At 74.6% G+C, this 461373-nt stretch carries 390 protein-coding genes, 1 tRNA gene, 2 pseudogenes and 3 riboswitches (2 of these 396 cut by a window edge); of the genes and pseudogenes, 176 read left to right on the top strand and 217 right to left on the bottom strand.

Translation table 11 applies throughout. The features are described from left to right. A protein-coding gene (locus AC067J_RS12080; RefSeq protein ID WP_478298130.1) for a hypothetical protein crosses the window boundary here: on the top strand, positions 1-113 show its 3' portion. The gene continues 88 nt to the left of window position 1, outside the view; only the last 113 of its 201 coding nucleotides appear in the window; its start codon lies off the left edge, out of view; it ends in the stop codon at positions 111-113. A gap of 72 nt (positions 114-185) precedes the next feature. Here the strand turns inward: AC067J_RS12080 and AC067J_RS12075 are convergent, their stop codons facing one another. The 7 genes from AC067J_RS12075 to AC067J_RS12045 form a co-directional block, all read right to left on the bottom strand. Further along, positions 186-1205, bottom strand: a complete 1020-nt coding sequence (locus tag AC067J_RS12075; RefSeq protein WP_478298128.1) for a LacI family DNA-binding transcriptional regulator — start codon at positions 1203-1205, stop codon at positions 186-188. Positions 1206-1230: 25 nt separating this feature from the next. Further along, positions 1231-2937 (bottom strand): glycoside hydrolase family 13 protein, encoded by a 1707-nt coding sequence (locus AC067J_RS12070; protein WP_478298126.1) that lies wholly within the window; start codon positions 2935-2937, stop codon positions 1231-1233. 96 nt (positions 2938-3033) lie between these two features. Beyond that, on the bottom strand, positions 3034-3939 hold the full coding sequence (locus tag AC067J_RS12065; protein ID WP_478298124.1) for a sugar ABC transporter permease: 906 nt from the start codon (positions 3937-3939) through the stop codon (positions 3034-3036). Positions 3940-3982: 43 nt separating this feature from the next. After that, complete coding sequence (locus AC067J_RS12060) at positions 3983-4987, bottom strand: carbohydrate ABC transporter permease (protein ID WP_478298122.1); 1005 nt, start codon at positions 4985-4987, stop codon at positions 3983-3985. Positions 4988-5102: 115 nt separating this feature from the next. Beyond that, the gene (locus AC067J_RS12055) at positions 5103-6380 is read right to left on the bottom strand and encodes an extracellular solute-binding protein (protein ID WP_478298120.1); all 1278 of its coding nucleotides are present in this window, start codon (positions 6378-6380) and stop codon (positions 5103-5105) included. A gap of 439 nt (positions 6381-6819) precedes the next feature. Beyond that, on the bottom strand, positions 6820-7902 hold the full coding sequence (locus tag AC067J_RS12050; RefSeq protein ID WP_478298118.1) for an aldose epimerase family protein: 1083 nt from the start codon (positions 7900-7902) through the stop codon (positions 6820-6822). A 235-nt stretch (positions 7903-8137) separates the two neighbouring features. Further along, positions 8138-11200, bottom strand: coding sequence for an ATP-binding protein (locus AC067J_RS12045; RefSeq protein WP_478298116.1), 3063 nt, complete (start codon positions 11198-11200; stop codon positions 8138-8140). Between the two features lie 292 nt (positions 11201-11492). Between AC067J_RS12045 and AC067J_RS12040 the strand changes: the two genes are divergently transcribed. The 3 genes from AC067J_RS12040 (at position 11493) to AC067J_RS12030 (ending at position 14778) form a co-directional block, all read left to right on the top strand. Beyond that, positions 11493-12440: a terpene synthase family protein gene (locus AC067J_RS12040; RefSeq protein ID WP_478298115.1), complete on the top strand. Its 948-nt coding sequence runs from the start codon at positions 11493-11495 to the stop codon at positions 12438-12440. 256 nt (positions 12441-12696) lie between these two features. Beyond that, positions 12697-14220, top strand: coding sequence for an acetaldehyde dehydrogenase ExaC (exaC, locus tag AC067J_RS12035; RefSeq protein ID WP_478298113.1), 1524 nt, complete (start codon positions 12697-12699; stop codon positions 14218-14220). Between the two features lie 234 nt (positions 14221-14454). After that, complete coding sequence (locus AC067J_RS12030) at positions 14455-14778, top strand: nuclear transport factor 2-like protein (protein WP_478298111.1); 324 nt, start codon at positions 14455-14457, stop codon at positions 14776-14778. 43 nt (positions 14779-14821) lie between these two features. Here AC067J_RS12030 and AC067J_RS12025 read toward each other — a convergent pair whose 3' ends face one another. Next, entirely contained in the window at positions 14822-16042 is a 1221-nt protein-coding gene (locus tag AC067J_RS12025) for a serine hydrolase domain-containing protein (RefSeq protein WP_478298109.1), read from the bottom strand. 62 nt (positions 16043-16104) lie between these two features. On the opposite strand from AC067J_RS12025, the gene AC067J_RS12020 reads away from it, so the two are divergent. The 4 genes from AC067J_RS12020 (at position 16105) to AC067J_RS12005 (ending at position 22503) form a co-directional block, all read left to right on the top strand. Continuing rightward, positions 16105-16614 carry an NUDIX hydrolase gene (locus tag AC067J_RS12020; RefSeq protein ID WP_478298107.1) on the top strand — a complete coding sequence of 170 codons (510 nt, stop codon included), beginning with the start codon at positions 16105-16107 and terminating at the stop codon, positions 16612-16614. 197 nt (positions 16615-16811) lie between these two features. Beyond that, positions 16812-17570, top strand: coding sequence for a TetR/AcrR family transcriptional regulator (locus AC067J_RS12015; RefSeq protein ID WP_478298201.1), 759 nt, complete (start codon positions 16812-16814; stop codon positions 17568-17570). Positions 17571-17747: 177 nt separating this feature from the next. Next, positions 17748-19808, top strand: a complete 2061-nt coding sequence (locus tag AC067J_RS12010) for a hypothetical protein (RefSeq protein WP_478298105.1) — start codon at positions 17748-17750, stop codon at positions 19806-19808. Positions 19809-20217: 409 nt separating this feature from the next. Further along, on the top strand, positions 20218-22503 hold the full coding sequence (locus AC067J_RS12005; protein WP_478298103.1) for a glycosyl hydrolase family 18 protein: 2286 nt from the start codon (positions 20218-20220) through the stop codon (positions 22501-22503). 56 nt (positions 22504-22559) lie between these two features. Here the strand turns inward: AC067J_RS12005 and AC067J_RS12000 are convergent, their stop codons facing one another. From AC067J_RS12000 to AC067J_RS11950, 11 genes are all read right to left on the bottom strand, one after another. Next, entirely contained in the window at positions 22560-23267 is a 708-nt protein-coding gene (locus AC067J_RS12000; RefSeq protein WP_478298101.1) for a spermidine synthase family protein, read from the bottom strand. Positions 23268-23353: 86 nt separating this feature from the next. Further along, positions 23354-24436, bottom strand: a complete 1083-nt coding sequence (locus AC067J_RS11995) for a YeiH family protein (protein WP_478298100.1) — start codon at positions 24434-24436, stop codon at positions 23354-23356. 7 nt (positions 24437-24443) lie between these two features. Next, positions 24444-25010, bottom strand: coding sequence for a cysteine dioxygenase family protein (locus AC067J_RS11990; RefSeq protein ID WP_478298099.1), 567 nt, complete (start codon positions 25008-25010; stop codon positions 24444-24446). A 98-nt stretch (positions 25011-25108) separates the two neighbouring features. After that, entirely contained in the window at positions 25109-26023 is a 915-nt protein-coding gene (locus tag AC067J_RS11985) for a LysR family transcriptional regulator (RefSeq protein WP_478298097.1), read from the bottom strand. A gap of 125 nt (positions 26024-26148) precedes the next feature. Then, positions 26149-27018 (bottom strand): amino acid ABC transporter permease, encoded by an 870-nt coding sequence (locus tag AC067J_RS11980; protein WP_478298096.1) that lies wholly within the window; start codon positions 27016-27018, stop codon positions 26149-26151. Further along, entirely contained in the window at positions 27015-27659 is a 645-nt protein-coding gene (locus tag AC067J_RS11975; RefSeq protein ID WP_478298094.1) for an amino acid ABC transporter permease, read from the bottom strand. The genes AC067J_RS11980 and AC067J_RS11975 overlap by 4 nt, the downstream gene beginning before the upstream one ends. A gap of 14 nt (positions 27660-27673) precedes the next feature. Continuing rightward, positions 27674-28579 carry a glutamate ABC transporter substrate-binding protein gene (locus tag AC067J_RS11970; RefSeq protein WP_478298092.1) on the bottom strand — a complete coding sequence of 302 codons (906 nt, stop codon included), beginning with the start codon at positions 28577-28579 and terminating at the stop codon, positions 27674-27676. 10 nt (positions 28580-28589) lie between these two features. After that, the gene (locus tag AC067J_RS11965) at positions 28590-29309 is read right to left on the bottom strand and encodes an amino acid ABC transporter ATP-binding protein (RefSeq protein WP_478298199.1); all 720 of its coding nucleotides are present in this window, start codon (positions 29307-29309) and stop codon (positions 28590-28592) included. A gap of 65 nt (positions 29310-29374) precedes the next feature. Continuing rightward, positions 29375-29620, bottom strand: a complete 246-nt coding sequence (locus AC067J_RS11960) for a LapA family protein (RefSeq protein ID WP_478298090.1) — start codon at positions 29618-29620, stop codon at positions 29375-29377. A 181-nt stretch (positions 29621-29801) separates the two neighbouring features. Continuing rightward, positions 29802-31583 (bottom strand): ABC transporter ATP-binding protein, encoded by a 1782-nt coding sequence (locus AC067J_RS11955; RefSeq protein WP_478298089.1) that lies wholly within the window; start codon positions 31581-31583, stop codon positions 29802-29804. 100 nt (positions 31584-31683) lie between these two features. Then, a complete protein-coding gene (locus tag AC067J_RS11950; RefSeq protein WP_478298087.1) occupies positions 31684-33456 on the bottom strand; it encodes an ABC transporter transmembrane domain-containing protein in 1773 nt (590 codons plus the stop codon). 271 nt (positions 33457-33727) lie between these two features. Between AC067J_RS11950 and AC067J_RS11945 the strand changes: the two genes are divergently transcribed. Then, entirely contained in the window at positions 33728-34591 is an 864-nt protein-coding gene (locus tag AC067J_RS11945) for an aldo/keto reductase (RefSeq protein WP_478298085.1), read from the top strand. 159 nt (positions 34592-34750) lie between these two features. Here the strand turns inward: AC067J_RS11945 and AC067J_RS11940 are convergent, their stop codons facing one another. Further along, the gene (locus AC067J_RS11940) at positions 34751-35617 is read right to left on the bottom strand and encodes a MarR family winged helix-turn-helix transcriptional regulator (protein ID WP_478298084.1); all 867 of its coding nucleotides are present in this window, start codon (positions 35615-35617) and stop codon (positions 34751-34753) included. A gap of 474 nt (positions 35618-36091) precedes the next feature. Between AC067J_RS11940 and fabG (AC067J_RS11935) the strand changes: the two genes are divergently transcribed. Together fabG (AC067J_RS11935) and AC067J_RS11930 are read left to right on the top strand one after the other, a co-directional pair. Continuing rightward, on the top strand, positions 36092-36859 hold the full coding sequence (gene fabG / locus AC067J_RS11935; RefSeq protein ID WP_478298082.1) for a 3-oxoacyl-ACP reductase FabG: 768 nt from the start codon (positions 36092-36094) through the stop codon (positions 36857-36859). Between the two features lie 231 nt (positions 36860-37090). Then, the gene (locus AC067J_RS11930) at positions 37091-37921 is read left to right on the top strand and encodes a phosphatase PAP2 family protein (RefSeq protein ID WP_478298080.1); all 831 of its coding nucleotides are present in this window, start codon (positions 37091-37093) and stop codon (positions 37919-37921) included. Here the strand turns inward: AC067J_RS11930 and AC067J_RS11925 are convergent. Continuing rightward, entirely contained in the window at positions 37872-38060 is a 189-nt protein-coding gene (locus tag AC067J_RS11925; protein WP_478298078.1) for an I78 family peptidase inhibitor, read from the bottom strand. The genes AC067J_RS11930 and AC067J_RS11925 overlap by 50 nt on opposite strands. 107 nt (positions 38061-38167) lie before the next feature. Between AC067J_RS11925 and AC067J_RS11920 the strand changes: the two genes are divergently transcribed. Then, positions 38168-38440: a DUF6343 family protein gene (locus AC067J_RS11920; protein WP_478298076.1), complete on the top strand. Its 273-nt coding sequence runs from the start codon at positions 38168-38170 to the stop codon at positions 38438-38440. A gap of 112 nt (positions 38441-38552) precedes the next feature. Here AC067J_RS11920 and AC067J_RS11915 read toward each other — a convergent pair whose 3' ends face one another. The 15 genes from AC067J_RS11915 to AC067J_RS11845 form a co-directional block, all read right to left on the bottom strand. Then, positions 38553-39962, bottom strand: a complete 1410-nt coding sequence (locus tag AC067J_RS11915) for an aspartate aminotransferase family protein (protein ID WP_478298074.1) — start codon at positions 39960-39962, stop codon at positions 38553-38555. After that, entirely contained in the window at positions 39952-41877 is a 1926-nt protein-coding gene (gene dxs, locus AC067J_RS11910; RefSeq protein WP_478298073.1) for a 1-deoxy-D-xylulose-5-phosphate synthase, read from the bottom strand. The genes AC067J_RS11915 and dxs overlap by 11 nt, the downstream gene beginning before the upstream one ends. Before the next feature lie 127 nt (positions 41878-42004). Next, complete coding sequence (hpnH, locus tag AC067J_RS11905) at positions 42005-43030, bottom strand: adenosyl-hopene transferase HpnH (RefSeq protein ID WP_478298072.1); 1026 nt, start codon at positions 43028-43030, stop codon at positions 42005-42007. Positions 43031-43032: 2 nt separating this feature from the next. Further along, positions 43033-43725, bottom strand: coding sequence for a phosphorylase family protein (locus AC067J_RS11900; protein WP_478298070.1), 693 nt, complete (start codon positions 43723-43725; stop codon positions 43033-43035). Further along, positions 43722-45815, bottom strand: coding sequence for a squalene--hopene cyclase (gene shc / locus AC067J_RS11895; protein WP_478298068.1), 2094 nt, complete (start codon positions 45813-45815; stop codon positions 43722-43724). The genes AC067J_RS11900 and shc overlap by 4 nt, the downstream gene beginning before the upstream one ends. Positions 45816-45822: 7 nt before the next feature. Beyond that, positions 45823-46911, bottom strand: a complete 1089-nt coding sequence (locus AC067J_RS11890) for a polyprenyl synthetase family protein (RefSeq protein ID WP_478298067.1) — start codon at positions 46909-46911, stop codon at positions 45823-45825. A gap of 146 nt (positions 46912-47057) precedes the next feature. Beyond that, positions 47058-48494 (bottom strand): hydroxysqualene dehydroxylase HpnE, encoded by a 1437-nt coding sequence (hpnE, locus tag AC067J_RS11885; protein WP_478298065.1) that lies wholly within the window; start codon positions 48492-48494, stop codon positions 47058-47060. 160 nt (positions 48495-48654) lie between these two features. Beyond that, positions 48655-49512: a presqualene diphosphate synthase HpnD gene (gene hpnD, locus AC067J_RS11880; RefSeq protein ID WP_478298197.1), complete on the bottom strand. Its 858-nt coding sequence runs from the start codon at positions 49510-49512 to the stop codon at positions 48655-48657. Positions 49513-49553: 41 nt separating this feature from the next. Continuing rightward, complete coding sequence (gene hpnC / locus AC067J_RS11875) at positions 49554-50483, bottom strand: squalene synthase HpnC (protein ID WP_478298063.1); 930 nt, start codon at positions 50481-50483, stop codon at positions 49554-49556. Positions 50484-50823: 340 nt separating this feature from the next. After that, on the bottom strand, positions 50824-51600 hold the full coding sequence (locus AC067J_RS11870) for an ABC transporter ATP-binding protein (RefSeq protein ID WP_478298195.1): 777 nt from the start codon (positions 51598-51600) through the stop codon (positions 50824-50826). A 70-nt stretch (positions 51601-51670) separates the two neighbouring features. Next, positions 51671-52597, bottom strand: coding sequence for an ABC transporter permease (locus AC067J_RS11865; RefSeq protein ID WP_478298061.1), 927 nt, complete (start codon positions 52595-52597; stop codon positions 51671-51673). A 196-nt stretch (positions 52598-52793) separates the two neighbouring features. Further along, positions 52794-53639, bottom strand: a complete 846-nt coding sequence (locus AC067J_RS11860; RefSeq protein WP_478298193.1) for a glycosyltransferase family 2 protein — start codon at positions 53637-53639, stop codon at positions 52794-52796. Positions 53640-53734: 95 nt separating this feature from the next. Beyond that, positions 53735-54472 (bottom strand): CDP-alcohol phosphatidyltransferase family protein, encoded by a 738-nt coding sequence (locus AC067J_RS11855; protein ID WP_478298191.1) that lies wholly within the window; start codon positions 54470-54472, stop codon positions 53735-53737. Positions 54473-54563: 91 nt separating this feature from the next. After that, positions 54564-55625 (bottom strand): iron-containing alcohol dehydrogenase family protein, encoded by a 1062-nt coding sequence (locus tag AC067J_RS11850; RefSeq protein ID WP_478298060.1) that lies wholly within the window; start codon positions 55623-55625, stop codon positions 54564-54566. Then, a complete protein-coding gene (locus AC067J_RS11845) occupies positions 55613-56368 on the bottom strand; it encodes a phosphocholine cytidylyltransferase family protein (RefSeq protein ID WP_478298058.1) in 756 nt (251 codons plus the stop codon). Before AC067J_RS11845 ends, AC067J_RS11850 begins: the two co-directional genes overlap by 13 nt. 540 nt (positions 56369-56908) lie before the next feature. Here AC067J_RS11845 and idi point away from each other — a divergent pair. Then, entirely contained in the window at positions 56909-57586 is a 678-nt protein-coding gene (idi, locus tag AC067J_RS11840) for an isopentenyl-diphosphate Delta-isomerase (protein WP_478298056.1), read from the top strand. Between the two features lie 92 nt (positions 57587-57678). Here the strand turns inward: idi and AC067J_RS11835 are convergent, their stop codons facing one another. Further along, a complete protein-coding gene (locus tag AC067J_RS11835; RefSeq protein WP_478298190.1) occupies positions 57679-58116 on the bottom strand; it encodes an ATP-binding protein in 438 nt (145 codons plus the stop codon). Between the two features lie 526 nt (positions 58117-58642). On the opposite strand from AC067J_RS11835, the gene AC067J_RS11830 reads away from it, so the two are divergent. The 7 genes from AC067J_RS11830 to AC067J_RS11800 all read left to right on the top strand — a co-directional run bounded on the left by AC067J_RS11830 (position 58643) and on the right by AC067J_RS11800 (position 66623). After that, positions 58643-58727: transfer RNA gene (locus tag AC067J_RS11830), tRNA-Leu, on the top strand. 374 nt (positions 58728-59101) lie between these two features. Continuing rightward, positions 59102-60799: an APC family permease gene (locus AC067J_RS11825; RefSeq protein WP_478298054.1), complete on the top strand. Its 1698-nt coding sequence runs from the start codon at positions 59102-59104 to the stop codon at positions 60797-60799. A gap of 248 nt (positions 60800-61047) precedes the next feature. Beyond that, complete coding sequence (locus AC067J_RS11820; RefSeq protein WP_478298052.1) at positions 61048-61935, top strand: ABC transporter substrate-binding protein; 888 nt, start codon at positions 61048-61050, stop codon at positions 61933-61935. After that, positions 61932-63065: an amino acid ABC transporter permease gene (locus AC067J_RS11815; RefSeq protein ID WP_478298051.1), complete on the top strand. Its 1134-nt coding sequence runs from the start codon at positions 61932-61934 to the stop codon at positions 63063-63065. The genes AC067J_RS11820 and AC067J_RS11815 overlap by 4 nt, the downstream gene beginning before the upstream one ends. Next, complete coding sequence (locus AC067J_RS11810; RefSeq protein ID WP_478298049.1) at positions 63062-63847, top strand: amino acid ABC transporter ATP-binding protein; 786 nt, start codon at positions 63062-63064, stop codon at positions 63845-63847. Before AC067J_RS11815 ends, AC067J_RS11810 begins: the two co-directional genes overlap by 4 nt. Beyond that, complete coding sequence (locus AC067J_RS11805) at positions 63847-65652, top strand: N-acyl-D-amino-acid deacylase family protein (protein WP_478298048.1); 1806 nt, start codon at positions 63847-63849, stop codon at positions 65650-65652. Before AC067J_RS11810 ends, AC067J_RS11805 begins: the two co-directional genes overlap by 1 nt. Then, complete coding sequence (locus AC067J_RS11800; RefSeq protein ID WP_478298046.1) at positions 65649-66623, top strand: serine hydrolase; 975 nt, start codon at positions 65649-65651, stop codon at positions 66621-66623. The genes AC067J_RS11805 and AC067J_RS11800 overlap by 4 nt, the downstream gene beginning before the upstream one ends. Before the next feature lie 305 nt (positions 66624-66928). Here the strand turns inward: AC067J_RS11800 and AC067J_RS11795 are convergent, their stop codons facing one another. The 3 genes from AC067J_RS11795 to AC067J_RS11785 all read right to left on the bottom strand — a co-directional run bounded on the left by AC067J_RS11795 (position 66929) and on the right by AC067J_RS11785 (position 71094). Further along, positions 66929-67864 carry a LysR family transcriptional regulator gene (locus AC067J_RS11795; protein WP_478298044.1) on the bottom strand — a complete coding sequence of 312 codons (936 nt, stop codon included), beginning with the start codon at positions 67862-67864 and terminating at the stop codon, positions 66929-66931. Positions 67865-68403: 539 nt separating this feature from the next. Further along, a complete protein-coding gene (gene lysA, locus AC067J_RS11790; RefSeq protein ID WP_478298042.1) occupies positions 68404-69795 on the bottom strand; it encodes a diaminopimelate decarboxylase in 1392 nt (463 codons plus the stop codon). A 297-nt stretch (positions 69796-70092) separates the two neighbouring features. After that, entirely contained in the window at positions 70093-71094 is a 1002-nt protein-coding gene (locus tag AC067J_RS11785) for a class I SAM-dependent methyltransferase (protein ID WP_478298040.1), read from the bottom strand. Positions 71095-71773: 679 nt separating this feature from the next. Between AC067J_RS11785 and AC067J_RS11780 the strand changes: the two genes are divergently transcribed. Further along, the gene (locus tag AC067J_RS11780) at positions 71774-73144 is read left to right on the top strand and encodes an aldehyde dehydrogenase family protein (protein WP_478298188.1); all 1371 of its coding nucleotides are present in this window, start codon (positions 71774-71776) and stop codon (positions 73142-73144) included. A gap of 97 nt (positions 73145-73241) precedes the next feature. Then, positions 73242-73643, top strand: a complete 402-nt coding sequence (locus tag AC067J_RS11775; RefSeq protein WP_478298038.1) for a hypothetical protein — start codon at positions 73242-73244, stop codon at positions 73641-73643. 175 nt (positions 73644-73818) lie between these two features. On the opposite strand, the gene AC067J_RS11770 is transcribed toward AC067J_RS11775, so the two are convergent. Continuing rightward, entirely contained in the window at positions 73819-75276 is a 1458-nt protein-coding gene (locus AC067J_RS11770; protein WP_478298036.1) for a glycine hydroxymethyltransferase, read from the bottom strand. A gap of 21 nt (positions 75277-75297) precedes the next feature. After that, a riboswitch (ZMP/ZTP riboswitch) is annotated at positions 75298-75395 on the bottom strand. A gap of 305 nt (positions 75396-75700) precedes the next feature. Between AC067J_RS11770 and AC067J_RS11765 the strand changes: the two genes are divergently transcribed. The 5 genes from AC067J_RS11765 to AC067J_RS11745 all read left to right on the top strand — a co-directional run bounded on the left by AC067J_RS11765 (position 75701) and on the right by AC067J_RS11745 (position 82334). Next, complete coding sequence (locus AC067J_RS11765; RefSeq protein ID WP_478298034.1) at positions 75701-76759, top strand: ABC transporter permease; 1059 nt, start codon at positions 75701-75703, stop codon at positions 76757-76759. A gap of 151 nt (positions 76760-76910) precedes the next feature. Beyond that, positions 76911-78665 carry an ABC transporter substrate-binding protein gene (locus AC067J_RS11760; RefSeq protein WP_478298033.1) on the top strand — a complete coding sequence of 585 codons (1755 nt, stop codon included), beginning with the start codon at positions 76911-76913 and terminating at the stop codon, positions 78663-78665. 133 nt (positions 78666-78798) lie between these two features. Next, a complete protein-coding gene (locus AC067J_RS11755; protein WP_478298031.1) occupies positions 78799-79791 on the top strand; it encodes an ABC transporter permease in 993 nt (330 codons plus the stop codon). 32 nt (positions 79792-79823) lie between these two features. Then, positions 79824-81602, top strand: a complete 1779-nt coding sequence (locus AC067J_RS11750) for a dipeptide ABC transporter ATP-binding protein (protein WP_478298029.1) — start codon at positions 79824-79826, stop codon at positions 81600-81602. Positions 81603-81770: 168 nt separating this feature from the next. Then, the gene (locus AC067J_RS11745) at positions 81771-82334 is read left to right on the top strand and encodes an EF-hand domain-containing protein (RefSeq protein ID WP_478298027.1); all 564 of its coding nucleotides are present in this window, start codon (positions 81771-81773) and stop codon (positions 82332-82334) included. A 57-nt stretch (positions 82335-82391) separates the two neighbouring features. Here AC067J_RS11745 and AC067J_RS11740 read toward each other — a convergent pair whose 3' ends face one another. Beyond that, positions 82392-83765 carry an MFS transporter gene (locus AC067J_RS11740; protein ID WP_478298026.1) on the bottom strand — a complete coding sequence of 458 codons (1374 nt, stop codon included), beginning with the start codon at positions 83763-83765 and terminating at the stop codon, positions 82392-82394. Between the two features lie 241 nt (positions 83766-84006). Between AC067J_RS11740 and AC067J_RS11735 the strand changes: the two genes are divergently transcribed. From AC067J_RS11735 to AC067J_RS11725, 3 genes are all read left to right on the top strand, one after another. Beyond that, entirely contained in the window at positions 84007-84639 is a 633-nt protein-coding gene (locus AC067J_RS11735) for an AAA family ATPase (protein WP_478298024.1), read from the top strand. Between the two features lie 17 nt (positions 84640-84656). Beyond that, complete coding sequence (locus AC067J_RS11730) at positions 84657-85202, top strand: AAA family ATPase (protein ID WP_478298022.1); 546 nt, start codon at positions 84657-84659, stop codon at positions 85200-85202. A 161-nt stretch (positions 85203-85363) separates the two neighbouring features. Further along, entirely contained in the window at positions 85364-85948 is a 585-nt protein-coding gene (locus tag AC067J_RS11725; RefSeq protein ID WP_478298021.1) for a dihydrofolate reductase family protein, read from the top strand. Here AC067J_RS11725 and AC067J_RS11720 read toward each other — a convergent pair. Beyond that, on the bottom strand, positions 85923-86969 hold the full coding sequence (locus tag AC067J_RS11720; protein WP_478298019.1) for an EamA family transporter: 1047 nt from the start codon (positions 86967-86969) through the stop codon (positions 85923-85925). The genes AC067J_RS11725 and AC067J_RS11720 overlap by 26 nt on opposite strands. A 302-nt stretch (positions 86970-87271) precedes the next feature. Between AC067J_RS11720 and AC067J_RS11715 the strand changes: the two genes are divergently transcribed. Beyond that, a complete protein-coding gene (locus tag AC067J_RS11715; RefSeq protein ID WP_478298017.1) occupies positions 87272-87706 on the top strand; it encodes a gamma-glutamylcyclotransferase family protein in 435 nt (144 codons plus the stop codon). 45 nt (positions 87707-87751) lie between these two features. Here AC067J_RS11715 and AC067J_RS11710 read toward each other — a convergent pair whose 3' ends face one another. Then, positions 87752-89212 (bottom strand): catalase, encoded by a 1461-nt coding sequence (locus AC067J_RS11710; RefSeq protein WP_478298015.1) that lies wholly within the window; start codon positions 89210-89212, stop codon positions 87752-87754. 219 nt (positions 89213-89431) lie between these two features. Here AC067J_RS11710 and cbiE point away from each other — a divergent pair, with 219 nt between their 5' ends. The 4 genes from cbiE (at position 89432) to AC067J_RS11690 (ending at position 92913) form a co-directional block, all read left to right on the top strand. After that, entirely contained in the window at positions 89432-90673 is a 1242-nt protein-coding gene (gene cbiE / locus AC067J_RS11705) for a precorrin-6y C5,15-methyltransferase (decarboxylating) subunit CbiE (RefSeq protein ID WP_478298013.1), read from the top strand. Then, positions 90670-91431: a precorrin-4 C(11)-methyltransferase gene (cobM, locus tag AC067J_RS11700; protein ID WP_478298011.1), complete on the top strand. Its 762-nt coding sequence runs from the start codon at positions 90670-90672 to the stop codon at positions 91429-91431. Before cbiE ends, cobM begins: the two co-directional genes overlap by 4 nt. Before the next feature lie 14 nt (positions 91432-91445). Beyond that, on the top strand, positions 91446-92243 hold the full coding sequence (locus AC067J_RS11695) for a cobalt-precorrin-6A reductase (RefSeq protein ID WP_478298186.1): 798 nt from the start codon (positions 91446-91448) through the stop codon (positions 92241-92243). A 133-nt stretch (positions 92244-92376) separates the two neighbouring features. Next, on the top strand, positions 92377-92913 hold the full coding sequence (locus AC067J_RS11690; RefSeq protein WP_478298010.1) for a DinB family protein: 537 nt from the start codon (positions 92377-92379) through the stop codon (positions 92911-92913). 87 nt (positions 92914-93000) lie between these two features. On the opposite strand, the gene AC067J_RS11685 is transcribed toward AC067J_RS11690, so the two are convergent. The 5 genes from AC067J_RS11685 to AC067J_RS11665 form a co-directional block, all read right to left on the bottom strand. After that, positions 93001-94530 carry a UDP-N-acetylglucosamine 1-carboxyvinyltransferase gene (locus AC067J_RS11685; protein ID WP_478298009.1) on the bottom strand — a complete coding sequence of 510 codons (1530 nt, stop codon included), beginning with the start codon at positions 94528-94530 and terminating at the stop codon, positions 93001-93003. 145 nt (positions 94531-94675) lie between these two features. Continuing rightward, positions 94676-95809, bottom strand: coding sequence for a cobalt-precorrin-5B (C(1))-methyltransferase (locus AC067J_RS11680; protein WP_478298008.1), 1134 nt, complete (start codon positions 95807-95809; stop codon positions 94676-94678). A 180-nt stretch (positions 95810-95989) separates the two neighbouring features. Then, positions 95990-97600, bottom strand: a complete 1611-nt coding sequence (locus AC067J_RS11675; RefSeq protein ID WP_478298007.1) for a precorrin-2 C(20)-methyltransferase — start codon at positions 97598-97600, stop codon at positions 95990-95992. Then, on the bottom strand, positions 97597-98223 hold the full coding sequence (locus AC067J_RS11670; RefSeq protein ID WP_478298006.1) for a precorrin-8X methylmutase: 627 nt from the start codon (positions 98221-98223) through the stop codon (positions 97597-97599). The genes AC067J_RS11675 and AC067J_RS11670 overlap by 4 nt, the downstream gene beginning before the upstream one ends. Then, complete coding sequence (locus AC067J_RS11665) at positions 98220-99470, bottom strand: cobalamin biosynthesis protein CobG (RefSeq protein ID WP_478298004.1); 1251 nt, start codon at positions 99468-99470, stop codon at positions 98220-98222. The genes AC067J_RS11670 and AC067J_RS11665 overlap by 4 nt, the downstream gene beginning before the upstream one ends. Positions 99471-99647: 177 nt before the next feature. Further along, positions 99648-99733: riboswitch (cobalamin riboswitch) on the top strand. Positions 99734-100040: 307 nt separating this feature from the next. On the opposite strand from AC067J_RS11665, the gene cobN reads away from it, so the two are divergent. Continuing rightward, complete coding sequence (cobN, locus tag AC067J_RS11660) at positions 100041-103682, top strand: cobaltochelatase subunit CobN (RefSeq protein WP_478298002.1); 3642 nt, start codon at positions 100041-100043, stop codon at positions 103680-103682. 206 nt (positions 103683-103888) lie between these two features. After that, complete coding sequence (gene lnt, locus AC067J_RS11655) at positions 103889-105544, top strand: apolipoprotein N-acyltransferase (RefSeq protein ID WP_478298000.1); 1656 nt, start codon at positions 103889-103891, stop codon at positions 105542-105544. 58 nt (positions 105545-105602) lie between these two features. Here lnt and AC067J_RS11650 read toward each other — a convergent pair whose 3' ends face one another. The 4 genes from AC067J_RS11650 to gdhA all read right to left on the bottom strand — a co-directional run bounded on the left by AC067J_RS11650 (position 105603) and on the right by gdhA (position 110269). Then, a complete protein-coding gene (locus AC067J_RS11650; RefSeq protein ID WP_478297998.1) occupies positions 105603-106367 on the bottom strand; it encodes a VOC family protein in 765 nt (254 codons plus the stop codon). A gap of 219 nt (positions 106368-106586) precedes the next feature. After that, positions 106587-107495 (bottom strand): NADP-dependent oxidoreductase, encoded by a 909-nt coding sequence (locus tag AC067J_RS11645; protein ID WP_478297997.1) that lies wholly within the window; start codon positions 107493-107495, stop codon positions 106587-106589. Between the two features lie 254 nt (positions 107496-107749). Continuing rightward, positions 107750-108622 (bottom strand): AraC family transcriptional regulator, encoded by an 873-nt coding sequence (locus tag AC067J_RS11640; protein WP_478297995.1) that lies wholly within the window; start codon positions 108620-108622, stop codon positions 107750-107752. A 267-nt stretch (positions 108623-108889) separates the two neighbouring features. Continuing rightward, a complete protein-coding gene (gene gdhA / locus AC067J_RS11635; RefSeq protein WP_478297994.1) occupies positions 108890-110269 on the bottom strand; it encodes an NADP-specific glutamate dehydrogenase in 1380 nt (459 codons plus the stop codon). Positions 110270-111165: 896 nt separating this feature from the next. Between gdhA and AC067J_RS11630 the strand changes: the two genes are divergently transcribed. Beyond that, entirely contained in the window at positions 111166-111810 is a 645-nt protein-coding gene (locus AC067J_RS11630; protein WP_478297993.1) for a GTP cyclohydrolase II, read from the top strand. Positions 111811-111834: 24 nt separating this feature from the next. Here the strand turns inward: AC067J_RS11630 and AC067J_RS11625 are convergent, their stop codons facing one another. Both AC067J_RS11625 and AC067J_RS11620 read right to left on the bottom strand, forming a co-directional pair. Continuing rightward, entirely contained in the window at positions 111835-113955 is a 2121-nt protein-coding gene (locus tag AC067J_RS11625) for a putative bifunctional diguanylate cyclase/phosphodiesterase (RefSeq protein ID WP_478297991.1), read from the bottom strand. Continuing rightward, positions 113952-114758, bottom strand: coding sequence for an SAM-dependent methyltransferase (locus tag AC067J_RS11620; protein WP_478297989.1), 807 nt, complete (start codon positions 114756-114758; stop codon positions 113952-113954). The genes AC067J_RS11625 and AC067J_RS11620 overlap by 4 nt, the downstream gene beginning before the upstream one ends. A gap of 404 nt (positions 114759-115162) precedes the next feature. Between AC067J_RS11620 and AC067J_RS11615 the strand changes: the two genes are divergently transcribed. From AC067J_RS11615 to AC067J_RS11585, 7 genes are all read left to right on the top strand, one after another. Further along, the gene (locus tag AC067J_RS11615) at positions 115163-115627 is read left to right on the top strand and encodes an SRPBCC family protein (protein WP_478297987.1); all 465 of its coding nucleotides are present in this window, start codon (positions 115163-115165) and stop codon (positions 115625-115627) included. A gap of 439 nt (positions 115628-116066) precedes the next feature. Then, positions 116067-117320: an ergothioneine biosynthesis glutamate--cysteine ligase EgtA gene (egtA, locus tag AC067J_RS11610; RefSeq protein WP_478297985.1), complete on the top strand. Its 1254-nt coding sequence runs from the start codon at positions 116067-116069 to the stop codon at positions 117318-117320. Continuing rightward, on the top strand, positions 117317-118780 hold the full coding sequence (egtB, locus tag AC067J_RS11605; protein WP_478297983.1) for an ergothioneine biosynthesis protein EgtB: 1464 nt from the start codon (positions 117317-117319) through the stop codon (positions 118778-118780). The genes egtA and egtB overlap by 4 nt, the downstream gene beginning before the upstream one ends. Next, positions 118780-119517: an ergothioneine biosynthesis protein EgtC gene (gene egtC, locus AC067J_RS11600; RefSeq protein ID WP_478297981.1), complete on the top strand. Its 738-nt coding sequence runs from the start codon at positions 118780-118782 to the stop codon at positions 119515-119517. Before egtB ends, egtC begins: the two co-directional genes overlap by 1 nt. A 139-nt stretch (positions 119518-119656) precedes the next feature. Further along, positions 119657-120628 carry an L-histidine N(alpha)-methyltransferase gene (gene egtD, locus AC067J_RS11595; protein WP_478297979.1) on the top strand — a complete coding sequence of 324 codons (972 nt, stop codon included), beginning with the start codon at positions 119657-119659 and terminating at the stop codon, positions 120626-120628. A 190-nt stretch (positions 120629-120818) separates the two neighbouring features. Continuing rightward, on the top strand, positions 120819-122252 hold the full coding sequence (locus AC067J_RS11590) for a sugar porter family MFS transporter (RefSeq protein WP_478297977.1): 1434 nt from the start codon (positions 120819-120821) through the stop codon (positions 122250-122252). Positions 122253-122425: 173 nt separating this feature from the next. Beyond that, positions 122426-123769 (top strand): nitric oxide synthase oxygenase, encoded by a 1344-nt coding sequence (locus AC067J_RS11585; RefSeq protein WP_478297975.1) that lies wholly within the window; start codon positions 122426-122428, stop codon positions 123767-123769. Between the two features lie 110 nt (positions 123770-123879). Here AC067J_RS11585 and AC067J_RS11580 read toward each other — a convergent pair. Next, a pseudogene (locus AC067J_RS11580) lies at positions 123880-124524 on the bottom strand (TetR/AcrR family transcriptional regulator C-terminal domain-containing protein); the annotation flags it as partial. A 122-nt stretch (positions 124525-124646) separates the two neighbouring features. Between AC067J_RS11580 and AC067J_RS11575 the strand changes: the two are divergent. The 4 genes from AC067J_RS11575 (at position 124647) to AC067J_RS11560 (ending at position 128441) form a co-directional block, all read left to right on the top strand. Continuing rightward, the gene (locus AC067J_RS11575) at positions 124647-125810 is read left to right on the top strand and encodes an acyl-CoA dehydrogenase family protein (protein WP_478297974.1); all 1164 of its coding nucleotides are present in this window, start codon (positions 124647-124649) and stop codon (positions 125808-125810) included. Positions 125811-125906: 96 nt separating this feature from the next. Beyond that, on the top strand, positions 125907-127094 hold the full coding sequence (locus AC067J_RS11570; RefSeq protein WP_478297972.1) for a thiolase family protein: 1188 nt from the start codon (positions 125907-125909) through the stop codon (positions 127092-127094). Between the two features lie 95 nt (positions 127095-127189). Further along, positions 127190-127948, top strand: a complete 759-nt coding sequence (fabG, locus tag AC067J_RS11565; protein ID WP_478297970.1) for a 3-oxoacyl-ACP reductase FabG — start codon at positions 127190-127192, stop codon at positions 127946-127948. Between the two features lie 151 nt (positions 127949-128099). Further along, positions 128100-128441: a hypothetical protein gene (locus tag AC067J_RS11560; protein WP_478297968.1), complete on the top strand. Its 342-nt coding sequence runs from the start codon at positions 128100-128102 to the stop codon at positions 128439-128441. A 214-nt stretch (positions 128442-128655) separates the two neighbouring features. Here AC067J_RS11560 and AC067J_RS11555 read toward each other — a convergent pair whose 3' ends face one another. The 15 genes from AC067J_RS11555 to AC067J_RS11485 form a co-directional block, all read right to left on the bottom strand. Continuing rightward, positions 128656-129264 carry a hypothetical protein gene (locus tag AC067J_RS11555; RefSeq protein WP_478297966.1) on the bottom strand — a complete coding sequence of 203 codons (609 nt, stop codon included), beginning with the start codon at positions 129262-129264 and terminating at the stop codon, positions 128656-128658. A gap of 103 nt (positions 129265-129367) precedes the next feature. Further along, positions 129368-131821: a hypothetical protein gene (locus AC067J_RS11550; RefSeq protein WP_478297965.1), complete on the bottom strand. Its 2454-nt coding sequence runs from the start codon at positions 131819-131821 to the stop codon at positions 129368-129370. A 307-nt stretch (positions 131822-132128) separates the two neighbouring features. Beyond that, the gene (locus AC067J_RS11545; RefSeq protein ID WP_478297963.1) at positions 132129-136292 is read right to left on the bottom strand and encodes a LysM peptidoglycan-binding domain-containing protein; all 4164 of its coding nucleotides are present in this window, start codon (positions 136290-136292) and stop codon (positions 132129-132131) included. After that, entirely contained in the window at positions 136292-136741 is a 450-nt protein-coding gene (locus AC067J_RS11540) for a hypothetical protein (protein WP_478297961.1), read from the bottom strand. The genes AC067J_RS11545 and AC067J_RS11540 overlap by 1 nt, the downstream gene beginning before the upstream one ends. A gap of 224 nt (positions 136742-136965) precedes the next feature. Next, positions 136966-137511, bottom strand: a complete 546-nt coding sequence (locus AC067J_RS11535; RefSeq protein ID WP_478297959.1) for a TadE/TadG family type IV pilus assembly protein — start codon at positions 137509-137511, stop codon at positions 136966-136968. Continuing rightward, positions 137508-137927, bottom strand: coding sequence for a TadE family protein (locus AC067J_RS11530; RefSeq protein WP_478297957.1), 420 nt, complete (start codon positions 137925-137927; stop codon positions 137508-137510). Before AC067J_RS11530 ends, AC067J_RS11535 begins: the two co-directional genes overlap by 4 nt. Next, complete coding sequence (locus AC067J_RS11525; protein WP_478297955.1) at positions 137927-138208, bottom strand: hypothetical protein; 282 nt, start codon at positions 138206-138208, stop codon at positions 137927-137929. The genes AC067J_RS11530 and AC067J_RS11525 overlap by 1 nt, the downstream gene beginning before the upstream one ends. 58 nt (positions 138209-138266) lie before the next feature. Continuing rightward, positions 138267-139145: a type II secretion system F family protein gene (locus AC067J_RS11520; protein WP_478297953.1), complete on the bottom strand. Its 879-nt coding sequence runs from the start codon at positions 139143-139145 to the stop codon at positions 138267-138269. After that, entirely contained in the window at positions 139142-140254 is a 1113-nt protein-coding gene (locus AC067J_RS11515) for a type II secretion system F family protein (RefSeq protein ID WP_478297951.1), read from the bottom strand. The genes AC067J_RS11520 and AC067J_RS11515 overlap by 4 nt, the downstream gene beginning before the upstream one ends. Continuing rightward, the gene (locus AC067J_RS11510; protein WP_478297949.1) at positions 140251-141906 is read right to left on the bottom strand and encodes a CpaF family protein; all 1656 of its coding nucleotides are present in this window, start codon (positions 141904-141906) and stop codon (positions 140251-140253) included. The genes AC067J_RS11515 and AC067J_RS11510 overlap by 4 nt, the downstream gene beginning before the upstream one ends. Continuing rightward, the gene (locus AC067J_RS11505; protein WP_478297947.1) at positions 141896-143356 is read right to left on the bottom strand and encodes a CpaE-like family protein; all 1461 of its coding nucleotides are present in this window, start codon (positions 143354-143356) and stop codon (positions 141896-141898) included. The genes AC067J_RS11510 and AC067J_RS11505 overlap by 11 nt, the downstream gene beginning before the upstream one ends. A gap of 1 nt (position 143357) precedes the next feature. Then, on the bottom strand, positions 143358-144302 hold the full coding sequence (locus AC067J_RS11500) for an SAF domain-containing protein (RefSeq protein WP_478297945.1): 945 nt from the start codon (positions 144300-144302) through the stop codon (positions 143358-143360). Between the two features lie 58 nt (positions 144303-144360). After that, complete coding sequence (locus tag AC067J_RS11495) at positions 144361-145179, bottom strand: hypothetical protein (RefSeq protein ID WP_478297943.1); 819 nt, start codon at positions 145177-145179, stop codon at positions 144361-144363. A gap of 113 nt (positions 145180-145292) precedes the next feature. Beyond that, on the bottom strand, positions 145293-145862 hold the full coding sequence (locus AC067J_RS11490) for a hypothetical protein (RefSeq protein ID WP_478297942.1): 570 nt from the start codon (positions 145860-145862) through the stop codon (positions 145293-145295). A gap of 192 nt (positions 145863-146054) precedes the next feature. Then, complete coding sequence (locus AC067J_RS11485; RefSeq protein ID WP_478297940.1) at positions 146055-147005, bottom strand: hypothetical protein; 951 nt, start codon at positions 147003-147005, stop codon at positions 146055-146057. Between the two features lie 248 nt (positions 147006-147253). Between AC067J_RS11485 and AC067J_RS11480 the strand changes: the two genes are divergently transcribed. The 3 genes from AC067J_RS11480 (at position 147254) to AC067J_RS11470 (ending at position 149913) form a co-directional block, all read left to right on the top strand. Continuing rightward, a complete protein-coding gene (locus AC067J_RS11480) occupies positions 147254-147685 on the top strand; it encodes a pyridoxamine 5'-phosphate oxidase family protein (protein WP_327682920.1) in 432 nt (143 codons plus the stop codon). Between the two features lie 216 nt (positions 147686-147901). Beyond that, positions 147902-148354: a MaoC family dehydratase gene (locus tag AC067J_RS11475; protein WP_478297938.1), complete on the top strand. Its 453-nt coding sequence runs from the start codon at positions 147902-147904 to the stop codon at positions 148352-148354. Positions 148355-148701: 347 nt separating this feature from the next. Next, positions 148702-149913, top strand: coding sequence for an MBL fold metallo-hydrolase (locus AC067J_RS11470; RefSeq protein WP_478298184.1), 1212 nt, complete (start codon positions 148702-148704; stop codon positions 149911-149913). A 219-nt stretch (positions 149914-150132) separates the two neighbouring features. Here AC067J_RS11470 and AC067J_RS11465 read toward each other — a convergent pair whose 3' ends face one another. The 5 genes from AC067J_RS11465 to AC067J_RS11445 form a co-directional block, all read right to left on the bottom strand. Next, positions 150133-151080 carry a DUF389 domain-containing protein gene (locus tag AC067J_RS11465; protein WP_478297936.1) on the bottom strand — a complete coding sequence of 316 codons (948 nt, stop codon included), beginning with the start codon at positions 151078-151080 and terminating at the stop codon, positions 150133-150135. Between the two features lie 211 nt (positions 151081-151291). Next, the gene (locus AC067J_RS11460; RefSeq protein WP_478297934.1) at positions 151292-151663 is read right to left on the bottom strand and encodes a PH domain-containing protein; all 372 of its coding nucleotides are present in this window, start codon (positions 151661-151663) and stop codon (positions 151292-151294) included. Positions 151664-151723: 60 nt separating this feature from the next. After that, on the bottom strand, positions 151724-152293 hold the full coding sequence (locus AC067J_RS11455) for a TetR/AcrR family transcriptional regulator (protein ID WP_478297932.1): 570 nt from the start codon (positions 152291-152293) through the stop codon (positions 151724-151726). A 187-nt stretch (positions 152294-152480) separates the two neighbouring features. Continuing rightward, positions 152481-155264, bottom strand: coding sequence for a DUF7824 domain-containing protein (locus AC067J_RS11450; RefSeq protein ID WP_478297930.1), 2784 nt, complete (start codon positions 155262-155264; stop codon positions 152481-152483). Beyond that, a complete protein-coding gene (locus tag AC067J_RS11445; protein ID WP_478297928.1) occupies positions 155261-156745 on the bottom strand; it encodes an SWIM zinc finger family protein in 1485 nt (494 codons plus the stop codon). The genes AC067J_RS11450 and AC067J_RS11445 overlap by 4 nt, the downstream gene beginning before the upstream one ends. Before the next feature lie 159 nt (positions 156746-156904). On the opposite strand from AC067J_RS11445, the gene AC067J_RS11440 reads away from it, so the two are divergent. Both AC067J_RS11440 and AC067J_RS11435 read left to right on the top strand, forming a co-directional pair. Continuing rightward, positions 156905-157813, top strand: a complete 909-nt coding sequence (locus AC067J_RS11440; RefSeq protein WP_478297926.1) for an acyl-CoA thioesterase — start codon at positions 156905-156907, stop codon at positions 157811-157813. A gap of 148 nt (positions 157814-157961) precedes the next feature. Continuing rightward, positions 157962-158612, top strand: coding sequence for a TetR/AcrR family transcriptional regulator (locus AC067J_RS11435; protein WP_478297924.1), 651 nt, complete (start codon positions 157962-157964; stop codon positions 158610-158612). Positions 158613-158668: 56 nt separating this feature from the next. Here the strand turns inward: AC067J_RS11435 and AC067J_RS11430 are convergent, their stop codons facing one another. Next, complete coding sequence (locus AC067J_RS11430; RefSeq protein WP_478297922.1) at positions 158669-160066, bottom strand: sulfite oxidase; 1398 nt, start codon at positions 160064-160066, stop codon at positions 158669-158671. Positions 160067-160538: 472 nt separating this feature from the next. On the opposite strand from AC067J_RS11430, the gene AC067J_RS11425 reads away from it, so the two are divergent. From AC067J_RS11425 to AC067J_RS11400, 6 genes are all read left to right on the top strand, one after another. Continuing rightward, on the top strand, positions 160539-161333 hold the full coding sequence (locus AC067J_RS11425; RefSeq protein ID WP_478297920.1) for an alpha/beta fold hydrolase: 795 nt from the start codon (positions 160539-160541) through the stop codon (positions 161331-161333). Positions 161334-161530: 197 nt separating this feature from the next. Next, positions 161531-161911 (top strand): MerR family transcriptional regulator, encoded by a 381-nt coding sequence (locus AC067J_RS11420; protein ID WP_478297918.1) that lies wholly within the window; start codon positions 161531-161533, stop codon positions 161909-161911. Positions 161912-162054: 143 nt separating this feature from the next. Next, positions 162055-163698 carry a BCCT family transporter gene (locus tag AC067J_RS11415; RefSeq protein WP_478297916.1) on the top strand — a complete coding sequence of 548 codons (1644 nt, stop codon included), beginning with the start codon at positions 162055-162057 and terminating at the stop codon, positions 163696-163698. Between the two features lie 139 nt (positions 163699-163837). Next, positions 163838-164017 carry a hypothetical protein gene (locus AC067J_RS11410; RefSeq protein ID WP_478297914.1) on the top strand — a complete coding sequence of 60 codons (180 nt, stop codon included), beginning with the start codon at positions 163838-163840 and terminating at the stop codon, positions 164015-164017. A gap of 40 nt (positions 164018-164057) precedes the next feature. After that, positions 164058-164339 carry a hypothetical protein gene (locus AC067J_RS11405; protein ID WP_478297912.1) on the top strand — a complete coding sequence of 94 codons (282 nt, stop codon included), beginning with the start codon at positions 164058-164060 and terminating at the stop codon, positions 164337-164339. Further along, on the top strand, positions 164336-164734 hold the full coding sequence (locus tag AC067J_RS11400) for a hypothetical protein (RefSeq protein ID WP_478297910.1): 399 nt from the start codon (positions 164336-164338) through the stop codon (positions 164732-164734). Before AC067J_RS11405 ends, AC067J_RS11400 begins: the two co-directional genes overlap by 4 nt. A gap of 4 nt (positions 164735-164738) precedes the next feature. Here the strand turns inward: AC067J_RS11400 and AC067J_RS11395 are convergent, their stop codons facing one another. After that, positions 164739-166703, bottom strand: a complete 1965-nt coding sequence (locus AC067J_RS11395; RefSeq protein WP_478297908.1) for a DUF2398 family protein — start codon at positions 166701-166703, stop codon at positions 164739-164741. A 347-nt stretch (positions 166704-167050) separates the two neighbouring features. On the opposite strand from AC067J_RS11395, the gene AC067J_RS11390 reads away from it, so the two are divergent. Beyond that, positions 167051-167839: a lysoplasmalogenase gene (locus tag AC067J_RS11390; RefSeq protein WP_478297906.1), complete on the top strand. Its 789-nt coding sequence runs from the start codon at positions 167051-167053 to the stop codon at positions 167837-167839. 112 nt (positions 167840-167951) lie between these two features. On the opposite strand, the gene AC067J_RS11385 is transcribed toward AC067J_RS11390, so the two are convergent. The 7 genes from AC067J_RS11385 to AC067J_RS11355 all read right to left on the bottom strand — a co-directional run bounded on the left by AC067J_RS11385 (position 167952) and on the right by AC067J_RS11355 (position 175790). Next, positions 167952-168566, bottom strand: coding sequence for a hypothetical protein (locus tag AC067J_RS11385; RefSeq protein ID WP_478297904.1), 615 nt, complete (start codon positions 168564-168566; stop codon positions 167952-167954). Between the two features lie 153 nt (positions 168567-168719). Further along, entirely contained in the window at positions 168720-169523 is an 804-nt protein-coding gene (locus AC067J_RS11380) for an exodeoxyribonuclease III (RefSeq protein ID WP_478297902.1), read from the bottom strand. Between the two features lie 156 nt (positions 169524-169679). Then, on the bottom strand, positions 169680-171482 hold the full coding sequence (ggt, locus tag AC067J_RS11375) for a gamma-glutamyltransferase (RefSeq protein WP_478297900.1): 1803 nt from the start codon (positions 171480-171482) through the stop codon (positions 169680-169682). A gap of 252 nt (positions 171483-171734) precedes the next feature. Then, complete coding sequence (locus tag AC067J_RS11370) at positions 171735-172841, bottom strand: ROK family glucokinase (RefSeq protein ID WP_478297898.1); 1107 nt, start codon at positions 172839-172841, stop codon at positions 171735-171737. Beyond that, positions 172838-173749 carry an ATP-binding cassette domain-containing protein gene (locus AC067J_RS11365; RefSeq protein WP_478297896.1) on the bottom strand — a complete coding sequence of 304 codons (912 nt, stop codon included), beginning with the start codon at positions 173747-173749 and terminating at the stop codon, positions 172838-172840. The genes AC067J_RS11370 and AC067J_RS11365 overlap by 4 nt, the downstream gene beginning before the upstream one ends. Then, a complete protein-coding gene (locus AC067J_RS11360) occupies positions 173746-174777 on the bottom strand; it encodes an ABC transporter permease (protein WP_478297894.1) in 1032 nt (343 codons plus the stop codon). The genes AC067J_RS11365 and AC067J_RS11360 overlap by 4 nt, the downstream gene beginning before the upstream one ends. After that, positions 174774-175790 carry a substrate-binding domain-containing protein gene (locus tag AC067J_RS11355; RefSeq protein WP_478297892.1) on the bottom strand — a complete coding sequence of 339 codons (1017 nt, stop codon included), beginning with the start codon at positions 175788-175790 and terminating at the stop codon, positions 174774-174776. The genes AC067J_RS11360 and AC067J_RS11355 overlap by 4 nt, the downstream gene beginning before the upstream one ends. Before the next feature lie 310 nt (positions 175791-176100). Between AC067J_RS11355 and AC067J_RS11350 the strand changes: the two genes are divergently transcribed. Then, positions 176101-177282 (top strand): alpha/beta hydrolase, encoded by a 1182-nt coding sequence (locus AC067J_RS11350; RefSeq protein WP_478297891.1) that lies wholly within the window; start codon positions 176101-176103, stop codon positions 177280-177282. 91 nt (positions 177283-177373) lie between these two features. Here the strand turns inward: AC067J_RS11350 and AC067J_RS11345 are convergent, their stop codons facing one another. Next, positions 177374-178966 (bottom strand): PucR family transcriptional regulator, encoded by a 1593-nt coding sequence (locus AC067J_RS11345; protein WP_478297889.1) that lies wholly within the window; start codon positions 178964-178966, stop codon positions 177374-177376. A gap of 424 nt (positions 178967-179390) precedes the next feature. Between AC067J_RS11345 and AC067J_RS11340 the strand changes: the two genes are divergently transcribed. The 5 genes from AC067J_RS11340 (at position 179391) to AC067J_RS11320 (ending at position 186388) form a co-directional block, all read left to right on the top strand. Beyond that, positions 179391-180278 (top strand): FAD binding domain-containing protein, encoded by an 888-nt coding sequence (locus tag AC067J_RS11340; protein WP_478297887.1) that lies wholly within the window; start codon positions 179391-179393, stop codon positions 180276-180278. Beyond that, a complete protein-coding gene (locus AC067J_RS11335; protein WP_478297886.1) occupies positions 180275-180763 on the top strand; it encodes a (2Fe-2S)-binding protein in 489 nt (162 codons plus the stop codon). The genes AC067J_RS11340 and AC067J_RS11335 overlap by 4 nt, the downstream gene beginning before the upstream one ends. After that, positions 180760-183168: a xanthine dehydrogenase subunit D gene (gene pucD / locus AC067J_RS11330; RefSeq protein ID WP_478297884.1), complete on the top strand. Its 2409-nt coding sequence runs from the start codon at positions 180760-180762 to the stop codon at positions 183166-183168. Before AC067J_RS11335 ends, pucD begins: the two co-directional genes overlap by 4 nt. Positions 183169-183472: 304 nt before the next feature. Beyond that, on the top strand, positions 183473-184963 hold the full coding sequence (locus tag AC067J_RS11325) for an NCS2 family permease (protein ID WP_478297882.1): 1491 nt from the start codon (positions 183473-183475) through the stop codon (positions 184961-184963). Positions 184964-185170: 207 nt separating this feature from the next. Further along, complete coding sequence (locus AC067J_RS11320) at positions 185171-186388, top strand: XdhC family protein (protein ID WP_478297880.1); 1218 nt, start codon at positions 185171-185173, stop codon at positions 186386-186388. A 73-nt stretch (positions 186389-186461) separates the two neighbouring features. On the opposite strand, the gene AC067J_RS11315 is transcribed toward AC067J_RS11320, so the two are convergent. Continuing rightward, positions 186462-186758 (bottom strand): hypothetical protein, encoded by a 297-nt coding sequence (locus AC067J_RS11315; RefSeq protein WP_478297879.1) that lies wholly within the window; start codon positions 186756-186758, stop codon positions 186462-186464. A 158-nt stretch (positions 186759-186916) separates the two neighbouring features. Between AC067J_RS11315 and AC067J_RS11310 the strand changes: the two genes are divergently transcribed. Beyond that, positions 186917-187210: a hypothetical protein gene (locus AC067J_RS11310; RefSeq protein ID WP_478297877.1), complete on the top strand. Its 294-nt coding sequence runs from the start codon at positions 186917-186919 to the stop codon at positions 187208-187210. A gap of 33 nt (positions 187211-187243) precedes the next feature. Here the strand turns inward: AC067J_RS11310 and AC067J_RS11305 are convergent, their stop codons facing one another. The 14 genes from AC067J_RS11305 to AC067J_RS11240 all read right to left on the bottom strand — a co-directional run bounded on the left by AC067J_RS11305 (position 187244) and on the right by AC067J_RS11240 (position 202705). Continuing rightward, on the bottom strand, positions 187244-187867 hold the full coding sequence (locus AC067J_RS11305; RefSeq protein WP_478297875.1) for a LysE family translocator: 624 nt from the start codon (positions 187865-187867) through the stop codon (positions 187244-187246). A gap of 98 nt (positions 187868-187965) precedes the next feature. Continuing rightward, positions 187966-188382 carry a PIN domain-containing protein gene (locus tag AC067J_RS11300; RefSeq protein WP_478297873.1) on the bottom strand — a complete coding sequence of 139 codons (417 nt, stop codon included), beginning with the start codon at positions 188380-188382 and terminating at the stop codon, positions 187966-187968. Then, positions 188375-188572 carry a type II toxin-antitoxin system VapB family antitoxin gene (locus tag AC067J_RS11295; protein ID WP_478297871.1) on the bottom strand — a complete coding sequence of 66 codons (198 nt, stop codon included), beginning with the start codon at positions 188570-188572 and terminating at the stop codon, positions 188375-188377. Before AC067J_RS11295 ends, AC067J_RS11300 begins: the two co-directional genes overlap by 8 nt. A 73-nt stretch (positions 188573-188645) precedes the next feature. Continuing rightward, positions 188646-190496, bottom strand: coding sequence for an SDR family oxidoreductase (locus tag AC067J_RS11290; protein WP_478297869.1), 1851 nt, complete (start codon positions 190494-190496; stop codon positions 188646-188648). Further along, entirely contained in the window at positions 190493-191383 is an 891-nt protein-coding gene (locus tag AC067J_RS11285) for a M24 family metallopeptidase (protein ID WP_478297868.1), read from the bottom strand. Before AC067J_RS11285 ends, AC067J_RS11290 begins: the two co-directional genes overlap by 4 nt. Before the next feature lie 83 nt (positions 191384-191466). Continuing rightward, positions 191467-192582, bottom strand: coding sequence for a PDR/VanB family oxidoreductase (locus AC067J_RS11280; RefSeq protein ID WP_478297866.1), 1116 nt, complete (start codon positions 192580-192582; stop codon positions 191467-191469). Between the two features lie 158 nt (positions 192583-192740). After that, positions 192741-193655: a metal-dependent hydrolase gene (locus AC067J_RS11275; protein WP_478297864.1), complete on the bottom strand. Its 915-nt coding sequence runs from the start codon at positions 193653-193655 to the stop codon at positions 192741-192743. A 225-nt stretch (positions 193656-193880) separates the two neighbouring features. Continuing rightward, positions 193881-194660 (bottom strand): IclR family transcriptional regulator, encoded by a 780-nt coding sequence (locus tag AC067J_RS11270; protein ID WP_478297863.1) that lies wholly within the window; start codon positions 194658-194660, stop codon positions 193881-193883. Positions 194661-195025: 365 nt separating this feature from the next. Beyond that, the gene (locus tag AC067J_RS11265; RefSeq protein ID WP_478297861.1) at positions 195026-196486 is read right to left on the bottom strand and encodes a catalase; all 1461 of its coding nucleotides are present in this window, start codon (positions 196484-196486) and stop codon (positions 195026-195028) included. A gap of 82 nt (positions 196487-196568) precedes the next feature. Further along, on the bottom strand, positions 196569-197834 hold the full coding sequence (gene alc / locus AC067J_RS11260; RefSeq protein WP_478297860.1) for an allantoicase: 1266 nt from the start codon (positions 197832-197834) through the stop codon (positions 196569-196571). Beyond that, entirely contained in the window at positions 197831-199237 is a 1407-nt protein-coding gene (gene allB / locus AC067J_RS11255; protein ID WP_478297858.1) for an allantoinase AllB, read from the bottom strand. The genes alc and allB overlap by 4 nt, the downstream gene beginning before the upstream one ends. 135 nt (positions 199238-199372) lie before the next feature. Continuing rightward, entirely contained in the window at positions 199373-200515 is a 1143-nt protein-coding gene (locus tag AC067J_RS11250) for a glycerate kinase (protein ID WP_478297856.1), read from the bottom strand. A 370-nt stretch (positions 200516-200885) separates the two neighbouring features. Then, positions 200886-201836, bottom strand: coding sequence for a 2-hydroxy-3-oxopropionate reductase (locus AC067J_RS11245; protein ID WP_478297854.1), 951 nt, complete (start codon positions 201834-201836; stop codon positions 200886-200888). Between the two features lie 5 nt (positions 201837-201841). Further along, entirely contained in the window at positions 201842-202705 is an 864-nt protein-coding gene (locus AC067J_RS11240; RefSeq protein ID WP_478297852.1) for a TIM barrel protein, read from the bottom strand. Between the two features lie 239 nt (positions 202706-202944). Here AC067J_RS11240 and AC067J_RS11235 point away from each other — a divergent pair, with 239 nt between their 5' ends. The 7 genes from AC067J_RS11235 (at position 202945) to AC067J_RS11205 (ending at position 208798) form a co-directional block, all read left to right on the top strand. Beyond that, a complete protein-coding gene (locus AC067J_RS11235; RefSeq protein ID WP_478298182.1) occupies positions 202945-203211 on the top strand; it encodes a thiamine-binding protein in 267 nt (88 codons plus the stop codon). Next, the gene (locus AC067J_RS11230; protein WP_478297850.1) at positions 203208-203588 is read left to right on the top strand and encodes a helix-turn-helix domain-containing protein; all 381 of its coding nucleotides are present in this window, start codon (positions 203208-203210) and stop codon (positions 203586-203588) included. The genes AC067J_RS11235 and AC067J_RS11230 overlap by 4 nt, the downstream gene beginning before the upstream one ends. Before the next feature lie 201 nt (positions 203589-203789). Then, a complete protein-coding gene (uraD, locus tag AC067J_RS11225; RefSeq protein WP_478297848.1) occupies positions 203790-204293 on the top strand; it encodes a 2-oxo-4-hydroxy-4-carboxy-5-ureidoimidazoline decarboxylase in 504 nt (167 codons plus the stop codon). Positions 204294-204353: 60 nt separating this feature from the next. After that, on the top strand, positions 204354-204689 hold the full coding sequence (gene uraH, locus AC067J_RS11220) for a hydroxyisourate hydrolase (protein ID WP_478297846.1): 336 nt from the start codon (positions 204354-204356) through the stop codon (positions 204687-204689). Between the two features lie 28 nt (positions 204690-204717). Next, entirely contained in the window at positions 204718-205632 is a 915-nt protein-coding gene (pucL, locus tag AC067J_RS11215) for a factor-independent urate hydroxylase (RefSeq protein WP_478297844.1), read from the top strand. Positions 205633-205831: 199 nt separating this feature from the next. Next, entirely contained in the window at positions 205832-207355 is a 1524-nt protein-coding gene (locus tag AC067J_RS11210) for a nucleobase:cation symporter-2 family protein (protein ID WP_478297842.1), read from the top strand. Between the two features lie 57 nt (positions 207356-207412). Next, positions 207413-208798: an 8-oxoguanine deaminase gene (locus tag AC067J_RS11205; RefSeq protein ID WP_478297840.1), complete on the top strand. Its 1386-nt coding sequence runs from the start codon at positions 207413-207415 to the stop codon at positions 208796-208798. 278 nt (positions 208799-209076) lie between these two features. Here the strand turns inward: AC067J_RS11205 and aceB are convergent, their stop codons facing one another. After that, entirely contained in the window at positions 209077-210726 is a 1650-nt protein-coding gene (aceB, locus tag AC067J_RS11200; protein ID WP_478297839.1) for a malate synthase A, read from the bottom strand. Positions 210727-210908: 182 nt separating this feature from the next. Here aceB and AC067J_RS11195 point away from each other — a divergent pair, with 182 nt between their 5' ends. Together AC067J_RS11195 and AC067J_RS11190 are read left to right on the top strand one after the other, a co-directional pair. Then, positions 210909-211736, top strand: coding sequence for an IclR family transcriptional regulator (locus AC067J_RS11195; protein WP_478297837.1), 828 nt, complete (start codon positions 210909-210911; stop codon positions 211734-211736). 254 nt (positions 211737-211990) lie between these two features. Beyond that, positions 211991-212560 carry a hypothetical protein gene (locus AC067J_RS11190; RefSeq protein ID WP_478297835.1) on the top strand — a complete coding sequence of 190 codons (570 nt, stop codon included), beginning with the start codon at positions 211991-211993 and terminating at the stop codon, positions 212558-212560. 88 nt (positions 212561-212648) lie between these two features. Here AC067J_RS11190 and AC067J_RS11185 read toward each other — a convergent pair whose 3' ends face one another. Then, positions 212649-213926 (bottom strand): glycoside hydrolase family 16 protein, encoded by a 1278-nt coding sequence (locus AC067J_RS11185; RefSeq protein WP_478297833.1) that lies wholly within the window; start codon positions 213924-213926, stop codon positions 212649-212651. Between the two features lie 2 nt (positions 213927-213928). Then, a riboswitch (cyclic di-AMP (ydaO/yuaA leader) is annotated at positions 213929-214096 on the bottom strand. A 382-nt stretch (positions 214097-214478) separates the two neighbouring features. Continuing rightward, positions 214479-215843: an esterase/lipase family protein gene (locus tag AC067J_RS11180; protein WP_478297831.1), complete on the bottom strand. Its 1365-nt coding sequence runs from the start codon at positions 215841-215843 to the stop codon at positions 214479-214481. 379 nt (positions 215844-216222) lie between these two features. Between AC067J_RS11180 and AC067J_RS11175 the strand changes: the two genes are divergently transcribed. Continuing rightward, complete coding sequence (locus AC067J_RS11175) at positions 216223-216552, top strand: MoaF-related domain-containing protein (RefSeq protein ID WP_329880511.1); 330 nt, start codon at positions 216223-216225, stop codon at positions 216550-216552. A gap of 88 nt (positions 216553-216640) precedes the next feature. Here the strand turns inward: AC067J_RS11175 and AC067J_RS11170 are convergent, their stop codons facing one another. Together AC067J_RS11170 and AC067J_RS11165 are read right to left on the bottom strand one after the other, a co-directional pair. After that, on the bottom strand, positions 216641-217807 hold the full coding sequence (locus tag AC067J_RS11170) for an alpha/beta hydrolase (RefSeq protein WP_478297828.1): 1167 nt from the start codon (positions 217805-217807) through the stop codon (positions 216641-216643). Between the two features lie 440 nt (positions 217808-218247). Further along, positions 218248-218919 (bottom strand): TetR/AcrR family transcriptional regulator, encoded by a 672-nt coding sequence (locus tag AC067J_RS11165; protein WP_478297826.1) that lies wholly within the window; start codon positions 218917-218919, stop codon positions 218248-218250. A gap of 114 nt (positions 218920-219033) precedes the next feature. Here AC067J_RS11165 and AC067J_RS11160 point away from each other — a divergent pair, with 114 nt between their 5' ends. Beyond that, positions 219034-220152 carry a carboxymuconolactone decarboxylase family protein gene (locus AC067J_RS11160; protein ID WP_478297824.1) on the top strand — a complete coding sequence of 373 codons (1119 nt, stop codon included), beginning with the start codon at positions 219034-219036 and terminating at the stop codon, positions 220150-220152. An 80-nt stretch (positions 220153-220232) separates the two neighbouring features. Here AC067J_RS11160 and AC067J_RS11155 read toward each other — a convergent pair whose 3' ends face one another. The 5 genes from AC067J_RS11155 to AC067J_RS11135 all read right to left on the bottom strand — a co-directional run bounded on the left by AC067J_RS11155 (position 220233) and on the right by AC067J_RS11135 (position 224293). Continuing rightward, complete coding sequence (locus AC067J_RS11155; protein WP_478297822.1) at positions 220233-221159, bottom strand: phosphotriesterase family protein; 927 nt, start codon at positions 221157-221159, stop codon at positions 220233-220235. Next, on the bottom strand, positions 221156-221704 hold the full coding sequence (locus AC067J_RS11150; protein WP_478297820.1) for a carboxymuconolactone decarboxylase family protein: 549 nt from the start codon (positions 221702-221704) through the stop codon (positions 221156-221158). The genes AC067J_RS11155 and AC067J_RS11150 overlap by 4 nt, the downstream gene beginning before the upstream one ends. Before the next feature lie 17 nt (positions 221705-221721). Further along, positions 221722-222312 (bottom strand): DUF4865 family protein, encoded by a 591-nt coding sequence (locus AC067J_RS11145; protein ID WP_478297818.1) that lies wholly within the window; start codon positions 222310-222312, stop codon positions 221722-221724. 67 nt (positions 222313-222379) lie between these two features. Further along, positions 222380-222946: a TetR/AcrR family transcriptional regulator gene (locus AC067J_RS11140; RefSeq protein WP_478297816.1), complete on the bottom strand. Its 567-nt coding sequence runs from the start codon at positions 222944-222946 to the stop codon at positions 222380-222382. Positions 222947-223261: 315 nt separating this feature from the next. After that, positions 223262-224293, bottom strand: coding sequence for an LLM class flavin-dependent oxidoreductase (locus AC067J_RS11135; RefSeq protein WP_478297814.1), 1032 nt, complete (start codon positions 224291-224293; stop codon positions 223262-223264). Between the two features lie 534 nt (positions 224294-224827). On the opposite strand from AC067J_RS11135, the gene AC067J_RS11130 reads away from it, so the two are divergent. Next, positions 224828-225817, top strand: coding sequence for an aldo/keto reductase (locus AC067J_RS11130; protein ID WP_478297812.1), 990 nt, complete (start codon positions 224828-224830; stop codon positions 225815-225817). Between the two features lie 264 nt (positions 225818-226081). On the opposite strand, the gene AC067J_RS11125 is transcribed toward AC067J_RS11130, so the two are convergent. From AC067J_RS11125 to AC067J_RS11100, 6 genes are all read right to left on the bottom strand, one after another. Further along, complete coding sequence (locus tag AC067J_RS11125; RefSeq protein WP_478297810.1) at positions 226082-227158, bottom strand: LLM class flavin-dependent oxidoreductase; 1077 nt, start codon at positions 227156-227158, stop codon at positions 226082-226084. A gap of 3 nt (positions 227159-227161) precedes the next feature. Next, positions 227162-228067: an ABC transporter substrate-binding protein gene (locus tag AC067J_RS11120; protein WP_478298180.1), complete on the bottom strand. Its 906-nt coding sequence runs from the start codon at positions 228065-228067 to the stop codon at positions 227162-227164. A gap of 221 nt (positions 228068-228288) precedes the next feature. Continuing rightward, complete coding sequence (locus AC067J_RS11115; RefSeq protein WP_478297809.1) at positions 228289-229071, bottom strand: ABC transporter ATP-binding protein; 783 nt, start codon at positions 229069-229071, stop codon at positions 228289-228291. Beyond that, positions 229068-229874 carry an ABC transporter permease gene (locus tag AC067J_RS11110; protein WP_478298178.1) on the bottom strand — a complete coding sequence of 269 codons (807 nt, stop codon included), beginning with the start codon at positions 229872-229874 and terminating at the stop codon, positions 229068-229070. The genes AC067J_RS11115 and AC067J_RS11110 overlap by 4 nt, the downstream gene beginning before the upstream one ends. Before the next feature lie 122 nt (positions 229875-229996). Beyond that, positions 229997-231019 carry an ABC transporter substrate-binding protein gene (locus AC067J_RS11105; RefSeq protein ID WP_478297807.1) on the bottom strand — a complete coding sequence of 341 codons (1023 nt, stop codon included), beginning with the start codon at positions 231017-231019 and terminating at the stop codon, positions 229997-229999. Between the two features lie 174 nt (positions 231020-231193). Next, positions 231194-232270, bottom strand: a complete 1077-nt coding sequence (locus AC067J_RS11100; RefSeq protein WP_478297805.1) for an ABC transporter substrate-binding protein — start codon at positions 232268-232270, stop codon at positions 231194-231196. A gap of 386 nt (positions 232271-232656) precedes the next feature. On the opposite strand from AC067J_RS11100, the gene AC067J_RS11095 reads away from it, so the two are divergent. Beyond that, positions 232657-233439: an IclR family transcriptional regulator gene (locus AC067J_RS11095; protein WP_478297804.1), complete on the top strand. Its 783-nt coding sequence runs from the start codon at positions 232657-232659 to the stop codon at positions 233437-233439. A 95-nt stretch (positions 233440-233534) separates the two neighbouring features. Here AC067J_RS11095 and AC067J_RS11090 read toward each other — a convergent pair whose 3' ends face one another. The 6 genes from AC067J_RS11090 to AC067J_RS11065 form a co-directional block, all read right to left on the bottom strand. Next, positions 233535-234350 carry a winged helix-turn-helix domain-containing protein gene (locus AC067J_RS11090; RefSeq protein ID WP_478297802.1) on the bottom strand — a complete coding sequence of 272 codons (816 nt, stop codon included), beginning with the start codon at positions 234348-234350 and terminating at the stop codon, positions 233535-233537. Positions 234351-234432: 82 nt separating this feature from the next. Beyond that, entirely contained in the window at positions 234433-234564 is a 132-nt protein-coding gene (locus AC067J_RS11085) for a hypothetical protein (RefSeq protein ID WP_327682788.1), read from the bottom strand. Positions 234565-235395: 831 nt separating this feature from the next. Beyond that, positions 235396-235944, bottom strand: coding sequence for a GTP-binding protein (locus tag AC067J_RS11080; RefSeq protein ID WP_478298176.1), 549 nt, complete (start codon positions 235942-235944; stop codon positions 235396-235398). Between the two features lie 109 nt (positions 235945-236053). Continuing rightward, a complete protein-coding gene (locus AC067J_RS11075; RefSeq protein ID WP_442906190.1) occupies positions 236054-236458 on the bottom strand; it encodes a DUF742 domain-containing protein in 405 nt (134 codons plus the stop codon). A 191-nt stretch (positions 236459-236649) separates the two neighbouring features. Continuing rightward, positions 236650-237069, bottom strand: a complete 420-nt coding sequence (locus AC067J_RS11070; protein WP_327682784.1) for a roadblock/LC7 domain-containing protein — start codon at positions 237067-237069, stop codon at positions 236650-236652. After that, on the bottom strand, positions 237066-240296 hold the full coding sequence (locus AC067J_RS11065) for a sensor histidine kinase (RefSeq protein WP_478297800.1): 3231 nt from the start codon (positions 240294-240296) through the stop codon (positions 237066-237068). The genes AC067J_RS11070 and AC067J_RS11065 overlap by 4 nt, the downstream gene beginning before the upstream one ends. Before the next feature lie 526 nt (positions 240297-240822). Between AC067J_RS11065 and AC067J_RS11060 the strand changes: the two genes are divergently transcribed. The 3 genes from AC067J_RS11060 to AC067J_RS11050 all read left to right on the top strand — a co-directional run bounded on the left by AC067J_RS11060 (position 240823) and on the right by AC067J_RS11050 (position 245702). After that, positions 240823-242667 carry an AMP-dependent synthetase/ligase gene (locus AC067J_RS11060; RefSeq protein WP_478298174.1) on the top strand — a complete coding sequence of 615 codons (1845 nt, stop codon included), beginning with the start codon at positions 240823-240825 and terminating at the stop codon, positions 242665-242667. A gap of 207 nt (positions 242668-242874) precedes the next feature. Then, positions 242875-244128: a polysaccharide deacetylase family protein gene (locus AC067J_RS11055; protein WP_478297798.1), complete on the top strand. Its 1254-nt coding sequence runs from the start codon at positions 242875-242877 to the stop codon at positions 244126-244128. Positions 244129-244772: 644 nt separating this feature from the next. Continuing rightward, the gene (locus AC067J_RS11050; RefSeq protein WP_478297796.1) at positions 244773-245702 is read left to right on the top strand and encodes a nitroreductase/quinone reductase family protein; all 930 of its coding nucleotides are present in this window, start codon (positions 244773-244775) and stop codon (positions 245700-245702) included. A 72-nt stretch (positions 245703-245774) separates the two neighbouring features. On the opposite strand, the gene AC067J_RS11045 is transcribed toward AC067J_RS11050, so the two are convergent. The 4 genes from AC067J_RS11045 to AC067J_RS11030 form a co-directional block, all read right to left on the bottom strand. Further along, positions 245775-246575 (bottom strand): SGNH/GDSL hydrolase family protein, encoded by an 801-nt coding sequence (locus AC067J_RS11045; protein ID WP_478297794.1) that lies wholly within the window; start codon positions 246573-246575, stop codon positions 245775-245777. Positions 246576-246837: 262 nt separating this feature from the next. Then, positions 246838-247212 carry a VOC family protein gene (locus AC067J_RS11040; RefSeq protein ID WP_478297792.1) on the bottom strand — a complete coding sequence of 125 codons (375 nt, stop codon included), beginning with the start codon at positions 247210-247212 and terminating at the stop codon, positions 246838-246840. A gap of 73 nt (positions 247213-247285) precedes the next feature. Then, complete coding sequence (locus AC067J_RS11035; protein WP_478297791.1) at positions 247286-247951, bottom strand: hypothetical protein; 666 nt, start codon at positions 247949-247951, stop codon at positions 247286-247288. Between the two features lie 207 nt (positions 247952-248158). Further along, a complete protein-coding gene (locus AC067J_RS11030) occupies positions 248159-249496 on the bottom strand; it encodes a hypothetical protein (RefSeq protein WP_478297789.1) in 1338 nt (445 codons plus the stop codon). A gap of 319 nt (positions 249497-249815) precedes the next feature. Between AC067J_RS11030 and AC067J_RS11025 the strand changes: the two genes are divergently transcribed. Then, complete coding sequence (locus tag AC067J_RS11025) at positions 249816-250985, top strand: exonuclease SbcCD subunit D (protein ID WP_478297787.1); 1170 nt, start codon at positions 249816-249818, stop codon at positions 250983-250985. Then, complete coding sequence (locus tag AC067J_RS11020; protein ID WP_478297785.1) at positions 250982-254137, top strand: AAA family ATPase; 3156 nt, start codon at positions 250982-250984, stop codon at positions 254135-254137. Before AC067J_RS11025 ends, AC067J_RS11020 begins: the two co-directional genes overlap by 4 nt. Positions 254138-254303: 166 nt before the next feature. Here AC067J_RS11020 and AC067J_RS11015 read toward each other — a convergent pair whose 3' ends face one another. Continuing rightward, a complete protein-coding gene (locus tag AC067J_RS11015; RefSeq protein WP_478297784.1) occupies positions 254304-254567 on the bottom strand; it encodes a hypothetical protein in 264 nt (87 codons plus the stop codon). Between the two features lie 263 nt (positions 254568-254830). Here AC067J_RS11015 and AC067J_RS11010 point away from each other — a divergent pair, with 263 nt between their 5' ends. Continuing rightward, positions 254831-255415, top strand: coding sequence for a DUF1990 family protein (locus AC067J_RS11010; protein ID WP_478297782.1), 585 nt, complete (start codon positions 254831-254833; stop codon positions 255413-255415). 183 nt (positions 255416-255598) lie between these two features. On the opposite strand, the gene AC067J_RS11005 is transcribed toward AC067J_RS11010, so the two are convergent. After that, entirely contained in the window at positions 255599-256036 is a 438-nt protein-coding gene (locus AC067J_RS11005) for a YjbQ family protein (RefSeq protein ID WP_478297780.1), read from the bottom strand. Between the two features lie 231 nt (positions 256037-256267). Then, on the bottom strand, positions 256268-256537 hold the full coding sequence (locus AC067J_RS11000) for a hypothetical protein (RefSeq protein ID WP_327682766.1): 270 nt from the start codon (positions 256535-256537) through the stop codon (positions 256268-256270). Between the two features lie 785 nt (positions 256538-257322). Here AC067J_RS11000 and AC067J_RS10995 point away from each other — a divergent pair. Continuing rightward, a complete protein-coding gene (locus tag AC067J_RS10995) occupies positions 257323-259539 on the top strand; it encodes a bifunctional glycosyltransferase/CDP-glycerol:glycerophosphate glycerophosphotransferase (protein ID WP_478297778.1) in 2217 nt (738 codons plus the stop codon). Between the two features lie 190 nt (positions 259540-259729). Here the strand turns inward: AC067J_RS10995 and AC067J_RS10990 are convergent, their stop codons facing one another. Then, a complete protein-coding gene (locus AC067J_RS10990) occupies positions 259730-259942 on the bottom strand; it encodes an EF-hand domain-containing protein (protein WP_478297776.1) in 213 nt (70 codons plus the stop codon). Positions 259943-260224: 282 nt separating this feature from the next. Here AC067J_RS10990 and AC067J_RS10985 point away from each other — a divergent pair, with 282 nt between their 5' ends. After that, entirely contained in the window at positions 260225-260893 is a 669-nt protein-coding gene (locus AC067J_RS10985; RefSeq protein ID WP_478297774.1) for a lysophospholipid acyltransferase family protein, read from the top strand. A 234-nt stretch (positions 260894-261127) separates the two neighbouring features. Here AC067J_RS10985 and AC067J_RS10980 read toward each other — a convergent pair whose 3' ends face one another. Together AC067J_RS10980 and AC067J_RS10975 are read right to left on the bottom strand one after the other, a co-directional pair. Continuing rightward, positions 261128-263089 (bottom strand): ABC transporter ATP-binding protein, encoded by a 1962-nt coding sequence (locus AC067J_RS10980; RefSeq protein WP_478297772.1) that lies wholly within the window; start codon positions 263087-263089, stop codon positions 261128-261130. 243 nt (positions 263090-263332) lie between these two features. Next, positions 263333-264109 carry an SDR family NAD(P)-dependent oxidoreductase gene (locus AC067J_RS10975; protein WP_478297770.1) on the bottom strand — a complete coding sequence of 259 codons (777 nt, stop codon included), beginning with the start codon at positions 264107-264109 and terminating at the stop codon, positions 263333-263335. A 180-nt stretch (positions 264110-264289) separates the two neighbouring features. Between AC067J_RS10975 and AC067J_RS10970 the strand changes: the two genes are divergently transcribed. The 4 genes from AC067J_RS10970 to AC067J_RS10955 all read left to right on the top strand — a co-directional run bounded on the left by AC067J_RS10970 (position 264290) and on the right by AC067J_RS10955 (position 267778). Next, entirely contained in the window at positions 264290-264490 is a 201-nt protein-coding gene (locus AC067J_RS10970) for a hypothetical protein (protein ID WP_329880560.1), read from the top strand. Between the two features lie 224 nt (positions 264491-264714). Further along, entirely contained in the window at positions 264715-265596 is an 882-nt protein-coding gene (locus tag AC067J_RS10965) for a hypothetical protein (RefSeq protein ID WP_478297769.1), read from the top strand. Continuing rightward, positions 265593-266531, top strand: a complete 939-nt coding sequence (locus AC067J_RS10960; RefSeq protein ID WP_478297767.1) for a DUF6895 family protein — start codon at positions 265593-265595, stop codon at positions 266529-266531. Before AC067J_RS10965 ends, AC067J_RS10960 begins: the two co-directional genes overlap by 4 nt. Before the next feature lie 5 nt (positions 266532-266536). Continuing rightward, positions 266537-267778, top strand: coding sequence for a serine hydrolase domain-containing protein (locus AC067J_RS10955; protein WP_478297765.1), 1242 nt, complete (start codon positions 266537-266539; stop codon positions 267776-267778). A gap of 136 nt (positions 267779-267914) precedes the next feature. Here AC067J_RS10955 and AC067J_RS10950 read toward each other — a convergent pair whose 3' ends face one another. From AC067J_RS10950 to AC067J_RS10940, 3 genes are read right to left on the bottom strand one after another with little or no spacing between them, the layout of a single operon-like run. Next, positions 267915-268808, bottom strand: coding sequence for an SDR family oxidoreductase (locus AC067J_RS10950; RefSeq protein WP_478297763.1), 894 nt, complete (start codon positions 268806-268808; stop codon positions 267915-267917). Further along, a complete protein-coding gene (locus AC067J_RS10945; RefSeq protein ID WP_478297761.1) occupies positions 268805-269869 on the bottom strand; it encodes an alpha/beta fold hydrolase in 1065 nt (354 codons plus the stop codon). Before AC067J_RS10945 ends, AC067J_RS10950 begins: the two co-directional genes overlap by 4 nt. Next, entirely contained in the window at positions 269866-271443 is a 1578-nt protein-coding gene (locus AC067J_RS10940) for a flavin-containing monooxygenase (RefSeq protein WP_478297759.1), read from the bottom strand. The genes AC067J_RS10945 and AC067J_RS10940 overlap by 4 nt, the downstream gene beginning before the upstream one ends. Before the next feature lie 217 nt (positions 271444-271660). Between AC067J_RS10940 and AC067J_RS10935 the strand changes: the two genes are divergently transcribed. The 3 genes from AC067J_RS10935 (at position 271661) to AC067J_RS10925 (ending at position 274384) form a co-directional block, all read left to right on the top strand. Further along, positions 271661-272437 carry a MerR family transcriptional regulator gene (locus tag AC067J_RS10935; protein ID WP_478297758.1) on the top strand — a complete coding sequence of 259 codons (777 nt, stop codon included), beginning with the start codon at positions 271661-271663 and terminating at the stop codon, positions 272435-272437. Positions 272438-272607: 170 nt separating this feature from the next. Beyond that, on the top strand, positions 272608-273615 hold the full coding sequence (locus AC067J_RS10930) for an ABC transporter substrate-binding protein (protein WP_478297756.1): 1008 nt from the start codon (positions 272608-272610) through the stop codon (positions 273613-273615). Between the two features lie 172 nt (positions 273616-273787). Then, the gene (locus AC067J_RS10925; protein ID WP_478297755.1) at positions 273788-274384 is read left to right on the top strand and encodes a GNAT family N-acetyltransferase; all 597 of its coding nucleotides are present in this window, start codon (positions 273788-273790) and stop codon (positions 274382-274384) included. Here the strand turns inward: AC067J_RS10925 and AC067J_RS10920 are convergent. Both AC067J_RS10920 and AC067J_RS10915 read right to left on the bottom strand, forming a co-directional pair. Next, a complete protein-coding gene (locus AC067J_RS10920) occupies positions 274336-276270 on the bottom strand; it encodes an SMI1/KNR4 family protein (RefSeq protein ID WP_478297753.1) in 1935 nt (644 codons plus the stop codon). The two genes, AC067J_RS10925 and AC067J_RS10920, sit on opposite strands and share 49 nt — an antisense overlap. Positions 276271-276375: 105 nt before the next feature. Further along, positions 276376-276870, bottom strand: a complete 495-nt coding sequence (locus AC067J_RS10915; RefSeq protein WP_478297751.1) for a hypothetical protein — start codon at positions 276868-276870, stop codon at positions 276376-276378. Between the two features lie 241 nt (positions 276871-277111). Here AC067J_RS10915 and AC067J_RS10910 point away from each other — a divergent pair, with 241 nt between their 5' ends. Together AC067J_RS10910 and AC067J_RS10905 are read left to right on the top strand one after the other, a co-directional pair. Continuing rightward, positions 277112-277642, top strand: a complete 531-nt coding sequence (locus AC067J_RS10910) for an N-acetyltransferase family protein (protein WP_478297749.1) — start codon at positions 277112-277114, stop codon at positions 277640-277642. Positions 277643-277728: 86 nt separating this feature from the next. After that, on the top strand, positions 277729-278436 hold the full coding sequence (locus AC067J_RS10905) for a bleomycin resistance protein (protein ID WP_478297747.1): 708 nt from the start codon (positions 277729-277731) through the stop codon (positions 278434-278436). A gap of 183 nt (positions 278437-278619) precedes the next feature. On the opposite strand, the gene AC067J_RS10900 is transcribed toward AC067J_RS10905, so the two are convergent. The 4 genes from AC067J_RS10900 to AC067J_RS10885 form a co-directional block, all read right to left on the bottom strand. Beyond that, positions 278620-279390 (bottom strand): dienelactone hydrolase family protein, encoded by a 771-nt coding sequence (locus AC067J_RS10900; protein ID WP_478297745.1) that lies wholly within the window; start codon positions 279388-279390, stop codon positions 278620-278622. Continuing rightward, positions 279387-279929 carry a P-loop nucleotide/nucleoside kinase family protein gene (locus AC067J_RS10895; RefSeq protein WP_478297743.1) on the bottom strand — a complete coding sequence of 181 codons (543 nt, stop codon included), beginning with the start codon at positions 279927-279929 and terminating at the stop codon, positions 279387-279389. Before AC067J_RS10895 ends, AC067J_RS10900 begins: the two co-directional genes overlap by 4 nt. 52 nt (positions 279930-279981) lie before the next feature. Continuing rightward, positions 279982-280383 carry a VOC family protein gene (locus AC067J_RS10890; RefSeq protein WP_478297741.1) on the bottom strand — a complete coding sequence of 134 codons (402 nt, stop codon included), beginning with the start codon at positions 280381-280383 and terminating at the stop codon, positions 279982-279984. A gap of 94 nt (positions 280384-280477) precedes the next feature. Then, positions 280478-281551: a (2Fe-2S)-binding protein gene (locus AC067J_RS10885; RefSeq protein ID WP_478298172.1), complete on the bottom strand. Its 1074-nt coding sequence runs from the start codon at positions 281549-281551 to the stop codon at positions 280478-280480. Between the two features lie 797 nt (positions 281552-282348). Here AC067J_RS10885 and AC067J_RS10880 point away from each other — a divergent pair. The 6 genes from AC067J_RS10880 to AC067J_RS10855 all read left to right on the top strand — a co-directional run bounded on the left by AC067J_RS10880 (position 282349) and on the right by AC067J_RS10855 (position 290591). Further along, positions 282349-283680, top strand: coding sequence for an ATP-grasp domain-containing protein (locus tag AC067J_RS10880; protein ID WP_478297739.1), 1332 nt, complete (start codon positions 282349-282351; stop codon positions 283678-283680). Continuing rightward, positions 283662-285500 carry an IucA/IucC family protein gene (locus AC067J_RS10875; RefSeq protein WP_478297737.1) on the top strand — a complete coding sequence of 613 codons (1839 nt, stop codon included), beginning with the start codon at positions 283662-283664 and terminating at the stop codon, positions 285498-285500. The genes AC067J_RS10880 and AC067J_RS10875 overlap by 19 nt, the downstream gene beginning before the upstream one ends. Positions 285501-285846: 346 nt before the next feature. Next, positions 285847-287658 (top strand): IucA/IucC family protein, encoded by a 1812-nt coding sequence (locus AC067J_RS10870; protein WP_478297735.1) that lies wholly within the window; start codon positions 285847-285849, stop codon positions 287656-287658. 5 nt (positions 287659-287663) lie between these two features. Next, positions 287664-288893, top strand: a complete 1230-nt coding sequence (locus tag AC067J_RS10865; protein ID WP_478297734.1) for a type III PLP-dependent enzyme — start codon at positions 287664-287666, stop codon at positions 288891-288893. A 174-nt stretch (positions 288894-289067) separates the two neighbouring features. Further along, positions 289068-289865, top strand: a complete 798-nt coding sequence (locus tag AC067J_RS10860) for an inositol monophosphatase family protein (protein WP_478298170.1) — start codon at positions 289068-289070, stop codon at positions 289863-289865. A 45-nt stretch (positions 289866-289910) separates the two neighbouring features. Then, on the top strand, positions 289911-290591 hold the full coding sequence (locus AC067J_RS10855; protein WP_478297732.1) for a signal protein: 681 nt from the start codon (positions 289911-289913) through the stop codon (positions 290589-290591). 63 nt (positions 290592-290654) lie between these two features. On the opposite strand, the gene AC067J_RS10850 is transcribed toward AC067J_RS10855, so the two are convergent. After that, a complete protein-coding gene (locus AC067J_RS10850) occupies positions 290655-292184 on the bottom strand; it encodes a pyridoxal phosphate-dependent decarboxylase family protein (RefSeq protein WP_478298169.1) in 1530 nt (509 codons plus the stop codon). A gap of 137 nt (positions 292185-292321) precedes the next feature. Then, positions 292322-293776, bottom strand: a complete 1455-nt coding sequence (locus AC067J_RS10845) for a diaminobutyrate--2-oxoglutarate transaminase (protein ID WP_478297730.1) — start codon at positions 293774-293776, stop codon at positions 292322-292324. Between the two features lie 274 nt (positions 293777-294050). Between AC067J_RS10845 and AC067J_RS10840 the strand changes: the two genes are divergently transcribed. Both AC067J_RS10840 and AC067J_RS10835 read left to right on the top strand, forming a co-directional pair. Further along, positions 294051-294362 (top strand): ribbon-helix-helix domain-containing protein, encoded by a 312-nt coding sequence (locus AC067J_RS10840; RefSeq protein WP_478297729.1) that lies wholly within the window; start codon positions 294051-294053, stop codon positions 294360-294362. A 62-nt stretch (positions 294363-294424) separates the two neighbouring features. After that, complete coding sequence (locus AC067J_RS10835; RefSeq protein WP_478297727.1) at positions 294425-294754, top strand: DNA-binding protein; 330 nt, start codon at positions 294425-294427, stop codon at positions 294752-294754. On the opposite strand, the gene AC067J_RS10830 is transcribed toward AC067J_RS10835, so the two are convergent. After that, complete coding sequence (locus tag AC067J_RS10830; protein WP_478297725.1) at positions 294741-295601, bottom strand: response regulator; 861 nt, start codon at positions 295599-295601, stop codon at positions 294741-294743. The two genes, AC067J_RS10835 and AC067J_RS10830, sit on opposite strands and share 14 nt — an antisense overlap. Beyond that, positions 295598-297238 carry a sensor histidine kinase gene (locus AC067J_RS10825; protein ID WP_478297723.1) on the bottom strand — a complete coding sequence of 547 codons (1641 nt, stop codon included), beginning with the start codon at positions 297236-297238 and terminating at the stop codon, positions 295598-295600. The genes AC067J_RS10830 and AC067J_RS10825 overlap by 4 nt, the downstream gene beginning before the upstream one ends. A 237-nt stretch (positions 297239-297475) precedes the next feature. On the opposite strand from AC067J_RS10825, the gene AC067J_RS10820 reads away from it, so the two are divergent. Further along, entirely contained in the window at positions 297476-298924 is a 1449-nt protein-coding gene (locus AC067J_RS10820) for a cation:dicarboxylate symporter family transporter (protein WP_478297721.1), read from the top strand. Positions 298925-299107: 183 nt separating this feature from the next. Here the strand turns inward: AC067J_RS10820 and AC067J_RS10815 are convergent, their stop codons facing one another. Then, complete coding sequence (locus AC067J_RS10815) at positions 299108-300253, bottom strand: hypothetical protein (protein WP_478297720.1); 1146 nt, start codon at positions 300251-300253, stop codon at positions 299108-299110. Positions 300254-300298: 45 nt separating this feature from the next. Next, positions 300299-301009: an RNA polymerase sigma factor gene (locus AC067J_RS10810; protein WP_478297718.1), complete on the bottom strand. Its 711-nt coding sequence runs from the start codon at positions 301007-301009 to the stop codon at positions 300299-300301. 205 nt (positions 301010-301214) lie between these two features. On the opposite strand from AC067J_RS10810, the gene AC067J_RS10805 reads away from it, so the two are divergent. Next, positions 301215-301619 carry a hypothetical protein gene (locus AC067J_RS10805; RefSeq protein ID WP_478297717.1) on the top strand — a complete coding sequence of 135 codons (405 nt, stop codon included), beginning with the start codon at positions 301215-301217 and terminating at the stop codon, positions 301617-301619. 130 nt (positions 301620-301749) lie between these two features. On the opposite strand, the gene AC067J_RS10800 is transcribed toward AC067J_RS10805, so the two are convergent. Both AC067J_RS10800 and AC067J_RS10795 read right to left on the bottom strand, forming a co-directional pair. Beyond that, on the bottom strand, positions 301750-302598 hold the full coding sequence (locus AC067J_RS10800; RefSeq protein WP_478297715.1) for an MHYT domain-containing protein: 849 nt from the start codon (positions 302596-302598) through the stop codon (positions 301750-301752). Positions 302599-302979: 381 nt separating this feature from the next. After that, positions 302980-304047 carry an RNA ligase (ATP) gene (locus AC067J_RS10795; RefSeq protein ID WP_478297713.1) on the bottom strand — a complete coding sequence of 356 codons (1068 nt, stop codon included), beginning with the start codon at positions 304045-304047 and terminating at the stop codon, positions 302980-302982. 389 nt (positions 304048-304436) lie between these two features. On the opposite strand from AC067J_RS10795, the gene modA reads away from it, so the two are divergent. From modA to AC067J_RS10780, 3 genes are all read left to right on the top strand, one after another. Next, positions 304437-305288 (top strand): molybdate ABC transporter substrate-binding protein, encoded by an 852-nt coding sequence (gene modA, locus AC067J_RS10790; protein ID WP_478297711.1) that lies wholly within the window; start codon positions 304437-304439, stop codon positions 305286-305288. Next, a complete protein-coding gene (locus tag AC067J_RS10785; RefSeq protein WP_478297709.1) occupies positions 305285-306193 on the top strand; it encodes an ABC transporter permease in 909 nt (302 codons plus the stop codon). The genes modA and AC067J_RS10785 overlap by 4 nt, the downstream gene beginning before the upstream one ends. Before the next feature lie 67 nt (positions 306194-306260). Further along, on the top strand, positions 306261-307454 hold the full coding sequence (locus tag AC067J_RS10780; RefSeq protein ID WP_478297708.1) for an ABC transporter ATP-binding protein: 1194 nt from the start codon (positions 306261-306263) through the stop codon (positions 307452-307454). Positions 307455-307545: 91 nt separating this feature from the next. Here AC067J_RS10780 and AC067J_RS10775 read toward each other — a convergent pair whose 3' ends face one another. Continuing rightward, entirely contained in the window at positions 307546-308211 is a 666-nt protein-coding gene (locus tag AC067J_RS10775) for a response regulator transcription factor (protein ID WP_478297706.1), read from the bottom strand. Then, positions 308208-309521, bottom strand: coding sequence for a sensor histidine kinase (locus AC067J_RS10770; RefSeq protein WP_478297704.1), 1314 nt, complete (start codon positions 309519-309521; stop codon positions 308208-308210). Before AC067J_RS10770 ends, AC067J_RS10775 begins: the two co-directional genes overlap by 4 nt. Before the next feature lie 181 nt (positions 309522-309702). On the opposite strand from AC067J_RS10770, the gene AC067J_RS10765 reads away from it, so the two are divergent. The 3 genes from AC067J_RS10765 to AC067J_RS10755 all read left to right on the top strand — a co-directional run bounded on the left by AC067J_RS10765 (position 309703) and on the right by AC067J_RS10755 (position 312353). After that, entirely contained in the window at positions 309703-310764 is a 1062-nt protein-coding gene (locus AC067J_RS10765; protein ID WP_478297702.1) for an ABC transporter ATP-binding protein, read from the top strand. After that, positions 310761-311564 carry a hypothetical protein gene (locus AC067J_RS10760; protein WP_478297700.1) on the top strand — a complete coding sequence of 268 codons (804 nt, stop codon included), beginning with the start codon at positions 310761-310763 and terminating at the stop codon, positions 311562-311564. The genes AC067J_RS10765 and AC067J_RS10760 overlap by 4 nt, the downstream gene beginning before the upstream one ends. Before the next feature lie 288 nt (positions 311565-311852). Then, positions 311853-312353 carry an SRPBCC domain-containing protein gene (locus tag AC067J_RS10755; RefSeq protein WP_478297698.1) on the top strand — a complete coding sequence of 167 codons (501 nt, stop codon included), beginning with the start codon at positions 311853-311855 and terminating at the stop codon, positions 312351-312353. A 101-nt stretch (positions 312354-312454) separates the two neighbouring features. Here AC067J_RS10755 and AC067J_RS10750 read toward each other — a convergent pair whose 3' ends face one another. The 3 genes from AC067J_RS10750 to AC067J_RS10740 form a co-directional block, all read right to left on the bottom strand. Continuing rightward, positions 312455-313168 (bottom strand): aminoacyl-tRNA hydrolase, encoded by a 714-nt coding sequence (locus AC067J_RS10750; protein WP_478297696.1) that lies wholly within the window; start codon positions 313166-313168, stop codon positions 312455-312457. Positions 313169-313228: 60 nt separating this feature from the next. Then, positions 313229-313735, bottom strand: a complete 507-nt coding sequence (locus tag AC067J_RS10745) for a hypothetical protein (RefSeq protein ID WP_478297694.1) — start codon at positions 313733-313735, stop codon at positions 313229-313231. A 167-nt stretch (positions 313736-313902) separates the two neighbouring features. Further along, on the bottom strand, positions 313903-314835 hold the full coding sequence (locus AC067J_RS10740; RefSeq protein WP_478297692.1) for a hypothetical protein: 933 nt from the start codon (positions 314833-314835) through the stop codon (positions 313903-313905). A 146-nt stretch (positions 314836-314981) separates the two neighbouring features. On the opposite strand from AC067J_RS10740, the gene AC067J_RS10735 reads away from it, so the two are divergent. Both AC067J_RS10735 and AC067J_RS10730 read left to right on the top strand, forming a co-directional pair. Further along, entirely contained in the window at positions 314982-315356 is a 375-nt protein-coding gene (locus tag AC067J_RS10735) for a YbjQ family protein (RefSeq protein ID WP_327682675.1), read from the top strand. A 249-nt stretch (positions 315357-315605) separates the two neighbouring features. Beyond that, the gene (locus tag AC067J_RS10730) at positions 315606-316781 is read left to right on the top strand and encodes an NAD(P)-binding domain-containing protein (RefSeq protein WP_478297691.1); all 1176 of its coding nucleotides are present in this window, start codon (positions 315606-315608) and stop codon (positions 316779-316781) included. Between the two features lie 163 nt (positions 316782-316944). Here AC067J_RS10730 and AC067J_RS10725 read toward each other — a convergent pair whose 3' ends face one another. Beyond that, positions 316945-317376, bottom strand: a complete 432-nt coding sequence (locus AC067J_RS10725) for a winged helix-turn-helix transcriptional regulator (RefSeq protein ID WP_478297689.1) — start codon at positions 317374-317376, stop codon at positions 316945-316947. 76 nt (positions 317377-317452) lie between these two features. Between AC067J_RS10725 and AC067J_RS10720 the strand changes: the two genes are divergently transcribed. Then, positions 317453-318373, top strand: a complete 921-nt coding sequence (locus AC067J_RS10720; protein WP_478297687.1) for an NAD(P)H-binding protein — start codon at positions 317453-317455, stop codon at positions 318371-318373. A 95-nt stretch (positions 318374-318468) separates the two neighbouring features. Here AC067J_RS10720 and paaE read toward each other — a convergent pair whose 3' ends face one another. From paaE to def, 6 genes are all read right to left on the bottom strand, one after another. Next, entirely contained in the window at positions 318469-319563 is a 1095-nt protein-coding gene (gene paaE / locus AC067J_RS10715) for a 1,2-phenylacetyl-CoA epoxidase subunit PaaE (RefSeq protein ID WP_478297685.1), read from the bottom strand. Continuing rightward, entirely contained in the window at positions 319564-320172 is a 609-nt protein-coding gene (paaD, locus tag AC067J_RS10710; RefSeq protein ID WP_478297683.1) for a 1,2-phenylacetyl-CoA epoxidase subunit PaaD, read from the bottom strand. It lies immediately after the preceding gene. A 50-nt stretch (positions 320173-320222) separates the two neighbouring features. Beyond that, complete coding sequence (gene paaC / locus AC067J_RS10705) at positions 320223-321104, bottom strand: 1,2-phenylacetyl-CoA epoxidase subunit PaaC (RefSeq protein ID WP_478297681.1); 882 nt, start codon at positions 321102-321104, stop codon at positions 320223-320225. 17 nt (positions 321105-321121) lie between these two features. Further along, positions 321122-321415 carry a 1,2-phenylacetyl-CoA epoxidase subunit PaaB gene (gene paaB, locus AC067J_RS10700; protein WP_344330439.1) on the bottom strand — a complete coding sequence of 98 codons (294 nt, stop codon included), beginning with the start codon at positions 321413-321415 and terminating at the stop codon, positions 321122-321124. Next, a complete protein-coding gene (paaA, locus tag AC067J_RS10695) occupies positions 321412-322440 on the bottom strand; it encodes a 1,2-phenylacetyl-CoA epoxidase subunit PaaA (protein ID WP_478298167.1) in 1029 nt (342 codons plus the stop codon). Before paaA ends, paaB begins: the two co-directional genes overlap by 4 nt. 469 nt (positions 322441-322909) lie before the next feature. Beyond that, positions 322910-323566, bottom strand: a complete 657-nt coding sequence (gene def, locus AC067J_RS10690) for a peptide deformylase (RefSeq protein ID WP_478297678.1) — start codon at positions 323564-323566, stop codon at positions 322910-322912. Positions 323567-323722: 156 nt separating this feature from the next. Between def and AC067J_RS10685 the strand changes: the two genes are divergently transcribed. Further along, positions 323723-324424 carry an ArsR/SmtB family transcription factor gene (locus tag AC067J_RS10685; RefSeq protein WP_478297676.1) on the top strand — a complete coding sequence of 234 codons (702 nt, stop codon included), beginning with the start codon at positions 323723-323725 and terminating at the stop codon, positions 324422-324424. Positions 324425-324563: 139 nt separating this feature from the next. Here AC067J_RS10685 and AC067J_RS10680 read toward each other — a convergent pair whose 3' ends face one another. The 3 genes from AC067J_RS10680 to AC067J_RS10670 form a co-directional block, all read right to left on the bottom strand. Further along, on the bottom strand, positions 324564-326051 hold the full coding sequence (locus AC067J_RS10680) for a M20 family metallopeptidase (protein WP_478297674.1): 1488 nt from the start codon (positions 326049-326051) through the stop codon (positions 324564-324566). Positions 326052-326915: 864 nt separating this feature from the next. Beyond that, positions 326916-327575 carry a response regulator gene (locus AC067J_RS10675; protein ID WP_478297673.1) on the bottom strand — a complete coding sequence of 220 codons (660 nt, stop codon included), beginning with the start codon at positions 327573-327575 and terminating at the stop codon, positions 326916-326918. Beyond that, positions 327572-329110, bottom strand: a complete 1539-nt coding sequence (locus AC067J_RS10670) for a sensor histidine kinase (RefSeq protein WP_478297672.1) — start codon at positions 329108-329110, stop codon at positions 327572-327574. The genes AC067J_RS10675 and AC067J_RS10670 overlap by 4 nt, the downstream gene beginning before the upstream one ends. Positions 329111-329445: 335 nt before the next feature. On the opposite strand from AC067J_RS10670, the gene AC067J_RS10665 reads away from it, so the two are divergent. The 6 genes from AC067J_RS10665 (at position 329446) to AC067J_RS10640 (ending at position 333127) form a co-directional block, all read left to right on the top strand. Continuing rightward, positions 329446-330387 carry a class I SAM-dependent methyltransferase gene (locus AC067J_RS10665; protein ID WP_478297670.1) on the top strand — a complete coding sequence of 314 codons (942 nt, stop codon included), beginning with the start codon at positions 329446-329448 and terminating at the stop codon, positions 330385-330387. 49 nt (positions 330388-330436) lie between these two features. After that, positions 330437-330739 carry a GNAT family N-acetyltransferase gene (locus AC067J_RS10660; protein ID WP_478297669.1) on the top strand — a complete coding sequence of 101 codons (303 nt, stop codon included), beginning with the start codon at positions 330437-330439 and terminating at the stop codon, positions 330737-330739. Next, positions 330739-330897, top strand: coding sequence for a (4Fe-4S)-binding protein (locus AC067J_RS10655; protein ID WP_478297667.1), 159 nt, complete (start codon positions 330739-330741; stop codon positions 330895-330897). Before AC067J_RS10660 ends, AC067J_RS10655 begins: the two co-directional genes overlap by 1 nt. 3 nt (positions 330898-330900) lie before the next feature. Then, positions 330901-331185, top strand: a complete 285-nt coding sequence (locus tag AC067J_RS10650; protein WP_478297666.1) for a CDGSH iron-sulfur domain-containing protein — start codon at positions 330901-330903, stop codon at positions 331183-331185. A gap of 178 nt (positions 331186-331363) precedes the next feature. Further along, complete coding sequence (locus AC067J_RS10645) at positions 331364-332380, top strand: aldo/keto reductase (RefSeq protein ID WP_478297664.1); 1017 nt, start codon at positions 331364-331366, stop codon at positions 332378-332380. Positions 332381-332536: 156 nt separating this feature from the next. Beyond that, complete coding sequence (locus AC067J_RS10640) at positions 332537-333127, top strand: TetR/AcrR family transcriptional regulator (RefSeq protein ID WP_478297662.1); 591 nt, start codon at positions 332537-332539, stop codon at positions 333125-333127. 191 nt (positions 333128-333318) lie between these two features. Here the strand turns inward: AC067J_RS10640 and AC067J_RS10635 are convergent, their stop codons facing one another. The 4 genes from AC067J_RS10635 to AC067J_RS10620 form a co-directional block, all read right to left on the bottom strand. After that, positions 333319-333726 carry a VOC family protein gene (locus AC067J_RS10635; RefSeq protein WP_478297660.1) on the bottom strand — a complete coding sequence of 136 codons (408 nt, stop codon included), beginning with the start codon at positions 333724-333726 and terminating at the stop codon, positions 333319-333321. A gap of 10 nt (positions 333727-333736) precedes the next feature. After that, positions 333737-334249: a helix-turn-helix transcriptional regulator gene (locus AC067J_RS10630; protein ID WP_478297658.1), complete on the bottom strand. Its 513-nt coding sequence runs from the start codon at positions 334247-334249 to the stop codon at positions 333737-333739. A 137-nt stretch (positions 334250-334386) separates the two neighbouring features. Then, complete coding sequence (locus AC067J_RS10625; protein ID WP_478297656.1) at positions 334387-334677, bottom strand: barstar family protein; 291 nt, start codon at positions 334675-334677, stop codon at positions 334387-334389. A 211-nt stretch (positions 334678-334888) separates the two neighbouring features. Further along, entirely contained in the window at positions 334889-335155 is a 267-nt protein-coding gene (locus AC067J_RS10620; RefSeq protein WP_478297654.1) for a GlsB/YeaQ/YmgE family stress response membrane protein, read from the bottom strand. Between the two features lie 141 nt (positions 335156-335296). On the opposite strand from AC067J_RS10620, the gene AC067J_RS10615 reads away from it, so the two are divergent. Next, a complete protein-coding gene (locus AC067J_RS10615; RefSeq protein ID WP_478297652.1) occupies positions 335297-336547 on the top strand; it encodes a glycosyltransferase in 1251 nt (416 codons plus the stop codon). Positions 336548-336936: 389 nt separating this feature from the next. Here AC067J_RS10615 and AC067J_RS10610 read toward each other — a convergent pair whose 3' ends face one another. Beyond that, a complete protein-coding gene (locus tag AC067J_RS10610; RefSeq protein ID WP_478297650.1) occupies positions 336937-337338 on the bottom strand; it encodes a winged helix-turn-helix transcriptional regulator in 402 nt (133 codons plus the stop codon). On the opposite strand from AC067J_RS10610, the gene AC067J_RS10605 reads away from it, so the two are divergent. Continuing rightward, positions 337337-338203: an NAD(P)-dependent oxidoreductase gene (locus AC067J_RS10605; protein WP_478297648.1), complete on the top strand. Its 867-nt coding sequence runs from the start codon at positions 337337-337339 to the stop codon at positions 338201-338203. The two genes, AC067J_RS10610 and AC067J_RS10605, sit on opposite strands and share 2 nt — an antisense overlap. Positions 338204-338771: 568 nt before the next feature. On the opposite strand, the gene AC067J_RS10600 is transcribed toward AC067J_RS10605, so the two are convergent. From AC067J_RS10600 to AC067J_RS10590, 3 genes are all read right to left on the bottom strand, one after another. Next, positions 338772-339803, bottom strand: coding sequence for a TIGR03842 family LLM class F420-dependent oxidoreductase (locus tag AC067J_RS10600; protein ID WP_478297646.1), 1032 nt, complete (start codon positions 339801-339803; stop codon positions 338772-338774). 281 nt (positions 339804-340084) lie between these two features. Next, positions 340085-341500, bottom strand: coding sequence for a dihydropyrimidinase (gene hydA, locus AC067J_RS10595; protein WP_478297644.1), 1416 nt, complete (start codon positions 341498-341500; stop codon positions 340085-340087). 16 nt (positions 341501-341516) lie between these two features. Further along, positions 341517-342359: a nitrilase-related carbon-nitrogen hydrolase gene (locus tag AC067J_RS10590; protein WP_478297642.1), complete on the bottom strand. Its 843-nt coding sequence runs from the start codon at positions 342357-342359 to the stop codon at positions 341517-341519. Positions 342360-343178: 819 nt separating this feature from the next. On the opposite strand from AC067J_RS10590, the gene AC067J_RS10585 reads away from it, so the two are divergent. The 11 genes from AC067J_RS10585 (at position 343179) to AC067J_RS10535 (ending at position 356643) form a co-directional block, all read left to right on the top strand. Further along, positions 343179-346712, top strand: a complete 3534-nt coding sequence (locus AC067J_RS10585; protein WP_478297640.1) for a hypothetical protein — start codon at positions 343179-343181, stop codon at positions 346710-346712. A gap of 47 nt (positions 346713-346759) precedes the next feature. Beyond that, complete coding sequence (locus AC067J_RS10580; protein WP_101948289.1) at positions 346760-346837, top strand: putative leader peptide; 78 nt, start codon at positions 346760-346762, stop codon at positions 346835-346837. Positions 346838-347034: 197 nt separating this feature from the next. Then, on the top strand, positions 347035-347652 hold the full coding sequence (locus AC067J_RS10575; protein ID WP_478297638.1) for a cysteine dioxygenase: 618 nt from the start codon (positions 347035-347037) through the stop codon (positions 347650-347652). Next, complete coding sequence (locus AC067J_RS10570; protein WP_478297636.1) at positions 347646-348032, top strand: rhodanese-like domain-containing protein; 387 nt, start codon at positions 347646-347648, stop codon at positions 348030-348032. Before AC067J_RS10575 ends, AC067J_RS10570 begins: the two co-directional genes overlap by 7 nt. Positions 348033-348432: 400 nt before the next feature. Next, on the top strand, positions 348433-349674 hold the full coding sequence (locus tag AC067J_RS10565; protein ID WP_478297635.1) for an ABC transporter ATP-binding protein: 1242 nt from the start codon (positions 348433-348435) through the stop codon (positions 349672-349674). Further along, a complete protein-coding gene (locus AC067J_RS10560) occupies positions 349664-350332 on the top strand; it encodes an ABC transporter permease (RefSeq protein ID WP_478297633.1) in 669 nt (222 codons plus the stop codon). Before AC067J_RS10565 ends, AC067J_RS10560 begins: the two co-directional genes overlap by 11 nt. Beyond that, on the top strand, positions 350329-351021 hold the full coding sequence (locus AC067J_RS10555) for an ABC transporter permease (protein WP_478297631.1): 693 nt from the start codon (positions 350329-350331) through the stop codon (positions 351019-351021). The genes AC067J_RS10560 and AC067J_RS10555 overlap by 4 nt, the downstream gene beginning before the upstream one ends. Positions 351022-351273: 252 nt before the next feature. Next, the gene (locus AC067J_RS10550) at positions 351274-352227 is read left to right on the top strand and encodes an ABC transporter substrate-binding protein (RefSeq protein ID WP_478297629.1); all 954 of its coding nucleotides are present in this window, start codon (positions 351274-351276) and stop codon (positions 352225-352227) included. Positions 352228-352447: 220 nt separating this feature from the next. Further along, positions 352448-353122 (top strand): hypothetical protein, encoded by a 675-nt coding sequence (locus AC067J_RS10545; protein ID WP_478297627.1) that lies wholly within the window; start codon positions 352448-352450, stop codon positions 353120-353122. Positions 353123-353910: 788 nt separating this feature from the next. Beyond that, complete coding sequence (locus AC067J_RS10540) at positions 353911-355698, top strand: glycosyl hydrolase family 18 protein (protein WP_478297626.1); 1788 nt, start codon at positions 353911-353913, stop codon at positions 355696-355698. A gap of 192 nt (positions 355699-355890) precedes the next feature. Next, positions 355891-356643 (top strand): MBL fold metallo-hydrolase, encoded by a 753-nt coding sequence (locus tag AC067J_RS10535; protein ID WP_478297625.1) that lies wholly within the window; start codon positions 355891-355893, stop codon positions 356641-356643. 185 nt (positions 356644-356828) lie between these two features. On the opposite strand, the gene AC067J_RS10530 is transcribed toward AC067J_RS10535, so the two are convergent. From AC067J_RS10530 to AC067J_RS10510, 5 genes are all read right to left on the bottom strand, one after another. Next, positions 356829-358124: a multidrug effflux MFS transporter gene (locus tag AC067J_RS10530; RefSeq protein WP_478297623.1), complete on the bottom strand. Its 1296-nt coding sequence runs from the start codon at positions 358122-358124 to the stop codon at positions 356829-356831. Positions 358125-358345: 221 nt separating this feature from the next. Then, positions 358346-358825 (bottom strand): hypothetical protein, encoded by a 480-nt coding sequence (locus AC067J_RS10525; protein ID WP_478297621.1) that lies wholly within the window; start codon positions 358823-358825, stop codon positions 358346-358348. Positions 358826-359265: 440 nt separating this feature from the next. Continuing rightward, entirely contained in the window at positions 359266-360144 is an 879-nt protein-coding gene (locus tag AC067J_RS10520) for an alkaline phosphatase family protein (protein ID WP_478297619.1), read from the bottom strand. Between the two features lie 237 nt (positions 360145-360381). Further along, a complete protein-coding gene (locus AC067J_RS10515; RefSeq protein WP_478297617.1) occupies positions 360382-360783 on the bottom strand; it encodes an ADP-ribosylation/crystallin J1 in 402 nt (133 codons plus the stop codon). 60 nt (positions 360784-360843) lie between these two features. Further along, positions 360844-362034: an acyl-CoA dehydrogenase family protein gene (locus AC067J_RS10510; RefSeq protein WP_478297615.1), complete on the bottom strand. Its 1191-nt coding sequence runs from the start codon at positions 362032-362034 to the stop codon at positions 360844-360846. A 103-nt stretch (positions 362035-362137) separates the two neighbouring features. Between AC067J_RS10510 and AC067J_RS10505 the strand changes: the two genes are divergently transcribed. Further along, positions 362138-362704, top strand: a complete 567-nt coding sequence (locus AC067J_RS10505; RefSeq protein ID WP_478297613.1) for an N-acetyltransferase family protein — start codon at positions 362138-362140, stop codon at positions 362702-362704. Positions 362705-362823: 119 nt separating this feature from the next. Continuing rightward, positions 362824-363153, top strand: coding sequence for a hypothetical protein (locus tag AC067J_RS10500; protein ID WP_478297611.1), 330 nt, complete (start codon positions 362824-362826; stop codon positions 363151-363153). 47 nt (positions 363154-363200) lie between these two features. On the opposite strand, the gene AC067J_RS10495 is transcribed toward AC067J_RS10500, so the two are convergent. Together AC067J_RS10495 and AC067J_RS10490 are read right to left on the bottom strand one after the other, a co-directional pair. Then, the gene (locus tag AC067J_RS10495; protein WP_478297609.1) at positions 363201-363509 is read right to left on the bottom strand and encodes an AzlD domain-containing protein; all 309 of its coding nucleotides are present in this window, start codon (positions 363507-363509) and stop codon (positions 363201-363203) included. After that, a complete protein-coding gene (locus AC067J_RS10490) occupies positions 363509-364426 on the bottom strand; it encodes an AzlC family ABC transporter permease (RefSeq protein WP_478297607.1) in 918 nt (305 codons plus the stop codon). The genes AC067J_RS10495 and AC067J_RS10490 overlap by 1 nt, the downstream gene beginning before the upstream one ends. 69 nt (positions 364427-364495) lie before the next feature. Between AC067J_RS10490 and AC067J_RS10485 the strand changes: the two genes are divergently transcribed. Next, entirely contained in the window at positions 364496-365167 is a 672-nt protein-coding gene (locus AC067J_RS10485; protein ID WP_478297605.1) for a helix-turn-helix domain-containing protein, read from the top strand. 165 nt (positions 365168-365332) lie between these two features. Here AC067J_RS10485 and AC067J_RS10480 read toward each other — a convergent pair whose 3' ends face one another. Then, positions 365333-367279, bottom strand: coding sequence for a cholesterol oxidase substrate-binding domain-containing protein (locus AC067J_RS10480; protein ID WP_478297603.1), 1947 nt, complete (start codon positions 367277-367279; stop codon positions 365333-365335). A gap of 232 nt (positions 367280-367511) precedes the next feature. Here AC067J_RS10480 and AC067J_RS10475 point away from each other — a divergent pair, with 232 nt between their 5' ends. Both AC067J_RS10475 and AC067J_RS10470 read left to right on the top strand, forming a co-directional pair. Then, a complete protein-coding gene (locus AC067J_RS10475) occupies positions 367512-368243 on the top strand; it encodes a carbon-nitrogen hydrolase family protein (protein WP_478297601.1) in 732 nt (243 codons plus the stop codon). 375 nt (positions 368244-368618) lie between these two features. Beyond that, a complete protein-coding gene (locus tag AC067J_RS10470; protein ID WP_478297599.1) occupies positions 368619-370013 on the top strand; it encodes a class II fumarate hydratase in 1395 nt (464 codons plus the stop codon). Positions 370014-370152: 139 nt separating this feature from the next. On the opposite strand, the gene AC067J_RS10465 is transcribed toward AC067J_RS10470, so the two are convergent. Further along, positions 370153-370623, bottom strand: coding sequence for an SPW repeat protein (locus AC067J_RS10465; protein WP_478297597.1), 471 nt, complete (start codon positions 370621-370623; stop codon positions 370153-370155). 257 nt (positions 370624-370880) lie between these two features. Here AC067J_RS10465 and AC067J_RS10460 point away from each other — a divergent pair, with 257 nt between their 5' ends. Together AC067J_RS10460 and AC067J_RS10455 are read left to right on the top strand one after the other, a co-directional pair. Continuing rightward, positions 370881-371465, top strand: a complete 585-nt coding sequence (locus tag AC067J_RS10460) for a PadR family transcriptional regulator (protein ID WP_478297595.1) — start codon at positions 370881-370883, stop codon at positions 371463-371465. Between the two features lie 53 nt (positions 371466-371518). Next, on the top strand, positions 371519-373219 hold the full coding sequence (locus AC067J_RS10455) for an acyl-CoA dehydrogenase family protein (RefSeq protein ID WP_478297594.1): 1701 nt from the start codon (positions 371519-371521) through the stop codon (positions 373217-373219). A 153-nt stretch (positions 373220-373372) separates the two neighbouring features. On the opposite strand, the gene AC067J_RS10450 is transcribed toward AC067J_RS10455, so the two are convergent. The 3 genes from AC067J_RS10450 to AC067J_RS10440 form a co-directional block, all read right to left on the bottom strand. Next, a complete protein-coding gene (locus AC067J_RS10450) occupies positions 373373-374692 on the bottom strand; it encodes a M28 family metallopeptidase (protein WP_478298165.1) in 1320 nt (439 codons plus the stop codon). A gap of 201 nt (positions 374693-374893) precedes the next feature. Further along, complete coding sequence (locus tag AC067J_RS10445) at positions 374894-377044, bottom strand: sensor histidine kinase (protein WP_478297592.1); 2151 nt, start codon at positions 377042-377044, stop codon at positions 374894-374896. 281 nt (positions 377045-377325) lie between these two features. After that, positions 377326-377958: a response regulator gene (locus AC067J_RS10440; RefSeq protein ID WP_478298163.1), complete on the bottom strand. Its 633-nt coding sequence runs from the start codon at positions 377956-377958 to the stop codon at positions 377326-377328. A 480-nt stretch (positions 377959-378438) separates the two neighbouring features. Here AC067J_RS10440 and AC067J_RS10435 point away from each other — a divergent pair, with 480 nt between their 5' ends. Next, positions 378439-380757, top strand: a complete 2319-nt coding sequence (locus AC067J_RS10435; protein WP_478297590.1) for a sensor histidine kinase — start codon at positions 378439-378441, stop codon at positions 380755-380757. A gap of 213 nt (positions 380758-380970) precedes the next feature. On the opposite strand, the gene AC067J_RS10430 is transcribed toward AC067J_RS10435, so the two are convergent. The 12 genes from AC067J_RS10430 to AC067J_RS10375 all read right to left on the bottom strand — a co-directional run bounded on the left by AC067J_RS10430 (position 380971) and on the right by AC067J_RS10375 (position 391380). Further along, the gene (locus AC067J_RS10430; protein ID WP_478297588.1) at positions 380971-381150 is read right to left on the bottom strand and encodes a hypothetical protein; all 180 of its coding nucleotides are present in this window, start codon (positions 381148-381150) and stop codon (positions 380971-380973) included. Positions 381151-381306: 156 nt separating this feature from the next. Next, entirely contained in the window at positions 381307-382431 is a 1125-nt protein-coding gene (locus AC067J_RS10425) for an NAD(P)-dependent alcohol dehydrogenase (protein ID WP_478297587.1), read from the bottom strand. Continuing rightward, positions 382424-382996 (bottom strand): VOC family protein, encoded by a 573-nt coding sequence (locus tag AC067J_RS10420; protein WP_478297585.1) that lies wholly within the window; start codon positions 382994-382996, stop codon positions 382424-382426. Before AC067J_RS10420 ends, AC067J_RS10425 begins: the two co-directional genes overlap by 8 nt. Continuing rightward, entirely contained in the window at positions 382993-383997 is a 1005-nt protein-coding gene (locus tag AC067J_RS10415; RefSeq protein WP_478297583.1) for an SDR family oxidoreductase, read from the bottom strand. Before AC067J_RS10415 ends, AC067J_RS10420 begins: the two co-directional genes overlap by 4 nt. Further along, positions 383997-384794: a cupin domain-containing protein gene (locus AC067J_RS10410; protein WP_478297581.1), complete on the bottom strand. Its 798-nt coding sequence runs from the start codon at positions 384792-384794 to the stop codon at positions 383997-383999. Before AC067J_RS10410 ends, AC067J_RS10415 begins: the two co-directional genes overlap by 1 nt. Continuing rightward, positions 384791-386038, bottom strand: a complete 1248-nt coding sequence (locus AC067J_RS10405) for a zinc-dependent alcohol dehydrogenase (RefSeq protein WP_478297579.1) — start codon at positions 386036-386038, stop codon at positions 384791-384793. The genes AC067J_RS10410 and AC067J_RS10405 overlap by 4 nt, the downstream gene beginning before the upstream one ends. Before the next feature lie 95 nt (positions 386039-386133). Further along, positions 386134-386544 carry a hypothetical protein gene (locus AC067J_RS10400; RefSeq protein WP_478297578.1) on the bottom strand — a complete coding sequence of 137 codons (411 nt, stop codon included), beginning with the start codon at positions 386542-386544 and terminating at the stop codon, positions 386134-386136. Continuing rightward, positions 386541-387086, bottom strand: coding sequence for a hypothetical protein (locus tag AC067J_RS10395; protein ID WP_478297576.1), 546 nt, complete (start codon positions 387084-387086; stop codon positions 386541-386543). Before AC067J_RS10395 ends, AC067J_RS10400 begins: the two co-directional genes overlap by 4 nt. Before the next feature lie 285 nt (positions 387087-387371). Then, a complete protein-coding gene (locus tag AC067J_RS10390; protein ID WP_478297574.1) occupies positions 387372-388499 on the bottom strand; it encodes a 3-dehydroquinate synthase family protein in 1128 nt (375 codons plus the stop codon). 241 nt (positions 388500-388740) lie between these two features. After that, on the bottom strand, positions 388741-389154 hold the full coding sequence (locus AC067J_RS10385; protein ID WP_478297572.1) for a hypothetical protein: 414 nt from the start codon (positions 389152-389154) through the stop codon (positions 388741-388743). Then, a complete protein-coding gene (locus AC067J_RS10380; protein ID WP_478297570.1) occupies positions 389151-389915 on the bottom strand; it encodes a cupin domain-containing protein in 765 nt (254 codons plus the stop codon). The genes AC067J_RS10385 and AC067J_RS10380 overlap by 4 nt, the downstream gene beginning before the upstream one ends. Next, positions 389908-391380 carry a sedoheptulose 7-phosphate cyclase gene (locus tag AC067J_RS10375; RefSeq protein WP_478297568.1) on the bottom strand — a complete coding sequence of 491 codons (1473 nt, stop codon included), beginning with the start codon at positions 391378-391380 and terminating at the stop codon, positions 389908-389910. The genes AC067J_RS10380 and AC067J_RS10375 overlap by 8 nt, the downstream gene beginning before the upstream one ends. 229 nt (positions 391381-391609) lie before the next feature. Here AC067J_RS10375 and AC067J_RS10370 point away from each other — a divergent pair, with 229 nt between their 5' ends. From AC067J_RS10370 to AC067J_RS10340, 7 genes are all read left to right on the top strand, one after another. After that, positions 391610-393004, top strand: coding sequence for a phosphoribosyltransferase family protein (locus AC067J_RS10370; protein ID WP_478297566.1), 1395 nt, complete (start codon positions 391610-391612; stop codon positions 393002-393004). Between the two features lie 366 nt (positions 393005-393370). Then, positions 393371-394585, top strand: coding sequence for a 4-hydroxyphenylpyruvate dioxygenase (hppD, locus tag AC067J_RS10365; RefSeq protein ID WP_478297564.1), 1215 nt, complete (start codon positions 393371-393373; stop codon positions 394583-394585). A 139-nt stretch (positions 394586-394724) separates the two neighbouring features. After that, entirely contained in the window at positions 394725-395939 is a 1215-nt protein-coding gene (locus AC067J_RS10360; protein WP_478297562.1) for a cupin domain-containing protein, read from the top strand. Continuing rightward, positions 395936-396853, top strand: a complete 918-nt coding sequence (locus AC067J_RS10355) for a hypothetical protein (protein WP_478297560.1) — start codon at positions 395936-395938, stop codon at positions 396851-396853. Before AC067J_RS10360 ends, AC067J_RS10355 begins: the two co-directional genes overlap by 4 nt. An 89-nt stretch (positions 396854-396942) precedes the next feature. After that, entirely contained in the window at positions 396943-398163 is a 1221-nt protein-coding gene (gene fahA, locus AC067J_RS10350; RefSeq protein ID WP_478297558.1) for a fumarylacetoacetase, read from the top strand. A gap of 234 nt (positions 398164-398397) precedes the next feature. After that, positions 398398-399453, top strand: coding sequence for an enoyl-CoA hydratase/isomerase family protein (locus tag AC067J_RS10345; protein ID WP_478297556.1), 1056 nt, complete (start codon positions 398398-398400; stop codon positions 399451-399453). A 191-nt stretch (positions 399454-399644) separates the two neighbouring features. Next, complete coding sequence (locus AC067J_RS10340; protein WP_478297554.1) at positions 399645-400424, top strand: enoyl-CoA hydratase; 780 nt, start codon at positions 399645-399647, stop codon at positions 400422-400424. Between the two features lie 93 nt (positions 400425-400517). Here the strand turns inward: AC067J_RS10340 and AC067J_RS10335 are convergent, their stop codons facing one another. Continuing rightward, on the bottom strand, positions 400518-402587 hold the full coding sequence (locus AC067J_RS10335) for an NAD-binding protein (protein WP_478297552.1): 2070 nt from the start codon (positions 402585-402587) through the stop codon (positions 400518-400520). Positions 402588-402824: 237 nt separating this feature from the next. On the opposite strand from AC067J_RS10335, the gene AC067J_RS10330 reads away from it, so the two are divergent. After that, positions 402825-403424: an HdeD family acid-resistance protein gene (locus tag AC067J_RS10330; protein WP_478297550.1), complete on the top strand. Its 600-nt coding sequence runs from the start codon at positions 402825-402827 to the stop codon at positions 403422-403424. Positions 403425-403569: 145 nt separating this feature from the next. On the opposite strand, the gene AC067J_RS10325 is transcribed toward AC067J_RS10330, so the two are convergent. Continuing rightward, positions 403570-405036 carry a CoA transferase gene (locus AC067J_RS10325; protein WP_478297548.1) on the bottom strand — a complete coding sequence of 489 codons (1467 nt, stop codon included), beginning with the start codon at positions 405034-405036 and terminating at the stop codon, positions 403570-403572. A gap of 21 nt (positions 405037-405057) precedes the next feature. Further along, positions 405058-405687 (bottom strand): LysE family translocator, encoded by a 630-nt coding sequence (locus tag AC067J_RS10320; protein WP_478297546.1) that lies wholly within the window; start codon positions 405685-405687, stop codon positions 405058-405060. Positions 405688-405807: 120 nt separating this feature from the next. Between AC067J_RS10320 and AC067J_RS10315 the strand changes: the two genes are divergently transcribed. Together AC067J_RS10315 and AC067J_RS10310 are read left to right on the top strand one after the other, a co-directional pair. Next, a complete protein-coding gene (locus tag AC067J_RS10315; RefSeq protein WP_478297544.1) occupies positions 405808-406266 on the top strand; it encodes an Lrp/AsnC family transcriptional regulator in 459 nt (152 codons plus the stop codon). A gap of 154 nt (positions 406267-406420) precedes the next feature. Continuing rightward, a complete protein-coding gene (locus AC067J_RS10310; RefSeq protein WP_478297542.1) occupies positions 406421-407137 on the top strand; it encodes an MBL fold metallo-hydrolase in 717 nt (238 codons plus the stop codon). Positions 407138-407229: 92 nt separating this feature from the next. Here the strand turns inward: AC067J_RS10310 and AC067J_RS10305 are convergent, their stop codons facing one another. Further along, on the bottom strand, positions 407230-408591 hold the full coding sequence (locus AC067J_RS10305; protein WP_478297540.1) for a cytochrome P450: 1362 nt from the start codon (positions 408589-408591) through the stop codon (positions 407230-407232). A 335-nt stretch (positions 408592-408926) separates the two neighbouring features. Here AC067J_RS10305 and AC067J_RS10300 point away from each other — a divergent pair, with 335 nt between their 5' ends. Then, positions 408927-409769, top strand: coding sequence for a hypothetical protein (locus AC067J_RS10300; RefSeq protein ID WP_478297538.1), 843 nt, complete (start codon positions 408927-408929; stop codon positions 409767-409769). A gap of 304 nt (positions 409770-410073) precedes the next feature. Here AC067J_RS10300 and AC067J_RS10295 read toward each other — a convergent pair whose 3' ends face one another. Then, positions 410074-410349, bottom strand: a complete 276-nt coding sequence (locus AC067J_RS10295) for a zf-HC2 domain-containing protein (RefSeq protein WP_478297536.1) — start codon at positions 410347-410349, stop codon at positions 410074-410076. 55 nt (positions 410350-410404) lie between these two features. On the opposite strand from AC067J_RS10295, the gene AC067J_RS10290 reads away from it, so the two are divergent. From AC067J_RS10290 to AC067J_RS10275, 4 genes are all read left to right on the top strand, one after another. After that, entirely contained in the window at positions 410405-410992 is a 588-nt protein-coding gene (locus AC067J_RS10290) for a sigma-70 family RNA polymerase sigma factor (protein WP_478297534.1), read from the top strand. Positions 410993-411325: 333 nt separating this feature from the next. Beyond that, entirely contained in the window at positions 411326-412771 is a 1446-nt protein-coding gene (locus AC067J_RS10285; protein ID WP_478297533.1) for an MFS transporter, read from the top strand. A 56-nt stretch (positions 412772-412827) separates the two neighbouring features. Then, a complete protein-coding gene (locus tag AC067J_RS10280) occupies positions 412828-414228 on the top strand; it encodes a cytochrome P450 family protein (protein WP_478297531.1) in 1401 nt (466 codons plus the stop codon). Between the two features lie 108 nt (positions 414229-414336). Further along, the gene (locus AC067J_RS10275; RefSeq protein ID WP_478297529.1) at positions 414337-415338 is read left to right on the top strand and encodes an L-tyrosine/L-tryptophan isonitrile synthase family protein; all 1002 of its coding nucleotides are present in this window, start codon (positions 414337-414339) and stop codon (positions 415336-415338) included. Positions 415339-415583: 245 nt separating this feature from the next. Here the strand turns inward: AC067J_RS10275 and AC067J_RS10270 are convergent. The 3 genes and pseudogenes from AC067J_RS10270 to AC067J_RS10260 all read right to left on the bottom strand — a co-directional run. After that, positions 415584-416357, bottom strand: a pseudogene (locus tag AC067J_RS10270) (ABC transporter ATP-binding protein); the annotation flags it as partial. Next, a complete protein-coding gene (locus tag AC067J_RS10265; protein WP_478297527.1) occupies positions 416354-417433 on the bottom strand; it encodes a FecCD family ABC transporter permease in 1080 nt (359 codons plus the stop codon). The gene AC067J_RS10265 and the pseudogene AC067J_RS10270, both read right to left, overlap by 4 nt. Before the next feature lie 3 nt (positions 417434-417436). Continuing rightward, on the bottom strand, positions 417437-418528 hold the full coding sequence (locus AC067J_RS10260; protein ID WP_478297525.1) for an ABC transporter substrate-binding protein: 1092 nt from the start codon (positions 418526-418528) through the stop codon (positions 417437-417439). A gap of 324 nt (positions 418529-418852) precedes the next feature. Here AC067J_RS10260 and AC067J_RS10255 point away from each other — a divergent pair, with 324 nt between their 5' ends. Together AC067J_RS10255 and AC067J_RS10250 are read left to right on the top strand one after the other, a co-directional pair. Further along, the gene (locus AC067J_RS10255; protein ID WP_478298161.1) at positions 418853-419587 is read left to right on the top strand and encodes a helical backbone metal receptor; all 735 of its coding nucleotides are present in this window, start codon (positions 418853-418855) and stop codon (positions 419585-419587) included. A 201-nt stretch (positions 419588-419788) separates the two neighbouring features. Further along, on the top strand, positions 419789-420892 hold the full coding sequence (locus AC067J_RS10250) for a lytic transglycosylase domain-containing protein (protein WP_478297523.1): 1104 nt from the start codon (positions 419789-419791) through the stop codon (positions 420890-420892). Positions 420893-421002: 110 nt separating this feature from the next. Here the strand turns inward: AC067J_RS10250 and AC067J_RS10245 are convergent, their stop codons facing one another. From AC067J_RS10245 to AC067J_RS10235, 3 genes are all read right to left on the bottom strand, one after another. Beyond that, positions 421003-423375, bottom strand: a complete 2373-nt coding sequence (locus AC067J_RS10245; protein WP_478297521.1) for a hypothetical protein — start codon at positions 423373-423375, stop codon at positions 421003-421005. 208 nt (positions 423376-423583) lie between these two features. Next, positions 423584-425182 carry a lipase maturation factor family protein gene (locus AC067J_RS10240; RefSeq protein WP_478298159.1) on the bottom strand — a complete coding sequence of 533 codons (1599 nt, stop codon included), beginning with the start codon at positions 425180-425182 and terminating at the stop codon, positions 423584-423586. A 295-nt stretch (positions 425183-425477) separates the two neighbouring features. Next, positions 425478-426554 (bottom strand): GAF domain-containing protein, encoded by a 1077-nt coding sequence (locus AC067J_RS10235; RefSeq protein WP_478297520.1) that lies wholly within the window; start codon positions 426552-426554, stop codon positions 425478-425480. 408 nt (positions 426555-426962) lie between these two features. Between AC067J_RS10235 and AC067J_RS10230 the strand changes: the two genes are divergently transcribed. The 5 genes from AC067J_RS10230 (at position 426963) to AC067J_RS10210 (ending at position 432528) form a co-directional block, all read left to right on the top strand. Continuing rightward, positions 426963-428234, top strand: a complete 1272-nt coding sequence (locus AC067J_RS10230) for an acyl-CoA dehydrogenase family protein (RefSeq protein ID WP_478297518.1) — start codon at positions 426963-426965, stop codon at positions 428232-428234. Between the two features lie 405 nt (positions 428235-428639). Beyond that, complete coding sequence (locus AC067J_RS10225; protein WP_478297516.1) at positions 428640-430997, top strand: sensor histidine kinase; 2358 nt, start codon at positions 428640-428642, stop codon at positions 430995-430997. Further along, positions 430997-431428 carry a roadblock/LC7 domain-containing protein gene (locus tag AC067J_RS10220; RefSeq protein WP_478297515.1) on the top strand — a complete coding sequence of 144 codons (432 nt, stop codon included), beginning with the start codon at positions 430997-430999 and terminating at the stop codon, positions 431426-431428. Before AC067J_RS10225 ends, AC067J_RS10220 begins: the two co-directional genes overlap by 1 nt. Then, complete coding sequence (locus tag AC067J_RS10215) at positions 431425-431805, top strand: DUF742 domain-containing protein (RefSeq protein ID WP_478297513.1); 381 nt, start codon at positions 431425-431427, stop codon at positions 431803-431805. The genes AC067J_RS10220 and AC067J_RS10215 overlap by 4 nt, the downstream gene beginning before the upstream one ends. Before the next feature lie 150 nt (positions 431806-431955). After that, positions 431956-432528, top strand: a complete 573-nt coding sequence (locus AC067J_RS10210; protein ID WP_478297512.1) for a GTP-binding protein — start codon at positions 431956-431958, stop codon at positions 432526-432528. Between the two features lie 96 nt (positions 432529-432624). Here AC067J_RS10210 and AC067J_RS10205 read toward each other — a convergent pair whose 3' ends face one another. From AC067J_RS10205 to AC067J_RS10175, 7 genes are all read right to left on the bottom strand, one after another. Beyond that, positions 432625-433092 carry a MarR family winged helix-turn-helix transcriptional regulator gene (locus tag AC067J_RS10205; protein ID WP_478297510.1) on the bottom strand — a complete coding sequence of 156 codons (468 nt, stop codon included), beginning with the start codon at positions 433090-433092 and terminating at the stop codon, positions 432625-432627. A 162-nt stretch (positions 433093-433254) separates the two neighbouring features. Continuing rightward, positions 433255-435357, bottom strand: a complete 2103-nt coding sequence (locus AC067J_RS10200) for a hypothetical protein (RefSeq protein ID WP_478297508.1) — start codon at positions 435355-435357, stop codon at positions 433255-433257. Next, positions 435354-439208 carry a DUF5682 family protein gene (locus AC067J_RS10195; protein WP_478297506.1) on the bottom strand — a complete coding sequence of 1285 codons (3855 nt, stop codon included), beginning with the start codon at positions 439206-439208 and terminating at the stop codon, positions 435354-435356. The genes AC067J_RS10200 and AC067J_RS10195 overlap by 4 nt, the downstream gene beginning before the upstream one ends. Positions 439209-439501: 293 nt before the next feature. After that, positions 439502-440677, bottom strand: coding sequence for an ATP-binding protein (locus AC067J_RS10190; protein WP_478297504.1), 1176 nt, complete (start codon positions 440675-440677; stop codon positions 439502-439504). After that, the gene (locus tag AC067J_RS10185; RefSeq protein WP_478297502.1) at positions 440674-445902 is read right to left on the bottom strand and encodes a hypothetical protein; all 5229 of its coding nucleotides are present in this window, start codon (positions 445900-445902) and stop codon (positions 440674-440676) included. Before AC067J_RS10185 ends, AC067J_RS10190 begins: the two co-directional genes overlap by 4 nt. Continuing rightward, positions 445899-446753 carry a DUF4132 domain-containing protein gene (locus AC067J_RS10180; protein ID WP_478297500.1) on the bottom strand — a complete coding sequence of 285 codons (855 nt, stop codon included), beginning with the start codon at positions 446751-446753 and terminating at the stop codon, positions 445899-445901. The genes AC067J_RS10185 and AC067J_RS10180 overlap by 4 nt, the downstream gene beginning before the upstream one ends. Positions 446754-447098: 345 nt before the next feature. After that, positions 447099-448328, bottom strand: a complete 1230-nt coding sequence (locus tag AC067J_RS10175) for a PQQ-dependent sugar dehydrogenase (protein WP_478297498.1) — start codon at positions 448326-448328, stop codon at positions 447099-447101. Positions 448329-448613: 285 nt separating this feature from the next. Between AC067J_RS10175 and AC067J_RS10170 the strand changes: the two genes are divergently transcribed. Then, positions 448614-449711 (top strand): N-acetyltransferase family protein, encoded by a 1098-nt coding sequence (locus tag AC067J_RS10170; protein WP_478297496.1) that lies wholly within the window; start codon positions 448614-448616, stop codon positions 449709-449711. A gap of 262 nt (positions 449712-449973) precedes the next feature. Then, positions 449974-450975 carry a proline racemase family protein gene (locus tag AC067J_RS10165; RefSeq protein ID WP_478297494.1) on the top strand — a complete coding sequence of 334 codons (1002 nt, stop codon included), beginning with the start codon at positions 449974-449976 and terminating at the stop codon, positions 450973-450975. 433 nt (positions 450976-451408) lie between these two features. On the opposite strand, the gene dhbC is transcribed toward AC067J_RS10165, so the two are convergent. Further along, positions 451409-452611 carry an isochorismate synthase DhbC gene (gene dhbC / locus AC067J_RS10160; protein WP_478298157.1) on the bottom strand — a complete coding sequence of 401 codons (1203 nt, stop codon included), beginning with the start codon at positions 452609-452611 and terminating at the stop codon, positions 451409-451411. Between the two features lie 348 nt (positions 452612-452959). Here dhbC and AC067J_RS10155 point away from each other — a divergent pair, with 348 nt between their 5' ends. From AC067J_RS10155 to AC067J_RS10145, 3 genes are all read left to right on the top strand, one after another. After that, a complete protein-coding gene (locus tag AC067J_RS10155; RefSeq protein WP_478297492.1) occupies positions 452960-454342 on the top strand; it encodes an MFS transporter in 1383 nt (460 codons plus the stop codon). A gap of 4 nt (positions 454343-454346) precedes the next feature. Then, positions 454347-455021 carry a TetR/AcrR family transcriptional regulator gene (locus AC067J_RS10150; protein ID WP_478297490.1) on the top strand — a complete coding sequence of 225 codons (675 nt, stop codon included), beginning with the start codon at positions 454347-454349 and terminating at the stop codon, positions 455019-455021. Between the two features lie 92 nt (positions 455022-455113). After that, the gene (locus tag AC067J_RS10145) at positions 455114-455812 is read left to right on the top strand and encodes a siderophore-interacting protein (protein WP_478297488.1); all 699 of its coding nucleotides are present in this window, start codon (positions 455114-455116) and stop codon (positions 455810-455812) included. 180 nt (positions 455813-455992) lie between these two features. Here AC067J_RS10145 and AC067J_RS10140 read toward each other — a convergent pair whose 3' ends face one another. Further along, complete coding sequence (locus tag AC067J_RS10140; protein WP_478297486.1) at positions 455993-457159, bottom strand: CapA family protein; 1167 nt, start codon at positions 457157-457159, stop codon at positions 455993-455995. A gap of 540 nt (positions 457160-457699) precedes the next feature. On the opposite strand from AC067J_RS10140, the gene AC067J_RS10135 reads away from it, so the two are divergent. The 4 genes from AC067J_RS10135 to AC067J_RS10120 form a co-directional block, all read left to right on the top strand. Then, positions 457700-458485 (top strand): universal stress protein, encoded by a 786-nt coding sequence (locus AC067J_RS10135; RefSeq protein ID WP_478297484.1) that lies wholly within the window; start codon positions 457700-457702, stop codon positions 458483-458485. Between the two features lie 149 nt (positions 458486-458634). Beyond that, the gene (locus AC067J_RS10130) at positions 458635-459861 is read left to right on the top strand and encodes a M48 family metalloprotease (protein ID WP_478297482.1); all 1227 of its coding nucleotides are present in this window, start codon (positions 458635-458637) and stop codon (positions 459859-459861) included. Between the two features lie 40 nt (positions 459862-459901). Further along, complete coding sequence (locus tag AC067J_RS10125) at positions 459902-460324, top strand: MarR family winged helix-turn-helix transcriptional regulator (protein ID WP_478297480.1); 423 nt, start codon at positions 459902-459904, stop codon at positions 460322-460324. A gap of 117 nt (positions 460325-460441) precedes the next feature. Continuing rightward, positions 460442-461373: the 5' portion of a PP2C family protein-serine/threonine phosphatase gene (locus tag AC067J_RS10120; protein WP_478297478.1), read on the top strand. Its footprint extends 223 nt past the window's final position; only the first 932 of its 1155 coding nucleotides appear in the window; it begins with the start codon at positions 460442-460444; the stop codon falls past the right edge of the window.

The raw sequence follows: 461373 nt of genomic DNA, 5'->3' as shown, positions 1-461373 counted from the left end.
AACTGATCCTCCGCGACTACCTGGAGCGGGGCCGGCGCACCGAGACCCGGACCGGCGACGCCGCCGACGGCCGCCGGGTCACCCCGGACCGCCCGATCGCCCAGGAGGGCTGAGCGGGCACGACGGACGGCCGGGGTCCGGGAGCGCGTGGCTCCCGGACCCCGGCCGTCCGTCCTTGCGCACCGTCAGCGCGCGCCGGCCCCGGTGGAGCCGCGCATCACCAGCTCGGGCTGGAACATGAACTCCCCGCGCTGGGCGGCGTTCCCGCCGACCTCCTCCAGCAGGGCGTCCACCGCGGCGGTGGCCATCGCCTCCACCGGCTGGCGGATGGTGGTCAGCGGCGGCTCGGTGAACGCTATGAGCGGCGAGTCGTCGAAGCCGACCACCGAGACGTCCTGCGGCACCGTCAGGCCCCGCTGCCGGACGGCGCGGATCGCGCCGAGCGCCATCATGTCGCTGCCGCAGACGATCGCCGTGCAGCCCTTGTCGAGCAGCGCGCCGGCCGCCGCGTGCCCGCCCTCCACGCTGAACAGCGTGTGGTGGACGAGCCCCTCGGCCTCCTCCCGGGAGTGCCCGAGCACCTCCCGCATGGCCGCGGTGAACCCCTCGATCTTCCGCAGCACCGGCACGTACCGGCGTTGCCCGACGGCCAGACCGATCCGCTCGTGGCCGAGTTCGGCCAGGTGCTGGACGGCCATCCACATCGCGGCCCGGTCGTCCGGCGAGATGAACGGCGCGTCGATCTTCTCGCTGTAGCCGTTGATCAGCACGAACGGCACCCCGCGGCCGGCCAGCCGGGCGTACCGGTCGTGGTCGGCGGTGGAGTCGGCGTGCAGGCCGGAGACGAAGACGATGCCCGCGACTCCCCGGTCGACCAGCATCTCCACCAGTTCGTCCTCGGTGGAGCCGCCCGGCGTCTGGGTGCAGAGCACCGGCGTGTAGCCGTGCCGGCTCAGCACCTGCTCGATCACCTGGGCCAGCGCGGGGAAGATCGGGTTGCTCAGCTCCGGGGTGATCAGCCCGATCAGCCCCGCACTGCGCTGGCGCAGCCGGGTCGGCCGCTCGTAGCCGAGCACGTCGAGCGCCGCCAGCACGGTCTGCCGGGTGGCGGCCGAGACGTTCGCCTTGCCGTTGAGCACGCGGGAGACGGTGGCCTCGCTGACCCCCGCCTGCGCCGCGATGTCTGAGAGTCGCGCCGTAGTCACGGTCCCAGAGCCTATTGCAACCACGTCAGACCGCCCACCAGTCGGTGCTGTCCGGTGCGAGCACCGTCTCGTCGCCGTCGAGCAGCGGGTCCGCGCCGGCGGAGCCCAGCAGCAGCCGGCCGGGCACCGGTATCCGGACCGGCTCGGCGGTGGCGTTCACCGTGCAGACGAAGTCGCCGCGGCGGAACGCCAGGGTGCCCTCGGGGCTCTCCAGCCACTCGACCCCGGTGCCGGCGCCGAGCTCGGCCCGCGCCCGGCGGACGGCCAGCGCGGAGCGGTACAGCTCCAGGGTGGAGGTCGGGTCGCCGGTCTGCGCCTCGACGCTGAGCCCGGCCCACTCGGCGGGCTGCGGCAGCCAGCTGGGACCGCCGGCGGCCGGTCCGAAGCCGTACGGGGCCTCGGCGCCGGACCACGGGATCGGGACGCGGCAGCCGTCGCGGTAGCCGTCCTGGCCGGCCTTGCGGAAGAACGACGGGTCCTGGCGGACCTCGTCGGGCAGGTCGGTGACGTCCGGCAGGCCGAGCTCCTCGCCCTGGTAGAGGTAGGCGGAGCCGGGGAGCGCGAGCATCAGCAGGGTGGCGGCGCGGGCCCGGCGCAGGCCGAGGGCGCGGTCGCCGGCGGTGCGGATCTGGGTGCCGAGGCCGGGCGGGTTGGCGAACCGGGTGGCGTGCCGGGTGACGTCGTGGTTGGAGAGCACCCAGGTGGTGGGGGCGTCGACCGGGCGCATCGAGTCGAGCGAGAGGTCGATCACCGAGCGCAGCTCGGCGGCGTCCCAGGAGGTGCCCAGGTACTGGAAGTTGAAGGCCTGGTGCAGCTCGTCGGGACGGACGTAGTTGGCGGTCCGCTGGACGGTCGGGGTCCACGCCTCGGCGACGCCGATCCGCTGCCCCGGGTACTCGTCGAGGATCTTCCGCCAGCTGCGGTAGATCTCGTGCACGCCGTCCTGGTCGAAGAACGGCATGACGTCGTTGCCGAGCAGCTTGAGCTGGTCGGAGCCGCCGATGTCGGGCAGGCCGGGGGCCTTGACGAGACCGTGGGCGACGTCGATGCGGAAGCCGTCGACGCCCATGTCCAGCCAGAACCGGAGGATGGAGCGGAACTCGTCGGCGACGGCCGGGTTCTCCCAGTTGAAGTCGGGCTGCTCCGGTGCGAACAGGTGGAGGTACCAGTCGCCGGGGGTGCCGTCCGGGTCCTCGGTGCGGGTCCAGGCCGGGCCGCCGAAGATGGACTCCCAGTCGTTGGGCGGCAGTTCGCCGTTCTCGCCCTTGCCGGGGCGGAAGTGGTAGCGGTCGCGCAGCGGCGAAGCCGGGCCCTCGCGCAGCGCGCGCTTGAACCACTCGTGCTGGTCGGAGGAGTGGTTGGGGACGAGGTCGACGATGATCCGCAGGCCCAGCCGGTGCGCGTCGCGGATCAGCGCGTCGGCGTCCAGCAGGGTGCCGAACATCGGGTCCACCGCGCGGTAGTCGGCGACGTCGTAGCCGGCGTCGGCCTGCGGGGAGGCGTAGAACGGCGAGAGCCAGACGGCGTCCACACCGAGGTCGCGCAGGTAGGGCAGGCGGCTGCGGATGCCGGGCAGGTCGCCCATGCCGTCACCGTTGGAGTCGGCGAAGCTGCGCGGGTACACCTGGTAGATGACCGCGTCCCGCCACCAGCCTCTGTCCGCGCCGGCACCGGCCTCGTGAGCGGTGGCGTCGGCGGCGGGCCGGGAGGTGTCGGCCAGGTTCTGGGTCATGGACGGTATCCCTCGGGAATCAGAGGAGCGGAGATCGGGGGAGCGGAAGCGGTCGGGCGCGGCGGACCGCGGTCAGGAGCCGCGGACCGGGCGTGCTCAGGACTTGGAGGCGCCGGCGGTCAGGCCGGTCACCAGGTGGCGCTGCACCAGGTAGAAGAGGACCGACGACGGGATCGCGATCAGCACGGCGGTGGCGGCCATCAGGTTCCACTGGGCGTCGTGCTCGCTGACGAAGGTCTGCAGGCCGACGGCCAGCGTGTACTTGTCGGAGCTGAGCATGAAGGTGGAGGCGAAGGCGACCTCGGCCCAGGCGGTCAGGAAGGAGTAGAACGCGGCCACCGCCAGGCCCGGGCGGGCGAGCGGCAGCACCAGCCGCCAGAAGGTGCCGATCGGGGTGAGCCCGTCGACCCGGCCGGCCTCGTCGATCTCCACCGGGATGGTGTCGAAGTAACCCTTCAGCAGCCAGGCGCAGTACGGCACGGTCGTCGTCGAGTAGACCAGGATCAGTCCGAGGTAGCTGTCCAGCAGGCCGAGTTCGGAGAGGATCGTGTACATCGGCACGATCAGCACCGCGATCGGGAACATCTGCGTGACCAGCAGCGACCACATCAGCGGCTTGTGGCCGGGGAAGCGCATCCGGGAGACGGCGTAGCCGGTGGTGGCGGCGATCAGCACGCCGAACACCGTGGTCACGCCGGAGACCAGGAACGCGTTGCCGAACCAGGTGAAGAAGTCGGTGTCGAACAGCACCGTGCGGTAGTTCGACAGGGTCATCTTGTCGAAGATCTCGCCGGGGTGGAGGTAGTCCGTCTTGTCCGGGCCGAGCGAGACGTAGAGGATCCAGGCCACCGGGAAGAGCGCGATCAGGCTGGCCAGGATCAGCGCGCCGTGCGCCAGCGACTTGCCGAGCGGGCTGGCCTCGCCGCGGCGACGGGACTTGGCCGGCCTGGCGGCCGCCGCCGGAGCGGCGAGGGCGGTGGGTCGTTCGGTGGTGGTGCTCATCGGGGTTACCTGCCTTCGTGGGTCGCTTGGGTACCGGTCGGCGTCAGCCGTTGGCCTGCTCGTTGCGGGCGAGCCAGCGCCGGTAGAAGGAGGTGAAGACGATGAGGATCGACAGCAGGATCACGCCGTACGCGGCGGACTGCGCGTAGTCCCGGGGCTGCTGGCCGAAGCCGAGGCGGTAGGCCCAGGTGACCAGCAGCTGGGCGTCGGGCGCGCCGTTGCCGCCGAACAGCAGGAAGATGACGGCGAACTGGTTGAACGTCCAGATCACGCCGAGCAGCACCACGGTGGAGGAGACGGTGCGCAGCCCCGGCAGGGTGACGTGGCGGAACCGCTGCCAGGCGGTGGCGCCGTCCATCTCGGCGGCCTCGTACAGCTCGGCCGGGATCGACTGGAGGCCGCCGAGCAGCGAGATCATCATGAAGGGCACGCCGACCCAGGTGTTGACCAGGACGGCGGCGGCCTTCTGCGCCGTCGGGTCGTCCAGCCAGCCGGGCTCGGGCAGGTGCAGGGCGGAGAGCAGGCCGTTGACGGCGCCGCCGTCGGCGAGCATCAGGCGCCAGGAGAAGACGGTGACGAAGGTCGGCACGGCCCAGGGCAGGATGAGCAGCATCCGGTAGACCGCGCGGCCGCGCAGCTTCTGGTTGAGCAGCAGGGCGAGGCCGAGGCCGATGGTGTAGTGCAGGCAGACGCAGAGCACCGTCCAGGCGATGGTCCAGACGAAGTGCGACCAGAAGCGGTCGTACGAGCCGGGGCCCCAGAGGATGTCGGCGTAGTTGTCGAAGCCGACGAAGTGGTAGCTGGCCGGGATCTCCCTGACGCCGATCTTCCGGGCGGCGTTGAGGCTGTTGGCGTCGGTGAGGGTGAGCCAGATGCCCTCGGCGAGCGGGTAGAGCACCAGCACGCCCAGCACCAGCACGACCGGGGCGATCATCGCGTAGGCGTACCAGTGCTTGGCGTACGAGCGCTTGAGGCGCTCCATCAGGCCCGGACGCGGATCGCGCTCCCGGCTGCCCTTGCCGGTGGCGCCCTGCACGGCGACTGACATTGTTCGACACCTTCTCGGGGAGGTCCGCCGCCTCGCTTCGGCGACTGCTGCTACGGGTCCGGCCGTCCGGCCCGCGCGGGAGGGGTGGCGGCGGGCCGGACGGCTACGGGTGGGACTACTTGGCGAAGCCCGGGAGGAGCTTGGCGTAGTCGGTGGCGACGGTGTTCAGGCCGTCCTGGGTCGAGGTGCCCTGGACGATCTTGCCGAGGTTGGTGCCCAGCGAGGCGAACAGCGAGCTGTACTCCGGCAGTTCGGGGCGCGGCTTGGCGCTGGAGAGGACCGCCTGGAAGCCGGCGATGCCGGGGTCGGCCTTGACCTCGGGGGTGAAGGCGTCGGAGCGGGTCGGCAGGGTGGAGTTCTTCTGCGCGACGAAGGCCTGGCTCTCGGCCGAGGTCATGAAGGCGGCGAACTTCTCGGCGGCGTCCTTGTGGGCCTTGTCGGCACCCGCGTAGACGGAGATGTTGTGGCCGCCGGTGGGGGCGCCGGCCTTGCCCGCGGAGCCGCCGGGGACGGGCGCGATGCCGAGGTTGGTCTTGTCGGCGAAGGCGGTGCCCTTGTAGATGTTGGTGATCTCCCAGGGGCCCTGGACGATCGCCGCGACCTTGCCGCTGTTGAAGGCGTCCATCATGTGCGCGTAGGCGTCGGTGGTGACGTCGGCCTTGGCGGTGCCGGGCGAGGTGAAGAGCGTCTTGTAGGTCTCGATGCCCTTGACGGCCTCGGGCGAGGTGACGGTGATCTTCTTGCCCTTGGCGTCGACGGTGTCGGTGCCCTCGCCGAACAGGAACGGCATCGCGTAGTAGCCGTCGGCGGCCTTCAGCCAGAAGCCGTCCACGCCGGCCTTCTCCTTGACCGCGGCGGCGGCGGTCTTCAGCTCGTCCCAGGTGGCGGGGGCGGCGGTGATGCCGGCCTTGGCGAAGAGCTCCTTGTTGTACAGCAGGCCGAGGGTGTCGGTGACCAGCGGGACACCGTAGAGCTTGCCCTCGTACTTGGCCTGCTCGATCAGGCTGGGCTGGAACTTGGCGCTGTCGGCGGCGGCCGGGGTGCCGTCCAGCGGCTCCAGGAAGCCGGCCTTGGCGAAGGCGGCGGTCCAGCCGACCTCGGAGCGGAAGACGTCCGGAGCGCCCTTGGCCCCCATCGCGGTCTGGAGCTTGTTCTGCGCCTGGTCGAACGGCACGTTGACGAAGTCGACCTTGACGCCCGGGTTGGCGGCCTCGAACTTCTTGACGAGCTCCTGGTAGTTCGGCGCCTCGTTGGTGGCGTTCGACGTGTCCCAGTAGGTGAGGGTGACCGGCCCGTCGGCCTTGCCGTCCGAGCTGGAGCCGCTGCTGCCACAGGCAGCCATCGAGACCGCGAGGGCCACAACGAGGGCAGAGGCCGCGATGCCACGCCGCATGAGAACTCCTTGGGAGGGTGGGGGTGCCCGAGATGTAGGGAGGCAGGCGCATAATGGCTGCCTCGCGCCGACCGCACCGTTGCTGCCGTCGGGCTCGGAAGGAAGTTAACAGCGGGGCAATCGTCGCGGAAAGCCCTTGCAGCAAGTTTCTGCAAGAAACGGCGATCGTTACGCCCACGTGTCCTTCACGTTGCCGCACGGTAGTTGACAGGTGTGGAAGTTGTGGCGCTATGTCCGGTTCACCCCGGTCGGCCGGAGCCGCCGGGGCCACCCTCCGTACTGAAAACCCGGTGAAAGTATCTTGCAGCACGCGACTGCGCGGGTGCCCGGGCACCCGCACAGCACTGCCTGACCGGCCTGCACGGCCCGGCCAGGTCAGGCCGACCCGGCCCGGCCTGACCTTGCCGGACCGGGCGCCGGGGTCAGCCGGGCACCGCGGTCAGGCGACGCCCAGCCGCAGCACGGTGACCGAGCGGAACTCCTCCCCCGGGCGCAGCACGGTGCTCGGGAAGGCCGGGTGGTGCGGGGAGTCCGGGAAGTGCTGGGTCTCCAGCGCGATCCCGGCGAACGGCCCGTACGCCACCCCGCTCGCGCCGGTCACCGCGCCCTGGAACTTGTTGGCCGTGTAGACCTGGATGCCCGGCTCGGTGGTCAGCACCTCCAGGGTGCGGCCGCTGACCGGCTCCTCCAGCAGCGCGGCCCGGGCCGGGGCGCCGTCGGCCGGACGCGGCCGGAGCACCCAGTTGTGGTCGTACCCCCCGGGCCCGGCCAGCTGCGGGTGCTCGTCGTGCACCGACTTGCCGATCGGCCGGGCGGTGGTGAAGTCGAACGGCGTGCCGGCCACCGGCTCGACCCGGCCGTACGGGATCTGCCGCTCGTCGGCGGGGGTGTAGCCGTCCGCGTCCAGGGTGAGCAGGTGGCCGAGGACGTCGCCGGTGCCCTCCCCCGCCAGGTTGAAGTAGGCGTGGTTGGTGAGGTTGAGCACCGTCGGCCGGGTCGTCACGGCACGGTACGAGATGCCCAGCTCGCCGGCCGGGTCGAGCGTGTAGTCGACGGTGACGTCGAGCGCGCCCGGGAAGCCCTGGTCGCCGTCCGGGCTGTGCAGCCGCAGCCGGACGCCGCCGGGCAGTTCCTCGGCCGCCCACATCCGGTGCGCGAAGCCGTCCGGGCCGCCGTGCAGGGTGACCCCGCCGCCGGTCGGGGCCAGCGGGTACTCCTCGCCGTCGACACCGACCGCGCTGCGGTCGATCCGGTTGGCGTACCGGCCCACCACGGTGCCGTAGTGGCGGGCCGGGCCGAGGACCTCGGCGAGCCGCTCGGTGGAGAGCAGCAGCTGGGCCCGGCGGCCCTGCCGGTCGGGCGCGACCAGGGTGTGCAGGGTGGCGCCGAGGGTGAGCACGCTCGCCTCGTACGGGCCCGCCCGCAGCGTCCAGCGCTCGATGGCGGCGCCCGCGCCCGCGGGCTCGAAGGGCTCGTGCCGCACGGTGGTCGCCTGCGGCCCGTTCGCCGGGGGCGTCGCCATGGCCTGCTCCTCACTGGCGGCGGCGGTGCAGCGCCGCCGCGCTGGTTCCTGGGTCCCGTCCCGGGGGTTCCGCCGCGGCGGCCCGGTGGGCGAAAGCCTAACGAGCAGGGCGGCGGCGGGGGCGCTCATGAGGCCCCTGCGCGCCGCCCGGCGCCTCACCCGCCGCCGGACACGCCGAGGCCACGCGCCCGCCGTTCGCCACGCGCGCTCCCCGGCGCCGTTCGAACGGGAACCGTCAGGTCCCGGCAGCACCCGACCCGGCACCGTCCGGCCCGGCACCGTCCGGACCCGAGCCGTCCGGGTCGGAACCCTCCTGCCGACCGCCCCGTCGGCCGGGCTGCAGGCCGAGCGCGGCGGCCAGGCCGTCCGGGCCGCTGCCGGCCTTGCGGTACACGGCGGCCAGCCGGCGGTTGACCAGGCTGAGCGGGAGTTCCAGCTCCTCGGCGATCCGCTGCGGCGGCACACCGCGGACGGCCTGCCGGGCGACGTCCCACTCGGGCTGGCTGAGCATCTCGCGGACGTCACCCAGCCGGTTGGGCCGCAGCCCGTAGTTGGCCAGCTCGCGCCGGGCCCGGTCGACCAGTCCGTCGGCCGCGCAGTGCTGCGCCAGCTCGATGCCCTGGTACAGGTACTCCTGGGCGTCCTCCAGCCGTCCGACCCGGCGCAGCGCGGCCCCGAGGTCGACCAGGGCCACCGCGTGCTCGTAGCCGGCGGGCGACTGTCCGAGGTGCTCCACCGCCCGCTCCAGCAGCTCGACCGCCTGCTGGCCGTCCTCGATCTGGGCGTGCAGCCGCAGCGCGGTGCCGATCGCCGAGGCGGTGCCGAACCGCTCCGCGTCCGCGACCGACCGCCGGGCGTACTCGCGGGCGCGCTCCGGCTCGTCCCCGGCGAGGGCGATCGCCAGGTGTCCGGCCCAGGGCGCCCAGACCGTGTTGCGCCAGCCGCGGAGGTCCAGCTGGGCGCCGGCCTCGGTGAGCGCGGCGGCCGCGCCGGCGGGCCGGTCGACGGCGAGCAGCAGCTTGCCGTAGAGCGAGGCCGCGTCGGGCAGCACCATCGCGGTGGCGTGGTACGGCGGGTGGAACCCGAAGCCGATGGCGAGGTCCCAGGCCTCCCGGGGGCGGCCGCGGGCGATCAGGGTGTCGACCAGCACGCCGACCGCGTCCCAGGCGAGCGGCAGCTTGGGGCCGATCCGCTCGGAGAGCCGCAGCGCCCGGCGCAGGAAGTCCTCGGCCTCGGCGAGCAGGCCGCGCCGGAACCGGGCCAGGCCCATCAGGAAGTAGGCGAAGCCGCGGTGGGCACCGCTCCAGCCGGCCACCTCGAACTGGATGATGGCGTCCGAGAAGAGCCGCTCGGCCTGGGCGATGCGGTCGTTGTAGGTGTAGGAGAGGCCGAGCGTGGCGGGCAGCTCGAAGCCCCAGGTGTTGTCGGTCCAGCCGAGGCCCTTGGGCAGCCGGCCGTTGTCGAGGACGTCGTCGGCGTACCGCAGCGCCTCTGCGGAGGGCTCGCCGCGCAGGGTGAGGTCCCAGGCGCGCATCGCGAGGACGGCGCGGTCGGCGGCGTCCCGCCCGGAGAGGCTGTCGCAGAGCGCGCCCAGCCGGGCGGAGCGGGCCGGGCCGTCCTCCTCGGACTTGCGGTAGGCGTGCCACATGAACGAGGCGGCCTCCAGCCTGAGCCGGCCCGCCGGGTCTCCGACGGTCCGCTCGGCCTCGTCCTGGCAGACCATGGCGGCCTGGCGCAGTTCACCGCTGTGGGCGAGCACCTCGGAGAGCCGGAAGGTGGCGTCCACCCGCAGCGAGGCGCGCAGCGGCCCCTCCTCCGGGTCGAGGGCGAGCTTCAGCTGGTTGACGGTGGCCATCGGGTCGGTGAGCAGCGCGGAGCAGCCGAGCTCGTACAGCACCTCGGCGCGGTCCTGGTCGTCCGGCGGCTCGGCCAGGGCGCGGTGGAGGCAGCGCTGGGCGGCCTCGGGCGCGCCGATCAGCAGGTGTTCGGCGGCGGCCCGGCGGAGCTTGCGGACGGTCCGGTCGTCGCCCTCGCCCGCGAAGGTCTCCACCAGGTGGCGGGAGGCGGCGAGCAGGCCGAGCCCGGCGTTCTCGATCTCCGCGGCGGCCACGCCGTGCATGCCCGTCCGGGTGGCCTCCGGCATGGTGTTGTAGATCGAGCTGGCGATCAGCGGGTGGACGAATTCGAGGTTGCCGTTCGGGGTCTGGGTGAGCACCCGCTGCTTGCGCAGTTCCTTGACGGACTCGCGGGCGCCCTCGGCGCTCTGGGTGGAGATCCGGGCGGCGAGGTCCTGCCGGATGTCGGTGCCGAGCATCGCGGCGGCCCAGGCGAACCGCAGGGTGGTGGCGCCGAGCCGGTCCAGCCAGCTCTTGAGGGTCATCCCGGTGGCGTCGACGGCGAGTTCGCGCAGTTGCTGGGCGTTCTCCTCGACCGGGTCCAGCTCCTGGTCGCGGACCTGGTCGAGCAGGGCGACGACCTCGAAGGGGTTGCCGTTGACGACGTTCCAGAACTCGTAGCAGAAGGCGTCCTCGGCGCCGGCGCCGAGTTCGGCACGGATCATGTCGGTCACGGCGACGAGCGAGAGGCGGCTCAACTCGTGCTTGCGGGTGGCGAGTCCGGTGACAGCGCCGTGGTGCTCCTGGGACTCCTGCTGCCAGTCGGCGACGTCGTCGCGGTAGGCGAAGACCAGCAGCACGGGCAGCTCGCGGGCGCGGACGGCGAACTGGGAGAGCCAGGCGAGCGATTCGAGGTCGGCCCAGTGCAGGTCGTCGACGATCATCACCAGCGGGGCACGGCGCGGGGCGAGCTGGGTGAGGACGTAGTCGAGGCCGTCCCGGACGCCCTGGGGGTCGAGGCGGCGGGCGCCCTGCTTGGGCTGCTTGAGGCCCATCGCCGGTCCGACGACCTCTTCCCAGGTGCCCATGACCTGGCGGAACTCCCCGGGGTCCAGACTGCCGAACGCGGGCTGGAGCAGCTGGCGCAGGACGTGGTAGGGCTCGTTGAACTGGCGTTCGCCGCCACGCGCGAAGAGCACGGTGGCGCCCGGGCGCAGCTTGGCGAGGCGGCGGACCTCGTGCAGCAGGGTGGTCTTGCCGATGCCGGGCCGGCCGGAGAAGGTGAGCAGTTCGCCGATCTCGGTGCCGCCGGCCGCGAACTCGCGGCAGAGCTTGTCCACGGCGGCCTCGGCCGAGCGGAGTTCGGCGTCGCGGTCGCGCAGCCTGACCCGGTTCGGGGCGGCTGCCGCCTCCCGCCCGCCGGGCAGCGCCTCCGCCCGGAATTCGTTCTCCCGCTCGGTCACCGTCGCGCCTCCGCCTCGCCGATCCCTGCTCGTGGAGCCGAGGTTAGCGCCGCCGGAGGCGCCTTGGAATCCATTCACGCAGGCCGGGGCCGAGATCGAGGGTTCGAAGGGCTTGCCAAGGGCAATTGCCCTATATCCCTAACGTCCGATCATTGCATCGGATACTCTACGCCCCGCACGGCCAGTTGATCATGGCACAGTCGCACCTCCCCGCACGGCCGCTTCCCCCAACTCCCCCCACAGTCATTACCGGTAACGCCAGCACCCCCACCCTTCGCCGCCCGGGAGTCCGATGTCTGACGACACCTCACTTCAGATTCCGTTCCCGCACCGCCGCAGTCCCCACGGGCCGTACGCCACCGAACTGCACCGCGCCTGGCTGACCCGCCACCCGCTGCTGCCGGACCCGACCCACCCGTCGTACGCGCACTGGGAGGTGGTCGACCTCGCCGCGCTCGGCTACCCCGACACCGATCCCGACGAACTCGCCCTGGCCGCGGACCTGATGGGCTTCTACTTCCTGTTCGACGACCAGTTCGACGGACCGCTCGGACGCCGCCCCACCGAGGTCGCGCCGATCTGCGACCGGCTGATCGGCGTCCTGCACGGCGCCCGCCCCCGCCAGGACTCCCCCGTCGAGACCGCCTTCGCCGACCTCTGGGAGCGCAGCGCCCACGGCATGCCCGCCCGCTGGCAGGCACGCGCCGCGTACAACTGGGAGTGGTACCTCGCCAGCCACCCCGCCGAGGCGGCCGGCCGGATCTCCCCGCGCCCCCCGGACCGCGACGGGTACCTGGTCCTGCGGCGCGGCACCGCCGCGATGGAGACCATCTTCGACATGGTCGAACGGCTCGGGCACTTCGAGGTGCCGCCGGCCGTCCTGCACCACCCGGTGCTGCGCCAGCTCCGCCAGCTCGCCGCCGACATCCCGTCGCTCACCAACGACGTGCGGTCGTTCCCGCTGGAGGCGCCCCGCGGCGACGTCAACAACCTGGTGATGATCGTGCAGCGGGAGCGGAACTGCTCCGCCGAGGAGGCCTGCGCGGTGGTGATGGGGGAGGCGCAGCTGATGGTCGAACGCTGCCGGGGGCTCTACCAGCGGCTGCCCGACGTCCACCGGGAGCTCGGCCTCGCCCGGGTCGAACGGCTCCTCGCCCAGCGGTACGCCGACGGCCTCGTCACCTGGCTGGCCGGCTACCTGACCTGGGAGCGCCGTACCGGTCGCTACCAGGCCGCCTGAGGGGCGGAGCCGGCCGCCGGCGGTCCGCCGGCCGGGAACGACCGGAAACCGCCACCCTCCGTCGATCCCCGCCGTACGGACCGTAGCCGAACCGGCCGTGCCCGGCTAGGGTGCTGCCCGGTGGGTGCCCCGCCAGGGGCGCCCGACCCGCGTGTGTGTCCGTACTCTCCGCCGGGCCGCCCCCTTCGCTGCCCGGCGCACCGCCCGGCCCGCGCGCCGCGGCGGTGCCTCGACAGCGCGAGGAGGCACCCAGAGCATGCCGGTCTACCTGCCCCCGGGCCAGCCCGGATCCATCGTCAGCTACCGCCCCCGCTACGAGCACTGGATCGGCGGCCGGTGGGCGCCACCGGTCCTCGGCCAGTACTTCGAGAACCCCAGTCCGGTCACCGGCGAGGTCTTCACCGAGGTGGCCCGCGGCACCGCCGAGGACATCGAGGCCGCGCTCGACGCGGCCCACGCGGCCGCCCCGGCCTGGGGACGCACCCCGCCCGCCGAACGGGCCCAGGTCCTGCTGCGGGTCGCCGACCGGATCGAGCAGAACCTGGAGCGGCTCGCCGTCGCGGAGAGCTGGGAGAACGGCAAGCCCGTCCGCGAGACCCTGGCCGCCGACCTGCCGCTCGCCGTCGACCACCTGCGCTACTTCGCCGGCGCGCTGCGCGCCCAGGAGGGCGGCCTCTCCCAGCTGGACGAGGACACCGTCGCGTACCACTTCCACGAGCCGCTGGGCGTGGTCGGCCAGATCATCCCGTGGAACTTCCCGATCCTGATGGCGGTCTGGAAGTTCGCCCCGGCCCTGGCGGCGGGGAACGCGGTGGTGCTCAAGCCCGCCGAGCAGACCCCCGCCTCGGTCCTGCTGCTGGCCGAACTGACCGCCGACCTGCTGCCGCCCGGCGTGCTCAACGTGGTCAACGGCTACGGTCTGGAGGCCGGCCGGCCACTGGCCTCCAGCGACCGGATCCGCAAGATCGCCTTCACCGGCGAGACCACCACCGGCCGGCTGATCTCCCAGTACGCCAGCGGCAACCTGATCCCCGTCTCGCTGGAGCTCGGCGGCAAGAGCCCCAACCTGTTCTTCGCCGACGTCGCCGCCGAGCGGGACGCCTTCTACGACAAGGCCGTCGAGGGCTTCGCGATGTTCGCCCTCAACCAGGGCGAGGTCTGCACCTGCCCGAGCCGGGCGCTGGTCGAGTCCGCGGTGTACGACCGGCTGCTCGCCGACGGCCTGGAGCGGGTGCGCGGGCTGCGCCAGGGCAACCCGCTGGACACCGCGACCCAGGTCGGCGCGCAGGCCAGCGACGAGCAGCTCCGCAAGATCCTCTCCTACATCGAGATCGGCCAGGCCGAGGGCGCCAAGGTGCTGGCCGGCGGCGAACGGGCCGACCTCGGCGGCTCCCTCGCCGGCGGCTACTACGTCACGCCCACGGTCTTCGAGGGCGTCAACGGGATGCGGATCTTCCAGGAGGAGATCTTCGGCCCGGTCGTCGCCGTCACCCGGTTCGAGGACTTCGACGACGCCGTCGCGCTCGCCAACGACACGCTGTACGGGCTCGGCGCCGGCGTCTGGACCCGTGACGGCGCCACCGCCTACCGGGCCGGCCGCGCCATCCAGGCCGGCCGGGTCTGGACCAACTGCTACCACGCCTACCCCGCCCACGCGGCGTTCGGCGGCTACAAGAACTCGGGCATCGGCCGGGAGAACCACAAGGCCGTCCTGGAGCACTACCAGCAGACCAAGAACCTGCTGGTCAGCTACTCGCAGGAGGCCCAGGGCCTGTTCTAGCACCGGGGAGCCACGGCGCCCGGGGAAACGCGGAGTGGGAAGTCGGGCCGGCCGACTTCCCACTCCGTACGCCACTCCCCGTGGCTCAGCCGGGCGCCCCGAGGGGCAAATCACCCGTATCGGGATCTAAGCACATGAATACCGCCAAATCCCCGACGCGCCGCCGACATGCCCGGCGAGTCCCGGCCGACGCCCTAAACAGGAGGTACCGACCCTTCACCCCTGGGAGACCGGATGACCATCTCCACCGCCAAACTGTCCGACCCGACCGTGCGCGCCGCCGTCACCGCGATCAACGCCGGCGACCGCGAGGCCTTCGTCTCGCTGCTCACCCCCGACGCGACGATGTCCGACGACGGCTCCGACCGCGACCTGCAGGACTGGATCGACCGCGAGATCTTCACCAGCCGCGGCCACATGGACGTCCAGTCGGAGTCCGACGGCGGCCGCGCGCTGGTCGCCAACTACAGCAACGAGACCTGGGGCGAGATGCGCACCGCCTGGCGGTTCACCGTCGACGGCGGCCGGATCAGCCGCTTCGAGACCGGCCAGGCCTGATGTACCGGGCAGGCCTGATGTACCGGCCAGGCCTGATGTCCGCTCAGGCGAGCCCCAGGCAGCCCCGCACCGCCCGGATCAGCGTGCGGGAGCGGATGTCCCCCGTCACGCCGGGCTGCATGCCGTTGGTCACGTAGCCGAACCCGATCCCGAGGTCCGGGTCGGCGAAGCCCAGCGAGCCGCCCCGGCCCGGGTGGCCGAAGCTCGCCGGCGAGGCCATCAGCGCGGTCGGGCCGTGCCGGAAGAAGCCGAGTCCGAAGGTCGAGTTGACGATCAGCACCCGGTCCGGTCCGCTGACCACCGGTCCGACCGCGCGGGCCAGCACCTCCGGTCCGAGCAGCGGCGGCAGCGTCCCGCCGCTGCCGCCGTGCCGGTCGGCCGCGCCGACCAGTGCCGCGTAGAAGCGGGCCAGCGAGCGGGCGGTGCCGATCCCGCCCGCGCCGGGGATCTCGGCGGCCTGCACCGCCGGGTCGTTGAGGTCCACCCCGGGCCGCACCGAGGCGAACGCCCGGGCGGTCAGCGAGGAGGGGTCCTGGTAGGCGTCCCGGACCGCCTGCTTGGGGCGCAGCCGCAGCCCGCTCGGCCCGGTCCGGGCGGCCGCAGGCGCCGGCAGGTCGACCAGCCGGCCGACCCGCGGCGCGGCGCCGGACGGCAGCCCGATCCACAGGTCGAGGCCGAGCGGCCGGGCGATCTCCTCGGCGAAGTACTGGCCGACCGTGCGGCCGCTCACCCGCCGCACCACCTCGCCCACCAGCCAGCCGAAGGTGTACGGGTGGTAGCCGTGCGCGGTGCCGGGCTCCCAGGCGGGCGCCTGGGCGGCCACCGCGGCGGCCGCCCGCTCCCAGGTGAGCACGTCCTCCAGGCGCAGCGGCACGTCCAGCGCCGGCACCCCGGCCTGGTGCGACAGCAGCCAGCGCACCGGCACCCGCTCCTTGCCGGCCGCCTTGAACTCCGGCCAGTACGAGGCCACCGGCGCGTCCAGGTCGAGCTGCCCGCGGTCGGCCAGCAGCAGGGCGGTGGTGGCGGTCAGGCCCTTGGTGACGGAGCGCAGCACCTGCGCGGTGTCGGCGGTCCACGGCACGGCCGGCGCGGGCCGCCCGCCGACCTCGGGCCGGGCGTCGCCGCCCCACAGGTCGACCACCTTGCGGCCGCGCACGTACAGCGCGAAGGCCGCGCCGAGTTCGCCGTGCTCGCGGAAGTTGTGCGCGAAGGCGTCCCGTACGGGCTCGAAGCCCTCGGCCGTCTCGCCCCAGATCTCAACCACCGCGCGCCGCCCTCGATCGTTCGTGTGTCCGTGAACCGCCCGGAAACCCTAACCTGTCGGTCATGACCAACCCTGCCGAAGAGCTGCTGGACGTCGTGGACGAGCACGACCGGGTGATCGGGACCGCCGTGCGCGGGGAGGTGTACCGGCAGGGGCTGCTCCACCGGTGCGCCTTCGTGCTGGTCCGCGACCCGGCCGGGCGGATCTTCGTCCACCGGCGCACCGAGACCAAGCTGTTCGCCCCCGGCGCCTACGACATGTTCGTCGGCGGGGTGGTGGGGTCCGGCGAGACGTACGGGGACGCGGCCGTCCGGGAGGCCGAGGAGGAGCTGGGCGTCGAGGGGATCGTCCCGCGCCCGCTGTTCCGGTTCCTGTTCCGGGGCGGCGGGCTCGCCTGGTGGTCCGACGTGTACGAGGCCGAGTGGGACGGCCCGGTCGCCCCGCAGGAGTCGGAGGTCGGCTGGCACGCCTGGCTGACCCCGGACGAGCTGGCGGACCGCCTGGCCCGTGACGAGTTCGTGCCGGACGGCCGCGAGGCGTACCGTCGCTACCTGGAGCGGTACGCCGGGTGACGCCGGATAGGGTGGCGCGCATGGCATCCCGCACGCCGTCGGCTCCCTCCCCCGCGCCCTCGCGCTCGGAACGACCGGAGGGTCCGGAACGGCCCGAAGGCCCGCAGCAGGCGGAGCTCCCGGAGCCCCCGGGCCGTACGGAGCGCGCGGAGCGGTCCGCGCGCGGGAGCGGCGAGCGGACACGCCGGCGCCTCAGCGTGGACGAGCGGCGCGAGCAGCTGATCGCGGTCGCGCTGGAGCTGTTCAGCCTCCGCCCGCCGGAGGAGGTGTCGATCGACGACATCGCGGCCGCCGCCGGCGCCTCCCGGCCGCTGGTCTACCACTACTTCCCGGGCAAGCAGGCCCTGTACGAGGAGTCGCTGCGGCGCGCCGGCCGGGAGCTGGCGGCCCGGTTCGAGGAGCCCGCCGAGGGCCCGCTCTCCGAGCGCCTGTACCGGGTGATGGGCCGCTACCTGGACTTCGTGCAGAGCCACGGCCCCGGCTTCGCGGCGCTGCTGCGCGGCGGCTCGGTGGCGGCCAGCACCAACACCTCGGCGGTGATCGACGAGGTCCGGCGGGCCGCGCACGACCAGATCCTGGGCCACCTGGCGCTCCCCTCGCCCGGCCCGGCCCTGCGGCTCACCGTCCGGGCCTGGATCGCCAACGCCGAGATCACCTCGCTGGAGTGGCTGGCCGACCGTTCGGTGCCGCTGGAGGAGCTCCAACTGCACCTGGTGCAGGAGTTCGTCGCCGCGCTGACCCTGACCGCCGCCCGGGAGCCCGCGCTCGCCGCCGAGCTGGCCGGCTTCTTCGCCGACGAGCGCCCGGACGGGCCGACCGGACGGCTGGTCCGCGACCTGGCCGGCCTGTTCGCCGTCCCCGGCCTCGCCGAGGCGGTCACCGCCCTGGCCGTCGCACCCGGGCCCCCGGCACCCACCGCCGCGGCAGCGCCCGCCGCCGACGAGCCGCCCCGCTGACGGACGGCCCGGGCGGCCCCGCCGACGGACCGCCGCAGGACGCGCCCTGACGGCAGGTTCTGCCACGTCGGCGGCCTCTGATAGGAATGTGCACGGATCTGACGGCCCGCCGGTCACCCCCGGGCACCGATCCCCGGACCACCGAACGCACACCGAGCAGAGCGGGGGGCTCAACAGTTGACCCAGGACGGCCAGTTCAGCGCGGAGGTCAACCCCTTCGCAGCGGCGGAGCGGGTGTCCGCGACGCTCGGAACGCTCACCGACGCCCTCTTCGACGCCCGGACCTCGCGCCACCCGGCGGCCTCGCTGACCGCCCTGCGGTCGGCCGTCCACCCGGCCGCCGAGGCACTCTTCGACCTGCCGCTCGCCCCCAACGGCCCGGTGCACACCGCCGTCGACCGGCTCGGCACCGTGGTCACCGCCGGTACGGCCCGCCCGGGGACCGGTGCCGGGGTCTCCGCGCTGGCGACCGGCGCGCTGCTGGCCCGATACGGCGCCGACGGCCCGGTCCGCGGCGCGGCGGCCGGCGCCGACGGCGCTCCGGCGGCCGACCGGTTCGAGCTCCCGGTGACCGGCGAGCCCGCCGACCCCAAGCTCCGCCCGCCGTTCACCGCCGCGCTGGCCGCGCTCGCCGCCGGGCAGCAGACCCGGCAGCCGGTGGAGCTCGCCACCGGCGCCGGCGCCGAGGTCCGCCTGGTCGTCCCGCCCGGCTTCCATCCGCTCACCTCCCCGGGCGGGCCGCCCGGCGTCTCCGCCCGCACCGTGCCCACCGGCCCGGTCGGCGGCGTCCCGGCCGTCCGGGGCGTGGCCCCGGCCACCGGCGCCGCCGCCGCCGAACTGGCCGTGCACCTCGCGGAGACCGCGGAGGAGCTGTTCAGCGGTACCGGTGCGGCCGCCCGCCGCGACTTCGCGGTGATCGCCGCCGCCCTGGCGGACGTGGTCACCGCCTCGGGCGCCGTCTACGCGGGCGTCTGCGCCCTCCAGCTGGACGGCCGGCCGGCCGACGCCACCCTGGTGGTCTCGCTCGCCCGGCACCCGCTGCCGATCACCGGGCTGGCCACCGAACTGGCGACCGTCCGCCGGCACGCCGAGGTCTGGACCGTGCTGCTGCCGGCCGGTCCGGCCGCCGTGCTGGTGGAGGGCCGCAGCGTCCCGGTCCCCGGCCCGCTGGCCGCGGACGGGGTACGCCGCTGGGCGGTCACCTCGGTGGTGGAGGCGTTCGTCCCGCTGCCGGACGGCGTCTCGGTGCTCTGCGTCCAGCTCAGCACCGCCCAGCCGCAGGACTGGGAGCTGTACACGGACGTCTTCGCCGAGCTGCTGAAGAGCGTGCAGTTCGGCTGGGACGGCCTGCCCGGTGCGCCGACCGTGCCCGGCCCGGCCGCGGCCGCCCAGGAGGCGTTCCCGGCCGCCGCACAGGCCTCGGCGCAGACGGCCGCACAGGCCGCGACCCAGACGGTCGCACCGCCGGACCCGGCACCGGCCCAGGACGTCCCGCCGGCGCCGGCCGACCCCGCGCCCCCGTTCCACCCGGCGGCCCCCGCGACCTCCGCGGCCGCTGCACCGGCCGACGCCCTGCCCGCCGACGCCCCGCCCGCCGACGCCACGCCGCTCCCGGTCCACCTCCGGGGGACTCCGGTCCGCATCCCGCCCGCCGACTTCAACCCCTTCGCGCCGGTCGCCGACCCGACCCCGCCCCAGCCGATCCTCGTCCCCGCCGACACCGGCAACACGGCCGACACCGGCCGGACGGCCGGCGCGGGCGACACGGCCGGCGCGGGCGACGGCACCGGCGGCGCCGCGCTCGGTGACGAGGCCGCTCTGCCGCCCAGGCCCAAGGGCACCCCCGTCATGGTCCCGCCGCCGGACTTCGACCCCTTCGCCCCGCAGCCGGCCGCGCCGCCCACCCCGCACCTCCAGGCGGGCCCGCCCCCCGCCGCACCGGTCGCCGACCCCTTCGGCACGGTGACCGCGGCCGACCGTCCGAGCGACCCGTTCGGCACCACCCTCCCGCTGCAGCCCTCCCCCGTCCCGCCGCCGCCCTCCGGCCCGCCGGCCTTCCCGGCTGCCCAGGCCGTGCCCGCCGGGGACGGCACCGGGGGCACCGACGGACCCGGGCCAAGGCCCAAGGGCACCCCGGTGATGGTCCCGCCGCCGGACTTCAACCCCTTCGCCCCGCAGCCGGAGGACCGCCCCGCCCCGCCGCCGGCCGCGGCCCCCGAGAGCAGCCCGTTCGGCTGAGCCCGCACCGTCCGGCCACCCCGGCCGTCGCTCCCGCCCCTCCGGAGCGACGGCCGCCCCGGCGATGCCGCCGGGAGTCACTCCCGCCCCGCCACCGCTCCACCGCCGCCCCGCCGGTTGGTTCCGCAACATGACTCCACCGGGCGGCAGTTGGCGACACCGCAGGTCAACTGGGCCCCACGGCAAGGCCCGTCATGCCCACGACCGGTAACTGGTACAGACCTATTGCCAGTTGCCGATCGGCTCCCTACTCTCGGCACAGGATCCTCCGCGGCACCCCGACGGCCCGAGGTCTCCGGTTCCGTGCCGCCCCCATGGCCGGAGCACGCTGCTCCACGCACCTGACACCTCCCCACGGGTAACGGGGCGTCCGGGCCTGCCCCGGGACCCCAGGACAGGAGCCTTATCCATGCGCAGACGTCGGATCAGCCTGCCGCTGCTCGCGGCCGGGACACTGCTCGTCCCGCTGCTCGCCGCCGCCCTCCCTGCCACCATCGCCAACGCCCGCTCGACCGAGGCCGTCGCCGGGTCCGCCACCGCGACCTTCACCAAGGGCAGCGACTGGGGCACCGGCTACGACGCCAGTTACACCATCACCAACGGTTCCAGCGCCCCGCTGAACGGCTGGACGCTGGAGTTCGACCTGCCCACCGGCAACACCGTGGCCGGCCTCTGGAACGCGACGTACACCACCTCGGCCTCCCACGTCACGGTGAAGAACCCCGGCTGGGCGTCGACCCTGCCGGTCGGCGGCACGTACAACGTCGGCTTCAACATCGCCTACTCGGGTGCCTACAAGCCGCTGCTGAACTGCAAGTTGAACGGCCAGCCGTGTGACGGAACCGGCGGGGACCAGACCGCGCCGACCGTCCCGGGCAGCCTCCAGGCGGGCAACGTCACCCAGACCTCGGTCGGCCTGTCCTGGACGGCGAGCACCGACAACGTCGCCGTCACCGGCTACGACGTCTACCGCGACGGCACCAAGGTGGCCACCACCGACGGCGCCACCACGGCAGCCACCGTGCAGGGCCTGACCGCGGGCACCACCTACCAGTTCACCGTCCAGGCCTTCGACGCGGCGGGCAACCGCTCGGCGGCTGCCGGGCCGGTCGGCGCGACGACCCTGCCGCCGGTCGAGGACCGGCAGGCGCCGACCACCCCGGGCACTCCCACGGTGACCGGCACGGACTCCAACTCGGTCTCGCTGACCTGGACCGCCAGCACCGACAACGTCGGCGTCACCGCCTACGACGTCTACGCCGGCGGCACGGTGGTCGCGACCGTCACCGGCGCGTCCGCCACCGTCGGCGGCCTGGCGCCGGACACCGAGTACACCTTCACGGTCAAGGCCCGCGACGCGGCCGGCAACGTCTCTCCGGCGTCCGGCCCGGTGACCGGCAAGACCAAGCCCGGCGGCACCAACCCCGGTGCGCTGAAGATCGGCTACTTCACCCAGTGGAGCATCTACGCCCGCGGCTACAGCGTGAAGCAGCTCGACACCTCCGGCTCGGCCGGCCGGCTGACCACGCTCAACTACGCCTTCGCCAACATCCACCCGAGCACCAAGCAGTGCTTCATCACCAACAAGGCGGCCGGGCCGGACAACGACCCGAACGCGGGCGACGGCGCCGGTGACGCCTGGGCCGACTTCGGCAAGGGCTGGGACGCGGGCAGCTCGGTGGCCGGCACCACCGACACCTGGGACCAGAAGCTGGCCGGCAACTTCAACCAGCTGAAGCAGCTCAAGGCCAAGTACCCCAACCTCAAGATCCAGATCTCGCTGGGCGGTTGGTCGTACAGCAAGTGGTTCTCCGACGCGGCCGCCACCGACGCCTCCCGCAAGGCGCTGGTCAGCTCCTGCATCGACATGTACATCAAGGGCAACCTGCCGGTGATCGACGGCCGTGGCGGCGCGGGCAGCGCGGCCGGCATCTTCGACGGCATCGACCTCGACTGGGAGTGGCCGAACTCCGACGGGCACACCGGCAACATCTTCCGGCCCGCCGACAAGGCCAACTACACCCTGCTGGCGCAGGAGTTCCGCCGCCAGCTGGACGCGCTCGGCGCCACCACCAACAAGCACTACACGCTGAGCGCCTTCCTCCCGGCCGACCCGGCGAAGATCACCGCCGGCATCGACATCCCCGGCCTGTTCGGCGCCTTCGACTTCGCCACCATCCAGGGCTACGACTACCACGGCGGCTGGGAGATGGTCACCAACCAGCAGTCCGCCATCAAGGTCGCGGCCGGCGACCCGAACCCGCCGGCCCGGCAGTTCAGCTCCGAGATCGCGATCGGCGCGTACGTGAACGGCGGCGCCCCGAAGAGCAAGCTCACGCTGGGCATCCCGTTCTACGGCCGGGGCTGGACGGGCGTGCCGCGCGGCACCACCAACGGCCTCTTCCAGACCGCGACGGGCCCCGGCCCGGGCACCTACGAGGCCGGGTTCGAGGACTACAAGAAGCTCAAGCAGATGGCCACCAGCGGTGGTTACACCATCTACCGGGACCCGGTGGCCGGCTACGCGTACATCTACAACGGCTCGGTCTTCTACAGCTACGACGACCCGACCGAGATCGCCCGGAAGACCGCCTGGATCAAGTCCCAGGGCCTGGCCGGTGCGATGATCTGGGCCTTCGACGGTGACACGCCCAACGGCGAGCTGATGGCCGCGGTGGACAACGGCCTGAAGTAACCCGACGACGGCCCGCTCCGGCGGGCCGGTTCAGACCCGCCTGGCCCGTCGTGCGCTCACCGCGCGCGGCGGGCCAGGTGCACGACGTCCGGAACGCCCCGGGCCACCCGGATCTCGTGGGTGACGACGTCCAGGAAGCCCGCCGCTCGCAGCGCCTCCTCGAAGGCCGCGGACGGCTGCGCGCTCCAGACCGCCAGCACCCCGCCCGGCTCCAGCCGGTGCCAGAGCACGGCCAGTCCGTCCGCGCCGTACAGCCCGGCGTTGGAGTCGGTGACGGTCCAGTCCGGGCCGTTGTCGATGTCGAGGCAGAGCGCGTGGTAGCGCGCACCGTCCGCCGCCGCGAGGTACTCCAGCAGGTCGGTGTGGAGCACCTCGACCCGCCCGTCACCCAGCGCGCCGGCGGAGACGGCGGCCAGCGGCCCGGTCCGGTGCCAGTCGATGATCGCGGTCTCCCGCTCGACGACGGCGATCCGCCCCCACCGCGGCTCGGCCGCCGCGTAGGCCAGCGAGAAGCCCACCCCGAGCCCGCCGATCAGCACCGCCGGCCGCTCCACCGCGCCGGTCCGGTCCAGCTCGTCCAGCGCCGCCTGGATCAGCAGCCGCTCGGAGCGCCCGTCGGCGGTGTCCATCAGGAAGCAGCCGTTGGCGATGATCTCGTAGTGCCGCCCGCGCTGCCGCAGCACCACCTCCCCGTAGGGGCCCTCGCGCCGGTCGAGCGTGACGACGGTGTCGAAACCGTCCCGTTCGGGCAGTGCGGTGGACATGCTGCGGGTCCTCTCCGGCCTTCGGGAGCCCCGGTCGGGGGCTCGGACTACCCGCCCGACAATAGCGGAGGCCGCACCGGGCCCGGTCACGTCGTGATCAGCACCCCCGCGTACGAGACCCCGGCCACCATCACCCAGGAGCCGAGCCCGAGCAGCGCGATCCGCCCGCCCGTACGGGCCATGGTCGGCAGGTGGACGGCGCTGCCGAGCCCGAACAGCGCGGCCGCCAGCAGCAGTTCCTGGGCGTCACCGGCCAGGCCGAGCGCCCGTTCCGGCACCAGCCCGGTGGTGCGCAGCACGATCATCGCGAGGAACCCGGCGACGAAGAGCGGCACCAGCGGCGGCCGTTTCCCGGCCGCCCCGCCGGCGGCGCCGTCCCCGGCGCCCTCGGCCGGGCCGGTCCGCGCCCGGGCCCGGGCCCGTCGCGCGGCCACCACGACGCCGGCGACCAGCGGGGCCAGCAGCACCACCCGCATCAGCTTGACCAGGACGGCCTCGCGCAGGGCGCCCGTCCCGCCGGTCTGGGCGGTGGCGACGACCTGTCCGACGTCGTGCACGCTGGCACCGACCCAGCGCCCGAACTCGGCCTCGTCCAGCCCGAGCGGCTGCTGGAGCAGCGGCAGGACGGCGATGGCCAGGGTGCCGCAGAGGGTGACCAGGGCGACGGAGGCGGCGACGTCCTCCTCCTCGCTGCCGGCGGCCTGGCTGACCGCGCCGATCGCCGAGGCGCCGCAGATCGAGTACCCGGTGGCGACCAGCAGCGGCTGGTCGCCGGGCAGGCCGAGCCGGCGCCCGAGCCAGCAGGTGCCGGCGAAGGTCGCGGCGACGACGGCGAGCACCATCGCGACGGTGGCCCAGCCGAGGCCGAGCACGTCGTCCAGTCCGAGCTTGAGGCCGAGCAGCACGATGCCGAGCCGCATCAGCCGCCGCCCGGCGGTGGAGAGCCCGGGCCGGGCGGCGCCCCGGACCAGCGGTCGCAGCCCGGGCAGGTGCGCGGCGGCGACGCCGAGCAGCACGGCGGCGGTGAGCTTGGGCACGGCGGGGACGGCCTGGTGGACGGCGAAGGCGGCGGCCACGCCGAGCGCGGCGAGCAGCAGGCCGGGGGCGTCCCCGCCGAGCGGGGGAAGGGAGCGGGTGCGGACGCGCCGTTCCCGGACGGTCAGTGCCATGCGGGGCTCACCGGGGGTCGCCGGCGGGCAGCCGGTAGACCCGCCGGATGCTGGTGCCGAGCCGGGCGACGTCGGCGCCGTAGACGTGGATGGATATGGCGGTGGAGGCGCAGGCGTTGCGGACGAGGTGGATGTCGCCGGGCGGGGCGAAGGCGGCGACGGTACCGGCGGGGCCGACCACGTGCTCGGTCTCGACGAGGTGGGCGGTGCGGCCGTCGGAGACCAGCCGGTAGCGGGTCTCGCTCTCCTGGCCCTGGTGGACGCCGGCCACGCACCAGGAGACGTGGTCGTGGATCGGGGTCCGCTGGCCGGGCAGCCAGACCAGCGCGACGACGGAGAAGGAGCCGTCGTCCTCGGCGTGCAGGACGTGCTGGCGGTAACGGTCCGGGTCGCCCTCGCGCTGCTCGGCGGTCAGCAGTTCGGTGTCGCCGAGGTGCGGGGCGAGGCGTTCGCCGACCAGGTAGGCGGTGAGTTCCGGGGGCAGGCCGCGGTCCACGACCGCGCGGATCTCGCCGACGAGGGCGGTCATGCGCTCGGTGAGCCGGCCGCTGCCGACCGTGGCTGAGGGTGTCATGCCAGCAGGTTCGACCCGGCCCACCTATCACGTCCAACGAGGGTTCTTTAGCGATCCCCCAATGAGCGCTTATGAATCGGACCCCGCGCCGGGCCGGGTCAGCACCCGACCCGCAGCGCGGCCGCCGACCGCAGGTGGTCCAGCACCAGCGCGGTCGCCGGGATCCGCCGGTGCTCGCGGAGCACGTACGCGCTGACCCGGCGGCGCAGGTGCGGCTCGACCGCCCGGCCGGTGACCTTGCGGTGGCACATGAAGGAGAGCACCAGGGCCGGCATCAGGGCGATCCCGACGCCGGCGGCGACCAGGCTCTGCACGGCGAGGTTGTCGTCGGTGGAGAACACGATGTCGGGCGCGAACCCCTCCTCCGCACAGACGTGCAGCAGGTTGGCCCGGCAGCGCGGACAGCCGGCGATCCAGCGCTCGCCGTCGAGGTCGGCCAGCCGGACGGCGTGCCGGCGGCCGAGCGGATGGCCGACCGGCAGGAGCACGGTCAGCAGGTCCTCCATCAGCGGTATCTCGTCCAGCTCCGCCGGGACCTCGGCCGGCGCACCCGGATAACGGAAGGCCAGCGCGATGTCGCACTCGCCGCGGAGCAGCCGCTGGACGGAGTCCGGCGGCTCGGCCTCCAGCAGTTCGACCCGGACGCCGGGGTGCTCGGCGAGCAGCCGGGCCATCGTCTCGGGGATCAGGGTGGCGTTGGCGCTGGGGAAGGCGCAGACCCGGACCCGCCCGGCGCGCAGCCGGGCCAGCGCGGCGAGCTGCTGCTGGGCGGCGGAGAGGCTGCCGAGGATCCGCTCGGCGTGCCGGGAGAGCGCCTCGCCCGCCTCGGTGAGCCGCAGTCCGCGCCCGGCCCGGGTGAACAGGGGGAGGCCGACGGTCCGTTCCAGGGCCTTCATCTGCTGGGTGATGGCGGGCTGGGTGTAGCCGAGTTCGCGGGCGGCCGCCGAGTAGGAGCCCGCCCGGACGACCTCGTGGAAGGTCCTGATGTGCCGCGAGTCGAATACCGGCTCCACTGCCCCTCCGCCCGGCCGCCGTGCCACGTCCCGGCAATCATAAGCAGAGTTTGGAGGAGCAGAGCCAGACCTCCTCCGCACCTATGGTTTACGGGCGAACCGCCCGCCCCTCGCGCACCCGGCGGCTACTGCCGGGGCGCCGTCGGCAGCCCCATCGACACGTCGGCGCTGGCCACCGGCGCCCCGCCGTGCATGCTCGGGCTGCGCCGGCTGCGCCGCTCGACCCAGCGCGCGAACCAGGAGAGCAGCAGGCACATCCCGATGTAGACCGGCGCGATCACCATCACCACCGGGATGAACGGCAGGTCGTAGTCCAGGTTGGTGGCGATCAGCTTGCCCGCGTGCAGGAACTCCTCGTAGGTGATCAGGAAGCCCAGCGAGGTGTCCTTCAGCGCCACCACCAGCTGGCTGATGATCGCCGGCAGCATCGCCCGGTTGGCCTGCGGCACCAGGACGTACGCCATCACCTGGGTCTTGCGCATGCCGAGCGCGAACGCCGCCTCCTTCTGCCCCCTCGGCACCGCCAGCACGCCGGCCCGGAACACCTCCGCGAGCACCGAGCCGTTGTAGAGCACCAGCCCCGCCACCAGCGCCCAGAGCGGTTCGACCTTGAGCGCGACGAAGATGAAGAAGATCATCACCAGCAGCGGCATGGCCCGGAAGAACTCCACCACCAGGGTGGAGAACCAGCGCACCACCCGGTGGTCCGAGAGCCGCCCCGCCGCGAACAGCGCTCCGAACGGCAGCGCGAACAGCACCGTCCACCCGAAGGCCTTGAGGGTGTTGGCGAGCCCGCGCAGCAGCAGCTCCTGGACGCCCACGTACTCGAAGGCCATCCACTTCTGCTCGGTGAACTGCTGGGTGTGGAAGAGCATGTAGACGATCCAGCCGACCAGCGCGGCGATCGCCAGCAGCGCGACGGCGCCGTACAGCCGGTGCCGGGCGAGCGCCTTGGGGCCCGGGATGTCGTAGAGCGCCGAGGATTCCACCGTCATCGCGACACCGCCAGTCGTCGTTCCAGCAGGTTGAACACGGCACTGACGGCCAGCGTGATGATCAGGTAGCCGACGGCGATCCAGACGAAGGTCCAGACGATGCTGTAGCCGAGCTCGTTGATGGTCCGGTAGGTGCCGAGCAGCTCGGTGACGCTGAACGAGCCGGCGATCGCCGTGTTCTTCGCCAGAGCGATCATCACACTGCCGAGGGGGGCGATCACCGACCGGTACGCCTGCGGAAGCACCACCAGGCTCATCGTCTGGCCGAAGGTCATCCCCAGGCTGCGGGCCGCCTCGCCCTGCCCGGTGGGCACCGTGTTGACCCCCGAGCGCATCGCCTCGCAGACGAACGCCGAGGTGTAGCAGCCGAGCGCGAGCACCGCGAAGGTGAAGAACGGCAGGGTGATGTCGAACCGCGGCAGGCCCAGCACCACGATGAAGAAGAGCAGGGTCAGCGGGGTGTTGCGCAGCAGCGTCACCCAGGTGGTGCCGAACACCCGCAGCGGCTTCACCGGCGAGACCCGGAAGCTCGCCACCAGCACGCCGAGCACCAGCGCCAGCACCGCGCTCACCACGAACAGCGAGAGGGTCCCGAGGAAGCCCTCCCAGTAGGTCGACCAGTTGTCGGTCAGCGTCTTCACGGGCCGGCCCCTCCTCAGTACCGGTCGATCGGCGGCGGGGTGGGCGCGGGCACCCCGGAGAGGCCGAGGGTCGCGTCGTAGGCCTTCCGCCAGTCGCCGTTCTCCTCGTGGTGCGCCAGCGCGTCGTTCAGCGCCCCGCGCAGCACGGTGTCGTTCTTCGGCGTGCCGATCCCGTACGGCTCCTGGGAGAACAGCGGCCCGACCACCTTGAGCTCCTCCGGCACCTTGGCCGCGTAGCCCATCAGGATGGTGTTGTCCGTGGTCACCGCGTCCACCTGGGAGGTGATCAGGTTGTCGACGCAGGCCGAGTAGGTGTCGTAGCCGATCAGCCTGGCCTTCGGGTAGTCCTTCTGGATCCGCTGGTACGGGGTGGAGCCGGCCGCCGAGCAGACCTTCTTCCCGTCCAGGTCCTCCGGCCCGTCGATGGTGTCGTCGTTCCGGCGCACCAGCAGCGACTGCCCGGCCAGGTAGTACGGCCCGGCGAAGCCGACCAGCTTCTTGCGGTTGTCGTTGATCGTGTAGGTGCCCACGTAGTAGTCGACCTGGCCGTTCTGCAGTGCCGTCTCACGGTTCGCCGAGGCGATGGTCCTGAACTCGACCCGGTCCGGGGCGAAGCCGAGGTCGGCGGCGACCATCTTGGCGATCTCGATGTCGAAGCCGGAGTACACCCCCGTGGCCGGGTTCTTCTGGCCCAGGTAGGGCTGGTCCTCCTTGGCGCCGACCACCAGGTGCCCCCGGCTGCGCGCCGCGTCCAGGGTCGGCGAGCCGGTGATCCCGGCGCCGCTCTCCACCTGGTAGCTCGGCAGCGCGCTGGGCTGCGGCCCCTTGGGCGGCGGGGTGCCCTCCTTGCCGCAGCCGGCCGCGAGCACGGTCGCGGCCACGGCGGCCGCCACGACGGCGGCGGTCACGGTCTTCTTCACGGGCGCGGCCTCAGTGCTTCAGGATCTTGGACAGGAAGTCCCGGGCGCGCTCGCTCTCCGGGGCGCCGAAGAACGCCTCCGGGCTGCGGTCCTCGACGATCCGCCCGTCGGCCATGAAGACCACCCGGTTGGCGGAGGCCCGGGCGAACCCCATCTCGTGGGTCACGACGATCATGGTCATGCCCTCGTGCGCCAGCCGGCGCATCACGTCCAGCACCTCGTTGATCATCTCGGGGTCGAGCGCCGAGGTGGGCTCGTCGAACAGCAGCGCCTTGGGGTCCATCGCCAGCGCCCGCGCGATCGCCACCCGCTGCTGCTGGCCGCCCGATAGCTGGGCCGGGTACTTGTCCGTCTGCGAGGCCAGCCCGACCCGGTCCAGCAGCTCCCGGGACCTCCCGTCCGCCTCCGCCTTCGACCGCCCGCGCACCTTGATCTGCGCCAGCGAGACGTTCTGCAGCACGGTCTTGTGCGCGAACAGGTTGAAGGACTGGAACACCATCCCCACCTCGGCACGCAGCTGCGCGAGCCCCTTGCCCTCCTCGGGCAGCGGCCGGCCGTCGATCACGATCTCGCCGGACTCGATCGGCTCCAGCCGGTTGATCGCCCGGCAGAGGGTGGACTTGCCGGAGCCGGACGGCCCGATCACCACCACGACCTCGCCCCGGCCGATGGTCAGCTCGATGTCCTGCAGGACGTGCAGCTCGCCGAAGTGCTTGTTGACGCCGCGCATCTCGATCAGGGGCGTGAAGGCGGAGAGCCCCGGCCCGGACGCGGGCTGGGGCTCCGGTGTCACGGTCACCGACTGCTCCGGCCCTTCAGCAGCCACCCCAGCGCGCCACCGGCGAGCAGGGTGGCGAGCAGGGCGATCCAGAGCGGCGCGGTCACGGTGAAGACCCAGAACTGGATCTTCACCCTTTCGAGGTTGGCGAACAGGAACCACACCGCCAGCACGACGATGACGCCGATCCCGATGTACCGGGTGGGGATCCCGCCGATCTCACTGCGCTTGGTGCCGGACGAGCCGTCTGAAATCTTGGTCACAGGCGAAGTCTGCGGTCGATTGGGCGGGTTTGCCCGGCTACGCGCCCGGGAGTAACCCGCACGGGGCAACCTCGCCCCGCTCGGGTTTACCTCCCGTCACGCTCCGTCCGGCCCGCGGGTGCTGCCCCCGGGCCGCCCCGGCGACAGCACCGCCGGGGCGGCCGCGCGGCCGGCCGGCCCGTCAGTCCGCCGACGGCTCGTCCCGCCAGGAGCGCCAGAGGGCGGCGTACGGACCGCCGGCGGCCACCAGCTCCGGGTGGCTGCCGTACTCGCTGATCCGCCCGCCCTCGACCACCGCGATCACGTCCGCGTCGTGCGCCGTGTGCAGCCGGTGGGCGATGGCGATCACCGTCCGCCCCTCCAGCACCTTGGAGAGCGAACGCTCCAGGTGCCGGGCGGCCCGCGGGTCCAGCAGCGAGGTGGCCTCGTCCAGCACCAGGGTGTGCGGGTCGGCCAGCACCAGCCGGGCCAGCGCCAGCTGCTGCGCCTGCGGCGGGGTCAGCACGGCGCCCCCCGAGCCGACCTCGGTGTCCAGCCCGGCCGACAGCGCGTCCACCCAGTCGCCGGCGTCCACCGCGTCCAGTGCGCCGCGCAGCTCGGCGTCGTCCGCGTCCGGCGCGGCCAGCCGCAGGTTGTCGCGGAGCGTGCCGACGAAGACGTGGTGCTCCTGGTTGACCAGCGCGACCTCGGAGCGGACCCGCTCGGCCGGCATCCGCGACAGCGCCGCCCCTCCGAGCGTCACGCTGCCCCGGCCCGGCGCGTAGATCCCGGCCAGCAACCGCCCCAGGGTGGACTTGCCCGCCCCGGACGGCCCGACCAGTGCGACCCGGCTGCCCGGGGCGACGTCCAGGCTGATCCCGTGCAGCACGTCGGCACCCTCGCGGTAGCCGAACCGGACGTCCCGCGCCTCGACCCGCCGCCCGCTCGGCCGGGCCGCCTCGTCGCTCTCCTGCTCGGGCACCTCACGCACCCCGACCAGCCGGGCCAGCGAGGCCTGCCCGATCTGCAGCTCGTCGTACCAGCGCAGGATCAGGTCGACCGGGGCGGTCAGCGCCTGGGCGTAGAGCACCCCGGTGGTCAGCTGACCGACCGTGATCCAACCCCGGAGGGTGAACAGCCCGCCCAGCACCAGGGTGCCGAGCACGGCCAGGGTGTAGACCGCGTCGATGGTCGGGAACCACGCCGAGCGCAGCCACAGGGTGTACCGCTCCCAGGCGATCCACTCCGCCAGCTTGCGGTCGGTCAGCCGGACCCGCTGGTCGCCGAGGCGCAGCGCCTCGACCGTCCGCCCGGCGTCCACCGTCTCGGCCAGCACGGTGTTGACGGCCGCGTACCCGGCGGACTCGTTCCGGTAGGACTGCGGGGCCCGCCGGAAGTACCAGCGGGAGGAGGCCAGCAGCAGCGGAAGGCCGATCAGCGAGGTGAGCGCGAGCAGCGGCGAGGTGGCCACCAGGGCGCCCAGCACCAGCAGCAGCGACACGATCGCCACGGCCAGCTCCGGCACCGCCTCGCGGACCGACTTGTCCAGCCGGTCGATGTCGGTGGTGCCGCGGGAGACGAGGTCCCCGGTGCCGGCCCGCTCCAGCACGCCGGTGGGCAGCGCCACCGAGCGGACCAGGAAGTCCTCCCGCAGGTCCGCCAGGACCCGCTCGCCGAGGACGCTGCCGCGCAGCCGCGACCACCAGGTGAAGGCCGACTGCACGGCCAGCGCCAGCAGGTACCAGGCGACGGCGACGGTGATGGTCTCTCCGGCGGTGCCGGTGGCCAGCGACTCGACCAGGGTGCCGAGCACCCAGGGCCCGACCAGCCCGGCCGTGGTCGCCACCGCGTGCAGCCCCACCACGGCGGAGAAGCCGCCCCGGTGGCGCCGGGCCAGCAGCCGCAGGTAGGACCGCACGGCGGCCGGGGAGCCGACCGGCAGGGTGGTGGCCGGCCCCTGCTCCTGGTGGACGGGGGGCTTCATGGCGTGCTCCTCGGCTGTACTCGGACGTCGACTCGGATGCGGTGCACGGCGCTGCGGCGGGCGGCGCTGCGGTGCACGGCGCTGCGGCGGGCGGCCGGGCTCACACGGCCTCCCCCACCGGCGCCGGCTCCTCCGCGCGGGTGACCACCGCCCGGTAGCCCGGCTCGGTCCGCATCAGCTCGCGGTGACGGCCGGCCGCCGCCACCCGCCCGTCGCGGACCAGCACGACCCGGTCCGCCTGGTCGAGCAGCAGCGGGCTGGTCGCGAAGACCACCGTGGTGCGCCCCTCCCGGTTGCGGCGCAGCCCGGCCGCGATCCGGGACTCGGTGTGCGCGTCCACCGCACTGGTCGGCTCGTCCAGGACGAGCACCGGCGGGTCGGCCAGCAGCGACCGGGCCAGTGCCAGCCGCTGCCGCTGGCCACCGGAGAGCGAGCGGCCGCGCTCGGTGATCTCCGCCCGCATGGCGTCCCCCCGGCAGGTGGGCGAACCGTCGACCAGGGCGTCCAGGACGTCCTCGGCGCGGGCCGCGGCCAGCGCGTCGGCGGGTTCGACCCGCCCGGAGGCGGGGATGTCGAACAGCCCCGCCAGGGTGCCGGAGAGCAGCACCGGCTCCTTGTCGTGGACGAGGACGGCGGCCCGCGCCTCGGCCAGCGGGACGGCGTCCAGCTCGACCCCGCCGAGCCGGGCCGACGGCTGCGGCGGCTCGCCCTCGGCCGTCGGGACGTGCCCGCCGAGCCGCTCGGCCAGCGCGCCGGCGAAGTCGGGGTCGCCGCAGACCACCGCGGTCAGCTGGCCGGCCCGGGCGGTCAGCCCGGTGGCCGGGTCGAACAGGTCGGACTGCGCGGGACCGGACAGCCCGGAGTCGGCGGTGCCGCTGGTCCGGCCGAGCGAGAGCACCCGGACGGCCCGCCCGGCGGAGACCCGGGCCACGCTCCAGGCGTGCGCCGCCTCGCCGAGGATGCGCAGCGGCGCGGCGAGGTAGGCCGTCGAGCCGTAGACGGCGACCAGGGTGCCGACCGAGATCCGCCCGGTGGCGGCCAGGTGGGCGCCGTACCAGGTGACGCCGACCACGAACAGGCCGGGCAGCAGGACCTGCTGGGCCTGCATCAGGGACCAGATCCGGGCCGAGCGGACGGCCGCGGCGCGGACCTGCTGGGAGGCCGCCCGGTACCGGGCGAGGAAGAGCTCCTCGCCGCCGATGCCGCGCAGCACCCGGAGCCCGGCCACCGTGTCGGCGGCCAGTTCGGTGGCCTTGCCGCCGAGCGCGCGCTGCTCCGTGTAGCGCCGCTCGAACGGGCCGAGCAGCGGCCAGACCGAGGCGGCCAGCACGGGCACCCCGAGCAGGACGGCGAGCCCGAGCATCGGCTGGGTGACCAGCACCGCCGTGCTGACGGCCAGCCAGACGAGGACCGCGCCGCGCAGCCGGGCGACCAGCTCGACGTACCAGCCGATCTTCTCGACGTCCCCGCTGCCGACCGCGACGACCTCGCCGGTCGCGATCCGCCGGGACAGGCCGGCGCCGAGGTGGGAGGCCTGGCGGGCGACGAGCTGGCGGACCTGGGTGGCGGCGTGGATCCAGTTCCAGACCGCCTGGCGGTGCAGCAGGACGGTGCCCACCGAGGACACCGCGGCGAGCGCCAGGGCCAGGGCACCGGCGCGCCAGAGGCCGGCGGCGTCGCCGTCGACGGCGGCCTGGATGCCCAGGCCGACCGGCACCGGCAGGGCGGCCTGACCGCCCATCTCCAGCAGCGACCAGCAGGTGGCGAGCACCTGCCCGCGCCGCTGGCCGCGCTGGAGCCAGCGCAGGAGGGCGAGCGGGGAGGAGAGTTCGGGGCGGCCGGGGTCGGCCAGGGGGAGGGTTTCGAGCGGCATGACGCTCCGTTGCGGGGCGGTGCGGGCGGCGGGCGCGGGGCGGCCGGTACGGTCACGGCCGTGGGTCGTCAGGAGGTCATGGCAGCGAGCCTGCCAACCCCGGTGTGACCCACGCAACAGGTTTTCCGGCGCCCGGGACCCGCCGGACAGCCGATGCGCACGCCGGTACCAGGCGTCGGAAAATTCTTTGGCGAACCGGGAACATTTCCGGCACCGCACAGGTTGGCCCCATCGGAACCACATGGACGACCAGGAGAGGGCACTCCTTCCCGTGAGCAACATCCCCACCGTCACGCTCAACGACGGCTCGCAGATCCCCCAGCTCGGCTTCGGGGTCTGGCAGGTGCCGGACGCGGAGGCCACTCCCGCCGTCCGCGCCGCGATCGAGTCCGGCTACCGCTCGATCGACACCGCCGCGGTCTACGAGAACGAGACCGGCACCGGGCAGGCGATCACCGAGGCACTCGCCGGCGGCCTGGCCCGCGAGGACCTCTACGTCACCACCAAGCTGTGGAACTCCGGCACCCGCGACTGGTCGGGCGAGCAGGGCCGCGACGCGGTGCTGCGCGAGTTCGACGCCTCGCTGGCCCGCCTGGGCCTCGACTACGTCGACCTCTACCTGATCCACTGGCCGCGCCCGATGCACGGCAGCTACCTCGATGTCTGGAAGGCGTTCGAGCAGCTGCGCGCCGACGGCCGGGTGAAGTCGATCGGCGTCTCCAACTTCGGGCCCGAGCAGCTCACCCGTCTGGTCGACGAGGCCTCGGTCGTGCCGGTGCTGAACCAGGTCGAGCTGCACCCGTACTTCCCGCAGGACGAGCTCCGCGCCTTCCACGCCGAGCACGGCATCGCCACCGAGGCCTGGAGCCCGCTGGGCCAGGGCAAGGAGCTGCTGGCGGAGCCGGCGCTGGCGCGGATCGCCGGGAAGCACGGCCGCACCGTCGCCCAGGTGGTGCTCCGCTGGCACCTGCAGAGCGGCGTCATCGCGATCCCGAAGTCGGTCACGCCGTCGCGGATCAAGGAGAACCTCGACGTCACCGGCTTCGAGCTGGACGCCGACGACCTCGCCGCCGTCGCCGGCATCGCCACCGGCAAGCGGATCGGTCCGGACCCGCAGGAGTTCGACTGGAACTGACCGTTCCCGGTCCGGCCCCGCACGGCGGCGCCGTCAACGCCGCAGGCCGCCCTCCCCTCTTCCGGGAGAGCGGCCTGCGGCGCATCACTGACCTGCACGAACCGTCGACGGCCTTCGGTCCGTTGGCGAATCGTTTTGGCTGAAGCTCGAAAGCGAAAGCTACAGCCTGGCCGCCTTGGCGATCAGCGCCAGTGCCGCCTCGTGCTCGTGCTCCTCAAGCGGAGCCAGCAGCAGCAACTGGACCTGGGCCACTCCCGCGGCCGAGCGGTGCAGCAGGTCCTGCCCCGCCGGCGAGAGCGAGAGCAGGTTGCGCCGCCCGTCCGAGGGGTCGCGGCGGCGCTGCACCAGGCCGCGCCGGACCAGCCGACTGACCATCTCGGCCATCGTGGCCTTGTCCAGCGAGGCCAGCTCACCGACCGTGCGCTGGTCGGCGCCCGGCTCCAGTTCCAGGGCGTCCAGCACCGCGTACTGCGGCGCCGTCAGCTCCGAACCGACGTGCTCCGACCAGAGCTTGGTGTGCACCTGCTGGCTCACCCGGATCAGGTAGCCGATCGCCCGCTGGGCGTCCAGCATCGGTCGCGCGTCCGTGAGGACGGCGACCTGGGCCGGTTCCAGCTTGGCTATCTTGGCCATCACACGGACGATCTCCAGCTGCTCCTCCGGAGTGAGCGGCTCGAAGAGCGTGCGCTGCACGCGGACCACTCCGCCGGTGGCCTCACGAACAGCCTGGGCGCCGCTCTGCGAGAGAGCGAGCAGCTTGCGCCGGCCGTCGGCCGGGTCGCGGCGCCGCAGCACCAAGCCGCGCCGGACCAGCCGGGCGACCATCTCGGCCATCGTGGCCTTGTCGAGCGAAGCACGCTCGCCGACCGTCCGCTGGTCAGCGCCCGGTTCGAGGGCGAGGACCAGCAGGACCGCGAACTGCGGAGCCGTGAGATCGGCTCCGACGTGTTCGGACCACAGACGGGTGTGGACCTGCTGTGCAACGCGGATCAGGTGTCCGGGCGACTGCTGCAGTCGCGCGGACACACGGGTCGTCGGGATCTCCCCCAGCACCATGTATCCGTCCCGATGTCACACCCGGTGTGTGTGGGACACCCGGGTGGGGCAGTAACGGCGAGTGGGCGTCCCGCTATGAGGGAGGGCGCTCCAGCCGTGCAGCCGGTGGCTGCTGGCGGACACTATACAAACGGCAGGCCCTCGCTGGCAGGCAGGGGCGGATAGTAGACGCAGGTTCGGCAACATTGGCATATTTACGCGCCGCGCCGACCCGGCAGTAACCCGTTCGCAGGAGAAAGCCGACCGGTCGGTCCTTACCCTCGGTCACCTGCGCCTTCGGCCCTGGCTGCACCCCTTACCCACCGGTAGGGTGTGGCCACCCCGGCGGTTCCCGTCCTCCCCGGAGGCTCCGGGCGACCCCCCAGGTCCCCGAGTACCACCTGGGAGGTCCCTGGGAGATCCCTGGGAGTCCGCGAGCGACATCCGAGAGAGACGAGAGCGAGCATGACCGAGCAGAGCACCGCCCCCCGAGTCGCCGTCGTCACCGGCGCCGCACGCGGCCTGGGCGCCGCCACCGCCGTCCGGCTGGCCGCCGACGGCTACGCCGTGGCCGTCCTCGACCTGGAGGAGGCCGCCGGCCGGGAGACCGTCGACCGGATCACCGCCGCGGGCGGCCGTGCCGTCGCCGTCGGTGCCGACGTCTCGGACGCCGCCCAGGTCCAGGCCGCGGTCGACCGGATCACCGCCGAACTCGGCGCCCCGGTCGTGCTGGTCAACAACGCGGGCGTGCTCCGCGACAACCTGATCTTCAAGATGACCGAGTCCGACTGGGACACGGTCATGAACGTCCACCTGCGCGGCGCCTTCCTGATGACCCGCGCGGTCCAGAAGCACATGGTGGACGCCGGGTTCGGCCGGATCGTCAACCTGTCCTCCTCCTCCGCCCAGGGCAACCGCGGCCAGGCCAACTACTCGGCCGCCAAGGCCGGTCTGCAGGGCTTCACCAAGACCCTCGCGATCGAGCTCGGCAAGTTCGGCATCACCGCCAACGCGGTCGCCCCCGGATTCATCGCCACCGACATGACCGCGGCCACCGCCGCCCGGGTCGGCATGGACTTCGAGGACTTCAAGCGCGCCGCCGCCTCGCAGATCCCGGTCCAGCGGGTCGGCGTTCCCGAGGACGTCGCGCACACCATCTCGTTCTTCGCCAGCGAGGCCGCCGGATTCGTCTCCGGCCAGGTCGTCTACGTGGCGGGCGGCCCCCTCGACTGAGCACGGGACCTACCCAGGGTTACCACGGAGTGGGAACCGGCGCGGCCGGTCTCCCGCTCCGTCCGTTTTCCCGGCAGCCGGGAAATCCCGCTCGACGGCCAGACGGGCATTCGATCCCGAAACGCCGGTGAATCAGCCCGAAACAGCCTTATTGCCATCACTCCGCAGCATTGCCCGGGAATTCCGAATTCCGCCGGGAATCACCCCGAGCCGGTGGGTATGGTCACCGGCGTGCAAGCGCCGAGTGAACTCCCGGAGACCCCGACCACCACCCGCCGCGAGCGCCCGCGCCCCACCCGCGAGCCCGCTTCCCGCCCGCCCGGCCGGCCGCCGCTCGACCGTCGGCAGGCCCTCCTGCTGGGCCTCACCTGCCTCGGCTACCTGCTGGTCGTCGCCGGGGTGCTGCTGGACACCGCCCTGGTGGACCTCGACTGGGCGGTCCGGCTGACCCGGCCCTACGAGCGCTGGCCCGGCCCGGAGCCGCTGCTGGACAACTGGGTGGTGGCCGGCCAGCGCGGCCCGTCCGCCGTCGCCGCCTTCGTCTGGCTCGGCTGGCGCGCCCGCCGGCTCGGCCGGCTCCGCCCGCTGCTGGTCACCGGCGCCGCGCTGCTGCTGCTCAACCTCACGGTCGGCACGGTCAAGATCGTCACCGGCCGGCTGGGCCCGCACTACGCCCACTACGTCGGCTCGCCCGAACTCTTCTCCGGCGGCACCATATTCCCCTCCGGCCACACCGCCAACGCCGTGGTCACCTGGGGCGTGCTCGCCTACCTCGCGGCCCGGTGGCGCCGCACCGGCGCGGTGCTCGCCGGCGCCACCGCCTGCTCGGTCGGCCTCACCACCGTCTACCTGGGCACCCACTGGGTGACCGACGTGCTGGCCGGCTGGGCGGCCGGCCTGCTCGTGCTGCTCTCGCTCCCCCTGCTGGAGCCGCTGGTGCTCGCCGTCGAGCGCCGCCTCAGCCGGACCCGGCCGGGCCGGACCGGGCGGACCGCCCCGCCCCGGGGCCCCGCTACCCCTCCCAGCTGCGTACCACCACCCCGTCGCGCACCGCGAGGTTGAGCCGCCCCTCCCGGTGGTCCATGGTCATCGCCGCCCCCTGCGCCAGCACCCGCACCGAGGCCCACCCGTGCCGGCGGGCCAACTCCTCGGCCCGCTCGACCCGCAGCCCCGCGTAGCCCTCCGCGTCCTCGTCCGTCATCGCCCCTCCCAGGCTCGCACTCCGGACGTACGCTGGAATCGTAGACCGCCCGTGCACGGGCCCGTGGGGAAGCCCGTCCACCCGAGACCCCCGGGAGGTGACCGCGGATGCCCGCCACCACGCCGCGCCGGTGGCGCAGCGGCACCGAGCCCGCCACCGCCCGCAGTGACCTCAAGCTGCGCTACCTGCTCTCGCTGACCTTCACCCCGCTGTTCGCCCTGGCCACCGTGGCATTCGCGGTCTGGGCGGCGAACGCCCCGGAGTTCGGCGCGCCGAGCCGGTCCACCCTCACCGGGTTCGCCGTGGCGTGCGGAGTCCTCACCCTGTTCGCCGTGGTCGATCTCGTGGTCGTCGTCCGGCGCCGCCGGACCGAGCTCTGACGCGGTATCTCCCACGGAGTGGGAAGCCGGCCGCCCGGCCTCCCGCTCCGTGCCGCGTCCCCGCGCCGGACCGGCCGGAACGCCGCACCGGGCGCCCGCGCCGGACCGCCGCTCAGCGGTTGGAGACCGCCTGCTTCACCAGCGTCCGCCCGAAGTCCCACATCAGGCCGCTCCCCCGGTGCGCGTCGTCCATCACCTCGGTGAAGGCGTCCATGAACCGGTCGACGTCCCGTGCGGTGATGATCAGCGGCGGGATCAGTTTGATCACTTCCAGGTGGTCCCCGGACACCTGGGTGAGGATCCGGTGCCGCTGGAGCAGCGGGACGACGACCATCTGGGCGAACAGCCCCTTGCGCGCCGCCTGCAGCGCCGTCCAGCCGGTCCGCAGCTTCAGCGACTTCGGCCGGCCGAACTCGATGCCGATCATCAGACCGCGGCCGCGCACCTCGGCGAGCAGCTCGTACGTGTCGACCAGCGCCGTCAGCCGCTCCCGGAAGTACTCGCCCACCTTGGCGGCGTTCTCCACCACCCGCTCGTCCCGGACGACCTCCAGGGTCGCCAGCCCGGCCGCCATCGCCTGCGCGTTGGACCCGAAGCTGGCCGAGTGGACCAGCACCCGGTCCATCGAGGAGTACACCTTCTCGAAGATCCAGCTCTTGCCGAGCGTCGCGCCGACCGGCACGTAGCCGCCGGAGAGCGCCTTCGCCGCGCAGACCAGGTCGGGCAGCACCCCGTCCTCGTACTGGTAGGCGAAGAAGTCACCGGTCCGCCCGATGCCGGTCTGCACCTCGTCGCAGATCAGCAGCGCCTTGTGCTCGTGCAGCAGGTCCTGGGCCGCGCGCAGCCAGCCGGGCGGGGCCGCCTGGACCCCCTTGCCCTGGATCGGCTCGACGATCAGCGCCGCGACGTCGCCCCGCTTCAGTTCCTTGGCCAGCGCCCCCAGGTCCCCCAGCGGGACGGCGGTGTCCGGCAGCAGCGGGTCGAACCCCTTGCGGAACCCGCTCTCGCCGTTGACCGAGAGTGAGCCCGTGGTGAGCCCGTGGAAGGCGTGGTCCGCGAAGAGCACCCGTTTCCGGCCGGTGGCGTACCGGGCGAACTTGAGCGCCGTCTCCACCGCCTCGGTGCCGCTGTTGCCGAAGAAGACCCGGTCCAGCCCGGGCGTGTGGGACAGCAGCCGCTCGGCCAGCAGGCCGGGCAGCGGCGAGCAGTCGAAGCGGACCAGGTCGGGCAGGTCGAGGTCCATCACCTGCTGGATCGCCGAGCGGACCACCGGGTGGTGGCGGCCGAGCGCGAAGATGCCGAAGCCGGCCAGCATGTCGAGGTACTCGTTGCCCTCGGCGTCGTAGAAGTACTGTCCTCTGGCGCGCTCGTAGTACTTGTCGAAACCGATGGTGTGCAGCATCCGCGACAGCTGCGGATTGAGGTAGCGGCTCTGCAGCTCGTACCGCTCTCCGCCGCGCTCGGCGAGCAGGGCGGCGAGGTCGAAGCGCGCTTCGGCGCGGTCGTCGGGGTCAGCCGGCATGGTGCTGGTTCGCTCCTCGGTTCGGTAGTCCTCTGTCCCGCAGCAGGTTCTTGGCGAAGGCGGCGGTCTGGGCGGCGACCCCGGTGCCGGTCAGGCCGGTCTCCTCCAGGATCTCGCCGCGGGCGGCGTGGCCGAGGAACTCCTGCGGCAGGCCGAGCACGCGGACCGGGACGTCCACCTCGGCGTCGCGCAGCGCCTGGGCGACGGCGGTGCCGACCCCGCCGGCGCGGCCGTTGTCCTCGACCGTGACGACCAGCCGGTGCTCCGCGGCGAGGGCCGGCAGCGCCGGGTCGACCGGCTTGACCCAGCGCGGGTCGACCACGGTCGCGGTGAACCCCTCGGCGAGCAGCAGCCGGGCCGCGTCCAGCGCGGCGGCGGCGGTGGTGCCGACGGCGACCAGCAGGATCTCCGGCCGCTCCGAGGTCCGCAGCAGGACGTCGACGCCGCCGATCCGCTCGACCGCCGGGACGGCCGGGCCGATGGTCGCCTTCGGGAAGCGGACCACGGTCGGGGCGTCGGTGACCTCGACCGCCTCGCGCAGCTGGGCGCGGAGCTCGTCGGCGTCGCGCGGCGCGGCGAGCCGCAGGCCGGGGACGACCTGCAGGATCGACATGTCCCACATGCCGTTGTGCGAGGCGCCGTCGGGCCCGGTGACCCCGGACCGGTCCAGCACGAAGGTGACGCCGAGCCTGTGCAGCGCGACGTCCATCAGCACCTGGTCGAAGGCGCGGTTCAGGAAGGTCGCGTACACCGCCACGACCGGGTGGAGCCCGCCGGTGGCCAGGCCGGCGGCACTGGTGACGGCGTGCTGCTCGGCGATGCCGACGTCGAAGGTCCGTTCCGGGAAGGCCTTGGCGAACTTGGCCAGCCCGACCGGCTGGAGCATCGCGGCGGTGATCGCCACGACGTCCGGTCGCTCCGCGCCGACGGCCAGCATCTCCTCGCCGAAGACGGACGTCCAGGAGGTCCCGCCACTGGGCGAGATCGGCAGGCAGGTGTACGGGTCGATCGGGTTGACCGCGTGGAAGCGGTCCGCCTCGTCCTGCTCGGCGGGCCGGTAGCCGCGGCCCTTGACCGTCAGGCAGTGCACGATCACCGGGCCGCCGAAGCCGCGCGCCTTGGTGAGGGCGGACTCCAGGGCGGCGAGGTCGTGGCCGTCGATCGGGCCGATGTACTTCAGCCCGAGGTCCTCGAACATGCCCTGCGGGGCGAAGGCGTCCTTGAACCCCTTCTTGGCACCGTGCAGCGCGTCGAAGATCGGCTGGCCCACCACGGGGGTGCGCTGCAGCGCGTCCTTGCCCCAGGAGAGGAACCGCTCGTAGCCCTGCGTGGTGCGCAGCGTGGCGAGGTGGTTGGCGAGGCCGCCGATGGTGCGGGCGTAGGAGCGCTCGTTGTCGTTGACGACGATGACCAGGGGCCGGTCCTTGGCGTCGGCGATGTTGTTGAGCGCCTCCCAGGCGAGGCCGCCGGTGAGGGCTCCGTCGCCGATCACCGCGACGGTGCTCCGGTCGTGCTCGCCCAGCAGCTGGGCGGCCTTGGCGAGGCCGTCGGCGTAGGACAGGGCGGTGGAGGCGTGCGAGTTCTCGACCAGGTCGTGTTCGGATTCGGCGCGCGACGGGTAACCGGAGAGCCCGCCCTTGGAACGGAGTTTCGAGAAGTCCTGGCGACCGGTGAGCAGTTTGTGCACGTAGCTCTGGTGGCCGGTGTCCCAGACGATCCGGTCGTACGGGGAGTCGAAGGCCCGGTGGAGCGCGATGGTCAGTTCGACCACTCCGAGGTTCGGGCCGAGGTGGCCGCCGGTCCTGGTGACGGCGTCGATCAGGAAGTCGCGGATCTCGTCGGCGAGCAGGGGCAGCTCGGCGGCCGGGAGTCTTCGCAGGTCCGCCGGTGACGTGACGCTGGAGAGCAGTGACATGGGTTCACCTCACGACTCGGAGCGGTGCGGTGGTACCCCCGCCTGGCGGGGTGGCCCGGCCCGGGCGCGGCGGCCCGGGCCGGACGGGGCGGACCGGCGGTTGCGCCGGCCGCCGACGGTGTGGCGCTCAGCGGCTCCGGCCGGAGCCGACGGTCTCGGTCAATGCCCGCAGCGACTCCTTGAGCGAGCCCATGGTGGCGAGGACGGCGGTCGGCTCGTAGCCGCAGTGCGCCATGCAGTTGGAGCAGCGGGCGTCCTTGCCCCGGCCGTACTTGTCCCAGTCGGTCTTCTCGATCAGCTCGCGGTAGGTCGGCACGTACCCGTCGGCCATCAGGTAGCAGGGCCGCTGCCAGCCGAACAGCGAGTAGTTGGGGATGCCCCAGGCGGTGCACTCGAAGTCGACCTTGCCCTCCAGGAAGTCCAGGAAGAGCGGGCTGTGGTTGAGCCGCCAGCGCCGCCGGTTGCCGCCGGCGAAGGTCTTGCGGAACAGCTCGCGGGTCTGTTCGACGCCGAGGAAGTGCTCCTGGTCGGGCGCCTTCTCGTAGGCGAACGCCGGAGAGATCATCATCTCGTCGACCTTGAGGTCGTCGTTGAGGTAGTCGAGCACGTCGATGATGGTCTGCGGGGTGTCGGTGTTGAAGAAGGTGCTGTTGGTGGTGACCCGGAAGCCCCGCCGCTTGGCCTCCTTGATCGCCTCCACCGCCTCGTCGAAGGTGCCCTCCTTGGCCACCGAGGCGTCGTGCCGCTCCCGGAGGCCGTCGATGTGCACGGTGAAGGTGAAGTACGGCGAGGGCGTGAACTTGTCGAGCTTCTTGCGCATCAGCAGCGCGTTGGTGCAGAGGAAGACGTACTTGCGTCGTTCGACCAGTTGCCGGACGATCTCGTCGATCTGCGGGTGCATCAGCGGCTCGCCGCCGGCGATCGAGACCATCGGGGCCCCCGACTCCAGCACCGCGCCGACCGCCTGGGCGACCGGCATCCGCTGCTTCAGCACACCTGCCGGGTGCTGGATCTTGCCGCAGCCCTCGCAGGCCAGGTTGCAGGCGAAGAGCGGTTCGAGTTCGACGATCAGCGGGAACTTGTCGCGCCGCTTGAGCTTCTGCTGCATGAGGTAGGTGCCGACCCGCACGGTCTGGCGCAACGGCATGGCCATGGCTAGCTCGCCTCCTGGGGGAGCGTCGAGGGTGTGGGGTGGTTGAGGGTGCCGGGCGACGTTCGGCCCGGGTCCGGCCGGTTCTCCCGGTGCCAGTCGACCAGCGCGGGGACCGTGGCCCGCAGCGCTCGCCAGGCCCGGACACCGGCCGGCAGCGTGCCCGGGCGCAGCAGCTCGCGCTCCGGGGTGTCGACCACGACCCGCAGCACGGCGGCGGGCAGGGCGGGGCGCAGCTCGCGGAGGGCGGCCAGTACGGCGGCGGCCTCCATGTCGACGGCCAGCGCGCCCTGCAGGTGCAGGGCGCGCCGTTCGAGGCCGCGCACCACGTGGTCGGCGGTGTGGTGCACACCGGTGTGGACGGTCAGACCGCGCGCCTTGAGGGCCCGGCTGAGGTCCGGGCCGGAGTCGACGGCGAAGTGGTTCCCCTCCGCGTCGCGCACGCCGTCGGCGACGATCACCTCTCCGGGCGTCACCCCGGGTGCGACGGCGGCGCCGAAGCCGACCACCACGACGGCCCCGTAGCCGCCGGGGGCCGCGGTGAGCAGCCGGCGGACGGCGAACGAGGCCCGCCGCCGGCCGACGCCGGTGCGGACCAGGACCGGCGGGCCGCCGGCCGAGCCGCGCCAGTCCCCGCCGCGCAGGGCCCACACCTCGGGGCCGAGCGCGCAGAGGACCAGCAGCGGAGCAGGCTTCACCGGGACGCCCCGATCGTCGGGGCACCGGGGGCGAACCGGCCGGTGGCGGGGGTGCCGTGCAGGTACCGGCCCAGCGCGGTGACCGGGAAGACCAGCCGGTACAGGTGGTAGTTGATGGAGAAGTCCCACGGGAAGCCGGTGCCGGTGAACTGCGGTTCGTCCCAGGTCCCCTCGGGCAGCTGGGTGCGGACCAGCCAGTCGACGCCGCGCTCGACGGCCGGGTTGGCCCGGCCGTCCGGTCCCTCGCCGGCCGAGAGCAGCGCCATCAGCGCCCAGGCGGTCTGCGAGGCGGTGGATTCGCCGCGCCCGGCCCAGCGCGCCGGGTCCTCGTAGGAGCGCATGTCCTCGCCCCAGCCCCCGTCGGTGTTCTGCCGGTCCTCCAGCCAGCGGACGGCGCGGCGGATCGCCGGGTGCTCGGCCGGGACGCCGGCGGCGACCAGCGCGGGCAGCACCGAGCCGGTGCCGTAGATGTAGTTGGTGCCCCAACGGCCGAACCAGGAGCCGTCGGCCTCCTGGTTCCTCAGCAGCCACTCGACGCCGCGCCGGGTGCGCGGGTCCCGGGCCTTGCCGACCTCGGCGAGCATCTCCACCACGTGCGCGGTGACGTCCGCGGACGGCGGGTCGACCACCTCGCCGAAGTCGCAGAACGGCAGCTTGTTCGGCAGGGTGCTGGTGTTGTCGACGTCGAACGCGCCCCAGGCGCCGTTCTTGGACTGCATGCCGAGGTTCCACCGGACGCCCCGGTCGACCGAGCCGCCGACCTTGGCCGGGTCCGGGTGGGCGACCCGGCAGAGCGCGAGCACCACCTCGGCGGTGTCGTCGATGTCCGGGTAGGTGTCGTTCTCGAACTCGAAGGCCCAGCCGCCGGGGGCCAGCGAGGGCCGCTGGACCGACCAGTCGCCGCGCTTGGTGATCTCCTCGCCGATCATCCAGTCGACGGCGGAGACCAGCGCGGGGTGGTCGGGCGGCAGACCGGCGTCGGCCAGCGCGATGGTGGCCAGGCAGGTGTCCCAGACCGGCGACTGGCAGGCCTCCAGCCAGCGCCGGCCGTCCTCGGTGTGCACCGTGAACCGGTCGAAGGAGGAGAGGCCGGCCCGCATCACCGGGTGGTCGAGCTCGTAGCCCTCCAGGTGCAGGGCGATCAGCGAGTAGACGGCCGGCGGCTGGATGCCGCCCCAGCAGCCGTCGGCCTCCTGGCGCTCGACGATCCAGCGGCAGGCCTGGGCGACGGCGAGCTTGCGCAGCGGGCGCAGGGCCCGGCGGTGGTAGGCGTGCAGCACCTTGTCCAGGCGTTCGAAGACGCCGTCCCAGGTGGTGGCCGGGGCGAGCGGCCGGACCGGGTACGGGTCTTCCGGGTCGGTGTGCAGCTCGGTGAGCGGGAAGGGGGCCGGGCGTACCGGCCGGTGCGCGGAGACCACGGTCAGCGGGACGATGGTCTGTCGCGCCCAGCAGCCGAAGGCGTAGATGTTCAGCGGGAGCCACTTCGGCAGGAAGATGATCTCCGGCGGCATCTCGGGCAGCCGCTCCCAGGGCCACCAGCCGAACAGCGCCAGCCAGATCCGGGTGAAGACCCGGGCTCCGGCGATGCCGCCCGCGGAGCGGATCCAACGGGCGGCGGCCAGCATGTGCGGCGCGTTGGGGTCGTCGCCGGCCAGTTTGAGGGCGACGTAGGCCTCGACGGTGGTGGAGATCTCGGCCGGTCCGCCGTGGAAGGTGGACCAGGTGCCGTCCTCCCGCTGCTGGGAGCGGATCCACTCGGCGGTGGCCTTGGTCTGCTCCTCCGTCCGGATGCCGAGGAACTGCCGGAGCAGTAAGTCCTCGGCGTCCATGGTGACGTTGGTCTCCAGGTCGCCTTTCCACCACCCCTCGGAGCTCTGCAGGGAGAGCAGGTGGGTGGTGGCGCGGGCCAGGGCCTCCTCGGCGGAGGCGGGCCGTTCCTGTTGTCGGTCGGTCCGGCCGGCCTGGCGGGCCGGCGCGGACCCTTCGGGCTGCCACCGCCCGGCGCTCAGCAGCGCCGGCGGGAGGTCGCCCACCGCGACCGGCTCGGAATCGTACTCAGGGTCGAGCCGGCCGTCCGCGGTTGCTGTCAACGTAACGTCACCTCTCTCGTACCACCACGAATTCGGCGAGTGCGACGAAGTGCTCGCGCACCCCGTCGGGCATGGGCACCTCGTCCAGGGCGGCGAGGGCAGTTGTGTGCTGGCGGCGGGCCTCCTCCCGCGTCCAGTCCCGTCCGCCGGCCTGCTCGATCAGCGCGGCGCGGGCAGCCAGCTCGGTCTCGCTCTCCTCGCCGCGCCTCTTGGGGTCGGCGAGCTGTCCGGCCAGTTCGCGCGAGGCGGCACCGCCCTCGGCGAGCGCGGCGGCGACCGGCAGGGACTTCTTGCGCTGGCGCAGGTCGCCCCAGTGCGGCTTGCCGGTCACCTCGGTGGCTCCCCAGATGCCGAGCAGGTCGTCGACCGCCTGGAAGGCCAGGCCGAGGTGGTGCCCGTAGCGCTGGAGGGCGTCCGAGACCCGGTCGTCGGCGCCGGCCAGGACGGCGCCGATCGCCGAGGCGGCGGCGAGCAGGGCGGCGGTCTTGCCGCCCTCCATCTCCAGGCACTCGGCGACGGTGACGCTGTCCCGCTGCTCGAAGGCGACGTCCATCGCCTGCCCGTCGATCAGTCGGCGGGTCGCGGTGGTGAGCAGCCGGACGGCACGCGCGGCGTCGGTGGGGCTCGCGCCGCCCGCGGTCGCGGCGTCGAGCAGCACCTCCGTACCGAGCGTCGCCAGGGCGTCACCGACCAGGATCGCCTGGGCCGGTCCGAAGACCGTCCAAGCGGTGGCCCGGTGGCGTCTGGTCTCGTCACCGTCCATCAGATCATCATGGAGCAGAGAGAAGTTGTGCACCAGTTCAACAGCGACACCGCCCGGCACACCGGCCTCCGCCGGGGCCCCGGTGGCCCGGGCGGAGAGCAGCGCCAGGGCCGGGCGGACGGCCTTGCCGCCGTCCCCCGTCACCGGCGTGCCGTCCCGGTCGATCCAGCCGAAGTGGTAGGCCGCGACGGTGTCCATCGGTGCCGCCAGACGGGCCACGGCGGCCCGCAGCGGCGGGGTACAGAGCGCGCGGCTGCGGGCGAGCAGCTCCGGCACCGAGACCGGTTCGGCGTGCGCCGTGCCTCCGACGGCAGTGCCGGTGCGTGACTCCACGTGCGTTCCCTCTCCCTGGTGGTGCCGGGCCGCGTGGGACGGCCGGGCGCTGGCGATGACTGTGCGGCCGGTCGGGCCGGTGGGACCGGAGGCGTGACCGCCCGGTCTCGCGGGGTCCCCGGGCTCGCCGCCGAGCGGGCCCCGGGTCACCTGGGCCACCTCCCGTCGCCGCGGTCCACCGGGAGTCGGCGGCCGTCAGCGGCGAGTGCCGCGTCGGCGGCGGCGTGGCCGCTGCGCACGGCGCCCTCCATGGTCGCGGGCCAGCCGGTGGCCGTCCACGCGCCGGCCAGCAGCAGGCCGGGGACGCCGGTGCGCGGTCCGGGGCGCAGCGCCGCCGTCCCGGGGGCCGGGTCGAAGGTGGCGGTGCGCTCGCGGGTGACGAAGAAGTCCAGCACCTCGGCGCCGCCGGCGGCGGGGAGCAGCCGGGCCAGCTCCGGGAGGTACCGGTCGCGCAGCTCGGCGACCGGCAGGTCGATCTCGTCCTGCACGGCGGACTGCGAGAGCGCCAGGTACTGCGCGCCGGGGTGGGCCCGGCCGAGCGCGGTGCCGGCCAGGCCGGAGTGCTCGGTGCGGTCGAAGACCCACTGGACCGGCGAGCCGAGCGCGGCGAAGAACGGCTTGCGCAGCACCCGGCGGTCGTAGACCACGTGCACGTTGAGGATCGGCGCGGTGCCGAACGCCGCCAGCCGGGACTGTCCGGCGATCGCGTCGGCCGGCAGCAGGGCGGCGGCCGTGTCCTGGGCGCCGGCCAGCACCACGGTGTCGGCGGCGAGCGGCTCGGCGTCGCCCTCCAGCCGCACGGCGTGCTGCGGCGCGGCCGGCTTGAGCTCCGCCACGCGGGCGCGCAGCAGGACCCTCACCCCGGCCCGCTCCAGTTCGGCGAGCGCCCGGTCGTGGTGGATCGTGCCGAGCGGGACGGTGGCCATGCCGATGTCGGAGGCGCCCGGGTCGGACAGCAGCCCGGTCTTGAACACCATCGCGGCCAGGGCCAGCGACACCTGGTCGGCCCGGGCGTTCAGGGTGGCGACGCCGACGAGGTCCCAGAGGGCGGCCAGGGTCCGCTCGTTCTGCCCCTGGCGGCGCAGCCAGTCGCCGAAGGAGACGGCGTCCAGCGCCGGGTCGGCGAGGTCCAGCCGCTGGAGCGCGAGCGCGCCGCGGACCACCCGCGCCCGGTCGGCCGGGCCCAGGTGCGGGTACCTGGCCAGGCTGCCGGCCAGGTGCAGCGGGACGGGCAGGGCCGACCGGCCGAGCCGGCCGAGGGTGCGGACCGGCGCGCCGGCGGGCCCGGACACGCCCAGGACGGGGACGTCGAGCCGGTCCTGGAGGTGGACCAGCCCGCCGCCGCCGAGCCGGTCCAGCAGGCCCCGGTAGGCGGTGCAGCAGCGCAGGTAGACGTGCTGGCCGTTGTCGACGGTCAGCTCGCCGCGCTGGAAGGAGAAGGCCAGGCCGCCGAGCCGGGGGCGGCCCTCGGCCAGCGTGACCCGGTGCCCGGCCTCGGCCAGCCGCAGCGCGGCGGTGATGCCGGCCAGGCCGCCGCCGACCACGACGGCGGCCGGGCGCGCGGCATCGGCTCGCCCGGTCATCGGCCCTCCCCCTCGTGTCCGACGCGCGGCCCGTTCGTGGCCGGCACGCCCGTGATCGGTGCGGTCGTGGTCAGTTCGGTCGAACCGAACACAGCGGTCAACACGGCTCTACCCATAAGTGATTCCCCGCTGACACAGCGTGACAGAACTGTGGCAAGAATCAAGAACGCCCCCCGGCGAGCCCGGAAAGCGCGACGTACGCCTTCTCCCAGCCCGGCAGCGAGACCCGGCCGCGCAGGACCGACTCCGGGTCGGCGGCGATCCGGCCGAGCAGCCGGTGGTAGATGCCCGCCATCGCGGCCGTGCACGCCCGGCTGCGGCGGTCGAGCATCGGCAGCAGCCGCAGGCCCTCCTCGAAGGCGGCCTGGGCCCGGGCGGCCTCGAACGCGATCAGACCGGTGAAGTCGGCCCCGACCGGCGGCCTGGACAGCGCGAAGCCCTCCTGGCAGCCGAACCGGACCAGGTCCTCGCCGGGCAGGTAGGTCCGGCCGTTCAGGGCGTCCTCGCGCAGGTCGCGGAGGATGTTGGTGAGCTGGAGCGCCAGGCCGAGGGTGTCCGCGTAGCGGGCCCCCCGCTCGGGGTCGTCGCAGCCGTACACGCCGAGCGAGAGCCGGCCGATCGCGCCGGCCACGCACCGGCAGTAGACCTTGAGCTCCTCGTACGTCTGGTACTCGGCGCCCTTGAGGTCCATCTCGACCCCGTCGATCAGCTCGTCGAAGCCGCCGAGCGGGATCGGGAAGCGCCGGGCGGTGTCCGCCAGGGCCACCTTGATCGGGTCGGTGTCGTCCTCCGCCACCGAGCCGGCCCGGACCTCGTCCAGCAGCTCGCGGGTGCGCAGCAGGGCCTCGGCCTTGCGGTCGGCCGGGAGGTCGCCGTCGCCGATGTCGTCCACCCGGCGCGCCAGCGCGTAGAGGGCCGACATGGCCAGCCGTTTCGGCTCCGGCAGCAGCCGGATCCCGTAGCTGAAGTTGCGGGCCTGCAGCCCGGTCACTGCCTCGCAGTACCGGTACGCCGCCATGACCGGCGCCGACGCCAGTGGTGATGCCGCCACTCGGGCGTTCACCTTCCCTTCGCGAAGATGGCCGCCGCCCTCGCTGCGAGGCGGCGCTTGTCAGGCTTCGCCTGCTGGGCGAGCACGTCGTACCCGGCGGCCTCGACGGCCGCCAGGGCCGCGTAGCCGCCGGCGGTGAATCCCGCCAGGAGCAGTCGAAGCCTCCCCCGAACCGTACCTACCAAGGGCGCGCCCCGGTCGAGCAGGGTCCGGGCCCGCTCCGCCTCGAAGGCGATCAGCTCGCGGACGGGGCCGCCTGCGCTCGGCGCGGCGAGGTCGGCCTCGGTCACGCCGAACCGGGCGAGGTCCTCGGCCGGCAGGTAGATCCGGCCGCGGGCGAGGTCCTCGGCGACGTCCTGGAGGTGCTCGACGATCTGCAGGGCGGTGCAGACGGCGTCGGAGAGCGCGATCCGTTCGGGGGTGGCGACCCCGGCGATGGCCAGCACCATGCGGCCGACCGGGTCGGCGGAGAGCGTGCAGTAGCCGGCCAGGTCCTCGTAGCGGGCGTACCGGGCGGTGGTCTGGTCCACCCGGTTGGCCTCGATCAGGCGGCGGAACGGCTCCGGGGTCAGCCCGTGCCGGTCCAGCAGCGGGACGAGGGAGCGCATCAGCGGGTGCCGGGGGGCCTCGGCGGTCCGGGGGTGCAGGGCGCTCTCGAACGCCCGGTCGAGGTCGTGCTCCAGTCCGTCCAGCAGTGCCAGCCGGAACGCGGTCTCGGCTGGCGTCGGCTGCGCCGAACGGGTCACGGCGGGGGGCGGTCCGGCCACCCCGAGCAGCGCGGCGGTGCCGGCCGGGTCGGCGAGGTCGCCGTCCCCGGCGTCGTCCACCAGCCGGGCGAAGCCGTAGACGGCCATCAGGTCGTCGCGCCAGGCGGCGGGCAGGAAGAACGGGGCGACCGGGAAGTTCTCCGCGCTCGCCTTGTCCAGGGTCGCCCCCACGGGGCTCTCCGCCGGTCCGTCACCGGGGCGGGGTTCACTACTGGGCTGGGCCGAAGCCGACACTGCTGTCACTCCCCCGTTCTACACCGATCCACTGGTCGGCCCGAGTCGGACACGCGTCCGACCACGGGAGTCACGTCCGGCACACCACCCCCGCGCCTACAGCCTGACACCATCGGCCGCGCCGGAGAAGGGCGCCTCGCCCGGCGCAGGGGGCGCTCACCCGGGCGGCGGCGGGCCACCCGGGGCACGGGCGGCGGAACGGGGGCGCACGAACGACGGGAGGGCCGGCCCCGGATCACCTCCGGCGGCCGGCCCTCCCTCGGGGTCCGGTGCGGTGCTACGGGCGCTCGCCGCGCTCGTAGCAGCCGACGACCAGCTCGGTCGGCCCGTCCATGATCAGCTCGCCGGCCTCGATCCAGATGGTCCGCTCGCAGGTCTCGCGGATCGAGGCGTTGTCGTGGCTGACCAGGAAGACCGTACCGGCGGCCTCCCGCAGCTCCTTGATCCGCTTCTTGCTGCGCGCCTGGAAGGCCTGGTCGCCGGTGGCGAGCGCCTCGTCGATCAGCAGCACGTCGTGGGTCTTGGCCGCGGCGATCGCGAACCGGAGCCGGGCGCCCATGCCGGAGGAGTAGGTGCGCATCGGCAGCGAGATGAAGTCGCCCTTCTCGTTGATGCCCGAGAAGTCGACGATCTCCTGGTAGCGGCTCTTCACCTCGGCGGGCGACATGCCCATCGCCAGGCAGCCGAGCACGACGTTGCGCTCGCCGGTGAGCTCGTTCATCAGCGCCGCGTTCACGCCGAGCAGCGAGGGCTGGCCGTTGGTGTAGATGCCGCCCCGCTCGGTCGGCAGCAGGCCCGCGATGGCCGCCAGCATGGTGGACTTGCCGGAGCCGTTGGAGCCGATCAGGCCGATCGCCTCACCCTTGTACGCGGTGAAGCTGACGCCGCGCACGGCGTGCACCTCGCGCACGCCGGCGGAGCGCTTGCGGCTGATGATCCGGCTCAGCGCGGACGTCGCGCTGCCCTTGCCGGAGCCGGCGCCGTGCACCCGGTAGACGATGTGGACGTCGTCGACGACGACGGTGGGCTCGCGGGCCACGTCGGCGTCGAAGATCGGACGGGTCTTGGGCAGGTCGCTCTTGCCCAGCGCGCCCTTCCCGGGCGCGCTCTTGCGCAGGTCGGTGTCAGCCACGGCCGTACTCCTCCTCGGCCTTCCAGAAGAAGACGTATCCGATGACCAGCATGCCCACGCCCCAGGCGATGCCGTACTTCCACTGGTGCGGCGGGAACTCCAGGTACACCGCTTCGTGCTTGTTGTAGATGACCGGCGCCAGCGCGTGGCGGACCAGGTCGATGTAGACGGAGGCCGGGTTGACCTCCATCACCTTCTGCCAGAACGGCGGCCACTCCTGGATCTTGTTCTGGATGCTGTACATGACGCCGGACAGGAAGAGCCAGGCGCGCATCGCGAACGGGATCAGCTGCGAGATGTCACTGGTCTTGGCGCCGATCCGGGCGAAGATCAGGGCGACACCGGTGTTGAACATCGACTGCAGCAGCAGCGCCGGGATCACCAGGACCCAGGTGCGGCCGGGCGAGACCCCGCTCGCCAGCACGACGACGAACAGCACGACCATCGAGATCGCCAGCTGCTGGAGCTGGATCAGGGTGAACGAGATCGGCATCGAGGCGCGCGGGAAGTGCAGCGCCCGGATCAGGCCGAGGTTGTCCGCGATCGCCCGGGTGCCGGACTGCACCGCGTTCTGGGTGAACTGGAAGATGAAGACGCCGATGCACAGCCACGGCACGTAGTACGGGTTGTCGTCCTTGTTGGCGAGGATCTCGCCGAAGACCAGGTAGAACACCGCACAGTTGAGCAGCGGTGTCACGACCTGCCAGATCTGGCCGAGCTTGGCGTCGGTGTACTGGGCCACCAGGCGCGCGGTGGCGAAGGCCCAGATGAAGTGGCGCCGGGCCCACAGCTGCTTCGAGTACGCGAACAGGCCGGGCCGTCTGCCGCTGACCGTCAGGCCGTACTTGTCCGCAAGCTGCTTGGGGGTCAGGCCCGTGTCCGCCCCCCTAGGGGCTGAGAGGCTGACGGGTTCACTCACTGTCGACACATTCGTCCTTCGCGCGGGATCGGGTCGGGGCGAGCCGGTCGGCGGGGGGTCCGCCGGCCTTCCGCCGATGGGGATCCACTCGGATCTCGGGGGGAGTCCGGCCGGTGTGTGGTCACCGGCCGCGGCGATCGGCGGCCGTACGACTGTACGACCATCCGATCCGCCGACCGTACGGTCATCGGACGGATCAGATGACCGGTGGTCGGCCCAGCCTGGTCAGTCGCCAAACGGTACGCCATCGCATGGGCCGCCGCTTACCGCAGGGTTCGCGCCAGCCCGCCCGGAACCCGCCCAGCCAGGCCTTCAGCGCCTCCGGGGAGGGGCGGCGGGCCACGGTCAGCAGGAACCAGGTTCCCAGATAGAGAGGCACCAACAGGGCCGGAAGGTTCCGCCTCGCGAGCCAAACCCTGTTCCGGGCCACGTTGTGGAAGTAGGAGGCGTGCCGGGCGGGCGAGGTGGTGGGGTGGTGCAGCACCACGTCCGCCCGGTAGTCGATGGCCCAGCCCGCGTCCACCGCGCGCCACGCGAGGTCGGTCTCCTCGTGCGCGTAGAAGAACTCGGCGGGCAGCTGACCGGCCTCGTCGAAGACGGCGCAGCGCACCGCGCTGGCACCGCCCAGGAAGGTGGTCACCCGGGACGAGCGCAGCGGGTCGCTGGCGCGCAGCCGGGGCACGTGCCGGCGCTGGGTGACGCCGGTGTCCGGGTCGGCGATCCGGAAGCTCACGATGCCGAGCTCCGGGTCGGCGGTGAAGGCCTCGCGCAGCAGGCGGGCCGAGTCGGTGCCGGGCAGCCGGCCGTCGTCGTCCAGGAACAGCACCGCGTCGACGTCCCGGCCGTTGCGGCCGAACAGCTCGATGCCGACGTTGCGGCCGCCCGGGATGCCGAGGTTCTCCGGCAGCTCGACGGCGCGCACGCCCTCGGGGAGCGGGGGCAGCGGGGCGCCGTTGGCGACCACGGCCAGCTCGACGGCCGGGCCCTGCTGGGCGCGGACCGACTCGATCAGGGCGGTCAGCTCGGCCGGGCGGTTGCCCATGGTGATGATGACCGCGCCGAGCCGGAAGGCGTCCGCGGCGCCCGCACCGGGGGCGCCCGAAGGGCCGGAGGTACCCGGCTCCGCGTTCACGGCGCTCACCGGAGCCTGCTCGACAGGACGATGCTCAGCAGGTGCAGCACGGTCTGCAGCATGGCGATCGCGGCCAGCACGACCACCGCGAGCCGGGTGAAGAAGAGGCCGCCCTGGACGGCGTCCGCGACACCCGCGGCGAGGATGAGCAGCGAGGCCTCGACCGCGCCCACCAGGCGGTGGAACTTGAGGAAGGAGGCGGCCTTGCGGGCCTTGGCGACACCGGACGAACGCGGCACCGAGGCGCTGTCCTCGACCGCCGTCATGCCGCTGCGCGCGCGGGCCACGTCGACCAGGTCGGTCTCCGACTTGATCAGGATCGCGCCGAGGGCCGCCAGCGTGCCGAGGAACGCCCACTCCCAGTGCGAGGACGCGCCCTCCCGGTGCAGCAGGTCGGTGCCGCGCAGCCCGAGGCCGGTCAGCAGGGCCGCCTCGGACATGTAGTGGCCGACCCGGTCCAGGTAGACGCCGGTGAGCGAGGTCTGCCGGCGCCAGCGGGCCACCTCGCCGTCCACGCAGTCCAGCAGCAGGTAGACCTGGATGAGCACGGCGGCCAGCACCGCCCCGGCGAGACCCGGGAGGATCAGCGCCGCGCCGGCCAGGACGCCGGTGAGCATCATCAGGTAGGTCAGGCCGTTGGGCGTGATCGCCGTCACGGTGGAGAGCACGCGGGTGATCCGCAGCGAGATCCTCCGCATGTAGAGCCGGCCGGCCCAGTGCTCGGCGCTGCGGCGCTGGAGCATGCCCTCCGGGTGGATCACCGCACGCAGCTCCTCGATCGAGGGGCGGCGGGTCAGGTCCACCGGCGGCGGCGTGGACCCCGCGGCGGAGCGGTCAGCTGTTGACGGCTTGGACATAGTCGGCGTACGCGTCCCTGATTGCGGAAGGGGAGAGGTCGAGGTGCTCAAGGATGGTGAAGCGGCCCGGGCGGGTGTTCGGAGCGTAGTGCACCGCCTCGGTGAACTCCGCCTCGGTGAAGCCGATCTGAGCTGCGGTCACCGGCAGTCCGTGGTGCGCCAGGCGCTCCACGATCAGACCGGTCAGCTCGCGCTCGCCCCGCAGGAAGCTGGCGAAGGCGGCGCCGAGGCCGACCTGCTCGCCGTGCTGGGCGGACCGCTTGGGATACAGCACGTCCAGGGCATGCGAGATCTCGTGGCAGGCCCCCGACGACGGCCGGGTGCTGCCGGCGATGTTCATCGCGATGCCGGACAGTACCAGTGCCTCGGCCAGCGCGGTGAGGAGGTCCTGATCCTGAAGGTTTCCTGGGTGCCGCAGCAGGTTCTCACCGGCCGAGCGGGCCATCGCGACGGCCAGACCGTCGACCGGCTCGCCGGTCTCGGCGTGCGAGAGCTCCCAGTCGGCGCAGGCCGAGATGTTGGAGACGACGTCGCCTATCCCGGCCGCGACGAAGCGCGGCGGGGCGTGCCGGATGACGTCCAGGTCGATCACGATGCCGATCGGGCTGGGCACCCCGTAGGAGCCCCGCCCGGCGTCGTTGTCGAGGGTGGAGACCGGCGAGCAGATGCCGTCGTGGGCCAGGTTGGTGGGGACCGAGACCAGCGGCAGGCCGACCCGGGCCGCGGCGTACTTGGCGACGTCGATGATCTTGCCGCCGCCCAGCGCCACGATGGTGTCGTAGTGGCCGCCGCGCATCGAGTCCGCCAGCCGCACCGCGCTGTCGATGCTGCCGTCGTCGACGCTGTACCAGTCGGCGCCGGGCAGCGCCGGCTCCAGCCGCGCGCGCAGCACCGCGCCCGAGCCGTTGCTGATCGCCACCGCGATCCGGCCCGAGGCGGAGAGGCGCTGGTCCGCGAGGATGCCGCCGAGCGCGTCGAGCGCGCCCGGGCGGATCTCGACGAAGACCGGCGACGGCACCAGCCGGGTCAGTACTGGCACGCGATCTCCCGCGCCTTGGCCAGGTCGGCGTGGTTGTCGACCTCGACCCACGACACCTCGCCGATCGGCTGGACGTCGATCCGCAGGCCGCGGTCGACCATCTCCTGGTAGCCGTCCTCGTAGTACAGCTGCGGGTCGCGCTCGTAGGTCGCGCGCAGCGCGTCGGTGAGGTCGGCGGCGGCGGCCGGGTTGATCACGGTGACGCCGATGTACTCGCCGGTGGCCTCGGCCGGGTCCATGAGCTTGGTGATCCGGCGCATGCCCGCGGCCGGGTCGACGACGACCTTCATCTCCTCGTCGGCGAGCTTCTTCACCGTGTCGAGGGCGAGCAGGATGCCGGGGGCCCGGCCCTCGGCGGTCAGCCGCTCGTTGCCCTCCAGCATGGTGCGCTGCACCGAGGCCGGGTGGACGGTGTCGCCGTTGGCGAGCAGCAGGCCCTCGGCGAAGAGGTCACGGGCGCACCAGAGCGAGTAGGCGTTGTTCCACTCCTCGGCCTTGTCGTTCTCGACCAGGGTGAGCCGGACGCCGTACTTCTTCTCCAGGTCGGCCTTGCGGTCGAGGACGGCCTCCTTGCGGTAGCCGACGACGATCGCCGCCTCGCGCAGGCCGACCTCGGCGAAGTTGCCGAGGGTCAGGTCCAGGACGGTCCGCTCCCCGTCGACCGGCACCAGCGCCTTCGGCAGGGTGTCGGTGTACGGGCGCAGCCGGCGGCCGGCGCCGGCTGCCAGAACGAGGCCGATCATGCGGGTCTCCTGATCCGTCGTGCTGTGCGCCGCCGCGCAGGGCACCGGTCCGCGGGACGGCGGGGCCGGCCCTTCCGGGTGGCGCGCCGGGGCCGCCGAGATGCGGCCGCCGTGTCCTATGTGATGGTAGGCGACCGCGACGACCAGCCCGAACGCGGCCGGGGGGCTGTGCGGCACGCCGGGTGGGTGGCGCGCGGGCACTGTGCGGGCACCGGACGAGCGGTACGGGGCGCCGCGGGGCCGCCGCGGGGCCGCCGCGCGGGGTGCTGTGAAGAAGGGGTGTGGCCGGGGTGCCCGTTTCCGGTCGGCCGGCCTCGCGGTCGAACGCCGGGCGTCACGGTCGAACGCCGGCCGAACAGGTTCCGAACAGGTCTGCTATTCCAACGCGCTCGCACGGCCCTGAAACGGTCCGGGACGGTCGCGATCCTGCCGGTTGTGCGTGGGACCCCATCGGAGCGCCACCCGTACGGCAGACTTGACCGCGACGCCACCGGTGCCGTGGTTGCTCCCATTGCTCCCGAAGCTTCCGAAAGAGGCCTCATGCCCCAGAGTCTGCCGACCGACCCGACGCGCTTCGCCTCGGACACCACGGAGATCGGGACCGGTCTCGACACCGGCCTCGACACCGGTCTCGATGTGGAGACCGACGTGGCGACCGGCGCGGATTCCGCCGGTGCGCCCGCCGAGATCCTGCTGGAGCTGGTCGACGACGAGGGCGTGACCATCGGCACCGCCGAGAAGCTCTGGGCCCACCAGCAGCCCGGGCGGCTGCACCGCGCGTTCTCGGTGTTCCTCTTCGACCGGCAGGGCCGGCTGCTGCTGCAGCGCAGGGCCCTCGGCAAGTACCACTCCCCCGGCGTCTGGTCGAACACCTGCTGCGGGCACCCGTACCCCGACGAGCCGCCCTTCGTGGCCGCCGCCCGGCGGACCGCGGAGGAGCTGGGGGTCGCCCCGGCTCTGCTCTGCGAGGCGGGGACGGTCCGCTACGACCTGCCGGACGAGGCGTCCGGGCTGATCGAGCGCGAGTGGAACCACCTGTTCGTCGGCCTGGTCACCGACCCGGTCCGGCCCGACCCGGACGAGGTGGACGACTACGCCTTCGTCACCGCCGCGGAGCTGCGCGAGCTGGAGGCGGAGCGGCCGTTCTCGGTGTGGTTCCGGACCGTCTTCGACGCCGCGCTGCCGGGGATCCGGGAGATCGCCGGGAACGACTGGTAGGACGCGGCGGCCCGGGACGCGGCGGCCGGCGCGTGGTGCCGGGGGAAGCCGTGTCCGGGGGCCGTACCCGGGGGCAGTACCCGGGGCGGCTGTCAGTCCCGGCCCGGCCCGCGGTCCGGGTCCCTCCGGGGGAGCGGCAGCGAGGCCCAGATCACCTTGCCGCCCTCCCCCGCCTGTTCCACGTCGCAGACCCCGCCGGCCTGCAGCGTGACGCTCTTCACCAGCAGCAGTCCGCGCCCGCCGGTCCGCCCGGTGTCGCTCTCCAGCGCCTTGGGCCGGTACGGGTCGCCGTCCTCGACGGAGACCCGTACCCAGCCGTCCCGGACCGCCAGCTCGGTGGTGACCTCGGGCGAGAGCTCCGCGGCGTGCGTGACCGCGTTGCCGACCAGCTCGGAGACGATCAGCAGCACGTCGTCCACCAGCTCCTGGTAGCGGATCTCCGCCATGCCCTGGGCCAGCAGCCGGTCCCGCACCGCGTGCCGGGTGCGGGGCACCGAGGCCTCCTCGGCCGGCTCGGTGAACCGCCACACCCCCTCGGCGGGCCCGCCGAGGGCCTGCGCCGGCTGCGCGCGGGCCGGTCCCCCGGCCCGCGCGGCCGCGGCCAGCACCGCGGCGGCCACGAGCGCCGCCCCGGCCTCCGCCGCAGCCGCCCCGGCCGCCCCGACCCCTACCGGTCCGGCCTCTGCGGTCCTGGCCCCTGCCTCTTCCTCACTGGTCTGCTCCACGTCCAGCCGCCCTTCGTCCGCGACCCCGGGAATCAGGCGTTCCGCTCATGGCGCCCTCGGTCCACAGAGGCTAGGAGAGCCGCCCTCGGGACCGTGCCACCGTCGACAACTTGCCCGTGTCGGATCGCCCAAGACTGTTTCCGACCGTTCGCCACCCCCAAGACGACCGCTTACCGCCCTCGAACCACCGCTTCGCGCACATCCGCGACCCATGCCTGCCACCCCTCCCATCCCCACCGGGGAAACGCAGGTGAGAAGCACTCCGGAAGCCTGGTAATGTTCTCTTTGTCGCCGAGGGGGCGCCGAGAAAGCCCCCCGAAGCACACACCCTGTCCGGGTGGCGGAATGGCAGACGCGCTAGCTTGAGGTGCTAGTGCCCTTTATCGGGCGTGGGGGTTCAAGTCCCCCCTCGGACACCGGCAATTCCCCTTGGGAACTCGAAAGAGATCCCAAGGGGAATTTCGTTTTTCCCGGTCGGCGCACTGGTCGGCGGGCTGGTCGGCCCACCGGGCACCGCAGCGATACGGCTCCGGGCCGCACCCCCGGGCCACACTCCGGGCGCGCCGCTGTCGTCACGCGGCCGTCGCACGGCCGTCGCACGGCCTCGACCCCCGCCGGAAGCCCGGTCCCGACCCCCGCCGAATGTCCGGCAACGGGACACGGGATGGCAACGATCGGACGTTTTGCGCTGGATCTGAGGTTCATCTGAGGTTTGGCCCGATTTCGCCCCATAAGCTGCTGTCCGTTTGTCCGGAAACACGACGAGATGATGAGACAGAGGACCGATACGTTGAGTGAGCGCGAGTCGACGACGGCATCCCATCAGAACTACCGCCGCTCGCTCGGCACCATCAGCCTCACGGCCGTCGGGCTGGGATCGATCATCGGGTCGGGCTGGCTGTTCGGCGCCGAGCGGGCGGCCCGGCTGGCCGGGCCGGCGTCGATCGTCGCGTGGGTGATCGGGGCGGCGGTCGCACTGACCATCGCGCTCACCTACAGCGAGCTGGGCTCGATGTTCCCCAAGGCCGGCGGAATGGTCCGGTACGGGCAGTACTCGCACGGCTCGCTGGCCGGCTACCTGGCCGCCTGGGCGAACTGGATAGCCATCGTCTCGGTGATCCCCGGCGAGGCGACCGCCTCGGTGCAGTACATGAGCTCCTGGGACTTCGGCTGGGCCAAGGACCTCTACGACGGGCAGGAACTCTCCCTCAGCGGGGTGGCGCTGGCCAGCGTGCTGCTGGTCGGGTACTTCGCGCTGAACTGGTTCGCCATCACGCTGTTCGCCAAGACCAACACGGCGATCACCGTCTTCAAGGTCGTCGTCCCGACACTCACGGCCGGCGCGCTGCTGCTCGCCCACTTCGACACCAAGCACTTCACCGACCACGGCGGCTTCGCGCCGAACGGCTGGAGCGCGGTGTTCACGGCGGTGGCCGTCTCCGGCATCGTCTGGGCGTTCAACGGCTTCCAGTCCCCGCTCAACCTGGCCGGTGAGGCCCGCAACCCCGGCAAGTCGCTGCCCAAGGCCGTGATCGGCTCGATCCTGATCGCCCTGGTGATCTACGTCGCCCTGCAGATCGCCTTCCTCGGCGCCATCCCGTCGGCGGACCTGGCGAACGGCTGGAGCAACCTCGCCTACACCTCGCCGCTGGCCGACCTGGCCATCGCCTGGGGCCTCAACTGGCTCGCCCTGCTGCTGTACGCGGACGCCTTCGTCTCCCCCAGCGGCACCGGCATGATCTACGCCGCCACCACCTCGCGGATGATCCACGGCGTCCAGGAGAACGGCCACCTGCCGTCCGTCTTCGGCCGGGTCGACCGCAAGACCGGCATCCCGCGCCCGGCGCTGGTGCTCAACCTCGTGGTCGCCTTCGGCTTCCTCGCGGTCTTCCGCGGCTGGGGCTCGCTCGCCGAGATCGTCTCGGTGGCCACCGTGATCTCCTACATCACCGGCCCCGTCGCCGTGATGGCACTGCGCCGCCTCGCCCCCGAGCTGCCGCGCCCCGTCCGGCTCCGCGCGATGCCGGTGATCGCACCGGTCGCCATGGTCTTCGGCTCGCTGGTGCTCTACTGGGCCCGCTGGCCGCTGACCGGCAAGGTCATCCTGCTGATGGCCGCCGGCCTGCCGATCTGGGCCTGGTACGAGCTGCGCAAGCCGTTCGCCGAGCTGAAGCCGCACCTGAAGGCGGGTGCCTGGATGATCGCCTACCTGTTCGTGATGGCCGCGGTCTCGTGGGCCGGCTCCACCGAGTTCGGTGGCGAGGGCTACCTCCCGGAGGGCTGGGACCTCCTGGTCGTCGCCGCGATCGGCCTGGCCTTCTACGCCTGGGGCGTCCGCAGCGCCTGGGCCAACCCTTCCCTCGACGCCGTGAAGCGCGAGATGGCCGCCGAGGCGGAAGCCGCGCGGGCAGGGTCGGGTGAAGCCGGAGCGGCCGGCGAGGCCGGAGCCGGGCTGCCGCACCAGGCCGGCGAGGCCTCGCGGGTCTGACGGGCCTGACGGGTCCGACGGGCCTGACGAGTCCGACGGACCTGGCGGGCGGGGTGCCGCCCGGACGACCACGGCGCGTGGTGCTCGGAGCGCCGGTCGGGAGTGATCCCGACCGGCGCTCCCGCATTTTCACAGGGGGGGCAGGAATACCGATTTCGTTGCTCAGGGGGCAATAGTTTCATCATCTTCCATTCACCCGGCGGCGGCTGCCAGCATCGGCGGACCGTCACCGCCTGAGGGAGATGCCGATGAACCGCCCCCGTCCCCTGCGCTGTCTGGCCGCACTGGCCCTGGTCGCCCTGGCCGCCACCGCCTGCGGGCGTTCCGATCGGGGTGCCGCACCGGGCCCCGCCGCCCGACCGGACACCGCCGGGAAGAGCGCCGCCGAACTGCTGCCCGGCAGCTACAAGCAGGCCGGCGTCCTGAGAGTGGCAACCGCCGTCGGATATCCGCCGATGGAGATGTACAAGCCCGGCACCACCGAACTCACCGGCGTCGACCCCGACCTCGCCGCGGCGATAGCCGGCAGGCTCGGGCTCAGGCTGGAGATGACCAACGCCTCGTTCGACGGGCTCATCCCCGGGCTCCAGGCCGGCCGCTTCGACCTGGTCATGTCCTCGATGACCGACAGCGAACAGCGCCGCCAGGCCGTCGACTTCGTCGACTACTTCCGCACCGGCGGGGTCGTCATGACCAGGAAGGACAACCCCGAGGGCATCAAGTCGCTGGAGGACCTCTGCGGCAGGTCCGTCGTCCTGGCGAAGGGCAGCTCCAACCTGGAGATCGGCGAGCAGCAGAACGCCAAGTGCGCCACCCGGATGACCATCTCGCAGAGCGAGGACGCGCCGAGCGGGCTGCTCCAGCTGGACAGCGGGCGCGCCGTCGCCACCATCGTGGACTACCCCGTGGCGCAGATGTTCGCCCAGAAGAACACCGCCTACCAGGTACTGCCCGAGCAGTACGGGACCGCGCCGTGGGGCATCGCGGTCGCGAAGAAGGAGAGCGGCCTGCGGGACTCCGTGCACCGGGCGCTCCAGGAGCTGATCGACTCGGGCGAGTACCGGCAGGTGCTGGACCGGTACGAGGTCGGCGGCAGCGCCGTGGCCGAGGCCACCGTCAACACGGTCGGGCAGTGAGTGCCGTGGCGGGCGGCGAGGTGGGTACGAGAGCCGGGTCGGGAGCGGGGACGGGGGCCGTCGGGAAGGTGGCGGTGCGCGAGGACGAGCTGGCGTTCCAGGTGACCGGGCGCCCCCGGCCGGGCCGCTGGGTGGCCATCCTGGCCGCGGCGTTCACGGCGGTCTGGCTCGCGTACACGATCATCGTCAACCCGAACCTGCACTGGGACGTCATCGCGGAGTACCAGTTCGACGGGGTGGTCCTGGAGGGTCTCTGGGTCACCGTTCAGCTGACCCTGATCTCACAGGTGGTCGGCATCGTGATCGGCGTGCTGGCGGCGGTGATGCAGCTGTCGGACAGCCCGGTGCTGCGGACCACGGCCGGCGCGTACACCTGGTTCTTCCGGGGGACGCCGCTGCTGGTGCAGCTGATCTTCTGGTTCAACCTCGCCCTGCTCTTCCCCGAGATCGGCATCGGGATCCCGTTCGACGGGCCGAAGCTGGTCAGCTGGCAGACCAACGCCCTGATCACCGGATTCGTCGCGGCGCTACTGGGACTCTCGATCAACGAGGGCGCCTACATGTCGGAGATCGTCCGGGCCGGCATCCAGAGCGTGGACCCCGGGCAGCGGGAGGCGGCGGCGGCCCTGGGCATGTCCGACCGGCAGATCCTCACCCGGGTGGTCCTGCCGCAGGCGATGCGGGTGATCATCCCGCCCTTCGGGAACCAGTTCATCTCGATGCTGAAGACCACCTCACTGGTGTCGGTGATCGCCGGCGCCGATCTGATGACGGTCTCGCAGCACCTGTACCTGGCCAACTTCGAGGTCATCGCGCTGCTGGTGGTGGCGTCGATCTGGTACCTGGTCCTGACCACCATCGCCAGCGTCGCGCAGCACGCGGTGGAGCGGCGGTTCAACCCCGGGGCGGCGCAGGCGCGCCGGCCGCTGGGACAGCGCGTGCTGCGGAACCTGCGGCCGGGCGGTGGCGGGAAGACGAACCGTCCGGGCGGCAGCGGGAAGACGGACCGTCCGGGCGGCAGCGGGACGGCGGACCGTCCGGGCGGCAGCGGGACGGTCGGCGGACCTGGCGGCGTCGGGAAGGGGACCGGGAACGGCATGGAGCAGACGGAGAGGGAGTCGGGGAAATGACGGTGGCCACGGACGAGGTGATCCTCGCGGCGCGCGGAGTGAGCAAGCGTTTCGGCGATCTGGAGGTGCTGCGCGGGATCGACCTGGAGGTCCGCTCCGGGGAAGTGCTCTGCGTGATCGGGCCCTCCGGGTCCGGCAAGTCCACCCTGCTGCGCTGCTTCAACCACCTGGAGAAGATCGACGCCGGACGGATCACGGTCGACGGCGAGCTGATCGGCTACGAGCCGCACGGCCACGGCGGAACCACCCTGCGCGAGCGGCGCCCCCGGGACATCCAGCACCAGCGCGAGCGGATCGGCATGGTGTTCCAGCGGTTCCACCTCTTCCCGCACCGGACCGCGGTGCAGAACGTGATGGAGGGCCCGGTCGCCGTCAAGCGCCGCGGCCGGGCCGAGGCCGAACGGCAGGCCCGCGAGCTGCTCCGCCGGGTCGGCCTCGCCGACCGTGCCGACCACTACCCCGCCCAGCTCTCCGGCGGCCAGCAGCAGCGGGTCGCGATCGCCCGCGCCCTGGCCATGGAGCCCACCCTGATGCTCTTCGACGAACCCACGTCCGCGCTCGACCCCGAACTCGTCGGCGAGGTACTGGGAGTGATGCGGGACCTGGCGCGCAGCGGGATGACGATGATCGTCGTCACCCACGAGATGGGGTTCGCCCGCGAGGTCGCCGACCAGGTCGTCTTCATGGACCAGGGCGCGGTCGTCGAGGCCGGCCCCCCGGACGAGTTCTTCACCGCCCCGCGCCACGAGCGCACCCGGTCCTTCCTCGCGACGGTGCTGTGATGGGAGCCGTGATGAACGTCGAACTGCTCGTACGCGGCGGACTCCTGGTGGACGGCACCGGAGCACCCGCACGGCCCGCCGACCTCGCGGTCACCGACGGGCGGGTCACCGTGCTGCCCCCGGGCGCGGCGGTCGGGGCCCGCCGGGCCATCGACGCCCGCGGGCGGGTCGTCACCCCCGGATTCATCGACGTCCACACGCACTCGGACGCGCTCGCGGCGGTGGGCCGGGGGTCGGGCTCGGGGTCGGGCTCGGGGTCGGGTCTGGGCTTGGGCTTGGGCTCGGGGTCGGGGTCGGGGTCGGGTTCAGGTGCGGGCTCGGCTGGAGCCCCGGACGGGTACGCGGGTCGCGGCCCGCGCGGGGCCGCCGGGGAGGCCGGCGGAGCCGGGGACACCGCGTGGGACGCCGCCGAGGACACCGCCTGGAACGCGTTGGAGGAACTGCGGCTGGCCCCGCTGCTCCAGGGCGTGACGACCGAGATCAGCGGCAACTGCGGCAGCAGCCTCTTCCCCTGCCTCCCCGAACGGCTGCCGGAGCTGGCCGACCACCTCCGCGTCACCTTCGGGATCGGCCCGGTCCGCCCGGCCGAGGACTTCACCGCCTTCGCCGCCGGCCAGCGGCCCGAGCTCCGCCGCAACCACCTCGCGTCGCTGGTCGGCCACGGCACGCTGCGGGCCGGGGTGATGGGGTTCGCCGACCGCCCGCCCCGCCCCGCGGAACTGTCCGCGATGTGCGAGCTGCTCGACCGGGCACTCACCCAGGGCGCGGCCGGACTCTCCACCGGTCTGATCTACCCGCCCGGCACCTACGCCGACACCGAGGAGATCGTCGCGCTGGCCAAGGTCGCGGCCCGGCACGGAAAGCCGTACGTCACCCACCTGCGGGACGAGATGTCGCAGGTGGAGAAGGCCCTGGAGGAGGCGCTGGAGATCGCCGAGCGGTCCGGCGCACCGCTCCAGGTCTCGCACCACAAGACGGCCGGCCGGCACGCCTGGGGCGCCACCCTGCGCACCCTCCCCCGGCTGGAGCAGGCCCGCGCGGCCGGGGTCGACGTGCTCTGCGACGTGTACCCCTACACCGCCGGCAGCACCGTGCTGCAGGCGATGCTGCCGCCGTGGACCAGCGAGGGCGGCGTGACCGCACTGCTGGCGCGGCTGCGCCGGCAGGACGTGCGCCGGCGGATCCGGGCGGACATCGCGGGCGGGGTGGCCGACTGGGAGAACACCGTCGGCAACGGCGGCTGGGATCTCATCGCGGTCGCCGCCGCCCCCGCCCGGCGCTCCGCGGAGGGTCACCGGATCGCCGAACTGGCGGCCGCCGCAGGCGTCGACCCCGTCGACTACGTCTGCGATCTGCTGCTCGACTCGCACGGGGAGGTGACCATCATCAGCCACTCGATGCGCGAGGACGACGTCCGCCGGGTGCTGGCCAGCCCGCTCTCGATGATCGGCTCGGACGGAGTGCCCAAGCCGGGCCGCCCGCACCCGCGTTGGGCAGGAAGCTTCGCCCGGGTGCTTGGCCACTACGGCCGGGACGAGGGACTGCTGCCGCTGGAACTCGCGGTGCACAAGATGACCGGACTGCCCGCCGAACGGTTCCGGCTCACGGGGCGCGGCGTCCTCCGGGACGGCGCGGTCGCCGACCTGGTGGTCCTGGAGCCGGACGCGGTCCGCGACGCAGCCACCTTCGAGCGGCCGCTCCTGCCGCCCGACGGCGTGACCGCCGTGGTCGTCGCCGGGCAGGTCGCCGTCCACGACGGCCGGCCGACCTCGGCACGGGCCGGAGAGGTGGTGCGGGTCCGATGAGCCTCGCCCAAGTGGCCGCCGCCGCACGCTCGGCCGCGGCACTGCCGCTGACGCTCGCCGTCGCGGCGGTGGATGTGGACTCGGATTCCGACGTGGGTGCGGGTGTGGGCTCGGGTACGGGTACGGATGCGGGCGGGCGCTCAGGGCCGGGCGCCGGTGCGTCCGTGCGCTTCGGCGGCGGCAGCGCCGTCGGAGTCCACGACACCGTCGAGCTGCCGGTCGCCAGCGCGTCCAAGCTGCTGCTGCTCGCCGAGATCGCGCGCCGGCTGGACACCGGGGAACTGCGGCCGGACACCGTGGTGCCCATCGCGGAGGAGGACGTGACCGGCGGCACCGGGCTGCTGCGGCGGCTCGGACGACGCGCCTGGACCGTCGAGGACCTGGCCTGGCTCACGGCCTCCGTCAGCGACAACACCGCGACCAACACGCTGCTGCGACTGGTCGGTCTGCCCGCCACCGCGCGGCTGGCCCGGGAGCTGGGCCTGACCCGGCTCGCCCTGCACGACCGGGTCCGCGACGAGCGCGGTCCCGGGACACCCCCGGTGTTCGCCACCGGCACGGCCTGGGACCTCGCCCGGCTGGTGGCACTGGCGGTCCGGGGTGAGCTGGCCTCCCCGGGTGCCTCGCGGCGACTGCTGGAGTGGATGCGCTCCAACACCGACCACGGACTGGTGCCGGCGCTGGTCCAGCACGACCCGTACGCGGAGTGCTTCCCCGAGCCGCTGCCGGGCGGCCTCCTGGTGGCCAACAAGACCGGAACCGACAGCGGAGTACGCGCCGACGCGGGCGTACTGATCGGCACCCGCCGGGTGGCGTACGCGGTGGTCGCGCACTGGGACGTGACACTGGGGCCGAGCACCGAGCGCGCGGCGGTGCACGCCGTCCGCGAGGTGGGACGGGCCCTGGCGGCGGGCGCGCTGCGCGGGGAGCCGGCGACGTGCACACTGCTGCGGCAGCCGACGGCCGGGTGAGGCACTCACCTGCGCGCGGTGCGGGGGCAGGGCCGTGGCAGACGCCGTGGCAGACGGAGGACGGGGCTGGTGACCGTCCGAAGGCCGGGGGCGGGAGTCAGCTGGTGCCGGGGGCTGGGGGCTGGGGCTGGGGCTGGGGCTGGGGGCTGGGGGAAAGCCGGGGGGCCGGGAAGGCCGGGGGCGGGGACGCCAAGGGCCGGGGACGCCGGGGGCCGGGAAGGCCGGGGGCGGGGACGCCAAGGGCCGGGGACGCCGGGGGCCGGGAAGGCCGGGGACGCCGAGGCAACGCCCATCGGAGGTGCCGCTCACGGCCACTGGAGTTCGAGCAGTGACCGCACCTCCCCTGCGGCCGCGCGCAGTTCGTCGAGACAGGCCCGGACCGCCGGGTTGCGGTTGGTGGCGCGGGTCGCGACACCGATCCGGCGGTGCAGCTGCGGGTGGTCCAGGCGGCAGACGTGCACCCCGGCGCTGTCGGCCAGGCCGAGCGCCGGGATCAGCGCGACGCCCATACCGGCCCGGGCGAGGTTGATCGTCACCTGGTAGTGGTCGCTGCGACAGCGCACCTGCGGGCGGAACCCCTCGGCGGCGCAGGCCCGTTCGAGCACCGGCTCACCGGTCGAGCCGCCGTGGGTGCCGATCCAGCTCTCCCCCTCCAGCTCGGCGAGCCGGACCAGTGAGCGCCGGCCGAGCCGGTGCCGGAGCGGGACCACCACCAGTTGCGGCTCGTCGAAGTACAGCTCCACCTCCACCGTCGCCTGACGGCTCGCCTGCCGGATCCACGGATCGAGCGGGTGCTCGAAGACCACCGCCGCGTCCAGCCGGCCGGCCTCGAGGTCGGGCAGCAGCTCATGCGGCTGACCCATGATCAATTCCAGTTCGACCTGTGGGTTCCGGGCCGAGAAGGCCGCGAGTGCGCGCGGCAGCAGGTCCAGTCCGGCGGACGCGAAGAAGCCGAGCCTCAGCACGCCGGCGGTTCCCTCGGAGTGGGCCCGCAGGTCGTCCTGGGCGACGGCCATCAGATCCGCGATCGCCTGGGCGTGCTCGGCCAGCCGGACGCCCGCCGGGGTCAGCCGCAGCGACTGCGGCGCGCGCTCGACCAGGGCGACGCCCAGTTCCTGTTCGAGGCGGGCGAGCTGGTGGGAGATGGCGGAGGGGCTCAGGTGCAGGGCCTGTGCCGCGGCCACGATGGTGCCCCGGCGGGCGATCTCCAGCAGGACGAGCAGACGGGCGCTGTTCAGCATCGGGCCAGGGTAGGTCATCAGGGCTGGTCAGGAGCGGTTCAGGGCCCGGAGCGGGCGGGCGGGGCGGGGCGCCGGTGGTTCGCGCGCGAGCGTGCGCGAGCGGCAGGCTCCGAGCAATGACGGCGGGCGGCCGAGCGGACGGAGAAGCCGACAGGCGGGCGGGCAGGCAGGCAGCCCGACCTTGGGCCTGGGCAGCTGGGAAAAATATGTAGACCGATCGGCAGATTCAGCTGCCTTATGTAGACCGGTCGACATATTCATGCAGAACGGGAAGCGACCCACTCTCCCCGACCCGGCGTCGTGGATGCCCGCGGAGTGAAAAGTCGGACCAGCCGACTTCCCACTCCGCGGCGACGCGAGGATCTTTGCAAAGGACCTATGTAGACCGGTCGGTAGATTCGCCTATGTAGACCGGTCGACATATTCGATGTGGCCTCGTGTGCCGTTTCCGCCCCCGGGCCGGTGGGGGCCGAGCGGGGGCCAAGCGCGGGGCCGAGCGCGGGGCCGAGCGGGATGCTGGGCCGGCAGGTGCCCGCCGGTCAGGCTCCGGCCGAGCGGCGGGCGGCCACCAGGTCGGCGGCGGAGCGGTGCCAGGCGGGCACCGGACCGGGGTCGCCCGCGGGCCCGCCGGCGTCCAGGCGCAGCAGGTCCTCCTCGGTCTCCCGGCGTACCACCTCACGGGCCACGCCGTCGCGGACGAAGACCACCGCGGGGCGGGGCAGCTTGTTGTAGTTGGACGCCATCGCGTACCCGTACGCGCCGGTGACCGGGGTGGCGAGCAGGTCGCCGATCCGCAGGCCGGACGGGAGTGCCGCATCGTCGATGATCACGTCGCCGCTCTCGCAGTGCTTGCCGACCAGGCGGACGCGGAGCGGGCGGGGCGCCTCCGGGCAGCGGGGCAGGAACGCCTCGTAGCGCGCGCCGTACAGGGCCGGACGGAGGTTGTCGCTCATCCCGCCGTCCACGCTGACGTAGGTGCGGACGTCCGGGATCCGCTTGACCGTGCCCACCCGGTAGAGGGTCAGCCCGGCCCTGGCGGCGATCGAACGACCCGGCTCGACATCGAACTCCCTGGTCCAGCCCGCACCGCGGACCGCCGCCCGGACCCGTTCGGCCCAGACCGCGAACGACGGCGCGCTCTGACCCGTCTGGTAGGCCACGCCGAGGCCGCCGCCGACGGTCAGCCGGGCCACGCCGGCGTCCACCGCGAACCGGGCCACGGCGGCTGCGCCGTCGGCCAGTTCGGCCGCGTCCAGGACCTGCGAGCCGACGTGGGCGTGCACGCCCTCCAGCCGGACGGCGGGCGAGGCGACGGCACGGCGGACGGCCGCCGCGGCCGCGCCGTCGGTCAGGCCGAAGCCGAACTTCGAGTCGTGGCCGCCCGTGCGGATCGCCTCGTGGGCGCCGGCCGCGACGCCGGGTGCCACCCGGAGGCGGACCCGGGCGGGCGGCAGCCCCTCCTCCGCGACGAGGCGCTCGATCCGGTCGAGTTCGTCGAAGCTGTCCACGACGACGTGGTGCACTCCGACCGACAGCGCGGTGCGCAGCTCGCCCTCGTCCTTGTTGTTGCCGTGCAGCACGATGCGCTCCGGGGCCACCCCGGCGTGCAGGGCCACCCGCAGTTCGCCGCCGGAGGCGACGTCGAGCAGCAGTCCCTCCTCGGCGGCGAGGCGTGCCATCGCGGTGCAGAGGAAGGCCTTGGAGGCGTAGGCGACGTTGCCGGGGCCGAACGCGGTGACGGCTTCGCGGCAGCGGCGGCGCAGGTGTTCCTCGTCGTAGACGAAGAGCGGGGTGCCGTACCGGCGGGCCAGTTCCGCGAGCAGGACCCCGCCGACGGCGAGCCCGGCGGGGCGGGCCTCGGCGGTGAGCGGCAGCAGCTCGGCGTCGACGGGCGACTGGGCGGGCGACTGGGCGGGCGAGACAGACGACACGGATTCCTCCCGGCGGGCTGGTTCGTCAGCAATCCTCAGCCCGGGGAGAGCGAGCGGAAAAGCGCATTCTTCCGGCGGTCAGCGGTACGGAATTCGATGCTCGGAGGAGGCGGGAGGCCGGGAAGCGCCAGGCACGGGCGTCGGGCACGGGCTCACCGCGCGGGCGTGCGGGCCTGCGGGCGGGCGGGCGAGGCCTCCGCCCGGCCCGGACGCACCGATGCCGGCGGCCGCACGCCCCTCCCTGCGGGGCGTGCGGCCGCCGGCGGGTGTTCCGCAGCTGCCCGGCGGGTCAGCGGGTCAGTCGCGGCGGGCGCGCCGGATGGCGGAGGTGACGACCGGGGGGAGGAGGTCGCCCGCGACCCGCTTGGCCACGTTGGTGGGGCGGCGGCGCTCCGCGGCCTTGGCCCGGCGTTCGGTCAGGTCGAGGATGGCGGCCTCACGCTCGCGTTCGGCCTCGTGGAGGGCCTCCTGGGCGGCCCGCTCGGCTTCGCGGTTCTCGGCCTCGGCGGCCAGCCGGGCGTGGTGGCGGGAGACCTGGAACGGTGCGGCGCCCTCCGAGCTACCGCCTATCCGCACCAGTCGGTGCCCGGCGACTGCCTCGTTGGTGATGTCGCAGTGCGGGAGGGTGCCCCGGCGGGCGAGCAGGTCGCGTTGGGCGGGCTCCGGATCGCCCCAGGTGCCGTAGAACTTGGTGTCGGTGAGCACGATCGGCCTGAGCCCGTGGTTGAACACGGCCTCCCAGGTGGCGGCGGCGACGCCGGGGGTGTGCGCCGAGCGGTAGTCGTCCATGACCACCACGCCCTGCGGCGCCAGCGCGGTGCGGGCCACCACCAGGTCGGAGGCCACGTGCTCGTAGAGGTGCGAGGCGTCGATGTGGATGAAGCGGAAGACCCCGGCCGGGATGCGGCCGCCGGCCAGCGAGGAGGTGGGCGCCTGGACGATCTCCGGCAGCCGGTCGTGGAAGGAGAGGTAGTTCGACTCGAAGGCCGTCCGGGTGAGCGTCTTGCGGTAGGACATGTCCATCTCGGCGGCGTTCTCGTCGTCCGGCGCGTCCGAGTCGAACAGGTCGCAGACCGTGAAGCTCTCCCCGGGCTGCAGGTGGGAGCCGATCACGATGGCACTGCGCCCGAGGTAGGCGCCCATCTCCAGCAGGTCCCCGCTGAGTCCTGCGGCCTCCTGCCGGCCGAGGAACCACTCGAAGAGGTGACGGTCGTGGTCCCAGAACCAGCCTGGGACGTCATCGAGCACGGCCGGCTCGGCGGGCCGCTGCTGATCAGTGCTGAGTGCGGTGTCGGTCACGTGGTGGCTCCTCACACAGTACGACCGGCCGTCTGCCGCGCTTCCCGGTCCGGGTGCGCCGCTGCAGGTCGGTGACGGGTCTTCGCCGGCTCGCCGACCGGGTCGGACGGTAAACCGGGCGTGAACGCGGCTCAACCTGCTGCCAACGGTAGTCCCGGGCACCCGAGTTCGCTGCAATCTACCGGTCGCCGAGCGGAGTTGGAGAGAAGTATGAACAAACAATTTCGCCGCCCGACGACTTCGTGGACGGACGTGATCAATGGCGCTCGGGCGGCGGAGGAGCGTTCATCCATATTGCCGCCAGGTCGCCCGATTTGTCACCACAACAGGGGATGATCTTCACCCTGTCGGCGCACGGGGGCGGGGACCGGGCCGTTCGCGGTTCACCCGACCGGGTTCACACCGCGGCAGGCCCCGGCGGGACCGGTCCCGACGAGGGCCCACCTGCCCTTGCGTCCGGCGGTTCGCCCACCGTTGACTGTCCCCTGGACGGGTGCCGGCCGACGGCGACCGGACGCGACGAGCGAGAGGAACGGGACCGGTGGGGAACGCGGAGCAGAGCGGGCGGCCCGAGCGCGACGAGACGCGCACCGCGTACGGCACCGGGCCGGGCGACGGGCCGGGCGCCGGGCCCGCGACGTACGGCGACCAGTACGTCGACGGCGCCTGGCGGCCCTCCCTGGACAGCGGCACGATCCCGGTGCTCGACCCCGCGACCGAACGACTGCTCGCCACCGTCCCGGCGGGCGGCCCGGCCGACGTCGCCGCCGCCGTGGCAGCGGCCCGCCGGGCGGCGCGGGCCTGGGGCGCCACCGCCCCGGCCGAAAGGCTGGCGCCACTCACCCGTCTGCGTGACGGTCTGGCCTCGCACCAGGAGGAGATCGCCGCCACCGTGGTCGCCGAACTCGGTGCGCCGACCGGCTTCGCCACGGCCGTGCACGCCGCCCTCCCGCTGGCGGTGGCGGACTCGTACGTGACACTGCTCGACGGGTACCCGTTCGAGGAGCGGGTCGGGAACTCGGTCGTGCACGCGGAACCCGCCGGGGTGGTCGCGGCCGTCACGCCCTGGAACTACCCGCTCCACCAGATCGTGGCCAAGGTCGTGCCCGCCCTGGCGGCCGGCTGCCCGGTCGTCCTCAAACCGGCGGAGGAGACCCCGCTGGTGGCCCGGTTGTTCGCCCGGCTGGTCGACGAGGCGGGCTTCCCGGCCGGGGTGTTCAACCTGGTGACCGGGGTCGGCCGGGTGGCCGGCGCGGCGCTGGTCGGCCACCCGGAGGTGGACGTGGTCTCGTTCACCGGTTCGACGGCGGTGGGCCGGACCGTCGCCGAGACCGCCGGGCGCGGCATCAAGCGGGTGGCGCTGGAACTGGGCGGCAAGTCCGCCAACGTGGTGCTGCCCGGCGCCGACCTGGCCCGCGCGGTCAACGTCAACATCGCCAACGTCTTCGCCAACTCCGGCCAGACGTGCAGCGCCTGGACCAGGCTGCTGGTCCACCGCGACCGGTACGAGGAGGCGCTGGCGCTCGCCGCGAAGGCCGCCGGCAAGTACGTCCCGGGCGACCCGGCGGACCCGCTGACCCGGATCGGCCCGGTGGTCAGCGCCCGCCAGCGCGAGCGGGTGCGCGGCTACATCACCGGCGCGCTCGCCCAGGGCGCCCGGCTGGTGGCCGGCGGCCCGGAGGCCCCGGAGGGCCTCGCCACCGGCTTCTACGTCCGCCCGACCGTGCTCGGCGACGTGACCCCCGACATGGCGGTGGCCCAGGAGGAGGTCTTCGGTCCGGTGCTGGCCGTCCTCGCCTACGACGACGAGGACCACGCGGCCGAACTGGCCAACGGCACCGAGTACGGCCTGGCCGGCGGCGTGTGGGCCGCCGACACCGAGACCGCCGCCCGCTTCGCCCGCCGCCTCGACGCCGGCCAGATCGACCTCAACGGCGGCCGCTTCAACCCCCTTGCCCCGTTCGGCGGTTACAAGAGCTCGGGCCTCGGCCGCGAACTGGGCCGGCACGGCCTGGAGGAGTTCCTGCAGTACAAGTCGCTGCAGTACTAAGGCCCGGCCCGGGCCGGGCCGCGTGAACGGGGGAGGTCTCCCGGCCGCGCGAGCGTGTCGATAGGATCACGGCCCCGGACGGGGAGGTCGGAGCGAGATGTCGACGGTAGGACCGCGGATACGCCTGGGCGGCGACGGTGCGTGGCTGGAGCTGGCCCGGACCGGCGAGGACGCGTGGCGGGTCACCGCCGACTGGTGCTCGGCGCTGACCGCCGACTTCACCGCCCACGTCACGGACGAGGAGGCCGCGGACTTCGCCGCGCGGATGCTCGCCCACCTGCGCGCCCCGTCGGACCGCTTCTCCGCAGAGGTCACTCCCGGCCGCAACAACCCGCTGGCGCTGAGCGCCGAACCCGTCGGGAACGGCTTCGCCTTCGTCGTCTGCCTGACTCCCAACGGCGACGGCGGCGGGTGCCGGCTCGACATGGAGATCGGTCCCGTCGGGGCAGCCGAACTGGCCGACTCGTTCGACGCGTTGCACACGTCGCTGACGCGCTGAGCGGCCGCCCCGACGGCTGAGCGACGGCTCCGACGGCTCGGTCGGACCGTGCGGTTCGGGGGCGAGTCCACGAGGCGCGACGCCCCGGGGTGCGGGGCCGGGTGCGGGGCCGGTGGGGCTCGCACCCGGCCCGCACCGGCCCCGCACCCCACCGTCCCCACACCCGGGGGGGTGACTACGCCAGGTCGACGCCCGGGTAGAGGGGGAAGCCGCCGAGGAGGTCGGCGGCGCGCTTGGCGATGCCGTCGGCGACGGCGGGGTCCAGGACGTACTGGGCCTTCGAGGGGGCGCCGGCGGCGGTGGTGGCGGGGGTGGTGGCGCGCAGCACGGTGTCGATCAGGGCGGCGATCTCGTCCATCTCGGCGACGCCCAGGCCGCGGGTGGTGAGCGCGGGGGTGCCGATCCGCACGCCGGAGGTGTACCAGGCGCCGTTCGGGTCCTGCGGGACGGAGTTGCGGTTGGTGACGATGCCGGAGTCGAGGAGCGCCGCCTCGGCCTGACGGCCCGTCAGACCGTAGCCGGAGACGTCGGCGAGGACGAGGTGGTTGTCGGTGCCGCCGGTGACCAGCGTGCCGCCGCGCCGCAGCAGGCCCTCGGCGAGCGCCCGGGCGTTGTCGACGACCCGGCGGGCGTAGTCCTGGAACTCGGGGCGGCGGGCCTCGGCGAAGGCGACCGCCTTGGCGGCCATGACGTGCGAGAGCGGGCCGCCGAGGACCAGCGGGCAGCCGCGGTCGACGTGCTCGGCCAGTTCGGAGGTGCAGAGCACCATGCCGCCGCGCGGACCGCGCAGCGACTTGTGGGTGGTGGTGGTGACGATGTGGGCGTGCGGGACCGGGTCGTGGTCGCCGGTCAGCACCTTGCCCGCGACCAGGCCGGCGAAGTGCGCCATGTCGACCATCAGCGTCGCGCCGACCTCGTCCGCGATCTCGCGCATCCGGCGGAAGTCGACCAGGCGCGGGTAGGCGGAGTAGCCGGCCACCAGGATCAGCGGGCGGAACTCGCGGGCGGTGGCGCGCAGCGCGTCGTAGTCGATCAGGCCGGTGGCCGGGTCGGTGCCGTAGCTGCGCTGCTCGAACATCTTGCCCGAGATGTTGGGGCGGAAGCCGTGGGTGAGGTGGCCGCCGGTGTCCAGGGACATGCCGAGCATCCGCTGGTTGCCGAGCTCCTGGCGCAGCTGCGCCCAGTCCTGCTCGGTGAGGTCGTTGACGTTGCGGACCCGGGCGCGCTGGAGCGCGGGGCTCTCGACCCGCTGGGAGAGGACGGCCCAGAAGGCGGTCAGGTTGGCGTCGATGCCGGAGTGCGGCTGGACGTAGGCGTGCTCGGCGCCGAACAGGGCGCGGGCGTGCTCGGCGGCGATGGCCTCGACCTCGTCGACGTTGCGGCAGCCGGCGTAGAAGCGGCGGCCGACGGTGCCCTCGGCGTACTTGTCGCTGAGCCAGTTGCCCATGGCGAGCAGGACGGCCGGGGAGGCGTAGTTCTCGCTGGCGATGAGCTTGAGCGAGGCGCGCTGGTCCTCGATCTCGCGGCCGATGGCGGCGGCGATCCGCGGCTCGACCTCGCGGACGACGTCGAGGGCGGAGCGGAACGCGGTGTTGGCGCTGGGACTGGCGGCCGTGTGGGGCTGCTGGGCCATGGCGGTCTCCTGGAGGGAGGTTCGGATGGCCCAGGCGCTCGGCAACTTGCTCGTGATTCGGCACGGGGCCGCTTCCCGATGGTCGATTCCATCCGTGCGCGCCAGTCGCGGCCCGCCGGAATCGTATCAACGCCGCAGGTCCTGTGGCGGAGATCTCAAAATGCGGGACGGCGGCGGACATGACATGACCTTTGTCCGGCTATGTCCGTTCTACTGCTACGGCAGTATTGCGGCGGAATGAAGCCGTCACAATTTCCGCAACAAAGCCCTCGACAGGGCTTCGGAATGATTTGCGGAACTCCCTTGGTATCCGATCTGATGGCGCTCGGCGGCCCCCTGGAAACCCCCGGACCGGCCGCCCGGAAATGCACGTCAGCGCACCCTCACCCACGGGGCGGCGGAGAATTCGGGGAGTACGCCTCTCATGGCAGTGGTCGAACCAGTCGCAGGGCCCGCCGCGGAGCCGGACGGCCGGACACCGGAGGCCCGCACGCCGGACACCGGCGCACCGGACGCCGTGGAGCCGGACGCCGCGGCACCCTCCGCCTCCCCCACCCCAGCCCCGAAGAGCCTGCTGCGGCGCGTCTGCCGCGACCGGACCGGAGCCGTCGCCCTCGCCGTCGTCCTCCTCTTCCTCCTGCTCGCCCTCGCGGCCCCGCTGATCGCCGCGCTGTACGGCAGGAACCCGACCGAGCACTACGGCCAGAACACTCCCGGCCTGCTCAGCGACGGCGGCCTGCCGATCGCGCCCAACGGCGGCATCTCCGGGGAGTTCTGGTTCGGCCTCGAACCCGGGCTCGGCCGCGACGTGTTCACCCAACTGCTGTACGGCATCCGCACCTCGCTGCTGATCGCCTTCGTGTCGGCCGCCGTCACCACCGCCCTCGGGGTGCTGGCCGGAGTCGCGGTGGGCTACCTCGGCGGCCTCACCGACCGGTTGTTCGGCTTCCTCTCGAACGTCCTGCTGGCGTTCCCGACGCTGCTCCTGCTGCTCGCGCTCAGCCCGGTGATCCAGTCCCGACTGGTCGATCCCGGCACCGCGGAACCGGACTGGATGCAGTTCCTGGTCCTCATCCTGGTGTTCTCCGCGTTCGGCTGGATTCCACTGGCGCTTTCCCTGCGGGCCGCCGTCCGATCGCTCCGCGAAAGGGATTTCGTCCAGTCCGCACGGGCGATGGGCGCGAGCGGATTCCATATCGTGTTCCGCGAACTCCTGCCGAATGTCCGGGCACAGCTGCTGGTGCACGCCACCATGGCGGTGCCGACGTTCGTCGCCTCCGAGGCGGTGCTGTCGTTCCTCGGCGTCGGCATCAACGAGCCGATCCCGGACTGGGGCCGGATGATCTCCCGCGGCTCGGAGGTCTTCCAGGCCGACCCGACCTACATGTTCTTCCCCGGCGTCGCGCTGCTGCTCTTCGTCCTCGCCTTCAACCTGCTCGGCGACGCCGTCCGGGACGCGCTGGACCCGCGCGCCGTCCGCTGAAGCCGCCGGGGCCCGCCGGGGCTCCCGCCGGGGCCGTCGCCGACGGCTTCGCCGGGCCCCCGCCGGGGCCCGCCTCCCCCCTGAGACCTTCCCTCCCTCTTTCGCAGTCCACTAGCCGCCCCGGTGTCCCCGGGGCAAGGAGAGATTCGCCATGCGCTGGATCAGACCGTCCCTCGCCGTCGTCGCGACCGCCCTGCTGGCGACCTCCTGCTCGGCCGGCGCGGGCTCCACCTCCGGCACCGGCACCAACGCCGCGCCCAAGGACACCTCGCCGCTGACCGCCGCGCTCGGCACCGAGAAGGAGAGCGCCGGCCCGGCCCCCGCCGTCCCCGGCGCCCGCGCGGGCGGCACGGTGAACGTCTACAACGCGACCGACTTCCGCCACCTCGACCCGCAGAAGGTGTACGCCGGCGCCGCCTACAACACCTCGCTGCTCTGGGGCCGCCAGCTCACCCAGTACCAGGTGGTGGACGGCAAGGCCAAGCTGGTCGGCGACCTCGCCACCGACACCGGCACCCCCGCCGACGGCGGCCGCACCTGGACGTACAAGCTCAAGGAGGGCGTGGCCTGGGAGGACGGCCAGCCCATCACCTCCCAGCAGGTCAAGTACGGGATCCAGCGCAGCTTCGGCAAGGGCTACGAGGTCGGCCCGCCGTACTGGCCGCAGTGGCTCACCGGCGAGGCCAGCTACGACGACGCCCGCAAGAAGTACGGCGGCCCGCAGGACGGCGACCTCGCCGCGATCGAGACGCCGGACGACCGCACCCTCGTCTTCCACTTCCCGCAGCCGCAGGCCGACGTGCCGTACATGGCCGCGCAGTCCTCCTCCTCGCCGGTGCGCAAGGACAAGGACACCGGCACGGACTACGACCGGCTGCCGTACTCCAGCGGCCCGTACCGGATCGTCGAGCACGTCCAGAACACCCGGCTGGTGCTGGAACGCAACCCGCACTGGAAGGCGGAGACCGACCCGATCCGCAACCAGTACCCGGAGAAGTTCGTCTTCACCTTCGGCAAGGAAGCGCTCAACATCAACCAGGAGATCCTCTCCGGGCGCGACGGCGGAGCGGACGCCACCACGGTCGCCACCCAGCTCTCCCCCGAGCTGTACCAGACCGTGGACACCGACCCGAAGGCCAAGGAGCTGGTGGTCTCCGGCCGGCAGGGCGCCTTCGTCACCCAGCTCATGATCAACAACGAGCGGGTGACCGACCTGGAGGTCCGCAAGGCCCTCAACCTCGCCTACCCGCGCCAGCAGGCCCGCCAGGTGCAGGGCGGCACCCGGGTCGGCGAACTCGCCACCACCCTCAGCTCGCCCGCGCTCGTCGACTGGCAGAAGTACGACCTCGACCCGGCCAAGCCGGAAGGCGACCCGGAGGCCGCCAAGGCCGCCCTCGCCAAGGCCAAGCAGGCGCCCGCCTCGCTCACCTACGCGTACGCCAACACCCCCAACGGGCAGCGGGTCGCCCAGGTGCTGGTCGACGGCTTCGCCAAGGCCGGCATCACCGTCGTGCCCAAGCCGATCGACCCCAAGGCGCTGCTGGACGAGGCGCACCGCGCCGACTCCCCCTACGACCTGTGGGAGGAGACCAGCTCGGTCGACTGGCCGACGCCCTCCACGCTGATCCCGTTCTCCTTCGACGGCCGTGCCAACAGCGACCTCAACTCCGCCCGGTACCGCAACGCCGAGGTGGACAAGGAGATCGACCGGATCAACCAGATCGGTGAGCCGCGCCAGAAGGCCAAGGAGCTCTACGCGCTGGAGCAGACCGTGATGAAGGACCTGCCGGTGCTGCCGTTCGCCTACCCGAACATGAACCAGCTGCGCGGCTCCAACGTCGGCGGGGCGTTCATCCACCCGATCTACGGCTCGGTCAGCCTGGCCTGGGTCTACCTGAAGTCCTGATGCCCTGAAGTCCCCCGGCGGCCCCGCCCGTTGCGCCAGTCCCGCACCCGTCCCGCACCCGGCACGGCTGCACGACGGTCCCGCGCGGGCGGGGCCCGCCACCCCCGACGCCCTCTGATTCGGACCGGCCACCATGCTCTCCTTCGCCCTGCGGCGGATCCTCCAGGCGATCGCCGTCCTGGCCGCGGTCTCCGCCGCCGCCTTCGCCCTCTTCTACGCCGCCCCCGCCGACCCGGCCCGCGCCGCCTGCGGCCCGCGCTGCGACACCGGCCAGGTCGCGGCGGTCCGTTCGAGCATGGGCCTGGACCAGCCGCTGCTCGCCCAGTACACCGACTACCTGACCGGGGTCGTCGCCGGGCGGGACATCGAGGACGTCGACGGCTCGGTCATCCACTGCGACGCGCCCTGCCTCGGCTACTCCTACCGGCTGCACCAGCCGGTCACCGACGCACTGGTCGACCACCTGCCGGTCACCGTCTCGCTGGCCGTCGGAGCGCTCGCCTTCCTGCTCCTGTTCGGGCTCGGCACCGGCTTCGTCGCCGCGCTGCGCCACGGCACCCGGACCGACAAACTGCTCTCCGGCTTCACCCTGGTCGGCGCCAGCGTGCAGATCTACTTCCTCGGGTACGTCGCCCAGTGGGGGCTCGTCTACACCACCGGGCTGCTGCCGCTGCCCTCCTACACCCCGCCGGCCACCGACCCGGCCGCCTGGGCGGGCGGGATGCTGCTCCCCTGGCTGGTCCTCGGCTTCGTCAACTCGGCCGTGTTCGCCCGGCTCTCGCGCTCCCAGCTGCTGGAGACGATGAACGAGGAGTACGTCCGGACGGCGCGCGCCAAGGGCCTCGGACGGCTCCGCGCGCACCTCAAGTACACCTCGCGCGGCGCCGCCGGGCCGCTGGTCCAGCTGCTCGGGCTGGAGGCGGGCGCACTGCTGGGCGGCGCGGTGATCACCGAGACGGTGTTCGGGCTGAACGGCATCGGCCGGTTCGCCACCGAGGCCGTCGAGGGGCAGGACCTGCCGGCCGTGGTCGGCGCGGTGCTGCTGGCCGCGTGCTTCGTCGTGCTGTTCGTCGCGCTGGCCGACCTCGTGGTGGCCTGGCTCGACCCGCGCATCCGCCTCAGCTGACCCCCGCCCCCGCCATTCCTGGAGCCTGTCCCATGACCGAGCCCGCCACGACCCCGGCCGCCGTGCACGCGGCCACCGGGGAGCCCGTGCTCAGCGTCCGCGACCTGTCCGTCACCTTCGCCGACCCGCGCGGCGGCGCCCCCGTGACCGCCGTACGCGGCCTCTCCTTCGATCTCGCCCGGGGTGAAGTCCTCGGCCTGGTCGGCGAGTCCGGCTCCGGCAAGTCCGCGACCGGGCTGGCCGTGCTCGGCCTGCACGACCCGCGCACCACCACCGTCACCGGCTCGATCCGGCTGGGCGGACGGGAGTTGGTGGGCGCGGAGGAGTCCGTGCTGCGCGAGGTGCGGGGCGGCCGGGTGGCGCTGGTCTTCCAGGACGCGCTCACCTCGCTCAGCCCGTTCCACGGCGTCGGCGCGCAGCTCGCCGAGATGTACCGGCTGCACCACCCCGGCGCCGGGCGCGCCGAGGCCGGGAAGCGGGCGGCCGCGATGCTGGACCGGGTCGGCATCCCGGCCGCCCGGGTCCGCGACTACCCGCACCAGTTCTCCGGCGGCATGCGGCAGCGCGTGATGATCGCGATGGCGCTGATGAACGACCCCGACGTGCTGATCGCCGACGAGCCGACCACCGCGCTCGACGCCCGCGTCCAGCGCCAGGTGCTCGACCTGCTGGGCGAGTTGCAGCGCGAGCACGGCACCGCGGTGCTGCTGGTCAGCCACGACCTGGGCGTGGTCGCCGGCACGACCGACCGGACGCTGGTGCTGCGCGGCGGCGAGCAGGTCGAGACCGCGCCGACCGCCTCGCTGCTCGCCGCGCCCCGGCAGCCCTACACCCGGGCCCTGGTGGGCGCGGCGCTCACGCTGGAGACGGTGCCCGGCACGCCGCTGCCGACGGTCGACGATCCGTCGCCCTCGTTCTCCTTCGCCGCGCGGGACACCTCTCGCGGCGGCGACGGTGGCGGCGGCGAGGGCTCCCCCGCCGGTGCCGATGGCGCACCGATCGGCGCTCCGGTCGGCCGGGCGGCGCGGACCGGTCGGTGGCTGGTCGAGGTCGAGGACCTCGCCGTGCACTTCCCCGGCCGCCGCCGCTTCCCCGGCCGGCGGGCCGAGCCGGTCCGGGCCGTCGAGGGCGTCAGCCTGCGGATCGCCCCCGGCGAGACCCTCGGCCTGGTCGGCGAGTCCGGCTCCGGCAAGTCCACCACCTCCCGCGTCCTGGCCGGGCTCCAGTCCGTCACCGGCGGGACGGTGCGGTACGACGGCGTGGACGCCACCGCCCCCGACCGGGCGCTCCGGCGGCGGCTCAGCAAGGAGATCCAGCTCGTCTTCCAGGACCCGTACGCCTCGCTCAACCCCCGCCGCACGATCGCCCGGACGCTGGACACGCCGCTGCGCCTGCACACCGCGCTGACCGCGGCGGAGCGCCGTGACCGGTCCGCCGAGCTGCTGGAGCAGGTCGGCCTGACGGCCGCGCACCTGGACCGCTACCCGCACGAGTTCTCCGGCGGACAGCGCCAGCGGATCGGCATCGCCCGCGCACTGGCCCCCGAGCCCCGGCTGATCATCGCCGACGAGCCGGTCTCCGCGCTGGACGTCTCGGTCCAGGCCCAGGTGCTCAACCTGCTGATGGAACTGCGCGAACGGCTCGGCGTCGCCTTCCTGTTCGTCTCCCACGACCTCGCGGTGGTCCGGCACTTCTGCGACCGGGTGGCCGTGATGCACCGGGGCCGGCTGGTCGAGTCCACCGGGCGGGACCAGCTGTTCACGGCTCCGCACACCGAGTACACCCGGGAGCTGCTGGCCGCCGCGCACTGAGGCCCCGGCGGCGCCGCGGTCGGCGCGGACGGCGGCCGGCGCGGACGGCGGTTGCCGGCGCGGACGGCGGTTGCCGGCGCGGACGGCGGTTGCCGGCTTCGGCTGCGCGACCGCGTGACCACGGGTTAGCGTGCAGACTTCGGAGCGATCGCCAACCGAGGGGGCACGGTGTCGGAGGAACTGCTGATCGCCAAGATCAACCACGGCTTCGACCATCTGGACGCCGACGGGGACGGCCTGCTCACCGAGTACGACCACGTCCTGATGGGGCACGCGGTGGCCCGGTCGCTCGGCCACGCCGAGGGGTCGGCCAAGGAGGAGCGGATCGTCGACGCCTACCTGGCCATCTGGCGGGACCTGCACCTCGCCCACCTGCCCCCCGGCGCCACCGCGATCACCCGGGAGCAGTTCACCGCCTCGACCCTCTCGGTCGCCGACGACCCGGCCGCCGCACGGGCCGTCTTCGGGACACTGGCCGAGGCGTTCATGGCCGTCGCCGACGTGGACGGCAGCGGGACCGTCGACGCGGGCGAGTTCTTCGTCTTCCAGCGCGGCCACTTCTCCGCCCTCTCGCGCGACGACTCGGACGAGGCGTTCCGGCGGCTCGACCTGGACGGCGACGGACGGCTGTCCGCCGCCGAATTCGTCTCCGGCATCATCGAGTTCTGGACCAGCCGCGACCCCGAGGCCCCCGGCAACTGGTGGGCCGGCAAGCCGTCGGCGCTGTACTGAGCCGGGGCCCGGACGGGCGAGCGGGCGGTCCGGCGGTGTTCCGCACGGGAGGCGGCGTCAGTCGGCCGGCTCCGCGGGGAAGTCCCGCAGGGCCCGGACCTCGCGGGTGAGCAGCAACGGCACGCAGGAGGACAGCGCGACCACGGCCGCCGCCCAGAGGGCCGGACGCAGACCCACCGCCGAACCGAGCAGACCGCCGGCGGCCGCCCCGAGCGGGAGCGTGCCCCAGATGACGAAGCGGACCGACGCGTTCATCCGGGCCTGCATCGCCGCCGGCGTGATCGCCTGCCGCAGGCTGACCTGGGCGATGTTGTAGGCGGTGATGCCGAAGGCCGTGATCCCGGCGGCCGCCGTCAGCGTGGGGACGGCACGGCCGGGGGTGGCGGTGGCGAGCAGCAGTACGCCCAGGCCGGGCAGGCACTTGGCCGCCACCAGCATCCGGCCGAGCCCGACCACCCGGATCAGCCGGGCGGTGGACAGGGCGCCGAGCAGGGCGAACACGTTGCCGACGGTCAGCGCGAGGCCGAGCCGGCCCGGCGAGAGGGCAAGGTCGCGCAGTGCGAACGCGGGCAGCAGGGCGCTCAGCGCACCACTCAGGCCCACCAGGTTGGAGACGGCCGTGGCGAGGGCGAGCGAGCGCAGGGTCCGCTGGCGGAAGACGAAGCGCAGGCCGGCGGCGATCCGGGTGCGCATCCTCTCCTCGGCCACGGGCTGCGCCGGTTCCGCCCGGCCGGCCCGCTCCGCCCGGGCCTTCTCCGCCCGGTCCCTCCAGCCCGTCCGCTCCGGCCCGCCCGCCCGATCCGGCGTCCGGATCGCGCCGAGGAGGAGCGCCGAGACGAGGTAGCTGACCGCGTCCGCGAGCAGGATCAGCGGTGCGGCCACCAGTTGGAGCAGCAGCCCGGCGAGGCCGGGACCGGTCAGTTCGGCGGCCGAACGGGAGAACTCCAGCCGGCTGTTGCCGTCCGCCGTCCGGCCGCGTCCGACGACGTCGGGCAGGAACGCCTGGTCGGCGATGTCGAAGAAGACCGTGAACAGTCCGGTGACGAACCCGACCGCGCAGAGCAGCGGCACGCTCAGCAGGTCGAGGGCGTAGCCGAGCGGCAGGACGCAGACCGCGACCGCCCGGCCGAGGTCGGCCACGACCATCACCCGGCGCCGGTCCCACTGGTCGAGCAGCGCACCGGCCGGCAGGCCGACCAGCAGGAACGGCAGGGTCTCGGCGGCGGCGACCAGTCCGAGCTGCCCCGGGGTCGCGCCGACGGTGGTGAGCGCGAGGACGGGGAGGACGAAGAAGGTGATCTGGGTGCCGAACTGGCTGACGGTGTGGGCCGACCAGAGCGCCGCGAAGTTCCGCTGCCGCCAGAGCCCGGGCGGACGGGCCCGCGGGCCGACCTCGTCGGTGCGTGTTCCGTGAACGTCGGTGTCCGTCATACCGCTCCCCCGCTGTCGGCCGTTCCGTTCCGTTCCATGACCCGGCAGCGACTCCCCGGCGCCGCCGGGCACCCGATGGATGGTAGTCGAATGACCCCTTCCCGGAGGCGACTTGGTGAAGATCCACGACCGTGGACCGGCGAACCACGGCGGCGAACCACGGCGGCGAGCCACTGCGGCGGAACACGGGGGCGGCACGGCCGGGGCGGCGGCATAGGGTGACCGGCATAGGGTGACCGGCATGCTCTTGTGGATCAACGGGCCCTTCGGCGTCGGCAAGACCCAGGTCTCGCACGAACTGCGGCGGCGGCTGCCCGGCAGCGTGCTGTGCGACCCCGAGGAGGTCGGCTTCGGGCTGCACCGGATGACCCCGAAGGCGCTGCGCGGCGACTTCCAGGACCTGCCCGCCTGGCGTCAGGGCGTCTACGAGGTACTGGATCTGACGCTCGGTCGGCACCGGGGGACGGTGATCGTCCCGATGACGGTCACCGAACCGGCCTACCTCGCCGAGACCGTCGGCCGCCTGCGCGAACGCGGCCACGACGTACGGCACTTCGCCCTGCTGGCGGAGCGCGAGGAGGTGCTTCGCCGCCTGCGCGAGCGCGGGTTCGGGCACGCCGTGCAACTGGTCGCCGGGAAGGACGCGCCGCTGCGCAGGGAGAGCTTCGCGGTGTCGCGGCTCGACCACTGCCTCGACCGCCTCGGCGGCGCCGGGTTCGGCGAACACGTGCGGACCGACCACCTCACCGTACCCCGGGTCGCCGAACACGTGGCGGCCTCGGCCGGGTTGGCGCTCGCACCGGACACCGACGGCCCGCTGCGCGGACGCCTCCGCCGGGCGCTGGTCGGAGTCCGGCACATCCGGTTCATCTGAGCAGACAGGAGCGGGACATGCGGCGTTTCATCCTCACCGGCACACCGGGTGCCGGAAAGACCACCCTGTTGGGCGAGTTGGCGCGGCGCGGCTTCACCGTCGTGGCGGAGGCCGCCACCGACGTGATCGCGCGGCGGCAGGCCGCCGGCGAACCGGAACCGTGGACCCGGGCCGACTTCGTCGACGAGATCGTCGCCCTGCAGCGCGAGCGCGTGGCCGCAGCCACCGGGGAGGTCCAGTTCCACGACCGCTCACCGGTCTGCACCGAGGCCCTGCGCGACTTCCTGGAACGCCCCGCATCACCGGGACTGACCTCCGAACTGCGCCGCATCGGCGACGAACTCGTCTACCAGCACGAGGTGTTCTTCGTCCGCAACCTCGGCTTCGTCGAGCCGACCGCCGCCCGCCGGATCTCCTTCGAGGACGCGCTCGTCTTCGAGCGGCTGCACGAGCGGGCCTACCGGGCGCACGGCTACCGACTGATCGACGTCCCGGCCGCCGGGGTGGCCGAGCGGGCGGACCTGATCGAGGCGGCCGTCGCCCGCACCACGCCCCGCCGATGAGGGCGGCGCGACCGGCCCGACCCGGTTCCGCGCCGACCGCCTCCCCCGACGATCGGTGATCGACTTTTTTCGGACACCCCTTGCAACCACTACGACCGGAGTACTATAACTGTCGTGGTTGAGGGCGCGAGGCCCCCGACCGGACGAACCCAAGGACGTGAATGCGCAAGCTCACCTACTACGTCGGCGCCACCCTCGACGGCTTCATCGCCGCCCCGGACGGCAACTTCGACATGCTCCTCCCGTACGTCACCGGGGACTTCCTCCCCTACATGCTCGACGAGTTCCCGGAGACCCTGCCCACTCCGGGCCGCGCCGCACTGGGCGTGGCCGACGCGCCCAACAAGCGCTTCGACACCGTGCTCATGGGCCGCGGCACCTACGGCCCCGGGGTGCCGCTCGGACTCGCCAACCCCTACGCCCACCTGCGCCAGGTCGTCTTCTCCCGCTCCATGACGGAGAGCCCGGACCCCGCGGTCGAGGTCACGGCCGCCGACCCGCTGACCCGGGTCCGCGAGCTCAAGCAGGAGGACGGCCTCGGCATCTGGCTGTGCGGCGGCGGCGAACTGGCCGGGCGGCTCCTCCCCGAGATCGACGAACTGGTCGTCAAGCAGTACCCGCTCGTGACCGGCTCGGGCATCCCGCTGTTCCGGGCCGGCTTCGCCCCGCACGCCTTCACCCTGGAGGAGGCCCGCACCTTCGACAACGGGGCCGTCGTCCTCACTTACGCGAAGACGTCCGGCTGACGCTCACCACGAGGCAGACGCCGACGACCACGATCGCCCCACCCAGCAGGGTGGGGCGGGTCAGCGGCTCGGCGAGCACCAGCCAGCCGAGCAGCACCGCCACCACCGGGTTCACGTAGGCGTAGGTGGCGACCAGGCCCAGCGGCGCCGAGCGCAGCAGCCACGCGTACGCGGTGTAGGCGACCAGCGAGCCGAACACCACCAGGAAGGCGAGCGCCAGCCAGGACCGCCCGGAGACGGCCCCCAGGTCCAGTCCGTGCTGCTCCCCGCGCACCAGCCCGATCAGCGTGTTGCCGAGCCCGCCCGCGAGCATCTGGTACGCGCTGGCGGCGAAGACGTTGCCGGGCATCCGGATCCGCTTCGCGGCGAACGACCCGAACGCCCAGGTGAGCGTGCCGCAGACCACCGCGATCACGCCGGCCTTCGCGATGTCGCCGCCGATCGCGGGCGCCGAGAGCACACCGAGCCCGACCAGTCCGAGCAGCACGCCGGCCAGCTCCACCGGCTTCGGGCGGTCGCCGCCGGCCGCCGTCAGCAGGACCATCCAGAGCGGCACGACGGCCACCAGCAGTGCGGCCAGCCCCGAAGGGATCGAGTTCTCGCCGAGCACCACCAGCCCGTTCCCGCCGGTCAGCAGCAGCACGCCGACCAGCACGGAGGACCCCAGCTGCCGCAGGTCCACCCGGAGTCCGCTCCGTCCGTAGCGGATCGCGACGAACCCGACGAGCAGCAGACCCGCGGTCAGGAACCGTGCCGCGGCGGAGAGGAAGGACGGCATCGTCTCCAGCGCGATCCGGATCGCCAGGTACGTCGACCCCCAGAGCACGTACACCACGCCGAGCGCCACCCACACCGGGCCGCCGAGGCGGGCGGGCGCGGACCCGGAGCCGGCGGGAACCGCGTCGGCGGGTACGGAACCGGCCGACGCGGAACCGGCCGGTGCGGCGTCGGCGGGTCCGGCGGCGGAGGCCGCACCGGACGTGCCGGACGTGCCGGACGTGCCTGCGACGGGAGCTGTCATGTGTGTCCCCCTAGGACGGTACTGGCTTGCACCAGTCATGACATCGCATCAGCCCACCCGAGCGCCAGTCGGTATCACCAGGCGATCGGCCGGCGGGGGGCGAGGGGCGGCGGGTGACAGTCGGCACCGGACGGCGGAGGCCGGACGGCGGAGCACCGGCGGTCGACGGATTCCGGCGATCGGGAAGCGACCGACAACCGACAATCGGCGGATGGCGGATTCCGAACTCCGTCATCCGCCAGTCATCAGTCATCAGTCATCAGTCGTCAGTCGTCAGTCGTCGACCGCCCACGAGGAGCCCCGTGCCCACCGCCCCACCCGCCCCCGTCCTCCCCTTCTTCGTCTACGGCACCCTCCGCCCCGGTGGGCGCAACCACGCCGTCCACCTGGCCGGCCGGTGCGCCGAGGTGCGCGGGGCGGTGCTGGAGGGCGCGGCCCTGCACGCGGGGCCGGGGTTCCCGTACGCGGTGCCGGACGCGACGCCCGGGCGGCGGATCGTCGGCGAGCTGATCACGGTCCGCCCCGGCGCGTACCCGGACGCGCTCGCCGCCCTGGACCGCCTGGAGGACTGCCGGGCCGACGGCACCGGCGAGTACGTCCGGAAGCGGCTGGCCGTCCGGACCGCGGACGGCGCAACGGCGGAGGCGTGGGTGTACCTGGCCGGCCCGGACGTCGCCGCCCGGCTGCGCGCGCACCCCGCGCTGATCGCGTCCGGGGACTGGCTGCGGGACCGCTGAGGGCGCGGGCCCGACGGCCCGCGCCCTCCAACGGCATCGCGCCGCTCAGGCCTTGCCCACGCCCGAGGCGACCCGGTCGCCGAGCGCCTTGTCGACATTGCGCCAGTACTGCACCGCCCGGTCCAGCACCGGATCGCTCACACCGCCCTTGAGGTGCCCGACGATGTTGGAGACCAGCCGGTCGCGCTGCGCGTCGTCCAGCACCTTGCGGACCATCGTGCCCGCCTGCCCCCAGTCGTCGTCCTCGGCGTGCAGCGAGTACGCCTCCCGGACCATGTCGCCGGACGTCTGCCAGCCGGCCGACGGGTCGTCGTACACCTTCGGGTCGGCGGCCGGTCCGCCCTTGGAGTTGGGCGCGTACGGCGCCGCGGTGCGCGCCGGGTCGAACCGCATCGGCCCGTCCTTGGCGTACGAGTGCACCGGGACGTGCGGCCGGTTGGGCGGCAGCTGCGCGTAGTTGGGGCCGATCCGGTACCGGTGCGTGTCGGGGTAGGAGAAGATCCGGCCGAGCAGCATCTTGTCCGGCGAGACGCTGATGCCCGGCACCAGGTTGGCCGGCTCGAAGGCGGCCTGCTCGATGTGGACGAAGTAGTCCTCGGGGTTGCGGTTCAGGGTCATCGTGCCGACCCGGATCAGCGGGTAGTCGCCGTGCGGCCAGACCTTCGTCAGGTCGAAGGGGTTGAACCGGTAGCCGGGCGCCTCGTCGAACGGCATGACCTGCACGTGCAGCGTCCAGGACGGCGCGTTGCCGCCCTCGATCGCCTGCCAGAGGTCCTCGCGGTGCAGGTCCGGGTCGGAGCCGGCCAGCCGGTCGGCGTCGGCCTGGGTGAGGAAGTCCACGCCCTGGTCGGTCTTGAAGTGGTACTTCACCCAGTACCGCTCGCCGGCGGCGTTGACCCACATGTAGGTGTGCGAGCTGTACCCGTTCATGTGCCGGTACGACTTCGGGATCCCGCGGTCCCCCATCAGCCAGGTGACCTGGTGGGCGGACTCCGGCGAGAGCGTCCAGAAGTCCCACTGCATGTCGTGGTCACGCAGGCCGTTGTCCGTGCGCCGCTTCTGCGAGCGGATGAAGTCCTGGAACTTGATCGTGTCGCGGACGAAGAAGACCGGCGTGTTGTTGCCCACCAGGTCGTAGTTGCCGTCCTCGGTGTAGAACTTCAGCGCGAACCCGCGAGGGTCCCGCCAGGTGTCCGGGCTGCCCTGCTCGCCGGCGACGGTCGAGAACCGGGCCAGCATCTCCGTCCGCTTGCCCGGCTGGAACAGCGTCGCCTTGGTGTACCGGCTGACGTCCTCCGTCGTCTCGAAGACGCCGTACGCCCCGGCCCCCTTCGCGTGCACCACCCGCTCCGGCACCCGTTCACGGTTGAACTGGGCCATCTTCTCGATCAGGTAGTGGTCGTGGAGCAGAATCGGGCCGTCCCTGCCCACCGTGAGCGAGTTGTCGTCGCTCGGCACCGGGACCCCGGCGTTGTTGGTGGTGTACGGGACCGCTGACTCGGACATGGTGCCCTCCGTTGCGTGCTGAGGTCCCCCCGGTCGACGCTAACCCCGCCCGGCAGGCCGTGCACCCTGGCCGCCCCGCCACCGGATACCGCCAGGTAGGCTGCCCCGGGCCCCGCCTCACGGGCCCCGGACGACCCGCCGCCCCCGGGCCGCCGGCCGCCGGCCCGGGCAGGGCCCGGGCCGCTCGGACCACGCCCGCAGATCCACAAGGAGCCCCCGGTGACCCAGCAGCCGCACCCGCTCACCGTCGTCGGGATCGGGGCCGACGGCTGGCCCGGCCTCGCCGGCACCGCGCGGGCCGCGCTGCGGACCGCCGAGGTGGTCGTCGGCGGCCCCCGCCAGCTCGACCTCCTCCCCCCGGACGAGGTGTCCGCCGAACGGGTGCCGTGGCCGTCCCCGCTGCGCCCGGCCGTCCCCGGGCTGCTGGAACGGTTCGCGGACCGCCGGGTCGCCGTCCTGGCCAGCGGCGACCCCATGTTCCACGGCATCGGCCGCACCCTCGCGGAGATCGCCGGCCCCGACCGGCTGCGCATCCTGCCGCACCCCTCCTCCGTGTCGTACGCCTGCGCGCGGCTCGGCTGGCCCCTGGAGTCCACCGAGGTGGTCACCCTGGTCGGCCGTCCCCTGGACACCCTGCGCCTCGCCCTCAACCCCGGCCGCCGACTGCTCGTCCTCAGCGCCGACGCCGCCGGCCCCGCCGCCGTCGCCGCACTGCTCACCGCGAGCGGCTACGGCGCCGCCCGGCTGCGGGTCCTGGAACAGCTCGGCGGCCCCGCCGAACGTCAGCTGGACGGCCCCGCCGACGGCTGGCCGCACCCGCCCGGCGACCCGCTCAACCTGATCGCGGTCGACCTCGGCCCCGCCGGCCCCCGCACCCCGGTCGTCCCCGGCCTGCCCGACTCCGTGTACGAGAGCGACGGCCAGCTGACCAAGCGGCACGTCCGCGCCGCCACCCTGGCCACCCTCGCACCCACCCCCGGCGAGCTGCTCTGGGACGTCGGCGGCGGCTCCGGCTCGATCGCGATCGAGTGGCTGCGCGCGCACCGCGACAACCGGGCCGTCACCGTCGAACGCGACCCGGTCCGGGCCGGGCGGATCGCCCGCAACGCCGCCGCGCTCGGCGTCCCCCGGCTGCGCGTCGTCACCGGCGCCGCGCCCGCCGCGCTCGCCGGGCTGCCGGCCCCCGACGCGGTGTTCGTCGGCGGCGGGCTCACCGCGCCCGGCCTGCTCGACGCCTGCTGGACCGCGCTGGCGCCGGGCGGGCGGCTGGTCGCCAACACCGTGACCCTGGAGTCCGAGGCACTGCTCACCGAGTGGTACCGGCGGCACGGCGGCGAGCTGCTGCGGCTCGCCGTCGCGCACGCCGTCCCGGTGGGCGGCTTCACCGGCTGGCGCCAGGCGATGCCGGTCACCCAGTGGTCCGCCGTCAAGCCCCTCACACCCCAGGAGAACGCCTCGTGACCGTCCACTTCATCGGGGCCGGGCCCGGCGCCGCCGACCTGATCACCCTGCGCGGCCAGCGCGTCCTCGCCCGCGCCGAGGTCTGCCTCTACGCGGGCAGCCTGGTGCCGCGCGAGCTGCTGGACGAGTGCCCGCCCGGCGCCCGCCTGGTCGACACCGCCAACCTCAACCTCGACCAGATCGTCGAGGAGCTCGTCCGCGCCCACCGGGCGGGCCAGGACGTGGCCCGGCTGCACTCCGGCGACCCGTCCGTGTTCAGCGCCGTCGCCGAGCAGATGCGCCGACTCGACGCGGCGGGCGTCCCGTACGAGGTGGTGCCCGGCGTGCCGGCCTTCGCCGCCGCCGCGGCCGCGCTCAAGCGCGAACTGACCGTGCCGACCGTCGGCCAGACCGTCATCCTCACCCGGATCGCCAAGCGCGCCACCCCGATGCCGGAGGGCGAGGACCTCGCGACCCTCGGCCGCAGCGGCGCCCTGCTCGTCCTGCACCTGGCCGCGGGGTACATCGACGACGTGGTCGAGCAGCTGCTGCCGCACTACGGCGCCGAGTGCCCGGCCGCCGTCGTCGCGATGGCCAGCCGTCCGGACGAGCTGGTGCTGCGCGGCACGGTCGGCTCCATCGCCGGACAGGTGAAGGAGGCGGGCGTGGTCCGCACCGCGGTGATCATCGTCGGCCGGACGCTCGCCGCCGAGCAGTTCCGCGACAGCCACCTCTACTCGGCGGACCGCGAGCGCCCGCACGAGCCCTGCGGGTCGTAGTGGCCCACCCGCCGCTGCCCACGCCGCAGCCCGCACCGCACCGGGCCGCACCCCGTGCCCCGCACCGCCCCCACCTGCTCGTCCTCGGTGGGACGACCGAGGCGCGGGAACTGGCCGCCGCCCTGGCCGGCTCGCCGCTCAGGGTCACCAGCTCGCTCGCCGGGCGGGTCACCGAACCGCGGCTGCCCGCCGGCGAGGTCCGGATCGGCGGCTTCGGCGGCCCCGAGGGCCTCGCCGCCTGGCTGCGCGCCGAGCGGGTGGACGCCGTGGTCGACGCCACCCACCCGTTCGCCGCCGTCATGTCCCGCAACGCGGCCGGGGCCGCCGCCGCGACCGGCGTGCCGCTGCTCGCGCTGCGCCGCCCCGGCTGGGAACCGGTGGCCGGCGACCGCTGGCACCCGGTGGCCTCCCTCGCCGCCGCGGCGGAGCTGCTGCCCTCGCTCGGCCGGCGGGTCCTCCTCACCACCGGACGGCAGGGCATCGGCGCGTTCGCACACCTCGACGGCCTGCACTTCACGGCCCGTTCGGTCGATCCGCCCGAGCCGCCGGTGCCCGCCTCGCTCCGGGTCCTGCTCGACCGCGGCCCGTTCACCCTGGACGGCGAGCGCGCGCTGCTGCGCGAGCACCGGATCGACGTCGTGGTCACCAAGGACAGCGGCGGCGCGGCCACCGCCCCCAAACTCACCGCCGCCCGCGAACTCGCCCTTCCCGTGGTGGTCGTGGAGCGCCCGCCGCTGCCGGCCGGCGTCCCGGTGGCGGAGAGCGTCGGCGCTGCGCGGGAGTGGCTCGCCGGGCTCCTGCCCGCCCGGTGACGACGGCGCCGGCGGCGGACGCACCCCCGGCCCCTGCCCGGCCCAACCCCTGAAGCGCCCGGCCCCGGCCCAACCCCTGCCCAACCCGCGAAAACCCCGCCCCAGGAGCCGCCCGCCCTGCGATCATGACCCGATGGACGCCTACGACCGCGCCGACGCCGAGCGCACCGAGCCCCTCCGCACCGCCGACGAACGCGCCACCCTGACCACCTTCCTGGACCACCAGCGCGCCACGTTCGCGATGAAGTGCGCCGGGCTGACCACCGAACAGCTGCGCGCCCGCCCCCTCCTGCCCTCGGAGCTCTCCCTGCTCGGCCTGGCCCGCCACCTCGCCGAGGTGGAGCGCGGCTGGTTCCGCAACGTCCTCGCCGACGAGGACCGGCCGGGCTACTGGAGGCACGAGGACGACAGGTCCGCCGAGTTCGAGGCCGAAGCGGCCGACCCGGACGAGGCGTTCGAGATCTGGCGCGGCGAGTGCGAGCACGCCCGGCAACTCGTCGCCGCCGCCGACTCGTTGGACGTCCTCGGGCACTACCGGCGCAACAGCGACGGCACCGACGAGGTCTACTCGCTGCGCTGGATCCTCACCCACATGATCGAGGAGTACGCCCGCCACAACGGCCACGCCGACCTCCTCCGCGAACACCTCGACGGCCGCACCGGCGAGTGACGCGGAAAGCGCCGGTGCCCGGTCGCGAACTCCCCGACCGGGCACCGCGCGCCACGCACCACAGATCACCGGCGGACCGGCGTCCGGTCAGATGTCGCGGAAGGTCTCGATCTGGGCGCCGATGGAGTTGAGGCGCTCGGCGAGGTCCTCGTAACCGCGGTTGATGACGTAGACGTTGCGCAGCACCGAGGTGCCCTTGGCGGCGAGCATCGCGAGCAGGATGACGACGGCGGGGCGCAGGGCGGGCGGGCAGACCATCTCGGCGGCGCGCCAGCGGGTCGGGCCCTGGACGAGGACCCGGTGCGGGTCGAGCAGCTTGATGTCCGCGCCGAGCCGGGTGAGTTCGGTGAGGTAGATGGCGCGGTTGTCGTAGACCCAGTCGTGGATCATCGTGGTGCCGTGGGCGGCCGCGGCGATCGCGGCGAAGAACGGCACGTTGTCGATGTTGATGCCGGGGAACGGCATCGGGTGGATGGTGTCGACCGGCGCGGTCAGCTTGGACGGGCGGACGGTGAGGTCGACCAGCCGGGTGCGGCCGTTGTGGGCCGGGTACTCGGCGGTGCGGTCGTAGTCGAGGCCCATGCCCTCCAGCACCGCGAGCTCGATCTCCAGGAACTCGATCGGCACCCGGCGGATGGTCAGCTCGGAGGAGGTGACGACGGCGGCGGCCAGCAGGCTCATCGCCTCGACCGGGTCCTCGGCGGGGGTGTAGTCGACGTCGCAGGTGATCTCGGGGACGCCGTGCACGGTGAGGGTGGTGGTGCCGACGCCGTCGATCCGGACGCCCAGCTTCTCCAGGAAGAAGCAGAGGTCCTGGACCATGTAGTTGGGCGAGGCGTTGCGGATGACGCTGACGCCGTCGTGGCGGGCGGCGGCGAGCAGGGCGTTCTCGGTGACGGTGTCCCCGCGCTCGGTCAGCACGATCGGCCGGTCCAGCGGGGTGCCGGGCTGGACGGAGGCGTGGTAGGCGCCGCCGGTGGTGGCGACCTCCAGGCCGAAGCGGCGCAGCGCGGTGAGGTGGGGCTGGACGGTCCGGGTGCCGAGGTCGCAGCCGCCGGCGTAGGGGATGGCGAACTTGTCGGCGCGGTGCATCAGCGGGCCGAGGAACATGAGCACGCTGCGGGTGCGGCGGGCCGCCTCGACGTCCATGCCGGCGAGGTCGAGCTCGGCGGGCGGCGTGAGTTCGAGGTCGCGGCCGTCGTTGGTCCAGCGGCTCTTGACGCCGATGCTGTTGAGCACTTCGAGGATGCGGTAGACCTCCTCGATGCGGGCGACGCTGCGCAGGGTGGTGCGGCCGGTGGTCAGCAGCGAGGCGCAGAGGATCGCCACGCAGGCGTTCTTGCTGCTGCGGACGTCGATCGCACCGGAGAGCCGGGTGCCGCCGGCGACCCGCAGGTGCATCGGGCCGGCGTAGCCGAGGGAGACGATCTCGCTGTCGAGTGCTTCGCCGATGCGGGCGATCATCTCAAGGCTGACGTTCTGCTTGCCCTGTTCGATGCGGTTGACCGCGCTCTGGCTGGTGCCGAGGGCCTCGCCGAGCTGAGCCTGGGACCAACCGCGGTGCTGACGCGCGGTACGGATGAGGGTGCCGATACGGGTGAGGTAGTCGCCTGTCACCCGGCAGACCATATCTCATGGCTGAGATAGCACCAGAATCGACCCCGGGCGTGGCGCCACTTTTGTCCGATTCTCGCCCCGTATGAGCGTCAGATCTTCACATCACAGCGAAGTTCTTATGACACGCCTGAGACGAAAGGGGCCGTCAACACGGGCCCAGCGGCTCCGCCCGGCCGACGATCGTCCCGGCCCGGTCGATGCAGATGACGTCCACCGCGACCGGCGAACCGACCAGCACCTCCAGTGCGGTGGCCCGGGCCCGCATCGCGACGAGGTCGCCGAGCGGCACCCCCGCGGCGCGGCAGAGCTGGATCGCCTCCAGCGCGGTGTTCGCCGACGCCACCGCCGACACCAGTTCCCCGTCCGCGCCGCCCTCGCGGGCCAGTCCGGCCAGGAAGCCCCTGTCGACCTGGGAACGCGCCGAGTGCAGGTCGAGGTGACCGGCGGCGAGCTTGGAGAGCTTGGCGAAGCCGCCGGCGACGGTCAGCCGCGGCACCGGATGGCGCTTCAGGTACTTGAGCACGGCGCCCGCGAAGTCGCCCATGTCGAGCAGCGCGTCCTCGGGCAGGCCGTGCACGGCGACCGCCACCTTCTCCGAGGTCGAACCGGTGCAGCCGGCCACGTGCGTGCGACCGGCCGCGCGGGCCACGTCCACGCCGCGCCGGATCGAGTCGATCCAGGCCGAACAGGAGTAGGGGACGACGATCCCGGTCGTCCCGAGGACGGAGAGGCCGCCGAGGATGCCGAGCCGGGGGTTCCAGGTGGACCGGGCGATCTCCTCGCCGTGGTCGACGGAGATCTCCACCACGACGTCCCCGCTGCCGCCGAACTCCGCCGCGACCTCCGCGACCGCGTCCCGGATCATCTGCCGGGGCACCGGGTTGATCGCCGGCTCCCCGACCGGGAGCGGCAGACCGGCCTTGGTCACCGTCCCCACTCCGGGCCCGGCCCGGAACACCACGCCGCCGCCCGGCCGCCCCGCCCGCACGGTGGACCGGATCAGCGCCCCGTGCGTCACGTCCGGGTCGTCCCCGGCGTCCTTCACCACCCCGGCCATCGCCCACCGGCCGTCCGCCCCGGCGGAGAGCTCCTCCGCCGCCAGCGCGAACCCCGGCCGCTGCCCCTTCGGCAGCGTGATGACCACCGGGTCCGGGAACGCACCCGTCAGCAGCGCCCGGTACGCCGCCTTGGTCGCCGCCGTCGCACAGGCCCCGGTCGTCCACCCGTGCCGAAGCCCACTGCTCCTCAGCTGCCCGGCCCGCCCGCCGACCTCGCCCATGCCCCGCACCCGTCTCCCTGTCGTTCCTCCGTCGGTCGGGACATCATGCTCCACCGCCGGCACGCCGGTCCCGCAGTGGGGTCCGCAAGCCGGATCGTGTACACCTGGCACTCCTACCGGACGGGGTGCCGCTCCGGCGCCGCCGCCACCGCCCCGGGCCCGGGGCGGTGGCGGCGGCGCTCAGGCCTCCGGGTAGCGGCGCGGGGTCCAGGTGACGTCGGGGTGGGGGGACCGGGTGACGTGCCGGGTCTGCGAGGAACCGACGAGGAGGATGGTCCGCATGTCGACCTCGGCCGGGTCGAGGTCGGCGAGGCGCACCGTGCGGACGCGCTCGGTCGGGCCGCCGACGTCGCGGGCCATCACCACCGGGGTCTCGGGGGCCCGGTACTCCAGGAGCAGGTCGCGCGCGCGGCCGACCTGGGTGGTGCGGGACTGCGAGCCCGGGTTGTAGAGGGCGAGCACGAGGTCGGCCGCGGCCGCGGCGCGCAGGCGCTGCGCGACGACGTCCCAGGGCTTGAGGCGGTCGGAGAGGGAGACCACCGCGTAGTCGTGGCCGAGCGGGGCGCCGGCCCGGGAGGCGGCGGCGTGCGCGGCGGTCATGCCGGGGACGATCCGGACCGGCACCTCCCGGTAGGCCTCCTCGCAGGCGACCTCCAGGACGGCGGTGGCCATCGCGAAGACGCCCGGGTCGCCGGAGGAGACGACCGCGACCCGGTGGCCGCGGCGGGCCAGGTCGAGGGCGAACTCGGCGCGCTCGGACTCCACCTTGTTGTCGGAGCCGTGCCGCGCCTGGCCCGGCCGGACCGGCACCCGGTCCAGGTAGGTGGTGTAGCCGACCAGGTCGGTGGCGGCGGCCAGGGCGCCGCGGGCCTCCGGGGTGAGCCAGAGCGGGCCGGCCGGGCCGGTGCCGATCACGGTCACGCTGCCGGTACCGATACCGGCGCCGGTGCCGGTGCTGCCGTCGGTACCGCTGCCGGTACCGGTGTCGGCACCGTTGCCGGTGCCGTCCGGGACGGGCGGCGCGGTGACCAGCGGGGCGACCTTGCTGGGGAGCACGGCCACCGAGAAGTACGGGACCGTCCCGGCGTCGACCGAGGCCAGCGGCGCCGTCCGCTCGCCCTCCATGAAGGCGCGCTCGACGTACTGGGCGTCGTCGAGCCGGCCGGCCCGCTCCAGGGCGCGGCGGACGGCCGGGAAGGTGCGGCCGAGCTTCATGACGACGGCGGAGTCGGCCGCGGCGATCCGCGCGGTCAGCTCCTCCTCGGGCAGCGTGCCCGGGATGACGGTGAGCGTCTCGTCGGCCTCGGTGAGCGGCATGCCGAGCCGGGCGGCGGCGGCGCTGACCGAGGTCACGCCCGGCACCACCTCGGTCGGGTAGCGGTCCGCGAGGCGCTTGTGCATGTGCTGGTAGGAGCCGTAGAAGAACGGGTCCCCCTCGGCCAGCACCACGACGTCGCGGCCGGCGTCCAGGTGGGCGGCCAGCCGGGCGGCGGCCTCCTCGTAGAAGTCGTCCAACGCGCCCCGGTAGCCGCCGGGGTGGTCGGTGGTCTCCACGGTGAGCGGGTAGACCAGCTTCTCCTCGATCTGACCGCCCGTCAGGTACCGCTCGGCGATGGACCGGGCGATCGAACGGCCGTGCCGCGCGCTGTGGTAGGCCACCACGTCGGCCTTGCCGATGAGTTCGGCGGCGCGGACGGTCACCAGCGACGGGTCGCCGGGGCCGAGCCCGACCCCGTACAGCCGGCCGGTCGCCGCGGCGTCGGCCTGCGGGTCGCTCTGATGGTTCGTCACTCTTCCTCGCTCGCAATCGCGTTGATCGCGGCGGCCGCGATCGCGCTGCCGCCGCGGCGGCCGCGGACCACCAGGTGCTCCAGACCGGCGGGGTGCGCGGCCAGGGCCTCCTTGGACTCGGCGGCGCCGATGAAGCCGACCGGGACGCCGATCACCGCGGCCGGGCGCGGGGCGCCGGCCTCGATCATCTCCAGCAGGCGGAAGAGCGAGGTCGGCGCGTTGCCGACGGCGACCACGGCGCCCTCCAGGCGCGGCAGCCACAGCTCCATCGCGGCGGCGCTGCGGGTGTTGCCCATCGCCCGCGCCAGCTCGGGGACGGACGGGTCGGTGAGGGTGCAGACCACCTCGTTGTCGGCGGGCAGCCGCTTGCGGGTGACGCCGCTGGCGACCATGTTGACGTCGCAGAGGATCGGCGCACCGGCGCGCAGGGCGGCGCGGGCGGAGGCGACCACGCCGGGCGAGTACACCAGGTCCTCGACCAGGTCGACCATGCCGCAGGCGTGGATCATCCGCACCGCGACCTGGGAGACGTCCGCGGGCAGCGCGGCGAGGTCGGCCTCGGCCCGGATGGTGGCAAAGGACTGGCGGTAGATGGACGCGCCGTCCTTCTCGTACTCGATCACTTGGTGGTCCTCCTGGCCGCGGCGACCGCCGCGGCCATCTCCTCGTTCGTCACACCGACGGCCGCACCGGCGGCCGTCGGCCCGTTCGTCGTCACCCGGTAGCCCCGGCCGGTGGCGAGCACGTCCACCCACCTCCCGGCCGGATGTCCGCAGCGCCGCTCGCAGCCGGACCAGTGCACCGGCAGGACCGCCGCCGGAGCCACCGGGCCGGGGGGCACGGCGGCCGCCGCGGCGTCGAGTGCCCGCGCCGCGTCCGTCCGCACGTCGGCGAGCGACTTGGCGCAACCCGGCAGCCCGGTGCAGGCGGTGGCCCGGTCCCAGGGCGACCCGGGCTCGGTACGGTACCCGGCCGCCGCCAGCGCGGGCAGCCGGTCGGCCGGCGCGTCCGGCAGGACGGCGCCGCGCCACGGGGTCAGCCGCAGCTCCCCCTCGGCGGCGCCGGCCAGCACGCGCCACTGCTCGGCGGTGGCCCGGCCGAACCGGAGCCCGACGGAGAGTCCGCCGGGCAACGCGCCGAGCGGCACCGGCTCGCCGGGGAGGTCGGGCAGCGGGGCGTCCCCGGGCGGCAGCAGGTCGGGGACCTCGCGCAGGTGCCAGGCCTCGGTCCCGGTGGCGCGCAGGGCCTCCAGGAAGGAGCGGGCGGCGTCCAGCGCCGCGTCGACCGCGCCGGCGGCGGGGACGGCGCGCGCGGTGGCGGCCCGGCCGAGGCGCAGCAGGGCGGTGCCGTCGCCGCCTGCGATCAATGTCACATCGGCGTCCAGCGCGGCGACGTCGCCGCGGCCGTCGTCCAGGGCGAACAGGAACTTTCCGGAGAGGCCGGTCGCCCACGGGCTCGCGCAGAGCCGGGCGTCCAGCTCGCGGGCCCAGGCCCGGACGTCGGCGCCGGGGCCGCCGCCGGCGGCGGGGCCGGGCGAGGCGACGATGTTGCGGACCCGCTCGTGGGTGTCCGAGGGCAGCAGGCCGGCGGCCCGCAGCCGCTCGCCGAGTTCGCGGCCGCAGTCCGAAGCCAGGCCGCGCAGTTGGAGGTTGCCGCGCGAGGTGGTCTCCAGCGCGCCGTCACCGAGCGCCTCCGCGGCGTCGGCGAGCGCCAGTGCCTGACGGACCGTCAGCAGCCCGCCCGGCAGGCGGACCCGGGCGAGGGCGCCGTCATCGGCGGTGTGCAGACGAAGCGCCCCCGGACAGGCGTCCGCACGCCCCCGGTCGGGCGCGGCGGCGCCCGGCGTGGTGGCGTCGGGTGTCGGTGGCATGGCGGCGAGCATACCGATGATCCGATCGGATGCCGCCGTACCGAACGTCACACCGCGGCACCGGGCCCCTGCCGGAGAGCACCCTGCCGAAGGGCACTCCCCCAGGTCAGCCGCACCCCGTACGATGCTGGGCGGGCGGTCCCCGCAGACCGCCCGCACGCCAGCGACGGCGCAGGGGAGGAAACCGGTGCGAGCCCGGTGCGGTCCCGCCACTGTGACCGCGACTCACCGGACCGCCGGGGAGCCGCGGGAGCCAGGAACTCCTGCCGTCCTCCACCGGCCCGGGGCGCGGACCCCGAGGAAGGCTCGAAAAGCCATGCGCCGCCGCATGCCCGCTCCCGCGGTCCTGTCCACCGTGACTCGACCGCTCTCCCCCCTTGCCCCCCACGGGCGGGAGGGATCCCCCGAGCGCCCGGATCCGCCGTTGACGCCCGCCCTCCTCGCCCGGCACCGGGCAGGACGGGCCACCGCTCCGGCACTCCTTCCTTCGTCAGTCGCTTGTCACCCGTCACTTTCAACGCCGGCGCGCCCTTCGGCTCGGGGCGCTTCCGAGGCCGGGAGGGCCTTCGCATGATTCTGCTGCTGTCGACGTCCGACACCGACCTGCTCAGTGCCCGCGCCGCCGAGGGGCCGGTCCGCTACCGGCTCGGCAACCCGGCCCGGCTCACCCCCGAGGACCTGCCCGCCCTGCTGGACGGCACCGACCTGGTCGTGGTCCGCCTGCTCGGCGGCCGCCGAGCCTGGCAGGAGGGCCTGGACGCGCTGCTCGCCGGCCCCCGCCCCGTCATCGTCCTGACCGGCGAACAGGCACCCGACGCCCAGCTGATGGAGCTGTCCACCGTCCCGGCCGGCATCGCCGCCGAGGCCCACGCCTACCTGGCGCACGGCGGCGCGGCCAACCTCGCCGAACTCGCCGCCTTCCTCTCCGACACCGTGCTGCTCACCGGCCACGGCTTCGCGCCGCCCGCCTCCGCCCCCGCCTGGGGCCCGCTGGAGCGGACCGCCCGCACCGACAGCGGCCCGACCGTGGCCGTGCTCTACTACCGCGCCCACCACATGAGCGGGAACACCGCCTTCGTCGAGACCCTCTGCCGGGCGATCGAGGACCAGGGCGCGCAGGCCCGGGCGTACTACTGCGCCTCGCTGCGCGGCGCCGAGGCCGACCTGCTGGCCGCCCTCGGCGAGGCCGACGCCCTCGTCACCACCGTGCTGGCCGCCGGCGGCACCCGGCCGGCCGACGCCCAGGCCGGCGGCGACGAGGAGGCCTGGGACGCCGGCGCGCTCGCCGCCCTCGACCGGCCGATCCTGCAGGCGCTCTGCCTGACCTGGTCGCGCGCCCAGTGGGAGGCCAGCGACGACGGCCTCTCCCCGCTGGACACCGCCACCCAGATCGCCGTGCCCGAGTTCGACGGCCGCCTGATCACCGTCCCGTTCTCCTTCAAGGAGCTGGACGAGGACGGCCTCACCGTCTACGCCGCCGACCCCGAGCGCGCCGCCCGGGTCGCCGGCGTCGCCGTCTCGCACGCCCGGCTGCGGCACATCCCGGCCGCCGAGCGCCGGCTCGCGCTCGTCCTCTCCGCCTACCCGACCAAGCACGCCCGGGTCGGCAACGCCGTCGGCCTGGACACCCCGGCCAGCGCGGTGCGGCTGCTGACCGCGCTGCGCGCCGAGGGCATGGACCTCGGCACCGACCTGCCGGGCCTGGACGCCGCCCCGGGCGGGGCGGGCGAGGAGCAGCACGAGGGCGACGCCCTCATCCACGCGCTGATCGCCGCCGGCGGCTACGACCAGGACTGGCTCACCGAGGACCAGCTGGCCCGCAACCCCGTCCGCATCCCGGCCGCCGACTACCGCCGCTGGTACGCCACCCTGCCCGAGGCGCTGCGCACCCGGGTCGAGGAGCACTGGGGCCCGGCCCCCGGCGAGCTGTACGTCGACCGCTCGCAGAACCCGGACGGCGACATCGTGCTCGCCGCGATCCGCTCCGGGAACCTGCTCGTCCTGATCCAGCCGCCGCGCGGCTTCGGCGAGAACCCGGTCGCGATCTACCACGACCCGGACCTCCCGCCGTCCCACCACTACCTGGCCGCCTACCGCTGGATCGCCGCCGAGCAGGCGGACGGCGGCTTCGGCGCCCACGCGGTGATCCACCTCGGCAAGCACGGCAACCTGGAGTGGCTGCCCGGCAAGACGGCGGCGCTCTCCTCCGAGTGCGGCCCCGACGCCGTCCTCGGCGACCTGCCGCTGGTCTACCCCTTCCTGGTCAACGACCCGGGCGAGGGCACCCAGGCCAAGCGCCGCGCCCACGCCACCCTGGTCGACCACCTCGTCCCGCCGATGGCCCGCGCCGACTCCTACGGCGACATCGCGCGCCTGGAGCAGCTCCTCGACGAGCACTCCAACATCGCCGCGATGGACCCGGCCAAGCTGCCCGCGATCCGCGCCCAGATCTGGACGCTGATCCAGGCCGCCAAGCTCGACCACGACCTCGGCCTGGACGAGCGCCCCGAGGACGACGGCTTCGACGACTTCCTGCTGCACGTCGACGGCTGGCTCTGCGAGATCAAGGACGCCCAGATCCGCGACGGCCTGCACGTCCTCGGCCAGGCCCCCGCCGGCACCGACCGGGTCAACATCGTGCTCGCCATCCTGCGCGCCCGGCAGATCTGGGGCGGCGTCAGCGCGCTGCCGGGCCTGCGCGAGGCGCTCGGCCTGGACGAGGCCGCGCTGACCCTCGGCGCCACCGACGCCGCCGAGGCCAGGGCCCGCGAGCTGGTCGAGGCGATGGAGGCCGAGGACTGGGCGCCGGAGGCGGTCGGGAAGGTCACCGCCGGGCTGCCGGAGGGCAACCGCGCGGCGGTCCGCGAGGTGCTGGACTTCGCCGCCGTCCAGGTGGTGCCGCGACTGGCCGCCACCACCGGGGAGCTGGACGCCGTGCTGCACGCGCTGCGCGGCGGCTTCGTCCCGGCCGGCCCGTCCGGCTCGCCGCTGCGCGGGCTGGTCAACGTGCTGCCGACCGGCCGCAACTTCTACTCCGTCGACCCGAAGGCCGTGCCCAGCAAGCTCGCCTGGGAGACCGGGCAGGCGCTCGCCGCCTCGCTGGTCGAGCGCTACCGGGCCGACAACGACGGCGCCTACCCGCCGTCGGTCGGGCTCTCGCTCTGGGGCACCAGCGCGATGCGCACCGCAGGCGACGACATCGCCGAGGCCTTCGCGCTGCTCGGCGTCCGCCCGGTCTGGGACGACGCCTCGCGCCGGGTCACCGGCCTGGAGGCGATCTCGCCGGAGGAGCTGGGCCGTCCGCGCATCGACGTCACGCTGCGCATCTCCGGCTTCTTCCGGGACGCCTTCCCGCACGTCGTCGCACTGCTTGACGACGCCGTCCGGCTGGCCGCCGCCCAGGAGGAGGCGGACGCGGACAACTTCGTCCGCGCGCACGTCCAGGCCGACCTCGCCGTCCACGGCGACGAGCGCAAGGCCACCGTCCGCGTCTTCGGCTCCCGCCCCGGCACGTACGGCGCGGGCCTGCTCCAGCTGATCGACAGCCGCGACTGGCGCACCGACGCCGACCTCGCCGAGGTGTACACGGTCTGGGGCGGCTACGCCTACGGGCGCGGGCTGGACGGGCGGCCGGCCCGCGAGGAGATGGAGACCGCGTACAAGCGGATCACCGTCGCCGCGAAGAACACCGACACCCGCGAGCACGACATCGCCGACTCGGACGACTACTTCCAGTACCACGGCGGCATGGTGGCCACCGTGCGGGCGCTCACCGGCAAGGCGCCGACCGCCTACATCGGCGACTCGACCCGGCCGGAGACGGTCCGCACCCGCACCCTCACCGAGGAGGCGGCCCGGGTCTTCCGCGCCCGGGTGGTCAACCCGCGCTGGATCGAGGCGATGCGCCGGCACGGCTACAAGGGCGCCTTCGAGATGGCGGCCACCGTCGACTACCTGTTCGGGTACGACGCCACGACCGGCGTGGTCGCGGACTGGATGTACGAGAAGCTCACCCAGGAGTACGTGCTCGACCCGGTGAACCGGGAGTTCCTGGCCGGTGCCAACCCGTGGGCGCTGCACGGCATCAGCGAGCGCCTGCTGGAGGCGGCGAGCCGCGGGCTCTGGGAGAAGCCGGACCCGGAGCTGATCGAGCAGCTGCAGGCGGCGTTCCTGGAGACCGAGGGCGACCTGGAGGGCGGCGACGAGGGCTGACCCCCTCCCGGGCCGCTCCGCTCCCGGGCCGCTCCACCGCCGCCCGGGCCCGCCCGGTGTCCGGTGAGTGCCGGCGCGCCGTCCGCGATCCCTCGCGGGCGGCGCGCAGGCGCACGGGGCCGGCTCGGTCCTCCATCGGCACGATTAGCCCGTTCGAGTGATCGCGGGACTGGTGACCGGGCTCCGCCAAGCGGACAATACGGGGCATGTCGCGACGCTCCCTGCTCACCGGCCCCGGCGGTCCCACGACCGTCGCCGCCCCCGGCGGCCCGGGCCGGTCCGCCCGCTACCGCCCCCGGCTGGCGGCGCTCGCCGCCGGGGCGGTGCCGGTGTTCGCCTTCCCGGCGCCCGGGCTGGCGGCGCTGGCCTGGGTCGCGCTCGTCCCCGGCCTGCTGCTGATGCAGCGGGCGCCCGGCGTGCGCGAAGCGGCCGTTCGCGGGTGGTGGTTCGGCGCCGGGTTCATCCTCACCGGCATGTACTGGCTGCTGCCGTCCATCGGGCCCGGACTCCCGGTGCTCGCCGTGGTGTTCGGCGTCCTCCAGGCCGGGGTGGGCACGGCGGTGTGGCTGCTGCTGCACCCGCCGCTGACCGTACGTCGGGCGCTGCTCGCGCTGGTGGTCGTCCCCGCGGTCTGGCTGACCACCGAGTACGCGCGGTCCTGGCCCGCCCTCGGCGGACCGTGGGCGCTGCTCGGCGCCACCCAGTGGCAGCACCCGGCCGTCCTCGCGCTGGCCTCGGCCGGCGGGATCTGGCTGGTCAGCGCGGCCGTGGTGGCGGTCAACACCGGGGCGCTGGTCGCCCTGACCGCCGCCGAGCGGCGCCCCCGGGCCGTGGCCGCCCTCGCCGCGGCCGGCGTGCTGGCCGCCGGGCCGCTGCTGTTCGCGCTGCGGCCCGCACCCGAACCGGCCGCGGCGGGCGGCTCGCGGGGACCGGGCTCGGCCGGCGGGGCGGACGGGACGGTCACCGTCGCGCTGGTCCAGCCCGGGATCGTCGACGAGCCGCAGGCCCGCTTCGAGGCGAGCCTGCGGGCCACCCGGACGCTCGACGGGCGGACGCCGGACGGGCGGCCGGTCGACCTGGTCGTCTGGGGCGAGTCCAGCACCACCGCCGACCTCGACCGCGACCGGGTGACACTCGACCGGCTGCGCGAACTGTCCGCCCGGACCGGCGCCCAGGTGCTGGCCGGCGAGGACGCGCGCAAGGCGGACGGGCGGATCTCCAAGGACGCGGTGCTGATCTCACCGAGCGGGATCGCCGACCGGTACCGCAAGATCCGGCTGGTGCCGTTCGGCGAGTACATCCCGCTGCGGCCGGTGCTCGGATGGGTGGCCGGAGTCAGCCGCGCGGCCGGTGAGAACCGGGCGCCCGGCAGCGGCTTCCACCTCCTGCCCGCCGTCGACCGCGACGGCGACGCCCTCCCGGTCGGGGCGCTGATCTGCTTCGAGTCGGCGTTCCCCGATCTCTCCCGGACCGCCGCACGGCAGGGTGCGCGGGTGCTGGTCTACCAGTCCTCGACCTCGACCTTCCAACGCACCTGGGCGCCCGAGCAGCACGTGTCGCTGGCCGCGATCCGGGCCGCCGAGACCGGCCGGCCGACCGTCCAGGCCTCGCTCACCGGCGTGTCCGCCGCCTTCGACGCGCAGGGGCGCGAGCTGGCCCGGCTGGGCACGGACGGGACGGGCGTGCTGGTCGTCCGGCTGCCGCTGACCGCGCCGTCCGCGCTCACCTGGTACGACCGGGTCGGGGACGTGGTGCCGGCGGCCGCGCTGCTGGTGACGGCGGGAGCGGCGGCCGCCGCCTGGCGCGGCCGCCGTACGGGCCGGCCGCCCCGTACGGGCCGGCCGCCCCGTACGGAGGGCTGACCCGTACGGGGGGCTGACCCGTACGGAGGGCTGACCGCCCACCGGCCGCAGCGGGCGGTCAGCCCTCGGAGCCCGCCAGGTAGATGCCGAACGCCGCGCCCTGCGGGTCGCGCAGGACGGCGATCCGCGGGCCGTTCGGCACCGTCGTCGGGGCCATCAGCACGTCGGCGCCGAGGTTGCCGGCCCGGAAGGCCGACACGTCCACGTCGGCGACCGCGAAGTACGGCAGCCAGTGCGGCGGCACCTGCGGCGGGAAGTTCTCGCCCATCGCCAGCATGCCGCCGAAGTCGGCGCCGGCCAGGCCCCACTGGGTGTACTGCTCGGACGGGTTGACCGTCCAGCCGAACACGGCCGGGTAGAACGCCCCGGCGCCGTCCGGATCCCGGGTGAGCAGCTCCACCCAGCCGAGCGCGCCGGGGGCGTTCAGCACCTCGGCCCCGACCAGCCGCCCCGGCTGCCAGAGCCCGAACACCGCGCCGGACGGGTCGGCGGCGATCGCGAACCGGCCGAAGTCGAGCGCCTCCATCGGCTGCACGACGATGCTGCCGCCCGCCGCGGTGATCCGGGCGACGGAGGCGTCGGCGTCGGCCACCAGGAAGGAGACGGTCCAGGCGGTGGGCTGCCCCTCGCCGTACAGCGGGGAGACGGACGCGGCGATCGCGCCGTCCAGCCGCATGAAGGTGTAGCCGCCGGCCTCGGGGCGCTCGTCCGCCTCGGGCTGCCAGCCGAACAGTTCGCCGTAGAACCGCTGGGCGGCGGCCGGGTCGGCGCTGCCCTGCTCCACCCAGCACGGTCCGCCGACCGTCACCTTGTCGATCTTCATTCGTGTTCCTCGGGAGTGTCGGGTAGGCCGGACGATCCGGACGGTCCGGGCGGTCGGGATGGTCCGGGCGGTCGGGATGGTCCGGGCGGTCGGGATGGTCCGGGCGGTCGGAATGGTCCGGGCGGTCGGAATGATCCGGGCGAACACGGGGATCACTGGGATCACTGAGACTGCCGGGACCGCCGGGACCGGGAATCGCTGATCGGGGTCCGCCGCCGCTCAGGCGACTTCGAGGACCAACTTGCCGCGGGCGTGGCCCGACTCGACCAGGGCGAGCGCCTCCGCGGTGTGCGCCAGCGGGTAGCGGGCGCTGATCCGCGGGTCCAGCTCACCGGAGGCGACCAGCCCGGCCAGCGCCGCGAGCGTCTCCGGCGTGCTGGAGCGGGTGATGTACCGGCCGCCGAGCTCGGCCGCGGTGGCCGGGTCGGAGGTGGCGACCAGCCGGGAACGGTCCGCCAGCGTGGTGACCGCCGCCCTCGCGTCGTCCCCGCCGACCAGGTCGAGGATGCCGTCGACGCCGTCCGGCGCCACCGCCCGGATCCGATCGGCGACCCCGCCGCCGTACCGGACCTGGACCGCACCCAACGACTCCACGAAACCGCGGTTGGCGTCGCTCGCCGTGCCGATGACGCGGATGCCCCGGCTGCGCGCGATCTGCGCGGCCGCGCTGCCCACGCCGCCGGACACGCCGAGGATCAGCAGCGTCTGCCCCGCTCCCACGCCGACGTCCCGGATGCCGTCGTCGGCGGTCGCCGCGGCCACCGGCAGGGTGGCCGCCTGGTCGAAGCCGACCTTCGCCGGCTTGAGCGCGCTCATCCGGGCGAGCAGCAGCGTCTGTTCCGCGAACGCGCCCGCGGCGACGAGCCCGAACACCTCGTCGCCCGGCGTGAATCCGGTCGCCCCCGGCCCGACCCGCTCCACCACGCCCGCCGCTTCCTGGCCCATGACGGCCGGCAGCTCGCGGTCCTTCCCGAGCAGACCGCGGCGGATCTTCCAGTCCACAGGGTTCACCCCGGCCGCCCGCACCGCGATCGCGAGTTGCCCCGGTCCCGGCTCCAGCACGGGCCGGTCCAGGAACTCCTGCTTCTCCGGCCCGCCGTAGTCGACGAACCCGAACGCCTTGGCCATCCTCGATCCACTCCTCGCTCGGTGGCCCCCGCTCCCCGTGGTGCTCCCCCGCCCAGCATGCGGGCGGGGACGGCGGGCGGGCGGGAGTTGCTGGGCCGAACGGGCGGAGACCCCGGGTGGGCGTCACCGGGTGGGTGGGTGGGCGGGTCCGGACGAACGACGGATGACGGCTGACAGGTTTCAAAATCTGTCAGCCGTCATCCGTCATCCGTTCGCTGACATCTGTCAGCTGTCAGCTGCCAGTCGCCACCCCGTCAGCGCCCCGCGCGGGCCACCGGGATCCAGACCTCCGCCTGGGCCTGGCCGGCGTCCGCGAGGAAGCGGGTCCGGAGGATCTCCGGGCCGGGCCGGGACTCGTACGGGTTGGACGGGAACCACTGGGTGTAGACGTCCCGCCACATCTCCTGCAGCGCCTGCGGGAACGTCCCGTTGTTGGCGAAGACCGCCCAGGTGCCGGCCGGTACCTCGCGCACGTCCAGGCCGTCCGGCACGACGGCGTCCGCAGCGGCCACCACCGCGTGGTAGTAGTCGAGTTCGACACCCTCCTCCCGGCTCTCCGAGAAGAACTCGGTGACCGAGACGATGCCGTCCGGGTCCTGGTCCGAGAGGGCCGCGATCCGGTCGATGCCCTCCTGGCCGATCCCCCGGATGAACGAGGCGATGGCCGGGTTGACCCCCTCGTGGACCAGCGGGACGCGGGCCCGCCTTCCGATGACCCGGAACGCCGGCTTCTCCACGATTCGGTACTCCATGCTGCTGCTCCCTTCGACGACGAGCCGGAAGGACATCCGGGGCTGCGAGGTGAGCGCCGCGCCGCCGCGCCGCGCCTCGCCCGGGCCGACCCCGTGCATCGCACGGAACGCCCGGGCGAATGCCTCGCCGGAGGTGTAGCCGTACCGGACCGCGACATCGAGCAACGTCCGCTCGCCGGAGAGCACTTCGGCCCCGGCGAGGGTGAGCCGCCGGCGTCGGAGGTACTCCGACAGCGGCATCCCGGCCAGCGCCGAGAACAACCGCCGGAAGTGGTACTCCGACGTCGTCGCGATCCGCGCCAGCTCGGCCACGTCGACCGTCTCGTCGAGGTGGTCCTCGATGTACTCCATGGCCTGGTTCAGCCGTTCCAGCATCACTGCCCCGTCCTTCCCCTACTGCTCTTCACCGTAGGCAGCGGGCAACCGGCCGAACCCGACATCCTGTGCCCGGTCGGGTCGGGTCGGGTGGTCCCGGGGCCCGCGCCGCAGCCCGGGAAGCACCGGCGTACGGGGCACGGCCGGCGCGCACCCGCCCGCCCGCCACCTCGCCGCCCGCCCGCCACCTCCCCGACCGGCCGCGACGGCCGGCCGGCCGGCCGGAGGGAGGGATGCGGGAGGCGCGGGCGCGCGCACGGCGGCGCGTCAGATCAGGCCCTGCGCCAGCATCGCGTCCGCCACCAACTCGAAGCCGGCGATGTTGGCGCCCAGCACGTAGTCGCCGGGGTGGCCGTACTTCTCCGCGGTGGTGTGGCAGGAGTCGTGGATGTGCCGCATGATCCCGGCCAGCTGCTCCTCCGTCCGCGCGAAGGACCACGAGTCGCGCGAGGCGTTCTGCTGCATCTCCAGCGCACTGGTGGCGACCCCGCCCGCGTTGGCGGCCTTGCCCGGGCCGAACGCCACCCCGGCCTCCTGGAAGACCCGGACGGCCTCCGGCGTGGTCGGCATGTTGGCGCCCTCGGCGACCGCCCGCACCCCGTTGCGGACCAGCGCCAGCGCGTCCTCCTCGGTGAGCTCGTTCTGCGTCGCGCACGGCAGCGCCACGTCGACCGGCACGCTCCACACGCCGGTGCCCTCCACGTAGCGGACGTGGCTGCCGCGCAGCTCCGCGTACTCGGTGAGCCGGCCGCGGCGGACCTCCTTGACCTCCTTCAGCAGCGCGAGGTCGATGCCCTTCTCGTCCACCACGTAGCCGGCGGAGTCGGAGACCGTGACCACCGTGGCCCCGAGCTGCTGGGCCTTCTCGACGGCGTACACGGCGACGTTCCCAGACCCGGAGACGGCGACCCGCAGGCCGTCCAGCTCCTCGCCCCGGGCGCGCAGCATCTCGGCGGTGAACAGCACGCACCCGTAGCCGGTCGCCTCGGTCCGCGCCTGCGAGCCGCCCCAGCCGATGCCCTTGCCGGTCAGCACGCCGGACTCGTAGCGGTTGGTGATCCGCTTGTACTGGCCGAAGAGGTAGCCGATCTCCCGGCCGCCGACGCCGATGTCCCCGGCGGGGACGTCGGTGTGCTCGCCCAGGTGGCGGTGGAGCTCGGTCATGAAGGACTGGCAGAAGCGCATGATCTCCGCGTCCGACCGCCCCTTGGGGTCGAAGTCCGACCCGCCCTTGCCGCCGCCTATCCCGAGGCCGGTGAGCGCGTTCTTGAAGATCTGCTCGAACCCGAGGAACTTGACGATCCCCAGGTTGACGGAGGGGTGGAACCGCAGCCCGCCCTTGTACGGGCCGAGCGCGCTGTTGAACTCCACCCGGAACCCGCGGTTGACGTGGATCCGCCCCTGGTCGTCCGTCCACGGCACCCGGAACATCACCTGCCGCTCCGGCTCCACGATCCGCTCCAGGATCCGGGCGTCCACCAGCTCCGGCCGATTCAGCAGGACGGGACCGAGCGTCTCCACGACCTCGTGCACGGCCTGGTGGAACTCGGGTTCGCCGGGATTGCGGCGCAGCACCTCGGTGAAGAGCGACTCGATGGCGGGGTTCCCGGCGTCGTGCGACGCCGAGGAGAACGGGGTGGCCGGCATCTTGTGAGGACCTTCCGTGGTCTGGTCGACCGTGGTCGACGGGCAGGGTGTCCCCCGTCCCGGGGAACACCGGCGGTCCCCCTCGCCATTGAGGGCGTCACGGTGCGTCACGCACCAGTGCGGCAGCTCGGACCGCTCGCGCGGGGTCAGTCTCCCACTGTCGGCCCGCTTTGTCCGCCGCCTTCCGCATTCTGGGCGCAAAGGCGGGACGCTCCCGGCGGCCGGGCACCGGACACGGACCGTTCGCCCACGTCGCTCCTTCTCCGCCGTGTCCGGGAGTGCCGAACCATTGCCCCCGAACTGCTCTCTCCGCGATCGCCGGGGGCACCGACGGAACGTCCGCCATCCGGCCGGTCAGGCGATTCCGCCCGGCGGCACGGCAGTCCGCGAATTCCCCGGGTCCGTCGAATTCCTTTCGGCGCGGGGCCGGGAATCCGGGCCGACGCACCGGAGCGCGGGCCGGGCGAATGCACGGGAGCCGCCGGTATTCCGTTCTCGGGCGCGGGCGTCGATACGGACTTGCACGTTCGGATTCACCCGCCCGCCCTTCGTTCTTACGGGAAGTCCGCCCCGGCGGTGACGGATTCCGGGAATCCTCCGGCGCGCGGGACGGCGGCGGCCCCTCGAATCCTCCGGGCGCCGCGCGGGCCTTCGGAGCACGTCCCGGGCCGATTGCGGCGGGCCCGACCGCGATTGCGGCGGGCCCGCCCGCGCTCACGGCGAACCGCGGCGCGAACGGGCGAACCGCGGCGGGAACAGGCGGGGTGCGGGCGGTGTTGCGAGGCTGCGTCGTCACGCGCCGGAGTGCGCGGGGCACTCGGAATCCAGTTGTTCAAATTGGAACTACCTAGTACGGTCGGCACCCGATCGCCACTTCAGTCACCGGAGGCCCTTCCATGCCGCAGCACGTCCCGCCGCAGACCGGTGCCGCCACCGTGCGGTCCCGCGTCCGGATCCCGCTCACCTTCCCGGACGGGTACCGGGCCGACGCGGAGGTGTTCACCTTCCACGGGCTGGCGGACGGGGCGGAGCACCTCGCGCTGGCGCTCGGCGAGGTGCCGGAGGGCGGCACGCCCCTGGTCCGGCTGCACTCGGAGTGCCTGACCGGGGACGTGTTCGGCTCGGACCGCTGCGACTGCGGCCCGCAGCTGCGCGAGTCGGTCGAGCTGATCAGCGCGGCCGGCGGGTACCTGCTCTACCTGCGCCAGGAGGGCCGGGGCATCGGCCTGTACAACAAGCTCGACGCGTACGCCCTGCAGGACTCCGGACTGGACACCTACGACGCCAACACGGCGCTCGGACTGCCGGAGGACGGGCGCGACTACACCGCCGCCGCACAGATGCTCGGCGCGCTGGGCGTCACCGGCGTCGAACTGCTGAGCAACAACCCCGACAAGGCGGCCCAGCTGGCCGGCCTGGGCGTCACGGTCCACGACCGGGTGCCCACGGGCGTCCACCTCTCCGCCTCCAACGTCCGCTACCTGCGGGCCAAGGTGGAGCGGACGGGACACTCGATCGAGCTGCCCCGCCTGGTCGGCTGAGGGCCGCGCGGCGACTGCCGCCGGTCAGGCGGGCGGGACCGGGCGGCCCTGCGGCTCCTCGACGATGCGGCGGGCGATCTCGGCGGGGCGGACCGGGCGGCCGAAGTGCCAGCCCTGCGCCCAGTCGCAGCCGATCCGGCGCAGCCGCTCGGCGTCCCGCCGCGTCTCCACGCCCTCGGCGGTGACGGTCAGCCCGAGGGCGTGCGCCATCGAGACCAGGCCGCTGACGATCCGCCAGCCCGTCGACTCGTCCTTGGCCGGGTCGTGCAGGTCCCCGACGAAGGAGCCGGCGATCTTCAGCCCGGAGACGGGCAGGTCGCGCAGGTAGGCGAGGTTGGACCAGCCGGTGCCGAAGTCGTCCACGGCGAGCGAGACGCCGAGACCGACCAGCCCGTGCAGGGTGCGCAGCGCCTCGTCCTCCGGGCCGACCACGGTGGACTCGGTGATCTCCAGCTGGAGCCGGGCCGGGTCCAGCCCGGTGGTGTCGAGGATCCGGCCGAGGTCGGTGACCAGGGCCGCGCTGCGGGCCTGGCGGACCGCCAGGTTGACGTTGAGCTGGGGGGCGGCGTCGCCGAACCGCTTGATCCACTCGGCGGCCTGGCCGCAGGCCTGCTCCAGCACCCAGCGCCCGAGCGGCATGATCAGCCCGGTCTCCTCGGCGGTGGTCACGAACTCGTCCGGGCCGAGCACGCCGAGCTGGGGGTGGCGCCAGCGGACCAGCGCCTCGACGGCGGACAGCCGGCCGTCGGCCAGCGCGTACAGCGGCTGGTAGTCGATGAAGAACTCGCCCCGGTCGAGGGCGGCGGGCATCCGCACCGAGACCGCGTACCGGGAGACGGCGCGGGCGTTCTCCTTGGGGTCGAAGAGCGTCCAGCGGCCCCGGCCGGCCTCCTTGGCGCGGTAGAGCGTCAGGTCCGCGGCACGGACGGCGGCACCGGGGGTGGTGGTGGAGACGCGCCGCTCCAGCACGCCGACGCTGGCGCCGACGGCCAGCTTGTGGTCGCCGATCAGCACCGGCCCGGCGAGCGCCTTGAGCACGGTCTTGGCGGCGGCGACCGCCTCCTGCTCGCCCCGGCTGTTCTCCAGCAGGACGACGAACTCGTCCCCGCCGAGCCGGGCGACCAGGTGGCCGAGCGGGCTGAGGGCGGCCTTCAGCCGGGCCGCGACGGCGGCGAGCAGCTGGTCCCCGGTGTCGTGGCCGAGGCTGTCGTTGACCACCTTGAAGCCGTCGAGGTCCACGTAGCAGAGGCCGAACCGGGCGCCCGGGTCCGGGTCCTCGAAGAGCTTCTCCAGCCGTTCGAAGAAGGCGGCGCGGTTGGGCAGGCCGGTCAGCGGGTCGTGGGTGGCCTGGTGGCGCAGCCGTTCCTGGAGCCGGTAGCGGTCGGTGACGTCCTCCAGCATCGCCACCTGGTACTGCGGGACGCCGTCGTCGTCGCGGATCAGCGAGACGGTCAGGTGGGTCCAGACCACCTCGCCGTCCTGCCGGTAGTACGGCTTGTCGAACTGGAAGTACTCGCGCTTGCCGCTGATCAGGTCCTCGTAGGCCTCCCAGACGCCGGGGGCGTCCTCGGGGTGGACGAGGTCGCCGACCCGGCGGCCGGTCATGTCCTCCGGGCCGGCGCCGAACAGCTCCTGGAGCGCCTTGTTGACGGCCAGGATGTTGCCGTCGGTGTCGCCGATGCCGATGCCGATCGCGGCGCTCTCGAACAGCGCCCGGAACCGCGCCTCGGAGGCCCGCAGCGCCCGTTCGGCCTCTTTGCGGGCCACGTCGGCGGCCGTGCGGATGGCCTCCTGCTCGCGCAGCGTGCGTTCGCGCAGGGCGGCCGCCCAGCCTGCCGCGAAGGCGCCGCTGAGGGCGGGTCCGCGGCCGTCGGGGGCCGGCTGCTGCTGGAGCAGTTCCACCGCCCTGGCGAGCACCACCGGGTCGGTGTAGTGCGCCTCGACCAGGTGTGCCCCGGCCTCGGCGGCCAGCTGCGGCTCGAACGGGTGCTCCAGCTGGGCACGGTGGAGCAGCCCGGCGGTCCGGGAGACGAGCCGGCCGACCAGGCCGGGGTGGACCGCCGTGCCGTGGTCACCGGAGAGCAGCCGCGCCCAGTCCGCGTGGAACCGTTCGGCGCTGCTGCTCGGTTCCGGTGCTCCGATCACGGGCGGAACCCCACTCCCGCCACCCCGGTCATCCGCTCGGGGTTGTTCCCGACGGCCTCCGGCTGCTCGGGGCGCCACTGCGGCAGGTAGACGACGCCCGGCTCGACGAGGTCGAAGCCGGCGAACATGGCGGTGATCTGCTCGTGGGTGCGCATGGTGAGCGGAGTGGGCGTCATCTTGTACAGCCGCTGGTGGTCCTCGGCCTGGTCGGGGCGGCCCTCCAGGGAGGCGTGGGAGAGGACGAGGGCGCTGCCCGGCGGGAGGGCGTCGCGGATCACCTCGATCAGCTTCCACGGGTCGTCCTGGTCCTCGACGAAGTGCATGACCGCGACCAGCAGCACGGCCACCGGTTCGCCGGCCGCCAGCAGCCCGGTGACCTCGGGACGGGACATCAGGTCGTCGATGTCCCGGACGTCGGCCTGGACGGCCGAGCAGCCCTCGTCGCCCTCCAGCAGGAGCCGGCTGTGCGCGACGGCGACCGGGTCGCGGTCCACGTACACGACCTGGGCCTCGGGGCGGATCGCGCGGGCGATCTCGTGGACGGCGCCGAAGGTGGGGATGCCGGAGCCGATGTCCAGGAAGCGGGAGATGCCGCGTTCGGCGGTGAACTGCACGGCGCGGCGCAGGAAGGCGCGGTTGGACCGCATGATCTGCGGCAGCTCCGGCCAGAGGGCGATCGCCTTGCGGGCCATCTCCCGGTCCACCTCGAAGTTGTGGGATCCTCCGAGGTAGTAGTCGTAGACCCGCGCGGCGTTCGGTTTGTCCAGGTCCGTGCCCTCCGGTACCCAGTTCGGTCGCCGCATCCTCGGAACTCCTTCGCTTCGTCTTCCGGTGGATCGGCCGCCTCAAGGGGCGGCTGTGACTGATGAGACTACAAGCACAAAAGATCCTCCTCCGCACGCCGAATGCGTGCAAGCGGAGTGCCACCGTCCTCCCGGTGGCGTCCCGCCGTCCCACCGGTGACGTCCCGTCGCCCCCGGGGCGGCGTCCGGGCGGTGCCCGCGCCGCGTCCCGACGGCGCGTCGGGGCTGCGCAGCGGCGTGACGGCACCAGGGGGTGACGGCACGACGGCACGACGGCGCGACGGGCCGAACGGGACGAGCCGGGCCAGGGCGGGACGAACCGGGTCAGGGCGAGCCCGGCCGGGCCGGAACCGAACGCGCCCGAGCCGTACCGGGCGGAGGCCCCGCCGGATTAGAGTGCGGGCGTGGACCTCAACCACTACCGGTTCCGCGGGGCGTGGCGGCTGACCGCACCGCCGGACGCCGTGTACGCGGCCCTGGAAGACGTACCGGGCTACCCGCGCTGGTGGCCCGACATCCGCGACGTCCGGCAGACCGGCCCGGACAGCGGCGAGGTGCTGGTCCGCGCACTGCTCCCGTACCGGCTGGTGATCCGGCTCGCGACGCTCCGCCGGGACCGCACCGCCGGCGTCCTGGAGGCCGCCATGGACGGGGACCTCACCGGCTGGTCGCGCTGGACCGTGGCGGCCGACGCCACCGGCGGCACCCGGGTCCTCTTCGAGGAGGAGGCCAGTCCGGCCGGCCTCCTGCTGCGCCGCCTCGCCGTCCCCGCCCACCCGCTGTTCCGGGCCAACCACGCCGTGATGATGCACCGCGGCCGACGCGGCCTGTCGGCCCACCTCACGGCGCACCCGGCGGACGGCCGCTGAGGCCGTCCGGCCCGGCATCCGCGCGCCCGCCCGTCCGGCTCGGCGTGCACGCGACGTCCGCGCCGCGTCCGCACCGCGTCCGCCCGGCGTCCGACGGTGGCGGACAGCAGCCGGCAATGGCGTCCGCGGGGCCGGCCCAGCCCTCCCCGGAAGGACCCGATTCACCCGGTCGTACCCCGCCTGACCTGCGGCGAATCCTCTTAACCAGATGTTTGCGCGGCGCCTCCGCATGGTCCGTAGCAGACTGGGCAGGGTAGACCGGGCCGCAATCGTGATCCCGAGGATGGTGAGTCCGGTGATACCCGTACGACCGACCAGCCCGCCCGACCGGCAGAGCGCCGGCCCGCCCGCCGCCGGACCTCCCCGGGGCGACCGGCCCAGCCCCGCAGGCCGTCCCGCCACGGTGACACCGCTCACCGAGTCGGAGGCGCGCCGCCACATGGCCGGTGTCTGTTTCAAGATCGGACCGCCCCGCCTGGTCGGCGTCGAGGTCGAGTGGTTCGTCCACGACGACCGATGTCCGACCCGACCCGTCCCCCCGGAACGGCTGCACGCCGCACTGGACGCACTGCCGCTCGGCGGCCCCGACGGGACCTCGCTCCCGTCCGGCTCCCGCCTCACCCTCGAACCCGGCGGTCAGGTCGAGCTCAGCTCCCCGCCCGCCGACAGCCTCACCGGCTGCGTCGCCGACACCCGGCGCGACCTCGCCGCCCTGCGGGCCGCCTTCGCGGCGCAGGGCCTGCGACTCACCGGCACCGGTACCGACCCGCTGGCACGCCCCCGACAGATGGTGCTGGACCACCCGCGCTATCTGGCGATGGAACGATTCTTCAATTCGGCCGGCCCCTGGGGCCGCATCATGATGACCGGCACCGCCTCGCTCCAGGTCTGCCTGGACGCCGGCGCGGAGAGCGGCCCGCACGCGCTCGACCGGCGCTGGCGCCTCGCCCACCGGCTCGGCCCGGTGCTGGTCGCCGCCTTCGCCAACTCACCGCTGCTGGACGGCAAGCCGACCGGCCACCGCTCCACCCGGCAGACCGTCTGGTCCCGGATGGACCCCAGCCGCACGCTCGCCCCCTCGCCGGACCACGGCGACCCGCGCGAGGCCTGGACCCGCTACGTGCTGGACGCCGAGGTGCTCTGCGTCCGCCGCCGCGACGGCCTGCCGTGGACCGCGCCGGCCGGACTGACCTTCGCCGACTGGCTGCGCGGCCGCGGCGAGCGCCCGCCCACCCTGGCCGACCTCGACTACCACCGCACCACGCTCTTCCCGCCGGTCCGCCCGCACGGCTACCTGGAGCTGCGGATGATCGACGCCCAGCCCGGCGACGGCTGGATCGTCCCCGCCGCCCTGGCCACCGCGCTGCTGGACGACCCGCTGGCCGCCGACGCCGCGCTCGCCGCCCTGGAGCCGCTGGAGTGCCCGGACGGGCCGCGCCCGCCGCGCAGCGACGTCTGGCGGCGCGCCGCCACCCTGGCCGTGGCCGACCCGGAGCTGCGCCGCGCCACCCTGGCCTGCTTCGCCGCCGCCGACGCCGCGCTGGGCCGGATGCCCGGCGCCGAGCGGCTGCGCGCCGCCGTCGCCGAGTTCGCCGAGCGCTACCCGGCGCGCGGCCGCTGCCCGGCCGACGACCAGCTGGACGCCCTGCGCTCCGGCACCCTACGCACTCCCCCGGAGGGGGCCGCACCATGATCGACGACACCCGCGACGCCCACGACGTGCGCTCCGCGCACTCCGCACGCGGCCCCCGCCCGGCCGGCGCACCCGCTCCGGGCACGGGGACACCCCCGGCAGGCCTGTCCACGGAGGCCCCGTCGCCGCAGCCGCTGTCGCCGGAGGCCCTGCCGCTGGAGACCCTGCGCGAGACGATCGCCGCCGAGCTGCTGGCCGCCCGCGCCCGCACCGCCGCGCTGACCGACTGCGTCGAGGACCGCGACCTCACCGCCCAGCACTCCCCGCTGATGTCCCCGCTGGTCTGGGACCTCGCGCACATCGGGAACCAGGAGGAGCTCTGGCTGCTGCGCAACATCGGCGGCCGGGACCCGATGCACCCCGAGATCGACCCGCTCTACGACGCCTTCGAGCACCCGCGCGCCGAGCGGCCCAGCCTGCCGCTGCTGCCGCCCGGGGAGGCCCGCGCGTACGCCCACGACGTCCGCGGCCGGGTGCTCGACCTGCTCGCCGCCAGCCCGTTGGAGGGCGCCCCGCTGCTGGACGCCGGGTTCGCCTTCGGCATGATCGCCCAGCACGAACAGCAGCACGACGAGACGATGCTGATCACCCACCAGCTCCGCAAGGGCGAGCCGGCGCTGGCCGCTCCCCCGCCGCCGCCCGCTCCCGCGGACGCGGCCGGACTGCCCGCCGACGTGCTGATCCCGGCCGGCCCGTTCACCATGGGCACCGACACCGAGCCCTGGGCGCTGGACAACGAGCGCCCCGCCCACCAGGTCGACCTGCCCGCCTTCCGGCTGGACACCACGCCCGTCACCAACGGCGCCTACCTGCGGTTCCTGGCCGACGGCGGCTACGACGACCCGCGCTGGTGGACGCCCGAGGGCTGGTCGCACCGCCGGCAGGCCGGCCTGACCGCCCCGCTGTTCTGGCGGCAGGACGGCGGCCACTGGCTGCGGCGGCGGTTCGGCGTGCTGGAGCCGGTCCCGCTCGACGAGCCGGTGCTGCACGTCAGCTGGTACGAGGCGGACGCCTACGCCCGGTGGGCCGGGCGGCGGCTGCCGACCGAGGCCGAGTGGGAGAAGGCCGCGCGGCACGACCCGGCCACCGGCCGCTCCCGCCGCTACCCCTGGGGCGACGCGTCACCGGCCCCGCAGCACGCCAACCTGGGCCAGCGCCACCTGCGACCGGCCCCGGCCGGAAGCTACCCGGCCGGCCAGTCCCCCTACGGGGTGCGGCAGTTGATGGGCGACGTGTGGGAGTGGACGGCCAGCGACCTCCGCCCGTACCCGGGCTTCCGGGCCTGGCCGTACCGGGAGTACTCGGAGGTCTTCTTCGGGCCGGAGTACAAGGTGCTGCGCGGCGGCTGCTTCGCGGTGGCCCCGGTCGCCTGCCGGGGCACCTTCCGCAACTGGGACTACCCGGTCCGGCGCCAGATCTTCGCCGGGTTCCGCACCGCGGCCGACGTGGAGGCCGGCTGATGTGCCGCCACCTCGCCTACCTGGGCGAGCCGGTGGCGCCCCGGGACCTCCTGGTGGCGCCGCCGTTCGGGCTCTACCGGCAGTCCTGGGCGCCGCGCGCGCAGCAGTACGGCACGGTCAACGCGGACGGCTTCGGCCTCGGCTGGTACGCCGACGGCGACGAGGTCCCGGCCCGCTACCGGCGGGCCGGGCCGGTCTGGGCGGACGCCTCCTTCGCCGACCTCGCCCGGGTCCTGCGCACCCGGGCGCTGCTGGCGGCCGTCCGCTCGGCCACCGAGGGCTGCGCGGCGGGCGAGGAGGCGGCCGCGCCGTTCGCCGCCGGGCGCTGGCTGTTCAGCCACAACGGCGCGGTGGCCGGCTGGCCGGAGCGGCTGGGCCAGGTGGCCGCGCTGCTGCCGCCAGCGGAACTGCTGGGGCTGGTGGCGCGCACCGACTCGGCACTGCTCTGGGCGCTGGCGCTGCACCGGCTGCGCGCGGGCGCCGACCTGGGCGAGGCGCTGACCGGCACCGTCGCGGACGTGGCCGCGCACACGGACGGGCGGCTCAACCTGCTGCTCACCGACGGCCGGACGATCGCCGCGACCGCGTGGGGCGACACCCTGCACCACCGGACGCTGCCCGGACTCGGCGTGGTGGTGGCCTCCGAGCCGTCCGACGACCACCCGGACTGGACGGCCGTCCCGGACCGGTCGCTGCTGCTGGCCGGACCGGACGGGGTCACCGTCAAGCCGCTCTGAGGCCGACCGTGCCGCCACCGCCACCGCCACCGCCGGGAGCCGAGCGCTCCTGAGCGCGTCCCGAGTACCCCTGCGCACCTCTGCGCACCCCTGACGCCTTCTTCCTTTCTTCACTTCCTGAACAGAGGATCCATCTGCCATGAGCACCTTCGATCTCACCCGGCTGCTGCCCGCCGACCACTTCAGCGCCGCCCTGCGGTACGACGTGCAGCACGGTCTGACCTCCGAGCCGAAGTCGCTGCCGCCCAAGTGGTTCTACGACGCCCGGGGCAGCGAACTGTTCGAGGAGATCACCCGGCTGCCCGAGTACTACCCGACCCGCGCCGAGCGGGCCATCCTGACCGCGCGCGCGGGCGAGATCGCCGCCGCCACCCGGGCCGGCACCCTGGTCGAGCTGGGTTCGGGCTCCTCCGAGAAGACCAGGCTGCTGCTGGACGCGCTGCGCGACCTGGGCACGCTGGACGCGTACGTGCCGGTGGACGTCAGCGAGAGCGCGCTCACCGCGGCCGGCGAGGCGCTCGCCACCGAGTACCCGGGCCTGACGGTGCACGGCGTGCTGGCCGACTTCACCGCCCGGCTCGACCTGCCGCCGGGCGGCGGCCCGCGCCTGGTCGCGTTCCTCGGCGGCACCCTCGGCAACCTGCTGCCGGCCGAGCGCGCCGCCTTCCTGCGCGGGCTGCGCTCCTCCCTCGACCCGGGCGACTCGCTGCTCCTCGGCACCGACCTGGTCAAGGACCCCTCCGTCCTGGTCGCCGCCTACGACGACGCGGCCGGGGTGACCGCGGAGTTCAACCGGAACGTGCTGAACGTGCTCAACCGGGAGCTGGCCGCCGACTTCGACCCGGAGGCCTTCGAGCACGTGGCGCTCTGGGATCCGGAGCGGGAGTGGATCGAGATGCGGCTGCGGTCGCTGCGGGCGCAGACCGTGAAGATCCCGGAGCTGGACCTGCCGGTCCACTTCGACGAGGGCGAGGAGCTGCGCACCGAGGTGTCCGCCAAGTTCCGGCGCGAGCGGGTGGCCGAGGAGCTCGCGGCGGCGGGCATGCGGCTCACCGAGTGGTGGACCGACGACCAGGGCCGGTTCGGGCTCTCGCTGGCCCGGCCCGCGTGAGCCCGCGGCGGGTGGGCCCACGGCGGGTGGGCCCGGCCCGGGCCGGCCGCGGTCCCGGTCACCGCCGATTTGATTGTTCACCTTACTAATCGGCAAAGGGACTTGAAGGGCATCCCACGTACAACACTTGAACATTGAGGGGTTACGATCTCGGCACCAAGCTCAGCGTTGAGTACCAGGAGTCAAGATCGTGAGCGTCACCCAGCAGCCCGCGGGGCCCTCGGCGGCCGAGACCGGGCCGTCCTCCGGCCGGCTCGGCTTCGTCGTCTTCATCACCGCCGCCGCGGCCCTCGGCGGCTTCCTGTTCGGCTACGACAGCTCCGTGATCAACGGAGCCGTCTCCGGGATCCAGGAGAAGTTCGGCGTCGGCGACGGCATCACCGGGCTGATCGTCTCCTCGGCGCTGCTGGGCTCGGCGGTCGGCGCCGCGCTGGCCGGCCGGTTCGCCGACCGGTACGGCCGGATCACCGTGATGAAGGCGGGAGCGCTGCTCTTCGCGGTCAGCGCGATCGGCTCGATGCTGCCGTTCTCCGCCTGGGACCTCGCCTTCTGGCGGGTCCTGGGCGGGGCGGCCATCGGCATCGCCTCGGTGATCGCCCCGACCTACATCGCCGAGGTGGCGCCGACGAAGTACCGCGGCCGGCTGGCCTCGTTCCAGCAGGCGGCGATCGTCCTCGGCATCGCCATCTCCCAGCTGGTCAACTGGATGCTGGCGGACGCCGCCGGCGGTGACACCCGGGGCCACCTGCTCGGCCTGGAGGCCTGGCAGTGGATGCTCGGGATCTGCGTCGTCCCGGCCGCGGTCTACTTCGTGCTCTCCTCGACCATCCCCGAGTCCCCGCGCTTCCTGATCTCGGCCGGCCGGCTGGACGAGGCCCGCGCCGTGCTCGCCGACGTCGAGGGCAAGGACTCCGACACCGACGCGCGGATCGCCGAGATCCAGGGGCTGATCGACTCCGACCACCGCCCGCGCTTCCGCGACCTGCTCGGCGGACGGTTCGGCCTGCTGCCCATCGTCTGGGTCGGCATCGGCCTCTCGGTCTTCCAGCAGCTCGTCGGCATCAACGTGATCTTCTACTACTCGTCGATCCTCTGGCAGTCGGTCGGCATCGAGCAGTCCAACTCGCTGCTGATCAGCTTCATCGGATCGGTCATCAACATCCTCGGCACCGTGGTCGCGATCCTGCTGGTCGACCGGATCGGCCGCAAGCCGCTCGCGCTGATCGGCTCGGCGGGCATGGCCGTCGCGCTGGGGGCCTGCGCCTGGGCGTTCTCCTCCGCCACCGGCACAGGCGACGACGTCACGCTGCCCGACCTCCAGGGCACCGTCGCGCTGATCGCCGCCAACGCCTTCGTGCTGTTCTTCGCGCTCTCCTGGGGCGTGGTGGTCTGGGTGATGCTCGGCGAGATGTTCCCCAACCGGATCCGCGCCGCCGCACTCTCGGTGGCCGCCTCCGCGCAGTGGATCGCCAACTGGGCGATCACCGTGTCGTTCCCGGCGCTCTCGCGCTGGAACCTCTCCGCGACCTACCTCGCCTACGCGGTCTTCGCCGCGCTGTCGATCGTCTTCGTGGCGAAGTTCATGAAGGAGACCAAGGGCGTCCGGCTGGAGGACATGGGCTGAGCCCCCGGCCCGGTCGACCCCCCGGCCCCGGCGACTCCCCGCCCCGGGCGGGTGGGCGTCCGCCCAGGCCTTCGGCCCCCGCACCCTAGCGCGAAGAGCGCGGGTGCGGGGGCCGAATCGTTCACTCTCTGCGGCGCCCCGGACACCTCCGGTATCCCTGGGCAGCAGGAGGGATGTCCTTGATCTTCGACCGGCTCCGCACCCGCAGCGCCCGCAGACCCGCCACCGCACCCGGCGGGAGCTGCCCGTACTCGCACGCCCACGTCCACGGCCACCTGGTGCCCGAGGAGGCGACCGCCCCGGGGTTCCCGCCGGCGCCGTCCGGCGGCAGTGGCCCCGACACCGCCGACACCGGCTCCGACGCCGGCTGCGACACCGACCACGGACCCGCCGGCGCCCGCGCGGCGGACCACTCCGCCGAAGCGGCCGCACACTTCACCGACCCCCGGCAGGCCGCCGACTTCATCCGGCAGTTCCACCGCGAGCAGCCCTCCGCCGGGGACCCGGACCAACGCATCCGCGCCGTCCTCGACGAGATCGACCGAACCGGTACCTACGAGCACACTCCTGCCGAACTGGCCCACGGCGCCCGGCTGGCCTGGCGCAACGCGGCGCGCTGCATCGGGCGGCTGTACTGGCGCAGCCTGGTGGTGCGCGACCTGCGGCACCTGAGCTCCGCCGACGACATCGCCGCCGGGTGCTTCGAACACCTGCGGGCCGCCGGCAACGACGGGCGGATCCGCCCCGTGGTCTCGGTGTTCGCCCCCGACCGGCCCGGCCGACCGGCGGCCCGCATCCTCAACCAGCAGCTCGTCCGGTACGCCGGCCACCCCGCGCCGGACGGCGGGTGGATCGGCGACCCGGCGGGCGCGCAGCTCGCCGCCCGGGCCCGGGACCTCGGCTGGAAGTGCGGCGAGGAGCGGTTCGAGGTGCTGCCGCTGCTGGTCCAGGAGCGCCCCGGGGTCCGGCCCGAGTGGTACGAACTGCCCGACGACACCACCCTGGAGGTCGAGCTCGTCCACCCCGACCACCCGTGGTTCGCCGATCTCGGCCTGCGCTGGTACGCCGTCCCGGCGATCAGCGACATGACGCTGGAGATCGGCGGCGTCCGCTACCCCACCGCGCCGTTCAACGGCTGGTACATGGGCACCGAGATCGGCGCCCGCAACCTCGCCGACGCCGACCGGTACGACATGCTGGCGACCGTCGCCGAACGGCTCGGGCTGGACACCTCCAGCGAGCGCACGCTCTGGCGGGACCGCGCACTGGTCGAACTCAACGTGGCGGTGCTGCACTCCTTCCAGGAGGCCGGGGTGACCATCGCCGACCACCACACCGAGTCGGAGCGGTTCCTCAAGCACATCGCGCAGGAGCGGCGGCTGGGCCGGCCCACCCCGGCCGACTGGAGCTGGATCGTGCCGCCGGTCTCGGGCGGGCTGACCCCCGTCTACCACCGGTACTACGACCCGGTGGACCCCTCGTTGCGGCCCGCGTTCGTGGCCCGCGAGCCCTGGTGAGCCCGGCCGGGGTCGGTGGGGGCCGCGGGGTCGGTGGGGTCGGTGGGGGTCGCGGGAGCTGCGGGGTCGGCGGGAGCTGCGGAGTCGGTGGGCGCGCCGGCCCCGGCCGGGCCGGCCGGGGCCCCGGGGCCGCGTTCGTAGCGCAGGGCCAGCCCGTCGAGGAGCGCCTCCAGGCCGGTCTCGAAGGCGCCCTCGTCGATCGCCGCCCGGTGCTCGGCCAGCCGGTGGGCCTCGCCGAGGTGGGGGTAGTCGGCGGCGTCGTAGAGCCCGGCGTCCTCCGGGAAGCCGGCCGCGAACGAGGCCAGCGCCGAGCCGGTGACGAAGTACCGCATCAGCGCGCCGATCCGGGTGGCCTGCCCGCGCGGCCAGCCCGCCTCGACCAGGCAGCCGAAGACGGCGTCGGCCAGCCGCAGCGCGTTCGGGCGGCGCCCCGGGCCCTGGGCGAGCACCGGGACGATGTTGGGGTGGGCGGCCAGTGCGGCGCGGTAGGAGCGGGCCCAGTCGCGCAGCGCCTCCGGCCAGGGCTCCCCCGCGGTGAACATCGACAGGTCGACCTCGCCGATGACGCCGTCCACCACCGCGTCCAGCAGCTCGTCCTTGGTCGCGAAGTGGTTGTAGAGGGAGGGCCCGCTCACGGACAGCTCGGTGGCCAGCCGGCGGGTGGAGAGGGCGGCCAGGCCCTCCTCGTCGACCAGCCGGAGAGCGGCGGCCACGATCCGCTCGCGGCTGAGCAGGGGGGTGCGCGGGCGGGCCATCGGCGCGGTTCCTCCGGTCGGGTGGGTGTGGGGACCGATTCTGGCAGGCGCCCCTTCCCAGCGCGGCCGGTCGGGGCTACAGTTCCTCGTAAAACTTGCAGCGCTAGTTTATCGGGGTGGCCATGGACCTGGAGCTCACCGAGGAGCAGACCGCCGTCCGCGACCTCGCGGCCTCCTTCACCGACCGCGAGATCGTGCCGCACGCCGCCGCGTGGGACCGCGCCGAGTCCGTCGACCGCGCGATCATCGGCAGGCTCGGCAAGCTCGGCTTCCTCGGCCTGACCATTCCCGAGGAGTACGGCGGCAGCGGCGGCGACCACCTCTCCTACTGCCTGGCCCTGGAGGAGCTCGGCCGGGGCGACTCCGCCGTCCGCGGCATCGTCTCGGTCTCGCTCGGCCTGGTCGCCAAGTCGGTGAACTCCTACGGGACCGAGGAACAGAAACGGCACTGGCTGCCCCGGCTCACCTCCGGCGAGGCGCTCGGCTGCTTCGCGCTCACCGAACCCGGCACCGGCTCGGACGCCGCCAACCTCACCACCCGCGCCGTCCGCGACGGCGACCACTGGCTGATCAGCGGCGCCAAGATGTTCATCACCAACGGCACCTGGGCCGACGTCGCCCTCGTCTTCGCCCGCACCGGCGGCGACGACCCCGACCAGCGGGGCCACCGCGGCATCACCGCCTTCCTCGTCCCCACCGACCTGCCCGGCTTCACCCGCACCGAGATCCACGGCAAGCTCGGCCTGCGCGGCCAGGCCACCGCGGAGCTGGCCTTCGACGCCGTCCGGGTGCCCGACAGCGCCCGGCTCGGCGAGATCGGCAAGGGCTTCACCGTCGCCATGGCCGCCCTCGCCAAGGGCCGCATGTCGGTCGCCGCCGGCTGCGTCGGCATCGCCCGGGCCTGCCTCGACGCCGCCGTCCGGTACGCGGGCGAGCGCGAACAGTTCGGCGCGCCGATCGCCTCCCACCAGCTGGTCCAGCAGCTCCTCGCCGGCATCGCCGTGGACGTCGAGGCCGCGCGGCTGCTCACCTGGAAGGTCGCCGACCACATCGACCGCGGACTGCCGTTCGCCACCGAGTCCTCCGTCGCCAAGCTCTTCGCCGGCGAGGCCGCCGTGCGGGCCGCCAACAACGCGCTCCAGGTCTTCGGCGGCTACGGGTTCATCGACGAGTACCCCGTCGGCAAGTACCTGCGCGACGCCCGGGTGATGACCCTCTACGAGGGCACCAGCCAGATCCACCAGCTGCTCATCGGCCGCGCACTCACCGGCGTCAACGCCTTCTGACCGCGCGCCCGGCCCTCTCCCCTCCTCCCCTCGCCACCTCCTCTCGCCACCTCTCGACCCCTCCTCGCCCTCCCTCCCGACAAGGAGCCCGACGTCGTGCGTCCTGTCTACTTCGCCGCCGCCCGCCGCACACCCATCGGCCGGCTGCGCGGAGCCCTCGCCACGGTCCGCCCCGACGACCTCTCGGCCACCGTGCTGCGCACCCTGCTCGCCGACCTGCCCGCCCTCGACCCCGCCCGGATCGACGACGTCTACTGGGGCGCCGCCAACCAGGCCGGCGAGGACAACCGCAACGCCGCCCGGATGGCCGTACTGCTCGCCGGCCTGCCCGACACCGTCCCCGGCGCCACCGTCAACCGGCTCTGCGCCTCCGGCCTGGAGGCGGTCACCATGGGCGCCCGGGCGATCGGCTCCGGCGAGGCGGACGTGGTGCTGGCCGGCGGCTGCGAGTCGATGACCCGCGCCCCGTTCATCCTCCCCCGCCCCGACGAGGCGCTGCCGCACCGGATCGAGACCCACGACACCCGGCTCGGCTGGCGGCTCACCAACCCCCGGATGCCCGACCTGCACGGTGTGCTCTCCATGGGCGAGACCGCCGAGGAGGTCGCCACCCGGTACGGCATCAGCCGCGAACGCCAGGACGCCTTCGCGCTCCGCAGCCACCAGCGGGCCGCCGCCGCCCGCAAGGACGGGCACTTCGACGCCGAGCTGATCCCGGTCGAGCGGCCGGACGGGGTGACCGTCGACGCGGACGAGTCGATCCGCGAGGACACCAGCCTGGAGAAGCTCGCCCGGCTCAAGCCGGCCTTCCGCCCGGACGGCACGGTGACGGCGGGCAACGCCTCGCCGATGAACGACGGCGCGGCCGGGCTCGTCCTGGTCAGCGAGGAGGCGCTGCACGAGTACGGCCTCCACCCGCTCGGCCGGTACGTGGCCGGAGCGTCCGCCGGCGTGCACCCGGACGTGATGGGGATCGGCCCCGTGCCGGCCACCCGCAAGGCGCTCGCCCGGGCCGGCTGGTCGCTCGGCGAGGTCGAGGAGGCCGAACTGAACGAGGCCTTCGCGGCCCAGGTACTGGCCTCCGTCGACGAGTTGGGGATCGCCCCGGAGCTGGTCAACCCGACCGGCGGTGCCATCGCGCTCGGCCACCCGCTCGGCGGCTCCGGCGCCCGCATCCTCACCACCCTGCTGCACCGGATGCGCCGCACGGGCGCCCGCCGCGGACTGGCGACCATGTGCGTGGGCGTCGGGCAGGGCACGGCGGTACTGGTGGAGTCGGCCTGACGGCCGACAGATGACGACCGACGGACGACAGCCGGCGGCTTGTGCCGGCCGTCATCCGTCACCCCCGCTACCGAAGAGCTACCCAAGGAGCTGCTGTGACTCGTTTTGCAGGCAAGGTCGCCGTCGTCACCGGCGCGGCCCAGGGCATCGGCGCGGCCACCGCGCGGCGGCTGGCCGAGGAGGGCGCGGCGGTGGCCGTGGTCGACCTCGACGCCGCACGGGCGGCCGGGACGGTCGAGGAGATCACCGCCAAGGGCGGCACCGCCCGGGCGTACGGCTGCGACGTGGCCGACTACGACGCCGTCGAGGCGGTCTTCGCGCAGGTGGTGCAGGACCTCGGCGGCCTGCACATCCTGGTCAACAACGCCGGGATCACCCGGGACAACCTCTTCTTCAAGATGCCCAAGGCCGACTGGGACGCGGTGCTGACGGTCAATCTGACCAGCGCCTACAACTGCAGCCACGTCGCCCAGAAGTACATGGTGGCGCAGAAGCACGGCAAGATCGTCTCGCTCAGCTCGCGCTCCGCCCTGGGCAACCGCGGACAGGCCAACTACGCCGCCGCCAAGGCCGGGATCCAGGGCCTGACCGCGACGCTGGCGATCGAGCTGGGCCCGTTCAACGTCAACGTCAACGCCGTCGCCCCCGGCTACATCGCGACCGCGATGACCGCCGCCACCGCCGAGCGGGTCGGCGCCACGGCCGAGGACCACCAGACGGAGGTGGCCGCCCGGACGCCGCTCCGGCGGGTCGGGCAGCCCGAGGAGATCGCCTCGGTGGTCGCCTTCCTGGCGAGCGAGGACGCCTCCTACGTCAGCGGGCAGACCCTGTACGTCAACGGCGGGGCGCGCTGACACGTACGGCGGAAACTGACGGTCAATCAGATGACCGTCCCCGGTGGATGGTTACCTTCGCCTGGGACGGTCCTGACCCTTTCCGGTGGCCGGAGACGACCATGCCGACAGTATGGGTCACCGGCGACCACCGCGGCACCCGGACATCAGCATGAGCGCGGCCGTCGACGGCGCCGCCTGGACCTACGAGTCCTACGACCCCGCCCGGGCCGGCTGGCACCTCACCGGCGGCACCAGCGAGGCGGCGCCGATCTTCTCCGGCGTGGTCGCCCTCGCCGACCAGCTCGCCGGGCACCGCCTCGGCCAGCTCAACCGGCGCCTCTACGGCCTCGGCCTGCTCCCGCGGCAGTGGAGCGGCCTGGTCGACGTGACCGCCGGCGACAACTCCTGGGACACGGTCACCGGTTACCAGGCCGCCAAGGGCTACGACCTCGCCAGCGGCCTCGGCACCATCGACGGCGCCCGCTTCGTGCACGCCCTCGCCGGTCGCTGAGTCCCGTCCGGCCCACGGTCGGCGAAGCCGGGACGCCCCCGGCACGGCCGCGGTGGACGGCACCCGCCGAAGGGCGCCGTCCACCGCGGCTTCGCGGGAGGGGCGGAAAGCACGGGAATCACAGAGGTCGCGGAGGGCCCGGAAGCCACGGAGCTCGCGGGGCTCACCGGCAACTCCCGCCCGACCGCTCCCCCGTGGCGTCACCGCCGGTCGCTCACCCCTGACCGGCGCCTGCTTCGGCGAGCGGGGCGAACAGCAGCGCCCAGTTGCCGGGCAGGTTCCCCACCGCTGCGTCGAGGTAGCCGCGGACGACCGTCCACTCGTCGGCCCGGGCGGCCGCTCCGTCCTCGCGGAGCGCCCGCAGGCACGCGTCGACGCACTCGGCGACGTCGTCCTCGTCGAACCCCAGTCGCGCGCACGCCTGCCGGGCGTCCGGCGGCAGCGCGGACGGGTCGTCCCGCTCACCGGCCGCGTCCAGCAGGTAGAGCAGGTGGCTCCCCGGGCGCGGCAGGCCGGCGCGCAGGCCAGCCGTGGTGAACTCCCGGTCGGCGTCCTCCCAGACCAGCGCCGACTCCCGGACCGAGTCGGCGACGAGGTCCGCCCAGTAGGCCTCGTCGTGCCGGCCGTCCGACTGCCTCAGGTGCTCGGCCGCGAAGGCCGCCATCGCGTCCGGGTTGCCGACGAGCGGCGAGACGATCAGGTCGCTCGTGTGGTCGAAGCCGAAGTAGTAGCGCTGCCCGTCGAGTGTGAGCGACTCGATCCCGGCCACGTGGCCGACCCGTCCGGGCAGGGGACCGATGCGCTCGGCTGATTGCTGTTCCATGCCGGAGACCGTAGCGGCGGCCACGGACATCGCCGCCGGGCGGCCTCCCCCTCCTCCTCCTCCCGCCCGGACCAGGCCCGGGACAGCGCGGACAGCAGACCCATCAGACGTGGTCGGGCTGGGCCGCCGCGAGGTGGGCGAGGTGGCGTTCGGCGGCGCGGAGCTTGCGGCCGTCGGGGCCGGGGAGGTAGGCGCGCAGTTCGATGATCTCGGGGGCGATCCGGAGGGCCTCGGCACGGTCCGGGATCGCCCGCCAGCAGGCCTCGGCGTTGGTCGCGGCCTGCTGCGTCTCGGGGTGCTCCGGGCCCTGGGCGCGGAGCAGCGTGAGCGCCACCTCGCGGTAGATGTCCGCGGCCTCGGCGGTCCGCCCGGCGAGGCGGCAGACGTGGGCACGGACCTGACGGACCTGGAGGACCGGCGCGGAGACGGAGCCGTGCTCGGCGATCGCCTCCAGTTCGAGGGCGAAGGCCAGGTCGGTGGCGGCCGCGTGGTCCCCGGCCTCGGCGCTGCGGACGATGCGGCCGATCACCTCGCGGTAGTCGGCACGGGGCTGGAAGGGGTCGGGCGCGGGGGCGGGCCCTGCGGCGTCCTCCTCGGTCACCTCGGTGACCTCGGTCACGGCTTCGGCCTCGGCCTCGGGGGCAGGGGCGGCGACGGGGGCCGACTCGGCTTCGGCCTCGGGGACGGGCTCGTGGGCGGCGTCCTCCGGGGCGGTCCCGTCGACGGGGTCGGCTACGTCGGCGGCGGCGTCCTCCCCGCTGCTGTCCTCCCCGCTGGTGACCTCCTCGCTGGTGACCTCCTCGGGCGCGTCCCCCTCGGTGACGTCCGCCGGGGCGGCCGGCAGCTCGGCCGGGGGCTCGTCGGCGGGCGCGTCCTGCTCGGGGTGCTCCTCCGTCGGGACGTCCGACGGCTCGGACAGTTCCGGCGACGCGTCGTCGGTGGCCGGGGACTTCCAGGCGTAGGACTTCAGCAGGTCGACGGGCTGCGGTGCGGGCGGCGGGGTGAGCGGGACGCCGGCCTTGAGCAGGTCCACCCGGCCGTCGGACGGCGCCGCGTCGGCGGCGGCGTCCGACACCTCGGCGGCGTCGGCGAGACCGGCGGCACCGGAACCGGATGTGCCGTCACCGGTGCCGGTCTCCGGCCGGAACCCTGACGGGTCGGCGGCCGCAGCCGGCTTGTCCAGGGTGACGGCGGGCCTGGGCCGGGGCACGACGTCCTGCGGCACCACGTCCTGCGGTACGGCGTCTTGGGGCACGGCGTCCTGGGGCACCACGTCCTGCGGCGGCAGGTCGTCCCAGTGCACCTCCTCCGGGGCGGCCGGCCGGGGCAGCACGGCGGCCGGGCTCGGGCCCTCGTACGGGACCGGGTCCATGACGGAGCCGTCGCCGCGGCGCGCGGTGTTGCGGAAGAACGGGCGGTCGGGCGCGTGCGTGGCCAGGATGACGACGTCCGGGCGGAGCACCGAGTAGACCTGCTGGCGCAGCTGTTCGGGGGCGAGGACGGCCTCGGCTCCGGGGCGGCCGCCGTGCAGGGCCTCGATCAGCGCGCGGGTGAAGGTGCCGATCTGCTCGGGGTCGGGGCTGACCACCGCCCAGAGCGGCAGGCCTTCGGCGAGCGGCGAGGCGGCGCCCTGGAGGAAGGGCCAGGCGCTCTGGTCGGCACTCAGGTCGGCGATGACCAGGGTCTGCCAGTCGGCCGGGCGGTGGCGCAGCTCGGCGGCGACCACCTGCCAGGCGAGGCCGTCCTGGCGGACGCTGCCGGGCTTGGAGTCCCGCAGGGTGAGGTGGAGTTGGCCGCTGCGCTTGTCGGCGAGCAGGTGGCCGCCGAGGTGGACGAGGAGCGGTCCGGGGTGGCGGGCCGCGGCGCGCAGGTGGGCGAGGACGGTGTGGGGGTCGCTGGCGGCGGGGAGGTGGACGGCGTCGACGGCGTCGGCGGCGAGCAGTACCTGGGGCGAGACGGCGGCGAGCATCGCGGAGAGGACCGGGGCCTGTGCGGGTCCGCCGCGTCCCCAGGTGCGGCGGCCGGAGCCGCCGTAGCCGCCCTCGACGACCAGGATCCGGCCGCGCGGCGCGGCGCCCAGGCCGTTGCTGCCGGGCACGGCGTTGGTGGCGGGCAGGGCGCCGGGGATGCCATGTGCGGGGGTCGCGCCGGGGATGCCGTGTGTCGGGACGCCGTGCGCGGGGGTGGCGCCGGGGCCGGTGAACGGCGGTGTCGCCGAGTGCGGCGGAACGGCCTGGCCGGCGGGGCCACCCATGGCGGGCATGCCGGTGACGGTCCATCCGGTGGACGGGACCGGCGGCGCCGGCGGCACCGGCATCGACTCCGCGACGGGCGCGGGAGCCGGAGCCTGGGCGGGCACCGGAGTGTGGGCGGTGACCGGAGCCGGAGCGGGCACCGGAGCCTGGGCGGGTGCCGGGACCGGCGGTTCGTAGAGCGCGGCGGGACCGGGCGGGTGCTCCTCGTATGCGTTGCGCGGGTGCCACGGCGGTACGGCGTCCTGGGGGCCGGGGTCCGTCGCCGGGTCGGGACCTCCGGGGACCGCCGTCGTCTCCGCCATCTCCTGGTCACCCGCCCCGCCCCGCCGCTCAGCGACGTCCACTACTGCCTTGCCCCGCGTGGTGCCTGCCACCACACCCGTGTGCGCCACCCTACGAGATCTCGGCACGCCCGAGCCAGGCCGGGTGGGTGATCGGCACGGGGGCGACACGCGGTCAGGACGCCTTCGCTACGGGGGCGGCCCGCGGTCGGCACGCACCCGGCACGCGGTCCACACGCGGTCGGCACAGGTCCGCCGCAGTCACCGGCCGGTGACTGCGGCGGAGCGGGGCGCCGGCGGGCCCGGTCCCCCGCTCCGCCGCCGAGCCTCAGGAGCCGGCGAGGAGGTCGCGCAGCAGGGCCACCGTGTCGGCGTCCAGGTCGCGGCCGGTGCGGCGGCTGAGCGCGTCCAGGCGGTTGACGGCGCGCAGGAGCTGGTCGCGGGCACCGGCCGAGGCGTAGGCGTAGAAGAGGTCGCGGTGCAGGAGTTCGACGTCCGGGGCGACGGCGAGGCCGCGGAAGACGGCGGCCTCGGCGCTGCGGTGGTCGCCGTACTGGAGGCGGCGGGCGGCGAGTTCGTGGGCGGTGTCGACGATCGCGGCGATCATGTCCTGCCGTTCGGACTCGGCCCACCCGTACGAGGCGGGCGGGGCCTCCGCGAACGGGGCGCCCCGGACCAGGGCGAGGGCGTGGGCGAGGGCGGCGTCGGCGGTGGCGCTGGTGCTGCGCATGCCGCGCCGGTAGAGGCCGCGGAACTCGTCCCAGTCGCAGGTGACGGCGGGGGCGAAGGCGTAGCCGTCGGCGGAGTCGGTGGCCAGGAAGGACCGGCCGTCCGTGGAGGAGCCGAACCAGGCGGCCAGGTCGGCGAGCTTGTCGGGCAGCGGGCTCCTGGCGTCGGCGGCCGTGGGGTGCGGGTCGAGGTGGGCCGCACCGGGGTGCAGGTCGTGGTCGAGGGCGTTGTGGTCGGCTCCGGGGCGCAGGGCCAGGTAGACGGCGAGTTCGGTGAGCCGCAGGACGGTGGCGGGGTCGGCGGTGCCGCCGGTGCCGGCCACGTCGACCGGGCCGAGCAGGCGGATCCGGGGGGCGGTGCGGGTGGCGTGGGCCTCCGGGGAGCGGAGGATGGCGAGCAGGTCGTCGCTGTCGCTGCGGCCGGGGGTGGTGCGGGCGACCGGGGCGGTGGCGGCCGGTCCGGGTTCGACGGCCGTGCCGGGGGCCACCGGCCGGGCGGACGGCAGCAGGGACGACTGTGCGGACGGTCCGGGGGTCGGCTCCGGCCGGGCGGGGAGGCGCGGGTCGGTGCCGGTGGGCGCGGGCGCCGGGTCGTGCGTCGGGACCGGCTCCGGGACGGGCGCGGGCTCGGCGGCCGGGTCGGGCGCCGGCGTGACGGGCGGGACGGGCGCCGGCGTGACGGGCGGGACGGGCGCGACCGGCTGGACGGGCGCGGCGGCACCGTTCGGTGTCCCGGTCTCGCCGGGCAGCCGGAGGTTGCGGGTGGTGTCCTCGCTGCTGGAGGACGTCCCGCCGTCCGGGTCCGTCCCGACGGGGTACCCGGCGGCCGGGCCGGTCGGGGCGGCGGGCGTGACGGCCTGTCGGCCGAGACCGTTGACGAGGTGCCGGGAGCCGGGCGGCAGGGGCGTCGCGGGCGCGACCGGCACCACCGGCATGACCGAGGCCGCGGGCACCACCGGCACCGCGGGCCGCACCGGCACGGCGGCGACCGCGGGCACGGACGACGGCCCGGTGGACACCGCGGGGGCCGCCGGGTCGGTGCCCGCGAACGGGCTGGCGCCGGTGCCGATCACCCGGGCGAGCAGGCGCGGGCCGGCCGCCTCGGGGGCGTCGCCGTCCGTGCCGTCCCCGAGGTCCGGCTCGTCCGGAGAGCCCATCAGGAACCCGCCCGTCGGACCGCCGCCCGACGCCCCCACGCCGGCGAGCACCGGCACGGGCGGGAGTTCGGCCGGCTCCAGGTCGTCGAGGCCTGGGCCGTCCAGGGTCCAGGCGGGGGCGGGGTGCTGGGTGTTGTCGTCGGCGGCCCGGAGCAGTTCGGCGACCTGCTCGTACTGGCCGGTGGTCAGGCGCTGCAGCTCCAGGGTGAGGTGCAGGCCGGGGATGGTGGCCTGGCCGGTGGCCGGCAGGGTCCAGCGGGCGACCGGGCCGGTGCCGCGCTCGGGTGCCCGGGTGACGACGGCGACGCAGGTCCGCGGCCGGGCGTCGAGGAGGCGGCCCAGCTCGGCCGGGACGTCCCCGCCCGGCTGGTGGGCGCAGAGCACGATCTCGGGGACCCAGGACTCGTCGGCCTGGCCCCGGCTGCGGGCGTCCCGGGGGCTGGCGGCCTCGGCGGCGACCAGGGTGGCCCGGGCCTTGGCGGTGCGCGGGCCGAGGGCGGCGAGCGCGGCCTCCAGGGTGGGGTGGCGGTGGATCCGCTCGGCGGCGGGGCCGCTGATCGGCACCTCCTCGGCGAGGTCGACCAGGTGCAGGTGGAGCCGGTCGGCGAGCGGGCTGTGGGCGAGCTCCAGGGCGAGGGTGCGCAGGACGTCGCGGGCGTCGTCCGGGTGGCCGGAGAGGTGGAGCAGCCGGACGGTCTCCAGGTCGGCGAGGATCACCGAGCCGTCGGGCGAGGAGCCCAGGGTGACCAGGGCCGGGTAGGGGGCGGCGGTCTTGCGGGCCTGGGCGGGTGAGAGCAGCCCGTCGGAGTCGGCCTCGCACCACCAGATGTCGGGGGCGTGGGCGGCGCGGAACGGGGAGATCGGGACGGCCGGGCCGGAGAGGTGCAGCTCGATCGTCCGGCCGGGGGTGATCCGGGCGGCGACGATGGCGGGCAGCCGCTTGCCGCCGCGGACGGTGTTGCGGGCCATGCTGCGCAGGGCGCGGTCGAGCAGGTCGAGGCCGGCGTCGTCCTGTCGGGCCTTCAGCTCGGCCTCGAAGGCGGCGGCGGGGGCGGCGGGCATGGCGATGCGGTGCCGGGGGCGGCGGCCGCGGAGCTGGGTGCCGCGCTTGCGGGCGACGGCGCCGACCATGATCGCCGCCAGCAGCACGCCGACGGTGGAGGTGGCGAGGGCGACGGTGTAGTCGTCGCTCGGCGCGTCCTGGGCGTGTGCGGCGGGCGTCTGGGCCGGCGTCTGTCCGGGTGCCGGGGCCTGGGCGGGGGCCGGGGCCTGGGCGGGGGCCGGGGCCTGGGCGGGGGCCGGGGCCTGGGCGGGGGCCGGGGCCTGGGCGGGCGCGGGGGTCTGCTGCGCGGGTGCCTGGGTGGCGGGCGCCGACGGGGCCGGGGCCGGCACCTGGGTGCTCGGCGCGGGCGGCGGCGGGGTCGGGGCGGGTGCGGGCTGCGCCGGAGGCGCGGGGGCCGGGGCGGGGGCCGGTTCCGGGGCGGGCGCGGGGGCGGGGGTCGCCGCACCCGGGAGGCTGAGCACCATCCCGGGCACCACCACGTCCGGATCGGTGAGCCGCTCCCCGTCGGGCGCCTGCACGCCCTTGTTCGCGTCGAACAGCTTCGGCCAGGCCTCGGCGTCGCCCAACTCCCGCTCGGCGATCGCCGACAGGCTGTCCCCGGGCTTCACCGTCACGGTGCCGGTGCCCGGCGAACCGGTCCCCGGCGTGCCCGTCCCGGAGGTGCCGGTGGCGGGCGCGGGCGCGGGGGCCGGGGCGGGCGTCTGGGTCCCGGCCTGGTCCGGCTTGGCGTCGGCCGGCATCAGCAGCTGCCAGCCGGGGTGGATCGGCCGGTCCGCGTCGAAGCGGTGGCCCGAATCGTCCATCACCCGGCCGTCGTTGAGCTTGGCGATCTCCGTCCAGCGCTCGCCCGAGCCGAGCTGGCGCTCGGCGATGGACCAGAGGCTGTCGGCGGGCCGGCTGTCGCGCACGGTGTAGCTGGACTGCTGGTCGGCGGCGGGGGTGAGGGCCGGGGCGGCCTGCGCGGCGGGCAGCGCGGCCCGCTGCACGCCGACGCCCGCCTGGGCGGACGCGGTGGCCACCTGGGGCCGCTCGGGGGTGGCGGCGAAGGCCGAACCGGCCACCGGCACCAGCGCGATCACCGCGCCGACCAGGCCGGCGGCGGCGCGCTGGCTCCAGCCGAACGCCGGGATCCGCCGGGCCACCCGGCCGCGGAGCTGGGCCGGGATCTCCAGCAGGACGGAGAACGCGAAGCAGGCCCAGCCGAGCCAGCCGACCACGACCAGCAGCCAGAGGAAGAGCCGCCCGTCGTCGGGGCTGGTCAGCAGCGCGCCGATGCCGTCCGGGGCGAGCGCGCCCATGTCGGCCACCGCGCGGGTGCCGTACAGGAGCAGTGCCGGGACGCCGAGCAGCAGTCCGAGCAGGGTGATCAGGGCCGCGAGCGCGGCGATCACGGCGCCGCCCCGGCCCCTGCGGCCGCCGCTGCCGCCGCTGCCGCCGCGGTGCGACGGCCGCGACGACGGCCGGCGGCCGGACGCGGGAGTGGCGGGCACGCCCCGGGCCGGACGCCCGGCGCGGGTCTGGTCCTTGGCGCGTGGCGCGGCCATCAGTCGGTCTCCGCTTCCTTGACTCCGTGGACGAGGGCTGCGCTTCCCTTGCCCGTGATCTTCCAGTTGGCCAGGCCGGTCAGCATGACGGGCCGGTACTCGGTCTCCACCGTGATGTCGACGCTCGCCCCGTCGGGCGAGAACTCCACGAGCTTCGCGACCAGGCCGTGCAGCGCGAGGTAGCTGTTGGCGGCCTCCTCGGCGTACTGGCGCTGCACCCGGTACCCCTCGCCGCGCAGCAGCGCCGCCTCGTCGAGCTGCTGGCCGGCCACCCGGGCGGCCTCCTGGGCGTAGGCGTCGGTGTTCTCGGCGACGCGCAGCTTGCCGCCGGCGTCGATGACGAGGACGATGACCACGGCGACGAAGGCCGCGCAGATCGCGACGAAGATCGAGAGCGTGCCCCGGTCCGAACGGGCACGGAACACCGCCGCCCCGCGTCCACGCGCCATGGCGCCCCCTCCCGACATGCCCGTCCACCCTCCCCCGGGCGCTCTCCGCTTGCGTCTCCCCCGCCCGGAGCGTCCCCAATCCCCGTCCGGGCACCTCGTCGTCACGACCTCGCCACCGCCCACCCCACGGCCCGTCACATCCCTCTCGGGGGCGGGCCCGGGCCCGCCCCGCCCACGCCGGTGCACGCCCCCTCGGCCGCCCCGCCCACGCCGGTCCACCCCGCTCACCCGCCCCGGTACCGGTCCACGACCGAGACGAAGCTGCCGGTGAGCGTCTTCGACACCGGCCCGTCCATGTTCGGCCCGCCGAGCAGGTCGGCGAGCCCGACCTCGCACCGGACCGACACGGTGACCGTCGCCATGGTGATCCCGTGGCTGACCAGTTCGCCGTGGCTCACGGTCACCCTGCTGCTCACGCAGTGCACGCCCTGCTGTTCCATGGACTCCGCGGCGGACTTCTTCGCCGCGGCGTCCATCGCTTCGACGCCGCGCACCAGCGAGGCGGTCCGGGCGGCCGACCGGGCCGCCGCCTCCACCGTGCCGGCGGCGGTCTGCACCCGGCCGGCCGCGACGGCGACCAGGATCAGCCCCACCACGGCGGGCGCGACGATCGCGGCCTCGACGGCGAACCCGCCGCCGTCGGGGCCGTGCCCCGACCGGGCGGACCGCCGCGCGGCGAACCCCCGCACCCACCCGGCCGGCGCACCGGAGGCCGTCCCGGCCGGCCTTCGGGCGGGCCCTCCGGTGCGCCGGCGGAACCGTCCGCTCACGGCCCCACCACCTGCGGCGGTACGAACCGTTCGCGCGGCGCCTCGACCCGCTGGGTGACGGTCGGGCGGGTGACGAAGGGGATGACCACCGGCGCCGTCAGCTCCACCGTGACCCGGATCAGCACCGGCGTGCTGCCGTCGGTGCTGATCACGTGCTCCTTGCCGTCCTGGTGGAGTTCGAGGAACCGCTCGGCCTGCTTCCGCGCCGCCTCGTTCTTCAGCTCGTCGCTCCGGTTGCCCTGCACCCGGCCCGCGTCGACGCCCTCGCGGGCGGCGGTGAGGGCGAGTTGGCGGTAGTACCACCACAGGCCCGTCTGCGCGACGGTCAGGATCAGGATCAGCACGACCGGGAAGACGATGGCCAGGCCCAGGCTCATCGACCCCCGGTCGGTGCGGCGGAGACGACGAACTCTCATCACGGGGTCGATCCACCGGCCCCGGGCAGGTTCGGGTTCTCGTTGACCTTGTCGACGACCTTCTTGTTCAGGGCGTACAGCGCCGTCGCGACCAGGCCGGCGACGAACACCAGCGCGATCACGGCGAGCGCGAGTTCGATGCTGATGGCACCCCGGTCGCCGCGCGCCCGGGCGGCCTTCACCCGGCCCATCCGGAAGTGGAACAGCAGCATGGCGAACCGGACCGGTAGCAGGGTCGGCCCCACCAGACTGGCCAGCAGGTACTTGAGACGAGTGTTCATCAGGTACTCCCAGGGTGCGTTGTGGTGACGGAGGAGGCTGACCTCCGTGGCTGGTACCTCAGTTGAGCATCTTGTGCAACGCGGGGTAGATGATCAGCACGGTCATCAGCAGGGTCAGGGCGGCTCCCGGAGCGACCATCCGCTCGCTGTCGGAGTTGGCGCGGGCGAGGTCCTCGGCGAGCAGTTCACCGCGCAGGCCCTTGGCCCGGGCGCGCAGTGTGTCGTACACGGCGGCACCGTCGGTGCCGGAGAGTCGCATGATGTCGGCCACGTCCTGCAGCGGGGTCAGCCCCAACTCGACCGCCAGCGCGTCCAGTCCGGCCCAGGGCGGCAGCCGGTCGGTGGCGGCGCGGTCCAGCGCGTCCCTGATCCGCCGGAACACCGCGCCCCGGCCGACCGTCGCGGCCCGGCGCAGCGCCTCGGCCGGGCCGAGGTCGGCGGCCCGCTCCATCGCGACCAGCTCCAGGTAGGCGGCGACGCCGTGCAGGTACTCGACGCGGGCCTCCTTGGCCTCGCCGCGCACGATGGCGTCCGGGACGAACCAGAACAGCCCGGCCAGCAACGGGCCGACCAGCAGCGGCAGCGCGAACGGCAGGCTCATGTCCAGCAGCAGCGCCGCCACCACCAGGTAGGGCGGCAGGACGAGGCCGATCAGCGCGAACATCAGCTTGTGCGCCATGAACCGGGCCGGGGTGCGGCCGATCAGCGCCAGGTCGCGCTCGGGGACGCGCACCCCGCGCAGGTTGACCGAGCGCTCGCCGATCCGGTCGAACCAGCGCGGCCGCTCCTCCGGGTCGGGGGTCCGGTCCGCGGGCGTGCGGTGCAGCCGGTCCAGCGCCTGGCCCAGGTCGGGCGGGGCCGGGCGGAGTTCGGCGATCAGCAGGGCGATGCCGCCGGCCGCGGCGGCGCCCGCCAGGACGGACCACGGGGAGATCATCGTGCCTCCCCGAGCAGTCGGGCCCCGCCGTCGGCACCACCGGCGGCACCACCGGCGGCACGACCGGCGTCATGACCGGTGTTGCGACCGGCGGCACCTGAGGAACCGGCGCCACCTCCCGGACCACCGGGACCGTCCGCCCCGGGGCCGCCCGTCCCGCCCGCCCCCTCCTCGGGGGCGCCCCCGCGCCGCACGGCCCGGCCGGTCCGGCTGCGCCGGTCCAGCTCCAGCAGCCGCGGCACGGGCGGATGCGCGGCCAGCGCCCGCATCCAGGCGATCACCCCCACGAACAGCGCGGCGACCACGGCGAGCACGCTCTGACCGAGGACGGTGCTGTACGGGCGGGTGTACTCGGTGTTGAACGAGCCGAGCGTGACGACCAGCACGATGATGCCGACCAGCCAGCGGATGGTGGTGCGGTGCTTGGCCCGGTCGGCCTCGATGGTGCGCCGCTGGCGGACCTCCTCGCGCACCGACTCCGCCATGTCGGAGAGCGCCCGGGCCAGGCCCGGCCCGCTGTCCCCGGAGCGCAGCAGCAGCGCGGCAAGCACCTTGTCGGCGGTGGCGTCGGCCATGCTGTCGGCGAAGGCGCGCAGCGCCTCCTCGGGCCGCCAGCGGGCCTGCAGCCGGGCGGCCAGCTCACCGACCTCGGCCTCGATCGCGGCGGGCGCCGTGCGACGGCTGGTGACGATGGCCTGGTTGAGGCCGACACCGAGCAGCAGCACGTCGGCGATCCGCTGGGTCCATTCGGAGAGCGCCTCCAGGCGCTCGATCCGGTCGGTGTCCGAGCGGGTGGTGTCGAACAGCCAGGGCAGGCCGAAGACGGCCAGCGGCACCAGCAGCGCGACCAGCGGGATGCCGGTGAACAGCCAGCCGAGCGGCGCGCCGCCCAGGGCGATCGGCAGCTGGATCCGGCGCAGCCGGACGATCCGCTCCGAGGCGGTGCCGGGCGCGCCGTACCACCACACGTGGAGTCGGCCGCCCAGCGGGTTGCGGGTCTCCTCCTCCCCGTCCGGGGCGGCGGCCGGGTCGCTGCCCCGGGCCCAGAGCACCAGGGTGACCAGACCGCCCGTGACGAGCAGGCCGCAGAGCACGAAGAGCGGCATCATCGGGCGCCACCGCCGATCCGGAGCTGGAGCGGTGCGGCCCAACTGCCGTACCGGGAGCCGAGCAGCGCCGCGTCGAAGCCGGCCCGGCGCAGGTCGTCCAGGCACTGCGGCGGGGTGTGCGGGACGGCGCGCGGCTCGCCGAGCTCGGGGCGGGGGCCGAACACGGTGTTCAGCGCGGGCCGGCCGCTCTCGCCGAGGCCGGTCACCTCCAGGACGTGCGAGACGAAGCGGTGCCGGCGGCCGCCGACGGGCGTCTCGTCGACCATCGCCACGTGCACGATGAGGTCGACCGCGTTGGCGGTGAGCCGGTAGGCGAGCGCGTCGGTCATGTGCGAGCCGTACTCCAGGCAGAGTTCGGCGATGCGGTCGACGACCATGTGCGGACCGCGGGCGTGCAGGGTGCACATCGAGCCGCCCTCGCCGTTGGTCATGACCCGCAGCATCGGGACGACCTCGCCGGAGCGGACCTCGCCGACGATGATCCGGGAGAGCGTCATCCGCAGGGCGGCCGGGATCAGGTCGCCGATGGTCAACTCGCCGGCCGAACGGCCCTCGACGCGTTCGCCGTTGCCCTCGCGGGCCTCCATCGGGACGACCTGGCGCAGGTGGCCGAGGGTGTGCAGCCAGAGTTCGAACTCCGACTCCAGGGTGCCGATCCGCTCGTCCGGCGGGATCTCGGCGGCCATCGCGCGCAGCAGGCTGGTCTTGCCGACGCCCTGGGTGCCGGTGATCATCACGTTCTTCCGGGCCCGGATGGCGGAGGCCAGGAAGGAGGCCAGCGTGGTGTCCACGGTGCCGAGCCGGACCATCTCGGGCAGCGTCGCGGACGCCACCCGGTGGCGGCGGATCGCCACGTACGGGCGCGGGGTGACCTCGGTGAGCGCCTGGAGGCGCATGCCGCCCTCCAGGCGCAGCGCGAGGGTCGGGCTGGCGGTGGAGAGGGAGCGCTCGCCGCCGCCGTGCTGGCGGGCCAGGTCCTGGAGCAGTTCGACGAGTTCGGCGTCGCTGTCGGCCACCGGCGGGACCTGGCGCAGCGGCTGGTGGACCCGGGAGACCCAGACGTCGTCGCAGCCGTTGATCAGGATGTTCTCGATCTCCGGGTCGTCGAGGTACGGCTGGAGCCGGCCGGCCCGGAAGAGCAGGTCGAAGACGGCCTCGGCGAGCGCGCGGTCCTGGTCGCGGGTGGGCGGGATGCCGTGGGTCTGCGCGTAGGCGTCGGACCAGCGGGCGACGGCCTCCTCGATCAGCGCGCGGCCGCGCTGGCGGCGGGTGGCGCGGTCCGGTTCGGTGCCGGAGCCGGCGGTCAGCCGGGTGATCTGCTGGTGCAGCTCGGCGGCCACCTGGCGCTTGAGCTCGCGCGCCACCTGCGGGTCGACGGCGGGGCGGGTGCCGGCGCCGCGCCGGTCGAGCGAGGGCAGCTGGGAGGGGACGGCGGTGGCGGTCGCGGCGCCGCCCTGCTGGGCGCCGGGCGGCCCGGACTGCGGGCCGGCCGGGGCGACGGGGCCGGGCGCGACGGGACCGGGGCCGACCGGGCCGGTCGTGACGGGGCCGGGGGTGACGGGGTTGGGCGTGACGGGGCCGGGCAGGGGGGTCGACCAGGGCAGCGCGGCGGGGTCGGCGGCCGGCTTCTGGTGCAGGGGGCTACCGCGCACGGAGCACCTCCGTCTGGGCGAGATGGTCCCGGGGCGCGGCGCCGTACGGCTGGTGCGCGGGCCCCTGCGGCTGATCCGGCGCGCCCGTGTCCGGGCCCTGACCGGGGGCGGGGGCGGGGCCGGCGCTTGGGCCGGGGCCCGGCTGGGGCCGGCCGGGGTACGACTGGCCGGCGTGCTGCTGGGCGTGCTGCTGGGCCGGCTGCGGGGCGCCGTACTGCGGGGCCGCCTGGTACGGGGCCTGCTGCTGGGCCGGGTACTGGCCGGCGTGCTGCTGGGCGCCGTACTGCTGCGCGGGGTACGGCCGGCCGTCGAACTGCTGGGCCTGCTGGGCCTGGTGGGGCTGGTGGGCCTGGTGGGCCTGTTCCCCGGGCGGCCCGCCGTGCCCGGGGAACGGCGCGGGCGCGGCGGGCTGCGGTGCCAGCCCGGCGAGCGGCGCGACCGGCCCGGTGGTGATCACCGGCGGCACGGGACCGTACGGCTGAGCGGACTGCGGCGCCCGCGGCGGCGCGTACTCGTACCCGGGCCCGGACCCGGCTCCGTCCCCGGTGGCCGGCCCGGCCACCGGGGACGCGGCCCCCGACGGTCCCGAAGCGGCCGGACCCCGGTCCGTGCCCCGGTCCGTGCCCGGGGCGAGCTGCGCGGGCTGGGCGGCCGACGAGGCGGGCGCGAGCCGCTGGCGCCGCCGGCGGACCGTCAACTGCAGCTCGTCCGCCGCCGAACGGGCGGTCCGCATCAGCTCCGAGCGGACGAACCGGCGGTCGGTGACGTCCCCGCCGTCCGAGAGCACCCGGGCGGTGCGCTGCGCGTGTGGCAGCAGCCCGAGCACCGGCAGCCCGAACTCCCGGGACACCTCCGCCCCCGAGTACGGGCCCTCGGCGACCAGCAGCAGGCCCAGCGCGTCCGCCCCGGTACCGGCCGTGCCCAGGTCCTCGGCGAGCGCGGCCAGCCGGGGCCGGGCGGCGCTCAGCCCGCGCAGGGTGGTCCGCACGGTGGCCGCCACCACGTCGGCCCGGCGGGCCAGCACCGCGCTGGTGCCGGTGGCCCCGGAGCGGCCGAGGTCGAGGAGGACGTCGTAGCCCTGCGGCTCCAGCCCGTGCAGCACCTCCATCAGCGGTTCCCAGGTGTAGGCGAGCCCGGGGGCCTGGACGGGGTCGGTGAGGCCGGGCAGCAGCAGGCGCTCGGCGTTGCCCTCGGGAGAGAGGTCGATCAGCTGCTCCCAGAGCGCCTGGGCGAGCAGTCCGCGCCGGTCGGCGATGGCGAGGTTGCGCAGCCCGTACACCGCCTCGACCCGGCCCTCCAGGGCCCCGGCCAGGACCGCGCCGCCGTCCGGGTCGCACTCGACGAGCAGGACGCGGCGGCCGGGCTGCAGCGGCCAGGCCAGCAGCAGCGCCAGCGCCGTCGTGGTCGCGCCGGGTGCCCCCGGGCCGCCGACCACCGCGATGACCGCCATCTCAGGCCCCACCCGCCCCGGCCGGTGCGCCGCCCGGGGTGCCGGAGGGGGCCGCGCCCGTCGGCGCGGGCGTCGCGGGGCGTGCCCCGGGCGCGGCCGCCCCCGAGGGCGTCGCCCCGGGTGCCGGTGCGCCGGACGCCGGTGCGCCGGACGCCGGTGCGCCGGACGCCGGAGCGCCGGACACGGGTGCTCCGGGTGCCGTGGCGCCGGGCTGCGCCGCCCCGGACGGAGCCGCCCCGGGTGCGGGGCGCGGGGACACGATCACCTGGATCCGGCCGCTGGCGACCCAGACGGCCAGCCGGTTGGCGTCCGCCTCGGCGACCACGGCGTCGAAGACCTGGCTGCCGTCGCTCTCCACCCGGCCGACCGTGAACACGGTGGCGGCGAGCGACTCGACCCGGTTGCCGTCCGCCGTGTACACCACGAAGACCGGCATGCCGGGCTGGAGCTTGGTGGCCGGCAGCTGGGTGCGCTTGGCCGAGACGCCGACCAGGAGCTGGTCCGGCCCGAGGACGAGCGGCTGCGCCAGGTCCTTCTTGGTGAGCAGCCCGCCGCGGTGGAGGTCGGTGGTGGCCCGCATCCCGATCGCCTTGTCCCGGTCGGCCGCGGACAGCGGGGTGAGCGCCGGGTCGCCGGCGATCCGCACCACCACGAGGTCGGCGGCGGTCACCGTCTGCCCCCACGGCACGTCGCGGGCCAGCGCGAGCACCGCGACGCGCTGGCCGGTGCTGTTGTACAGGACGGCGCCGCCCAGCCCGCCGGCGGCTATCAGGGCCACCGCCATCGCCAGCACGGCGGGCCGCCGGCGCCGCGCGCCGAGCGTCCGCCCGGGGGTGCGCGGCGCGCCGCGCCCCTGCTCCGGCACGGCCACGGACGCGGCCCCGGCGGTCGCGGTCGCCGTGGCGGACGTGCCGGACCCCGGCGTGGCAAAGGTACGGTTCTCCACCGGGCTTCGGCCTCTCTCGCGTCGTTCGTCGGGTTGCTGGGTGTGCGCGCCTGGGCGGCTAGTTGAGGACCTGCACCTCGGCCACCCGGAACTGGATGGCCTCGGTCATCGGCAGCTCGATCGGGTCGACCCGCTGGGTGCCCCCGGTCACGGTGACCACGCCGACCCACTGGGCCGTGACGGTGCCGTGGAACAGGCCGTCCTTCTTGGTGCCCGAGCCGGACTTGAAGACGTGGCCGCAGGTGGGCGAGGGGTTGGCGCCGTACTTGGGGTCGTACGGGGTGCCGGCCGCGGACTTCCCCGCGCAGCGCTCCTTCGTCCCGTCCCCGAACTTCCACTCCACCCAGTCCAGGCGCGGGGTGACGGTGACGGTGAGGGTGTTGCCGGAGACCGACACCGGCGCCGGCACCTGCGGGTTCGCCAGCCAGAGCCAGATCGGCGCGCCCACCACGGAGTCGCCCTTGGGGGCGACCCCGGGCTTCGGCTTCGGGAAGGTGATCCGGTCCCTGGCCTCCCGGGCCAGCTGGGCCGGGTTGTCCGGCGGGGGGCCGGCGGGCGCCTGGGCGAAGAACTCGGCCTCGGGGGCACTCTGTCCGCCGAAGGGGTCGCGGCAGTTCTTGTCGTAGATCGAGCCCTCGGAGGGCTTGTGCCCTTTCCAGACGGGATCGCTCTCCGGCGGCTGCGGGCTGAGGAGCCGGTAGTAGCAGCCCGTCGACGAGCTGAACCAGCCCAGCTCCGGATCACTGCACGCGTAGGGCAGGCCGTTGTACGTGCACACCTGGGGCCCGCTCGAACTCCCCCCGGTGCCCCCCGTGCCCCCGCCGCCGGGGGTCGGCTTGGTGCCCGGGTCCTCGACCCCCGTGCAGATCGCGTTCACCTCGCAGCGGGTAGCGCCCCCGGTGGGGGTCGACTCCGCCGCCGCGGGCACCGCAGGGGATAACAGCAATCCGGCGAACAAGGGTGTGCCGACCATCAATCGCCGTACCGGTTTCAGCATGTCCGTTGCACCTCCCGCTTGAACTCGTGGATCAGCCAGCGTGTTTCGAACTGTCGTAGGGAAACGGTCGCGACGTACCGGGCGAGCCGCTCGGGCGGGTCCTTTACCGCGCGTGTGACGGGGTCGGCCTGGTGCCAGCCCGTCACGTCGAGGCAGTCCTCGATCACGGCGGTGTTCGGATCCGCGGTCAGATCGACGGCCTTCACCACCGGTGAATTCCGCGGTCCGCCGATCATCACCAGTTTGGCCTCGTGGAGTTGCTTGAGATTGACCAGCGCGTCGGTGAGCGCCTTCCCCGAGGAGAAGGTCTCCAGTCGGGAACCGTCCGAATCCGTCCGCCCGTAGGCCTCGACCTGGGCCTGCCACCAGTTCTGATAGGCACTCAGGACGTCCTGTGCAGCCGCTCCTTCGGGTCCGTCGGTCGGCGCGTTACCGACGTTTGCCGAACCACCCGAAGGGGTTACCGGAGTCACCGCCGCAACAGTGGGCGCACTGGTCCCCAGACGATCCACGGAACCGCCCCCACCACTGCTCGCGCAGGCGCTCAACAGCAACGCCAGCACCAACCCACCGACCCCAACCGCCCCAGGGCGCAACACATTTCCGCGCTGCCGCATCGCCCCACCTCATCGCAGCCGACCACGTGTGTGGCCCGTGGCCGCCAAAGAATTCCGCCGTCCCGCCGGTGTTGCCCCCGAGGGCATCGATTCTTCGCCAAACCAAGCCTTCACGGCAACACCCGGGGCCCCCTGACCTTACGCGGAAGGCGGATCCGTCGGGGCACTTTCCCGCCACAGAAGGGCCAACAGTTCTTCGGAAAGCGACAATCCGGCCAATGCGCCCCGAACTGCGGCCCGGTTGCGCATCAACAGGCGCCCGCCCTCGGGCGGTACGAGCAGGCGCACACCCGGAGCGTCGGCCTGGTTCGCGGGCGCACCGGGGACGCCGGGGACGCCCGGGGCCGCGGGAGCGCCGGGGGCACCGCCGCCCACTCCCGCACCGGCACCGCCGCCCGACCCGCCGTCGAGCAGCGCGTGGACGGCCGGCTGGAGGTCGAGCGGACCGACGGCGGCCGGCGCGCCCGGCACGCCCTGCTGGAGCACCGTGGTGAGCGCCTGGCTGAACGAGCCCGCGCCACCCGGCAGAACGGCGTCCCGGCCGCGTCTGCCGGGCGTGTAGCGACCGGGGGCGTAGCGGCCGATCCGGCCCCAGAGCGGAACCCTCGAATAGGTGAGCAGTTCGCCGAGACCGTCCTCGCCGCCGCCGCGCTCCAGCGCGGTCCAGGTGTCCTTGTCGACGACCGCGTCGACCAGCAGCAGCGCCTCCTCCTGGTCGCCGTGCACCATCGCGCTGACCACCCAATCCCAGGCCAGCCCGCGCCGGTAGGCGTTGTCGGCGGTGGAGCCGCCGGTCACCAGGGCGAGCCGCCGCCCGCGCGGGTCCGCGACCAGCTGGCCGACCAGGCAGACCAGCAGCCACCGGCCCGGGCGGGCGGCCGCCTCCCGGACGGCCGTCAGCATGGTGTTGGCGTCCGCGCCGGGCTCCACCACGGTGACCCTGCTGCCGGCCGCCCCGGCGTCGAAGCACATCCCCGGCAGGACGCCGGCCAGCAGCCGGGCGCCCTCCGCCGCCTGTGCCGAGCCGCCGAAGCCGCGGTCCGGCCCGCCGTCCGCCCCGATCACCACGAGATCGACTCCGCTTGCCATCCGCACCGCCCCCTCCTGCCCGCCCCCGGCCGTCCCGGGACCGCCCGCCGCGCACCGTCCGCCGCTGCCCGGCCACGCGCCGCTCGCCGATGTTCCTGGCTCCCGCCCGCTGCGGCACACCCCGCGCGTTCCGGTGCCATCCGCCGGGCAGGCTACCGCCCGCACGCCGGCCGACGGGGCTCCCGGCCCTGTCGCTCAGGGACCATGGGCCCTATCGGCCCGCCCGCGGCGGGGGGACGATCGGACCCATGGACCGTGACGACCAGTTGGAGGCGCTGAGCGAGGCCGCGTGCCTGCGGCTGCTGAGCACCGTGCCCGTCGGACGCGTGGTGTACACCGAGCACGCGCTGCCGGCCGTGCTGCCGGTCTCCTTCGAGGTCACCAGGGACGGGCGCCTGCTGCTCGCGGTGCGCCGGGACAGTGCCACCGCGCGCTGCCTGGACGGCACGGTCGTCGCCTTCCAGGCCGACCAGCTGGACCCGGTCACCAGGACCGGCTGGAGCGTACTGGTGCACGGCCGGGCGGACCTGGTGCGCGAGCCGGAGCAGGTCCGCCGGGCGCTCCGTTCCGGGCTGCGGCCGTGGGTCGGCGATCCGGACCCGCTGTTCGTCTCGCTGGTGCCCGAACTGGTCAGCGGGCGCCGGCTGCTCCCGGCCGGCCGCTCGGTGCAGCGCTCCTGAGCCCCGGCGTTCCCGGGTCGCGGCGGGCCCGGGTCCCGGCGGCCCCCGGTCGGGGCGGCCCGAGCCCGGCGTTCCCGGGTCGCGGCGGGCCCGGCGGCCGGGGCGGACCGGGTACGGCCGCTGACAGGTGACCGGCGGGTAGGCATACTCTGCGGAGTTCGGTCCCGCTCCGCGGGTTCGATCCCGCCCTCACCGCCCGCCCCTCAGGAGCGCTCCGTGACGACCTTCGCCTCCCTCGCCGACCTGACCGCCGCCGTCGGCACCGAGCTGGGCACCAGCCGGTGGCACACCGTCGACCAGGCCCGGATCGACCTGTTCGCCGAGGCCACCGGCGACCACCAGTGGATCCACGTCGACCCGGAGCGGGCCAAGGAGAGCCGGTTCGGCTCGACCATCGCGCACGGCTACCTCACGATGTCGATGATCCCGGTGCTGGCCAAGGAGTGCTACGGCGTCGAGGGCGTCCGGATGGCGCTCAACTACGGCTCGGAGAAGGTCCGGTTCCCGGCCCCGCTGCCGGTCGGCACGGCAATCCGGGCGACGGCCGAGCTGGTCTCCGCCACCGAGGTGGCCGGGGGCGTGCAGGCGGTGGTCCGGTTCACCATCACCAGCGCGGAGAGCAGCAAGCCGCACTGCGTCGCGGAGACGATCACCCGTTTCTACGCCTGATCCGCGGGGAAACCCCCGGTCCGCGGGCCGTACACGGATCTCGCCGGGCGGGTGCTCCGGCGGACGGACGTCGGACGGTCCGGTGAGTGGACGGGTGGGCGCTCGGGCGGGTACGCCGAACGGCGCGCGCCGGACCCCTCGCCGGGTCCGAACAGCCGACGACGAGTAACCTCCGACGAGATGGTTGTCGTACCGCACCGGTCCCACCGCCGGCGGTGCGCGCCCCGGCATGCCCGGTATCCATAGCCGTCCTTGGAGGTGCCGTGCCCCGCCCAGCCGCCCCCTGGTACACCCGTGTCCCCGGCCTGGCCTCGACCCTCACCGCTCCCCCGGGCCGCCTCACCGGGCTGCCCCGAGCGGCCTGGCACCGGGTCCGGGCGGACGCCTTCGGAGCCGAGCCGCGCGGCGAGCGGCTGGCCCGGATCCACCGTTCGCCGCAGTTCTCCGACGGCGCCTTCCGAAATCCGGTGCCCACCCGCCGGCTGGTGTACGAGCGGAGCCCGCTGGAGATCACCCGCGCCCAGCTCACCTCCGACCGCACCCGCCGGGTGCCGGCCGCCACCGTGCCGCTGCACCGGCTGCTCCCGGTCGACCTGGCCACGCCGCCCGCCTCCGGCCTGCGGCTCACCTGGCTCGGCCACGCCACCGTGCTGGCCGAGCTGGACGGCCGCCGGGTCCTGTTCGACCCGGTCTGGGGCGAACGCTGCTCCCCCTTCGCCTGGACCGGGCCGAAACGGCTCCACCCGGTGCCGCTGCCGCTCGACGAACTCGGCCCGGTGGACGTGGTCGTCGTCTCCCACGACCACTACGACCACCTCGACATGGGCACCGTCCGGGCGCTGATCGGCACCGGCGCGACGTTCGCCGTCCCGCTCGGCGTCGGCGCCCACCTGGAGCACTGGGGGGTGCCCGCCGAGCGGATCGTCGAACTGGACTGGTGGGAGTCGGCCGAGGTGGCCGGCCTCACCCTGACCGCCACGCCCGCCCGGCACTACTGCAGCCGCGGGCCGCGCACCAGCGCGCTCTTCCTCTGGGCGTCCTGGGTGGTGGCCGGCGGCGGCCACCGGGTCTTCCACAGCGGGGACACCGGCTACTTCCCCGGCTTCGCCGAGATCGGCCGCCGGCTCGGACCCTTCGACGCGACGATGATGCAGGTCGGCGCCTACAGCGACTTCTGGCCCGAGGTGCACATGACGCCCGAGGAGGGCGTCCGGGCGCACCTGGACCTCGGCGGCGACCTGCTGCTGCCCATCCACTGGTGCACCTTCAACCTGGCCCCGCACCCCTGGGAGGAGCCCGCCGAGCGGGTGGTCGCCGCCGCCCGGGCGCTCGACGCCCGACTGGCGGTGCCGCGCCCCGGCAAGCCCTTCGAGCCGGCCGACCCGCCCACCCTGCGGCTCTGGTGGCGGGCGGTGGCCGCCCTGCCGCAGGACGGCGCGTCGCTGGTGGTGCCGGACGACGCGGCCCGCGCGGCGGGCGGCGGAACGGCCGGCAGCGGCAAGCCCGCCGGGCGCGGCGGCCGGCCGAAGGCCGCGGAGGACGACGGCGTGCCGGTCTGAGCCCTCCGACGGGAGCCGTACGGGCAAGCGGACGGACGGGCGGACGGGCGGATGGACGGGCAAGCGGACGAGCGGACGAGCCGTACCGGCAGGTGGACGGACGAGCGGGGCCCGGCGCCGAGGTGAGCGTCGGGCCCGGGCCCGCGACCGGGCCCCGCCGCCCCGGGCGCCCCGCCTGCCGTGCGGCGCGGGCGGCCCCGGCCCCGGCGACGGTGGCGGTCAGGCCGAAGCCTCCTCCTCGGCCCGACGGCGGATCCGCCGCCAGGCCCCCTGCTGCACCAGCAGCGTCAGCACTCCCGCCACCACGATCCCGAGCATGTTCAGCAGCAGTTGCAGGCTGGAACCCCAGAACTGCCGGAAGTCGCCGTACCCCAGCGCGACCGCCGCGTTGGCGGCGGCCGGCACGGTGGTCACCGAGATCGCCACGCCGACCAGCATCCCGGCCTTGGCCGAGGTCAGCGAGAGCAGCCCGGCGATGCCCGCCAGGAACGCCACCACGAACGAGGTCGCGTCCGGCTGCCAGATGAACGAGGTGTTGGGCCGCGCCGCGTCGAACCGCTCGTGGCTGAACATCCCCAGCCCGTCCATCAGCAGCGAGAAACCGACGGTCAGCGCCATCGCCACCGCGAACCCCGCCACCAGCGCGTTCAGCGAGCGCAGGGCGGGCCGTGCCCGCCGCTGCACCACCGCCACGCAGAGCCCGGCGAGCGGCCCGAACTCCGGCCCGACCGCCATCGCCCCGACCACCAGGATCGCGCTGTCCAGCACCGCGCCGCAGGCCGCCAGCATCGTCGCCACGGTGAGGAAGGCCAGGTAGACGCCGGTGAGCGTGGACTCCTCGTGGGTGATCTCGGAGACCGCCTCCCAGACCAGCGCGTCCGCTCCCTCGCCGGGCGCGAGCCGCTCCGCCTCGTCGGCCGCCGCCGAGATGGTCAGCTCGATCTCCTCGACGTCGATCGCCCCGCGCTCGGGCAGGCCCGTCGCGCGCAGTTCGCCGAGCACCTCGTCCGCCGACTCGCGCGCCACGTCGCAGAGCACCACGTCCCCGGACGGCCGGACGGCGGCGCCGGGGAGCAGCACCACGTGGGTCACGCCCACGCAGCCGTCCAGGCGCGTCAGGACGGTGTCGCGCAGGTCGACGGGGACGATCAGGCGCAGGTGCAGCACGGATGCTCCGGGCGGGTGCGGCGGCGGGAGGCCAGCCCACCTTAGACGGCCGCCCCGCCCGCGGCCTGTCGGGCCGTCAAGCGGGGCGGGGCGGGGCGGATCACCGGACGGGACCAGGCGGGCCGTCAGGCGGGGCGGTGTGCCCGGCTGGACGGTCCCGCCGTCAGTGGGCCTCGCCGTCAGCGGGACCGGGCGTCAACGGGACCGGGCGTCAGTGGGACCGGTCGTCGGCGGGCCGCTTGGCCAGCTCGACGAGGTCGACGGTGGCGCGCGGGTCGGCGACCTCGATCACCAGTCGGCTGTACCGCTCGTCGACGAGCTCGATCACCACCGCCTTCTCCGGGTTCTTGACGTCCCAGAACACCCACTCGCCGCCCGAGCGGAACGTCCCGGCGGTGATCAGCCCCGGGAAGTGCGTACCGCCGACCCGGATGCCCTTGGGTTCGCGGAAGATCCCGGGGTCGACGGTGGCGCCCCGGACGTTGCCGAGCGGGATCTCGATCCGGCTCCTGATCGCCCAGAGCCGGTCGAGACCCTCGATCTCGACGACGAGGGTGTGGTCGGTGACGCTGACATGAGCCATGGAACTGTTCCTCCTGCTGATGGTCGAACGATGTCCTGTGTGACCCGGGTGGGGACGTGCTCAGCCGTTCGGGCCGACCCGGTCGGCGAAGGCCCGGAGCGACGCTCCCGACGGTCCGCCGACACCCGCGCGGGCCCGCAGCCGCAGGCCGAGCACGGTCGCCGCGAGCACTCCGGCGGCACCGGCCCCGTCGTCCCCGCCGGCGGCGTCACCCCCGCCGGCAGCGGGCCCGGCCACCCGGGCGATCGCGGTGTCGAGTGCGGCCAGGCCCTCGGCGACGAGCGCGCCGACCTCCGGATCGCGCCCGGCCCGTTCGACGGCGGCCGACAGCAGCAGTCCGCTGGCCGGTCCGCCGTCGAACGCGGCGGCCGCCTGCGCCAGCAGCGCGGACAGGCCCCCGGCCGCCCCGAGTGCTGCCGCGAGGGGCAGCACCTCCTGGTCGAGGTGGCGGCGCAGCGCGGCCAGGTAGAGGCCGCGTTTGCTGCCGAACACCTTGTAGAGGCTGCCCCGGTGGACTCCGAGGCCGGTGACCAGGTCGTCCACCGAGGTCCCCTCGTAGCCCCGGAGGGCGAACAGCTCGGCCGCCGCCTGTACGGCTTGGTCCTCGTCGAAGGCGCGTGGTCTTCCCATGGCGACGACTCTAGGAGTTAAAGAACGACCAGTCAAGAACGAGCGTTCTCAAACCTGTCGGCCCGACCACTTCGCCCGACCACTTCGCCCGACCACCCCGCCCGGCCGCCTCGCCCACCGCCTCACCCCACTCCGCCCCACCCGCCCCGCTCTGCCCCGCCCCTCGGCTCCACGGCACCGCGCCACCTCAGCCGGCCAGCACCTCCCGCAGGAGCCGGGCCTGCTTCACCAGCCGGCCGGCCCCCGGCCGGCCCGCCACCTCCGCCACGCCCGCCACCTCGCCACGGGCGCCGCAGCGGCGCGCGGCGTCCGCCGCCACCGCCAGCACGTCGGCCGTGCCGCGCAGCGCCTCGCCGCCGAGGAGGGCGGGCAGGGCCGTGGCCAGCACCGACCAGACGGTGCCGTAGGCGCCGGTGTCGGCCGTGGTGGCGAGGGCGTGGGCCAGCCGGTTGGGCTTCACCGTCCCGAGGGTGACCAGCTCGCCCAGCTCGCTGCCGAGCAGGGCGCCGTCCAGGTCGCCCCGGGCGGCGAGGACCAGCAGCGCGTCCACCGCCGCCGTGCGGTCCTCGGGGTACCGGGCCCCGAGGCCGTAGGCGACGGCGAGGTGGAGCGAGAGCCCGGCCGGGCCGCCGCCCTCGGCCAGCACCACGAGCATCCCGCCCGCGCCGCGCCGCTCGCGGTCGGCGGAGTCGGCGAACCAGTCGAGCCAGCGGGCCGCCTGCTCCTCGCGGTGGTGCGGGAGCATCGCGGCCCAGTGCGGGCTGGGCTCCCAGATCCACTCGTTCTGCTTGCGGGCCCGGTCCACGGTCGGCTCGGTGCCGTCCAGCAGCGCCCAGAACTCGGCCTCCAACCGCTCGCCCGCCGGGCCGGCCGGACCGCCCCCGCTGCCGGTCTGGGTGACCGCGACCCGCTTCACCACCTCCCACCAGCGGTCCCAGTAGCGCTGCCCGACCCGGGACTCGGGGCCGGGCGCGAAGACCACCCGGGCCGAGGGCTGCGCCGGCACACCGCCCTCGCGCAGCCACCGGGCCGCCCAGCGGCCGGCGGGCGAGGACAGCCGGTCGGCCGCCGCCAGGACGGCCGCCTCGGTCGTCGGGGCGACCCGCAGCAGCGCGGCGCTCAGGTCGGCCTTCCCGACCGCGGCACCGGCCGCCTCGTAGGCGGCCAGGCGCTCCACCAGCGCGGCCGCCGCGACCGTGCCGGTCGCATCGGTCGGGGTGGCGAGCAGCAGCGGCGGGCGGTCGGCGGTGACCCGCTCGGCCGCCTCGGTGAGCCGGGCGGCGAACACGTCGCCGTACACGGTTTGGCGGTCGCCGCGCAGCGGGTGCCGGCCCTTGTCGCGGAACACGGAGCCGCGCCGGTGCGGGTCGACCAGCCCGGCGACGGCCGCCGCGACGTACAGCACGTCGCCCGGGCCGCAGTCGTGCCACCGGCCGGCCTCGCGCCACGGGTTCGCCCGCAGCACCGGCTCCAGTGCCCCGGCCAGGGCCGCCCGGTCCCGGTGGGCGTGCCGCACCAGGCCGTCCAGGACCAGCTCGAAGACGGCGACGCCCGGCCGGCCCGAGGCCAGCAGCACCGCCAGCTCCTCGGCGACCTCCGCCGGGGTGGCGAGCGGATCGCCGAGCGGGGCCGGCACCGGCACCGGCGGGAGCAGCTCGCTCCACGCGGTGTCGTCGTCCTCGCCGCCGCCCACCGGCTCGCCGAACAGTTCGCCGGCCCGGGCGTGGTGGGCGGGGTTGAGCCCCGCGGCGGCGAGCCGCAGCTCGGGCAGGACGGCCTCGCCGGCCGCCTTGAGCCGGCGGGCCACCACGTTGAGCGCGCGCTCCTGGATCACCGTGTCGGGGTGGCCGAAGGCCTCGGCGGCGGCCAGCACCACCGGACCGGAGCGGTCCGGCGAGCGCCGGGCGGCCTGCTCCAGCCAGGCCAGCTGGGCGCGGACCAGCTTCTTCTCGCTGCGGAACAGCACCACCGCCGAGGCCTCGGTGAGCACCTCGGACTCGACCAGCCCGGCCTCGTCCAGTCCGGTGAGCACCTGCTGGGCGTGGCCGGCCACCGTCGAGAGCCCGTCCAGCATCGCGACCAGGTCGCGGACCCGGGAGGCGTACTCGGCCGGCGTGGGCGCGAGGGCGGTCAGCACGGCGAGGAAGGCCTTCTGGTCCGCCGGCCGGCCACCGCGGACCAGCCTGGCCACGCAGAGGTCCACCAGATCGGCGCGGTCGAACTCCGGGCCGCCCGCCAGCCCGGCGATCGCCTCCGGCCAGGAGTCGCCCGGCCGGGTGCTGTACCGGGAGTCGAGCGGCCAGCCGACCTCGTCGAGCTCGAACACCCGCGGCAGCAGCACCGGCGTGAAGGTGTCCGCCCGCAGGCGCTCCAGCAGGGTGTCGGCGGTGCCCCGCGGGCCGCGGTCGGCGCCGGCGGCCGAGCGCAGCCACTCGGCGGTGAAGTCGTCGGAGGCCGGCACCCGGCAGCCCGTCCGCCGCACCACCCGCTCGATCAGCGGGTAGAGGTCCCAGTTCCAGCCGCTTCCGCGCTTGGCGGCGAGCCGGCCGACCACCTCGATCTGCCACTCCTCCGGCTGGGCCTCCACCACCAGGCCGAGCGCGGGGTGCCGGGCCCAGGAGCGGCCGGCGAAGTCCCGCCCGCCGATCCAGGTGGCGGCGCCGGCCGCGCCGAGGTGGCAGCCCGCCCCGGCGACCAGCAGCGCGCCCATCCGCTGGCCGGCCTCCCTGGACCAGTCGCCGCGGGCCTCCTTGCGCAGCTCCCTGAGCACCGGGACACAGGCCCGCCGCTCGGCCGGGCCGAGCGCGGCGACCAGTGCCGGCACCTGCGGCACCCGCCCCTCGCGGACCGCCGCGAGCAGCGCCTCGACCTTGCCCGGCACACCCTGGGCAGCCGACACGTCCTCCGCGGTGCCCGTACCGGCTGTGGCGCGCGCGCCGCCCATCGTGCCCGTCCCGCCCGTCGCACTCATCGCGTCCCCTCCCGAAGCATCCCGTCCCGACCCGACCCGACCTGCACCGCACCGCCGTGCACCGCACCACCCAGCCCCGACCCGACCTGCACCGCACCGCCCCGGAGGACCTCCTCCCGGACCATCCCGACCGCCAGGACGTGCTTGCACGGCCCGCGCCCGCCGCGGTACTTGGCCCACCAGAGGCAGGTGCAGCCGACCGCACCCGCCGCGTCCGTCCGCACCCGCTGGATGTGGTCGTCCACCGTGACGGTGGCGAGCCCGCCGCCCTCCTCCAGCCGGACCGCCCCGGCCGCCACCAGGGCGCGCGCGGCCCGCAGCCGCGGGTTGCGATCCTCGGCCCGCCCTGCGTCGTACGGCAGCTGGCGGTGGAAGTAGGCGGCCTCGGCGGCGTCGTAGCCGATCTGCCCGCCGGTGCCGAGCCGGGTGAGCGCGGCGCGCACCCGGGCCGGGGTGAGCCCGGCCTGCTCGGCCAGCTCGGCGACCTCGATCCGCGGCTCCCAGGCGAGCAGCGCCGCGACCAGCTCGGCGTCCGGCTCGGCGGTGTCGGTGGCCAGCGCGCCGAGCACCCCGCCCTCGCCGGAGAAGCCCCGGGAGGCGTCCGGCGAGAGGGTGAGCGTCAGTCGCATCCCCGGGAGCACCACCTCCCAGGCGGAGGCGGCCGGGCCGTCGCCCGCGACCGGCCCGTAGACCCGCAGGGCCAGCGCGTGCCGCAGCACCCGCTGGAGCGCGGCCAGCCGCTCGGGGCCGGGCAGGCAGACCGCGCCGGGCACCGGCCGGGTGGTCGGGCGGAGCGTCCGCCCGGCCGGCACCACCCACTGGGCCGTCCGGGCCCCGGCCCGGCCGCCGCCGGCGCTGCCGCCGCGCGGCAGCGAGCGCAGGAAGCGGACCGCCTCGGCGGCGGGCAGCTCGGCCCGCAGGTCGAACCCGGCGGCGGTGACCTGCGTCTCGGCGAAGCCGCGCAGCCAGCGCTCCGGCAGCGGGACCTTCTTCTCGACGACCGGCCCGTCGAAGGTGGTGACCTCCAGGGCGTCCGGTCCGACGGCGAGGTGCAGCGGCTCGGCCCGGCCGATCCGGGAGAGCGCCTCGCGCAGCGGGTTGTTGACGTCGACGTTGGTGGTGCCGTGGCCGATCTCGTCGCCGTCCAGGCCGGCGGCGAGCACGTCGAGGCGGGCGTAGACACCGCAGCAGCCGGAGAAGGACTCGAACCGGAGCCGGTCGCCGTTGGCGGTGACCACCGGGTCGAGCGAGGCGCGCAGCTGCGGCTGGTAGTAGCGGGCCGCGGCGACGTCGGCGACCGCGAGCAGCGCGGCGGCGGCCGGCGCGGGCTCGGCCAGGAAGCCCGTGAAGAAACGGGGGTGGGCGGCCGCCCCGAGCGGGGTGGTGCCGCCGGAGGTCTCCAGGGCGAGGCGCCGGCCGGCCGCACCGTCGAGGACGGCGGACGGGCGCAGATAGGCGTACGCGTGTGCGGATTGCGACATGCCGAACACGTTAGGTCAGGGCACTGACAGTCGGCCGGTACGCTCCTCCCCCACCCGTCCCGAACGACTCGAACTGAAACAGGTTCTATCGGCAAGGTTCCCCCGAAAGGGTTACCCAGGTCACACCGGCGGGCGGGCGCCTTCTGTCACTATGGGCCCGTGACAGAGCTGACCGAACAGGAGAGACGGGCGACCGACGCCGCCGGCCCGTTCGCCGAGCTGCTGCTGATCGAGCGGCTCGACGAGAACACGTTCCGCGGCCACTGCCACGCCGGGGCGCCGATGCGCGCGTTCGGCGGCCAGGTCGCCGCGCAGGCGCTGGTGGCGGCCGGGCGGACGGTCGGGGCCGAGCGCGCGGTGCACTCGCTGCACGGCTACTTCCTGGTGGCCGGCGACCCGTCCCACCCGATCGACTACCGGGTCGACCAGGTCCGACAGGGCTCCTCCTACGCCACCCGCCGGGTGACGGCGATGCAGCGGGGCGAGGCGGTCTTCACCCTCTCCGCCTCCTTCAAGCGCCCCGAACGGGCCGCCGACCGGCACCGGGAGACACCATCCCTGCCCGGCCCCGAGGAACTGCCGGACGCCTTCGCCTCCTGGGACGACGCGGCGCGCGCGGCACTCGCCCGCAGCGGCTTCGGCGCCCTGGAGCTGCGCTTCGTCCCACCGGACGCGCCGGGCGTGCCGCCCGCCGTCCCGGGCATGCCGCAGCAGTTCGTCTGGCTGCGCGCCGGCTCCCCGCTGCCCGCCGACGACCCGCTGCTGCACGTCTGCGCGCTCACCTACCTCTCGGACCTCACGCTCGCCTCGACGGCCGGACTGCACCTGCAGCCGAACTTCTTCCAGCGCACCGAGCCGCCCCGGCTGCTGATGGCCTCGCTGGACCACGCGATGTGGTTCCACCGGCCGTTCCGGGCCGACGAGTGGCTGCTGTTCGCCCAGCGCAGCCCGTCCTCCTCGGACGGCCGCGGACTCTCCCTGGGCGAGTTCTACGACCGGGAGGGGCGGCTGGTGGCCTCCGCCGTGCAGGAGGCGCTGATCCGCGAGCGCGTGGTCGCACCGCGCTGACCACGGCCCGGACCGGTCACGCCCCGGCCGGCCCGCCCCGGCAGCCCGCCCGGGGCGGGCCGTCCACGGCCCGGTGACCGGTGGGAGAACGGCGGGCGGCCGGTCGGCGTCATATTCCTGAGCGGCCCCGGCCCGTATCATGGTGCGGGTGACCAAGGTTGACCTGTCACCACGGCCGGTGGAGGCGATGTCTCCGCGTCAACTCGAACGCCGCGAGAGTCTCATCGCGGCCGCGCTCGCCCTGGTGAACGAGATCGGCGTCGAGCGGCTGCAGATGAAGCAGGTCTGCGAGCGGTCCGGAGTCGCCCTGGGGACGGCGTACCGCTACTTCTCCTCCAAGGACCACCTGCTGGCGGCCGCCATCGCCGAATGGCACCGGCTGCTGCTGGCCGACCTGGTGGCGGAGCTGCGCGGACCGCGCGCCGGCCTGGGCGCCACCGACCGGGTGGTGCGGTTCGTCCGCGGCGGGATGCGCGCCTACCAGCGCCAACCCGAACTCGCCCGGCTCCGGGTGGCCGTCGCCGCCTCCACCGACCCGTTCGCCAGCGAGGCCCTGCAGGGCATGGCCCGGGCCGACAGCGCCGCGCTCCAGGCGGTGATGGCCGAGGTCCCGGCGGCCACGAGCGACCTGGTGCGGCACATCGTCGGCCACGCCTGGCAGGGCGAGCTGACCGCCTGGGTGACCGGCCGCACCACGCTCGGCGACGCCCGGCGGCGACTGGAGGACGTGGTGCGGCTGGTGCTGACCCCGTACGAGACCCCGTACCCGGCCCCGTACGAGGTCCCGTCCAGCGCCTGAGCCCCGCGGCGGGCCGGGGGACCGGACCTCCGGGTGTCCGGCCCCTCGGGGCGCGGTCAGGCCACCGTCACCGGGTGGACCACCACCGCGTCGAACAGGTAGCCCTCGCGGTTGAACACCGCCGTCTCGGGCTGGGTGTTGCCCCGGCGGTCGGTCGCCCGCGCCCGCAGCTCGTACGGCCCCGGCCGCTCCGGACGCCAGTCGATGCTCCAGCGCGTCCAGTTGCCGGCGCGCGGCTCGTCGCGGAGGTCGGCCCGGCGCCACCGCCGGCCGCCGTCGGTGGACACCTCGACCGTGCGGACCGCCGCCGCCCCCGACCAGGACCGGCCGTGCAGCCGGTGCCGGCGGCCCGTCGCCAGCACCGCCCCGCGGGCCAGCTCGAAGGCGCTCCTGACGGGCTGCACGGTGAGCGGGGCGCTGCCGCCGACCGGGTGGTCGGGGCCGAAGAGGCGGTAGAAGTCGGTGTTCCAGGGCGAGTAGAGCGGGTGGTCGGCGACCTCGACGGTGCCGACCCACTTGATCGAGGCGATCCCGACCCAGCCCGGCACCACCAGCCGGACCGGCGCACCGTGGTCGGGGGTCAGCGGCTCGCCGTTCATCTCGTAGGCGAGCAGCACGTCGTCCAGCGCCTTGGCCACCGGCAGCGGGCGGCGGACCCGGCCGAGGTTGACGCCGCCGGACACGAACTCCGGGTCGAGACCGCTCGGCAGCACGTCCACCGCGTCGTGGGTCAGACCGGCCCGCCGCAGCACGTCCGCCAGCCGCACGCCGCGCCAGTGGGCCGAGCCGATCCCGCCGAGCGTCCACGGGGTGCCGGGCACCGTCCGCTGCTGCTGGGTGGTGAAGAAGCTGCGGCCGTTGCCGGCGCACTCGACCACGGCGCCGAGCGAGTGGGCGGGGAGGCCGCGCAGGTCGTCGAGGGAGAGTTCGACCGGCCGGTCCCCGGTGGGGGCGCCGCGCAGGCCGCTGCCGAAGAGCCGCAGGCGCCAGCCGTCGGCGTCGATCAGCGGCGTGCTGGTGTGGTTGCGGACGAAGAACCGCTCGACCGGGATGTGGCGCCCGACCGGACCGTCGCCCGGGCCGCCGTCCGCTCCCCCGCGTAACGCGTCGAAGCGCATCTCGGCGTTGGTGCCGCGCGGCACGAACCACTCGGCGGGCAGCGGCTTGACGATCCCGGGCACCGGGCCGGCGGCCGCCGCGACGGACGGTTCGGTGGTGGACGATTCGGCGGCGAACGGTTCGGTGGTGGGCGCGGCGGCGGGCCCGACACCCGCGGCGCGCGCGTGGTCCGGGGTGAGCAGCGCACCGGCGGTGGGGGCGGCGACCACCCCGGCGGCGGCGAGCATGCGCAGCAGGGTTCTGCGGTCGACGCCGTCCGCGCGGGCCGCGCCGGCCAGCCACTGGCGGCGGCGGAGCTCGTCGTACACGGCTTCCGAGGGGATGTCGGCGGGCATGGGATCACTTCCGTTCGTGTCGTGTCGTGTCGTGGAGGTGGCGGCGGTCGTCGGCCGGGGTGGGGACCCGAGGCCGGCGCCGCGGCCGGAACAGGCCGGCGCCGCGGCGGCCGGCGGGGCCGGATCGGCCGGGGCGCCGGGTGGTCCGGGGTGGCCGTACGCAGGCTCAGCGACCGTGCCGGCGGCCGCGCGAGCAGGCGGCGCCAGCGGCCCCGCCGGCCGGTCTGCGGACGCCCGCGCGGGCGAACCCGCAGGCAGCGGGGAGGGCGGGCCGCCCTGCGGTCGTCGCTGTACGGAGTACCCCGGTCACGAGCCGGATCATAGATCCGACCCCGACACCGCGTCAGGCGATCATGGCGAATCGGCGGAGACCGGCCGGTCGGCAGCTTGACCTTCACACCGGTGTCAACTCCTAGCGTGCGGAGCGGGCCGACCATCCGGCCGGCCCGAACGTCCGCACAGGAGCACCGCCATGACCACGCCGAAGGTCGCCCCCGCCCCGCTCGCCCGGATCGTCCGGGGTTCCGGCCCCGGCCTGCTGCTCGCCCACGGGGCGGGCGGCAGCGCCCGCGAGAACTGGGGCCCGCTGATCGACGACCTCGCCGCCCACCGCACCGTCGTCGCCCCCGACTACCCGGGCTCCGGCGACAGCCCCGACGAGCCGGGCGAGCACTCGCTCGACGAACTGGCGGACCGTCTGGTGGCCTCCGCCGACGCGGAGGGCCTGGCCGAGTTCGACCTGGCCGGCTACTCGCTCGGCGCCGCCGTCGCCGTCCGGACCGTCACCCGCCACCCCGGGCGGGTCCGCTCCCTGCTGCTGCTCTCCGGGGTGGCCGGCGGATCCCAGCGGTTCCGGCTGCTGGCCGACCAGGCCGTCGCCCTGATCGGGCAGCCCGCGCTGCTGGCCGACCAGACCCTGACCGTGGCGTTCGGCCGCACCTGGATCGACGCCCTCCCCGCCGAGCAGCTCGCCGGTCTCCGGGCCGCGCTGGCGGCCGCGCCGGTCCCGGCCGGCTTCCGCCGGCAGTTCGACCTGGCCGCCGGCGCCGACGTCCGCGGCGAGCTGGCCGCGATAGCCGTGCCGACCCTGGTCATCTCCACCACCGAGGACGGCCTGGTCGCACCGGAGCAGCACCGCGCCCTGGCCGAGGGCATCCCCGGCGCCCGGCTCGCCGAGCTGACGGCCGGCCACCTGCCGATGGTCGAGCGGCTGCCCGAGCTGCGGCGGCTGGTGCTGGACTTCCTCACCGGCCCGGCCGCCGCGTAGCGCCTGCGCGGCGGGGCCGGGCGGCGGGGGCCGGGCGGCGGACAGCGGGTGGCCCCTGCAGCCCAAGGCCGGGCGCCCGACGCCAGGTGGCAGGCGCCAGGCGGCAGGCGGCAGCGATCCGGCCCCCGACCTGCCGTTGTCACGCTCCGCCGGGCGCTCCGGGGAACACCCCGACGGGGAGCGGCGTTCGCCCGGTCATGCGCATCGGAGAACTCGCCCGCCTGACCGGGGTGTCCACCCGCCTGCTGCGGTACTACGGGGAGCAGGGCCTGCTCGAACCCGCCCGGTCCGCCGCCGGCTACCGCGAGTACACCGAGGGGGACGCGATCCGGGTGCGGCAGATCCGCAGCCTGCTGGCGGCGGGCCTGTCCACCCGGGTGATCGCGAGCATCCTCCCGTGCGCCCGCGGCCCGATCCCGGCCCTGGAGGCCTGTCCCGACCTGCTCGGCACGCTCCGCGGCGAACTGGCCGAACTCGACGCCCGGATCGACGAGCTGACCCGCAGCCGGACGGCCCTCGCCGGGTACCTGGACGCGGCACTGCCCCCGACGCACGAGTACGCGGCGGCCGCGGCCTGACGGACCGCCGCCCCGGCGCCGCGTCACCTCCCCCTCCCCGGCGTGCCCTCCCCCGCCTCCTGGCGGGAACTGGACATAGTACGACATGTATCCCTTTTCCGATCATGCCGTCGACCAGCCAGTACGCCGCGAGAGGTACCCCCATGACCAGTCAGCCGCCCGAGCCGCCGGACGAACCCGCCGCCACCCTCCCCGTCGACCGGGCGGTGTTCGGGATCAGTGCCGCCCTGGTGCTGGCGGTCGTCGCCTGGGGCGTCTTCGCCGAGGACTCCCTCGGCCGGACCTCCGGCACCGCCCTCGACTGGGTCCTGCACAACTTCGGCTGGCTGTTCGTCGTGGCCGCCGACGTCTTCCTCGTCCTCACCGTCCTGCTCGCCTTCAGCCGCTTCGGCCGGATCCGGCTCGGCCGCGACGACGACGAGCCGGAGTTCTCCACCCTCGCCTGGATCGCCATGATGTTCAGCGCCGGCATGGGCATCGGCCTGATGTTCTACGGCGTCGGCGAGCCGCTCCAGCTGTGGGCCAGCCCGCAGCCCGGCTCCGGCCTGGAGCCGCAGTCCCCGGCCGCCGCCCAGCAGGCGCTGGAGTTCTCGCTCTTCCACTGGACCCTGCACCCCTGGGCGATCTACGCGGTCGGCGGCCTCGCCCTCGCCTACACCACCTTCCGCAAGGGCCGGGGCAACCGGATCTCCTCCGCCTTCGTCCCGCTGATCGGGCAGCGCGGCGCCGACGGCTGGCCGGGCCGGGCGATCGACATGCTCGCCGTCTTCGCCACCGTCTTCGGCTCGGCCACCAGCCTCGGCCTCGGCGCCCTCCAGGTCGCCGACGGCCTCGGCTTCATCTCGTCCGTCGAGAACACCGAGCGCACCCAGCTGATCATCATCGGCTCGCTGAGCGCCGCCTTCGTCGTCTCCGCCTTCTCCGGAGTGCACAAGGGCGTCAAGTGGCTCTCCACCGCGAACGTCGTGCTGGCCTCGCTGATCATGCTCTTCGTCTTCGTCTTCGGCCCGTCCGTCTTCGTCCTGGACGCGATCCCGTCCACCGTCGGCGGCTACCTCTCCGACCTGCTCGCCATGTCCACCCAGACCGGCGCCTTCACCGACGAGAGCTGGCTCGGCACCTGGACCATCTTCTACTGGGCGTGGTGGCTCTCCTGGGCGCCGTTCGTCGGCACCTTCATCGCCCGCATCTCCCGCGGCCGCACCATCCGCCAGTTCCTGGTCGGCGTGCTGCTGGTGCCCAGCGGGGCCACAGTCGTCTGGTTCTGCGTGATGGGCGGCACCGCCATCCGGCTGGACTCCACCGGCGCCGCCGACCTCGTCGCGACCATCCCGCAGGGCGCGGAGGCGTCGCTGTTCGAGATGCTGCGCTCGCTGCCGCTCGGCTCGGTGACCAGCGTGGTCGCGGTGCTGCTGGTGATGACCTTCTTCATCACCAGTGCCGACTCCGCCTCGCTCGTCCTCGGTTCGCTCTCCAGCCGCGGGTCGCTGCACCCGCGCACCTGGCTGGTGGTGGTCTGGGGCGTCCTGATGGGCGGGGTCGCCGCCGCGCTGCTGCTGGCCGGCGGGCTCACCGCGCTGCAGAACGCCACCATCCTGGTGGCACTGCCGTTCGTCGTGGTGATGCTGCTGCTCTGCGTCGCCCTGGTGAAGGAGCTGCGGGAGGACCCCGCCGCCGGGCCCTCCCGCTTCCACGCCGCCCACGGCCTGCGGGACGCCGTCCGGGTCGCCGTCGGCGACGCCCTCGCCGACGCCCGGCGAGGCGACCGGCATCCCCCGTCCGAGTGAACCCTCCACGCCCCGCCCGACCCCCGGGGCGGGGCGTGACCTGCGGCGTTGCGCATGGTGCCCAACCCGACGCCCACCCCCCATCCGGACTTCACCCGCACGTAGCGACCGTTCATGCCACCCTGGAACGCTCCCTGTCATGAACGCCAACCCTCCGGCGACCCCCCAGGATCCGCGCTTCCCCCTGCCCAAGCGCCACCGCCGTTTCCTGGCCTGCGCCGCCGTCCTCGCCTCCGTCACCCTCGGCACCCTGGGTGTCGGGGCCACCGTGGAGACCGTCCGGCACGACACGGTGGCGACCGCCACGGCCAGCCGATGATGTGACCGGGGTCACACGGAGTCATGGTATGGTCATTGGTATGGCCACCACCAAGAAGTACACCGTGACCCTGCCCGAGGATCTCGCGGAGGAGATCCGTTCGAAAGTCGGCCCCGGCGAGTTCAGCCGCTACGTCACGCAGGCCATAGAGCGCCAGGCGGAGCGGGACCGGCTCGGTGAACTGGTGGACTGGTGGGAATCGGAATACGGTCCGGTCCCGGAGCAGGCACTGAGCGAGGCCGAAGCCGAGCGCCGCGAGCACGAGGCCTGGTTCGCCGCCCGCGAGGCCCGCGCACTGGAGCAGGAGAGGCGAGCGAGTTGAACACCGGACTCGTCTACGTCCTCGACTCCGAGAGCCTCTCGCAGGCCGCGCTGGGCGCGACTCCCATGGGGGGTCGACTCAAGGACGCAGCCAAGCAGGGCATCCGGGTCGTCACCAGCTCCATGACCATGATCGAAGCCCACCACGAACGCATCAACAAAGCGGCCTGGAACTGGACCCTCTCCCGCATCATCGTCGAGCCGGTCACCCAGGACCTGGCCGAGGAAGCCCTCACCCTCCTCCGCGGCGCCGGGCTCCACGGCCACAAGTACGCGATCGACGCCGCACTGGTGGCCGTCGCGCTCCGGCAGCAGGGCCGGGTCGTCGTCTACACGTCCGATGTCGACGACATCGAACGCATCTCCGACGGTCGCCTCAGGGTGGCCCGCCTCTGAACCCTCACGCGTGCTGCTCGGCCCTCGGGGACAGCGGGGCGGGGATGGTGGCCTCCGGGTCGCGGCGGGAGTGGCGGCCGGTGCCGGGGGCGGGCAGGAGGTCGGGGGCCGGGGCGTAGCGGGCCGCGGGGGCGCGCAGGAGCCAGCCCGGGGGCCGGGTGCCGCGGGGGGCGGGGGTGATCAGGCCCATCCGGTGGAGCAGGTCCAGGGCGTCGCGGCGCAGCGCCGTACGGTCCGCCAGGTAGTCACGGCGCCGGTCGGCCGGGAGCCCGTACTCGTCCGCGATGTCGCCGAGGACCCCGTCTATCAGCGCGTCCGGGACGGGCACGTCGGCGTCGGTGGTCTCGCCGGGGAGCGGCCGGACCTCCTCGACCAGGCGCTCGACCAGCAGCAGGGCGGCCTGCGGGAGGGTGCCGGCCCCGGGCAGGGCGAGGTCGGTGAGCTCCTCGGCGGGGTCGAGCAGGGCGACGCCCTCGGCGCGGTGCTCCGCCTCCAGGCCGAGGAAGTCGGCGAGGGCGGCCGGGCCGGAGTGGCGGTGGTCGCGCAGCCAGGCGCGCTGGTCCTCGGGCAGGTCGGTGGCGAGGACGGCCGGGGTCTCGGCGAGGCGGCGGCGGACGGCGGTGCCGGGTTCGGCCTCGGCGGCGCGGCGGATCAGCTCGGCGGCGTCGGCGGCGAGCGCGGGCGGACCGGCCGGGACAGCGCGGGCGAGCTCCCGGTCGACCGTCAGGACGGTCTCGCCGTCACCCGGACCGCCCGGCCCACCTGAACCGCCCGAGCCTCCCGGACCGGTCGGACCGCCCGGATCCGCCGGGAGGTCGGTCAGCACCTGCCAGTCGGCGAGCGTGGCGAGCGCCATGCCCAGGTCGGCGCGCGCGGCGTCCGGGGCGGGCGCGGCCTCCGGGCCGACGGCACGCATCGCGGACAGCAGCCCGCCGAGCGGCAGCCGCTCGGGCGCGTCGACCAGCAGGGCCAGCGCGAGCGCCAGCTGGGCGTACCCGCCGGGGGTGAACGGCTCACCGGTGACGGGGTGTTCGAGGCGGCGGGTGCATCCGGGGCCGAGTCCGGCCTTGTGCAGACGCGCGTGCCAGGGGCCGACGACCAGGCGGTAGCCGAGCAGGGTGTCGAAGCGCTCGGTGAGCCAGTCGCCGTGACGGCGGATCAGCGGGAAGCCGTCGGCGTGCGGCCCGGAGGCGGTGACCAGCGGGTGGGCGAGCAACAGCCGGGCGGCGATCCGCCGTTCGGCCGCGGTGGTGGCGGCGGACCGGTCCTGGGTTCCGGCCGCCGCGCCCCGGGAGCGTTCGGGCTTGCGGTGCTTGCCGGGCCTGCCCGGCTTGGCGCCCGAGAGGACGACGGGAAGCGCTCCGGCGTCCCGGCGGGCGCGGCGCAGGCCGCCGGCGGGCCGGGCCTCGCGGGTGCGCAGCAGGACGGGGGCGTGGGCGGTGGGGCCGTGCCACCAGCTGACCTCGGCCACCGGTTCGGCGGCGGAGACAGAGACGGGTGCGGGTGCGGGTCCGGGTGCGGGTGCGGCCGGGGCGGACTCCGGGGAACCGGCGAAGGGTTCGGCCGCCGCCGGTCCCGCCTGCGCGGGCACGGGCACCGCCGGTGCCGCCACCGCGGGTGCGCCGAAGTGGCGGGCCGGGTAGAGGCCGAAGGAGGCGGCGCAGAGGTCGTCGGCGGTGCCGGGGTCGGCCCGGGCGAACCACTCGGCGAGCCGGAGCAGCCCCGGGTCGGGCGAGAGCGCGGGCCCCGGTCCGGCGACCACCGCGGCAGCCGCCTGCGGGTCGTCAGCTCCCGCCGTGACCACGGCATCAGACGCGGGCACGGGTACGGACCGGGCCGAGGCTGCGGGTACGGCCTCGCGTACGACGACGACGGCGTCGGTGGTGCCCCGCCCCGCCCCGCCCGCGCGCCCGTCCGACGTGCCACCGGTCACCCGTGCGGTGCCGATCGCGTACTCCTGCTGCTCCATGTCGTGGACCAGAGTAGACGGTGGGCGCGGCCCCCGTGGCAGCTACCGGCCCCCCGGGCCACCGAACCGCGCGTCACCTCGCGCCCGACGACGGAGCGGCGTCCGACCGGCGCACGGGATCGGACCGGGTCGGGCCGGGCGGCGCCCGGCGGGGACCGGGCCGGCCGGCGGTCGACGTGCCCGGCCGGCGCGCCGTCGCCGCGCGCGCCGATCCGGCCGGGCGCCCCGCCCCCCTGCCGACCGGGAACCTACGCGCGGGTAACAATCTCTTCCCTGCCCTGCTCCGGTCGCCTATCGTGCCCAGCAGGGACCACCCCGCTCCCCACCCACCCGGAGGACACCGCCGCATGAGCATCCGTACGACCACCCGCGCCGTTCTCGGCGGCCGTCTGCGTTCGGCCACCGGGCTGCTCACCGGCTTCGCCACCACCTCGGTGGCCCACCTGGGCGCGATCCTGAGCGACACTCCGGCGCTCCGGCACGCCACCAAGCCGGCGCTGATGCCGCTGCTGGCCGCGCACAGCGTGGTCAGCGCCGCGGCGGCGGGCCGGCAGGCCCCGAAGCTGCTGGCGCCCGCGCTGCTGCTGAGCGCGGGCGGGGACGTCCTGCTCCAGCTCGGCAACGACACGGCGTTCCTGGCCGGCATGGGCTCGTTCGCGGCGGCGCACGTCTGCTACGTGACGATGTTCGTCGGGCAGGGGGCGCTCACCGAACGGCGCCGGGCGCTGCTGGTGGCCGCGGCGTACGCGGCGGCCTGGGCGACGATGATCGGCCGGCTCTGGCCGGACCTCGGGGACCTGCAGGCGCCGGTCGCCGGCTACAGCCTGCTACTCGCCTCGACGGCCGTCGCCTCGGCCGGGCTGGGCCTGCGGACCGGGCTGGGCGGGGCGCTGTTCCTGCTCTCCGACACGCTGATCGCCACCAAGCTGGCCAAGTGGCGGGAGCTGCCGGGGCACCAGTTCTGGATCATGGCGACGTACATCCTGGCGCAGTACCTGCTGGCCACCGGCGCACTCGGGGCCGCCGAGGCAGCCGAGCACGCGAAGGAAGCGGAGGGAGCGGAGGGCAGCGAGGACGCGGGGAGCACCCGGACCGCCGCGGACGCGGACCCCACCGGAAGCCCTACGGCCGTCTGACCGCCGCCTGACGGCCCCGCCCGAGCGGCCGACCGCCCGACAGACCCAGGGTGCCGCCGGACGGACCGTCCGGCGGCACCCCTGAGCGAACCGCTCCGGTGCGGGTGTTCATTCAGGCGGACCCGGCGCCGGCCCGCCGGCGCAGCAGCCAGAACCCGCCCACACCGCCGGCGACCAGCAGCACACCACCCGCGAGCTCCACCGGGTCGGCCGCCACCGAGCCGCCGAGGCCGGTCTTCACCGCGCCGTGCGGGGCGACCTGCTGGCTGCCCGCCCCGGACTGCCCGAGCGACCCGGCCCACTCGCCGGCCGCCTCGCTCCACCCGCCCAGCCCGGTCGGCGTGGAGCCGGCCCCGGAGGACGAGACCGACACCGTCGTCACGGTGACGCTCGTGGCGAAGGAGCCGCCGTCCGGACAGCTGCCGTCGACCTTGTTGTCGCCGGCGTACTTGCCCGCCAGCCGGGCGGACCCGGTGTGCTTGCCGTCCGAGCCGAGCGTGAGGGTGGCCGGGCCGCCCTCGAAGGCCGGGGAGTTGGCGGTGATGGTCTTGCCTTCGGGCTTGTCGGACTTCTCGCAGGAGACCGTGACCGTCACGGTCTGGCCCGGTGCGGCCTGGGACGGGCTGACCGTGGCGGCACCGTCCTTGGCCATCGCGGTGGGAGCCGTCAGGCCGGTCAGCACCGCTGCGCCGATCAGGGCGGCGGCGGCCGTACGCGTGGGGCGCATGCCGGAACCTCCGGGATTCTCGGGCGCAGCCGGGGACTCGGATGTCCTCGTGATCGAACAACTACACCCAGTTACTCACCGACGGTATCCACCCCTCCCCCGCCCGGCCACCGGTCAGGGCCGTTCGGGGGACCGGCCGTCACCCACCGTGACTCAGAGATCGAGGTCGACGACGACCGGGGCGTGGTCCGAGGTGCCCTTGCCCTTGCGGGCCTCGCGGTCGACGTAGCTGTCGGTGACGGCGTCGGCGAAGGGCTTGTTGGCGTAGGTGAGGTCGATCCGCATGCCCCGGTTCTTCGGGAAGGCCAGCTGGCGGTAGTCCCAGTAGGTGTAGGGGCGGTCGTACTTGAGCGGGCGGGGCATCACGTCGTGCAGGCCGGCGTCGTCGAGGGCGGCCAGTGCGGCCCGCTCGGCGGGGGTGACGTGGGTCAGGCCCTCGAAGGCGGCGACATCGAAGACGTCCTCGTCGGTCGGGGCGATGTTGAAGTCGCCGAGGACGGCGAACGGGCGGGTGCCGGCCGCGTCCTCCAGCGAGGCCTGCCGCAGCGCCTCCAGCCACTCCAGCTTGTAGCGGTAGTGGGCGTGGTCGACCTCGCGGCCGTTGGGCACGTAGACCGACCAGACCCGGACCGGCCCGCAGGTGGCGGCGACGGCGCGCGGCTCGACGTCCGGCAGCAGGGCGTCGTCGGCGAGGTAGCCGGGCTGGCCGGGGAGGTCGCGGACGACGTCCTCCAGGCCGAGCCGGGAGACGATCGCCACGCCGTTCCACCGGCCGGTGCCGTGGGCGGCGGTCTCGTAGCCCAGCTCGCGGACCTGCTCGTACGGGAACGCGTCGGCCGCGCACTTGAGCTCCTGGAGGCAGAGCACGTCGGGCTTGGCGCTCTCCAGCCATTCGAGGAGCTTGGGCAGCCGCGCGGTGACGGAGTTGATGTTCCAGGTGGCGATGCGGACGGTCACGGCGGGCGGCCTTCCCGATGGCGGTACGGACGAGGGGTGGACGCCCTGGCAGGCGTCCACCCCGAATCTACCGAACGGCACCGACAAACCGGCCCGGCCGGACCCGGCCACGGACCCGGTGCCGACGCCGGCACCCGAGCCGTCGCCGTCCCCGGGTCAGGGGGCGGGCCGGACCACCGCCGCCGAGCCGCCGCCGCGGCGCACCGGTTCGGCGGCCGCGACCCAGCGGCCGTCCGGCAGCCGCTCGACGCCGGTCGCCGCGCCGATCTCCGGCGTGCTCGCGAAGACGTGGCCGAGCGCCTCCAGCCGGGCCCGTTCGGGCAGCGCCAGGAAGGCCGGCTCGGCCTGGGTGGCGGCCGTGTTGCGCTGGCTGGCGCGCGGCGAGGCGATCGCCTGCTCCAGGCTCAGCCCCCGGTCGAGGCGGCCGAGCAGCACCTGGAGGGTGGTGGTGATGATGGTCGCGCCGCCGGGCGAACCGGCCGCCAGCACGGGCTCGCCGTCGCGCAGCACGATGGTCGGCGAGAGCGAGGAGCGCGGCCGCTTGCCGGGGCCGGGCAGGTTGGGGTCGGGCACGCCGGGGACGAGCGGGGTGAAGTTGAAGTCGGTCAGCTCGTTGTTGAGCAGGAAGCCGCGGCCGGGGACGGTGATGCCGCTGCCGCCGGTCTGCTCCAGGGTGAGGGTGTAGGAGACGACGTTGCCCCAGCGGTCGGCCACGGTGAGGTGGCTGGTGCTCAGGCCCTCGTACGGCTCGGCGGCGGGCGCCACGCCCTCGCTCGCGCAGTCGGCGGGGTGGCGCGGGTCGCCGGGCGGGAGCGGGCTGGTGAGGGCGCGGTCGGGGCTGATCAGGCAGGCGCGCGAGGCGGCGTAGCGCGCGGAGAGCAGCTCCCGCACCGGGACGTCGTTGAACGCCGGGTCGCCGACCCAGCGGTTGCGGTCTGCGAAGGCGATCCGCGAGGCGTCCAGGAAGTGGTGGTAGTACTGCGTGGCGTCGTAGCCGCCGAGCTCGCCGTCCTCCAGGATGCCGAGCGCCTCGCCGACGGTGGTGCCGCCGGAACTGGACGGGGCGATCGAGTAGAGGTCGTAGTCCCGGTAGGCGACGTGGGTGGGCTGCTGCCGGCGGACCTGGTAGCCGGCCAGGTCGGCGGCGTCCACCTTGCCGGGCCTGGCGGTGCGTCCGGAGGCCGGGTCGACCGGCGGGTGCTGGATGGTGCGGACGATGTCGGCGGCGAGGTCGCCCTGGTAGAGCGCCTTGACGCCCTCCCGGCCGAGCTGCCGGTAGGTGGCCGCGAGGTCGGGGTTGCGGAAGGTCGAGCCGACGACGGGGAGCGCGCCGCCGGGCAGGAAGAGCCGGGCGGTGTCGGGGAAGTCCTTGAACCGGGCCTGGTTGAGCGCGGTCTGGTCCTGGAAGGTCTGGTCGACGGTGAAGCCCTGCTCGGCGATCCGCTGGGCGGGCTTGAGCGCCTCGGCGAAGGGGCGCTTGCCCCAGAGCCGGACGGCGGTCTCCCAGGTGGCCGGGGAGCCGGGCACGCCGACGGAGAGGCCGCTGGTGACGGCGTCGGCGAACGGCAGCGGCTTGCCGCCCTCCAGGAACAGCGACTCGTCGGCGGTCCGGGAGGCCACCTCCCGGCCGTCGATGGTGTGCACCCGGCCGGTGTCGTGGTCGTAGTAGACGAAGTACCCGCCGCCGCCGATCCCGGCCGAGTACGGCTCGGTGACGCCGAGCGCGGCGGCGACGGCCACGGCCGCGTCCACCGCGTTGCCGCCCTTGCGCAGCACCTCGATCCCGGCGGCCGTGGCGTCGGCGTCCACGCTGGCCACCGCCCCGCCCCAGCCCACCGCCTCGGGCACCTTGGCCGGGGTCGCGGTCGGCGGCGCGGCCGCGCCGGCCGGCCCGGCGACCGTGCAGACCAGGGCCGTGGCGAGCAGCAACGGCGGGGCGATTCGGGCCAGCGCTCTCATCCGGAGTCCTCCTGAGTTCCTGAGCGGACGTCAACTCCGTTGTTTCACAGGAGCCATGACCCCGACAACAGGGCCACGGACCTACCAACGGGTAGTTGACGCGCGGCAGTCGGCACGGAGGAGCGCAGGTACGGGGGAACGAAGGAGCGCAGGAGCACAGGAACGCAGGAACGTGTTCCGGATCCGGTGCGCCCGAGGAGCGGGACGCCCCAGGGGGGCAGGAGCCGACCGGGGCCGGCTCCTGCCTCCGACCTACGGGACGGTGCGCTCCACCCGGCGGCGCTTGATGGTGCGGAAGCGGCGGGCGACCTGGCGGGCGAGGTCGGCGGCGCCGACCAGGCCGGCCTCGTTGCCGAGGGCGGCGTGCACGACGGCCGCCTCGGGGCGGAAGCCCCGGCCGGTGAGGGTGCGGCGGAAGGCGTCCCGGGCGGGGCCGAGGAGGAGGTCGCCGGCCTCGGAGACGCCGCCGCCGACGACGAAGCGGCCCGGGTCGAGGGCGGCGGCCAGGTTGGCGATGCCGACGCCGAGCCAGGTGCCGACCTCGTAGAGCAGTTCGGTGGCGGTCGGGTCGCCGGCCCGGGCGGCCTCGGTGACGAGCGGCCCGGTGATGCCCTCGATCGTCCCGCCGGCCCGGGCCAGCAGCGGCTGGACCACCGGGGACTCCTCGACCACCAGCTCGCGGGCGTCGCGGACCAGCGCGTTGCCGGAGGAGTACTGCTCCCAGCAGCCGCGGTTGCCGCACGGGCACCGGTGGCCGCCGGGAACCACCTGCATGTGCCCGAACTCGCCCGCCAGCCCGTACTTGCCCCGGTCCACGAAGCCGTCGCGGACGACGGCACCGCCGATGCCGGTGCCCAGGGTGAGCATCACCATGTGGTCCTCACCCCGGCCGGCACCGAACCGCCACTCGGCCCAGGCGGCCGCGTTGGCGTCGTTCTCGACGATCACCGGGAACCGCAGCCGCTCGCTGAGCGCCTGCTGGAGGGGCTCGTTGCGCCAGTTCAGGTGCGGGGCGAAGAGCACGGTGGCGCGGTCGGCGTCCACCCAGCCGGCCGCGCCGATGCCGACCGCGTGGACGTCGTGCCGGTCGGAGAGTTCGAGCACCAGCTCGACGATGACGTCCTCGACCACCTTGGGGCTCTTGGACTTGTCCGGCGTGTCGGTGCGCAGCTTCTCCAGCACCTTGCCCTCGCCGTCCACCACGCCGGCGACGACCTTGGTGCCCCCGATGTCGACGCCGATGGTCGGCAGCCGCAGCAGGCCGGCGGGCAGCGCCCGTCGGCGGCGCTCGGCGCGGGGGCCGAGGCCGAGCAGGGTCGGCAGGACCGGCGGCCGGGTGGTGGCTTGGGGGCTGGTCACGGCTGCGGGCGCTCCTCACGGTGGTCGGGTTCGGGGTCGATGGGACGGGGGCCGGAACCGGGGCCGGACCCCGGCCTCGGACCGGGGCCGGGGCCGGGGCCGGACCGGCCGAGCTCGTGGGAGAGCTCGGCGAGGTCGGAGCCGCCCGCCATCTCGGTGGTGAGCTGTTCGAGGCCGATCTCGGCCCTGGGGTGGCTGCCGGCCATCCGGCCCCGCTTGAGCAGGGTGAAGTGGTCGCCGACCAGGTAGGCGTGGTGCGGGTTGTGGGTGATCAGCACCACGCCGAGGCCGGCGTCCCGGGCGGCGGTGACGTACTTGAGCACCACGCCGGACTGCTTGACGCCGAGCGCGGCGGTCGGCTCGTCCAGGATCAGCACCCGGGCGCCGAAGTGCACGGCGCGGGCGATCGCGACGCACTGCCGCTGACCGCCGGAGAGGGTGCCGATCGGGCGGTCGACGTCGGGCAGGTCGATGCCCATGTCGGCGAGCGCCCGCCGGGTGGTGGCGCGCATGCCGTCGGCGTCCAGGCGCAGGCCGCCCCAGCGCTTGTACCCCTGCTCGGAGCCGAGGAAGAAGTTCCGCCAGACCGGCATCAGCGGCACCACGGCGAGGTCCTGGTAGACGGTGGCGATGCCGCGGTCGAGGGCCTGGCGCGGGGAGTCGAAGCGGACCTCCTCGCCGCCCACCGTGAAGGTGCCCTCGTCGTGCCGGTGCAGCCCGGCGATGATCTTGATCAGGGTGGACTTGCCGGCTCCGTTGTCGCCGAGCACGCAGCTGATCTCACCGGAGCGCAGGGTCAGCGAGACGTCCTCCAGCGCGCGGACGGTGCCGTAGGTCTTGCCGACGCCTTCGAGGGCGAGCAGTTCGGTGCCCGCCCCGGGCGCGGCCGTCGTGTCCGGCGCGTTCATCGCGGCCCCCGTTCGGCCCGGCGCTTCACCCAGGAGTTCAGCAGGGCGGCGAGCAGCAGCATCGCACCGAGGAAGAACTTGAACCAGTCCGGGTTCCACTGGGCGTAGATGATGCCCTTGCTGGCCATGCCGAAGATCAGCGCCCCGAGCGCGGAGCCGGCCACCGAGCCGTAGCCGCCGGTGATCAGGCAGCCGCCGATGACGGCCGCGACGATGTAGATCAGCTCGTTGCCGACGCCCTCGCCGGACTGCACGGTGTCGAAGGAGAAGAGCAGGTGCTGGCCGAGGACCCAGGCGCCGAAGCCGACGAACAGGTAGAGCACCGTCTTCGTGCGGGCGACCGGGACACCGACCGCGCGGGCCGCGGCCGCGTCACCGCCGACCGCGAAGACCCAGTTGCCGAAGCGGGTGCGCAGCAGCACCCAGCTGCCGACGAGCAGCAGGCCGAGCCACCACCAGACGGTGGCCTTGATCGTCAGCCCGCCGACGGTCACCTCGGAGGCGAACAGCCAGCGGCAGGAGGCGAAGCCCTCCATGTCGGAGATCGGCTTGGTGGAGACGGTCCCGGAGACCAGCTTGGTGACACCGAGGTTGGCGCCGGTGAGCATCAGGAAGGTGCCGAGGGTGACGATGAAGCTCGGCAGCTTGGTGCGGGCCAGCATCCACCCGTTGAAGAGGCCGACGCAGAGCGTGACGCCCAGCGAGACCAGCACGCCCACCCAGGTCACCGCGGTGAGCTGGTAGGACACCATCGACGAGGTGAGCGCGGCGGTGGTCACCAGCACGCCGGCCGAGAGGTCGAACTCGCCGCCGATCATCAGCAGCGAGATCGGCACCGCCATGATCCCGATGGTGGAGGCCGCGTACAGCACGGTGCCCATCGAGGAGACCCGCAGGAAGGGTTCGGCGGTGGCGGCGAAGACCAGGAAGACCGCGGCGGCGGCGATCAGCGCGCCCAGTTCGGGCCGGGCGGCGAGCCGGCGCAGCGCCGCCGGCCGGTCCTGGGCCAGGAGGTCGGGGGTGCTCAACGCGTCCCCCTCGCGACGTACTCGACGAGCGCGTCGGCGTCCTTCCGGGTGAGGATCTGCGGGCCGGTGGCGACCGGCTTGCCCCCGCCGAGCATGTCGAGGTTGGAGCGGTAGAGCCAGAGCAGGTCGACGCCCTCGTAGCCCTGGAGGTAGGGCTGCTGGTCGACGGCGAAGCCGACGGCGCCGGACTTGAGGCCGGACACCACCTGGGTGCCCAGGTCGAAGGTGTCGAGCTCGACCGGGCGGCGGGCGTCCTGGACGGCCTGCAGGCCGGTGGCGGCCATCGGGCCGGAGAGGGTCAGCACGGTGTCGATGGCCTGGTCGGACTGGAGCTTGGCGGAGACCGCCGCACGGGCGTCCGGCATGTTGACGCCGTCGACGTAGAGCACCTGGAAGGACCCGCCGGACGTGGCCTGGGCGCCGGAGCAGCGCTGCTCCTGCCCGACGTTGCCCTGCTCGTGGATCACGCAGAGGACGTTCTTGCGGCCCCGGGCGGACAGTTCGGTGCCGGCCGCCTGGCCGGCGGTCGACTCGTCCTGGCCGATGTGGGTGAGCGCGCCGAAGCGGGCGGAGTACTCCTGGCCCGAGTTGATGGTGATCACCGGGATGCCGGCGGCCTTGGCCTTGCCGAGCACGTCGGCCATCGCCTCGCCCTTGGCGAGGGTGACGAGCAGGCCGTCGACCTTCTGGTCGATGGCGGCCTGGACGAGCTGGACCTGGTTCTGGGTCTGCGCGTCGTTGGAGTACAGGAAGGTGATGTTGTCCTTGGCGGCGGCCTGCTCGGCGCCCTTGCGCACGGTGTCCCAGAAGGCGTCGCCGGCGCCCGCGTGGGTCACCATCGCCACCTTCCAGCGGGGGGTGGTGACGGCGCCGCCGGCGGCCGAGGCCTTGGCGCGCGCCTGCTCGGCGCGTCTGCCTCCGGTGCTGCTGCAGCCGGCTACGGCGACCACGAGGGCCAGGACGGCGCAGGCGGGCCAGAGCCGGCGGATGGGACCAGTGCGGGTTGTGCTCATGCCCATAGTCTCGCTGCCCGGCGGACGCGGCTTCGCACCGCCTCGCCCGGCGGCCGGATCCGTCCGGGCGGTATCGTGCCCTGCGGGGGATTCCTGGGAGCCCGCTGGAAGCGGCGTCCGAGCAGAGCCTGCCAGGGTGGCAGACTAGGGCGGACCCGAAAAGGGAGCAGCACGTAAACGTGATGTTCCTCTCAGGTTTCGCACAGATTCGGACGGCAACCGATCCCCGTTTCAGGCCGTCTGATGCCATTGAGGCGGCGTTCCGGGCGAGTGGGGCCCGGACGGTTTCGAACCCGGATACGAGAACTTCATGCAACTGACAGGTACGCCATTCTTCGTCTGCACGGTCATCCTCGTGCCGATCTCCATCGCGGTCGCGATGGTGCTCTGGGGCAAGGTCCGAGGGCCGCAGCCGGTGCGCATCCTGTCGAGGCTCGCCATGCTCGTGTTCTGCCAGGTCACGGCCGTGATCATGGTCTTCGTCATGGTCAACAACGCCAACCTGATCTACGGCAGCTGGGACGACCTGCTCGGCACCGGCAACCACGTCCGCGCGGTGCCCGCCGTCCCGCCGGCCGACCCGGCCCCCGGCGCGACGGCCGCCCCCGGGGTGGCGCCGACCGCCGGACCGACCGGTGCACCGGCGGGCGACGCCAAGCCCCCGGCCAACAAGGTCCAGCAGGCCTTCCGCGGCGTCGACGACCCGAAGGTGCCGGGCGACGTCCAGAAGACCGACCTCAAGGGCCAGCTGTCCGGCGTCGACGGCGAGGTGCTGGTCTGGCTGCCGCCGCAGTACAACGACCCGGCGTACAAGGACAAGAAGTTCCCGGTCGTCGAGCTGATCCCCGGCTACCCGGGCTCCTCCTCCACCTGGTACGGCACGCTCAAGGTCTCCGAGCAGCTCAAGCCGCTGATGCAGCAGGGCAAGGTGGCTCCGTTCATCCTCGTCTCGCCGCGCACCCTGCTGCTGGGCAACCGCACCGACGCCGGCTGCACCGACGTGCCGGGCAAGGTCAACGCCGACACCTGGCTGACCCGGGACGTCCCGCAGATGATCCTGGACAACTTCCGGGCCGACCCGTCCGCCGACCGCTGGGCGATCGCCGGCTACTCGGCCGGCGCGCACTGCGCCTCCAAGCTCTCGCTGGCCCACCCGAACCGCTACCGGGCCGGCGTCAGCCTCTCCGGCTACAACGACCCGGCGACCGAGAAGGACTCGCTGGTCGGCAAGGACGCGGCGCTGCGCGAGGCCAACAACCCGGTCACCATCGTCAAGCACGCCGCCCAGCCGCCGAAGGTGGCGCTGTACATCTCCGGCAACAAGGGCGACGGCTACGAGGACGGCCAGGCCATCGCGGCGGCGGCCAAGGCGCCGACCACCGTCCAGGTGGTCGAGACCACCGGCCCGCACTCCAGCGACGTCTGGAAGGACATGGTGCCGGGCGTCTTCGAGTGGCTGACCGGCGTCATCCCGGTGCAGCCGGCCCAGTAGGGGCGCGGCGGTCCTGACGGCGGAGGCCCCCGGAGCACACGCTCCGGGGGCCTCCGCCGTCAGGGCGGCACCTGCTCGGGTCGCGCCCGGGTCAGGCCAGTTCGAGCGCCAGGTAGAAGTCCACCCGGTCCTCCAGCCGGGACAGGTCACGGCCCGTCAACTCCTCGATCCGGCCGATCCGGTAGCGCAGCGTGTTGACGTGGACGTGCAGCTGCGCGGCGCACCGCGTCCACGAGCCGTCCGACCGCAGGAACGCCTCCAGGGTGCGGACCAGGTCGGCCTGGTGCTCGATGTCGTAGGCGATCACCGTGTCCAGCAGCCGGCTGCGGAAGGCCCGGCGCACCTCGTCCGGGACGGCCGCCAGCAGCAGCACGTGGGAGGCCAGTTCCTCCGGACCGGCCACGCAGACCCGGCCGACCCGGGAGGCAGCGATCCGGCGGGCGTGCCGGGCCTCCTCCAGCGCACCGCGCAGGCCGCCCGCCTCGGGGGCCGGGGCGGAGACGCCGAGGGTGATCCGGCCCTCCGAGCCGAGCCCGGCGTCCAGCGGGGCGAGCAGCTCGCGCAGGGTCTCGGCGGGGACGGCGCTGTCCAGCGCGGGCATCACCACCACGGCGCCGGTGCCCGCCCCGGCGACCAGCGCGCGGTCGGTGGCGGCGTTGAGAGCTTCCTCCAGGATCGCCCGCACCGCCCCCTCGGGCAGACCGGTGCCCTCGGCGCTCAGCACCAGCCAGGAACCGTCCGGTGCCTGCGTCCTGGGCTCGGGGCTCTCGTAGCGGGCGGCCATCGCCGAGGACGCGTACAGGGTGCGGCTGATCTCCGCCGGGTCGGCGTCCCGCTGGAGCAGGGTCAGCACCTCGTCGGCGAGGCGCCGGCGCAGCCGGCGGCCCTCGTCGCGGCGGTGCCGCTCGGCGGCGACCAGCCGGGCCAGGTTCTCGGCGAGCTGCTGGCGCTTGCCGGTCCACTCGGTGACGTCGCCGGCCACCGCCAGCACCCAGTCGGCGAGCGGCGCCTGCGCGTCGGGGGCGGCGGGCGCGGGCAGCAGCGAGTACGGGCCGACGGCCAGCCGCGCCCGGTGCGGCGGGCGGCGGCGCTGGCGCTGGGCGGCGAGGTGGGCGCGGACCAGCTGGTCGCGGTCCTCGGCGGGCAGCCGGTCGACGGGACCGGCGATCACCGCACCCGTCGGGGTGAGCACCCAGCAGTCGAGGTCGAGGTCGCCGCCGAGCAGGTCGAGGACGGCGTCGAGGCCGCCGCCGCCCGCCGCGGAGACCAGCAGCCGGTGCCGGTCGACCAGGGCCGCCAGGTCGGCGGCACGGTCGGCGGACACCTGGCGGCCGACGAACTCGGTGACCGTGCCGAAGGCGATGTCGTCGGGCACGGCCAGCAGCGGCATCCGGTGCCGGCGGCAGGCCTCCACCAGGTCCTCGGGGACCGGGCCGACCTCGGCCTCGCCGGCCGCCAGGGCGACCGCCCCGCCCGCCACGATGGTCCGCACGAACCGCTCGGAGTCGGCCGGCGCGGTGCGCCAGAGCATGCCGGTGAGGACCAGCTCGCCGCCGTGCAGGTACCGGCCCGGATCGTGCAGGTCGGTCGTCATCACGCCGCTGACCTGCCGGTCCAGCTCGTCCTCGGCCGCGAGCAGGCGCAGGCGCGGGGCGCCGGGGGCGAGCAGGTCACGGACACGCATCCGCGGGCTCCTAACGGGCTGGGGGTGGGGGTGAACGGAACCGGTCGGGCCGGTCCGGGGTGACAGTGTGCCCGAACACGCGTGCTCGGTGTTACGTCCCAACGGGTGCCCGGATCACGGGGCCGTAGCTCGGGAATCACGGCCGGATTACGGTCATAGGTAGCACCCCGCGAACGGCTGGGCTGCGGCGTCGTTCTCCTTAGAGGAACGTACAGGATGCCGGGCGGGACCACAGCCGGGGCTTCATGCCATCGGTGACTGCCAGTGGGCCCCGTCACAGCGGTTCACTGGCCACACGCCGCCGGACACACCCCGGTGACCGGGGCCCGACGCGAAGGAGACGACGCGGCGAGCAGGGCCCGAACACACGGCCCGGGCACTGTGCCCACCCGTCCGGCCGGCAACGACTTGAGGAGACACCCGCATGGAGTTCCTTCGGCCCGCCACCTGGGACGAGGCACTCGCGGCGAAGGCCGAGTACCCGGCCGCGCTGCCCATCTCGGGCGGCACGGACGTCATGGTCGAGATGAACTTCGACGTGCACCGGCCGCCCGCGATTCTCGACCTGAACCGCGTCACCGAGCTCACCGAGTGGACCGACGACGGCGAGGTCGTCCGGCTCGGCGCCGCCGTCCCCTACAGCCGGATCATCGACGAGCTGTCCGGCCCGCTGCCGGGCCTCGCCCTGGCCGCCCGCACCGTCGGCTCGCCGCAGATCCGCAACCGCGGCGGTGTCGGCGGCAACCTCGGCGCGGCCTCCCCCGCCGGCGACTCCCACCCGGCGCTGCTGGCCGCCGGCCACGACGTGTTCGTCGAGGCCGCCTCCGTGCGCGGCACCCGGCTGATCCCGATCGACGACTTCTACGTGGGGGTGAAGCGCAACTGCCTGGAGGCCGACGAGCTGATCCGCGCGGTGCGGATCCCGGTCGCGGACGGCCCGCAGCAGTTCTCGAAGATCGGCACCCGCAACGCGATGGTGATCGCGGTCTGCGCGTTCGGCTTCGCGCTGCACCCGAAGAACGGCACCGTCGGCACCGGCATCGGCTCGGCCGCCCCCACGCCGCGCCGCGCCGTCGAGGCCGAGGAGTACCTGCGGGGCGTGCTCGCCGAGCGCGGCCTCTGGGAGACCGGCGAGCTGCTGGGCGCCGAGGTCGTCCAGCGCTTCGGCGAGCTGGTCAAGGCCGCCGCCTCCCCGATCGACGACGTCCGGGGCACCGCCGACTACCGGCGGCACGCGCTCGCCGTGATGGCGCGGCGCACCCTCACCTGGACCTGGAACGACTACCGCAAGCAGATCAGGAGTGCGGCATGAGGGTCACTTTCACCGCCAACGGCAAGCCGGTCGAGGCCGACGACGTCTGGGAGGGCGAGAGCCTGCTCTACGTGCTGCGCGAGCGGGTCGGCCTGCCCGGCTCCAAGAACGCCTGCGAGCAGGGCGAGTGCGGCTCCTGCACGGTCTACCTGGACGGGGTGCCGGTCTGCTCCTGCCTGGTCGCGGCCGGCCAGGTGCAGGACCGCGAGGTGCGCACCGTCGAGGGGCTCGGCGGCGAGGACGGCGAGCTGGGCCTGGTCCAGCAGGCGTTCGTGGACGCCGGCGCCGTCCAGTGCGGCTTCTGCACGCCGGGCCTGCTGGTGCAGACCGACGCGCTGCTGGAGCAGGACTCCCAGCCGTCCGACTCCGACATCCGGGAGGCGCTCTCGGGCAACCTGTGCCGCTGCACCGGCTACGAGAAGATCATGGACGCGGTGCGGCTGGCGTCCGCCCGCAAGTGCGCGGGCAAGGCGGTCGCGGAATGAGCACCAAGTCGAACGCCCGGACGGACGCGCGGGCCGCCGCGCGGACCATCCAGGGGCAGAAGAACCTCCAGGACATCCGGCAGGCCAGCAAGGACGGCATCGGCGGCTCGCCGCTGCGCCCCGACGGCACGCTGAAGGTGCGCGGCGAGTTCGCGTACTCCTCCGACCTGTGGCACGAGGACATGCTCTGGGGCATGGCGCTGCGCTCGCCGCACCCCCGGGCGAACATCCTGGGCGTGGACGTCTCCGAGGCGCTCACCGTGCCGGGCGTCTACGCCGTCCTCACCCACGAGGACATCCCCGGGGCCAAGTACTACGGCCTGGAGATCGCCGACCAGCCGGCCCTGGCGATCGACAAGATCCGCTACCACGGCGAGGCGATCGCACTGGTCGCGGCCGACCACCCGGAGACCGCCCGGCGCGCGGTGAAGAAGATCAGGGTCGAGTACGAGGTGCTCACCCCGATCGTCACCGAGGAGCAGTGCCTCGACCCGGAGACGCACGGCTACGTGCACGAGCCGCACGAGTACAAGTCGCACGCCCACGGCAACATCTGCCACGAGCAGCGGCTGGTGTCCGGCCTGGGGGTGACCGACGAGGTGCGGGCGCTGGCCGACGTGGTCGTCTCCGGCACGTACGAGGTCGGCATGCAGGACCAGGCCTTCCTGGGCCCGGAGTCCGGGCTGGCCGTGCCCGCCGAGGACGGCGGCATCGACCTCTACATCGCCACCCAGTGGCTGCACGTGGACCGCCAGCAGATCGCGCCGGTGCTCGGCCTGCCGGAGGAGAAGGTCCGGCTCACCCTGGCCGGCGTCGGCGGCGCCTTCGGCGGCCGCGAGGACCTCTCGATGCAGATCCACGCCTGCCTGCTGGCCCAGCGCACCGACAAGCCGGTCAAGATCGTCTACGCCCGGGACGAGTCCTTCTTCGGCCACGTCCACCGCCACCCGGCGAGGATGTTCTACGAGCACGGCGCCACCCGGGACGGCAAGCTGGTCTACGCCGACGCCCGGATCGTGCTGGACGGCGGCGCGTACGCCTCGGCGTCGCCCGCCGTGGTCGGCAACGCGGCCTCGCTCGGGCACGGCCCGTACGTGATCCCGAACGTGCGGATGCACGCCGTCGCGCTGTACAGCAACAACCCGTCCTGCGGGGCGATGCGCGGCTTCGGCGCCGTCCAGGCGGCCTTCGGCTACGAGACCCAGATGGACCGGCTCGCCGCCGAACTCGGCATGGACCCGGTCGAGTTGCGGCAGCTCAACGCGGTGAAGCAGGGTGACCTGATGCCCACCGGCCAGGAGATCGACGCGCCCGCCCCGGTCGCCGACCTGCTCCAGCGGGTCAAGGACATGCCGCTTCCGCCGCCGCTCGACCTGGAGGACCTGGACGTCCGGCAGCTGCCCGGCGCGCTCTCCAACACCTCGCACGGCGAGGGTATCGTGCGCGGCGTCGGCTACTCCGTCGGCATCAAGAACGTCGGCTTCTCCGAGGGCTTCGACGACTACTCCACCGCCCGGGTCCGGCTGGAGGTCATCGGCGGCGAGCCGGTCGCCCTCGTGCACACCGCGATGGCCGAGGTCGGCCAGGGCGGCGTCACCGTGCACGCGCAGATCGCCCGCACCGAGCTCGGCGTCGAGCAGGTCACCATCCACCCGGCCGACACCGGGATCGGCTCGGCCGGTTCCACCTCGGCGTCCCGGCAGACCTACATGACCGGCGGCGCCGTCAAGCTCGCGGCCGAGGCCGTCCGGCACGCGCTGATCGAGAAGGGCCGGAGCCGCTACGGCTGGACCCAGAAGGACATCACGCTGGCCGGCGGCAAGGTGGTGTCGGCGTCGGCCGGCCCGCTGGTTTCCATGGTCGACCTGCTCGGCGACGACGCGATCGACCTCACCAGGGAGCACCACCACCGCCCGACCGTGCCGTTCGACAAGGAGACCGGGCAGGGCTTCGGCCACGTCCAGTACACCTTCTGCGCCAACCGCGCGGTGGTCGACGTGGACGTCGAACTGGGCCTGGTCAAGGTGGTCGAGCTGACCGCCGTCCAGGACGTCGGAAAGGCGCTCAACCCGCTCTCCGTGGTCGGCCAGATCCAGGGCGGCTGCACGCAGGCGCTCGGGCTGGCCGTGATGGAGGAGATCATCGTCAGGGACGGGAAGGTGCGCAACGCGTCCTTCACCGACTACCTGATCCCGACCATCCTGGACACCCCGCCGATCCCGGTCGAGATCCTCGAACTCCCCGACCCCAACGCGCCGTACGGGCTGCGCGGGGTGGGCGAGGCGCCGACCGTCTCGGCGACGCCGTCCATCGTGGCCGCCATCCGCAACGCCACCGGCCTGGCGCTGAGGCGGATCCCGGTCCGGCCCGAGCACCTCACCACCGAACGGCCCGGGGCGCTGTAGCCGCGGGCCCACGGACCTCCCCGGGGCGGCGACCGTCTTCCCCGCCGCCCCGGGGCGCACCACCCGTACGTCCCGTACCACCAGTACGTCCTGTACCACCGGCGCGTTCGCGCACCACCCGTGCCCCCCGCACGTGCCAGCACGTCCCAGCACCACGGACCGCCGCCTCCCACGCCGGGGCTCTGCGGCGGCCCGGACCACCCGTGCACCCGTGAGTCGAAACGTCCCCCTGTGCCACAACTCCATTGACTGGCTGTCAGGTCGGCTCGCCCACCCCAACCCCCTTTGACACTTGGGAGTGGACATGACCAGGATCCCCACGGAGCCCGGCACCACTGAAGACAGACCCGCCGAACCCACCGCGGACGACACCCCCACGTCGACCCCGGCGGCCCCGCCCAGGAACACGCTGGACGCCTATTTCAAGATCTCCGCCCGGGGATCGACCCTCGCCAACGAACTGCGCGGCGGCCTCACCACCTTCATGGCGATGGCCTACATCATCCTGCTCAACCCGCTCATCCTGAGCGGCGCCGACGTCACCGGTGCCAAGCTGGACCACGCCGCGCTCACCACCGCCACCGCCCTCGCGGCAGCGGTCACCACCGTCCTGATGGGCCTGGTCGGCAACGTGCCGCTCGCCCTCGCCGCCGGCCTCTCCGTCTCCGGCGCCGTCTCGGCACTGGTCGTCCCGCACACCACCTGGCCGCAGGCGATGGGCCTGTGCGTCATCTACGGCCTGCTGATCGTGCTGCTGGTGGTGTCCGGCCTGCGCGAGAAGATCATGAACGGCATACCGCTGGCGCTCAAGCACGCCATCACCATCGGCATCGGGCTCTTCGTCACCGTCATCGGCCTCTACAAGGCCGGGTTCATGCACACCGGCGGACCCACCCCGCTCTCACTCGGCCCGACCGGCGAACTCGCCGGCTGGCCGGTGCTGGTCTTCTGCGTCACCCTGCTCGCCATCTTCGTCCTGATGGCCCGCAACGTGCGCGGCGCCATCCTGATCGGCATCGCCGGGGGCACCGTCCTCGCCGTGATCGTCAACAAGGCCGCCGGCGTCCCCGCCCAGGCCTGGCGCAACTCCGTACCCGTCTGGCCCGGATCGCCCGTCTCCGCCCCCGACTTCAGCCTCTTCGGCGACGTCGACCTGTTCGGCGCCTTCGGCGGCAAGGGCATGGGCGCGATCAGCGCCTCGGTCGCCGTCTTCACCCTCGTCCTCGCCGGGTTCTTCGACGCGATGGCCACCATCATCGGCGTCGGCACCGAAGCCGGCCTCGCCGACAAGCGCGGCCGGATGCCCGGCCTCTCCAAGGCGCTGTTCGTCGACGGCGCCGGCGGCGCGGTCGGCGGCCTCGCCGGCGCCTCCGGCCAGACCGTCTTCGTCGAGTCCGCCACCGGCGTCGGCGACGGCGCCCGCACCGGCCTCGCCTCCACCGTCACCGGCGGACTCTTCGCCCTGATGCTGTTCTTCTCGCCGCTGGCCGGCATCGTCCCGGTCGAGGTCGCCTCCGCCGCCCTCGTCGTCATCGGCTCGATGATGATGAGCCAGGCCCGGCACATCGACTGGTCCGACCGCGAGGTGGCCATCCCCGCCTTCCTCACCTGCGTCCTGATGCCGTTCACCTACAGCATCACCGCCGGGGTCGCCGCCGGGGTCATCTCCTACACGGTGATCAAGGCCGGCCAGGGCAGGTGGCGCGAGCCCGGTGCGCTGATGTGGATCCTGACCGCCGTCTTCCTCGTCTACTTCGCGCTCACCCCGGTCAAGTCCTGGCTGGGCGTGCACTGACCGACCCGTCCGAAGCGGTACCGCCGCCGTACGGGATCGTTCTCCCGTACGGCGGCCCGCCCGTCCCGTCGGCCGGCGTTCCCGCCCGTCGGCAGTCCCGTCGGCGGGCACGTCGGCGGGCAGGTCGGCCGTCCCGTCGGCCGGTCCTCCGTCCGCGCCCGCCGACCCCTCTGCGGCTACCCTCGAAAGCGACAAGGAGCTCCCGCCATGCAGGACATCGCCGAGCAGCTGAAGGCCTGGCACGCGTCCGGCCGCGCCTTCGCCGTGGCCACGGTGGTCGGGGTCTCCGGCAGCGCGCCGCGCGACCCGGGCGCCGCGCTCGCCGTCGACGCCCACGGCGAGGCGATCGGCAGCGTCTCCGGCGGGTGCGTCGAGGGCGCCGTCTACGAGCTCTGCCAGGCCGCCCTGGAATCCGGCCGGCCCGTGCTGGAGCGGTTCGGCTACAGCGACGAGGACGCCTTCGCCGTCGGCCTGACCTGCGGCGGCATCATCGACGTCTTCGTCCAGCCGGTCCTCCCCGGCGCCGACCCGGCGCTCGACACCGGCCTCGCCGCCGTCGCCGCCGGCACCCCGGTCGCCCTCGCCCGGGCCATCACCGGCCCCACCGCCCTGATCGGCGCCACGATCGCCGTCACCGCCGGCACCCACCACGGCTCCCTCTCCCCCGCCCCCACCACCGTGGCCGCCCTCGAACGGGCCCTCGTCGCCGAGGCCCGGGCCATGCTCGACGCCGGACGCACCGGACAGCTGGTGCTCGGCCTCGACGGACGCCCCTGCGACGAACAGGAGCGCGGCACCGTGACCTTCTTCGTCGAGTCCTACGTGCCCGCGCCGCGGATGCTGGTCTTCGGCGCGATCGACTTCGCGGCCGCGGTCGTCCGGATCGGCAAGTTCCTCGGCTACCACGTCACCGTCTGCGACGCCCGCCCCGTCTTCGCCACCCGGCGGCGCTTCCCCGACGCCGACCAGGTCGTCGTCGACTGGCCGCACCGCTACCTCGACTCCCAGCTCGACCGGATCGACGGCCGCACCGTGCTCTGCGTGCTCACCCACGACGCCAAGTTCGACATCCCGCTGCTGGAACGCGCGCTCCGGCTCCCGGTCGGCTACGTCGGCGCGATGGGCTCCCGCCGCACCCACCACGACCGGGAGGCCCGGCTGCGCGAGAGCGGCCTCACCGACACCGAGATCGGCCGGCTGCGCTCCCCCATCGGCCTGGACCTCGGCGCCCGCACCCCCGAGGAGACCGCCGTGTCGGTGGCCGCCGAGATCGTCGCCCACCGGCGGGGCGGCAGCTGCCTGCCGCTCAGCGCCGGGGACGGGCCGATCCACCACGACCTGGCGCTCGCGGAGGGCCCGGCGGACGCGGCCGGCGCAGCGGAGCCGACGGCGCCGGAGCGGGTGCGGAAGCCGCACGCGGCCTGACCGGCCCCGGGCGGGACCGGGCGGGACCGGGCGGGACCGGGCCGGACCGCCGAGCCGGGTCACGCCGGGTCGGTCACCGGACCACGGTGTAGGCCTCGCAGATCAGCGGCGGCGCCGACTCGACGCCGAGCTCCCGCAGGATCGGCAGCAGCACCGCCCCGAACTGCTCGAACGCCTCCCGCGACTCCCAGACGTCCGTGACGTGCCAGCCCCGACCGTCCGGGTTCGGCCCCGACACGTGCAGCACCAGCCCGCGCACCGGCCAGTCCGCCGGGCTGTTCAGCCCCGCGCCGCCGGTCAGCCGGTCCACCGCCTCGTCGTACTGGGCCCGGGAGAGGTCGGGGAAGTCGAAGGTCACGATGATCGCCATGGGTGCTCCTGTCCGCGCCGGGGTGGCGCTCCCAGTGCAGCCCGCGCTCCTCCGGCCGGCCACCCCGGTTCCGCCGCGCGGGTGACGTTGCGTGGCCGCCGCGGCAGCGGGAGCCTGGAGGGGAGGACTCACCCCGAGCCCGGGGAAGGAGCACCACCATGCGTGCCCTGCTGGAGATCGAACTCGACACCGCGACGGCCAACCAGGTCATCAGGGACGGCACCGCCGCCGAGAAGCTCGGCCGGATGACGGCCGACCTCAAGCCCCAGGCCGTCTACGCCTTCGCCCGCCACGGCCGGCGCTGCCAGCTCATCGTCGTCGACATACCCGACGAGGCCTCGCTGCCGTCCCTCTGCGAGCCGTTCTGGCTGGAGTTCAACGCCACCGTCGACGTGCACATCTGCATGGACGCCGACGAACTGCGCGAGGGCCTGAGCCGCCTCGGCGGCTGAACCGGCGGCCGGACGGCGGCCGACCCGGCGGCGCTACTCCGAGACCGCCAGCCGCACCCCGAAGCCCACCACCACCAGACCGGTCACCCGGTCCATCGCCCGGCGCGCCGCCGGCCTGCGCAGCCACCCGCGCACCACCTGGGCGAAGCCCACCAGGACCGCCGACCAGAGCAGCCCCTCCAGCACGTGCACGCAGGTCAGCGCCACACCGGCGGCGAAGTGCGGCGCCCCCGCCGGGATGAACTGCGGCAGCACCGCCACGTAGAAGACGCCGACCTTGGGGTTGAGCAGGTTGGTCAGCGTCCCGCGCCGCCAGCCGTGCGCCAGCCCGCCGCCGGACGGCTGCGCCTCCTCCGGCTCGGCGTCGCCGCCCTTGCTCCGGAGCATCCCGATCCCCATCCACACCAGGTACGCGGCGCCCGCCCACCGCAGGATCTCGTACGCCAGCTGCGAGGCGGTGAGCAGCGCCGTGACGCCCGCCGAGGTGAGCGTCCCCCAGAGCAGCGTCCCGGTCTGGATGCCCAGGACCACCCCCCACGCCTGGCGCCGGTGCCCCAGCGCGGAGGTGCGCAGGATCAGCGCGGTGTCGAGCCCGGGCGTGAGGGTCAGCAGCCCCACGACGAAGGCGAAGGACCAGAGGGCGGTGCTCATCTCCATGGTCCGTGATCGTACGGGCCGCCCCGCCCCGCACACGGACCATTTTCCGGCGGGCCCCGACGGCGGGCGGGCGCGCCCACTCCCCGCCACTCATGACTTCAGTCAGCCGTCCCGGGTGGGACGACCCAGCGGGTGGGCTGGCCGGTCACGGTCGCGATCATGTCGTAGTCGCCGTCGTAGTGCAGTACCGCCACGCCGTGCCGTTCCGCCGTGGCAGCGATGACGAGGTCCGCGACGGACAGGGCTCGCCAATTGCCCGCCGCCGTCAGCGCGGCCTGCACCTCGATGGCCCTGTCCCAGACCTCGTCGGGTGTCGCCAGCCAGTCGAACCCGCTGAGGCCCTCGCGAATGCGCAGGGCATCCGCCTTGGAACGGGCGCTGTGCATGATCTCCAGCTCGACGGCACCGCAGACAGCGAGCAGCCCGGCGTTCTGGAGCGGTTCGATCACCGCTCGGACCACCGGCTTCGGGTACCGCGCGAATGCCGACTTGTCGATCAGAAAGCGCTCACTCACCGTGGTCCGCCGGACCGGTCAGGTCAGGCAGCCCCCCTTCGGCAAGCCAGTTGAGAAAGGACTCGCGCTTCCGACGGTTGACCGCGTCCTTCAGGGCGGCATTCACCGTCGCCACCTTGGTGGTCGTCCCGAAGATCTCTGCGGCCTCGGCCAACAGCTCGTCCTTGACGTCTATCACGGTGCGGGTCATGGCGGACCTCCGGAATCGAAGAGCCTGTGGTGATATCGAAATTCATCGTACTCGATATCGCGGCCACACCGGCTCAGGTCACGTTGAGGCGGGCGGCCAGGCGGAGCAGGCCCGGGGAGAGGCGGGAGAGGAAGCGGGCGGCCTTGGCCTCCGGGGTGACGGGGACGACCGGCTTCCCGGTGCGGACGGCGTGCAGGATGGCGGTGGCCACCTTCTCGGGCGGGAAGCCGCGGCGGGCGTAGAGCCTGGCGGCGCGGGCCTGCTTGGCCGCCTGCTGGTCGGCGGTGGTGGCGGAGAAGGTGGAGGTGCGGGTGATGTTGGTGTTGACGATGCCCGGGCAGATCGTGGAGACGCCGATGCCGTGGCCGGCCAGCTCGGCGCGCAGGCAGTCGGAGAGCATGAAGACCGCGGCCTTGCTGGTCGCGTAGGCCGTGAGCGCCTTGGACGGCAGGTAGGCGGCGGCCGAGGCCAGGTTGACGATGTGGCCGCCCTCGCCGCGGTCGGCCATCAGGGCTCCGAACGCGCGGCAGCCGTGGATGACGCCCCAGAGGTTGACGTCCAGGACGCGCTGCCACTCCTTCTCGGTGGTTTCGAGGAACGTCCCCGAGTGGCCGATGCCCGCGTTGTTGACGACCACGTCCGGCACCCCGTGCTCGGCCGCGACCTGCTGGGCGAACGCGTCGACGGCTGCGCCGTCGCTCACGTCGACCCGGTAGGCGTGGGCGGGCGGGCCGATCAGGGCGGCGAGTTCGGCGGTGCGGCGGGCCGCGTCGAGGTCGAGGTCGCAGACCACCACCCGGGCGCCGTCCTCGGCGAAGGCGAGCGCGGTGGCCCGGCCGATGCCGCTGCCGCCGCCGGTGACGACGACCAGCCGGCCGTCCCCGGCGGCGCGGCCGTCCGCGGCACGGTCCTGGCCGGACCCGACGCGGGCGACGTGTTCACGGACCATCCCGGCCACGGCGGTTCCCTTCTCCAGCAGTGCGGACCAGTGGGTGGCGCGCAGGGTCCGGCGGGTCAGCCTGGGCACCCAGCGCTCCAGCCCCTCGGAGAGGTAGGTGCCGACGTAGTGGTCCTGGGTGAGGGTGATCAGCTGGACCGGCACCTCGGTGGGCCGCTCGCGCGGATTGCGCAGGGTGGGCCGCATGTTGGCCCGGTAGAGCTCGATGCCGCGCACCGCGTCCCGGCGCAGCGTGGGCTGCGGGTGGCCGGGGCGCGGGGTGACGGCCTCCAGGTCGCGCAGCACCCGCGGCCAGGCGCGGGCGAGACCGAGCCGCCAGACTCCGGGGGCGAGGAACGGCAGGTGGAAGGCGGTGATGTACCAGGAGTGGGCGCCCTGGGCGAGCAGCTGCTTCAGGTGGCGCGGGGTGGGGCGGCGGAACCGGTCGCGCAGCCAGTACCCCATGTGGTCGAGGCAGGGCCCGGACATCGTGGTGTAGGAGGCGAGCCGCGCCTCGGCACCGGGGGTGGTGACGGCCTCCCAGGACTGCAGCGAGCCCCAGTCGTGGGCGACCACGTGCACCGGGCGGCCGGGGCTGACCGCGTCCGCGACGGCGAACAGGTCGGCGGCCAGCCGCTCCAGGCGGTAGCCCGCGCGGTCGGCCGGGACGCCGGAGGCACCGGCGCCGCGGACGTCGTAGCGGACCACGTGGTGGTCGCGGGCGAGGTCGGCGGCGACGTCGTCCCAGACCACGTGGGTGTCCGGGTAGCCGTGCACCAGCAGGACGGTGGGGGCGGCGGGGTCGCCGTCCTCGAAGACGGCGAGCGGCAGGCCGCCGGAGTGGACGGTGCGGCGGCGGGTCGCGGCGGGGTACGGCACCCCGGGGGCCGGGTGCCCGGCGCGGCCGGTGTCGCCGCCGGTGGCACTGCCGGTGTCGTGGCCGGTGTCGTGCTCGGTGTGGCGGCCGGAGTCGCGGCTGGTCGTCATCGGGTCGCCTCCTGGGCGGTCGTGGCGGCGGCGGTCGTGGCAGCGGCGGTCGTCGCGGCGGCCGCCGTCCAGCGGCGGACGTGCGGCAGGTCGTCGTCGAGCCAGTACGCGTCGTCCTCGGTGACCACCAGCAGCTCCTCGAACTTGATGCCGACCTCCCGGAAGCCGATGTGCGGCTCCACCGCCCAGAGGCCCGGGGTGGGCGCGTGCCGGGAGGAGCGGCCGTCCGCCCAGAGCGGGGAACGGCCGTGCAGGCGCTCGCTGATCAGCTCGCGGCCGAGCGTCTGGAGTGTACGCACACCGAAGCCGAAGACGTTCACCCCGGCCGGGCCGCGGGCGGTCGTCCGGGTGACCTGATGGCCGATCACCCGGCCCGGGTAGACGCGGTGGCGGTTGTCGTAGCCGTGCGCCTCGATCTGCGCGTCGACCGCCGCGTACACCTCGGCGAGCGGCTTGCGGGCGCGGACCTCGGCGAGGATCAGCTCGCGGTAGACCTGCAGGTCGGCGGCGAGGCGGTCCCAGACGCGGTTCTCGCCGACCTTGCCGCCGTAGCCGATGTCGGCGGTGTAGCCGTCGACGACGGGCGCGCAGTCCAGCACGTACGGCATGCCCTCGGTCAGGCGGCGGTTGCCGGCGAAGAACTGCAGCGGGGTGCGGAAGTGCCGGAACGCCGTCCGGTCGCCGAACCAGGCGAACGGGACGTGGAAGAAGTCCTGCACCCCGGCCGCGACCAGCCGGCGGCGCAGCTCGGCGGTGGCCTGCCGCTCGGTGACGCCCGGTTCGATCCAGGCGGCCACCTCCTCGGCGCAGTGGTAGGCCAGCTGCTGGGTCTCCCGGAAGCGGGCGAGGTCGTGCTCGGTGTAGGGGAAGGCGGGGGTGCGCGGCACGGCGGAGTCTCCTTCTGGGGGGATCGGCGGCCTGGGCCCCAGGGCGGCTTTGCAAAGTCCCGGCGGGACTTTGCAAAGCCGCCCTACGGCCGGGGCTGGTCGGGCGCGCCCTGGACGTCGAGCACGAGGGTCTCGCCCGCGGCGGCCCGGGAGACGCAGGGCAGCAGGGCTCCGGCGGCCCGCTGTTCGGCGGTGAGGCGGCGGTCGCGGTGGTCGGCGGTGCCGGCCAGCAGCCGGACCTCGCAGGTGCCGCAGAAGCCCTGGTGGCAGGAGTACGCCAGATCGGGGCGGACCTCCCGGAGCACGTCCAGGGCGGAACGGTCGGCGGGGACGTCGAGGGCCGGGCCGTCGGCGCCGAGGCGCACGGTGAACGGCTCGCCGTCGGTGATCGGGGCCGCGCCGAACCGTTCGAAGTGGAGGGAGGCGGCGGGCGACCCGTCGAGGGCCCGCTGGACGGCGGCGAGCATCGGGGCCGGGCCGCAGCAGTAGACGGCCGCGCCGCGCGGGGCGTGGGCGAGCAGCTCGGCACCGGTGGGCGGGCCGCCGTGTCCGTCGTCGGCGCGCAGGTGGACCCGGTCCGGGTCCAGCGCCCGCAGCTCGTCCGCGAACGGGAGGGTGTCGGCGCTGCGGCCGACGTGGACGAGGTGCCAGTCCAGGCCGTGCCGGCGGGCCTCGCGGACCATCGGGAGCAGCGGGGTGATGCCGATGCCGCCGGCCAGCAGGAGGACGGCCGGTTCGGCGCAGAAGGCGAAGCCGTTGCGTGGCCGGCGGGCGGTCAGCCGGGTGCCGGGGTGGAGGGTGTCGTGGATCTCCACGGAGCCGCCGCCGCCCGCGGGCAGGCGGCGGACCGCGATCCGGTACGCGGTGGGGTCGGCCGGGTCGCCGCAGAGCGAGTAGTGGCGCTCGCGGCCGGAGGGCAGGGCGAGCCGCAGGTGGGCGCCGGGCTGCCAGGGCGGGAGCGGACCGCCGGAGGGGTCGGCGAGGGTGAGCTCGACGACGTCGGTCGCGGCCGGGCGCCGGGCGGTGACGACCAGTTGGAGCGCCGGGGTGGGGCGGCTGAACGGGCGGCGGGGGCTGCGGCGGAGCAGCGGGCCGCCGAGGGCGGGGCTGTAGCGGTCGCCGAAGGCGGTGAGGAAGCGGAAGAAGGTGTCGGCGCGCGGGCGGCCGTAGAGGTCGGGGGGCGGGGTGCGCAGGTCCATCCGGCGGGGTCCTTGGTCCTTGGGTCCTTGGCGGCGGTGGTGCTGGGGCCGGTGAGGGCGGGGCGGCCGGTGAGAGCGGGCCGCCGGTGAAAGCGGGGGCGGCCGGTGAGAGCGGGCGGCGGGGCGGCGCGGGTCCGGCGGCGGGTGGCCGCCGTCCGTCAGCTCCCGGCGGCGGCGCGGGCGGCCGGGGAGGTGGCGAGGTAGCCGAGGGCCTGGCTGGAGGAGCCCTCCTGGGTGGGGTGGTAGCCGGGCCGGAGGTAGCGCAGGCCGGAGCGGATCGACCGGACCGGATCGGGCAGCAGGCCGCGCTTGGCGATCCGGCCCGCCTCGCGCCAGGTCGGCTTGAGCCGCCCGTCCAGGGTCGGGTCGGCGGCGAGCAGGAAGCGGGCGCCGCGTACCCAGAGGTGGACGAGGAGCGGCCCGGAGATCGCCATGCCGCGCACCCGCCGCAGGTAGCCGGGGTCCAGGTGGACCATCAGGTCGAAGGCGACGCTGCGGTGTTCGACCTCCTCGGCGCCGTGCCAGCGCAGCAGGTCGAGCATGGTCGGGTCGGCCTCGGCCCGGTCCAGCCCCGGGGAGTTGAGCGCCCAGTTCCCGAGGAAGGCGGTGAAGTGCTCGATCGCGGCGACGAAGGCGACCCGTTCGATGATGTTCTCGCGCTGCCGGGCGGGCGTCAGGCCGGGCTTGTCGCCGAGGACCCGCTGGAACAGCCAGGAGATCTGCCGCACGTACGGGCGGGGGTCGAGGCCCTGCCCGAGCAGGTGGTCGAGGACCTCCTGGTGGGCCTCGGCGTGGATGGCCTCCTGGCCGATGAAGCCGAGCACCTCGTCCCGCAGTTGCTCGTCCCGGATCAGCGGCAGCGCCTCCTTGAACACCTTGACGAACCAGCGTTCGCCCTCGGGGAGGAGGAGGTGCAGGACGTTGATGACGTGGGTGGCCATCGGCTCGTCGGGGATCCAGTGCAGGGGCAGTCCGGCCCAGTCGAAGCGGACGTCGCGGGGCTCCAGGACGAGGCTCTCGTGCACGCGGACGGCCGGCGCGGCGAGGGCGGGGACGGGGGTGGAGCTGGGCATGGGAGGGCCCTCCTGACCTGCGGGTGGCGGCTCGACTCGGCAAAACGTACTCGCGGGTAGTGCGCGCCACAAGGGGTTCGACACCTCTTATCGACATCGAGTCTAATAAGTGATGCGCACCGCGACGGGTCCGGTGGAACACCCGGCGCGCGACGGCGCGGAACTCCCCGGAAAACGCGAGGACCCCGCCGGATGCGACGGGGTCCCGTGAGCCTGGCCGGAGCGTCAGACCGCCATGGCCAGCATCAGCGGCGCGGCCCGGACGGCGAGCAGCTCGGCGGCCGCCTTCAGCCGGTGCACGTTGTCCACCGGCATCGAGGTGGCGAGGCAGCCGACGGTGCTGCCGGCCGTGACCGGGACGGCGGCGCAGACCGTGCCGAGCGCGTACTCCTGGATGTCCAGCACCGGAACGGTGGCCGGCTGGCGCTCCAGACGGTGCATCAGCTGGTCGGCGTCGGTGACCGTCCGGGAGGTCAGCCGGGCCACCGGGTGCCGGGAGAGGTGGTCGCGGCGGGCGTCGTGGTCGAGCTGGCTGAGCAGGCACTTGCCGATCGCACTGGCGTGCGCGGTGGCCCGGAAGTCCACCCACTCCTGCACCGCCGGCGCGTGGTCGGCCGCCGAGACCGCCTCCACCGACAACTCGCCGTCGTGGTAGCGGGTGAAGTACACCGCCGCACCCAACTCGTCTCTCAGCTCGGCGAGTTTGCGGTCCAGCCGGGCCCGGACCAGCTGCTCCCGGTTCTGCTGGCCGAGCAGCGCGAAGGTGCCGCCGAGCACCCAACCGCCGTCCTGGCACTGGAGGTAGCCCTCGATCTCCAGGATCTCGGCGAGCCGGCGGACCGTCGGCAGTCCGAGGGACGTCTCCCGGGCGAGCGTGACCAGGGTCGCCCCGCCCGGGTGCCGGTCGACCGCCTCCAGCAGTCTGAGGGCATGCTGCAGGGAGGTGAACGGACCGGGCAGGCCCTGGGCCGGCGCGGCGTGGCGACCGGGGGCTGGTGTCGACATGTCGTCCCCTTCCGATGTCCCCCCGCAGGTGCTACCGGCGGGTGGTGTCCAGCCTATCCACCGCCGGACACAGTCATCCTCCCCTCTGCGGATTTTCGTGCAGGTGCGGTGAAGTACTTGACGGGCATATGCCCCGCCGGTGCCGTCCCGCCCCACCCGTCCGCCCGGCCGCCCGTCCGCCCGCGGAGTACTGACGGTCCGTTCAGTGCCGGACGACCGGAAGCCGCTCCGGGCCGCCGGACCGCGAACGGGCACCGGGCCGCTCCCTCACTGCCGGAGGGAACGGCCCGGTCGGGGGGCGGCGCCGGGGTGCGGGCCCCGGCGGCCGGTGAGGGTGGTTCGCGGGCTCAGCCCTCGTCGCGGGCTCAGCCCTCGTCGCCGGCCCGGAGCCTGCCGACCGCGGCTTCCAGGCGGGCGCCGTACTCCTCGTCGGCGGCGTGGAAGTGGGCGAGGTTCCTCTCGACGACGTCGTCGCGGGAGACCTGGGCCAGGAAGCCGGCCAGGTTGTCGATCAGGCGGGCCTTCTCGCCCTCCGACATCAGCCGGTAGAGCTCGCCCGCCTGGAAGAAGTCGTCGTCCTTGGTGTGGGCGGGGGTGGTGTGGGTGCCGGTCCAGCCGTTCAGCTCGGTCGGCGCGGCGAGCGCGGCGTCGGTCTGGGCCGGGCCGTCGTAGGAGTTGGGCTCGTAGTTCCTGGCGCGGCCGGCCGGGTTGAGCGCGTGCAGGCCGTCCCGGCCGTAGTTGGCGGCCTCGGTGGCGCGCGGGGCGTTGACCGGCAGCTGGGTGTGGTTCACGCCGAGCCGGTAGCGCTGGGCGTCGGCGTAGGCGAACAGGCGGCCCTGCAGCATCCTGTCCGGGGACGGGCCGATGCCGGGCACGAAGTTGTTCGGGGAGAACGCGGACTGCTCGACCTCGGAGAAGACGTTCTCGGGGTTGCGGTTGAGGACCAGGCGGCCGACCTTGACCAGCGGGTAGTCGGCGTGCGGCCAGACCTTGGTGAGGTCGAAGGGGTTGAACCGGTAGTCGGCGGCCTCGGCGACCGGCATCAGCTGGACGTACAGCGTCCAGGACGGGAACACGCCGCGCTCGATGGCCTGGTGGAGGTCGCGCTGGTGGCTGTCTGCGTCGCCGCCGACCGCCTCGGCGGCCTGGCCGGCGTCCAGCGAGCGGATGCCCTGGTTGGTCTTGAAGTGGTACTTCACCCAGTGGGCCTCGCCCTGCTCGTTGACCCACTGGTAGGTGTGCGAGCCGTAGCCGTTCATGTGGCGGTAGGACGCGGGGATGCCGCGGTCGCCGAACAGCCAGGTGATCTGGTGCGTCGAGGCCGGCGAGTGGGCCCAGAAGTCCCAGACGTTGTCGGCCTCCTGGACACCGGTGTACGGGTCGCGCTTCTGCGAGTGGATGAAGTCCGGGAACTTCAGCGGGTCCTTGATGAAGAAGACCGGGGTGTTGTTGCCGACGAGGTCGTAGTTCCCCTCCTCGGTGTAGAACTTGACCGCGAAGCCGCGCGGGTCGCGGACCGCGTCGTTGGAGCCGAGGTTGCCCGCGACGGTGGAGAAGCGGAGGAACACCTCGGTGCGCTTGCCGACCTCGGCGAGGAAGGCGGCCCGGGTGTACGGCGAGACCTCGTCGGTGACCTCGAAGTAGCCGTACGCGCCGGAGCCACGGGCGTGCACGACGCGCTCCGGGATCCGCTCGCGGTTGAACCGGGCCAGCTTCTCCAGCAGTTGCTGGTCCTGGATCAGCAGCGGGCCGTAGGCGCCGGCCGAGGCCGAGTTCTGGTTGTCGGCGACCGGGGCGCCGGACTCCGTGGTCAGGGTCTTGGGCATGACGGGTCCTTCTGGTGTCGATAAGGGTGGTGCACGGAGAGGGATGTGACGCCGCCCCGGATGCCGCCGGGGCGCTGCCGGTTCAGAGGCCGAGCAGGCGCCAGGCGGCCGAGCGGCGGCGGGAGGAGTGCTCGCCGTCGGGGCCGTCGGCCGGGCCGAGCGCGGCCACGGCGGCGCGGGCGGCGACCGGGTCGGCCAGCGGGCGGGCCGCGGCGAGTTCGGCGGCCTCGGCGGCGGTGAGGCCGGCCCCGGTGAGCGCGGCGGCGGCCTCGGCGGCCGGGAGGGCGTCGAACCAGCGCAGTGCGAGGGCGGCCCGGCCGGCCTCGGTGAGGCGGCCGGTGAGGCGCAGGCGGGCGAGGCCGCCGTCGGGGTACACGTTGATCCGCACATGGGTCACCGGACGGTCGGCGGTCAGTCGGAAGCGGTGCCGGGTGTCGGGCTGGAGGCGGGTGCGCGGCAGCAGCGCGAACCAGCCGTCCGGGTCGCCGGCGGGGTCACCGCCGACGGAGGCGTCGTAGCCGACCAGGTCGGCCCAGCCGGGGGCGTTGGCGACGAAGTGGGTGGTGTCCACCTCGGCGGCCAGGACCTCGCCGCCCCCGGCCAGGGCGATCCGCACCCAGTCGTTGGCCTTGTCGCGCCGACGCCGGGTCTCCCAGCCCTCGCCCATGACGGTGGCGCGGCCGGGAGCGTTCAGGTTGTGCGGGGAGGAGAAGTAGCGGTCGGAGGCGGCCTCGGCGACGCCGCCGTACTCCTGGGCCGCCAGGTCGAAGGTGAGGCCGTCCAGCTCGCGCGGGTCGGGCAGCACCTCACCGTGGACGCGGAGCCGGGCGACGCCGCCGTCCGGGAAGATGTTGAGCCGGACGTGGGTGAAGCGGGTGGCGCTGCGCACCTCGAACTCGTGGGCGGTGTCGCCCAGCAGCGGGGTGCGCGGAAGGATCTCCACCCACTCGGCGGCCGCCACCTCGGCGGGCGAGGGGTGGCCGGGTATCGAGGCGGCTTCGACGGAGGCGCTCTCCGGGTAGTTGCCGGTGAAGTGCGCGGTGTCGACGACGAGTCCGCGGATCACCCCGGCGGCGCCGAGCCGGACGACCGCCCAGTCGTGGTCCTCGTCGGTGGGGTGCGGCTGCTCGGCGCCCGCGCCCCGGCGGCGGCGGGACTCCCAGCCGTCCATGATCTGGCCCTTGTGGCCGAAGGTGTGCGGGCGGAACGCGGCGGGCGCGGCGACCAGCAGGTTCTCGGCGTCGGCGAAGGTGTCCTCGTTGGTGGCGACGACGCCGGCGCCGAGCCGGCGCGAGGCCAGGTCGACCAGTTCGGTGAACGGGGCGCTCGGGGCGGGGGCGGTGGTCACTGCGACTCCTCGGGGCCGGTGGTCGGACGGGCGGGCTGGGCGTGGACGGCCTGCGGGCGGGTGAGCTGGACGCCGAAGGGCTCGCCGGCGACGTCGACGATCCGGCCGCGCAGCCAGGTGGTGCGGACGGCGCCGGTGAGCGTCCGGCCCGCGTACGGGGTGACCGGGTTGCGGTGGTGCAGTTCGGCGGCGTGGACGGCGAAGGCGCCGTCGGGGTCGAAGGCGACCAGGTCGGCGTCGTGGCCGACCGCGATGGCGCCCTTCGTCCCGGCGAGGCCGACCAGCCCGGCCGGGCCGGCGGACATCCAGCGGACCACGTCGGCGAGGGTGTGGCCGCGCCGGCGGGCCTCGGTCCAGACCGCGGGCAGGCCGAGCTGGAGCGAGGCGATGCCGCCCCAGGCGGCCGCGAAGTCCCCGCTGCCGCCGTGTTCGGGCAGCAGCTTGAGATCGGGGGTGGACGGCGAGTGGTCGGAGACGACGGCGGCGAACTCCCTTGCCGCCAGGGCCTCCCAGAGCGCGTCGCGGTTGGCCTCGTCGCGGATCGGCGGACAGCACTTGAAGGCCGTCCCGCCGTCCGGCACCTGCTCGGCGGCGAGGGTCAGGTAGTGCGGGCAGGTCTCGGCGGTGACCTCGACGCCGTCCGCGCGGGCCTGCCGGAGCAGCGGCAGCACGGCGGCCGAGGAGACGTGCAGGACGTGCACCCGGGCGCCGGTGCGCCGGGCGGTGTCGAGCAGCCGGGCGACGGCGGCGGTCTCCGCGCCGGCGGGGCGTGAGGCGAGGAAGTCCCGGTAGTGGACGCCGGGTTGCTGCGGTGCGGCGGCCAGGACGGCGGGGTCCTCGGCGTGGATGATGGCGAGCGCGCCGAGCCGGGCCTGTTCCGCCAGCGCGGCTTCCAGGTCGGCCTGCTCGACGTGCGGGAACTCGTCGACGCCGCTCGGTGCGAGGAAGGACTTGAAGCCGAACACTCCTGCGCGGTGCAGGGGTTCGAGGTCGGCGAGGTTGCCGGGGACGGCTCCGCCCCAGAAGCCGAGGTCGACCCAGGCCTGGCCCTCGGCGGCCTTCCGCTTGGCCTCCAGTCCGGCCGGGGTGGTGGTGGGCGGCACCGAGTTGAGCGGCATGTCGACGATGGTGGTGACGCCGCCGGCGGCGGCCGCCCGGGTGGCGGTGGCGAAGCCCTCCCACTCGGTGCGGCCGGGCTCGTTGACGTGCACGTGGGTGTCGACCAGTCCGGGCAGCAGGGCGGTGCCGCCGAGGTCGGTGAGCGCGCGGTCGCCGGCGAGGAGGGAGCCGTGCGCGGCGATCTGCCGGATCCTCCCGTCCCGGACCAGCACGTCCGCGGGACGCTCGCCGTCCGGCAGGACCACCCGGAGGGAGCGGATCACCGCGGTCTCGCTGATGGGCATGGGGGACCTCCGAAACCTGGTTGAGGGGTGGGGTACGTCGAAGGATGGCCCGGAGCCTAGGCCCGCCTTCAACAAAACGTCAATGGAGGAAACCACGAGGACCGGCACCGGCTCCCGGCACGGCCCCCGGTACGGTCACCGGCGGAGGAAGTCCGCCGCGATCCGCTCCCCCGCGACCTCGGCCAGCTCTCCCGCCCTGGTCAGGCCCTCCCCCGGGTGCTCGCCCAGCTCGCCGAGCGCGTACGCGGCGGCGAAGCCCGCGGACCGCCACTCCCGTTCGGACAGTTCGACCCGTCCCGCCACGGCGGCCACCCGAACCCCCGCCCGGGCGGCCGCCGCCGCGACTCCGGCGGGAGCCTTGCCGTGGAGCGTCTGCGCGTCCAGGCAGCCCTCGCCGGTGACGACGAGGCGTGCCCCACGCACGGCCTCGTCGAAACCCAGCAGGTCGAGCAGGAGCTCGATGCCGGGTCGCATGGTGGCGCCCAGCAGGGCGAGGGCCGCGAAGCCGACCCCGCCCGCGGCCCCCGCGCCGGGGGCGTCGCGCACCTCGCGGCCGACCGCCGCGCCGACCACGTCGGCGAACCGGGTCAGACCTTCCTCCAGGACCGGCAGGTCCTCGCCGCTCGCGCCCTTCTGCGGGCCGTAGACGGCGGCCGCGCCGCGCGGGCCGAGGAGCGGGTTGTCGACGTCGCAGGCGACCACGATCTCGACGCCGGCCAGCGCGTCGGCCAGGGAGCCCAGGTCGATCCGGCGCAGGCGGCGCAACGCAGCGCCGCCGGGCGGCAGTTCGGCGCCGTCGCCGTCCAGCAGCGAGACCCCGAGCGCCTGGACCATGCCCGCGCCGCCGTCGGTGGAGGCGCTTCCGCCGAGGCCGAGCACGATCCGCTTCGCGCCGAGGCCGACGGCCCGGCCGATCAGCTGGCCGACCCCGTAGGACCCGGCCGCGAGCGGGGCCGTCCGGCCGCCGGGGAGGCGGGCCAGCCCGGAGGCCTGGGCCAGCTCGACCACGGCGGTGGAGCCCCGGACCGCGAGCGCGGCGTCGACCGGCAGGCCGGTGGGTCCGGCCACCTTGGCGGGGACGCGGGCGAAGCCGGCCGCGAGCGCGGCGGCCAGGGTGCCCTCCCCGCCGTCGGCGACGGGCAGTTCGCGGACCTCGGTGCCGGGGGCGGCGCGGCGGATGCCGGCGGCGATCCGGGCGGCGGCCTCGGCGGCCTCCAGGGTGCCCTTGAACTTGTCGGGAGCTACGACCACATGGCCCTGGTGGGGGGTGGCGGGCATGGCGTGGGCCTCACTTCCGGGCTGGTCTGGCGATGGTTCGTCAAGCATGGGCCCCGGCGGACCCGGGGCGGCTCCCTCCCCGCCGTTCCCCTCGTCCCGCTTCCGACGCGACGAGGGGCTCCCCTCGGCGAGGGAGGGAGCCGGGCGACGCGCCCCGTGGCACGACCGAAGTGCCCCCGGAGGGTGCGCGCGTCGCCGTCCGGTCGACCGGCGGGCGGGCGGATGAGCCCCGGCCCGCCCACCGGTCGGGCTGGGCGGCGCCCCGGCGGCGGCGCGGGCGCGGCGCCGCCGGTGGCCGGTCGGCCTCCCGGTGGCGCGGGCACGACCGGATAGGTACACGCCACCGGGAGGAGTCGGGAGGCCGCGGGGGCTACTTCACCTCGCGGCCGGAGAGCCGCTCGACGCCGCGCAGCAGCGCCGAGTGGTCGAGGGAGCCGTCGCCGTTGGCGCGGGCGGAGGCGACCAGCTGGGCGACGACCGCGCCGACCGGCAGGGCGGCGCCGACGGCCCGGGCGGCGTCGGTGACGATGCCCATGTCCTTGTGGTGCAGGTCGATCCGGAAGCCCGGGGCGAACTCGCGGTCCAGCATGTTGGCCTTCTTGCGGTTCAGCACGGTCGAACCGGCCAGCCCGCCGCCGAGCACGTCCAGCGCTGCGCCGAGGTCGACGCCGGCGTTCTCCAGGAAGACCACGGCCTCGGCCAGGACCTGGATGTTGACGGCGACGATCAGCTGGTTGGCGGCCTTGACGGTCTGGCCGGCGCCGGCCGGGCCGACGTGGACGACCGTGGTCCCGAGCACGTCGAACAGCGGCTTGGCCTCGGCGAAGTCGTCGGCGGCGCCGCCGACCATGATCGACAGCACGGCCTCGACCGCCCCCGCCTCACCGCCGGAGACCGGGGCGTCCAGGGTGCGGACGCCCTTCTCCTTGGCGGCGGCCTCGACCTTGATCGAGGTCTGCGGGGTGATGCTCGACATGTCGATGACGAGCGTGCCGGGCCGGACGTTCTCCAGGACGCCGCCCTCGCCGAGGACGGCCTGTTCGACGTGCGGGTCGGCCGGGACCATGGTGATCACGACCTCGGCGTCCTTCACCGCGTCCGCGATGCTGGTGGCGCCGTGGCCGCCGGCCGCGACCAGGGCGTCGATCTGCGGCCGGGTGAGGTTGTAGCCGGTGACGTGGTGGCCGGCCCTGACCAGGTTGGCGGCCATCGGGCTGCCCATGATGCCGAGGCCGATGAAGGCGATCTTGCGGCTCATCGCGTCGTTCCTTCTGTCTGTGCGTGGGGCGTGGAGGGTGGGGTGGGTGGCCGCGGGGCGCACGGGCCTCAGGCGGCGCGGTGCTCGCGCGGGAGCCACCCGAAGCTGTCGGCGCTGACGCCGGTGGACGGGCGGTACTCAAGGCCGATCCGGCCGGTGTAGCCCGCGGCGGCGAGCCGGGCGAAGAGGTCCTCGAAGTCCAGCCCGCCGGTGCCGGGCTCGTTGCGGCCCGGGGTGTCCGCGATCTGCACGTGGCCGATCCGGTCGGCGTACGCGTCGATGACGGCGGCCGGGTCCTCGCCGTTGCGGGCCAGGTGGTAGAGGTCGCAGAGGAACTTCGCGTTGCCCAGGCCGGTGACGGCGTTGACCTTGTCGACCACCTCGACCGCCGCGGCGGCGGTGACCAGCGGGTAGTCCGGCGACTCCGGCCGGTTCAGCGCCTCGACCAGCAGGACCGCGCCGATCCCGTGGGCGGCCCGGGCCGCGAGGGCGAGGTTCTCCAGTGCGAGGGCGTCCTGTTCGGCCGGGTCCGCCCCGGCGACCCGGTTGCCGTAGAGGGCGTTGAGCGCCGGGGTGCCGAGCGAGGCGGCGAGCGCGGTGGCGACCGGGACGTTGGCCCGGAACCGCTCCTTCTCGGACGGCACCGAGACGGTGCCGCGCGCTCCCACACCGAGGTCGTCGAGGAAGTTGAGACCGGTGAGCCGCACGCCGGCGTCGGTGAAGGCCTTGCGGAGCGCGTCCAGCTCGGCCTCGGCCGGGCTGTGCTCCTCGCCGAACGGCCACCACAGCTCGGCGGCGGTGAAGCCGGCGGCCGCGGCCGCGGCGGGGCGCTCCAGCAGCGGGAGCTCGCCGAACAGGATCGACAGGTTGACCGTGAAGCTGTGCCGGGAAGCGGCGGTCACGTCCATCACCTCGTATCTCTCTTCCGTCATCCGCAACTTCCACGATACGGAAGAGGGATTCTGTCTGGTGGAAGCATGTCCGCCGCCTCGAACGACTGTCAAGGCATCTGCAACAAATTGTTGAAGCACCCTCGCCGGGCGACCGCCCCCGGAGCAGCCCGGAGCAGCCCGCTCCGGGCGAGCCCACCAAGACCGGGCCCAGCCGGAGCGGTCCGAACCGGCCACTGACCACCCCGCCGCCCGCTCGCTACAGTGAGCGGGTGCGATTGATGGTGGAGTTCACGACAGAACCGTTCGAACTGGACACGTTCCCGGAGCACGCCGCGGCGGCCCGGCGGGCGGTCGACGAGACCGGCCTGGCCGTCACGGTCGGCCCGTTCGGCACCGGAGCGGAGGGCGAGGCCGACCAGGTCCTGGCCGCCGTGACCCGACTGCTCCGGGAGAGCCTGGACGCCGGCGCGACCCGGATATCGGTCCAGGTCAGCGTGCTCGGCGAGACCGGCACCGGCGCGCCCGAGGAGGGCGGTACGCCGTGACCGAGCACGTGGAGCACCCGCTCGCGGCGGCGATGAAGCCGTTGCTGGACGCGGTCGGCGCGACGCCCCTGCCGCTGGGCGAGGCGAAGCCCGAGGACGTCGTCCTGGAGTGGGAGGGCGCCCCGGCCCTGGCCGTCCGGCTGCCCCACCTGAGCAGCGCGCTGGACCGCCTGCTGGCCGAGATGACCCGCCAGTTCGACGGCCGGCCGCTGGCCGAGCTGGACCGCTGGGAGAAGCAGCGCGTCGTCGCCCTACTGGAGGAGCGCGGCGCCTTCACCGTCCGACACGGCGTCGAGACGGTTGCCACAGCGCTCGGCGTCAGCCGTTTCACCGTGTACAACTACCTCAACCGCCAGGACGGTTCGAAGTCCGGCTGAGCCCGCGTGCACGCATGTGCCCCGCCGACCGGGCCAGTCTGACCCGGCCCCCGGCGGGGCACACTTGTCGCATCACACACGAGACACCCCGCGACCAGGGCCGTCGCGAAACGTAACCACCAAGCGTTCAACAAACTGTTGACGGCCCGATCCCGCCGATCTAGCTTGTGCGGGTGGCACCACTCCCCAGGAGGTCCACCCGTGACCAACCACCCCCACGCCCTTGAAGCCCTCGCGGCGGCCGACGCCGCCGAGCTGAGGGAGATCCTGCTGGACGTCTGCGCCAGCCCCGGCTGGGCCGAGGCGGTCGCCGCGGCCCGCCCGTGGACCGACCGCCAGGCCCTGCTCGACGCCAACGCCGAGGCCATGGCCACGCTCTCCACCGCGGACCTGCACGAGGCGATGGCCGGCCACGCCCGGATCGGCACGCCCAGACCGGGCGACGCCACCTCCGAGCGCGAGCAGGCCGGTGTCCGCGGGGCGGACGACGCCCTGCTCGACGAACTGCACCGGGCCAACGCCGCCTACGAGGCCAAGTTCGGCCACGTGTTCCTGATCTGCGCGACCGGCCGCACCGCGGCCGGGATGCTCGCCGCCCTGCGCGAGCGCCACTCCAACGACCCCGCCACCGAGGCCGAGATCGTCCGGGGAGAGCTGCGCAAGATCAACGACATACGCATCAACCGCCTGCTCGACGACAACTGACATATCGTCAGGTATCACTGACGCAGGATCACCACTGCCATCAGTAAGGTCACTTCACCCATGACTGGCATCTCCACCCACGTGCTCGACACCAGCCTCGGCCGCCCGGCCGAGGGCGTCCCGGTCGAGCTCGCACTGCACACCGAGGGTGGCTGGCAGGTGCTCGGCACCTCCGCCACGGACTCCGACGGCCGGGCCAGGGACCTGCCGGCCGTGGAGGCGGGCTCGGTCGTCCGGCTGCTCTTCGACACCGCCGCGTACCACGCGCGGAAGTCGGCCGAGCAGCCGTTCTTCCCCGAGGTCTCGATCGTCTTCACGGTCGCGCCCGCGCAGCACCACTACCACGTGCCGTTGCTGCTGAACCCGTTCGGATACTCGGTCTACCGCGGAAGCTAGACCGCTCGATTGATATGGGAGCCATGCCATGGCCCACGTGCTCGGCCAGAACCAGTACGGCAAGGCGGAGAACCGCATCGTCCGGGTCTACCGCGACTCCACCCGCCACGAGATCAAGGACCTGAACGTCTCGGTCGCCCTCTCCGGCGAGTTCGAGGACGTCCACCTCACCGGGTCGAACGCCAACTGCCTGCCCACCGACACCACCAAGAACACCGTGTACGCCTTCGCCAAGGAGTACGGGATCGAGTCGGCCGAGGCCTTCGGCATCACCCTGGCCCGACACTTCGTCGACAGCACCGAGCCGGTCCACCGCGCCCGGATCCGGATCGAGGAGTACGCCTGGGACCGGATCCGCACGCCCGACAGCAGCGCCCGGTTCATCGGCTCCGAGGAGGTCGGCCACTCCTTCGTACGCAACGGCCAGGAGACCCGCACCACCGAGATCGTCTACGACGGCGAGTCCGTCCAGGTGATCTCCGGACTCAAGGACCTGGTCGTGCTGAACTCCACCAACTCGGAGTTCTGGGGCTACATCAAGGACCGCTACACGACGCTCCAGGAAGCCTACGACCGCATCCTGGCCACCCAGGTCACCGCCCGGTGGAAGTACGGCTTCACCGGCCGCGACGACGAGGCGCAGCCCAACTGGAACCGCTCCTACACCCACGTGCGGCGGCACCTGCTGGAGGCCTTCGCCGAGACCTACTCCTACTCGCTGCAGCAGACCCTGCACGCGATGGGCACCCGGGTCCTCAACAACCGGGCCGAGGTGGACGAGGTCCGCCTCGAACTGCCCAACAAGCACCACTTCCTGGTCGACCTGGAACCCTTCGGCCTGAAGAACGAGAACGAGGTCTACTACGCCGCCGACCGGATGTACGGCCTGATCGAGGGCACCGTGCACCGCGAGGGCGTCACCCCGGTCATCCCGGTCGCCTGACCTCCCCCACCCGCTCCACCCGTTTCCTCCACCCCCACCCACCGGAGACCGTGCCCACCCTCGCGGCGGCCGGCCCGGGGAGCTGGAGAGTCCGGCCGAGGGACCCTTGCTCCGCCGTCCCGCCCCCGGCCACCGCGTGATCGACCGCTCTCCAGCGCCACGGGCGCGCCGGGAGCCACGGGCACAAGAGGGGCTCGACATGGCACCCAGCAACACCGGCAACACCGACGGCGGTTCCACCCCTGCAAGATCTTCCGGTCCGAACGGTACGCCTCACGGCCTCCCCGCCGGTCCGTCCGGGCCGGAGCGAGAACCGGCGGCGCACCCGGGGACACGGCCCGCGGCGCACCCGGGGACACGCCCGGAGGTCCACCCCGTGGACCAGCTGCTCCCCCCGGTGAAGCTCGTCACCACCGGACTGCAGCACGTCGCCGCGATGTACGCGGGAGTCGTTGCTCCCCCGCTCATCGTCGGCGCCGGCGTGGGCCTCTCCCCCGCCGAGCTCGCCCTGCTCATATCGGCCAGCCTGTTCACCGCCGGGCTGGCCACGCTGCTCCAGACCCTCGGCTTCTGGCGGATCGGCGCGCGGCTGCCGTTCGTGAACGGCGTCTCGTTCGCCGGCGTCGCCCCCATGATCGCCATCGCCAAGGAGCACGGGCCGGAGGACGCCCTCCCGGTGATCTTCGGCGCGGTGATCGTCGCGGGGGTCCTGTGCCTCCTCGCGGCGCCGTACTTCTGCAAGCTGATCAGGTTCTTCCCACCGGTCGTCCAGGGCACCGTGATCACCCTCATCGGGGTGTCCCTGCTCCCGGTGGCCGTCAACTGGGCGCGCGGCGGTTCGCCGGACGCGCCCGGCTACGGCTCCGTACGGGCCATCGGCCTCGCCGCGACCACCCTCGTCGCGGTGGTGCTCTGCAACCGGCTGCTGCGCGGCTTCTGGCAGCAGCTCTCCCTGCTCGTCGGACTGGCGATCGGCACCCTGCTCGCCTTCCCGCTGGGCCTGGCGGACTTCGACGCGGTCCAGGACGCGAAGGTCTTCGCCCTGCCCTCCCCGTTCCACTTCGGCGCGCCCGTGTTCGACGCGGCCGCGATCGCCTCGCTCTGCATCGTCATGGTGGTCTCGATGACCGAGTCCACCGCCGACATGCTCGCGCTCGGCCGGATCGTCGACCGCGAGGCCGACGAGAAGGTGCTGGCCGCCGGCCTGCGGGCCGACGGACTGGCCACCGCGCTCAGCCCGGTCTTCAACGGCTTCGCCGCCAGCGCCTTCGCCCAGAACATCGGGCTCGTGGCGCTGACCCGGATCCGCAGCCGCTACGTGGTCGCGGCCGGCGGCGGCATCCTGATCCTGCTCGGGCTCTTCCCGGTGCTCGGCTCGGTCGTGTCCCTGGTGCCGCAGCCCGTCCTGGGCGGCGCCGGGATCGTGCTCTTCGGCACGGTGGCGGCCAGCGGCATCCGCACCCTCGCGGAGGCCGGCATGGAGTCCGGTGCCAACACCGTCCTGGTGTCCGTCTCGCTCGGCGTCGGCATCGTCCCGATCGCCGCGCCGACCTTCTACGACGCGTTCCCGGAGGCCGCCCGCACCCTGCTGCACTCCGGGATCTCGGCCGGCTGCGTCGCGGCCGTCCTGCTCAACCTGCTCTTCCACCACCTCGGCGCCGCCCGCCGGTCCGCCGCCGACGCACCGCCCGACGCGACGGCGCCGACGGCGACACCGTCCTGACCCACCGGGCGGGCATGCGCCCCGTGCCCGCCCGGCCTTCCCCCTTGGAGTCACACCATGGCAGTCCAGCCCCCGCCCGCCGACCAGCGGATCGTCATCGAGAACGCCGCGATCGCCACCGTCGACGCCCACGACACCGAGTACACCCGCGGCCACGTGGTCGTCCTCGGCAACCGGATCGAGTCGGTCGGCGAAGGCCCCGCCCCGCAGTGGCTGGACGACGTGGTGCGCCGGATCAACGCCGAGGGCCACCTCGTCACCCCCGGCCTGGTCAACACCCACCACCACTTCTACCAGTGGATCACCCGCGGCCTCGCCCAGGACGACATCCTCTTCGACTGGCTCGTCGCCCTCTACCCCACCTGGGCCCGGATCGACGACCGGCTCGTCCACGCCGCCGCCCAGGGCTCCGCCGCCGCACTGCTCAAGTCCGGCTGCAGCACCGCCGCCGACCACCACTACGTCTTCCCGAAGGACGGCGGCGACATCCTCGGCGCCGAGATCGAGGCCGTCCGCGAACTGGGCCTGCGGTTCACCGCCCTGCGCGGCTCGATGGACCGCGGCAAGAAGGACGGCGGCCTGCCCCCGGACCACGCCGTCGAGGAGCTCGACGCCATCCTGACCGCCTCCGAGGAGGCCGTGGACCGGTACCACGACGCCTCCTCCGACTCCATGCTGCAGATCGCCCTCGCGCCCTGCTCGCCGTTCTCGGTCTCCACCGAACTGCTGCGCGAGTCCGCCGTCCTGGCCCGCCGCAAGGGCGTCCGCCTGCACACCCACGGCTCCGAGACGGCCGAGGAGGAGGCGTTCTGCAAGCAGCTGTTCGGGATGGGCCCGACCGACTACTTCGAGTCGGTCGGCTGGCTCGGCGAGGACGTCTGGATGGCGCACAGCGTCCACATGAACGACTCCGACATCGCCAAGTTCGCCGAGACCGGCACCGGCGTCGCCCACTGCCCCTCCTCGAACGCCCGGCTCGGCGCCGGCATCGCCCGCGTCCCCGACATGCTGAGGGCCGGCGTACCGGTCGGCCTCGGCGTCGACGGCACGGCCTCCAACGAGTCCGGCGAGCTGGGCACCGAGCTGCGCAACGCGCTGCTGATCAACCGCCTGCACGGCTCCCCGAAGGCGCTCACCGCCCGCCAGGCGCTGCGCCTGGGCACCATGGGCGGCGCCCGGGTGCTCGGCCGGCAGAACGAGATCGGCTCGGTCGAGGCCGGCAAGCTCGCCGACCTCGCGCTCTGGAAGCTCGACGGCGTCATGCACTCCTCGATCGCCGACCCGGTCGCCGCCCTGACCCTCGGCGCCCTGCCGCCGCTGGCGGTGCTCTTCGTCAACGGCAACGCGGTGGTCGAGAAGGGGCAGTTGACGACGGTGAACGAGGACCGCATCGCGCAGGCCTGTGCCCGCGCCGCCCGGGAGCTCGCCGCCCGCCCCGTCTGACCCGCCCCCTCCTCCTGCTCGTCCTCCTCGTCTTCCTCGTCTTCCTCCGCATGAGCTCGTCCCCTTCGAACTCCGGGCCGCCCAGGGACGGTGCGTCACCCGGACTCCGCCGGACACCCCCTCGGGGGTCCCGGCGGACCGCCGCCCCGGACCCACGGCGAGGGTCCGGGGCGGCGGCGTCCCCGCGTGCGGCGCACCGTACGGGACGGCGGAAAAGGAGCCGCCCTCTGCTCCAACACGGCAGAGGGCGGCGGGGGTTGCGGCGGATAGGTTGGGGGTCAGCCCAGCAGGGGAAGCGCGGGGAGGGTCAGGAAGTCCGCGAACTCCTCGGCCAGGGCGACCTGTTCGAAGAGCTGCGCGGCCTCGCGCCAGCGTCCGGCGGCGTAGGCCTCGTCGCCCAGTTCGGACCGGAGCCCGGCCAGCTCCTCGGCCACCAGACGACGCACGAGGTCGGCGGTGGCCTTCTCCCCGGTGTCGGCGAGGACGACGTCGTTGTGGATCCACTGCCAGATCTGCGAGCGGGAGATCTCCGCGGTCGCGGCGTCCTCCATCATGTCGAAGATGGCGACCGCGCCCAGGCCGCGGAGCCAGGCCTCGATGTAGCGGATGCCGACCTGAACCGCGTTGTGCAGCCCGGCACGGGTGCAGCTGCCGCCGGCGCCCGCGATGTCGAGCAGATCCGCGGCGGTGACCGGCTCGACCGGGCCGGGGTTCTCCTTCTGGTGCGGGCGCTCGCCGAGGACGGCGTCGAAGCAGGCGCGGGCGACCGGGACGAGGTCCGGGTGGGCGACCCAGGAGCCGTCGAATCCGTGGCCCGCCTCGCGCTCCTTGTCGGCCGTGACCTTCACCAGGGCGGCCGCGTTGACCTCCGGGTCCCTGCGGCTGGGGATGAACGCGGCCATGCCGCCGATCGCATGGGCACCGCGCCGGTGGCAGGTCCGGACGAGCAGCCGGGTGTAGGCGGCCATGAACGGCGAGGCCATGGTCACGCTGTTGCGGTCCGGCAGGATGTAGTGCTCGCCCGCGTCGCGGAAGTTCTTGACGATGGAGAACAGGTAGTCCCAGCGGCCCGCGTTGAGCCCGGCGGCGTGCTCGCGCAGCTCGTAGAGGATCTCGTCCATCTCGAACGCGGCGGTGATGGTCTCGATCAGCACGGTGGCGCGGACGGTGCCGTGCGGAATGCCGAGTTCGGCCTGCGCGTGGGTGAAGACGTCGTTCCAGAGCCGCGCCTCCAGGTGGCTCTCGGTCTTCGGGAGGTAGAAGTACGGGCCGGAGTTCGGGTCCTCGGCGCCGCGGGCGAGCAGCCGGCCGGCGTTGTGGAAGAAGTAGAGGCCGAAGTCGAGGAAGGCGCCGGCCACCGGTTCGCCGTCGACCAGCAGGTGGTTCTCGTCCAGGTGCCAGCCGCGCGGGCGGACCACGACGGTGGCCAGTTCGGCGGCGGGCCTGAGCGCGTAGGCCTTGCCTGCGGCGGAGGTGAAGTCGATCCTGCCCTCGAAGGCGTCGATCAGGTTGATCTGGCCGCTGACGACGTTCTCCCAGGTCGGGGAGGTGGCGTCCTCGAAGTCGGCGAGCCAGACCCGGGCACCGGAGTTGAGTGCGTTGATCACCATCTTGCGGTCGGTGGGGCCGGTGATCTCGACCCGCCGGTCCTGGAGCGCCCGGGGCGCCTCGGCGACCCGCCAGTCGCCGGCGCGGACGGCGGCCGTCTCCGGGAGGAAGTCCAGGGTGCCGGTGCGGGCGATCTCGGCACGGCGGGCGCGGCGGCGGGCGAGCAGCTCGCGGCGGCGCCCCTCGAACGCGCGGTGCAGGCCGACGACGAAGGCGACCGCCTCCGGAGTGAGCACCTCCTCGGCCCGGTGGACGCGCGGACCGGCGACAGTGACGACCGGAGCGGCGGAGGGGGCGCCGGGTCCCTGATCTGTAGCCATGAGCAGGACACTCCTAAGACAGTTGATCCTTGAGGCGGTCGGTCGACAGTTGATCCGAACCCCAGCAAACGGAGGGCTTGATTCTGTAAGGTGGAGACTAGTTTCCGCGATACAGAATTTCAACGGTTTGTTGAGGAGATCGCTGGGACTGTACTCCTCCCCCGACAGCGAAGGGAACGCCGGTGGCCCCGACCTCCGACAGCGCGTCCGACACCGCGTCCGACAGAGCACCCGACCGGGCACCGACCCCGGAGCGCACCGGCGGCGGCGTGCAGTCCGTCGAGCGCGCCTTCCAGCTGCTGGAGGCGCTGGCCGACGCGGGCGGGGTGGCCACGCTCAGCGAACTCTCCTCCTCCTCCGGCCTGCCCATGCCGACCATCCACCGCCTGGTTCGTACCCTCGTGCAGCAGGGCTATGTCCGCCAGGACACGGCGCGCCGCTACACCCTCGGCCCGCGGCTGATCCGGCTCGGCGAGACCGCCGGGCGACTGCTCGGCAGCTGGGCCCGCCCCTACCTGGCCGAGCTGATGGAGGCCACCGGCGAGACCGCCAACCTGGCCGTGCTGGAGGGCGGCGAGGTGGTGTACGTCGGGCAGGTGCAGTCACGGCGCTCGATGCGGATGTTCACCGAGGTCGGCCGCCGGGTGCAGCCGCACTGCACCGGGGTCGGCAAGGCGCTGCTGGCGCAGCTTCCCGAGGAGGAGGCGCGCGCCGTACTGGGCCCCAACCCGCTGCCCGCCCACACCCCGCACACCGTGACCGACCCGCAGGAGCTGCTCCGCCAGCTCGCCGAGGCGCGCGAGCGCGGCTACGTGGTGGACGACCAGGAGCAGGAGATCGGGGTGCGCTGCATCGCGCTCGCGGTGCCCGGCGCGCCCACGCCGACGGCGCTGTCGGTCTCCGGCCCGGAGGCCCGGGTCCGGGCGCTGGAGGAACAGGCCGGCGCGGCCTCGCTGGTGCCGGTGATGCACGGGATCGCGGCCCGGCTCGGGCAGGTCCTGGCCCCCTGAGCAGTGCCGTCGGCGGCGACGGCCGGAGGCACCGGCGGAGGGACCGCGGAGGCGCCGCCCGGGGCACTGTCGGAGGCGCGGTCGGAGGTTTCCCGCGCAGGAAGTCGGTAACGCCGACTTTCCGTACTCGCGTTCGCCCGCTCGGGCGACCCGAAGGCGGGTTGGCCCGGCAGGGGCGGACGGGTCGGTCACTCTGGGTCGGGACGTGCCCGCGACGGCGCGGGCGCACGAACGCAGAGGCAGGGTGAGCGGCGATGTCGCGCAGAGGGTCCGTACGGAGTTTCCTCGGAAGGTCGCTGACGGCGGGGACCGCGCTGGTGGCGCTGGCCGCCGGACCGGCGTGGGCGTGTCCGGACACCGACCCGGCGGCGGACACCGACCCGGGCAAGGAGAACGCGGCGGCTGCGCCCGCGGTGCCCGCGCCCTCCGACTCGGACCTGGAGGTGGTCCGGCTGGACCCGGATGCCGTGGCGCCGGGCGGCACCACCACGGTGCACGCCTTCATCGGCAACGGAGGCCCGGAGCGGACGGCCTCCACGTTCACCGTGGTGGTCACCCTCCCGGAGGGGGTGACGGCCGAGGGCCCGTTCTTCCCGGAGAACTGCTACGAGTTCCAGAACGGCCACCGGGTGCGCTGCACCTTCCCGGCCGGGCTCGACGTGTTCCACAGCGCGACCGCCCTGATCCCCGTCCGGCTCGCCACCACCGTGCCCCTCGGGGACCTGGAGGGCGGCTACGTCGCGGTGCGCAGCGACGACGACCGGAACGAGGCCAACAACCGGCAGCCGTTCACGACCCGGGTCGTGGAGACCACCGGCTCCTGACGGGGCCGGCGGTCTCCACGTATTCCGGGTTCCGTCCGGACGCCTTTGCAAAGTGTCACTTTGCAAAGTGTCGTCCGCCGGGTGCGTCCTAGCGGTAGACCCGGACGTAGTCCGCGGCGAAGGTGATCGGCGCGGTGCCCTGGGGCGCGGGGTGGTACTGCCCCGCGCTCAGGGACAGGTTGAGGATCAGGTACGCGGACCAGTTGGTGCCGACGCCCTTGCCGTCCGAGAAGACCTTGACCCCGTTGACGTACCAGTCGACGGAGGTGGCCCCGTAGTGGGTGCCGATGGTGACCCAGCCGTCCTTCGAGATCGCCTTGGCGTCCGTGTAGTACAGGTGGCCCGGCTTGACGTGGTTGGTCAGCTCCAGCAGGTTCGGGTTGTCGGGGTGGTACTCGAAGGTGTCGATCTCCCCGTTGCCGTTCTTCCAGGTCCAGAGCGCCGGCCAGGCGCCGGTGCCGGCGGGGAGCTTGACCCGGGTCTCGGCGTAGTCGCCGGTCTTCACCTGGAAGCCCTCGCTGGAGTACTCGGTGGTGAGCAGCCCGGTGTCCCAGGACTGCTTGCCGTTCTCCAGCTTGTTGGCGCCCGGCTTGGCGGTGAAGGTGGCGGCGCCGCCCGAGACGCTGACGTTGTTCTTGTTGAGCCAGTCGAGCTTGTTGTCGTCCGGGTTGTGGTTGCCGTAGTGGTAGGCGCTGCTCCGGTCGCCGGTCCAGCGGGAGCCGTAGGCGATCGGGCCGCTGAACTCGTCGGACCAGGTCAGCTTCTTGCCCGCGACGGGGGCACCGGTGGCGGGCGTCGTCGGGTTCGTGGTGGGGCTCGTCGTCGGGCTCGTGGTGGGGGACGTCGTCGGCGCCGGGGTGGGGGTCGGGGTGGCGGTGGTGGAGACCACCAGCTGGCGGGAGGGCAGGTTGTGCCAGGCGCCGCCGAGGTCCTGCCAGAAGCCGAACTGGGTGTAGGTGCCGGCCGCCAGGGTGCGCGCGCCGGTGGTGATCGACAGGCCGCTCGGGCAGATCTGCGCGTTGCTCGCGCTGCCGGGGAAGTCGAGGTTGCGGCCGGCCGCGTCGCGGATGCCGACCCCGACGGTCTTGGCGGTGAAGCAGGCCGAGGAGTGGACGCTGAGTGACGCGGCCGAGGCCTTGCCGGCGACCATGGCGGCCGGGGTGAGGCTGTCCTGGGTGACGGTGGGCGCGGCCGCGGCGGGCGCGGTGGCGGCCTGGGCACCGGTAATGGCCGGGACACCGAGCAGACCGGCGCCGGTGACGGCGAGCGCTCCGGTGGCGGCTATGGCTGCGGTGCGGCCCCGGTGGGAGGGGCGGGCGTGGCGGGGCGCGCGGCGCCGGGCAGGCTGCTGGGAGGCAGTGGGCATGGTTGGGTCCTCTGCGACGCCTGCGAGGTGAGCTGTCGGGTTCGGGCTGAGGTTGCCCGGCCGCCTGTGGAGCGGCTTCACCCCTAGCCGCGGTCCGGGGCGCGGGGGCGCACGGACCGGGGCACTGACCTTGGGTCCCCCGCTCCCGTCCGCTGTGGTGCTCGGGTGCCGACCGGCGGGTGGACAGGACTCGGCGTCCCGACGGCGGGAGTCCGCGACAGCGGACGCCCCTGCAGGCTAGGCAGGCCGTCGGGGACCGGACAACTCCGTACGGGCGGTTGTCGCGCAGCTCACAGACCGGGCGGCGCGGATGATCAACGTGCCTGCGGAGTTGATCAGTTGGGCGAGCGGCCCGGCTCGCGCCCGTCGGCGGAGCGTTCCGGCCCCGGCGCGCCCCTCCGTGCCCGGGTGCGGGGCGGCCGGGCGGAGCGGGCGGGCGCGCCGGGCGGAGCGGGCGGGCGCGCAGGCGCCGGGAAGGCCACGGGCGTCGGGAAGGCCGCGGGCGTCGGGCGGGGCGGGCGCCCGCGAAGGCGCCCGGGCCGCCCGGGCCCCTCAGGGCAGCTGGTCGAGCCAGGCGGCCACCTGTCCCATCGCCTCGGGTGCCCAGGCCAGCTCCAGGTGGTTGAGGCCGGACAGCAGCCGGGTGCCGCCGACGGTGCCGATCCCGGTGGTGTCCAGCGCGCTCGCGGTGAAGACGATCCCGTCGCTCGGCCCCCGGTTCTCGTTGAGCACGCCCGGGATGTCCGCCGAGCCGCCGGCCAGCAGGAAGGTCCGGACCGCCGCCGGGATCCCGGCCCGCTGGAGCGGCGCGATCAGCGAGCCCGCGTCGATCGCGGCCTGGATGCCCTGGCCCGAGGTGTAGAAGCCCTGGCCTCCGTAGTAGGTGGTCCACCAGTCCTGCGCGCTGCCGTCCACCCCGTACCGGCCGTCCCAGCGCGCGAGCAGCTGGCGCTGCCCCGGGTAGCAGTCGTACCCGCCGCTCGGCAGCACCCCGAGGCAGGGCTGGGCGGTGTACGTCCCGTAGCAGGTCATGAACAGGTGCGGGGACGGCGCGTTGGCCGTGCCGCCGCAGGCCGGCCAGGTGGCGAGGGAGAAGGCCCAGCCGTGCGCGTAGACGTAGTCGAGGCCGCCGTGCGGCCCGCCGAGCGTGACCAGGCGGCGGACGTCACCCGCGTACGCCCGTCCCCAGGCCGGGCGCACCGACGAGACGTACGCGCGGGCCGCGGCCTCGCCCTTGCTCCACGCGACGACGTCCACCTGCGGCACGCCGAGCCGGGCCCGGACGAGCGCGATCGCGTCGCCGACGGCCTGCGCCTGCAGGAGGTTGTCGCCCTGCTTGTGGGCGAAGCCGACCGCGAAGACGCGGTGGCCGGTCGCGGCGAGGTACTGGGCCAGTCCGGTGCCCGGGCAGGCGGGGGCGCCGCAGCCGCCGGACTCTCCGGGATCGGCCCAGGCGCGGTCGGCGTTGTCGTTGACGCCGTGGACGAGCAGGACCGGGGTCGCCCTGGTTCCGGTGTCCCAGCCGGCGGCGGAGTAGAGCAGGAAGCGGCCGGCGAAGGGCTGGCGGACCCCGCCGAAGTAGGTGAGGCGGGCTCCGTCCTGGTCGCCCCGGCCGCCGGGCGGGTACTGCTCGGCGGGGATGCCCGGGGTGGTGTCGAGGTAGCGCTCGACCTTGGCCCAGCCGTTGCCGGGTGCGGGGTGGGTCGCCTCCAGGGCGAGGGCCGCGGTGGCGGGGGCGACGGCCGGTCCGGCGGTGGGCGTGTGGGCGGCGGGGGCGGCCTGTGCCGGGACGGACAGGAGGAGGGCGGCGAGGGCCAGGACGGTGGCGAGGGCGGCGGATCTCGCGGCGGTGAAGCGTGTGACGGCGACGCGTGTGACGGCGACGCGTGCGGTGGTGACGCGTGCGGTGGTGATCATCGGCGGCTCCCGGTGGGGGGCGGCCCACGTCCCGGTGGGCCGGAGCGTGCACACCGTACGGGCGGGCGTGCCGGGTTCCCATGTGCCGGTGGCCCACCCGCGGCGAGCGCGCGGTGGCGGACGGCGCCCTGGTGGGTTCCGTACCGACGCCACCGCACGGGACGGCACGAGACGGGGCGGAACGGGATGGGGCGGGACGGCACGGCACGGCACGGCACGGCGCCGCTGGTCCGGCGCGGGGCCCGGTCCGCCGGTGTGTGGCCGGGTGCCCGACTACGCCGCGAAAGACGGGGCAGTCGGATAGGTTGGAGATCCAACCCGTGCCGGCGCCGTCCGGACCACGCCGAGAACCGCATTCGAGACGAGGACCAGCCCCACCATGACCGCGCCCCTGCCCGGCTTCGCCGGCCGCACCTTCCTGTTCCAGGTCGACAACGGCGCGGCCTTCCGCAACGCCTACTCGGCCGACGGCAAGCGGCTGCGCTGGGAGGGCCTCGGTGAGTCGGCCGGCCAGTGGGAGGACGTCGCCCTGCACGTCGCCGAGGTCGGACCGCAGCTGTACTTCGTCAGCTGGACCGAGCAGAGCGGCATCACCGTCAGCCACGTCATGGACCTCGGCCGGATGACGGTCCGTGCGTTCTGGACGTACGAGGGCGAGGGCGGCCGGGTCGGCGAGCTGCACACCGGCACGCTGCAGTCGGTGGCCTGAGGCCCGCCGCCCGGGGCTTCCCGGCCGGGCCCGCCGTCCGCACTGCCGACCGGCGGGCCCGGGAGACCGGTGGGCCGGGGAGACCCGGTCAGACCGGCTGGCCGGGCACCTGACCGGACGGCCGGCCGGGCACCACGAGGTGCTGGGAGATCCACTCCAGCGAGGACGGGAGCAGCTTGCTCCAGGTCTCGAAGTTGTGGCCGCCGGTCTCCAGCATGCTGTAGGAGACCTTCATCGGGCTGCGCGTCGCGGCCACGAAGGCCTCCGTCTCGCGCCGGTAGTTGCCGTCCCCCTCCTTGGTGCCGGCCAGCAGCACGGCGACCTTGGGCTGCGGCAGGTTCTTCAGCCGCCACATCAGGTCGGCCTCGTTGCGCCGCTGCTCGCTGCCCTTGAAGAGGTCCCCGGTGGTCGGGTCCTCGGCGGCCTGGTAGTAGCCGGAGAGCGAGACGGCGGTCGGGAAGACCTCCGGGTGGCGCATGGCCAGCTTGAGCGCGCAGTACCCGCCCGTCGAGTTGCCCATGAACGCCCACGCCTGCGGGTCGGCGGAGACCCGGTAGGTCGCCTGGATCGCCGACGGCACGTCCTTGGTGAAGTACGACTCGGACTGGGCACCGCCCGGGATGTCCTCGCACTCGGTGTCCTGCGGCAGCGCGGGCGAGGGGCGCACCAGCACCAGCACGGTCGGCTGCATCCGGCCCTCCTGGAGCAGCTTGAGCGCCGCGCCCGGGTAGTTCAGCCGGGTCACCAGGTTCTTGGCGATGCCGGGGAAGCCGGTGCTGACGATCAGTGCCGGGAACTGCTTCTCCGCGAACTCCGGCTGGAAGTACTGCGGCGGCAGGTAGACGTAGCCCTCGGTGGAGAGCCGGGTGGTGGCACCGTCGATGCGGACCTCGCGGATCTCGCCGGACTGCTTGGGATCGCGGCCGAGCGCCCCGCCGCCCTTCACCTCGGCGTGCCCGATGGTCTCGACGCGCAGTCGGCCGGATGCGTCCGCCTTGTTGTGGATGACCACCGGACCGCTGTCGCCGGTCCCCAGCAGGTCGTCCCAACTGCTGTAGAAGGCGAAGTAGTTGTTGGCCACCAGGCCCAGCGCGGCGAGCACGGTGAGCTGGGTCGCGAGCAGCGCGCCGATCCGGCCGAGCACCGCCTGCCAGGTCCGCTTCGACAGTCTCGGCCACAGCCAGACCGTCCCGGCCATCACCGCAACGGCGATCAGGACGGTCAGCGCCAGCACCTTGTGGCTCGTCAGACCCATGTCTTGTTTGCTCCCACGCCTCGTACTCCCCCGCCCCCGGGGGAAGGACACCCGGGAGGGCCGCCCTGGTTCCCCGTCCACAACGGGGTCGTCACCGGGGCGCGACCACCCACCCTAGCGGTCCGCGGCGGGGCCCCGGACCCGCCGACCAGCGGTAGTCGTCTCGGCCTGTGGGAGGAGACGCGCCGTGCGCGCGGGTCGGGGGCACGGGCCGGCCGCCCGCGCCGGGGCCGGGGCGCGGGCCGGAGTGCGGGCGAGGGCGCGGGCCGGGGCGCGGGAACCCCGCGCGGGCACGGGAGGGGTGAACGCGAGTGGCGCCGCGGGGAGAGGGCACCCGAAAGGGACGCGCGGACCCCTCCGCCTGGGTGACCGTCAGCTGACGCGCGCACAGAGGCGGCCCCACTCATCGCGGAGGCGGGGGCACCCGGCCGCGCGCCCGCTCAGTCCAGAGCGCCGTGGCGGGCGGCGGCCAGAACGGCCGCGGCGGCGCGGTCGGCGACGCGGTCGTCCACCGCCTCGCCCGCGATCAGCACCCGGAAGTAGAGGGGTGCGGCGAGGTTCTTGATCACCTCGGACGGGTCGATGCCGGGCGGCAGCTCACCGCGCCCGACGGCCCGCACGACCACCGGCTCGGCCCGCCGCAGGCGGTCCCCGAAGATCCGCGCCCGCACCTCGGCGACCTCCGGCGCCCGGACCGCGTCCGCCAGCATCACCGCGAGCACGGCGGCCCCGGCCGGGGCGCTCAGCCAGGCGGCGAGACCCCGGGCGAGGGCGCGCAGGTCGCCGTCGACCGAGCCGGTGTCCGGGATCGGGATGTCCCCCGCGATCTGCCCGGTCAGGGCGTCGACGATCAGCGCGTCCCGGTCCTTCCAGCGGCGGTAGACCGTCGTCTTGTGGACGCCCGCCCGCTGGGCGACCCCGTCCATGGTGAGCGCGGTGTAGCCGACGTCGGCCAGTTCGGCGAGCGCCGCCGTCAGGACGGCGGACCGCACCTTCGCCCCCCGCCCCACGGTCGGGCGGCGACGGACAGCAGCGGCGGGGTCGGCCGCGCGGCCGGCGGCGGAGTCGGCGGATGAGTCGGCGGCGGGGTCAGCGGCGGAGTCGGACGACATTGCAACTCCTGGTTGCGTTAGGGCGGGCGAGAGTGGCACGCTCAGGCTATCGCAACACGCGGTTGCGATATGGCCTCGCGCTTCACCGCGAAGAGCACCAGGAAGGGACCACGCATGTCCAGGCCCTACCGCCACACCGCCCCCGTCCGCCCGAAGTCCGCCACCGGCCTGGTCGCCGCCGTCTACGCGCAGATGGAGACCGACTTCCTGCTCGACGACGGCCCCCTGATGAGCCTCTCCCCCGCCCCCGAGATCCTCGCCGCCACCTGGGCACTGCTGCGGGAGGCGGAGATCGTCGGTGCCGCCGCACGCGCCGACAAGGAGGCCGTCGCGAGCGCCGTCTCGCGGGCCAACCGCTGCCCGTTCTGCACCGAGGCGCACGCACTGCTGGTCCACGGCGCCGGGGAGCACGCGCTCGCCGAGGCCGCCCGAGCCGGCCGGACCCCCGACGACCGGGAGCGGGCCGCCCTGCTCACCTGGGCCGGCGCCACGCGCTCACCCGGCGACCGGGCCCTCACCGCACCGCCCTTCCCCGCCGAGCACGCGGCCGAGTTCCTCGGGACGGCCCTCGTCACCCACTTCGTCAACCGGATGGTCACCTCGCTGCTGGACGAGGACGCCCTGCTGCCCAGCGCGGTACGCCGTTCCGCGTACGTGCGGCGGGCCGCCGCACTGGCCGTCGGCCGAGCCGCCCGCCGCAGGCCCGAACCGGGCGCCGGTCTCGCCGTTCTCGCCGCCGCCCCTTCCGCCCCCGGCGGGCCCGCTCCGGACCGGCCCGCACCCGCGTGGGCCGGGGAGGGGCCGGTCGGCCGGGCCTACCGTGCGCTGCTGACCGCCGCCTCGGCCGGTGGCGACCTGCTGGGCCCGGACGCCCGTGCGGCCGTACTCGACGCCGTGGCGGCCTGGGAGGGCGGGCACCCGCCGCTCGGCGGCGACCCGGCGGGGCCGGCGCTCGCCGACGTCCCGCCGGATGAGCGCCCCGGCGGGCGGCTGGCGCTGCTGGCGGCGCTGGCCCCGTACCGGATCACCGACGGCGACGTGGCCGCCTGGCACGCCGCGGACGGTGCCCCGAGCGGCAGCGGCCGTTCGACCGGGGGCGGGAGCGGGGGCAGGGAGAGGGACGGGGCACTGACCCGGGTGCTCGCGTTCGGCGCGATCACCGCCACCGAGCGGGTGGAGGGGTGGATCACCGCCGGAGCGCGCGCGGCCTCGGCGGCAGCCGGGACGGACTGAGGAGACGGGACGGGCGGAGCGGACGACCCTCGGACGGCCGGCGGTCCGGCAGTCCGTCGGTCCGAAGGTCCGTCGACCTGTCAGTCCGGCCGCCGCCACTCGGCGGCGAAGGCGCGTGCCGGGTTGGCGACGAGAAGCCGGTCCGGGAGGTCCCGGCCGAACTCGCGGGAGAGCCGTGGGGCGAGAGCGGTGAGCAGGTGGGCCGGGCCGGGGGTGTGGCGGGCGGACCTGGTGGTGGTGTCACCGCCCAGGAGCACCTGGTCGGCACGACCGGCCTCGACCAGCGCGGCGACGGTGTCGAAGAGGTGGTGGTCGGTCGCGTGGTTGGCGCGGGAAGGACCGTCCAGGGCCAGGTAGGCGCCGGATGCGGCGAGGTCGCGGTGCAGCCGCAGGTCGGGAAGGCGGTTGAGGTGGCCGAGGATCACCCGTCGCGGCTCGACACCGTGGCGGCCGCAGAGCAGGTCGAGGACATCGGGCCCGGCGGTGCCGAGTTCGTGGTGGACGGCGATCGGCGCACCGGTGGCGTGGTGCGCCTCGGCGGCGGCCGCCATGACACGGCGGGTGTGCGGTTCGAGGCCGTGGTAGTCACCCGCCACCTTGATCAGCCCGGCCCGTACCCCCTCGGGCGCGCCCCGCAGCCCGGTGGTGAGCTCGGCGGTGAAGAGACCGGCGAGCCCGTCGTAGCGCCGCTCCAGCTCCACCGGGTCGTAGTGGACGGCCTGGTGGAGCCCGGTCGCCGCGACCAGGTGCACGCCGGCCGCCCGGGAGAGACCGGCGAGCGCGTCGGCCCGCCGCCCCATGCCGTACGGGGTCCACTGGACCAGCGACCGGCCGCCGGCCGCCGCGAAGGCGCTCAGCACCGATCCGGCGGCGAGCGGGTCGTCGAGCTCCTCGCCGGGCAGCCGGGGGCTGCGCAGGAAGAGGTGGTCGTGCGCGTCGCAGACGCCGAGGTCGGCGGGGTCGACGTCGCCGAGGACGGTGCGGACCGAGGGACGGGCGGTACTCACGACGCCTCGGCTCCGGCGCGAGGGCCCGTGTCCGCGTTCGTGCCCGCATTCGCGCCCGAGCCTGTGCCGGCGTCCGCGTTCGTGCCCGCGCCCGCGCCGGCGTCCGCGCCGGTGCCGGCGTCCGCTTCGGCGAAGGTCGCGGCCGCGACGCGCAGTCCGGCCAGGGCCTTGGGGACGCCGACGTAGGGCGCGAGGTGGACCAGCACCTCGGTGACCTCCGCCCTGGTCATCCCGATCCGCAGACTGTTGCGGACGTGGTCGGCCAGCTGCGGCTCCACTCCGCCGAGCGCGGTGAGGGCGGCCAGGTTGGCCACCTGGCGGTCACGCAGGGAGAGGCCCGGCCGCTGGTAGGTGCCGCCGAACAGCGCGGTGACGATCCAGTCGGGGAAGCCGGGCGCGAGTTCGTCGAGCGCGCCGAGGGTGCCGGCCCTGGTCTGCGGATCGGCGAGCCGGTCGAGCAGGGCGTAGCCGGCGGCGCGGTCGAGCGCGGCCGGGGCGAGGCCGGTGGGGTCGGGGTGTCCAGGGGTGTGATCGGCGGGGGCCATCGGGTGGGGCGGTCCTTTCACCAGTGGCGGCCGACGGGCAGCCGGTCGAGTTCGGGGCTGGACAGGTGGTGCACGCGGTACCGGGTGCCGGGCTCGCCCTCGGGGGCTGCGCGGTGCCAGAGCGCGATGCGCAGCAGTTCCCAGCGGGCCGGGTCGACGGCGACGGCGGCCGTGTGCAGGTCGGGGTGGGCGGGCAGTTCGGCGAGCGCCCGTTCGACGGCCTCGGCCGGGTCGGCGCCCTCGGGCAGGCGGTCGAGTCGCCTGGTGGCGGCGACGGGAGTGCCGGGTGTGGGAGTGCCGGGTGCGGTGCCGCGGCGCAGGCCCGCGCCGAGCCAGTGCCGGACGGCGGGGCGGCCGAAGTCGGCACTCAGCCCCCGGAAGCCCGGTCCCCAGAGGAAGCCGTTCATGCCTTCGGGGGTGCGCCAGAGGTAGAACGGCGCGTACTGGTTGACGGATGATCCGTCGAGGCCGCGCTCGCGGACCAGGTAGGCCTTGAGCCCGAGGCCCGGGTGGCCGTCGAGCAGGTGGCCCTTGGTGGCGATCCGCCGGTGGACGATCGTCATGTCGTAGTCGGCGGGGAGGGTGATCTCGTACTGCATGGCGTGCACGGGCGGACTCCCTGGGGTCGGCCGGGTGGTGCGACTGCGGGTCGGGCGGCCGGGTCGGCGGCTCCGGTCACCCGGCCCGGTGGGCGGCGAGCAGCGCGAGGGCGCCGCGCACCGCGCGTTCGAACGGTTCGGCGCTCTCGGCGGCGCGGGCGAGCACGTAGCCGCCCTGGACCACGGCGACCACGGCGGCGGCGGTGTCGGCCGGATCGGCGGCGGAGTGGAGTTCACCGGCCGCCTGCCCCTCGGCGACGACCTCGGCGATCCGGCCGCGCAGCCAGGTGAAGGTCTCCTCGACGGGAGCGCGCAGCCGCGGGTCGGCGACCACCTCCGGGTCCTGGGCCATCCGGCCGATCCGGCAGCCGCGCAGCACGTCGCGCTCGCGGTGCAGGTAGGCGGCGATGCGCTCGTAGGCGGTGCCGGGGCCGGCCAGGTCGGCCTCGGCGACGGCGCGCATCTGCTCGGCGCTGCGGCGCAGGGCGGCGGCGGCGAGGTCGGGCTTGCCGTCGAAGTGGTGGTACATACTGCCCTGGCCGACACCGGCGTGCTGCTGGATGGCCTTGGGGCTGGTTCCGACGTAGCCGCGCTCCCAGAGGAGTTCCTGGGTGCTCTCGATGAGGCGGTCCTGGGTTGCCATGCGGATCACTGTACATACCGATAGGTACAGATGTACATACCAGTAGGTACAGAAGCCTGGCGAGCGGCCCGGGCTGCGACTTCGGGCGCACGGAGGGCCGTGGGCCGCCCCCCGGCGGTCCACGACCCTGCGTGATCGTCGTCCCCCGGAACACCACGCGGCATTCACCGCGGGACGGTGGCGCACGTCACCTTTCACCGCCACCGGTGTCACGGTGCGTCACCATCACGACGGGCGGACACGGGCGGGTGCGGAACGGCGTGGGCAGGTGTGGGCGGGCACGGGCGGGTGCGGAGCGGCCTGGGCGGCCGGGAGTCACGGCCGACCGGACGGCAGCTCACGCCGGATCACCGGGGCGACCTCGCTCGCGAACAGTTCCAGCTGCTCGTGCTGGACCTCCTCGGTGAGCGCGTCCACGCCGATCCCGACCACCTCGTTGCCGAAGGCCTCGTGGTAGCGGTGGATCTTCTCGATCACCTGCTGCGGGCTGCCGACCAGAGCCGAACCCCGCTCCAGCGCGTCCTCCAGCGACTCGAACGGGGAGTTGTTGTGCCGGCCCGCCGCCGAGGCGAACAGCGCGTCCCAGTAGGGGCGGAAGCCCTCCACCGCGTCCTGCGAGCGCCTGGCGACGAACAGCCCGCCGAAGCCGGTACCGACCCTGACGTCCTCGGGGGCGCGGCCGTAGTGCTCCCAGCGTTCGCGGTAGTCGTCGACCAGCGCCTTGTACTTGGCCAGCGGGTGGAAGGAGTTGGCGGAGAACAGCGGGTCGCCGTAGCGGGCGGCGAGGTCGGTGGACCGGGTGCTGGTCGCGCTGCCGTGCCAGACCGGGATCGGGTCCTGGTGGGGCCGCGGCCAGGTGGTGACCTCCTTCAGTGCCGGCCGGGTGGTGCCCTCCCAGCTGACCTTCTCCTCCCGCCAGAGCCTGCGCAGCAGCCCGTAGTTCTCGGCCAGCGCGTCCCACTGCCGCTCCTCCGGCAGGCCGAACAGGTCGAAGTGGCGCGGGTCGTTGCCCTTGCCGATGATCAGTTCGAGCCGGCCGCCGGAGAGCTGGTCGACCAGGGCGTAGTCCTCCGCGACCCGGACCGGGTCGAGGATGGAGAGCACCGTCACCGTGGTGAACAGCCGGATGGTCGAGGTGCGGGCGGCGACGGCGCTCAGCAGCACGGGCGGCGCCGGGGAGAGGAACGGCTCGCCGTGCCGCTCCCCCACCCCGTAGCCGTCGTAGCCGAGTTGCTCGGCGGTGACGGCCTGGTCGATGACGTTGTGCAGCTTCTCGTACGGGGTGCGCTGCACGCCGGTGACGGGGTCGGGTCCGTTGGACACGAGGGACGAGACGGTGAACCGCACGGCGGTCTCCTTGTTGGCGCTCGGTGGGTGCTCGTCGAGTCGGCCCGGAAGGTCCGGAGCTCCGGCTGTCCTGATCCTCGGCCTGTCCGGCTGTCGGGCTGTCCGGGATCGAGGGCCGGCGCCGAGGAGCCAGGGGGCCGGGGAGCCGGGGAGCCTGCGCCCGGTGCGTCGCCGCCGGTGGGGCCAACGGGTCCGGACGGCGGCCGGGTTCGGCTCGACGAGGGCGGGTGGCCGGCGCGGCGGCCCGGCCGAGCGGCACCCCAGGGTCGGTCGCTCACGCCGGGGCAGCACCGGGGGCGGGATCGCGCGGGAGCCGGAACTCCGGCCGGATCAGCGCGAGGTGCTGCGGGGGCGACAACAGCGCAGGAGGACTGTCGGGACGGACATCCGGCTCCCCCTCCTCGCCTCGCACACACACGATCCACCGCGAGCATATGCACCGGCCCGGGGCGCGGCAAGGGTCGTCGGGCCGATGGCGGCACGGGCTCGGCAAGTCCCTCGGCCGAGCGGCACCGACCTGGCAGGATGTCCCGCATGAGCTACCTCGCCACGGATGACCGCTACGCCTCGATGACCTACCGCCGGGCCGGCCGCAGCGGGGTGCTGCTGCCGGCCGTCTCCCTGGGCCTGTGGCACAACTTCGGTGACACCCAGCCACTCGACGTCCAGCGGGCGGTGCTGCGCCGGGCCTTCGACCGGGGCATCACCCACTTCGACCTGGCGAACAACTACGGCCCGCCGTACGGCAGCGCCGAGCGCAACTTCGGCCACCTGTTCGCGCAGGACTTCCGCCCGTACCGGGACGAGCTGTTCATCGCCTCCAAGGCGGGCTACGACATGTGGCCCGGCCCGTACGGCGAGGGCGGCAGCCGCAAGTACCTGCTGGCCAGCCTGGACCAGTCGCTGGGCCGGATGGGCCTCGACTACGTGGACGTCTTCTACTCGCACCGCTACGACCCGGACACCCCGCTGGAAGAGACGATGGGGGCGCTGGACTCGGCGGTCCGGTCGGGCAGGGCGCTGTACGCCAGCATCTCCAACTACCCGGCGGAGCAGCACCGGGAGGCGGTGGCGATCCTGCGCGAGCTGGGCACCCCGGTGCTGATGAACCAGTGCGCGTACTCGATCCTCAACCGGTACGTGGAGGACGGGGTGCTGGACGCGGTCGGCGACACCCAGACCAGTCTGATCGCCTACTCCCCCCTCGCCCAGGGGCTCCTGACGGACCGCTACCTCTCCGGCGAGGTGCCGTCCGGTTCGCGGATGTCGGTCGGGCACTTCCTCAAGGAGGAGGCGCTGACCGACCGAAAGCTGGAGCAGCTGCGGGCGCTGGACAAGCTGGCGGAGCGGCGCGGCCAGACCCTGGCGCAGCTGGCCCTGTCGTGGGTGCTGCGGGATCCGCGCGTGGTCTCGGTCATCATCGGGGCCAGCAGCGTGGCCCAGTTGGACCAGAACATCGACGCGCTGGCGGGCGGTCCGCTGACGGCCGAGGAGCTGGCGGAGATCGACACGCTGAGCAGCTGAGCCGCTGAGCAGCTGAGCCGGGTCGGGCAGGCCCCGGCGGCCGCCCCCGGCGGGTTTCGGCCGGCGCGCGCCGCCCGGTCGGTCACTGGTGCGTGACCGACCGGGCGGCGCGGTCGTTGGGCCGTCCGTACGCGTCCGTCGAGACCCCCGGGAGCCGCAGTGCGGACCTATCTGCTCAGGGCCATCGCCCGTTTCGCCCGGCAGTTGGCGCTGACCTCGCCCGTGCCGTTCCCGCTCCTGCCCGGGACCTTCCTGCCGGGAACGCTACCGCCGGTTGACGCCCAAGGCGGGTAGCACCGTCTCGGCGACCCGGTGGGCCTCCTCCAGCAGCGGGTTGCCGGAGAGGATGAAGGTGTCCACCCCGAGCGACTCGAACTCCTGGAGCCGCTCGACCACCTGGGCCGTCGAGCCGACGACCGCCGTCCCCGGGCCGGGACGGAACAGGCTCATCCCCGGCCAGAGGTTGGGGTATACCTCCAACTCCCGTGCCCGCGCGGGGACCTTGCCGCCGTGCTGGCGGAACTGCCGCTGCCAGCCGACCCCGTCCTCGCCCCGGGCGCCGCCGAGCTGGCGGGCGTAGGTGGCCTCGCCGGTGACGTCGAGCAGGCGGTCGGCGGCGGCCCAGGCCTCGTCCTCGGTGTCGCGGACGATCAGGTGCAGCCGCAGCCCGATCCGCAGTGTCCGCCCGTGCGCGGCGGCGCGTTCGCGGACCAGGTCGAGCTTCTCCTTGAGCAGGTGCGGCGGTTCGCCCCAGGTCAGGTAGACGTCCACGTGCTGGGCAGCCATCTCGATGCCGGCCGCCGAACTGCCGCCGAACCAGAGCGGGATGCCGCCCGGCTGGACCGGGGTGAGTTCGCGCAGGCTCGCGCCGGCGTTCGTCAGGTCGTAGAACTCGCCCTTGTGGTCGAAGACCTCGCCGGAGGTGAGCCGCTTGACGATCGACCAGTACTCGGCGCTGAGCCGGTACCGGTCGTCGTGCTCGACGTTCAGGCCGTACTCGCGCAGCTGCCCGGTCGAGCCGTTGACCACGTTGAACCGAAGCCGGCCGCCGTGCAGGTGGTCGAAGCTGAGCGCCATCTTGGCCAGCAGGGTCGGCGAGATCAGCCCCGGGTGGACGGCGAGCAGCGGCTTGAACGCCGGGGTGGTCGCGGCGGCCAGCGCGTTGCCGAGGTCCCAGACGTCGTAGAGGTCGGTCGCCAGCAGCGCGCCGGTGTATCCCAACCGCTCGACGCTGCCAGCGAGTTGCTGGAGGTAGCGGAGGTCGACCGGGCGGCGGCCGGCCGGCTCCCACGGGTAGTGGCCCTCGCGCGGGATGATGTACCAGAGGACTTCGGAGGCCATCGGTCAGACCGCCTTGGCGATCGCGGCGGCCACCGGGGCCTCCAGCGCGGGGAGGTGGGCGTCGGCGACGGTCACCGCGCGGTCGATGAAGCCGACGCCGTGGAAGATGTCGGCCGCCTCCTGCTGCTCGGCGACGAACCCCGCGGTGGCGGGCTCAAGTCGCCACGGCAGCACCGCCAGCGCCGCCTCCCAGTCCTCGGCGCTGCCGCCGAGGTCCCCGGCGGCGATCGCGGCGGCCTCCGGCAGGTGGGCGGCCACCCAGGCGTCCGCGCGGCGCAGCGCGGCGCCGATCGCGGCGACCACCTCGGGGCGGTCGGTGGCGAAGTCCCGGCGGGTGAAGAACACCGAGCGGTCGGTGATGACGTCCCCGGTGCGGATCAGCTCGCGGAACTCTCCGGTGCGGCGGGCGGCGGCCAGTTCGGCGCCCTGGGCGATCCAGCCGGCGATCTCGCCGTCGCGCAGTCGGCGCGCCTGGTCCTCGCCCGCGGCCGGGCGGACCGGGGTGACGTCGGTCGCGTAGGACAGGCCCTCGGCGTGCAGGGCCTTGGCGAGCAGGTGGGTCTGCCAGGAGCCGATGCCGAGGACGACGGTGCCGCCCCGGAGGTCCGCGACGGTGCGCACCGGCCCGTCGGCGCGCACCAGCAGCGCGCCGTGGTCAGGGCGGGGCGCGGAGACCGCCGCGTACACCAGGTCGTGGCCGGCCGCCTGGGCGGTGACGGGCGGGGTGGAGCCGGTCCCGCCGAAGTCGATGGTGCCGTCGGCGAGCAGGGCCCCGGTGCGGGTGCCGTCGGCGTAGTGGTGGAACGCGCCGGTCTCGCCGAGGGGGGCCAACTCCTCGTCCAGGTAGTCCAGTCGGGCGAGGTAGTAGAGCGAGGGGTTGCTGGCGTGGACGCCGAGGGTGATGGCCATGGGGATCAGCTCCTGTGGTGCGGGCGGGGGTTCGGTGCGGCGGCGGGGCGGTTCGGTGTGGCGGCGGGGTGGCTCGGTGGGCTCGTCGGTGGGCTGCTCGGCGGGTTGCTCGGTGGGCTCGTCGGCGGGCTGCTCGGTGGGCTGCTCGGCGGGCTGTTCGGTGTGGTCTGCCGGCACGGTCGACCGGCCGGTGGTGGCGGAGGTGGCGGGGCGGCGACGGTTCAGTGCACGCCGAGGTCGGCGAGCAGGCCGCGCCGCAGCTCGGCGAAGGCCGGGTCGGCCGGGTCGCGCGGGTGCTCCACGGCGACGCGTTCGTCACGGACGAGCCTGCCGTCCCGGAGCACCGCGACCCGGTCGGCCAGCCGGACGGCCTCGTCCACGTCGTGGGTGACCAGCAGGACGGCGGGCCGGTGGCGGCGGACGAGGTCGCCCACCAAGTCCTGCATCCGCAGCCGGGTGAGCGCGTCCAGGGCGGCGAACGGCTCGTCCAGCAGCAGGAGTTGCGGCTCGCGGACCAGTGCACGGGCGAGTGCTACCCGCTGTGCCTCGCCGCCGGAGAGGGTGGCCGGCCAGGCCTCGGCGTGCTGGTCCAGGCCGACCTCGGCGAGCGCCTTCAGGCCGGTCTCCCGGGTGGCGGCGCCACGCGGCAGGCCGACGGTGACGTTGGCGAGCACCCGCTTGGACGGGACCAACCGGGGCTCCTGGAAGACCACCGTCCGGACGGGCGGGACGAGCACCGTCCCGGCGTCGGCGCGGTCCAGGGCGCCGAGGATGCGCAGCAGCGTGGTCTTGCCGGTGCCGCTGGCTCCGAGCAGGGCGACGAACTCACCGCGGGCGATGTCGAGGTCGACACCGTCCAGCACGGCCCGGGTGCCGAACACCCGGCGCAGGCCGCGGAGGTGGACGGCGGGGGTCTCGTCGGGCGCGGGCGCGGTGGCCCGGGCGGTCTGCGTGGCCTGCACGGTCCGGGAGGTCTGGGTGGTCTGGGTGGTCTGGGTGGTCATCGGCCGGCTCCTTGGGTGGCCTTGCGCCAGGGCATCAGGAATCGTTCCAGGACGCGGACGACACCGTCGGCGGTGAGGCCGAGCAGCCCGTAGATCAGGATGCAGACGGCGAGGATGTCGGTCCGGGAGTAGTTCTGCGCCTGGGCCATCAGATAGCCGATGCCCTCGGTCGAGTTGATCTCCTCCGCGGCGATCAGCGCGATCACGCTGAGCGTCATGGAGAGCCTCAGCCCGGAGAGGAGCGACGGCAGCGCCCCGGGCAGGACGACGGTGCGCACGATCGCCCAGCGGCCGAGACCGAAGCTGCGCATCGCCTCGATCAGCTTGCGGTCGCTGTTGCGCACCCCGCCGGACGTCGACACGTACATCGGGAAGCTGGTGGCGACCCCGATCAGTGCCACCTTGGCGGTCTCGGTGATGCCGAACCAGACCATGAACAGCGGCACCAGGGCGAGGAAGGGCACGGTGCGCAGGACCTGGACGGCCGAGTCCAGCAGTTCCTCGCCGAGCCGGAAGAATCCGGTGACGACGCCGAGCACCAGACCGACGGTGGCGCCGAAGAGCAGTCCGAGGCCGGCCCTGGTGAGTGAGACGGTGAGCGCGTCGGCGAGTTGGCCGTTGCCCCAGAGCTCGCCGACCGCCTCGGCGACCTGGGCGGGCGAGGCGAGCACGTCCTGGGTCAGGGCCCCTGTGGCGGAGGCCAGGGCCCAGCCGCCGAGCAGGGCGAGCGGCCCCAGCGTACGCAGGATCAGGGCGAGGGCTCTCGGACGCGGAGCCTGGAGGCGGGTGCGCGGCTCCACCAGACCGGCCGCCCGGGCGGCGGCGGTGCCGTCGTCGGGGCGGCGGTCGGCGGCACCGCCGGGGCCGGCGGCGGCACCGGGCCCCGCGCTGGTCAACGTGTCGGTCAACGTGTCGGTGCTGCCGGTCACTTGGCGCCGTCCGCGAACTTGCTGATGTCGATCAGGTAGGGCTTGACGTCGACCAGCTGCTTGGTGACCTTCTGGTCGGCGAAGAACGTCGCGACGGTGCCGAACCGGGTGATGTCGGCGTCGCCGATGACGTCCGCGGTGGCGCCCTGCTTGCTGACGTTGACCGCGACGTCCTTCTCGGCGGGCGTGACGGCGGTCGGGCCGGAGTCCGTGAAGACGTTGAGGTAGGCGGCCGGGTCGGCCTTCTCCTTGAGGCCGTTCTCGTGCAGGTAGGCGTAGAAGGCCTTGACGACCTCGGGGTGCTTCTCGGCGAAGCCGTTGCGGACGGCCCAGACCGCGTAGTTGTCGGATCCGACCTCCTTGCCGTTTACCAGGAAGTGCGAGCCGGAGTTGGCGATCGACGGGGTGGAGAAGGTGTTCCAGGTGGCCCAGGCGTCCACCTGGCCGGAGTTGAAGACGCCCGCGGTCTGGTCGGCGCGCAGGTACACCCGCTCGACCTTGTCGGTCGGGACGTTGTTCTTCTCCAGCGCCTTCAGCAGGAGGTACTCGCTGGTGCCGCCCTGGCTGACCGCGACCTTCTTCCCGACCAGGTCCTGCACGGTCTTGATCGGGGAGTCGTTCTTCACCAGGATGCCCTCGCCGACCCCGTCCGGAGCGGTCTGCGCGAACAGCTTGAAGCCCGGCTTCTGGCCGAGCGCGGCGACGGCGGAGGTGATCGAGCCCTGGGCGACGTCGAGCTGGTCGGCGGAGAGCGCCTGGGCCGCGGGGGCGAACGGCCCGGCGCTCCCCGTCCAGGCGACCTTGGCGTGGACGGCGGCCAGGGCCTTGTCGAGCGAGCCGTCCTTCTTCCCGAGGGCGAGGAAGCCGTTGTTGCCCGGGTCGGGAACACGGAGCACCACCTCGGCCTTGCCTCCGCCGTCGGCGGAGGCCTTGGCTCCGTCGGCGGACGAGCCGCAGGCGGCCAGGGCGGTGGTGGCGAGCAGTGCGGTGGCGGCGAGCGCGAGGCGGGAGGGGTTCACGGGGGTCGACTCCTGAGGAGAGCGGGGCTGGCGGACGGTCGGCGGACGGGGAACGGACGACGGGCGGCAGGCGACGGGCGACGGGCGACGGGCGACGGAGGAGAGCCGACGGCTGGCAAGTGACAGATCGCAGATGACAGATATCAGGATCTGAGAGCTGTCATCTGCCAGCCGTCAGCTGTCATTCGTCCGCTGACGCCCGGCCTCTCCCTGGCTGCGGCGGGCGAGGAGCAGAGCACGGGCGGCGCGGAGCGGCTCGGGGTCGGCCCAGGCCCGGACGTCCACTGCGGCCTCCAGGAATCCGTGGCCTCGGAGGAATCGCTCCTGCTGCTCCAACAGGTCGAGCCGCTCCTCGGAGAGGTCGAGGTGCAGGGTGCGGTGGCTGCCCGGCGCGTACGCTCCGGCGACGCCCTCCTCCCCCGCGCCGGTCTCCGTCTGCAGGATCCGGGCCACCTCGACGGGGTGCTCGGCGGCCCAGTCGGCCGCTTCCAGCAGCACCGAGAGGAAGCGGGCGACCAGATCCGGGTGCTCGTCGAGCAGGCTCTGGTGGACGGTGATCGGCCGGGGCGTGCCGTTGTTGACCCGGGCGCGGCGGTCCGGTGCCTCGTCCAGCTCGACGGCTACCTCCGCGCCGAAGCGCCGGGCCGCCTCCACGGCGAGCGCGCCCTTCACGTACACCGCGTCCACGGCGCCGTCCCGCAGCGCGGCGAGCTCCGCGGCCCACTGCCCGCCCTCCGGCCCGGCCGGGACGTCCACCAACTCGGCGTCGTCCAGGGTGAGTCCGGCGAGCGAAAGCGCACCGTGCAGGCCGGCGAGGGCCATCGCCCGCCAGAAATCGATCCCGATCCCATGACGTGGGACGGCGAGACGTCGGCCGCGCAGTTGCTCCGGCGAGCCGATCCCGCTTCCGGCCCGGACCAGGACGGCCTGCCGCTCCTCGATCCAGGTGAGCCCGATCAGCCTGGTCCGCTCGCCCCGCGACCGGGCCCAGAGCGCCGGCACGTTCCCGCCCTCGCGGAACAGGCCGGTGAGGGCGTGGGTGTAGTGGTGGTCGGCGGCCACCTCCGGCGGCGCGTCCTGGAGCGAGCGGACGGCGATCCCGTCGGCGGCGAACTCCCGGGCGAACCGGCCCTGGTCGGCGGCGATACCGGTGGCGGTGGGGACGGGGCAGCGAGTGAACCAGAGGGTCGGCGGAGCATCGGCGTCGGCCGCGGGGGCCGAGGCGGCAGTACTGCTGGCGTGGCTGGGCACGGTGGCGGGTTCCTCTGCGACTGGGTGCGCGCGGGTGCGGCGGCGCGCGGCACGGGCGCGCACCGGCCTTGCGGCGGCGGGGGTGTGGGTGTTCGGCGCGGACGGCGCGTCAGCGACAACAGGCGCAGGAGGCGGGGCACCGGTGGGTCGTCACGGCGCTGCTCCTTCCTGCGGTCCGGCGCGGTGGGCGGGGCTCGTCCGGTGCGCTGCGCCGAGCGTTCCACGGCGAGGGAGCACGAGGCAAGTCTTTGCCACATCGTGGGATCACTTGTTCATGAACGGCATCCCATTGCAACGCTGTTGACACAATCCCGCAGCACACGCTGCCATAGTCTGGGAGCGACTCCGGTGAACCGGCCGGAGCGCCGGACAGAACGAGAGGTGCCATGGCCGAGGCCGCCACCGCCGTCCAGAGCCCGCCGGCCGGCGCCCAAGCCGTCCAGCGGGCCCTCGGACTGCTGCACTGCTTCCACGACAACGGCCCCGACCTGAGCGCCTCGGACCTGGCCCGCCGGATGGACCTGTCGGTCTCGACGGCGCACCGGCTCGCCCGCACGCTGGTCAGCGCCGGGTTCCTGGAGCAGGACGAGCAGACGGCCCGCTACCGGCTCGGACCCGCCGTCGCCGAGCTCGGCCAACTCTCCTTCCACCAGCGGGGCCTGCACCTCGCCGCACCCGAGCTGGAACTGCTCTCCCGGCGCACCGGGGCCACCGCCGACCTGGCGATCCGCAGCGGCCCGCACGCGGTGATCCTGGTCGGCGCGTCCGTCCGCCCGGACACCGGACTGGGACTGCGCCGCCCGCTCCACTCGACGGCACTGGGCAAGGTACTGCTGGCCTGGCCGCGTCCCGGCGAGGCGGGAGTGACGGCGCTCGGACCGCTGCCGCCGTTCACCGATCGGACCATCACCGAACCGGAGCGGCTGGACGAGGAGTTGGCGAAGGTCCGGACGGCCGGGTACTCGCTCAACGACGGCGAGTCGGCGACCGGGGTGCGCACGGTGGCCGTACCGGTGCTGGACGGCTCCGGGCAGGCCCGGTTCGCGCTGGCCGTCCGCTCGACGCCCGCGCACCTCACCGACGACCGGCTGGACTGGTTCCTCGGACACGCGCGGTCCTGCGCCGGCGCGCTGGCCGTCCTGCTGCTGCCGCCGGACCAGCGGGCCTGACGCCCCGTCAAGGCACGCGTGCGGGCCGGGCGTTCGACTGAACGCCCGGCCCGCACGGTCGGACTCGACAGGAGCCGGCGGATCTCAGCGGCGGTTCACGCCACCGGGGTGTACTTGTAACCGACCCGACGGACCGTCACGATGCTGTCGCGGTAGGCGACGCCGAGCTTGCGGCGCAGCCGGGCGACGTGCACGTCCACCGTCCGGCCGTCACCGACGTGGCCGTAGCCCCAGACGGCGGAGACCAGGTGGTCACGGGTGTGGACGCGCTGCGGGTGCTCGGTCAGGTGGGCCAGCAGCTCGAACTCCAGGTAGGTGAGGTCGAGCAGCCGCCCGTCGACGTAGGCGTTGCGCCGCTCCACGTCCACACTGATGCCGCGCCCGGCGGGGCGGACCGGACGGACGGGGGCGGACGCGGTGCCGACCGGAGCCGAACCGACGGGTCCGATGCCGGCGACCGGGGGAGCCGCCGCCTGGGAGGCGGGCGCGGGGACGGTCGCGACGGGAACCGCGCCCGGGACCGCACCGGTGGCCGACGCGCTCTCGGCCGGCACCAGCACCAGGTACCCGACCATCGGGTGCCCGGCGGCACCGAACTGCGCGCCGTACTGGGCCAGCAGCGCCTGCGGCAGCGTGCCGTGCGGCAGCGCCGCGACGACCGCCGCGCCCTCGGGCAGCGCCGCGAGCAGCGCCTGCGGCGCCGCCGGGACCTGCCCGGCCTGCGGCACGCCCGCCGCGTACGGCGGGAGCGGGGCCGACGACGGCACCGAGGCGGCGGACTGGGCGGCCGACGGACGCGGCGGAACCGGCCCGCCGTGCCATCGTTCGCCGGTCGAGGGGACGGAGCGGACCGCGCGCAGGTGCGGGGTCGCGGCGGGGAGGGGAAGGGTGGCCGTGGAGGAAGAAGACATGATGCCGCTCATTTCGCGCGTGACGGACGGGGTGGAGTCGTCTGCGCGTCGACCGGGCGTGCTGCCGAGAACTGACCTTGGGTCAGCGGAGGGAGAGCCGGGACGCGCTGGGCGACCCCGGACACGTCTGGTCGAACAGGTGCGGCTGCCGGGACGGCCAGAACGGCTCAAGGTCGAGGTGACGACCTCTGCTGCTGTCCACGACGTGGTTCATGCGCCCATTCAACCATGTGAACGGACCGTTGCACCGCGCCGTCCGGGCCGCCCCGCCCGGGCGGGCGGTCGTGGTGGTGGCGGCCGGAGGGGAGGTGGGGCAGGCGAGGTTCACTGGTGCTCTCCGCGAAGCGGGCAGGTTGACGGCGGCCCACCGGAGGGACGTCCGGTACTGCCTGGTCGACGAATTGATGGACCGTCAGGCTCCGCCGGAAGGAAGCCGCCGGGGCGGACCCTGGCGGGGCGCGCGGACCGGGAGGTTCCTCGGGAGGACGGTGACGGGTACGGCGAGGGGTGGCAGGGTCACCGACAGCAGGCGCTGCAGATCAACGCGTGGTCGATGTACCGCCGGACGGTCAGCGCCGGAGTGACCGGGGCCGGGGCGGGCGCGACTGCGGTGCATCGCTGCTCGACGCTCACGGCACTGCCCTCCCCCTCTGGTCACGGTGCGCCCGCACGACCCGTGCTGCGCTGCGCTGTACGCGATGCGTTCACCGCATGTGGAGGCATTCCGGCAAGGGGCCGGACGGCCTTCGTCGACAGAGCCTTCCACGCCGGGCCGGTCAAGGCAACCTACTGAGCCAAGATCGTCCGACATGTGAACACCGGAATGAGACGGGGCTTCCTCGGGGCGGGCCGGACGAACCCCCGTCAGGCCACGCCGGCCCGACGCCGACCCCAGGTCAGGCACAGGTCGGCCCCGGTTCGGGCACAGGTCGGGCCCCGGTTCGGGCGCAGATCAGGAGCCGGTTCGGGCGCAGATCAGGAGCCGGTCGGGCCCCGGGTCAGGAGCCGGTCAGGCCCCGGGTCAGGAGCCGGTCAGGCCCGCGTGTCAGCCCCTGGCCGGGGCGGTCCGGCGGCGGCCGGCGGCGTGCTCGACCAGCGCGACCAGGATCTCCTTGCCGTCCTCCCTGAGACGGGCGTCGCAGAGCACCACGGGGATGTCCGGGTCCAGGTCGAGCGCGTCCCGGACCTCCTCCGGGGCGAACACCTCGCTGCCCTCGAAGCAGTTCACCGCGACCAGGAAGGGGATGCCGCGCTGCTCGAAGAAGTCCACCGACGGGAAGCAGTCGGCCAGCCGGCGGGTGTCGGCTAGCACGACCGCACCGAGCGCGCCCCGGGCCAGCTCGTCCCAGACGAACCAGAACCGGTCCTGGCCGGGCGTGCCGAACAGGTAGAGCGCGAGCCCGGGCCGCAGGTCGATCCGGCCGAAATCCATCGCCACCGTGGTGGTGCGCTTGGTCTCCACCCCGGCGGTGTCGTCCACCGGGCGGCCCAGTTCGCTCAGCTCCTCCTCGGTGCGCAGCGGACGGATCTCGCTCACCGAGCCGACGAGGGTGGTCTTGCCCGCGCCGAAGCCGCCCGCGACGAGGATCTTCACCGCGACCGCCGGACCGCCCCGCCAACGCGGGTCGGCGGCGGAACCGTCGGCCGGGGCGGTGGCGGCGGGACCGGCGGCGGTGGGAGCGGAGGCGGCGGTCGCGGGGAGGTCAGAGCGCACGGAGTCCATTGATCACGTCTCGCAACAGGCGCTCGTCCGGCAGCTCGGCGAGCGGAACGGGTCGGGTGACGCTGATCAGTTCGGCGTCGTAGAGGTCGCCGAGCAGGACGCGCACCACACTGACCGGCAGATCGGTGTAGGAGCCCAGTTCGGCCACGGAGAGCGGCTCCCGGCGGCACCAGGCCAGGATGGTCTGGTGCTCCGGGTCGAGCACGTGCGCGGGCACCGCCCCCGCGGCCGGCGCGGGGTCGGCGGCGGTGATCAGCGAGATCAGGTCGAACAGGCCGTCCTCGACCGGCCTGGTCCGGCCGCGGGTCATCGAGTAGAGCCGCACCACCGGGCCGGCGTCGTCGTCGAACCAGCGGTCGTCGACCGGGGTGCGCGGCCGGAACAGGTCGAGCTCGGACTCGTCCGCATCCGAACCGGCCGGTTCCGGGCCGTCCGCGGCCCGGGCATCGGCGGCCGGATCACCCGCGGCCCGGTCGCCTCCGGTCCGGTCGCCCGCGCTCCGGTCACCCGTGGTCCGACCGTCCGCGTCCGGACCGTCCGGCACGCGCCTCGACTCCTCCTCCGCCATCGGGCCGCTCATCTCACCGGCGGGGCCACGTCGGCGCGCGGCTCGGCGGCCAGGTGCTCACCGACCCGCTTGACCAGCAGGGCCATCTCGTAGGCGATCTGGCCGATGTCCGCCTCGGCCTCGCTCAGCACCGCCAGGCAGCTGCCGTCGCCGGCCGCGGTGATGAACAGGAAGGCCTCGTCCAGCTCGACCATGGTCTGGCGGACGCCGCCGACCTTGAAGTGCCCGCCGGCGCCCTTCGCCAGGCTGTGGAAGCCGGCCGCGACGGCGGCCAGGTGCTCGGCGTCCTCGCGGTCGAGGTCGCGGGAGGCGCCGGTGGCCAGCCCGTCGCTGGAGAGGATCACCGCGTGCCGCAGGGCCGCGACGCGCCCTACCAGGTCGTCCAGGAGCCAGTTGAGGTCTCCGGACGACTGCGTCGACATGGTCATGAATCTGTTCCTTCCGCTGGAGCGGGTGATGCGGGTCGTACAGATGGTGCGGGTCGTACGGGTCGTACGGGTGGAACGGGTCGTGCGGGTGCAGAGGGTGGCACGGATGAAGCGGATCGCGCGGGTCGTGCTGGTCCTGCGGGTGGTGCGGTGCGTGCGGCCGGTCCGTCGGTCAACGGACCGGTGGGTGCGCTCGGTTCCGCGAGCGGGGGCCGAGCCGGGGCGATCCGGGTCGGCGGCGGGACGGGCGCGCGGCGGGCCAGCGGCGCCGGTTCGCCGGTGGCGGGGCCGGGCAGCGCCGCCGGAGCGGGTGCCGGGGAGATCGCGCGGCGGTCCGGGTTCGGCGGCTGCCAGACGGACGCGGGCGCGGGGGCGGCTGCGGACCCTGACCCGAACCCGGTCCCGGCGCCGTCGGACGACGCCGGGCGCGGTGCCGCGGACGGGGTGCCGTCGCGCCGGCCCCGGGTGAACCCCCGCTGGAAGGAGGCGAAGGTGGCCCGGGCCTCCTCGGGCGAGCGCTCGCGAGCGGGGTCGGCGTCGCCGTCGGGACGCCCGCCCTGCTGGGCGGTGGCGCGGTCCCGCAACTGCGGGGCGAGGTTCGCCTGCCGGATCCGGCGCGGCAGGGCACCCTGCGCGGGAGCCCCGGCGCCTCCTGCGGCTCCGCCGGCTCCGGCAGCTCCGGCGGCTCCGGCGGCTCCTGTGGTCGTGACGCCCCGTGGGGTCGCGGCGGCCCGCGGGAGCGCGCCCGCCTCGGCCCCCGCCCTGTCGAGAGGCATCTCGTCGAGGGGCATCCCGCCGAGAGGCATCCCGCCGAGGGGCACCCCCGCGAGGGGCACCCCGGCGAGAGGTGCTCCGCCGGAGGGCGTCCCGCCGGCCGGTGTCCCGCCGATCTGCACGGTCTCGGGTGCGGACGCGGACGCGTCCTCCCGGCGGTGGCGTCCGGTGCCCGCCCCGGTGGGCTCACCGGGGGGAGCCGGTACCAGGACGGGCCCGCCGCTGCCCCTGGCACGGCGCGGCAGCCCGCCCGGCGTCCGGGCAGGTTCGGGCGCCGAGGGGCGTGGTCCGCCGGCGCCCCGGTGCCGTCCGCCCTGGCCGTTGACGAGGGCCGGGCCGCCGGTACCGGAGCCGTCGACACCGGCACCCTCGGCACCGGAGCCGTACGGACCGCCGTCCCGGCCGTCCGCGCCGAGCGGGGGCACCGCGACGAGGTCCCGCTGCCCGCGCCGCCCCGCCACGGGACGCCGCCCGCCGGACGGCCCGACCGGGCCCGCGGCCGTAGCCGCGGCGGCGGCCGTGGCGGTGGCCGGCGGCGGCTCGGCCAGTCCGTCCGGTGCCTCGGCCAGCAGTTCGCGCGGGATCAGCACCACCGCCGTGGTCCCCCCGTACGGCGAGGGCCGCAGGTGGACCCGGATGCCGTGCCTCCGGGCCAGCCGGCTGACCACGAACAGCCCGAGCCGGTCGGTGTCCGCGAGGTCGAACTCCTGCTCCACCGCGAGGCGTTCGTTGGTCTCGGCGAGCGCCGACTCGCTCAGCCCGAGCCCGCGGTCGTCGATCTCCAGCGCGAAGCCGTGCGCCACCACCTCGCCCTGGACGGTGACCTGGGTGCTCGGCGGGGAGAACACTGCCGCGTTCTCGACCAGCTCGGCGACCAGGTGGGTGACGTCCGCGACCGCGCTGCCGAGCAGCCCCGTCCCCGGGAACGGCCGGACGGTCACCCGCGCGTAGTCCTCGACCTCGCCGACCGCGGCACGGACCACGTCCACCATCCGCACCGGCTTGCGCCAGGCCCGGCCCGGCGAGCCGCCGGCCAGGATGATCAGGCCCTCGGCGTGCCGGCGCATGCGGGTGGTGAGGTGGTCGACCTTGAACAGGTCCTCCAGCTCCGCCGGGTCCTCGGTGCGCCGCTCCATCGTGTCCAGCAGCGTCAGCTGGCGGTGCAGCAGCACCTGGCTGCGGCGGGCCAGGTTGACGAAGACCGCCGAGACCCCGCGGCGCAGCTCGGCCTGCTCGACGGCGGCCTCGACGGCGGCCCGCTGCACGGCGTTGATCGCCCGCCCGACCTGGCCGATCTCGGCGGGGCCGAACTGCAGCTCGGGCGCCTCGGCCGCGACGTCCACGGCCTCGCCCTTGCGCAGCCGGAGCATCACCGAGGGCAGGCGGGTGCCGGCGAGTTCGTTGGCCGCGTTCCGCAGGCCGATCAGCTCGCGGGCCAGGCCGCGGCCGATCCGGTAGGAGATGAGCACCGACAGCACCACGGCGACCAGGCCGATCAGACCGGCGATGCCGCCGCGCCAGAGCAGCCCGATGGCGTAGGAGTGCTCGCGGTCGCCGATCGTGCCGGAGAGCCGGGCGTTGATCGCCGCGAGGTCGCCCAGCGCACGGTCCGCGGTCTCCCGCCAGTCGTCGCCGTTGATCGCCTGCACCACCCGTTCCGGGCCGCCCGCGCCGACGAAGTCGGCCTCGGCCCGGGCCAGCGCGGCCCAGGCCTCGCCGCCGCGCAGCGCGATGTAGTCGGCCTGGTCGACCGGGTCGAGCTCGGCGATGTAGACGGTGAACAGCGCCTGCTGGTTGTGCAGGGCGTCGAGGGCCACCTGGTACTGCTCGGCGGTGGGCCGGCCGGTCGACGTGCGCAGCCCCTCCATCGCCGCGTCCTCCTGGGCGAGGTACTCGCGGGCGCGTACCAGCTCGATCAGGAGCGTCCCCTGGCGCGGGAGTTGGCCGCTCTGGCGGGCGACGAAGGCGGACCGGAAGCCGAAGGTCGGCTTGACCAGGTCGCTGTACTGGCCGAGTGTGAACTCCCAGTTGAGCGCCCCGCGGTTGATCTGGGAGCGCAGCGGGGCGAGTTGGTCGGCGGCGGCGAGGACCTGCAGGAAGCGGCCGCGCTGCGCCTCGTCGAGCCGGCCGCCGTCGCTGCCCTCCTTCAGCTGCCGCAGTACGGCGAGGCTCCGGTCGGTGGCGGCCTGGGCCTGTTCGAAGGCGTCCCGGCCGGCCCGCGAGGCGGGGTCGGCCAGCCGCTTGACGGCGGCCCGGCGCTCGTCCTGGAGATCGTGTGCGTACCGGTCGACCGGGGCACCGAACTTCTCGTACGTACTACTGATCTCCAACCGGCTCCAGACGTCGCCGGTGGTGGCGAGCGTCGCGTACACCCAGAGGGCGGTGAGGGCCACGATGGGCACCAGGAGCAGCGCGATGATCTTCGCGCGGATCGAGCTGCTGCGCAGACGCATGGAGTCCTCGGTCGGGAAGTGCCAGGCGCGGACGGGGTGCGGGGGCGGGGCTGCCCGGACGGGTGTCCGGGCGGGGGTCCGGGCCTGGGCTCCGGGCTTGGGAGCCGGGCTGGGCGGGAGCGGGTCGAGCGGGCCGGGGAGCGGGGCCGGGGGAAACGGGGCGGGCGGAAACAGGGCGTGGACGATAAGTGGTATGGACCAAGTGTCGGTCGGGTACGGATCGGTACGGATTCGGGCCCGGCCGGAGAGGCCCGGGGCCCGAGGTCTGCGAGAGCCTACTACGCTCTGACCACTCGTTCGAGGGTCGAACCCGTCCTCTTCCCGCACCCGCCCGGATCGTGTCCGGATCGTTCCCAAGATCCCGTATCCCACCGCATTGCCGAGGCTCCGCGCCCGCCCCTCCCCGGCACTCCCCCCGTGGGCCGGTGCCGATCTCGTCGCGTCACGGTCACAACCCTGGGCAGTCGGGGAGCTATCCGATAGTTTCGCTCCACCTGCAGGAGGGATCGGGGTGATCGGGGGGATCGTGCGCGAGTTCACCACCCCCGCCCCGGCCGGACCGCCGGTCACCGGCGGACTGGCGGACTCGCTGTACGACACCGCCGAACGCTCGCCCGGCCTGGTCCAGTTGGCCCGCCGCTCCGACGGGACGCGCGGCGCCCCCGGGAGCGAGTGGCACGAGGTGACCGCTGCGGCCTTCCGCGACGAGGTGCTGGCCCTCGCCAAGGGCCTGCTCACCCGCGGCGTGCGCTACGGCGACCGGGTCGCCCTGATGTCCCGCACCCGCTACGAGTGGACGCTGTTCGACTACGCGCTCTGGTCGGTCGGCGCGATCCCCGTCCCGATCTACCCGACCGCCGCCCCGGAGCAGGTCCGCTGGATCCTCGCCGAGACCCAGGCGGTCGCCTGCCTGGTCGAGAACGAGGACCACGCGATGACCGTGGGGGCGGTCTGCGACGCGTTACCCGAGCTGACCGGCATCTGGCAGCTCGACCGGGACTGCGTCACCTCGATCGTCGAGGACGGGCGCGGCGTGCCGGACTCGCTGGTCCACCGCCAGCGGCTCGGTGTCACCGGGGAGAACATCGCCACCGTCGTCTACACCTCGGGCACCACCGGCCGCCCCAAGGGCTGCCTGATCACGCACGCCGGCCTGGCCTCTGCGGCCGACGCCCTGCTCGACGGCTGGGGCGACATCTTCGCGGACACCGGCGGCGGCCAGGCCTCCACCCTGCTGTTCCTCCCGCTGGCGCACGTGTACGGGCGGATGGTGCAGATCGCGGCGGTCCGCGGCGGGTTCCGGATCGGCCACGTCCCCGAGGTCTCCACCGACTTCCTGCTGCCCGCGCTCGCCTCGTACCGCCCGACCTTCCTGCACGTCGTCCCGTACGTCCTGGACAAGGTGTTCCAGCAGGCGCGCCGGGCGGCCGAGGAGGCCGGGCGCGGGGAACTCTTCGAGCAGGCCCGCCAGGTGGCGGTCGACTGGGCGACCGCCCGGGAGCAGCGCGCCTTCGGCCGGGGGCCGGGCCCGGGCACCGGTCTGCGGCTGCGCCACCTGGCCTACGAGCGGACGGTCTACCAGCGGCTGCGCGCGGTGCTCGGCGGCCGGGTCCGCGGGATGATGTGCGGCGGGTCGACGCTCGACCGCGAGGTCGGCCTCTTCTTCACGGGGATCGGCTTCCAGTTGTACGAGGGCTACGGGCTGACCGAGACCTCCGCGGCGGTCACCGCCAACCCGGCCGGCCGCCCGAAGGCGGGCACGGTCGGCCGCCCGGTCCCGGGCGCCACCGTGGCGATCGCCGACGACGGCGAGGTGTGGGTGCGCGGCCCCGGCGTGTTCGGCGGCTACCTCAACCATCCGCGCTGCACCGCCGAGTCGCTGTACGACGGCTGGTTCGGCACCGGCGACCTCGGCACCCTCGACGAGGACGGCTACCTGACGATCACCGGCCGCAAGAAGGACCTGATCGTCACCAGCAGCGGCAAGAACCTCGCCCCCGCCGCCCTGGAGAACCGGGTGCAGGCACACCCGCTGGTCTCCCAGTGCCTGGTGGTCGGGGACGACCGCCCGTACGTGGCCGCGCTGATCACGCTCGACCCGGCGGCGCTGGCGCACTGGCTGAAGTCGCACGGGCGCGAACAGCTGGACCCGTGGGCGGTGCTCTCGGACGCGGATCTGCACGCCGAGATCCAGCGGGCGGTGGCGGCGGCCAACACGGCCGTCTCGCGGGCCGAGTCGATCCGCGCGTTCCGGCTGCTGCCGCGCGAGTTCGGGCAGGACCAGGGGCTGATGACGCCCTCGCTGAAGCTGCGGCGGGCGGCGATCACGGAGTACTACGCGCAGGACATCGAGGAGCTGTACGTCCCCTGACGGATCGTCTTGTCCCTTTTGCCGCCCGGCGGACAGCGCGTGTTTCACCGGCCGTTCCCTTGACGATCCGAGTGGTCCAGTCCATTGTTTTGCCTCGGTCTGAGTGCGGCACGCCAACGGCTCCCGCCCCTCGGGGAGCGCCCCAACCCGTTTCTCCTCGCGCCCTCCCCACGGGCGCGTCCCCCACGCAGGAGTCGCCACGTGTCCATGTCCTCGCGCCTGTCCGCGCGCCGCCCGTCCCGCCCCGCGGCGGGCGTCCCGCCCCGCCCGAGCGCCTCGCCCGTCCCCGGGCGCACCGGCTCGCGGGTCACCGCGCGCCTCTCCGCGCTGGCCGCCTCGGCGGCGCTGCTGGTCGCCGGCTTCGCCGTGCCCGCGTCGGCGGACGCCCCGAACGCCCCCGCTCCCGCCGCCGCCGCTGCTGCTGCCGCCGCCGCTGCCGGCGTCAACCTGGCCACCAACCCCGGGTTCGAGATCCCCGCCTCCTCGCTCGCCGAGTGGGGCAGCGTGCCCGGCTGGCGCTGCACCGGCGGCCCGGCCGAGGCCGCCCTCACCACCGCGGCCCCGCACTCGGGGACGTCCGCCCTCGGGGTCACCCCGGCCGGCGACGACTCCACCGGCGAGTGCGTGCAGACGGTCTCCGTCCAGCCCAACACCACCTACACCGCCTCCGCCTGGGTCCGCGGGAAGTACGTCTTCCTCGGCGCCACCGGCACCGACCGCCCGACCGCCCCCTCCTGGACGGAGAACACCAACGGCGGCTGGCAGCGGCTGACCACCCGCTTCACCACCGGGCCGACCGCGAGCACCGTCCGCCTCTACGTCCACGGCTGGTACCAGCAGGGCCCGTTCGCCGTCGACGACGTCCAGGTGGACGGCCCCCTGCCCGCACCCGCGACCGGCGCGGGCTCCGTGCCGACCAGCGACCGGGTGGTCTTCTTCACCGTCGACGACGGCTGGCAGCGCACCCCCGAGGCCGAGCAGTTCATCACCGACCACAAGCTGCCGATCACCGCCTTCCCGCTGCCGATGCCGGCCGCCGCCGACCCGGGCTTCTTCCAGCGGGTCACCGCCGCCCCCGGTTCGTCCATCCAGAACCACAGCGTCTCGCACACGGACCTCAGCACGCTCTCGCTCGCCGAGCAGCAGGTGGAGATCTGCGACGCCCGGGACGCCCTGACCAGGACCTTCGGCACCACGCCGACCGTGTTCCGCCCGCCGTACTTCGCCTGGAACGCCGTCACCCTGCAGGCGGCCGCCAACTGCGGCTTCCGCCACGTGCTGACCGCCGACGCCGACTTCAGCTGGGGCGCCTCCAACGTCTGGCACGAAGGCACGCTGTCGCCCGGCGACGTCGTGCTGCTGCACTGGACCGACACCCTGGCCACGGACCTCCAGCGCGCCCTGGCCGCCGCCGAGGCCGCCGGCCTGAAGCCCGCCGGCCTGACCTCCTACCTGCGCTGAGGCCTTCCTCCAGGCGGGGCCGCCGCCGATCCCGGGGGGACCGGCGGCGGCCCCGCCGTTTCCGCTCGCCTCCCGGGTGGCCCGGCGATGGCCCGGTGACGGCCCGGTGACGGCGCGGTGACGATGCGGCGACGACGCGGCGAGGTGGCCGGGCGGGCATCGGTGCCCCGTCGGCGTCGGGCCGGGGCCGGGCGGGGGCCGGGCCGGGACCCGTCGTGATCCTGCTCGTTGACAGACTGCGGACCCGCTGGCTCTAATGATCAGGTGCAGCGTGGCGCCGGCCAAAGAGATGTGGGCCGGCCGGCGACCGAGCGAGCACCTTTCACCGAGGGACGATGCGCGATGAGTTCTCACTCCGCTCCCCTGATCTGACGCAAGCGGCCGCGGCGGTTGCCCGCGCGCTCGCTTCGTCCTGTCGCCTGCCGCGCCGGAACCGGTGTGCCGCTGTGGCCTTCACTCCCCATGTTCGGAGAATCCACAGGCGTATGTCCGTGTCTGCCAGCTCTTTCAACTCGTCCGATTCATCCAGCTCATCCGATTCGTCCGCTCCGGCCGGTGCGTCCGCTCCGGCCGATTCATCCACTCCGGCCGGTGCGTCGAGCCCGTCCGACTCCGCCTCCGCATTCGACTCGTTCAACCGAGCGGTGATCGCGGAGTTCCGGTCCAACGGCGGCCGCGTCGGCGGCCCTTTCGAGGGCGGCGACCTGCTCCTCCTGACCACCACCGGCGCCACCACCGGCCGGGAGCACACGGTGCCGCTCGGGTACGTGCGGGCGGAGGGCCTGCTCCTGGTCGTCGCCTCGGCGGCCGGGGCGCCCGAGCACCCGCAGTGGTACCGCAACCTGCTCGCCAACCCGGTCGTCGGGGTGGAGCTCGGCACCGAGGAGTTCGACGCCGTCGCCGTGCCCAGCGAGGGCGCGCGGCGGGACCGGCTGTTCGAGGCCGTGGTGCGGGCGGCCCCCGGGTACGGCGACTACCAGGCGCACACCGACCGGGTGCTCCCGGTCGTCGTGCTGGAGCGGCCCGACAGCGAAGCGGCCGAGACCGGGCCCCACGAGGTGGCGAACCTCGCCGACAAGCTGCTGGAGGTGCACAACTGGCTGCGCGCCCAGCTGCGGCACGTACGGGCCGAGACCGACGCACACTTCGCGGGCCGGCCGGCGGCCGACGGCGGCCCGGCGGCGGACGGCGGCCCGGCGGCGGACGGCGGCCCGGCGGCGGACGGCGGGCGCGCCTCGGCGGCGCTCGGGCTGCAGATCCGTCAGCACTGCCTGGCGTTCTGCCAGGGACTGACCGTCCACCACACCGGGGAGGACCGAGGCGTCTTCCCTGCCCTGGCCCGCAGCCACCCGCATCTGCGGGAGGTGCTCGACCGGCTGGCCGAGGAGCACCGGACGGTGGCCGCGCTCAAGGACGAGCTGGTGGCGCTGGTGTCCGACATCGGTTCGGCCGAACCGGAGCGGTTCCGGGCCGAGCTGGCCCGGATGTCCGCCGAGCTGGAGTCCCACCTCGCCTACGAGGAACGGGAGCTGCTGCCGGTGCTCGCACAGATCCCCTTCCCGCCGGGACGGTGAGCGGTGCGCCCGCCGCCCCCGCCCCGTGGGGGCGGCGGGCGGCGGGCGCACCCCGCGAGCCGGTCCGACCGGTCAGGCCTGGGCGGAGAAGACCGGCAGGAAGCCCCCCGAGTGGCCGGAGGCCTTCGGGTGGTAGCTCTCCTCGATCGGCAGGGTGGTGCTGTTCAGCCAGGTGGTGCCGGAGCCGCAGATCTCGTGCTCCCGGAAGACGGAACGAACGTCGCCGAAGGCGAAGCCCGCGTTGGCGGCGCGCTTGGCGAGCACCTCGTCGAGCACGTCGGCGGCGCTGTTGATGGCGGCCCGCTTGGTGTCGCCGATGCCGAAGATGCAGCTGCCGCCGACCTTGTAGAGGTGGGGGTAGCCCAGCACGACCACCCGGGCGTTGGGCGCCTTGGCGTGGATGGCCGCGTACACCTGGTCGAGCTTGCCGGGCAGGGTCGTGGTGGCGTAGTTCTTCGCGGTGGCGACGGCGTTGAGGCAGGCGCTCTCGGAGTCCAGCACGCAGGTCTGCATGGTGCTGGCGAAGCCCGCGTCGTTGCCACCGACGCTGATGCTGACCAGCGTGGTGCCGGAGTTCAGTGCCGAGAGCTGGTTGTTGAGCACGTCGCCGGTTCTGGCGCCCGAGCAGGCCACGAAGGCGAAGGACGACGGCGCGTGCGCGTTCTTCCAGAGGTACGGGTACGCGTTGGTGCTCCGCTTGCAGCTTCCGCTCTCGCCGGTGTAGCTGCCGGCCCCGAGGCCGGACGCGTACGAGTCGCCGAGCGCGACGTAGTTGACGCCGGCGGCGTGGGCCGAGGAAGCCGTGAAGAGGGTGGTCAGGGAAAGGAGCGCCGCGAGGGTGGCGACGGACATGGCACGGGCAGGACGTAGCATGACACCTCCTGGGAGTGACGTGCGTCACACAATTTGATACCAGGCGGTAGGTAACACGGGAAGCGCTCATGCCAAGACAATTGACGGTCTGTCTGACAACGGAGGAGTGAACTGCCCTGCGGGCGACCGAAAGTGCGGCGTGCACGCCGGTGCGACGGACAACCCGTTCGGGGGACGGCGGGACAACACCCCGGGGCGACAGTGAAGGTGACGACGGCGACGACTACGGCCACGGCCGCAGCGGGGCACAGCGGCGGCCCCGTCAGGCCGGCTCGCCTCCGTGGACGATCTCCAGTTCGAACCCCTGGCGGTCGATCAGATGGGTGGCCTCGCCGGTGTCCACCCGCACCGTCCAGCCTGCCGCGAGCGCGGCGCCCACCGCCTCGCGCGTACCGTGCACGGCGAGGTGGTTGAGACCGGCCCGCAGCCGCTCGTGACCGCCCGGCAGCAGGGCCGGGGACTGCTCGATCACCAGGTACGCCCCACCGAGCCGCCAGCTGCGCCCGCTCGGCCAGTGCTGGAAGGGCTCGCACCCGAGCGCGAGCAGCACCGGACCCCACTGCGACTCGGCCACGGCGAGGTCGTCCGTCCAGAGCTCCACGTGGTGGAACAACCCGCCCGGGTGCGGCACCGTCACCTGCACACTCCCCCGCTCCGCCGTCGGCCGCGGCGATGCCGTCCGCCGCGGCACCGTCCGCTCCGACGGACGGTCAGTCCGCCACCCTACGGTCCGGCCCGTTGTCGGTGCGCGGCGCCCCCGGGACGGCCGGCGCCGCGCCGGGGAACACCTCGCAGCCCTCGGTCGGAAGCTCCTCGATGGCCTCGTTGGCGGCCGCCGGCACGCCCAGCCACCGCACGGCGCTCGCCACCGCCGCACGGGCCTGGCGCAGGCCGGGCGCACCCCAGCCGAGCAGCTCGACCGCGAGTCCGGGCGCGACCAGGAGCCGCCGGTAGTGCCGCCCCGAGGCGGGATCCGGCGCACTGGGGCCGACCGCCCGGAGTGCGGCGGCCATCCGGACCCGGGCGCACTCGTGCCCGTTGTTGGCCGAACCGACCCGGTCGTAGAGGTAGCCCAGGTAGTGCGGCGTGCCGATCAGCGCCTGGGCCTCCTCGGCCGCCTCGCGGGCCAGCGCGGCGCCCGGGTCGCCGGCGTCCTCCGGCTCCAGGGAGCCGCCGGGGAGGGAGACGATGCCGTCCTTCGGGTTGACCAGGGTCAGCACCCGGCCGTCGGGGGTGAACAGCCACCCCCACGACTGCTTGACCGGGAGGCCCGCGGGCACCCGCTCGCCGGGCCGCCACGGCCAGCCCGCGGTGGGACGCCGGCGCACCTTCCCGAGCAGCTCGGCGATCTCCGCGCTGAACTCGATCCGGCTCATGCGTCCCCCCTTTCGGTGTCGGGCTCGCCGGACCGACGGTGCGCGGGGGGACCCGCAGTGCGCGCGGTTCGGGGCTGAGCGGCGGGAACGACGGCGTGGGGCACCGGCCGTTCCCGCTGTTGATCTTCCCCGAAATCTTCCCCGAACAGGCGGTCGATGAACAGTCCCCAGCGCCGCTTGGTGGACGCGCAGGGCTGAAAGGGCAGCTCAGCCCATGGGCTCACCACCCTCCCCGGGACGGTCGCCGGCCGACTCCCCGCCGGGTGCACCCGGGCCGCCCGGCGGGCGACCGGCGGACGGGTCCGCACCCTCCGGCGACGGGCCGGCGAACGGCCCGCCGGCGGGGCCGGCAGAGGGGCCGCCGGAGGGGCCGCCGGAGGGGCCCGGGCCGCCCGGCGGCGCCTCCGGGAGCGGGAAACCCGGCAGCGGGACGGCGGCGGGCGGGAAGGGCATGCCCCGCCCGACGTCGTCGGCGAGCGAGTCGAGCACCTCCCGGACGGTCATCGGCCGCAGCCGCCCCCCGCCGAGCGCCCAGCCGCGCACCGTCTGGCCTCCGGGCACCGCCGGATCACCGTGCAGGACCACGGCACCCGCGCCGCCCGCGGCCACGCCCGCCGCCAGCGTCACGCAGAACGCCTCGGTGTCCCGCCCACCGGCGAGGAGCCGCCCGCGCTCCACCCTGAGGTCCACTGCCGTGGCGAGCTCCTCACCGTCCTCGGGACCGTGGCAGCGGAGCGTCAGCAGGTGGGCGCCCTCGCCCGCGCCCTCGGCCAGCGCGAGACAGACGCCGACGGCGTACCGCATCACCGCCACCAGCCGCCGCTCCCCCGGCGGCCCCTCGCCGACAGCCGTCAGCAGTGCGGCCATGGCGACGGAGATCCGCACCCTGGCCCGGTGGTCGTCGGCCAGCTCGGGCAGCAGCGTGAGCAGCCGCTGGCCCGCGTAGACGAACGGCTCCCCGGCCAGCTCGGGGTCGGCCGCGTACGCGACCCGCGCCGCCGCGTCCGCCGGGTCGAAGCCGAGCGCGGCGCAGTAGTCCTCGTAGTCGGCCGGGTCGAGCACCCGGAGGTGCACCTCCAACCCCTGCCCGTGCAGCGCCCGGAGCTGGACCGCCGTCCGCCGCAGGTAGGCCCGGAAGGCCAGCTCGCCGAAGAGGCCGTGCCGGGCCAGGTCGACGAAGTCGGCGGCCCGGACGACCAGCGCGAGCGCCACCGGCTGGGGCGGCGGCGCACCGCGCGGACGCCCCCGGCGCCGCTCCCGGGCACCGGGCCCGGACCGCCCGGGCGAGCCGGGGCCGCTCGCCCCACCGCCCGGGGGCCGCCCTCCCGGCGGGCCGTCCGCAGCGCCCCGGACCGGGCCGCCCGGTCCGGGGCGGCGCCGGGCCGGTCCGGACGCCCGCGAGTGCGCCGCCCGGCGGACGGCGGAGCCGGGGTCGGAGCCGGAGCCCACCGGGGCGGCCGGGCCGCGGCCCCGGCCGGCGCGGTGGTGGAGGTCCGAGAGGCCCGAGAGGTCGAGGAGGTCGAGGAGGCGGAACTGCCCGGTCATGGTCGTGTCCTTCCGTTCGGTCGTGCTCGTGGCTGTGACTTCGGTCGTGACTTCGGTCATGGCTTAGGTCGTGGCTTCGGTCGTGGCTTCGGTCGTGGCTTCGGTCGGGTCGTCGTGCCGGTCGTCGTGCGCGCCGGTGCCTGCCCCACCGAACCGGACCGCCCCGGAGCCGTGGGGCTGCCGACGACCGCGAACATACACACCGTCACTGACAATCGACCGAGAGCAACCGGACCGGCGCCGGGACGGGCCCCGACGGACGGGCCTCCGCCGCCGTTCCGGACCGCGTTGTCAGTGACGCCCGTTATGGTCGGGGACCATGCGACTGCTGCATACCTCCGACTGGCATCTCGGGCGCTCGTTCCACCGGGAGAGCCTGCACGACGCCCAGCGCGCGTTCCTGGACCACCTGGTGGCGGTGGTCCGGTCCGAACGCGTGGACGCCGTGCTGGTCGCCGGCGACGTGTACGACCGGGCGCTGCCCGGCCTGGAGGCGGTCGCCCTGTTCGACGACGTGCTGCACCGGCTGGCCGACCTGGGCGTGCCGACGGTCTTCATCAGCGGCAACCACGACTCGGCCCGCCGGCTGGGCGTCGGTGCCGGCCTGATCGGCCGGGCCGGCGTCCACCTGCGGACCGACCCGGGCGAGTGCGCCGCCCCCGTGCTGCTCGCGGACGAGCACGGACCGGTCGCCGTCTACGGGCTGCCGTACCTGGAGCCGACGCTGGTCCGCGAGCGCTTCGGTCTGGCGCGCGGCGGCCACGCGGCGGTGCTCGGCGCCGCGATGGACCAGGTCAGGGCCGACCTCGCGGGGCGCCCGGCGGGCACCCGGGCGGTGGTCCTGGCGCACGCCTTCGTGACCGGCGGCGAGCCCAGCGACAGCGAGCGGGACATCGCGGTCGGCGGCGTCGCGGCCGTACCCGCGTCCGTCTTCGACGGCGTGCACTACGCCGCCCTCGGCCATCTGCACGGATGCCAGACGCTCGCCCCGCACCTGCGCTACAGCGGCTCCCCGCTCGCCTACTCCTTCTCCGAGGCCGACCACCGCAAGACGATGTGGCTGGTCGACCTCGCGGCGGACGGCTCGGTCGCCGCCGAGCGGGTCGACTGCCCGCAGCCCCGGCCGCTGGCCCGGCTGCGCGGCCGGCTCGACGAACTGCTGACCGACGAGCGGCACACCGCGGCCGAGGGCTCCTGGGTGCAGGCGACCCTCACCGACCCGAGCCGTCCGGCCGAGCCGATGGAGCGGCTGCGGCGGCGCTTCCCGCACACCCTCCAGTTGCTCTTCGAACCCGAGGAGACGACGTCCGACGCCTCCCCGTCGTACGCGGCCCGGGTCACCGGGCGGACGGACCTGGAGATCGCCGAGGGCTTCCTGCGGCACGTCCGCCCCGGCGCCGACCCGGACGCCGACGAGCTGGGCTGGCTGCGCGAGGGCTTCGAGCGCGTCCGGGAGACCGCCGACCGGAAGGCGGAGCTGCCCCGATGAGACTGCACCGGTTGACCGTGACCGCGTTCGGCCCGTTCGCGGGCACCGAGACGGTCGACTTCGACGCGCTCGCCGCCGGCGGGCTGTTCCTGCTGCGCGGGGCCACCGGCGCGGGCAAGAGCAGCGTGCTGGACGCCGTCTGCTACGCCCTCTACGGCGAGGTGCCCGGCACCCGCCGGGCCAACCGGCTGCGCAGCGACCACGCCGATCCGAAGCGGCTGACCTCGGTCCGGCTGGAGCTGACGCTCGGCGGGCGGCGGCTGGAGATCACCCGCCTGCCCGAGCAGCTGCGGCCGAAGAAGGTCGGCAAGGGCACGACGGTCGAGCGCGCCCAGACCCTGCTCCGCGAGTGGTCGGCGGACGGCGGCGACGTTGCCGGGGGCGTCGGCGACGCAGCCGGGGGCACCGGGAGCGGCGGCACCGGGAACGCGGGCGACAGCGCCGGCGACGGCAGCGGCGGACCGGGCTGGCGGGCGGTCAGCAAGTCGCACCAGGAGGCCGGCGAGGAGATCCACCGGCTGATCGGGATGAGCCGGGACCAGTTCTGCCAGGTGGTGCTGCTGCCGCAGGGCGACTTCGCGCGGTTCCTCAGGGCCGACTCGGAGGAGCGCGGCAAGCTGCTGCGCCGGCTGTTCGACACCGAGCGGTTCCAGTCCGTGGAGTCCTGGCTGGCCGAGCAGCGGCGGGTGCAGGAGGCGGCCGTCCAGGCCGGGCGCCGCCGACTGCGGGACTTGGCCAGCAAGGCCGAGCAGGCGGCCGGCCCCGGCGCCGAGCCCGCCGGGGGCTGGGTGCCCGCCGAGGACGAACCCGGCGCGGCCGCCGGCCTGCAGGCCGGCACCGAGCTGACCACCGGCGTGCTCGGCTGGGCCGCCGTGCTGCGCGGCGGCGCGGCCGAACAGCTCGCCGTGGCCGATGCCGCGCTCTCCGGCGCGGAGGAGGCCCACCGGGAGGCCCGGCAGGCGCGGACCGGCGCCGAACAGCTGGCCGACCGGCAGCAGCGCCACCGGCAGGCGGCGGCCGAGGCCGTCCGGCTCGCCGAGGACGGGCCGGCCCGGGCGGCCGACCACCGCAGGCTGGCCGCGGCGCAGGCGGCGCTCGGGGTCGAGTCGGTCCTGCACCTGCGGGACGCCGCCGCCGACGCCCACCGGGCGGCCCGCGAGGAGGAGCACCGGCGCCGCACGGCGCTGGCCGGGGCGGGCGGCCCGGACGGCGAGGGCCGCGCGCTCGCGCACGCCGAGGCGGAGGAGCTGGCCGAGGCCGAACGCCGGCTGCGCGCCGAGCTGGTCCGGCTGGAGGCGGCCGGGGTGGACGAGCGGCGCTGCGCCGAGCTGGACGCCGCACAGGCGTCACTGGCCGCCGACCGGCAGCGCGCCGAGGACCTCGCCGAGGAGGCTGCCGACTGGCTGGCCGGATTCGACGCCCGGTTCGCCGCCCTCCAGGAGGAGCAGTCCGCCGCCCGGGACGCGGCCGCCCGCGTCGAGCAGCTGGACGTCCGGCGCGGCGAGCTGACGGCCCGCCTGACCGCCGCGCGCGGCCGGGACGCGCTGCAACGGGACATCGACCGGGCCCGGCCGCGGGCGCTCACGCTGCGCTCCGATGCGCTGGACGCCCGGAGGCGCAGCCAGGACCTCCGCGAGCTCCGGCTCACCGGCATGGCCGCCGAACTCGCCGCGCAGCTGCGGGCCGGCACGCCCTGCCGGGTCTGCGGCTCCGCCGAGCACCCGGCACCCGCCCGGCCGTCCGGTGAACAGGTCGGCGCGGTGGACGAGGAACGCGCTCAGGCGGCCCAGGCGGCCGCCGAGCAGGCCGCCGACACCGCCGAACGCGAGCTCGCCGGCCTCCAGGTGCGCCACGCGGCCGCCGCCGGGGCGGCCGGGGAGGAGAGCACCGACGCCCTGTCCGAGGCGCTCGGCGTGCTGGACCGGGAGCACCGCGCGGCGGTACGGGTCGCGGAGGGGCTCGGCGCGGTCGGGCGGCGGATCGAGCAGACCACCCGGGAGCAGGCGGCCCGGCTCGCCGCACTCGGCGACGCCCGTGAGCGGAGCGCCGCGGTCACCGCCCGGGTCCGCACCCTCCGCGCCGAACGCGAGGAGCTGGGCGGCCGGGTGGCGGCGGCCCGGGGCGGCGCGCCGTCGGTCGCCGCCCGCGCAGCGGCCCTGACCCGCCTCGCCTCCGCCGTGTCCGCGCTGGCGGGCGCCGCCCGGACCGGCTCGGAGGCGGCGGACCGGCTGAAGGAGGCGGAGGACGAGCTGACCCGGGCCGCCGTGGCCGCCGGGTTCCCGACCCCGGAGGAGGCCACCGCCGTCCTGCTGCGCCGGGAGGAGCGCGAGCGGCTGGAGCTGCGCCTCGAACGCCACCGCGCGGAGCTGGCCGCGGCGGAGCGGCGGCTCGCCGAGCCGGAGCTGGCCTCGGCGGCAGCCTGCCCGCCGGCGGACCTGCCCGGCACCGAGGCGCGGCTCCACGCCGCCACCGACCGCCTGCGCGGGGCGCACGCCGCCCGGGACGCGGCGCGCGCCCGCTGTGACGCGCTCGCCGGGATCGGGCGGCAGCTCACCGAGCTGGCCGGCTCGCTCGCCCCGGCGCTGGCGAGGTACGGCCGGATCAACCGGCTGGCCGCGCTCGCGGCCGGCACCTCCACCGAGAACCGGCTGCGGATGCGGATGGAGTCCTACGTCCTGGCGGCCCGGCTGGAGCAGGTGGCCGCGGCGGCGAGCGACCGCCTGGTCAGGATGTCCGGCGGTCGCTACACCCTGGTCCACAGCGACGACCGGGGCACCGGCAACAAGCGCTCGGGGCTGGCGCTCCGGGTGGTGGACGCCTGGACCGGCACGGAGCGCGACACCTCGACGCTCTCCGGCGGCGAGAGCTTCTTCGCCTCGCTCGCACTGGCCCTCGGCCTGGCCGACGTGGTCACCGACGAAGCCGGCGGAATGCCGCTGGACACCCTCTTCATCGACGAGGGCTTCGGCAGCCTCGACGAACACACCCTGGAGGAGGTGATGGACGTCCTCGACGGTCTGCGCGAGCGGGACCGCGCCGTCGGCATCGTCAGCCACGTCGCCGACCTGCGGAGCCGGATCCCGGCCCAGCTGCTGGTCCGCAAGGGCCGGCACGGCTCCACGCTGGCCCTTGCGGGGAGGGAGGACGCCTGAGACTCCCGGGCCGGGGAGGGGAAGCGCGCGGAGACCCCGGAAGGGGAGCCCGGGGAAGCGGAGAACCGGGAAGCTGAGAACCGGACAACGGGAAACCAGGCGCCGGGGAGCCGCGCAACGGAGAGGCGCGCAACGGGGAGCCGGGCAACCGAGGGCCGCCCGGCGGTCAGCCGGAGCAGGCGATCCGCTGGGCCTGCTGCCAGGTGCAGACGGGGCAGAGCGTGGCGCCCGGGTGGTCGGCGGGCAGCTCGGTCGGCTCGCCGCACAGGACGCAGTCCGCGCGCGGTCCGGTCAGGGCCGGATCGTGCACCAGCGCCGCCTCGGCACCGCTCGGGGCGAGGGCGCAGACCTCGGTGCCCCCGATGTCCCCGGCGCCTCCGACGCTCTCGGTGCCCCGGGCGTCCCCGTCGTTCGTGACCGCTTCGCTCATGCCGCCTTCCTACTCCGCACCCCGGCCCCGCCGCAAGGCGCCCGGAAGGACGGCCCGAAGAGGCAGACCCGACAAAGCAGACCCCGCGAGACCGGCCCCGAGAGACCGGCCCCGAGAGGCAGGCCGGGTGCGGCCGGGCAGGAGGAGGACTCCCGACCTGAGCCCCCGGGCACGGACGCACCCGCCGAACGACCGCGCCGGGCGGAGCGGCCTCCGGGGAGGGCCCGTCTGCCGCGCCGGGGCGGGCAGATACGGTGGGCCGCATGCCCGACGCCCCCGCCTCCTCCGCCCTGCACCGACGGCTGCTGGCAGCCCGCGCTGCCGCGCCCAGCTACCCGGAGGTCGGCGCGACACGGGATTCCCGACTGCCCGACGGGTACTCCCACCTGCGGCGACGCATCCACCTCGGACACGGGCCCGAGGTGCTGGAACGGGCCGGACGGTACGTGCTGGGCTGGGGCAGCCAGTTGGGCACGGGCTTCGCCGTCCACCCGTACGCGCCCGCCGAACCGGGGGCAACCGTCCTGCTGCGCCTCAGCCTGCCCGGCACGCGCCGCCCCCGGGTGGTGATCCCGTGCCGGGTGGTGTGGACCGTCGACGAGCCGGGCCGGATCGGGTTCGCCTACGGGACGCTGCCCGGCCACCCGGAGTGCGGCGAGGAGGCCTTCCTGGTGTCCATGGACGCGGCGGGCGAGGTCTGGTTCGAGGTGACCGCCTTCTCCCGGCTCGCCGCCTGGTACGCACGACTCGGCCGCCCGGTCGCGGTGCTCTGCCAGTACCTGGCGATAGAGCGGTACCTCGCCGCCGTGGCCGCCGCCGTCGCCTGCCCCGCCGGGGCCGACGACTAGGGAGCGACCGGCCGGGCCGCGACGCGTCTCCGGTGGTCCCGGCTCCCCGGCCCGAGGCCAGGGCCGTAGCTCCCGACCGGCGACCCCTCACCGGCCCCTCGGCCGCTCTCCGGCCGCCGACCCTCCGACTCCCCCGCCTGCTGCCTCCCGAGCTCGTCGCCCCCGGTCCCGGTCCCGGCTCCCTCAGCCGAGGAAGGAGAGCCGGACCGTCCGCCGGGGATTGTCGCCGTTGGTGTCGATCAGGACCACGGACTGCCAGACACCCAGGGCCAGTTGCCCGTCCAGCACCGGCAGGGTGGCGTGCGGCGCGACCAGACCGGGGACGACGTGGTCGCGGCCGTGGCCGGGGCTGCCGTGCCGGTGGCGCCAGCGGTCGTCGGCCGGGAGCAGCTCGCGCAGCGTCGCCAGGAAGTCGTCGTCGCTGCCCGAACCGGTCTCCAGCACGGCGATGCCTGCCGTGGCGTGCGGCACGAACACGTTGAGCAGGCCGTCGCGTCCGGCGGCGTGGTCGTTGAGGAACCGGGCGCAGCGGTCGGTGATGTCGAGTGCGACCTCGTGGCTGCCGGTGGTGATCTCGAAGGTCGTGGTCCGGAAGGTCGTGGAGTGGGTGTGGTCCGCCATGCCGTCATCCTGGCCCACGCCCGGGGGCGCGGCGGCCAGCCTCGCCGACTCTCCGTGCCGGCGTGGCAAGTCGGCGTAGGCTGAGAGGTTCAGACCTCTGGCGGGCCGGCTACCGGCCCCGGCCCGGTGCCTGCGGGTGGGCACGACGAAGACCCGACGGTCCTGTGAGGATCCGCCGGGCCGGTGCTGGTGGGTGCGAGGGGTGGCGAGCACCCCGGGGCCGGGTGGCCCTCAGCCGCGCCCGCCGAAGAGGCCCCGTCGCAGCCGGCGCAGCGGCGCCAGCAGCTTGACCCGCGTGTGGCGGCGCGGCGGCGCGGTCGGGGCACTGGCGCCGCGCGGCGTCAGCTCCCTTATCAACCCGAGCGCCTCGGCGGTGTCCACCGCCGGGAGTGCGGGCGCGCCGAGCACAGCCAGGTGACGCTCGATCCGGCGGCCGGTCGCACCGACACCGCACTGGATCGCCGGCACGCGGGGCCGAGTCCGGACTTGCATCTGTTCCATCAGTTTCCCACCCCTACGAGGCGCCAGGGCCGTGAGGCGAAGACTATCCGTGAGAGACGGCCTTCGCGCAACCGTCCTGGTGTGCTGCCACCGTATCGTGCGGCGTCAACTGACACTGCACCAGGGGCCGCTCGTCCGGTCACGACTAGGCATCAATGATGGTGCACGACCGGCCGTACGTCATCGGGGCCTCGGGGTTACGCGCCCGGCGCCCGCCCCGGCGATGCGCGCCGGGCGCACGGAGTCACCGGCCCCTCACCTCCCGTAGCCGCCGGGCGGATGCTCGGGCGGCCCCTGTCCAGCGGTGGTTTCGGTACGACTATCCGTTTAAGAAGTGAACGCGGACGAGGGATTGACGCGAAGGGTGGCTCCAAGCAATATCTCTTAACGACCGCGCAGGCGGGATCCACTCCCGCGAGCCCGTTCGACTGATGAAGATTCCGGCTCTCCCGAGCCACTGCCAGGCCGCCTCGACGCTGCGGCGGCCAGGCTCGGGTGCTGCCCGGACCGGCGGCCGGCCGTAGAGGGTCGGCCGGGCCGCCACCAGGCTGCCGGTGCCGCCCCGCACGGGGTCCGGCACCGGCGGCTCCGGGGAGCCCCGGCACTGCCGGTCCCCGTCTACCCGCCCGCCGCCACGGCCGTCCTGCGCACCGGCCACCCTCCGTACCGGCCGCCGCCCCCGCCACCCCCGCTGCCCGCCGCACCGGCCGCCCCACCCGCATCCGGTCGCTCCGCCCGCCCCCGTCCGGCAGGTGCGCGCCAGGTGCTCGGTAGACTCGGCCAGCGTGCCAGTTCTCCTCAGCATCGTGCTTCCGGTCCACGGGGTGGAGCGCTTCCTGCCGCGCTGCCTCGACTCCCTCCTGGCGGACACCCCCACCTCCGAGTCCCGCTTCGAGGTGATCGCGGTCGACGACCGCTCGCCCGACGGCTGCGGCGCGATCCTGGACGAGTACGCGGCCCGCGACTCCCGGCTGCGCGTGCTCCACCTCGCCGAGAACCAGGGCCTCGGCGGCGCCCGCACCGCCGCCCTCCCCGAGGTCCGCGGCACCTACGTCTGGTTCGTCGACAGCGACGACTGGGTGCCCGAGGGCACCGTCACCGCCCTCCTCGACGAGCTCACGGACGAACTGGACCGCGAGCGCCGGGGCGAGGCCCCCGCCGACGTCCTGCTCACCGACTTCACCCACGTCTACCCCGACGGCGGGACCGAGCCCAACCCCTGGCGGCACGTGCTGACCGGCTCGCCCCTGGTGGCCGGGTGCACGCTGGCCGAGCACCCCGCGCTGTTCAAGACCGTGATGTCGGTCTGGAACAAGGTGTTCCGGCGCGAGTTCCTGGCCGGCCTCGGGGTCTCCTTCGGCCGCGGCTACTACGAGGACATCTCGGTCACCTACCCGGCGCTGCTCGCCGCCGGGCGGCTGCGCTACCTCGACCGCCCCTGCTACTTCTACCGGCGCGGCCGCGCCGGTGCGATCACCAGCACCGCCTCCCCCCGGCACGCCGACGCGTTCGCCCAGTACGACGCGATCTTCGCCTTCCTCGACCGGGCTCCGGGGACCAGGCCGGGCCCGCCCGTCCCCGAGGCGCTGCGCACCCTGGTCTTCGAACGGACCGTCCAGCAGGCGCTCACCGTGTACGACACCCCGGGGCTGGTGCCGGTCGGGATGCGCCCCGAGTTCTTCCGCCGGATCGCCGGGCACTTCGCCCGCCACCGCCCGGCCGGCTACCGGTTCCCCGGCGGCGTGCGCGGCGTGCAGTACCGGCTCGCGGCGCGCGGCGCCCGGCGCGCGTACGCCGAACTGCGCCGCACCGGCCGGCTGCCGCGCGAACTCGGCCGCGGTGCCCGGGCAGTGGCGCCCGCCCTGAAGAAGGGGGTGCGCAGCGGCGCCCGGTTCACCGCGTACAACGCGTTCCGCCGGCTGCCCCTGGACCAGCACCTGGCGGTGTACGCCGCGTACTGGCACCGGGGCTACGCGTGCAGCCCGGCCGCGATCTACGAGAAGGCGAAGGAGCTGGCGCCCGGGATCCGCGGGGTCTGGGTGGTGGAGAACCGCACGCAGGCGGCGACCCTGCCGGCCGGTGTCCCGTACGTGATCGTCAACACGCCCGCGTACCTGAAGGCCATGGCAACGGCCAAGTACTTCGTGAACAACGTCAACTTCCCGCGCACGATGGCGAAGCGGCCCGGGACGGTGCACGTGCAGACCCAGCACGGCACGCCGTTGAAGGCGATGGGCATGGACCTCAGGGACCACCCGGTGGCCGCCGACGGGATGGACTTCGACCGGCTCCAGGAGGCCGTGGACCGCTGGGACTTCCTGGTCTCCTCCAACCCGCACACCAGCGAGCACTTCGCCCGGGCCTTCCCCGGCCGGTACGAGATGCTCGACACCGGCTACCCGCGCAACGACCGGCTGGCCGTCGCCGCGCCGGCCGAGGTGGCGGCGATGCGCGAGCGCTTCGGGCTGGCGCCGGGGCGGACCGCCGTGCTGTACGCGCCCACCCACCGCGAGGCGCGCGGCGGCTACGTGCCGCTGCTGGACGTGCGCGAGCTGGCACGGCGGCTCGGACCGGACTTCACGCTGCTGGTGCGCACCCACTACTTCCACACCGGCGGCCCGGGCGACCTGGCGGCGGAGGAAGGCGCGGCGGAGATCCTGGACGTGTCGGCGCACCCGACCGTGGAGGACCTGTACCTGGCGGCGGACGTCCTGGTGACGGACTACTCGTCGATGATGTTCGACTACGCCGTGCTGGACCGGCCGGTCGTGATCTTCGCGCCGGACTGGGAGGAGTACAAGCGGGACCGCGGCGTCTACTTCGACCTGTTCGAGCAGCCGCCGGGCGCGCTGACCACGGACCCGGACGGACTGGCGGCGGCGCTGCTGGCCGGGGATCCGGAGCCGGAGGCCCGGGCCGCGTTCCGGAAGCGGTTCTGCCCGTGGGACGACGGCGGGGCGGCGGAGCGGGTGGTCCGCCGGGTGTTCCCGACCACCGGCTGAGCCGGGGCCGGCGGCGGTGCGGAACCGCGACATCGCGACATCGCGACATCGCGACAGCCCGGCGTCGTGGCGGGTCCCGAGCCGGTCGTGAGCGGACTGCGGGCGGGCCGGGCGGCGAGGAGCGGGCGGCAGGGGCGGGAAGCGGCAGGCGGGGCCCCGGAAAACGATCCGGAGCCCCGCCCGAGCGGCCTCAGCCCTGGCGCGCGGCCAGGAACTCGTCGAAGGTCAGCTCGCCGTCGTGGTTGGTGTCCATCTGCTTGATGACGGCCTCGGCCACGGCGATCGAGGTGGTCAGGTCGCCGAGCTCGCGCGCGACCTTGGCGTACTCGGTGGCGGTGATCCGGCCGTTGCCGTTCACGTCGTACTTGTCGAACGCCGCGCGGATGGTGTCGACGTCTGCCATGGGGGCCCCTCCTGAGGACTGATGAACTGCCGATCGCCCGAGCCGCCGATCCGCTGATCCATTGATCTGCAGATACGCCGATCCAGAAGACCTGCTGATGTGCGTTTCCGACGGCCGTACCCTACCCGGCCGTGGCGAGCGCCACGGCTGGCGGGAGTGGACGGGCTCCGGGGTGGGTGTCGTAGTCTGCGGGTCTGATCCCGGCCCGGCCGGGGGACCGACCGCCGCTCGCAGTACCTCAGGCCCGGGCACCTCTCGGGCATGCTCGTCCAGGGAGGGACCATGCTCGATCTCGCCACCAGGCTGGTGCTGAAACCGCTCGCCCGGGGGATCTGGCGGCCCACCATCGAGGGCCTGGAGAACGTGCCGCGCAAGGGCGGTGTGATCCTGGCCAGCAATCACCTCTCCTTCATCGACAGCGTGGTGATCCCGCTGACCGCGCCGCGCCGGGTGCACTTCCTGGCCAAGGCCGAGTACTTCACCGGCACCGGGCTCAAGGGCGCCCTCTCCAAGGGCTTCTTCGAGGCGATCGGCGCGGTGCCCGTCGAGCGCGGCACCTACCGGTCGGCCCAGGCCTCGCTGGAGTCGGCGCTGGAGATCCTGGAGGACGGCAAGGCCTTCGGCATCTACCCGGAGGGCACCCGCTCGCTGGACGGCCGCCTCTACCGCGGCAAGACCGGCGTGGCCTGGCTGGCCCTCACCGCCGGCGTCCCGGTGGTACCGGTGGCGCTGGAGGGGCCGGAGCAGATCCTGCCGATCGGCAAGCGGGTCCCGCGGGTCCGGAAGGTGACGGTCCGCTTCGGGGAGCCGCTGCACTTCGACGCGCTGCACGGCCAGGCCCGCTCGCTCAAGGCCCGCAGGCAGGTCACCGACGAGGTGATGGCGGCGATCCAGCAGCTCTCCGGCCAGGAGTTCGTGGAGACCTACAACGAGATCCCCAAGGCGGCCTGAGCCGGGCGGCCGGGCCCGACGCCCCGGGCAAGGGGCAAGGCACGCGAGGCGTCGAACGCCGAACGCCGAACCGCGGGGCGGCCACCCACCGGTGGCCGCCCCGCGGCATGCCCGGAGCCTGACGCGCGTCCGGCCGGCGTCCGACGGCATCCCGGGTGCCCGGACCGCCCCGGGGGCGCCGCACACGCCGGGAGGGCGTCGGTCGAGCCCGCCGCCGGTGGAACGGTGTACGGGTCAGGCCCGGCCGACAGCGGTGGCCGCGGCCCGGCCCGGGCCTGCCGCCACTGCCTGGCCGGACGCCGGGTCGGACGGCCGGCCGGACATCTGGCCCGGCGCCCGCCCGGGCACCGGGGCCCGGCCGGAAGCCCACCCGGCGGTCGGGTCCTCCGCGAGGGCCGCCCCCGGGACCTCGCGGCGGAGCAACGCGGCGTAGCGGCCGTCCGCCTCCAGGAGTTCGTCGTGGGTGCCCAGCTCGGCGACCTCCCCGTGGTCGAGGACGGCGATCTGGTCGGCCGCGCGGACGGTGGAGAGGCGGTGGGCGATGGTGATCGTGGTGCGGCCCGCAGCCAGGGTGTCGATGGCCTGCTGGACCGCCCGCTCGGTGCTGTTGTCGAGGGCACTGGTGGCCTCGTCGAGGATCAGCACGGGCGGGTTGCGCAGGATGGTGCGCGCCAGGGCGAGCCGCTGCTTCTCGCCGCCCGAGAAGCGGTAGCCGCGCTCGCCGACGAGGGTGTCGAAGCCGTCCGGCAGCGCGGCGATGGTGTCGTGGATCTGCGCGGCCCTCGCCGCGGCGGCCAGTTCCTCGTCGGTGGCGTCCGGCTTGGCGAAGCGCAGGTTGTCGGCGACGGAGGCGTGGAAGAGGTAGGTCTCCTGGGACACCACGCCGACCGCACGGGCCAGGGTGTCGAAGGAGAGCTCGCGGACGTCGACGCCGTCGATGGTGACCCGGCCGCCGGTGACGTCGTAGAGCCGGGGCACGAGGTAGCTGAGGGTGGTCTTGCCGGAGCCGGTCTCGCCGACCACGGCGAGCGAGCTGCCGGCCGGGACCTTCAGCTCGACGCCGGCCAGTGTGGGCCGCTCCTGCTCCGGGTCGTAGCGGAATTCGACGCCCTCGAAGCGGACCTCGCCGCGGATCGTCTCCAGGGTGACCGGCCGTTCGGGGTCGGCTATCTCCACCTGCAGGTCGAGGTACTCGAAGATCCGCTGGAACAGCGCGAGCGAGGTCTGTACCTGGACGCCGGTGGAGAGCAGGCTGATGGTCGGACGGAACAGGCCCTGCTGGAGCGAGACGAAGGCGACCAGGGTGCCGACCGAGACGATCGGCGCACCGCCGGCCGCCGCCAGCCCGGCCGCCCAGTAGATCAGCGCGGGCATGGCCGCCATCACGATCTGGATGGTGTTCATCCGCCAGCGGCCCGCCATCGAGGCGCGGACCTCCAGGTCGGCCAGCCGGTCGGACTGGGCGGTGAACTCACGGGAGAGCGAGTCGGAGCGGCCCATGGTGCGGCCGAGCAGGATGCCGCTGACCGAGAGCGACTCCTGGACCGCCGAACTCATCGCGGCCAGCTGCTTCTGCCGGTCGCCGGTGATCTTCTTGCGCTCCTGGCCGACCCGGCGGCTGATCCAGACGAACAGCGGCAGCAGCACCAGGGAGACCACGGTCAGCCGCCAGTCCAGCACCACCATGGCGACCACCGAGGCGATCACGGCGGTGAAGTTGGAGACCAGGGAGGTGGCGGTGGAGGTCACCGTGGACTGCATGCCGCCGATGTCGTTGGCGATCCGGGACTGCACCTCCCCGGTGCGGGTGCGGGTGAAGAAGGCCAGCGACATCCGCTGGAGGTGGCTGTAGACGGCGGTCCGCAGGTCGTGCATGACGCGTTGGCCGACGGTGGTGGAGATGAGCGTCTGCAGCACGTTGAAGATGCTGTTGACGACGGCGGTGGCGACCATGCCGAGCGCGAGCAGGGTGAGCAGCCCGGTGCGGCCCTGCGGGATGGCGGTGTCCAGGACGGCGCGGAGCAGGAAGGGCGTGGTGACCGAGACCACCGCCGAGGCGGCCACCAGCAGTCCCACGGTGGTGAGGCGGCCGGAGTACGGGCGGAACAGGGCGAGGATGCGGCGCCACTGGGTCGGCGGGCGCGGTTCGCCCTCGGCGCGGGCGGGCGGGGTCCACTGGGTGCCTTCGGGGCGCACGGGCGGTCCTCCCTGGGTCGGCTGCCGCGCGGGCGCGGCGCACGGGGCGCGCGCCGACGGCGGGTGGGCGGTCGGGCGGTCGCCAGCATAACGAGAGAGGCTCATAGTTAGCAAAGCTAATAGTGAGAGTATCTCCACTCTGCCGGTGTCGCGACCCTCGCGACCACCACGACCGCCCTACCGCCCTACCGCCGGAACACTCGAACGCCCCGCCGCCCGAACGCCCGAACACCCGACCTCCGCTCAGGTGGTGCGGTACGTGCGCGCCGCCTTGGAGGAGACCCCGCCGAGCTTTCCGGAGGGCAGCACCCGGGCGATCGCGACAGCGAGCTTGTACCGCTTGCTCGGCACCGAGAGCGACCGCCCCCGCGCCAGGTCGCGCATGGCCTCGTCGACGACCCGCTCGGCGGAGAGCCAGCCCCAGGCCGGGATGTTCCCGGTGCCCATGCCGGCCCGCTCGTGGAACTCGGTCCGGGTGAAGCCGGGGCAGAGCGCCATCATCCGCACACCGGTGCCGCCGAGGTCCCGCATCACCCCCTGGGTGAAGCTCACCACCCACGCCTTGCTCGCCCCGTACGTGCCGCGCGGGAGGAACGCCGCCACCGAGGCGACGTTGACGACGGCGCCGCGCCCGCGCTCGCGCATCCCGGGCAGGGCGGCCGTGGTCAGCCGCAGGATCGCCTCGATGTGCACCTTCAGCATGTCCAGTTCGTCCTGGAGCGGCACGGTCGAGAACGCCCCCCTGTTCCCGAAGCCGGCGTTGTTCACCAGGAGGTCCACCGGGCGGGCGGCGTCGGCGAGCCGGGCCTCGACGGCCGCGATGCCGTCGTCGGTCGCGAGGTCGGCGGTGAGCACCTCCGTCGCGACGCCGAACCTCGCCGTCAGGTCGGCGGCGGAACGCTCCAGCCGCTCGGTGTCCCGGGCCACCAGGACGAGTTGGTAGCCGCTCCGGGCGAGCCGACGGGCGAACGCGGCTCCGATGCCGGCGGTCGCGCCGGTGATCAAGGCAGTGGTGGTCATGGACCCGACCGTACCTACTCGCGGGTATCCGGCGGTACTGCGGCGGGGCGCGAGGGTGACCCCGTCCGGACGGTCGTCACGGAGCGTACTGCGGTGGCGCCCAATGGTTCGCGCTCGTATCGTCTGTCGAGGGGGCATCGCCGGACCAGGCGGTGAAGATCCGATGAGGAGGCACACCTGATGCTTGCTCAGCACCTGACCGGAAGGGCCCCGGCTCCGCTCGCGACCCGGGCCGAACTCGACGCACTCGGTGCGCTGATGGTGGAGGACGAGGCTGTCGTCAGCGACGCGCCCACGTACCGTCCGGAAGCCGCTGCGCTGCTGCTGGTGGGACTCGCGCTCCTGCTGTCCCCGAAGCAGCCCAAGGAGAAGACCCGGTAGCCGGAGCCGTCCGGTTCGGGCCACGCGCGGAGTCTCGCGGCCCCACGGCTCACCGGCCCGGCCGGAGCCGCGAAGTGACGGGCCGGGGTCGCAGGCCATGAGCCCGGGCCCGGCGGAACCGCCGACACGCGGACGCGCCACCCGCACGGGGACGCACCGCCGTCGCACGGGCCCGCCAGCGCCCTGAGACACCGCGACACCCCCTCAAGGAGAATCACGCAACCATGCCAACCGCCGATCTCTCGCTACGCGACGAGTACGCCGCAGCGGTCGAGCGGCTGGCGGGCCGCACCCTCGACGCCCTCCGGGGTGTCGAGGGTGCGGTCGCGCTCGCCGATTCCGACTCCGCCCCCAACGCCGGCACCGCGCCGCGCCCGGTCCTCGCCGCCGCCCGGGTACTCGGGCCCGACCTGCTCGCCCCGCGGCTGCTCGGCTCGGCCGCCCCCGACGAACAGGCGGTTCTACTCCTGGCCGAGGCCCTCCTCGCCTTCCCGCCCGCCGCACTCCCCGCAGGACCCGACCGGCTCGGCCCCGACGGAAACGTCCGGGGCGACCGGGGCGACCAGAGCCGGGACGGTCAGAGCCGGAACGACCGGGGCCAGGACGACCCAGGCCCGGACGGACTCGGCCCCGACGCAACCGCCGTCGTCACCGCCTGGCGGGACTGGGCGGCCGGCGTCCTGCTGAGCCGGGCGCTCACGTCCACCGACGACCTCGCCCTCCTCCCCGGCGCCGGCGTGGACCTGGCCCCGCCGCAGCCGGACCGCGTCCCGCGGCTCGAACCGCACACCTGGCAGGCCTGGTCGGTCCGGATGGCCCAGCTCTCGGCGCTCGCCCTCCCGGAGCTCGACGGCCCCGTCCACGACGCCGCCCGCGAGAACACCCTCGCGCTGGCCCGCGGCGCCGTCCGCTCGATGCTCCGGCGCGACCACCGGGTCGCCGCGCGGCTGACCCGCTGGCTCGCCTGGGCCGCCGCCGACGGCCGGCCGGTACCGCTTGAGATCGCCCCCGTGCTGGAGCGGATCCAGGTCGTCGGTGACGGCAGCGCCCGCACCGCGCTCGAACTCGCCATCGCGGACGCCATGCTGAGCGGAGCCCTGACATGACCGAGCATCAGATCCTGGCCACCGCGCAGCAGATCGGCTCGCGTGCGATGGCCTGGCTGCACGCCTCCCACGAGATCGGTTTCGGCAAGCTCTCCGACAACATCACCATCGACCTCGCCGACCCCAACAACGCCTACAAGCCCCTCGGCGAATGCGCGCTGGCTGCTTCACTCGTCCTGCGCGACGGCGTCACCGGCCCGCACGACGCCCGGATCGCCCGCGAGCTGCTGGACTTCGGCTGGACCCAGCTCCGGGACGGGAACCTGCTGTACGAACGGCAGTTGCGCCACCTGGTGATGACCGATCCGCTGGAGACGTACGTCCACTTCGCGCGGGCCGGCTACCGGCACCCCCCGATGGACGAACTGCTGGAGTCGCTCGCCAAACTGCGGGCCGTCCAGGTCGCCGAGATCCTGCCCAGCCGGCGGCTCGCCGTCGCCAACGCGCGCCGCGTGGTGGGCCTGCGCAACCAGCCCGACGACTGGGCCGCGCTCGCCGCCGGGACCTGGCTCGGCGCCACCCCCGAGCCGTGGGCGGTCGACTGGATGACCGGCTACGACATCACCCACACCGTCTTCCACATCACCGACTGGGGCGCCAGGCCCGAGAACCTGCCCGAGCCGATGCGCGACTACGTCCGCGCCTGGCTGCCCGTCTGGGTCGACATCTGGCTGGAGGTCGGCCAGTGGGACCTCGTCGGGGAGCTGCTGGTGGTCGACTCCTGCATCGGCGAACCGGTCACCGGGGCGCAGGGCTGGGAGGCGCTCGCCGCCGTCCAGCGCGAGGACGGGCTGATCCCGCGCGACAACTCCGAACCCGTCTCGGACGACCCCGAGCAGGCCTTCCGCGACCACGAGCACACCGCCGTCGTCGCGGTGGTGGCCGGGACCGTCACGCTGTCGCGCGCCCTCGGCGGCGCCGCGGTCGCGGCCTGAGCGCGATGACCGGCCCGGACGTCGCGCGCACCGGCCCGGACGCCGCACGGAACGACCCGCCCGCGGATGCCCGGCGGGCGTCCGCCGGGCGGGGCGCCGCGGGCGGCGGGGCCGGCGGGGACAGCACGGACTGCACGGACGCCCCGGGCGCCCCGGACGCCCTGGGCGACACGGGCGACACGGGCGACACGGGCGACACGGAAGCCCCGGACGTCCTCGACGGTCCGGGTGCGGAGCAGGCGGCCCGGCTCGTCCGGGCCGCGGCGCCGTACGCCACCGCCGTGACCCTGGCCGTGGCGCGCGGCGACCGGACCGCCGTCCACTGCCACGGCCGGACCTCCCTCGACGGGGAGCCCTGCACACCCGACACCGTCTTCGAACTCGGCTCGGTCACCAAGACGTTCACCGCACTGATGCTCGCCGTGATGGCCGAGCGCGGCGAACTCGCCCTGGACGACCCGCTGGAGCGGCACCTCCCACCGGGCTGGCAGCCACCCGACGTCCGGCGCGGCGCTCCGGTCCGGCTGCTGCACCTGGCCACCCACACCTCCGGCCTGCCCAGGCTCCCGCCCGGACTGCTCACGACCGCGCTCCCCGCCTGGACCAGCAACCCGTACGCCGGTTACGACGAACGGCGGCTCCGTGCGGGCCTGGCCCGAACCACCGTGCGCCAGCGGCCCGGTGAGCGGTTCGGCTACTCGAACTACGGGGTCGGCCTGCTCGGTCGGCTGCTCGCCGAGACCGGCCGCACCGGGTACGCCGAACTGCTCGCCGACCGCCTCTGCCGCCCGCTCGGCCTGCGCGCCACCACCTGCTCCCCCGACGCCCCGCACCGCGCGACCGGCCACCGGCGCGGTCACCCGCTCCCCCCCTGGCGCATCCCCGGCCTCCCCGGCGCCGGCGCGGTCCGGGCCAGCGGCGCCGACCTGTTGCACTACCTGAGCGCCCACCTGGCCCCGGACGACGGCGAGTTGGGCCGCGCCCTGCGGGACGTCCAGCGTCCACGGCTGCGGCTGCCGCGCTCGGCCGACCAGCTCGGCCTGGTCTGGAACCGGCGAAGGACCGCGGACGGCCGCGACCTCCTCTTCCACTCCGGCGCCACCCGCGGGTTCACCGCCCTCGTCGGATTCTGCCCCCGGACCGCGACGGCGGTCGCCGCCCTCACCAACACCGGCCCGTCACTCGACGGGCGCTTCGTCCAGACGGCCTACGACATCCTGAAGGAGCTGGCCGAACCGACGGGTTGAGACACCCCGGAGAGCCGTCGGGGAGTGGTCGGGGCGTAGCCGGCGTACGGGCGGACACTCGAAGGACACTCGGCGGCCGGGCCGCGGCCCGGCCGGCCCCGCGAGGTGGGGCCGGGGCCGACCGGGAGGGTGGGGGTCAGTGCCGCTCGGAGCCGGCCGCCGTGTCGGCCGCCCCGCCCGCGCCGACGGGGCGCAGACGGGAGGCGGCGGTGGCCGCGAGCTGCGGGGCGAGACGGGCGACGTCCCGCGAACCGACCGCCGCGATCAGGGACGGCAGCATCCAGCGGACCGGCTGCATGCCGCGGAGCCACGCCTGCGCGTAGACGTGGGCCGAACGCCGGGCGATGCCCGCGACCAGGCGGTCCACGGCCGGCTCCAGCGGATAGGTCTTGTTGGCCGGCCACGGCAGACGGTCCCGCATCTGCTTGAGGACGGTGTCCTCGTCGGCGCCGCGCACCATGTCCGTGTCGGTCCAACTCAGGTAGCCGACACCGACCTTGACGCCCTGGTGGGCGACCTCGGCGCGGATCGCGTGGGCGAAGGCCTCGACACCGGACTTGCTCGCGCAGTACGCGCTCATCAGCGGCGCCGGGGTGAGCGCGGCCAGCGAGGCGATCTGCAGCAGGTAGCCGCGGCTCTCGGCGAGCGCGGGGAGGAAGGCCCGGGCGGTGGCCACGCTGCCGAGCAGGTTCACCTCGATGACCCGGCTGAACGCCCGGTGGTCGCTGTCCAGCAGCGGGCCGCCGATGGCGATGCCGGCATTGGCGACGACCGTGTCGATCCGGCCGTAGTGCTCCTTGATCCTGCCGGCGACCTCGGTGAGCGCCTCCACGTCGGTGACGTCGGCCCCCCAGGCGGTGGCGGCGGGCCCGCACTGCGCGGCGACGGCCTTGAGTTCGGCGGGCTCCAGGCCGACCAGGGCGACCTTGGCGCCGCGCCGGGCAAGGTTGCGGGCGAGGGAGGCGCCCACGCCGCGGGCGGCTCCGGTGACGACGGCGACCTGGGCGGAGAGCGGCGGGGTGGCGGTCATGCGACGGCGGTCCTCTCGGGGCTGGCGGTACCGGTGGCGGACGCGGACTCCGCGGCAGCGGTGGCGGACTCCACGACAGCGGCAGCGGCAGCGGCGGCGGGCGCGGGCGCGGACTCCGCGAAAGTGGTGGCGGGCGCGGGCACGGCCGTGCCGGGCAGGTGGGCCGCGGCGAGCCGGTCGATCTCGGCGGCCACCTCGGCAGGCTGTTCGAGCGGCGCCATGTGGCCGACACCGGGCAGCAGGAGCAACCCCTGCGGATCGGCCAGCGCGGCGACGATCCGGTGCGCGTGCACCGGCGGGGTGAGCCGGTCGTCGGTGCCCACGACGACCGCCGTCGGCACGGCGAGCCGGGCCAGCCCGGCGCGGACGTCCAGCCGGTCCAGCACCAGGGCCCAGTTGGCCCGGACCGCGGTCGGGCACGCGTGCACGATCCGGGCGGTCACCTCGGCCCGCTCGACGGGCGAACCGGCGCCCATCGTCCCGTACTTGAGAGCCGCCCGGCTGACCGGGCCGACCGGCCCCAGCGGCAGCCGGGACCGCAGGATCCGGCGGTGCAGGAAGCGCCGCAGCCCCGGGGAACGCACCACGTCCGGTACGACGCGCAGTTCGGCGACCAGGTCGGACGGGCCGGTGGAGATCAGGACGGCGGCGGCCGTCCGTCCGGCGACCTCCGGCCGGCCCGCGGCGGCCATGATGGTCATGCCGCCCATGCTGTGGCCGGCCAGGACGGCCCGCTCACCCTCCGGGACGGTCCCGGCGAGCACGGCGGAGAGGTCCTCGGCGAGCGCGCGGGTGGAGTAGCGGACCCGGCTGGGCGGGACCTCGCTGCGCCCGTGGCCGCGCTGGTCGTAGGCGACCACCCGGTACCGGTCGGCCAAGCGGTGGATCACGGGGGCCCAGAAGCGGGTGGAGCAGGTCCAGCCGTGCGCGAGCACGATCGTCGGCGCACCGGGCTGTCCGTACACCTCGACGTGCAGCCGGGTGCCGTCGGCGGAGCGGACCTCCGACTCCTCGGTGGGGACGGGCAGCAGGCAGTCGGCGGGAATCGTCGGGCGGCTCATACCAGGACCTCCTCGGCCTCGGTGGTGGTCGTGCCGGCGGCGCCGGCCCGGCGCAGGATCAGCTCGTACTCGGTCAGGTCGACCCGGCGGGTGGCGCGGCGGAAGGAGCTGGTGGATCCGGGCCAGAGCACGGTGTTCGTGCCGTTCCGGTCCAGGTACCAGCTGCGGCAGCCGCCGGTGGTCCACACGGTGCGGTCCATCCGGTGCTGGAGTTCGAGGTTCCAGCGGCGCTGTGCCCGGGCGGTGGGCTGCATGGCGGCGGCGCCGACCGAGCCGAGCGCGGTCAACGCGTCGACCAGGTAGTTGAGCTGGGACTCGATCATCAGGATCATCGAGCTGTTGCCGAGGCCGGTGTTGGGGCCGATGACGAAGAACAGGTTCGGGAAGCCGTGGACGGTGGAGCCGCGCAGCGCCTGCGCCCCGTCCTTCCACTCCTCGGCCAGGCTGGTGCCGTTCACCCCGAACACCCGGGCGGCGACGGGGATGTCGGTGACGTGGAAGCCGGTGCCGAAGACGATGGCGTCGACCTCGTGCTCGCTGCCGTCCGCCGCGACCAGGGTGGACCCGCGCACCTCGCTCAGGCCCGAGGAGACCACCTCGGTGTTGGCGGCGGCGAGCGCCGGGTAGTAGGTGTTGCTGAGCAGGATCCGCTTGCAGCCGATCCGGTAGTCGGGCGTGAGCCTGGCGCGCAGGGCCGGGTCGGCGACGCCGTCGGCGATGTGCCGTTCGGCGAGCCGCTGGACCACCTTGAGCAGGCCGGGCCGCCGGACGAAGGCGTCGACCTGGATCTCGCGGAGGGCGAAGAGCGCGCCGCGCCGGAGCTTCGCGGTGAGCGGCAGCCGGGCGTGCAGCCGCTTCTCCAGCTCGGTGATCTCGCGGTCACGCCGGGGCAGGACCCAGGCCGGGGTGCGCTGAAAGACCGTCAGGCTTCCCACCTGCGGCTGGATCGCGGGGATGATCTGGGCGGCGGAGGCGCCGGTGCCGACCATCGCGACGCGTCGGCCGGAGAGTCGGTAGTCGTGGTCCCAGCGGGAGGAGTGGAAGACCTTGCCGGGGAAGGTGTCCAGACCGGGCAGATCGGGGATCTGCGGGTCGGCGAGCGGACCGGCGGCGGCGACGACGGCGTCGGCGGTCCACCGGCCGGCCGTGGTGGCGATCCGCCAGAGGAACTGCTCGGCATCCCAACGCGCCTCGGTGACTTCGGTGTTGAAGCGCAGGTGCGGGCGGATGCCGAAGACGTCGGTGACCTTCTCCAGGTACGCGCGGATGTCCGGCTGGCCGGAGAAGCTGCGCGGCCATTCGGGGTTGGGGGCGAAGGAGAAGGAGTAGAGGTGGGACGGCACGTCGCAGGCGCAACCGGGGTAGCTGTTGTCGCGCCAGGTGCCGCCGACCGAGTCGGCACGTTCCAGGATGACGAAGTCGGTGATGCCGGCACGGCGCAGCCGGACGCCGGCACCGAGGCCCCCGAAGCCGGAGCCGATGACGGCGACCCGGACGTGGGGGACGTGGGGCTCCTCGACCGGGGCGGCTTCGTCGGTAGCGCCGGGGCGGGGGCGCTTGCTGCTGGATGCCATGCGGCGTCCTCCTGGGGGTGGGGGCCGTGAGGGTGCGTGCTGCCACTGCTCGGCGGGGCGCCGTTCGCGCCGATCGTGCCACGCGAACCTTGAACGCCGATCGAGCCCAACCGCGCCAGCAATCACTGGCACGATTGGCAGGGTAGCCCTTGCTGACAGCCGATGGAAGAAGCGCGACCACTCCGGTTCGGCGACCGCCCGTCCTATGCTGATCGCCGTGGACAAGGTCAGCGCAACCGCCGAGGACAGACAACGCGAGTTCCGGGTGGAGGAACTGGCCAATGCCGCCGGCATCACCACCCGCACCCTGCGTTTCTACCGCGAACGGAAGCTGCTCCAGCCACCGCGCCGGGAGGGGCGGATCGCCTGGTACGGCGAGGCCCACCTGGCGCGGCTGCGCATGATCGCCGAGCTGCTGGAGCGCGGCCACACCCTGGGCGGCATCGCCGAACTGATCGGCGCCGGGGAGAGCGGGCGGGACGTGGCCGAGCTGATCGGCCTGGAGGCGGCGATCGTCGCCCCCTGGTCGGACGAGGCGCCGGTGCACCTGGACTGGGAGGAGTTGAAGGCGGCCTTCGGCGACCAGCTCACCGAGGAGAACACCGCCGAGTCCGTCGCCCAGGGCTTCGTCACCGTCGAGGAGGACGGGATCACGCACGTCAGCCGGCGGCTGATGGACGCCACGACGGCGCTGGTCGCGGAGGGCGTGCCGCTCTCCGTCGTCCTGGAGGCCAGTCGGCGGACCCAGGAGCACGTGACCGCGATCGCCGAGATCTTCACCGCACTGGTCCGCGAGCAGTTCCTGGGCGCGCTCACCGAGGATGCCCCGCTGCCGCCGGGCGAGGCGGCCCGGCTGACCGAACAGATACTCCGGGTCCGACCGCTCGCCCGAACGGTCACGGACGCCCAGTTCGCGCTCGCGATGGACCGGCGGGTGCAAGCCGAGTACGACGTGCTGCTGCGCCAGCGGCTGGAGCAGCGGGAGGACGACTGACAGCTGGCAAACGGCGGATGACAGGTGTCGAGATCTGTCAGCTGTCAGCTGTTGTCCGTCGGCCGCTGTGCGTCGGCCGTCGGCCGCCGGCACCGTCGCGCGAGGCGTAACGGTCGGCCTCCCCGGGCAGGGATGGGGCGCCTCGCCGCCTGCCGGAACGGAGTCGCCCGATGCCCGATGCCGCCGCTCGCACCCTCACCCGCCGCACCCTGTTCACCCTCGCCTCCGGGCTCGCGCTCGCCGCCTGCGGGTCCGGCGGGTCGAGTGGGTCCGGCGGGTCCGGCGAGTCGAACCGGCCGAGCGGGTCGAGCGGACCGGGTTCGCCGTCCGGCGCACCCAGGGTCGTCCGGCACGCGCGTGGGGAGAGCACCGTCCCGGCCCGCGCCGCCCGCGTGGTCGTGCTGGACACCGACGCCCTCGACTCGGCGGTCACCCTCGGCCTCACGCCGGTCGGCGCCACCACGGCCGCCGTCGGCGCCCCGCTCTCCGCCTACCTGCCCGCCGACCGCCTGGCCGGGGTCAGGACCGTCGGCACCATCGGCGCCCCCAACCTGGAGGCCATCGTCGCGCTGCGCCCCGACCTCATCCTGAGCAACCAGGTCCGCGACGACAAGCGGTACGACGAGCTGTCCAAGATCGCACCGACCGTCCTGAGCAAGACCACCGGCCCCGCCTGGAAGGAGAACGTCCGGCTGCACGCCGAGGCGCTGGGCAGGCAGTCGGAGGCCGCCGCCGCGGAGGAGGCGTACCGGGCGAAGGTGCGCGAGCTGGTCACCGCACTCGGCGGCGCGGAGAAGGCGGCCGCGCTCAAGGTCGAGATGGCGCGCTTCCTGGCCGGCGCCCCCACCCGGCTCTACCTCAACGACACCTTCGTGGGCTCGCTGTTCAAGGACCTCGGTGTCGGCCGGCCCGCCAACCAGGACAAGCCCGGCTTCTCGATCGAGATCAGCCCCGAACAGGTCGACCAGGCCGCGGCCGACGTCATCTTCTTCTCCGTCTACGGGGACCGCGCGAAGTCCGACCACGCGAAGATCGTCACGGGCTCGCTCTGGAGCGGCCTCGACGCGGTGCGCAACGGCAAGGTCTACGAGGTGGACGACAACCTCTGGATGCTCGGCATCGGCTACACCGGCGCGGGCCTGGTCCTCGACCAGATCCGCCGGAACCTCGCCGGCTGACCGGCCTCGGTCGGCCCACCGAACGGGCCGGGCCGGACCGGACCGGACCGGCTGAGCATCTCGCGGGCCCGGCCCCGCGGCCCAGCCGGCCAGGACGCCGGCACACCCCGCCTGCCGGCGTACGGTCCGGAAACGCAGTGACCGGGACCGGGACCGGGCCTACCATCCGTTCATGATCGAAGGTAAGGCAGTGAGGCTGCGCGCACTGCGTGCAGAGGACGCGGAGCACCAGCTCCGGTGGCGCAACGACCCGGAGGTGGTGCGCTGGGCGGCGGCCGGCGACCCGCGCTTCGGGCCGACCACCGCCGAGGCACTGGCGGAGCGCTTCGGCCGGATCCTGCGGCTCGACCCTCGCGAGACCGCCATGTTCACCGTCGAGGAGACGGCTGGTGGTCGCGTCATCGGCCTCGTCGACTACCGGGCGCTCGACCCGTACGAGGGGGTCGTCGAGGTCGGGGTCGCCATCGGCGAGCAGGAGTTCTGGGGCCGCGGATACGGGTCGGAGGCCCTCGGGCTGCTGGTGGACCACCTGTTCGGCGCGTTCCCGTTGCACCGGATGGAGCTGGACACCTGGAGCGGCAACGAGCGCGCCGCCCGGGCGTTCACCCGCCTCGGCTTCCAGGAGGAGGGGCGGCGCCGGGACGCGGTGCTGCTGGACGGCGCCCGGTACGACCGGCTGCTGTTCGGCATGCTCCGTGCCGAGTGGGAGGAGCGGCGGCGTCAGCGTGCCTCCGACGGCCGGGGGTCGAGGAACTCCACCGTGATGTAGGCCCCGTCCGGTGGCGGGGCGGTCCAGGACGGGTTGGCGAAGGTGTGCAGCCGGCCCTCGGCGAGCGCGAACCGGGGCAGACTCACGCCGAACTCGGCGGCGAGTTCGGCGAGGACGTCGCGCTCACCCTGTCGCCCGTGGGCGGCGGGGCCGAAGTGCCGGTCCGGGTCGAGGGCGGCCGGTACCGTCTCCCGGCCGGTGCGGACGGTGCGGACGGCGTCCGGACCGTAGGCGGTGCGGCCGGCGTCCGGCCGGCGGACGGTGAAGCCGTAGCGCTCCTCGCCGCGCTCGGCCACCGAGAGGTGGAAGAACCCGTCCTCGGGGTCGACCCGGACCGCCACCGCGCGCCCGCCCGTCCGGCCCGAGACGGCCGCTGCGGGGGAGGCGAAGTGGTGCGTGCCGACCCACGACGGCCACAGGTCGAAGGCGAAGCTCCAAGGGGACGCGCCGGCACCCGCGCGGCCGACGGCGGCGGTGGCCCGATCGGCGACCGGCACGGACCTGTCGCCCGGCGGCCGGTGGACGACGGGGTCCCAGCGGCTCGTCGGCGGACCGAGCTCGGCGCCCGCCCCGGCCAGGAGGGCGGGCAGCGCGTCCGGCGTGACGCCCTCGACCAGGACGAAACGGTAGGGCTCGGGCCGGCCGTCGAACCTCGGCCCCGACGCCAGCCAGGCGAGCCCGTCGGTCTCCGCCGCCGGCCCCTCCGCCGTTGCCCACTCCCCCGCCGGCCGAGGCGCGTCCACGCCGCCACCCCGCGGGGTCGCCAGCAGCTCGCGTCCCCGTTCCGGGGTGAGCAGCGGTCCGAGCAGCGGGTCGGCGAGCAGGCCGAGCGGCGCGAGGTGGTCCGGCGCGAGCGGCGTCCACTGCGGCAGCGCCGCGAGCAGCGTCCGCCAGGCGGCCTCCGTCCCGCCCCAGCGCGCCTGCTCCCGCGCCCGTTCGACGGCCGCGCCGAACGGACCGGACGCGGTGTAGCGGAAGGTGCGCTCCCTCACCTGCCGGAGCACCTCGTCGGCTTCGGCGCGAAGGTCCCCGGAGTGGATCCCGACCCGGTGCCCCCAGGTCGAGTCGTCACGGCCCTCGGCCACGTGGTCGGCCGCGAGCACCGCCGCCATCTCACCGAGGAGCCGGGGATCGTGCGGCAGCGCGCCGTACGTCCCGCGGTGCCGCTCTCCCCGGAGGCGGCGCAGTTGGTCGTACAGACCGGCGGCGCGCGGCCTGCCGAAGCCGACGGCCTCCGCCAGCGCCGCCCCCGCCCGCTCGTGGGCCCCGGCCGCCGCGTCCAGCCGGGCGGTCTCCACCCTCGCGTCCTGGGCGCGGGTGGTGGCGTTGCGGAACGCCTCGCCGTGCCTGCCGACCGCGAGCTGGTGGAACTCCCGGTGCATCGCCTCCATGAACGCCCGGAACGAGCCGTACCGCTCCGGCGGCGTCCCCCGCCACGAACTGTGGCAGTACACCGCCCACTCGCCGTCCGCGTCCTGGTCCCCCGGGTCGAGCAGGACCAGCGTCACGTCGGATTCGACGTCCAGTTGGAGGGCCCGCTCCCACATCCCCGCCAGCCCGTCCTCGTCCCAGTACTCGCCGAGTCCGAAGCCGTCGAGGTGCCACCGCGCGTCGTCGGTGCCGGCGAGGCGGTAGACGAACCCGCCGGCGTGCCGCCACCCGTCGCTGACGGCCAGGAACTCGCGGTACGACGGCGGAAGGGTGCAGCCCAGCTCCGCCTCCGTGACCGCGATCCGCTCCTCGGGGGCCGGGTCGAAGCCTAGCCGGCGCGTCCGCACGAGGTCGTCGTCACCCGGCCGACGCTCGGCCGGGTCGGCGGGCACGTCGGCCCACTCCTCACTCCAGCGGGTGAGGAAGGAGCTCCAGTCGAAGGTCGGCTCGGTCATGGAGGCGATCCTCTCAGGAGCCACCGACAGGTCCGGCGGGTGCCGGGACGGCCCCGTCCGACACGCTTCCCGGGGCCCCCGGCCGGGAGGGCGGCGGCCCGCCCGTCAGAACAGCATGCCCAGCAGGGCGACCAGGAGCATGAGGGGGATCCCGAGAACGACGGCGGCGACCGGGCCGATGAAGGCGACGACCATCCATCCGTCCGAACCCGTCTCGCCCCGCCGGGCCGTGTCGAGGCACCAGCCCGCCCCCGCGCCGCCCAGCGCGAGGAAGATGCCGGCGAACACGCCGTACTCGACGGTGGCGCTCGCCGACTCCTCGAACGCGTCGCCGCCGACCACCCGCACCTCCACCCGGCGGCCCGCGGGGTGGAGGCCCGTGGCGTCGCGCAGCTGGATCTTCCGCCGGGCGTCGGGGCGGTCGACCGGTGCGAACGTGCCGTTGCAGGCCACGCCGTCGTCGTTCCCCTCGAAGTCCGAGGCCTCGAAGCACCTGTCGACGGTCACCACGCCGTCGACGGGACCGATGCCGAGGGTGGCCACCATCCGCTGGCCGGGCAGCAGCCAGACCGCGAAGAGCGTCGCCCCGAGAGAGATCAACCCGCCGAGGGACGCCGTGACCCGTATCGCCCACCTGCGTCGCGCACGCTCCACACCGGTCTCCCCCCACCGCCCCCGGCCGAGCCCGTTGCCGGGCCCCGGCCGAACCATCGGACACCTGCCCTCGCCAACTTAGCTGGCGAAAGCGACAGTTCGGCACCACCTGGCGAAACGTCCGGGCGACAGCGGCACCGCTCGGCCGGGCCGGTGAACGAACCTCCTCCCCGGGCAGACTGCAACCATGACCGAACTCCGCATCCTCACCCCCGCCGACCCCGCCGACTGGCCGCTCTGGCGCGACGCCCGGCTCGCCGCACTCGGCGACGCGCCGCACGCCTTCCGGGTCCGGCGGGCGGACTGGCACCTCGGCGAAGAGGAGCGGTGGCGGGCGCGGTTCGCGCGCCCGGACGCCGTGCACGTGGTGGCCGTGCCGGAGGACGGCCGGCCGGTCGGACTGGCGTGCGGCCTGCCCGGGCCGGACGGTGAGGCCGGTTCGGCCGGTTCGGCCGGCGGGGTGAGCGAGCTGCGGTCGGTCTGGGTCGGACCCGAGGCCCGGGGGCACGGGGTCGGGGACCGCCTGATCGCGGCGGTCGAACGGTGGGCGCGGCGCACGGGGTCCACGTCACTGCGGCTCGCCCTCGTCCCGGGTAACGAGGCCGCCCTCGCCCTGTACCGGCGCAACGGCTTCGCCGCCACCGGCGAACCGGGCGGCCTGCTCCCCGACGGCGTCACCAGGGAGTACGTGATGGCCAAGCGGCTCCCGGTCGCTTAACGCCCGCCGGGGAAGCGCTCGTTGCCTTCCCGCCGTCGCCGACCGACATGTGCGCCCGGAGCCCCCGCCGCGTAGAGTCCGCCGGCATGGCCGAGACGACAGTTCCCATTCTGCCCTGCCAAACCCTCCAGCCCGTCCTGGAGTTCTACACCGCCCTGGGCTTCGAGGTGACCTTCCACCAGAAGAGCCCCAACCCCTACGCCGTCGTCCTACGCGGCGGCATCCAGCTGCACTTCTTCGGCATGAAGCAGTACGACCCCACCGCCTCCTACAGCACCTGCCTGATCCGCACCGACGACGTGGACGGGCTGCACGCCGCCTTCCGGGCGGGCCTCAAGTCCGCGTACGGCCGGGTGCCGACCCGGGGTCTGCCGCGGATCGGCGCGGTCGGCGACACCTCGCACGGCGTCCGGCAGTTCCTGCTGACCGATCCGGGCGGCAACTGCCTGCGGATCGGACAGCCGATCGACGACGACCAGAGCCACCGCGCCGCCCCCGGCGAACCGTTCGCCAAGGCGCTGCACCACGCGGCGCTGCTCGCCGACTCCAAGGAGGACCTGACCGCCGCCGCACGGGTACTGGACCGGGCACTGGACGCGGAGGGCGAACGGCCCGAGCCCACCGTGCTGTTCCGCCTGCTCGCGCTGCGCGCGGATCTCGCCCACCGGATGTCCGACACCGCGGCGGCGGCCGCCTTCGCCGCGCGGGCCGGGGCGGTGGCCGACGAACTCCCGGCGGAGGAGCGCGAGTCCGTCGGAGACGACCTCAAGCGGCTGGCCGAGCTCGCACCTTGACGCATCGTGGCGCCGAAATCCCTACGAACCGTGCCCTGATGGCCGGATGGCCGGATGGCCGGATGGCGGGATACCCCGAAGCTCCCCGGCGTCCCGCCTCCTGACCTTCCGACGCCCGCACCTCCCGGCGTCCTGACCTCCCGGCGTCCTGACCTCCCGGCGTCCTGACGTCTCGAAGAACGGTCAGATCGAGCGCTTCAGCAGCGCGAACAGCGCCGTCCAGTGCCGGGCGTCGGCCTCCGGGTGGTAGGAGGCGGTGTCGGCCTGGGTGAAGCCGTGCGGCGCTCCCTCGTAGACGTCGCAGGTGTGGCGGACACCGGCGTCGGCGAGGGCCTTCGCGAGCCGGTCGATCTGCTCGGCCGGCATCGAGGGGTCCTGGTCGGCGTGGCCGAAGTACAGCTCTGCACGGACCCGTTCGGCGAGCAGGTGCGGACTGTCCGGTTCCACGGTGGCGAGCAGGCCGCCGTGGAACCCGGCCGCCGCGGCCACCCGCTCCGGGTGGGAGGCGGCGGTCTGCAACGCGAGCTTCGCGCCCAGGCAGTAGCCGGTGATGCCGACCGGCCCGTCCTTCACCGACGGGGAGTCGGACAGCCACTGCAGGTACGCGTCGGCATCACGGGCCGCGAGCTCGGCGGTGAGCGAGTCCATCATCGGGCCGAGCCGCTCGAAGAGCGTCGGGTCGGTGCGCGTGCTGATCAGCGCGGGCGGCGCGGGCAGCTCGACGAGCGGCGCGCGACCGTGCCGGTAGAACACGTTGGGCACCAGCACGGTGTACCCCTCGGCGGCGATCCGGTCCGCCATCGCCTCCAGCACCGGGCGCAGTCCGAAGGCGTTCATGTACAGCAGGACGCCCGGATGGGCCTGCCCGTCCCCGGGGTGGGCCAGATAGGCGTCGGCGACGCCGTCGGCGGTCGGGACGTCCACGGAGCTGCCGTGCACGGCGGTCGTCGTCATGTCGCTCTGTTCTCCTCGGTTCTCGGGTGTTCGGCCCGCAGGGTGTCGACGGCCCGGCACAGCTCGTCCACGCAACTTCCCGTTCGGCGGCCCGCGGTGTCGACGACCAGGCGGTCGCGGTGCCACGGCTCGTACTCGCGGGCCGTGATCTCCGCCCAGTCGGGCAGGGCCAGGTCGGGTATGTCGACGGTGCGGTGCTCGGCCCGGCGGCGGTGCTCGGCCGGGTCGGAGCAGATGATCTCCGCTTCCAGGAACGGAACTCCGGCCCGGAGGGCGGTGTCCCGCCAGGCGTCGCGCGTGACCGCGAGCGGGTTGACGGACTCGCCGACGACGGTGAGTCCCTGGCGCAGGTGGTCCTCCGCGAGCGCGTAGGCGACAGCGTAGCCCGCCGGTCCGAGCGGTGAATCCACGGGCCCCACACGGCGGATGGCCTGCTCGATGGTGTCGACCCGCAGGTGGACGGCACCGGTCCGGCGGGCCAGGGCCCGGGCCAGGGTGGTCTTGCCGGTGGCGGGCAGTCCTCCGATGACGATGAGCACCGCCTCATCCTCGCAGACCGCACCCGTGGCCGGGGCTACGGGCACGCGGGGCTCAGGACGCCCAGTTGCGGGTGCAGAGGACGAGGTGGTAGCCGTCCGGGTCGGTGACGGTGACGCCGAACTCGTCCCAGTACGGGTTGTGCGCGGGGACGCGGGTGCCGCCGACGGCCTGCAGGCGGTCGAGGAGCGCGGGGTCCACGGGCGCGCCCAGGTAGACGACGAAGAGGTCGTCGACGGTGGGGGTCGGCTCCAGGGGGTTCTCGGGGTCGTGGGTGAGTTCGAAGTGCCAACCACCGCCGGAGGGACCGACCATGAGGAGGTCGTGTTCGCCGGGGACGCGCTCGGTGGTGCGCCACAGGACGGCGAGGCCGAGCCCCTCGACGTAGAAGCGCTCGGCGGCGGCGAGGTCCCTGGAGGGGCGGGCGATGCGGACGTGAGTGGTGGAGTCGATCATGGAGACCGAGCGTACCGGGCAACTCTCCGGCCCCGCCGGGCACCCCGCTCCCGTCCGTCCGCCGGCCGCGTCACACCGGGTCGCTGATGCGCCGTCAGAGCCTGCGCAGCCGCTCCTCGTCGTCCGTGCGCGGGCAGGTGATGCACGCGTTGCCGGGCTGGATCGCGTAGTAGAGGCAGCAGCCGAGCCTGGTCCGGGTGTGGTGGGAGCGCCCGTCCTCGCCGCGCAGGAGGCGGAAGTCGGCGGACCCGGGGAGCGGTTCGGTGCGCCCGGGGAGGACGGCCCCCGCTGCGGCGACGGCGGCGGCCTCGTGGGCGGCGACGGCCTCGTGGGCGGCGGGGTGCGCGGCGGCCTCCGCCACCACCGCCTCCGCCACGACGACGGCATCCCCGCCGAGAACGCCCTCCACGTCCTCCGCGTCCTCCGCCGAAGCCGTCACACCGGCAGCCCCCGCGGCGGCGGCCGCCCGGAGGTCGCCGGCCCTGGGGACGGCTCCCCCGCGCACGGCCTCCACGGTGGCGGTCGCCCGGGCAACCTCCGGCGCGTCGGCGGCTCCGGCCGGGTACGCGGCGTCGAGCATCCGCCCGAGGTACCAGATCGCCGAGGCGAGGTCGTCGGTGACCATGCCCCACAGTGCCCGGGTGCCGCGCCGGGTGGGTGCGGCGAAGGCGGTGAGCAGCGGTTCGACGTGGGTGACCACAGCGGCACGCAGCTCGGCGCGGAGTTCGTCCTCACCCGACAGGGTGACGTGGGCGCGCGGGCGGAGCGCGAGATCACCGGTGGGGGCGTGCATCCAGAGGTCCGAGCTGCCGATCAGCGGCACGCGCCGGGCCAGGTGCCAGGGCCCGGCGATCAGCACCGAGACCGACCAGAGGTAGTGGTGCAGCAGCCGGGAAGCGACGACGTGGGGGCGCGGGGCGGTGCCGTACCCGGCGGCCACCGGCGCGATCCGGGCCGCCTCGCCGGCCAGCGCCTCCGTCAATGCCTCCGGTTCGCTCGCGAGCTCGGCAGCGGAGTACCAGCCCTGGACGCGGGACGGCGCGGGTTCGTCGTCCGCGAGCAGCCGGACCCGGAGCACGGGGCAGAGGTCCATCAGCAGCCGGTAGTCGGCGTCCAGGGGGTTCGCCGCGCGGACGGCGGCGGGCACGGGCGGGCCCGAGGAGATCATCGGCACTCCCGAGATCGTATTAGGTGAGGCTCACCTTATAGGCACTCGGCGGCCGGTTCGCGCCACGCCTGCCCCGCTGTCCCCGGTACGGCCCAATCCGGCCTGGATTTGACGCTGTTAGGCTTGCCTAACCTAATATTTGACTCCGTGCTGACCATCGATCCGCCGGCCCGCGCAGCCGCGGCGACGCCCCGCCCCTCGGCGGCCCGGCCACCGCTCCCGCCGGTCGGTGCCGCCGGCGCCAGGGTCCTCGCGTCGGGCCACCTGACGCCGTGACCGGCCGGAGCGAGCAGAACGTGGTCCGGAGCACCCCGACCCGGCAGGGCCAGTGCGCCGTGCGCCGCCGGGAGCGTCCGGGGCTTCGAGGCACCGGACAGGCCGCCGACCCCCGGCTCCCGGCCCCTCGTCGCGGCCTCCCGCACGATGCGCCCCGGCCGCACCGGCGCGGCGGACACCATCGGGACCACCCGCCTCAGCCGATCGGTCGGACCCACCCGGGTCGTCGGGCCCACCCGGGTCGTCGGGCCCACCCGGGTCGTCGGGCCCACCCGGGTCACGGACCTCGGCGTGCGCCCGTGCAGGCGGTCGCGCAGGGCCGACGCAGCGCCCCCGGTGGCACCGCACGCCCGAGAATCGCGCCCCCGTGAGGGGTAGGCCATGCGGTGCCCGCCCCCTGCCGCCCACGATCGCCCGCACCGCCCCCTGACCGCCCCTCCCTGCCCCGCTCGACCCCGCTTCCGCCCTCGCCCCACACAACCCCCACGCCAGCCATTGCACCGAGAGGAGCCCGCGCCGACATGCGGCTCTACCTGCTCGCCCTCAACCCCACCGACTCGGTCACCCAGGGCTTCCTCCCGGCCGCCGCCCGGCTCGGACTCGACGTCACCGTGCTCACCGACCACGCCGGACCGCACCGGGACGCCTACGCCGCCCTCCCGTACGCCCCCGAGGTGGTCGAGTGCGAGGTCCGGGACTTCCGTGAGGTCATCGGAGTGATCGACCGGCACCGGACCACCGGAGCGGCCGCACCACCGGCTCCGCCCGCCGCCGCCGCACCGTCCGACCGCGCCGACCCGGCGTACGACCGGGGCGCCGGAGCACCGTCCGACCGGACCGGGACACCGGGCACGGCGTTCGCCGTGTTCAGCAACAGCGACCACCTGCAGACCCAGACCGCCCTCGCCGCCGAGTACTTCGGGCTGCCCGCCAAGGACTGGAAGGCCACCCTGCGGGCCAAGAACAAGGGCCAGCTGCGCCGCCACCTGACCGCCTCCGGCCTGGACACCGTCCGCTCCGTCGAACTCCCGCCGGGCCAGGACCCCTCCGTGCTGGGGGAGTCGGACCTCACCTTCCCGGTCGTCGTCAAGCCGCGTGAGGGCGTCGCCAGCGAGGACGTCTCACTGGTCGCCGACGCGGCGGAACTCGTGCAGCGCTGCCGGGAGATCCAGCACCGGAGGGAGGGCGAGGCCCTGGTCGTCGAGGAGTTCCTGGACGGGCCGCTGTACACGCTGGAGACACTCGGCGACGGGCGGCGGCGGCACGTCCTCGGCGGATTCCGGACCAGGGTCTCCCCGCCTCCGCACTTCATCGAGGAGATGCTGGAGTTCGTCCCCGAGCACCCGCCCGCCGTGGTCGGCCAGGTGCTCGCCCAGCTCGACGCGATCGGCGTCGGACTCGGCGCCTGCCACACCGAGTTCGTCGTCCAGCCGGACGGCCGCGCCCGGATCATCGAGGTCAACTACCGCGCCATAGGCGACCAGTGCGACCTCATGCTCGCCGAGCTCCTCGGCATCCCGCTGTTCGAGCACGTCCTCGCCGTCCACCTCGGCCGCGAACTCCCCGCCGACCTCGGCGAACGGTGCGCCGCCCGCGCGCTGCGCGGCCGCAACGAGCCGGTCCGTGCCGACCGAGCCGGGACCCTCGCCGCCGCCCCCGCCCCGCACGACGAGCAGCGCGACGGCGTCCGGCTCGCCTACCGGCCGCTGCGCGCGGTCGGCGAACGGCACGAGCACTACCGCACCAACCGGGACTACCTGGGCGTGGTCTGGGCGGTCGGCCCCGACCAGGCCGCCGTGGACGCCGCCGTGGCCCGGTTCATCGCCGAAAACCGTTGGGAGATCACCCCGTGAACACCTCCGCCTCCGACCGGCTCGCGCTCCGCGTCCTGTCCACCCTGCTGCGCGAGGACGTGCTCGGGCTGCGCACCCGCGCAGTGGTGGAGGAACGGGCCGACGGCCCGTGGCTGGTGACCGCCGAACGGGCGCTCGCCGTACCGGTCGCCCCCGAGGGCTTCCAGAGCGAGTACGCGGCCAGGCTCCCGTCGATCGAACTGTCGGACCGTCAGGTCACGGGCGTCATGGGCATACTGGCGTCACTCGCCCCGCTCGCCGAGGACGAGGACCGGCCCGGCTGGGACGCCTTCGCCGAGGAGTGCCGGCAGACCCTCGCCACCATGGAGCTGCACGAGCGGGTCCGGGACGAGGTCCACAGCACGCTCACCGACCTGTACGGCGCCGACCCGGCCCACTGGACCGGGCCCGCCGCCGCCCTCGGCCTCGACACTCTCGCCGCCTACCTCGACCACCCCGTCTACCCGACCGCGCGCGGCCGGTCCGGTCTCGACGAGGAGCGGCTTCGAGCCTACGCACCCGAGTTCCACCCGGCCTTCGAGCTCCGCTGGCTGGCCCTCCCGGCCGGCACGCTCACCCGGAACGGCGACCGCCCGCTCCCCAGCTGGTGGCCCACCCCGAGCTGGCTCGGCCTCGCGCTGCCCGGCGGCGACCAGGCCTGGGAGACCGTCCCGGTCCACCCGCTCACCGTCGGCGCGCACCTCGACGAGGCGCTGCGCGCCACCGGCCTGGCGGAGCACGCCGTCCTGGCCGACCGGCCCTACCTGACCGTCGTCCCCACCCTCTCGATGCGGACCGTCGCCGTCGCCGACGACCCCTCCCACCACCTCAAGCTCCCGCTCGCCACCGCCACCCTCGGCCGGCTCAACCGCCGGACCATCAAGCCCGGCACGCTCCGCGACGGTGCGGCCGGCCAGCAACTGGTCGAGGCCGTGCTGGCCCGCGAGCCGCGGTTCGCCGGGCGGATCCTGCACGCCGACGAACAGACCTGGGCACACGCGGGACACGAGCTGCTCGCCGTCCTCCTCCGCCGCTACCCGGCAGGCCTGGAGCGGTCCGTCACCGTGCCGCTCGCCGCGCTGCTGGCCCCCTCGCCGGGCCGCCCCGGCCACACCGACCGCCCCGGGCACCCCGGACACCCCGACCGCTCCGACCGCTCCGACCGCCCCGACCCTCGCGGACCGCTCGTCGTCGACCGTCTCGCCGACCGGTTCTTCGGCGGCGACCCCGTCGCCCTCTACGACGCGCTGCTGGAACTGCTGCTCGACTGGCAGACCACCCTCTTCGGGTACGGCATCGCCCTCGAATCACACCAGCAGAACACCTCACTCGTCCTCGACGAGCACGGCGACCTGCGACTGCTCTACAAGGACGACGACGGCCCGCGCCTCCACACCGCCCGGCTCACCGCCGCCCTCGGCGGACCCGCCCCGGCCGTGGCGGAGTTCGACGACGCCCGGATCCTCGGCACCGACGACCGCCCGCTCACCGACCTGTTCGCCACCATCACCGGCCACCTCTGCACCGGCGCCCTGGCCTTCGGGCTCGCCGCCCACGGCCGATCCGAACTGGACTCCCTGCTGGGCCTGTTGCGCCGGCGGATGACCGAAGCCGTCGACCGGCTCGGGCCCGCCGGCGAACCACTGCGCGCCGCCCTGCTGGACACCGACCGGCTGCCGGTCAAGGCGATGGTCACCGCCGGCACCCTGCTCAGCAAGCAGCGCTCGGGCGCCGCCGACATCAACAAGCACTACACGACCGGCCCCAACTACCTGCTGCCGTCACCGCAGGCCACCACCGCACCGGGCGTCGGCCGATGACGGCCACGGCCACGGCCGCCAAGCCCTCGCCTCCGGTCCACCCGCACCGGCAGTATGTGCTGATGGTCGTCCTGCCGCCGGCCGTCGCCGGCCCTCCCCCGCCGCCGTCGAAGCCGCGGCCCGGACCTCCGCCCGGACCCCGGCCCGAGCCCCAGCGCATGCCGAGGCCGACGCCGGCGCCGCACACCGGTCCCCTCCGCCGGCCGCCCCACCGGCACCACGGCGTTCCCGCGGGCGGCCCCGACGACCGCACCGGGGCCGCCCGCGCCGCCACAGCGCCGGTCGCCGCCGCGGACACCGCGGACGCCGCACCCGACCTCCCCCTCCGCCACCGTTGGAGTCGCCCATGACCCACGAACTGCCCACCGCCGACCACGCAGTGACCCACACCCTGCTCAACTGCCTGCTGCGCGAGGTCTCCGCACCCGAGCACCAGACGGCCGTCACCGGCGGCCGCCTGCTGATCCGCCTGCCCCGGCGCGGCGCCCAGCTCCGGATCGCACTGCGCCGCACCTCCCTGCTCGGCGCACACCGGTTCAGCGGCCCGGTCGAGGAGGAACGGACGGACGGATGGGCAGAGTTGAACTGGCACGAGCTCGCCCGCTACGTCCAGGGCGAACTCGAACTGCGGACCGGAACCGTCAACGACGAGTTCCTCCCCCAACTGACCTCCAGCCACCGGACCGTCCGGACGGCCCTCGCCGACCGCCCGGAACCGGGCCCGGACCGCTACCTCGAATCCGAGCAGGCGCTGCTCCTCGGACACCGCTTCCACCCGGCGCCCAAGTCCCGCTCCGCCGAACGCGGCGACTGGCGCGCGTACGCACCGGAGACCCGGGCCGCGTTCCGGCTGCGCCACCTCGCCGTCCGGCACGAGCTGGTGGCCGAGTCCTCCGCCGACCCGGACGCCACCCGCCTGCTGGACGGACTCGCCCCCGCACCCGCCGGCTACCGGCTGCTGCCCGCCCACCCCTGGCAGTACCAGCTCATCGAGGACCACCCCCTGCTGCGCGGCGCCCTGGACCGCGGGGACGTCCTGGACCTCGGCCCCGGCGGCACGCCGTTCGCCGCCACCGCGTCCGTCCGGACCCTGTACGGCGCGGGCGCGTTCCTCAAGTTCAGCCTCAACGTCCGGATCACCAACTGCCTGCGCAAGAACGCCGCCTACGAGCTCGCCGGCGCGGTGACCCTGACCCGGCTGCTGGCCCCGGTCCTGGCCGACCTCACCGCGCGCTTCCCGGACGCGGCGATGCTCCGCGAACCGGCGTTCCGCACCCTCGCCCTGCCCGGCGCCGACGGCCGGCCCGACCGGGCGCTGTACGAGGGATTCGGCCTGATCGTCCGCGAGGGGTTCGCCGACGTGCTGCGCCCCGGCGTCACCCCGCTGCTGGCCGCCGCCGTCGCCGACGAGTACCCGACCAGCTCCGCCCACGTCTCCCGGCTGCTCGCCGACACGGACGGCGCGGACAGCGCGGACAGCGCGGACGGCACGAACGACCCGGACCGCACGAACGGCCCGCACGGCCCGAACGGCACCGCCGGCAGCACCGCGGCGGGCCGGGCGCTCGACTGGTGGACCGCCTACCTCCGGCTGCTCGTCCCGCCGGTGCTCGCCGCCTACTTCGACCACGGCGTGGTGCTCGAACCGCACCTGCAGAACGTGCTGATCGGCGTGGACCCGTCCGGCTTCCCCGCCCAGGTGCTCTTCCGGGACCTGGAGGGAACCAAGCTCGTCCCCGACCGGCACGCCGCCCTGCTCGACGCCCTGCCGCCCGAGGTGGCCCGGCCGCTGGCGTACGACGCCGAACACGGCTGGGACCGGGTGGTCTACTGCCTGCTCGTCAACCACATCGCCGAACTGCTCGCCGCGATCGCCGACCTGCACCCGGCGACCGAGGGCGCGCTCTGGGAGGCGGTCCGCCGCGTCCTGGAGGAGTACGCCGCCGCCCACAGCGACCCGCCCCGGCTGCGGGCGCTGCTGGCCGGCGTGCCGCTGCCGGCCAAGGCCAACCTGCTCACCCGCTGGGAGCGCAAGCGCGACCGCGAGGCCGGGTACGTCCGGCTGCCCTCACCGCTGGCCCGCTCCGTCCTCGCGGAGGCGGCCCGCGTCCCGCACCCCGTCCAGGCCCCACCCGTCCCCGCCGGAAGGATCCGATGACCCCGATGACCACCCCGGTAGCCGCCACCGAGCCGGTCCGCCGCCACGTCGCCGACCTCTCCCCGGAGCAACTCCCCTGCTACGTCTACGACCTGGCGGCACTGCGGTCGCACGCCGCCGCCGTCCGGGCCGCGCTGCCCGAGCGGGTCGAGCTGTACTACGCCGCCAAGGCCAACCCGGACGGACCTGTGCTGACCGCGCTGCGCGCCGCCGTGGGCGGCTACGAGGTCTCCAGCGGCGGCGAGTTGGCGCACGTCCGGGCCTCGGTGCCGGACGCCCCGCTGGCCTTCGGCGGTCCGGGCAAGACGCCCGCCGAGATCGCGGCCGCCGTCGACGCGGGCGTGCACCGCTGGCACGTCGAGAGCGAGCAGGAACTGCACCGGCTGGCCGCCGTCCTCGCCGACCGGCCGGACGCGGCGGTGGACGTGCTGCTGCGGGTCAACCTGCCGGTCGGGGCCGGGGCGCTGGACTCGGTGGCACTGGCGATGGGCGGCCGGCCCACGCCGTTCGGCCTGGACCCGGGCCGCGTCGAGGCCTGCGTCCGGCTGCTCACCGACCCGCTCGGCCCCCTGGGCCCGGTACGGAGGCGCCTGCGGCTGCGCGGTGTGCACGCCCACCTGGCCAGCGGGCTGGCGGCGGCGGAACAGCTGGCGCTCGCCGGCCAGATCGTCGGCTGGTCGGCCCGACTGGCGGAGCGGCACGCGTTCGGGCTGGACGAGGTCAACGTCGGCGGAGGCATGGCCGTCGACTACGCGGACCCGGCCGCCCGCTTCGACTGGACGGCGTTCGGCGAGGGCCTCGGCAAGCTGCTCGACCGGCATCCGGGGCTGACGCTGCGGATCGAGCCCGGCCGGGCGCTCACCGCGTACTGCGGCTGGTACGCCACCGAGGTGCTGGACGTGAAGCGGAGCCACGGCGAGGACTTCGTCCTCGTCCGCGGCGGCACCCACCACCTGCGCACCCCGGCCACCCGGGGCCACGACCAGCCGTTCGCCGTCCTGCCGGTCGACACCTGGCCGCACGCCTGGCCGCGCCCCGTCGTGACGGGAGGCCGCGCCACCCTGGCCGGCCAGCTCTGCACCCCGAAGGACGTCCTCGCCCACGCCGCCCCGGCCGCGGCCGGCCTCCGGGCGGGAGACCGGGTGCTCTTCGCCATGGCCGGGGCCTACGCCTGGAACATCTCCCACCACGACTTCCTGATGCACCCGCGCCCGGGCTTCCACCACCTGGGGTGACGGCCGGTGACCGACAGCTGACGACTGACGGATTCCAGCCGGCGACTTTCGGATGACAGATATCAGAATCTGTCATCCGAAAGCCGTCAGCCCGCTCCCACCGGGGGCGGGCGCGGGCCTCCACCGCACTGACGTGCGAAAGTGGTAGCCGGTGAAGGGAGCGGGCACGTGCTGATGGACAAGGTGGCGGAGATCATCGCCGAGGCTTCGGCCGAGGTGGTGGAGCCCCGGTTCCGGGCGCTGGCCGCCGGAGAGGTGATGGAGAAGGCCCCCGGCGAGGTGGTGACCATAGCCGACCGCGAGGCCGAGGTGGTCATCGCCCGGCGGCTGCGCGAACTGCTGCCCCTCCCGGTGGTCGGCGAGGAGGCCGTCGCGGCCGATCCCGCACTCGCCCACGCCCTGCACTCGGAGCCCGCCGCGTGGCTCGTCGATCCGGTCGACGGCACGTCGAACTTCATCGCCGGACGCCCCGAGTACGCCGTGATGGTCTCCCTGGTCCGCGCGGGCCGGACCGTCGCCGCCTGGATCCGGCAGCCCGCCACCGCGACCTCCTACACCGCCGAACTCGGCTCCGGCGCGTGGCGCGACGGCCACCGCCTCACCCGCACCCCCGCCACCGCCGACCCCGCCAAGTGGCGCGGCTCGGTGAAGAGCCGCTTCCTCGACCCCGACCGCCGCCGCCTGGTCGAGGCCAACACCAGCGCCTTCGGCGAGGTCACCCCGGGCCGCCACGCCGCCGGCATCGAGTACCCGGACATCGCCGACGGCGCGACGGACTTCATCCTCTACTGGCGGACCCTGCCCTGGGACCACGCCCCCGGCTCCCTCCTGGTCACCGAGGCCGGCGGCGTGTCCGCCCGCCTGGACGGCACCCCCTACCGCCCCGAGGCCCCCGGCTGCGAGGACGGCCTCCTCGTCGCCGCGGACCCCGCCACCTGGGAACGCACCCGGGACATCCTCCTCGGCCGCTGAAAACCCGGGAGACGGGGCCACCGGGCCCCTCCTAGACTTTCGATCATGTACCCGAGACGACTGGTCGCGCTGCTCGTCGGCGCCCTCGCCGTGACCACCGCGTGCACCGGCGCGCAGACCCCCGACCCGGCCGTCACCGGGGCGGCTTCGCCCTCCCCCTCCCTGGAGGAGGAGCCGTACCCGGAGGCCACCCCCGTCGCGGTGGGCGAGCTCACCTCGGCCGAGCTCCAGGGGCGCTGGTGGAACTGGGCCGCCTCGACCACCGAGGCCCGCAACCCGGTCACCGACCAGGACGGCCGCCTGTGCGCCCAGGGGCAGGACGAGGACATCTGGCGCCTGGCCGGCACCCAGGGCGGCCCGGCCCGGCGCACGTGCGCCGTCCCGCTCGGGCTCCCGGTGGTGTTCCCGATCGTGAACCTCTTCGGCGAGGCGTCCGACTGCCTGGAGTTCATGGACGCGGCGCAGGGAAGCGCGACCCTGGACGGCAAGGCCCTGAAGCCCGAGGTGCTCGGCGCGACACCGATCGACCTGTTCACCCGCGACGGCAACCCCTTCACCGGAGTCGAGGACCACTTCCACACCTGGTCGTGCGGTCTCTGGGTGCGGCTGGAGCCGCTCTCCGCCGGCAGCCACGAACTGAGCTTCCGGGGCGGGTCGGGCGCGTTCAGCACGTCGGTGGACTACCGGCTCGACGTCGCCAAGCCCACGCCCACCGGAGCCGTCTGACCGGAACCCTCTGACCGGGGCCGTCCGACCGGAACCGTCCGCCCCGGACCACGCCCCCTGCGGTCACCCGCCCCACACCTCCCGGCCGGCCAGGACGACCTCGCGCAGCAGGGCGGTCACCTCGTCGGGCGTGGTGTGCGGGTTGAGCAGCGTCAGCTTCAGCCGGACCCGCCCGGGGCCCTCGCCGGGCAGTTCGGTCCGCCCGACGACGGCCCGCCCCTCCCGCAGCAGCAGCCGGCGCAGTTCGGCGTTCACCCGGTCGAGCGCCTCCGACTGCGCGGGGTCCACCGGGTCCGTCGGGTCGGCCGGATCTGCCGGATCTGCCGGGTCCGCGTGCCCGGCCCCCGCCGGCCCGCCCGCGCCCGCGCCCGGCGGACGGTAGCGGAACAACAGTGCGGTGAGGACGGGTTCGGCGTGCAGCTCCAGTTCGGGATCGGCCCGGACGGCCGCGGCGGCGGCCTGCGCGAGGTCGTGGCAGGCGTCGACCAGGCGGCCGAGCCCCGCCCGTCCGAGGGTGCGCAGGGTGACGGCCAGTTTGAAGGCGTCGGCCCGCCGGGTGGTGCGCAGCGACTGCCCCAACAGGCTCGGGTAGCCCGCCTGTTCGTCGTCGGCCGGGTTGAGGTACTCGGCCCGGCGGGCGAGCGAGACGTACGTCTCGGCGCGGCGGACCAGGAAGACCCCGGCGGCGGCGGGCTGCCAGCCGAGCTTGTGCCAGTCCAGCGAGACGGAGTCGGCACGGGCGATGCCGTCGAGGAGCGGGGCCAGCCGGTCGGAGAGGAGCGCGCCGCCGCCGTACGCGGCGTCGACGTGCAGCCAGGCCCCGTAGCGCGCGGCGAGGTCGGCGAGCGCGGGCAGCGGGTCGACGGCGCCGGTGTCGGTGGTGCCGGCGGTGGCGACCACGGCGACCGGGGTGTGACCGGCCCAACTCGCCGTGGCCAGGGCGTGTTCCAGTGCGGCCGGGTCCATCCGCAGTTCCCGGTCGACCGGGACGGGCACGACGGCGCGTTCGCCGAGGCCGAGCAGGGCGGCGGCACGCTGGACGGAGAAGTGCGCGGCCCGGGAGGCGAAGATCCGGGGGTTGGCGCCGACCGGGAGGCCGTCCAGCTCGACGATGCCGTCGAGTCGCTGGTCGCGGGCGAGCATCAGGCCCATCAGGTTGGACTCGGTGCCGCCGGAGGTGAGCACCCCGGCCGCGTGGGCCGGGTCGTAGCCGACGAGGGCGGCGAGTTCGGCGAGCAGCGCGGTCTCCAGCGCGGTCGCGGCGGGCGCCTGGTCCCAGGAGTCCTGGGAGGGGTTGAGCGCGCTGACGGCGAGGTCGGCGGCGGCGGCCACGGCGAGCGGCGGGCAGTGCAGGTGCGCGGCGCAGAACGGGTCGGCGGGGTCGGCGGCGCCGTGGGCGAGCAGTTCGGTGAGGCGGGCGAGCGCGTCCGGGCCGGGTGCGGCGGCGAGTGCGGCGGCGACCCGGGCGGTGACGTCGGCGGGGCGGCCGGCGGGCAGCGGTCCTCCGCGCCGGGTGGCGCCGGTCTCCAGCGCGTCCAGGACGGTGGCCAGCAACGGGCCGAGCGCGGCCGGACCGCCGACGCCACCGGCCAGGGCGTCGACCGGCGCGGGGGCCGGGACGGGCCCGCCGTCCGCACCGTTCCCGGCGCCGTTCCCCGCCCCGTGCCCCGTCCCGGACCCGACTCCGGACCCGACTCCGGCGCCGTTCCCGGCCCCCGCTCCGACCCCGTTCACGCGGACCCCGCCGCGCGCGACCCCGCACCCGTGCCCGCACCCGTAGCCGGCGCGGACGTCGGCGCGGACGCCGCCGCGATGGCGTCCGCGAGCCGGTCCAGCACGGCCGCCACCTGCTCGTCGGTGATGGTGAGCGGCGGCAGCAGGCGCAGCACCGCGTCGTGCCGCCCGCCGAGTTCGACGATCAGCCCGCGCGCCAGGCAGGCCTCGCGGACCCGGACCGCCAGCTCGGGCGCGGCCGGGCGTGCGCCGCAGGCGTCCGGTGCGGCGGCGGGGTCGACCAGTTCGACGCCGATCATCAGCCCGCGTCCGCGGACGTCGCCGATCACCGGAAGCTCCCCGGCGAGCGCGCGCAGCCGCTCGACCATCCGCGCGCCGACGGTGGCGGCCCGTTCCACGAGGCCGTGGGCGGCGACGTGCCGCAGGGTGGCCGCGCCGGCCGCCATGGCGAGCGTGTTGCCGCGGAAGGTGCCGGTGTGGGCGCCGGGCCGCCAGCCGTCGTACTCCTCGCGGTAGACGACGACGGCCAGTGGCAGGCTGCCGCCGATCGCCTTGGAGAGCACCATCGCGTCCGGGACGATCCCGCTGTGTTCGACGGCCCACATCGCGCCGGTCCGGCCGACGCCGGTCTGGACTTCGTCGACGATCAGCGGGATGCGGCGCTCGGCGGTGATCCGGCGCATCGCGCGCAGCCAGTCGTCGGGGGCGGGGACGACGCCGCCCTCGCCCTGCACGGCCTCCAGGATCATGGCGGCCGGCTGGACCACCCCGCCGGAGGGGTCGTCGAGCAGGCGCTCGACGTAGGTGGCCGACAGGTCGGCGCCGGCCTCGCCGCCGACCCCGAACGGGCAGCGGTAGCCGTAGGGGTAGGGCAGCCGGACGACCTCGCCGCCGCCGGGGAGCGGCTCCTTGACGGCGACGTTGCCGGTGAGCGCGAGCGCGCCGGCGGTCATGCCGTGGTAGGCGCCTGTGAAGGCGAGGGCGCCGGACCGGCCGGTCGCGGTCTGCATCAGTTTGAGCGCGGCCTCGACGGCGTCGGTCCCGGCGGGTCCGCAGAAGTGCACCCGTGCGCCGTCGGCGAATCCGGGCGGCAGGCTCTCGAACAGGGCGGTGGTGAAGTCGTCCTTTTCGGCGGTGGCGATGTCGAGCAGGTGCAGGGGGGCGCCGCTGTCCAGGGTGCGGCGGATCGCCTCCAGCACCACGGGGTGGTTGTGGCCGAGGGCGAGGGTGCCGGCGCCGGAGAGGCAGTCCAGGTAGCGGCGGCCGTCCGCGCCCTCGACGGTCATGCCGTTGGCGCGCACCGGGACGATCGGGAACGACCGCGCGTAGGTGCGGGCGGCGGACTCGCGGACCCGCTGGCGGCGCAGGACGGCGGCGCCGGGAGTGGGGGCGGGAGGAGCGGCGGGCAGGGGGACGGTCGGACCGGTGGCGGGCTCGGCGGCGAGCGTCAAGGCGGACTCCCAGGAAGTTAGGTAAGCCTAACTTTAGAACGGCGACCGCCTCCGCCACGCCCCGGGGCCGCCGGAACCACCCGAACCGGTGACAAGGATCCCCGCGACCACCGACCGCCCAACACCCCAACGACCAATGCCGCCAAGAGGTTACGGGCCCGCCCCGGGCGAAACCCGGACGCGCCGGAAGCGCCGGACTCGACCGCAGCCCCGAGCACTCGTCCGAGTGGCGCGGTCAACCCGGAGTTGCCACCGCCGGTGGTAACCTGGCCGCATGTCCGAGCCGATGGATGCCGCACCGGCCTCACGCCCGGTGAAGAAGTACAGCGTGTCGATGCCCGAGGACGTGGCCGACGAGGTCCGCGCCCGCGTCGGGAAGGGATCGTTCAGCGCCTACGTCACCGCCGCCGTCAGACGGGCCATAGAGCGCGATCACCTCGCCGAGTTGGTGGACGACCACGTCCGCCGCAACGGCCCGATCCCCGACACCGCCCGCGCGCAAGCCGCCCGTGAAGCCGAGGAAGCGGAGCGGAGGTATGCGCTGTGGCTCGCCGAACAGGAAGTCCAGGAGTCGCTGGCAAGCTGACGCCGGGGGCACTCGTCCTGGACAGCCAGGGCCTGTCGCTCGCGGTGGCCGAGGACCCGCTCATGCTGGCCCGCATCGATCACGCCAAGAGCCACGGCGCCAGAGTGGTCGTCAGCACACTCACGCTGATCGAGGCCATGAACCCACACCAACCGCAACCCCGCTGGGACTTCGTCGTATCGCGACTCGCCGTGGAGGAAGTGACCCGGCCGGTGACCCAGCGTGCCATGGCACTGCTCAGAACGGCGGGGCTGCACGGTCACAAGTACGCGATCGACGCCGTGGTCGCCGCCACGGCGATGGCGCAGGCCGGCCCGGTCAGGTTGATCACCAGCGACATCGACGACATGGCCAAGCTCTGCGACAAGCGGGTCATGCTCATCCCGGCCTGACCCCCTCCCCTCCCCCGCCCGTCCAGCGGTAGCAGAGCTCCGGGCGGCCGACGGTGCCGTACTGGGGTTCGCGGACGGCGAGGCCGGTGTCGACGAGGTGCTCCAGGTAGCGGCGGGCCGTGATCCGGGAGACGCCGGCGGCGGTGCCGGCCGCGCCGGCGGAGAGGCCCGCGCGGGCCTCACGCAGGACGGTGGCGACGGTGTTGAGCGTGGGTGCGCTCAACCCCTTGGGGAGGGCCGTGCGTTCGGGGGTGCGGAGCAGGGCGAGGGCCTGGTCCACCTCGTCCTGTCCGGTGGCCTCGCCGGTCCGGGCGAGGGTGTCGCGGTAGCGGGCGTAGCGCTCCAGACGGTCGTGCAGGGCGGCGGCGCCGAACGGTTTCAGCAGGTACTGGACGACCCCGGCGGACACCGCCTGGCGGACCATCGCGAGGTCGCGGGCGGAGGTGACGGCGATGACGTCGGTGGTGTGCCCGGCCGCGCGCAGGGTGCCGCAGAGCTGCAGGCCGTGCCCGTCGGGCAGGTAGAGGTCCAGCAGGGTCAGGTCCACGGGTGTGCCGGCGGCGCGGGCGCGGTCCAGGAAGCGCAGCGCGTCGGCGCAGCCGTGGACGGTGCCGACGGCCCGGAAGCCGGGCTCGCGCCCGACGTAGAGGGCGTGGGCGGCGGCGGCCACCGGGTCGTCCTCGACCACCAGGACGGTGATCTCCGGTCGGCGCGCGGAGCCGTTCGGCGGGCGGTTCGACTCCCCGCCGGCGGCCCGGTCCGGGGGCCCGTCCGGGAATCCGCCCGCCGGTCCGCCCGTCGGCCCACCCGTCGCTCCGCCCGGGGGCGTCATCGGCGGCGGGTTCACGGCGCCACCGCCTCGCGCGGCCGGGGCGCCCGGGCAAGCGGGAGCCGGACGGTGAGCACGGCCCCGCGGTCCCGCCCGACCTCGACGCTGCCGCCGTTGCGCCGGGCCGCCTGGGCGACCAGGGCGAGCCCGAGTCCGTGCCCGCGGCCGTCCTGCTTGGTGCTCCAGCCGCGCCGGAACACGTCGTCCACAACCGCCGGGTCGATGCCGGCGCCGGTGTCGGCGACCCGCAGGAGGAGGTGGTCGCCGTCGATCCGCGCGGTCACGGTGACCTCGGGCGCGTCCGGGCTCCCGGCCGCACCGGCGATCGCCGCGTCGACGGCGTTGTCGACCAGGTTGCCGAGCACGGTGATCAGGTCACGGGCGGGCAGCCCCGGCGGCAGCACTCCGTCGTCGATCGAACTGTCCGCGGTGAGCGTCAACTCCACGCCCCGTTCGGCGGCCTGGGCGGCCTTGCCGAGCAGCAGGGCGGCCAGGACCGGTTCGCCGACGGCTGCGACGACCCGGTCCGTGAGCCGCTGGGCCAGGGCGAGTTCGGCGGTGGCGAACTCCACCGCCTCACGGTGGCGGCCCAGTTCGATCAGCGAGACGACGGCGTGCAGCCGGTTCGCGGCCTCGTGCGCCTGTGCGCCGAGCGCTTCGGCGAACCCGCGCGCCGAGTCCAACTCGCCGCTCAGCGCCTGGAGTTCGGTGTGGTCACGGAGGGCGAGGACCCGGCCGAGGCCGGTCCCGATGGTGGAGGTGTTGAGCACCACGACCCGTTCGGCGGTGAGGTGGACCTCGTCCCGGACCGGATCCGGCCCCAGCACGGCGGCGACCAGCACCTCCGGCAGGCCCAGCTCCCCGATCGGCCGGCCGTCCAGATCTCCCGCCAGGCCGAGGAGTTCACGGGCCGCGTCGTTGCAGAGCACCACCCGGTGACGGTGGTCGAGCAGCACCAGCCCCTCGCGCACCGCGTGCAGGGTCGCCTGGTGGTACTCGTAGAGGTGGCTGAGCTCGGCCGGACCCATCCCGTGAGTATGCCGCCGCAGACGGGAGTTGGCGAGGTAGGTGCCGAACCCGCCGACCGCCAGCGCGGCCACCGCGACACCGACCAGGGCGAGCAGCGGGCCGCGCAGCTGGGCCGAGATGGACTGCACGGTGATGCCCGCGCTCACCAGCGCGACCACCCGGTGCCGCTCGTCCAGCACCGGCGTGACCACCCGCACCGACGGCCCGAGCGTGCCGGTGTAGGTCTCGCTGCGGGTCTCCCCGGCGAGTGCCCAGTCGATGTGACCGAGGAACGTCCGGCCGATCTGCTCGGGGAGGGGGTGCGTCCAGCGGACGCCGGACGTGTCCATCACGGTGATGAAGGAGACCCCGGTGTCGACGCGCACCTGCTCCGCGTACGGCTGCAGGACGGCGGTCGGATCGGGGTCGGAGACGGCGGCCAGGACCGCCGGCGAGTCGGCGACGGCGCGGGCGACGGCGGTGACCTGCCGGCGGGCCGCGTCCTCGGTCCGGTCGGCGGTGAACAGGTAGGCGAGCACGGCCCCGCCCGCCACCACGGCGGCGACGATGACGACCTGGACGACGAAGAGCTGTCCGGCCAGGCTGCGCACCAGCCGGCGCGGCGAGGGGAGGGTACGCGCGGACATGCCTGCCAGTGTGCACCACGGCCCGCGGCGGCCCGACCGGCGGCAGCCAGGCCCGCGCCCGACCGCTGCGGGACCGGCGGCCGCCGCCCCCTGCGACAGCGACCCCGAGCGCGAACGCGAACGCGTGAACTCTATGAACGCAAACGTGACCCCCGTCACCCCGCGCCCCATAGTCGGAGCGGCCCACCACCCGGGGCCGCCAGGACCGCAGGGCACAGCTGGGCAAAGGAGCCGCAGATGTCGATCACCGGAGCAGGGCCGCAGGCCGGGGCCGTCAGACGGAAGGACCGCACCCACGTCCTCTACATCGCCGTGATCGTCGCGGTGGTCGCGGGCGTCGTGGTCGGACTGGCCGCGCCCGGCTTCGCCGTGGAGTTGAAGCCGATCGGAACGGGCTTCGTCAACCTGATCAAGATGATGATCAGCCCGGTCATCTTCTGCACCATCGTGCTGGGCATCGGCTCGGTCACCAAGGCCGCCAAGGTCGGCAAGGTCGGCGGCCTCGCGCTCGGCTACTTCCTCGCCATGTCGACCGTCGCGCTCGCCATCGGACTGCTGGTCGGCAACCTCCTGGAGCCCGGCGGCGGCCTCCACCTGACCAGCGCGCTCGCCAAGTCCGGCCACGCCCAGGCCGCCGCCGGAGGCGCACAGTCCACCACCGAGTTCCTGCTCGGGATGATCCCGACCACCATGCTCTCCGCCCTCACCGAGGGCAAGGTGCTGCAGACCCTGCTGGTCGCCCTGCTGGCCGGCTTCGCGCTCCAGGCGATGGGCCCGGCGGGCGCGCCCGTGCTGCGCGGTGTGGAACACGTGCAGCGACTGGTGTTCCGGGTCATGTCGATGATCATGTGGGTGGCGCCGATCGGCGCCTTCGGGGCGATGGCGGCAGTGGTCGGCGCCACCGGCACGGCCGCGCTGAAGAGCCTCGCCGTCATCATGGTCGGCTTCTACGCGACCTGCGCCCTGTTCGTGGTCGTGGTGCTCGGCACGCTGCTGCGGCTGGTCGCCGGCGTCAACATCTTCACGCTGCTGCGCTACCTTGGCCGCGAGTTCCTCCTGATCCTCTCCACCTCCTCCTCGGAGAGCGCGCTGCCCCGGCTGATCGCCAAGATGGAGCACCTGGGCGTCAGCCGCCCGGTGGTCGGCATCACCGTCCCGACCGGCTACAGCTTCAACCTGGACGGCACCGCGATCTACCTCACCATGGCCTCGATCTTCATCTCCGAGGCGCTGGACAAGCCCATGTCGGTGGGCGAGCAGCTGTCCCTGCTGGTCTTCATGGTGATCGCCAGCAAGGGCGCGGCCGGAGTCACCGGCGCCGGACTGGCCACGCTCGCCGGCGGGCTGCAGTCCCACAAGCCGGCGCTGGTGGACGGGGTCGGGCTGATCGTCGGCATCGACCGGTTCATGTCCGAGGCCCGCGCGCTCACCAACTTCGCGGGCAACGCCGTCGCCACCGTCCTGGTCGGGCAGTGGACCGGCGAGTTCGACCGCGAGCGGGCCCGACAGGTGCTGACGGGTGCGGTGCCGTTCGACGAGCGGACGCTGGTCGACACCCACGCCGGCCCCGCCGGCGACCCGGACGCGGCGGGCGCCGCGGGACCGGGTGCGGCTCCCGTGCCGGGTGCCTCGCCCGAGCCGGTCCCGGCGCCGCACGGCGGCACCCCGAGCGCGGCGGCCGCCTGACCCCGGCCCCGCCGCCCCCTTGAGACTCCCCCGACCCGGCGCCCCGCCCAACCCCCCGGAACGGCGCCGGGCCGGGGGTCCCGCCTGCCCGCCCGCCCCGGGCCGGCGCCCTCCCCTCACCCGAACAACCGCCACCGCCGCTGCCGGGGACGGAGCCGGCACCGACGCTGCCGCTGCCGCTGCTCAGATCTCCTCGGAGCCGCTGACCGCCCAGCTCAGGCCGGTCGCCGGATCCTCCAGCGCGAGGTGCAGGTGCCGCAGCCGGTCCGCCGGATCGTCCCAGGTGAAGCACCGCATCCGCGCCACCAGCGCGTTGACCTCCGAACGGTCCGGCCGCTCCGCCCCCGTCATCGCGGCCAGCACCCGCCAGAGCGCCAACCGCCCGTGGGCCGCACCGTGCTCCCGGTCCGCGACGCCCGCCTGGACCAGTGCCGGGCAGGCGAGCGCGAACGGCAGGTACCCGCCGGTCACCCGCCGCCCCGGCGCCAGTTGCGCAGCAGCGCACGGCGCGGAGCCCCGGACGCAGACCGTCACCGCCCAGCCCGCCAGCTCGGCCAGCGCCCGGGTGGCCCGCTGCCCCGGCAGCCGCGTCCCCGGCTCGGGGAGCTCGACCGGGCCGAGGCCCTCCCGGCTGGCGGGCAGGGTCAGCAGCGCGCTGCGCGAGCCGCCGCCGGGCAGGTACTCCCTGACCCTCACCCCTTCGCCCCAGCCCGCCGACTCCCATGACTCCAGGAGCAGGGGAACGCCCTCCTGGTCCGGCTCGGCGCCGTAGGAGAGGTCCTCACCGAGCAGCACCCGGGTCTGCGCGACCAGCCGCCGCACCGCCGCCGGGCCGAGCAGCGGGGCCAGCCTCCGCCAGGAGTGCCGGGTCGCCAGCACCTCCCAGAGCGGCCCGGCGTCGTGGTCGCGCACCCCTGCGGCGGTCCCCGGACCGCCGTCCGCGTCGAACAGCCGGGCCGCCACCTCGGGCGGTGCGGCGTAGGCGATCAGGTGGCCGAGGGGCGCGGTCGCGGCGGCGGCCCGGGCCCGGGCGGCGGCGTCGAGAACGGGCCCGCCGCCGATGCCGCCCCGGGGGCCGCGAAGGCCGTGGACACCGTGGACGCCGTGCCCGCCCCACTCGGCGTGGCCGTCACCGCCGTCAGTGCCGCCATCGGAGCCGTCGAAGCCATCGAAGCCGGCGCGACGGTCGAGGCCGTCGTGCCGGCCGTAGCCGGGACAGCCGTCGAGCGCGACGGCGGCGGCCCGGGCCTGCCGGTAGGCGCCCAGCAGTTCGGTCCAGCGGCCGTCATCGGCCAGGGAGCGGAGCCGATGCTCCTCGTACGTGATCACGATTTTCAGCGTACGGGCCGAGGCGGCGGACGAGCTGACTTGCCGTCAGTTCGGTGCGTCGGGCCCGGGCGGGACCCCGCCTTCAGCACAGCCCCACGACTCCGGCGGCGGGTCCGGCCGCAAGTCCGGCCGCGAGTCCGACGGCGGCTCCGACCGCCGAGGCGGCGGCGGGACCACCGGCACCCCCTCCCCCGCTTCGCGCTCCCGTTCGAGCACGGCCCGCAGCCGGACCAGGGCCCGCCGCCGGGTGACCGCCAGGGTGGACCGGTGCACCCCGAGCAGCCGGGCGGCCTCCTCCAGGCCGTACCCGTCGAGGTCGACCAGCAGCACCGCCCGCGCCTGCTTCGCCGTCAGGCAGCCCAGCAGCCTGACCACCTCCCAGTGCGCCTGCAGCTCCCCCACGCCGCCGCACGACGGGTCGACCCGGCCGGCCCCGCTGCCCGCACCGTCGCCGACCTCCGGCAGGAGCATGCGGCGGCGGTCGCGCCGCCACTCGTCGCGCAGGATGTTGACCATCGTGGTGAACGCATAGGCGTACGGCTGCGGGTGGCCGAGGAACCGGTCCGGGCGGCGGGCTATTCGCACATAGGCGTCGTGGACGACATCCCCCGCGCCGAACGGATTTCCGGTCAGCTGAACGGCTGCCCGATGGAGCCTCGGCAGCAATTCCGTGAACACCCGGTTGAAATCGGCCGAGTCGGCCCCGGAGCCGGAGTCCGGATCCCGCCCACCTGGACAGCCTGACGAGAAATCCATGCCGCTCCCCTCGGAAATCGGCACCCGAAAGCCCAGTCGACGGACGCCGACCACCCGGCTTGTGACGCACATCACATCATAGTTCGTCACCCCACCGTTCGCAGTCATTCGTGTGCAATACGTCACCGATCGGGCGGCGCAAGGGAATTGGATTTCCCCCCGCCTCCCGGACGGGGCCACACCCCACGAGCGAGGAGAGAACGCCATGACAGGTCGTATCGCCCGGAACATCGCCAAGCTCGGGATGGCGGCCGTCGCCGCCGTCGGCGTGCTCGGCGCCACCACCCTCCCGGCCGCCGCCCGGCCGGCCGCCTCCGCCCCGGCCGCCGAGCGGGCCCGCGCCGCCGACCAGTCCATCACGGCCGGCTCGGGCGTCGCGTCGCCCGCCGCGATCACCGCCTCCTACCGCTGCGTCATCACCGCCGACTACGGCTGGCGCTGGGAGGGCAACTGCCGGATCTACTCCGGCGAGCTGCGCACCATCACGTACTGCGCCAACGGCACGTCGAGCACCGGCCTCTGGATCGGCGCCCGGCCCGAGCCGTGGGCGGTCTGGGGCAACTGCCCGGGCTCCAGCTGGACCCGGATCGTGTTCCAGTCGCGCGGCTGACCGGTCCGCGCACGTGACGACGTGGGGCGCCGCACCGGAAGGGCGGCGCCCCACCCCCGTGCCGGGCCGGCGCGATCCGGACGGTTCGAGGGCGGCCTCCGGGGCCACGACCCTTGCAGGGCGGGCGGGTTCAGGCCGCACGGCGGTGCCGGCCGGGCCGCGGTCGAGCCGGTGCGGCCGCCGGCTCCACGATGGCCGACTCCCCGATGGCCGGCTCCTCGATGGTCAGCTCCCCGGCCGCCCGACCGGCCGCGGGCTCCCGGGCGGCCGGAGAGAGCGCGACGAAGGCCGCGGTGAGGAACAGGAAGGATCCGAGCCCGACGGCCAGCGGGAGGACGAAGTCCATCGGCGCGGCTCCCCCCGACCCGGATCGGGCCGGTTCGAGCGGGACGTGGACGGCGGCCGTGCAGATGTCGTGCACGAAGCCCACCGCGAGGCCCATGACCAGTGCGGCGGCGACGGCCGCCCAGACGGTGCGGACGGCGACGGCGGCCCAGAGCGCCGCACCGGCTGCGGCGGCGGAGATCAGCACCGAGAGCGCCGACGTCCCGGCGTCGCACCACAGTCCGCCGTGCGGCCGCACGGCGGCCGTGCCGAGGTGGTGCACGGCCGCGACGCCGAGGCCGATGGTGAGACCGCCGGCCGGCAGGGCGAGGACGCGGCGGCGGCCGTACACGACGACGACCAGCCCGAGGCCCGTCGCCAGCACGGCCACCAGCAGGCCGAGCGCGGTGAGCGGGACGCCGTACCGAAGGTGGGGGCCGTCGGCGTCGAAGCCGACCATCGCCACGAAATGCATCGTCCAGATGCCGGAGCCGGTCGAGGCGGCTGCGGTGCACACCCGGTTCCGGCGGGAGGCCCCGGGCGCGGAGAGCGCGCGCCCGGTGCAGCACAGGCCGAACGCGGCGCCGGCGCACGCCATGACGTACGACAGCGCGGGCATCAGCCAGCCGGAGCCGAGGTGGTTCACGGTGCCCATGGGACCTCCGGTCGACCGGTCGGGCCCGGGGCGTTCGACGCTGCGCCCGGGCACCCCGGGCCGGGCGGACTCCGGGCGGGTGGCGGACAGGCGGCCGGCTGGGGAGCCGACCGCCTGTCATATGCCATCCGCACGTGCGCTTCCGGCCTGGGGTGCGTGGGACGCTATCGGGGGCCGGGAAATGGCCTGGCGTAGATATGAAAAGCAGCCCACAGTGCGCAAGCGCTGTGCTCGAATGGGGCGGTCCCCTGCCCCGTCACAGATCGAGCCGCCCCCTCCCCGCGCCGGGGCAGTGGGGGCGATGGGGTCGTTCGGACCGACAGAATCCGTCAGCTGCCATCCGAAATCCGTCCGGCGTCCAGCCTCCGCAGCCGTCCGGCGCTACTCGTACTCGGTGCCGCCCTTGCGGGTCAGGTAGGCGTCGCCGACCACCTTGGCGATCGCCCGCCCGCCCACCACCGGGCTGTACCGCTCGGTCACCGGCCGGACCACCACGCCTTCGCGCACGTGCAGTTGCCGCCCCGAGACCGTCTCCCGCCCCTGGGCCAACGCCAGGACCGTCCCGGCCTCGAACGGACCCCGCCACAGCTCCGGGACCACCGGCAGCTCCCCGTCCAGCAGTTCGGCCGCCGACAGCCAGGACAGTCCTCCGTCCACCGCGACCGAGACGTCGAACGCCGCGTAGCCGGGGAGCGCGGTGCGGCCGGACTCGCCGTAGGTGAGGTCCTGCACGCCCGCGCCGTAGACCTCTCCGAAGACGCCGACCCGCTCGGCTCCGAGCCGCTCGGCCAGCCGCGCGGCGACGGCCGGGATGCCGTGCGCCCGCACCGCCCGCCAGTACAGGTTGCGGTCGTCCTCGACCAGCGCGAGCCCCTGGGCCCCGATCCCCTTGGAGGACACCTGCACCTCGCCGGTGGCGGCGTGGTAGGTGACCAGGCAGCAACTGCCGTGCAGCTTCTCGGTCAGGACGACGGGCTCGCCGGGCGTGAAGACGCCCGGGAAGCGCTTGAGGTTCTCGATGTCCACCCACGGCAGCAGGTCCGGGGCCCGGACCACGTCGCCCGCCATCGACGTCGGGATCGGCGGTTGCCACTTGGTGACGCCCAGCAGCTCGGCGAAGTCCTCGCCGCTGTCGGCGGCGGCCGCCAGGTCGGTGCCGGCGAGGGCGCCGGGCCGGCAGACGATGCCCTGGGACAGCTCGCCGCGCAGCCGGACCGCCTTGACCCGGTCGGCGTTGCCGCCGGCCAGTCGACCGGTCAGTCCCAGCTCCTCGATCAGCGGGGCGGGCAGCACCGCCTGCTCCGGGATGTAGACCGCGTGGTCGCCGGTGCGGTACGCCCCCTTGGCCACCACCGCTCGGTAGAGGCCGACCTGGGCGAGTTCGAGGGCGTCGGCGTTCGGATGGTCGAGGATGGTCAGTCGCTCGACGGTGACTCGCAGCGTGGACATGGACGTACTCCTTCCCTGGGCTCGGCCGGACGGCCGGCTCGCCGTACGACGTACGGACGGGAGTCACTCTGACCTCTCGGACCGCCCGCGCGCGAAGGGTTTTCGATCCCTCGGCGAGCACGCGCACGGCCTCCCCGGCGCGCCCCCGTGCCGCACACACTCCGCCCACCACACGCGCCCGCCACACGCGCCCGCCACACGCCGCCACACGCCGGACGGCAGGGGTTTGCGTCTTCCGACAGCGGTCCCACCGCATACCGCCACCCTCGCCTGTGCGATGAAACAGACGGCTCTTGACACGCAATTGCGGCACTATAATCACCGAAATCGCCGCACCTGCGGTGAAGGCCCCGCGCCCCTTCCGGCGCGCCAGGAGGGGAAGCAAGGGAATGAACACCCGCAGACTCGCCATCGCCGCCGCGGCGGCCCTCGTCCTCGGCCTCGGGACCGCCGCCTGCAGCAGCGACGGCACCGACGACAACGGCGCCAAGAACGCGGGCAGCACCGCCACGGGCACCGGTGCCTCGGCCTCGGCCGGCAGCAGCGGCGCCGGGGCGCCGAAGGCCTCCGGCACCGTCACCGTCTTCGCCGCGGCCTCGCTCAAGGAGAGCTTCACCGAGCTCGGCAAGAAGTTCGAGGCCGCCAACCCGGGCGCCAAGGTCACCTTCAACTTCGCCGGCAGCTCCGCCCTCGCCGCGAGCATCAACTCCGGTGCCCCCGCCGACGTCTTCGCCGCCGCCAGCCCGGCCACCATGAAGACCGTCACCGACGCGGGCGGCGCCGTCGGCACGCCCAGGACCTTCGTCAGGAACACGCTCGCCATCGCCGTCCCCAAGGGCAACCCCAAGCACATCGCGGGCCTGGCCGACCTCGCGGCCCCCGGCGTGAAGGTCGCGCTCTGCGCGAAGGAGGTGCCCTGCGGCGCCGCCGCCCTGACCGCGCTCAAGGCCGGCAACGTCAACCTCACCCCGGTCACCCTGGAGCAGGACGTCAAGGGCGCGCTGACCAAGGTCGAACTCGGCGAGGTCGACGCGTCGCTGGTGTACCGCACCGATGTGAAGGCCGATGCTGCGAAGATCGACGGCGTGGAATTCCCCGAGGCCGCCAAGGCCGTGAACGACTACCCGATCGCCCCCCTCGCCAAGGCTCCGAACAAGGACGGTGCCGCCGCCTTCGTCGCCTACGTCGAGTCGCCCGAGGCGCAGCAGGTGCTCACCGCGGCGGGCTTCCAGGCGCCGTGATCCGCCGCACCACCCGCCCGGCCACCGGGGACGGCCCCGGTCCGTCGTCCGCCGACCGGTCCGCCGGCGACGCGCCGGACCGGGGCCCCGGCTCGCCCTGGGCCCGCCCGCGCCGCCGGCGGAGGTCCCGCCGCGTCCCGTTCACGCTGCTGCTCCCGGCGCTGCTCGGCCTGGCGTTCCTGGTGCTCCCGCTGGTCGGGCTGCTGGTCCGGGCGCCGTGGAGCTCGCTGTCGGAGCAGCTCACCAGCCCGCAGGTGTGGGAGGCGCTTCGCCTCTCCCTCGTGTGCGCGACGGCGGCCACGGGGGTGTCACTGGTGCTGGGGGTTCCGCTGGCCTGGCTGCTGGCACGGACCGAGCTGCCGGGCCGGCGGCTGATCCGGGCCCTGGTCACGCTGCCGCTGGTGCTGCCACCGGTGGTCGGCGGCGTGGCACTGCTCCTGGTCCTCGGCCGGCGCGGCATCGTCGGCTCGTGGCTGGACTCGGCCTTCGGCGTCACCCTGCCGTTCACCACCACCGGTGTGGTGATCGCCGAGGCGTTCGTCGCGATGCCGTTCCTGGTGATCAGCGTCGAGGGCGCGCTGCGGGCCGCCGACCCGCGCTACGAGGAGGCCGCCGCGACCCTGGGCGCCTCCCGGCTGACCACGTTCCGCCGGGTGACGCTGCCGCTGATCGCCCCCGGGATCGGCGCCGGTGCGGTGCTGGCCTGGGCCCGGGCGCTCGGCGAGTTCGGCGCGACGATCACCTTCGCGGGCAACTTCCCGGGTCGGACCCAGACCATGCCGCTCGCCGTCTACCTCGCGATGGAGTCCGATCCGGAGGCGGCGATCGCGTTGTCGCTGGTGCTGCTGGTGGTGTCGGTGGCCGTGCTGGCCGGTCTGCGCGAGCGCTGGATGTCCACACCGTGACCACGCCCGCCGCCCGCCGCCCCGCCCCGGTCCCCTCCCCCGGCCGCACCCCTGGAGCGCCCCGCCGATGACACCCGCCACCGACCCCACCACCCCGGCCCCCGGCTCCGGCCCGGGCCCGCGCTCGGTGCCCGCGCCAGCGCCCGCGCCCGCGCCCGCCGGTTCCACCGCTCCCGACGGCGGCGTCGGCGCCTCCGCCGACGCCGCCGTCGGCCTCGACGCCCGCCTGCGGGTGGACCGCGCCGCCTTCACCCTGGACCTCGCACTGGCCGCCGCCCCCGGCGAGGTGGTCGCCCTGCTCGGGCCGAACGGCGCCGGAAAGTCCACCGCCCTGCGCGCGCTGGCCGGCCTGCTCCCGCTCACCGACGGCCACCTGAGGCTGGACGGCCGCGTCCTGGAGGACCCGGCCCGGCGGCTGCACACCCCGGCCGAGGAACGCCCGGTCGGCGTGGTCTTCCAGGACTACCTGCTGTTTCCGCACCTCAGCGCCCTCGACAACGTCGCCTTCGGCCCGCGCTGCCAGGGCCGGCCCAAGCGCGAGGCGCGTGCCGAGGCCGCCGGCTGGCTGCAGCGGCTGGGCCTGGCCGAGCACGCCGCGGCCCGTCCGGGCCGGCTCTCCGGCGGCCAGGCGCAGCGGGTCGCGCTCGCCCGCGCGCTGGCCGTGCGCCCGCGGCTGCTGCTCCTGGACGAGCCGCTGGCCGCCCTGGACGCCCGCACCCGGCTCGACGTCCGGACGCAGCTCCGGCGCCACCTGGCCGAGTTCGAGGCGGTCGCGGTCCTGGTGACGCACGACCCGCTGGACGCGATGGTGCTGGCCGACCGGCTGGTGGTGATCGAGGACGGGCGCGAGGTGCAGTCCGGCAGTCCCGCGGAGATCGCCCGGCGGCCGCGCACCGACTACATCGCCCGGCTGGTCGGCCTCAACCTGTACCAGGGCACGGCCGAGGGCCGTCGGGTCTCGCTGGCGGACGGCACCGCGCTGGCCACCACCGAGGAGCTGTCCGGTCCGGCCTTCGTGGCCTTCCCGCCGTCCGCCGTGACGCTGCACCGCGAGCGGCCCGAGGGCAGCGCGCGCAATGTCTGGGAGCTGACGGTCGACGGTCTGGACCTGCACGGCGACCAGGTCCGGGCCGATCTGTCAGGGGCCGTCCCGATGGCCGCGGATCTGACCCCGGCCGCGGTGGCGGAACTCGGCCTCGCCCCCGGGGCGACGGTCTGGGCCGCGGTCAAGGCCGCCCAGACGCACGCGTACCCGGCCTGACCGGCCCCGCTCCCCGTTCCCGCTCGACCGACCGACCAGCCGCTCGGCATCCGGGCCCGCCGGCGGCCCCACTGCCTGACGCCCCCGCGCGCTACTCGGTGGGTGCCACGAAGCCCGACTCGTACGCGGCGATCACCGCCTGGGTGCGGTCCCGGGCGCCGAGCTTCGCCAGCACACTGCTGACGTGGGTCTTCACCGTCTGCACGCCGAGGAACAGCTGCTCGGCGATCTCCCCGTTGGTGAGGCCGCGGGCCACCAGGCGCAACACCTCGGCCTCGCGCTCGGTCAGGGCGGCGCGGGCCATCGCCTCGCGCGCCTCCCGGTTGCCCTGGCCGGCGGCGAGACGGCGGATCTGGGCGGGGAAGAGCAGTGACTCGCCGGCCGCGACCAGCCTGACCGCCTGGGCGATCTCGGCCGGCCGGGTGCGCTTGAGCAGGAAGCCGTCGGCCCCGGCGCGCAGGGCCTGGTAGACGTAGTCGTCGATCTCGAAGGTGGTGACGACGAGGATCTTCGGCGCGTACCCGCCGGGGGCGGTCCCGTCGCGGACCAGCTCGCGGGTGGCGGTGAGCCCGTCGACGCCGGGCATCCGGACGTCCATCAGCACGACGTGCGGACGCAGGCGGCGGGCCAGCGCGAGCGCCTCGGAACCGTCGGCCGCCTCGCCGACGACCCGCAGGTCGCCCTGCGCCTCCAGCACGGCGCGCAGTCCGGCGCGGACCAGTTCCTCGTCGTCCGCCAGCAGAATGTCGATCGTCACGCGCCCAAGCGTAGGGGTACCCGAACGGCCAGCACCCACTCCCCGGACTCCGGACCCGCCGAGGCCTCGCCGCCGAGCAGCACGGCCCGTTCCGTGATGCCCCGGAGTCCCTTGCCGCCCCGGCGTGGTGACGGAACGGCCGCCGTCCCGCCGGCCGTCCGGAGGGCGTTGGCGCAGCGCAGCTCCAGCCGGCCGTCCCGGACGACGATCCGGATGCTGATCGGTTCGCCGGGCGCGTACTTGAGGGCGTTGGTGACGCCCTCCTGGACGATCCGGTAGCCCTCGCGGGAGAGCACCCCCGGGAGCTTCGCCACCGGCGCGTCGATCCAGGCCTCGACCGGGCTGCCGGCCGCCCGCGCGGTGTCGAACAGGGCGGGCAACTGCTCGATCCCGGGCCGTTCCCGCGCATCGCCCCGGCCGCCTCCGGCGCCGCCACCGTCACCGGGCCCTCCCGGCCCTCGGGCCCCGTGGGGCCCGTGGGATCCCCCGCCTGCGGTGGACCCTCCCTCCCCGTCCTCCCGGGCGTCGCGGAGCAGCACGAGGGTCCGCTCCAGGTCGTCCATCGCCTGCCGGCCGGTCTCCTCGATGACTTCGAGCGCCTTGGCGACGAACACCGGGTCGCCGACCTCGCGCGCCGCCCCGGCCTGAAGGACCGTCACCGTCAGGGCGTGGCCGATGGAGTCGTGCAGCTCCCGGGCCAACAGGTTCCGCTCCAGCAGGCGTTCGGCGCGCAGCTCGGCGGCGGCCAGGCGCTCGGCCGGGGAAGGCCCCAACAGTCGCGTCGCCATGGCGAGTTGGAGCCTACCGGCCCAGACGATCAGCCACCCGAGGCCGAACAGCAGCACCGGCGCCAGCAGCGGGTACCAGGACGGCCCGTCCGGGACCGGGAGTCGGAGGCCCTGCAACTTGGGCGCCGGGCTGGTCAGCAGGTCGACCGCGGCGATCGGCACCAGCACGGACAGGATGCCGACGGCCGTCCCGAGGGCGGTCCGGCCGATCAGCCAGGCCGCCGTCCGCCGCCGGTCGGCCCAGGTGCCGGCGGGCTCGGTGGCGATGTCCGGTTCGCGGTCGGGGACGAGCAGCAGCCGCGCCTGCACGCCTTCCGCCCGGCGCATCGCGGGCACCAGGGCGGCCAGGACGAGCAGCGCCGCGTCCGTCGGGACGGCGCGCACCAGGATCTGGGCCAGGCTCGGCCCGGAGACGCCCGGATAGACCATCAGAACGACGCCGGAGAAGATGAACCCGATCACCAGGTGCAGCCAGCGCGCGTAGGTGACGGCGCTCAGCAGGGGCGCGAGTATTCGGGGCATTGCGCCATCCTGCCAGGTCAGCGACGTGGGCCACCTCCCTCCCGAGAGGGAGGCGAATCCCCTCCCGGGCGGGATCCGCCGCCGGGGTCCGCCGCGGTCCCATGGAGGCAGTCGGAGCGACGGCCCGCGGAAACGGGCCGCCGGCAGTCCGCGGAGAGCGACGGAGAGAGGGAGGGCGGCCGTGATCAAGGTTGAGGGCCTCACCAAGGAGTACGGCGGGGCACGGGTGGTGGACAGCCTCGACTTCGAGGTACGGCCCGGGGTGGTGACCGGGTTCCTCGGGCCCAACGGCGCCGGCAAGAGCACCACCATGCGGCTGATCCTCGGCCTGGCCCGGCCGACCGCCGGCCGGGCGCTGGTCAACGGCCGCCCGTACGCCGAGCTGGACGGCCCGCTGCGGCAGGTCGGCGCGCTGCTCGACGCCCAGGCCCTGCACGGGGGCCGTACGGCGCGCGGTCATCTGCGCTGGCTCGCCGCCGGCAACGGCCTGCCGGACCGCCGGGTCGACGAGGTGCTCGCCCAGGTCGGACTCGCCGACGCGGCGGGCCGGCGGATCCGCGGCTTCTCGCTCGGCATGCGCCAGCGCCTCGGCGTCGCCGCCGCCCTGCTCGGCGACCCGCCGGTGCTGATGCTCGACGAGCCGGTGAACGGACTCGACCCTGAGGGCATCCGGTGGATCCGCACGCTGCTGCGTGACCTCGCCGCCGAGGGCCGCGCGGTGCTGGTCTCCTCGCACCTGATGACCGAGATGGCGCTGACCGCCGACCACCTGGTGGTGATCGGCCGGGGCCGGCTGCTGGCGGACTCCGCGACGTCCGCGTTCATCGAGCGCCACGGCCGTACCCGGATCCGGGTACGGGCGGTCGACCCCGCCAAGCTGGACGCCCTGCTGCGCGGCCCCGGCCTCGCCGCCCGCCTCGCCGACGCCACCCGCGTGGCCGGCGCGGAGGCCGGTGCCGAGGCCGGTACAGGGGCCGGCACGGGAGCCGGTGCGGGGGCCGGTGCCGGAGCCGGTGCCGAGGCCAGCACCGGGGTCAGTGCCGGAGTCAGTGCCGGGGTCAGTGCCGAGCCGGTGGACGGCGGCGCCTGGGAGGTCAGCGGCGCGGCGCCCGAGCGGATCGCCGCGTTCGCCGCCGCCAACGGCGTCGTGCTGTACGAGATCGCGGTCCAGCAGGACTCTCTGGAGGAGGCCTTCATGCGGATGACCGCCGACAGCGTCGAGTACCGGGCGGTGGCGGCATGAGCGCCCTCGCCACCCCGGCCACCCCCGCCACCCCGTCGGCCCCCGTCCTGCCGGGCACCGTCCCGCCGACCGCCGTGCTCCGCGCCGAACGGATCAAGCTCACCACCCTCCGCTCGCTCTGGATCACCCCGCTCGTCGCGCTGCTGCTCACCGTCGGACTCGGCGCCGCCGTCGCCGCGGCCCTCGGCGGGAAGGACGCCAGCCTCACCGAGGATCCGGGCGTCGGCATCCACTACGGCCTCAACTTCGGCCAGGCCGCACTGGTCTGCTTCGGCGTCCTGCTGATCGGGCAGGAGTTCAACACCCGCATGATCGGCGTCTCGCTCACCGCCGTCCCGCACCGCCGCCGCCTCTACGCCGCCAAACTCACCCTCGGCGCCGCCGTCGGCCTCGGCGTCGGCCTGCTCGGGTCCGGCGGTTCCTTCGCCGCCTACGCCGCGTTCGCGCCCGGCGGCGGCTGGGACGGCCCCGGACTCGTCCGCAGCGCCGCGGCCGGAGTGGTCTACCCGGTGCTGCTGGTGGTGTTCTGCCTCGGCCTGACCGCCATGCTGCGCAATCTCACGGCGGCGATGGGCCTGCTGGTGCCGACCGTCTTCCTGCTCTCACCGCTGATGTCCGGCGTGCCGGTCGTCCGCCACGCCGTCCAGTTCCTGCCGGACCGCGCGGGCCAGTACGCGCTGCACTACGCCGACGACCCGCAGGTCGTGTACGGGCACTGGACCGGTCTGCTGATCATGGCCGGCTGGGCCACGGCGGCGGCGTACGGCGGCCTGCGCTCGCTCCGCCGGTACGAGGCCTGACACGGCTCCGGCGTGCCCACCACCACCCGCTGCCCCACCGCCCACCATGTGCAACTCTGGAGTTGCACATGACGCCACGGGCGTGCAACCCTCTAGCTAGGGGTTGTCCGGCAATTCGCGTCGCATCAGCGCGCGGCGTCGGGCGCCCGGCCGGGCGTGCCGCCGGAGCCTCCTCGTACTGGACGTACTTGGACGATTCGGCGGTGCGTCCAGGCGAGACGCCCGGCGTCGTGCGCGCGGCGGGAATGGTCAGACAACCCCTAGCAACGCATCGGGGAGGTTCACGGCATGGTCACCGGCAGCATCCAGCGTGAGATCGTCATCGCCGCACCGCGCGAACGGGTCTGGGCAGTACTCACCCAGGCGGAGTTCCTGGGCGCCTGGTTCGGCGCCGACGGGCCCGCCGAGATCGACCTCCGGCCCGGCGGGCGGATGGTCCTCGGCCACGGGGTGCACGGCCTCCTGCCGGCCCGGATCGAACTGGTGGAGCAGCCGGGCCGGTTCTCCTTCCGCTGGTCCCGGACGGCGGCCGGAACGGAGCCGAGGGCGAGCAGCGAAACCCTGGTCGAGTTCACCCTGACCCGGGAGCCGGGGAACCACACCCGGCTGCGCATGACGGAGAGCGGATACCCCTCGCTCGCCACACCCGCGGACGGCACCCGGGCCCGGCTCACACGGAACGGGACCGGTTGGACGTGGAAGCTGACCGAGCTCGCCTGCCACACGGAGCGGCTGGCCGCCCGCCGAACGGCCGGTGACGAAAAGCAGCTGACGGATGACAGGATCTGAAATCCGTCATCCGTCAGCTGCCATCTGCCATCTGCTATCTGCCAGCTGTCGTCGTCAGTTGTCACTCGCCGGAAGGCCGCGGCCCGTCCCCCACGGGACCCTCACCCGCGAAGCGCCGGGTGGTCCGCCACGACGGTGCAGCTGCCCGGGGCGATCTCCGTGAAGCCCGCGTCCTGCACCAGCGGCAGGCCGCTCGCCACCAACTCGCCCCAGGCCTCCGGCGCGGCCGTACGGACGGCGAGCGCGAAACCGGACTCGGCCCACTCCTTGCGCTGCGCATCGTCCAGTCGCCACCAGGCGAGCTGGGCCGCGTGGCCGGTCTGGGCCATGGTCTTGCCCGCACTCATCTCCAGCTCCGGGTTGAGCCAGAGCACCGGCACCCCGGGCGCCGGGGCGCCGACCGGGCCGCTCTCCTCCAGCTCGGTGCCGGACACCTGCAGCTTGGCGAGCTCCTTGGGCCAGCCGTCGAGCGGAACCGGCGGGAACACCCGCACCTCCGCCTCCCGGCCGGCCACGGTGATCCCGGGCAGCTCGCCCGCCCGGCGCCACTCGCCGCCCCGCGCCCGCCGGACCACCTTGCGGATCCGCGCGTCCTCCCAGGCCTCGACCAGCTCCGCCCACTCGCCGCCCGCCTCGGTGACCCGCCGGTCGCTCAACAGGGTCAGGACGGCACGCGCCGAAGTCTCCAGCGCGTCGGTCCGCCCGGGCGGCGCGGCCTTCTCAAGCCGGACCACCAGCGGCAGCACGTACTGCGGCCGGGCGTCGCGGTCCTCGGGCGTCGGGTCGGGAACGGGGGCGTCGAACGGAGAAGTCACCGGACCAGCATGCCAGCCCCCGGGGCGCGGCGATCACGGCGGTGCCCGCACCGCGACCCTTCAGCGCAGGCGCTGCCGCAGCTCGTCCACCGCCGCCCGGATGCCGGCGCTGTACACGTCCTCGGGAAGCGCGTCCAGGCTACGCACGGCGCGTTCCAACTGCTCGCGCGCCTGGTCAGGCTCGCCCAGCTTGAGGTGGTCGGAGGCCAGGTTGAGGTGGAGCGACGGGTAGAACGCCCGCACCTGGAGCGCGGCCTCGTAGGTCTGCGCGCGCTCGACGGTCAACGAGTCGGCGGCCGCCAGCGCCCGGCGGTCCCACTCCAGCTCCGCACGCGGGTCGTCCTGCAGGTCGGCCAGGTAGTGGGCGACCACACAGCGGTGGAACACGTCGCCGCGCTCACCGAGCGCCGTCCAGAGCCGCTCGAAACTCTCCCGCGCCGGCGCCGTCCGCCCGCGCTGCGCCGCCTCGACGCCTTCGAGGCCGAGCGCGAGCCGCGCCAGTACGGGGTCCTCGGCGGCCGCCGCCCCGACCGCCGGGGCCGCGACCGTCGACACACCGTCTGACATACCGGATGGATCGGACATGGACGCAGCCTAGCCGCCGCCCACCCCACCCGGCTCGCCGTACCCGTACCCGCCGCACCCGCCGCACCCCGCCGGCCATCGCCACCCCGGCCGGGCCACCTCGGGCCAGGCCGGCCCGGCCCGGCCCGGTCCAGTTCAGTCCAGTCAGGTCAGCGCCGGAAGCCGCGCTGCGGGTCGCGCTCCTCCGCGTCCTCGTACGTCAGGAACCAGCCCTCGGGGTGAGTGGCCGCGAGCAGCAGCTCGGCGCGCTGCTCCGCGTTCAGCTCCGGGTCGCCGTCGTCCGGCCCGTAGACGCCGAACAGCTCGTCGTGGCAGCCGTCCCAGTCGTAGTCGTACAGGTCGGCCGGCAGGTCGCCCATCATGTCGGCGACGGACTCGGGCTGCGCGCCGAGCAGCGTCCGGGCGTCGACCAGGGCCATCCGCAGCGCGATCTCCTCGGCCAGGCAGCGCGGCAGCGGCCACTCGCCGAGCGCGAGGTCGTCGGCGAGGTCGTCGAAGGCGCGGGCCATCGCACGACGCCAGCCGCTGTGCAGCCGCCAGGTGCGCTGCGGCAGCCTCCCGAAGACCGTCCAGTCCGTCTCCTCGCCGTCGACGACCGGCTCGTCCTCGTGCTCGTCGAAGTCGTCGTAGGCGGCATCGCCCAGGCCGATCAGCTGGGCGTGGAGCAGGCAGGCCGTGCGCGGGGTGAGGGTCCAGTCGCCCGACGACCCGCCGCCGTCCTCCTCGTCGCCCTCCAGCGGGAACAGCTCGGCGAAGTCCGGTGCGAAGTCCTCGGTGACGCTGATCTCCAGCGTGCCGCCGAGCGCTTCGACGCCCGGGATCGCGGCCACCAGCCGGTCCGGGTGCAGCAGGGCGCCGAGCGCCGCGTTGGCGTCCTCGGCCACCTCCCGCAACAGCTCACGGCGCTGCCCGGCCGGATCGATGCCGTCGAAGTCCAGTTCCTCCACGGCCGCGATCGCCGCGGCCCGCAGCGCGGGCCAGTCTGTGATCCGCAGGCCCAGCACCACCGTCGCCTCGATCTCCTGCGCGCCGGAGTCCTCCGCCGCGCCCGGCCCCTGTGGATGATCGCTTCGCTCGCCCATGGGGCTACGGTACGGCCTTTCGGGCCTCCGATCACCGGTCTGTTCCGGCTACCCTATGCGTTCTCGCCGTCACAGGACCGCCTTCGCGCCGGGTCGCGGCCGCGCGCCTCTGTCCCGGGAGGGTCGACCGCCCACAGGATGGCCCCATGGCGAACATCGACGAATACGGCGGCGGGCAGCACCCGGACGCCCAGGTACTGGTAGTCACCACCAACGACATCCCCGGTTTCCGGGTCGACCACGTGATCGGCGAGGTCTTCGGCCTGACCGTGCGCAGCCGGCACATCGGCAGCCAGATCGGCGCCTCGCTGAAGTCGCTGGTCGGCGGCGAACTGCGGGGTCTGACGAAGACCCTGGTCGAGAGTCGCAACGAGGCGATGGAGCGACTGGTCGAGCAGACCAAGGCACGTGGCGGGAACGCGGTCCTGATGTTCCGCTTCGACGTCACGGAGGCGGCGGACGTGGGCACCGAGGTCTGCGCCTACGGCACGGCCGTGGTGATCTCCCCCGCCGTGCCGTAGGCGCCGGGGCGGCCCCCTGCGGGCCGGGGTGCGGTCCGGGCGGCGGGTGCGGCCCGGACCGCCGGCGCCGCACGCCGGACGCCGGACGCCGGGCCTGGGCCTGGGACTGGGACTGGGACTGGGACTGCGGGGCAGCCGGGGGCCGCCTGTCGTCACCGCCCGCGCGCGAGCGCCGGCGGACGCCCGAGAGGTGCCTCCGAACACCTGCGGGGCCGGGAACACACCCCGCCCATCCGATGTTTCACGGGCGTGACTGTTTACGGTGCAACCAAATCGGACGGGATACGACGGGTCGACGTCCTGGTGGTGGGCGCCGGCCAGGCAGGCCTGTCGGCCGCCTACCACCTGCGCCGCCGCGGCTTCGCCCCCTACCGGGGCGGCGCCGGCGCCGCCCCGGAAGCCGGTGCCGACGGCGGGTTCGTCGTCCTCGACGCCGACGCCGCCCCCGGCGGCGCCTGGGCCCACCGCTCTCCGTCGCTGCGGATGGCCACCGTGCACGGCTTCCACGACCTGCCCGACTTCGAACTCCCGGACCCCGACCCGGAGGCGCCGGCCCGCGAGGTCGTACCGGGGTACTTCGCCGCGTACGAGGCCAAGCACGCGCTCCCGGTGGTGCGCCCGGTGACCGTTCGAGCGGTGCGCGCGGAGTCCGCGAACCCGGACGCCCGGCTGCTGGTCGAGACCGACAGCGGCACCTGGTCGACGCGGGCGCTGATCAACGCCACCGGCACCTGGACCCGTCCGTTCCTCCCGCACTACCCGGGGCACTTCGCCGGGCGCCAGCTGCACTACGCCGACTACCGGGGGCCGCAGGAGTTCGCCGGCAAGCGGGTGCTGGTGGTCGGCGGCGGGGCGTCGGCGATCCAGGTGCTGTCGGAGGTGGCGGCGGTCGGCGAGACGGTCTGGGTCACCCGGACCCCGCCCGTCTTCCACGAGGGACCGTTCACCCCCGAGTACGGCCGGGCGGTGGTCGCCAAGGTCGAGGAGCGGGTCCGCCAGGGACTGCCGGTGCGCAGCGTGGTGAGCGTGACCGGGCTCGGCCCGTCGGTCGCCTACCGGCGGGCCGAGGAGCTGGGGGCGCTGCACCGCCGCCCGGTGTTCGACCGACTCACCGAGCACGGGGTCGCCTGGGGCGAGGAGGAACTCGCCGTCGACGCGATCGTGTGGGCGACCGGTTTCCGGCCCGAGGTCGGCCACCTCGCCGGGCTGGGGCTGCGCTCCCCCGGCGGAGGCATCGCCCTCACCGGCACCCGCGCCACCGCGGACCCGCGCGTCCACCTGGTCGGCTACGGCCCGTCCGCGAGCACGATCGGCGCCAACCGGGCCGGCCGGGCGGCGGTCAACGACATCGTCAAGCTGCTCGGCGACCCGGCCGGGGCCGGCGCCGAGGCCGGTGCCAAGACCGAGGTCACCGTCGCCGGCTGATCAACGGGCATGGCGGCGAGGCGGCGTAGCGACATGACGGCGTAGCGGCTCTTCCGGCGAAAGGGGCCACGGCCCCGGTCCTGCAACCCGGGGATTCCGTACCCGGCGGCCGGGGCCCGGCGGTCGAGAGGCCGGGCCGAGGACCGGCGGCGGTTGTCGGCGGTCATCCCGCGGACAGCCGGTCCCGGTGCTCCGCGGCCCACCCGCCGAGGTCGCGCAGCACCGTGTGCAGCGATTCGCCGAGCGCGGTGAGCGCGTACTCGACCCGGTAGGGCTGATCGGACCGGGCGGTGCGGCTCACGTACCCCTCCGCCTCCAGCGTGCGCAGCGTACGAGTCAGCACCCGGCGGCTGAGGTCGGCCACGGCACGGTCCAACTCGTTGTACCCGTAGGGCCGTTCGGCGAGCATGCTGATCAGCACGACACTCCAGCGGTCGCCGATGCGGTGCAGTACCGCCGTCGCCGGGCACTCCGCACGGTCCTGCGAGGTGACCGGAACGGCGACCGCAACGGCGCCCGGGAGGGCGGCCGGCCGAGCGACGCCCGGGGTGACGCCCGGGGTGGCGGAAGTCCCCGCACCGGCACCAGTGGACATGGATGTTCCTTCTTTCGAGGGCACGGTCACTCGATCCATGATCGCCTCAACAGATCTACGGAGTCGAGGAGTTCACATGATCGCAGTATCCGGAGCATCCGGCCGGCTGGGCCGGCTGGCACTCACCGCCGCACTCCGCCTGACCGACCGGTCCGAGGTCGTCGCGCTCACCCGGGATCCGGCGGCTGCGACCGCAGACCGGACGTGGCCCGAAGTCCTCACCCGCACCGCCGACTTCGCCGACCCCGCCACCCTGGAACCGGCCCTGGCCGGGGTCCGGCGGGTGCTGCTGATCAGCACTGCGCGGTCACCGGAACGGTTCCGCCTGCACGAGGCCGCGATCGGGGCGGCGGTCGCCGCCGGGGTGGAGCACGTCGTCTACACCTCGGTGGTCCGCGCCGCCGAACCCGGCAACCCCGTCCCCGAAGCACGCGACCACGGCCGGACCGAGCGGCTGCTCGCCGACTCCGGGCTCGGACACACCGTGCTGCGCTTCAACGTCTGGCCGCAGATGCTGCTGCTGTCCGGCCTGGCCCGCCTCGCGGTCGCGACGGGCGAACTGCCCAGCAGCGCCGCCGACGGCAAGGTCGGCTACATCACCCGCGAGGACACGGCGGAAGCCGCCGCCCGGCTGCTCACCGGCGCCGTCACCCCCGCGGCGGACGGCCGGGGCGGCGCGGGAGGCGGCGGAGCCGGCCCGGTCCTGGACGTCACCGGGCCGGGCCTGACCGATGCGGAGGTCGCCGCCGCGCTCACCGAGGCGACCGGCCGACCGGTGCGGCACCGTCAGGTGGCCGACGCGGAGGTCGCCGGGGCACTGACCGCGCTCGGGGTGCCCGGGCCGATCGCGCGGGCCTGGGGCGAGAACGACCCGTTCCGGCGGCGGGGCTGGTTCGACGTCGCCGACGACGGCACCACCCGTCGGCTGCTCGGACGCCGACCCGTCCCGCTGGCCGAGTTCTTCGCGGCGCACCGGGCCGAACTGCTGCCGGGGTGACCGGCCGGACGAGCCGGTCCGTCCCGACGCCGGACACGGCCGGCGGCCAGCGGCCGGCAGTCGGCAGTCGGCGGTCAGCGGTCAGCGGTCAGCGGTCAGCGGTCGTAGTCGACCGTCACCCGGTCGGTCACCGGCCGGGCCTGGCAGGTGAGGACGTAGCCGGCCGCCAGCTCCTTCTCCTCCAGCGCGAAATTGCGCCGCATCTCCACCTCGCCACAGGTGACCAGGGCCCGGCAGGTCCCACAGACCCCGCCCTTGCAGGCGAACGGCAGGTCCGGACGGGAGCGCTGCGCACCGTCCAGGATCGACCGGTCGCGCGGCAGCGAGAGCGTGCTGCCGCGCCCGTCCAGGACGACGGTGACCTCGCTGTGCTCCCCCTCGTCCGGACCTCCCGAGCCCGGCAGGTCGTCCGCGCGCTCGGCGACCGGCTCGTCCTCGGCGTGGAACAGCTCCTGGTGCACCCGTGCGGCCGGCACGCCCAGCCCGGTGAGCAGGTCCTTCGCCCCGGCGACCATCCCGAAGGGTCCGCAGAGCCACCAGTGGCCGACCGCGTCCACGTCCACCAGCGCCTTCAGCAGCGCCTCGACCCGCTCCGGGTCGAGGCGGCCGCTGAGCAGTTCGGCGTCCCGGGCCTCCCGGGACAGCACGTGCACCAGCTGGAAGCGGCCGAGGTAGCGGTCCTTCAGGTCGGCGAGCTCGTCGGCGAACATCACGGTGTCGCTGCGCCGGTTGCCGTAGAGGAGGGTGACGGTGGAGGTGCGGTCGGCGGCCAGCACGGAGGCGGCGATGGAGAGCATCGGTGTGATGCCGGAGCCGGCCGCCAGCAGCACGTGCTCGGCCGGTTCGGCGAGGTCGGGGCTGAAGAGCCCGGACGGCGTCAGCACCTCGACCTCCTCCCCCGGCGCCGCCTCGCGCACCAGCCAGCGGGAGAACAGCCCGCCGGGCACCTCGCGGACGGCGATCCGCAGCGGACCTCCGACGGGGGCGCAGATCGAGTACGAGCGGCGCTCGTCGACACCGTCCACCACCCGGCGCAGTGTCAGCGTCTGCCCCGGCCGGAACGCGAACGCGTCCGTGAGCCCGTCCGGCACCGCGAAGGTCACCGCGACGGCGTCCTCGCAAAGCCGCTCCACCCCGGCGATCCGCAACGGGTGGAAGGTCGGGCGGCGGGCGGGTCGGACGGCGGCCATTCAGATCTCCTTGACACGTTCGAAAGGCTCGCGGCAGTCGCGGCAGCGCCACAGCGCCTTGCAGGCGGTGGAGCCGAAGCGGGACAGCTCCTCGGTGTCGGCGCCGCCGCAGAGCGGGCAGATGACAGGGGTGGCCGGGGCGACGTCGCCCCGGGCGATGTGGCCCCCGACGACGTGGCCCCCGACGACGGTGGCCCGCGCACCGGCCGGAGCATCCGGCGCCGGACCGGAGTCGGCATCCGTACCGGCCGCCGCACCCGGCCCGGTCGCACGACGGGTCGGACCGAGGCTCAGCAGGCCGGGCCCGGCGCCGGAGGCCGCGGCACCCCCCGGACGGGGTGGCGCGATACCCGCCTCGACGAGCTTGCGCCGGCCTTCGGCGGTGATCAGGTCCGTCGACCAGGGCGGGTCCAGCCGCAACCGGACCCTGACGTCCGTGAACCCGGCCGCACGCAGCCGCCGGTCCACGTCGGCGGCCATCTCCGCGACGGCGGGGCAACCCGAGTACGTCGGGGTCAGCCACGCGGTCACCGCGGCTCCGTCCTCCTCGACCTCGGACAGCACGCCCAGGTCCGCGAGGGTCAGCATGGGCAGCTCCGGATCGGGCACGGCCGACGCCACCTCCCAGGCCCCGCCGCGCCGAACCGCCCCGGCCGTGGTCACCACGTCGCCCCCGGGTGCGCCCGGGCCAGCACCTGGAACTCGGCCAGCAGCGGGCCCAGCGCCTCGGTGTGCACGCCGTCCCGGCCGGCGCGGCCGCCGACCGCCGCCAGCCCCGGCACGTCCGGCACGGCCAGCCCGGCCTCGGCGAGCACGCCCGCCAGCGAGGCAAGCACCGGCTCGCGCAGCACCGCCGGGTCCACGCCGACCCGCAGTTCGACGGGGTGCGCCGTGAGCAGTTCCTCCAGCAGCGGCCAGACCGCGTCCACCCCGGCCTGCATCCGCTCGGCCGAGTACGGCGTCCCGTCGCCGAGCCGCAGCGTCCAGGCGGTCGCGTACTCGCGGTGGTAGGCCAGCTCCTTCACGCCCCGCGCGGCGACCGCCGCCAGCACCGGATCCGGGTGGCCGGCCAGCGCCTCGTACAGCGCACCGCGCGCGGTGGCGAACAGCAGCAGCCGGGCGATCGAGTACGCGAAGTCCCCGTTCGGCGCCTCGACCAGGCGGACGTTGCGGAACTCGTACTCCTCCCGCCAGTACGCCAGGTCGTCCTCGGTGCGCCCGGAACCGTCGGCCTGACCGGCCCGGGTGAGCAGCTGACGGGCCTGGCCGAGGAGGTCGAGGCCGAGGTTGGCGAGCGCGACCTCCTCCTCCAGCTCGGGGGCCCGGGTGCACCACTCGATCAGCCGCTGGGAGAGCACGAGCGCGTCGTCGCCGAGCATCAGGCAGTAGGCGGCCAGGTCGGTGCCGTCCACGCCGGGCGGCACGGCGGTGTCCACCCCGAGCAGCGGGTCGGCGAAGCCCGTCCCGTAGGCCCAGCGGCCCTCGCCCTCGGGCTCGGGGGACGCCTCGGCGAGACTCAGGTACACGTGGTCGTCGGTCATGGTTCGACTGCTCCCGGTCAGATGTGCGGGACATCCTCGGGGATGTCGTAGAAGGTCGGGTGGCGGTAGACCTTGTCGCCGCTGGGCGCGAAGAAGGGGTCGCGCTCGTCCGGGGTGGAGGCGGTGATCGCGTCGGAGCGGACCACCCAGAGGCTGACGCCCTCGTTGCGGCGGGTGTAGAGGTCGCGGGCGGCGAGCAGGGCCATCCGGTCGTCGGACGCGTGCAGCGATCCGACGTGGACGTGGTTCAGGCCTCGCCGGGGGCGCACGAACACCTCGTAGAGCGGCCAGCCGGCCTTGGACTCGGTCACTTTCCGTTCTCCTGTTCCGCTTGCTGCTCCGCTTGCTGCGCTTCCGCCTGCCGGGGCCCCGGCTGCCGGGGCCGCCCCGGCTGCTGCGGCTCGGTCGGCAGCGGCTCCGTCCGCCCGCGGCTCTCCGCACGGCGCTTCTCCGCGTAGGCGACGGCCGCCTCGCGCACCCACGCGCCGTCCTCGTGGGCCGCCCGGCGGCGTTCCATCCGCTGGGCGTTGCACGGGCCCTGGCCGTGGATGACCCGGGTCAGCTCGGACCAGTCCGGCTCGCCGAAGTCCCAGCTGCCGCGGTCCTCGTTCCAGCTCAGCCCGGGGTCGGGGAGGGTGACCCCGAGGTGCTCGGCCTGCGGGACGGTCATGTCGACGAAGCGCTGACGCAGCTCGTCGTTGGTGTGCCGCTTGATCCGCCAGGCCATCGAACGGGCGGTGTTCGGCGAGTCGGCGTCCGACGGGCCGAACATCATCAGCGACGGCCACCACCAGCGGTCGACCGCGTCCTGGACCATCCGGCGCTGCGCCTCGGTACCGCGCATCAGCGTCATGAGCAGCTCGTAGCCCTGACGCTGGTGGAACGACTCCTCCTTGCAGATCCGGACCATGGCGCGGGCGTACGGGCCGTAGCTGCAACGGCAGAGCGGGACCTGGTTGCAGATCGCGGCCCCGTCGACCAGCCAGCCGATCACGCCGACGTCGGCGAAGGTGAGGGTCGGGTAGTTGAAGATCGACGAGTACTTCTGGCGGCCGGAGACCAGCTTCTCGGTCAGCTCGGCGCGGTCCACGCCGAGCGTCTCGGCGGCGGCGTAGAGGTACAGGCCGTGGCCGGCCTCGTCCTGGGCCTTGGCGAGCAGGATCGCCTTGCGGCGCAGGGACGGGGCGCGGGTCAGCCAGTTGCCCTCGGGCTGCATGCCGATGATCTCGGAGTGCGCGTGCTGGGCGATCTGGCGGATCAGGGTGGCCCGGTAGGCGTCGGGCATCCAGTCCCGGGGCTCGATCCGCTGCTCGGCGGCGATGACCGCCTCGAAGATCTCCTCGGGCGACTGCTGGTCGCGGCCCGTCCCGTGGGACCCGTGGGCCCCGTGGGACCCGTGGGCTTCGTCCGCCCGGTCGGCCCCGTCGGTCCTGTCGACCTCGTCCGTCCGGGTCGTGCCGTGCGGCTGATGCGCCCGCTCGGGGACCGGCTCGGCCACCTCTGCTGTCACCGCGGTCCCCTCTCGCCTGTCCCTGTGCCGCTCGTCCTGTGTCGTCGGCGGCTTGCCCGGATCACTCGCGGGCTACCGACTGACCGTTCGGTCGGTACCATTGTGCGCGGTGAGACGGCGGCCTGACAAGGGAATGCGGCGGGCGGGCCGCAACGGAGCGCACGGCAGTACGGCGGCACGCTCCGACCGGGGCCGGACCGGGTCAGGGCGGGTCGGGTCGGCCTGGTCGACGTCGGCGCCGGTCCAGGCCCAGGCTCCGGCACCGACGGCGAGACTGGCACCGACGCCGCAACGGCTACCGCAGGCCGGCGAGCTCCTCGGCGCGCGCGGCGCGCTTGGCGAAGACCTCCTCCTTGCGCTCGTCCATCCGGCGCAGCGCGGCACGGCGGCCCCGACCGGAGAGCCGGTCGATGTAGAGGCCGCCGTTCAGGTGATCGGCCTCGTGCTGGAGGCAACGGGCGAAGTAGCCGCGCCCCTCGACGACGAGCGGCCGTCCGTCGAGGTCACGACCCCGGACCACGGCCGAGTCCGGGCGGGCCAGCTCCATGTACGGGCCGGGGACGGAGAGGCAGCCTTCCTCCGTCTCGACCAGCCGCCGCGTACCGGCGGGCAGGTCGTCGAGCACCGGGTTGAGGACGTGCCCGACGTGGCGGACGCCGTCCTCGTCGAAGCAGTCCCACACGAAGGCCTGGAGGTCGACGCCGATCTGGTTCGCGGCGAGCCCGACTCCCTCCGCCACCCACATCGCGGCGAACATGTCGTCGATCAGCCGTGCCAGCTCCGGCGTGCCGAACTCCTCCTCCGCCACCGCCCGGCACCGCCGGTGCAGCACGTCCTCCCCGACGACGGTGATCCGCCGCACCACTCCCCGCAGCGCCTCCGGCGGCACCTCCGGATATGCGGCCACCACCTCGCCCTGCACCCGCACCTGTCCCGGAACCTGCTGAGCCACGCCGAACCCCTCCGCTCCTCACCCCACCCACTGCACCCACTCTTTGCAAAGTCCTGGACTTTGCAAAGAGAAAATGCAGTGCGCTTATGCCCAAATATGACCAGCTTGGCACCCCTCTGAGTTGCCAAACACTTTGCAAAGTAGCATCTTTGCAAAGTGACCAGCGACAGGAATCCAGCCGATCTCGCGCCCGGCGAGGCTGCGGCAGCCCAGCCCGTGCCAGGCCTCGCCCCCACCTCCGAACCGGGCTCCGCCCGGCCGCGGAGTGCCAGACCGCTGCCACACCACGCGATCCGCGTCGCACTGCTCGACCTGATCGCGGAGTGGGGCAGCATCACGTCCAACCAGGCCGCGCAGATGCTCCACCAGAGCTCGGGCACCTGCTCGTTCCACCTGCGCCAGCTCGCCCGGTACGGACTGGTCGAGGAAGCGCCCACCGGCGACGGCCGCTCGCGCCCGTGGCGGCTCCGCTGGGAAGGCTCACTGATGTCGCCCGGATCGGCCGAGGAGCCGACCGACCGGTCCGCGGGGAGCCTGGCACCCGAGCCGGCGGGCGATCTCTCGGACGGCAGCTACCGACACTGGCTCGCCAACCGGTCGGCCGCCCCCGCCGAATGGCAGCGGGACCACGCGTCCAGCGACGTCCTGCACCTCACCGCCGACGAACTCGCCGACCTCGGCGCAGCCGTCCGCGCCCTGCTCGCCCCCTACCGCCAGCGCACACCCCACGCGGGCACACGACCGGTGGCGGCGGTCACCAGGCTCTTTCCGCTCCTCGCGGCCGGCGGGGGCGAGACGGCCGGCGACACGACGAACGCCCGAGGCCGCGAGGGCCGTCATGACGGCGAAGGCGGGTGACGGGTAGCACCAGGCAGCTCGGCAGCCGGCGACCAACAGCTGACGGCTGACAGATTTCAATCTCTGTCAGCCGTCAGCCGTCATTCGTCAGTCGCCACCCTGAGGCACGCAACGGCGCCGAGCGTCAGGGGCCCGCCCCTCACCCTTCGGAACGGTCGCGCAGGCGCGGCAGCGGTACGGCGAGGAGCGCCGCCAGCAGGGCGATCCGCGGCGCCAGCTGGTCGATCCGGATGTGTTCGTGCCGCGCGTGGGCACCACCGCCGACCGCGCCGAAGCCGTCCAGCGTCGGCAACCCGCGCGAGCCCGGCAGGTTGGTGTCACCCGCTCCGCCCGCCGGCCCGCCGTCCAACTGCTGACCGAGCACCGCCGCGAGCGAACGGACATGGCGCAGCAGGGGGTTGCCCGACCGCTCCGGCCACGCCGGACGGCTGGACAGCACCTCCGTCCGCACCTTCGCCCCCGGTCGGAGGGCGGTGAGCCGGGCGAGGTTGTCCAGCGTGCGGCGTTGTGCCTCGGTGGTGGAGAACCGCAGACCGAGTTCGGCCTCGGCCCGACCGGCCACCACGTTGGCGCGGCTGCCGCCGCTGATCCGGCCCGCGTTGAGCTCCGTACCGGGCTGGCTGGCGAGGCCGCGTACCGCGACCAGCTGGTCGACGAGTTCGTCGACTGCGGAGACGCCGTCGGCGGCGTCGTTGCCCGCGTGTGCCTCCTTCCCGGTCACGGTGAGCCGCACCCGGGTCGAGCCGCGGCGGGCGGTCTTGAGCCGGCCGTCCGGGTGTGGCGGTTCGAGCCCCAGAACGGCTGCGGCACCGCGCAGTTGGCGTTCGACGAGGCGGCGTCCGTCGGGGCTGCCGACCTCCTCGTCGGAGACCACGACCAGGCGGACGGTGCGGTGCGGGCGCTGGCCGAGGTCGGCGAGCAGCGCGAACGCGCCTTCCAGGATGGCGAGTCCGCCCTTCATGTCGACGACGCCGGGGCCGCTGAGGGTGCCGTCCTGTTCGGTGACGGGCCAGTCGGCGAGGGTGCCGACGGGCCAGACGGTGTCGTGGTGTCCGACCACGAGGAGGTGCGGCAGGGTCTCGTCCCGGCCTTCCCACTGGAGCACCAGGTGGTCGCCGGCCGGGCCGGGTTCGCGTCGGACGGTCGCACCGGTGGCTCGGAATCCTGCGGCCAACTCCTCGGCGAGGGCGTCGAGTCGGGGTGCGTCGCCGCTGGGCGACTCGATCCTGGCGAGGTCCGCGCAACGGCGGCGGACGGCGCCGGCCAGGGTGCGGGCCCGGGTGCTGAGGGCCTGGGGCAGGCCGGGAAGCGCCGCGGTGGGGCCGGTTTGGCCCTCGCTGTCGGGGACGGCCGGAGTGTGGGGGGCCGCTGCGGGGGGTGGTGCGGCGGCGGAGGTGGGGGTGGCCGGGGCGAGGGCGCTTCGGGCGGTGGCGGTTCCGGTCGTACCGGGCTTTGCCGTGCCGGGTGCGGCGGTGGCGGCGCTGGTCGGCTCGGCCGTGGTGACGGCTGCGGCGGCGACCGGGTCAGCAGTGGAGGAGGAGGCTGCGGCGGGTGTCGCGGTGGTGGTGACGGTCGTGGCGGTGGTGACGGTCGATGCGGCGGACGGCCGGACGGTTCGAGGACTCAACGCTCGCCTCCCCGGCCGCCGCCGGTATACAGCGGCCGCACCGGTCGGCCTGACCAGCCGGGCTGCCCGGACCGGGCCGGGCGGCCGGGCCCGGTGGGAACGGCGTCCCGCCGGGACGGTCCGTCTGGTCCAAGTGCACTGGAACGGCTGGGCGGCATGCTTGGCATTACGTCCTCCTCGCTCGATCCGGCGGCCCCGGTCGTCCCGGGGCCCCGTGGACATCGGCATCGACTACGGCGGGCGCAGAACACTGCACCACCGCAGAGAAGCCGAGATGTGAGCCTAGAAGAACCGTTCGGTTTCCTGCGAGGTGGCCCTGCTCCCAGCGTGCCGGGGCCGGGCCTCGCCCCGGACGTCCGGCCGCGGAACGACGGTCGGCGCACGGCATGCGGGCCTGGCTCGGCGCGCGGACGCGGTCGCCGGATCGCGCCCACCTCCACCATGGACCCGGCGCCCGGGTTCGGCAGCGCAAGACGCCAAGGCTCGGCTTTTCCAAGCCAGATGGGTGACATCGACTCGGCCGACGGTACTGGGCCACGGTGGTCGGAGCCTGCGTGTGCGGAGCAGATCGAGCCGGAACGAACCAGGCTGAATCAGACTGAATCACTCCAGGGCGGGACGGAGCAGGTGTAACCGGGCGGGCTGGCGACGAGTGGTCAGGCCGGGAGTTCGGGTGCAGTCGCCGGGCACCGTTCTCTCGCTCACCCGCTTACGCGTCAGGTCGGCTCGGCGGGTGTGGCTCGGCGGGTGTGGCTCGGCCGGTGACGGTCGGCCGGTGACGGTCGGCGGGTGACGGTCGACGGGTGAGGGTCGACGGACGGTATCGGCGAGCAGGGCGGTGAGTGGATCCTTCAGGCGGGTCGTTCAGGCGGAGTCGTCGACCACGCCGGCATCACGGGCGAGCAGCGCCGCCTGGACTCGGTTGCCGACGCCCAGGGCCGTGAGGATGCGGCTGACGTGGGCCTTCACGGTGCTCTCGCGCATCCCGAGGACGGCGGCGATCTCGGCGTTGGAGAGGCCGAGCGCGAGTTCGCGCAGCACCTCGGTCTCCCGCGGGGTGAGGCTCGCGAGGCGCCCCCGCGCTGCCACCGCCCGCGGCGTGCCGGTGCGGTGGTAGCGGTCGATGAGGCGGCGCGCGGCGGCCGGGTGGAGCATGCCCTGCCCGCCTGCGACGACGTGGACCGCACGCGCGATGTCGGCGGGCGGGGTGTCCTTGAGCAGGAAGCCGTCGGCGCCGGCGGCGAGCGCCTGGTAGACGTACTCGTCGAGGTCGAACGTGGTGAGCGCGATGACGCGTGGGCCGTCGGGCAGCTCGCGCAGCCGGCGGGTGGCGGCGATGCCGTCGAGCCGGGGCATCCGGATGTCCATCAGGGCGACGTCGATGCGCTGCCGGCGGGCCAGTTCGACGGCCTGCAACCCGTCGGCTGCCTCGGCGACCACGGCGAGCGCGGGGTCCTGGGAGAGCAGGTCGACGAGGCCGAGCCGGACCAGCGCGTCGTCGTCGACGACCATGGTGCGGATCATGTGCCCTCTCTCGGGGGGATCCGCTCGGGCCCGGGGTGGTCCGCCCGGCCGGGCGGCTGCGCGGGCGGACGAACGGCGGGTCGGACGGGCGGGCTTGCGGATCCCCCGGCGGGCGGCTGTGCCGGGGGTCGGGCGGGTGACCGGCGAGGTGTCGGGAGGCGGGCGGCGAGGCGGAAGCCGCCGTGACCGTCGGAGCCGGCGTCGAGGTGTCCGCCGAGCGCACCGATCCGTTCGGCGAGCCCGACCAGACCGTATCCCCCTCCGGTGCAGGCTCCGGAGGGGGCGTGCTCCCCCGGACCGTTGTGCACCTCGACGGTGGTTGCCGGGGCGCCGTAGCGGACGTGGACGGTGACCGGCGCGGTGTGCGCGTACTTGCGGGCGTTGGTCAGGGCCTCCTGGACGACCCGGTGGATGGCGAGGCGGTGGGTGGTCGGGACGCTCTCCGCGTCACCGGCCAGGGCGAGTTCGACGGCCTGACCCGCTTCGGTGGCCTCGCCGACGAGTTCGGCGAGGTTCCGCAGGGCCGGAGCGGGCACCGCCCCGGACGAAGGAGCGGTGGGCGCGGTGGGTGCGGTAGCGGCGATGGCGGCGGCGAGGCTGACGAGGCCGGTGGGGGCGGTGCCGGCGGCCGGGCCAGGGTCGGGCGGCGGATCGGAGGGCGGGTGGCGGGCCACGGCCCGGCCCCGGGCGGCGGCCGGCCGGTCGGCACCGGACAGCTCCGGGGCGGGTGGCTCCGGATCGGGCGGTGCCGGGTCGGCCCGGAGGGCGCCGAGGACGTCGCGCAGGTCGTCGAGCGAGCGGGCGGCCGTCGCGCGGATCAGTTCCAGGCGGTGGGCGAGGCGCGCCGGGTCGTCGGCGGCGGTCCCGGCGGCGGCCTGGTCCCGTAGCACCCCGGCGTGCAGCACGAGGAGGCTCAACCGGTGGGCGAGGACGTCGTGCATCTCGCGGGCGATCCGGGCTCGTTCGGCGGACCGGGCCTGCTCCGCCCGGAGTTCACGCTCGCGGCGCAGGGCGTCGACCTTGGCGTGCAGGGTCCGGATCAGGATGCGACGGCCGTGCAGCCAGAGCCCCAGGGAGAGTGCGGCGGCCTCGACGATCAGTTGGGATCCGGCGGTGCCGGCCCAGTCGACGAGCGATTCGGCACGGACCACGCTGAGGCCTGCGATGACGGCCCCTCCCACGACCGCGGGACCGGGGCGGCCCGTCGAGGCCAGGTGGTAGACGCTGAACAGCCCGGGGAAGGCCCGGTTGAGGAGGCCGCCGGACAGGGCGGGCAGCACGGCGGCGGCAACCGGGTGCCGACGTGCCAGGAGGAGCGAGAACGAGGCGAGGGCGACTCCGGCGATGCGGACCGGGCGCAGCGGAAGCCCGGTGTTGTGCCACTGGACGAAGGTCTCCTCGGCGGCGAGCGCGAGGACGGCGAGGAGGAGCAGGGTCTCGGTCAGGGCGTGCCGACCGGGGGCGTACCAGCCGAGCGCGGCGGGGTGCGGTCGGCGGGGTGGGTGTGGTGGGCGTGCAGGGTGATCCGTGGTCACTCGGTTCCCCCCTTGCCTCTCCTCGCTGCCTTGGCCCGCCCGTCGGCCGCTCCGCGAGCGGCTGCCTGGGACGTTTCGGGGCCGATGCTATGGCGTGCAGCGGGTCTTGACCCCCTACCTCCGGGCATTGGCTCCCTCTACTTTCGTCGGGGGTGCGGGTTGTCCGTCGGCGGATTCGCGCCTGCCCGGACGTCCGTAGCTTCGGCTGCATGACGATGGATCAGCTCCGTACCGGTCCCGCCTCCGGCTCCGGTCCCGTTTCCCGCACCGCCCCCGGCCCCGGCCCGGGCCCCACTCCTGACCCTGCCCCCGGCCCCGACACCGCGCTCGCACCCGTGCCTGTACCCGCCGGATCGCGGGCGACCACAGGCGACGGGTGGCTGTTTCTCTCCGAGGCGCTGCGTACGTTCCACCTCACGGGCGCGCTCGCGCCGAGCGGGGCGGGGCTGGTCAGCGCCCTGGCGGTCCCGGCGACCAGCCGTCCGGACCGGCCGATCTCGGTACTGGAGGTGGGGGCGGGGACGGGCGCGGTGACCCGGCGGCTGGCACGGGTGCTGAGGGCGGGCGACCGGCTGCACGTCGTCGAGGCCAACCCGCGGTTCGCGGAGCGGCTGCGACGGGATCCGGTGCTGGCGCGGCGCGGTCCGGCGGTCGGACTGCGGCTGTCGGTGTGCCGGGTGCAGGAGCTGCCGGAGTGCTTGTCCCTTGCGGCGGGCGGCGGTGGGCCGGCGGATGAGCGGTACGACGTGATCGTCTCCGGCTTGCCGTTCACCAACTTCGAGCCGGCCGAGGTCCGGCACCTCCTCGATCTGTACCTGAGGCTGCTGGTGCCGGGTGGCGAGCTGACGTACTTCGGGTACCTGGGGACGGCGGCGGCGCGTCTGGTGACGTCGGGGCCGGGGCGCGGGGCGCGTCACCGGGCGGTGGCGCGGCTGCTGCGGCGGTTCGAGGAGGAGTACGGGCTCGGGAGCCGGACGGTGTGGCGGAACGTCCCTCCGGCCCGGGCTCAGTTGCTCCGGGCGCCGGGCGGTGGCGGGGGCGGGCCCCGGGCCGGGAGCGGGGCCGGAGTCGAGGCCGAGGCCGGGGTCGGGGCCGCGAGGGTGCCGGCACCGGCGGGCACAGAGGCAGTCGGAGGGACAGAGGCCATCGGAGGCGCCGAGGCGGGCGGAGGTACAGAAGCGGTCGGAGATACAGCGGCGGGCGGAGGCAGTGGGGCGGCCGGGCACACCGGGAGTACCGGCACCACGGCGAGCGCGGCGGCGGCACCCGCTCGATGATGGACCGGGGCCGGTCCCCGGCTCCGCGTCCAGCAGTGAGGAGCCCCCGATGACCGTGACGGTTCGCGACGCCGACGGCAACAGCCGCTTCGAGGCCTGGGCCGGTGACACCCTGGCCGGATTCGCGGAGTACCTGCGCAGCGACGAGCTGGTGGTGTACCCGCACACGGTGGTCGAGCCGGCCTACGAGGGGCAGGGCGTCGGCAGTGCGCTGGCCCGGGCCGCGCTGGACGATGCCCGCAAGCGCGAGCTGGCCGTTCTGGCGACGTGCCCGTTCATCAAGGGGTGGATGCTCCGCCACCCCGAGTACGTCGATCTCGCGTACGAGAACCGCAGCCGGGTGACCGACTGATGGGCGGCGGTGGTGGAGAGCCGGGCGGGCGCCACCGGCCCGCCCGCGCCTACCAGGCCGAGGGGATCACGGTGGCCTTCGACGCGGAGGTCTGCAGGCACGCGGCGGAGTGCGTGCACGGGCTGCCGTCCGTGTTCGACACGGCTCGGCGCCCGTGAATCATGCCGGACGCCGCCGAGCCGGGCGTGATCTCCGAGGTGGTGCGACGGTGTCCGACCGGGGCGTTGACCTACCGGCTGGCGGACGGCGGGGTGGAGGTGCCGGAACGGCCCACGACGGTGCGGCGGACCGCCGACGGGCGACTGCTGCTGCGTGGCCGACTGCGGATCACGGATGCCGGGGGCGAGGCCCGGGAGACGACGCGGGCGATGTTGTGCGGCTGCGGAAGCAGCGCCGGGCAGCCGTACTGCGACCGGAGCGGCGCGTGCGGCGGGCACATTGAGTGACGACCCGTGGCGGTGAGCGAGGGCGGCGTGCGTGACCGACAAATGACAACTGACAGATATCAGATGACAGATAACAGCTGACAGATTTTGAAATCTGTCAGCCTTCATGCCATAGTCGAACTCACCGGCACCCCCTCCCGCCGCGCACCCCACCCCCTCCAAGCCGCCAGGAGCACCCATGTCCGCCACCGCCCACCAGATCCCCCGGCGCGCCCTCGGCGCGACCGGCCCCACCACCTCCACCCTCGGCCTCGGCTGCATGGGCATGTCAGACCTCTACGGTCCGGCCGACGAGGCCGAGAGCATCGCCACCATCCACGCCGCCCTCGACGCCGGCCTCACCCTGCTCGACACCGGCGACTTCTACGGCATGGGCCACAACGAACTGCTGATCCACGAAGCGCTGCGCGGCCGCGACCGCGAGAGCGTCCAGATCAGCGTGAAGTACGGCGCCCAGCGCGGCCCGGACGGCCAGTGGCTCGGATACGACGCCAGCCCCGCGGCCACCAAGACCGCCCTCGCCTACACCCTGCGCCGCCTGCGCACCGACCACATCGACATCTACCGCCCGGCCCGGCTCGACCCGGCCGTTCCCGTCGAGGAGACCGTGGGCGCGATCGCCGACCTGGTGAACGCCGGCTACGTCCGCCACATCGGCCTGTCCGAGGTCGGCGCGGACACCCTGCGGCGCGCCGCCGCCGTCCACCCGATCAGCGACCTGCAGATCGAGTACTCGCTGATCTCCCGCTCCGTCGAGGCCGAGATCCTGCCCGTCGCCCGCGAGCTGGGCATCGGCGTCACCGCGTACGGGGTGCTCTCGCGCGGCCTGCTCAGCGGCCACTGGCAGAACGACCGCGAACTGTCCGGCACCGACTTCCGCGGCCACAGCCCGCGCTTCCAGGGCGACAACCTGACCCACAACCTCCGGCTCGTCGAGGCGCTGCGCGCCGTCGCCGCCGATCGGGGCGCGAGCGTCGCACAGATCGCGATCGCCTGGGTGGCCTCGCGCGGCGAGGACGTCGTCCCGCTGGTCGGTGCCCGCCGCCGGGACCGGCTCACCGAGGCACTCGGCGCCCTGGACGTGGCCCTCACCGAGGCGGACCTCGCGGCCATCGAGGCGGCGGTCCCCGCCGGGTCGGCGGCCGGGGACAGGTACGCTGCCGCCCAGATGGCCCATCTCGACAGCGAGCACTGAGCAGCGGCACCCGCCGCGACCTCCGTCACGCCGCCGGGAACGGACCGTCCGCACCCGTACCGACCGTCGTCCCATGGGTCGGCCACCACCCGTCAGCCCGCTGTCCGTCCGCCCGCCAGGCGGGCGGACGCATCACCTGTAAGGACGTACCTCCCCGTGACCACGGACAGCGCACTCACCACCGAGCAGATCCTGAGCGCGACGGAGGACGTCCTCAGGCGTTTCGGCCCGGCGAAGGCCACCGTCGTGGACGTCGCGCGCACCCTCGGGGTGAGCCACGGCAGCGTGTACCGGTTCTTCCCGAGCAAGGCGGCGCTGCGCGAGGCCGTCACCCAGCGCTGGCTGGACCAGGCCCACCACGACCTGCAGTTCATCGCCGCCGAGCCCGGCCCGGCCTCCGAGCGCCTGCACCGCTGGCTGGTGACGCTGTTCGCCGCCAAGCGGAAGAAGGCGCTCGACGACCCGCAGCTCTTCGCCACCTACATGACGCTGGTCGGCGAGAACAGCCACACCGTCGAGGCCCATCTGAAGACGCTGGTCGGCCAGATCGGCCAGATCATCCAGGACGGCGTGGCGACCGGGGAGTTCCGGCACGCCCACACCGGTTCGACGGCCCGCGCGGTGTTCGAGGCGACCGCGCACTTCCACGACCCGGCGTACGCGGGTGAGTGGACCGACCCGGCGGCCCAGGAGCGGTTCGAGGCGCTCTGGAAGCTCATCCTCGGCGGCCTGACCGCCAACTCCTGACCTCCGCCGTCCGGCTTCCGACATCTGGCATCCGGCACGCGGTATCCGACATCCGGCTTCCGGGACCGGCGACGCACTGAGGCGTAGGGCGCACCCGAGGTCGGGCCCGGCCCGGTGACGACCTCGGGCCGGGGCCGGGTCGGGTCTCCGGACCGGGTACCGGCGCCGCTACGGAGACCCGGTGACCGGTGCTACTTCTCGCCCTGCGAGATGCGCACCATGTTGCCGGAGGGGTCACGGAACGCGCAGTCGCGCGGGCCCCAGGGCTGGTCGATGGGCTCCTGGAGGACCTCGGCGCCGAAGGCGCGGACCTTCTCGAAGGTGCCGTCCAGGTCGTCGGTGCGGAAGACGAGCATCGGCAGCACGCCCTTGGTCAGCAGTGCCTGGAGGGCGTCGCCGTCCGCCTGGGAACGGCCGGCGTGCGGCTCGGAGAGGACGATCTCCAGGCCCGGCTGGGTGGCGCTGCCGAGGGTGACCCAGCGGAAGTCGCCCGACGCGACGTCGTTGCGCACCTCAAGGCCGAGCGCGTCGCGGTAGAACGCGAGCGAGTCGTTCAGGTCGTTCACGGTGATGTTGCAGTACTTCAGTGCGATGTCCATGCGAGCAACGCTAGGCGGCGACCGGGTCGCCCGCTTCTCGAATCCTGCTCGACCTGCCACTCGCCTCGCCGACCGGTCCGACGCCCGGTCCGATACCCGCTTCGACGTCTGGTCCGGCACCCGCTCCGTCGCGTCTCGGGCGGGTGCGGAGCTTCGCCACGCAGGCGGGCATCACCGCCACGGCGGAGTGCTCACGGCCGCGGTACACGCTCGGGGCGACGCCCACCAGCTCGGTGAAACGCGAACTGAACGAACCGAGCGAGGTACAGCCGACCGCCATGCAGGCGTCGGTCACGCTCATGCCCGAGCGCAGCAGCGCCATCGCACGTTCGATCCGGCGGGTCATGAGGTAGCTGTAGGGCGTCTCGCCGTAGGCCGCCCGGAACCGGCGCGAGAAGTGGGCCGGCGACATCAGCGCGTGCCTGGCCATGGTGGGCACGTCCAGCGGGCGGGCGTAGTCCCGGTCGATCAGGTCCCGCGCTCGCCGCAGGTGCGCAAGGGTCGCGAGGTCTTCCGGGGTCATGGCTCAAGGGTACGGGGACCGTCCGACAGGGCCCCCGGAGCGCGGTCCGGCCCACCGGGGAGGGAACGGGTCGGTCCCGTCAGCCCCGTCGGTCCTGTCAGTCCCGCGAGCCCCGTGCGCCCCGCGAGCCCGGCGTCTCAGGTGTGGACGACGAGCCGGTTCCGCTCCCCGTCGAAGGTGGCGGCCAGGGCCCGGGCCTCGCGATGGCTGCCGTCGAAGAGTCCTCGCCGGTCGACGTGGACGGTCAGGACGTCGTGACCGTCGATCTCCTCGGAGATCCCGCGGGTTCCGATGGTGTCCGCCCAGGCGTCCAGGTTCCGGCCGAACCACTCCGGCAGTCCGCACGGGGCGGCGACCGCGTCCCAGAAGTCGTCGAGGGAGTCGATCGGCCGGCGCCGCAGGTCGACGATCAACTCGCTGTGCGTCATCACAGCAGGGTAGCCCGCCCGGACGGACCGGGACCCGGCCCACCGGGACGATCACCGCCCGGATCGACGCCGGCCAGATCGACGCCGCCCGGATCCGGGCCCGCCGAAGCCGAGCCCGCCGTCCGGGCCCGCCGGATCCGGGCCCACCGATGCCGAGCCGGCCGGATCGACGCCGGTCGGCGCCGAGGCCCGACCGGCGCCAAGCCTGCGGTCAGTTCCGGGAGTGGCCGAAGAAGATCCGGTAGAGGATCAGCAGCACCAGCGCGCCGCCGATCGCCGACGCCCAGGTCGCGAGGTCGAAGAACTGCGCCGTCACCGGCCGGTGCAGGAAGCGCGCCGAGATCCAGCCGCCGACGAACGAGCCGGCGACGCCGATCAGGGTGGTCACCACCGGGCCGCCCGGGTCCCGGCCCGGCAGCAGCAACTTGGCCAGGGCTCCGGCCACCAGGCCCAGCACGATCCATGCCACGAAGCTCATGCGTCCTCCCGCCCTCACGTCGGTACGCCGGCCCCGCGCCGGCCGTACTGACCGGAGGGACGCGCCCGTGCGCCCCCGTGGTTCCGGTGCGCCGGGCGTGGCACCGGCCGCACCGCCCGGCGGCGCCGGGATACTTCGGCCATGCGCATCCTGATCGCCACCGCCGGCTCGCGCGGAGACGTCGCCCCTTTCACCGGGCTGGGCGCCCGGCTGCACGCGGCCGGCCACCAGGTCGCCGTCGCCACGCACACCGCCTTCGCCGACGCGGTCCGGTCCGCGGGCCTGGAGTTCCGTCCGCTGCCGGTCGACCCGCGCACCGAACTCGCCTCCGAGCGTGGGCAGAAGCTCCTGCGGACCGGCACCGGCCCGCTCGGCATCGTCCGACTCACCCGGCTCGCAAGGTCGTTCATGCCCGCGCTCGGCGACGGCATCGCGGCGGCGGCCGCGCCCGGGGCGGACCTGCTGCTCACCACCGGCACCACGGCTCCCCTCGGCCAGGTGGTCGCCGAGGCGGCCGGCATCCCCACCATCGCCCTCCTCCTCCAACCCCTCACCCCCACCGGTGAGTTCGCCCCTGCCGTCACCGGCACCCGGTCACTCGGCCGAGCGGGCAACCTGCTCGCCGGGCACGCGGTCCAGGCCACCGTCGACAGCCTCTTCGCCCCGGCCGTACGGGGTCTGCGGCGTCAACTCGGCCTTCCGCCACGGAGTGTGGCGAACGCGCGCAACGCCCACCCGGTCCTGCACGGTTTCTCCCAGGTCGTCGTCCCGCGCCCCGCCGACTGGCGCCCCGGGATCGAGGTCGCCGGCTACTGGTGGCCGCGTCCCGACCCCGACTGGCGGCCCCCGCAGCGCCTCCTCGACTTCCTCGCCGCCGGACCGCCGCCCGTCTACGTGGGCTTCGGCAGCCTGGTCGTGCCCGATCCCGAAGGCCTCGCCCGGACGGTCCTCGCCGCCCTGCGTGCCGCCCGGGTCCGCGCCGTCCTGCAGTCCGGCTGGAGCGGCCTCGCCGTCGCCGACAGCGAGGACGTCCTCACCATCGGGGACGCCCCGCACGACTGGCTGTTCCCCCGCATGGCCGCCACCGTCCACCACGCGGGCGCCGGCACCACCGCCGCCACGCTCCGCGCCGGCATTCCCACGGTCCCCGTCCCGGCGCAGCTCGACGCCCCGTTCTGGGCGGCCCGCCTCACCCGGCTCGGCACCAGCGCCGGGCCCGTCCCCCTCGCGCAGCTCACCGCCGCCCGTCTGGCCACCGCCATCCGCCAGACCCTCGACACCGCCCACCACCGCAACTGCGCCCGTGCCCTCGCCACCGCCCTCGACGCGGAGGACGGCACCGTCAGGGTCCTCACCGCCGTCGACCGTCTCATCGACTCCCGCCGGCGGTAGCCGGACGGCCGGGCCCTGCCGTCAGCGCAGCCGATCGACCTGCGCGGGTGGTCGAGGTGCTCGGGCTCGCCCCGTCTCCGGATCGGGATCCTGAGCCCGGTGACGCGGCGGGGCACGGTCGTGGTCACCGACACCGTGGGAGGCCCATGTCGATTGAAGTCATGGCCTCTTGACACTCCGGCCGTAGATCGTGGTCCTGCCGGTCGGGCCGGTGCGGAAACGGGTGCGGCCACCGTTGATCATCGTGAGTCGCCGCCCGCCGTCCCACCGGATCCCGCATCCGGCGAGCGGCCGGGGGCCCCGTCGCCGGCCGTCGGCGTACCGCCCCGGGGTCGCGGACGCCGGGCTGCGAGGGCGACGTGGGCACGTACCTGAAGGTGCGTACTTGATCAAGAATCGGCGACCGGGAAGTCTTGTCGAGGCGCGCCAAGCCCGTCGTCCGATACCGCCCCTGTCCTCACGGCCAGGTGGTCCCGACCCCAGGCGGAGAGCAGTTCCAGCAGTTCGTAGAGCCGACGGCCCCGTTCGGTCAGCGAGTACTCGACCCGGGGCGGCATCTCGTCGTAGTCCTCCCGGTGCACGATCCCGTCGGCCTGGAGCTCCCGGAGCTGCTGGGTCAGCACCTTCTCGCTGATGCCGGTGACCAGCCGCCTGGTCTCCCCGAAGCGGCGCGGACGCTCGGAGAGCGCCCACATGACGAACGACTTCCACTTGCCCTCGAACACCCCGACGGCCACACCCATCCCGCATGTGTGCGGATCGGTCACCGTCTCGACCTCGGAGTTCCCCATGTCTGCTTCCCCCGTCACCGTTCTCGGCCTGGGCCCGATGGGCCGGGCCCTGGTCTCCGCGTTCCTGGCCGCGGGCCATTCCGCAACCGTCTGGAACCGTACTCCGGGCCGGGCGGACGGCCTGGTGGAGAACGGCGCCGTCGAGGCCGGGACCGCCGCGGAGGCGATCGCGGCGAGCGACCTCGTGGTGATCTGCGTGCTGGACCACGAAGCCGTCCGCGCCGTCATCACCCCGCACGCCGCCGAACTCAAGGGCCGGACCCTGGTCAACCTCACCGCCGGAACCCCCGACGACGCCCGCGCCACCGCCGCGTGGGCCGACGCGCACGGCATCGGCTACCTCGACGGCGCGATCATGGTTCCGACGCACCTCGTCGGCGGCCCGTCCACCCTGGTCCTCCACAGCGGCCCGGCGGACCTCTACGAACGCCACCGGGACACCCTCGGGGCCATCGGCGGCACCTGTGTGCACCTGGGCACGGACCCGGGCCGTGCGGGGGCGCACGACGTCGCGCTGCTCGACATCTTCTGGACGGCACTGACCGGCGTCGTCCACGCCTTCGCCCTCGCCGGGTCCGAGGGCGTCACCGCGTCCGACCTGGCCCCCTACGCCAAGGGCGTCGCCGCGCTCCTGCCCGACGTGATCGACGCGTTCGCCGAGCAGGTCGACACCGGCAGCTACCCCGCCGGGGGCTCCAACCTCCGCTCGGCGGCGGCGATCATGTCCCATGTCCTCGACGCCTCGCGCAGCCGGGGCGTCGACAGTACGGTGATCTCCGCCGCCCATGAGGTCGCGCGCCGGGGCATGGCGGCCGGTTACGCGGACGACTCCTACGCCCACGTCGCCGAACTCCTCCGCGGCTGAACCCGCCGCTCAGCCGGGACGGGGCGTCATCGTTGGTCCGGTACTCCAACTGCAGGTCGTGATCTTCATGTCCGGTCATCACCGGCGACTCGCCGCCGGTGATGACCGGCTCGTGATCGCGCCTGGTGGCGCCCCGGTGCCGCTTCGGCGAGGTCGACGACAGCCCGGTCGTAGCACCGCTGTCCCTTTGCACCGCGTCCGGCCCGGAGCCTCTGCCGCGCCCGTTTCGGTGCCTTCCCCACCAAGGCATCGGCTCGGAACGCGCCTGCGCCGGTGGGCACTTCGGCCGAGCAGGCCACGGCAGGGACGTATCCGATGCCGCGTTCCTCCAATGCCGGTCGGCGACGCGCACGATTCCGGGTTCTGGCTCGCCCTCCGGGGGTTGAGCCAGAACCCGTTCGCATGAACATCCGGCACCCGAGGTTCCGTGTGCTGCCGAAAGCCGTGAACATCTGCTGCCGCCACAGGTTGGCGTGGCCGCACGGAGGCGGTCCGAGCAGGGACACCGGATCGGGCCGGCCGGCGGTGCGGTGGAGCTGCCGCACAGCGGGCGGGGCGGGTCACCCGGTCACGGGCGGCTCGCTTCGCGCAGTTGCGGGATGAGGTGGGTGCCGTAGGCGTCGATGGTGGACTCGACGGCGTCGTGCATGGCGTAGACGGCGAACTGGTCGACGCCGAGGGAGCGGAGCTGTTCGAGGCGGGCGAGGTGCGCGTCGGGCGGGCCGATGAGACAGAAGCGGTCGACGATCTCGTCGGGGACGAAGGCGGTGTCGGGGTTCCCGGCGCGGCCGTGGTGGCTGTAGTCGTAGCCCTGGCGGTCCTTGATGTAGGCGGTGAGGGCTTCGGGGACGAGGTCGGAGTGTTCGCCGTAGTGGGTGACGAGGTCGGCGACGTGGTTGCCGACCATGCCGCCGAACCAGCGGCACTGTTCGCGGGCGTGGGCGAGGGCGGCCGGCGAGTCGTCGGCGGTGACGTAGGCGGGGGCGGCGACGCAGACGGTGAGCGCATCGGGGTCGCGGCCGGCCTCGGCGGCGGACCGGCGGACCGCCTTGATCATGTACTCGGTGAGGTAGGGGTCGGCGAGTTGGAGGATGAACCCGTCCGCCTGACGGCCCGTCAGGGCGAGCGCCTTGGGCCCGTAGGCACCCATCCAGATAGGCAGGGCGGCGCCTTCGCCGACCCAGGGCAGGTGCATCTCCGTGCCGTCGACCTCGACGGTGCGTCCCTCGGCCAACTCCTTGATGGCGTGCATGGCTTCGGAGAGCCGGGCGAGGGTGGCGGGGCGGCGGCCGGCGACCCGCATGGCGGAGTCGCCGCGGCCGATGCCGCAGACGGTGCGGTTGCCGTACATGTCGTTGAGGGTGGCGAAGAGGGAGGCGGTGACCTCCCAGGTGCGGGTGGAGGGGTTGGTGACCATCGGGCCGACGGTGAGCGTGCCGGTCTCGGCGAGGATGCGGCTGTGGATGACGAAGGGTTCCTGCCACAGGACGCAGGAGTCGAAGGTCCAGCCGTGGCTGAAGCCGGCCTGCTCGGCGCGGATCATGCGGTCGATGAGCAGGCGGGCGGGCGGGTCGGTCTGGAGGACGAGGCCGATGTCCATGGCGGGCTCCGGGAGTCGGGAGGGGAGGAAGGTGAGGAGAGGAGGCGTCCGGGCGGCGCGGGGAGGGGCGGCACCCGGGGGCCGGAGGGGATTCGGGAAGGGCGGGCACGGAAGCGGGGAAACGCGGGACCGTGGGAGGGGGCGGGCGCCCGTGGCAGCGGCCCCCGCCCGGGGCCCCGCCCGTCCGGGCCTCGAACGGACGGGACCCGGACGGACGGGCCTCGAACGAACGGGACCCGAACGAACGGACTCGAACGAACGGGCCTCGGGCGGGCGGGAGCTCAGTCCAGGTACCGGCAGGTGTCCCGGCGCAGGAAGGTGCCGTGCCCGGCCCGCCCGAGCCAGGTGCCCTGGTCGAGGACCACGGTGCCCCGGGACAGGACGGTGCGGGCCCGGCCGGTGAGCGTGCGGCCCTCGTACGCCGAGTAGTCGACGTTCATGTGGTGGCTGGCGGCGGAGACCGTCTGGACGGCGTTGGGGTCGTAGACGACCACGTCGGCGTCGGCGCCCGGGGCGATGGTGCCCTTGCGCGGGTGCAGGCCGAACATCCGGGCCGGGGTGGTGCAGGCGACCTCGATCCAGCGGCGGCGGCTCAAGTGGCCGTCGACCACCGCCTGGTGGAGCAGGTCCATCCGGTTCTCCACGCCGGGCAGGCCGTTGGGGATCTTCGAGAAGTCGCCGCGGCCGAGTTCCTTCTGCCCGGTGTAGCAGAACGGGCAGTGGTCGGTGGAGACCACCTGGAGGTCGTTGGTGCGCAGGCCGCGCCAGAGCGCCGCCTGGTGCTCGCGGGGGCGCAGCGGGGTGCTGCACACGTACTTGGCGCCCTCGAAGCCGTCGGCGCCCTCCTCGGCGAGGTTGTCGGTGGAGAGGAAGAGGTACTGGGGGCAGGTCTCGCCGAAGACGGGGTGGCCGTCGTCGCGGGCCCGGGCGAGTTCGGCGAGGGCGGAGGCGGCGGAGACGTGGACGACGTACAGGGGGCTGCCGGCGACCTGGGCGAGTTTGATGGCGCGGTGGGTGGCCTCGGCCTCCAGGAGTTCGCGGCGGACCTCGCCGTGGTACCGGGGGGCGGTGCGGCCGGCGGCGAGTGCCTGTTCGACGAGGACGTCGATGGCGATGCCGTTCTCGGCGTGCATCATGATCAGTCCGCCGTTGGCGGCGCCGCGCTGCATGGCGCGCAGGATGCGGCCGTCGTCGCTGTAGAAGACGCCGGGGTAGGCCATGAACAGCTTGAAGGAGGTGGACTCGCCGGAGTCGACGAGGGCGTCCATCTCCTTGAGGACGGCGTCGTTGACGTCGGAGACGATGGTGTGGAAGGCGTAGTCGACGGCGCAGTTGCCGTCGGCCTTGGCGTGCCAGGCGTCGAGTCCTTCGCGGAGGCTGCCGCCGACGGGCTGGACGGCGAAGTCGACGATGGTCGTGGTGCCGCCCCAGGCGGCGGCGCGGGTGCCGGTCTCGAAGGTGTCGGAGGCGTGGGTGCCGCCGAACGGCAGTTCCATGTGGGTGTGGGCGTCGACGCCGCCCGGGATGACGTAGTGGCCGGCGGCGTCGATCAGGGTGTCGGCGGTCCAGGCGAGGGCGGCCTCGCTGCCGGTGGCGGCGAGGGCGGCGATGCGCTCGCCCTCGATGAGGACGTCGGCGCGGAGTTCCTCGGTGGCGGTGATGACGAGGCCGCCGCGGATGACGGTGCGGGTGGTCATGGTGTGGTCGCCTCCCTCACGCCTCGGCCAGTGGCCCGTACGCCTCGGGGCGGCGGTCGCGGTAGAACGCCCACTGCTGGCGGACCTCTTCGATGAGGCCCAGGTCGAGGTCGCGGACGACCAGTTCCTCCTCCTTGTCGGAGGCGACCTCGCCGACGAACCGGCCGCGCGGGTCGACGAAGTAGGAGGTCCCGTAGAAGTCGTTGTCGCCGTACTCCTCGGTGCCGACGCGGTTGATGGCGGCGACGAAGTACTCGTTGGCGACGGCGGCGGCGGGCTGTTCGAGCTGCCAGAGGTAGGCGGACAGGCCGCGGCTGGTGGCGGAGGGGTTGTAGACGATCTGCGCGCCGGCCAGTCCCAGGGCGCGCCAGCCCTCGGGGAAGTGGCGGTCGTAGCAGATGTAGACGCCGACCTTGCCGACGGCGGTGTCGAAGACGGGCCAGCCGAGGTTGCCGGGCTTGAAGTAGTACTTCTCCCAGAAGCCCTTGACCTGGGGGATGTGGTGCTTGCGGTACTTGCCGAGGTAGCTGCCGTCGGCGTCGATCACGGCGGCGGTGTTGTAGTAGACGCCGGGCTGGTCCTCCTCGTAGACGGGGACGACGAGGACGAGGCCGAGTTCACGGGCGAGTCCGGTCATCCGCCGGACGGTGGGGCCGTCGGGGACGGGCTCGGCCCAGCGGTAGTGCTCGGGTTCCTGGACCTGACAGAAGTACGGGGCGTTGAAGACCTCCTGGAATCCGAGGATCTTCGCGCCCTGGGCGGCGGCCTCGCGGGCGTACCGCTCGTGGAGGGCGATCATGCTCTCCTGGTCGCCGGTCCACCGGGTCTGGACGAGGGCGGCACGGACGGTCTGCGACATGGGTACCTCCGCAACTCCGCGGCCCGTCCGGGGGTCGGGCCTGCGGTCTGAGGGTTGACGGGGCGGTTCTGCCTGCGGTCATGTCTGCGGCTCCGCGTGCGGATCCGCTCGGGGCTCCACGTACGTCGGCGCGTACGTCTTCCCCGCCTGCTCTCCGCGCGCTTCACCGCGGGCTTCACCGCGGGCTTCACCGTGCGTCGACACGCCGGTCGACAGGTACGGGTCCGCACACGGCTCTGCGTGCGGCTCCGCGCGACGGCCTGTTCCCGCACGGCCGCGCGCGGTGTCTACGTGCGTAGAAAGTTGGTGCGTCGACCGTAGGCCCGGCCTCGGTCGCCTGACAATACGTCGGACGTAACGCGCCCGGGGCGATCCTGTTACGCGGACACGCGGGGTCTCGTAGGTGGGATGAAACGGTCATCTACCCCGGGAGCGCTCGCCTTACTCATTCGGGTGAATCCATGCGCGAGGTGGTGCGGGTCCGGGCAAGAGGGTCCATGATGCTGCTCCGGTCCGTCGCCGGGCGGTCGCCGACGGTGAGCAACCGTCGGCGACCGGCTCCGGCGGGCGGCTGATTCACGTGTGCGCGGGGAGGTGGACGTGACGTCCGTACCCGAGGGGACGGAAGGCCCTCCGCCTTCGTCCCCGGTGCGCCGGCGCCTCATGGGCTCGCGCCCCGCGTCCTCCCGTCCCGCGCGCCCGGGCCCGTCGGCGCCGTCCTCGCAGCCCGCCCGCCCCGGCCCGGCCCACTCGCGTCCGGCCCGCTCCCGTCCGGCCGGGTCGCGTCCGGCCGGGTCACACCCCGCACGGTCGCATCCGGTGCCGGCGTGGGCCGGGCTGCTGCTCGGGCTCGGCGTGCCGGTGCCGGCCGCACTCGGGTGGCTGCTCTTCGTCCGGTGGACGGCGGCCGACCAGGGCACCCGGGACATCCGCCTCCAACTGGCCGGCTCCCGCGCCGCCGCAGCAGCCGTGGTCACCGACCGGGTCGCCGACTTCCGCGCGTCGCTGGACGCCGACCTGTGGCTGATCTGCGGCTACGCGGTCACCCTGGCGGCGGCCGGACTGCTCGGCGGGTACGTGTTCACGCGGCCGCACTGGCGCCTGGTCGCGCTCGCCGCCGGCCTCGCGGGCGTGCTGGCGGGCGCCTGCGACCTCGCCGAGGACCTGCTGCTCGACGCGGGCCTGGGCGCCGGGCTCGACGCGGGCCTGGGCGCCGGGCTCGACGCGGGGCTGGGCGCCGGGCTGGGCGCCGGGTCGGGCGGGAGCGGCCTCGCGCCGCCGGGCGGTGACGCCCCCTTCGTCGCAGCGGCCGCGTTCGCCATAGTGAAGTGGCTGCTGCTCCTGCCCGCCGGCGCGGTCGGCATGGTCGTCTGCTCCGCCACCGTGCACCGGGCCGTGCGCGGGGTGCTGCGGCGGCCGCCGGAGGAAACGGCCCAGGCGGACGCCGACGGCCCGGGCGCACCGGACGAGGGCGAGCCGGGCGCACCGGACGCCGACGGCCCGGGCGCACCGGACGGCGCCGGACCGGAGCTGATCCCTCCCTGGCCGGTGGTGACGGCGCGGGGCGGGCGGTGGCCGCCCGGCCCCCGGTCCCACGGACCTCTGACCCGGCAGGCCCGCTGGCGCAACGCCGCCCGGGTACCGCCCGGCCGCGAGCACGCCCCGCTCGGCTTCTGCGTCTCCGGCGGCGGCATCCGGTCGGCCTGCGTCACGCTCGGAGCGCTCCAGGCCCTGCGCCCGTGGCTGAAGCAGGCCCGCTACCTGGTCTCCGTCTCCGGCGGCGGCTACACCGTCGGCGCGATGCAGCTGGCGCTCACCGACTCCGCACCCGCCTGCCCGGTCCGGGCCCGCTCCGGCCTGACCGCCGACACCGTGCTGGAGCCCGGCTCCCCCGAGGAGGACCACCTCCGACGCCACGCCAAGTACCTGGCGGACGGCGCGGGCGAGTGGCTGGTCGCCCTCGGCACGCTGCTGCGCGGCCTCGTCGCCGCGCTCGGACTGCTGCTCGCGACCGTCCTGGTGCTCGGCCTCGGGCTGAGCCGGTTCTACCACCTCGTCCCGCTCACCGACCTGAGCGACCTGGCCGCCGTCGGCCTGCACACCGGGGGCGCAGGAGGCGCCGGGGGCGCTCCCCGGCTCGGCCCGCTCGCCGTCCGCGCGCCCGCCGTGCTCGCCCTGGCCGGGCTGCTCACGGCCGCCGCCCTGGGCTGGCTGCTCTGGCTGCTGACCTTCTCCTGGCTCGGCTGGAACACCCTGCTGCCGCGCGTCCTCCGCCGGTTCTCGCAGGCCGCGCTCGCCCTGGCGGCGCTCCTCGCACTCGGCGTCCTGGCCGTTCCCGGACTGGCCTGGGGCGCGGTCCGGCTGCAACAGGCGCTCGCCGTCGGCGCGCGGCAGACCGGCGCGGGCATAAGCCTCACCGTGCTGCTCAGCTATCTGGCCCTGCTGCTCGGCATCCTCTGGCACGGCCGGCACGCCATCGAGCAGGGGGCGGCGGCGCTCGGCGGCCTGGTACGCGGCACCCGACGAATCGGCGGCAGCCTCACCGGGCGGGTCGCCGAGTACCTGGTCCTCTGGTCGGCGCTGGCCGCGCTCACCGCCGGCGCCCTGCTCGCACTCGGCTGGGCGGTGGCCACCGGACACGCCTGGCCGACGGCCGCCCAGGTCCTGCTGCCGCTGGTCCTCGGCACCGTCGGACTCAATCTCGACCAGACGTGGATGGGCCTGCACCCGTTCTACCGCCGGCGCCTCGCCTCGGCCTTCGCCGTGCGCCGCGCGGTCGAGCACGACGGCGGGGCCGCGGGCACGGGAGGGCGCGGCGCCCACCCCGGTGGCGCCGGGGACGAGGCCGGCGGAGGCGCCCGTGGTGACGGCAGCGGCGCCCCCGACGGCAACGGGGAGGCGCTCGCCCGGCCGTACCACTTCTTCCGCGAGCAGACCCGCCTCAGCCACTACGGCGCCCGCCACCCCGGCTTCCCCCAGGTGATCTTCGCGGCGGCGGCGAACCTCTCCGGCAACTCGCGTACGCCGCCCGGCCGCCGGGCGGTTTCGTTCACCTTCTCGTCCGACTACGTGGGCGGACCGGACGTCGGCTACGCCCGCACCGACCTGCTGGAGCGGCGCACCCGGCGGCACATCGCCCGGGACCTCACCGTGCAGTCCGCGATGGCCGTCTCGGGTGCGGCGTTCTCGTCCGCGATGGGACGTCAGGCGCGCGGCTACCAGGGCCTGTTCGCCGTCACCAACGCGCGGCTCGGGACGTGGCTGCCCAATCCGGCGGCACTCGCCCCGCTCTGGGCGCCCGACCGGGACTGGCGGTACGCGCCGCAGCCGGCCGTCCGGCGGCTCCCCTACCAGCTGCGCGAGGCGTGCGGCCGGTACCCGATGGACGCGCGCTTCCTGCTCACCACCGACGGCGGGCACTACGAGAACCTCGGGCTCGTCGAGCTGCTGCGGCACGGCGTGCGGACGGCGGTCTGCATCGACGCCAGCGGCGACTCGGCCTTCGCCGCCACGCTGGCGGCGGCGATCACCCTGGCCCGCGAGGAGCTGGGCATCACCATCACGCTGCGCGAGCCCGAACTGCTCATTCCGGGAAGCGCCGGGAGTGCCGGGAGCGGGGGTGGCGGGGGCGGTGGGCAGCCTCCGCTGCGAGGGCTGGCGGCGCGGCTGGCCGACCGGCTCTCCGCCCGGGCGGTGGTGGTCGGCGACATCGAGTACCCGTGGCCGCTCGACCTGGACGACGACAGCGCCGAGGGTTCCGGGGGCGCCGACGGCGGAGCCGGGACCGGTACCGGCGTCGGATCCGGCTCCGGCTCCGGCTCCGGCTCCGGTCCGGCGGCCGCCCGGCGGGGCACACTGATCGTCGCCCAGGCCGTCCTCACCGCCGACATGCCGTACGAACTGCACGCGTACGCGGTCGCCGACGCGGCCTTCCCGAACGACAGCACCAGCGACCAGTGGTTCGACCACCGGCAGTTCGACGCGTACCAGACGCTCGGCCGGTATCTGGGCGAGCAGGCCGAACCGGCGGTGAAGGCGGCCGTGTCCGGCGCGCGCACCTCACCGGGAGGCGGGGCCGAGGCCGGGTTCGGAGCCGGAGCCGGAACCGGACCCGAAGCCCGAGCCCGGACCGGAACCGGGACCGACGGGACCGCCCCGGACGGGTCCGGGACCTGGCCGACGCCCCGACCGGAGGCTGCGTCGGCTTCCGTGCCCCGGCCGGCTCCTGCGCCGGATGCCGGAGTGCCGAATGTCGGAGTGCCGGATGCCGGAGTGCCGGACGGCGAGGTGGCGGGCGGCCCGCCGACCGTCCCTCCCGCCCCGCCCGAGCAGGGACGCGGCGCGCAACCCTGAGGGCGCTCGCTTGACTCGTGCCCGTTCCGTCGGGAAGGATCCGGCGCATGGACTCCGGCACCACTCTGGTCTGCCGCCTGCACGTCGATCTCCGACGCCAGGCGAGTTCCATCTGTGCCTGTTGACGCTGTTCTTCCCCGCCGGCCCCGCCCTGTGACATCCCCCAGGACCCGCGCCGCGCACCCGCACCCGCACTCCTGACGCGCCTCCTCCCGGCGTGCCCGTGCCGCCGGCCGCTCCGTCGGCCGGCACACGGCACCCGGGCCGGCCGTACCGCCGCCACCCGGCACCCCAGCTCCCCGCCTTCCCCGAGGACACCCACATGAGCCTGGACCTCGCCCCCGGCACGCTTGCCTCCACCGCCGCATCCGCCACCGACACCGGCACTGCCACTGCCGACGGAACGGGCACCGCCCCGGCCGCCGACGGGAGCATCGACGGCACCGCCGTCAGGACCACCGTCGGCGTCACCGAGGAAACCCGGGCGCCGCTCACCCCGAACGCGCTGCGGGCGATCGTCCGGGAGCTGGCCGAACAGCCCGACCAGTGGATCCACCACGTCCGGCTCTCCACCGAGGAGCGCTGGTACCGGCGGCTGGTCGCCGACGACGACCACGAGGTCTGGCTGATCAGCTGGCTGCCCGGCCAGTCCACCGGGTTCCACGACCACGGCGGCTCGCGCGGCGCGTTCACCGTCGCGCTGGGCGAGCTGGAGGAGCTGTCCCTGGGCGGGCCTGAGCAGGGGCTGCTGATCCGCCGGATCCAGGCCGGAACCGCCCGCGCGTTCGGGCCCGAGTACGTGCACGACGTCCGCAACACCGCGTCCGGCCCGGCGGTCACCCTGCACGCGTACTCGCCGCCGCTCAGCTCCATGGCGCACTACGAACTGCGGGCCGGAGGCCTGGTCCGCACCTCCGAGGAAGGACCGGATCAGTGGTGACCACGATCGACGACCTGGTGGCACGAGCCCGCGAAGGGGTCCACCGGCCCGGGGCCGAGGAGGCCCACCGGGCGCAGCTGGACGGCGCGCTGCTGGTGGACATCCGGCCGGCGGCGCAGCGGGCGGCCGAGGGAGAGATCCCGGGCTCGCTGATCATCGAGCGCAACGTGCTGGAGTGGCGGCTCGACCCGACGGGCAGTCACCGGATCCCGGAGGCGGCGGGCTACGACGTGGCGGTGGTCGTGGTCTGCTCGGAGGGGTACGCGTCGAGCCTGGCGGCCGCGTCGCTGCGGGAACTGGGTCTTCACCGGGCGACCGACCTCGACGGCGGCTTCGTCGGCTGGGCGGCCGCGGGGCTGCCGACGCGTCAGGGCGGTTGATCCGCAGGCCGGTAGCGCGGGGCCCGCAGGTGCGGTGGTGCGGGCCCGCCCCGCTCCCCCGCGCACCGCGGCCCTGCGCACCGCGGCCCCGCGGACGCCACCGCCACAGACCTGGACGCCGTGGACGCCGCGGACGCCGCGGGATCGTCCGCCGCTCGGCGGCGCCCGGGAAATCAGGGACAGGAGGTTCATCAGGTCATAGGCTGATCAGAGTTTCCGCCGGTTCGATGCTGGGCAGCCACGCGGGCGGAGGAACGCCCGGGCAGACAATGACGTCTTGCGCGCCGCAGTTTGTCGACAAAACGCCACCGACCCGACCGTCCGCCACTCTCCACCGCCTATCGACCGACCGACACCATCGGCGCCGCCACCGGGGGCCGCCGAGACGAGGGAACTCCCCGTGATCAGATTCGACGGCGCGGGCAAGCGCCACCCCGACGGCACCATTGCCGTCGAGGGCCTCGACCTCGACGTACCCACCGGCCGGACGACCGTCCTGGTCGGCCCGTCCGGCTGCGGGAAGACGACCCTGCTGCGCATGGTCAACCGCATGGTCGAGCCGACCTCGGGGCGGGTCCTGCTGGACGGTGACGACGTCGCCCGGCTCGACCCCGCCAAGCTGCGGCGCGGCATCGGGTACGTGATCCAGCAGGCCGGGCTCTTCCCGCACCGCCGGGTGATCGACAACGTCGCGACCGTGCCCTACCTGCTCGGCTGGGACCGGAAGAAGGCCCGCGCCCGGGCGGCCGAACTGCTCGACCTCGTCGGGCTCGCGCCGGAGACCGCCAAGCGGTACCCGTTCCAGCTCTCCGGCGGCCAGCAGCAGCGGGTCGGGGTGGCCAGGGCGCTCGCCGCCGACCCGCCCGTGCTGCTCATGGACGAACCGTTCAGCGCCGTCGACCCGGTGGTGCGGGCCGGGCTCCAGGAGGAGCTGCTGCGGCTCCAGTCCGAGCTGCACAAGACCGTCCTCTTCGTGACCCACGACATCGAGGAGGCCGTCCGGCTCGGCGACCAGGTCGTGGTGCTGCGCGAGCAGGGCAGGATCGCCCAGCTCGCCGACCCGCACACGCTGCTCACCGCGCCGGCGGACGAGGACGTCGCCGCGTTCCTCGGCCGTGACCGGGGCCTGCGCGGGCTGGGCCTGCGCCCCGCGAGCACCGTCACCGTCCGCCCGGTGGGCGACGGGCTGCGGTACGGCGGCTGGGAACTGGCACTGGACGACGAGCGCCGGCCGATCGGCTGGATCGACCGGGACGCGGCCGTCGCCGCCCTGCACCCGGCACCCGGGTTCCGTCCCGAGGCCGACACGCTGCGCGGCGCACTGGACGCCGCCGTGCTCTCCCCCGCCGGGGTCGCGGTCGCCCTCGACGCCGACGGCCGGGCCACCGGCACGGCGAACCGGGAGGCCGTCCTGGCCGCACTCGCCGCGACTCCGGAGGTGGCGGCCGTACGCTCCGCGAAGGCCTCCGGCCCGGCGCCCGGAGCGGTGCCCGAGTCGGTTCCCGGCTCGGTGCCCGAGGCCGCGCCCGGCTCGGCGCCCGAGGCCCTACCCGGGACTGCGCCGGACGCCGTCCCCGCAGCCACCCGCGCAGCCGCCCCCGCAGCCGCACCCGAAGCGGACGGAGCCGACGGTGGACGATGAACCCATCGTCCGCTGGTACTGGATCGGCGACCATCTCGGCTACCTCGGCGACCTGCTGGCCGACCACGCCGTCATCGCGCTCGTCCCGGTGCTGATCGGCCTGCTGCTGGCGATCCCGCTCGGGCTCGCCTGCGCCCGCTTCCCCCGCCTCTACCAGCCGCTCGCCGCCGTCTTCAACATCGTCTACGCGCTGCCCTCGCTGGCCGTCTTCGTGGTGCTCATCCCGTACACGGGCCTGGCCACCCAGGCGACCGTGATGATCCCGCTCACCTTCTACTCGCTCGCCGTGCTGCTGCCGACCACCGTGGACGGGCTGCGCGCCGTCCCGGACCCGGTCCGGCAGGCGGCGACCGCCATGGGCTACGGGCCGTGGCACCGCCTGGCCGCCGTCGAACTGCCCGCCTCCGTCCCGTACCTGGTGGCCGGCCTCCGGGTGGCGGCGGTCTCCAGCATCTCGCTCGCCTCGGTCGGCGCCCTGGTCGGCCGCGGCGGGCTCGGCTACCTCTTCATCGACGGGTTCCAGCGCACCTTCCCGACCCCGATCGTGGCGGGCATCGTGCTGATCGCCGCACTCGCGCTGGCCGTCGACCTGCTGCTGGTCGGAGCCCGCCACCTGCTCGCCCCCTGGGCCGTCCGGGAGAAAGGAGCGGGCCGGTGAACTGGCTCACCTGGCTGGGAGACTTCTTCTCCGCCCCGGACCGCCGCTCCGGTCCGAACTCGATCGCGAACCGGATCGCCGAACACCTGCTGCTCTCCGGCGAGGCACTGCTCTACGCCGCGGTCCTGGCCGTCCCGCTCGGGCTGCTGATCGGCTACACCGGACGGGGCGTCACCGTGGTGACCGCGATGGCCGGAGCCGCCCGCGCCCTGCCCACGCTCGGCCTGGTGACCCTGGCGGTACTGCTGGCCGGGGTCGGCGACACCGCCGTGCTCTTCCCGCTGGTCGCGCTGGCCGCCCCGCCGCTGCTGGTCGCGGCGGTCGAGGGGGTGCGCGGCACCGATCCGGACGTCCGGGACGCGGCGCGGGGCGTCGGGCTGACGCACCCGCAGGTCCTGTGGCAGGTCTGCCTGCCGTCCGCGCTCCCCGCCCTGCTGGCCGGCTTCCGGACGGCCACCGTGCAGGTCATCGCGACCGCGACCGTGGCCGCGTACGTCGGGCTCGGCGGGCTCGGCCGGTACGTCATGGACGGCCTGGCCACCCGGGACTTCGCGATGACGGTGGGCGGTGCGCTGCTGGTCGTGCTGCTCGCCGTCGGCGCCCAGCTGTTCTTCGCCCTGCTGGCCCGGTACGCGCTGCCGCCCGGCCTGCGTGCGCAGCAGCGGGCTTCCTCCCGGCAGCCGTCGTGACCGTGATGGCCGCCCCGTCCGTCGCGCCGTCCGTCGCGCCGCCCGCCGCGTCGCCCGCCGAGGCTGCAGTGGCTGCCGAGGCCGGACGAACCGTCCGGGACTCCCGGCGCCCGCCCGGCCTCGCGGACCTCCCGGAACCGCCGGAGGTCCCGGAGCTCCCTGGACTCCCGGACCACTCGGACCTCTCAGCCCTCTCAGACTCCCGAAGTACCTGACACCCGACACGCACATCCCGAAAGGACCCGTATCACCATGTCGACACCCGTGTCGCGCAGAGCAACCGGCCACCGGGCCGCCGCCCTCGCCGCCCTGGCCGCGCTCGCCCTCACCGCCACCGCCTGCGGCTCCTCCGGCAGCGACCCGCTGGCCGCCGCACCCTCGACGGCCGGCGGCTCCGCCGGATCGGGCACCGCGTCCGGCGGCACCGTGGTGGTCGGCTCGGCCAACTTCCCCGAGAACGTGCTGCTCGGCTCGATCTACTCGCAGGCGCTCAAGGCCAAGGGCGTGAAGGTCGAGGAGAAGTTCAACATCGGCAGCCGCGAGGTGCTCTACGGGCAGCTGCAGAGCGGCAGCCTGACCGTCCTGCCCGAGTACAACGGCGCGCTGCTCGCCTACCTCGGCGGCAAGGCGGCCGAGCCCACCAAGGAGGCGGTCAACGCCGAGCTCGCGAAGACGCTGCCGGCCGCGCTGGCGATCCTCGACTCCTCCCCCGCCGAGGACAAGGACACCCTGAGCGTCAGCCAGGAGACCGCCGACAAGTACGGCCTCAAGAGCATCGCCGACCTGGCGGGCAAGGCCGGCGAGCTCACCATCGGCGGCCCGCCGGAGTTCAAGTCCCGGCAGGAGCAGCCGCTCAAGGACGTCTACGGGCTGACCTTCAAGGAGTGGAAGCCGACCGGCGAGACCACCGCGAACGCCGTCAAGGACGGCTCGGTGCAGGTCGGCAACGTCTTCTCCACCGACCCGAAGATCGCCCAGCTGAAGCTCGTCCCGCTCGCCGACCCGAAGAACCTGTTCGGCGCGCAGAACGTCACCCCGCTGGTCAACAAGGCGAAGGTGGACGCGACGTCGGCGTCCGCGCTCAACGCGGTGTCGGCCAAGCTGGACACGGCGGGGCTGCTCGCGCTGATGAAGAAGGTCGCGGTCGACAAGGAGGACCCGTCGGCGGTGGCCAAGGACTGGCTGAAGAGCAACGGGCTGGGCTGACACCGCGCCGCGCGGGGCCGGTCGGGAGGACGGCCCCGCGCGCGACGGCGCGCGAGGACGACAGCGCGCGGGGAGGGACCACGGCCGCCGTCGGGCGTCGCGCCATCGGCGGGCCACCGTCGGACCGCCGCGCCGCGCCGCCCCGCCGCCGCGCCGCCGACCTGGATCTCCGGCCCGGCAGACCTTCCCCTGAGCGGCGCGGACATGACAGTGTGACCGCATGCGCACTCGTCTCCTCGCCGCCACCCTCACGGCTTTCGCCGCGGTGAGCCTCGCCGCGTGTTCCAGTTCCGGCTCGGACTCCGGCACCACCGCGGCCGGTGCCTCCGCGACCGGCTCCCCCACCGCGTCCGCCGAAACCACGCCGGCCACCGCGCCGGACTCCACCGCGTCCGCTCCCGCACCCGCCGCCGGCGGCTCGGCCACCGGCGGACCCGCGACCGGAACCCCGACCGGGGGCGCCACCGCCACACCGTCGTCGCCGGCGGCCACCCCGGCCGCTCCGGGCACCACTGCCCCGGGTGCGACCGCCGCTCCCGCCCCGAGCTCCCCCGGCGCCGCCGAATCCCCGGGCGCACCGGCCCCCGCCACACCCAAGCCGGCGCCGCCCACCGACGCGGGACTGCCGAGCAAGCCGGCCGCCGACCTCTCCGCCCAACTCGTCGCCGCGCTCGACGCGATCGACCCGGCGATCGTCGGCGGGAAGTCCGAGCAGGCCGTCGACAGGGCCCGCAGCCAGTGCCAGTCGATGTACCAGTTCCCCAAGGACACGGCCAAGCTGGTCGAGCTGGCGAACCAACGTTTCACCACACCCGACCATCCGCAGGGTTTCGGCGCCGAGAAGGCGGAGAAGATCCTCGACGCACTGCGCTCCACCCTCTGCCCTCCGGCCTGAGCCGGTCCGGCGGACCCCCGGACGGCCCGGTGTCCTGAGCGCCGGGCCGCCGTGGCCGCGCGCGACGACCGGCGCGCGGCCACGGCACCCGCATGCGGGCGCGCGCACAGGCGCCGCCCTGCGCTGCTCTGCCCTGCTCCGACCCACCCCGATCTGCGCCGGCCTGCCCTGCTCCGCTCCGATCCGGCGGCCGCACCGCAGCCGCATGCGCCGCCCAGCCGTGACCGCCGCAACCGCCGTGACCACCCCGGGGGACGCCGGTGGGGCGGCCCGTCACCGACCTCGCGAACTCGCCGGCCTCCCCGGCCCGCCTCCCCCGTCCCCCGAGCCGGGACTCCGGCCGCGCCGCACATCCGATCGCCCCTGGATCACGCCCCGCAGAGAACGGATCCACCGACCCGAGAACGACCACGAGGTCGACGCACATGCTCTGCTGACGAACTGTTAGGACTCTTGACAGACGAGTGGTCTAGTCCAACCATAAGCATGTCGATCCGACCGGGATGCACTGTGGGGGTGTGACCACCGGCGGCTGAGGCACTGCCCTGCCCTGCTCCGATCCGCCCCCAAGACCCGCTGCGGCGTACGCGCGTCCGCGCACCGCCATTCGTCCGTGCCGCGTGTCCACGGGGATTCGCATGCCCGCACCGCCGCACGGTTCGCGATTCCGGCCCCCCACGGCTCCCCACACGCCCCACAGCCCCACCGCTCCATCCGTTCCGCAGTTCCATCGCGAAGTTCCGCACGCTTCACCAACGTCCTGCCCCACCACGTCTGTTGGAGAACAAATGCGTCTACGCAGAACGATTCAGGCCGCCCTGACGGCCTGTGTCACCCTCGCCGCCTCGGCCGGACTGGTCGCCGCCGGGGCGACGACCGCGGGAGCGGCCCCCACCGCGACGACGACCGCTTCGGTCTCCGCCGAGGCCGCCGCGACCCCGCTGCCGACCCGGGTGTTCGCCCCCTACTTCGAGGCCTGGACCGGCGAGAGCCCCGCCACGCTGGCCGCCCAGTCCGGTGCCAAGCACCTCACGATGGCGTTCCTGCAGACCGCCACCAAGGGCTCCTGCACGCCGTACTGGAACGGTGACACCTCGCTGCCGGTCGCGCAGTCCTCGTTCGGCGCCGACATCGCCGCCATCCGCGCCAACGGCGGCGACGTCATCCCGTCCTTCGGCGGCTACACGGCCGACACCACCGGCACCGAACTGGCCGACAGCTGCACCGATGTCAACCAGATCGCCGCCGCCTACGAGAAGCTGATCACCACGTACGAGATCAGCCGCATCGACCTCGACATCGAGGTCGACTCGCTGGACAACACGGCCGGCATCGACCGCCGCAACAAGGCGATCAAGCTGGTGCAGGACTGGGCCACCGCCAACGGCCGGCAGATCCAGTTCTCGTACACCCTGCCGACCACGACGAGCGGCCTGGCCGCCAGCGGGCTCGCGGTGCTGCGGAACGCGGTCACCAACAACGCCCGGATCGACGTCGTCAACCTGATGACCTTCGACTACTACGACAACGCCCAGCACGACATGGCCGCCGACACCCAGACCGCGGCGACCGGCCTCTACAACCAGCTGGCCAGGCTGTACCCGACCAAGACGCCCGCCCAGCTGTGGGGCTCCATCGGTGTCACCGAGATGGTCGGCGTCGACGACTTCGGACCGGCCGAGACCTTCACGCTCGCCAACGCGACCACCGTCTACAACTGGGCCGTCTCGAAGGGCATCAACACGCTGTCCTTCTGGGCGCTCCAGCGCGACAACGGCAGTTGCCCCGGCGCCGGCGCCCGTGACGACTGCTCCGGGATCGCCCAGAACACCTGGGACTTCACCAAGATCTTCAAGGCGTTCACCGGCAACACCACGCCGGCGAACGACTTCTCGGTCGGCGTGAGCCCCAACTCCGGTTCGGTGCTGGCCGGTTCCTCGACCAGTGCGAGCATCTCCACCGCCGTGACGTCCGGTTCGGCGCAGAGCCTCAGCCTCACCGTCACCGGCGCCCCGACCGGCGTCACCGCCACCGCCACCCCCGGCAGCGTCACCGCCGGCTCCCCCGCCACGCTCAACATCACCACGACGGCCGGCACCACCCCGGGCACCTACCCGCTCACCGTCACCGGCACCGCCCCCTCCGGCACCCACACCAGCACCTACACGCTGACCGTCAACGGTGTCACCCCGCCCGGCGGCCTGGTCAACGGCGGCCTGGAGACCGGCAGCCTCGGCCCGTGGACCTGCCAGAGCGGCGGCTCCGTGGTGAGCACCCCGGTCCACTCCGGCTCCTACGCGCTCCAGGCCGTGGCCGGCCCCGCGCAGACCGGCCAGTGCCAGCAGACCGTCACGCTGGCGCCCAACAAGTCCTACACGCTGACCGGTTGGGTCCAGGGCAACTACGCCTACCTCGGCGTGAGCGGCGGCGCCACCGGCTCCGCCTGGACCAGCTCCAGCGGCTGGACCAAGCTCACCGTCCCGTTCACCACCGGCGCCTCCGGCACCGCCACGGTGTACCTGCACGGCTGGTACGGCCAGGGCACCGTCTTCGGCGACGACTTCTCCATCGCCTGACCGGGCGGTGGGAGGCCGGAGACGGCTGACAGCTGTCGGATGACAGACGGTGTCAGCCGCTCCGGTCTCCCCACTGCTCCCGGAAGTCCCGTCAGGGGTGTCGCGACCTTTCGTCGCGGCACCCCTGACGCTGTTCCTGCCGGAGCTGCCCGCCGAGGGCCGGGCCCTGACCACCGGTCCTACACTCGCGCCATGGCCACCGCACCGCTCACCGTCACCGTCCTCGGCAGCGCGACCCCGTACCCCACCGTCGACAACCCGTGCTCCGGCTACCTGCTGTCCGTCGGCGACACGCACGTATGGGTGGACGCCGGCACCGGGACCCTCGGGCCGTTGCAGCGGTACGTCCGGCTGGACCGGCTCGCCGGGATCTGGATCTCACACCTGCACGCCGACCACAGCGCCGACCTGCTCACCGCCTACTACGGGGCGCTGTTCGCCGACCTCACACTCGCCGCGCCGATCCCGCTCCTCGGTCCGCCCGGCATCGCCGACCGACTGGCCGGCTTCCTCACCAACGGCCCGCACCGCAGCCCGGTCGAGTCCGCCTTCGCCGTCACGGAACTCACGGACGGCCACCGGGCCTCGCTCGGACCGCTCACCCTCACCAGCAGCGCCGTGGAACACGGCATGCCGGCCTTCGCCCTGCGCGCCGAGACCGGCCGGGCGTCGCTGGTGTACTCCGGCGACACCGCCCCGTGCGCCGCGCTGACGGCGCTCGCCGCCGGCTGCGACCTGCTGCTCTGCGAGGCCGAGGGGCCGGACGAAGGACACCACAGCCCCGAACAGGCGGGTGGCACCGCGGCGTCCGCCGGCGCCGCCCGCCTCGTACTCACCCACGTCGGCCGCGCGATCGCCCCGGCGGACGCCGTCACCAGGGCCGCCGTCCACTACCCGGGGCCGGTCGAGTACGCGGCGCCCGGCGCGGTCTTCACGGTCGGCTGACACGGACCGCCGGCCGTCGCCGCTCCGCGGACCGGCGGGCCCACCGCACACCGGCGGGCCGCCCCGGACGGGCCGCCCCGACGGTGTGACGTGCGGGGCCCGGAGCAGCCGGGCGCCCGGCCTCGCCGCGAGGGACGTACGGCCGGGCCGGGCGGGCGCGTTCCCAACCTGTCGGGTCAGAACACCTAGGCGGCGGCCGGTGCCGGGGCGTCGGCCGGGGTCTTCCGTCCGGGGCGGCACAGGACCGCGTAGGAGGCGGCGGCCAGCACCGAGCAGCAGAGCACGACGATCGCGAGCAGGACCGCCGACGGCTTGCCACCCAGGCTGCTGAGCGGCGCGACGAGGGCGCCGCAGAGAAACGTTCCTGTGCCGATGAGCGCGGACGCGGATCCGGCGGCCTGCGGGGGGACCAGGCTGAGGGCACGGGCGGCGGAGTTCGGGAGGACGATGCCGAGGCTGCCCATCATCACGAAGAGCGAGGCGCAGACGGCGACCAGCCCGAGGTCCCACACGGCGGTGACCAGGAACAGGGAGATCCCCGCAGCGATCGACGTGCCGAGACCCACCGTCATCAGCGTGCCGGCCGTGAAGCGGGGCGCGAGGACGCGGCCGTTCAGCTGGGTGACACCGACGATCGCCAGCGAGTTGAGGCCGAACAGCAGGCTGTAGGTCTGCGGGGACACCTCGTAGACCTGCTGGAGCACCACCGAGGAGCCGCTGATGTAGCCGAACAGCGAGCCGAAGGCGAAGGTGCTGGTGAGCGCGAGGCCGAGGAACGGCAGCCGGCGCAGGAGTCCGCCCATGGTGCGCAGCGTCGTCATCAGGCCGCCGCCGTGGCGGGCGGCGGGAGGGAGGGTCTCCCGGAGGGCGGCGAAGGCGATCAGGGTGAGCAGCAGACCGAGTACGGCGAGGGCGCCGAAGGTGCCGCGCCAGGAGGTGACGCGGAGCAGCTGGGCGCCGACGAGCGGGGCGAGGATCGGGGCCAGTCCGGATATCAGGGTGATCGAGGCGAGGAAGCGGATCATCGCGACGCCTTCGAAGCGGTCGCGGGCCACGGCTCTGCCGATGACGAGCCCGGCTGCGCCGGCGGCGCCCTGGACGAAGCGGCTGGCGATGAGGACGGGCAGGTTGGGGGCGATCACGCAGACGACGCTGGCGATGGTGTAGACGACGAGGCCTGCGAGCAGCGGCGGGCGGCGGCCGAGGCGGTCGCTGAGCGGTCCGAAGATCAGCTGGCCGGCGGCGACGCCGAACATGGAGAAGGTGAGGGTCAGCTGCACGGCTGCCGGTTCGGCGACGAGGTCCTCGGCGATCGCGGGCAGTCCCGGCAGGTAGAGGTCGGTGGTGAGGGGGCCGAGGGCGACCAGGCCGCCGAGGACGGCGATGGTGGCGCGGCCGGGGGCGTCTGCGCTTCCGGGGTCGGTGGGGGTTGCGGGGGCGGTCGACGTGTCACCGGCGGGGCCGGCGGTCGAACCAGGCATGGGGCTCCTCTCGGAACGGACGCGGGAGTCGTGCTCGCTCCGTCCTACCCCAGTGGCCCGGTGCCCCGACAGCCGGGGTCCGCCGCGTGGCCCACCACGAGCCCTTCGTTCCGGTGCGCGGGCCGGCCGGCGTCGGGGCCGGCCGGCGGGCGTCCGGCCGCTTCGGGGCCGCCGGTACGCGGCGGCCGGCGGCGCGCGGCGGCCGGCGGTGGCCGGTCCCGTCAGTGCGCGAGGCGCTCGGCCCGCAGGGCGGCCTGAACCGCGGCGCCGTCCTGCCACGCGTAGAGCTTGTTGCCCGTCAGGGTGACGTTGTAGTGGCCGCAGGAGCCGGTGACCTTCGAGACGACGCCCTCCGGGAACCAGCCCGCCTTGAGGGTGGCCGGCGCCTGGTGGCCGCTCCGGCCGGGCGCGGTGGCGGTGCACCCGGCGGGCAGCCGGCCCTCCGGCAGGGTGGCGCTCAGGAGGCGGTCGTCGCCGGTGGTGGACATCAGGTACTGGACGGACGAGGCGTTGTCGGGCAGCCAGGCCGGGACGGAGTGGCGGGCCGCCTTGGCCTCGCTGCCGCTGACGTAGCTGGACTGCTCCTGGTGCCGGCCGTCGTACCAGTCGACGACCCGAGGTCCGACCGCCACGGCCGCGGCGGCCACGGCCATGCCGGTGCCCGCCACTCCGAGTACGACCTTGCCCACGATGCCGTTCATGCCCGCCTGCCCTCTCCTGTTGTGGTGCCGCTGTCGTGCGGCACCGCCACTGCTGTCGTGCGGCCCGCTGCGCGGTACCGCATACCGCTCGTACCGCTCGTCTCGTACCGCTCGTCGAACCGCTCTCCGTGACCGTCACCGGCCCTGGCCCTGCCCCCCGGCCCTCGCCCCTGTCCCTGGGCCGGGCGTTCCGGTTGTGTCCATCCTGGCCCGCCCGCCACTGTCGGGGCGTCACCAGCAGGTCGCGACCGTCCGCCATCCTTGGGGGGTACGCCCTCCACCTTCAGGCGTACGCGGGGCCGTCCGGTCTCGGGGTTCACCCTGGTCGAGCCTGGCCCAGGCCGGGGCGGGACGCACCCGGCCAAGGCCGCCCGGGTGCGGGGGCCACCCGCTTGCCGGACCCTTCGCCTTCGCCGGGGCCGTCGTACCGGGGCGTCCCGTCAGGACTGCGCCGGGACGGGCCGCGTCACGGGGAACGGGCGGCCGTCCAGGGTCCAGTGCGGGTCGATCGGCCGGCCGAGGGCCGCGTACACCTGGGCGGCGACGTCCGGGTGGCGGATCTCGCCGGTGGGCGGGGCGGCGGGGATGTCCGGTCCGGCGCAGGCGACCCAGGCCGTGCGCTCCTCGGGGGTGCGGCCGCCGTGGCCGCCGGTGTCGACGTGGCCGTGGTCGGTGACGACGATGACCGTCCACGCCTCTTCGGCGTGGCCGGGCCTGGCACGGACCGCGTCGAGCAGGCGGCCGAGCCGTTCGTCGGCGGTGCGCATCGACGCGCGGTACTCCTCGCCGCAGCCGAGGAAGTGGGCGGTCTCGTCGACGGCGCCGAGGTAGACGAAGGACGCCTCGGGGTCGGCCGCGCGCAGCACGTCGACGGCTTCCCGGGTGACCTCCTCGTCGACGGCCTCCCAGGCCTCGGGGGTGTCCTCGGCGGGGGCGACGTAGCTGAGCCGGCCGGGTGCGCGGAACAGCGGCCCGCCGGATTCGCCGATGACCAGCGGGTCCCAGCCGGCCGCGACGTAGGTGCGGCGGCGGTCCTGCCGGGCCAGCCGGGTGGTGAAGTCGGGGAAGACGTCGAGCCGGTTGCCGCCCAGGTGGTTGCCCCAGACCCCGTGCTTGGCGGGTTCGACGCCGGTGACGATGGTGGCCCAGCAGGGGCCCGACATGGTGGGCGTGGTCTCCGCCACGGTGACGGGTGCCAGGAATCCGGCCTCGGCGACCTCCGCGAGCCTCGGCATCGGGACCTGCTCCAGCAGGTCGTACCGGACGCCGTCGATTCCGACGACGAGGACCCGGGGGCGAGGCGGCGGCGGTACGGACATGGTGGGGTCGTTCCTTTCGCGGTGCGGGTGCCGGGCGCACCCGCGCGGGCGCCACCGACCGCGTCATGTTTCACGGCCCGCCGGACTGCCAGGTGTCTCCTGGGGGAACGCCGGGTGTCGGGGTGGCGTCCGGTGCTGCTTCGAGGTGGGCGGACCGACGGATGGCGGCTGACGGATTTCAGAATCCGTCAGCCGTCATCTGTCATCTGCCAGCCGTCAGCCGTCAGCCGTCAGCCGTCAGCCGTCAGCCGTGATTCGCCCGGGACGGAACTCGTGGACGACCTCGATGCGGCCGACGAGGTGCCGGTTGAACTCGGGCAGCTCCTCCGCCGGCACCCAGAGCTCCAGGATGGTCCGTCCCCCCGCCTGCCGGACGGGGTAGCGGGCGAGGAAGGCGGTCTCGACCTCGAAGCGGGTGACGTAGCCGACCCCGGACGCGGGGACGTTCCAGTCGCGGGCGATGCGGATCGCGTAGTCCTCGTTCAGGACCGGGTAGAAGATCGGCTGGTCGGGGAGGCGGGGCGGCCAGGCGCGCCAGTCGGCGGCCTCGACCAGGGCCAACTCCTGGGGGCCGGTGGGGCGCCAGAGGGTGGTGGTGGGCGTGGTCGCGGTGGCGGGCTGCGCCGTCGGGCCGTTCATGATCGCCAAGGTAGCCGTGAACGGCCCGACGGACGAACCGATTTCGGGTGCCGGCCGCCGTCAGCGGTAGGCCGACTCCCCCGTGATGGTCTCGCCGAGGACGAGGGTGTGGATCTCACTGGTGCCCTCGTAAGTGAGCACCGACTCCAGGTTGTTGGCGTGCCGCAGGACCGGGTACTCGGTGGTGATGCCGTTCGCGCCGAACACGGTGCGGGCGCTGCGGGCGATCTCCAGCGCGGCCCGGACGTTGTTCAGCTTGCCGAAGCTGATGTGCGCCGGTCGGGCCGCCCCCTCGTCCTTGAGCCGCCCGATCCGCACGGCGACCAGGTAGGCCTTCTCCACCTCCAGCATCATCTCCACGAGCTTCTGCTGGGTGAGCTGGAACCCGGCGATCGGGCGGTCGAACTGGATGCGGCTCTTCGCGTAGTCGAGGGCGGAGGTGTAGCAGTCGCGGGCCGCGCCGACGGTGCCCCAGAGGATGCCGTAGCGGGCCTCGTTGAGGGAGGAGAGCGGTCCGCGCAGGCCGCTGACGCCGGGCAGGACCGCGTCGGCGGGCAACACGACCTCGTCGAAGGCCAGTTCGCTGGTGACGGAGGCCCGCAGCGAGAGCTTGCCGTGCACGTCGGTGGCGGTGAAGCCGGGCATGCCCGGTTCGACCAGGAAGCCGCGGACGCCGTCCTCGGTCTGCGCCCAGACGACGGCGACGTCGGAGATGCTGCCGTTGGTGATCCACATCTTGGATCCGGAGAGCACCCAGTCGGCGTTCTCGCCCGCGCCCTTGCGGCGGGCCCTGGTCCGCATGTTGGCCGGGTCGGAGCCGAAGTCCGGTTCGGTGAGGGCGAAGCAGCCGATCAGCCGGCCGGCGGCGAGGCCGGGCAGCCAGCGCTGCTTCTGCTCCTCCGAGCCGAAGGCGTGGATGGAGCGCATGGCCAGCGAGCCCTGGACGGACACGAAGCTGCGCAGCCCGGAGTCGGCGGCCTCCAGCTCCATGCACGCGACCCCGTAGGCGGTGGCGGTGGAACCGGTGCAGCCGTAGCCGTCGAGGTGCATGCCGAGCACGCCGAGGGCGCCGAGTTCGGGGGCGAGTTCGCGGGCCGGGAAGACGCCCCGCTCGAACCAGTCGCCGACGTGCGGGCGGATCCGCTCGTCGGCGAACTTCCGCACGGTGTCGCGGATGAGCCGCTCCTCGTCGGTGAGCAGGTCACCGACGGCGAGCAGGTCGGCGGGGTCGATCCTGGTCGGCTTCGCCATTGAAGCTCCTTGTAGTCTCGGCGGGTGCCGGTCGCAGCGTTGGGTACCGGCGAGTATTGCGCACGGGTCCTGCCTCCGGGGGGCCGGAGGCGAGGGAGTGAGCATGTACACAATCCGGCAGCTGACGGCCGACGAACTGCGGGAGTCGGCGGAGCGGCTGGCCGAACTCCTGGTGGACACCGTCGACAGCGGGTCCTCGCTCGGCTTCCTCGCCCCGCTCGACCCCGCCGAGGCGGCCGGCTGGTGGCGGGCCCTGGGCCCGGACGTCGAGGCCGGGCGGCTGCTGCTCTGGGCCGCGCGCAGTGACGCGGACGGGCGGATCGCGGGGACGGTTCAGCTGCGCCCGGCGACGCCCGCCAACGGCCGGCACCGCGCGGAGGTGGCCAAGCTGATGGTGCACCGGGCGGACCGGGGCCGGCGGCTGGCGGGCTCGCTGCTGGAGGCGCTGGAGTGGGCGGCCTCGGATCGTGGGATCCGGACGCTGGTGCTGGACACCGAGACCGGCAGCCCCGCCGAGCGGCTGTACGAGGCGGCGGGCTGGACCCGGGTCGGCACGGTGCCGGACTACGCGACCGACCCGTCGGGAGCGCCGCACGCGACCACCGTCTACTACAAGGCACTGCAGGCGCTGCAGGGACGGGCGCCGGGGCCGGCACAGGGGCCGGCGTAGGGGCGGGCACCGGGGCGCGGGGGCGGCCATGGGGGCGGGCGCCCGCGCCTCGTTAGGATGACCGCTTTCGCAGCCGGACGGGATGCGAAAGCGACGTGACGAGCAGTGAGGGGTGGACCGTGGCGCGTTGGGCAGTGGTCGTGCAGGAGACCGAAGGCATCGGCGACGACCGGATCTGGGGCACCAAGGTGCTCGCCGAGGTCGAGGGCGACCGCGAGGAGGCCCTCGCCGAAATGCGGCGGCTCGTCCCGTCGTACACGCCGCAGCACCCGTTCAACAGCCGGCAGCGCACCCTGCTCCGGGACGGTGACAGCTACCTGCTGATCTCCAAGGGGAGCATGCGGGACTACCACTGCGTCTTCAAGGTGTGGGAGATGCTGTGGGACAGCAAGCGGCCGGAGATCCAGCAGGGGCGGCTGGCCGACGGGGCCGCCGACGGGGCCCGCTGAGCGGCGGGGTCGGCGAGGGCGCGCGGACCCGCGAGGCCCGCGGGGCGTCAGGAGACCCCACAGAGCCGGAGCAGCGCGGTCGTCGCGGCGGCCGCCACCACCACGACCGGGAACGGCGCGCGGCGCAGCACGAGGACGCCGGCCACCAGGACCCCGGCCGGGCGGGCCCATCCGGCGAAGCCGTGGCCCTGGGTGAAGGTGCCGGTGGCGACCAGGGCGACGAGCAGGACCGCGGCGGCGACGGCGAGCAGGTGGCGCACCCGGTCGGAGACGGTGAGCCGGTCGCCGAGCAGGGGTCCGGCGACCCGGAACGCGTAGGTACCGGCCGCCAGCAGCAGGATGGCGAGCAGGGGCATCAGTGGACCTCCTCGGCGAGGGGGGCGGGTCGGCCGCGGCCGGCCGTACCTCCGGCGTCGTCGGCGGGGGCGGCGGGCGCAGCGGTGGCGGGCGGCGCGGCGCTTCCGGGAGGCACGGCGCTTCCGGGAGGCACCGTCCCGGCCGCGTCGGACGGAACGGACGGAGCGGACGGCGCGTCCGGCGACGCGTCCGGAGCGTCCGGAGCAGGTGAAGCGGATGGCGCGGACGGGCTGGAGGTGACGTCCGGGCCGGTGGGGCGCCGGGCGAGCAGCAGGCCGACGAGCGCGAGCAGGACCGGGAGCCCGGCCGGCAGGAACGGCGTGGCGGCCACCGCGACCGCGGCGCCGGCCAGGGCGGCCGCGCGGGTCCGGGGGTCGGTGAGCGAGGGCAGGACCAGGGCGAGCAGCACGGCCGGGAAGGCGGCGTCGAGCCCGAGCGCGTCGGTGTCGCCGATCATGCCGCCGGCTGCGGCGCCGACCAGCACGGAGGCGTTCCAGACGGCGAACAGGGCGAGGCCGCAGGCCCAGAACGCGGCGCGGCGTCGACGCCGGTCGGGCTGGAGCATGGCGAAGGCCACGGACTCGTCGGTCAGGATCTGCGCGCCCAGCAGCCGTCGCCACCACGGGCCGTCGAGCACGTCGGCGACGCTGAAGCCGAAGGGCAGGAGGCGCGCGTTGAGCACCAGGCCGGTGGCCACGGCGGCGAGCGCGCCGCCCCCGGAGAGGACGACGCCGATGGCGGCGAACTGGGCGCCGCCGGCGAAGACGAGCACCGACATGGCGACGGGTACCCAGAGCGGGAGGCCGCCGGAGACGGTGACCGCACCGAATGAGGCACCGACCAGGGCGTCGGCCAGGCAGACCAGGGCTATGTCGCGAAGCGTGGCACGTTCTAGGGTTCGGAGGAGCGAACGCATGTCCAGTAGAGTGAACCCTATGGCTACCGTTCGTCAAGGCGAACGCTTGGACCTGTGGAGCGAACGCGGATGAGTGACAACAGCGAGGCAATCCCCCCGGCCGGCTCGGGCGGCGACTCAGTCAGTCGCCCCGCATCCGGTCGGGGACCCGGTCAGGGACCCGGCCAGGGGTCCGGCCAGGGGTCCGGCACCGGATCGGAGCTGATCGCGCTGATCTCGGCGTCCATCCGGCGCGAACGCGAGCGCACCGGCCTGTCGATGGCCGAACTGGCCCGGCGCGCGGGAATCGCCAAGTCGACGCTCTCCCAGCTGGAGTCCGGCGCGGGCAACCCCAGCGTCGAGACGCTCTGGGCGCTCGGCGTCGCGCTGGACGTGCCGTTCAGCCGGCTCGTCGACCCGCCGCGCCCGGTGGTCCGGGTGGTCCGGGCCGGCGAGGGCCCGATCACCCACTCCGAGCGGGCCGACTACGCCGCGACCCTGCTGGCCTCCTGCCCGCCCAACGCCCGGCGCGACATCTACCGGATCGACGCCCAGCCGGGCGAGACCCGGGCCTCCGACCCGCACATGCCGGGCACCGTCGAGCACGTACTGCTGGGAGCCGGACGGGCCCTGGCCGGACCGACCGAGGCCCCGGTCGAACTCGGCCCCGGCGACTACGTGAGCTACCCGGGCGACGCCCCGCACGTGTTCCGGGCGTTGGAGCCGGGCACCCTGGCGGTGATCGTGATGGAGCACGTCTGACGCGGTGCCGGGCCTCCGGCGTGGAGCCGCGCCGCCCGCGCGCCGTCACGGCTCCACGCATTCACGGCCTCACGCATTCACGGCCTCACGCATTCACGGCCTCACGCATTCACGGCCTCACGGCTTCACGGCTTCACGGCTTCACGGCTTCACGGCTTCACGGCTTCACGGCTTCAGCAGTCGGTCGAGGAAGGGGTTCCCGAACACCCGGTGCGGGTCGTGCCGGTCGAGCACCGCGATCGCCTCGTCCCAGCCGGGGCCGCCGCCGTCCCGGTGGCTCGCGGGGATGATCCGGTCGAGCATGTCCGGATCGGCCCAGGCCGCGTCCTCGGTGTAGGCCCAGCCCTTGGACCATTCCACCCGCAGGCCGGCCCGGGTGCCGTCGAAGGAGCGCAGTAGGGCCTGTTCGAGCTCCCGCCCGAAGCGGTGCAGTCCGGGCGTGCCCGGGAAGGCGAGTACGTCGACCCAGACGGCGGTGTCCCATTCGGGGCGGTCGGGGCGCGGGCGGAGCGCGGAGAGCAGTGGCGGGCGGGCGCCGGGCACACCGGACCAGGCGGGGTCGTCCAGTCCGGTGACCCGGATCTCCACCGCGCCGTTCACCGGGAACTCGCCGCGCGCCCGGTAGGCGTCGAGCAACGTGCGGTACCGGTCGGCGAATTCGGCCACCGCCCACTGGAGGTCCGCGCGTCGGGCGAGGATCGCGTAGCCGTTGGCGGTGACCCGCAGGGTGGTGGGCCGCACGTACTGGAGCAGCGTGCGCGAGGGGCCCCAGAGGTCGGAGCGCAGGCCGCCGGCGAGCAGGTGGGTGAGGACCTCGCCGGTGAGCAGGTCGCGGATCAGGCCGCCGGAGAGCAGGACTTCGGTGATGTCCCCGGTGAGTGCGACTTTGGCGATCAGGTACTGGAGTTGGCCGAAGAGCGGGGCCGATCCCCAGGTGCCGCTGACGAGTTGGCCGGCCAGTCGGGCGACCGGTTCCGGAATCGAGTCGGAGAAGGGGTAGTTGTAGGGCCCGTCGACGGCGTGGGAGCCGAACGGTCGGCTCGGGGCGACGCTCCAGGTCTTGAGCCAGGGGCGGTCGGTGTAGGCGAACCAGATGGCCTCGGCGCGGCCGTCCCGCTCGACGAACTCGGCGAAGGTGCGCGGGCGGCCGGATGTGCCGGGCCGGGCGAAGAGCTCGGTGGCCGGGATGTCGAGCCGGCTGACGCAGCGCAGCGACCGGTCGGCGCCGGCCCGGAGCACCACCTCGGTGAGGAACGCCCGGCCGAGGTGGACCAGGAAGGCGGCGCCGTCGGCCTCGGACCGGTCGAAGGTGCGCAGGGCGTACCGGTCGGTGGCCGGGTCGTGGACGACGGCGGTGAGCCGGGTGACCTGGTTGCTGACCGAACCGTAGCCGTGCCCGTCCGGCCGGAGTTCGCCGGCGGCGGGGACGGCGGTGCCGTGGCCGCCGATCGCGAGTACGCCTCCGACGGTGAGTTCGCCCGGGGCGGGGACGGCGGTGAGGCCGAGGCCGCGGCCGGCCAGGTGGGCGAGCAGGGCCTCCATGGTGGCGCCGGTCTGGACCCGGACGGCGGTGGGTGAGTCGGCGGTGATCGCGGTGAGGTGGCGGGTGGTGTCCAGCAGCAGGACGCGGGCCGCCTCGGCGGTTCCGTCGGCGACCGTGAGCGGCGCCCAGGTGTGCCGGTACCCCTGGGCGCGGAGCCGCCAGCCGTGGGCGCGGGCCCAGTCGGCGAGGGCGGGGACCTCCTCCGGGGTCCGCGGGGCGCAGGTCCAGAGCTGGTCGGTCCGGACCTCGCCGGACCAGTTCTGGTAGACGCGCCGGTAGATCTCGGTGCCGGCGGGCAGTTCGGGCGGGGCGGGGACGGCGGCGGCCTCGGCGCTGTCCGGTCCGACGGTGCCGCGCAGCAGCCAGGCGGCGGCGGCGAGCGCGGCGGAGGCACCGAGGAGGCGACGGCGGCTGAGGCCGGGCGCGCCGCCCGGGCCGTCACCACCGGCGCGGCCGTGATCGTCGACGCGGCTGTGATCGCCGACGCGGCTTTGCCCGCCGGTGTGATCGTGACCGCCCGCGTGATCGTCGCCGAGGCCGTCGTGGTCGCCGTGCTGTGGTGTCGTCATGACCGCCCCCTGCTGATCGGTCCCCGGTGGATCGGGACCCGGATGTCTCCCCCGGTTTCGGGCCGAGCGTACGGAGCGGACCGTTCGGGTACGCGGCGACGCCTCGCGATCTTCACTCGATCAGGTGAATGTTGCCCCGTTCTGCTGTGGGCTCATAGGTTGAGAGTGATCACCATCCCGGATCACGCCTGACCACGTCCGATCGCATCCGATCACGCCTGGAGGCCCCACCGTGTCCGCGCCCGCGCCCGCTCCCCTGACCGTCGCCGTCGCCCAGCCCGCCTGTGCCCCGGCCGGCCGGCCCGACACGGTCGCCCTCAACGTCGGACGGCACGCCGCCGCCGTCCGGGAGGCCGGAACGCGCCTGGTGGTGTTCCCCGAGTTCTCGCTCACCGGGTACGACCTGGACGCGCCCGCCGTCGCCCCCGGCGACCCCCGGCTGGAGCCGCTGGTCGCGGCCTGCGCCGGGACCGGTGCCGTCGCACTGGTCGGCGCGCCGGTGGCCGACCCGGACGGGCGCGAGTACATCGGCACGCTGGCCGTGAGCGGCTCGGGCGTCGAGGTGGTCTGCCGGAAGGTCCACCTGCACGGGCAGGAGGTCGAGCGGTTCACCCCGGCCGGGGAGCCCTCCGTGCTGGAGCTCGACGGGTTCCGCCTCGGTCTCGCCATCTGCGCCGACGTCGCCGAGCCCGTGCACGCCGAGCGGATCGCCGGGCTCGGCATCGACGCCTACGTCGGCTCCACCCTGTACGGCGACAGCGAGTCGCAGCTGGCCCGGCGCGACAGCCACATGAGCGAGCGGGCCGCCACGCACGGCGTCTGGGGCGTGCTGTCCACCAGCGCGGGCGCCAGCGGCGAGTTCGCGACGACCTCGGGCGGCTCCGGCGTCTGGGCGGCGGACGGCGCCCTCGTCGTCCAGGCCGGTGACGCGGCGGGCGAGATCGTCCGCGCCGAACTGCGGTAGGCCCCCGGCCGGGCCACGCCGGAGGCCGCCGGACCCCGCCGGGTCGCGCCGGACCCGGTCGGTCCCCTCCGGACCCGCCGGACGCCACCGGCCGCCGCCGGATTCCGCTCGATCGCTCCGGCGGGTTCGGAAATACCCCGGGCCCGCGCGCGGCTGTGGTGATCGGAAGCGAGACCCAGGACCGGACCCGGCACCGGCCCCGGCGCTGGGGCCCAGCGGCGGGAACCGGTCCCGGAGCCCCGCCCCGGGCCCCGGGACCGAGACCGAAACCCAGACCCAGACCCGACAGCGAGGGCCCGGGGACGCACGCCGCAAGGGCCGCCGGACGGCGGCCGAACGGCGCCCGCCCGGGCCGACCAGGAGGTGCGGCGCGCGATGGCCGACGAGCAGGAGTACCGGATCGAGCACGACTCGATGGGCGAGGTGCGGGTGCCCGCCGCGGCGAAGTGGCAGGCGCAGACACAGCGGGCGGTGGAGAACTTCCCGGTCTCCGGCCAGCGCCTGGAGCGGGCGCACATCGCCGCGCTGGCCCGGATCAAGGCGGCCGCCGCCCGCGTCAACGCCCGGCTCGGCGTGCTGGACGAGGAGACCGCCGCGGCGATCGCGGCCGCCGCCGAGGAGGTCGCCGGGGGGCGCTGGGACGCCGAGTTCCCGGTGGACGTTTTCCAGACCGGCTCGGGCACCTCGTCCAACATGAACACCAACGAGGTCGTCGCCACCCTGGCCGGCGAGCGGCTGGGCCGGCCGGTCCACCCCAACGACCACGTCAACGCCAGTCAGTCGTCCAACGACGTGTTCCCCTCCTCGATCCACATCGCCGCCACCGCCGCCGTCACCCACGACCTGATCCCGGCGCTGGAGCACCTGGCCGAGGCGCTGGAGCGCAAGGCGGCCGAGTTCGCCCAGGTCGTCAAGGCCGGCCGGACGCACCTGATGGACGCCACGCCCGTCACCCTCGGCCAGGAGTTCGGCGGGTACGCGGCGCAGGTCCGGCACGGGCGGGAACGGCTGCTGGCCACGCTCCCGCGGGTGGCCGAACTCCCGCTCGGCGGCACCGCGGTGGGGACCGGCATCAACACCCCGCCGGGGTTCGCCGCAGCCGTGATCGAGGAGGTCGCGCGCGCCACCGACCTGCCGCTGACCGAAGCCCGGGACCACTTCGAGGCCCAGGGCGCGCGGGACGGCCTGGTCGAGCTGAGCGGCCAACTGCGCACCGTCGCGGTCGGGTTCACGAAGATCGCGAACGACCTGCGGTGGATGGGCTCCGGCCCGCGCACCGGGCTCGGGGAGATCAACCTGCCGGACCTGCAGCCCGGTTCGTCGATCATGCCGGGCAAGGTGAACCCGGTGCTGCCCGAGGTGGTACTGATGGTCTCCGCCCAGGTGATCGGCAACGACGCCACCGTGACGGTCGCCGGGGCGAGCGGCAACTTCGAGCTCAACGTGATGCTCCCGGTGATCGCCCGCAACGTCCTGGAGTCGGTCCGGCTGCTCGCCAACAGCGCCCGGCTGCTCGCCGACCGCGCGGTGGACGGCCTCACCGCCAACGTCGAGCGGGCCCGCGAGTTCGCCGAGTCCTCGCCGTCGGTGGTCACCCCGCTGAACCGGTACATCGGGTACGAGGAGGCGGCGAAGGTCGCCAAGCAGGCGCTGGCCGAGCGGAAGACGATCCGGCAGGTGGTGCTGGAGCGCGGGTACGTGGAGGAGGGGCGGCTCACCGTCGAGCAGCTCGACGAGGCGCTGGACGTGCTGCGGATGACCCGGCCGTAGCCACCGGAGGACCCGACCGGTAGCCCCGACCGGTGGCCCCGGCCTCGGTCGCCGGAGGACCGACCGGGCGGGCACGCGCCCGGGGCGCGGACGGCGGCCTCGCCGCTCCGCGCCCCGGGTGTCGGGCTTCCGGTGACCGTCAGCCCCTGGCTCGACCGGCCCGGCCGCGCCGCATCGATGCTCCGTTCGACGTCATGGTGGCCATCGAGATGGCGGCGAGCCCCAGCAGGAACATCACGCAGCCCGTGATCAGGCAGGTGACGATGTTCTTGCCGCGGTCCACCTCACCGGAGACGACCCAAGGAGAGATGATCGTCCACGCGCCGAGCAGGGTGGCTGCCCAGGCCCGCGCGTGGGTGCGCTCGTACGCCGAGCCGTAGCCGGCCATCAGCACGCAGTACGCGAGTCCGACGATCAGGCAGGTGACGGTCAGCGTGTTGAAGGCGGTGAAGCCGACGATCCATGGCGAGGCCGCCAGGAACAGGCCGGCGAGCACGGCCAGGGCCTCGACGGCCTGGGCGCGCGGGGTGAGGGTGAGCCGCTCGTAGTGCTCCCGTAGTTCGACGATGTCCGGATGGTGCTCCATGCCCATCGGAATCTGGGTAGACACCGATACCACCTCCTAGGTCTGGAACATGGAGGGCGCAAGCCCAGTACCATTCTGGCGCCGATCGACCGTTTTGCACCTTTTCACCCCGGAAGCTACCCTGCCTCGGCGGCCGCCACGTCCGCCCCTCCGGCGACCCCGACCCGCTCCCCGGAGTCGCCGCACGGCCTCGGCGGCCGCCACCCCGCACGGGTGACCTCCGTCTCACCCTCACGCGCCGCCATTGCCTATGCAACTCGGTGCATAGCAGGATGCCGTTCATGGCACTGGAGCACGCGATCCTCGTCTCGCTGCTGGAACGGCCCGGCTCCGGCTACGAACTGGCCCGGCGCTTCGACCGGTCCATCGGCCGCTTCTGGACCGCCACCCACCAGCAGATCTACCGGGTGCTGCGGCGGATGGAGGCGGACGGCTGGATCTCCGCCGAGGAGGTCGCCCAGGACGGCCGGCCCGACAAGAAGGTGTACTCGGCGGCCCCGCCCGGCCGAACCGCGCTGGCCGGCTGGCTGCGCGAGCCCGTCGGACCGGAGACCGTCCGGCACGAGCTGGCCGTCCGGATCCGGGCCGTCGCCTTCGACGACCCGGCCGCCCTGATCCCCGAGGTCGAACGGCACCGCGACGGCCACGCCGCCCTGCTCGCCCGCTACCTGTACGGCGAGCAGCGGGACTTCCCCGCGCCGGACGCCCTCGATGCCCCACAGCGCCTCCAGCACGTGGTGCTGCGCGGCGGGATCGAGTACGAGCGGATGACGCTCGCCTGGCTGGAGGACGTGCTCGCCACCCTGCGCGACCTCGCCGATGCCGACGCCGGGACCGACACCGGTACCGGTACCGGCACCCCCTGACGTTTCCCACCACCCTCAACCCCCTCCCCACCCTCGACCCCCGGGAGCCCGCGATGCTCTTCAACCCGCGTACCTACGACCCCGCGCAGTTCGACGAGCCGACCCGCCGACTGCTGCGCACGACCGTGGACTGGTTCGAGTCGCGCGGCAAGAAGGCGCTGATCGACACCTACATCGACCGCACCTGGTACGCGGACTTCCTCGAATTCGCGGCCAAGGAAGGCCTGTTCGCCGAGTTCCTGACGCCCTCCGCCACCGACCCGGACAAGCGCTGGGACACCTCGCGGATCGCCGAGCTGAACGAGATCCTCGGCTTCTACGGCCTCGGCTACTGGTACACCTGGCAGGTCACCATCCTCGGCCTCGGCCCCGTCTGGCAGAGCGAGAACGAGGCCGTCCGGGCCCGCGCCGCAAAGCTCCTGACGGAGGGTCACGTGATGGCGTTCGGGCTCTCCGAGCGCAGCCACGGCGCCGACATCTACTCGACCGACATGATCCTCACCCCGGACGGCGAGGGCGGCTTCACCGCCACCGGCTCCAAGTACTACATCGGCAACGGCAACGTGGCCGGTCTGGTCTCGGTGTTCGGCCGCCGGTCGGACGTCGACGGGCCGGAGGGCTACGTCTTCTTCGCCGCGGACAGCCGCCACGAGGCGTACCACCTGGTCAAGAACGTGGTGAACGCCCAGATGTACGTCAGCGAGTTCCGCCTGGAGGACTACCCGGTCCGCGCCGAGGACGTGCTGCACACCGGGAAGGCCGCCTTCGACGCCGCCCTGAACACCGTCAACGTCGGGAAGTTCAACCTCTGCACGGCCTCCGTCGGCATCTGCGAGCACGCGATGTACGAGGCCGTCACGCACGCCCACAACCGGGTGCTGTACGGCAAGAAGGTCACCGACTTCCCGCACGTGCGGCGCGAGTTGACCGACGCGTACGCGCGCCTGGTGGCGATGAAGCTGTTCTCCGCCCGCGCGGTGGACTACTTCCGCACCGCCTCCGCCGAGGACCGCCGATACCTGCTCTTCAACCCGATGACCAAGATGAAGGTCACCACGGAGGGCGAGAAGGTCATCGACCTGATGTGGGACGTCATCGCGGCCAAGGGCTTCGAGGCGGACACCTACTTCGACAAGGCCGCCAAGGACATCCGGGGCCTGCCGAAGCTGGAGGGCACCGTCCACGTCAACCTGGCACTGATCCTCAAGTTCATGGCGAACTACCTGTTCGACCCGGCCGAGTACGCGCCGATGCCCAGCCGCCGGGACGCCGCCGACGACGTCTTCCTGTTCCGCCAGGGCCCGGCCCGCGGCCTCGGCGCGATCCGCTTCCACGACTGGCGGACCGCCTACGACGCGCACGCGCACATCCCGAACGTCGCGCGGTTCCGCGAGCAGGCCGACGGCTTCTGCGAGCTGCTGCTGAGCAACGCGCCGAGCGCCGAGCAGCAGGCCGACCTCGACTTCCTGCTGGAGATCGGCCAGCTCTTCGCGCTGATCGTCTACGGCCAGCTGGTGCTGGAGCAGGCCGAGCTGACCGGGCTGGACGCCGACCTGCTCGACCAGGTCTTCGACGCGCTGGTGCGGGACTTCTCCGCGCACGCCACCGAGCTGCACGGCAAGGCCTCGACGACGGAGGCTCAGGCCGCGTGGGCGCTGGCGCACGTCCGCCGCCCGGTCGCGGACGGCGCGCGGGCGGCGAAGGTGTGGGGCATGGTCGAGGGACTCTCCGGCGCGTACGAGATGCAGCCGTAGTGACGCCTCCCTCCCGGGCCCGCGGAGCCGACCCGCTCCGCAGACCCGGGAGGCCGGAAGCCCGGTGACCCCGGTTGTCCGGGGGTCAGGCTGTCCGGGGGTGTCGGCCGGTGGGCCGGCGCCCCCGGTGCGCCGGCCGGGGTGGGCCCGCCGTCAGAAGGTGAGCTTCCAGCTGTCGACGTAGCCGGTGTCCTGCCGTCCGACGTCCTGGACCTTGAGCTTCCAGGTGCCGTTCGCGGCCACGGCGGACGCGTTCACGGTGTACGTGGTCTGCACGTCGGGTGCGGAGTCGCTGCCGCTGGCGTCCTTCAACCGGAAGGCGGTGCCGTTCGGCGCGACCAGGTCGATGACCAGGTCGCCGCGCCAGGTGTGCTTGATGTCCACCCCGACCTGGAGCGCGGCCGGCGCGTTGCCGGTGCGGCCGGTGACGGCGACGTCGGAGGTGACCGCCGACCCGTAGTCCGGGATCTGCACGTCGGCGGTGTTCTCGAAGACCGTGCCGGTGGGCGGCGTGGTGCTCCCGGCGGCCAGCGTCCAGATCGCGTACGCGATGGCGTCGCTCATCCGGTCCAGCGCGGTGTCGTTGATGTTGGCGCTGGTGTCGCAGGAGGAGTGGTAGCAGCGGTCGAACGGCTGGCCCGCCGTCCCGCCCCACTTCGCGGCCTGCGCACTGGTCTTGGTGTAGTCGGCGCCGCTGAACAGGCCGCCGACCCGGATGCCCGCGTCCTGGAACGGGGCGTGGTCGGAGCGGCCGTCACCCTCGAAGTCCTGCTCGGTGCTGATGCCGAGGCCGGCGAAGTAGTTCCGGAACAGGGCGTCGAGCGTGCTGTCGTAGCGGTAGGTGAAGTAGCCCGGGTTCGGCGAGCCGATCATGTCGAAGTTCAGGTAGGTGTCGATCTTCGAACGATCGGCGGCGGACAGGCTGTTGACGTAGTTCTTGGAGCCGATCATGCCGTACTCCTCGGCGCCCCACCAGCCGAACCGCAGGTGCTTGGAGGGCGTGAGGCCGGCCCGGGAGACGGCGAGGGCGGTCTCCAGGACGCCGGCCGATCCGGAGCCGTTGTCGTTGATGCCCGGCCCGCCGGTGACGGAGTCCAGGTGGGCGCCGGCCATCACCACGTGCGAGGTGTCGCCGCCCGGCCAGTCGGCGATCAGGTTGTAGCCGGTCGAGCCGTTGTAGCTGAAGGTCTTCAGCGTGGTGGTGTAGCCCGCCGCGTCCAACTTGGCCTTCACGTAGTCGATCGAGGCCTTGTAGCCGGGCCGGCCGTGGGCGCGGTTGCCGCCGTTGGCGGTGGCTATCGACTGCAGTTGGGCGAGGTGCGCCTTCACGTTGGCGACCGGGATGTCGGGGGCGGCGGCGATCGTGGGGGTCACGCTCGCCGGCGCGGTCCGGACCGCCGGGGCTTCGGGGGCCGCGAAGGCGGCGGGGGCGAGGAGGGCGGCGGCGAGGGTGACGACGGCCGCCGCCGGCAGGGCGGATCGGCGCAGGCGGGATCGCCGCGGGGCGCGCTCGGTCAAGGGAGGCTCCGGTTTCTGGTGGGGCAGAACGGAAGCGCGGCACTTCGCGGGACAGCAGAAGTCGGGTCGCGAAGTTGACGCGACCATGATGATTGAGGGAACCTGCGGGTCCGTCAAGAGGGGCCGGGGGCGCGGAAGGCGGCAGACCCCCGCCCGCTACTCCCCGCCGGCCCCCGGCGTACGGGGCAGCGCCGCCCGGACGAGGGCCCCGCCGTCGTGGTTGACCGCCGTGAAGCAGCCGCCGAGCTCCTCGGTACGCTCGGCCATCGAACGCAGCCCGAGGCCCGACCCGTTCGGCCGGTAGCCGCCCCCGCCGCCGACGTCGTCAGCCCGCACCGCCGGGAATCCGCGGCCGTCGTCCCAGGCCTCGACGACCACCGCCTCCGACCGGACCCGCAGGGTCAACCGGGCCTTGGTGGCGCCCGAGTGACGCAGGATGTTGTTCAGCGCCTCCCCGCTGATCCGCAGCACCGCCACCTCCACAGCGGCCGGCAAGGCCGGCGGCGGATCCGGCTCCAGCGCCAGGGAGATCCGCACCTGCGGCCCGTCCAGCTCCGCGACCAACCGCCGCAGGGCGACCGCCAGCCCCTCCCCCGCCAGCGCGGCAGGCGCCAACCCCTCGGTGATCCGCCGGAGTTCGACGATCGCCTGGCCGATCCCGGCCGAGACGACCCGCAACGACCGGGCCGCCGCGGAGTCCTCGGGCACCGCGGCCCGCGCGGTGTCGACGCCGAGCCGCAGGCCGGACAGCGTGGGCCCGAGCCCGTCGTGCAGGTCGTGCCGCAGCCGCCGGCGCTCCTCCTCCCGGGCCAGCACGATCTGCCGCCGCCCGCTCTGGAGTTCCTCGTACAGGCGCAGCGAGGCGATCGCCGGTGCGGCCTGGTCGGCGAGGAACCGCAGCACCTCGTGGTCCTGGGCGTCCAGCTCGGGCTGGCCGGCGCGCGGCGGAGCGTACAGGTCGCCGATCACCGCACCCTCGTAACTGAGCGGGAAGACCTGGCTGTTGGGCCCGAGCTCGCCGACCGAGGCGAGTTCGTGCGGTCCGGTGCGGGTGTGCAGGACCACGCGGGCGCCGGGCAGGCCGAGGGCCTCGACCACGGTGTCGCAGAGCAGTGGCGGCGCGTCGGCCGGGCTGACGGCGTGGCTCAGGCGTTCGGCGAGTGCCCGCACCACCTGGTAGGGGCGGGCCCGGTCGCCGTAGTAGAACCGGTCGACGGCGCGCACCACCCAGCGGGTGGTCGGGCCGAGCAGTCCGCCGATGGCGAGCGCCCCGGCGGCCAGCAGTTGGGCGTCCGCGGTGCTGGCCTGCGGCAGCAGGCGGCGCAGCAGCAGGGCGATGCCGAGGTAGCCGGCGATCAGCAGCGCGGTGAGGGCGAGGACGCTGAACATCCGGCGGGTCGCCCGGTCGAGGTAGTGGGAGCGGTCGCGGGTGAAGGCGTAGCCGACCGCGCCGAGCATCCACAGCGCCGACCCGGTGAAGTACGCGACCGCTGCGACGCTCTCGGAACTCCCCATCCGGAGCGCGATGTTGGTGGTAACAAGCCAGATCAGGTAGGGGACGAGGACGGCCGTCACGGAGCGGTGCGGGCTGTCCGAGCGCCGCCAGCGGACGGCGGCCACCGCCAGGCTGGTGACCACGATGCCCCAGGCGACCAGGGTGGCCCGCCACTCGTCCAGCGGCAGCCCCTGGCCGCGTGGCACCAGCACGTCGTCGTAGTACGGGAGCGGGCTGCCGAGGCGGACGACGCAGGCGTGCAGGGCGCTCCACAGGGCGATCGCGGCGACGAGGGCGCGGCCCGGCCCGCCGGGCAGCCGGCCTTCGGGCAGCCAGAGGGGGAGCGCGAGGGAGAGGAAGATGAACAGGGTGACGGAGGCGAGCAGCAGGGCCGCGCCGAGCGCCTCCACCGCCGGGCCGGCGTCGGCCGCCGCGCCCGCGAAGAGGAGGAAGCGGGAGAGGCAGCCGCCGAGGCCGGCGGCGAGCAGGCAGCGGCCGAGGCTGCGGCCGACGGGCGGGGCGGGTGCGGCGCCCCCCGGTCGCAGGGGTTCGTCGGGGCCGGCGCGGTGGGCGAGGATGAGCAGCCCGGAGAGCGCGAAGGCGAAGCCGAGCAGGACGGTCTCGCCGTCGTGGAGGTAGAAGGGGGTGGCCCAGCGGGCGTCCTGGTGCGTGATCGCCAGCAGCACCCATCCGAGGCCGCAGAGCAGTGTCAGGCCGCAGGCCCAGGCCGCCGGGGCCAGGCCGGCCCGCCGGGGGGCGGTCGGGGCCGGCGGCGCCGGGGGGCGGCCGGGGGTGACAGCCGGTTTGCTCATGTGTGGGCCTCCTCCCCCGCATCCTCGGCGTCCTGCCGTCCCGGGGGCCCGGGCCGGGAGTCCGGTCCCTGCCCCGGATCCGGGTTCGGGGCTGCTTTCGGGGCCGGTTTCGGTTTCGGGCCCGGTTTCGGGCCCGGATCCGGGTTCGGTTCGCGTGTCCGGACCTACTCGGCACCGGGTACGGATCCGCGGAGCCGGGCCCGGCCGACCCCGGGCCCGGACCGACCCCGGGCCCGGACCGGTCGGGCGTCGGCGCCGGCCGGTGCGCGGGGCCGCGCGGATCAGCCGTCGCCGAGGCCCATGTCGCGGGCCCGGGCCACCGCCTCGGCGCGGGTCGCGACGTGCAGCTTCTCGAAGATGTGGGTGACGTGGTTGCGCACGGTCTTCTCCGCGACCACCAGCTCGCGCGCGATCCGCCGGTTGTCCAGCCCCCGGGCCACCAGGTCGAGGACCTCGGCCTCACGGGCGGTGAGTGCCGGGAAGAGCTGGCCGGCCTCCCGCACCCGGGCGCCGGCGAGGAGCGTGGTGATCCGTTCGGCGACGTCGGCGCCGAACACGGCGCCGCCGGCCGCGACGGTCCGCACCGCGTGCAGCACCTCCTCCCGGCCCGCGCCCTTGACCAGGTAGCCGCGCGCGCCCGCCTGGAGTGCGGCGAGCAGGCTGCCGTCGTCGTCCGCCATGGTGAGCATCAGGACCGGCGGGGCCGGTTGTTCGGCGGACAGCCGGCGGGTGGCCTCCAGCCCGGAGCCGTCCGGCAGGGACAGGTCCATCACGACGAGGTCCGGGCGGTGCCGCGCGACGGCGTCCGGCACGTCGGCCACGCGTTCGGCCTCGCCCACCACGGCGATGCCCTCGGCGCTCTCCAGGGCGGCTTTGAGCCCCTCCCGGAACAGCGGGTGGTCGTCGACGATCAGGACCCTGACCGGCGGGGTGTCCGGTTCCCCGCCCGGGGCGCGGTCCGGGCGGCGGCCCCGGGCCTGGTCCGGGTGCGGGGGCTCTGCGGAGGGGTGCTCTTCGTCCACCCGGCCGACACTACCAGCGATAGGAGAGTGACTTTCCGTGACATGCGCGGGTCGCTGCCCGTCCGTCCGGCCGGCTCGTGCCGTGGACGGGGCCGGAGGGCGGGGCCGGAGGACGGCGCCGGAGGACAGCGCGCGAGCCGTCCCCGGTGGCCGACGGGCGCCACGGGGCGACGCGGGGCAGCGCGGGGCAGCACGGTCGCACCGCGTGGGCACCGAGTGGGCAGCGCGGGGGCAGCGCTCCGGGCGCCTCCGGGGAGAACGAGACCGCTGCCCCATGCGCCCGGGACGGCGGGCGGCCGAGACTGGTCCCAGCGCCCGGCCCGGCGACCGGCCGCCGGTGGACCCATCCCCAGTCCGTTCCTAGGCGGTGCCATGACCACGGTGATCTCCCCTCGGCGCCGGTCCGGTCGGTCCCGGTCAAGGGCCCGCGGGCCCGCCCGGGCCGCCCCGCGCCGGACGCCCGCACAGCGCCGGCTCACCGGCGCCGCCGTCCTCACGGCGCTCTGCCTGGCGGTCGCCACGGTCTGGGTCTGCTACGTGCTGGTCCACCTCGGCGACCCCGGGGTGGACCGCCCCCGGGACCAACTCGCCATCCTGCTCTACGCGCTACCGACCGCCGGCGCCGGGATGCTGCTGCACGCGCACCGGCCGGGAAGTCCGCTCGGCTGGGTGATGCTCGTCTACGCGCTGACGTCGATGCTGCCGAGCGCGGTGGCCGCGCCGGTGTGGGTGGAGGTCTCCGATCCCGGGATCGTGGGCGCGGCGGCGGTCGTGCGCGGGGTGTGCGACACGATCAGCCAGACGCTGTTCTACGTCCTGCCGCTCTGGCTGCCGGCCGGACGGCTCACCACCCGGCGCTGGTGGTTCTACATCGGGGCCGTCGCACTCTGGGTGGTCCCCGACGGGATGTCCTTCCTGGACCGGCCGACCGTCTTCGGCCACCCCAACCCGCTCGCCGGCAGCGTGCCCGCGAACTTCTTCGGCTCCGTCGCGGACCGTCTGGACAGCCTCTACGACCCGGTCAACTACCTGCTGATCGGCATCGCGGCGGCCGTCCTGCTCGCGCGGCTCGTCCGGCCGGCGACCGGGCGGGGCGGCGGGGACGCGGCGGCGCTGCCACGGCACCGCGCGCACGTGGCGGGGATGCTGGGCGCGTACCTGCTCTGGGCGGGCATGCAGGACTACTACACCCGCCGCTTCCAGTACGAGTACTGGCTGAGCTACTCGCTGTTCACCGCGGCGGGCGCGGTCTGGGCCGTCGCGGTCGCCTACCTGGTGGTCCGCGACGGCGGGTGGCGGCTGGACCGGGCGGCCCGGTCGGTGCTCACCGGGCTGCTGCTCGCCACCGGGCTCACGCTGCTGTTCGTGCTCTGCGCGGCCGTGCTCTCCCAGTGGCTGGTGCCGGGCCGGGGCGCGGCGGCGCTGGTGCTGATCGCCCTGGTCTACGGGCTGGGCGCCGGACTGCCGCGGGCCACCCGCCGGGCCGTCGGCCTGGTCGACCGGCTCTACTACGGTGAACGCGCCCAGCCCTACCAGGTGTTGCGCGCGCTGGCCGGCCAGGTCCGGCAGGTGGTCGAGCCCGGTCGGCTGCCGGCCGCGCTGTGCACGGCCGTCGCGGAGGAGTTGCGGCTGCCGGGTGTCGCGCTGACCGTCGCCACGCGGGCCGGGAGCCGTCCGCTGGCCTCCGTCGGCCGGCTGGACGGGAACTGCCAGGGCTTCGAGCTGGTGCACCACGGCGTGGTGATCGGCGAGTTGACGGTCGGCCTGCGGGCGGGCGAGGAGCAGTTGGACCCGAGCGACGTCGACATCCTGCGCTCGCTGGCCGATCAGGCGTCGCCGGCCGTCGCCTCGCTGCGGCTGTTGGAGGACCTGCAGGCGAGCCGGGAGCAGATCGTCGCGGCGCGCGAGGAGGAGCGGCGCTGTCTGCGCCGGGACATCCACGACGGGCTCGGGCCCGCGCTGGCCGGGCTGCGGTTGCGGGTGGACAACGCGGCGGCGGCGTCGGCGGCGGCACCGATGGCGGGGACGGGGGCAGGGACAGGGGCGGGGACCGGGACAGGGACCGGCGGTTCGGGCGGGTGCGGGTCGGCGGCCGGCAGGCTCACGGAGACGCTGGAGGGGATCTCGGAGGAGCTGGCGATGGCGATCAAGGAGGTCCGGCGGATCACCGACCGGCTCGGGCCCGCCCAGCTGGGCGAGTTCGGCCTGGCCCGGGCGGTGCAGCAGCTGGCCGCCACGTTCAGCGGCGACGGGCTCGCCGTCACCGCCGTGCTGGAGCCCGAGCCGCTGCCCGAACTGCCCGCCGCCGTCGAGGTGGCCGCGTACCGGATCACCGCCGAGGCGCTGAACAACGTGCTGCGCCATGCCCGGGCCCACCGCGCCCGGGTCTCCCTCCTGGTGGACGGCTCGCACCTGACGCTCACCGTCCAGGACGACGGGGTCGGGCTCGGGGCCGGGCTCGGGCTCGGGGAGGCACGGCGGCCGGAGGGGGAGCCGTCCGGCGGGGTCGGCCTGCGGTCGATGGCGGACCGGGCGGCGGAGATCGGCGGCAGCTGCACTGTCGACCGCCTGTCCCGGGACAGCGGGACGCGCGTGCTGGCGGTGCTGCCCCGGTACCCGTCCGGCGGCGGGGAGGCAGCGGCCGACGGCGGGCGGGGCTCCGGCGCGGCTCCCGGCGGGGTGAACGGCTGACGGGGAGCGGTCGGCGGGACGGCGCCCCCACCGTCCCGCGCCGCCTTCCCCGTGCAGCCGCCCCTGTGCGACCGCCCCCGACCGGCCCTTTCCACGCAGCCGCCCCTTCCCCCGACCGAACCCGTCCCCACGCAGCCGCCCCCGGCGCTGGCGGCGCCGGGGGCAGAGGCAGGGGACGGTTTGGTTGGGGGAAGGGGAAGGACGGACAGGTGATCAGCCCTTGCAGTCCTTCTCGCCCGGCTTGCAGCGCCGCGCGGAGTCCGCGACCTCGGCCGCGGTGCCCACCTTGGCCACCGCGCCGACGACGGCGCTCCTGATGACGGCGGTTGCTGCGGCGAAGCCGACGATTACGGACGCGACGCCGAGCGTCTTCGTTGCCGTGTTCGTTGCCATGGATACTGCTCCAGATTCTTCGCTTCCGAGTGGTCGAGCCGATCGGCCGCTCTTCCTCCACTCTGGGCGCCCGTGCGCCCCGGGCGCATGGGCCCGCCGTCCCGTTCCGGTCCCAGGAGCGGGCCCGGCAGCCGAGACGGCGGCCATCGGCGCAGGTCAGGGCAGCATCAGAACCGGCTTCACCACCTCTCCCGCCTCCGCGGCCGCGGCCGCCTCCTCGATCGCCGCGAACGGGAAGGCGCGCACCAGGCGGTCCACCGGCAGCCGTCCCGCGCGGAACAGCCCGATCAGGGCCGGCAGGAACCGCCCGGGCACGCTCGCCCCCTGGTTGATGCCGACGATCCGGGGCGCCCGGGCCAGCAGCGCGGGGACGTCCAGCCCCACCTCGCTGCCGGCCGGCGGCGCGCCGACCACCCCGCACGTCCCGCCGACGGCCAGCGCGTCCACGGCCTGCCGGAGGGCGCGGACGCTGCCGCTGGTCTCCAGCGCGTGCTCGGCGCCGCGGCCGCCGGTGAGCGCGAGGACGGCCGCCGCCGGGTCCTCGCTGCCCGCGTCGACGACGTCGGTCGCACCGAGTTCCCGGGCCAGCGCGAGCCGGGCCGGGCGGAGGTCGACCGCGACGATCCTCGCCGCCGGGGTCAGCCGGGCGGCGAGGACGGCGGCCAGGCCGACCGCGCCCGCGCCGAACACGGCCACGGTGTCTCCCGGCCGGGGCCGCAGCACGTTGAACACCGCACCCGCGCCGGTCTGCACGCCGCAGCCGAACGGGGCCAGCAGTTCGAACGGCAGGGCCGGTCCCGGGACGGGCACGGCGTTGCGCTCGTCGGCCAGCGCGTGCGTCGCGAAGGAGGACTGGCCGAAGAAGTGGCCGTGCAGCACGGCCTCGCGGTGGCGGCCGGTGCCGCGCAGCGTCGCGCTGCCGTCCAGCCGGTGTCCGCCGAAGAGGTTGAGCGCCGCCCAGTGCTCGCAGCGCACCGGGCGGCCGCCCAGGCAGGGCGGGCAGGCACCGCAGGAGTCGAAGGTCAGGACCACGGTGTCGCCGGGCCGCACCCTGGTGACGGCGGCGCCGACCGCCACCACCGTGCCCGCGCCCTCGTGGCCGAGGACGGCGGGCAGCGGGGCGGGGGTCCGGCCGGCCCGGACGCTGAGGTCGGTGTGGCAGATCCCGACGGCGCGGACCCGGACCAGCACCTCGTCGGGGCGCGGGTCGTCCAGCAGGACGGTCTCGGGTTCGAACGGGCCGCCGCGCTCGCGCACCACTGCGGCGGTCGCCTCAACCACCGTCGCTCCCGGGCTCGCCGGCGGACTCCCACGGGCCCTCGGGGCTGAACAGCCGGTGGGGCGTGGCGCGTTCGTAGGGCATGCCGGGCGGCATCGCGAGGACTTCCAGCTGGAGGCCCCAGGGGGTGCGGAAGTACACCCAGCGGTCGCCGTCGATCGGGCCGCCGTCGGTGACGGTCTGCGGCTCTCCGAGGACTTCGACGCCGGGCTGTGCCCGCAGGTGGGCGACGGCGCGGTCGACGTCGTCGACGGCGATCGCCAGGTGGTGCCCGCCCCAGTCGCTGTTGGCGGGCTGCTCGCGCCGCTGGCCCGGCGCGGTGTACTGGAACAGTTCCAGGTTGCCGACGGGGCCGAGGCGCAGCATCGCGATGTGTGCCACCGCGTCGCGGTGGACGCCGAGTTGGCGGGTCATCCAGTCGGGGTCGCCGGGCGGTGCGGCGACCGGGCCGACGCGGTAGAGCAGCCGGGCACCGAGCACACCGGTGAAGAACGCCACCGCCTGGTCGAGGTCGGGGACGGTGTAGGCGACGTGGTGGACGGCGCGGGCGCCGGGGATCGCGGTCATGGCGCGCTCCTCTCCGAAGCAGGTGTCCCGGGCGGGCGGTGGGCACCGCCGGGCCGCTCGTGCGCGGCGTCGCGCTGGTTGGCCACGGCGCTCATCAGGCTGAGTCCGCCGTCGACGGTGAGGGAGATGCCGGTGGTGTAGGCGGCGTCCGGCCCGGTCAGGTGGACGATGGCCGCGGCGACCTCGGTGGCCCGGCCCGGGCGGCCCACCGGGATGGCCGGGCGGGCGAGCCGGCCGGCGCCGACGGACCCGGTGCCGGCCCGGGAACCCGTGCCGCCCCAGGAGCCGCTGCCGTCCTCGGGCCCGGCGCTTCTCGCGGGGCCGGTGCGGTGGGCGCCGCCGGCGGTGTCGTGCTCGTCGGCGGTGTCGTGCTCGTCGGTGACGCCGTTCATCCGGGTGGCGGTCTCGCCGGGGCTGACGGCGTTGACGGTGATCCCGTAGGGGGCCAGTTCCAGGGCGAGCACCTTGGTCAGCTCGCCCAGCCCGCCCTTGGCCGCGCAGTAGGCGGCGCCGCCGACGATCGGGGTGAACTCGTGGACGGAGGTGACGTTGACGATCCGCCCGCCGCGCCCCTGCCGGACCATCCGGCGGGCGGCCGCCTGGGCGCAGGCGAACGGTCCGCTGAGGTCCACCGTGAGGATCCGCTGCCAGTCGTCGAGCGTCTCCTCCAGGATGGGCGAACGGCGGTTGACCCCGGCGCAGTTGACCAGGATGTCGAGCCCGCCGAGGTGTTCGGCGGCGCCGTGCACGGCCCGCGCCGCGGCGGCCGGGTTGGCCAGGTCCAGCGGCAGCAGCATGGTCGTGCCGCCCGCCAGGGCCGCGGTCCGGCGGGCGGCGGCGCGGTCGGTCCGGTAGCCGATGGCCACGGCGTGCCCGGCCCGGGCCAGCGCGACGGCGGTGGCCCGGCCGATGCCGGAGCTGGCGCCGGTGACGATCGCCACCGAGGGCGGAGCGGCACGTTCCCCGTGCCACTCGTGGTTCGGGCGGAGTCCGGTGTCCATCAGGCCACCTCCGGTACGTCGGACGGACGGATCAGGTAGCCGGCGCCGGCCAGGCTCGACGCGCCCAGGTAGCCGTACAGGGTGGTGGTCGGGCCTGCCGGACCGGGCCGGAAGCCGTGCCACTCGCCCGCCGGCACGAACACCAGGTCGCCGGCCCGGAGCGGGACTTCGGCGGTCTCGGTGAGATGGGCGCCGCCACCGGAGAGGACCAGGAAGAACTCGTCGGCGTTCGGGTGCCGGTGCAGGCCGTGGCCGCCGCCGACCGCGAAGGACGAGGCCGCGACGGTGAGCCGGCGGGCGCCGACCGTGTCGGCGGTGGCCAGCCAGCGCACCTCCATCCCGGCCGAACCGGCGATCCCGCCGGCGGCGCCGGGGCCGTCCGGGTTCCGGCCCGGACCGTCGGCCCGGCGCGCCGTGGGGACGGTCCGCGCGGCGGGCCTCGGCTGGCCGAGCGGGACGGGGTACGGGAGCGGCGCGGGCCGGCTGCCGGGCACCGACACCGGCCGGACGGTCAGGACGGCGGCGGGCGCCCCGGGCAGTGCCGTGAGGCCGCAGGAGCTGCCGGGCGGATGGTAGAGGCCCTCGCCGGGGCCGAGCACGCGCCCGGCCGCGCGGATCCGGCCGGAGAGCACCACCGTCGCCGATTCGGCCACCCGGGAGGGGTGTTGCTCGACGCGGACACCGGGTGGCAGGGTCTCGACGGTCAGCCCGCCACGTGCCGACGGCAGGTGGTACGGGTCGACCAGTCGGCGGAACGCGGGGGCCGTACGGGGCACGGCGGCGGGTACGAGGATCACGCGAGGTCTCCTTGGGTGACGGGAGTCGTGGCGGCGGGGCCGGAGGGGCCCGTGGGGGTGTCGGGGGTGTCGGGACCGGCTGGGGTGTCGGGACCGGCTGGGGTGTACGGGCCCGCCGGGGCGTACGGGCCCGCCGGGGCGTACGGGTCGGCCGGGGTGCGCCGGTCCGCCCGGGCGGACCGCGACTCGGGGGCGGCCGGGCGGGGGACGAACGGCGCCGGACCGGCGGCGCCGAAGTCGAGCAGGATCTTGGGCGGGCCGCTGCGCCCCTCGGCGAGCATCCGGAACGCATCCGGCCCGGCGGCCGGCGGCAGGACCGCCGCGATCAGGGGTTCCGCCACCAGCACGCCGTCACGGAACAGCCGGAGCGTCCGGTCGTAGTGGTCCAGGCCGTGCCGGACTCCGATCACCTCCAGCCCGCGCAGGGCGAGTTGGCCCGGAGTGAAGTCCGGGTACGGCCGTCCTGCCACGCCGATCACCGCGAGCCGCCCGCCCGGTTCGAGCAGGGACAGGCCGAGCCCGAACGCCTCGACCGCCCCGGAGGCCTCGACCGCGAGCGAGTAGCGGGCACCGACGGCGCTCGCCTGCTCGGGAGTGAGGGCGCGGCGGGCGCCGCAGCGTAGCGCGAGTTCGCGTCCGGCCGGGTCGATACCGACCGCGTCCACCGACTCGCCCAGACGGGCGGCGAGTTGGACGGCCAGCAAGCCGATCGTTCCGGTGCCGAGTACGATCACCCGGTCACCGAGCCGGCAGCGCGAACGCTCCAGGCCGGCCACCACGGTGACCGCGGGTTCGGTCAACACGGCTGCCCGGTCCGACACTTCGCGGGGGACTCGGGAGAGCGAGCGTTCGGGCAGCACCACGTACCGGGCCGCGGCGCCCTGGCGCCCGTAGAGGCCGACCTCGGTGAGGCGTTCGCAGAGCGGGCGGCGGCCGCGCCGGCACATCCGGCAGAGGCCGCAGTGCACCATGGTGTGGCCGACCACTCGGTCGCCGGGCGCGAACCCGGTGACGCCGCCGCCCACTTCGGCGACCGTTCCGCACCACTCGTGCCCCGGGACGAGCGGGTAGCCGGCCCGCCCGTCCCTCAGGTAGGCAGCGGTGCCGTGGAACAGTTCCAGGTCCGTGCCGCAGAGCCCGACCAGGGAGGTGCGCACGGTGACCTCGTCCGGCCCGGGCGCCGCCGGTCGGGGCACCCGGACGAGGGCGACCCGGTGCGGCGCCTCGAACCGCAGGGCGGTCATGGTGCCGGTCGACGCCGCAGCCGGTGCCCGAGCCGGCACCGGTACCGACTCGGGCACCGGCTCGGGCACCGGCACGGGCTCGGTGGGGCGGCCGGTCACGGGCGGGTCCGTCGTTCGGCGCGCCGCCGGGCCAGGGACTCCCTGGTCGCGGTGGTGCGGCGGGCGGCGGCGAGGCTGAGGCAGAGCACCTCGGTGCCGACCGGGCCGGCCTCCAGCCGGAGTGAACGGCCCCGGGTCGCCAGCAGCAGATCGCCGTCGACGGCCAGGTGGTCCGGCTCGTCGGCGGTCTGGCCGATGAGCAGGGAGCCGCGCAGCACGTAGAGGACGGTCTCCGTCCCCGGCTCCCCCTCCAGCGTGTGGTGGGCGCCGGGGCTGAGGCGCAGGTGGTCGAAGGATTCGCAGGCGCTGACCAGCATGGAGCGGCGCGCCAGGCAGCGCAGTCGGACGCGCTCGCCGTTCGGACCGAGGATGACGGCGGCCGAGGCCGTCGCGGTGGTGACGATCACCGGGGCTCGCCTCCCTTCGGGCTCGGGGGGTTCTCGGGGTGGTCCGGTTCGCCCGGGCGGGCCGGGCTGCCGGGGCGGTCGCCGCGTTCCCGGGACTCGCGGGTCTCCGGGTGGGTCGGGTGGGCCGGGCGCTCCGTGCTGGGGCGCTCCGTGCCGGGGCGCTCCGTGCCGGGGCGCTCGGCGGCCGGGTGGGCGGTGGCACCGCCCGGGTGGCCGGCGACGGCGAGGATGGCGTGGAAGTACTCCAGGCCGGCCGTGCCCGCGGTGAGCACGGTGCACGCCCCGAGCGGCAGCGTCAGGGCGGTGCCCTCGACCAGCGGGATCCCTGCGTCGGGAACCGTCGACGCCTCGGACCCGGGGGCGGTGGCGGTGCCCGAACCGGCGGTGATGTAGAGGGCGCGCTCGACGCCCTCGGCGGCGACCTCGGCGCTGCGGCCCGGGTCGAGCCACTGCAGACCGACGGCGCGGAGCGGTCCGGTCAGCACCCGGCTGGGGTCGACCGCGCCGCGTCGGCGGAGGTCGGTGATGACGGTGCCCGTCATGACGGGGACTCCTTCTGCTGTCCGGCGGTCCGTGGCCGGGCCGCTTCTGACCTCCACGATGTGGCGCCCGCCGTCCCGGTCGCACGGGAGCCCGGTCCCGTCCTGCTCCCTCCCGGGGCCGGGCCCGCGGACGGCGCCCGTCCCGGGGTCCCGGGGGTTGCGGGACCGGGGCGGGCCCGGCACGGCAGGGGCCCGGCACCCCGCCCCGGCCCGGTGCCGGGGCCGGGTGCCGGGGCCGGGTGCCGGGGCCGGGTGCCGGGGCCGGTGCCGGGGCCGTGCGGCCGCTCAACCGGAGACGCACAGCGCCTCCGGGACGGGCAGCGCGTCGAGCGCGTCCCCGGCGGGCAGTACTTCCGGTACGGCGGCCCGGCTGTGCGGGAGGGCGGCCGAGCCGCCCAGGCTCTCCGCCGCGGCCCTCAGCACGGCACCGCCCACGGTGCTGAGCAGCCGTCCGTCGGCGCAGTGCGGCTGACCGAGACCGGCGAGCAGCAGCAGACCGGGGTCACCGGCATCGGCGACGGCGGCGACGAGGCGGTCCGGGTCCACACCGGCGGGCAGGGCGGTCGGCGAGCCGTTCCGGGCCAGCAGTTCGCAGTGGGCCCAGGTGGCCGCACCGTCCAACAGTCCGAGCTGGAAGGCGATTCGGGCGGCGAGCAGCAGACCCAGGGCGTCGGCATCGCCGGGTGCGAGCGCCGGGCCGGTGACGGCCCGCAGGGCACGGCCGAGGCTCCGGCCGTAGCCGAGCGCGAGGGCCGGGCCGGTCTCGTACGGGTCGAAGCAGACCAGGGCGGCGCGGGCGTCCGCACAGAGCGCGACCAGCGCGGTGACGGCCTGCTCGCCGTACCGGGCCCCGGGGTCGAGGGCATCGGCCAGCAGCCCGTACTGGGCCGGGCAGACGGCGAGGACGTGGCGGATGACAGCGACCAGCCCGGCTCGGGTCTCCGGGACCGGGCGGGCGGCGAGCAGGTCCGCGCGGACCCAGACCAGGGCGGGCGCGGTGCGGGCGGCGTTCGCACCACCGGGGCCCGCCGGGCCCGGGCGGGGCACCGTGAGTGCCGGCCCGCAGGCGGTGGCGAGGTCGGTCGGTACCCGGACGTCGGCCGCGGCGCTGCAGGCGCGCTCACCGCCGACGGCGATGAGCACCGTCCGGCCGGTCTCGGCGGAGCCGCCCGGGAGCGGGCCGTCCCGTAGGTCGTGGACCGTGCAGGGGGCCTGGGCGGCGGCAAGACTGCGCACCCGGGCCAGGTGGTCGGCGGATGCCGTGCCGTCCGTCACGAGGACGAAGCGGTCGGCGGCGAACCCGGCGAGCCGTTCGCCGAGTTCGGCCCAGGACGGCTCGCCGCTGCGGACCGCCAGGACGATGCTCGCGGCACCGGCCTGGATCCGCCGGTCGAGCCGGACGCTGCGACGCATGGTGGGCCTCCTCCCGATCGGGCTCATGGACCCACCGTGCGGCGCCCGCGGCCCCGGGCGCCTGAGCCGTCGGGCCTGTTCACGCCCCGACCGGGTCCGGGCCGTGTCCCGACCGGGGCCCGGGCCCGTCCTGGCACCCCGGGAGGGAAGCGCCGGGAGGAATTCGGCGGCGACGGTGGCCGGCGCCTGACGGCTGACGGCTGACGGCTGACGGGTGACGGTTGGCAGAATCTGAGATCTGTCAGTTGTCAGCACTCGTCGGCGCGGGCCCGGCGACCTCCGGCCGCCGCTCCGGCAGCGCGCCGCTGACTCGCGCCGGCAGAACGGTGAGGCAGAGCAGCTCCGCACCGAGCGGCCCGCCGTGCAGGTGCACGGATTCCCCGCGCGGAGCGAGGACGAGGGCGCCGCGGTCGAGCAGGCGCAGCGGCTGCTCGGGGCAGTCGATCAGTGCCACCGGGCCGCGCAGCACGTACCAGGCGGCCTCGGTGCCCTCGCGTCCGGCGAGGTCGTAGCAGACGCCGGGGCCGAGCTGAACGTGTTCGAACGCCTCGCACTCGCTGTGCAGCATGCCCCGCCGGGCGAGGCAGCGGGTGCGGATCCGCTGGACACCCGGGCCCAGCAGCAGCCGGGGCCCGCCGACGCCGGTGACGATCATCGCCGCTCACCGCCCGGAAGCACCAACTCCGCGTGCACGTAGGCCAGTCCGGACGGCCCGGCGGCGAGACCGGCCGCCGTGCCGTGCGGCAGGGTGACCGCGGTCCCGGGGCGCAGCGGCACCCGGACGCCCCCGACGCTCGTCCGACCGCCCCCACCGGTGACGAACAGCGTGTGCTCCACGCCGTCCGCCACGAGGTCGGTCCGCCGGCCGGGCGCCAGTTCGGTGTGGTGCAGCAGGCGTAGCGGCCCGCCGATCACCGCGGACGGGTCCAGCGGGCCGGCCCGCCGCAGGTCGGTGATCACCGTGCTGCCGACCCGCCCGCCACCGCGGTCCCACCCGGGCTCCCCCGCCCCGTCCACCGCCCCTTCCGCCAGCTCCTCCACCGGCTCCTCCGGCGGCGGTCCGGCCGGCAGTTCGATCACCAGCCACTCCAGTGGCCCGGCGCCCGTGTTGCGCAGCCCGTGCCGGGTGCCGACCGCCGTCAGTACGGCGTCACCGGCCCGGACCGGGTACGGCCGGCCGTCGAGGGTCACCTCTCCCTCCCCCGTCAGCAGCACGTACACCTCGCGGGTCCGGGTGTGCAGGTGCTCGCCGCTGACCCCGCCGGCCGGAACGCACGCCCACTCCACGGCCTCCCAGGCCCCGGTGAGCCCCACACGGCGGGCCAGGCAGGCCCACTGGGTCACCCCGGCCGCGCCGTGCACCCCGTGGACGGCGGCCGCTGCGCCGGTGTCCGCGACCACGACCGCGCTACGCACGGGTCCCACTCCCCTCCCACAGCTGCGCCGCCGCCCCCGGCCGCGAGCGTTCCGCCGTCGACCAGGCGCGCAACCGGCCTGCCGCCTCGGCGAGTTCGCGGGCGTCCAGGTCGTCGACGAAGACTCCCGAGCCGATCCCGGACGGCAGTGGCAGCCGCTGCCGCCCGTCGCGGTGCCGGACGGTGTCGGCGAGCGCCTCGCCGAGCGTGAGCGGCTCGACCAGCGGGTGCCAGACGGGCAGTTCGAGCCGCCGCATGAGCCGCAGGATCCGTTCGCCCTGGGCGGCGTCGAGCAGCCCGCGCCGCTGGGCGACCACGGTGGTGAGCGCCATGTCGACGCAGACCGCCTCGCCGTGCAGCAGTTCGGGCAGGGCGCGCATCTCCACGGTCGGGCTGAACGAGTGGCCGTAGTCCATGAGGCGTTCCAGGCGGTGCTCCCAGAGGTTGGGCTGGAGTTCCTGCAGCATGCCGTGCACGGCGCGGCCGAGCACCGCGGCGGCGACGCGCGGGCCCTGGAACCGTTCGTCGAGGAGGGCCCGGCCGTAGCGGTCGAGGAGTTCGAAGAGGTCGCGGTCCTTGATCAGCGCGACCTTGAGGATCTCGGCGAGCCCGTTGCCGAGGTGCCGCCGGTCCAGGGTGGCCAGGAAGGCCGGGTCGAGCAGGGTGTCGACGGCTGGGTGGTAGGTGCCGAGCCGGTTCTTGTGCCGGCCGTGGTTGACACCGGTCTTGGCGCCGACGCCGGCGTCGACCAGACCGATCAGTGTGGTCGGCACCCGGACGAACGGGGTGGACCGGCGGTACAGGCTGCAGGCGAGGCCGACGACGTCCGTCAGTACGCCGCCGCCGATGGCGATGACGGGTTCGCCGCGCCGTGAGATGCCGAACGCGTCCATCCGGTCGGCGACCTGGAACACCGAATCCATGGTCTTCACCTGCTCGTGGGCGAGCAGGACCAGCGCCTCGTACTCGACGCCCTGGGCGGTCAGGTAGCGGTGGAGCCGGTGACCGTGCAGCTCGTGCACCCGGGCGTCGACCACCACGAGCCGTCGCCCGGGCGGTCCGCCGGCCCGGGCGAGCGCCGGATTGCGCGGGTCCAGCACGCCGGGGGTGAAGCGGACCCGGTAGCTGACGGGAAGCGCGGTGGCGACCGTCCAGCCCGCGGCCGGGGCGCCGCTCGCCGGGTCACCGGTGGCGTGCAGCCCGGGGGCCGACCTGCCCGCGCCGTGCCGGCCCGCGGCGTCGGGGGCCACCGGCTCGGGGTCCGCGGGCCCGGGGCCGGGGCCGTGGCCGGCCGTGTCAGGAGCGCCGGGTTCGGGGCCGGCAGCGTCGGGACCGGCGGCGTGCCGGCCGGCGGCGTGCGGTCCCGGCACGACCGGCGCGACAGGCGCGACCGGAAGGTCGGCGTGGACGCCTCGGGCGGTGCGGGCGGCCTCGGCGGCATGGTGCTGGGGATGGGGGATGGACACAGGGGGCTCCTTCGCGCGATCCGGCGGGTCGGGTGGTACGGCCGGACGCAGGACGGGCGGCCGTACCGGTCTCCACGCTGTCCTGCCCGCCGTCCCGGTCACACGGGCGACCGGGCCCATCCGTGTCCCGGCCCCACCCGGGACCACCCCGCCACCCCGCTCCCCCGGCCCCCATCACGCCGCCGCCCCGCCACCCCGGCGACGTACGGTGGAAGCCGGAGGCCGCACCATGCACGTCACCGGAACCCACTTCCCCGACCGCACCGACGCGGGCCGCCGGCTGGCCGCACTCCTGGGCCATCTGCGCGGACCCGGCACCGTGGTGGTCGCCCTGCCGCGCGGCGGGGTCCCGGTGGCCGCCGAGGTGGCGGCCACCCTCGGCGCCCCGCTCGACATCTGCGTGATCCGCAAGCTCGGTGTCCCGTACCAGCCGGAGCTCGGCATGGGGGCGATCGGCGAGGACGGGGTGCGGGTGCTCAACGACCAGGTGCTGCGCCTGGCCGGCGTCACCCCCGGCCAACTGGCCGACGTGGAGGCCCGGGAGCGCACCGAGCTGGAGCGCCGGGCCCGCCGCTACCGGGGCGGACGGCCGGCCGCGGACCTGCGGGGGCGGACGGTGGTCGTGGTCGACGACGGCATCGCCACCGGTTCGACCGCGCGGGCCGCCTGTCTGATCGTCCGGGCGCGCGGCGCGGCCCGGGTGGTGCTGGCCGTCCCGGTGGCCCCCGAGGACTGGACGGACCGGCTGGACGACGTCGCCGACGAGTTGGTCTGCGTGGGCACGCCGTCGCCGTTCTTCGCGATCGGTGAGTTCTACACCGACTTCAGCCAGACCGAGGACGCCGAGGTCCTCCGCCACCTCGCCGAGGCCACCCACTCGGGCCGCACAGGCCGCGCAGCCGTCGGCCCCGACCGCGACCTGACCGTCCCGGCCGGCGGCGTCCGACTGTCCGGCCGGCTGACCGTGCCCTCCGGGGCGCGCGGTCTCGTGGTGTTCGCGCACGGCAGCGGCAGCAGTCGGCACAGCCCGCGCAACCGGCACGTGGCCGCGTTCCTCAACCGGTCCGGGCTGGCGACCTTCCTCTTCGACCTGCTCACCGAGGACGAGGAAGCGGACCGGCGGAACGTCTTCGACGTCGATCTGCTCGGCACCCGGCTGACCGACGTCGCCCGCCGCCTCCCCGCAGACCTCTCCGCAGACCTCCTCGCCGACCTGCCCTCCGATCTGCCGACCGACCTGCCCGCAGACCTCCCCTCCCGGGACGGCGTCGAGGGCGGGGCGGTCCCGCTCGGCCTGTTCGGTGCCAGCACCGGCGCCGCCGCCGCGCTGTGGACCGCCGCCCGGCTCGGCGACGACGTGCGCGCGGTGGTCTCCCGGGGCGGGCGGCCGGACCTCGCCGGCGCCGGGCAGCTGGCCCGCGTCACCGCGCCGACCCTGCTGATCGTCGGCGCCCGGGACGGCCAGGTGATCGACCTCAACCGACGGGCGCGCGAGCAGCTGCGCTGCGAGAGTGAGCTCGCGGTGGTGCCGCACGCCGGTCACCTCTTCGAGGAGCCGGGCACCCTGGACCGGGTCGCCGAACTGGCCCGTGACTGGTTCCTCGACCACCTGGCGCCGCCCTGACGGCCCCGGAGGCGGCGGCCGGGGCAGCTGCCGCACCGGCCCGGACCCACCCCCGAAGCAGCCCCTGACCAGGCCTTCACCGGTCGCTCCGCCGGGCCCGGACCGGCGCTCCGGGCCGGCGCACCGGCCGGAGCGCGCGTTACGCAGAACTCGTGAAACCCTCCCGGTCCACCGAGCATTCTGCACAGCCGGGCCAGGGATTTCCTGATCACCTTGTACACATTGAACAGTGGAAATCCGACCTGTTGCCCAACCACCCCGACTGGAGCAAGCTCTCCGCTCAGCCGCACCCGCACCCACCCTTCGCGGCGCGGCCGCCTCAAGCGGATGCCTCAATGCCGAGGCCTCAATGTGGAGGAACGACCGATGACCCCGCAGTCCCACGCCCTTGAGCTCACCCCCGAGGAACGCGAGGCCGGTCTCGACGCCGATCAGCTGCGCCGCCTCGTCGGCCTCGTCGAGCACGACCCCGCGACCGACCCCTTCCCGGTCACCGCGCAGGACGCCGTCGTGTTCGTCGTGGGCAACGCCACCCAGACGGCCCAGTTCTACCAGGTCGTCTTCGGCATGGAGCTGGTCGCCTACTCCGGCCCGGAGACGGGCGTCCGCGACCGCAAGGCCTACGTGCTGCGCTCCGGTTCCTGCCGGTTCGTGATCACGGGCGGCGTCGCCCCGGACAGCCCGCTGCTGGACCACCACCGCCGGCACGGCGACGGCGTCGTCGACCTGGCGCTGGAGGTGCCGGACGTCGACAAGTGCATCGCGCACGCCCGCGCCCAGGGCGCGACCGTCCTGGAGGAGCCGAACGACGAGTCGGACGAGAACGGCACCGTGCGCCGCGCCGCGATCGCCACCTACGGCGAGACCCGGCACACCCTGATCGACCGGTCCCGCTACCACGGCCCGTACCTGCCGGGCTTCGTCGTCGCCGAGAGCAAGGTGAAGCACCCCGAGGGCTCGCCGCGGCGGCTGTTCCAGGCGCTGGACCACGCGGTCGGCAACGTCGAGCTCGGCCGGATGAACGAGTGGGTCACGTTCTACAACAAGGTCCTGGGCTTCGTGAACATGGCCGAGTTCGTCGGCGACGACATCGCCACCGACTACTCCGCGCTGATGTCCAAGGTCGTCGCCAGCGGCAACCACCGGGTGAAGTTCCCGCTCAACGAGCCGGCGATCGCCAAGAAGAAGTCGCAGATCGACGAGTACCTGGAGTTCTACACCGGCGCGGGCTGCCAGCACATGGCGCTGGCCACCAACGACATCCTCACCACCGTGGACGTGCTGCGCTCCCGCGGGGTGGAGTTCCTGAACACCCCGGACTCGTACTACGACGACCCGGAGCTGCGCGAGCGGATCGGCAAGGTCCGGGTGCCGATCGAGGAGCTGAAGAAGCGCGGCATCCTGGTCGACCGGGACGAGGACGGCTACCTGCTGCAGATCTTCACCAAGCCGATCGGCGACCGTCCGACCGTCTTCTACGAGTTCATCGAGCGGCATGGTTCGCTGGGCTTCGGGAAGGGCAACTTCAAGGCGCTCTTCGAGGCCATCGAGCGCGAGCAGGACCGCCGCGGCAACCTCTGAGGCGGCCGCCCCGGCCCGGCGTCACCCCGCCGGGCCGGAAACCGCCGGCCGGCGCCACCCCGCCGGCCGGCCATCGCGGAACCGGCTCCGCGGAACCGGTCACCGCTGAGCCGTAGGAAGGTCTGGGAGGAGCAGGACGATGGCGCACTACCGGCAGCTGGGCAGCATCCCGCCCAAGCGGCACACGCAGCACCGCACGCCCGAAGGCGGTCTGTACTACGAGGAGTTGATGGGTGAGGAGGGGTTCTCCTCGGACTCCTCGCTGCTCTACCACCGGGGCATCCCCTCGGCCGTCGTGAACGCGGTGCCGTGGGAGCTGCCGGACCAGTCGACGGTGCCCAACCACCCGCTGCTCCCCCGCCACCTCAAGCTGCACGAGCTGTTCGCGGGCCAGGACTGGAAGTCGGCGGACGTCGTGGCCGGGCGCCGGCTGGTGCTCGGCAACGGGGACGTGCGGATCTCGTACGTCGCCGCGGGGGCGCCGAGCGAGCTGTACCGCAACGGGCTCGGCGACGAGTGCGTGTACGTGGAGTCCGGCACCGGCACGCTGGAGTCGGTCTTCGGCACGCTGGAGGTCGGCCAGGGCGACTACGTGATCATCCCCCGGGCGACCACCCACCGCTGGCTGCCGACCGGCGACGAGCCGCTGCGCGCCTACTGCATCGAGGCGAACAGCCACATCACCCCGGTGAAGCGCTTCCTCTCCAAGTACGGCCAGCTGCTGGAGCACGCGCCCTACTGCGAGCGGGACCTGCGCGGCCCGTCCGGCCCGCTGCTGGCCGACACCGCGGCGGACGGCGACGGGGACGTCGACGTGCTGGTCAAGCACCGCGGTCCGAACGGGATCTCGGGCACCCGGTACACCGTGCCGCACCACCCGTTCGACGTGGTCGGCTGGGACGGCTGCCTGTACCCGTACGCGTTCAACATCCGGGACTACGAGCCGATCACCGGGCGGATCCACCAGCCGCCGCCGGCCCACCAGGTGTTCGAGGGCAACGGGTTCGTGATCTGCAACTTCGTGCCCCGCAAGGTCGACTACCACCCGCTGTCGATCCCCGTGCCGTACTACCACTCCAACGTGGACAGCGACGAGGTCATGTTCTACTGCGGCGGCGACTACGCGGCCCGCAAGGGCTCGGGCATCGCCCAGGGCTCGATCTCGCTGCACCCCGGCGGCCACACCCACGGCCCGCAGCCGGGCGCGTACGAGCGGTCCATCGGGGCGGAGTTCTTCGACGAGCTCGCGGTGATGGTGGACACCTTCCGCCCGCTGGAGCTGGGCGAGGGCGGCCGGGCCAGCGAGGACTCCAACTACGCCTGGACCTGGGCCGGTCGGGGGCCGCAGCAGTGAACCGCACCTCGGAGTCCGCCGTCCCCGAACTGTTCCGGGGGCTGTTCGACGACGCGGCGGTGTTCCCGCCGGGGAACCTGCCGGTCGCCGAGGCGGTGCCCGCACACCGCGTGCACCGGACCGCCTGGTACGCCGACGCGGTCGGCCCGTTCCTCTGCGGAGCGGGCCGGCTGGGCGAGCTGGCGGGCGCGGCGAACGGCGCCGCGGACAGCGCCGCGGACGGCGCGGCCGAGGGATCCGTGCCGGTGCTCCGGGTCGGGCTGGTGCTGCCGGGGGGCAGCTCCGAACTCGGCCCGGCGCTCGCCGCCGCCGCACCGTTCGAGGTCGCCGGGGTCGAACTGGCGACCAGGGACGCCCGGGAGGCGGTCGCCGCGCTCGACCTGCTGCTGCCGCCGGCCGTCCCGGCCGCCGTCGAGCTGCCGCGCGAACTGCTGCGCGGCGACGGCCTGGACGAGGTGCTGGACGTGCTGGTCGACAGCCCGTACCGGGCCAAGTTCCGCACCGGCGGCGTGGTGGCCGGCGCCTTCCCGGACGAGGAGGAGCTGGCCGGCTTCCTCACCGGCTGCGCGCAGCGCGGTCTGCCGTACAAGTGCACCGCCGGGCTGCACCACGCCGTCCGGCACACCGATCCGGTGACCGGGTTCGAGCACCACGGCTTCCTGAACGTGCTGCTCGCGGCGGCGGAGACCGACCGGAAGGCCGCCACCGAGGTGCTGGCGGAGCGGTCCGGCGAGGTCCTGGCCGCGTCGGTGCGCGAGTTGACCGACCGTCAGGTTACGGTGATCCGGAACTCGTTCACGGCGTTCGGCACGTGCAGCATCGCCGAGCCGCTGGCCGACCTGGCCGGGCTCGGCCTGGTGTCCGTACCAGGTGCCGCGCCGTCCGTCTCCTCGCAGCCGTCGCCGGCCCCGTAGCCCTCGTCGCCCGCACCGCTCGCACCGCCCACGTCGCCCACGTCGCCCACGTCACCCACGTCGCCCGACTCACCGTCCCAGGAGGACCGTTGACCACCCCCCGCAGCTGGCTGGCGAGCGCCCAGGACTCCCCGTTCGGCGTGCACAACCTGCCCTACGGCGTCTTCACCGCGGCCGACCGGCCGGGCCGGCGGCGGATCGGCGTCCGGATCGGGGACTTCGTCCTCGACGCCGGCGCGGCCGCCCGCGCCGCCGGCGCGCCGTCCGTGCTGCTCGACGCGGACTCGCTCAACCCGCTGCTGGGCGCCGGCCGTTCGGCCTGGACGCAGGTGCGGGCCGACCTGACCGAATGGCTCACCGACGAGTCGTTCCGGGACGCGCTCTCGCCCGCACTGCTGCCGCTCGCGGACGTGGAACTGCACCTGCCGTTCGAGGTCGCCGACTACGTCGACTTCTACGCCTCCGAGCACCACGCCACCAACCTGGGCCGGATGTTCCGCCCCGGCACGGAGCCGCTGACGCCGAACTGGAAGCACCTGCCGATCGGCTACCACGGCCGCTCCGGCACCGTGGTGGTCTCCGGCACGCCGGTGATCCGCCCGCACGGGCAGCGCAAGGCGCCCGCCGACGCCGTCCCTTCCTTCGGCCCGACCCGGCGGCTGGACATCGAGGCCGAGGTCGGCTTCGTGGTCGGCGCGCCGTCGACGCTCGGCTCGCCGGTCACCCTGGACCGGTTCCGCGAGCACGTGTTCGGCGTCTGCCTGGTCAACGACTGGTCCGCGCGCGACATCCAGGCCTGGGAGTACGTGCCGCTCGGCCCGTTCCTGGGCAAGTCGTTCGCCACCTCCCTCTCGCCGTGGATCGTGCCGCTCGACGCCCTGGAGCACGCCCGGGTCGCCCCGCCCGCCCGGGACGTCGAGCCGCTCCCCTACCTGGACGACCGCGGCGGCGAACCGTGGGCGCTGGACCTCGCGCTGGAGGTCCGCCTCAACGGGCACACCGTCTCCCGGCCCCCGTTCGCCTCGATGTACTGGACGGCCGCGCAGCAGCTCACCCACATGACGGTCAACGGCGCCTCGCTGCGCACCGGCGACCTCTTCGCGTCCGGCACGGTCAGCGGCCCGGAGCGGGACACCCGCGGCGCGCTGATCGAGCTGACCTGGAACGGCGAGGAGCCGCTCAAGCTCCCCGACGGCTCCACCCGCACCTTCCTGGAGGACGGCGACGAGGTCGCCATCTCCGCCACCGCACCCGGCCCGGACGGCACCGTCGTCGGCTTCGGCGAGGTCACCGGCCGCGTCACACCGTAGGGCCCCGGCCGCACCGTCCCGGCCGCTGCCGCCCCCGGCCACCGCTGAAGCCGTCTCACCACCGCCGCACCGAGGGCGGCGCCGCAACCACCGGCGCCGCCCTTCGTGCCGTGCGGCGGCGCCGGGTGCGCGGGTACGGTACGGCAGGGGGTCTCCACCGGGATCCACGACACAGCGACGCAGCGACACAGCGAAGCAGCGACGCAGGACCGACGAGGGACGGGAGCGGGCCCGATGAGCGACGAGGTGCAGGTCCACCGGGACGGTGGCGTGGGGCGGATCGTGCTCGACCGCCCGAGGGCGCTCAACTCCCTCACCCACGGCATGGTCACGGCCGTCCTGGCGGCGCTGGAGGGCTGGGCCGACGACGACGCGGTGCAGGCCGTGGTGCTGACCGGCGCCGGCGAGCGCGGGCTCTGCGCGGGCGGGGACATCCGGACGATGCACGACGACGCCAAGACCGGCGGGGCCGGCACCCGCGCGTTCTTCCGCGACGAGTACCGGCTCAACGCCCTGATCGCCCGCTACCCGAAGCCCTACCTCGCGGTGATGGACGGCATCACCATGGGCGGCGGCGTCGGAGTCTCCGCCCACGGCGCGGTGCGGATCGTCACCGAGCGTTCGGTGGTGGCGATGCCGGAGACCCGGATCGGCCTGGCACCGGACGTCGGCGGCAGCCTCCTGCTGGCCCGCGCCCCGGGCGAGTTGGGCACCCACCTGGCGCTCACCTCCTCCACGATGGGGCCGGGCGACGCACTGCTCTGCGGGTTCGCCGACCACTTCGTCCCGTCGGCGGAGGTGCCGGCCCTGCTCGCCGGGCTCGCCGCCGTCGGCGACCTCACCACGGTGGCCGCCCTGACCGCCGCCGTGGCCGCCCACGCCGAACCGGCGCCGCCCGCCGCACTCGCGCAGCGGCGGGCGTGGATCGACGACTGCTACGCCGCCGACAGCGTCGAGGAGATCGTCGAGCGGCTGCTCGGCAGCGGGATCCCGGAGGCGAAGGAGGCCGCCGAGCAGGTGCTCGGCAACTCGCCGACCGCCGTCAAGGTCACGCTCGCCGCGCTGCGCCGGGCCCGCACGCTGCCGTCGCTGGAGGCGGTGCTGGACCAGGAGTACCGGATCTCCTGTGCGGCGCTGGAGGGCCACGACCTGGTCGAGGGCATTCGCGCGCAGGTCGTGGACAAGGACCGCGACCCGCACTGGTACCCGGCTTCGCTCGCCGCCGTCACCGAGGAGGACGTGGCGCGTTTCCTGGCGCCGCGCGAGGGTGACGAGTTGGGCCTGGCCTGAGACGGGGGCCGTGCGGCCGCCGGGAGCGGGCCCCGGGCCGGCGGGGCGGTTTCCAGGGGTGGTCCGGGGGTCCGGTCCGTGACGACCGTCTCGCGGAGCGAGACTGGCGCGAGGCGGGCCGGTTCGGAGATCGTTGGGTGTTCAGAGCGCGCCCCGGGCGGCGCGAGCAGCGGAAGAGGGAGTCAACGGCGATGACCGAGACCTATGAGACGATCCTGGTCGAGCGCAAGGGCCGGGTCGGGCTGATCACGCTCAACCGGCCGGAGGCGCTCAACGCGCTCAACACCACGCTGATGAACGAGGTCGTGGCCGCGGCCACCGGCTTCGACCGGGACCCGGAGATCGGCTGTCTGGTCATCACCGGCTCGGAGAAGGCGTTCGCCGCGGGAGCCGACATCAAGGAGATGCAGGGCAACCGCTTCCCCGACGTCTACCTGGACGACTGGCTGGGCCCGTGGGACCGGCTCGGCGAGCTGCGCAAGCCGGTGGTCGCGGCGGTGGCCGGCTTCGCGCTGGGCGGCGGCTGCGAGCTGGCGATGCTCTGCGACATCCTCCTCGCTGCGGACACCGCGAAGTTCGGCCAGCCGGAGATCAAGCTGGGCGTCATCCCCGGGATCGGCGGCTCGCAGCGGCTCACCCGGGCGGTCGGCAAGGCGAAGGCGATGGAGCTGTGCCTGACCGGTCGGATGATGGGTGCCGAGGAGGCCGAGCGGGCGGGCCTGGTCTCCCGGATCGTCCCGGCCGACCAGCTGCTGGCCGAGGCGCTGGCCACCGCCGAGAAGGTCGCGGAGATGTCCGCTCCGGCGAGCATCATGCTGAAGGAGGCGGTCAACCGCGCCTTCGAGACCACCCTCGCCGAGGGCGTCCGCTTCGAGCGCCGGCTGTTCCACGCGGCGTTCGCCACCGCGGACCAGAAGGAAGGCATGGCGGCGTTCGCCGAGAAGCGGCCGGCGTCGTTCCAGCACCGCTGACAGACGCCAGCTGACCGCTGACCGCTGACAGACTTTGGCATCTGTCATCTGTCGTCTGTCAGCGGTCGGCCGGTTGCCCGTGGGCCGTGATCATCAGTCGCCGGTCACGGGTGGGTGGTCGCGCCGGTCGTCGGCCACCGCTCGCTCACCGGCCTCGCCCACGGCCTCACTCGCGGCCTCGGCCACCGGAACCGTGTTGAGCCGGGCGAGTCCGCTGCGGGTCGCGGCGACCACGATCCGGTCGCCCGGCTCCAGCCCCCTGGTCCGGTCGGCGTACTTCCACTGGTAGAGCTGCGGGTTGCGGGCCAGCCGGACGGCGAGGACCCGGACGCCGCCGGGGTCCTCCAGGTCGTGCCGGTTCAGGCCGATCAGGCCGCTGCCGACCTCGGCCCGCAGCTCGGCGATCAGCAGCACGTGCCGGAACACCGAGAGCGTGCCCAGCACCTCACGCCCCATCAGGGCTGCGGCGAAGGCCGGCGCGGAGAGGTAGGAGGTCGACCGGGACGCCGAGTTGTCCAGCGTGGCGTAGACGTGGTGGGCGAAGTTGTCGTCGAAGAGCCGGACCACCACGCGCACGTCGGGCCGGACGGCACGCGCCTCCAGCGCCGCCTCCAGGTTGGTCGCGTCGTCGCCGCTGACCGCGACGACGGCCCGGCTGCGCTTCAGCCGGGCCCGGCGCAGTTGCTCGGCGAGCGGTCCGTCGTCGACCACCACCGGGACGCCCAGCGCGCGGACCGCGGAGATGCCGCGGGCCTGCGGGTCGCGTTCGAGTCCGACCACCGGGACGCCGAGGCCGTGCAGTCGGGCGACCACCCGGGTGCCGACGTTGCCGAGTCCGATCACGATGACGTGGTCGCGGGTGCCCGCGCCCGGATTGCGGGGCTGGCCGCGCCGGCCGGAGGCGAGGACCTCGACCATGATGGCGGTGGCGACCGGCGCGAAGGTGATGCCGCAGAAGGTGATCACCACCTGGGCGATCCGCTGCCAGGTGCCGCCGGTGCCCGTCCCGGCGGCGGCGTCGGCGGGCTGGTCCGGCTGGGCCGCACCGGCCAGGTCGAGCAGCGAGACGTAGAGCGACCAGCCGAAGTCCCGGTTGAGGTACCAGAGCAGGCCGAAGGAGAGCAGCACCGCGGCCAGGGCGGTGATCAGCACCAGCCGGAGCCGGGCGCTGGTGAAGTAGCGCAGGGTGTCGAGCAGCCGCCAGCGCAACCGTCGCCACCAGGCGATCCGGACCGGCGGCTCGCTCGGCAGGGTCTGCAGTGCGGCGACCCCGCCGCCGGCCTCCGCGTCGGTCCCCTCCGCCCCGTCGGCGTCCCCGCCCCCGGCCCCGGCCCCGGCGGGCCCACCCGAGACACCCGAGTCACCTGAGTCGGTCGAGCCGCCCACATCACCCGGCTCACCCGGCTCACCCGGCGCGGCCGGCTCACCTGCCTCTCCGGCGCCCGCCGTCCCCGAGCTCCCGGCGGCGGTGGTTCCGGCGGCCCGGCGGGCGGCGGCGCCGGAGCGGATCGGCCCGTCGTCGCCGAACTCCCTGGCCAGCCGGACGAAGGAGGCCGAGTCCCCCTCCTGTTCGGGCAGCAGCCGGATCCGGCCGAGGTCCTGCCGGTCGATCTGGTCGGCGACGATGCAGATCCGGTTGGAGTCGATGTCCTCGTCGTAGGCGATGTGCAGGAAGCGGTCGCCGACCTGGACGGAGTTGGGGCGGGAGAGCGCGGCGTCGGCGAAGGCGGGGGCGGCGGTGGCGGAGCCGGAGAGTGCGGTGCCGTTCCTGAGCAGCCGCTCGATGTTCTCGCCGAGCCGCTGGTTGAACATCCGCAGCACGATGCGGATGTCCGGGTTGTGGCCCTGGGCGGAGAGCGCGGCGTGGATGTTCTCCTGGTCGCTGCCCTCGACCAGGGCGATGCCGCGCGCGGTCTCGACCCGGACGGCCCGCAGGGCCTCCTCGGTGACGCTGCTGTACTCGACGACGGCGGCGACCCCGTCGAGTTGCTCGATCTGCGGTGCGTGGTCGCGGGTCCGGTCCGGGACGAGGACCACCACGGGCACTTCGTAGTGTTCGACGAGTTCGAGCGTCAGGCGGTGCGCGAGCGCGTTTCCGCCGCAGACGATGTAGTGCTGACTGATCGGCTCGACCGGAGGGGTCCCCCACCCTTCAGAAGTCATATCGCCGGACGATATCGACGCCAGGTGAGGTCGAGATGGACTTCCGATGGCCTAGGGGAAACACCGGCCGGGGGAATCGTCACCGGAACCCGTCACCCGCACTCCGATCGCCCGAACGGGTGCATCCGGCGGGCGCGGCGCAGCACGCGCGGAGATCGTGAGGAACGACGACCCGCGCGGACCGCCCGACCGTGAGAGGTACGCCCACCCGCCCCGCTCCCCCAGGAGGACGCCACCGTGGTCTCCCCGATCATCACCCCCGACGGCTCCCCGGTACGGGGCCCGCTCGGACTGCTCGCCAAGGCCGCCTGGCAGGTCCTGCTGGTCGCCGGGCTCGTCTCGCTCGCCCTCGGGATCATCGTGTTCGTCTGGCCGGAGCAGACGCTGCTGGTGGTGGGCGTCCTGTTCGGCCTCTACCTGCTGGTCATCGGCATCGTCCAGCTGGTCGCCGCGTTCGGTACGCACGCCACGACCGCGCTGCGGGTGCTGGCGTTCATCAGCGGCGCGATCTGCGTGCTGCTCGGCCTGCTCTGTTTCCGCAGTGCCGCCCGGTCACTGCTGCTGCTGGCGATCTGGATCGGCATCGGCTGGCTCTTCCGGGGCATCACCCAGCTCGCCGCCGTGATCTCGGACGCGTCCATGCCGGCCCGGGGCTGGCAGGCCTTCGCCGGTGTGGCGAACACGCTGGCCGGCGTGCTGCTGATGGTCTGGCCGGTCGGTTCGATCACCGCGCTGACCATCCTCGCCGGATGCTGGCTGGTGATCCTGGGCTTGGTCGAGATCGTGACGGCGTTCCAGGTCCGGGGCACGGCCAAACGGATCCCCTCGGGCGTCTGACGCCCGCCCCGCCCTGCTCGCCCCCCGCCCCGCCCTGCTCGCCCCCCGCCCCGCCGGCCGGCCCCGGTCCGGACTGAACCGGAGCAGGGCGCGGCTCGGCGGGACACGGCAGCGCGCCCCGGGGCGACGCGAGGCGAACCGGCGCTCAGCGCCAGAGCGGGGCGTCCGTCCCCCAACGCCCCGGCGGGCGCGACCAGCCCGCCGGGGCGCCCTCGTACGCGACGGGCGACAGGGCGTGGCGCAGCCGCCCGTACGGCGAGTCGGTCTCGGTGATCCAGCGCGCCGGGTCGTACGGCTGGCCGTTCGGGGGGACGCGCGGGTCGGCAGTGGGCGGGATGCCGTGCAGCAGCCAGGAGGCGGTCCCGGCCAGCGAGAAGCGCAGGTGGCGTCCGCCGGGGCGGGTGGTGCGCTGCTCGGTGAGGGCGCGCAGGACCCCGGCGGCGATCAGGTAGCCGGTTCCGTGGTCGAGGGCCTGGGCCGGGAGTACGCCGGGGCGGCCGTCGGCGCCGGCCTCGATGTCGGCGATGCCGACGCCGGCCTGGACGAGGCTGTCGAAGCCGCGGCGGCCCGACCAGGGGCCGGTCCAGCCCCAGGCGTTCAGCTGGGCGACGACGAGGCCGGGACGGCGCTCCAGCAGCGCCTCGGGGGCGAGGCCGTGGGCGTCGAGGGAGCCGGGGCGGTAGCCGGTGACGACGACGTCGGCGGTGGCGAGCAGGTCCTCGAAGGCGGCCCGGTCCGCCGGTTCGGCGAGGTCCAGGCGGGTGGAGCGCTTGCCGAAGCCGGTGTCGGCGTGGGCGTCTTCCGCCTCGGGGAGCCGGGGCGAGTCGATCCGGAGCACGTCGGCGCCGAGCAGGGCGAGAGTGCGGGTGGCGACCGGGCCGGCGATGACCCGGGTGAGGTCGAGGACGCGGACCCCGGCGGCGGGTAGCGGGGCGGGGTCCAGGGGCCGGGGCGAGGCGGTGTCGACGATCCGGGTCTCGACCAGGGGCAGCTCGCTCTCCCGGACCGGCGCGACGGCGACGGCGAGCGCCCCGGCCGCGAACGCGCGCTCCTGGACCGATGCGGCCGGCTGTTCCCGCAGCACGGCGGCGAGCCGGTCGGGCCCGGTGTCGGCGGGCAGCGCGAGGGCGGTGAGCAGCCGGTCCCGGTGGTGCGGGTAGTTGGCGTGGGTGCGGAGCCAGCCGTCGGCGGTCTGCCAGAACCCGGAGAGCGGTGCGAAGGAGACCGGGGCGCGGTCGTCGATCCGCAGGTGGCGCTCGCTGACGAAAGCGGTGGCGACGGCGCCCTGGTCGATCCGGACCTCCGGTACCGCCCCCGGCCTCCGACCGGGGGTGCCCTCACCGCCGGTCCGCAGGGCGGCGAGTTCGGCGGCGGCCAGGGAGCAGGCGGCGACGGTGGCGCGGGCGAGCCGGCGGACCGGGAGGCGGGAGGGGAGTACGGCGTCGGGGCCGTGGAAGGCGACCCGTTCCAGCAGCGGCGCCGGACCGCCGAGGGCGGCCCAGGCGTCGGCGGTGGGTCGGTCCCCGACGGCTCCGGCGCCGCTGCCGGCTCCGGATGCGGCTCCGGATGCGGAGCCCGGGTCGGACGGTGTGAGCATCGAACGGTCTGTCATGCCCGCATTCTGCTCCCGTCCTCAGGCGGTCGCCGTGACCCCCGCCACCAGCATCAGCAGTACCGCCGAGACGACCGTCATCCGGCGGGCGGCGGTGGGGTCGGCCCCGAAGCGGCCGCCGAGCCGCCCGCTGGCGTGCGCGACCAGGCCGTAGACGACGGCGCAGGCCAGCACGTTGAGTGTGCCGAGCACGAGCACCTGGCCACCGACCGGGAGTCCGGCGGCGGGGTCGACGAACTGCGGCACCAGGGAGAGGTAGAGCAGCAGGCCCTTCGGGTTGAGCAACGCGGTGAGCATGGACTGGCGCAGCACGGTGGCGGTGGGCTGCGGCCGGGGTTCGGCGAGTGCGGTGCCGCCCCGGCCCCGGCGGAGCGCGATCAGCATGGTGGCGGCGAGGACCAGCAGGTAGACGGCGCCGGTGAGGCGCAGGACGGGCAGGGCGGCGGGGACGGCGCGCAGGGCGGCGGCGAGTCCGGCGCTGGAGAGCAGGGTGTGGACGGCGTAGCCGGCACAGACCCCGGCGACGGCGGTCAGCGCGGCGCGGCGGCCCTGGCCGAGGCCGCGGGCGGCTATGTAGAGCCAGTCGGGGCCGGGGGTGCAGACCAGCAGCAGGTCGACCCCCAGGAAGAGGAGGAGGGCGTGGGTGTCCATGGGAGGTGACCTGTCGTGTTCGGCCGGGCGGGTTCCGGTCACTGAAGGTAGCCGGACAGGGCTGGCACACGATGGCTACTTCGTGCTCGCACGTGCCGTGGTTTGGCAGAATGTTGCGCCATGGACCGCATCGACCGCAGAATCCTCCACGAGCTCCAGCAGGACGGCCGTCTCACCAACGCCGAACTGGCCGCGAGGGTGGACCTCACCCCCTCGCCCTGCCTGCGCCGGGTCCGGCAGTTGGAGCAGGACGGCGTGATCCGCGGCTACCGGGCGCTGCTGGACGGCGCGGCGGTCGGGCGTGGCTTCCAGCCCTTCGTGACGATCACGATGCGCCACGAGGACCAGGTCACGGTGGCGGAGTTCGAGCGGCGGGTGGCGGAGCTGCCGGAGGTGGTCGAGGCGCACCGGCTGTTCGGGGAGCCGGACTACCTGCTGCGGATCGCGGTGGCGGACATCGCCGCGTACGAGCGGTTCATCACGGACGTGCTCTCCGGGCTGCCGGGGATCGCCCAGGTCAACTCCCACCTGACGATGAAGCAGGTCAAGGCGGACCGGGGCATCCCGACCGGCGTCTGAGCCCCGGAGCACCCGCGGGCCGGAGCCGCGCGGGCTCTTCGGTACGCACCGGCGCAGGCAACCTCAGGCACGCCGGAACACAGCCACGCACGCGCACAGCCACTCAGGCACACAGGCAACCTCAAACACCCACAGACGGTCCCAGGAGGCCCGCATGGACCCCGCGTACGCGATCCGCAGGCTCGATCTCGGCTACTTCGTCCGCCCGGCGTCGGAGGCCGGCGGCCCGGAACCGAGGGTGGAACCGGCGCTCGCCTATCTGGTGCGGCGGCCGGAGGGGCTGCTGCTGTTCGACACCGGGCTGGGTGAGGGCGACCCGGAGACCGACGCGCACTACCGGCCGGTGCGGCGGCCGTTGTCGGCGGCGCTGGCGGCGGCGGGGGTGGCACCGGGCGACGTCGACCTGGTGGTCAACTGCCATCTGCACTTCGACCACTGCGGGGGCAATCCGCTGCTGGCCGGGACGCCGGTACTGGTGCAGTCGGTGGAGCTGGCGACGGCCCGGGCGGGCGACTACACGATCGACTCGCTGGTGGACTTCCCGGGTGCGCTCTACCGGGAGCTGTCCGGGGAGGCCGAGGTCTGGCCGGGGGTGCGGGTGGTGCCGACACCCGGTCACACGGCCGGACACCAGTCGCTGGCGGTGACCGGGCCGGACGGCGGCACCGTGGTGCTGGCCGGCCAGGCGTACGACTTCGCGTTCGAGTACGGCTCGGCGGTGCTGGCCCGGCGGGCGGCCCGCGAGGGGATCGTCGGGGCGCCGCTGCCCGGGTACCCGGCGTGGGTGGACCGGCTGGTCGACCTCGCCCCGCGCCGGGTGCTGTTCGCGCACGACCACGCGGTCTGGGAGCCCGCCGACGACCGGGCCTGACCGGCGGGGACGGCCCGGTCGGCCCGACCGGCGGTCCCAGGCCGTCCCGACCTTGGGCCCGGCGGTCCCGGCGGTCCCGGCGTGAGCGACGTTCAGAAGGTGAACCGCAGCGACCGGACCCGGTGGTCGAAGCTGGACGGGATCAGCTCCGGCTCGCCGACCGAGCGGACCTCGGGCAGGCGGGTGAACAGCTCGCGGTAGAGCACCTTCATCTCCTGCCGGGCGAGGTGCGCGCCGAGGCAGTAGTGCGGTCCGCCACCGCCGAAGCCGAGGTGGGGGTTGGGGCTGCGGGTGATGTCGAAGACGTCCGGGTCGGTGAAGACGGTCTCGTCCCGGTTGGCGGAACCGAAGTAGAGCACCGCCTTGTCCCCGGCCCGCAGCAGCGGGCCGTCGGGCCCGCCGAGCCGGTGGTCGACGGCCAGGGTGCGGCGGAACTGGATGATCGGTGTGGCGTGGCGGACGATCTCGTCCACCGCTCCGCCGAGGTGCCGGTCGAGGTCGCCGAGGAGCAGGGCCCGTTGCTCGGGGTGGGTGGTGAGCAGGTGGAGTCCGTGCGCGAGGGCGTTGCGGGTGGTCTCGACGCCGGCGACGAGCAGCAGGGAGAAGAAGGCGCCGAGTTCGCGGCCGGTGAGGCGGCGGCCGTCGACGTCGGCGGTGACGAGGGCGGTGACGAGGTCGTCGGTGGGACGGCGGCGGCGCTCGCGGCCGAGGTCGGCGACCATGCGCTGCATCCGGGCCAGGGCCAGCAGGCCGCGGCCGGGCATCCGGAGGCGGGCGCGCAGCGGGCGGGCCACGCCGGTGTGCTCGGAGGCGTGGTTGACCTGGTCGAGGATGGCGCGGCGGGGCTCCTCGGGGATGCCCATCATGTTGCAGATGACCTGGAAGGGGAGTTCGGCGGCGACCGAGGTGACGAAGTCCTCGGGCCGCTCGCGCTCCGCCCGGTCGACCAGGTCGGCGGCGACCCGCCGGATGTCGTCCTCGACCCTGGAGATCAGCCGCGGGGTGAAGGCCCGGGAGACGATGCGGCGCAGCTGGGCGTGGCGGGGGTCGTCGAGGTTGACCATGGAGTCGCCGAACAGCAGTCGGACCCATCCCGCCGGTTCGGGGGTGGTGACGCCGGGTCCGCTGAGGAAGACCGCGGGGGTTCGGCTGGCCTCGACGACGTCGGCGTGCCGGACGAGGGCGTGGAAGCCGCGTCCGGGGCGGCCGTCGGCGGGTTCGCCGAAGCGGGCGGGGGCGGGGAGGCGGCGCAGGTCGGCGAAGGCGGCGGCCCGGACGGAGGCGGGCAGCCGCCAGAACGCGGGGTCGGCGAGGTCGGCGGGGCCGGTGCCGAGGTCGCCGGCAGCGGGGTCGCCGGCCGCGGGGGCACCGGGTGCGGCCGCGTCGCGCGCGTCCGCGTCGGGTGCGGCATCGGCGGGTGCGGCATCGGCGTCGGGTGTGGCGGCGGTGCTCATGCCTGTCCTCCTGCCCCTCTCGCGCCCCATGTGTCCGGGGTCACATCACAGGGGCACATCTAGTACGCACCGGAAGGGAAGCTGTCAAACCATCCTGGTGATGCGACTAACGGATATTCAGGTGCAGACGTCGCAACCGGGACCTCCGTACCGTCGTGAACCAGCCACCGCACGGCGCCCGCCGGCCCCACCGTTCCCTCCGCTCCCGGAGGGCGGTGGTGCCCGAACGGCTTGCCCGGAGGCACGGCCCCCGAGGTGGCCGGACGCACCGCGACGGGGGTGGAACCGGCCAATACCGGAGGGTGCGGTACTGGCCGACGGAGGCGGGTGCGACGATGAGTGTCATCGTGATGACCGACCGGATCCGCTCGCTGCGCGCCGTGGTCTTCGCCGCGCTCTGCGTGGCGCTGGCCGCCACGGCGCACGTCGCCATGGCCGGCGCCGGGGTCTCCCCGCCGGTGCTGGCGGGCGCCTTCGGTCTCACCCTCGGTCTCACCTGGCTGCTGGCCGGGCGGCGGCGCGGGCTCGGACTGATCAGCGTCTGGATGGTGGCCGCGCAGACCGCGCTGCACCTGACGTTCGAACAGGCCGGCGCGCTCGCCGGGGGCGGCGGGTTCGGCCGGCTGGCCGGGACCGACTGGGCCTCGCTGCTGCTCTGCAATCCGGAGGCGGCACCCACCGGCCTCTCCCCGGACGACCTGGCCCGGATGGCCGGGCTCGATCCCGCGGTGCCGCCGGCCGGACCGGCGGCGACCGCCGTGCACCACGCCCACGGCGCGGTGACGGTGGCCGGTGCGGCCGACCCGTCCGCGGCGGCCGGCGCCGCGGTGCCGGAGCACGGTGTGGCGGCTCACGGGGCGGCGGCGCACGACATGGCCGCGCACGGCATGACACCCGGCATGATCGCCGCCCACGTGCTGGCCGCGCTGGCCTGCGCACTGCTGCTCTGGCGCGGTGAGGCCGCCCTGGCGCGGCTGTTCGAACTGCTCGGCGCGCTGGGTTCGGTGCTGGCGGGGGCGCTGCTGGTGCCGCTGCTGGCGCTGTTCGGCTGTCCGGTCGGCTTCCGGCCGCCGGTCGCGCCCAGACCCGCCGGCCACCGGACTCGGCCGCCCCGCCTGGTGCTGCTGTCGCACGCCCTGGTCCGACGCGGTCCGCCGTCCCTCGCGTTCGCCCGCTGACGCGCCCGCCGACTCCCCCGGACTCCGCCGATGTCCGGGTGCCCGGTGGGCAGGTCGCCCTGCGCCGTGCCGCCGGACGCCGCGCACTCCCGAGTACCGCTACTCCCGAGTGCCGCCGCTGCCGCCGCGACGCCAGGGTCCGGGTCCGCACGTGCCGCCGCTCCGCCGTTCCGGCGGGGCCGGTCGGCGCGCCCGGCCCACCGACGCCGAGGGTGCCGCCCGCAGCGGCACCGCCCCTGTCTTCCCCTCAGGACCTTCCATGCCTGACTACGACGGCGCACCGGCCTCGTCCGGCGCCACCGTCCTACCGCGTCCGCCCGTCGTCCCCCTGTCCGGGACGACCCGACCCCGCGTTGCCCCGCTCCGCCGCGAGGCGGCCGAGGAGCTTCGCCGACCATTCCTCCGAGGGTCCGCCGACCGCGTCCGCGAGCAGCGGGCCGCGCAGTCGCTCCGCCCGCTCCAGCCACTCCCGGCAGGCCGCGCAGCGCGCGACGTGCTTGTCCAGCCGACGGTCCGGCACACCGGCCGGCTCGCCGTCGAGGCGGGCGGACAGAGCGGTACGGAGTTGCGCGCATCTCATGTGACCATCGTCCCGCACCCCTTCCGAAGTGCGACCTCCCGGGTGGGAGGCCGCCGTGGATGACGAACAGCTGACCGCGCTCGCCCTGACCGCCCGGGAGGGCCGGTCCGCCGACGTCGAGGCATTCGTCCGGGCGACCCAGCGGGACGTCTGGCGGTTCGTCGCCCACCTCACCGACGTGCAGTCCGCCGACGACCTGGCCCAGGAGACGTTCCTCCGGGCCCTGCGCAGCCTGCCGGGGTTCGCCGGACGCTCCTCGGCCCGCACCTGGCTGCTGTCGATCGCCCGCCGGACGGTCATCGACCGGTACCGCACCGCCGCCGCCCGGCCGCGCTGCGCCGCACTGCCGGACTGGCAGGAGGCCGCCGAGCGGCAGGGCACCCCGCCCGCCGCCGGCTTCGAGGACGGCGTGGCGCTCGACGACCTGCTGGACCGGGTGCCCGCGCAGCGGCGCGAGGCCTTCGTGCTCACCCAGGTGGTCGGGCTGAGCTACGCGGAGGCCGCCGAGGTGGCCGGCTGCCCGGTCGGCACCGTCCGGTCCCGGGTCGCCCGGGCCCGGGAGGAGCTGATAGCCCGCCTGCGGGCGGCCGAGACCGGCGACGCGCCCCCGGGTGCGCAGGCCGAACTGGCCGCCGCCTGCTGAAGCGGTCCGCGCCCGGCAGGGCGGCCGCACCTCCGGAGGGCGGCGCACGGCGGAACCCCCGTCGCGCGCCGCCCTCCGGCACGCCCGGAACCCGTGCCGCACGCCCCCTCCGGCACGCCCGGGCACCCTCCGGAGCGCCTTCCGGAACAGCCTCCGGAACGGCAGCGGGCACGCCCGGGGCGGACAGGATCGGCCACGATCGTCATGATCCGGCCAAGTCACAAAAATCCCTCACCTGTTCGGAACTCACCCTCACGTGCCTCCGACTGCTGTACCGGACCCCGCCGCCGAGGTGGTGTCCGAACGGCACGGGGAACGGACGGAGGATGACCCATGGCAGCGCAGCAGTCGCCCGCCACCAGCAAGGCGGGTGACGACCCGGCGCGGTCGGAGGACCGGTGGAGCCTGGTCGTCGCCGCCGGGCTGATCTCGTTCGTCGCGATGCTCGACATGAACGTCGTCAACCTCGCGCTCACCGACATCGCCGACGCCCTCGACGTCTCCTCGACCACCGCCCAGTGGGCCGTGCTCGGCTACCAGCTCCCCCTGGTCGCCCTGCTGCTGCCCGCAGGGCGGTGGCTGGACCAGGTCGGCCTCCGCTCGGCGCTGCTCTTCTCGGTCGGCTGCTTCGCCCTGTGCAGCGCGCTGGCCGCCGCCGCACCGTGGGCGAGCTGGCTGATCGCCGCCCGGCTGGCCCAGGGCGCCTTCGGCGCCGTGCTGTTCGTCCTGATGCCGGTGCTCGCGGCCACCGCCGTCCGGCCCGAGCTGCGCGGTCGGGCGATGAGCGTGCCCGCCACCCTCGGCCCGCTCGGCGCCGTCACCGGCCCGGTGATCGGCGGCCTGCTGCTGGACCACGTCGGCTGGCGGGCGATCTTCCTGGTCAAGCTGCCGATCTGCCTGGCCGCCTGGCTGATCACCCGGCGCGACGCCCCGCGCGGCGGCCGACTGCGGCTGCCCGACCGCAGCTCGCTGGGCGACGCCGCGCTGATCGGCTCCGCGGTGGCCGCCGTCCTGCTGGGCCTCACCCTGGCACCGGACGCGCCGCTCTGGCTGCTGCTCGTCCTGCCCGCCGCACCGCTGACGCTGTTCTGGCTGCGCCGGCCCGGCGGGAAGCCGGTCGCGGCCGTCATGCGGGCCTCCGGCACCGCCGCCGTGAACGCCTCGGTGCTGGCCCTGGCCGCCGGGTTCGCCGCCAACCACTACCTGCTCGCCCAGTACCTGCGCCGCGACGACGGGGTCAGCGCCACCGGGACCGCGCTCACCATGCTGGCGTTCCCGCTCGGCATGGTGGTGGCCGGCCGGTTCGGCGGACGCCTCGCCGACCGCTGGGGTGCCCGCCCGACCGCGCTGACCGGCGCCGCCGTGACCGCCTTCGGCCTGCTGCTGCTCGTCCCGGTGGACACCGGGTGGTCGTCGGTCGACATCGCCTGGCGGCTCGCGCTGGCCGGCACCGGCATGGGCCTCAACGGCGGGCCGATCCAGGCCCTGGTGATGAGTTCCGCCCCGCGGGACCAGATGGCCACCGCCGGCTCGGCCGTCCAGCTCGCCCGCAGCCTCGGGTTCGCGCTCGGCCCGGCGCTCGGCACCGCCGCCACCCTCTACGGCGCCACCGAGGTCGCCGGCGTCCGGGCCGGGCTCACGCTCGCCGGACTCGTCGCCGTCCTCGCCGTCGTCCTCCTGACCCTGCACCACCGCACCAACCGCGCCGCCGGAGCCACCGGCGGCGACAGCACCAAGGGCGCCACCAGCACCAACCGGACGATCCGCAGCAGAGTGTGACCCCACGTCACACCTCCTCCTGCGCACCACAGATCCCGACCGGAGGAAACACCCGCATGACCGACACCGTCCACGACCCGGCCTCGGCCGGCCAGACCGGCGCGACAGAGGCGACGTCGGCGGCACCCGCCGCCGACGCGCCGCGCTGCCCGTTCGGCTACGACGAACTCCCCGACCCGGTACCGCTGTACGGGGCGGAGTACAAGAGCGACCCCTATCCGCTGTACCGGCAGATGCGCGCCGCCGGCCCCGTGCACCGGGTGAAGTTCCCGAGCGGCGTCGGCGCCTGGCTGGTGACCGGCTACAAGGCCGCGCACGAGGCGCTCAACGACCCGCGGTTCGGCAAGAACCACGACCTCGGCAACGAGGAGTGGCGCCGGCTCGCCTCGATCATGCCGGAGCCACAGCACTCCCAGCTCCAGGTGCACCTCCTGCACCAGGACCCGCCGAAGCACACCACCATGCGCCGGCTCGTCCTGGACGCCTTCTCACCGCGCCGGGTGGAGTCGCTGCGCCCGCGCATCCAGGAGCTGGCCGACACCCTGATCGACGAACTGCCGGAGACCGCCCCGGCCGGCGGCGCCGACCTGGTGGCGGGCTTCGCGGCCCACTACCCGTTCCGCGTGCTGGCCGAGGTGATCGGCCTGCCGCAGGAACTGGCCGTCCGCTTCGACCGCGACTGGGGCAAGGTGGTGCAACCGGTCGGCCCGCAGGACCCGGGCCGACCGGCGTACGAGGGCCGCCTGCGCGGCCTGCAGGGGTACATCGCCGACGTGGTCGCGCACAAGCGTGCGACCTACGACCCCGCCGGCCCCGACGTGGATCTGCTCGGCCGGCTCGTCACGGCGTGCGACGCCGGCGAGTTGAGCCCCGAGGAGCTCGACTCGATGGTGTTCCAGCTGCTGGTCGCCGGCCAGGAGCCGGTCACCAACCAGATCACCACCATGCTGATCACCCTGCTGCGCCACCCGGAGCAGCTCGACCGGCTGCGGGCCGCACTCACCGCGGAGGCCGGCGACGAGGCCGCCGATCCGCGGCTGCTCACCCGCGCCATCGAGGAACTCCTGCGCTACGACGGCGCGTTCGAACTCACCACCTGGCGGTTCTTCGCCGAGGACAGCGACCTGCACGGGACCACCGTCCCGGCCGGCGACTCGGTGATCATCTCGCTCAACGCCGCCAACCGTGACGAGGAGCAGTTCCCGGACGCCGACGTCCTGGACTTCGACCGCTCCCCCAACGCCCACCTGTCCTTCGGACACGGTATCCACTTCTGCCCCGGGGCGGCGCTGGCCCGGGCCGAACTCCAGATCGCCATCGGCACGTTGCTCACCCGTCTGCCCGGGCTCCGGCCGTCGGCCGCCGACGGCGAGGAGATCGACTCGCTCGCCTGGGTGCCCGCCGTCCTGGCCCGTGGGGTGAACCGGCTCCCGGTCGCCTACGACAAGCGGGCCTGACCGGCCCGCCCGAGCTCCACTCGGCATCCACCACAGCGTCCCGGCGACCGTCGCCGGGGCGTGGCTCCGCCTGCCCGAAGCCCGTAACCCGTTCCGTGGAGGACCAGCATGCCGCCCGCCGGCACCGTCACCAGCAACTCGCAGCCCAGCAACGCCCAGTCCGGCAACGACAACGCCGGGTACACCGCACCGGACCCGCAGACCGTCGCCCGCATCTCCGCCGAGATCGTCGACCTGCTGCTGCCGCACCGCCGCGCCTCCGACCCGGAGGTCGACACCACTCCCGACGACTTCCCGCTCCAACTGGAGCAGTTGGCGGACTTCATCACCGCCGGCGACCCGATCCTGTTCACCCTGCCCGGCTTCCCCTGCAAGTCGCCCAACCTGGCCAAGGTGCTCGGCCACCTGCCCGACGAGGGCGAGCGGCTCTCGCTCACCTTCCTCAACGGGCTCTGCGAGCAGATCGGCAAGCTCTACGAGCCCGGTGCCCAGATCCTGATCTGCTCCGACGGGCACATCTTCGGCGACCTGATCCACGTCCCCGACGACCACATCGACGAGTACTCGGACGCGCTGACCGCGATGATCGAGCGCGAGGGCCTCTCCCACCTCGCCACCTTCGACCTGCGGGCCGTCCTCGGCGACCTCCCCTTCGACGAGAAGCGCGCCCGGGTGCACGAGAAGTACGCGCCGACCAAGGAGGAGCTGCGCGAGCAGATCCTCACCGACGAGGAGACCGCCAAGCTCTACCGCGGGATCACCCGGTTCCTCACCGAGGACACCTTCGGCTTCGAGGGCACCAAGTCCGCGCTGCAGCGCGACTGCCGTGCGCGCGCCTACGGCGTCATCCAGCGCAGCCGCGCCTGGGGCGACCTGATCGCCGAGCAGCACCCCCGGTCGTTCCGGCTCTCCATCCACCCGCAGAAGGCCGGCGTGCTGAAGTTCGGCATCCGGCTGCTGGAGCACTCCGACGTGTGGATGACCCCGTGGCACTCCTCGGTCCTCCACCGCCAGGACGGCGGCTGGGAGCTGAAGCGCAGCGAGGAGGCCGCGAAGGTGGGCCGACTGGTCGAGCGCAACGGCCGTCCGAGCCACTACGAGACCTCCTGAGGCTCAGCCGGGGCCGGCACCGTCGCCGGCCCCGGCTCCAGGCCCGGCTCCCGCCCCGACTCCAGCCGTCCCGGATCCCGCCCCTGCTCCCGCCCGGACTCCCGCTTCGTCGCCGCCCCGGTCCGGGGTAACGACGCGACCTGAGCCTTGACGCCCGGTCCCGTGCCCGGACCCACGACGGGATCCATAACGGGACCCACGCCCGGACCCGTCGACAGCGGCCCCGCGCCCGACCGGTCCGGCACCCCGGCCGGCGTCCGGTGGTCGAAGGCGATCAACGGGTCACCGGTGAGCGGGTGTTCGACCACCGCCGCCCGCACGCCGAACACCTCGGCGAGCAGCTCGGCGGTCAGCACGTCCCGCGGCGTCCCGGAGGCCACCAGGGTGCCGCGGTGCAGCACGTGCAGCCGGTCGCAGACCGAGGCGGCGGCGTTCAGGTCGTGCAGCGCGACCAGCGTGGTACGGCGCTGCTCGCGCAGCAGCGCGAGCAGCTCGACCTGGTGCCGGACGTCCAGGTGGTTGGTCGGCTCGTCCAGCACCAGGACGTCCGGCTGCTGGGCCAACGCCCGCGCCAACAGGACGCGTTGGCGCTCACCGCCGGAGAGCTGGGCGAACCGGCGGTGGTCGGCGTCGGCCATCCCGACCCGGCGCAGCGCGTCGTCGACCAGCCGGTGGTCCTCGGCGTCGTCCGCGGCGAACGCCTTCTTGTACGGGGTGCGGCCCATCGCCACCACCTCGCGGACGGTCAACTCGAAGTCCCCGCCGCGTTCCTGGGGCAGCGCGCCGATGTGCCGGGCGGACTGCGCCGGGGTCAGCCCGGACAGTTCCCGCCCCGCGAGCAGGACCCGCCCGGCGCTCGGCTTGAGGTGCCGGTAGACGGTGCGCAGCAGACTGGACTTGCCACTGCCGTTGGGACCGACCAGGCCGGCGATCTCGCCCTCCTTGGCGACCAGGTGGACGCCGGACACCACCGTCCGCCCGGCGAGGGCGACGCTCAGGTCCTCGACCGCGATTCTCAATTCCGCTCCAGTCGTCGGTCCAGCAGGTAGAGCAGGGTGGGCGCGCCGAGCAGGGCGGTGACCACGCCGATCGGCACCTCCTGGCCGTCCAGTGCGGTCCGGGCGAGCAGGTCCACGACGACCAGCAGCACCGCACCGGTGAGTGCGGAGAGCGGCAGCAGCCGTCGGTGGTCGCCGCCGAGCAGGAGGCGGCAGACGTGCGGGACCATCAGGCCGACGAAGCCGATCGCGCCGGAGACGGCGACCAGGACGCCGGTGAGGACGCTGGTGACGGCGAAGATCTCGCGGCGCAGCCGGACCACGTCGACGCCGAGGCCGGCCGCGGTCTCGTCACCCATCAGCATGGCGTTGAGCCCCCGGGCGCGGCCCTGGAGCAGGGCCAGCCCGAGGGCCACGGCGGCGGCGGGGACGGCGAGTTGCCCCCAGGTGGCGCCGCCCAGGCTGCCCATCAGCCAGAACAGCACGCCCCGGGTCTGCTGCTCGTCGCCGGTCTGCAGCACCAGGTAGCTGGTGAGACCGGTGAGGAACTGGCCGATGCCGATGCCGGCCAGCACCAGGCGCAGCGGGGAGAATCCCCCACCGCGCCTGGCCAGCAGCCAGACCAGGGAGAACGCGCCGAGCGCGCCGAGGAACGCGGCGAGCGAGACGGTGAGCCCGGCCACGCCGCCGAGGTTCATCTCCAGGCCCAGGCCGGTGCCGAGGACGATCACGGCGACGGCGCCGAGCGAGGCGCCGGAGGAGATGCCGAGCAGGTACGGGTCGGCGAGCGGGTTGCGGACCAGTGCCTGCACGGCGGTGCCGACCAGGCCGAGGCCGGCCCCGACCATGGCCGCCAGGAGGGCGCGGGGGACGCGCAGTTGCCAGACGATGAGGTCGCGGGTACCGGGCGCGGGGTGCTGCCCGGTGAGCCGTCGGCCGACCACGGACCAGACCTCGCCGGGCGGGATGTCCACCGAGCCGAGCGAGACGGCGGCGGTCAGGGCGACGACGAGGGCGGCGGTGAGGACGGCCGCCAGCGGCCCGGCGCGCAGCGTACGGCCGCTGCTCCGCCGGGCGGCGACGGTGGCCGAGACCACGGCCTACTGCCCGTTCTTGACGAGCGTCGGGTGGATGGTGGCGGCGATCTGCCGGACGGTGTCGGCGTTGCGCACCCCGGCGATGGTGGTGGTCTCGGAACCGATCCGCAGGAAGTGCCCCTGCTGGACGGCCTTCAGCCCCTGGGTGGCCGGGAAGCCCTTGAGGTAGGCCTCGGCCTCGTCGAAGGCCTTCCGGTTGGCTTCCTCGCTCCCGCGGTTGCGCACGGCGAGCTGGATCCAGTCCGGGTTCTTGGCCACCACGTCCTCCCAGGAGACGGGCCGGAAGTCGGCGTCGCAGTCGGCGAACACGTTGCGCGCACCGGCCAGGGTGATCACCGCGTTGGCGACCTGCTTGCTGCAGACGGCCATCGGTTGCTTTGTACCGGCATCGAAGTCGAAGAGGAAGTATCCGGGCCGTTCGGTTTCGGCAATCGAGGCGGTGGCGGTGCGCACCTCGCCGATCTGCTTCTCCATGCCGGCGACCAGTTCCTCGGCGCGGGCGGCGGTCCCGGTGACCGCGCCGAGCCGGCGGACGTCGTTCTCGACCTCGGCGAGGTCGGTGCGCGGCCCCTTGGCGGCCTTCGGGCTGCCGGCGCAGGCGGTGGAGAGCAGCAGGACGTGCTGGATGCCGACGGCCTTGAGCTCCTCCTCGGTCGGCCCGGCGCCGGCCGCGCCCATCATCGGCATCGGCCCGAAGGTGTCCACGTAGAGGTCGGCGCCGGAGCCGAGCAGCTTCTCCTTGGGGATCAGGGTGTCGCCGAGCACCGGGACCTTGGCGCCCTGCTCGGCGACGGCGGCCGGCAGGCTGCCCTTGCCGGGCGGGAAGCCGGTGCCGATGACGCGGTCGCCGGCGCCGAGCTGGAGCAGCATTTCGAGGCCGGCCGCGTCGGTGGTGACGATCTTCTTCGGGGCCTGCTTGACCGTGGTCTCCTTGCCCTCGCAGTCGGCGACCTTGACCGGGAACGCGCCGGCGGCGGTCGCTTGTCCGCTACCGCCGCCGTTCGAACCGTCGTTGCTTCCCCCGCCGTCGCTCGAACAGCCGGTGGCGAACAGGGCAACGGCGGCCGCGATACCGCAGATCACGCGAGGGCGCATCAGAACTCTCCTGGTCAATGGTCGTGCTCGGGTCCGTCCTACGAACCCGGACCAGGTAGTCGGCCGTGGTGCGCGGTCGGTTCCCGCGAGTTTGCCCGGATGGCCGGCTCCGGATGCGTCTAGGGTGGCGCGGTGACCTCCTCTTCCGCCCCGTGCGCCTCCGCGAGCTCCCCCTCCGCGCCGGTCGGCGAAGGCGCAGCTGACGCGGGGGCGGGCAGTGCGCAGACAGGCAGTGCGGGGGCGGGCGGTTCGGGGACAGGCGGTGCGGGCGCCGGCCTCGCGCTGCCGGTCGACGACCTGGGCCTGGCCGTGCCGCTCGGGCCGCTGCCGGTCCGGCGGGTGGTGTCGCTGGTCCCCTCGCTCACCGAGGCGCTCGCCGCCACCGCACCCGGTCTGCTGGTCGGCGTCACCGACTGGTGCAGCCACCCGGCCGACCTCGCCGTCCCCCGGATCGGCGGCACCAAGAACCCCGACGTGGCCCGGATCGTGGCGCTCGCCCCCGACCTGGTGATCGCCAACGACGAGGAGAACCGCCGCCCCGACCTGGACGCCCTGCGGGCGGCCGGCCTGCCCGTCTGGGTCACCGACATCCGGACCCTCGACCAGGCCGTCCGCTCGCTGCACCGGTTGCTGACCCTCGGATGCGGCCTGCCCCGCCCTGCCTGGCTGGACGGCGCCGAGGCCGCCTGGGCGGCGGTCCGGCCGCTGCCCGGGCCGGCCCGCCGGGCCGTCGTGCCGATCTGGCGCCGCCCCTGGATGGTGCTCGGCCGCGACACCTTCGCCGGTGACCTGCTCGGGCGCCTGGGCGTCCGGCTCCTGCACTCCGACCACCCCGACCGGTACCCGGCCGTCCCCCTGCCCGAGTTGCTGGCCGCCGGGCCGGAACTGGTGGTCCTCCCGGACGAGCCCTACCGCTTCACCGCCGACGACGGCCCGGAGGCGTTCCCCGGCGTCCCCGCCGCGCTGGTGAGCGGTCGCCACCTCACCTGGTACGGACCGTCGCTGGTGGAGGCGCCGGCCGTGCTCGCCGCCCAGCTGGCACGGGCGCTGCCGGAGTAGCCGGCCGGACCAGCTGCGGACGCCGATGCCGATGCCGAATGCCGGGTTGCGGAAGGCGGGTTGCGGAAGGCGGATGCGCACGAAGGACCGCCCCACGCGAAGGCCCGACGATCGGGTAGTCGTACGATGTCGGCCTCTCACCGGGTCAGCCGGTGACATACGGGGGGATCGATGCACGTGAGTGCAGTACGCGTGAGTGCCGTGCGCAGAACCGCTTCGCGGCGGGTGCTGGTGACGGTGTCGGCGGCAGCCGTGTCCACCGCGCTCCTGGCGGGCTGCGGCACCAAGAAGGCGGACGAGCAGGCCGGGGGTACGCCCACGCCGCCGCCGGTCGCAGCCACCACGGACGTCACACCGTCCGCCACACCCACCCCCACGCCGACCGTCACACCGAGCGCCTCCCCGTCCGCCACCGCGACGCCGAGCGCGAGCAGCAGCGCCTCACCGCGCAGCACCCCGAGCAAGTCGGCGAAGCCGAGCCAGAGCACCGCGCCGGCACAGAGCACCAGCCCGACCGCGGACACCGCCAAGGCCGGCGCCGCCAAGCCCAGCAGCGCCAAGCCCGCCGAGACCCCTCCCGCGCAGCCGGCCCCGCCCGCGCCGGCCCCCGTCGCGCCGCCCGCAGGAGCCGCCGTCGCCGCCGCTCCCGCGCCCACCGCGAAGCCCGGCCCCGTCGCGCCCCCGCCGCCGCCCGCGCCCGCGACCCCGCACGTCCCGCCGCTGCAGAGCTCCTGCACGCCGTCCAAGCCGCAGCCCGACGAGCCGAAGGAGACCGTCGCCGCGGCCCTCACCACCGCCGCCGGAACGCCCCGGACGCTGTTCCTCAGCAGCGGCGGCACCGACAAGCTCCCGGCGCTCCCGGTCAACCTGGTGAAGGCGATCGCCTGGCAGGAGAGCGGCTGGCAGTCCGGCATCCTCGCCTGCGACGGCGGCATCGGCACCATGCAGATCATGCCCGCCACCGTGAGCTGGATGAACGGCAAGTTCGGCACCACCTCGGACCCGAAGACGCTGAACGGGAACGTCCAGCTCGGCACCCAGTTGCTGGACTGGCTGATCGCCTACTACGGCGACTCCTCGTTCGGCGGGAAGTACGACCTCTCCCCCGACCCCGCCACCGGCAAGACCCCGCTGCTCGACCTGGTCATCGCCGCCTACAACGCGGGTGCCGGCAACGTCCACTACAACACCGTCACCGACCCCGCCACCGGCACGACCACCGGCAGCCTGGTCATCCCCAACCCCGGCTACGTCGCCAACGTGAAGGCGCTGATGACGAGCCAGCCCTGGAACAAGACCGGCTGACCCGTCCCCCGGCGCCCGGAGCCCTGAGCTCCGGAGCCCCACGGGGGAAACGGAAGGGGCCCGGTGGATGCGGTACGCACCGCATCCACCGGGCCCTCTGCTTCCGTCCGTCAGGCGCGCGCCGCCGTGACAGCGGTGCCCAGCGCCTCCTTGATGCGCGGCCCGAGGCGGGCGAAGCCCAGCTCCTTCATCGCGGCCCGGAGCAGTTCCTCGTCGCTGCGCCCGACGCCGTCCCCGTCGATCCAGCGCACGATCGAGAGCAGTTCCTCGGCGGAGTAGGCCGTCACCGGGCGACCCGGCGTGAACTCCGGCTTCTCCGGCCGCGCCGCCGGGACGGTGGCGTCCGCCTCGGGAGCGGTCTCCTCGACGGCGGGCACCTCGGGCTCGACGTCACTCACGACGTCCGCCGCCGCAACCGGCTCGACGGCCGCCGGCTCGGACTCGGGCTCGACCACCGGCTCCGGCGCGGCATCCTCCGCCGGTGCCTCAGCCGATGCCTCGACGGGCGTCTCGGCCGCGCTCTCGGCCTCGGCGTCGACCTCGACCACGGCAGCCGCCGGCACCTCGGCCTCGACCGCCGGAACGTCCTCCTCAACCGGTGCTTCGGCAACCGGCTCGATCGCCTCGACGGCCTCAACGGCCGAGGACTCCTCGGCAACCGGCTCGGCGTCGGCATCGACGGCCGCCACCGCGACCGCCACGGCCTCGGTCTCGGTCTCGGTCTCGGTCTCGGTCTCGGCGGAAGCCTCCTCCACCTCCACCGTGCTCTCCGCAACCGGCTCGACCTCGGCATCGACAGCAGCCACAGCGACCGCCACGGCCTCGGTCTCGGCCTCAGCCTCAGCCTCGGCGGAAGCCTCCTCCACCTCCACCGTGGCCTCCGCAACCGGCTCGGCATCGGCATCGACGGCAGCCACAGCGACCGCCACGGTCTCGGTCTCGGTCTCGGTCTCGGTCTCGGTCTCGGCGGTAGCCTCCTCCACCTCGGCGGTGGTCTCCGCAACCGGGGACTCCTCCACCTCCACCGTGGCCTCCGCAACCGGCTCGGCCTCGGCCTCGACAGCAGCGGCTTCCGCAGTCTCAACGGCGTCAGCATCAGCGGCCGAAGGCTTGACCGGGGCGGCGGGCGTGGTGCCGACCAAGTCGTCGGCGGCGGGCGAGGGGGCCGGGAGGGTGACGACGAGCGGCTTCTCCTCGACGACCGACTCGACGGCCGCCTCGGTCCTCGGCTCACCGGTCTCCGGGGCCTCGGCCGCCGACTCCTCGGTCGTGTGGACCTCAGACTCCGGGGTCTCGGCCTCGGCCTCGGCCTTCGGCTCCTCGGTGTCGGTGGCGGTCTCCGTGTCCGTGTCCGTCGTGGCGTCAGTCGCGACGTCCTCCGCGCTGCCGGTCTCGGCAGCATCCGGCGCCTCGATCACGGCCTCGTCGACGGCCTCGTCGACGGTCGCGGCCTCGGCCTCAGCCTCGGCACCGGTCGCCTCGTCCTCCTCCGGAGCCTCCGGCTCCCCGCTCCCCGCGAGGCCGTCACGCTGGCCGCCGGCCAGCGCCTGGCGGGCGGAGTAGGCGGCCTCGGCGGCACGGCGGTCGGCGCGGGCCACCGTCAGCTCGGCGAGGAGGTCGGCGAGGCCGGCGTCCTCCAGGGTGGCGCGCAGGGTGCGGATGGTGGGGAGGCGGTAGAGGGTGCCCTCGTCCGCGGCGAGGCGCTCGACCAGGTCGACGAGGTCCGGGAAGGACAGCGCGTCGAGGTCGTGTCCGGGCAGCAGGCGGGCGAGCTCGCGCAGGCCGGTGTTGATGGCCTCGACCGCCTGGGCGGTGCGGTGGACCAGGGCGCCGTCGGCCGGCGGGACGGGCAGGGTGCCGGCGGGCGCGAGGGCGGCCCAGGCACGGCGTTCGACCTCGGCCGACGCGAGGGCCTCGTGGAGGTCCTGCGGGCGCGGGCGGCCGGGGGTGGCGGCGAGGGCGGCGGCCTGCTTGCGCAGCGAGCGGGCGCGCAGCCAGGAGAGCTTGACGCCCCGCTCACGGCGCCAGGTCCGGTCGGCGGTGGCGGCGGCGAGGGTGCCGAGGTCGGCGTCGTAGGCGGCGGGGGTGAGGATGGTCGACGTCCGGTGGACGAGCTGCAGCATCTCGACCAGCACGGCGGTCTTACCGGCGGTGTCCGGTGCGTCGATCTTCACGTCCGCGGCGAGCGCGGTGACGTCCTCCCAGGTCTGCTGGAGGTCGTGGCCGCGCAGCTCTGCGAGGACGGTCGAGGCCGCGCGGGCGTCCTCGGGGCTGGCGACGGTGTCGACGGCCGCGTACCAGGCGTGCGTGTCGGCGGTGAGGGTGAAGGCGCCGAGTTCGGCGTACCGGCCGAGTTCTTCCCGCAGGTCGGTGTCGGCGGTGACCGCCTGGCCGCGGGTCTGCTCCAGGTCCTTGGCGTCGGTGGCGTCCTTGGCGTCTGCGGCGTCGGCTGCGTCGGCGTTGCGCGAGTGAAGCACTGTCATGTGAGGTCCGGTTCTGGGCGACTGCGGCGGGGCTGGCGGCGAGGGGGCCGGCGGTCCGGGTGCGCGAGGGGCTCCGGCGGGAGCGGCCCCGGGGGTGCGCGGTCGGGCTTCCGGTTGTGGAGGCCAAGAATACGGGTGCCCGTTCGAGCCTTGCACGCACCCACCGCCCCTCGGACGGGTGTGGCGTGCCATACCGCTCGCCTGGCCGCTACTCGGGAGGGCCGGGCGGGTGGTCCGGGTGTCCGCCGGACGGGTGGTCCGTACCCCGGACGGGCGGGTGGTGCGCACCCCGGACGGGCGGCGCGTCGGGCGGGCCGGGCCGCCGGAGCCGCTCCGGCTGAACGGTGCGGAGCCGTCGCCCGAGCGGTGGGCGGTACCCGGCGCGGCCGAGGGCGGCGAGGTCGACCGGCGCGAGGTAGTCGGAGAGCGCGGTCCGGTGCCACCACGCTCCGGTTTCCCGCAGTTCGCGCCAACCGGTGAACCGGTAGAGGTGGAGGGTCGCCCGGACGTGGGTCGGCGGGGCGTCGGGGAAGGGGTTGTGGCGCAGCAGCCGGAGGGTGTCCGGGTCGTTGACCAGCAGTCGGGCGACGAACGGCAGGAACCAGGGCCGGGCGTAGGCGGGCGAGATGCCGGCGAACCACATCAGCCAGTCGAGCCGCAGGTGGTAGGGGGCGTACTGGCGCGGGAGGCGGCGCACGTCGCCGGGTTTGCCCTTGAACCCGTACTCCTTCCACACGGTGTTCCGGGTGACGGCCGGATCGTCGGTGCCCTCGACGACGACCTCCTGACGGAGCCGGTTGACGCTGCCGAAGGCGCCGTAGGTGTTGACGAGGTGGAGGCGGTTGAAGGAACGGTTCATGACCTGGCGACGGGACAGCATGTTCCGGACCGGCCAATAGCTGAGGACGAGGACGGCGGCGGTCAGCGCCAGGACGAGGGCCTCGTACCAGGCGGGCGCGTCTCCGTACGTCCGGTCGTGGACCGGCAGGCCGAGGCGGGCGGGGTCGACGGCGGCGAGGGCGAGGGCGATGGTGAGCCAGTTGAGCCAGGCGAAGTTGCCGGAGGCGACCAGCCAGAGCTGGGTGGCGATCACGGCGCAGGCGGCGAAGGTGGCGACGGGCTGCGGGAGGAGGAGGCAGACGGGGACGGCGAGCTGGGTGACGTGGTTGGCCGCCGCCTCGACGCGGTGCAGCGGGGCGGGCAGGTGGTGGAAGAACCAGCTGAGCGGGCCCGGCATGGGCTGGGTCTCGTGGTGGTAGCGGAGGCAGGTCAGGTCCCGCCAGCAGCTGTCGCCGCGCAGTTTGATCAGGCCGGCGCCGAACTCGACCCGGAAGACCAGCCAGCGCATCAGCCACAGGACCGGGGCGGGCGGGGCGGTGTCGGCGTTGCCGAGGAAGGCCGCCAGGAAGCCGGCCTCCAGCAGCAGCGACTCCCAGCCGAAGGAGTACCAGGTCTGTCCGACGTTGACGATGGAGAGGTAGAGGACCCAGAGCGCCGCCCAGCAGAGGATCGACGCCCAGAGCGGGATCGCGTCGCCGAGTCCGCCGGCCAGGGCGGCGGATAGCGCGGCGCCGGTCCAGGCGACGGCGGCGAAGAAGCGGTCGCTGTAGTGGAGGTGGAAGAGGCCGGGCGACTGCCGGAACGGGACCCGGGCGGTGAAGCGGGGCACGGGCAGCATCCCGCCGGCGCCGATCAGGGCGCGGAACTGGAGGGCGGCGGCGAGGAAGCCGGTCAGGTAGAGGGCGGCCAGCAGCCGTTGCACGAGCAGTCTGCTGAGCCAGTACTCGGGGGCGGCGAACCACTGCATGCGGCCCATGCCTACCACCGGGGCCCGCCGCACGGGGCGTGGGTGCGGGAGCGGGGCGGACGGTTCACCCGGGCGGTGGCCGTCCCGTCGGCCGAACCGGGGCCCGGCCGGTCGCGCACGGCCGCGTCGTGCACGGCGGCGTCGCGCACGGCTGCGTCGTGCACGGCGGCGTCGTGCACGGCGGCGTCGCAACGGCGGTGCCGCGCACGGCGGCGTGCGCGCAGCACTGTGGCGGGGAGCCTCTCCTCGGGGGTGAGAGGCGCCCCGCCACGGTGGCGGTGGTGCGGAACCGGTGTCAGCCCGGGAGGACGAGCCCGGTCCCGCCGGCGCCGAGGCCCGGACGGCCGGCGGGGGCGGCGCCGTTCTGCTGGAGCCGGTCGACCAGGAGCGCGGCGAGGGTGCCGAGTTCCTCCTCCGTGCGGGACTGCGCGGTGACGTCCATGCCGACGGTGAGCACGCCGTTGACCTGGCCGGTGCGGGCGGTGCGCAGCGGGGTGCAGGTGAAGCTGAAGATCTGCTGGATCCGCTGGGCCTCGGGGCGGTTGGACTGGATGCGGACGTCGTTGAGGACGGTGGTCCGGCCGGTGTGGTACGCCTCGGAGACCGCCTGCTGGAGGCCTGCGATGCCGAGCTGGGGGTAGGCCTGGCCGATCGTGCCGTACGCCGCGGGGGCGCCGAAGATGTCGGCGTGCTGGGCGTTGGCGTAGCGGATCTCCTGGCCGGGACCGTCGGTGAGCATGATCGGGAAGGGCGAGCCGTCGAAGGCCGCGAACATCTCCTGCTGCTGGGCGAGCAGGTTGTCGCGCAGCCGGATCTCGGAGAGCAGGGCTTCGGCGAGGTGCTGGATGTCGCGCAGTCGTTCGCGGCCCCACTGGCGGGGTTCGCGGTCGAGCACGCAGACGGTGCCGATGACGGTGTTGGTGTCGTCGACGAGCGGGGCGCCGAGGTAGGCGCGGACGCCCAGCTCGTCGACGACCGGGTTACCGGCGAAGCGGGGGTAGGCGAGGATGTCGTCGAGGGCGAGCGGGGAGCGCTGGGCGACCACGTGCGGGCAGAAGCCGTGACTCAGCGGCATCTCACGGGTCGGAAGGTCGAAAGCGATGCCGCGATCCGCCCAGGAGGCGCCTCCGTCGGTGGCGACATCGGTGGAGTTTGGCGGAATGTAGAGCCCCCGGAACATCTGGCGCTCGTCGTTGATGAAGTTGACCATCGCGATGGGGGCGCGGGTGATGCTGGCGGCCAGGTGGGCGAAGCGGTCGAAGGCCTCGTCCGCGGTCGGTTCGTTGAGACCCAGGCTGCGCAGCCTGCGGGTCCGCTCGGATTCCCCGGCGGCACCCGGGAACTGGCCTTGAGTGCTCATCACATCAGTCATGGCGCACATGTAATCAGACATGCGGCGCCTTCCGCGCTCCCAGCCCTCCACATCCGGCTTGCTGATGCTCAGTCAAAGCTGCATGTCGGCGACGACCCGGCCGACCGGGGAAAGTGGGGTGGATCTTTTCCCCCTCCTGGGGCCGCCTCAACCCCCGGTGGTCCTTGGACGATCAGGATCTCGCCAATCGAAGATCCACTATGGAGCACTACCAAGCCACATATGACAATGAGCCCTGCCGAAAACGGTGGTTCCTTCGGGCAGCGTTGGACATCGCCGATACTCCGCGCGCACCGGCTGCAATGGGGCAACCGGCCGCCACCCCACCACCCCCACGCCTGGGCGACCGGAGCGGATCGGCTGCACGGACGGAGGCACGACCACCAGACGATCCGAGAGGACCCCGGCATGGCGATGGACTACTTCACCGACGAGCGACACGAATGCCTCCGAGCGGAGGTGCGGGAGTTCGCGGAGAAGGAGATACGCCCGCAGGTGGCCAGAATGGAGGCCGACCGCCAGGTCGAGTTCGAACTCTCCCGGGAGATCGCCCGCCGTGGCTGGATCGGGGTCACCATCCCCCGCGAGTTCGGCGGGCTGGGCCTCGGACACCTCGCGAAGACCGTGATCGTCGAGGAGCTGGCCCGGGTCAGCGGGGCGATGGGCGCGATGGCCCAGGCCTCACAGCTCGGCGTCGCCAAGGTCATCCACTTCGGCAACGACGTGCAACGACGCCACTGGCTGCCCAAGTTCGCCTCCGGGGAGTCGCTGCCGACGATCGCCGTCACCGAACCGGAGTCCGGCGGCCACGTGCTCGGCATGACCGGAACCGCCCGGCGCGAGGGCGACGAGTACGTGCTCGACGGCCGCAAGTGGTTCGTCGGCAACTCGCACATCGGCGACGTCCACGGCGTGGTGTTCCGGACCGGCAAGGGCAGCCGGGGCCTCTCCGCCTTCCTGGTGGAGAGCGACCGCCCCGGCTTCCGTACCGGCACCCTCGGCTCGCAGAGCGGCCTGCACGGCTTCAGCTTCGGCGAGATCGTCTTCGAGGGCTGCCGGATCCCGGTGGCCAACCGGCTCGGCCGGGAGAGCCAGGGGCTGGACGTCGCCTACTCCTCCTCCACCCTGTACGGACGGCTGAACCTCGCCGCCGTGGCGCTCGGCATCCACGTGGCGATCGTCGAGGACACCGTGCGGTTCGCGGAGGGGCGGATGCTCTACGGCAAGCCGCTCTCCCAACTGCCGAACATCGCGCTGAAGCTGGGCGAGATGCAGTCCCGCCTGATGACCGCCAAGCTCGCCGCCTACCACGCGTCCCACCTGCTGGACCACGGCAAGGCGTGCGACGCGGAGCTGATGAACGCCAAGCTGATCAACACCGAGTACGCACTGGACTCGGCCCGCAACGCGATGGAGATCCACGCCGCCCGCGGCCTGCAGGCGGAGTTCCACATCGAGCGCTACCTGCGCGACGCCACCCACGTCTACCCGCCGGCCGGCACCTCCGACATCCAGCGGCTGCGGCTCGGCCAGGTGGCCTCGGGCACCTACGGCAAGCAGTGGTCCGCCGAACTGGCGGGCCTGGCCAGCTGGGCGTGGACCGAACTGGCCCAGCGGGAGGCGGCCACCGAGGCGGCGGCCGAGGTGGGGGCGGTGTTCCGGATGCCGCTGGCCGGCTAGCCGCTGTCGCCTGCGACGGCGACAGCGCCGACGCCGACGCCGACGGCCGATCCTCCGGCCCAGGCCGGCTTGACCTGTCCCTGACGGCTTTCCGGCGACCGCTCCCCGGTCGCCGGGAAGCCGTCGGACGTTTCCCGCAACTCCGCTGACCAGCGACGATCCCCGGCCCGAGGGAGCCCCCGGAGACGGGCGCCCCCGTCACCGGCCGTTCACATATCGTCAGTTGATGTTGCAGGGAGGGCACCTGAGGCTGGTAGCGTGCCTGCAGTCGGCGGCCGTGCTGCACTCGTCCGGACGGTGACGCCGCGTCATCCCCTCGGGGAGCCGCCGGCCGTGGCGCCCCCGAAGCCCGGCCGGTACCGCACACGGGCGACCCCGCCGTTCGGCCCTGCTACAAGGAATCAGATGCCAGGCATATCGGCCCCCCGCACGGGCCACCGCGCCGGCCGGTCCGGCTCCCTCCGCAGCTCGCTCCTCGCGCTCGCGCTGGTCCCCTGCCTCGGCCTCGCCGCCGCCTGGGGCTACGCCGCCTACCTGCTGCGCGACTCCGGAGAACGCACCGCCCTGTACGCCGGAAGCGCCGTCGTCGTCGCCGTCCTGCTCTGGAGCACGGTCCGCGGCGTCCGCGTCGCGCGCACCCTGTCGGCCCGGCTCTCCGGCCTGCGCGCCGACACCCTCGCGATCGCCCAGCACGAGATCCCGCAGGTGGTCGGCCGGCTCCAGTCCGGCGAGTCGGTCCCGACCCCGCCCGCCTGGGCCCCCGCCCGGCGGGTCGGCGACGAGGTGCAGCAGACCGCCGACGGCCTCGCCGCCGTCCGCCAGGCCGCCGTCGCCGCCATCATCCACCAGGCCCAGGGCCGCGAGGGGACGAAGAAGGTCTTCCTCAACATCGCCCGGCGCACCCAGATCCTGATCCACCGCCAGATCAGCATGCTCGACGCGCTGGAGCGCGAGCACGAGGAACCCGAGCTGCTGCGCGAACTGTTCGCCGTCGACCACCTGGCCACCCGGATGCGGCGCAACGCCGAGAACCTGGTCATCCTCGGCGGCGCCCTGCCCGCCCGGCGCTGGCGCAACGCCGTCCCCATGGTCAACGTGCTGCGCAGCGCCGTCTCCGAGACCGAGAACTACGCCCGCGTCGTCGTCCAGGGCGTGCCCCGCTCCTCGCTCAGCGGCCAGGCCGTCGCCGACGTGATCCACCTCGTCGCCGAACTGATCGAGAACGGCACCACCTTCTCCCCGCCCTACACCCAGGTGCAGGTCTCCGCGCAGGAGGTTCCGAAGGGCCTGGCCGTCGAGGTCGAGGACCGCGGCCTCGGCATGAGCGTGGAGGAGTACGAGCGCCTCAACGACTACCTGGCCAACCCGCCCGAGCTGGACGTCTCCGCGCTCGGCGACGACCTGCGGCTCGGCCTCTTCGTGGTCGCCCGGCTGGCCGCCCGGCACGACATCCAGGTCACCCTGCGCCCCTCCCCGTACGGCGGGACGCGGGCCGTGGTGCTGGTGCCGGCGGTCCTGCTGGAGCAGGCCGAACAGACGGCCTCCGTTCCCGGCCTGCCGGCCGGCGCCCGGGTCACCCGGACGCCCGTGCCCGAACCGCTGCCGGGCGAGGAGACGGACCTGGGCGAGATCGACGAGGAGCTGTCCGGTGCGCTGGCCGGCGTGCTCAGCGGGCTGCTGGGCACCCCGACGGCGGGTCCCGGCGGCGCCGGAGCGCCCGGTGCGGGCGGAGCGGGCGTCGGCGACGCGGGTTCCGGGGCTCCGGGGGCCGATGTCCTCGGCGCCGTCGCCCCGGGCGGCCCCGGCACTGCCGGCGGAGCCGCCTCCGGAGCCACCGTCACGGGTCAGGTCGTCACGGGTCAGACCTTCGCCGGCCAGACCTTCGCGGGGCAGACCTTCACGGGTCCCGCCGTCACGAGCGGGCCGGTGCGGCACGAGGTCGCGCCCACGGACGGCACGCCCGCGGGCGGAGTCCCGGCCATCGGGGCCCCCGACGACGGGAACGGACCGACGATCGGCGAACTGCTCGCGCGCTACCCCATGGGCGGCGCACGGGGCGAGGACGACCCCGCGGTCAACGGCGGTCTGCCGGTGGGCACGGAGATCCCCGGGCTGCCGGGCGCGGTGGTGGTACCGCGGCCCGTCCTGCCCCGGCCGTACGACGAGCACGGGGGCGAGGCGGCGGGCGAACCCGCCGGGCGGTGGGCGGACGGATCCGCCGAAGCATCCGGAACCGGAATCGGAACGGGCGACGGCAACGACGGCGGCCGCAACGGCGGCCGGGACGGCAGCAGTGACGGCGGCGGTGAACCGCTTCCGGCCGGACCGCCCGCACCCACGCACCAGCGCGCCGGGGAGGCCGCCTTGGACCACGGCCCCGACGGCGAGCTCCGCACCCCCCGCGTCCTGCCCCAGCGGGTCCGCAACGCCAGCCTCGCCGAGCAGTTGCGGGAGGCGCACGCACCCGGCGCCCTGCTGCCGCCGGTCGCCCACCCGGGCACCCCGGCGGCCGGCCCCGGCACGGCGGCCACCGGCCGGGCCAACCCGTACGCCCGGCCCGCCCAGCCGGGCCCGTACGGCCAGCCCGGCCAGACCGGCCAGCCCGGTCCGGCAGCCGACGACCTCGCGCCCCAGCGCTCGCGCGCCACCATGGCCGCCATCCAGCGCGGCACCCGCACCGCCCGCGCGGCGGCCCCCGACTCGGACGCACCGGCCGCTCCCTCTGCACCGGCCGCACCTTCCGCAGCTAAGGAACAGCAGTGATGACGCAGCACACCGACACCCAGCGCGACCTCAACTGGCTGCTGGACCAGCTGGTGGCGCGGGTCCCGGAGACCCGGCACGCCATCGTCCTCTCCGAGGACGGCCTGCTGGTCGGGCTCTCCCAGGGCCTGGACCGGGCCGACGCCGAGCACCTCTCCGCCGTCGCCTCCGGCCTCCAGAGCCTCGCCCGCGGCGCCGGTCACCGGTTCAACGGCGGCCGGGTCCGCCAGACCGTGATCGAGATGGACCAGCTGTTCCTGTTCGTCACGACCGCGGGCCAGGGCGCCCGGCTCGCCGTGCTCACCAGCGAGTCGGTCGACGCCGGGCTGATGGCCTACGAGATCAACATGCTGGTCAAGCAGGTCGGCCAGTACCTCACCGCGGCGCCGCGCAGCGACGCCGGCCTGTCGGGCGCGGGTGGCAGTGCGTGACCGTCGACGCCGAAGAGGCCTGGTTCTTCGACAAGGACGCGGGCCATCTGGTCCGTCCTTACGCCATCACCAACGGGCGCACCGGACCGGTCCGTGACGGGTTCGCGCTGATCACCCTGGTGGTCACCGCCGACCCGCGTACGGACACCAGCCGGCTGACGCCCGAACCGGCCGCGATCCTCGACCTCTGTCGCGAACGCCCGCTGGCGGTGGCCGAGATCGCGGCCAGCCTGGACCTCCCGGTGAGCGTGGTCAAGGTGCTGCTGGACGACCTCGCCGAGGCGCGGATGATCCTCACCCGGGCACCCGTCCAGCTCGCCGAGGCCCCGGACATCTCGCTGATCCGGGCCGTCATCGAGGGCGTCCGCCGGCTCTGACCGGCCGACGGCCGCTGCCTGCCGCTTCCGCCCCCGCCCCGTGCTGTCCCCGCTGTCCCAGTTTCGTGCTCCCGTGTTCCGTGTTCCGCCCCAGTTTTGCGTTCCGTCCCCGTTCCGTGTTCCGTTCAGTTCCCTTCCAGGAGACCCGACGTGACGACCCAGAGCCTCGTGCCGGGCGCGGTCAAGATCCTCGTCGCCGGCGGCTTCGGCGTCGGCAAGACCACCATGGTGGGCTCGGTCAGCGAGATCGAACCGCTGCAGACCGAGGAACGGATGACCCGCGCCAGCATCGGGGTCGACAGCCTCGACGGCATCCAGGACAAGTCCACGACCACCGTCGCGATGGACTTCGGGCGGATCACCATCCGCGAGGACCTGGTGCTCTACCTCTTCGGCACACCCGGCCAGTTCCGGTTCTGGTTCATGTGGGACGACCTCGCGCTCGGCGCGCTCGGCGCCATCGTGCTGGCCGACACCCGGCGGCTGGAGTCCAGCTTCGCCGCCGTGGACTTCTTCGAGCAGCGCGGCATCCCGTTCGCCATAGGGGTCAACTGCTTCCACGGCCGCCGCGACTGCACCCCCGACGACGTCCGGCACGCCCTGGACCTCGACCCGGGCGTCCCCGTGGTGCTGTGCGACGTCCGCGACCGCGCGTCCAGCAAGGAGCTGCTGCTCGCCCTCCTCGACCGGGTCCACCGTGAGGCGCTCGCCGCCCAGCGCTGACCGGCCGTGCCCGGGCGCCTGGGCCGGCCCCACGCGGCCACGCTCAGCCGGGCGGGCGCTGACTGGCGCGCGCCGGCCGACGGGTGGGCGTCGCCCTCAGGCCCTGACCGGGGACTGAGGGGTCAGCTCCAGCTCGTACAGCGCACGGACCAGCGGTGCCAGCTCCGGGACGTCCGCGGCCTTGGTGAGCGTGGCCTCCAGGGTCGCGTCGTGGACCGGCCGGGCCGCCTTGAGGAGCTCGCGGCCCTGCGGGGTCAGCTCGGTGTAGATGCCGCGCCGGTCGTCCGCACAGAGGTAGCGGCTGAGCAGCCCCCGGTCCTCCAGGCGGGTCACCAGCCGGGTGGTCGCACTGCTGCTCAGTGCGGCCGCCCGGGCCAGCTGCTGCATCCTCATGTGCCAGCCGTCCTGCCGGGAGAGCGCGTCGAGCACCGTGAACTCGACCACCGAGAGCCGGTGCTCGGCCTGCAGGGCCTTCTCCAGCGCCGAGTCGATCAGGCCGTGCAGCGCGGCGAGCGTGCGCCAGCCGCTGGCGCGGATCTCGGCGGCATCGTCCTGGATACCCATGGCTGGAGCCTCTCTGTGCCCGTCGTCCCTCGGTGCCGGTCGTCGGCTTCCGCTCGTCGGCTGCCGGTCGGCGGTATGACAACCGGTCGAACGTTTCACGTCCTCCAAGTATGCCATTCGGCGCTCTTTACCTGCTCGTGCAAGTACCTCTCCTCATGGCTCCTACGACAGCAGTGACTGAGCGGCCCCTTCCCCGGCGGGCACCGCTCCCGTCGTGGACGGCGTCCAGGCGGTCGCGCAGAGTGCCGAGGCGAGCTCCTCCCCGTACCAGGCCGCTGCCAGCCAGGCCGCCGCGAAGCCCTCGTGGTCGTCCGCGACCACCCGGCCGAAGACGTCTCGCCGCTGGTCCGCAGCCGCCGCGCGCAGCCCGTCCAGCAGCGCGGCCCCGGTGGCCAGGCCCGCCGACCGCAGCCGTACCCGGTCGCCGTCCACCGACCGGGCGCCTTCGACCGTCCGCACGGTCAGCGTCAGCGCGGACCTGCCGCCGGTCACCGACTGCTCGACCCGGCGGGTGAGCAGGTGGACCGGGGCCTCGGGTCCGGCCTGGTCCGTGAGGGCGGCCTGGGCGTCCGGCGCCGGAGGGTCCGCCGGGGCAGGGGTGGCAGGGGCCGGGAGGGAGAGGTCCGCCGTCTGGAGCCGCTCCAGGCCCAGGTTGACCCGGCCCGCCCGGTCGGCGGGCAGCGCGAGCGCCGGCTCGCCCGGGTGCGGGCCGTCGGCCGGCACCCCGACCGCCAGCAGCCGCAGCTCCGGACGGGCCGCCCGCTCCAGCCGACCGATCACCCGCAGCCGCAGCCCGGGCGCGGCGGCGAGCAGGGCGAGGTTGCCCCGGTGGGCCAGCCCCGGGTGGTCGTGGGCCGCGCGGAGGGCGACCACCGTCCCCCCGCAGTCGGCCAGCAGCTGCGAGGCGCCGCCCGGCCCGTACGGGACGGCACCGATCAGTGTCACGTCCAGGAACAGCAGCTCACCCCCGGCTGGCCTGCTCTCCGGGGGCAGTGCCGCCGCCGCCAGGGCCCGCTCCACCTGGGCGGCCGGCGGCTCGGCCCAGAGCCCGGTGAGCGGCTCCGCCGACCACGCCGCCCCCGCCGCACGGACCGCCCGGACCGAGGCGCCCGCGCCGAGCCGGCCGGCCGCGGAGCGCGTGGCGCCCTGGACGGCCAGCCCGGCCCGGGTGAACTCGCGGTGGCTGAGCAGCGCGTCCCCCAGGCGGACCGCCCGGTTCCCCGCTCCGACCGCCTGCGGGGCCGCCGTCGTGGCGTCGGTGTGCGGCATGACCTCGGCGATCGTGTGCAGACCGCCGCCCGCGTCGGCCGCCCAGGTGACCACGCCGGCGTGGGTGGCCGTCAGCACCGGCTCGCTGAACAGCCCGTACAGCCGCAGCCCGCCCGCCTCTCCGTACGCCTGGCGGGAGGTGCCGCGCAGGCCGGCGACGCCGCCCGGAGCCGTGGTCGCGGCACCGGTCGGGGCCTCGGTCGGGACGGCGGTCAGGGCCGTGGTCAGGGCCGTGGTCAGGCCGAGGAGCTCGCGCAGGCCCGCGACCAGGTCGGCCAGCCGGTGGTCCGGCTCACCCGAACGGGCCGCCCGGACGCGGGTGACCACCGCCACCGCCGCGGCCGCCGGCCGGTACAGCCCGGCCAGCCGCGCCCGGTGGGCCGCCCGCAGCAGCTCCGCCTGGAGCACGGCGCCCGCGCCGCCGACCCCCGCCGCCAGGACGGCGGCGCCCGCCCGGTGCAGCCCGTGGACGGCGGCCGACTCGGCGGCGGTGAGCACGTCGGGGGACGGCGTACCGACGCTCCCGGGGCCGGCGACCGGGCCGAGTACCGCAGTGGTGGCGGCCGCGGTGGCGGCGGCCGCGGCGGCCGGCTCCGCGGTGTCCGCGCCGGCAACCCCGGTGGCCGGTTGCCCGTCCGGTTGCTCGGCCGGTTGCCCGGCCGCCGGCTCCTCCTCCGCGATCGGACAGACCGTGACCGCCGCCGCCCGGTGCACGCACGCGGGCGCCAGCAGGCAGCCGCAGCGGACGTCGGCCTGGTCGGCGATCACCCCGCCCGGCGCGTGCAGGACGAGCTCCGCCTCCTCGTCCACCGCGATCCGCCACTCGTCGCCGGTGCGCTCCACCGGACGCCCCGCCAGTTTGGCCGCCGCGCTGTCCAGCCGCTTCTGCAACCGTGCCGAGAGCCCGGCCACCACCTCGGCGACCACCTCCGGCCGAACCGCCGGCCAGTCCACCGCAGTCTCCGCCACCGCTCCCACCGCTCCCGTCTCCGTCATCGGACCTTCTCCCCCACCCAGCGGGCCAGTTCGAGCGGGCTGAGCGCCGCCACCGGCATCCCGGCCGCGACCAGCCGGCCCGCGACCGCCTTCGAGTACCGCGCCGTCCCGGTGTCGTCCAGCGCGGCGCAGCCGAGCACGTGGCAGCCCGAGTCGACCAGCGCGCGGGTCTGCGCGAGCAGCCCGCCGACCGGGCCGCCCTCCTCGAAGTCGCTGATCACCGCGACCAGCGTGCGGGACGGCACCGTCACCAGCTCCCGCGCGTACTTCAGACCGGCGGCGATGTGGGTGCCGCCGCCGATCCGGACCTCCAGGAGCAGGCCCAGCGGGTCCTCCACCCGGTCGGTCAGGTCGACCACCTCGGTGGAGAAGGCGACGAAGTGGGTGCTCAGCGAGGGGACCCCGGCCAGGATCGACGCGGTCAGCGCCGCCCAGACGGTCGAGGCCTCCATGGAGCCGGAGACGTCGACGACCAGGATCAGCCGCCAGTCGGACGCCTTGCGGGCCCTGGTGCGGAACACCGGCTTCTCCGGCACGATCACCAGGCCGCCCCCGTCACCGCCGTCTCCGTCTCCGATTCCGTGGCCGTGTCCCAGGCCGTGGCCGCCGGGCGGGGCCGGTTCGGCCGGGCGGGCGGTCGCGAGGTTGGCGCGAATCGTCCGGTGCAGATCCAGTCCGCCGCCCGGGCGGCGGCTCGGACGCGGCACGCTGATCCCGGTGAGCGCCGGGCGCAGCCTGGTCGCCAGCTCCCGGGTCAGCTCGTCGACCAGGCGTCGGACCAGCGGCCGCAGTCCGGCGATCCGGGCCTCGGGCAGGCCGCCCGCGTGCTCCAGCACGGTGCGCAGCAGGTCGACGGAGGGCCGGACGGAGCCGGGGTCGATCGCGGCCAGCGCGTCGGTCCTGCCCTGGGCGACGGCGGCCGCCAGCACCTCCTCCCGGACGCCGGGTCCGAACAGGGCGGTGAGTTCCTCGGACCACTCGCGCACCCCCGGGTACGGCGCCTCGCGCCCGCCGCGGTTGCCGCCGACGCCGTCCAGGCCTCGCCCGGAGCCCTCGCCGTGTCCCGTCCCGTACAGCTCGTCGAGAGCGGTGGCGAGCCTGGCCGAGCGCCCGCTGAGGCCGCCGTTCCCCGGTCGGCCGAGCAGCAGCCGCCACCGCTCGGCCGGGCCGAGGGTGTGGGCGGGGGCTAGGGCTGGGGCGTGGGCGGGGGTGTCGGTGTGGTTCCGGGGGTGGGCGGGGTCCGGGGTGGCGAACGCGGGAGCGGGCGTGCGGCCCGGAGCCGGGGGCGTGCCCGGACGGCCGTCCGGAGCGGTGGGCGCGGCCGGGAGCAGTCCTCGACGGCCGAGCGCGGCCCGGGCGGCCAGGTCGGCGCGGGACCAGTCGGCGAGCAGGGCCGGCGGCACCTCCTCGGGCAGGGTGTCGAGGCGGGCCCCGAGCCGTTCCTCGACCAGGGTCAGCAGCCGGTCGCGGGCGGCCGGGCTGAGGGTGTCGAAGCCGCCGCGCAGGGCGGGCAGGCGGTCCAGGAAGGCGTCGTCGGCGAGGGTGACCACCCGCTCCAGCACCGGTTCGAGGACCTCGGGGGCGCTCGCGAACAGCCCCTCGGCCGCTGTCAGCAGCCCGGCCAGGGCGCGACCGAGCGCGTGCCGGGCCTCGGGCCCGGTGGCGCCGTCCACCCAGGAGGCCGCCCGGTCGCCGAACACCGCCGGGTCCTCCTGTCCGAGCAGCACCCGCACCGCACCGGCCGCGCCGCGCACCAGCGGACTCCCGCCGCCGGCGAGGTCGGCCAGGGTGCGGCCGAGCCGGATGCCCCCGGAGAGGTCCGCCCGCCGGGCCAGCTCCACGAGGGCCCGGGCGTCGGCCGGATCGTCCGAGCCTCCCAGCCCTTCCAGCTGCCGGACCGCCGCCACCGTCACCACCTCCCCGGCGGCGGCGAGGGCCTCGGCCCGCCCCGCCCCAACGCGGTCGGCGGCCTGATCGGCGCCGGGTCCGGCCTCGGGTCCGACTTCGTGCCCGGCGTCGGGTCCGGTGGCGGCCGACAGGTCTGCGGCGAGGCCGGGGACGTGGCCGGCGGTGAGCCGGTCCAGGAGGGCGAGGGCGTCGAGGAGTTCGGGGAGGGTACCGCTCTCGGGGAGGACGGCGGTGAGCTGGGCGAGGCGGGTGTCGGCCAGGGCGGGGAGGCCGCAGGCGGCCGCGTCGGCCAGGCCCCGGAGGACCTCGCGCGCGGTCGGGCCGTCCGCCTGCTGCTCACGGCGCAGCTGTTCGCGCAGGGCTCCCTCGGCGGCCTGGGCCGGGGTGACGCCCCGGGTGCCGGCGACGGTGAGCATCGCGGCCGCGGTCGGGGTCCACTGGACGCGCCAGCGGGTGGAGAGGGTCTCGGTGCCGCCCGCGCCCGCCGTGGCGACCGGTTCGCCGTACGGGACCCCGCAGGCGGCGAGCCGCTGCAGGAGGAGTTCGCGGCGCCGGTCGAGGGGCGAGCGGAGCGGGTCGAGACGGAGGTCGCGGGGGGCGGGCTCGGCGGTCTCGCCGGGGCCGGGGAGGCCGAGTTCGGCGAGCAGCGCCTCCACGGCGGGTGCGAGGCCGCTGCGCGGGGCGGCCGGTGCGGGCCGGCCGGTGCGGGTGCCGACCAGGACGCGCTCCAGTGCGCGGGCGACGGCCCGGCCGCGTCCCAGCGGCTCGCCCTGGGCGAGGACGGTCTGCACGGCCTCGACCAGTTCGCCCCGGCCGGGGGCGGCGAGCCCGCGCAGCCGGGCGAGGTCGCCGGCGAGCCGGACGATCTCGCGGGCGTCGGCCGGGCCGGAGGGGTGGTCCTGGTTGCGGAGCGCCTCGCAGATCCGGACGGCGGTGACGGTGAGCGCCTCGGCGAGCCGCTCGGGGTCGCCACCCGCGTCGAGCACGGTGTGCTGCCACTCGGGGTCGCGGATGCCGGCCGGGTAGCCGGAGCGGGCGTCGAGCAGCGGGTAGGTGTAGGGGATCAGCGAGACGACGTGGCCGACGGTCGGGGCGGGGTCGGCGGGCGCGGCGCCGTCGGGGGCGGCTTGGTCGGCGGGGTCGGCGGGGTCGGCGACCGCCAGCGCGGGGGCGTGGAAGGCACCGATCACCGCGGCGACCCGGCGGCCGCCCGCCGAGGCCTCCTCGATCCGGGACCGCATCCAGGCCTCGCGCCGCAGGTCGTACTCGTCGACGCCGGGGCCGTCCTCGGCGTCCCGGCGCAGCGCCCAGCCGACCAGCAGGGCCGCCCTGCGGACGGCCTCCGGCGCGGAGCCGGGAGCGGCCGTCTCGACCAGGCGGTCCCAGAGGTCCTCGTCGTCGTCCCGGCCGGTGAGGCGGTGCCGGAGGGCGTCGGCCACACCGGGGCGGGGGTCGGGGGCGGTCCGCTCCCCCGCCGCCGGGGCGGACCGGCGGTGCCCGGTGCCCCGGAGGGCGAGCGGCAGGTCGCACGCGACCGCCGCCACCCCGTTGCGGCGGGCCCAGCGCAGGGCGGCCAGCTCGGGCGAGAAGTCGGCGAAGGGGTAGAAGGCGAGCCCGCCGGCGCCGTGGCCCGGGTCGCCGCCGTCCTCGCCGGGACCGCCGGGAGCGGCGGCGAGGGCGACCGGCGCCCGGGTGGACTCGTCCGCGAGCCAGTCGAGCCAGGGCTGGAACTCGGCGGGCAGCTCGACCAGCAGCACCTCGGGGCGGGCGGCGTCGAGCAGTGCGGGTACGACCGCGCTGAGCGAGGGCGCGTGGTGGCGCACCCCGATCAGGTACGGCCCGGGCGCGCCGAGTCCGGAGGCGGCCAGCCGGGCCGCTTCCGTCCCGACCGCGCCTCGCGGGTCGTCGACGCCCGCCTCGTCGGGCAGCACCGCGCTGCTCATGTGTTCACCTCTCCGGTGTGGAACGGATCTGGGGTGTGGAAGGGATCTGGGCTGTGGAACGGATCTGGAAGGGGCCGGGACGCCGGGTGGGCGCGCCGGCCGGCCCGGGGCACGGGGCGCCGCCGTGGTGCCGCCGCGGTGCCGCCCGTCACCGGGTGGCTCCGGCACGGCGCGGCGGCGCCGGTCGGGCACACCGCTCACCGGGCCCGGCGGACGGGCCGCCGGTGGCCCGTCCGGTGCCGGCGGTGGCCGGGCGGAGTCCGCCGGGCCCGGTGGCGGTGTGCGTGGTCACCTCACGTCTCCAGGGCCGTTCGGAGGTCCCAGAGGGTCCGCCAGGTGCCGGCGCCCTGCTCGGCGCGGCGCCGGACCGGCCCGTCCCAGTAGCCGAGCAGACGGGCGGCGTCGGTCGGGTCGTCCTTGCGGACGACGCCGATGAGCTGGCCGGGCAGGCGGCCGAGCAGGTCGCCGCCGTCGGGGAGGTAGGCGGCGGAGACGCCGAGGGCGGTGGCCACCGAGACCGCCTCGGCGGTGCTCATCACCGTGGAGGGGCGTTCGACGTCCCAGCCTTCGGTGGAGCGGCCGGTACGGAGGTCCCGGAACGCGGTGACCAGGGCCTCCAGCACCGCGTCGTCCACCGCGTAGGGGGCTCCGGCGCGGGCGACGGCGGCGGTGGACTGGCGGCGGACCAGCTCGACCTCGGCGGCCAGGCTGCCGATCGGGCCGACCGTCTCGAAGTTGAACCGCCGCTTGAGGGCGGCGGACATCTCGCTGACGCCCTTGTCCCGCAGGTTGGCGGTGGCGATCAGGGTGAAGCCGGGTGCCGCGTGCAGCTGGCTGTCCGGACTTCCGGCCAGTTCCGGGACGGCGATCCGCCGTTCGGAGAGCAGCGAGACCAGGGCGTCCTGGACCTCCGGGAGGCAGCGGGTGACCTCCTCGACCCGGGCGACCGCGCCGGTGGTCATCGCGGTGAGCACCGGGGAGGGCACCAGTGCCTCCCGGCTGGGGCCCTTGGCCAGCAGCAGGGCGTAGTTCCAGCCGTACTTGAGCTGGTCCTCGGTGGTGCCGGCGGTGCCCTGGACGGTGAGTGCGCTGGTGCCGCAGACGGCGGCGGCGAGGAGTTCGGAGAGCATCGACTTGGCGGTGCCGGGCTCGCCGACGAGCAGCAGGCCGCGCTCGCCGGCGAGGGTGACGACGCAGCGTTCGACGAGGGCCCGCTCGCCGACGAACTTCTGCTCGACGGCGAGGCTCTTCCGGCCGGCCTTGAGCTTCTCGCCGTCGCTGCCCATCACGAAGGTGACGACGGCGCGCGGGGTGAGCAGCCAGCCGGGCGGGCGGGGGCCGGAGTCGTACGCGGCGAGGAACTCCAGTTCGGCGGCGTACCGCTCCTCGGGCGGGACGATCTGCCGGGCGGCGGGCCCCGCGGCGGCGGCCTCCTCGGTGGTGGGTGCGTTGCTGGTGGCGCTGGTCATCGGCGGGCCTTCCTGCGCTTGCCGGTCTGGAGCTCTTCGTAGCCGGGGACGTCCCCGTCGGTGACGCGCTGCCAGGCCCGGACGAACAGCTCCGGTACGACCAGGCGGGGCAGCACCGCCTGGTGGGTGGGCAGGCCGTAGAGGCCGGACTTCCAGGTCTCGACGGGCAGGCCGGGGGCCTTGGCCTCCTGCCAGCCGCCGGGGAGGAAGAGGGTGCGACCGGCCCGGGCCCGCTTGGCTTCCAGGACGAGTCCGGTGGCGGCGAGTTCGGCCCGGGCCCGCTTCAGGCGGGCGGGCTTCCAGCCGGTCCACCGGGCGACGTTGCGGTCGGTCGGGTCGGGGAGGGCGAGCAGTTGGAGGTAGAGCGCGGCGGCGTCCTCACCGATCTCGTGGGTCTTGGCCGCCTCGGCGACGACGTCGGGCACGCTGACCTGCGGGTGGTGCGGCCAGGACGGGCCGGCGTCGGCGGACGCGTCCTGGTCCGGCCCGGGCGCGGGCAGGGCGGCCAGGCGGTCGGCCTCGCCGCTGAGGATCGCCTCGATGGCGGGCCGCTGGCTCGCGAACCAGTAGCCCTCGGCGAGGCCGCCGAGCAGTTCCAGCACCGGGTCGTCGGCGCCGGTGAGGCCGGCCGGGCGCAGCCAGATCTGCTCCCCGTCGCGACCGGGCGACAGGACGACGGCCTCACCGCAGCGGACCAGTCCGTCGGTGTCGGCCCCGCCCTCGGCGGGCAGGCCGAACCGGGCGCGCAGCACCTCGGCCACCGGCCGGCCCTTGACCGTGTGCACGTACCCGTAGGGCAGCAGCAGCTCGGGGTCGGCCAGGCGGGTGCGCAGCGCGGCGGCGGCCGTCGGCAGCAGCGGGCGCAGCGGGCTCTCGTAGGGCAGTTGGTAGGAGAGCCAGCGGATGGCGTCGACGGCGCCGGTGATGCTGCCGTGGGCGGGAAGGGCGGTGGCGTCGTCGGGGTGGAGGCGCAGCTCGCCGCCGTCGTCCTCGGGACGGAGCCGGTGGCGGGTGGTGCGGCTGAGCCAGGGGGTGCGGGAGGCGTTGAGGACCTCCTCGATGTTCTCGATGCCGACGCCGCTGACGGTGGCCTGGGCCTCCGCGGGCAGGGTGACGAGCTTGCCGAGCCGCTCCGTCCAGATCGCGGCGGCTGCCGCGGTGTCGGGGCCGTCGGTCCAGAGGTCCGCCGGGTCGGCGGGCAGCAGGGCGGCCCAGGTGTCGGCGAGGGCGGTCCGGTCCCGGTTGCGGAGCCAGTCGCGGGCGGCCTTGGCCTCGGTGGACTTGAGGCCGTACTCCTTGAGCCGGTCGGCGGGCAGCGGGGCGCCGTACCACTGGACGAGGGCGGCGGTGGGGCTGAGCAGGACGGTGGCGCGGGTGGCGCCGATGCCGGTGCGTTCGCCGAAGTCGGCGGCGCGGTCGAGCCGGTGGGTGATGCCGCCGTGCTCGGCGAGCAGTGCGGTGAAGCGGGCGACCCAGTCGGCGGTGAGGGTGTCCTCGGTGGTGCGCTCGCGGCCGGTGCCGAAGTGGGCGACCGGTCCGAAGGCGCCGCTCGGGTCGTGGTCGACGGCGAGCCAGTGCGCCCGGTCGTCCTGGTGGTGGCTGCAGCCGAGGATGACGACGGTGCGTCCGCCGTGCCGCCACACCTGGCCGGCCCGCTTCTCGTGCTTGCCCTCTGAGGCCTTGGGGTCGGTGAGCGGTTCGGTGAGGGTGATCTCCCGGATCGTGGCGCCGCGGTCGGCCAGCGGGCCGGTGGTGAGCTCGGTGAGGAGCAGCGCGAGCGAGGCGCGTGCGGCGTCGGAGGTGAGCGGGGCGGCCGCGGCGTAGGCGGCCGTGCCGAGCCGGCCCAGCAGGTGCAGCCAGCCGTGGTGGTTGTCGTCGCCGTGCAGTCGGATCCGGAGCGGGCTGGTCCAGCCCTCGCCGGCCGCGGGCGGTTCGGCGAGGACGGCGGTGACGGCGCGGAGGTTGTTGAGGACGCGCCAGTTGGCGGACCGGTCCCAGTTGCGGCCGAAGCCGCCGACCTCGGGCAGCAGGAGGGTGACGGCCTCGCTGAGGTCGTGGTCGGTCCCGTGCTCGGGCCGGTAGGCGAGGGCGGCGGTGCCGTTGCTCTCGCCGGAGCTGGACCGGGCCTCGGGCTGCGGGACGTAGCGGGCGATCCGGTCGAGCAGGTCGGCGGCGGTCCGGGCGAGCCCGGTGACGCCGGCGAGCAGCAGCCGGTCTCCGATGCCGGGCAGGATCTCGGCGACGGCCTTGATCGGGAGCGCCTTCTTGGCCTTGCCGCTGACGAGCCGGCGGCGCACGCCCTGGGTGGTGAGCCAGAGCTGGCGGTCCTCGGGGACGGGCTCGGCGTCGACCGGCCAGGCGGCGTCGATCAGCCGGGCGGCCTGCTCGGCGGTGACGGTGCGCAGCTGCCGGGAGCCCGCCTCGTCGCGGGGCCGCAGGGCGTGCCAGTGGTCGATCGGGGGCACCAGCGCGGTACCGGCGGCGCCTCGCCCGCCGGGCCGGCAGGGCCGGAAGTCGGCGGTCGCGGCGGTGGCGTCGCCCTCGATGACGGCCGGTCCGGTGGCGGCGGCGGTGCCCGCTGCGGCCGTACCGGTGACGGGGGTGCCGGTGCCGGCCGCCGGGGCGCCGTCGGTCGGCAGGAGGAAGGCGAGGTGGTCGTTGGGCAGTTCGACGAGCAGCGGGTGGGCGCCGCCGGGCAGGCCGACCCGGCCGACCGGGTAGAGCCGGCCGCGGCCGCTCGCGTTGTCGAGGACGAGGGTGGTGCCGTCGGCGGTGCCGGCGGTCACGCGGCCGCCGTCGACCCGGAGCCAGGTGCCGAGGGCGGAGCCGTCGGTGCCGAGCGGGGTGCCCTCCAGCCCGGGCTGGAGGGGCAGCAGCCGGGTGCGCTTGAGGTCGAGCCGGCCGGCGGCGGCCGTGGCGGCGATCCGGGGCGGTTCCGCGGTTCGGCCGAGGGTGCCGGTGGCCGGGTCGAGTTCGGTGACCGCGACCTGGCCGCGGCCGTGGCGGACCGTCCAGTAGCCGGTGCCGTCGCCGAGGACGGTGTGCTCGGCGGGCATCCGGGTGTCGCCGGCGTGCAGCGGGCGCTCTCCGGTGCTCCGGCCTCCGCCGGGCAGCGGGATGGACGGCTCGTCGGGTTCGGTGGACCCGCCGTAGTAGTAGGCGATGGTCTCGCCGCCGAGGTCGAAGACCTCGGCGGGGCGGGCGGACCAGTAGGCCCGCTGCGTGCGCTCGTGGAACCAGGCGACCAGCAGTTCGCCGTCGACGAAGCGGAACCGGGGCCGCTGCCAGGACTCCTGCTTGTCGGGGATGCGCAGGGTGTGTTCGAGCAGGATGCCCTCCGCGCCGACCACCAGGGCCTGGTCGCCGCGGACCAGGATGAGGTGCGGCCAGGCGTCCTCCAGGATGAGGCCGTCGAGGAGCTTCTTGCCGTCGCCGAAGCCCGGGGCCTCGTTCGTCTTGACGCCGAGGCGCTTGAGCGCCTCCTCCAGGGCGGGCCAGCCGAGTTCGTCGAGGATGCCGGTGCGCAGGGTGCGGGCGAGCAGGCCGGTGACGTCGATGGCGGCGATCCGCTCGGCGGCGGCCGGGTTCTCGGCGCGGATGGCGTTGCGGCTCGAACTCAGGCTGCGGAGGAGGTCGTCGGCGGTCGTCAGGCCGCGGGCGGCGGCGAGTTCGTCGGCGCGCGCGTCGGACCACTCGATGAACAGCTCGCGCAGCACCGGCACCGCGGCAACGCCCTTGGTGGTGGCGGCCTTCCAGGTGTCGGGGACGGCGGCGCGCAGGAAGGGCCGGAACCGGGGGTCGGCGGCGACGGCGGCGAGGTCGCGCCCGTCGGTGCCGGAGACCTGGACCCAGCCGGGGAGCTGGAAGCTGTGCCCGTCGGACGGGTCGGCGACCGGGACGCCCTCGGCGAGCAGCAGGTCGAGGAGCTCGATCTGGGTGGGGCTGCGGCGCACACCGGTGAAGAGGTCGACCGGGACGGCCTCGACGCGCAGGCGCTCGGTCATCCGTGCGACCAGGGCGACCGTCCCGGTGCTGAGGCCGCTGTCGCGCCAGCCCCGGCCGAGGTGGTTCACCCAGCGCTGGAGCCAGGCGGCGGCGGGTTCGGCGGGTGCGGCGCCCTCCGGGAGCGGCTCGGCGGCCCCGGCGGTCCCGGTGGCCCCGACGGCCGGGGGGAGCCCGGTGAGCAGCCGCTCGGCGCCGCTCTCGGCGAGGACGGCGAGCCAGGCGGTGTCCTGGGCGTCGCGGTCCTCGACGCCGGCCGGGTCGGGCAGGATCTCCAGCAGGCGGGCGCGGACGGCGGCGTCGCTGCGGCCGAGCTCGATGACGGCGGTGTGCCAGCTCTTCCAGAAGGCGGTGGGCGCCCGGTTGACGGCGGGTGAGGCGAGCAGTTCGGCGAGCAGTGCCCGCTCGTGCTCGTCGCGGTCGAGCCCGGCGGCCCGGAGCAGGGCGCGGGCGTCCTCGGCGACCCCGGCGTAGGGGGCCATCCCGGCCGCCGAGCGCTCGGTGCAGAGCTGGCGGAACCGCTGCCAGGCGGTGGCCGGGTCGAGGCGGGCGCTCAGCTCCTTGACGTACTGGCGGAGCGCCTTGACGGTGAGTGCGCCGGCGAGGGCGAACTCCAGGAAGACGGCGCGCAGCCGCTCCTCGTCGACGGCGAGGTTGTGGGTGCGCTCGGCCTCGCGGGCCTTGCCGAAGAAGGTGCTCGCGTAGGTCTGGTTGCCCTGTTCGAGGAAGATCCGGCCGACCTGCTCGCAGTAGGTGGGCAGGAAGTGCGGCACGGCGCGGCCGAGGCGCTTGGCGAGCTCCTCGAAGCCGTCCTTGGCGTGGCCGGGCTTGGACTTGGCCTGCCGGCCGAGCCGCTCCATCTCCTTGACCAGGGCCAGCGCGTGGTGCCCGTTGGCCGGGTCGTGGACGAGCGCCCAGGCGGGGAAGCCGAGGGCCTCCTGGCGGACCTGGCCGACCTCGGCCGGCTCGGCGTCGGGCACGAGGCCGAGGAAGTCGACCGCGAGGTCCTCCGCGGGGCCGAGGGCACCCGGCACCAGGCGGACGATCCGGCGCTCGCCGAGCACCGGGTGGCTGTAGCTGCGGGCGGTGAGGACGTCGGCGGCGCTGTCGGGCGCGCCGGCGTCGGGCAGGGTGCCGGACGGAAGGACCGCCCCGGCGTCCAGCAGGCGCTCGCTGAGCTCGGGCCCGCGTGCGGCCCCGCGCTCGACTCCGGTGGTGCTCATGCGGCTTCCTCCCCTTCGATCGTGCGGCCGGCGTGCAGTGCGGCGGCCATCCGCATCCCCTCGGACCAGGCGACCGGTCCGACCTCGGCGAGCGGCAGGACCGCGCCGTCCGGACCCGCCCAGCTCAGCGAGCCCGTCTCGCACTCGTCGTACTCGTAGTAGTCGCCGACCCAGACCCGGGCCTCCAGCGCGCGGCCGTCCTCGACGACCGGCAGCACGGCGTTCCCCGCGCGGACCCGGTAGCCGAGCCGGGCGCACCGGCCGAGCAGGTCGCGCAGTGCCGCGTAGCGGCCGCCGGCGTAGGTGTCGACCGAGGTGCCGGTGGTGTCGGCCGGCCGGTGCCAGACCTCCCGGTACAGCTGCTGGACCTGCTGGGAGACGCCGAGTTCGACGGCGAACTCGCGCAGCTCGTCGAGGTCGGCCAGCAGGACCGGGTGGGGTATCCGCAGCTCGCCGCCGGTGAGGCGGACGGTGTCCCCGTCGAGGTCGACCACGCCGATCCCGCGCTCGGCGTCGGCGCCGCGCAGGAATCCGGCGACCTCGCCGTCCGGGCCGGTGACGACCAGGTCGCGCAGGACCTCCTGCCAGGCCTCGTCGGCCCAGACGGCGGTGACGACGGCGGCGGGCACCGGCAGGGAGCGGACCATCCACCGCTCCGCGGTCTCCAGGCAGCCCCGCCGGTGCGCGTCGAGCCACTCGGTGAGCTGCCTGAGGCCGACGACGACCGGATCGTCGTTCAGCTTCGGCGGGACGCTCTTCAGCGGGCGCCCGGCCGCGTTGCGGCAGAGCACCTTCCCCTCGTCGTCGAGGGAGACTTGATAGCCCCCCGCACCCGTATCAACCCACGCCACGGCCGCTCTCCTCCCAGCTGGTCGGTCAGTGATGGGAGGAACGTAACGGGACACACTGACAACGCGACCGGCGGGGGCGGGCCCCGAGCGGATCCCGATTCCAAACCCCTCGAACGGATGAACTAACCCAATACGGAGCGACCGTTCGGTAACGATCCGACGGAGGGTCGGCCAGGGCGATCCGGACGGGCCGGACGAGCCCGACCGGCGGGACCGGCGGGCACCACCGGCCCGGAGGAGCGGGGCAACCCGGCACACCGGACGCGCCGGACGCGCCGGACGGGCCGGGCGGGCCAGGGGGGCGAGGGGTGCGAGGGGGGCGAGGGGCGGGCCGGGGGCGGCGCGCTACGACACGGTCAGCCGGAGGACGCGGTCGTCGCCGGGCACCGGGTCGCCGCGCCCGTCGGTGTTGTTGGTGACGAGCAGCAGGGTGCCGTCCCGGTCGGCCACCACGGTGCGCAGTCGGCCGTGGGCGTCCGTGAGGAACGCCTGTGGCTCGGCGGCGAGTCGGTCGCCGTCGAGCGGAACCCGCCAGAGCCGTTCGCCGCGCAGTGCGGCCAGCCAGACGGCGCCGTCGGCGTAGGCGATGCCGCTCGGGGAGGCCTCGGAGGTGCGCCACCGGGCGACCGGGTCGACGAACTCCGGGCGGCCGCCGACACCCTCCACGGTCGGCCAGCCGTAGTTGCCGCCGGGGCGGATCAGGTTCAGCTCGTCCCAGGTGTCCTGGCCGAACTCGGAGGCCCAGAGCCGGCCTTGGGGATCCCAGGTGAGGCCCTGCACGTTGCGGTGGCCCGACGACCACACCGGCGAGCCGGGGAACGGGTTCCCGGGCGCGGGCGCGCCGTCCGGGGTGAGGCGGAGGATCTTGCCGCCGAGGGAGTCCCGGTCCTGGGCGAGGGCCGTGTTGCCCGCGTCGCCGGTCCCGGCGTAGAGGAACCCGTCGGGGCCGAAGGCGATGCGGCCGCCGTTGTGCCGCGAGCCGTGCGGGATCCCCTCCAACAGGACCGCCGGTTCGCCGAGTTGCTCGCCCGCCGGGCGGGCCGGGTCGTAGTCGAGCCGGACGACGCGGTTGTCGGAGGCCATGGAGAGGTAGGCGTAGAGCCGGTGGTCGGTGGCGAACCCGGGCGAGAGGGCGAGGCCCAGCAGGCCGCCCTCTCCCCCGTCGACGACGCCGGGGACGGTACCGGCCCCGGTCTTCGCGCCGTCCGCGGCCGCGACGCGGACGATCCGGCCGCTGTCGCGTTCGGCGACGAGGAGGTCGCCGTCGGGGAGGACCGCCAACCCCCAGGGGGCGTCGAGGTCCTGGGCGACGGTGGCCCGGACGGCCACCGCGGGCGTGGCCGCCGGGGTGGGCGTCGGCGTGGCCGTGGCCGTGGCCGTGACCGAGGGAGCGGCCTCGGTGGGGGCGGGCGCCGCAGGGGTCGCGGGCCTCGCGGTGGCGCCGGAGGAGGGCACCGGGGTGCCGGTGGACGTCGGGCCGGCGGCGCGGTCGGGGGCGGCCGCGGCGGAGCACCCCACGACGGCGGCAGGTCCGAGCAGCAGGGCGAGCAGGGCGGCGGCGGAGCGGCGGAGCATCGGTGACCCCTCCCGGAGGCGGCGGGCGCAAGGCGGCACGGACGTCCGGTGGACGCATCCCCAGCAGACCACATACCCGGCCGACCCGGTCAGCAACTCGCCGCGCCCGTCCGGCCGGTCGACGACGGCCGGACTGCGCCACCGACTCGCCCCGAAATCCCCGCAGGACGGGGACGGGCGGCACGCGGACGCACGGACGATGCGCGGGGAAGGAGGGGTATTCCCGTGCGGGGCACGGCGGCCAGACAGTAAGGTGTCACATGTGACGCACCTGATGGGAGCAGAATGATCCGCCCGTTCTGGCCCGCCACCGACTACCCGGCGCTGGCCGCACTGCTGTCCACCGCCGGACCGGAGCCGGTCACGGCGGAGGGGCTCCGGGCGCAGGACGAGGCGATGCCGCCCGTCGGCAGCCTTGCCACCAACCCCGACGGCCTGCTCACCGGGCACGGCCGGATCCGGCTGGTGGACCCGGGGCCGGACGGAGAACTCCTCGCCTTCGCGACCGCCTGGCGGGCCCCGTGGACCCCACCGGGCGACGTGGCCTCGCTGGTCGTCGGCGCGCCCGGCCGGGCTCCGGAGCTGCTGCTCCCACTGCTCGACGGACTGGAGGCCTGGGCCCGTGGCGCACGTGCGCGCCGACTGCTCGGCGAACTGCCGGACGGCGGCCGAGCCGACGGGGCCGGACCCGACGAAGGCCAGAGCGCGGACAAGGGCGGGAGCGCGGGCACGGGAAGGGGCACGGGAAAGGGAAGGGGCACGGGAAAGGGCACGGCAACGCGCGCAGGCACGGGCAGGGCCGACGAGAGCGGCCACGACGGGCTCCTGCGCCTGCTGGTCGCCCGCGGCCACCGGATCGACGCCCATGTGCGCACCGCGGCGGCCCGATTGGACACGCACGCCTTCGCACCGCCATCACCGCCGCCCGGCATCGACCTCCGCACCCTCGCCACCTCGGGCACGCCCCAGCCGGCCCGCCAGCTCCACCGGCTCTACCGCGAGACGCTGCGAGACAACCCCGGATTCGCCGACGCGGTCCCCGGCTTCGAGCGGTGGCACGCGGAGGCGCTGGCCGGCCAGGGCTGCCGCCCCGACTGGGTGTTCACCGCCGAGGCCACCGGCCGGATCGTCGGCGTCACCGCCGTCCGCGAGACCGCCGATCCGCGCGTCTGCCACGTCGACTACACCGGGGTGCTGCGCCCGTGGCGGGGTCGCGGACTGGCCAGGACGCTCAAGCTGCACGCCGCCCACCGCCTCGCCGCGCTCGGCGTGCGAACCGTCCACACCGAGGTCGAGGCTTCCAACACCCCGATGATCGCGGTCAATTCGGCCCTCGGGTACGAGTGGGGCCCCGGTCACCGGCGACTGGTCAAGCTCCTCTGACCCGCGACGTCCGCCCGCCCGCACGGCCGCCGGGCACCACCCACTTCTCGTGCGAAGCAACCCGGCAGCAAAGTGACTTGACGCTTCGTCAGTCAATGTCGGCGGTCCCGCGGCCACGCCCGGCGGCGGCCGTTGACACCCCTCCGAGCGCCGCTTAACGTGTGGCATGTGACATATCACAGACGGTAGGAGTCGGCCCTGCGCGGCGGATCGACACCGGGAACCCCCAGCCCCGACCCCGACCAGACCCCAGAGGGATGACATGCGGACCAATCGAATCTTCCACGCGGTGGACTCCCACACCGAGGGTATGCCCACCCGGGTGATCACCGGCGGCGTCGGGGTGATCCCCGGCGCGACGATGGCGGAACGCCGGATCCACTTCCGCGAGAACCTCGACCACATCCGGACCCTGCTGGTGACCGAACCCCGCGGGCACGCGTCGATGAGCGGAGCGATCCTCCAGCCGCCGACCCGGCCGGACGCGGACTGGGGGGTGCTGTTCATCGAGGTGTCCGGCTACCTCCCGATGTGCGGCCACGGCACGATCGGCGTGGCGACCGTGCTGGTGGAGACCGGCATGGTCCCCGTGACCGAACCGGTCACGACCGTGCGCCTGGAGACCCCGGCCGGCCTGGTCGTGGTCGACGTGGCGGTCACGGACGGGGTCGCGCGCCACGTCACCCTGCGCAACGTTCCGGCGTTCGCCGAGCGGCTGGACGCCGAGCTGGAGGTGCCGGGGTTCGGCACCGTCCGCTACGACGTCGCCTACGGCGGCAACTTCTACGCGATCGTGCGGCTCGACGACTACGGGCTGCCGTTCGACCGGAAGGCGAAGAACGAGATCACGGCCGCCGGCCTGGCCACCATGCAGGCGATCAACTCGACCGACGAGCCGGTCCACCCGGAGGACTCCCGGATCCGCGGCGTGAAGCACGTCTACTTCGAGGCGCCCGGCTCGGACGCCTCGTACTCCCGCCACGCCATGTCCATCCACCCCGGCTGGTTCGACCGCTCGCCGTGCGGGACGGGCACCAGCGCGCGGATGGCGCAGCTGCACGCGCGCGGCGAGCTGGCGATCGGCGCCGACTTCGTCAACGAGTCCTTCATCGGTTCGAAGTTCACCGGCCGCCTGGTCGAGGAGACGACGGTCGCGGGCCGCCCGGCGGTGGTGCCGACGGTCACCGGCCGGGCCTGGATCACCGGCACCGCGCAGTACTTCCTGTCGCCCGACGACCCCTTCCCGGCCGGCTTCGAGCTCTGATCCGACGCCCTGCGGCGCACCGCGGCACCCTCCGGCGCCCTCGGACGCCGACCCGAAGGCGGCAGTGAGCCCAGCACCAGGCGGCGCGTACCGGTGGACGCGTCGCGGGGGCGTCCGTCGGACTCCGACGGGCGCCCCCGCTGCGTCTACGGCGTTCCCGCGCGACCCGGCCGTACGGACCGGGTCCGCGCCGGTGCACCCCGCGCCGTGGGGCGCACCGGCACGGCCTCGCGCGAAGCGCCGCAGTTCGGGGCGGACCGGCGCCGCTCTGCGGGCCGGTCCGGCTGGACCCGCCCTGGCCCGCCTGCGGTTGCCGTCCACGACGACCGGCGCGGCACGGGCACGGGCACAGGCACGGGGGAAGCGGCCGCCGCAGACGCGAGGACGGGGCCGGGTCGGGGCGAGGCTCCGGCCGGGGCGCCCGCGGCACCGCTCATCGGGGCACCCCGGCCGCGTCCAGGAAGGTCCGGAACTTGGCGCTGGTCTCGGCGAGTTCGGCCTCCGGGCGGGACTCGGCGACGACGCCCGCCCCCGCGTACACCCGCAGGGTGCGCTCGTCGGCCTCGGCGCAGCGCAGGGTGACCACCCACTCGCCGTCACCGTCCGCGTCGCCCCAGCCGACCATCCCCGCGTACAGGCCGCGGTCGAACGGCTCGATCTCGCGGATCGCCTCCCGGGCGAGCGGCGTCGGCGTGCCGCAGACGGCGGGGGTCGGGTGGAGGGCGGTGGCCAGTTCCAGGGCGGACACGGCCGGGTCGGCGAGTTCGGCGGTGATCGTGGTGGCCAGGTGCCACATCGCGGCGGTGCGCACCAGGGTCGGGCGCTCCGGCACGTCCAGGGTGCGGCAGTACGGGGCCAGCGCGGCGCGGATGGCGTCGACCACGACGGCGTGCTCGTGCAGGTCCTTGGGCGACTCCAGGAGTGCGGCGGCCCGGCGGACGTCCTCGCCGAGGTCGGCGCTGCGCGGGACGGAGCCGGCCAGCGGGTTGGCGAGGACGGCGGCTCCGCGGCGGGAGAGCAGGAGTTCGGGGCTGGCGCCGATCAGGGTGCGGCCGGAGCCGGCGGGCATGGCGAAGGTGTAGCCGCCGGGGTCGCGGCGGGCGAGGCGCTGGAGGATCGCGGGCAGGTCGAGCGGCTCGGCGGCGTTCAGCTCCAGCGTCCGGGCGAGCACCACCTTGCTCAACTCGCCTTCCCGGAGCCGCCGGACGGCTTCGGCGACGCCGGCGCCGTAGGCCTCCGGCGCGGGCACCGGCCGGACGTCCCACTCGACCCGGTCGGCGGCCGGGGCGGGCAGTGCGATCAGCGGGTCGTCGCCCAGTGCGCCGCAGGCGCGGACCCTGGCGGGGACGGCGAGTTCGGCGCGACTGTCGTGGTCGAACGCCACCGCGCCCACCACCAGCGGGTGTTCGACGCCGTCCCGGCGGGCCTGCGCGAGTGTCTCGGCGACCCGGACGGGCAGCGGGCGGGCGTCCTGCGGCACCCTGGCGTGCACGCCCTCGGCGAGCAGCGTTCGGGTCGGGGAGGCGAAGAACGCCTCGTCGGACGCGGCCCGGTACTGGCCCAGCAGTCCGCTGGCCGCGCCGATGGCGGCGTGGTCCGTCCCGGCGGGGGCGTGATGCACCGTGGTCACCTGGATTCCCCCAGCCTGCGAGTGGCCGCCGGGCGCGCGAGCTCGGACTGCTGCACAGGAAAGTCCCCTCCGACCAAGAACATTAGGCAAGCCTAACCTAAAACAATCGCACGATCCCGCCGAGGGGGCATCCGGGACTCGCGGCACCGCGGAGCGAAGGTGGACGCAACGTTGCGTCCAGTGTACGGTCGAATCGAGACGCAACGTTGCGTCCATGATCGTGAGACCACCGCTCGGGGCGGATCGCCGGCCCGGAACGGGTCACCCACGCGGAGCGGGTCACCCGCCCGAGGGGCGCACCCCCGGGACGACACCGCCCGCCACCGCCCTCCCCTTCCCCAGAGGAGCCTCCCCATGCCCTCCGCCCAGCCAGGCCGCGCCGCCGCGCCGCCCGGGCCCTCCCGGCCGCTCGCGCAGGCCGCCATCGCCCTCGCCTTCTGGGTCACCATGGCCGGAACCACCGTCCCGACCCCGCTCTACCCGCTCTACCAACACGCCTTCGGCTTCTCGCCGTTCATGGTCACGGTGATCTTCGCCGTCTACGCGCTGGGCGTCGTCGCCGGGCTGCTCACCCTCGGCCGGCTCTCCGACCAGATCGGCCGCCGCCCGGTCATGGCCGCCGCCCTGCTGCTCGCCGCAGCAGCCGCCGGACTCTTCGAAGCAGCCGACGCGCTGCCCTGGCTGCTCACCGCCCGGGTCCTCTCCGGCTTCGGCGCCGCCCTGATCACCGGCGCCGCCACCGCCGCCCTGCTCGACCTCGCCCCGCCCGAGCGGCGCCTGCGCGCCCAGACCCTGGCGCTCGCCGCCAACATGGGCGGCCTGGCCGGCGGCACCCTGTTCTCCGGCGTGCTCGCCGAATGGGCCGGCTCGCCCCTCCGGCTCCCCTGGACGGTGACCCTCGTCCTCACCGCCACCGCCCTGCTCGGCCTGTTCGCCGTCCCCGAGACGGTGCCCGCCGAGATACGCGCCGCCGGAGTCCGGCTCCGCCTCCAGCCCCTGCGCATCCCGGCCGGCATCCGCCCCGCCTTCCTGCGCGCCGCACTCGCCGGCGGCGCCGGGTTCGCCGTGACCGGCGTACTGACCGCGGTCAGCGGGCTCTTCCTCGCCACCGTGCTCGACCTGCGCAACCACGCGCTGACCGGCCTGGTCGTCGCCCTCGCCTTCGCCGCCATCGCCGTCGGACAGCTGCTCGTCCGCGTGCTGCCCCCGGCCCGCGCCCTGCCGCTCGCCTGCGCCGGACTGGTCGTGGCCGCCGCGCTCATCGCCGGCGCGCTGCTCACCGAGGCCTTGGCGCCGCTGCTGCTCGGTGCCTGCGTCAACGGCCTCGCCGCGGGCACCGCCATCGGCACCGGACTCGGCGCCATCAACGGCGGCGTCGCCCCGGAGCGTCGCGGTGAGACGGTCTCCACCTTCTTCGCCGTGCTCTTCTCGATGCTCTCGGTGCCGGTCATCGGGGTCGGCGTGCTCATCCAGGCCACCGGGCTGCGGACGGCCGGGGTCACGTTCAGCGCGGTGGTCGCCGTCCTGGCGGTGGGCGTCGCGGCCGGCCTGGTCCGGCGGCCGCGCGGGGAGACGGCCGCGTCCGGCGCCCCGGCCCCCTCCGGCCGGACGGGCAGCACGACCGGGACGGGCAACGCGACCGGGGCGGTCGGCGCCTACGGCGCCGTAGGCGCGCCCGACGCCGCGAACACGGCGGGCCCGACGTCCGCACTGGCCGGGTCGGCCGAGGAGGCATGAGAAGATGACCACGACCGACGCCCCCGGCCAGCCGCCCCCGCACAAGGACCCGAGCACCATCGCCGCCCAGTCCCGCCCCGCCACCGGCAGCAGCACCAGTAGCAGCCGCCGCAGTGAGGCCGCGCGCCTGGCCGTGCTGAACGCGGCCGACGACCTGCTCGTGGAACACGGCTTCGAGGGCCTCACCATCGAGGGCATCGCCGCCGCGGCCGGAGTCGCCAAGCAGACCATCTACCGCTGGTGGAAGTCCAAGGTCGACATCCTCTTCGACAACCTCGTCCTCGACGCCCCCGCCGCTCTGGCCTGGCCCGACTCCCCGTCGACCCCCGCGGACCTGCGCACCTACGTGCACCGGTTCGCCGCCTTCCTCGGCGAGGACCCGGCCGGCCGGGTCCTGCAGGCCCTACTCGGCCACGCCCAACTCGACGCCCGAACGGCCGAGTTGCTGCACAGCGGCTTCCTGGACGACCTGCGTGCCCGCGACGTCGCGCACACCCGCGCCTGCCTCGGCCTCGCCGGGGACGACTCCCGGACCGGCGCCGACCCCGACGCCGACGACCGGGCCGCCGTCCTCCTCGACGCCCTGCTCGCCCCGCTCTACCACCGGGCCCTGGTGCTGCGCCGCCCGCTGGACGCCGCGTTCGTCGACGCCCTGCTCGACCGGCACCTGCCGCGCTGACCCCGCCTTCCCGGCTGTCCCGCTGTTCCCGCCTTCCCCCCAACTCCCTTTTCTCCGGCCCGTGTCCACTCCGGGCCCGTTCAGGAGTCACCATGTTCCGTCGCGCCCGTCCGACCTACGACGTGCAGGTCATCGCCGTCACGCCGCTCACCTCCGCCCTCGTCCGACTCACCTTCACCGGCCCCACGCTGGGCGACCTCCCCATCGAACACCCCACCCAGTGGGTCAAGTTGGCGATCCCCGAGGGCCACTCCCGGGCCTACACCATCCGCCACCACCGCCCGGCGGAACGTGAGGTGGACATCGACGTCGTGCTCCACGACAACGGCCCGCTCGCCCGCTGGGCCGCCGTCGCCCGCCCCGGCGACCGGGCGCAGCTGGCCGGACCGCGCGGCAGCCTGCCGTCCTTCGAGGCCGCCGAACACGTCCTGCTCGCCGCCGACGAGAGCGCCCTGCCCGCCGCACTCACCATCGTCGAGCAACTCCCGCCGGGCGTCCCGGTCTCCGTCTTCGTCGAGATCGGCGACGCCGGGGCCACCCTGCCCCTGCCCGCCCGGTCCGGCCTCACGAGCCACTGGCTCGTCCGCCGCCCGGACCGGCCGAAGGGCAGCCTGCTGGCGGACACCCTGCTCGCCACCGACGTTCCCGCCGGCACCACCGCCTGGCTGGCCGGTGAGGCGCACGCCGTCGCCACCATCCGCCGGCACCTGCTCACCGACTGGTCCCTGCCGCGCGAACGCGTCCACAGCAAGGGCTACTGGAAGCACGGCGAGTCCGACCACAAGGGCTGAGACCGCACCCGCCGCCGCACGGCCCCGGCCGGGCCCCTCGCCGGGCCGGGCCAGGCCGGCTCAGGCCGGCGGACGGTCCCGGGAGGCCGCCGGCCGACCCCACGAGGAGCCCGGACGGCCCGAAACGGCGGGGCGCCCTGCCTGGTGACGGTGCGCCGTGGCGGCCGCGAGGGCGGCGGATCAGTGCGCGGCGGCGGGCGCGGGTGACAGCCCGGTGCAGCCGCGCAGGCCGTCGCGCCGCTTGAGGGCGGCGGTCGCCGCCGCGCCGGACTGCGGGACGGGCACGCCCTTGTCGTCGATGGTCGCCGGCGCGAACACCTCGCCGACCACCTTCCCCGCCGGGGTCACCGTCAGCGTCGTCACACCGGTCTCGTTGGAGTTGGCGTAGTTGGACGTGCCGTACCAGAGGAAGTTGCCGAAGCCGTAGCCGACATAGGTGTTGCCGAGCATGCCGGAGCCGAGCATGGTGTGCGCGTGGGTGCCGACCACGGCCGTCGCGCCGGCGGCGGCGAGCTTCCTGGCGATGGTGGTCTGGGCGCCGGTCGGGCAGGCCTTGCCCTCGTCGCCCCAGTGCAGGTAGACGAGCACCACCGGCGCCTGCTTCTTCGCCGCCTCGACCGCCTTGACCAGCGCGGTCGCGTCCAGCGCCGAGGCGATGCCGGGCTTGCCGGCGCCGGCGCGCCACTTCTGGTTGGTCAGGTCCTCGACCTGGCTGGCCGCGACCACCGCGACCTTCACCCCGCGCACGGTGGACACGTACGGGGCGTACGCCTCCTGCGAGTTGCGGCCGAAGCCGACTATCGGGACCGGCGAGGAGGCCTTGGCGGCGAGGGTGTCGGCGAGACCGTCGGCGCCGAAGTCCACGGCGTGGTTGTTGGCGAGGGACACCACGTCGACGCCGGAGTCCTTCAGCGCGGTGAGCGCCTTGGGCGAGGTGCGGAAGGTGTAGGTCTTGGCCTCGGGTGCGCCGCGCTCGGTGATCGCGGTCTCCAGGTTGAGCACGGCGAGGTCCGCGGCCGAGAGCGTCTTGGCGATCGGGCCGAGCGCCGCCTCGGGCGCCTTCACAGCCAGCCGGGCCTCGGTGCGGCCCTCGAAGTGCACGTCGCCCGCGAACGCCACGGTGATGCTGCCGTCGGGGCGGGGGGCGCCCGCCGCACCGTCGGTGGAGGAGGAGTCGTCCGGGGTGCCGGACGCGTCGGGTGCCGCCTTGGCCGCGTCCGCGGCCGCGCTGGCGGCCTTGGCCTCCTTGGCGGCCTTGACGGTGGCCGGGTCGGGGTCGTCCGGCCCGCAGGCGGCGACGGGTATCAGCCCGAGCAGCAGTGCGACGGCGGCCGCGGCACGGCGCATGAGTTCCCCCCGTGGGTCGGTCGAAGAGCGCGGTCAGCCTACGCCACTCCCCCGCTCCCTCTCCGCCACGCCTCCACGAGCCGCACCCGCCCGTCGTCCGGCGTTCGTCCGCGCCGCGGGGTGGCCGGCGGCTGCTCCCGGGCGGTGCGGCCGCATCGCGACCCGCCTCCCGGCGCTTCCCCGGCACCGCCCCCGCGACCCCCGCCGCGACCCCCGCGGCGACCTCCCCCGAGGCTTCCCCCGCGACCTCCGCCGCACCTTCCTGCGGCGGGACGCCGCGGCGGATGCGGGTCGGCACCGCCTCCTGTGGTAGCAGGTGCGAACCGAACGGCGTCCCCTTCCTCGCGGACCCGCGCTTCCCGTCCCGCCGGACCCAGGACCTGCCGTCCCAACCGTCCGCCCGATCCGGCCACGGCGTCCCTGGCGTCGGGCCCGCCCCGGCGCGCAGCGTGGAGGGGGAGGGGCGGCGGAGCGACGGGGAGGGACAGGGAGGGCGCAGCGACCGGGCGTCCGGGGACTCGGAAGGGCAGGTGGTGCGCCATGGCCGGCGCGGAGGCGGCAGGCACCCGGCGGCGGATCGTGGTCGGGATCGACGGTTCGGCGCCGTCGAAGGCGGCACTGCGCTGGGCTGTCGGCCAGGCGGTGCTGACCGGGGCGGTGGTACGGGCGGTGGCCGCGTGGGAGTACCCGTCGCTGTACGGCTGGTTCGCGCCGATGGTGGACGACGGGTTCGAGCAGGCGGCGCGGCGGACCCTGACGGACGAGGTGGACGGCGTGGTCGGCCGCGAGCGGCCGGTGGAGATCCACGAGAGCCTCGTGCTCGGGCACGCGGCCGAGGTACTGCTGGAGGCGGCCGAGGGTGCGGACCTGCTGGTGCTCGGCAGCCGCGGCCGCGGGACGTTCGCGCGGACGCTGCTGGGCTCGGTGAGCGCGCGGTGCGCGGTGCACGGGTCCTGCCCGGTGGTGATCGTCCGGGCGGACGGCCACGCCACGGCGCCGCCCCGGCCGGCCGGGGCGGCGGGCGCGGGCGCGGAGGCGGGGCCCGGGGCGGGGGCGGACACGTCGGGCGGGGCGGCGGCCGTCCGGACCAAGGACTGGCAGCTGAACCTGCACGTGACCGAGGACCGCGACACCACCCGGGTGCACGCCGTCCTGGACGCCGACGGCCGCGTGCTGCGCAGTGACGCTCTCGCCCGCCGCAACCCGCGCGACGCCCCGACCCCGGAAGTGGGCGACGAGTTCGCGGTCGGCCGCGCACTGGTCGACCTCGGCCACCAGTTGCTGCGCGCGGGTACCCAGGGCGCCACGGGACGGGCGGAGGAGTGACATGCTGATCCGCGGGCGGCGCCGGACGACGGACGACCGGACCGCTGCCCCGACGACTGACGACAACCGACGACGACGACTGACGACTGACGACTGACAGATATCGGCTGGCAGATGACAGCTGACGGATTTCAGATGACGGATAACAGATGACGGATTCTGTCAGCCCGACCCCGGGCGGCCCCGCACCCACCCCCGCCCCCACCGCCGCACCCACCGCGCCCGAGCTCGACTTCACCCCCGCCCAGCGCGCCCGCGGGCGCGCCCTGCGCCGCGCCCAGCTCCCGTGGGCGCTGGGCGGGCGGCTGGCGGGCCTGGCACTGACGCTCGTGCTGGGTCTGACACCGGCCGGAGCCGGGCTGGTGACGGCGGTCGGCGGCTGGTTCGGCGGTTCCCGCACGGCGGAGGTGCTGGCCGGCGCGGGCGCCCTGGTGCTCCTCGGCCAGGCGGCGCAGCTGCCGTTCGGGGCGGGCGTCCGCTCGGTGCGGACCCGGTTCGGACTGGTGACCCAGGGCTGGGCCGGCTGGTCGGTGGACGTACTGCGCGGACTGGCCCTCACCCTCGCACTGGCACTGCCGGTGGCGTTCGGCTTGTACGCGCTCACCGACCGGTCCCCGGACCGCTGGTGGATTCCGGCGGCGAGTGCGGCCGCCCTGCTGACGGCCGCGCTCTCCTTCCTCTACCCCCTCCTCGTCGAGCCGGTGTTCAACCGGTTCTCGCCGATGGAGGGCGGGCCGCTGCGCGAGGCGCTGCTGGCGCTCGCCGAGCGGGACGGCGTCCGGGTGCGGGACGTCCTGGTGGCGGACGCGTCGCGCCGGACGACGGCCCTGAACGCCTACGTCTCGGGCCTCGGTGCGACGCGGCGGATCGTCGCGTACGACACGCTGCTGTCGACCGCCGAACCACGTGAGGTGGAGCTGGTGGTGGCGCACGAGCTGGGGCACGTGAAGCACCGGGACGTCCTGACCGGCACCGTGCTGGGAGCCGCGGGGGCGGCGGTCGTGGTGGCACTGCTGGGCCTGGCGGTCGGCTGGGGTCCGCTGCTGTCGGCCGCCGGAGCGACGGACGCCGCCGATCCGCGTTCGCTCCCGTTGATGGCGGCGTGCGCGGCACTGCTCGGCGCGGCGTCCGGCCCGGTGCAGTGCGCGGTGAGCCGTCGGGTCGAGGTCCGGGCCGACCGGCACGCCCTCGAACTCACATCGGACGCCGAGCAGTTCATCGCGATGCAGCGCAGACTGGCACTGACCAACGTGTCCGACGTCGACCCGCCGCGGGTGCTGGAGCTGCTCTTCGCCACCCACCCGAGCGCGACCCGCCGGATCGCGGCCGCCCGGGCGTGGCAGGCCCGCGGCACCGCATCCAAACTCGTTGTATAATGCAACGAAACCCGGGAAGGTTCGAGGAGGTAGGTCCACCATGCCCGACCGCGAGACGTCGATCGACACCATCCAGCGCGAGCTGACCGCCTTCGCCCGCCGCGCCCGCCACAAGGCCTCGCAGCTGCACCCGGACCTCTCCCTGGTCACCTACAGCATCCTGGACCTGATCACCGAGCGCGGCGGCTGCCGGGCCGCCGACGTCGCCGCGTACTTCATGCTCGACAAGTCGACCGTCAGCCGCCAGGTCACCGCCCTGGAGAAGCTCGGCCTGCTGCGCCGGGAGACCGACCCCGAGGACCAGCGCGGCCAGATCCTGCGTGCCACCGACGCCGGCCTGACCCTGCTGCGCGAGGCCAACGAGCAACGGCGGATCTCCTTCTCCGCCCGCTTCACCGGCTGGTCGGACGAGGACGTCGCACGGTTCTCCGACTACCTGGCCCGCTACGGCGCCGAGGACTGACCGGCCCCTCCCCTAGGCCGCCCCGTCGACCGGCCGCTCGCCGCCGCGCGGGGGCCGGGCCGGCTACCGGAACCTCCCCGGGTGCGGCGGACCACCCGGACGGTGTACAGAGGAGAGGTGCCACTCCGGCAGCTTCCCCGCGAACGGCGCCGGCCGTGGCGGCTCGACCGCCGCGCGCTGACGGCGCTGCCGCTCGCCCTGATCGTGCTGATCACCGTGGTCGACGTGCTCTCCCCGCCGGAGATCCACCTCGGCCCGCTGCTGATCGTCGCCCCCGCGCTCACCGCCTCCTTCGCCGGTGCCCGGGCCACCGCCGTCGTCGCCCTGCTCTCGCTCGCCGCGCTGACCGTGATCGGCATCCTGCGCGACGGTGTCACCACCACGAACCACGAGACCCAGCTCGGCGCGCTGCTCGCCGTCTCGGTCCTGATCGTGGGCCTGCGCGTGCTGCGCGACCGGCACGAACGCGAGCTCGCCCAGGTCCGCTCGGTGTCCGAGGCGGCCCAGCGCGTCCTGCTGCGCCCGCTGCCCGACCGGATCGGCCCGCTCCACCTCGCCGCCGTCTACCTGGCGGCCGAGGCCGAGGCGCAGGTCGGCGGCGACCTGTACGCGGCGGCCCGCACCGCCACCGGCACCCGGCTGCTGGTCGGCGACGTGCGCGGCAAGGGCCTCTCCTCGCTCGGCGACGCCGCGCTGCTGCTCGGCGCCTTCCGGGCCGCCGCGCACCTGCACGCCGACCTGCCCGCACTCGCCCGCTACCTGGACGGCAGCATCGCCTGGGACCTCGCCCAGCTCGCGGAACAGCAGCGCGCGCCGAAGCAGCCCGCGCAGCACTCCCCGGCTCCGGCCCCGGAGGACGGCGGCGAGTCGTTCATCACGGCCGTCCTCCTGGAGATCCCGGACGACGGCCGGGTGGTCCGCCTGGTCGACTGCGGCCACCCGCCGCCACTGCTGCTGCGCGCCGACGGCGTCACCGCGCTGGACTCCCGCCGCCCCGCGCCCCCGCTCGGGCTCGGCGAACTGGCCCCGGCGCCGTACGAGGTGGAGGA

The organism is Kitasatospora sp. NPDC042419 (assembly GCF_056437345.1).
The sequence above is the reverse complement of the archived record's forward strand: the minus strand, read 5'-3'. Positions and strand labels throughout refer to the sequence as shown.

Coding starts and splice junctions, on each gene's coding strand:
- AC067J_RS12070 (WP_478298126.1), bottom strand. CDS start 2,937: ATGACCCAGAACCTGGCCGACACCTCCCGGCCCGCCGCCGACGCCACC.
- AC067J_RS12065 (WP_478298124.1), bottom strand. CDS start 3,939: ATGAGCACCACCACCGAACGACCCACCGCCCTCGCCGCTCCGGCGGCG.
- AC067J_RS12060 (WP_478298122.1), bottom strand. CDS start 4,987: ATGTCAGTCGCCGTGCAGGGCGCCACCGGCAAGGGCAGCCGGGAGCGC.
- AC067J_RS12055 (WP_478298120.1), bottom strand. CDS start 6,380: ATGCGGCGTGGCATCGCGGCCTCTGCCCTCGTTGTGGCCCTCGCGGTC.
- AC067J_RS12050 (WP_478298118.1), bottom strand. CDS start 7,902: ATGGCGACGCCCCCGGCGAACGGGCCGCAGGCGACCACCGTGCGGCAC.
- AC067J_RS12040 (WP_478298115.1), top strand. CDS start 11,493: ATGTCTGACGACACCTCACTTCAGATTCCGTTCCCGCACCGCCGCAGT.
- exaC (WP_478298113.1), top strand. CDS start 12,697: ATGCCGGTCTACCTGCCCCCGGGCCAGCCCGGATCCATCGTCAGCTAC.
- AC067J_RS12030 (WP_478298111.1), top strand. CDS start 14,455: ATGACCATCTCCACCGCCAAACTGTCCGACCCGACCGTGCGCGCCGCC.
- AC067J_RS12020 (WP_478298107.1), top strand. CDS start 16,105: ATGACCAACCCTGCCGAAGAGCTGCTGGACGTCGTGGACGAGCACGAC.
- AC067J_RS12005 (WP_478298103.1), top strand. CDS start 20,218: ATGCGCAGACGTCGGATCAGCCTGCCGCTGCTCGCGGCCGGGACACTG.
- AC067J_RS12000 (WP_478298101.1), bottom strand. CDS start 23,267: ATGTCCACCGCACTGCCCGAACGGGACGGTTTCGACACCGTCGTCACG.
- AC067J_RS11995 (WP_478298100.1), bottom strand. CDS start 24,436: ATGGCACTGACCGTCCGGGAACGGCGCGTCCGCACCCGCTCCCTTCCC.
- AC067J_RS11990 (WP_478298099.1), bottom strand. CDS start 25,010: ATGACACCCTCAGCCACGGTCGGCAGCGGCCGGCTCACCGAGCGCATG.
- AC067J_RS11980 (WP_478298096.1), bottom strand. CDS start 27,018: ATGACGGTGGAATCCTCGGCGCTCTACGACATCCCGGGCCCCAAGGCG.
- AC067J_RS11965 (WP_478298199.1), bottom strand. CDS start 29,309: ATGCGCGGCGTCAACAAGCACTTCGGCGAGCTGCACGTCCTGCAGGAC.
- AC067J_RS11955 (WP_478298089.1), bottom strand. CDS start 31,583: ATGAAGCCCCCCGTCCACCAGGAGCAGGGGCCGGCCACCACCCTGCCG.
- AC067J_RS11950 (WP_478298087.1), bottom strand. CDS start 33,456: ATGCCGCTCGAAACCCTCCCCCTGGCCGACCCCGGCCGCCCCGAACTC.
- fabG (WP_478298082.1), top strand. CDS start 36,092: ATGACCGAGCAGAGCACCGCCCCCCGAGTCGCCGTCGTCACCGGCGCC.
- AC067J_RS11925 (WP_478298078.1), bottom strand. CDS start 38,060: ATGACGGACGAGGACGCGGAGGGCTACGCGGGGCTGCGGGTCGAGCGG.
- AC067J_RS11920 (WP_478298076.1), top strand. CDS start 38,168: ATGCCCGCCACCACGCCGCGCCGGTGGCGCAGCGGCACCGAGCCCGCC.
- AC067J_RS11915 (WP_478298074.1), bottom strand. CDS start 39,962: ATGCCGGCTGACCCCGACGACCGCGCCGAAGCGCGCTTCGACCTCGCC.
- dxs (WP_478298073.1), bottom strand. CDS start 41,877: ATGTCACTGCTCTCCAGCGTCACGTCACCGGCGGACCTGCGAAGACTC.
- hpnH (WP_478298072.1), bottom strand. CDS start 43,030: ATGGCCATGCCGTTGCGCCAGACCGTGCGGGTCGGCACCTACCTCATG.
- hpnE (WP_478298065.1), bottom strand. CDS start 48,494: ATGACCGGGCGAGCCGATGCCGCGCGCCCGGCCGCCGTCGTGGTCGGC.
- hpnD (WP_478298197.1), bottom strand. CDS start 49,512: ATGGCGGCGTACCGGTACTGCGAGGCAGTGACCGGGCTGCAGGCCCGC.
- AC067J_RS11860 (WP_478298193.1), bottom strand. CDS start 53,639: ATGGGCAACCGCCCGGCCGAGCTGACCGCCCTGATCGAGTCGGTCCGC.
- AC067J_RS11855 (WP_478298191.1), bottom strand. CDS start 54,472: ATGCTCCAGCGCCGCAGCGCCGAGCACTGGGCCGGCCGGCTCTACATG.
- AC067J_RS11845 (WP_478298058.1), bottom strand. CDS start 56,368: ATGATCGGCCTCGTTCTGGCAGCCGGCGCCGGCCGCCGGCTGCGCCCG.
- idi (WP_478298056.1), top strand. CDS start 56,909: ATGCCCCAGAGTCTGCCGACCGACCCGACGCGCTTCGCCTCGGACACC.
- AC067J_RS11820 (WP_478298052.1), top strand. CDS start 61,048: ATGAACCGCCCCCGTCCCCTGCGCTGTCTGGCCGCACTGGCCCTGGTC.
- AC067J_RS11810 (WP_478298049.1), top strand. CDS start 63,062: ATGACGGTGGCCACGGACGAGGTGATCCTCGCGGCGCGCGGAGTGAGC.
- AC067J_RS11805 (WP_478298048.1), top strand. CDS start 63,847: ATGGGAGCCGTGATGAACGTCGAACTGCTCGTACGCGGCGGACTCCTG.
- AC067J_RS11800 (WP_478298046.1), top strand. CDS start 65,649: ATGAGCCTCGCCCAAGTGGCCGCCGCCGCACGCTCGGCCGCGGCACTG.
- AC067J_RS11795 (WP_478298044.1), bottom strand. CDS start 67,864: ATGCTGAACAGCGCCCGTCTGCTCGTCCTGCTGGAGATCGCCCGCCGG.
- AC067J_RS11775 (WP_478298038.1), top strand. CDS start 73,242: ATGTCGACGGTAGGACCGCGGATACGCCTGGGCGGCGACGGTGCGTGG.
- AC067J_RS11770 (WP_478298036.1), bottom strand. CDS start 75,276: ATGGCCCAGCAGCCCCACACGGCCGCCAGTCCCAGCGCCAACACCGCG.
- AC067J_RS11765 (WP_478298034.1), top strand. CDS start 75,701: ATGGCAGTGGTCGAACCAGTCGCAGGGCCCGCCGCGGAGCCGGACGGC.
- AC067J_RS11760 (WP_478298033.1), top strand. CDS start 76,911: ATGCGCTGGATCAGACCGTCCCTCGCCGTCGTCGCGACCGCCCTGCTG.
- AC067J_RS11755 (WP_478298031.1), top strand. CDS start 78,799: ATGCTCTCCTTCGCCCTGCGGCGGATCCTCCAGGCGATCGCCGTCCTG.
- AC067J_RS11750 (WP_478298029.1), top strand. CDS start 79,824: ATGACCGAGCCCGCCACGACCCCGGCCGCCGTGCACGCGGCCACCGGG.
- AC067J_RS11740 (WP_478298026.1), bottom strand. CDS start 83,765: ATGACGGACACCGACGTTCACGGAACACGCACCGACGAGGTCGGCCCG.
- AC067J_RS11735 (WP_478298024.1), top strand. CDS start 84,007: ATGCTCTTGTGGATCAACGGGCCCTTCGGCGTCGGCAAGACCCAGGTC.
- AC067J_RS11730 (WP_478298022.1), top strand. CDS start 84,657: ATGCGGCGTTTCATCCTCACCGGCACACCGGGTGCCGGAAAGACCACC.
- AC067J_RS11725 (WP_478298021.1), top strand. CDS start 85,364: ATGCGCAAGCTCACCTACTACGTCGGCGCCACCCTCGACGGCTTCATC.
- AC067J_RS11720 (WP_478298019.1), bottom strand. CDS start 86,969: ATGACAGCTCCCGTCGCAGGCACGTCCGGCACGTCCGGCACGTCCGGT.
- AC067J_RS11710 (WP_478298015.1), bottom strand. CDS start 89,212: ATGTCCGAGTCAGCGGTCCCGTACACCACCAACAACGCCGGGGTCCCG.
- AC067J_RS11690 (WP_478298010.1), top strand. CDS start 92,377: ATGGACGCCTACGACCGCGCCGACGCCGAGCGCACCGAGCCCCTCCGC.
- AC067J_RS11680 (WP_478298008.1), bottom strand. CDS start 95,809: ATGGGCGAGGTCGGCGGGCGGGCCGGGCAGCTGAGGAGCAGTGGGCTT.
- AC067J_RS11665 (WP_478298004.1), bottom strand. CDS start 99,470: ATGCCACCGACACCCGACGCCACCACGCCGGGCGCCGCCGCGCCCGAC.
- cobN (WP_478298002.1), top strand. CDS start 100,041: ATGATTCTGCTGCTGTCGACGTCCGACACCGACCTGCTCAGTGCCCGC.
- lnt (WP_478298000.1), top strand. CDS start 103,889: ATGTCGCGACGCTCCCTGCTCACCGGCCCCGGCGGTCCCACGACCGTC.
- AC067J_RS11650 (WP_478297998.1), bottom strand. CDS start 106,367: ATGAAGATCGACAAGGTGACGGTCGGCGGACCGTGCTGGGTGGAGCAG.
- AC067J_RS11645 (WP_478297997.1), bottom strand. CDS start 107,495: ATGGCCAAGGCGTTCGGGTTCGTCGACTACGGCGGGCCGGAGAAGCAG.
- AC067J_RS11640 (WP_478297995.1), bottom strand. CDS start 108,622: ATGCTGGAACGGCTGAACCAGGCCATGGAGTACATCGAGGACCACCTC.
- gdhA (WP_478297994.1), bottom strand. CDS start 110,269: ATGCCGGCCACCCCGTTCTCCTCGGCGTCGCACGACGCCGGGAACCCC.
- AC067J_RS11630 (WP_478297993.1), top strand. CDS start 111,166: ATGCCGCAGCACGTCCCGCCGCAGACCGGTGCCGCCACCGTGCGGTCC.
- AC067J_RS11620 (WP_478297989.1), bottom strand. CDS start 114,758: ATGCGGCGACCGAACTGGGTACCGGAGGGCACGGACCTGGACAAACCG.
- egtA (WP_478297985.1), top strand. CDS start 116,067: ATGGCCGGTGTCTGTTTCAAGATCGGACCGCCCCGCCTGGTCGGCGTC.
- egtB (WP_478297983.1), top strand. CDS start 117,317: ATGATCGACGACACCCGCGACGCCCACGACGTGCGCTCCGCGCACTCC.
- egtC (WP_478297981.1), top strand. CDS start 118,780: ATGTGCCGCCACCTCGCCTACCTGGGCGAGCCGGTGGCGCCCCGGGAC.
- egtD (WP_478297979.1), top strand. CDS start 119,657: ATGAGCACCTTCGATCTCACCCGGCTGCTGCCCGCCGACCACTTCAGC.
- AC067J_RS11585 (WP_478297975.1), top strand. CDS start 122,426: ATGTCCTTGATCTTCGACCGGCTCCGCACCCGCAGCGCCCGCAGACCC.
- AC067J_RS11575 (WP_478297974.1), top strand. CDS start 124,647: ATGGACCTGGAGCTCACCGAGGAGCAGACCGCCGTCCGCGACCTCGCG.
- AC067J_RS11560 (WP_478297968.1), top strand. CDS start 128,100: ATGAGCGCGGCCGTCGACGGCGCCGCCTGGACCTACGAGTCCTACGAC.
- AC067J_RS11555 (WP_478297966.1), bottom strand. CDS start 129,264: ATGGAACAGCAATCAGCCGAGCGCATCGGTCCCCTGCCCGGACGGGTC.
- AC067J_RS11550 (WP_478297965.1), bottom strand. CDS start 131,821: ATGGCGGAGACGACGGCGGTCCCCGGAGGTCCCGACCCGGCGACGGAC.
- AC067J_RS11545 (WP_478297963.1), bottom strand. CDS start 136,292: ATGGCCGCGCCACGCGCCAAGGACCAGACCCGCGCCGGGCGTCCGGCC.
- AC067J_RS11540 (WP_478297961.1), bottom strand. CDS start 136,741: ATGGCGCGTGGACGCGGGGCGGCGGTGTTCCGTGCCCGTTCGGACCGG.
- AC067J_RS11530 (WP_478297957.1), bottom strand. CDS start 137,927: ATGAGAGTTCGTCGTCTCCGCCGCACCGACCGGGGGTCGATGAGCCTG.
- AC067J_RS11525 (WP_478297955.1), bottom strand. CDS start 138,208: ATGAACACTCGTCTCAAGTACCTGCTGGCCAGTCTGGTGGGGCCGACC.
- AC067J_RS11520 (WP_478297953.1), bottom strand. CDS start 139,145: ATGATCTCCCCGTGGTCCGTCCTGGCGGGCGCCGCCGCGGCCGGCGGC.
- AC067J_RS11515 (WP_478297951.1), bottom strand. CDS start 140,254: ATGATGCCGCTCTTCGTGCTCTGCGGCCTGCTCGTCACGGGCGGTCTG.
- AC067J_RS11505 (WP_478297947.1), bottom strand. CDS start 143,356: ATGGCGGTCATCGCGGTGGTCGGCGGCCCGGGGGCACCCGGCGCGACC.
- AC067J_RS11485 (WP_478297940.1), bottom strand. CDS start 147,005: ATGGCAAGCGGAGTCGATCTCGTGGTGATCGGGGCGGACGGCGGGCCG.
- AC067J_RS11480 (WP_327682920.1), top strand. CDS start 147,254: ATGGACCGTGACGACCAGTTGGAGGCGCTGAGCGAGGCCGCGTGCCTG.
- AC067J_RS11460 (WP_478297934.1), bottom strand. CDS start 151,663: ATGGCTCATGTCAGCGTCACCGACCACACCCTCGTCGTCGAGATCGAG.
- AC067J_RS11455 (WP_478297932.1), bottom strand. CDS start 152,293: ATGGGAAGACCACGCGCCTTCGACGAGGACCAAGCCGTACAGGCGGCG.
- AC067J_RS11450 (WP_478297930.1), bottom strand. CDS start 155,264: ATGAGTGCGACGGGCGGGACGGGCACGATGGGCGGCGCGCGCGCCACA.
- AC067J_RS11445 (WP_478297928.1), bottom strand. CDS start 156,745: ATGTCGCAATCCGCACACGCGTACGCCTATCTGCGCCCGTCCGCCGTC.
- AC067J_RS11430 (WP_478297922.1), bottom strand. CDS start 160,066: ATGCCCGCCGACATCCCCTCGGAAGCCGTGTACGACGAGCTCCGCCGC.
- AC067J_RS11425 (WP_478297920.1), top strand. CDS start 160,539: ATGACCACGCCGAAGGTCGCCCCCGCCCCGCTCGCCCGGATCGTCCGG.
- AC067J_RS11420 (WP_478297918.1), top strand. CDS start 161,531: ATGCGCATCGGAGAACTCGCCCGCCTGACCGGGGTGTCCACCCGCCTG.
- AC067J_RS11415 (WP_478297916.1), top strand. CDS start 162,055: ATGACCAGTCAGCCGCCCGAGCCGCCGGACGAACCCGCCGCCACCCTC.
- AC067J_RS11410 (WP_478297914.1), top strand. CDS start 163,838: ATGAACGCCAACCCTCCGGCGACCCCCCAGGATCCGCGCTTCCCCCTG.
- AC067J_RS11405 (WP_478297912.1), top strand. CDS start 164,058: ATGGCCACCACCAAGAAGTACACCGTGACCCTGCCCGAGGATCTCGCG.
- AC067J_RS11395 (WP_478297908.1), bottom strand. CDS start 166,703: ATGGAGCAGCAGGAGTACGCGATCGGCACCGCACGGGTGACCGGTGGC.
- AC067J_RS11390 (WP_478297906.1), top strand. CDS start 167,051: ATGAGCATCCGTACGACCACCCGCGCCGTTCTCGGCGGCCGTCTGCGT.
- AC067J_RS11385 (WP_478297904.1), bottom strand. CDS start 168,566: ATGCGCCCCACGCGTACGGCCGCCGCCGCCCTGATCGGCGCAGCGGTG.
- ggt (WP_478297900.1), bottom strand. CDS start 171,482: ATGAGAGCGCTGGCCCGAATCGCCCCGCCGTTGCTGCTCGCCACGGCC.
- AC067J_RS11365 (WP_478297896.1), bottom strand. CDS start 173,749: ATGAACGCGCCGGACACGACGGCCGCGCCCGGGGCGGGCACCGAACTG.
- AC067J_RS11355 (WP_478297892.1), bottom strand. CDS start 175,790: ATGAGCACAACCCGCACTGGTCCCATCCGCCGGCTCTGGCCCGCCTGC.
- AC067J_RS11350 (WP_478297891.1), top strand. CDS start 176,101: ATGCAACTGACAGGTACGCCATTCTTCGTCTGCACGGTCATCCTCGTG.
- AC067J_RS11345 (WP_478297889.1), bottom strand. CDS start 178,966: ATGCGTGTCCGTGACCTGCTCGCCCCCGGCGCCCCGCGCCTGCGCCTG.
- AC067J_RS11340 (WP_478297887.1), top strand. CDS start 179,391: ATGGAGTTCCTTCGGCCCGCCACCTGGGACGAGGCACTCGCGGCGAAG.
- AC067J_RS11335 (WP_478297886.1), top strand. CDS start 180,275: ATGAGGGTCACTTTCACCGCCAACGGCAAGCCGGTCGAGGCCGACGAC.
- pucD (WP_478297884.1), top strand. CDS start 180,760: ATGAGCACCAAGTCGAACGCCCGGACGGACGCGCGGGCCGCCGCGCGG.
- AC067J_RS11325 (WP_478297882.1), top strand. CDS start 183,473: ATGACCAGGATCCCCACGGAGCCCGGCACCACTGAAGACAGACCCGCC.
- AC067J_RS11320 (WP_478297880.1), top strand. CDS start 185,171: ATGCAGGACATCGCCGAGCAGCTGAAGGCCTGGCACGCGTCCGGCCGC.
- AC067J_RS11315 (WP_478297879.1), bottom strand. CDS start 186,758: ATGGCGATCATCGTGACCTTCGACTTCCCCGACCTCTCCCGGGCCCAG.
- AC067J_RS11310 (WP_478297877.1), top strand. CDS start 186,917: ATGCGTGCCCTGCTGGAGATCGAACTCGACACCGCGACGGCCAACCAG.
- AC067J_RS11305 (WP_478297875.1), bottom strand. CDS start 187,867: ATGGAGATGAGCACCGCCCTCTGGTCCTTCGCCTTCGTCGTGGGGCTG.
- AC067J_RS11295 (WP_478297871.1), bottom strand. CDS start 188,572: ATGACCCGCACCGTGATAGACGTCAAGGACGAGCTGTTGGCCGAGGCC.
- AC067J_RS11290 (WP_478297869.1), bottom strand. CDS start 190,496: ATGACGACCAGCCGCGACTCCGGCCGCCACACCGAGCACGACACCGGC.
- AC067J_RS11280 (WP_478297866.1), bottom strand. CDS start 192,582: ATGGACCTGCGCACCCCGCCCCCCGACCTCTACGGCCGCCCGCGCGCC.
- AC067J_RS11275 (WP_478297864.1), bottom strand. CDS start 193,655: ATGCCCAGCTCCACCCCCGTCCCCGCCCTCGCCGCGCCGGCCGTCCGC.
- AC067J_RS11270 (WP_478297863.1), bottom strand. CDS start 194,660: ATGTCGACACCAGCCCCCGGTCGCCACGCCGCGCCGGCCCAGGGCCTG.
- AC067J_RS11265 (WP_478297861.1), bottom strand. CDS start 196,486: ATGCCCAAGACCCTGACCACGGAGTCCGGCGCCCCGGTCGCCGACAAC.
- allB (WP_478297858.1), bottom strand. CDS start 199,237: ATGCCCATCAGCGAGACCGCGGTGATCCGCTCCCTCCGGGTGGTCCTG.
- AC067J_RS11250 (WP_478297856.1), bottom strand. CDS start 200,515: ATGCCCGCCACCCCCCACCAGGGCCATGTGGTCGTAGCTCCCGACAAG.
- AC067J_RS11240 (WP_478297852.1), bottom strand. CDS start 202,705: ATGACGGAAGAGAGATACGAGGTGATGGACGTGACCGCCGCTTCCCGG.
- AC067J_RS11235 (WP_478298182.1), top strand. CDS start 202,945: ATGGTGGAGTTCACGACAGAACCGTTCGAACTGGACACGTTCCCGGAG.
- uraH (WP_478297846.1), top strand. CDS start 204,354: ATGACTGGCATCTCCACCCACGTGCTCGACACCAGCCTCGGCCGCCCG.
- pucL (WP_478297844.1), top strand. CDS start 204,718: ATGGCCCACGTGCTCGGCCAGAACCAGTACGGCAAGGCGGAGAACCGC.
- AC067J_RS11210 (WP_478297842.1), top strand. CDS start 205,832: ATGGCACCCAGCAACACCGGCAACACCGACGGCGGTTCCACCCCTGCA.
- AC067J_RS11205 (WP_478297840.1), top strand. CDS start 207,413: ATGGCAGTCCAGCCCCCGCCCGCCGACCAGCGGATCGTCATCGAGAAC.
- aceB (WP_478297839.1), bottom strand. CDS start 210,726: ATGGCTACAGATCAGGGACCCGGCGCCCCCTCCGCCGCTCCGGTCGTC.
- AC067J_RS11190 (WP_478297835.1), top strand. CDS start 211,991: ATGTCGCGCAGAGGGTCCGTACGGAGTTTCCTCGGAAGGTCGCTGACG.
- AC067J_RS11185 (WP_478297833.1), bottom strand. CDS start 213,926: ATGCCCACTGCCTCCCAGCAGCCTGCCCGGCGCCGCGCGCCCCGCCAC.
- AC067J_RS11180 (WP_478297831.1), bottom strand. CDS start 215,843: ATGATCACCACCGCACGCGTCACCACCGCACGCGTCGCCGTCACACGC.
- AC067J_RS11175 (WP_329880511.1), top strand. CDS start 216,223: ATGACCGCGCCCCTGCCCGGCTTCGCCGGCCGCACCTTCCTGTTCCAG.
- AC067J_RS11170 (WP_478297828.1), bottom strand. CDS start 217,807: ATGGGTCTGACGAGCCACAAGGTGCTGGCGCTGACCGTCCTGATCGCC.
- AC067J_RS11165 (WP_478297826.1), bottom strand. CDS start 218,919: ATGTCGTCCGACTCCGCCGCTGACCCCGCCGCCGACTCATCCGCCGAC.
- AC067J_RS11160 (WP_478297824.1), top strand. CDS start 219,034: ATGTCCAGGCCCTACCGCCACACCGCCCCCGTCCGCCCGAAGTCCGCC.
- AC067J_RS11150 (WP_478297820.1), bottom strand. CDS start 221,704: ATGGCCCCCGCCGATCACACCCCTGGACACCCCGACCCCACCGGCCTC.
- AC067J_RS11140 (WP_478297816.1), bottom strand. CDS start 222,946: ATGGCAACCCAGGACCGCCTCATCGAGAGCACCCAGGAACTCCTCTGG.
- AC067J_RS11130 (WP_478297812.1), top strand. CDS start 224,828: ATGAGCTACCTCGCCACGGATGACCGCTACGCCTCGATGACCTACCGC.
- AC067J_RS11125 (WP_478297810.1), bottom strand. CDS start 227,158: ATGGCCTCCGAAGTCCTCTGGTACATCATCCCGCGCGAGGGCCACTAC.
- AC067J_RS11120 (WP_478298180.1), bottom strand. CDS start 228,067: ATGGCCATCACCCTCGGCGTCCACGCCAGCAACCCCTCGCTCTACTAC.
- AC067J_RS11115 (WP_478297809.1), bottom strand. CDS start 229,071: ATGACCACCCAGACCACCCAGACCACCCAGACCTCCCGGACCGTGCAG.
- AC067J_RS11095 (WP_478297804.1), top strand. CDS start 232,657: ATGGCCGAGGCCGCCACCGCCGTCCAGAGCCCGCCGGCCGGCGCCCAA.
- AC067J_RS11090 (WP_478297802.1), bottom strand. CDS start 234,350: ATGTCTTCTTCCTCCACGGCCACCCTTCCCCTCCCCGCCGCGACCCCG.
- AC067J_RS11085 (WP_327682788.1), bottom strand. CDS start 234,564: ATGAACCACGTCGTGGACAGCAGCAGAGGTCGTCACCTCGACCTTGAG.
- AC067J_RS11070 (WP_327682784.1), bottom strand. CDS start 237,069: ATGACCATGTCGACGCAGTCGTCCGGAGACCTCAACTGGCTCCTGGAC.
- AC067J_RS11065 (WP_478297800.1), bottom strand. CDS start 240,296: ATGCGTCTGCGCAGCAGCTCGATCCGCGCGAAGATCATCGCGCTGCTC.
- AC067J_RS11055 (WP_478297798.1), top strand. CDS start 242,875: ATGTCCTCGCGCCTGTCCGCGCGCCGCCCGTCCCGCCCCGCGGCGGGC.
- AC067J_RS11045 (WP_478297794.1), bottom strand. CDS start 246,575: ATGCTACGTCCTGCCCGTGCCATGTCCGTCGCCACCCTCGCGGCGCTC.
- AC067J_RS11035 (WP_478297791.1), bottom strand. CDS start 247,951: ATGAGCCGGATCGAGTTCAGCGCGGAGATCGCCGAGCTGCTCGGGAAG.
- AC067J_RS11030 (WP_478297789.1), bottom strand. CDS start 249,496: ATGACCGGGCAGTTCCGCCTCCTCGACCTCCTCGACCTCTCGGGCCTC.
- AC067J_RS11025 (WP_478297787.1), top strand. CDS start 249,816: ATGCGACTGCTGCATACCTCCGACTGGCATCTCGGGCGCTCGTTCCAC.
- AC067J_RS11020 (WP_478297785.1), top strand. CDS start 250,982: ATGAGACTGCACCGGTTGACCGTGACCGCGTTCGGCCCGTTCGCGGGC.
- AC067J_RS11015 (WP_478297784.1), bottom strand. CDS start 254,567: ATGAGCGAAGCGGTCACGAACGACGGGGACGCCCGGGGCACCGAGAGC.
- AC067J_RS11010 (WP_478297782.1), top strand. CDS start 254,831: ATGCCCGACGCCCCCGCCTCCTCCGCCCTGCACCGACGGCTGCTGGCA.
- AC067J_RS11005 (WP_478297780.1), bottom strand. CDS start 256,036: ATGGCGGACCACACCCACTCCACGACCTTCCGGACCACGACCTTCGAG.
- AC067J_RS11000 (WP_327682766.1), bottom strand. CDS start 256,537: ATGGAACAGATGCAAGTCCGGACTCGGCCCCGCGTGCCGGCGATCCAG.
- AC067J_RS10990 (WP_478297776.1), bottom strand. CDS start 259,942: ATGGCAGACGTCGACACCATCCGCGCGGCGTTCGACAAGTACGACGTG.
- AC067J_RS10985 (WP_478297774.1), top strand. CDS start 260,225: ATGCTCGATCTCGCCACCAGGCTGGTGCTGAAACCGCTCGCCCGGGGG.
- AC067J_RS10975 (WP_478297770.1), bottom strand. CDS start 264,109: ATGACCACCACTGCCTTGATCACCGGCGCGACCGCCGGCATCGGAGCC.
- AC067J_RS10970 (WP_329880560.1), top strand. CDS start 264,290: ATGCTTGCTCAGCACCTGACCGGAAGGGCCCCGGCTCCGCTCGCGACC.
- AC067J_RS10965 (WP_478297769.1), top strand. CDS start 264,715: ATGCCAACCGCCGATCTCTCGCTACGCGACGAGTACGCCGCAGCGGTC.
- AC067J_RS10960 (WP_478297767.1), top strand. CDS start 265,593: ATGACCGAGCATCAGATCCTGGCCACCGCGCAGCAGATCGGCTCGCGT.
- AC067J_RS10955 (WP_478297765.1), top strand. CDS start 266,537: ATGACCGGCCCGGACGTCGCGCGCACCGGCCCGGACGCCGCACGGAAC.
- AC067J_RS10950 (WP_478297763.1), bottom strand. CDS start 268,808: ATGACCGCCACCCCGCCGCTCTCCGCCCAGGTCGCCGTCGTCACCGGA.
- AC067J_RS10945 (WP_478297761.1), bottom strand. CDS start 269,869: ATGAGCCGCCCGACGATTCCCGCCGACTGCCTGCTGCCCGTCCCCACC.
- AC067J_RS10940 (WP_478297759.1), bottom strand. CDS start 271,443: ATGGCATCCAGCAGCAAGCGCCCCCGCCCCGGCGCTACCGACGAAGCC.
- AC067J_RS10930 (WP_478297756.1), top strand. CDS start 272,608: ATGCCCGATGCCGCCGCTCGCACCCTCACCCGCCGCACCCTGTTCACC.
- AC067J_RS10925 (WP_478297755.1), top strand. CDS start 273,788: ATGATCGAAGGTAAGGCAGTGAGGCTGCGCGCACTGCGTGCAGAGGAC.
- AC067J_RS10920 (WP_478297753.1), bottom strand. CDS start 276,270: ATGACCGAGCCGACCTTCGACTGGAGCTCCTTCCTCACCCGCTGGAGT.
- AC067J_RS10910 (WP_478297749.1), top strand. CDS start 277,112: ATGACCGAACTCCGCATCCTCACCCCCGCCGACCCCGCCGACTGGCCG.
- AC067J_RS10905 (WP_478297747.1), top strand. CDS start 277,729: ATGGCCGAGACGACAGTTCCCATTCTGCCCTGCCAAACCCTCCAGCCC.
- AC067J_RS10900 (WP_478297745.1), bottom strand. CDS start 279,390: ATGACGACGACCGCCGTGCACGGCAGCTCCGTGGACGTCCCGACCGCC.
- AC067J_RS10890 (WP_478297741.1), bottom strand. CDS start 280,383: ATGATCGACTCCACCACTCACGTCCGCATCGCCCGCCCCTCCAGGGAC.
- AC067J_RS10885 (WP_478298172.1), bottom strand. CDS start 281,551: ATGATCTCCTCGGGCCCGCCCGTGCCCGCCGCCGTCCGCGCGGCGAAC.
- AC067J_RS10880 (WP_478297739.1), top strand. CDS start 282,349: ATGCGGCTCTACCTGCTCGCCCTCAACCCCACCGACTCGGTCACCCAG.
- AC067J_RS10870 (WP_478297735.1), top strand. CDS start 285,847: ATGACCCACGAACTGCCCACCGCCGACCACGCAGTGACCCACACCCTG.
- AC067J_RS10865 (WP_478297734.1), top strand. CDS start 287,664: ATGACCACCCCGGTAGCCGCCACCGAGCCGGTCCGCCGCCACGTCGCC.
- AC067J_RS10860 (WP_478298170.1), top strand. CDS start 289,068: ATGGACAAGGTGGCGGAGATCATCGCCGAGGCTTCGGCCGAGGTGGTG.
- AC067J_RS10855 (WP_478297732.1), top strand. CDS start 289,911: ATGTACCCGAGACGACTGGTCGCGCTGCTCGTCGGCGCCCTCGCCGTG.
- AC067J_RS10840 (WP_478297729.1), top strand. CDS start 294,051: ATGTCCGAGCCGATGGATGCCGCACCGGCCTCACGCCCGGTGAAGAAG.
- AC067J_RS10835 (WP_478297727.1), top strand. CDS start 294,425: ATGCTGGCCCGCATCGATCACGCCAAGAGCCACGGCGCCAGAGTGGTC.
- AC067J_RS10825 (WP_478297723.1), bottom strand. CDS start 297,238: ATGTCCGCGCGTACCCTCCCCTCGCCGCGCCGGCTGGTGCGCAGCCTG.
- AC067J_RS10820 (WP_478297721.1), top strand. CDS start 297,476: ATGTCGATCACCGGAGCAGGGCCGCAGGCCGGGGCCGTCAGACGGAAG.
- AC067J_RS10810 (WP_478297718.1), bottom strand. CDS start 301,009: ATGGATTTCTCGTCAGGCTGTCCAGGTGGGCGGGATCCGGACTCCGGC.
- AC067J_RS10805 (WP_478297717.1), top strand. CDS start 301,215: ATGACAGGTCGTATCGCCCGGAACATCGCCAAGCTCGGGATGGCGGCC.
- AC067J_RS10800 (WP_478297715.1), bottom strand. CDS start 302,598: ATGGGCACCGTGAACCACCTCGGCTCCGGCTGGCTGATGCCCGCGCTG.
- AC067J_RS10795 (WP_478297713.1), bottom strand. CDS start 304,047: ATGTCCACGCTGCGAGTCACCGTCGAGCGACTGACCATCCTCGACCAT.
- modA (WP_478297711.1), top strand. CDS start 304,437: ATGAACACCCGCAGACTCGCCATCGCCGCCGCGGCGGCCCTCGTCCTC.
- AC067J_RS10780 (WP_478297708.1), top strand. CDS start 306,261: ATGACACCCGCCACCGACCCCACCACCCCGGCCCCCGGCTCCGGCCCG.
- AC067J_RS10770 (WP_478297704.1), bottom strand. CDS start 309,521: ATGCCCCGAATACTCGCGCCCCTGCTGAGCGCCGTCACCTACGCGCGC.
- AC067J_RS10760 (WP_478297700.1), top strand. CDS start 310,761: ATGAGCGCCCTCGCCACCCCGGCCACCCCCGCCACCCCGTCGGCCCCC.
- AC067J_RS10755 (WP_478297698.1), top strand. CDS start 311,853: ATGGTCACCGGCAGCATCCAGCGTGAGATCGTCATCGCCGCACCGCGC.
- AC067J_RS10745 (WP_478297694.1), bottom strand. CDS start 313,735: ATGTCAGACGGTGTGTCGACGGTCGCGGCCCCGGCGGTCGGGGCGGCG.
- AC067J_RS10740 (WP_478297692.1), bottom strand. CDS start 314,835: ATGGGCGAGCGAAGCGATCATCCACAGGGGCCGGGCGCGGCGGAGGAC.
- AC067J_RS10735 (WP_327682675.1), top strand. CDS start 314,982: ATGGCGAACATCGACGAATACGGCGGCGGGCAGCACCCGGACGCCCAG.
- AC067J_RS10725 (WP_478297689.1), bottom strand. CDS start 317,376: ATGTCCACTGGTGCCGGTGCGGGGACTTCCGCCACCCCGGGCGTCACC.
- AC067J_RS10720 (WP_478297687.1), top strand. CDS start 317,453: ATGATCGCAGTATCCGGAGCATCCGGCCGGCTGGGCCGGCTGGCACTC.
- paaE (WP_478297685.1), bottom strand. CDS start 319,563: ATGGCCGCCGTCCGACCCGCCCGCCGCCCGACCTTCCACCCGTTGCGG.
- paaC (WP_478297681.1), bottom strand. CDS start 321,104: ATGACCGACGACCACGTGTACCTGAGTCTCGCCGAGGCGTCCCCCGAG.
- AC067J_RS10675 (WP_478297673.1), bottom strand. CDS start 327,575: ATGATCCGCACCATGGTCGTCGACGACGACGCGCTGGTCCGGCTCGGC.
- AC067J_RS10660 (WP_478297669.1), top strand. CDS start 330,437: ATGACCGTGACGGTTCGCGACGCCGACGGCAACAGCCGCTTCGAGGCC.
- AC067J_RS10655 (WP_478297667.1), top strand. CDS start 330,739: ATGGGCGGCGGTGGTGGAGAGCCGGGCGGGCGCCACCGGCCCGCCCGC.
- AC067J_RS10650 (WP_478297666.1), top strand. CDS start 330,901: ATGCCGGACGCCGCCGAGCCGGGCGTGATCTCCGAGGTGGTGCGACGG.
- AC067J_RS10645 (WP_478297664.1), top strand. CDS start 331,364: ATGTCCGCCACCGCCCACCAGATCCCCCGGCGCGCCCTCGGCGCGACC.
- AC067J_RS10635 (WP_478297660.1), bottom strand. CDS start 333,726: ATGGACATCGCACTGAAGTACTGCAACATCACCGTGAACGACCTGAAC.
- AC067J_RS10630 (WP_478297658.1), bottom strand. CDS start 334,249: ATGACCCCGGAAGACCTCGCGACCCTTGCGCACCTGCGGCGAGCGCGG.
- AC067J_RS10625 (WP_478297656.1), bottom strand. CDS start 334,677: ATGACGCACAGCGAGTTGATCGTCGACCTGCGGCGCCGGCCGATCGAC.
- AC067J_RS10620 (WP_478297654.1), bottom strand. CDS start 335,155: ATGAGCTTCGTGGCATGGATCGTGCTGGGCCTGGTGGCCGGAGCCCTG.
- AC067J_RS10615 (WP_478297652.1), top strand. CDS start 335,297: ATGCGCATCCTGATCGCCACCGCCGGCTCGCGCGGAGACGTCGCCCCT.
- AC067J_RS10605 (WP_478297648.1), top strand. CDS start 337,337: ATGTCTGCTTCCCCCGTCACCGTTCTCGGCCTGGGCCCGATGGGCCGG.
- AC067J_RS10610 (WP_478297650.1), bottom strand. CDS start 337,338: ATGGGGAACTCCGAGGTCGAGACGGTGACCGATCCGCACACATGCGGG.
- AC067J_RS10600 (WP_478297646.1), bottom strand. CDS start 339,803: ATGGACATCGGCCTCGTCCTCCAGACCGACCCGCCCGCCCGCCTGCTC.
- hydA (WP_478297644.1), bottom strand. CDS start 341,500: ATGACCACCCGCACCGTCATCCGCGGCGGCCTCGTCATCACCGCCACC.
- AC067J_RS10590 (WP_478297642.1), bottom strand. CDS start 342,359: ATGTCGCAGACCGTCCGTGCCGCCCTCGTCCAGACCCGGTGGACCGGC.
- AC067J_RS10580 (WP_101948289.1), top strand. CDS start 346,760: ATGGACTCCGGCACCACTCTGGTCTGCCGCCTGCACGTCGATCTCCGA.
- AC067J_RS10575 (WP_478297638.1), top strand. CDS start 347,035: ATGAGCCTGGACCTCGCCCCCGGCACGCTTGCCTCCACCGCCGCATCC.
- AC067J_RS10550 (WP_478297629.1), top strand. CDS start 351,274: ATGTCGACACCCGTGTCGCGCAGAGCAACCGGCCACCGGGCCGCCGCC.
- AC067J_RS10545 (WP_478297627.1), top strand. CDS start 352,448: ATGCGCACTCGTCTCCTCGCCGCCACCCTCACGGCTTTCGCCGCGGTG.
- AC067J_RS10540 (WP_478297626.1), top strand. CDS start 353,911: ATGCGTCTACGCAGAACGATTCAGGCCGCCCTGACGGCCTGTGTCACC.
- AC067J_RS10535 (WP_478297625.1), top strand. CDS start 355,891: ATGGCCACCGCACCGCTCACCGTCACCGTCCTCGGCAGCGCGACCCCG.
- AC067J_RS10530 (WP_478297623.1), bottom strand. CDS start 358,124: ATGCCTGGTTCGACCGCCGGCCCCGCCGGTGACACGTCGACCGCCCCC.
- AC067J_RS10525 (WP_478297621.1), bottom strand. CDS start 358,825: ATGAACGGCATCGTGGGCAAGGTCGTACTCGGAGTGGCGGGCACCGGC.
- AC067J_RS10520 (WP_478297619.1), bottom strand. CDS start 360,144: ATGTCCGTACCGCCGCCGCCTCGCCCCCGGGTCCTCGTCGTCGGAATC.
- AC067J_RS10515 (WP_478297617.1), bottom strand. CDS start 360,783: ATGAACGGCCCGACGGCGCAGCCCGCCACCGCGACCACGCCCACCACC.
- AC067J_RS10510 (WP_478297615.1), bottom strand. CDS start 362,034: ATGGCGAAGCCGACCAGGATCGACCCCGCCGACCTGCTCGCCGTCGGT.
- AC067J_RS10505 (WP_478297613.1), top strand. CDS start 362,138: ATGTACACAATCCGGCAGCTGACGGCCGACGAACTGCGGGAGTCGGCG.
- AC067J_RS10495 (WP_478297609.1), bottom strand. CDS start 363,509: ATGCCCCTGCTCGCCATCCTGCTGCTGGCGGCCGGTACCTACGCGTTC.
- AC067J_RS10490 (WP_478297607.1), bottom strand. CDS start 364,426: ATGCGTTCGCTCCTCCGAACCCTAGAACGTGCCACGCTTCGCGACATA.
- AC067J_RS10485 (WP_478297605.1), top strand. CDS start 364,496: ATGAGTGACAACAGCGAGGCAATCCCCCCGGCCGGCTCGGGCGGCGAC.
- AC067J_RS10480 (WP_478297603.1), bottom strand. CDS start 367,279: ATGACGACACCACAGCACGGCGACCACGACGGCCTCGGCGACGATCAC.
- AC067J_RS10470 (WP_478297599.1), top strand. CDS start 368,619: ATGGCCGACGAGCAGGAGTACCGGATCGAGCACGACTCGATGGGCGAG.
- AC067J_RS10460 (WP_478297595.1), top strand. CDS start 370,881: ATGGCACTGGAGCACGCGATCCTCGTCTCGCTGCTGGAACGGCCCGGC.
- AC067J_RS10455 (WP_478297594.1), top strand. CDS start 371,519: ATGCTCTTCAACCCGCGTACCTACGACCCCGCGCAGTTCGACGAGCCG.
- AC067J_RS10445 (WP_478297592.1), bottom strand. CDS start 377,044: ATGAGCAAACCGGCTGTCACCCCCGGCCGCCCCCCGGCGCCGCCGGCC.
- AC067J_RS10435 (WP_478297590.1), top strand. CDS start 378,439: ATGACCACGGTGATCTCCCCTCGGCGCCGGTCCGGTCGGTCCCGGTCA.
- AC067J_RS10430 (WP_478297588.1), bottom strand. CDS start 381,150: ATGGCAACGAACACGGCAACGAAGACGCTCGGCGTCGCGTCCGTAATC.
- AC067J_RS10420 (WP_478297585.1), bottom strand. CDS start 382,996: ATGACCGCGATCCCCGGCGCCCGCGCCGTCCACCACGTCGCCTACACC.
- AC067J_RS10415 (WP_478297583.1), bottom strand. CDS start 383,997: ATGGACACCGGACTCCGCCCGAACCACGAGTGGCACGGGGAACGTGCC.
- AC067J_RS10405 (WP_478297579.1), bottom strand. CDS start 386,038: ATGACCGCCCTGCGGTTCGAGGCGCCGCACCGGGTCGCCCTCGTCCGG.
- AC067J_RS10395 (WP_478297576.1), bottom strand. CDS start 387,086: ATGACGGGCACCGTCATCACCGACCTCCGCCGACGCGGCGCGGTCGAC.
- AC067J_RS10390 (WP_478297574.1), bottom strand. CDS start 388,499: ATGCGTCGCAGCGTCCGGCTCGACCGGCGGATCCAGGCCGGTGCCGCG.
- AC067J_RS10385 (WP_478297572.1), bottom strand. CDS start 389,154: ATGATCGTCACCGGCGTCGGCGGGCCCCGGCTGCTGCTGGGCCCGGGT.
- AC067J_RS10370 (WP_478297566.1), top strand. CDS start 391,610: ATGCACGTCACCGGAACCCACTTCCCCGACCGCACCGACGCGGGCCGC.
- hppD (WP_478297564.1), top strand. CDS start 393,371: ATGACCCCGCAGTCCCACGCCCTTGAGCTCACCCCCGAGGAACGCGAG.
- AC067J_RS10360 (WP_478297562.1), top strand. CDS start 394,725: ATGGCGCACTACCGGCAGCTGGGCAGCATCCCGCCCAAGCGGCACACG.
- AC067J_RS10345 (WP_478297556.1), top strand. CDS start 398,398: ATGAGCGACGAGGTGCAGGTCCACCGGGACGGTGGCGTGGGGCGGATC.
- AC067J_RS10340 (WP_478297554.1), top strand. CDS start 399,645: ATGACCGAGACCTATGAGACGATCCTGGTCGAGCGCAAGGGCCGGGTC.
- AC067J_RS10335 (WP_478297552.1), bottom strand. CDS start 402,587: ATGACTTCTGAAGGGTGGGGGACCCCTCCGGTCGAGCCGATCAGTCAG.
- AC067J_RS10325 (WP_478297548.1), bottom strand. CDS start 405,036: ATGACAGACCGTTCGATGCTCACACCGTCCGACCCGGGCTCCGCATCC.
- AC067J_RS10320 (WP_478297546.1), bottom strand. CDS start 405,687: ATGGACACCCACGCCCTCCTCCTCTTCCTGGGGGTCGACCTGCTGCTG.
- AC067J_RS10315 (WP_478297544.1), top strand. CDS start 405,808: ATGGACCGCATCGACCGCAGAATCCTCCACGAGCTCCAGCAGGACGGC.
- AC067J_RS10310 (WP_478297542.1), top strand. CDS start 406,421: ATGGACCCCGCGTACGCGATCCGCAGGCTCGATCTCGGCTACTTCGTC.
- AC067J_RS10305 (WP_478297540.1), bottom strand. CDS start 408,591: ATGAGCACCGCCGCCACACCCGACGCCGATGCCGCACCCGCCGATGCC.
- AC067J_RS10300 (WP_478297538.1), top strand. CDS start 408,927: ATGAGTGTCATCGTGATGACCGACCGGATCCGCTCGCTGCGCGCCGTG.
- AC067J_RS10295 (WP_478297536.1), bottom strand. CDS start 410,349: ATGAGATGCGCGCAACTCCGTACCGCTCTGTCCGCCCGCCTCGACGGC.
- AC067J_RS10285 (WP_478297533.1), top strand. CDS start 411,326: ATGGCAGCGCAGCAGTCGCCCGCCACCAGCAAGGCGGGTGACGACCCG.
- AC067J_RS10280 (WP_478297531.1), top strand. CDS start 412,828: ATGACCGACACCGTCCACGACCCGGCCTCGGCCGGCCAGACCGGCGCG.
- AC067J_RS10275 (WP_478297529.1), top strand. CDS start 414,337: ATGCCGCCCGCCGGCACCGTCACCAGCAACTCGCAGCCCAGCAACGCC.
- AC067J_RS10260 (WP_478297525.1), bottom strand. CDS start 418,528: ATGCGCCCTCGCGTGATCTGCGGTATCGCGGCCGCCGTTGCCCTGTTC.
- AC067J_RS10245 (WP_478297521.1), bottom strand. CDS start 423,375: ATGACAGTGCTTCACTCGCGCAACGCCGACGCAGCCGACGCCGCAGAC.
- AC067J_RS10240 (WP_478298159.1), bottom strand. CDS start 425,182: ATGCAGTGGTTCGCCGCCCCCGAGTACTGGCTCAGCAGACTGCTCGTG.
- AC067J_RS10235 (WP_478297520.1), bottom strand. CDS start 426,554: ATGACTGATGTGATGAGCACTCAAGGCCAGTTCCCGGGTGCCGCCGGG.
- AC067J_RS10230 (WP_478297518.1), top strand. CDS start 426,963: ATGGCGATGGACTACTTCACCGACGAGCGACACGAATGCCTCCGAGCG.
- AC067J_RS10225 (WP_478297516.1), top strand. CDS start 428,640: ATGCCAGGCATATCGGCCCCCCGCACGGGCCACCGCGCCGGCCGGTCC.
- AC067J_RS10220 (WP_478297515.1), top strand. CDS start 430,997: ATGACGCAGCACACCGACACCCAGCGCGACCTCAACTGGCTGCTGGAC.
- AC067J_RS10205 (WP_478297510.1), bottom strand. CDS start 433,092: ATGGGTATCCAGGACGATGCCGCCGAGATCCGCGCCAGCGGCTGGCGC.
- AC067J_RS10200 (WP_478297508.1), bottom strand. CDS start 435,357: ATGACGGAGACGGGAGCGGTGGGAGCGGTGGCGGAGACTGCGGTGGAC.
- AC067J_RS10195 (WP_478297506.1), bottom strand. CDS start 439,208: ATGAGCAGCGCGGTGCTGCCCGACGAGGCGGGCGTCGACGACCCGCGA.
- AC067J_RS10190 (WP_478297504.1), bottom strand. CDS start 440,677: ATGACCAGCGCCACCAGCAACGCACCCACCACCGAGGAGGCCGCCGCC.
- AC067J_RS10185 (WP_478297502.1), bottom strand. CDS start 445,902: ATGAGCACCACCGGAGTCGAGCGCGGGGCCGCACGCGGGCCCGAGCTC.
- AC067J_RS10175 (WP_478297498.1), bottom strand. CDS start 448,328: ATGCTCCGCCGCTCCGCCGCCGCCCTGCTCGCCCTGCTGCTCGGACCT.
- AC067J_RS10170 (WP_478297496.1), top strand. CDS start 448,614: ATGATCCGCCCGTTCTGGCCCGCCACCGACTACCCGGCGCTGGCCGCA.
- AC067J_RS10165 (WP_478297494.1), top strand. CDS start 449,974: ATGCGGACCAATCGAATCTTCCACGCGGTGGACTCCCACACCGAGGGT.
- AC067J_RS10155 (WP_478297492.1), top strand. CDS start 452,960: ATGCCCTCCGCCCAGCCAGGCCGCGCCGCCGCGCCGCCCGGGCCCTCC.
- AC067J_RS10150 (WP_478297490.1), top strand. CDS start 454,347: ATGACCACGACCGACGCCCCCGGCCAGCCGCCCCCGCACAAGGACCCG.
- AC067J_RS10145 (WP_478297488.1), top strand. CDS start 455,114: ATGTTCCGTCGCGCCCGTCCGACCTACGACGTGCAGGTCATCGCCGTC.
- AC067J_RS10140 (WP_478297486.1), bottom strand. CDS start 457,159: ATGCGCCGTGCCGCGGCCGCCGTCGCACTGCTGCTCGGGCTGATACCC.
- AC067J_RS10135 (WP_478297484.1), top strand. CDS start 457,700: ATGGCCGGCGCGGAGGCGGCAGGCACCCGGCGGCGGATCGTGGTCGGG.
- AC067J_RS10130 (WP_478297482.1), top strand. CDS start 458,635: ATGACGGATTCTGTCAGCCCGACCCCGGGCGGCCCCGCACCCACCCCC.
- AC067J_RS10125 (WP_478297480.1), top strand. CDS start 459,902: ATGCCCGACCGCGAGACGTCGATCGACACCATCCAGCGCGAGCTGACC.